The sequence below is a fragment of the Oceaniradius stylonematis genome (assembly GCF_965223445.1).
Classification (GTDB): Bacteria; Pseudomonadota; Alphaproteobacteria; order Rhizobiales; family Rhizobiaceae; genus Roseitalea; species Roseitalea stylonematis.
In genome coordinates this window covers 339,080-789,975 of the sequence record NZ_OZ244994.1, presented here as the reverse complement: position 1 = coordinate 789,975, position 450,896 = coordinate 339,080, and the positions used below count along the sequence as shown (strand labels likewise).

Annotated in this window: 454 protein-coding genes, 1 tRNA gene and 3 pseudogenes (2 of these 458 running past the window's edge); 249 read left to right on the top strand and 209 right to left on the bottom strand. The window is 64.8% G+C overall.

Going from position 1 to position 450,896, the window contains the following annotated elements; all coding sequences use genetic code 11:
• The 3 genes in view from cobI to cobM are tightly spaced (each overlapping or abutting the next) and all read left to right on the top strand, a layout consistent with a single transcriptional unit that may run on beyond the window.
• Positions 1-404, top strand: the 3' portion of a protein-coding gene (cobI, locus tag ACOQOU_RS03985) for a precorrin-2 C(20)-methyltransferase (RefSeq protein ID WP_306025788.1). Its footprint begins 328 nt before the window's first position; only the last 404 of its 732 coding nucleotides appear in the window; its start codon lies beyond the left edge, outside the window; it ends in the stop codon at positions 402-404.
• Positions 401-2,236, top strand: a complete 1,836-nt coding sequence (gene cobJ / locus ACOQOU_RS03980; protein ID WP_306025789.1) for a precorrin-3B C(17)-methyltransferase — start codon at positions 401-403, stop codon at positions 2,234-2,236. Before cobI ends, cobJ begins: the two co-directional genes overlap by 4 nt.
• Positions 2,233-3,009, top strand: a complete 777-nt coding sequence (gene cobM / locus ACOQOU_RS03975; RefSeq protein ID WP_306025790.1) for a precorrin-4 C(11)-methyltransferase — start codon at positions 2,233-2,235, stop codon at positions 3,007-3,009. The genes cobJ and cobM overlap by 4 nt, the downstream gene beginning before the upstream one ends.
• Before the next feature lie 5 nt (positions 3,010-3,014).
• On the opposite strand, the gene ACOQOU_RS03970 is transcribed toward cobM, so the two are convergent.
• From ACOQOU_RS03970 to ACOQOU_RS03940, 7 genes are all read right to left on the bottom strand, one after another.
• The gene (locus ACOQOU_RS03970; protein WP_109766468.1) at positions 3,015-3,512 is read right to left on the bottom strand and encodes a VOC family protein; all 498 of its coding nucleotides are present in this window, start codon (positions 3,510-3,512) and stop codon (positions 3,015-3,017) included.
• Between the two features lie 26 nt (positions 3,513-3,538).
• Positions 3,539-4,081 carry an SRPBCC family protein gene (locus tag ACOQOU_RS03965; protein ID WP_306025791.1) on the bottom strand — a complete coding sequence of 181 codons (543 nt, stop codon included), beginning with the start codon at positions 4,079-4,081 and terminating at the stop codon, positions 3,539-3,541.
• Positions 4,071-4,550, bottom strand: coding sequence for an SRPBCC domain-containing protein (locus tag ACOQOU_RS03960; RefSeq protein ID WP_306025792.1), 480 nt, complete (start codon positions 4,548-4,550; stop codon positions 4,071-4,073). Before ACOQOU_RS03960 ends, ACOQOU_RS03965 begins: the two co-directional genes overlap by 11 nt.
• Positions 4,547-5,053 (bottom strand): SRPBCC family protein, encoded by a 507-nt coding sequence (locus ACOQOU_RS03955; RefSeq protein WP_420578838.1) that lies wholly within the window; start codon positions 5,051-5,053, stop codon positions 4,547-4,549. The genes ACOQOU_RS03960 and ACOQOU_RS03955 overlap by 4 nt, the downstream gene beginning before the upstream one ends.
• Entirely contained in the window at positions 5,034-5,393 is a 360-nt protein-coding gene (locus tag ACOQOU_RS03950) for an ArsR/SmtB family transcription factor (RefSeq protein WP_306025793.1), read from the bottom strand. Before ACOQOU_RS03950 ends, ACOQOU_RS03955 begins: the two co-directional genes overlap by 20 nt.
• Positions 5,394-5,511: 118 nt before the next feature.
• Complete coding sequence (locus tag ACOQOU_RS03945) at positions 5,512-6,189, bottom strand: cobalt-precorrin-6A reductase (RefSeq protein WP_306025794.1); 678 nt, start codon at positions 6,187-6,189, stop codon at positions 5,512-5,514.
• Positions 6,186-7,316, bottom strand: coding sequence for a cobalt-precorrin-5B (C(1))-methyltransferase (locus ACOQOU_RS03940; protein WP_375565637.1), 1,131 nt, complete (start codon positions 7,314-7,316; stop codon positions 6,186-6,188). Before ACOQOU_RS03940 ends, ACOQOU_RS03945 begins: the two co-directional genes overlap by 4 nt.
• Before the next feature lie 58 nt (positions 7,317-7,374).
• Here ACOQOU_RS03940 and cobA point away from each other — a divergent pair, with 58 nt between their 5' ends.
• Genes cobA through cbiB form a run of 4 tightly spaced genes read left to right on the top strand, consistent with a single transcriptional unit; the run spans position 7,375 to position 11,509 of the window.
• Positions 7,375-8,238, top strand: a complete 864-nt coding sequence (cobA, locus tag ACOQOU_RS03935) for a uroporphyrinogen-III C-methyltransferase (protein ID WP_306025795.1) — start codon at positions 7,375-7,377, stop codon at positions 8,236-8,238.
• Positions 8,235-9,524: a cobyrinate a,c-diamide synthase gene (locus tag ACOQOU_RS03930; RefSeq protein WP_306025796.1), complete on the top strand. Its 1,290-nt coding sequence runs from the start codon at positions 8,235-8,237 to the stop codon at positions 9,522-9,524. The genes cobA and ACOQOU_RS03930 overlap by 4 nt, the downstream gene beginning before the upstream one ends.
• Entirely contained in the window at positions 9,524-10,528 is a 1,005-nt protein-coding gene (gene cobD, locus ACOQOU_RS03925; RefSeq protein WP_109766300.1) for a threonine-phosphate decarboxylase CobD, read from the top strand. Before ACOQOU_RS03930 ends, cobD begins: the two co-directional genes overlap by 1 nt.
• An 18-nt stretch (positions 10,529-10,546) precedes the next feature.
• Positions 10,547-11,509, top strand: a complete 963-nt coding sequence (gene cbiB / locus ACOQOU_RS03920) for an adenosylcobinamide-phosphate synthase CbiB (protein ID WP_306025797.1) — start codon at positions 10,547-10,549, stop codon at positions 11,507-11,509.
• Positions 11,510-11,598: 89 nt separating this feature from the next.
• On the opposite strand, the gene ACOQOU_RS03915 is transcribed toward cbiB, so the two are convergent.
• The 5 genes from ACOQOU_RS03915 to ACOQOU_RS03895 all read right to left on the bottom strand — a co-directional run bounded on the left by ACOQOU_RS03915 (position 11,599) and on the right by ACOQOU_RS03895 (position 16,862).
• Positions 11,599-13,299, bottom strand: coding sequence for an ABC transporter ATP-binding protein (locus ACOQOU_RS03915; RefSeq protein ID WP_306025798.1), 1,701 nt, complete (start codon positions 13,297-13,299; stop codon positions 11,599-11,601).
• Positions 13,296-14,168 carry an ABC transporter permease gene (locus ACOQOU_RS03910; RefSeq protein WP_109766297.1) on the bottom strand — a complete coding sequence of 291 codons (873 nt, stop codon included), beginning with the start codon at positions 14,166-14,168 and terminating at the stop codon, positions 13,296-13,298. Before ACOQOU_RS03910 ends, ACOQOU_RS03915 begins: the two co-directional genes overlap by 4 nt.
• A complete protein-coding gene (locus ACOQOU_RS03905) occupies positions 14,165-15,109 on the bottom strand; it encodes an ABC transporter permease (RefSeq protein ID WP_306025799.1) in 945 nt (314 codons plus the stop codon). Before ACOQOU_RS03905 ends, ACOQOU_RS03910 begins: the two co-directional genes overlap by 4 nt.
• Before the next feature lie 59 nt (positions 15,110-15,168).
• Positions 15,169-15,939: a hypothetical protein gene (locus ACOQOU_RS03900; RefSeq protein ID WP_306025800.1), complete on the bottom strand. Its 771-nt coding sequence runs from the start codon at positions 15,937-15,939 to the stop codon at positions 15,169-15,171.
• Between the two features lie 425 nt (positions 15,940-16,364).
• Positions 16,365-16,862, bottom strand: a complete 498-nt coding sequence (locus ACOQOU_RS03895) for a hypothetical protein (protein ID WP_306025801.1) — start codon at positions 16,860-16,862, stop codon at positions 16,365-16,367.
• A 33-nt stretch (positions 16,863-16,895) separates the two neighbouring features.
• Between ACOQOU_RS03895 and ACOQOU_RS03890 the strand changes: the two genes are divergently transcribed.
• A complete protein-coding gene (locus ACOQOU_RS03890) occupies positions 16,896-17,414 on the top strand; it encodes a TrmH family RNA methyltransferase (protein ID WP_109766293.1) in 519 nt (172 codons plus the stop codon).
• A 76-nt stretch (positions 17,415-17,490) separates the two neighbouring features.
• Here the strand turns inward: ACOQOU_RS03890 and ACOQOU_RS03885 are convergent, their stop codons facing one another.
• Positions 17,491-17,640 (bottom strand): hypothetical protein, encoded by a 150-nt coding sequence (locus tag ACOQOU_RS03885; RefSeq protein WP_306051476.1) that lies wholly within the window; start codon positions 17,638-17,640, stop codon positions 17,491-17,493.
• A 175-nt stretch (positions 17,641-17,815) separates the two neighbouring features.
• Between ACOQOU_RS03885 and ACOQOU_RS03880 the strand changes: the two genes are divergently transcribed.
• The gene (locus tag ACOQOU_RS03880) at positions 17,816-18,994 is read left to right on the top strand and encodes a hypothetical protein (RefSeq protein ID WP_306025803.1); all 1,179 of its coding nucleotides are present in this window, start codon (positions 17,816-17,818) and stop codon (positions 18,992-18,994) included.
• A gap of 120 nt (positions 18,995-19,114) precedes the next feature.
• On the top strand, positions 19,115-20,248 hold the full coding sequence (locus ACOQOU_RS03875) for a hypothetical protein (RefSeq protein ID WP_109766290.1): 1,134 nt from the start codon (positions 19,115-19,117) through the stop codon (positions 20,246-20,248).
• A 334-nt stretch (positions 20,249-20,582) separates the two neighbouring features.
• Here ACOQOU_RS03875 and ACOQOU_RS03870 read toward each other — a convergent pair whose 3' ends face one another.
• The 4 genes and pseudogenes from ACOQOU_RS03870 to ACOQOU_RS03855 form a co-directional block, all read right to left on the bottom strand.
• Positions 20,583-21,038: a GNAT family N-acetyltransferase gene (locus tag ACOQOU_RS03870; protein WP_306025804.1), complete on the bottom strand. Its 456-nt coding sequence runs from the start codon at positions 21,036-21,038 to the stop codon at positions 20,583-20,585.
• A gap of 164 nt (positions 21,039-21,202) precedes the next feature.
• Positions 21,203-21,394: pseudogene (locus ACOQOU_RS03865) on the bottom strand (cupin domain-containing protein); the annotation flags it as partial.
• A gap of 328 nt (positions 21,395-21,722) precedes the next feature.
• Complete coding sequence (locus ACOQOU_RS03860; protein ID WP_109766289.1) at positions 21,723-23,198, bottom strand: ABC transporter substrate-binding protein; 1,476 nt, start codon at positions 23,196-23,198, stop codon at positions 21,723-21,725.
• Positions 23,199-23,230: 32 nt separating this feature from the next.
• The gene (locus tag ACOQOU_RS03855) at positions 23,231-24,511 is read right to left on the bottom strand and encodes an acetylornithine deacetylase/succinyl-diaminopimelate desuccinylase family protein (protein ID WP_306025805.1); all 1,281 of its coding nucleotides are present in this window, start codon (positions 24,509-24,511) and stop codon (positions 23,231-23,233) included.
• Positions 24,512-24,718: 207 nt separating this feature from the next.
• On the opposite strand from ACOQOU_RS03855, the gene ACOQOU_RS03850 reads away from it, so the two are divergent.
• Positions 24,719-25,147, top strand: a complete 429-nt coding sequence (locus tag ACOQOU_RS03850; RefSeq protein WP_306025806.1) for a L,D-transpeptidase — start codon at positions 24,719-24,721, stop codon at positions 25,145-25,147.
• A 37-nt stretch (positions 25,148-25,184) separates the two neighbouring features.
• Here ACOQOU_RS03850 and ACOQOU_RS03845 read toward each other — a convergent pair whose 3' ends face one another.
• The 6 genes from ACOQOU_RS03845 to ACOQOU_RS03820 all read right to left on the bottom strand — a co-directional run bounded on the left by ACOQOU_RS03845 (position 25,185) and on the right by ACOQOU_RS03820 (position 31,076).
• Positions 25,185-26,141, bottom strand: coding sequence for a lipid A biosynthesis lauroyl acyltransferase (locus ACOQOU_RS03845; protein WP_109766287.1), 957 nt, complete (start codon positions 26,139-26,141; stop codon positions 25,185-25,187).
• A gap of 9 nt (positions 26,142-26,150) precedes the next feature.
• Positions 26,151-27,182 carry a zinc-binding dehydrogenase gene (locus ACOQOU_RS03840; RefSeq protein ID WP_109766286.1) on the bottom strand — a complete coding sequence of 344 codons (1,032 nt, stop codon included), beginning with the start codon at positions 27,180-27,182 and terminating at the stop codon, positions 26,151-26,153.
• A gap of 38 nt (positions 27,183-27,220) precedes the next feature.
• Entirely contained in the window at positions 27,221-28,501 is a 1,281-nt protein-coding gene (locus ACOQOU_RS03835) for a beta-ketoacyl-ACP synthase (RefSeq protein ID WP_306025807.1), read from the bottom strand.
• Positions 28,498-29,688 (bottom strand): beta-ketoacyl-ACP synthase, encoded by a 1,191-nt coding sequence (locus tag ACOQOU_RS03830; protein WP_306025815.1) that lies wholly within the window; start codon positions 29,686-29,688, stop codon positions 28,498-28,500. Before ACOQOU_RS03830 ends, ACOQOU_RS03835 begins: the two co-directional genes overlap by 4 nt.
• A gap of 27 nt (positions 29,689-29,715) precedes the next feature.
• Complete coding sequence (locus ACOQOU_RS03825; protein WP_109766283.1) at positions 29,716-29,997, bottom strand: acyl carrier protein; 282 nt, start codon at positions 29,995-29,997, stop codon at positions 29,716-29,718.
• Positions 29,998-30,104: 107 nt separating this feature from the next.
• Entirely contained in the window at positions 30,105-31,076 is a 972-nt protein-coding gene (locus ACOQOU_RS03820) for a sugar kinase (RefSeq protein ID WP_306025808.1), read from the bottom strand.
• A 70-nt stretch (positions 31,077-31,146) separates the two neighbouring features.
• On the opposite strand from ACOQOU_RS03820, the gene scpA reads away from it, so the two are divergent.
• A complete protein-coding gene (gene scpA, locus ACOQOU_RS03815; protein WP_109766462.1) occupies positions 31,147-33,321 on the top strand; it encodes a methylmalonyl-CoA mutase in 2,175 nt (724 codons plus the stop codon).
• A gap of 16 nt (positions 33,322-33,337) precedes the next feature.
• Here scpA and ACOQOU_RS03810 read toward each other — a convergent pair whose 3' ends face one another.
• The 6 genes from ACOQOU_RS03810 to ACOQOU_RS03785 all read right to left on the bottom strand — a co-directional run bounded on the left by ACOQOU_RS03810 (position 33,338) and on the right by ACOQOU_RS03785 (position 41,598).
• Entirely contained in the window at positions 33,338-34,546 is a 1,209-nt protein-coding gene (locus ACOQOU_RS03810; protein WP_306025809.1) for a multidrug effflux MFS transporter, read from the bottom strand.
• 184 nt (positions 34,547-34,730) lie between these two features.
• Positions 34,731-36,830 (bottom strand): 3'-5' exonuclease, encoded by a 2,100-nt coding sequence (locus tag ACOQOU_RS03805; RefSeq protein WP_158585271.1) that lies wholly within the window; start codon positions 36,828-36,830, stop codon positions 34,731-34,733.
• 127 nt (positions 36,831-36,957) lie between these two features.
• Positions 36,958-37,521, bottom strand: coding sequence for a hypothetical protein (locus tag ACOQOU_RS03800; protein WP_158585270.1), 564 nt, complete (start codon positions 37,519-37,521; stop codon positions 36,958-36,960).
• A gap of 21 nt (positions 37,522-37,542) precedes the next feature.
• Complete coding sequence (locus ACOQOU_RS03795) at positions 37,543-39,396, bottom strand: DUF294 nucleotidyltransferase-like domain-containing protein (protein WP_306025810.1); 1,854 nt, start codon at positions 39,394-39,396, stop codon at positions 37,543-37,545.
• A gap of 147 nt (positions 39,397-39,543) precedes the next feature.
• Positions 39,544-41,319: a sodium:solute symporter family protein gene (locus ACOQOU_RS03790; RefSeq protein ID WP_109766279.1), complete on the bottom strand. Its 1,776-nt coding sequence runs from the start codon at positions 41,317-41,319 to the stop codon at positions 39,544-39,546.
• A gap of 15 nt (positions 41,320-41,334) precedes the next feature.
• A complete protein-coding gene (locus tag ACOQOU_RS03785) occupies positions 41,335-41,598 on the bottom strand; it encodes a DUF4212 domain-containing protein (RefSeq protein ID WP_109766278.1) in 264 nt (87 codons plus the stop codon).
• Between the two features lie 497 nt (positions 41,599-42,095).
• Between ACOQOU_RS03785 and ACOQOU_RS03780 the strand changes: the two genes are divergently transcribed.
• Entirely contained in the window at positions 42,096-42,803 is a 708-nt protein-coding gene (locus tag ACOQOU_RS03780; RefSeq protein ID WP_306026360.1) for a DUF1045 domain-containing protein, read from the top strand.
• A 9-nt stretch (positions 42,804-42,812) separates the two neighbouring features.
• Here the strand turns inward: ACOQOU_RS03780 and ACOQOU_RS03775 are convergent, their stop codons facing one another.
• The 6 genes from ACOQOU_RS03775 to ACOQOU_RS03750 all read right to left on the bottom strand — a co-directional run bounded on the left by ACOQOU_RS03775 (position 42,813) and on the right by ACOQOU_RS03750 (position 47,994).
• On the bottom strand, positions 42,813-43,046 hold the full coding sequence (locus tag ACOQOU_RS03775) for a hypothetical protein (protein WP_306026361.1): 234 nt from the start codon (positions 43,044-43,046) through the stop codon (positions 42,813-42,815).
• Positions 43,033-44,199: an aromatic ring-hydroxylating oxygenase subunit alpha gene (locus tag ACOQOU_RS03770; protein WP_306026362.1), complete on the bottom strand. Its 1,167-nt coding sequence runs from the start codon at positions 44,197-44,199 to the stop codon at positions 43,033-43,035. The genes ACOQOU_RS03775 and ACOQOU_RS03770 overlap by 14 nt, the downstream gene beginning before the upstream one ends.
• A 96-nt stretch (positions 44,200-44,295) precedes the next feature.
• The gene (locus ACOQOU_RS03765) at positions 44,296-45,141 is read right to left on the bottom strand and encodes a metal ABC transporter permease (protein ID WP_306026363.1); all 846 of its coding nucleotides are present in this window, start codon (positions 45,139-45,141) and stop codon (positions 44,296-44,298) included.
• Positions 45,138-46,022 (bottom strand): metal ABC transporter permease, encoded by an 885-nt coding sequence (locus ACOQOU_RS03760; RefSeq protein WP_109766274.1) that lies wholly within the window; start codon positions 46,020-46,022, stop codon positions 45,138-45,140. The genes ACOQOU_RS03765 and ACOQOU_RS03760 overlap by 4 nt, the downstream gene beginning before the upstream one ends.
• The gene (locus tag ACOQOU_RS03755) at positions 46,019-46,945 is read right to left on the bottom strand and encodes a manganese/iron ABC transporter ATP-binding protein (protein ID WP_306026364.1); all 927 of its coding nucleotides are present in this window, start codon (positions 46,943-46,945) and stop codon (positions 46,019-46,021) included. The genes ACOQOU_RS03760 and ACOQOU_RS03755 overlap by 4 nt, the downstream gene beginning before the upstream one ends.
• Before the next feature lie 119 nt (positions 46,946-47,064).
• Positions 47,065-47,994 carry a metal ABC transporter substrate-binding protein gene (locus tag ACOQOU_RS03750; protein WP_306026365.1) on the bottom strand — a complete coding sequence of 310 codons (930 nt, stop codon included), beginning with the start codon at positions 47,992-47,994 and terminating at the stop codon, positions 47,065-47,067.
• A gap of 170 nt (positions 47,995-48,164) precedes the next feature.
• On the opposite strand from ACOQOU_RS03750, the gene ACOQOU_RS03745 reads away from it, so the two are divergent.
• Entirely contained in the window at positions 48,165-49,862 is a 1,698-nt protein-coding gene (locus ACOQOU_RS03745) for an ABC transporter permease (RefSeq protein WP_306026366.1), read from the top strand.
• Positions 49,863-50,132: 270 nt separating this feature from the next.
• On the opposite strand, the gene ACOQOU_RS03740 is transcribed toward ACOQOU_RS03745, so the two are convergent.
• A complete protein-coding gene (locus ACOQOU_RS03740; RefSeq protein WP_245412914.1) occupies positions 50,133-51,161 on the bottom strand; it encodes an extracellular solute-binding protein in 1,029 nt (342 codons plus the stop codon).
• Between the two features lie 190 nt (positions 51,162-51,351).
• On the opposite strand from ACOQOU_RS03740, the gene rirA reads away from it, so the two are divergent.
• From rirA to ACOQOU_RS03710, 6 genes are all read left to right on the top strand, one after another.
• Complete coding sequence (rirA, locus tag ACOQOU_RS03735) at positions 51,352-51,825, top strand: iron-responsive transcriptional regulator RirA (protein ID WP_109766270.1); 474 nt, start codon at positions 51,352-51,354, stop codon at positions 51,823-51,825.
• Positions 51,826-51,924: 99 nt separating this feature from the next.
• Positions 51,925-52,599 carry an aquaporin gene (locus ACOQOU_RS03730; RefSeq protein ID WP_109766459.1) on the top strand — a complete coding sequence of 225 codons (675 nt, stop codon included), beginning with the start codon at positions 51,925-51,927 and terminating at the stop codon, positions 52,597-52,599.
• A 78-nt stretch (positions 52,600-52,677) separates the two neighbouring features.
• Entirely contained in the window at positions 52,678-54,174 is a 1,497-nt protein-coding gene (gene glpK, locus ACOQOU_RS03725) for a glycerol kinase GlpK (RefSeq protein WP_306026367.1), read from the top strand.
• A 2-nt stretch (positions 54,175-54,176) separates the two neighbouring features.
• Positions 54,177-55,037, top strand: a complete 861-nt coding sequence (locus ACOQOU_RS03720) for an MBL fold metallo-hydrolase (RefSeq protein ID WP_306026368.1) — start codon at positions 54,177-54,179, stop codon at positions 55,035-55,037.
• A 30-nt stretch (positions 55,038-55,067) separates the two neighbouring features.
• Positions 55,068-55,265, top strand: coding sequence for a hypothetical protein (locus tag ACOQOU_RS03715; protein ID WP_120222756.1), 198 nt, complete (start codon positions 55,068-55,070; stop codon positions 55,263-55,265).
• Positions 55,246-55,533 (top strand): type II toxin-antitoxin system RelE/ParE family toxin, encoded by a 288-nt coding sequence (locus ACOQOU_RS03710; protein ID WP_306026369.1) that lies wholly within the window; start codon positions 55,246-55,248, stop codon positions 55,531-55,533. Before ACOQOU_RS03715 ends, ACOQOU_RS03710 begins: the two co-directional genes overlap by 20 nt.
• 2 nt (positions 55,534-55,535) lie before the next feature.
• On the opposite strand, the gene ACOQOU_RS03705 is transcribed toward ACOQOU_RS03710, so the two are convergent.
• From ACOQOU_RS03705 to ACOQOU_RS03620, 18 genes are all read right to left on the bottom strand, one after another.
• Positions 55,536-56,375 carry an ABC transporter permease gene (locus ACOQOU_RS03705; RefSeq protein WP_306026370.1) on the bottom strand — a complete coding sequence of 280 codons (840 nt, stop codon included), beginning with the start codon at positions 56,373-56,375 and terminating at the stop codon, positions 55,536-55,538.
• The gene (locus ACOQOU_RS03700; protein WP_306026405.1) at positions 56,372-57,142 is read right to left on the bottom strand and encodes an ABC transporter ATP-binding protein; all 771 of its coding nucleotides are present in this window, start codon (positions 57,140-57,142) and stop codon (positions 56,372-56,374) included. The genes ACOQOU_RS03705 and ACOQOU_RS03700 overlap by 4 nt, the downstream gene beginning before the upstream one ends.
• Positions 57,143-57,268: 126 nt before the next feature.
• Positions 57,269-58,291 (bottom strand): ABC transporter substrate-binding protein, encoded by a 1,023-nt coding sequence (locus ACOQOU_RS03695; protein WP_306026371.1) that lies wholly within the window; start codon positions 58,289-58,291, stop codon positions 57,269-57,271.
• Positions 58,292-58,401: 110 nt separating this feature from the next.
• Positions 58,402-59,016, bottom strand: a complete 615-nt coding sequence (gene ureG, locus ACOQOU_RS03690) for an urease accessory protein UreG (RefSeq protein ID WP_306026372.1) — start codon at positions 59,014-59,016, stop codon at positions 58,402-58,404.
• Positions 59,013-59,672 carry an urease accessory protein UreF gene (locus ACOQOU_RS03685; protein ID WP_306026373.1) on the bottom strand — a complete coding sequence of 220 codons (660 nt, stop codon included), beginning with the start codon at positions 59,670-59,672 and terminating at the stop codon, positions 59,013-59,015. Before ACOQOU_RS03685 ends, ureG begins: the two co-directional genes overlap by 4 nt.
• Entirely contained in the window at positions 59,665-60,168 is a 504-nt protein-coding gene (locus tag ACOQOU_RS03680; RefSeq protein WP_306026374.1) for an urease accessory protein UreE, read from the bottom strand. Before ACOQOU_RS03680 ends, ACOQOU_RS03685 begins: the two co-directional genes overlap by 8 nt.
• A gap of 50 nt (positions 60,169-60,218) precedes the next feature.
• Positions 60,219-60,395, bottom strand: coding sequence for a hypothetical protein (locus tag ACOQOU_RS03675; RefSeq protein WP_158585268.1), 177 nt, complete (start codon positions 60,393-60,395; stop codon positions 60,219-60,221).
• A 135-nt stretch (positions 60,396-60,530) separates the two neighbouring features.
• Entirely contained in the window at positions 60,531-61,301 is a 771-nt protein-coding gene (locus ACOQOU_RS03670; RefSeq protein ID WP_306026375.1) for a hypothetical protein, read from the bottom strand.
• 31 nt (positions 61,302-61,332) lie between these two features.
• Positions 61,333-61,791, bottom strand: coding sequence for a host attachment family protein (locus tag ACOQOU_RS03665; protein ID WP_306026376.1), 459 nt, complete (start codon positions 61,789-61,791; stop codon positions 61,333-61,335).
• 80 nt (positions 61,792-61,871) lie between these two features.
• The gene (locus tag ACOQOU_RS03660; protein ID WP_109766258.1) at positions 61,872-62,333 is read right to left on the bottom strand and encodes a DUF29 domain-containing protein; all 462 of its coding nucleotides are present in this window, start codon (positions 62,331-62,333) and stop codon (positions 61,872-61,874) included.
• 229 nt (positions 62,334-62,562) lie between these two features.
• Positions 62,563-63,147, bottom strand: coding sequence for a hypothetical protein (locus ACOQOU_RS03655; protein WP_306026377.1), 585 nt, complete (start codon positions 63,145-63,147; stop codon positions 62,563-62,565).
• Positions 63,148-63,222: 75 nt separating this feature from the next.
• Positions 63,223-64,935 carry an urease subunit alpha gene (gene ureC / locus ACOQOU_RS03650; RefSeq protein WP_306026378.1) on the bottom strand — a complete coding sequence of 571 codons (1,713 nt, stop codon included), beginning with the start codon at positions 64,933-64,935 and terminating at the stop codon, positions 63,223-63,225.
• A gap of 316 nt (positions 64,936-65,251) precedes the next feature.
• The gene (locus ACOQOU_RS03645; protein ID WP_306026379.1) at positions 65,252-65,659 is read right to left on the bottom strand and encodes a lysozyme inhibitor LprI family protein; all 408 of its coding nucleotides are present in this window, start codon (positions 65,657-65,659) and stop codon (positions 65,252-65,254) included.
• Positions 65,659-65,964 (bottom strand): urease subunit beta, encoded by a 306-nt coding sequence (locus ACOQOU_RS03640; RefSeq protein WP_306026380.1) that lies wholly within the window; start codon positions 65,962-65,964, stop codon positions 65,659-65,661. The genes ACOQOU_RS03645 and ACOQOU_RS03640 overlap by 1 nt, the downstream gene beginning before the upstream one ends.
• 16 nt (positions 65,965-65,980) lie before the next feature.
• Complete coding sequence (locus ACOQOU_RS03635) at positions 65,981-66,505, bottom strand: hypothetical protein (protein WP_306026381.1); 525 nt, start codon at positions 66,503-66,505, stop codon at positions 65,981-65,983.
• Positions 66,506-66,544: 39 nt separating this feature from the next.
• Positions 66,545-66,847: an urease subunit gamma gene (locus tag ACOQOU_RS03630; RefSeq protein ID WP_109766456.1), complete on the bottom strand. Its 303-nt coding sequence runs from the start codon at positions 66,845-66,847 to the stop codon at positions 66,545-66,547.
• Between the two features lie 117 nt (positions 66,848-66,964).
• The gene (locus tag ACOQOU_RS03625) at positions 66,965-67,762 is read right to left on the bottom strand and encodes a creatininase family protein (RefSeq protein ID WP_306026382.1); all 798 of its coding nucleotides are present in this window, start codon (positions 67,760-67,762) and stop codon (positions 66,965-66,967) included.
• On the bottom strand, positions 67,759-68,160 hold the full coding sequence (locus ACOQOU_RS03620; protein WP_306026383.1) for a RidA family protein: 402 nt from the start codon (positions 68,158-68,160) through the stop codon (positions 67,759-67,761). Before ACOQOU_RS03620 ends, ACOQOU_RS03625 begins: the two co-directional genes overlap by 4 nt.
• 248 nt (positions 68,161-68,408) lie before the next feature.
• Here ACOQOU_RS03620 and ACOQOU_RS03615 point away from each other — a divergent pair, with 248 nt between their 5' ends.
• The 9 genes from ACOQOU_RS03615 to ACOQOU_RS03575 all read left to right on the top strand — a co-directional run bounded on the left by ACOQOU_RS03615 (position 68,409) and on the right by ACOQOU_RS03575 (position 77,107).
• The gene (locus ACOQOU_RS03615; RefSeq protein WP_109766454.1) at positions 68,409-69,401 is read left to right on the top strand and encodes an ABC transporter substrate-binding protein; all 993 of its coding nucleotides are present in this window, start codon (positions 68,409-68,411) and stop codon (positions 69,399-69,401) included.
• A 15-nt stretch (positions 69,402-69,416) separates the two neighbouring features.
• A complete protein-coding gene (locus ACOQOU_RS03610) occupies positions 69,417-70,229 on the top strand; it encodes an ABC transporter ATP-binding protein (protein WP_306026384.1) in 813 nt (270 codons plus the stop codon).
• On the top strand, positions 70,216-71,088 hold the full coding sequence (locus tag ACOQOU_RS03605; protein ID WP_420578837.1) for an ABC transporter permease: 873 nt from the start codon (positions 70,216-70,218) through the stop codon (positions 71,086-71,088). The genes ACOQOU_RS03610 and ACOQOU_RS03605 overlap by 14 nt, the downstream gene beginning before the upstream one ends.
• 12 nt (positions 71,089-71,100) lie before the next feature.
• Entirely contained in the window at positions 71,101-72,399 is a 1,299-nt protein-coding gene (locus tag ACOQOU_RS03600) for a cytosine deaminase (RefSeq protein WP_420578900.1), read from the top strand.
• Positions 72,400-72,402: 3 nt separating this feature from the next.
• A complete protein-coding gene (locus ACOQOU_RS03595; protein WP_306026386.1) occupies positions 72,403-73,809 on the top strand; it encodes an FAD-binding oxidoreductase in 1,407 nt (468 codons plus the stop codon).
• Positions 73,810-74,391 (top strand): NAD(P)H-dependent oxidoreductase, encoded by a 582-nt coding sequence (locus ACOQOU_RS03590; RefSeq protein ID WP_109766249.1) that lies wholly within the window; start codon positions 73,810-73,812, stop codon positions 74,389-74,391.
• On the top strand, positions 74,391-74,975 hold the full coding sequence (locus ACOQOU_RS03585; protein WP_109766248.1) for an NAD(P)H-dependent oxidoreductase: 585 nt from the start codon (positions 74,391-74,393) through the stop codon (positions 74,973-74,975). Before ACOQOU_RS03590 ends, ACOQOU_RS03585 begins: the two co-directional genes overlap by 1 nt.
• Before the next feature lie 90 nt (positions 74,976-75,065).
• Positions 75,066-76,112, top strand: coding sequence for a CobW family GTP-binding protein (locus ACOQOU_RS03580; protein ID WP_306026387.1), 1,047 nt, complete (start codon positions 75,066-75,068; stop codon positions 76,110-76,112).
• A gap of 2 nt (positions 76,113-76,114) precedes the next feature.
• Complete coding sequence (locus ACOQOU_RS03575; protein ID WP_196780383.1) at positions 76,115-77,107, top strand: WD40 repeat domain-containing protein; 993 nt, start codon at positions 76,115-76,117, stop codon at positions 77,105-77,107.
• A gap of 130 nt (positions 77,108-77,237) precedes the next feature.
• Here ACOQOU_RS03575 and ACOQOU_RS03570 read toward each other — a convergent pair whose 3' ends face one another.
• From ACOQOU_RS03570 to ccoN, 15 genes are all read right to left on the bottom strand, one after another.
• On the bottom strand, positions 77,238-78,230 hold the full coding sequence (locus ACOQOU_RS03570; RefSeq protein ID WP_109766246.1) for an ABC transporter ATP-binding protein: 993 nt from the start codon (positions 78,228-78,230) through the stop codon (positions 77,238-77,240).
• Positions 78,227-79,213, bottom strand: coding sequence for an ABC transporter ATP-binding protein (locus tag ACOQOU_RS03565; RefSeq protein ID WP_306026388.1), 987 nt, complete (start codon positions 79,211-79,213; stop codon positions 78,227-78,229). The genes ACOQOU_RS03570 and ACOQOU_RS03565 overlap by 4 nt, the downstream gene beginning before the upstream one ends.
• A 5-nt stretch (positions 79,214-79,218) precedes the next feature.
• Entirely contained in the window at positions 79,219-80,133 is a 915-nt protein-coding gene (locus ACOQOU_RS03560) for an ABC transporter permease (RefSeq protein ID WP_306026389.1), read from the bottom strand.
• Between the two features lies 1 nt (position 80,134).
• On the bottom strand, positions 80,135-81,115 hold the full coding sequence (locus ACOQOU_RS03555) for an ABC transporter permease (RefSeq protein ID WP_109766244.1): 981 nt from the start codon (positions 81,113-81,115) through the stop codon (positions 80,135-80,137).
• An 11-nt stretch (positions 81,116-81,126) separates the two neighbouring features.
• A complete protein-coding gene (locus tag ACOQOU_RS03550; RefSeq protein WP_306026390.1) occupies positions 81,127-82,695 on the bottom strand; it encodes an ABC transporter substrate-binding protein in 1,569 nt (522 codons plus the stop codon).
• Between the two features lie 105 nt (positions 82,696-82,800).
• The gene (locus ACOQOU_RS03545) at positions 82,801-84,393 is read right to left on the bottom strand and encodes an ABC transporter substrate-binding protein (RefSeq protein ID WP_306026391.1); all 1,593 of its coding nucleotides are present in this window, start codon (positions 84,391-84,393) and stop codon (positions 82,801-82,803) included.
• Between the two features lie 178 nt (positions 84,394-84,571).
• Complete coding sequence (locus ACOQOU_RS03540; protein ID WP_109766448.1) at positions 84,572-85,903, bottom strand: aspartate aminotransferase family protein; 1,332 nt, start codon at positions 85,901-85,903, stop codon at positions 84,572-84,574.
• Positions 85,904-86,013: 110 nt separating this feature from the next.
• Positions 86,014-86,157: a cbb3-type cytochrome oxidase assembly protein CcoS gene (ccoS, locus tag ACOQOU_RS03535; RefSeq protein ID WP_109766241.1), complete on the bottom strand. Its 144-nt coding sequence runs from the start codon at positions 86,155-86,157 to the stop codon at positions 86,014-86,016.
• Positions 86,157-88,466 carry a heavy metal translocating P-type ATPase gene (locus tag ACOQOU_RS03530; RefSeq protein WP_306026392.1) on the bottom strand — a complete coding sequence of 770 codons (2,310 nt, stop codon included), beginning with the start codon at positions 88,464-88,466 and terminating at the stop codon, positions 86,157-86,159. The genes ccoS and ACOQOU_RS03530 overlap by 1 nt, the downstream gene beginning before the upstream one ends.
• The gene (locus ACOQOU_RS03525; RefSeq protein ID WP_147393325.1) at positions 88,463-88,945 is read right to left on the bottom strand and encodes a FixH family protein; all 483 of its coding nucleotides are present in this window, start codon (positions 88,943-88,945) and stop codon (positions 88,463-88,465) included. The genes ACOQOU_RS03530 and ACOQOU_RS03525 overlap by 4 nt, the downstream gene beginning before the upstream one ends.
• Positions 88,946-88,950: 5 nt before the next feature.
• Positions 88,951-90,510 (bottom strand): cytochrome c oxidase accessory protein CcoG, encoded by a 1,560-nt coding sequence (gene ccoG / locus ACOQOU_RS03520; RefSeq protein ID WP_109766238.1) that lies wholly within the window; start codon positions 90,508-90,510, stop codon positions 88,951-88,953.
• Positions 90,511-90,745: 235 nt separating this feature from the next.
• A complete protein-coding gene (gene ccoP, locus ACOQOU_RS03515) occupies positions 90,746-91,621 on the bottom strand; it encodes a cytochrome-c oxidase, cbb3-type subunit III (RefSeq protein ID WP_109766237.1) in 876 nt (291 codons plus the stop codon).
• 4 nt (positions 91,622-91,625) lie between these two features.
• Positions 91,626-91,781, bottom strand: coding sequence for a cbb3-type cytochrome oxidase subunit 3 (locus ACOQOU_RS03510; RefSeq protein ID WP_109766236.1), 156 nt, complete (start codon positions 91,779-91,781; stop codon positions 91,626-91,628).
• An 11-nt stretch (positions 91,782-91,792) separates the two neighbouring features.
• Positions 91,793-92,524, bottom strand: coding sequence for a cytochrome-c oxidase, cbb3-type subunit II (ccoO, locus tag ACOQOU_RS03505; protein WP_109766235.1), 732 nt, complete (start codon positions 92,522-92,524; stop codon positions 91,793-91,795).
• 14 nt (positions 92,525-92,538) lie between these two features.
• The gene (gene ccoN / locus ACOQOU_RS03500; RefSeq protein ID WP_306026393.1) at positions 92,539-94,161 is read right to left on the bottom strand and encodes a cytochrome-c oxidase, cbb3-type subunit I; all 1,623 of its coding nucleotides are present in this window, start codon (positions 94,159-94,161) and stop codon (positions 92,539-92,541) included.
• A 197-nt stretch (positions 94,162-94,358) separates the two neighbouring features.
• On the opposite strand from ccoN, the gene ACOQOU_RS03495 reads away from it, so the two are divergent.
• Both ACOQOU_RS03495 and hemN read left to right on the top strand, forming a co-directional pair.
• The gene (locus ACOQOU_RS03495; RefSeq protein ID WP_109766233.1) at positions 94,359-94,943 is read left to right on the top strand and encodes a hemerythrin domain-containing protein; all 585 of its coding nucleotides are present in this window, start codon (positions 94,359-94,361) and stop codon (positions 94,941-94,943) included.
• Positions 94,940-96,310: an oxygen-independent coproporphyrinogen III oxidase gene (gene hemN, locus ACOQOU_RS03490; protein WP_109766232.1), complete on the top strand. Its 1,371-nt coding sequence runs from the start codon at positions 94,940-94,942 to the stop codon at positions 96,308-96,310. The genes ACOQOU_RS03495 and hemN overlap by 4 nt, the downstream gene beginning before the upstream one ends.
• Positions 96,311-96,316: 6 nt before the next feature.
• On the opposite strand, the gene ACOQOU_RS03485 is transcribed toward hemN, so the two are convergent.
• The gene (locus ACOQOU_RS03485; RefSeq protein ID WP_109766231.1) at positions 96,317-97,078 is read right to left on the bottom strand and encodes a Crp/Fnr family transcriptional regulator; all 762 of its coding nucleotides are present in this window, start codon (positions 97,076-97,078) and stop codon (positions 96,317-96,319) included.
• Between the two features lie 391 nt (positions 97,079-97,469).
• Between ACOQOU_RS03485 and ACOQOU_RS03480 the strand changes: the two genes are divergently transcribed.
• Complete coding sequence (locus ACOQOU_RS03480; RefSeq protein WP_306026394.1) at positions 97,470-97,856, top strand: VOC family protein; 387 nt, start codon at positions 97,470-97,472, stop codon at positions 97,854-97,856.
• Positions 97,853-98,620: an SDR family NAD(P)-dependent oxidoreductase gene (locus ACOQOU_RS03475; protein ID WP_109766230.1), complete on the top strand. Its 768-nt coding sequence runs from the start codon at positions 97,853-97,855 to the stop codon at positions 98,618-98,620. Before ACOQOU_RS03480 ends, ACOQOU_RS03475 begins: the two co-directional genes overlap by 4 nt.
• 9 nt (positions 98,621-98,629) lie before the next feature.
• Here ACOQOU_RS03475 and putA read toward each other — a convergent pair whose 3' ends face one another.
• Positions 98,630-102,142 (bottom strand): bifunctional proline dehydrogenase/L-glutamate gamma-semialdehyde dehydrogenase PutA, encoded by a 3,513-nt coding sequence (gene putA / locus ACOQOU_RS03470; RefSeq protein WP_306026395.1) that lies wholly within the window; start codon positions 102,140-102,142, stop codon positions 98,630-98,632.
• A 100-nt stretch (positions 102,143-102,242) separates the two neighbouring features.
• On the opposite strand from putA, the gene ACOQOU_RS03465 reads away from it, so the two are divergent.
• Both ACOQOU_RS03465 and ACOQOU_RS03460 read left to right on the top strand, forming a co-directional pair.
• Complete coding sequence (locus ACOQOU_RS03465; protein ID WP_109766228.1) at positions 102,243-102,710, top strand: Lrp/AsnC family transcriptional regulator; 468 nt, start codon at positions 102,243-102,245, stop codon at positions 102,708-102,710.
• A gap of 67 nt (positions 102,711-102,777) precedes the next feature.
• Positions 102,778-103,242: a TspO/MBR family protein gene (locus tag ACOQOU_RS03460; protein ID WP_346433280.1), complete on the top strand. Its 465-nt coding sequence runs from the start codon at positions 102,778-102,780 to the stop codon at positions 103,240-103,242.
• Here ACOQOU_RS03460 and ACOQOU_RS03455 read toward each other — a convergent pair.
• The 6 genes from ACOQOU_RS03455 to ACOQOU_RS03430 all read right to left on the bottom strand — a co-directional run bounded on the left by ACOQOU_RS03455 (position 103,211) and on the right by ACOQOU_RS03430 (position 109,514).
• Complete coding sequence (locus tag ACOQOU_RS03455) at positions 103,211-103,519, bottom strand: hypothetical protein (RefSeq protein WP_306026396.1); 309 nt, start codon at positions 103,517-103,519, stop codon at positions 103,211-103,213. The genes ACOQOU_RS03460 and ACOQOU_RS03455 overlap by 32 nt on opposite strands.
• Before the next feature lie 7 nt (positions 103,520-103,526).
• On the bottom strand, positions 103,527-104,726 hold the full coding sequence (locus ACOQOU_RS03450; RefSeq protein ID WP_306026397.1) for a geranylgeranyl diphosphate reductase: 1,200 nt from the start codon (positions 104,724-104,726) through the stop codon (positions 103,527-103,529).
• Between the two features lie 14 nt (positions 104,727-104,740).
• On the bottom strand, positions 104,741-106,102 hold the full coding sequence (locus ACOQOU_RS03445) for a BCD family MFS transporter (RefSeq protein ID WP_306026398.1): 1,362 nt from the start codon (positions 106,100-106,102) through the stop codon (positions 104,741-104,743).
• Between the two features lie 14 nt (positions 106,103-106,116).
• On the bottom strand, positions 106,117-107,031 hold the full coding sequence (chlG, locus tag ACOQOU_RS03440; protein WP_109766224.1) for a chlorophyll synthase ChlG: 915 nt from the start codon (positions 107,029-107,031) through the stop codon (positions 106,117-106,119).
• Between the two features lie 92 nt (positions 107,032-107,123).
• Entirely contained in the window at positions 107,124-108,560 is a 1,437-nt protein-coding gene (ppsR, locus tag ACOQOU_RS03435; RefSeq protein ID WP_306026399.1) for a transcriptional regulator PpsR, read from the bottom strand.
• Between the two features lie 6 nt (positions 108,561-108,566).
• Positions 108,567-109,514 (bottom strand): hypothetical protein, encoded by a 948-nt coding sequence (locus tag ACOQOU_RS03430; RefSeq protein WP_109766222.1) that lies wholly within the window; start codon positions 109,512-109,514, stop codon positions 108,567-108,569.
• Positions 109,515-109,778: 264 nt separating this feature from the next.
• Here ACOQOU_RS03430 and bchF point away from each other — a divergent pair, with 264 nt between their 5' ends.
• The 16 genes from bchF (at position 109,779) to idi (ending at position 127,014) form a co-directional block, all read left to right on the top strand.
• Positions 109,779-110,303, top strand: coding sequence for a 2-vinyl bacteriochlorophyllide hydratase (gene bchF / locus ACOQOU_RS03425; protein ID WP_306026400.1), 525 nt, complete (start codon positions 109,779-109,781; stop codon positions 110,301-110,303).
• On the top strand, positions 110,300-111,622 hold the full coding sequence (locus ACOQOU_RS03420) for a ferredoxin:protochlorophyllide reductase (ATP-dependent) subunit N (protein WP_306026401.1): 1,323 nt from the start codon (positions 110,300-110,302) through the stop codon (positions 111,620-111,622). The genes bchF and ACOQOU_RS03420 overlap by 4 nt, the downstream gene beginning before the upstream one ends.
• A gap of 1 nt (position 111,623) precedes the next feature.
• Positions 111,624-113,222, top strand: coding sequence for a ferredoxin:protochlorophyllide reductase (ATP-dependent) subunit B (gene bchB / locus ACOQOU_RS03415; RefSeq protein ID WP_109766219.1), 1,599 nt, complete (start codon positions 111,624-111,626; stop codon positions 113,220-113,222).
• Positions 113,197-116,958: a magnesium chelatase subunit H gene (locus ACOQOU_RS03410; protein WP_306026402.1), complete on the top strand. Its 3,762-nt coding sequence runs from the start codon at positions 113,197-113,199 to the stop codon at positions 116,956-116,958. The genes bchB and ACOQOU_RS03410 overlap by 26 nt, the downstream gene beginning before the upstream one ends.
• Positions 116,955-117,896, top strand: a complete 942-nt coding sequence (gene bchL / locus ACOQOU_RS03405; RefSeq protein ID WP_109766218.1) for a ferredoxin:protochlorophyllide reductase (ATP-dependent) iron-sulfur ATP-binding protein — start codon at positions 116,955-116,957, stop codon at positions 117,894-117,896. The genes ACOQOU_RS03410 and bchL overlap by 4 nt, the downstream gene beginning before the upstream one ends.
• 1 nt (position 117,897) lies before the next feature.
• Positions 117,898-118,623: a magnesium protoporphyrin IX methyltransferase gene (gene bchM, locus ACOQOU_RS03400; protein ID WP_306026403.1), complete on the top strand. Its 726-nt coding sequence runs from the start codon at positions 117,898-117,900 to the stop codon at positions 118,621-118,623.
• A complete protein-coding gene (locus ACOQOU_RS03395) occupies positions 118,623-120,083 on the top strand; it encodes a BCD family MFS transporter (RefSeq protein ID WP_420578836.1) in 1,461 nt (486 codons plus the stop codon). Before bchM ends, ACOQOU_RS03395 begins: the two co-directional genes overlap by 1 nt.
• A gap of 22 nt (positions 120,084-120,105) precedes the next feature.
• Complete coding sequence (gene puhA / locus ACOQOU_RS03390; RefSeq protein WP_109766216.1) at positions 120,106-120,900, top strand: photosynthetic reaction center subunit H; 795 nt, start codon at positions 120,106-120,108, stop codon at positions 120,898-120,900.
• The gene (puhB, locus tag ACOQOU_RS03385) at positions 120,897-121,568 is read left to right on the top strand and encodes a photosynthetic complex putative assembly protein PuhB (protein ID WP_306026404.1); all 672 of its coding nucleotides are present in this window, start codon (positions 120,897-120,899) and stop codon (positions 121,566-121,568) included. The genes puhA and puhB overlap by 4 nt, the downstream gene beginning before the upstream one ends.
• Before the next feature lie 9 nt (positions 121,569-121,577).
• Positions 121,578-122,060, top strand: a complete 483-nt coding sequence (gene puhC / locus ACOQOU_RS03380) for a photosynthetic complex assembly protein PuhC (protein ID WP_109766214.1) — start codon at positions 121,578-121,580, stop codon at positions 122,058-122,060.
• Complete coding sequence (locus tag ACOQOU_RS03375; RefSeq protein WP_109766213.1) at positions 122,057-122,362, top strand: hypothetical protein; 306 nt, start codon at positions 122,057-122,059, stop codon at positions 122,360-122,362. Before puhC ends, ACOQOU_RS03375 begins: the two co-directional genes overlap by 4 nt.
• A complete protein-coding gene (acsF, locus tag ACOQOU_RS03370) occupies positions 122,359-123,459 on the top strand; it encodes a magnesium-protoporphyrin IX monomethyl ester (oxidative) cyclase (RefSeq protein WP_109766212.1) in 1,101 nt (366 codons plus the stop codon). Before ACOQOU_RS03375 ends, acsF begins: the two co-directional genes overlap by 4 nt.
• Before the next feature lie 9 nt (positions 123,460-123,468).
• The gene (gene puhE, locus ACOQOU_RS03365) at positions 123,469-124,323 is read left to right on the top strand and encodes a putative photosynthetic complex assembly protein PuhE (RefSeq protein WP_109766211.1); all 855 of its coding nucleotides are present in this window, start codon (positions 123,469-123,471) and stop codon (positions 124,321-124,323) included.
• A 13-nt stretch (positions 124,324-124,336) separates the two neighbouring features.
• The gene (gene hemA / locus ACOQOU_RS03360) at positions 124,337-125,557 is read left to right on the top strand and encodes a 5-aminolevulinate synthase (protein ID WP_420578835.1); all 1,221 of its coding nucleotides are present in this window, start codon (positions 124,337-124,339) and stop codon (positions 125,555-125,557) included.
• A 178-nt stretch (positions 125,558-125,735) separates the two neighbouring features.
• Positions 125,736-126,476, top strand: a complete 741-nt coding sequence (locus tag ACOQOU_RS03355) for a spheroidene monooxygenase (RefSeq protein ID WP_306026607.1) — start codon at positions 125,736-125,738, stop codon at positions 126,474-126,476.
• Between the two features lie 4 nt (positions 126,477-126,480).
• Positions 126,481-127,014 (top strand): isopentenyl-diphosphate delta-isomerase, encoded by a 534-nt coding sequence (gene idi / locus ACOQOU_RS03350; protein ID WP_109768464.1) that lies wholly within the window; start codon positions 126,481-126,483, stop codon positions 127,012-127,014.
• 205 nt (positions 127,015-127,219) lie between these two features.
• Here idi and pufM read toward each other — a convergent pair whose 3' ends face one another.
• From pufM to ACOQOU_RS03295, 11 genes are all read right to left on the bottom strand, one after another.
• Entirely contained in the window at positions 127,220-128,212 is a 993-nt protein-coding gene (pufM, locus tag ACOQOU_RS03345; RefSeq protein WP_109768462.1) for a photosynthetic reaction center subunit M, read from the bottom strand.
• A 4-nt stretch (positions 128,213-128,216) separates the two neighbouring features.
• Positions 128,217-129,074 carry a photosynthetic reaction center subunit L gene (pufL, locus tag ACOQOU_RS03340; RefSeq protein WP_109768461.1) on the bottom strand — a complete coding sequence of 286 codons (858 nt, stop codon included), beginning with the start codon at positions 129,072-129,074 and terminating at the stop codon, positions 128,217-128,219.
• Positions 129,075-129,200: 126 nt separating this feature from the next.
• Positions 129,201-129,398: a light-harvesting antenna LH1, alpha subunit gene (pufA, locus tag ACOQOU_RS03335; protein ID WP_109768460.1), complete on the bottom strand. Its 198-nt coding sequence runs from the start codon at positions 129,396-129,398 to the stop codon at positions 129,201-129,203.
• Between the two features lie 12 nt (positions 129,399-129,410).
• A complete protein-coding gene (gene pufB / locus ACOQOU_RS03330; RefSeq protein WP_109768459.1) occupies positions 129,411-129,632 on the bottom strand; it encodes a light-harvesting antenna LH1, beta subunit in 222 nt (73 codons plus the stop codon).
• A gap of 117 nt (positions 129,633-129,749) precedes the next feature.
• Positions 129,750-129,971, bottom strand: coding sequence for a hypothetical protein (locus ACOQOU_RS03325; protein WP_109768458.1), 222 nt, complete (start codon positions 129,969-129,971; stop codon positions 129,750-129,752).
• A gap of 48 nt (positions 129,972-130,019) precedes the next feature.
• Positions 130,020-131,480 (bottom strand): chlorophyllide a reductase subunit Z, encoded by a 1,461-nt coding sequence (gene bchZ, locus ACOQOU_RS03320; RefSeq protein ID WP_306026608.1) that lies wholly within the window; start codon positions 131,478-131,480, stop codon positions 130,020-130,022.
• Between the two features lie 211 nt (positions 131,481-131,691).
• Positions 131,692-133,281, bottom strand: a complete 1,590-nt coding sequence (gene bchY / locus ACOQOU_RS03315) for a chlorophyllide a reductase subunit Y (protein ID WP_109768455.1) — start codon at positions 133,279-133,281, stop codon at positions 131,692-131,694.
• Position 133,282: 1 nt separating this feature from the next.
• Positions 133,283-134,287 (bottom strand): chlorophyllide a reductase iron protein subunit X, encoded by a 1,005-nt coding sequence (locus ACOQOU_RS03310; RefSeq protein WP_109768454.1) that lies wholly within the window; start codon positions 134,285-134,287, stop codon positions 133,283-133,285.
• Positions 134,284-135,225: a chlorophyll synthesis pathway protein BchC gene (gene bchC, locus ACOQOU_RS03305; RefSeq protein ID WP_306026609.1), complete on the bottom strand. Its 942-nt coding sequence runs from the start codon at positions 135,223-135,225 to the stop codon at positions 134,284-134,286. Before bchC ends, ACOQOU_RS03310 begins: the two co-directional genes overlap by 4 nt.
• Before the next feature lie 109 nt (positions 135,226-135,334).
• Positions 135,335-136,459 carry a methyltransferase gene (locus tag ACOQOU_RS03300; protein ID WP_306026610.1) on the bottom strand — a complete coding sequence of 375 codons (1,125 nt, stop codon included), beginning with the start codon at positions 136,457-136,459 and terminating at the stop codon, positions 135,335-135,337.
• Between the two features lie 41 nt (positions 136,460-136,500).
• Positions 136,501-137,370: a polyprenyl synthetase family protein gene (locus ACOQOU_RS03295; protein ID WP_306026611.1), complete on the bottom strand. Its 870-nt coding sequence runs from the start codon at positions 137,368-137,370 to the stop codon at positions 136,501-136,503.
• Positions 137,371-137,464: 94 nt separating this feature from the next.
• Between ACOQOU_RS03295 and crtD the strand changes: the two genes are divergently transcribed.
• Both crtD and ACOQOU_RS03285 read left to right on the top strand, forming a co-directional pair.
• The gene (crtD, locus tag ACOQOU_RS03290; protein WP_420578834.1) at positions 137,465-139,036 is read left to right on the top strand and encodes a 1-hydroxycarotenoid 3,4-desaturase CrtD; all 1,572 of its coding nucleotides are present in this window, start codon (positions 137,465-137,467) and stop codon (positions 139,034-139,036) included.
• On the top strand, positions 139,033-139,926 hold the full coding sequence (locus tag ACOQOU_RS03285) for a carotenoid 1,2-hydratase (protein ID WP_306026443.1): 894 nt from the start codon (positions 139,033-139,035) through the stop codon (positions 139,924-139,926). Before crtD ends, ACOQOU_RS03285 begins: the two co-directional genes overlap by 4 nt.
• Here the strand turns inward: ACOQOU_RS03285 and ACOQOU_RS03280 are convergent.
• The 6 genes from ACOQOU_RS03280 to bchI all read right to left on the bottom strand — a co-directional run bounded on the left by ACOQOU_RS03280 (position 139,914) and on the right by bchI (position 146,455).
• Complete coding sequence (locus tag ACOQOU_RS03280) at positions 139,914-140,060, bottom strand: hypothetical protein (RefSeq protein ID WP_158585294.1); 147 nt, start codon at positions 140,058-140,060, stop codon at positions 139,914-139,916. The two genes, ACOQOU_RS03285 and ACOQOU_RS03280, sit on opposite strands and share 13 nt — an antisense overlap.
• A gap of 3 nt (positions 140,061-140,063) precedes the next feature.
• Positions 140,064-141,116, bottom strand: a complete 1,053-nt coding sequence (locus ACOQOU_RS03275; protein WP_109768450.1) for a phytoene/squalene synthase family protein — start codon at positions 141,114-141,116, stop codon at positions 140,064-140,066.
• Positions 141,097-142,629 (bottom strand): phytoene desaturase family protein, encoded by a 1,533-nt coding sequence (crtI, locus tag ACOQOU_RS03270; RefSeq protein ID WP_306026442.1) that lies wholly within the window; start codon positions 142,627-142,629, stop codon positions 141,097-141,099. Before crtI ends, ACOQOU_RS03275 begins: the two co-directional genes overlap by 20 nt.
• A 61-nt stretch (positions 142,630-142,690) precedes the next feature.
• Positions 142,691-143,611: an alpha/beta fold hydrolase BchO gene (gene bchO, locus ACOQOU_RS03265; protein ID WP_109768448.1), complete on the bottom strand. Its 921-nt coding sequence runs from the start codon at positions 143,609-143,611 to the stop codon at positions 142,691-142,693.
• Positions 143,611-145,446, bottom strand: coding sequence for a VWA domain-containing protein (locus ACOQOU_RS03260; RefSeq protein ID WP_306026441.1), 1,836 nt, complete (start codon positions 145,444-145,446; stop codon positions 143,611-143,613). The genes bchO and ACOQOU_RS03260 overlap by 1 nt, the downstream gene beginning before the upstream one ends.
• Positions 145,424-146,455, bottom strand: coding sequence for a magnesium chelatase ATPase subunit I (gene bchI / locus ACOQOU_RS03255; RefSeq protein ID WP_306026440.1), 1,032 nt, complete (start codon positions 146,453-146,455; stop codon positions 145,424-145,426). The genes ACOQOU_RS03260 and bchI overlap by 23 nt, the downstream gene beginning before the upstream one ends.
• Before the next feature lie 233 nt (positions 146,456-146,688).
• On the opposite strand from bchI, the gene ACOQOU_RS03250 reads away from it, so the two are divergent.
• Positions 146,689-147,138: a c-type cytochrome gene (locus ACOQOU_RS03250; RefSeq protein WP_109768445.1), complete on the top strand. Its 450-nt coding sequence runs from the start codon at positions 146,689-146,691 to the stop codon at positions 147,136-147,138.
• Positions 147,139-147,634: 496 nt separating this feature from the next.
• A complete protein-coding gene (locus tag ACOQOU_RS03245) occupies positions 147,635-148,453 on the top strand; it encodes a cobalamin B12-binding domain-containing protein (RefSeq protein ID WP_306026439.1) in 819 nt (272 codons plus the stop codon).
• Between the two features lie 12 nt (positions 148,454-148,465).
• On the opposite strand, the gene puuE (ACOQOU_RS03240) is transcribed toward ACOQOU_RS03245, so the two are convergent.
• Positions 148,466-149,902 (bottom strand): allantoinase PuuE, encoded by a 1,437-nt coding sequence (gene puuE, locus ACOQOU_RS03240; RefSeq protein WP_306026438.1) that lies wholly within the window; start codon positions 149,900-149,902, stop codon positions 148,466-148,468.
• 122 nt (positions 149,903-150,024) lie between these two features.
• Between puuE (ACOQOU_RS03240) and uraH (ACOQOU_RS03235) the strand changes: the two genes are divergently transcribed.
• Entirely contained in the window at positions 150,025-150,387 is a 363-nt protein-coding gene (uraH, locus tag ACOQOU_RS03235; protein WP_109768477.1) for a hydroxyisourate hydrolase, read from the top strand.
• 20 nt (positions 150,388-150,407) lie between these two features.
• Positions 150,408-151,631, top strand: a complete 1,224-nt coding sequence (locus ACOQOU_RS03230) for a urate hydroxylase PuuD (RefSeq protein ID WP_306026436.1) — start codon at positions 150,408-150,410, stop codon at positions 151,629-151,631.
• On the opposite strand, the gene ACOQOU_RS03225 is transcribed toward ACOQOU_RS03230, so the two are convergent.
• Both ACOQOU_RS03225 and ACOQOU_RS03220 read right to left on the bottom strand, forming a co-directional pair.
• Positions 151,625-152,797, bottom strand: coding sequence for an acetate/propionate family kinase (locus tag ACOQOU_RS03225; protein ID WP_306026435.1), 1,173 nt, complete (start codon positions 152,795-152,797; stop codon positions 151,625-151,627). The two genes, ACOQOU_RS03230 and ACOQOU_RS03225, sit on opposite strands and share 7 nt — an antisense overlap.
• 7 nt (positions 152,798-152,804) lie before the next feature.
• Entirely contained in the window at positions 152,805-154,190 is a 1,386-nt protein-coding gene (locus ACOQOU_RS03220; RefSeq protein WP_306026434.1) for a bifunctional enoyl-CoA hydratase/phosphate acetyltransferase, read from the bottom strand.
• A 159-nt stretch (positions 154,191-154,349) separates the two neighbouring features.
• Between ACOQOU_RS03220 and ACOQOU_RS03215 the strand changes: the two genes are divergently transcribed.
• Positions 154,350-155,681, top strand: coding sequence for a cytochrome-c peroxidase (locus ACOQOU_RS03215; RefSeq protein WP_306026433.1), 1,332 nt, complete (start codon positions 154,350-154,352; stop codon positions 155,679-155,681).
• Between the two features lie 12 nt (positions 155,682-155,693).
• On the opposite strand, the gene ACOQOU_RS03210 is transcribed toward ACOQOU_RS03215, so the two are convergent.
• Positions 155,694-157,223, bottom strand: coding sequence for a CRTAC1 family protein (locus ACOQOU_RS03210; RefSeq protein WP_109768439.1), 1,530 nt, complete (start codon positions 157,221-157,223; stop codon positions 155,694-155,696).
• Positions 157,220-158,497, bottom strand: coding sequence for an ROK family transcriptional regulator (locus ACOQOU_RS03205; protein ID WP_306026432.1), 1,278 nt, complete (start codon positions 158,495-158,497; stop codon positions 157,220-157,222). The genes ACOQOU_RS03210 and ACOQOU_RS03205 overlap by 4 nt, the downstream gene beginning before the upstream one ends.
• A 209-nt stretch (positions 158,498-158,706) precedes the next feature.
• On the opposite strand from ACOQOU_RS03205, the gene xylF reads away from it, so the two are divergent.
• The 6 genes from xylF to ACOQOU_RS03175 all read left to right on the top strand — a co-directional run bounded on the left by xylF (position 158,707) and on the right by ACOQOU_RS03175 (position 165,931).
• Positions 158,707-159,735, top strand: coding sequence for a D-xylose ABC transporter substrate-binding protein (gene xylF, locus ACOQOU_RS03200; protein WP_109768475.1), 1,029 nt, complete (start codon positions 158,707-158,709; stop codon positions 159,733-159,735).
• Between the two features lie 73 nt (positions 159,736-159,808).
• Positions 159,809-161,104 (top strand): sugar ABC transporter permease, encoded by a 1,296-nt coding sequence (locus tag ACOQOU_RS03195; RefSeq protein WP_196780424.1) that lies wholly within the window; start codon positions 159,809-159,811, stop codon positions 161,102-161,104.
• 2 nt (positions 161,105-161,106) lie between these two features.
• Positions 161,107-161,877: an ATP-binding cassette domain-containing protein gene (locus tag ACOQOU_RS03190; protein ID WP_109768437.1), complete on the top strand. Its 771-nt coding sequence runs from the start codon at positions 161,107-161,109 to the stop codon at positions 161,875-161,877.
• Entirely contained in the window at positions 161,877-163,313 is a 1,437-nt protein-coding gene (xylB, locus tag ACOQOU_RS03185; RefSeq protein ID WP_306026431.1) for a xylulokinase, read from the top strand. Before ACOQOU_RS03190 ends, xylB begins: the two co-directional genes overlap by 1 nt.
• Complete coding sequence (xylA, locus tag ACOQOU_RS03180) at positions 163,310-164,617, top strand: xylose isomerase (protein WP_306026430.1); 1,308 nt, start codon at positions 163,310-163,312, stop codon at positions 164,615-164,617. Before xylB ends, xylA begins: the two co-directional genes overlap by 4 nt.
• Positions 164,618-164,728: 111 nt before the next feature.
• Positions 164,729-165,931 carry an acyl-CoA dehydrogenase gene (locus tag ACOQOU_RS03175; RefSeq protein ID WP_306026429.1) on the top strand — a complete coding sequence of 401 codons (1,203 nt, stop codon included), beginning with the start codon at positions 164,729-164,731 and terminating at the stop codon, positions 165,929-165,931.
• A 173-nt stretch (positions 165,932-166,104) separates the two neighbouring features.
• Here ACOQOU_RS03175 and ACOQOU_RS03170 read toward each other — a convergent pair whose 3' ends face one another.
• Positions 166,105-166,746: a TetR family transcriptional regulator C-terminal domain-containing protein gene (locus ACOQOU_RS03170; protein WP_375565565.1), complete on the bottom strand. Its 642-nt coding sequence runs from the start codon at positions 166,744-166,746 to the stop codon at positions 166,105-166,107.
• A gap of 134 nt (positions 166,747-166,880) precedes the next feature.
• Here ACOQOU_RS03170 and ACOQOU_RS03165 point away from each other — a divergent pair, with 134 nt between their 5' ends.
• The 12 genes from ACOQOU_RS03165 to preA all read left to right on the top strand — a co-directional run bounded on the left by ACOQOU_RS03165 (position 166,881) and on the right by preA (position 178,873).
• Complete coding sequence (locus tag ACOQOU_RS03165) at positions 166,881-168,383, top strand: CoA-acylating methylmalonate-semialdehyde dehydrogenase (protein ID WP_306026428.1); 1,503 nt, start codon at positions 166,881-166,883, stop codon at positions 168,381-168,383.
• A 20-nt stretch (positions 168,384-168,403) separates the two neighbouring features.
• Positions 168,404-169,657: a Zn-dependent hydrolase gene (locus ACOQOU_RS03160; protein WP_109768433.1), complete on the top strand. Its 1,254-nt coding sequence runs from the start codon at positions 168,404-168,406 to the stop codon at positions 169,655-169,657.
• 124 nt (positions 169,658-169,781) lie between these two features.
• The gene (locus tag ACOQOU_RS03155) at positions 169,782-169,961 is read left to right on the top strand and encodes a hypothetical protein (protein WP_120222791.1); all 180 of its coding nucleotides are present in this window, start codon (positions 169,782-169,784) and stop codon (positions 169,959-169,961) included.
• On the top strand, positions 169,955-170,305 hold the full coding sequence (locus ACOQOU_RS03150) for a type II toxin-antitoxin system PemK/MazF family toxin (protein WP_109768432.1): 351 nt from the start codon (positions 169,955-169,957) through the stop codon (positions 170,303-170,305). Before ACOQOU_RS03155 ends, ACOQOU_RS03150 begins: the two co-directional genes overlap by 7 nt.
• Positions 170,306-170,311: 6 nt before the next feature.
• Complete coding sequence (gene hydA, locus ACOQOU_RS03145) at positions 170,312-171,763, top strand: dihydropyrimidinase (protein ID WP_306026427.1); 1,452 nt, start codon at positions 170,312-170,314, stop codon at positions 171,761-171,763.
• Positions 171,764-171,772: 9 nt separating this feature from the next.
• Positions 171,773-172,570 carry an ABC transporter ATP-binding protein gene (locus ACOQOU_RS03140; protein ID WP_306026426.1) on the top strand — a complete coding sequence of 266 codons (798 nt, stop codon included), beginning with the start codon at positions 171,773-171,775 and terminating at the stop codon, positions 172,568-172,570.
• 195 nt (positions 172,571-172,765) lie between these two features.
• Positions 172,766-173,644, top strand: coding sequence for an ABC transporter permease (locus tag ACOQOU_RS03135; RefSeq protein WP_109768471.1), 879 nt, complete (start codon positions 172,766-172,768; stop codon positions 173,642-173,644).
• Entirely contained in the window at positions 173,641-174,513 is an 873-nt protein-coding gene (locus tag ACOQOU_RS03130) for an ABC transporter permease (protein ID WP_306026425.1), read from the top strand. The genes ACOQOU_RS03135 and ACOQOU_RS03130 overlap by 4 nt, the downstream gene beginning before the upstream one ends.
• A gap of 56 nt (positions 174,514-174,569) precedes the next feature.
• On the top strand, positions 174,570-175,565 hold the full coding sequence (locus ACOQOU_RS03125; RefSeq protein ID WP_306026424.1) for an ABC transporter substrate-binding protein: 996 nt from the start codon (positions 174,570-174,572) through the stop codon (positions 175,563-175,565).
• Positions 175,566-175,732: 167 nt separating this feature from the next.
• Positions 175,733-177,082: an NAD(P)-dependent oxidoreductase gene (locus ACOQOU_RS03120; RefSeq protein WP_306026423.1), complete on the top strand. Its 1,350-nt coding sequence runs from the start codon at positions 175,733-175,735 to the stop codon at positions 177,080-177,082.
• The gene (locus ACOQOU_RS03115) at positions 177,079-177,570 is read left to right on the top strand and encodes an ASCH domain-containing protein (RefSeq protein WP_306026422.1); all 492 of its coding nucleotides are present in this window, start codon (positions 177,079-177,081) and stop codon (positions 177,568-177,570) included. The genes ACOQOU_RS03120 and ACOQOU_RS03115 overlap by 4 nt, the downstream gene beginning before the upstream one ends.
• On the top strand, positions 177,563-178,873 hold the full coding sequence (gene preA / locus ACOQOU_RS03110; RefSeq protein ID WP_109768426.1) for an NAD-dependent dihydropyrimidine dehydrogenase subunit PreA: 1,311 nt from the start codon (positions 177,563-177,565) through the stop codon (positions 178,871-178,873). The genes ACOQOU_RS03115 and preA overlap by 8 nt, the downstream gene beginning before the upstream one ends.
• 3 nt (positions 178,874-178,876) lie before the next feature.
• Here the strand turns inward: preA and ACOQOU_RS03105 are convergent, their stop codons facing one another.
• On the bottom strand, positions 178,877-179,788 hold the full coding sequence (locus ACOQOU_RS03105) for an alpha/beta hydrolase family protein (RefSeq protein ID WP_420578833.1): 912 nt from the start codon (positions 179,786-179,788) through the stop codon (positions 178,877-178,879).
• A gap of 78 nt (positions 179,789-179,866) precedes the next feature.
• Between ACOQOU_RS03105 and uxuA the strand changes: the two genes are divergently transcribed.
• The 12 genes from uxuA (at position 179,867) to ACOQOU_RS03045 (ending at position 192,003) form a co-directional block, all read left to right on the top strand.
• Positions 179,867-181,078, top strand: a complete 1,212-nt coding sequence (gene uxuA, locus ACOQOU_RS03100) for a mannonate dehydratase (RefSeq protein ID WP_306026420.1) — start codon at positions 179,867-179,869, stop codon at positions 181,076-181,078.
• Positions 181,065-181,805 carry a GntR family transcriptional regulator gene (locus tag ACOQOU_RS03095; RefSeq protein ID WP_109768424.1) on the top strand — a complete coding sequence of 247 codons (741 nt, stop codon included), beginning with the start codon at positions 181,065-181,067 and terminating at the stop codon, positions 181,803-181,805. Before uxuA ends, ACOQOU_RS03095 begins: the two co-directional genes overlap by 14 nt.
• A 58-nt stretch (positions 181,806-181,863) precedes the next feature.
• Positions 181,864-183,150, top strand: coding sequence for an ABC transporter substrate-binding protein (locus ACOQOU_RS03090; RefSeq protein WP_306026419.1), 1,287 nt, complete (start codon positions 181,864-181,866; stop codon positions 183,148-183,150).
• A gap of 91 nt (positions 183,151-183,241) precedes the next feature.
• On the top strand, positions 183,242-184,273 hold the full coding sequence (locus tag ACOQOU_RS03085) for a carbohydrate ABC transporter permease (RefSeq protein ID WP_109768422.1): 1,032 nt from the start codon (positions 183,242-183,244) through the stop codon (positions 184,271-184,273).
• Complete coding sequence (locus tag ACOQOU_RS03080; RefSeq protein WP_306026418.1) at positions 184,273-185,349, top strand: carbohydrate ABC transporter permease; 1,077 nt, start codon at positions 184,273-184,275, stop codon at positions 185,347-185,349. Before ACOQOU_RS03085 ends, ACOQOU_RS03080 begins: the two co-directional genes overlap by 1 nt.
• On the top strand, positions 185,346-186,362 hold the full coding sequence (locus ACOQOU_RS03075; protein ID WP_306026417.1) for an NAD(P)-dependent oxidoreductase: 1,017 nt from the start codon (positions 185,346-185,348) through the stop codon (positions 186,360-186,362). The genes ACOQOU_RS03080 and ACOQOU_RS03075 overlap by 4 nt, the downstream gene beginning before the upstream one ends.
• Positions 186,363-186,384: 22 nt before the next feature.
• The gene (locus ACOQOU_RS03070) at positions 186,385-187,494 is read left to right on the top strand and encodes an ABC transporter ATP-binding protein (protein WP_306026416.1); all 1,110 of its coding nucleotides are present in this window, start codon (positions 186,385-186,387) and stop codon (positions 187,492-187,494) included.
• Positions 187,491-188,531 carry a Gfo/Idh/MocA family protein gene (locus ACOQOU_RS03065; protein ID WP_306026415.1) on the top strand — a complete coding sequence of 347 codons (1,041 nt, stop codon included), beginning with the start codon at positions 187,491-187,493 and terminating at the stop codon, positions 188,529-188,531. Before ACOQOU_RS03070 ends, ACOQOU_RS03065 begins: the two co-directional genes overlap by 4 nt.
• Positions 188,532-188,533: 2 nt before the next feature.
• Positions 188,534-189,556, top strand: a complete 1,023-nt coding sequence (locus ACOQOU_RS03060; RefSeq protein WP_306026414.1) for a Gfo/Idh/MocA family protein — start codon at positions 188,534-188,536, stop codon at positions 189,554-189,556.
• 2 nt (positions 189,557-189,558) lie between these two features.
• Positions 189,559-190,644, top strand: coding sequence for a Gfo/Idh/MocA family protein (locus ACOQOU_RS03055; protein ID WP_306026413.1), 1,086 nt, complete (start codon positions 189,559-189,561; stop codon positions 190,642-190,644).
• A gap of 4 nt (positions 190,645-190,648) precedes the next feature.
• On the top strand, positions 190,649-191,449 hold the full coding sequence (gene pcaD, locus ACOQOU_RS03050) for a 3-oxoadipate enol-lactonase (protein ID WP_306026412.1): 801 nt from the start codon (positions 190,649-190,651) through the stop codon (positions 191,447-191,449).
• Positions 191,450-191,547: 98 nt separating this feature from the next.
• Complete coding sequence (locus ACOQOU_RS03045) at positions 191,548-192,003, top strand: Fur family transcriptional regulator (protein WP_306026411.1); 456 nt, start codon at positions 191,548-191,550, stop codon at positions 192,001-192,003.
• Here the strand turns inward: ACOQOU_RS03045 and ACOQOU_RS03040 are convergent.
• The 4 genes from ACOQOU_RS03040 to betI all read right to left on the bottom strand — a co-directional run bounded on the left by ACOQOU_RS03040 (position 192,000) and on the right by betI (position 196,039).
• On the bottom strand, positions 192,000-192,203 hold the full coding sequence (locus tag ACOQOU_RS03040; RefSeq protein ID WP_109768414.1) for a hypothetical protein: 204 nt from the start codon (positions 192,201-192,203) through the stop codon (positions 192,000-192,002). The genes ACOQOU_RS03045 and ACOQOU_RS03040 overlap by 4 nt on opposite strands.
• A gap of 58 nt (positions 192,204-192,261) precedes the next feature.
• The gene (gene betA / locus ACOQOU_RS03035; RefSeq protein ID WP_109768413.1) at positions 192,262-193,923 is read right to left on the bottom strand and encodes a choline dehydrogenase; all 1,662 of its coding nucleotides are present in this window, start codon (positions 193,921-193,923) and stop codon (positions 192,262-192,264) included.
• A 65-nt stretch (positions 193,924-193,988) separates the two neighbouring features.
• Entirely contained in the window at positions 193,989-195,440 is a 1,452-nt protein-coding gene (gene betB / locus ACOQOU_RS03030) for a betaine-aldehyde dehydrogenase (protein WP_306026445.1), read from the bottom strand.
• An 11-nt stretch (positions 195,441-195,451) separates the two neighbouring features.
• Positions 195,452-196,039 carry a choline-responsive transcriptional repressor BetI gene (gene betI / locus ACOQOU_RS03025; protein ID WP_109768411.1) on the bottom strand — a complete coding sequence of 196 codons (588 nt, stop codon included), beginning with the start codon at positions 196,037-196,039 and terminating at the stop codon, positions 195,452-195,454.
• A gap of 120 nt (positions 196,040-196,159) precedes the next feature.
• Between betI and choX the strand changes: the two genes are divergently transcribed.
• From choX to ACOQOU_RS03005, 4 genes are all read left to right on the top strand, one after another.
• The gene (gene choX / locus ACOQOU_RS03020) at positions 196,160-197,074 is read left to right on the top strand and encodes a choline ABC transporter substrate-binding protein (RefSeq protein ID WP_196780438.1); all 915 of its coding nucleotides are present in this window, start codon (positions 196,160-196,162) and stop codon (positions 197,072-197,074) included.
• A 93-nt stretch (positions 197,075-197,167) separates the two neighbouring features.
• Positions 197,168-198,004 (top strand): choline ABC transporter permease subunit, encoded by an 837-nt coding sequence (gene choW / locus ACOQOU_RS03015; protein WP_306026410.1) that lies wholly within the window; start codon positions 197,168-197,170, stop codon positions 198,002-198,004.
• The gene (gene choV / locus ACOQOU_RS03010) at positions 198,001-199,023 is read left to right on the top strand and encodes a choline ABC transporter ATP-binding protein (RefSeq protein WP_109768408.1); all 1,023 of its coding nucleotides are present in this window, start codon (positions 198,001-198,003) and stop codon (positions 199,021-199,023) included. Before choW ends, choV begins: the two co-directional genes overlap by 4 nt.
• 226 nt (positions 199,024-199,249) lie before the next feature.
• Positions 199,250-200,392 carry a RuBisCO large subunit C-terminal-like domain-containing protein gene (locus tag ACOQOU_RS03005; RefSeq protein ID WP_306026409.1) on the top strand — a complete coding sequence of 381 codons (1,143 nt, stop codon included), beginning with the start codon at positions 199,250-199,252 and terminating at the stop codon, positions 200,390-200,392.
• A gap of 5 nt (positions 200,393-200,397) precedes the next feature.
• Here the strand turns inward: ACOQOU_RS03005 and ACOQOU_RS03000 are convergent, their stop codons facing one another.
• From ACOQOU_RS03000 to ACOQOU_RS02985, 4 genes are read right to left on the bottom strand one after another with little or no spacing between them, the layout of a single operon-like run.
• Positions 200,398-200,847: an RbsD/FucU family protein gene (locus tag ACOQOU_RS03000; protein WP_306026408.1), complete on the bottom strand. Its 450-nt coding sequence runs from the start codon at positions 200,845-200,847 to the stop codon at positions 200,398-200,400.
• Positions 200,848-200,902: 55 nt separating this feature from the next.
• The gene (locus tag ACOQOU_RS02995; RefSeq protein ID WP_109768406.1) at positions 200,903-201,955 is read right to left on the bottom strand and encodes a substrate-binding domain-containing protein; all 1,053 of its coding nucleotides are present in this window, start codon (positions 201,953-201,955) and stop codon (positions 200,903-200,905) included.
• 42 nt (positions 201,956-201,997) lie between these two features.
• On the bottom strand, positions 201,998-203,074 hold the full coding sequence (locus ACOQOU_RS02990) for an ABC transporter permease (protein WP_109768466.1): 1,077 nt from the start codon (positions 203,072-203,074) through the stop codon (positions 201,998-202,000).
• A 1-nt stretch (position 203,075) separates the two neighbouring features.
• Complete coding sequence (locus ACOQOU_RS02985) at positions 203,076-204,605, bottom strand: sugar ABC transporter ATP-binding protein (RefSeq protein ID WP_306025953.1); 1,530 nt, start codon at positions 204,603-204,605, stop codon at positions 203,076-203,078.
• A 126-nt stretch (positions 204,606-204,731) separates the two neighbouring features.
• On the opposite strand from ACOQOU_RS02985, the gene mtnK reads away from it, so the two are divergent.
• On the top strand, positions 204,732-206,006 hold the full coding sequence (gene mtnK, locus ACOQOU_RS02980; RefSeq protein ID WP_306025952.1) for an S-methyl-5-thioribose kinase: 1,275 nt from the start codon (positions 204,732-204,734) through the stop codon (positions 206,004-206,006).
• Entirely contained in the window at positions 206,003-207,100 is a 1,098-nt protein-coding gene (mtnA, locus tag ACOQOU_RS02975) for an S-methyl-5-thioribose-1-phosphate isomerase (protein ID WP_306025951.1), read from the top strand. The genes mtnK and mtnA overlap by 4 nt, the downstream gene beginning before the upstream one ends.
• Before the next feature lie 21 nt (positions 207,101-207,121).
• On the opposite strand, the gene ACOQOU_RS02970 is transcribed toward mtnA, so the two are convergent.
• A complete protein-coding gene (locus tag ACOQOU_RS02970) occupies positions 207,122-208,102 on the bottom strand; it encodes a sugar-binding transcriptional regulator (protein ID WP_306025950.1) in 981 nt (326 codons plus the stop codon).
• Positions 208,103-208,190: 88 nt separating this feature from the next.
• Here ACOQOU_RS02970 and ACOQOU_RS02965 point away from each other — a divergent pair, with 88 nt between their 5' ends.
• Positions 208,191-210,263, top strand: coding sequence for a bifunctional aldolase/short-chain dehydrogenase (locus ACOQOU_RS02965; RefSeq protein WP_306025949.1), 2,073 nt, complete (start codon positions 208,191-208,193; stop codon positions 210,261-210,263).
• A 94-nt stretch (positions 210,264-210,357) separates the two neighbouring features.
• Positions 210,358-211,416: an L-glyceraldehyde 3-phosphate reductase gene (mgrA, locus tag ACOQOU_RS02960; RefSeq protein WP_306025948.1), complete on the top strand. Its 1,059-nt coding sequence runs from the start codon at positions 210,358-210,360 to the stop codon at positions 211,414-211,416.
• On the opposite strand, the gene ACOQOU_RS02955 is transcribed toward mgrA, so the two are convergent.
• Positions 211,413-212,414 carry an ester cyclase gene (locus ACOQOU_RS02955; protein ID WP_306025947.1) on the bottom strand — a complete coding sequence of 334 codons (1,002 nt, stop codon included), beginning with the start codon at positions 212,412-212,414 and terminating at the stop codon, positions 211,413-211,415. The genes mgrA and ACOQOU_RS02955 overlap by 4 nt on opposite strands.
• A gap of 134 nt (positions 212,415-212,548) precedes the next feature.
• On the opposite strand from ACOQOU_RS02955, the gene ACOQOU_RS02950 reads away from it, so the two are divergent.
• The 10 genes from ACOQOU_RS02950 (at position 212,549) to ACOQOU_RS02905 (ending at position 222,584) form a co-directional block, all read left to right on the top strand.
• Complete coding sequence (locus ACOQOU_RS02950; RefSeq protein WP_306025946.1) at positions 212,549-213,601, top strand: ABC transporter ATP-binding protein; 1,053 nt, start codon at positions 212,549-212,551, stop codon at positions 213,599-213,601.
• A gap of 59 nt (positions 213,602-213,660) precedes the next feature.
• Positions 213,661-214,884 (top strand): ABC transporter substrate-binding protein, encoded by a 1,224-nt coding sequence (locus ACOQOU_RS02945; RefSeq protein ID WP_109767707.1) that lies wholly within the window; start codon positions 213,661-213,663, stop codon positions 214,882-214,884.
• A 75-nt stretch (positions 214,885-214,959) separates the two neighbouring features.
• Entirely contained in the window at positions 214,960-215,985 is a 1,026-nt protein-coding gene (locus ACOQOU_RS02940; RefSeq protein WP_306025945.1) for a carbohydrate ABC transporter permease, read from the top strand.
• Positions 215,985-217,142, top strand: coding sequence for a carbohydrate ABC transporter permease (locus tag ACOQOU_RS02935; RefSeq protein WP_109767705.1), 1,158 nt, complete (start codon positions 215,985-215,987; stop codon positions 217,140-217,142). The genes ACOQOU_RS02940 and ACOQOU_RS02935 overlap by 1 nt, the downstream gene beginning before the upstream one ends.
• Entirely contained in the window at positions 217,139-217,681 is a 543-nt protein-coding gene (locus ACOQOU_RS02930; RefSeq protein WP_306025944.1) for an ester cyclase, read from the top strand. The genes ACOQOU_RS02935 and ACOQOU_RS02930 overlap by 4 nt, the downstream gene beginning before the upstream one ends.
• Positions 217,678-218,739, top strand: a complete 1,062-nt coding sequence (locus ACOQOU_RS02925) for an ester cyclase (protein ID WP_306025943.1) — start codon at positions 217,678-217,680, stop codon at positions 218,737-218,739. Before ACOQOU_RS02930 ends, ACOQOU_RS02925 begins: the two co-directional genes overlap by 4 nt.
• On the top strand, positions 218,739-219,761 hold the full coding sequence (locus ACOQOU_RS02920; protein WP_306025942.1) for a LacI family DNA-binding transcriptional regulator: 1,023 nt from the start codon (positions 218,739-218,741) through the stop codon (positions 219,759-219,761). The genes ACOQOU_RS02925 and ACOQOU_RS02920 overlap by 1 nt, the downstream gene beginning before the upstream one ends.
• Positions 219,758-220,726: a nuclear transport factor 2 family protein gene (locus ACOQOU_RS02915; RefSeq protein WP_306025941.1), complete on the top strand. Its 969-nt coding sequence runs from the start codon at positions 219,758-219,760 to the stop codon at positions 220,724-220,726. Before ACOQOU_RS02920 ends, ACOQOU_RS02915 begins: the two co-directional genes overlap by 4 nt.
• Before the next feature lie 12 nt (positions 220,727-220,738).
• Entirely contained in the window at positions 220,739-221,872 is a 1,134-nt protein-coding gene (locus tag ACOQOU_RS02910) for a cobalamin-independent methionine synthase II family protein (RefSeq protein WP_306025940.1), read from the top strand.
• On the top strand, positions 221,817-222,584 hold the full coding sequence (locus ACOQOU_RS02905; protein ID WP_306025939.1) for an alpha/beta fold hydrolase: 768 nt from the start codon (positions 221,817-221,819) through the stop codon (positions 222,582-222,584). Before ACOQOU_RS02910 ends, ACOQOU_RS02905 begins: the two co-directional genes overlap by 56 nt.
• A 75-nt stretch (positions 222,585-222,659) precedes the next feature.
• Here ACOQOU_RS02905 and ACOQOU_RS02900 read toward each other — a convergent pair whose 3' ends face one another.
• Positions 222,660-223,826, bottom strand: coding sequence for an aminotransferase (locus ACOQOU_RS02900; protein ID WP_306025938.1), 1,167 nt, complete (start codon positions 223,824-223,826; stop codon positions 222,660-222,662).
• A 24-nt stretch (positions 223,827-223,850) separates the two neighbouring features.
• Positions 223,851-224,855: a transcriptional regulator GcvA gene (gcvA, locus tag ACOQOU_RS02895; RefSeq protein WP_109767699.1), complete on the bottom strand. Its 1,005-nt coding sequence runs from the start codon at positions 224,853-224,855 to the stop codon at positions 223,851-223,853.
• A 109-nt stretch (positions 224,856-224,964) separates the two neighbouring features.
• Between gcvA (ACOQOU_RS02895) and speB the strand changes: the two genes are divergently transcribed.
• The 6 genes from speB (at position 224,965) to ACOQOU_RS02865 (ending at position 230,697) form a co-directional block, all read left to right on the top strand.
• Entirely contained in the window at positions 224,965-226,020 is a 1,056-nt protein-coding gene (gene speB, locus ACOQOU_RS02890; protein WP_109767698.1) for an agmatinase, read from the top strand.
• Between the two features lie 69 nt (positions 226,021-226,089).
• Entirely contained in the window at positions 226,090-227,178 is a 1,089-nt protein-coding gene (locus ACOQOU_RS02885) for an ABC transporter substrate-binding protein (protein ID WP_420578899.1), read from the top strand.
• Between the two features lie 66 nt (positions 227,179-227,244).
• Positions 227,245-228,279 carry an ABC transporter ATP-binding protein gene (locus tag ACOQOU_RS02880; RefSeq protein WP_306025937.1) on the top strand — a complete coding sequence of 345 codons (1,035 nt, stop codon included), beginning with the start codon at positions 227,245-227,247 and terminating at the stop codon, positions 228,277-228,279.
• On the top strand, positions 228,276-229,127 hold the full coding sequence (locus ACOQOU_RS02875) for an ABC transporter permease (protein ID WP_109767696.1): 852 nt from the start codon (positions 228,276-228,278) through the stop codon (positions 229,125-229,127). Before ACOQOU_RS02880 ends, ACOQOU_RS02875 begins: the two co-directional genes overlap by 4 nt.
• Positions 229,127-229,927, top strand: a complete 801-nt coding sequence (locus ACOQOU_RS02870) for an ABC transporter permease (protein ID WP_306025936.1) — start codon at positions 229,127-229,129, stop codon at positions 229,925-229,927. The genes ACOQOU_RS02875 and ACOQOU_RS02870 overlap by 1 nt, the downstream gene beginning before the upstream one ends.
• A 2-nt stretch (positions 229,928-229,929) precedes the next feature.
• On the top strand, positions 229,930-230,697 hold the full coding sequence (locus tag ACOQOU_RS02865; RefSeq protein ID WP_306025935.1) for a carbon-nitrogen hydrolase family protein: 768 nt from the start codon (positions 229,930-229,932) through the stop codon (positions 230,695-230,697).
• Here the strand turns inward: ACOQOU_RS02865 and argE are convergent.
• On the bottom strand, positions 230,694-231,893 hold the full coding sequence (argE, locus tag ACOQOU_RS02860; RefSeq protein WP_346433275.1) for an acetylornithine deacetylase: 1,200 nt from the start codon (positions 231,891-231,893) through the stop codon (positions 230,694-230,696). The genes ACOQOU_RS02865 and argE overlap by 4 nt on opposite strands.
• Before the next feature lie 44 nt (positions 231,894-231,937).
• Positions 231,938-232,522, bottom strand: a complete 585-nt coding sequence (locus tag ACOQOU_RS02855; protein ID WP_306025934.1) for a cupin domain-containing protein — start codon at positions 232,520-232,522, stop codon at positions 231,938-231,940.
• A 149-nt stretch (positions 232,523-232,671) separates the two neighbouring features.
• On the opposite strand from ACOQOU_RS02855, the gene ACOQOU_RS02850 reads away from it, so the two are divergent.
• Both ACOQOU_RS02850 and ACOQOU_RS02845 read left to right on the top strand, forming a co-directional pair.
• Complete coding sequence (locus ACOQOU_RS02850) at positions 232,672-233,949, top strand: 4-aminobutyrate--2-oxoglutarate transaminase (protein ID WP_306025933.1); 1,278 nt, start codon at positions 232,672-232,674, stop codon at positions 233,947-233,949.
• Positions 233,950-235,431, top strand: a complete 1,482-nt coding sequence (locus tag ACOQOU_RS02845; RefSeq protein WP_306025932.1) for an NAD-dependent succinate-semialdehyde dehydrogenase — start codon at positions 233,950-233,952, stop codon at positions 235,429-235,431. It abuts the gene before it with no gap.
• Positions 235,432-235,506: 75 nt separating this feature from the next.
• On the opposite strand, the gene ACOQOU_RS02840 is transcribed toward ACOQOU_RS02845, so the two are convergent.
• Genes ACOQOU_RS02840 through hisD form a run of 3 tightly spaced genes read right to left on the bottom strand, consistent with a single transcriptional unit; the run spans position 235,507 to position 238,919 of the window.
• Entirely contained in the window at positions 235,507-236,472 is a 966-nt protein-coding gene (locus tag ACOQOU_RS02840) for a cupin domain-containing protein (RefSeq protein ID WP_109767690.1), read from the bottom strand.
• Positions 236,469-237,581 (bottom strand): LacI family DNA-binding transcriptional regulator, encoded by a 1,113-nt coding sequence (locus tag ACOQOU_RS02835; protein ID WP_306025931.1) that lies wholly within the window; start codon positions 237,579-237,581, stop codon positions 236,469-236,471. Before ACOQOU_RS02835 ends, ACOQOU_RS02840 begins: the two co-directional genes overlap by 4 nt.
• A gap of 6 nt (positions 237,582-237,587) precedes the next feature.
• On the bottom strand, positions 237,588-238,919 hold the full coding sequence (gene hisD / locus ACOQOU_RS02830; protein WP_306025930.1) for a histidinol dehydrogenase: 1,332 nt from the start codon (positions 238,917-238,919) through the stop codon (positions 237,588-237,590).
• Positions 238,920-239,055: 136 nt separating this feature from the next.
• On the opposite strand from hisD, the gene ACOQOU_RS02825 reads away from it, so the two are divergent.
• Positions 239,056-239,952, top strand: coding sequence for a hydroxymethylglutaryl-CoA lyase (locus ACOQOU_RS02825; protein WP_306025929.1), 897 nt, complete (start codon positions 239,056-239,058; stop codon positions 239,950-239,952).
• 13 nt (positions 239,953-239,965) lie between these two features.
• Here the strand turns inward: ACOQOU_RS02825 and ACOQOU_RS02820 are convergent, their stop codons facing one another.
• A complete protein-coding gene (locus tag ACOQOU_RS02820; RefSeq protein ID WP_306025928.1) occupies positions 239,966-242,212 on the bottom strand; it encodes a TRAP transporter permease in 2,247 nt (748 codons plus the stop codon).
• Positions 242,213-242,368: 156 nt separating this feature from the next.
• Between ACOQOU_RS02820 and ACOQOU_RS02815 the strand changes: the two genes are divergently transcribed.
• The gene (locus tag ACOQOU_RS02815) at positions 242,369-243,601 is read left to right on the top strand and encodes a hypothetical protein (RefSeq protein ID WP_306025927.1); all 1,233 of its coding nucleotides are present in this window, start codon (positions 242,369-242,371) and stop codon (positions 243,599-243,601) included.
• Positions 243,602-243,665: 64 nt separating this feature from the next.
• Here the strand turns inward: ACOQOU_RS02815 and ACOQOU_RS02810 are convergent, their stop codons facing one another.
• The 5 genes from ACOQOU_RS02810 to pcaF all read right to left on the bottom strand — a co-directional run bounded on the left by ACOQOU_RS02810 (position 243,666) and on the right by pcaF (position 251,009).
• Entirely contained in the window at positions 243,666-244,649 is a 984-nt protein-coding gene (locus ACOQOU_RS02810; RefSeq protein WP_306025926.1) for a TAXI family TRAP transporter solute-binding subunit, read from the bottom strand.
• A 268-nt stretch (positions 244,650-244,917) separates the two neighbouring features.
• On the bottom strand, positions 244,918-246,282 hold the full coding sequence (locus ACOQOU_RS02805) for a sigma-54-dependent transcriptional regulator (RefSeq protein ID WP_306025925.1): 1,365 nt from the start codon (positions 246,280-246,282) through the stop codon (positions 244,918-244,920).
• Positions 246,279-248,156, bottom strand: a complete 1,878-nt coding sequence (locus ACOQOU_RS02800; RefSeq protein WP_109767684.1) for an ATP-binding protein — start codon at positions 248,154-248,156, stop codon at positions 246,279-246,281. The genes ACOQOU_RS02805 and ACOQOU_RS02800 overlap by 4 nt, the downstream gene beginning before the upstream one ends.
• Positions 248,157-248,210: 54 nt before the next feature.
• Positions 248,211-249,665, bottom strand: coding sequence for an aldehyde dehydrogenase family protein (locus ACOQOU_RS02795; protein WP_306025924.1), 1,455 nt, complete (start codon positions 249,663-249,665; stop codon positions 248,211-248,213).
• Positions 249,666-249,806: 141 nt separating this feature from the next.
• Positions 249,807-251,009 carry a 3-oxoadipyl-CoA thiolase gene (gene pcaF / locus ACOQOU_RS02790; protein ID WP_306025958.1) on the bottom strand — a complete coding sequence of 401 codons (1,203 nt, stop codon included), beginning with the start codon at positions 251,007-251,009 and terminating at the stop codon, positions 249,807-249,809.
• 201 nt (positions 251,010-251,210) lie between these two features.
• Between pcaF and ACOQOU_RS02785 the strand changes: the two genes are divergently transcribed.
• The 21 genes from ACOQOU_RS02785 to paaZ all read left to right on the top strand — a co-directional run bounded on the left by ACOQOU_RS02785 (position 251,211) and on the right by paaZ (position 272,228).
• On the top strand, positions 251,211-251,414 hold the full coding sequence (locus ACOQOU_RS02785) for a hypothetical protein (protein WP_109767682.1): 204 nt from the start codon (positions 251,211-251,213) through the stop codon (positions 251,412-251,414).
• 156 nt (positions 251,415-251,570) lie between these two features.
• Positions 251,571-252,620: a TRAP transporter substrate-binding protein gene (locus ACOQOU_RS02780; protein WP_109767681.1), complete on the top strand. Its 1,050-nt coding sequence runs from the start codon at positions 251,571-251,573 to the stop codon at positions 252,618-252,620.
• Between the two features lie 76 nt (positions 252,621-252,696).
• Positions 252,697-253,281, top strand: a complete 585-nt coding sequence (locus ACOQOU_RS02775; protein ID WP_306025923.1) for a TRAP transporter small permease — start codon at positions 252,697-252,699, stop codon at positions 253,279-253,281.
• Positions 253,278-254,591 (top strand): TRAP transporter large permease, encoded by a 1,314-nt coding sequence (locus tag ACOQOU_RS02770; RefSeq protein WP_109767679.1) that lies wholly within the window; start codon positions 253,278-253,280, stop codon positions 254,589-254,591. Before ACOQOU_RS02775 ends, ACOQOU_RS02770 begins: the two co-directional genes overlap by 4 nt.
• Before the next feature lie 137 nt (positions 254,592-254,728).
• A complete protein-coding gene (locus ACOQOU_RS02765) occupies positions 254,729-255,199 on the top strand; it encodes a DUF4863 family protein (RefSeq protein ID WP_109767678.1) in 471 nt (156 codons plus the stop codon).
• A gap of 41 nt (positions 255,200-255,240) precedes the next feature.
• Positions 255,241-256,794 (top strand): benzoate-CoA ligase family protein, encoded by a 1,554-nt coding sequence (locus ACOQOU_RS02760; protein WP_306025922.1) that lies wholly within the window; start codon positions 255,241-255,243, stop codon positions 256,792-256,794.
• Positions 256,794-257,609 carry an alpha/beta fold hydrolase gene (locus tag ACOQOU_RS02755; protein ID WP_306025921.1) on the top strand — a complete coding sequence of 272 codons (816 nt, stop codon included), beginning with the start codon at positions 256,794-256,796 and terminating at the stop codon, positions 257,607-257,609. Before ACOQOU_RS02760 ends, ACOQOU_RS02755 begins: the two co-directional genes overlap by 1 nt.
• Positions 257,609-258,070: a DUF309 domain-containing protein gene (locus tag ACOQOU_RS02750; protein ID WP_306025920.1), complete on the top strand. Its 462-nt coding sequence runs from the start codon at positions 257,609-257,611 to the stop codon at positions 258,068-258,070. Before ACOQOU_RS02755 ends, ACOQOU_RS02750 begins: the two co-directional genes overlap by 1 nt.
• A gap of 111 nt (positions 258,071-258,181) precedes the next feature.
• A complete protein-coding gene (boxC, locus tag ACOQOU_RS02745; RefSeq protein WP_306025919.1) occupies positions 258,182-259,843 on the top strand; it encodes a 2,3-epoxybenzoyl-CoA dihydrolase in 1,662 nt (553 codons plus the stop codon).
• Between the two features lie 46 nt (positions 259,844-259,889).
• Complete coding sequence (gene boxB / locus ACOQOU_RS02740; protein ID WP_306025918.1) at positions 259,890-261,341, top strand: benzoyl-CoA 2,3-epoxidase subunit BoxB; 1,452 nt, start codon at positions 259,890-259,892, stop codon at positions 261,339-261,341.
• A gap of 72 nt (positions 261,342-261,413) precedes the next feature.
• Positions 261,414-261,575 carry a hypothetical protein gene (locus ACOQOU_RS02735; protein WP_306025917.1) on the top strand — a complete coding sequence of 54 codons (162 nt, stop codon included), beginning with the start codon at positions 261,414-261,416 and terminating at the stop codon, positions 261,573-261,575.
• Positions 261,572-262,768 carry a benzoyl-CoA 2,3-epoxidase subunit BoxA gene (boxA, locus tag ACOQOU_RS02730; RefSeq protein ID WP_306025916.1) on the top strand — a complete coding sequence of 399 codons (1,197 nt, stop codon included), beginning with the start codon at positions 261,572-261,574 and terminating at the stop codon, positions 262,766-262,768. Before ACOQOU_RS02735 ends, boxA begins: the two co-directional genes overlap by 4 nt.
• A 41-nt stretch (positions 262,769-262,809) precedes the next feature.
• A complete protein-coding gene (locus ACOQOU_RS02725) occupies positions 262,810-263,253 on the top strand; it encodes an acyl-CoA thioesterase (RefSeq protein WP_306025915.1) in 444 nt (147 codons plus the stop codon).
• Between the two features lie 89 nt (positions 263,254-263,342).
• On the top strand, positions 263,343-264,260 hold the full coding sequence (locus tag ACOQOU_RS02720) for a helix-turn-helix transcriptional regulator (protein WP_306025914.1): 918 nt from the start codon (positions 263,343-263,345) through the stop codon (positions 264,258-264,260).
• A gap of 55 nt (positions 264,261-264,315) precedes the next feature.
• Entirely contained in the window at positions 264,316-266,385 is a 2,070-nt protein-coding gene (locus tag ACOQOU_RS02715) for a 3-hydroxyacyl-CoA dehydrogenase NAD-binding domain-containing protein (protein WP_306025913.1), read from the top strand.
• Between the two features lie 118 nt (positions 266,386-266,503).
• A complete protein-coding gene (gene paaA / locus ACOQOU_RS02710) occupies positions 266,504-267,493 on the top strand; it encodes a 1,2-phenylacetyl-CoA epoxidase subunit PaaA (protein ID WP_306025912.1) in 990 nt (329 codons plus the stop codon).
• Between the two features lie 6 nt (positions 267,494-267,499).
• Positions 267,500-267,784, top strand: coding sequence for a 1,2-phenylacetyl-CoA epoxidase subunit PaaB (gene paaB / locus ACOQOU_RS02705; RefSeq protein ID WP_109767669.1), 285 nt, complete (start codon positions 267,500-267,502; stop codon positions 267,782-267,784).
• Positions 267,784-268,536, top strand: a complete 753-nt coding sequence (gene paaC / locus ACOQOU_RS02700; RefSeq protein ID WP_306025911.1) for a 1,2-phenylacetyl-CoA epoxidase subunit PaaC — start codon at positions 267,784-267,786, stop codon at positions 268,534-268,536. Before paaB ends, paaC begins: the two co-directional genes overlap by 1 nt.
• On the top strand, positions 268,523-269,041 hold the full coding sequence (paaD, locus tag ACOQOU_RS02695) for a 1,2-phenylacetyl-CoA epoxidase subunit PaaD (protein WP_306025910.1): 519 nt from the start codon (positions 268,523-268,525) through the stop codon (positions 269,039-269,041). The genes paaC and paaD overlap by 14 nt, the downstream gene beginning before the upstream one ends.
• 10 nt (positions 269,042-269,051) lie before the next feature.
• Entirely contained in the window at positions 269,052-270,128 is a 1,077-nt protein-coding gene (locus tag ACOQOU_RS02690; protein ID WP_306025909.1) for a ferredoxin--NADP reductase, read from the top strand.
• A gap of 27 nt (positions 270,129-270,155) precedes the next feature.
• Positions 270,156-272,228: a phenylacetic acid degradation bifunctional protein PaaZ gene (paaZ, locus tag ACOQOU_RS02685; RefSeq protein WP_306025908.1), complete on the top strand. Its 2,073-nt coding sequence runs from the start codon at positions 270,156-270,158 to the stop codon at positions 272,226-272,228.
• A 6-nt stretch (positions 272,229-272,234) separates the two neighbouring features.
• Here the strand turns inward: paaZ and ACOQOU_RS02680 are convergent, their stop codons facing one another.
• The 6 genes from ACOQOU_RS02680 to paaG are packed head-to-tail and all read right to left on the bottom strand — an operon-like array spanning position 272,235 to position 276,106.
• A complete protein-coding gene (locus ACOQOU_RS02680; protein ID WP_306025907.1) occupies positions 272,235-272,654 on the bottom strand; it encodes a type II toxin-antitoxin system VapC family toxin in 420 nt (139 codons plus the stop codon).
• Complete coding sequence (locus ACOQOU_RS02675) at positions 272,651-272,890, bottom strand: FitA-like ribbon-helix-helix domain-containing protein (RefSeq protein ID WP_306025906.1); 240 nt, start codon at positions 272,888-272,890, stop codon at positions 272,651-272,653. The genes ACOQOU_RS02680 and ACOQOU_RS02675 overlap by 4 nt, the downstream gene beginning before the upstream one ends.
• Before the next feature lie 58 nt (positions 272,891-272,948).
• Positions 272,949-273,551, bottom strand: a complete 603-nt coding sequence (locus ACOQOU_RS02670) for a TetR/AcrR family transcriptional regulator (RefSeq protein WP_306025905.1) — start codon at positions 273,549-273,551, stop codon at positions 272,949-272,951.
• A 13-nt stretch (positions 273,552-273,564) separates the two neighbouring features.
• Entirely contained in the window at positions 273,565-274,875 is a 1,311-nt protein-coding gene (paaK, locus tag ACOQOU_RS02665; RefSeq protein ID WP_306025904.1) for a phenylacetate--CoA ligase PaaK, read from the bottom strand.
• Positions 274,876-274,883: 8 nt separating this feature from the next.
• Positions 274,884-275,315, bottom strand: a complete 432-nt coding sequence (gene paaI, locus ACOQOU_RS02660) for a hydroxyphenylacetyl-CoA thioesterase PaaI (RefSeq protein WP_306025903.1) — start codon at positions 275,313-275,315, stop codon at positions 274,884-274,886.
• Positions 275,312-276,106 carry a 2-(1,2-epoxy-1,2-dihydrophenyl)acetyl-CoA isomerase PaaG gene (gene paaG / locus ACOQOU_RS02655; protein ID WP_109767660.1) on the bottom strand — a complete coding sequence of 265 codons (795 nt, stop codon included), beginning with the start codon at positions 276,104-276,106 and terminating at the stop codon, positions 275,312-275,314. Before paaG ends, paaI begins: the two co-directional genes overlap by 4 nt.
• Positions 276,107-276,257: 151 nt before the next feature.
• Between paaG and ACOQOU_RS02650 the strand changes: the two genes are divergently transcribed.
• Complete coding sequence (locus ACOQOU_RS02650; RefSeq protein WP_306025902.1) at positions 276,258-277,322, top strand: 3-carboxy-cis,cis-muconate cycloisomerase; 1,065 nt, start codon at positions 276,258-276,260, stop codon at positions 277,320-277,322.
• Here the strand turns inward: ACOQOU_RS02650 and ACOQOU_RS02645 are convergent, their stop codons facing one another.
• The 5 genes from ACOQOU_RS02645 to pobA are packed head-to-tail and all read right to left on the bottom strand — an operon-like array spanning position 277,323 to position 281,135.
• On the bottom strand, positions 277,323-278,165 hold the full coding sequence (locus ACOQOU_RS02645) for a 3-keto-5-aminohexanoate cleavage protein (protein ID WP_306025901.1): 843 nt from the start codon (positions 278,163-278,165) through the stop codon (positions 277,323-277,325). It abuts the gene before it with no gap.
• Positions 278,166-278,171: 6 nt separating this feature from the next.
• Entirely contained in the window at positions 278,172-278,789 is a 618-nt protein-coding gene (gene pcaG / locus ACOQOU_RS02640; protein WP_306025900.1) for a protocatechuate 3,4-dioxygenase subunit alpha, read from the bottom strand.
• Position 278,790: 1 nt separating this feature from the next.
• A complete protein-coding gene (gene pcaH, locus ACOQOU_RS02635) occupies positions 278,791-279,531 on the bottom strand; it encodes a protocatechuate 3,4-dioxygenase subunit beta (RefSeq protein WP_306025899.1) in 741 nt (246 codons plus the stop codon).
• Positions 279,528-279,932 carry a 4-carboxymuconolactone decarboxylase gene (gene pcaC / locus ACOQOU_RS02630; RefSeq protein ID WP_109767656.1) on the bottom strand — a complete coding sequence of 135 codons (405 nt, stop codon included), beginning with the start codon at positions 279,930-279,932 and terminating at the stop codon, positions 279,528-279,530. The genes pcaH and pcaC overlap by 4 nt, the downstream gene beginning before the upstream one ends.
• A 33-nt stretch (positions 279,933-279,965) precedes the next feature.
• A complete protein-coding gene (pobA, locus tag ACOQOU_RS02625) occupies positions 279,966-281,135 on the bottom strand; it encodes a 4-hydroxybenzoate 3-monooxygenase (RefSeq protein ID WP_306025898.1) in 1,170 nt (389 codons plus the stop codon).
• A gap of 88 nt (positions 281,136-281,223) precedes the next feature.
• Between pobA and pcaQ the strand changes: the two genes are divergently transcribed.
• Entirely contained in the window at positions 281,224-282,138 is a 915-nt protein-coding gene (pcaQ, locus tag ACOQOU_RS02620; RefSeq protein ID WP_306025897.1) for a pca operon transcription factor PcaQ, read from the top strand.
• A gap of 83 nt (positions 282,139-282,221) precedes the next feature.
• On the opposite strand, the gene ACOQOU_RS02615 is transcribed toward pcaQ, so the two are convergent.
• From ACOQOU_RS02615 to glpD, 7 genes are read right to left on the bottom strand one after another with little or no spacing between them, the layout of a single operon-like run.
• A complete protein-coding gene (locus tag ACOQOU_RS02615; protein WP_196780430.1) occupies positions 282,222-283,946 on the bottom strand; it encodes an ABC transporter substrate-binding protein in 1,725 nt (574 codons plus the stop codon).
• A gap of 58 nt (positions 283,947-284,004) precedes the next feature.
• Positions 284,005-284,277 (bottom strand): DUF2160 domain-containing protein, encoded by a 273-nt coding sequence (locus tag ACOQOU_RS02610; RefSeq protein ID WP_109767653.1) that lies wholly within the window; start codon positions 284,275-284,277, stop codon positions 284,005-284,007.
• 12 nt (positions 284,278-284,289) lie between these two features.
• Complete coding sequence (locus ACOQOU_RS02605) at positions 284,290-285,150, bottom strand: carbohydrate ABC transporter permease (protein ID WP_375565500.1); 861 nt, start codon at positions 285,148-285,150, stop codon at positions 284,290-284,292.
• Positions 285,150-286,022, bottom strand: a complete 873-nt coding sequence (locus ACOQOU_RS02600; RefSeq protein WP_109767651.1) for a carbohydrate ABC transporter permease — start codon at positions 286,020-286,022, stop codon at positions 285,150-285,152. Before ACOQOU_RS02600 ends, ACOQOU_RS02605 begins: the two co-directional genes overlap by 1 nt.
• Positions 286,022-287,101, bottom strand: coding sequence for an ABC transporter ATP-binding protein (locus ACOQOU_RS02595; RefSeq protein WP_306025896.1), 1,080 nt, complete (start codon positions 287,099-287,101; stop codon positions 286,022-286,024). Before ACOQOU_RS02595 ends, ACOQOU_RS02600 begins: the two co-directional genes overlap by 1 nt.
• 9 nt (positions 287,102-287,110) lie before the next feature.
• A complete protein-coding gene (locus ACOQOU_RS02590; protein ID WP_109767649.1) occupies positions 287,111-288,199 on the bottom strand; it encodes an ABC transporter ATP-binding protein in 1,089 nt (362 codons plus the stop codon).
• A 25-nt stretch (positions 288,200-288,224) separates the two neighbouring features.
• A complete protein-coding gene (gene glpD / locus ACOQOU_RS02585; protein ID WP_306025895.1) occupies positions 288,225-289,829 on the bottom strand; it encodes a glycerol-3-phosphate dehydrogenase in 1,605 nt (534 codons plus the stop codon).
• 236 nt (positions 289,830-290,065) lie between these two features.
• Between glpD and ACOQOU_RS02580 the strand changes: the two genes are divergently transcribed.
• Complete coding sequence (locus ACOQOU_RS02580; RefSeq protein WP_346433276.1) at positions 290,066-290,869, top strand: DeoR/GlpR family DNA-binding transcription regulator; 804 nt, start codon at positions 290,066-290,068, stop codon at positions 290,867-290,869.
• A 48-nt stretch (positions 290,870-290,917) separates the two neighbouring features.
• On the opposite strand, the gene ACOQOU_RS02575 is transcribed toward ACOQOU_RS02580, so the two are convergent.
• The 6 genes from ACOQOU_RS02575 to ACOQOU_RS02550 form a co-directional block, all read right to left on the bottom strand.
• Positions 290,918-291,919 carry a YeiH family protein gene (locus ACOQOU_RS02575; protein WP_306025893.1) on the bottom strand — a complete coding sequence of 334 codons (1,002 nt, stop codon included), beginning with the start codon at positions 291,917-291,919 and terminating at the stop codon, positions 290,918-290,920.
• A 153-nt stretch (positions 291,920-292,072) separates the two neighbouring features.
• Positions 292,073-293,110 carry a sugar-binding transcriptional regulator gene (locus ACOQOU_RS02570; RefSeq protein WP_342633491.1) on the bottom strand — a complete coding sequence of 346 codons (1,038 nt, stop codon included), beginning with the start codon at positions 293,108-293,110 and terminating at the stop codon, positions 292,073-292,075.
• Between the two features lie 30 nt (positions 293,111-293,140).
• Positions 293,141-294,427, bottom strand: a complete 1,287-nt coding sequence (locus tag ACOQOU_RS02565; RefSeq protein ID WP_306025892.1) for an acetoin dehydrogenase dihydrolipoyllysine-residue acetyltransferase subunit — start codon at positions 294,425-294,427, stop codon at positions 293,141-293,143.
• Complete coding sequence (locus tag ACOQOU_RS02560; protein WP_109767646.1) at positions 294,427-295,437, bottom strand: alpha-ketoacid dehydrogenase subunit beta; 1,011 nt, start codon at positions 295,435-295,437, stop codon at positions 294,427-294,429. Before ACOQOU_RS02560 ends, ACOQOU_RS02565 begins: the two co-directional genes overlap by 1 nt.
• On the bottom strand, positions 295,434-296,453 hold the full coding sequence (locus ACOQOU_RS02555; protein ID WP_109767645.1) for a thiamine pyrophosphate-dependent dehydrogenase E1 component subunit alpha: 1,020 nt from the start codon (positions 296,451-296,453) through the stop codon (positions 295,434-295,436). The genes ACOQOU_RS02560 and ACOQOU_RS02555 overlap by 4 nt, the downstream gene beginning before the upstream one ends.
• A complete protein-coding gene (locus ACOQOU_RS02550) occupies positions 296,446-297,777 on the bottom strand; it encodes an NAD(P)H-dependent oxidoreductase (RefSeq protein ID WP_306025891.1) in 1,332 nt (443 codons plus the stop codon). Before ACOQOU_RS02550 ends, ACOQOU_RS02555 begins: the two co-directional genes overlap by 8 nt.
• 264 nt (positions 297,778-298,041) lie before the next feature.
• Here ACOQOU_RS02550 and ACOQOU_RS02545 point away from each other — a divergent pair, with 264 nt between their 5' ends.
• Genes ACOQOU_RS02545 through ispD form a run of 8 tightly spaced genes read left to right on the top strand, consistent with a single transcriptional unit; the run spans position 298,042 to position 305,526 of the window.
• Positions 298,042-299,601 carry an ABC transporter substrate-binding protein gene (locus tag ACOQOU_RS02545; RefSeq protein WP_306025890.1) on the top strand — a complete coding sequence of 520 codons (1,560 nt, stop codon included), beginning with the start codon at positions 298,042-298,044 and terminating at the stop codon, positions 299,599-299,601.
• A gap of 39 nt (positions 299,602-299,640) precedes the next feature.
• Positions 299,641-300,588, top strand: a complete 948-nt coding sequence (locus tag ACOQOU_RS02540) for a carbohydrate ABC transporter permease (RefSeq protein WP_306025889.1) — start codon at positions 299,641-299,643, stop codon at positions 300,586-300,588.
• A 3-nt stretch (positions 300,589-300,591) separates the two neighbouring features.
• Positions 300,592-301,437 (top strand): carbohydrate ABC transporter permease, encoded by an 846-nt coding sequence (locus ACOQOU_RS02535; RefSeq protein WP_109767641.1) that lies wholly within the window; start codon positions 300,592-300,594, stop codon positions 301,435-301,437.
• A 50-nt stretch (positions 301,438-301,487) separates the two neighbouring features.
• A complete protein-coding gene (locus tag ACOQOU_RS02530; protein ID WP_306025888.1) occupies positions 301,488-302,543 on the top strand; it encodes an ABC transporter ATP-binding protein in 1,056 nt (351 codons plus the stop codon).
• A complete protein-coding gene (locus ACOQOU_RS02525) occupies positions 302,540-303,487 on the top strand; it encodes a carbohydrate kinase family protein (protein ID WP_306025887.1) in 948 nt (315 codons plus the stop codon). Before ACOQOU_RS02530 ends, ACOQOU_RS02525 begins: the two co-directional genes overlap by 4 nt.
• Before the next feature lie 36 nt (positions 303,488-303,523).
• Positions 303,524-304,099, top strand: a complete 576-nt coding sequence (locus ACOQOU_RS02520; protein ID WP_420578832.1) for a hypothetical protein — start codon at positions 303,524-303,526, stop codon at positions 304,097-304,099.
• An 11-nt stretch (positions 304,100-304,110) separates the two neighbouring features.
• Positions 304,111-304,713, top strand: a complete 603-nt coding sequence (locus ACOQOU_RS02515; protein WP_420578831.1) for a hypothetical protein — start codon at positions 304,111-304,113, stop codon at positions 304,711-304,713.
• A 60-nt stretch (positions 304,714-304,773) separates the two neighbouring features.
• A complete protein-coding gene (gene ispD, locus ACOQOU_RS02510) occupies positions 304,774-305,526 on the top strand; it encodes a 2-C-methyl-D-erythritol 4-phosphate cytidylyltransferase (RefSeq protein WP_306025884.1) in 753 nt (250 codons plus the stop codon).
• A 25-nt stretch (positions 305,527-305,551) separates the two neighbouring features.
• Here the strand turns inward: ispD and ACOQOU_RS02505 are convergent, their stop codons facing one another.
• The 6 genes from ACOQOU_RS02505 to ACOQOU_RS02480 form a co-directional block, all read right to left on the bottom strand.
• Entirely contained in the window at positions 305,552-305,947 is a 396-nt protein-coding gene (locus ACOQOU_RS02505; RefSeq protein WP_306025883.1) for a DUF4345 family protein, read from the bottom strand.
• Positions 305,940-306,464 (bottom strand): peptide-methionine (R)-S-oxide reductase MsrB, encoded by a 525-nt coding sequence (msrB, locus tag ACOQOU_RS02500; protein ID WP_306025882.1) that lies wholly within the window; start codon positions 306,462-306,464, stop codon positions 305,940-305,942. Before msrB ends, ACOQOU_RS02505 begins: the two co-directional genes overlap by 8 nt.
• A 59-nt stretch (positions 306,465-306,523) precedes the next feature.
• Entirely contained in the window at positions 306,524-307,084 is a 561-nt protein-coding gene (locus ACOQOU_RS02495) for a fasciclin domain-containing protein (protein ID WP_109767635.1), read from the bottom strand.
• A gap of 113 nt (positions 307,085-307,197) precedes the next feature.
• Positions 307,198-307,893 carry an anti-sigma factor gene (locus tag ACOQOU_RS02490; RefSeq protein ID WP_306025881.1) on the bottom strand — a complete coding sequence of 232 codons (696 nt, stop codon included), beginning with the start codon at positions 307,891-307,893 and terminating at the stop codon, positions 307,198-307,200.
• On the bottom strand, positions 307,890-308,429 hold the full coding sequence (locus tag ACOQOU_RS02485) for a sigma-70 family RNA polymerase sigma factor (protein ID WP_306025880.1): 540 nt from the start codon (positions 308,427-308,429) through the stop codon (positions 307,890-307,892). Before ACOQOU_RS02485 ends, ACOQOU_RS02490 begins: the two co-directional genes overlap by 4 nt.
• 89 nt (positions 308,430-308,518) lie before the next feature.
• Positions 308,519-309,760 carry a urate hydroxylase PuuD gene (locus ACOQOU_RS02480; protein ID WP_306025879.1) on the bottom strand — a complete coding sequence of 414 codons (1,242 nt, stop codon included), beginning with the start codon at positions 309,758-309,760 and terminating at the stop codon, positions 308,519-308,521.
• 100 nt (positions 309,761-309,860) lie between these two features.
• On the opposite strand from ACOQOU_RS02480, the gene ACOQOU_RS02475 reads away from it, so the two are divergent.
• Positions 309,861-310,763 (top strand): LysR family transcriptional regulator, encoded by a 903-nt coding sequence (locus ACOQOU_RS02475; RefSeq protein WP_109767631.1) that lies wholly within the window; start codon positions 309,861-309,863, stop codon positions 310,761-310,763.
• A gap of 1 nt (position 310,764) precedes the next feature.
• Here the strand turns inward: ACOQOU_RS02475 and uraH (ACOQOU_RS02470) are convergent, their stop codons facing one another.
• Positions 310,765-311,118 (bottom strand): hydroxyisourate hydrolase, encoded by a 354-nt coding sequence (uraH, locus tag ACOQOU_RS02470; protein ID WP_109767630.1) that lies wholly within the window; start codon positions 311,116-311,118, stop codon positions 310,765-310,767.
• Positions 311,119-311,263: 145 nt separating this feature from the next.
• Here uraH (ACOQOU_RS02470) and puuE (ACOQOU_RS02465) point away from each other — a divergent pair, with 145 nt between their 5' ends.
• The 3 genes from puuE (ACOQOU_RS02465) to ACOQOU_RS02455 are packed head-to-tail and all read left to right on the top strand — an operon-like array spanning position 311,264 to position 314,646.
• Entirely contained in the window at positions 311,264-312,676 is a 1,413-nt protein-coding gene (gene puuE / locus ACOQOU_RS02465; protein WP_306025878.1) for an allantoinase PuuE, read from the top strand.
• Positions 312,673-313,161 (top strand): ureidoglycolate lyase, encoded by a 489-nt coding sequence (locus ACOQOU_RS02460; protein ID WP_109767628.1) that lies wholly within the window; start codon positions 312,673-312,675, stop codon positions 313,159-313,161. Before puuE (ACOQOU_RS02465) ends, ACOQOU_RS02460 begins: the two co-directional genes overlap by 4 nt.
• Positions 313,162-313,209: 48 nt before the next feature.
• Positions 313,210-314,646: a uracil-xanthine permease family protein gene (locus ACOQOU_RS02455; RefSeq protein WP_109767627.1), complete on the top strand. Its 1,437-nt coding sequence runs from the start codon at positions 313,210-313,212 to the stop codon at positions 314,644-314,646.
• A 134-nt stretch (positions 314,647-314,780) separates the two neighbouring features.
• Here the strand turns inward: ACOQOU_RS02455 and bhcD are convergent, their stop codons facing one another.
• From bhcD to bhcA, 4 genes are all read right to left on the bottom strand, one after another.
• Positions 314,781-315,746, bottom strand: a complete 966-nt coding sequence (gene bhcD / locus ACOQOU_RS02450) for an iminosuccinate reductase BhcD (RefSeq protein WP_109767716.1) — start codon at positions 315,744-315,746, stop codon at positions 314,781-314,783.
• 111 nt (positions 315,747-315,857) lie between these two features.
• Positions 315,858-317,021, bottom strand: coding sequence for a 3-hydroxy-D-aspartate aldolase BhcC (bhcC, locus tag ACOQOU_RS02445; RefSeq protein WP_109767626.1), 1,164 nt, complete (start codon positions 317,019-317,021; stop codon positions 315,858-315,860).
• A gap of 14 nt (positions 317,022-317,035) precedes the next feature.
• On the bottom strand, positions 317,036-318,001 hold the full coding sequence (gene bhcB, locus ACOQOU_RS02440; RefSeq protein WP_109767625.1) for a beta-hydroxyaspartate dehydratase BhcB: 966 nt from the start codon (positions 317,999-318,001) through the stop codon (positions 317,036-317,038).
• Complete coding sequence (gene bhcA, locus ACOQOU_RS02435) at positions 318,001-319,191, bottom strand: L-aspartate--glyoxylate aminotransferase BhcA (RefSeq protein ID WP_306025877.1); 1,191 nt, start codon at positions 319,189-319,191, stop codon at positions 318,001-318,003. Before bhcA ends, bhcB begins: the two co-directional genes overlap by 1 nt.
• Before the next feature lie 187 nt (positions 319,192-319,378).
• Here bhcA and bhcR point away from each other — a divergent pair, with 187 nt between their 5' ends.
• Positions 319,379-320,203 carry an HTH-type transcriptional regulator BhcR gene (bhcR, locus tag ACOQOU_RS02430; RefSeq protein ID WP_196780433.1) on the top strand — a complete coding sequence of 275 codons (825 nt, stop codon included), beginning with the start codon at positions 319,379-319,381 and terminating at the stop codon, positions 320,201-320,203.
• Here the strand turns inward: bhcR and ACOQOU_RS02425 are convergent.
• From ACOQOU_RS02425 to ACOQOU_RS02390, 8 genes are all read right to left on the bottom strand, one after another.
• Positions 320,184-321,056, bottom strand: a complete 873-nt coding sequence (locus tag ACOQOU_RS02425) for a bifunctional allantoicase/(S)-ureidoglycine aminohydrolase (protein ID WP_109767622.1) — start codon at positions 321,054-321,056, stop codon at positions 320,184-320,186. The two genes, bhcR and ACOQOU_RS02425, sit on opposite strands and share 20 nt — an antisense overlap.
• Before the next feature lie 118 nt (positions 321,057-321,174).
• Positions 321,175-321,615, bottom strand: coding sequence for a GlcG/HbpS family heme-binding protein (locus ACOQOU_RS02420; RefSeq protein ID WP_109767621.1), 441 nt, complete (start codon positions 321,613-321,615; stop codon positions 321,175-321,177).
• Entirely contained in the window at positions 321,612-322,913 is a 1,302-nt protein-coding gene (guaD, locus tag ACOQOU_RS02415; protein ID WP_306025876.1) for a guanine deaminase, read from the bottom strand. Before guaD ends, ACOQOU_RS02420 begins: the two co-directional genes overlap by 4 nt.
• A 63-nt stretch (positions 322,914-322,976) precedes the next feature.
• Complete coding sequence (locus ACOQOU_RS02410) at positions 322,977-324,578, bottom strand: xanthine/uracil/vitamin C permease (protein WP_109767620.1); 1,602 nt, start codon at positions 324,576-324,578, stop codon at positions 322,977-322,979.
• An 82-nt stretch (positions 324,579-324,660) separates the two neighbouring features.
• The gene (xdhC, locus tag ACOQOU_RS02405) at positions 324,661-325,491 is read right to left on the bottom strand and encodes a xanthine dehydrogenase accessory protein XdhC (RefSeq protein WP_306025875.1); all 831 of its coding nucleotides are present in this window, start codon (positions 325,489-325,491) and stop codon (positions 324,661-324,663) included.
• Positions 325,492-325,495: 4 nt separating this feature from the next.
• Positions 325,496-327,898 (bottom strand): xanthine dehydrogenase molybdopterin binding subunit, encoded by a 2,403-nt coding sequence (xdhB, locus tag ACOQOU_RS02400; RefSeq protein ID WP_306025874.1) that lies wholly within the window; start codon positions 327,896-327,898, stop codon positions 325,496-325,498.
• Between the two features lie 16 nt (positions 327,899-327,914).
• Positions 327,915-329,372, bottom strand: coding sequence for a xanthine dehydrogenase small subunit (xdhA, locus tag ACOQOU_RS02395; RefSeq protein WP_306025873.1), 1,458 nt, complete (start codon positions 329,370-329,372; stop codon positions 327,915-327,917).
• 483 nt (positions 329,373-329,855) lie between these two features.
• On the bottom strand, positions 329,856-330,305 hold the full coding sequence (locus ACOQOU_RS02390) for a MucR family transcriptional regulator (RefSeq protein WP_109767615.1): 450 nt from the start codon (positions 330,303-330,305) through the stop codon (positions 329,856-329,858).
• A 693-nt stretch (positions 330,306-330,998) separates the two neighbouring features.
• On the opposite strand from ACOQOU_RS02390, the gene ACOQOU_RS02385 reads away from it, so the two are divergent.
• From ACOQOU_RS02385 to ACOQOU_RS02370, 4 genes are all read left to right on the top strand, one after another.
• Positions 330,999-331,658, top strand: a complete 660-nt coding sequence (locus ACOQOU_RS02385; protein ID WP_147393350.1) for a hypothetical protein — start codon at positions 330,999-331,001, stop codon at positions 331,656-331,658.
• Positions 331,659-332,030: 372 nt separating this feature from the next.
• Positions 332,031-333,035 (top strand): SagB/ThcOx family dehydrogenase, encoded by a 1,005-nt coding sequence (locus ACOQOU_RS02380; RefSeq protein ID WP_306025872.1) that lies wholly within the window; start codon positions 332,031-332,033, stop codon positions 333,033-333,035.
• Between the two features lie 277 nt (positions 333,036-333,312).
• On the top strand, positions 333,313-334,068 hold the full coding sequence (locus ACOQOU_RS02375; RefSeq protein ID WP_306025871.1) for a sugar phosphate isomerase/epimerase family protein: 756 nt from the start codon (positions 333,313-333,315) through the stop codon (positions 334,066-334,068).
• A 25-nt stretch (positions 334,069-334,093) separates the two neighbouring features.
• Positions 334,094-335,230, top strand: a complete 1,137-nt coding sequence (locus tag ACOQOU_RS02370) for a Gfo/Idh/MocA family protein (RefSeq protein ID WP_306025870.1) — start codon at positions 334,094-334,096, stop codon at positions 335,228-335,230.
• A gap of 99 nt (positions 335,231-335,329) precedes the next feature.
• On the opposite strand, the gene ACOQOU_RS02365 is transcribed toward ACOQOU_RS02370, so the two are convergent.
• A complete protein-coding gene (locus ACOQOU_RS02365) occupies positions 335,330-336,181 on the bottom strand; it encodes an AraC family transcriptional regulator (RefSeq protein WP_158585297.1) in 852 nt (283 codons plus the stop codon).
• 139 nt (positions 336,182-336,320) lie between these two features.
• Between ACOQOU_RS02365 and ACOQOU_RS02360 the strand changes: the two genes are divergently transcribed.
• The 10 genes from ACOQOU_RS02360 to ACOQOU_RS02315 all read left to right on the top strand — a co-directional run bounded on the left by ACOQOU_RS02360 (position 336,321) and on the right by ACOQOU_RS02315 (position 344,446).
• Entirely contained in the window at positions 336,321-337,085 is a 765-nt protein-coding gene (locus ACOQOU_RS02360; protein ID WP_109767608.1) for a phytanoyl-CoA dioxygenase family protein, read from the top strand.
• Positions 337,082-338,125 carry an ABC transporter permease gene (locus ACOQOU_RS02355; protein WP_306025869.1) on the top strand — a complete coding sequence of 348 codons (1,044 nt, stop codon included), beginning with the start codon at positions 337,082-337,084 and terminating at the stop codon, positions 338,123-338,125. The genes ACOQOU_RS02360 and ACOQOU_RS02355 overlap by 4 nt, the downstream gene beginning before the upstream one ends.
• A gap of 39 nt (positions 338,126-338,164) precedes the next feature.
• On the top strand, positions 338,165-339,139 hold the full coding sequence (locus tag ACOQOU_RS02350; protein ID WP_109767607.1) for a sugar ABC transporter substrate-binding protein: 975 nt from the start codon (positions 338,165-338,167) through the stop codon (positions 339,137-339,139).
• Between the two features lie 60 nt (positions 339,140-339,199).
• The gene (locus ACOQOU_RS02345) at positions 339,200-340,729 is read left to right on the top strand and encodes a sugar ABC transporter ATP-binding protein (protein ID WP_109767606.1); all 1,530 of its coding nucleotides are present in this window, start codon (positions 339,200-339,202) and stop codon (positions 340,727-340,729) included.
• A 28-nt stretch (positions 340,730-340,757) separates the two neighbouring features.
• Positions 340,758-341,672: a ribokinase gene (locus ACOQOU_RS02340; RefSeq protein ID WP_306025868.1), complete on the top strand. Its 915-nt coding sequence runs from the start codon at positions 340,758-340,760 to the stop codon at positions 341,670-341,672.
• 22 nt (positions 341,673-341,694) lie between these two features.
• Positions 341,695-342,156 carry a D-ribose pyranase gene (gene rbsD / locus ACOQOU_RS02335; protein WP_109767604.1) on the top strand — a complete coding sequence of 154 codons (462 nt, stop codon included), beginning with the start codon at positions 341,695-341,697 and terminating at the stop codon, positions 342,154-342,156.
• 4 nt (positions 342,157-342,160) lie between these two features.
• The gene (locus tag ACOQOU_RS02330) at positions 342,161-342,982 is read left to right on the top strand and encodes a 3-methyl-2-oxobutanoate hydroxymethyltransferase (protein ID WP_109767603.1); all 822 of its coding nucleotides are present in this window, start codon (positions 342,161-342,163) and stop codon (positions 342,980-342,982) included.
• A gap of 74 nt (positions 342,983-343,056) precedes the next feature.
• A complete protein-coding gene (deoC, locus tag ACOQOU_RS02325; RefSeq protein ID WP_306025867.1) occupies positions 343,057-343,731 on the top strand; it encodes a deoxyribose-phosphate aldolase in 675 nt (224 codons plus the stop codon).
• Between the two features lie 98 nt (positions 343,732-343,829).
• Positions 343,830-344,288: a LysR family transcriptional regulator gene (locus tag ACOQOU_RS02320; protein ID WP_346433274.1), complete on the top strand. Its 459-nt coding sequence runs from the start codon at positions 343,830-343,832 to the stop codon at positions 344,286-344,288.
• The gene (locus ACOQOU_RS02315; protein ID WP_306025961.1) at positions 344,213-344,446 is read left to right on the top strand and encodes a hypothetical protein; all 234 of its coding nucleotides are present in this window, start codon (positions 344,213-344,215) and stop codon (positions 344,444-344,446) included. Before ACOQOU_RS02320 ends, ACOQOU_RS02315 begins: the two co-directional genes overlap by 76 nt.
• On the opposite strand, the gene ACOQOU_RS02310 is transcribed toward ACOQOU_RS02315, so the two are convergent.
• Positions 344,367-344,747 carry a hypothetical protein gene (locus ACOQOU_RS02310; RefSeq protein WP_306025866.1) on the bottom strand — a complete coding sequence of 127 codons (381 nt, stop codon included), beginning with the start codon at positions 344,745-344,747 and terminating at the stop codon, positions 344,367-344,369. The two genes, ACOQOU_RS02315 and ACOQOU_RS02310, sit on opposite strands and share 80 nt — an antisense overlap.
• A gap of 9 nt (positions 344,748-344,756) precedes the next feature.
• Between ACOQOU_RS02310 and ACOQOU_RS02305 the strand changes: the two genes are divergently transcribed.
• The 12 genes from ACOQOU_RS02305 to ACOQOU_RS02250 all read left to right on the top strand — a co-directional run bounded on the left by ACOQOU_RS02305 (position 344,757) and on the right by ACOQOU_RS02250 (position 360,722).
• Positions 344,757-346,040, top strand: a complete 1,284-nt coding sequence (locus tag ACOQOU_RS02305) for an NAD(P)/FAD-dependent oxidoreductase (RefSeq protein WP_420578830.1) — start codon at positions 344,757-344,759, stop codon at positions 346,038-346,040.
• Positions 346,041-346,658: 618 nt separating this feature from the next.
• The gene (locus ACOQOU_RS02300) at positions 346,659-347,426 is read left to right on the top strand and encodes a GntR family transcriptional regulator (RefSeq protein ID WP_109767600.1); all 768 of its coding nucleotides are present in this window, start codon (positions 346,659-346,661) and stop codon (positions 347,424-347,426) included.
• A 270-nt stretch (positions 347,427-347,696) separates the two neighbouring features.
• Positions 347,697-349,091, top strand: a complete 1,395-nt coding sequence (locus ACOQOU_RS02295) for an aminotransferase (protein WP_306025864.1) — start codon at positions 347,697-347,699, stop codon at positions 349,089-349,091.
• Positions 349,092-349,095: 4 nt separating this feature from the next.
• Entirely contained in the window at positions 349,096-350,484 is a 1,389-nt protein-coding gene (locus ACOQOU_RS02290; RefSeq protein ID WP_109767598.1) for a sulfatase, read from the top strand.
• Between the two features lie 10 nt (positions 350,485-350,494).
• Complete coding sequence (locus tag ACOQOU_RS02285) at positions 350,495-351,925, top strand: NAD-dependent succinate-semialdehyde dehydrogenase (RefSeq protein ID WP_306025863.1); 1,431 nt, start codon at positions 350,495-350,497, stop codon at positions 351,923-351,925.
• A 6-nt stretch (positions 351,926-351,931) separates the two neighbouring features.
• Positions 351,932-352,993: a histone deacetylase family protein gene (locus ACOQOU_RS02280; protein WP_109767596.1), complete on the top strand. Its 1,062-nt coding sequence runs from the start codon at positions 351,932-351,934 to the stop codon at positions 352,991-352,993.
• Positions 352,994-353,038: 45 nt separating this feature from the next.
• On the top strand, positions 353,039-354,598 hold the full coding sequence (locus ACOQOU_RS02275) for an ABC transporter substrate-binding protein (RefSeq protein ID WP_306025862.1): 1,560 nt from the start codon (positions 353,039-353,041) through the stop codon (positions 354,596-354,598).
• Positions 354,599-354,609: 11 nt separating this feature from the next.
• Positions 354,610-355,584, top strand: coding sequence for an ABC transporter permease (locus ACOQOU_RS02270; RefSeq protein WP_306025861.1), 975 nt, complete (start codon positions 354,610-354,612; stop codon positions 355,582-355,584).
• Positions 355,581-356,423: an ABC transporter permease gene (locus ACOQOU_RS02265; RefSeq protein WP_420578829.1), complete on the top strand. Its 843-nt coding sequence runs from the start codon at positions 355,581-355,583 to the stop codon at positions 356,421-356,423. The genes ACOQOU_RS02270 and ACOQOU_RS02265 overlap by 4 nt, the downstream gene beginning before the upstream one ends.
• Complete coding sequence (locus ACOQOU_RS02260) at positions 356,420-358,045, top strand: ABC transporter ATP-binding protein (protein WP_306025860.1); 1,626 nt, start codon at positions 356,420-356,422, stop codon at positions 358,043-358,045. Before ACOQOU_RS02265 ends, ACOQOU_RS02260 begins: the two co-directional genes overlap by 4 nt.
• Before the next feature lie 738 nt (positions 358,046-358,783).
• A complete protein-coding gene (gene dusA / locus ACOQOU_RS02255; protein ID WP_420578898.1) occupies positions 358,784-359,809 on the top strand; it encodes a tRNA dihydrouridine(20/20a) synthase DusA in 1,026 nt (341 codons plus the stop codon).
• Positions 359,810-359,897: 88 nt separating this feature from the next.
• Positions 359,898-360,722: a sulfite exporter TauE/SafE family protein gene (locus tag ACOQOU_RS02250; RefSeq protein WP_306025857.1), complete on the top strand. Its 825-nt coding sequence runs from the start codon at positions 359,898-359,900 to the stop codon at positions 360,720-360,722.
• Positions 360,723-360,726: 4 nt separating this feature from the next.
• Here ACOQOU_RS02250 and ACOQOU_RS02245 read toward each other — a convergent pair whose 3' ends face one another.
• From ACOQOU_RS02245 to ACOQOU_RS02235, 3 genes are read right to left on the bottom strand one after another with little or no spacing between them, the layout of a single operon-like run.
• Positions 360,727-361,419, bottom strand: a complete 693-nt coding sequence (locus tag ACOQOU_RS02245; protein ID WP_306025856.1) for a TIGR02281 family clan AA aspartic protease — start codon at positions 361,417-361,419, stop codon at positions 360,727-360,729.
• A gap of 6 nt (positions 361,420-361,425) precedes the next feature.
• On the bottom strand, positions 361,426-361,665 hold the full coding sequence (locus ACOQOU_RS02240) for a DUF1289 domain-containing protein (protein WP_109768187.1): 240 nt from the start codon (positions 361,663-361,665) through the stop codon (positions 361,426-361,428).
• Between the two features lie 37 nt (positions 361,666-361,702).
• Entirely contained in the window at positions 361,703-362,470 is a 768-nt protein-coding gene (locus ACOQOU_RS02235; RefSeq protein WP_306025855.1) for an adenosylcobinamide-GDP ribazoletransferase, read from the bottom strand.
• A gap of 126 nt (positions 362,471-362,596) precedes the next feature.
• Between ACOQOU_RS02235 and cobT the strand changes: the two genes are divergently transcribed.
• Positions 362,597-363,613 (top strand): nicotinate-nucleotide--dimethylbenzimidazole phosphoribosyltransferase, encoded by a 1,017-nt coding sequence (gene cobT / locus ACOQOU_RS02230; protein WP_306025854.1) that lies wholly within the window; start codon positions 362,597-362,599, stop codon positions 363,611-363,613.
• An 8-nt stretch (positions 363,614-363,621) separates the two neighbouring features.
• Here the strand turns inward: cobT and ACOQOU_RS02225 are convergent, their stop codons facing one another.
• Positions 363,622-365,163, bottom strand: coding sequence for a sensor histidine kinase (locus tag ACOQOU_RS02225; protein ID WP_306025853.1), 1,542 nt, complete (start codon positions 365,161-365,163; stop codon positions 363,622-363,624).
• 120 nt (positions 365,164-365,283) lie between these two features.
• Here ACOQOU_RS02225 and ACOQOU_RS02220 point away from each other — a divergent pair, with 120 nt between their 5' ends.
• From ACOQOU_RS02220 to ACOQOU_RS02210, 3 genes are all read left to right on the top strand, one after another.
• Positions 365,284-365,889, top strand: coding sequence for a thermonuclease family protein (locus ACOQOU_RS02220; protein ID WP_109768151.1), 606 nt, complete (start codon positions 365,284-365,286; stop codon positions 365,887-365,889).
• Positions 365,882-366,502, top strand: a complete 621-nt coding sequence (locus tag ACOQOU_RS02215; protein WP_109768150.1) for a uracil-DNA glycosylase family protein — start codon at positions 365,882-365,884, stop codon at positions 366,500-366,502. Before ACOQOU_RS02220 ends, ACOQOU_RS02215 begins: the two co-directional genes overlap by 8 nt.
• Positions 366,503-366,571: 69 nt before the next feature.
• On the top strand, positions 366,572-367,036 hold the full coding sequence (locus tag ACOQOU_RS02210; RefSeq protein ID WP_109768149.1) for an Lrp/AsnC family transcriptional regulator: 465 nt from the start codon (positions 366,572-366,574) through the stop codon (positions 367,034-367,036).
• A gap of 7 nt (positions 367,037-367,043) precedes the next feature.
• Here ACOQOU_RS02210 and ACOQOU_RS02205 read toward each other — a convergent pair whose 3' ends face one another.
• The 11 genes from ACOQOU_RS02205 to ACOQOU_RS02155 all read right to left on the bottom strand — a co-directional run bounded on the left by ACOQOU_RS02205 (position 367,044) and on the right by ACOQOU_RS02155 (position 376,079).
• The gene (locus tag ACOQOU_RS02205; protein WP_281004524.1) at positions 367,044-367,946 is read right to left on the bottom strand and encodes an NAD(P)-dependent oxidoreductase; all 903 of its coding nucleotides are present in this window, start codon (positions 367,944-367,946) and stop codon (positions 367,044-367,046) included.
• A gap of 114 nt (positions 367,947-368,060) precedes the next feature.
• Entirely contained in the window at positions 368,061-368,897 is an 837-nt protein-coding gene (locus tag ACOQOU_RS02200; protein WP_420578828.1) for an ABC transporter permease, read from the bottom strand.
• Positions 368,894-369,604: an ABC transporter permease gene (locus tag ACOQOU_RS02195; protein WP_109768147.1), complete on the bottom strand. Its 711-nt coding sequence runs from the start codon at positions 369,602-369,604 to the stop codon at positions 368,894-368,896. The genes ACOQOU_RS02200 and ACOQOU_RS02195 overlap by 4 nt, the downstream gene beginning before the upstream one ends.
• A gap of 95 nt (positions 369,605-369,699) precedes the next feature.
• Entirely contained in the window at positions 369,700-370,491 is a 792-nt protein-coding gene (locus ACOQOU_RS02190; protein WP_109768185.1) for an ABC transporter substrate-binding protein, read from the bottom strand.
• Between the two features lie 131 nt (positions 370,492-370,622).
• Entirely contained in the window at positions 370,623-371,225 is a 603-nt protein-coding gene (locus ACOQOU_RS02185) for a cytochrome b/b6 domain-containing protein (protein WP_306025852.1), read from the bottom strand.
• Positions 371,222-372,520, bottom strand: a complete 1,299-nt coding sequence (glp, locus tag ACOQOU_RS02180) for a gephyrin-like molybdotransferase Glp (RefSeq protein WP_306025851.1) — start codon at positions 372,518-372,520, stop codon at positions 371,222-371,224. Before glp ends, ACOQOU_RS02185 begins: the two co-directional genes overlap by 4 nt.
• Positions 372,517-373,068 carry a molybdopterin-guanine dinucleotide biosynthesis protein B gene (gene mobB, locus ACOQOU_RS02175; RefSeq protein ID WP_306025850.1) on the bottom strand — a complete coding sequence of 184 codons (552 nt, stop codon included), beginning with the start codon at positions 373,066-373,068 and terminating at the stop codon, positions 372,517-372,519. Before mobB ends, glp begins: the two co-directional genes overlap by 4 nt.
• Positions 373,068-373,709, bottom strand: a complete 642-nt coding sequence (gene mobA / locus ACOQOU_RS02170; protein WP_306025849.1) for a molybdenum cofactor guanylyltransferase MobA — start codon at positions 373,707-373,709, stop codon at positions 373,068-373,070. Before mobA ends, mobB begins: the two co-directional genes overlap by 1 nt.
• Complete coding sequence (fdhD, locus tag ACOQOU_RS02165; protein ID WP_306025848.1) at positions 373,702-374,601, bottom strand: formate dehydrogenase accessory sulfurtransferase FdhD; 900 nt, start codon at positions 374,599-374,601, stop codon at positions 373,702-373,704. Before fdhD ends, mobA begins: the two co-directional genes overlap by 8 nt.
• 46 nt (positions 374,602-374,647) lie before the next feature.
• Positions 374,648-375,853 carry a multidrug effflux MFS transporter gene (locus ACOQOU_RS02160; RefSeq protein WP_306025847.1) on the bottom strand — a complete coding sequence of 402 codons (1,206 nt, stop codon included), beginning with the start codon at positions 375,851-375,853 and terminating at the stop codon, positions 374,648-374,650.
• A gap of 85 nt (positions 375,854-375,938) precedes the next feature.
• The gene (locus ACOQOU_RS02155) at positions 375,939-376,079 is read right to left on the bottom strand and encodes a hypothetical protein (RefSeq protein WP_306025846.1); all 141 of its coding nucleotides are present in this window, start codon (positions 376,077-376,079) and stop codon (positions 375,939-375,941) included.
• 116 nt (positions 376,080-376,195) lie between these two features.
• On the opposite strand from ACOQOU_RS02155, the gene gcvA (ACOQOU_RS02150) reads away from it, so the two are divergent.
• Positions 376,196-377,137, top strand: coding sequence for a transcriptional regulator GcvA (gcvA, locus tag ACOQOU_RS02150; protein WP_306025845.1), 942 nt, complete (start codon positions 376,196-376,198; stop codon positions 377,135-377,137).
• Here gcvA (ACOQOU_RS02150) and ACOQOU_RS02145 read toward each other — a convergent pair.
• Genes ACOQOU_RS02145 through moaA form a run of 5 tightly spaced genes read right to left on the bottom strand, consistent with a single transcriptional unit; the run spans position 377,134 to position 381,694 of the window.
• The gene (locus tag ACOQOU_RS02145; RefSeq protein ID WP_306025844.1) at positions 377,134-378,069 is read right to left on the bottom strand and encodes a DMT family transporter; all 936 of its coding nucleotides are present in this window, start codon (positions 378,067-378,069) and stop codon (positions 377,134-377,136) included. The genes gcvA (ACOQOU_RS02150) and ACOQOU_RS02145 overlap by 4 nt on opposite strands.
• A gap of 1 nt (position 378,070) precedes the next feature.
• On the bottom strand, positions 378,071-379,060 hold the full coding sequence (locus ACOQOU_RS02140) for a DMT family transporter (RefSeq protein WP_420578827.1): 990 nt from the start codon (positions 379,058-379,060) through the stop codon (positions 378,071-378,073).
• Positions 379,061-379,099: 39 nt separating this feature from the next.
• Positions 379,100-380,200, bottom strand: a complete 1,101-nt coding sequence (locus ACOQOU_RS02135; protein ID WP_306025842.1) for an NAD(P)/FAD-dependent oxidoreductase — start codon at positions 380,198-380,200, stop codon at positions 379,100-379,102.
• Complete coding sequence (locus ACOQOU_RS02130; protein WP_109768137.1) at positions 380,197-380,679, bottom strand: hypothetical protein; 483 nt, start codon at positions 380,677-380,679, stop codon at positions 380,197-380,199. The genes ACOQOU_RS02135 and ACOQOU_RS02130 overlap by 4 nt, the downstream gene beginning before the upstream one ends.
• Positions 380,672-381,694 carry a GTP 3',8-cyclase MoaA gene (moaA, locus tag ACOQOU_RS02125; protein WP_109768136.1) on the bottom strand — a complete coding sequence of 341 codons (1,023 nt, stop codon included), beginning with the start codon at positions 381,692-381,694 and terminating at the stop codon, positions 380,672-380,674. Before moaA ends, ACOQOU_RS02130 begins: the two co-directional genes overlap by 8 nt.
• Positions 381,695-381,811: 117 nt before the next feature.
• Between moaA and ACOQOU_RS02120 the strand changes: the two genes are divergently transcribed.
• Both ACOQOU_RS02120 and ACOQOU_RS02115 read left to right on the top strand, forming a co-directional pair.
• A complete protein-coding gene (locus tag ACOQOU_RS02120; protein ID WP_306025841.1) occupies positions 381,812-382,165 on the top strand; it encodes a DUF971 domain-containing protein in 354 nt (117 codons plus the stop codon).
• Positions 382,162-382,779, top strand: a complete 618-nt coding sequence (locus ACOQOU_RS02115) for a pyridoxamine 5'-phosphate oxidase family protein (protein ID WP_420578826.1) — start codon at positions 382,162-382,164, stop codon at positions 382,777-382,779. The genes ACOQOU_RS02120 and ACOQOU_RS02115 overlap by 4 nt, the downstream gene beginning before the upstream one ends.
• 13 nt (positions 382,780-382,792) lie before the next feature.
• On the opposite strand, the gene ACOQOU_RS02110 is transcribed toward ACOQOU_RS02115, so the two are convergent.
• Positions 382,793-384,397, bottom strand: coding sequence for a fumarate hydratase (locus ACOQOU_RS02110; protein ID WP_306025839.1), 1,605 nt, complete (start codon positions 384,395-384,397; stop codon positions 382,793-382,795).
• Between the two features lie 161 nt (positions 384,398-384,558).
• On the opposite strand from ACOQOU_RS02110, the gene ACOQOU_RS02105 reads away from it, so the two are divergent.
• From ACOQOU_RS02105 to ACOQOU_RS02050, 12 genes are all read left to right on the top strand, one after another.
• Positions 384,559-385,587 (top strand): LacI family DNA-binding transcriptional regulator, encoded by a 1,029-nt coding sequence (locus tag ACOQOU_RS02105; RefSeq protein ID WP_109768132.1) that lies wholly within the window; start codon positions 384,559-384,561, stop codon positions 385,585-385,587.
• Between the two features lie 54 nt (positions 385,588-385,641).
• Entirely contained in the window at positions 385,642-386,700 is a 1,059-nt protein-coding gene (locus ACOQOU_RS02100) for a sugar phosphate isomerase/epimerase family protein (protein ID WP_306025838.1), read from the top strand.
• Positions 386,697-387,557: a sugar phosphate isomerase/epimerase family protein gene (locus ACOQOU_RS02095; RefSeq protein ID WP_306025837.1), complete on the top strand. Its 861-nt coding sequence runs from the start codon at positions 386,697-386,699 to the stop codon at positions 387,555-387,557. Before ACOQOU_RS02100 ends, ACOQOU_RS02095 begins: the two co-directional genes overlap by 4 nt.
• 11 nt (positions 387,558-387,568) lie before the next feature.
• Complete coding sequence (locus tag ACOQOU_RS02090) at positions 387,569-388,744, top strand: Gfo/Idh/MocA family protein (protein WP_306025836.1); 1,176 nt, start codon at positions 387,569-387,571, stop codon at positions 388,742-388,744.
• A gap of 164 nt (positions 388,745-388,908) precedes the next feature.
• Complete coding sequence (locus ACOQOU_RS02085) at positions 388,909-390,228, top strand: ABC transporter substrate-binding protein (protein WP_109768128.1); 1,320 nt, start codon at positions 388,909-388,911, stop codon at positions 390,226-390,228.
• 100 nt (positions 390,229-390,328) lie between these two features.
• On the top strand, positions 390,329-391,276 hold the full coding sequence (locus ACOQOU_RS02080) for a carbohydrate ABC transporter permease (protein ID WP_306025835.1): 948 nt from the start codon (positions 390,329-390,331) through the stop codon (positions 391,274-391,276).
• A complete protein-coding gene (locus tag ACOQOU_RS02075; RefSeq protein WP_306025834.1) occupies positions 391,273-392,211 on the top strand; it encodes a carbohydrate ABC transporter permease in 939 nt (312 codons plus the stop codon). Before ACOQOU_RS02080 ends, ACOQOU_RS02075 begins: the two co-directional genes overlap by 4 nt.
• Entirely contained in the window at positions 392,208-392,396 is a 189-nt protein-coding gene (locus ACOQOU_RS02070; protein ID WP_109768125.1) for a hypothetical protein, read from the top strand. The genes ACOQOU_RS02075 and ACOQOU_RS02070 overlap by 4 nt, the downstream gene beginning before the upstream one ends.
• Before the next feature lie 270 nt (positions 392,397-392,666).
• Positions 392,667-393,764, top strand: coding sequence for an ABC transporter ATP-binding protein (locus ACOQOU_RS02065; RefSeq protein WP_306025954.1), 1,098 nt, complete (start codon positions 392,667-392,669; stop codon positions 393,762-393,764).
• Positions 393,757-394,758 carry an ABC transporter ATP-binding protein gene (locus ACOQOU_RS02060; RefSeq protein WP_109768124.1) on the top strand — a complete coding sequence of 334 codons (1,002 nt, stop codon included), beginning with the start codon at positions 393,757-393,759 and terminating at the stop codon, positions 394,756-394,758. The genes ACOQOU_RS02065 and ACOQOU_RS02060 overlap by 8 nt, the downstream gene beginning before the upstream one ends.
• Positions 394,759-394,770: 12 nt before the next feature.
• Positions 394,771-396,396, top strand: coding sequence for a dihydroxyacetone kinase subunit DhaK (locus ACOQOU_RS02055; protein ID WP_109768123.1), 1,626 nt, complete (start codon positions 394,771-394,773; stop codon positions 396,394-396,396).
• A gap of 281 nt (positions 396,397-396,677) precedes the next feature.
• Positions 396,678-398,201, top strand: coding sequence for a putative bifunctional diguanylate cyclase/phosphodiesterase (locus tag ACOQOU_RS02050; protein WP_306025833.1), 1,524 nt, complete (start codon positions 396,678-396,680; stop codon positions 398,199-398,201).
• Positions 398,202-398,852: 651 nt separating this feature from the next.
• Here the strand turns inward: ACOQOU_RS02050 and ACOQOU_RS02045 are convergent.
• The 17 genes from ACOQOU_RS02045 to ACOQOU_RS01965 all read right to left on the bottom strand — a co-directional run bounded on the left by ACOQOU_RS02045 (position 398,853) and on the right by ACOQOU_RS01965 (position 407,828).
• A complete protein-coding gene (locus ACOQOU_RS02045; RefSeq protein ID WP_420578825.1) occupies positions 398,853-399,509 on the bottom strand; it encodes an acyl-homoserine-lactone synthase in 657 nt (218 codons plus the stop codon).
• A 193-nt stretch (positions 399,510-399,702) separates the two neighbouring features.
• The gene (locus ACOQOU_RS02040; RefSeq protein ID WP_158585146.1) at positions 399,703-400,422 is read right to left on the bottom strand and encodes a helix-turn-helix transcriptional regulator; all 720 of its coding nucleotides are present in this window, start codon (positions 400,420-400,422) and stop codon (positions 399,703-399,705) included.
• Positions 400,423-400,630: 208 nt separating this feature from the next.
• The gene (locus ACOQOU_RS02035; RefSeq protein ID WP_420578824.1) at positions 400,631-401,485 is read right to left on the bottom strand and encodes a tyrosine-type recombinase/integrase; all 855 of its coding nucleotides are present in this window, start codon (positions 401,483-401,485) and stop codon (positions 400,631-400,633) included.
• Between the two features lie 74 nt (positions 401,486-401,559).
• Positions 401,560-401,964, bottom strand: a complete 405-nt coding sequence (locus ACOQOU_RS02030; RefSeq protein WP_420578823.1) for a hypothetical protein — start codon at positions 401,962-401,964, stop codon at positions 401,560-401,562.
• Positions 401,961-402,443: a hypothetical protein gene (locus ACOQOU_RS02025; RefSeq protein WP_420578822.1), complete on the bottom strand. Its 483-nt coding sequence runs from the start codon at positions 402,441-402,443 to the stop codon at positions 401,961-401,963. Before ACOQOU_RS02025 ends, ACOQOU_RS02030 begins: the two co-directional genes overlap by 4 nt.
• Before the next feature lie 58 nt (positions 402,444-402,501).
• Complete coding sequence (locus ACOQOU_RS02020) at positions 402,502-403,074, bottom strand: hypothetical protein (protein ID WP_420578821.1); 573 nt, start codon at positions 403,072-403,074, stop codon at positions 402,502-402,504.
• Complete coding sequence (locus ACOQOU_RS02015; protein ID WP_420578820.1) at positions 403,067-403,612, bottom strand: hypothetical protein; 546 nt, start codon at positions 403,610-403,612, stop codon at positions 403,067-403,069. Before ACOQOU_RS02015 ends, ACOQOU_RS02020 begins: the two co-directional genes overlap by 8 nt.
• Positions 403,605-403,850, bottom strand: coding sequence for a hypothetical protein (locus tag ACOQOU_RS02010; protein ID WP_420578819.1), 246 nt, complete (start codon positions 403,848-403,850; stop codon positions 403,605-403,607). The genes ACOQOU_RS02015 and ACOQOU_RS02010 overlap by 8 nt, the downstream gene beginning before the upstream one ends.
• Positions 403,843-404,100, bottom strand: a complete 258-nt coding sequence (locus tag ACOQOU_RS02005; protein ID WP_420578818.1) for a hypothetical protein — start codon at positions 404,098-404,100, stop codon at positions 403,843-403,845. The genes ACOQOU_RS02010 and ACOQOU_RS02005 overlap by 8 nt, the downstream gene beginning before the upstream one ends.
• Positions 404,097-404,519, bottom strand: a complete 423-nt coding sequence (locus ACOQOU_RS02000) for a hypothetical protein (RefSeq protein WP_420578817.1) — start codon at positions 404,517-404,519, stop codon at positions 404,097-404,099. Before ACOQOU_RS02000 ends, ACOQOU_RS02005 begins: the two co-directional genes overlap by 4 nt.
• 12 nt (positions 404,520-404,531) lie before the next feature.
• On the bottom strand, positions 404,532-404,936 hold the full coding sequence (locus tag ACOQOU_RS01995; RefSeq protein WP_420578816.1) for a hypothetical protein: 405 nt from the start codon (positions 404,934-404,936) through the stop codon (positions 404,532-404,534).
• A 7-nt stretch (positions 404,937-404,943) separates the two neighbouring features.
• Positions 404,944-405,342, bottom strand: coding sequence for a hypothetical protein (locus tag ACOQOU_RS01990; protein WP_420578815.1), 399 nt, complete (start codon positions 405,340-405,342; stop codon positions 404,944-404,946).
• Positions 405,339-405,620, bottom strand: coding sequence for a hypothetical protein (locus ACOQOU_RS01985; protein ID WP_420578814.1), 282 nt, complete (start codon positions 405,618-405,620; stop codon positions 405,339-405,341). The genes ACOQOU_RS01990 and ACOQOU_RS01985 overlap by 4 nt, the downstream gene beginning before the upstream one ends.
• Positions 405,620-405,742, bottom strand: a complete 123-nt coding sequence (locus ACOQOU_RS01980; protein ID WP_420578813.1) for a hypothetical protein — start codon at positions 405,740-405,742, stop codon at positions 405,620-405,622. Before ACOQOU_RS01980 ends, ACOQOU_RS01985 begins: the two co-directional genes overlap by 1 nt.
• On the bottom strand, positions 405,739-406,056 hold the full coding sequence (locus ACOQOU_RS01975) for a hypothetical protein (RefSeq protein WP_420578812.1): 318 nt from the start codon (positions 406,054-406,056) through the stop codon (positions 405,739-405,741). The genes ACOQOU_RS01980 and ACOQOU_RS01975 overlap by 4 nt, the downstream gene beginning before the upstream one ends.
• 295 nt (positions 406,057-406,351) lie before the next feature.
• Positions 406,352-407,005, bottom strand: a complete 654-nt coding sequence (locus ACOQOU_RS01970; RefSeq protein ID WP_420578811.1) for a type VI secretion system-associated protein TagO — start codon at positions 407,003-407,005, stop codon at positions 406,352-406,354.
• A gap of 61 nt (positions 407,006-407,066) precedes the next feature.
• The gene (locus ACOQOU_RS01965) at positions 407,067-407,828 is read right to left on the bottom strand and encodes a S24 family peptidase (protein ID WP_420578810.1); all 762 of its coding nucleotides are present in this window, start codon (positions 407,826-407,828) and stop codon (positions 407,067-407,069) included.
• Here ACOQOU_RS01965 and ACOQOU_RS01960 point away from each other — a divergent pair.
• The 42 genes and pseudogenes from ACOQOU_RS01960 (at position 407,818) to ACOQOU_RS01755 (ending at position 440,597) form a co-directional block, all read left to right on the top strand.
• The gene (locus ACOQOU_RS01960; RefSeq protein WP_420578809.1) at positions 407,818-408,072 is read left to right on the top strand and encodes a hypothetical protein; all 255 of its coding nucleotides are present in this window, start codon (positions 407,818-407,820) and stop codon (positions 408,070-408,072) included. The two genes, ACOQOU_RS01965 and ACOQOU_RS01960, sit on opposite strands and share 11 nt — an antisense overlap.
• 62 nt (positions 408,073-408,134) lie before the next feature.
• Positions 408,135-408,482: a hypothetical protein gene (locus ACOQOU_RS01955; RefSeq protein WP_420578808.1), complete on the top strand. Its 348-nt coding sequence runs from the start codon at positions 408,135-408,137 to the stop codon at positions 408,480-408,482.
• A gap of 263 nt (positions 408,483-408,745) precedes the next feature.
• On the top strand, positions 408,746-409,132 hold the full coding sequence (locus ACOQOU_RS01950; protein WP_420578807.1) for a hypothetical protein: 387 nt from the start codon (positions 408,746-408,748) through the stop codon (positions 409,130-409,132).
• Positions 409,133-409,262: 130 nt separating this feature from the next.
• Positions 409,263-409,460: a hypothetical protein gene (locus tag ACOQOU_RS01945; RefSeq protein ID WP_420578806.1), complete on the top strand. Its 198-nt coding sequence runs from the start codon at positions 409,263-409,265 to the stop codon at positions 409,458-409,460.
• Entirely contained in the window at positions 409,457-410,380 is a 924-nt protein-coding gene (locus tag ACOQOU_RS01940; RefSeq protein WP_420578805.1) for a ParB N-terminal domain-containing protein, read from the top strand. The genes ACOQOU_RS01945 and ACOQOU_RS01940 overlap by 4 nt, the downstream gene beginning before the upstream one ends.
• 91 nt (positions 410,381-410,471) lie before the next feature.
• Positions 410,472-410,750 (top strand): annotated as a pseudogene (locus ACOQOU_RS01935) (DUF2312 domain-containing protein); the annotation flags it as partial.
• Positions 410,751-410,872: 122 nt separating this feature from the next.
• Entirely contained in the window at positions 410,873-412,096 is a 1,224-nt protein-coding gene (locus ACOQOU_RS01930) for an SAM-dependent methyltransferase (protein ID WP_420578804.1), read from the top strand.
• On the top strand, positions 412,093-412,479 hold the full coding sequence (locus ACOQOU_RS01925) for a hypothetical protein (protein ID WP_420578803.1): 387 nt from the start codon (positions 412,093-412,095) through the stop codon (positions 412,477-412,479). The genes ACOQOU_RS01930 and ACOQOU_RS01925 overlap by 4 nt, the downstream gene beginning before the upstream one ends.
• The gene (locus tag ACOQOU_RS01920; protein WP_420578802.1) at positions 412,476-412,994 is read left to right on the top strand and encodes a hypothetical protein; all 519 of its coding nucleotides are present in this window, start codon (positions 412,476-412,478) and stop codon (positions 412,992-412,994) included. Before ACOQOU_RS01925 ends, ACOQOU_RS01920 begins: the two co-directional genes overlap by 4 nt.
• The gene (locus ACOQOU_RS01915) at positions 412,994-413,410 is read left to right on the top strand and encodes a hypothetical protein (RefSeq protein WP_420578801.1); all 417 of its coding nucleotides are present in this window, start codon (positions 412,994-412,996) and stop codon (positions 413,408-413,410) included. The genes ACOQOU_RS01920 and ACOQOU_RS01915 overlap by 1 nt, the downstream gene beginning before the upstream one ends.
• A pseudogene (locus tag ACOQOU_RS01910) lies at positions 413,404-413,925 on the top strand (DNA cytosine methyltransferase); the annotation flags it as partial. The gene ACOQOU_RS01915 and the pseudogene ACOQOU_RS01910, both read left to right, overlap by 7 nt.
• A gap of 542 nt (positions 413,926-414,467) precedes the next feature.
• Entirely contained in the window at positions 414,468-414,707 is a 240-nt protein-coding gene (locus ACOQOU_RS01905) for a hypothetical protein (RefSeq protein WP_420578800.1), read from the top strand.
• A gap of 347 nt (positions 414,708-415,054) precedes the next feature.
• The gene (locus tag ACOQOU_RS01900; RefSeq protein ID WP_420578799.1) at positions 415,055-415,291 is read left to right on the top strand and encodes a hypothetical protein; all 237 of its coding nucleotides are present in this window, start codon (positions 415,055-415,057) and stop codon (positions 415,289-415,291) included.
• Positions 415,288-416,145 carry a hypothetical protein gene (locus ACOQOU_RS01895; RefSeq protein ID WP_420578798.1) on the top strand — a complete coding sequence of 286 codons (858 nt, stop codon included), beginning with the start codon at positions 415,288-415,290 and terminating at the stop codon, positions 416,143-416,145. The genes ACOQOU_RS01900 and ACOQOU_RS01895 overlap by 4 nt, the downstream gene beginning before the upstream one ends.
• Entirely contained in the window at positions 416,075-417,028 is a 954-nt protein-coding gene (locus ACOQOU_RS01890) for a hypothetical protein (protein ID WP_420578797.1), read from the top strand. Before ACOQOU_RS01895 ends, ACOQOU_RS01890 begins: the two co-directional genes overlap by 71 nt.
• Positions 417,012-417,680, top strand: a complete 669-nt coding sequence (gene nusG / locus ACOQOU_RS01885; RefSeq protein ID WP_420578796.1) for a transcription termination/antitermination protein NusG — start codon at positions 417,012-417,014, stop codon at positions 417,678-417,680. Before ACOQOU_RS01890 ends, nusG begins: the two co-directional genes overlap by 17 nt.
• 132 nt (positions 417,681-417,812) lie before the next feature.
• Positions 417,813-418,406, top strand: a complete 594-nt coding sequence (locus ACOQOU_RS01880) for a hypothetical protein (protein WP_420578795.1) — start codon at positions 417,813-417,815, stop codon at positions 418,404-418,406.
• A gap of 124 nt (positions 418,407-418,530) precedes the next feature.
• Positions 418,531-419,181 carry a hypothetical protein gene (locus tag ACOQOU_RS01875; protein WP_420578794.1) on the top strand — a complete coding sequence of 217 codons (651 nt, stop codon included), beginning with the start codon at positions 418,531-418,533 and terminating at the stop codon, positions 419,179-419,181.
• Positions 419,174-421,267, top strand: a complete 2,094-nt coding sequence (locus ACOQOU_RS01870) for a terminase gpA endonuclease subunit (protein ID WP_420578793.1) — start codon at positions 419,174-419,176, stop codon at positions 421,265-421,267. Before ACOQOU_RS01875 ends, ACOQOU_RS01870 begins: the two co-directional genes overlap by 8 nt.
• Positions 421,268-421,492, top strand: coding sequence for a DUF6148 family protein (locus tag ACOQOU_RS01865; RefSeq protein ID WP_420578792.1), 225 nt, complete (start codon positions 421,268-421,270; stop codon positions 421,490-421,492).
• Positions 421,489-423,063 (top strand): phage portal protein, encoded by a 1,575-nt coding sequence (locus tag ACOQOU_RS01860; protein WP_420578791.1) that lies wholly within the window; start codon positions 421,489-421,491, stop codon positions 423,061-423,063. Before ACOQOU_RS01865 ends, ACOQOU_RS01860 begins: the two co-directional genes overlap by 4 nt.
• Complete coding sequence (locus ACOQOU_RS01855) at positions 423,056-424,471, top strand: S49 family peptidase (protein ID WP_420578790.1); 1,416 nt, start codon at positions 423,056-423,058, stop codon at positions 424,469-424,471. The genes ACOQOU_RS01860 and ACOQOU_RS01855 overlap by 8 nt, the downstream gene beginning before the upstream one ends.
• Positions 424,472-424,545: 74 nt before the next feature.
• Positions 424,546-425,310 (top strand): hypothetical protein, encoded by a 765-nt coding sequence (locus tag ACOQOU_RS01850; protein WP_420578789.1) that lies wholly within the window; start codon positions 424,546-424,548, stop codon positions 425,308-425,310.
• Positions 425,311-425,441: 131 nt separating this feature from the next.
• Positions 425,442-426,347 carry a Mu-like prophage major head subunit gpT family protein gene (locus tag ACOQOU_RS01845; protein WP_420578788.1) on the top strand — a complete coding sequence of 302 codons (906 nt, stop codon included), beginning with the start codon at positions 425,442-425,444 and terminating at the stop codon, positions 426,345-426,347.
• A gap of 110 nt (positions 426,348-426,457) precedes the next feature.
• On the top strand, positions 426,458-426,841 hold the full coding sequence (locus ACOQOU_RS01840; RefSeq protein WP_420578787.1) for a hypothetical protein: 384 nt from the start codon (positions 426,458-426,460) through the stop codon (positions 426,839-426,841).
• Complete coding sequence (locus tag ACOQOU_RS01835) at positions 426,841-427,170, top strand: head-tail joining protein (protein ID WP_420578786.1); 330 nt, start codon at positions 426,841-426,843, stop codon at positions 427,168-427,170. Before ACOQOU_RS01840 ends, ACOQOU_RS01835 begins: the two co-directional genes overlap by 1 nt.
• A gap of 9 nt (positions 427,171-427,179) precedes the next feature.
• Positions 427,180-427,590 carry a hypothetical protein gene (locus tag ACOQOU_RS01830; RefSeq protein WP_420578785.1) on the top strand — a complete coding sequence of 137 codons (411 nt, stop codon included), beginning with the start codon at positions 427,180-427,182 and terminating at the stop codon, positions 427,588-427,590.
• 3 nt (positions 427,591-427,593) lie between these two features.
• On the top strand, positions 427,594-428,040 hold the full coding sequence (locus ACOQOU_RS01825; RefSeq protein ID WP_420578784.1) for a hypothetical protein: 447 nt from the start codon (positions 427,594-427,596) through the stop codon (positions 428,038-428,040).
• A 15-nt stretch (positions 428,041-428,055) separates the two neighbouring features.
• Positions 428,056-428,451 carry a hypothetical protein gene (locus ACOQOU_RS01820; protein WP_420578783.1) on the top strand — a complete coding sequence of 132 codons (396 nt, stop codon included), beginning with the start codon at positions 428,056-428,058 and terminating at the stop codon, positions 428,449-428,451.
• Position 428,452: 1 nt separating this feature from the next.
• Entirely contained in the window at positions 428,453-428,812 is a 360-nt protein-coding gene (locus ACOQOU_RS01815; RefSeq protein ID WP_420578782.1) for a hypothetical protein, read from the top strand.
• Positions 428,813-428,969: 157 nt separating this feature from the next.
• Entirely contained in the window at positions 428,970-430,745 is a 1,776-nt protein-coding gene (locus tag ACOQOU_RS01810) for a hypothetical protein (protein ID WP_420578781.1), read from the top strand.
• Entirely contained in the window at positions 430,742-431,446 is a 705-nt protein-coding gene (locus tag ACOQOU_RS01805) for a hypothetical protein (RefSeq protein ID WP_420578780.1), read from the top strand. The genes ACOQOU_RS01810 and ACOQOU_RS01805 overlap by 4 nt, the downstream gene beginning before the upstream one ends.
• On the top strand, positions 431,430-432,080 hold the full coding sequence (locus ACOQOU_RS01800; RefSeq protein ID WP_420578779.1) for a hypothetical protein: 651 nt from the start codon (positions 431,430-431,432) through the stop codon (positions 432,078-432,080). Before ACOQOU_RS01805 ends, ACOQOU_RS01800 begins: the two co-directional genes overlap by 17 nt.
• Positions 432,077-432,481, top strand: a complete 405-nt coding sequence (locus ACOQOU_RS01795; protein WP_420578778.1) for a DUF6950 family protein — start codon at positions 432,077-432,079, stop codon at positions 432,479-432,481. Before ACOQOU_RS01800 ends, ACOQOU_RS01795 begins: the two co-directional genes overlap by 4 nt.
• On the top strand, positions 432,472-434,700 hold the full coding sequence (locus ACOQOU_RS01790; RefSeq protein WP_420578777.1) for a hypothetical protein: 2,229 nt from the start codon (positions 432,472-432,474) through the stop codon (positions 434,698-434,700). Before ACOQOU_RS01795 ends, ACOQOU_RS01790 begins: the two co-directional genes overlap by 10 nt.
• 28 nt (positions 434,701-434,728) lie before the next feature.
• Positions 434,729-437,095 carry a hypothetical protein gene (locus ACOQOU_RS01785; protein WP_420578776.1) on the top strand — a complete coding sequence of 789 codons (2,367 nt, stop codon included), beginning with the start codon at positions 434,729-434,731 and terminating at the stop codon, positions 437,093-437,095.
• Between the two features lie 9 nt (positions 437,096-437,104).
• A complete protein-coding gene (locus ACOQOU_RS01780; protein ID WP_420578775.1) occupies positions 437,105-437,698 on the top strand; it encodes a hypothetical protein in 594 nt (197 codons plus the stop codon).
• Positions 437,699-437,727: 29 nt separating this feature from the next.
• Positions 437,728-438,816: an N-acetylmuramidase domain-containing protein gene (locus ACOQOU_RS01775; protein ID WP_420578774.1), complete on the top strand. Its 1,089-nt coding sequence runs from the start codon at positions 437,728-437,730 to the stop codon at positions 438,814-438,816.
• Complete coding sequence (locus tag ACOQOU_RS01770; RefSeq protein ID WP_420578773.1) at positions 438,813-439,004, top strand: hypothetical protein; 192 nt, start codon at positions 438,813-438,815, stop codon at positions 439,002-439,004. The genes ACOQOU_RS01775 and ACOQOU_RS01770 overlap by 4 nt, the downstream gene beginning before the upstream one ends.
• Positions 439,001-439,267 carry a molecular chaperone gene (locus ACOQOU_RS01765; protein ID WP_420578772.1) on the top strand — a complete coding sequence of 89 codons (267 nt, stop codon included), beginning with the start codon at positions 439,001-439,003 and terminating at the stop codon, positions 439,265-439,267. The genes ACOQOU_RS01770 and ACOQOU_RS01765 overlap by 4 nt, the downstream gene beginning before the upstream one ends.
• A 269-nt stretch (positions 439,268-439,536) precedes the next feature.
• Positions 439,537-440,127, top strand: a complete 591-nt coding sequence (locus ACOQOU_RS01760; RefSeq protein WP_420578771.1) for a hypothetical protein — start codon at positions 439,537-439,539, stop codon at positions 440,125-440,127.
• A gap of 212 nt (positions 440,128-440,339) precedes the next feature.
• Positions 440,340-440,597 (top strand): hypothetical protein, encoded by a 258-nt coding sequence (locus tag ACOQOU_RS01755; RefSeq protein WP_420578770.1) that lies wholly within the window; start codon positions 440,340-440,342, stop codon positions 440,595-440,597.
• A gap of 173 nt (positions 440,598-440,770) precedes the next feature.
• On the opposite strand, the gene ACOQOU_RS01750 is transcribed toward ACOQOU_RS01755, so the two are convergent.
• A tRNA-Val gene (locus ACOQOU_RS01750) sits at positions 440,771-440,845 on the bottom strand.
• Positions 440,846-440,943: 98 nt separating this feature from the next.
• The gene (locus ACOQOU_RS01745) at positions 440,944-441,630 is read right to left on the bottom strand and encodes a phosphoglycolate phosphatase (RefSeq protein WP_306025832.1); all 687 of its coding nucleotides are present in this window, start codon (positions 441,628-441,630) and stop codon (positions 440,944-440,946) included.
• Positions 441,631-441,743: 113 nt separating this feature from the next.
• Here ACOQOU_RS01745 and rpiA point away from each other — a divergent pair, with 113 nt between their 5' ends.
• From rpiA to ACOQOU_RS01700, 9 genes are all read left to right on the top strand, one after another.
• Entirely contained in the window at positions 441,744-442,442 is a 699-nt protein-coding gene (gene rpiA / locus ACOQOU_RS01740; RefSeq protein ID WP_109768182.1) for a ribose-5-phosphate isomerase RpiA, read from the top strand.
• A 59-nt stretch (positions 442,443-442,501) separates the two neighbouring features.
• Positions 442,502-443,056, top strand: a complete 555-nt coding sequence (locus ACOQOU_RS01735) for a DUF2059 domain-containing protein (protein WP_109768181.1) — start codon at positions 442,502-442,504, stop codon at positions 443,054-443,056.
• 16 nt (positions 443,057-443,072) lie between these two features.
• Positions 443,073-444,467 carry a glutathione-disulfide reductase gene (gene gor, locus ACOQOU_RS01730; RefSeq protein ID WP_306025831.1) on the top strand — a complete coding sequence of 465 codons (1,395 nt, stop codon included), beginning with the start codon at positions 443,073-443,075 and terminating at the stop codon, positions 444,465-444,467.
• Positions 444,468-444,476: 9 nt separating this feature from the next.
• Complete coding sequence (locus ACOQOU_RS01725; protein ID WP_109768117.1) at positions 444,477-445,112, top strand: gamma-glutamylcyclotransferase; 636 nt, start codon at positions 444,477-444,479, stop codon at positions 445,110-445,112.
• Positions 445,113-445,222: 110 nt separating this feature from the next.
• Positions 445,223-446,602: a class II 3-deoxy-7-phosphoheptulonate synthase gene (locus ACOQOU_RS01720; protein ID WP_306025830.1), complete on the top strand. Its 1,380-nt coding sequence runs from the start codon at positions 445,223-445,225 to the stop codon at positions 446,600-446,602.
• Between the two features lie 175 nt (positions 446,603-446,777).
• Positions 446,778-447,566, top strand: coding sequence for a DODA-type extradiol aromatic ring-opening family dioxygenase (locus ACOQOU_RS01715; protein WP_245412736.1), 789 nt, complete (start codon positions 446,778-446,780; stop codon positions 447,564-447,566).
• Positions 447,567-447,641: 75 nt separating this feature from the next.
• Positions 447,642-448,028, top strand: coding sequence for a GFA family protein (locus ACOQOU_RS01710; RefSeq protein ID WP_109768114.1), 387 nt, complete (start codon positions 447,642-447,644; stop codon positions 448,026-448,028).
• A gap of 80 nt (positions 448,029-448,108) precedes the next feature.
• Positions 448,109-449,782 carry an NAD+ synthase gene (locus ACOQOU_RS01705; protein WP_306025829.1) on the top strand — a complete coding sequence of 558 codons (1,674 nt, stop codon included), beginning with the start codon at positions 448,109-448,111 and terminating at the stop codon, positions 449,780-449,782.
• Between the two features lie 355 nt (positions 449,783-450,137).
• A protein-coding gene (locus ACOQOU_RS01700) for an IS1595 family transposase (RefSeq protein WP_306025828.1) crosses the window boundary here: on the top strand, positions 450,138-450,896 show its 5' portion. It continues 129 nt past the right edge of the window; the window shows 759 of its 888 coding nt (coding positions 1-759); the start codon lies at positions 450,138-450,140; its stop codon lies off the right edge, out of view.

Here is a 450,896-nt window from a genome sequence, read left to right as displayed (position 1 = left end):
ATCTGTTCCAGCGCCTGTCGGACCGCTATCCGTTTGAGATCGTACCGGGTGTGTCCTCGGTGATGGCGGGCGGGGCGGCTATCGCCCGGCCGCTGGCGGCACGCAACGAGGTGTTCAGCGTGATCCCGGCGCCGCTCGGCGATGACCGGATCGAAGCGCAGCTTGCCGCGTGCGATGCCGCCGCGATAATCAAGGTCGGACGGCATCTCGGCCGCATGAGGGCGCTGCTCGACCGCTGCGGGCTGACCGCGCAAAGCTGCTATGCCGAGCGGCTGACGCTCGAGACCCAGAAGCTGGCCCGGCTCGACGACATGCCGGGCGATGCGGCGCCCTATTTCTCGATGATCCTCGTCTACAAGGGCGACGAGGCCTGGCCGTCGCCGGTGCTGGAGACAGGCTCTTGAGCGCGTCAGAACCCGTCATTGTGGCCCTGAGCGAAGCGGGGTTGCCGGTCGCGCGCAGGGTTGCCGAATCTGTCGGCGGCGCGGTGCATGGCGCGCGCAAGCGCGTGCGCGCCGACAGGGCCGATCTGCTTTTCGACGATGCGGGCGATCATCTGCGCGCGCTTTACCGCGATAGCCGGCCGCTTGTCGCGGTGATGGCCGCCGGGGCGCTGGTGCGGCTGCTGGCACCGGTGCTTGCGGACAAGAAGGCGGAGCCGCCGGTGATCGCCATTGCCGACGATGGCAGTGCGGTCGTGCCGCTTCTGGGCGGGCATCGCGGCGCCAACGATCTGGCGCGCAAGGCGGCCGATGCGCTCGGCATCAAGGCCGCGATCACGACGGCGGGCGATGTCCGGTTCGGCGTCGCGCTCGATGCGCCGCCCGAGGGTTATGTGCTGGCCAACCCGGCGCATGCAGCCGGGTTCATGGCCGATCTGGTGGCGGGTCACAGCGTGGCGCTGGACGGCGCGACGGACTGGCTGACGGGCTCCGGCCTGCCGATCGCGGCCGATGCCGACCGACGCATCGCCGTCACCGACAACGCCGATCCGAGTGCCGCCGACCGGCTCGTCTATCATCCAAGGCATCTGGCGCTGGGAATCGGCTGCGAGCGCGGCTGCGATCCCGACGAAGCCCTGTCGCTGGCGCGCGCTACACTTGCCGGGGCCGGCTTTGCAGAAGCCTCGGTGGGCGTGATCGTCTCGCTCGATGTGAAGGCGGACGAGGCGGCGGTGCACGCGGTGGCCGGCCATTTCGGCGTTCCGGCGCGGTTCTTCGACGCGGCCACGCTCGACGCGGAGACGCCGCGCCTGGCCAATCCCTCCGACATCGTCTTTGCCGAGGTTGGCTGCCATGGCGTGGCCGAGGGTGCGGCGCTGGCGGCGGCGGGGCCGGATGGCGCACTCGTGATCGAGAAGCGCAAGAGCGCGCGGGCGACGTGTGCGGTCGGCAGGGCGCCGGAACCTTTCACGCCGGGCCATTTGCCGGGGCGGGCGAGGGGCCATCTGGCCGTGGTCGGTATCGGGCCGGGGGGAGATGGCTGGCGGTCGCCCGAGGTCACGGCCATGGTGCGCCGTGCGAGCGATCTGGTGGGCTATTCGCTCTATCTGGACCTGCTCGGCACGCTGGCGGATGGCAAGGCGCGGCACGATTTCGATCTTGGCCGCGAGGAGGATCGCGTCCGCCACGCGATGGAACTGGCCGGGCAGGGCCGCGACGTGGCGCTGGTCTGCTCCGGCGATGCGGGCATCTATGCGATGGCGACACTGGTCTTCGAACTGCTCGACCGGGGCGGACTGAGCGACGGCGCGACGCGCATCGGCATTGATGTCGCGCCCGGCATCTCGGCTCTTCAGGGTGCGGCGGCGCGCGCCGGCGCGCCGCTCGGCCATGATTTCTGCACCATCTCGCTGTCGGACCTTCTGACGCCGTGGGAGGACATTCAGCGCCGGGTGCGCGCGGCGGGCGAGGGCGATTTCGTCGTCGCCTTCTACAATCCCGTCTCGAAGAAGCGGCGCACCCAGCTTGCCTGGGCGCGCGACGAACTGCTGCATCATCGGCCGGCGGATACGCCGGTCATCCTGGCGACCAATCTGGGGCGCCCCGGCGAAGCCGTGCGCATGGTGCCGCTCGCCGAATTGCAGGTGGACGATGTGGACATGCTGACCGTGGTGATCGTCGGCTCGTCCGATACGCGCACGGTCGGCACGGGCGACGGGCGCCGTTGGGCCTATACGCCGCGCGGCTATGCGGGCAAGCGCGGCACGCAGATTGCAGGAGACATCGGCCAATGACCGTCCATTTCATCGGCGCGGGGCCGGGCGCGCCCGATCTGATCACCGTACGCGGGCTGAGGCTGATCGAACGCTGCCCGGTCTGCCTATATGCCGGATCGCTGGTGCCGCCCGAGATCGTTGCGGCCGCCCCGGAGGGCGCGCGTGTCCTCGACACGGCGCCTATGCATCTCGACCAGATCGTCGCCGAGATCGAAGCGGCCCATGCAGAGGGGAAGGACGTGGCGCGCGTGCATTCGGGCGATCCGTCCATCTATGGCGCGACGGCCGAACAGATGCGGCGGCTGGAGGCGCTGTCGATCCCTTATGAAGTGGTGCCCGGCGTGCCTGCGTTCGCGGCTGCCGCGGCTGCGCTGAAGACCGAGTTGACCCTGCCCGAAATCGCCCAGACCGTGATCGCGACGCGCACTGGCATGAAAGCGTCGTCCATGCCCGAGGGCGAGCAGCTTGACGTCCTCGGCCAGTCGGGCGCGACGCTCGCTATCCATCTGTCGATCCGCAATCTCGATTACATCCGCCGGGCGCTGGAGCCGCACTACGGCGTGGACTGTCCCGTGGTGATCGCCTATCGCGCGACCTGGCCGGACGAACTCTATATCCGCACCACGCTGGCCGAGATGAAGGCGCAGGTGCGCGCGGCAAAGATCACGCGGACGGCGCTGGTGCTGGTCGGCCCGGTGTTCGGCAAGACAGAGTTCCGCGACAGCGATCTCTACAATGCCGATTTCGCCCATGTGCTGCGCAACAGGGGCAAGAAGGCCAAGGCGGGCTGAGGGCTCTAGCTTGGCGACCGGTCGCCGCGCCGGGCGGCGTCGATGGCGGCCACATCGATCTTCTTCATCGTCAGCATGGCGTCGAAGGCGCGCTTGGCCTCGGCGCCGCCATTGGCCATCGCCTCGGTCAGCGTGCGCGGGGTGATCTGCCAGCAGACGCCCCATTTGTCCGTGCACCAGCCGCATTGGCTCTCCGCACCGCCATTGCCGACAATGGCGTTCCAGTAGCGATCGGTTTCCTTCTGGTCGGTTGTGGCGATCTGGAAGGAGAAGGCTTCGCCGTGCCTGAAGTAAGCGCCGCCATTGACGCCGATGCACGGGATGCCGAGCACCGTGAATTCGACCACCAGGACATCGCCTTCGCTGCCCGAGGGGTTGTCGCTCGGCGCGCGCTGGACGGCGCCCACCCAACTGTCGGGAAAGGTCTCGGCATAAAAGCGCGCCGCTTCCTGCGCCTCGCCGTCGAACATCAGGCAAATCCGGTTGGCGGGAATTACGCTCATCATCGGTCTCGCTTCTGGGGCATGTGTCACCGGGGCTGGGTTTCGAGCAGACCATCCAGCTTGGTGAAGCTGCCGGACCAGCCCTGTTCGGCGCCCATTTTCAATGCCGCGTCGCGCGCTTCGGGCGATTTGAACGTCTGGCGCATGGTCTGGCGGGTGCGTCCGCCGGGGAGCGGCTCAAGCGTCACTTCCATGACGATGTCGACGCTTGTTTCCCGCTCGTCGGCCGCCATGAAGCTGTTGTACTGCTCCATCCAGTCGTCCGGATACTCCTCGCTGCCGCCGGCGGCGACCAGCCGGTGTGGCGGATCGAGCGCGACGATCGTCGATTTGATCGGATAGTCCTGATCGAATTCGGTCCCCTCCGGCCCGCGCATGATCGCCTGCCAGCGGCCGCCGACCTTGGGCTCCACGACGCAGTCGTGATTGGTGAAACCCTCCGGCCCGAACCAGCGCGCGAGCAGGTCCGCCTCCATCCAAACGCGCCACAGCAGCTCGGGCGGCGCGTCGAACTCGCGGATCAGAACAATATCGCTGCCGGGCATTTCGAGGATCGTTTCAACCGGCATGGCGCGGCTCCTTTGCGGTTTCGGCCTCGATCACCTCGGCGAGCTTGTCGATGGAGGCCTTGGTACCCATGGTCCGGTCGGCGAGGTTTTCGCGCCCGTCGATGAAGGCGATCGATTCGACAAAGCGCATCTGCGTCTTGCCGCCCGTTTCCTCGAACTCGACGCTGGTCGCGGCGACCGAGGCGACGTTTTCATTGTCGGCGGTGACGGTGGTGAAGACGATGCGCTTTTCGGGCACCACTTCGGGATAATGCGATGTGAAGTGCACAATCATCTCGTCGCCCGGTCCGCAACGGCAGACCTCCGTGCCGCCGGAGCGCAGGTCATAGTTCTCGAACACCATGGTCCAGCTTGACGACGGGTTTTGCCATCGCTCGCGTAGCGCGGGGTCCGACCAGGCGCGCCAGACCAGCGCAACCGGCGCCTCGAATATGCGCTCGATCTCGATCTTTTCGTGGGCGACGGTCATCGGGCTGCCTCCGCCAGCGTTGCGAGATGTTGTTCGAGGTGGCCAAGCGTCTGGGCCCAACCTTCGCGGTGGCCGTCGCGGCTGCCCGTGTCGGGCAGGCCGGACATGACAAAGCGCATATGCGTCTTGCCATGGCGCGCCTCGAAGTCGATGGCGATCAGATGTTCGCTGCCGCCGCCGCCCGACGGCGTTTTGGTCCAGCGATGGGTGAAAACGAGGCGTTGGTTTTGCACCACCTCGCGATAGGTGCCGCCCACATGCCATTCGGCGCCGTCGGACTGATCGCGCATTTTCGACCACCATTTTCCGCCCACCGAGACATCGGCGTCCTGCTCGATCAGAGCGAAGCGTTCGGGCAGCATCCAGACGTCGACATGCGCCTTTTCCGTGAAGCATCGCCAGACCAGGTCCACCGGCGCGTCGAAGACGCGGTCGATGGTGAAGGCGGTCGCGGAGCTGTCGTCATCCGGCGCGCTGGCGGATTCATTTGGATGGGTCACCATGATCCTCCTTTGCGTCCGCGGTCGGCGTGGACTGCAACTGCGCAAGCAGGGCATCGAGCCGGTCGAAGCGCGCCTCCCATAGCTTGCGGTAATCGGCGAGCCAGTCGGACGCTTCCTTCAGCGGCTCGGGATTGATGGTGCAGGGGCGGAACTGGGCCTGTCGGGAACGCTCGATCAGGCCGGCCTTCTCCAGGACCTTCAGGTGGCGCGAAAAACCGGGCAGCGACATGTCGAACGGTTCGGCAAGTTCGGTGACGGTCGCTTCGCCCTTGTCGGCCAGTTGCGCAAGGACCGCGCGCCGTGTCGGATCGGCCAGGGCGGCGAAGGTTGCATCGAGCATTTGGGGGTCTGAATTATTTAGCATATCAGTTAATTAACATAAATGCTAAATAGATGCAAGCGCCGCCCTTGGCATGAGCGCTTCAGCCTTGCCCACGGCGCGGTGATCGCCTGCCCGATCAGGCCGGGCGGGCAATCATGATGACGGGAATGCCGATCGTGCGTGCGGCTTCGATCTTGCCATAGGCGCCGTCGCCGCCCGAATTGCGGCAGACGATGCAGGTGATGGCATGGTCCCGGAGCACACGCTCCTCCTCGGCGGCCGGGCCCGGCTTGCCGGTGACGATCGTGTGGCTGGCAAGCGGCAGCGGCGATGCGGGCGGGTCGATCATGCGCACGATGAAGTGGACATCGCGCCGCGCCTCGAACGGCGCGAGATGCTGGCTGCCGAGTGCCAGAAAGACGCGCGCGCCGGGCGGGATCGCTGCGGCTGCGTCGGCTTCCGAAGCGACCTCCCGCCAGTCGTCACCGGGCTGCCGGTCCCATGGCGGACGCGTGTGGACATCCAGCTTCACGCCGGCAAGCGCTGCGGCTTCGGCCGCGTTCGCCGAGATCTGCCGCGCATAGGGATGGGTCGCGTCGATCATCCGCGTGATCCGTTCGCGCCGCAGGAAGTCGGCGAGGCCGGCGATGCCGCCAAATCCGCCGGTGCGTATCTCTCCGGCGACCGGCGCGGACTCGGCCGTCCGGCCGGCCAGTGAGGTGACGACCCGCCAGTCCGGATGGGCGTCGACGAGTCGTCTGGCCAGCGTCGCCGCCTCTCTGGTGCCGCCCAGAATGAGGACAGTTTCGGTCACGAAAACCCCGTGCGGGCGATGATCGCACCCGTGCGGTCGACGATGACGATCTCGGCCTGGACGGGCGCGCCGCGCAGCGTGTCCATGACCGTTGCCAAGGCCAGGCCGGCCACGTCCGCCGCGATATCGATTTTCGTATCGCTCATGATTTCAACCACTTGCGCTGCGGTGTTGGCGGATAGAATCCGCGCCTTCATGTCCTGATTCAAGCCGTTTCCGGCAAGATCGGCTAGGAAAGCCATGTCCACCTGGCTGCGCGCGGAATGCAGGTCGAGTGCGCCCTGGGCGAGTTTGGTGATCTTGGCGAAGCCGCCGGCTATCGTCAGTTTCGGCACCGGGTGTGCCCGCAGATATTTGATCAGTCCGCCGGCGAAATCGCCCATGTCGAGAAGCGCGATCTGAGGCAGATTGTAGAGCGCCTGAGCGGCAGCCTCCGAGGTGGAGCCGGTCGAGCCGAGCACGTGGTCGAGCCCGGCCGCGCGCGCCACGTCGATTCCGCGATGGATGGAGTGAATCCATGCCGCGCAGGAAAAGGGGTGGACGATTCCCGTCGTGCCGAGGATCGATATGCCGCCAACGATGCCAAGGCGCGGGTTCCACGTCCGTTCGGCAATCGCGGCGCCATCGGGCACACAGATCGTCACGGCAATGTCGGGCGCAATGCCATGTTCGGCGCACACCTCGCCAATGATTTCGGCCATCATCCGGCGCGGCACGGGGTTTATCGCCGCTTGCCCCGGCCCGATGGGCAGGCCCGGCTTTGTCACGGTGCCCACACCGTCGCCGGCATGAAAGGTTATGCCGCTTTCCGGCTCGCCCCATCCGACCCGCGCGATCACCATGGCGCCATGGGTCACGTCCGGATCATCGCCCGCGTCCTTGACGATACCGGCTTCGGCGAAGCCGTCGCCGCGCTTTTCATGCGCGAGCGCAAAGGCGGGCGTTTCGCCCTTGGGCAGGGTGATCGTCACCGGATCGGGGAACGCGTCCGTCAGCAGCGCGGTCAGCGCGGCCTTGGCGGCGGCGGTGGCGCAGGCGCCCGTCGTCCATCCGCGCCTCAGCGGGCCGCCGGGCTTGCGCGCTCCGGCGTCGGGCTCGGCCTGAGATGGTGGCGTGGCGCTCATCACTGCCTTATAGGTGAGGGGTGACGCGACATGAAGATGACTTGAAGATGACGTGCCGCCGATGACCGAACCCATCGCACCCAAGAGCATTTGGCCCGAGACGGCACCGGACTTCGTGCCCGGCCATGTCTGGCTCGTGGGCGCGGGGCCCGGCGATCCGGGTCTTTTGACGCTGCATGCGGCGCACGCGCTGGGGAATGCCGATGTGATCGTCCATGACGCGCTGGTCGATCCGCGATGCCTCGAACTGGCACGGCCGGGCGCAACGCTCGAATATGCGGGAAAACGCGGCGGCAAGCCGTCCGCCAAACAGCGCGACATCTCGCTTCGCCTCGTCGAACTGGCCCGCTCGGGCAAGCGTGTACTGCGGCTGAAGGGCGGCGACCCGTTCGTTTTCGGGCGCGGCGGGGAAGAGGCGCTGACGCTGGCCGCCCATGACGTGCCGTTCCGCATCGTGCCGGGCGTAACGGCGGGCATCGGTGGCCTCGCCTATGCCGGCATTCCGGCGACCCATCGCGACACCAACCATGCCGTCACCTTCCTCACGGGCCATGATTCGGGCGGCGTCATGCCCGATGCGATCGATTGGCACCATGTCGCCAAGGGGGCTCCGGTGATCGTCATGTACATGGCAATGAAGCATATCGGCGCGATCGCCGGGCGGCTGATCGCCGAGGGCCGTGCGCCCAATGAACCGGTCGCCTTTGTCTGTAACGCGGCGACCGACCGGCAGCAGGTCCTGGAGACGACGCTTGGGCGCGCCGAAGCCGATGTCGCCGAATCCGGGCTCCAGCCGCCGGCGATCGTCGTTGTCGGCGAAGTGGTGCGCCTTCGTTCCGGGCTCGACTGGCTGGGCGCCTTGTCGTCGGGCCGGGTGCTCGATCCCGACCCGCTCGGCGCGCGCCGCCGGGACGAAACCGGATGAACGGATTTCTCGTCGCCGCGCCCCATTCGGGCAGCGGCAAGACGGTGGTCACGCTCGGACTTTTGCGGGCGCTGCGCGATGCGGGCCATGCGCTGGCGCCAGCCAAGGCCGGACCGGACTATATCGATCCGGCCTTCCATGCGGCGGCGAGCGGCGAGGCTTGCATCAATCTCGACCCCTGGGCGATGCGGCCGGACCTGTTGCGGGCGCTGGCGCCGGACCACGGCGCTGACAGGCTTCTGGTCACCGAGGCGATGATGGGTCTATTCGACGGCGCGGCAGATGGAACCGGAAGCGCGGCCGATCTCGCCGCCCTTCTGGGCCTTTCGATCGTCTTCGTCGTCGATGCCTCGCGCATGGCCCAATCAATTGCAGCGCTGGTGTCCGGCTACCGCAGCCATCGCAAGGATGTTGATTTTGCTGGTGTCATCCTCAACCGGGTCGGCAGCGCCCGGCACGAGGCCATGCTGCGCGCCGCGCTCGACCCGCTCGGTGTCCCCGTGCTCGGCGTGGTGCCCGGCGACACGGCGCTCGCTCTTCCCGAGCGCCATCTCGGTCTCGTGCAGGCCGGCGAGCATGCGGCGCTCGAAGCCTTCATCGCCCATGCCGGCACCGTGATGGCACGCGGCTGCGATCTGGAGGCGCTGGCCGCAATGGGCCTTCGACGGGCTTCAGGCAAGGCGTCCGTTCCGCGCCTGCCGCCTCTTGGTCAACGCATGGCGATTGCCCGCGATATCGCCTTTGCCTTTTGCTATCCGCATTTGCTCGAGGGATGGCGCGGGCAGGGGGCAGAGCTTTCCTTCTTCTCCCCGCTGGCCGACGAAGCGCCGGCATCCGATGCGGACGCGGTGTTTCTGCCGGGCGGTTATCCCGAACTGCATCCGGAGACGATCGCCGGCGCAACGCGGTTCAAGACGGGCATGAAGGCCGCGCGTGACCGGAACGCTGCGATCTATGGCGAGTGCGGCGGATACATGGTTCTCGGCGAAGGGCTGACCGGTGCCGATGGCGTCCGCCATGCCATGCTTGGTCTGTTGCCGGTCGAGACCAGCTTTGCCACCCGCACGCGCCATCTGGGCTACCGCCGGCTCGATCCGATGGCCGGGGCGCCCTGGCCGATGCCGCTGACCGCGCACGAGTTCCACTACGCAACCGTCACGCGCGAGGGCGACGCCGAAGCGCTTTTTGCGGTGCGCGATGCGCAGGGCGCCGATCTGGGGCATTATGGGCGCCGAGTCGGCACCGTGTCCGGGTCCTGGTGCCACGTGATCGACAGGGTTGAGTGATGTCTCGTCCTCCGCGTCATGGCGGGTCGCTCGATCGTGCCGTCGCCGAATTTGGCGGCGCGCATGCCGACTGGCTCGATCTGTCGACCGGCATCAATCCCGTTCCATGGCCGGTGCCGCCCATTCCGGCCGAAATATGGGAACGGCTGCCCGAGCACAGTCTCGAGGATTATTGCCTCGATGCGGCGCGCGCCTATTACAGCGTGCCCGAGGGCGCCGCGATCGTTGCAGCGCCGGGCACGCAGGCGATCATCCAGCGGCTTGGCGATCTCATCGGGACCAACCGGCGCATCGGTATCGTCACGCCAACCTACGGCGAGTATGACTGGTGCCTCGCAACGCCCGACCGGGTGGTCGGGACGGTCCGCGCGATCCCGGCCTATGAGGACGGCTATGACGGGGTCGTCTTCGGCAATCCGAACAATCCCGACGGCGCACGACACGCCGGCGAGACCGACCGCACGGCGGTGGCCGCTCTTCTGGCCCACAGCGGCACGGTGATCGTCGACGAGGCGTTCGCCGATGTGGCGCCTGAAGCGTCCTATGTGCCCGATACGGGAAACGATGGGCTGATCGTGCTGCGCTCGTTCGGCAAGTTCTTTGGCCTTGCCGGCATCAGGCTCGGCTTCGCCATCGGCCCGCCGGGCGACATGGCGCGGCTGCGCCGCCTGCTCGGCCCATGGGCGGTGCCCGGACCGGCGCTTTTTGTTGGCGGCCGCGCGCTGCGCGACATCGCCTGGATCGCCGAGACCCGCACGCGGCTGATGCGCGACCGGCAGCGGCTGACCGGGCTGCTCGAACGGCACGGTTTTGCGATTGCAGGCCATACCGACCTGTTCGTGCTCGCCGTTCATGACCGCGCGCCGGGCATTGCCGCGGCACTCGCCCGGGCACGCATCTGGGTGCGATCTTTCGACAAGGATGCCGCCTGGCTGCGCTTCGGCCTGCCGGGAGACGATGCGGCGTTCGCGCGGCTCGAAAAGGCGCTTGCGCAGGCGGTCTGATCGGCCCATCACGCGGGAATGGCCGAAACGCTCGTCATCCTGTTTGCCGCGCTGATCCTCGATCGCCTCATCGGCGATCCGGACTGGCTGTGGCGCCGCGTGCCGCATCCCGTGGTCTTTTTCGGAAAGCTGATCGGGTGGGCCGATACCCGCTTCAACGATAATGGCGCATCGGAAACACGGCGTGAGAAAAACGGGTTTGCGACGATCGCCGTGCTGATGATCGGCGCGATCGTTGCCGGAACGTTTCTCGGCGATCTGTTCGACGCGCTGGGCGGCGCTGGTTTTGTGCTCGAAGCGGTGCTGGTGGCGGTTTTCTTAGCGCAGAAGTCGCTGGCCGATCATGTGGGTGCGGTGGCGCAAGGTCTGCGCGCCGGCGGCATCGATGGCGGGCGGCGCGCGGTGTCGATGATCGTCGGGCGCGATCCCGAAACGCTGGACGAAGCGGGCATTTGCCGCGCTGCGGTCGAGAGCCTCGCCGAAAACGCATCCGACGGGGTCGTCGCGCCGGCCTTCTGGTATGCCGTGTTCGGCCTGCCCGGCCTTCTGGCGTACAAGATGCTGAACACCGCCGACTCGATGATCGGCCACAAAACCGATCGTCATCGCGCCTTCGGCCGCGCGTCGGCACGGTTGGACGATTTCGCCAACTGGCTGCCGGCACGGCTGACGGCGCTGCTGATCGTCGCAGCCGGCGGATTGGACCGGTGGCGGGACCGCATCCGCACCGTCATGCGCGATGCGCGGCTGCACCGTTCGCCCAATGCCGGGTGGCCTGAAAGTGCCATGGCAGCCGTGAGCGGCCTCGCGCTTGGCGGACCGCGCGTTTACCGCGGCGATATGGCCGATGAGCCTTTCATGAATGACGAGGGGCGCAAGGACACCGGGCCGGATGACATCGACGCGGCGCTCGGTGTCTTCTGGCGGGCGATGACGGTGCTGGCGGTTGTGGCCGGAGTGTTGGCGGTCTTGGCGGGGTGAGAGGCGTTCCACCTCCCCCTTGAGGGGAGGGTCGGAGAGGCGAGCGAAGCGAAGCTGATCCGGGTGGGGATTATCGATGCCCACCACCGTTACCCCCCACCCGGCTTTGCCTCGCGGGGCTCAGCAGTCGCCGACCTCCCCTCAAGGGGGAGGTGAAGCATTGTGTTTCCAATCCGCGCCTCGATCGCCCTGTTCAGATCCGGCGCCGCGGCCACCAGCCTTTGCGCCGCTTCGGTCTGCGGATTGTCGAGCACATCGCTCGTCGTGCCGCGTTCGACGATCCGGCCATGATCCATCACCATCACCTCGTGCGTGATCGCGCGGGCGACGGTCAGATCGTGGGTGATGAAGAGGTAGGCGAGACCGAGTTCATCGTTGAGCTTGGCGAAGAGATCGAGGATCTGCGCGCGGATCGACACATCGAGTGCCGAGACAGGCTCGTCGCAAACAACCAGCTTGGGCCGGGTGATGATGGCGCGGGCGATGGCGAGACGCTGGCGCTGTCCGCCGGAAAATTCATGCGGATAGCGGCGCATGGCATCGGCCGGCATGCCCACCTCTTCCAGCGCGAATGCGATGCGCTCGCGCCGCTCCGTACGGCTCAAGGGCTTTTCTTCCAGATGCAGCGGCTCGGCAACCAGCCGCTCGACGGTCTGGCGCGGGTTGAAGGAGCCGTAAGGGTCCTGAAAGACCACCTGCATTTCGCGCCGGGCCAGCGCCATCTGCGCATCGTGATCGTCGAGCGCCGAGGTTTCCATGCCGTCGAAGCTGATTCTGCCGCTGGTCGGCTTGTCGAGCGCCAGGACGATGCGCGCGAGGGTGGATTTGCCGCATCCTGACTGGCCGACAAGCCCGACAGAGCGCCCGGGCGGGACCGAAAAGGAGACATTGTCGACGGCACGGAACGGCTCGCCGCGCGAGAACAGTCCCGTGCGCGGGCCGGGATAATCTCTGACGAGGTTCTGCACCTCGAGAAGGCCCCAATGGTCCGCCGGTTTCGTGCGGCCAGCCCATTGCGGCACATGCGCCGATGCTTCGGCCAGTTGTTGCGTATAAGGGTGTTTTTGCTGACGCAGCACGCCGACCGCGTGGCCGGCCTCCTGCACCTCGCCACGGCGCAATATGGTGATGTCGTCGGCCATGCCGGCAACGACGCCCAGATCGTGGCTTATCAGCACAAGACCCATGCCGTCCTCGGCGACCAGTTCGCGCAAAAGGTCGAGGATCTGCGCCTGCAGCACCACGTCCAGAGCGGTGGTCGGCTCGTCGGCGATCAGGAGTTTGGGCCGCAGCGCACAGGCGATGGCGATGACAACGCGCTGTCTCTGTCCGCCGGACAGTTCGTGCGGATAGCGGTCGAGCGGAAAACGCGCGCGCGGCAAGCCGACCCGCTCGAGCATGTGCGCGGCGCGAGCCTCCGCGTCCGGCCGGTTGGCGCCGGTGTGCCACCGGATGCCCTCGGCGACCTGCTCGCCGATCTTCTTGACCGGGTTGAGCGCCGTCATCGGCTCCTGGAACACCATGCCGATATCGTCGCCCCGCAGCGCGCACATGCGCTTCTCGGTCGCCGTCAGCAGATCCTCGTCGCCAAAGCGCAGCGTGCCTGCGGCGTCCGCGCCATGGGGCAGAAGCCGCATCGCCGTCAGCGCGGTCATCGACTTGCCGGAGCCGCTTTCGCCGACCAGCGCATGCACCTTGCCTGCCTCGACCACCATGTCGATGCTCCTGAGGATCGGCACGCCGCCGATCGCCAGATCGAGCTTGTCGATGGTCAGGATGGGCGCCGTCATCGTTCGCGCCGCAGCTTTGGGTCGAGCACGTCGCGCAGACCGTCGCCCAGAAGGTTGAGGCCGAGCACGGTGACGATGATCGCGATGCCCGGCGCGATGGCCATTTGCGGCGCGATGGCCATCATGGTCTGCGCTTCGGCCAGCATCCGGCCCCAGCTCGTCGCCGGCGGCTGGGCGCCAAGGCCGACATAGGAGAGCCCGGCCTCGGCCAAAATACCGAGTGAAAACTGGATCGTGCCCTGCACCAGAAGCAGGTTGGCGATGTTGGGCAATATGTGTTCGGCGGTGATGCGCGCCGGACCCTTGCCGCTGGCGCGGGCGGCCAGGATGAATTCGCGCGGCCAGAGCGACAGCGCCGCGCCACGCGCGACGCGCGCGAACACCGGAATGTTGAAGATGCCGATGGCGATGATCGCGTTGACCGCGCCGGGGCCGAAGATCGCCGTGATCATGACGGCGGACAAAAGCGCGGGGAAGGCGAAGATGATGTCCGAAGTGCGCATGAAGACTTCGTCGATCCAGCCGCGCCTGGCCGCCGCCCAGCAGCCGAGCGGCACGCCGATGCCGATGCCGATGCCGACGGCGATCAGCGCAACGGCGATGGAGTTCCGGCTGCCTTCCATGATCATGGAGAAGATGTCGCGGCCGAAATGGTCGGTGCCGAACCAGTGGCTCCATGACGGCCCCTGCAGCCGGTCGGGGATCGACAGCTTGGCGACGTCATAGGGCGTCCAGATGAGAGAGACCGCGGCGATGAAGACGATGAGAAGTGTGATCGCCGCGCCCGCCTGAAACGAGCGGTTGGCCCGCGCCTTTTTCAGGAACAGGCGCCAGTCCTCATGTTCGGCGGCGACGAGATGATCGGTCATCGGCGGCGAAGCCTCGGGTCGGCCCAGGCATAGGCGAGATCGACAAGGAAGTTGACGATCACCACGGTGCCCACCAACAAGACGACGACCCCCTCGACGACGATCAGGTCGCGCTGGTTGATCGCCTGGAAGACAAGCTGGCCGAGGCCGGGCAGGAAGAAGACGTTCTCGATGATGATCGTGCCGGCGAGCAGGAAGGCGAACTGCAGGCCGAGGATGGTCAAGACCGGTATCATCGCGTTGCGCAGCGCATGGCGCCACAGGACGATGTTCGCGGGCAGGCCCTTGGCGCGGGCGGTGCGGATGTAATCCTCGGCCAGCGTCTCGAGCAGCGCCGAACGGGCGACGCGGGCGAGGATCGCCGCCTGCGGCAGCGCCAGCGCGATGGCCGGCAGGATCAGCGCCCTCAGGCCCGGCCAGAGGCCCTCGTCCCAGCCCGGAAAGCCGCCGGCGGGCACCCATTGCAGCGTCACGGCGAAGACATAGACAAGCAGCAGCGCGAACCAGAAATTGGGGATGGCGATGCCCAGCTGTGTGCCGGCCATGGCGGCGGTGTCGGCGCGTGTGCCGCGCCGGGCGGCGGTGAAGATGCCGACCGGAATGGCAATCGCCGTCGATAGGCCAAGCGCGAGCAGCGCCAGCGGCAGCGAGACGACGATGCGGTCGGCGATCAGCTCGGTCACCGGCACCGAATAGGTCAGGCTTTCGCCGAAATCGCCGCGCGCCATGCCGGAAAGCCAAGACAGATAGCGGGTCAGCACCCGCTCGTTGAGGCCCATCTGCTCGCGCAGGGCGGCGACGGCATCCTCGGTGGCGTTGAGGCCGAGCATCAGCCGCGCCGGGTCGCCGGGCACGATCTCCAGGACGAAAAACACGATGGCGCTGGCCACGAGCAGCGTGACGAGGACGATCAGCAGGCGACGCGCGGTGTAGGCGAGCATGGGCAAGGGTTAGCCCGGATCGCCGGAATGGGGAAGCGGGCGGGGCGTGAGCCGGTGGCTCAGAACGTCGTGACGGTCCGGCGTTCGAAGATGGTCGTCATGTCGGCCTGGTCGGCGGGGATGCTGAAGTCCGAGCCCGAGCCGCCGCGTCTGAGTGCATTGGCCGCCGCCTGGGCATATTCGAAGACCAGCTGGCTGAGGCGCGGCGAGCGGCCGTAGACCGGCCCGCGCGGACCGCCGCCGGCAAGCGCGATCGTGCCATCGTCGGTGCGGGTGATCGGCTGGACGTTCTGGACGGGAATGCCCGTTTCGAGATCATAAAGGGTCAGTTCGGCGACGAACTGGGCATGGTTCGGCCGCCTTTGACCATTGACGGTCACCGCGGCTCCGGTCAGCTGCTGCAGGCTCGCGCGGCTCCTGATGAACACCGACCTGACCGAGACGACGGCGCGCACCGGGCGGGTCCCGGTGAACATGGGCCGCAGCGCATCGTCGACATGGGCCCGCACGGTTTCGGCAATCGCAGCTTCAAGGGCGGATTGGCGGCCCTGCTGGTTGACCAGACCAAGGCGAGTGCCGAGCGCGCCGGCGCCGGTTCCGCCGGCGGCCTGCGCGCTGACCTGACCGTCGATGTCGGCGACCAGAAGCGGCCGCTGGGCGCCGGAGAAATCGACATCCACCTGGGCGAGCCGGATTTGCGTGAAATAGTCCGGCTGGGCCGTCACGTCCGCGGTCTGACACGCCGAGACAAAGCCAAGCAGGATGCCAAGCGCCGCAACGCGCCCAAGCGCGGCAAACCCCTCGCCGATGGTCCAGATGGTCGATCGCATGTCAGGCCGCCTTTTCAGTGTGTCCCCCGGTGGATCGACCGGACACATGAAAAGACCGTTTTGTCAAGGAATTCAGCGCTATGCGGCGGGCCGCCGGCCCCGGATCGGCCGGGCAGCCGCAGTTCCGCCCACATCCTTCATTCCATTTCCAAAATCTCGGAGAACGGTCGTCGCTTCGACGCTTGCAGGCAGGGATGAAGGGTGCGGTGCGCCCGATACACGGCACCCCGGATCACGGCCCGGCGCATGCAACGAAACCCAGAAGCAGGAACGGCCCGGAATGCCGGGATCCGACGTTTCGCCCGTCGCGGCGGCCCAACCGCTCGTCCCGTGCGCAGGCGGCGATTGTCAATTGCGGGTGCTGGTGCCGGAGCTTCGATTCCAATACCCAAACCGGGGTGCCGATGAACCGGACCGGACCGAAATCAGGATTTCTGGCCGCATGCCTCCAACGAAGCACAGATCTTTCCAGCCTCTTCCCAGATCTGCAGCGTCCGACCGCGCGTCACGTCGTGCGGCAAATCGTTGACGGCCTCTTTCAGGAACCGGATGCGTCGCTCGACTTCGATCCTGCCGGTCGGATCGCTTTGCCAGTCGGGGTAGATGTCCCGGAACAGCAGGCGTCCGGATGTGTCCACGCTGTCCAGCAGACGCGCAATGGCGGCGCCAAGCACTGACGGAGGTTCGGCGCCGCCATTGAAGTCGGTGAACATGACGGTGCCGTCGGACTTCGTCTCCGTCCGGACATAAAAACGCGGATCTCCGGGAAGTGTGGCCTTCGCCGCAAACGGATCGGAGCTGAAGATCAGTTCGTTGCGTCGGTCGGCACCAATTTCGGCGCTTGTGTCCTGCTGGGCCGATGACTTGAGTCCAAATGGCAGAACCACCATTGTGACGAAACTCCAATCGCGCGTTGCCGTCATCGACGGGACAGATAGATCAAGGTTTAATCAAATATGCGTCTTGTTCTCTGCGGTGTCCAGTCGCCCATCAATATCGGCATGATCTTGCGCTCTGCCGAGATCTACAGGGTGGCAGTGCTGATCCACGACGCTTACGGCGTGTTTTCGGACAAGGGAAAGGTGAGGACGATAAGCGACTTCGGTTGCGGTGCGCTGCAGCGTCACCCGCCAAGCATCGTGAAGACCCTCAGCGTTTCAGACCTGCGCGGCCGTCTTGTCCGTTCCGACACCGTCGCTGGCGCGCAGAGCCATCTGGCGTTCGAATGGCAGGCCGGTGACAGTCTTCTGATCGGCAACGAGTATGACGGGGTCCCGCAGGATTTGGCGGCGGCCAGCCATGCAAGCGTCACAATTCCGATGCCGCCGGGCCATTTCCCGAAGCCGGAGTCCTTCGATCCAATCGATTCCGAACGAGCCGCGCGTATTGCGCGGCAGGGCATGCCGAGCCTTAATACGGCTGTCGCCGCGTCCGCCATGATCTCGGCGGCCTATGCCAGGGGACTTCTCGGCTGACGGGGTGGCGTTCGGGCGATGGCCGGTACTGTCGGCGGCCGGTTCCGCGCCGCATCGGGCGCCGCGGCGTCCCCGATCAGATCGCCGAGCAACGATTTGTGCGCCCGGGCGCGACAGGCTCATTGATCTCGGTGCGACGGTTGAAGTCGTCGAGATAGGCCGGATTGTCCATGCGCCGCAGCATGACGACCATGCGCAGCACGACGTCTAGATCGACATGCTTCATGGGTATGACTTCGCCGGGCCCGGTCGATCGATCCCGCTCACAGCTATCCCCCGTCCGGAACTCCAAGATATCGGCCATTCTTCATCCCCTGCAGATGAAGAAAGGATGCGTTGACAACAATTAATGAAAAGTTAACTATAATTTTACTGAAGACGATTTCGTGCGGAGACGTGTTATGGCACCGGGGGCGAGCCGTAAGAAGACTTGTTTCGTCATCACGCCTTATGGCGATCCTGAGGGCACCGACGAGCAGAAGGAGCACGCCAAGGTCATCGATGGCCTCATCGAGAACGTTCTGCGGCCGGTCGAGCGGGTTTGCCTGGAAGCGGGGCTTGCCATCCAGATCGTCGAGGGCCGCGACCGGAAGCAGGAAAAGGGTATCTGGAACAAGATCGGCAGCGATATCGAATCCGCCGAGACCGTGATCGCGGTGATCTATACATCCAGCCCGAACGCCTATCTGGAACTGGGCCTTGCCTACGGGCTGTGGATGAGCCCCATTTTGATCGTGCTCGACGGCGCCGAAAAGCCCTCCGATCTGAAAGACATCGAACATGTCGCGGTGAGCCGCGCCGAAGCCCTGCGCGAGGACGGGGCGGATCCGACGCCCAAGTCGAAAGAGATCGCCGAACGGATCGTCGGCATCAATCGGCGTGGCCGGCGCAGCAAGCCCGATTTCCTGCCCGAGACCACCACCTCCTACGGATCGATCAGGACCTATGACCGCTTCTCGAAAGCGATCGAGATGTCGGACTGGTCGTACATGATGAACGAGGCCGAAAAACACCTTGTCCTGGTTTTGCCGAAAGGGATGAAGATCAGAACGCGGAAGTTCTCCGACCGGCATGGCGCTCCGGCCCATATCGATGAAATCATCACCGAGAAAGTTCTCGGGGACGGCGTTGACGTTACGGTGGTGACCAATCACCCCGATCGGATCAGCGATCAGTATCTGAAGATGGAAGGATATGCCTCCATCGACGATTTTCGCGATGAACTCGCCCGCTCGTTCCGGGCCTGGAACACGCTCCGCGAGGGTATCGAAGAGCAGCAGCGTCTGGCGGAGCGACGAGGGTTCAAACCCTCGGGGTCGTTCCGCCTGATCCGCTCCGAGCAGCGCCAGCTCCCCTTTCGCGCGACGCTGACAGAGAGGCGGCTGCTGCTCACGATGCGGTTCAGTCAGGAACCTCTGGACTCCCACCACTGCATCGATGCCCCTGCCAGGAGCGCGGAGGACGATTACGACATACCGGTCTATCAGCTGGTCAGCCAGGAGATCGACCGTCTGGTCAGAAACAATGTCGAGCAGTCGGAACGGGACTTCGAGGAATGGCTGACGGGGCGCGCCGCTTGATTTTTTGCCGTCCTCGCAGGGACTTGCCAGGTTCGCAACCCTTCCGTTGCGGAATCGGCGGCGGAACCTGTTGCGCTTGGCTGTCCCGAGCAGGCGATCCTTTGCGCGCTTCGAGTTGACATGGCCGAGACCCAGCCCGACGAAACCGGCTTCGTGCGCAATCCGCTGGCGCAATGGAAGAATGACGACCTGCTGCTCGATGAGGAGACGCGCAACCAGGTCAGGAAGGACCGTCCGCGTGCCTTCCCGATTGTCGATTGGCCCGAGATGCGGACGCTCTTCAAGGAGATCGATCAAGACGCGATCGCAGCCAAGAGAAAGGTCCGCAGCCAGGGGGTTCTCGCTGTCTGGATCGCCACGTCCGGCCTTGTGCTCGCAGCGTTTGCCACCTGGCTCGCGGCGCCGGGCAGCGCTGCGGCTGTCCTTTTTGGTATCGTGTCCACCCTGTTGCTGGTCGGTGGAGTGTGCCTCGGCCTTCTGCCTCTGCTTTTTGGCCGAGACCGCAGCGATTGGCTCGTCACCCGGCTCAAGGCTGAACGGCTGCGCCAACTTCACTTCCAGTTCATCCTCGGAAATCTCGAACTTGCCGTCCGTGCCATGACCGATCCGGCCGCGCTTGAGGAACTGCACGCCAAGCGCGCCGAAGCGCTGAAGAGTTTCGCCGATCGGCTGAACCCCAAATCCCCGGCCGCGCTTTTCGATGTGCTGCGCGACAGCACCGCACAGCATGTCTGGCAGGATGCGCGCTGGTCGGCTGCTCCGCCCTCCGGCAAGGCCCTTCCCGCATCGGAGATCGGCGAACTTCTTGACGCCCTGCGGCGCCTGCGTTTCGGCGTTCAGCGGCACTATGCGATCATTGCGGTCCAGGAGCATTTCAACGCGCCCGGTGTGCGCTCGACCTGGCTGCATCGCGGCGCGGACGCGTTGACCGTAGCGATGCTGATCGCCTCGCTTCTGCTTGCGCTGTCGCTGCTGTTCGGCCTTGAAGGCTGGGACCGCGCGTTGATCGCATTGGCAGCTTCCTGCGCGGCTGGCGTTGCGGCATTTCGCACGCTCGAAGAAGGTCTTCGGTATGGCGACGATGCGTTGCGCATGGCCTGGTATCTTGCCGCCATCGACGCGCTCGAGGCCGATTACGACCGCCTGCAGGCTTCCGGCCGCATTCGCCTGCACCGGGAACTGGAAGCGCTGGCCTATCGCGAGATGCGCGAGTTCCTGACGTCGCATCATCGCGCCCGCTTCGTCCTGCAATAAATTCATACGCGGCCGCCAAACCGCCGTCGGCGTCGCGCCCTGTCGTGACATGCGGATTGGCTGGTTCCGCCGCGCGCGCCGAAGGTAGTCGCTATCCGGCGTTCCGATGGGCGCGGTGGAGGGAGTATGGGGGAGGGGCGAGGCGGTTGGATAAGTTTCTGCGGTTCGAATGTCCGCTTAGAACCCGCACCTGCCAAATGCTGCATATCGCATGAACATCAGCTTTCGCGGAACATCGCTGGCGGGCGAGGTGCGCAGGTGCCGATGGAACGCTCGCCACATCTGTTCCGAATCTCGGAAGCGGCTGGCCAACGCCATGGCTTTTATACTGCGCTCATGCCCCATCCTCGCTCGATAGCGGTTTGATCCGATAGACGAGGAAGCCGGTGTTCCGCGCGACCCGGTCGTAGAGCCGGCGTGCCACCTCGTTGCTTTCGTGGGTATGCCAATACACGTCGGCTACACCCTCGGCGAGGCAGTGATCGCATACCGCTTCGATGAGGCGACGTGCAACCCCGGTGCCCCGCGCCTCCGTACAGGTGTATAGATCCTGCATGTAGCAGGTGAGCTCGCGTTGGATCAGATTGGGATGGAGCACGACGTGAGCCAGCCCGACTGGGATGTTATCTTTCAGGGCGAGCAGTCCATGGACGGGCTCGGTATCGTCGAGCAGGCGCGTCCAAGTGGCGTCGACAATTGCGGGCTCCAATGATGTCTCGCCCTTACGGCCGTAGAAGGCGTTGTAGTCGGCCCATAGATCTTCCCATCGCCGGCGATCGGCGGTCTCCAAGTTCCGAACCTTGATCTCGGCTGACGAACCGCGCCTTGTCGTCCCGCTCGATCTTTTCATGTCCATCCCCAACCGCCCATCTCGCTCGACTTCTCACTGCACGTCCCGCCGATTATGGCCGACGAAAACGGACCTTCGGGCTCTTAGCTGGATATGTGCCTCGATTAGATGCGTGGCTTCGGCGCTGGTTCGCGTTCGGAATCGCCGGAGTTCGGCTCGCCTTTCGGCTCAATCAGAAGAACCTTGACTTCCTCGTTTGCTCTCGGTCGATGTACAACACCCTTCGGAACAATGAAAAGCTCGCCCGCTTACACAGTGCGCGGTGCTTCTCCCTCGATGTCCATCTCCATCTCGCCTGGATTACGTCCGTCTCATCGGGAGAAATCCGATATCACCCCTGGGACGCATAGAAGTAAGTCGTGCACGAACCAGGCTTCCCGGTCTTGAACGATCGCGTGCGCGGGATTGGGTTCGTGGTGCCCCGTGGAAGGCAGGGATCCAGCGCATCGAACCGCATCTTTTCGGTGAGCCCTACGCTCCACACCGTCACGACGCTTGCCCCACCCTCGCGTCGATGGATAACTTCTCAGAAGCGGCCATTGAGATGCGTTCCATCCACGTCAGCTCCGTCCGCAGAGCGGTCGGTCGACCAACGGGGTCAGGCGTCAGTGACGACAAGCCCCCTCACTCCGTCCACCTGACCCCGGTCACATCGTTGGCCTGGACCGGCGAATTCTCCCACATGCCTTCCAGCTTTGCGTCCCAGATGCCGTTCTTGGCGAGTTGGAAGAGGAAGCCGTTGACCGCGTCTTCGGCCAAAATCTGCTGGGCCTGGCGGAAGAGCTCATAGCGGGCGTCTTCGCCGGCGGTCACCGACAGCTCTTCGATCACGGCGTTGAAGTCGGGGTTTTCGTACTGGAAGTAGTAATCGTCGCGCGCGTAGATGCCGATATCGTTGGGCTCGGTGTGCGAGACGATGGTCAGGTCGTAATCCTTGTTGGTGAAGACCTGTTCGAGCCACTGCGCCCATTCGACCGGCTCGATTTCCAGGTCGATGCCCACTTCGCGCAGTTGCGCGGCGATGATCTCGCCGCCGCGGCGCGCATAGGAGGGCGGCGGCAGTTTCAGCGTGCCGGTGATGCCGTCGCCATGGCCTGCTTCGGCGAGAAGTTCGCGGGCGCGGTCGGGATCGTAGGGATAGGTTTCCGACAGTTCGACATAGGCCGGGTGGTGCGGGGCGAAATGCGAGCCGATCGGGGTGCCAAGGCCGAACATGGCGCCGTCGATGATCGCCTGCCGGTCGATCGCGTGGGCGATCGCCTGGCGCACGCGGACATCGTCGAAGGGCGGCTTGGCGTTGTTGGTCGACAGGATGGTTTCGCCCTCGGTCGAGCCGATGGCGACCGTGAAGCGCGGATCGGCCTCGAACACGGGGATCGATTCGGGCGCCGGCAGGTTCGGATAGGCCTGCACGTCGCCGGCCAGAAGCGCGGCTGTGGCGGCGGCCGGGTCGGGGATGAAACGGAAGGTCACTTCGGTCAGCGCGGGCGCATCGCCCCAATAGGCGTCGTTGCGCTGGAGCGTGACGGCGGCGCCCTTTTGCCATTCGACGAAGGTGAACGGGCCGGTGCCGACGGGGTTTTCCTTGTTGGTCTCGGCGCTTTCGGGCGCGACGATCACCGCATCGCCCCAGCCCATATTGTAGAGGAAATCGCCGGCGGGCCGTGACAGCGTCACTTCGACCGTCAGTTCGTCCATCTGGGCTACGCTTTCGATGGCGTCGAACAGGCCCTTCTGGGCGTTGACGGAGTCCTCGCCACGCGCCCTGTCGAGCGAGAAGACCACGTCTCCGGCGTCGAGCGCGGTGCCGTCATGGAAGGTGACGCCTTCGCGCAGCTCGAACGTGTAGGTTAGCCCGTCGTCGGAGATGATCCAGTTTTCCGCAAGGCCCGGTTGCACGGCGCCGTCGCGGCCGATGCGTGTCAGTCCCTCGAAGACGTTGGCATAGACCACCTCGTCGATCGCCGCGGCTGCGCCGGCGGTCGGGTCGAGATGGGGCGGCTCGAGCACCACGCCGATGGTCAGGTCCGTGCGCTCGGCATGGGCCGAAACGGTCATGGCGAAGGCGGCCGTGGCGGCCAGGGCGAAACGTGCGATCATGGCGGAATGCCTCCCGTGAAATCCGTCGTCAGTTAAGCAGGTTCGGCGGCCCCTGTCAGCAAACCATGGATTGCGCCGGCCATCACATGGGCGCTTTGCACCATGTCGTTTATGCCGATCCATTCGTCGGGCTGGTGGGCGAGGTCCAAAATGCCGGGGCCATAGGCGATGCAGTCGTGCAGATGGCCGATGCGGGCAATGTGCTTCTGGTCGTATGTGCCCGGTGAGATGACGTAATCGGGCGCGCGGCCGAATTCGGCCTCGATGGCTGCGGCGACGGCTGTGACGACCGGCGCGTCGCGTTCGGTCATGGTCGGCAGCACCTCCATCACATCGCGGATGGCATAGGCGAAGCCGGGCCGCTCACGCGTGAGCCGGTCGAGGATGGCGACCACTTCCGCCTTCACATCGTCGAGGCTTTCCTCGAGCAGGAAGCGGCGGTCGATGGTCATGGCGCAGCGGTCGGGCACGTTGGGAGAGGGCAGACCGGTATAGTCGTCGGTCTGCCCGCCATGGATGGCATTGATGTTGAGGGTGGAGGCGCGGGCGCCATCGGGCACGACGCGCATGTCGGTGCGCCGGGCGGCGAGCGCCGGAAACAGGTCGTGCTCGAAGGCGGCGAGCACCGCGCCCATGTGGCGCACGGCGCAATCGCCCAGAAAGGGCATGGAACCGTGCGCGATGCGGCCATGGGTTTCGATCTCCGCCCACCAGACGCCCCGGTGGCCCAGGCAGATGCGGTCCTTGTTGAGCGGCTCGGGGATGATGACGTGGTCGACGCGCGGGCGCGAGAACAGGCCCTGTTTGGCCAGATGGCCGACGCCGGCATAGCCGCCCGATTCCTCGTCGACCGTGCCGGAAATCTCGATGGCGCCGGAATAGTCCGGAAAGGTTTCGATGAAGGCGTCGGCGGCGATGATGGAGGTGGCGAGACCGCCCTTCATGTCGCAGGTGCCGCGCCCGAACACCTTGCCGTCCCGGATCACGCCTTCGAACGGATCGACGGACCAGCCATGGCCGGCCTCGACGACATCGATATGGGAGTTGAAATGGACGGTCTTGCCGGGCGCGCGGCCTTCGCGCCGGGCGATGACATTGACGCGCGGAAAGCGGTCGGTGTGGCCCGGCTCGCCCTCGGCGACGATCAGCCGTGTCTCATAGCCGGACCGATGCAGGCGCTTTGCGATGAACTCGGCGCATGGCCCGTAGGCATCGCCCGGCGGGTTGACGGTGGGGAAGCGGACAAGTGCCTGCGTCAGCGCGACGACCTCGTCGCGCCGGTCCTCGACGGCCTTGCGCAGATGCTCGGACATGGCCGGCATAGTGCGCGCGCCCGGCTGTTTTGCAAGCGATTTTCGGGGTTTGGCCCCTTTGTGCGGCGGCGCCGTCTGTGCGCCCGCGCACAGACCGCCATTAAGACTAACGGCAGAAGGATGGCGGGCGGACTTTGACGCCTGCCGGCGTTGGCAGTACGCTGAGGCCGGTTCTTTTAGTTTTGCGTTCATTCGGGGGCGAGGCCGATGAAACAGTTTCTTCTGATCTTTGCGCTGGCGGTCGCCATCGCGTTTCCGACGGCGGGCGATGCGGTTGCCGCAAGACTGATTGCCGATGTCGACATTTCCAGTCAGACCATGACGGTGCGCAAGGATGGCCGCGTACTCTACCGATGGCCGGTTTCCACCGCCCGTCCGGGCAAGGTGACGCCGATCGGCACGTTCCGGCCGCAGCGCATGCACCGCAAATGGCGTTCGACCATTTACGGGTCGAACATGCCGTATTCGATCTTCTTCCGCGGGCCCTACGCGATCCATGGCACCGGCGCGGTGTCGCGGCTTGGCCGTCCGGCCTCGGCCGGTTGCGTGCGGCTGCACACAGCCAATGCCAAGCGTCTTTACGACCTGACACGCCAGGTCGGGCCGAGCAACATGCGGGTGCGCATCCGCCACTGAGCGATGGGTCGACGGCGGCGCCTTCCGGGCGCCGTTTTCAGTTGCGGGATCGGGGATCGGCCAGCGTCTTGGGATCCCAGCGCCGGTGCATCCACATCCACTGGTCGGGGTACTCCCGCACCCAGCGCTCGACCACATCGTTGAGCACCTGCGTCGATCCATCCAGATCGATCTTGCCGTCGCCGTCGCGCGGCAGTTCGATCGCTTCTTCCAGTTCCAGCCGGAAGCGGTTGCCGGGCAGGCGCACGCAGCGCGCCGGATGGACCGGACAGTCGAACTGGCGCACCAGCTTGGGCAGCAGCGGATTGGTGCGCACGGGCTGTCCGAAAAAGGTGCCGAGCCGGCCGCGGTGGAACTTCTGGTCGACCAGCACGCCGACCGACCTGCCGTCCGACAGTGCGCGGGCGAGTCCGGCGGCGGCGCCTGTCTTGGACGGTACGAGCTGGCCCATCGTCGTCTTGCGCGCCGCCAGCACGCGCTTTGCCACGTAGGGATTGTTGGGCGGGCGGAACAGGGCGGTCACCTCGAGATCGAAGGTCGCCGCGCAGATGGGCAGCAGTTCGAAATTGCCGGTATGGCCGGTGAAGAAGATCACCGGCTTTCCGGCCTCGTGAAGGCGAATGAAGATGTCCTTGCCGCGCACCTCGATGCGGCCGTCCTGGTCGGCATCGGGGTCGAAATCGAAAAGCTTGTCCAATACGACATATTCGGCCACCTGGCGGCCCATATTGCCCCACATGCGCCGGGCGATGGCGCGGCGCTCGTCGCCGGACAGTTCCGGCATCGCCTTGTCCAGATTGTCGAGGACCACCCGCTGGCGCGGCAGCAGCGGACCGACCCGCGAAAGCAGGGCCGCCAGCGCGTTTATCGCGGCATCGGCCGGCAGCAGTTTCAGGACGGCCAGAATGGCAAAGGTCAGATGGGCTTCGAGCCAGTAGCGCGCGCGCTTGGCCCGCTGGGTCAGCTTCAGCAGTCGGACCTGGGCGGGCGTCATGGCCGTCGCTCAGCCATCCATCCGCAGAACGATCTTGCCGAAGACGTCGCGCGTCTCCATGCGCGCCAGCGCCGCGTCGATGCCGTCGAAGCCGACCTCGGTGTCGATCACGGGCGCGGCCAGCCCGCGCGCCATCTTCTCCATGGCGTCGGCCATGTTGGCCATCGTGCAGCCGAACGAGCCGATCAGCCGCAATTGCTGCTGGAACAGCATCATCAGATTGGTCGGCGCTGAAACGCCGGAGGTCGAGCCGCAGGTGACGAGCCGCCCGCCGCGTTTGAGCGACAGCATGGAGCCGGCCCAGGTGTCGGCGCCAACATGCTCGAAGACGACATCGACGCCGCGCTTCTTAGTCAGCTTGCGGACGGCGCCCTCGAACCGGTCCTCGCGATAGTTGATCACATGGTCGGCGCCGAGCGCCTTGGCCGGTTCGATCTTGGCGTCGGAGCCGACGGTGGTGATGACCGTGCAGCCATGGCTTTTGGCAAGCTGGATGGCGGCGGAGCCGATGCCCGAGCCGCCAGCATGGACGAGGATCGTCTCGCCCGGTTCCAGCTTTGCGTTGTCGAACAGCATGTGTTCGACCGTGCCGAAGGTGATCGGCGCGAGCGCCGCACCGACGGCATCGACGCCGGGCGGGGCGGGCACGCAGTTGCGCGCCGGCATGGTGACGATCTCGGCGGCAAAGCCGTCCAGATGAAAGCCGTGCACGCCGCCGACATGCTCGCACAGATTGTCCCGGCCCTGCCGGCAGGCGCGGCAAAGGCCGCAGGTCCGCGCGCCGAAGATGGAGACGAGCTGACCGGGCAGAAGGTTGGAGACGCCGGCGCCGACCGCATCGACGACCGCGCTCGCCTCCGCGCCGATCGTCAGCGGCAGTTTGCGCTTGGCGAACGCCATGCCGCGCCAGCCCCACACATCGATATGGTTCAGCGCGACGGCCTGCACGCGCAGGCGGACCTCGCCCTGGCCGGGGGGCGGCGGCGGGCCGATGGTGACACGTTCGACTTTCCGGTCTTCAACGAGCTGAAGCGCGCGCATGCAGGATCCTTGCCGGACGGATTGCGAGTGCGCCCGCTCTAAGCGGGTTCGGCCGCGATGACAAGGCAGGTGTTCTGGCCGCCGAAACCGAACGAATTGGACAGGACACGCGTCACCGCCGCATCGCGTTTCTCGTTGGGCACGCAGTCAAGCGCCAGCGCCGGATCGGGGTTGGCGTGGTTGATCGTCGGCGGCAGCGTTCCGGTCCGGATCGTCATCAGCGAAAAAACGGCCTCGATGGCACCGGCGGCGGTCAGCGTGTGGCCGATCATCGACTTGTTGGACGAGATCGGCACGCCGCCCAGCCCCTCGCCGAAGACTTCTGTCAGCGACAGGCATTCCATCTTGTCGTTTTCCGGCGTCGAGGTGCCGTGCGCGTTGATGTAGCCGATATCGGAAGGGGCAACGCCGGCATCGCCAAGCGCGGCGTTGACGGCGGCGATGGCGGGCGAACCGTCAGGCTTGGAGCGGGTGCGGTGGAAATCGTCGGCCTTTTCGCCGCAGCCTTCCAGGATGCCCAGAACGGTCGCGCCACGGGCGCGGGCGCTCTCCAGCGTTTCCATGACGAACGCGCCGGCGCCCTCGGCCATCACGAAGCCGTCTCGGTCCTTCGAGAAGGGCTTGGAGGCCTGTTCCGGCACGTCGTTCTGGGTCGAAAGGGCGGACAGGAGCGAGAAGCGGATCAGCGCCTCGGCGGTGACCGACCCGTCGGTGCCGACGCTGAGCGCGCGCTCGGCCTCGCCGCGCCGGATCGCCTCGGCGCCAAGCTGGATGGCGGTCGCGCCTGACGCGCAGGCGGTCGACAGCGTCACCGGAAGGCCGCGCGCGCCGGTCTTTTCCTTCAGCCGCAATGCCGTCGAGCCGAAATAGACATGGCCGGAATGCTGCGGGTGGGGCGTTGCGCGGGCCGCGGCCAGGATCCGGTCATAGCCCGCATCGCCTTCGCCCAGCGCCGCTCCTTCCGCATCGAGCGACAGCCGCTGGTGCCATTCCAGTTCGACCGGAGGGGCGGCGACGAACAAGGGTCCGCCGAAATCACTCGAAAAGCCAGCTTCCTCAAGTGCTTCGAGCGCGGCGGCTTCGGCCAGTGCGTAGGTGAGGGCAGTGGAGCCATCCTCGGGCGCGGTCATGAAATCGACGGTGCCGGCGATGGTCGTGCGCAAATGGTCGGTGGGAAAGCGGGCGATGCGGTGAATGCCCGAGCGGCCAGCGGTCAGTGCCGCCCAATTGTCGGTCTTGCCGCGTCCGAGCGGCGAGACGATGCCCGCGCCGGTGATGGCGATCAGCGGCCGGCCGGCCTTGTCGGTGACGGCGCTCATCTTGCCTGCTCCGGTGTGGATATGCGGACCATCGCCTCGGCAACCTGATGGCCGAGCGCGACCACGCCGATGGTGCCGGGCGGGCCGCCGGCGGACGCTTCGGCGGCTTCGAGCGGCGCCACCGGCCGGCCCTTGGCGATCGACAGGGCCGCAACGGCGATGGCGAGCGGAAACTGCGCCTCGCGCAGATGGCCGGTCTTGTTGGCAATGGCGCGCACGGGCCTTTCGGGCCAGCGCGCGGCGGCAAGTGCGGCCTCGGCGGCATTGCGGGCAAGGGCGCCGGAATTGGCCGAGACGATCATGTCGGCGTCGTCGAGGCCGGTCTCGTTGGCGAGCCGTTCGAGGCGCGATGGCGTGGCCTCGGCATCGCCCGCATCGACGGTGACCGGGCCGATGGCGGCATGGACCGCCGCGCCGCGCGCGGCCGCGTGGCGGGCCTCCTCGATGACCAGAAAGACACCGCCGGAGCCGGCGACGAGACCGCCGCCTTCACCGGATGCGCGTTCGGCGACCGGTTTCCACGGCCCGCGCGCCAGATGCCGGTTCATCTCGTAGCCGAGCAGCATGTCGGGATGTTCGGCGTTGAAGGCGGCACCGACCAGCGCGTGGGTGGACTGGCCGGCGCGGATGCGCGCGACGGCGGTTTGCACCGCCGACATGGCCGCGCCTTCCTCGCCCATGAAGGTGCGCGACGAGCCGGTGACCTTGTGGACGATCGAAATGTTGCCGGCCAGAAGGTTGGACAATTGCGCCAGGAACAGCGTCGGGCGCAGTTCGGTGGTCAGCTTTTCATTGATCAGGACACCGATGTCGTTGCGGCCCGCAGCGGCCTCGGCGAGGATCATGGCGTCGACAGCCACATCGCGCTCGCCGCCGGCAGCGGCGACGATCATGTCCATCGTGCCGGTCAGGGCTTCGTCGCCCTTGATGCCGGCATCGTCGAGCGCGAGGCCCGCCGCATAGGTGCCAAGGCGCTGCCAGGCCTCCATCTGGCGCTGGTCGCCGCGCTTGGGGATCTGTTCGGACCAGTCGATCTCTGGCGCCGGATGCACCGGATAGGGCGCAAAGCGGTCGGCATCGACCACCGGAGCGGAACCATCGGTCAGCGCCTGCCAGTTGGCCTCGACGCCCACGCCCATGGCGGTGACGATGCCGATGCCGGTGATGACGGCGGAATGGGCCACTATGTCCGGTTGCCTCCGGTGTGGGGGATGTCAGGCGGCCTTGGCGGCGACCAGCCCGTCGATCTTGCCGCACAGATTGCTGATGACGAAATATTCCTCGGTGGGAACCTTGCCGTCATTGACATCCTGGGTCCACTGCTCGAGCGGAATCTTGATGCCGAACTCCTTGTCGATCGCAAAGACGATGTCGAGGAAATCGAGGCTGTCGATGCCCAGATCGTCGATCGTGTGGCTTTCGGGCGTGATGGTTTCGCGGTCGATCTCGCTGGTCTCGGCGATGATGTCGGCGACTTTGTCAAACGTGGTGGCCACTTTCGGTGTCCTTTGTTCTTGCGCGTTGCGGCGCGCGGGCCTTTCGCCCAGCCTTTGTTCGAGCGCGTGTCTATCCGGTTTGGGCGCGAAGGAAAAGGCCGTTTTGGTCAGCCGGCGCCGCTGTTCGCCCGCCGCAGATCGTCAAGGTCACCCATCGGCAAAAGCGCGCCGTGATGGCCGATGACGCGGCCGGCAACGCGATGGGCGAAACGCGTCGCATCGGCCGGGCCGCGACCGGCAAGATGAGCGGCGAGCCAGCCGCCGTTGAAGCTGTCGCCGGCGCCGGTCGTATCGACGGGAACAATTCCTGCTTCTGGGGCGACCGTTTCGGGTGTGCCGTCATGATGGACAAGCGCGGCGGCGGCGCCGCATTTGACGATGATCGTCTCGGGGCCGTGGGCGGCGATCCGCCCGGCGGTTGCTTCGGGCGATGCGTCGCCGAAAAGCATGGCTTCGTCGTCGAAGGTCGGCAGCACGATCGTGCTCGTCCGGTAGCCGGCTTCGATGGCGGTTTGCGCCTGTTGTTCATCGGGCCAAAGGCGGGGGCGGTAATTGGGGTCGAAGGCGATCATGGCGCCGGCGTCGCGCGCGACCTCCAGCGCGTCCGTCAGGCGTTGGCGGGCGTCGGCATCGAGAATGGCGAGCGTGATACCGGAGACATAGACGAGATCGGCGCCGGCAAGGCTTTGCCCCAGCGCGGCCGCATCGTCGGCCAGGTGACGGGCGGCGGCCTCGCTGCGCCAATAGGTGAAGGAGCGTTCGCCGGCTGCGTCCAGCGCGATCGCGTAAAGCCCCGGCGCCTTGCCGGCGACCGTCGGGCTTTCGGCGATGCCGATGCGGTTGTCCGCCAGAAAAGCGATCTGCTCGGCCGAGAACGGGTCGTCGCCAAAAGCGGTGACATAGTCGGTGACCGCCTCATCGGGCAAAAGCGCACGCAGATACCACAGCGTGTTCAGCGTGTCGCCGGCAAAGCCCTGCTGCCAGCTCGCACCGGAGCGGCCGGACAGTTCGATCATGCATTCGCCGATGGAGACCACGCGCATGGGCGGCTGATAGCGGCGCGCGCCGGGGACGTCCATACATTCGTTGCATTGCGGGCGCTGGCGGGCGCATTATGAACGGGCATCGATCACGGGATGGAGACGCGCCATGGCAGACAGGGAAAAGCCGACACTGGACGATTGGCGCGCGCTTGCCGAGCGCGAGTTGAAGGGCATGTCGCCGGACGATCTGGTCTGGAAGACACCCGAGGGCATCGCCGTCAAGCCTCTCTATACCGAGGCCGATCTGGAGGGCGCGGACCATCTGGGCGGCCTGCCGGGCATGGCGCCCTTCACACGCGGTCCGCGCGCGACGATGTATGCCGGCCGGCCCTGGACGATCCGGCAATATGCCGGCTTTTCGACGGCCGAGGATTCCAACGCGTTCTACCGCAAGGCGCTGGCCGCCGGCCAGAAGGGCCTGTCGGTCGCCTTCGATCTGGCCACCCACCGGGGCTATGATTCCGACCATGACCGTGTCGTCGGCGATGTCGGCAAGGCGGGTGTCGCGATCGATTCGGTCGAGGACATGAAGATCCTGTTCGACGGCATTCCGCTTGAGGAAATGAGCGTGTCGATGACGATGAACGGCGCCGTCATCCCGGTGCTGGCGATGTTCATCGTCGCCGGCGAGGAGCAGGGCGTCGACCGGGCGAAACTGTCCGGAACCATCCAGAACGACATTTTGAAGGAGTTCATGGTCCGCAACACCTACATCTACCCGCCCGAAGCCTCGATGCGGATCGTCGCCGACATCATCGAATACACGGCGGCGGAGATGCCGAAGTACAATTCCATCTCGATCTCCGGCTATCACATGCAGGAGGCGGGCGCGACGCTGGTGCAGGAACTGGCCTTCACGCTGGCCGACGGGCGCGAATATGTCCGCGCGGCGCTCAAGAAAGGCATGGATGTCGACGCGTTCGCCGGGCGGCTGTCCTTCTTCTTCTGCATTGGCATGAATTTTTTCATGGAGGCGGCCAAGCTGCGCGCCGCACGCCTCTTGTGGGCGAAGATCATGGACGAGTTCGAGCCGAAAAAGCCGCAATCGTCGATGCTGCGCACGCACTGCCAGACGTCCGGCGTGTCGCTGCAGGAGCAGGACCCCTACAACAACATAGTGCGCACGGCATATGAGGCGATGGCGGCGGCGCTCGGCGGCACGCAATCGCTGCACACGAACTCCTTTGACGAAGCCATTGCCTTGCCAACGGAATTCTCCGCGCGCATCGCGCGGAACACGCAGCTCATCCTGCAGAACGAGACCGGCGTGACCAGGACCGTCGATCCGCTGGCCGGCTCCTACTATGTCGAGAGCCTGACGAAAGAGATGGCCGACAAGGCCTGGGCGCTGATCGAGGAAGTCGAAGCGCTCGGCGGCATGACCCGGGCGGTGCAGGATGGGCTGCCCAAGCGGCTGATCGAGGAGGCCGCCGCCCGGCGTCAGGCCGCCGTCGACCGGGGCGAGGAGGTGATTGTCGGCGTCAACAGGTTCCGGCTCGAAAAAGAAGACGAGATCGACATTCTGGACATCGACAACACGGCGGTGCGGGCCAGCCAGGTGGCGCGGCTCAAGCGCATCCGGGCGAGCCGCGACGAGACGGCATGCCAGGCCGCGCTTTCCGCGATGACCGAGGCCGCGAAATCGGGTGAGGGCAATCTGCTCGAACTCGCCGTGGACGCAGCCCGCAAGCGCGCCACCGTCGGCGAGATATCATCGGCGATGGAAACGGCGTTCGGCCGGCACGTGGCCGATGTGATCACCATCAAGGGCGTCTATGGCGAAGCCTATGCGGGCGACGAGCGGTTCGCCGGCGTGCGGGCGCGGATCGAGGCGCGCAAGGATCGCGCCGGCAAGCCGCCGTCGATCTTCATCGCCAAGATGGGGCAGGACGGGCACGACCGGGGCGCCAAGGTGATCGCCACGGCGTTTGGCGACATGGGGTTCGACGTCCATGTCGGCCCGCTGTTCCAGACGCCGGACGAGGCGGCGCAGATGGCTGTCGACCATGATGTGGAGCTTGTCGGCATGAGTTCGCATGCGGCGGGCCACAAGACGCTGGCGCCGATTCTCGTCAAGGAACTGGCGGCGCGCGATGCGGCCGACAAGGCGGTGATCGTGGGAGGCGTGATCCCGGCGCAGGATTACGATTTTCTCCGGCAGGCGGGCGTGGCGGCGATCTTCGGGCCCGGAACCGACATTCTGAAAGCGGCCGAGAACCTGCTCGACCTGCTCGACGAGCGCGAACGCCGCCGCAACTATCCGACCGAAGCCGCCGAGTAGGGAGGGGCCGGTTGCCTCACGCCGCGCGGGCCGCGGCAAGCCGACGCTGCCGCTTTTTCAGGACCAGCACGCCGGTTGCGGCGACGAGCCCGGCTAAGGATGTCAGCAACATCAGGGCTAGCAACGCGGCCGCCGCGTCGGGTGTCAGCACAAAACCGGTCAGGCTGGTTAGCGCTGCGCCGCCGGCCAGTGTCAGCGCGCCGGTGACGCCCGCCGCGCTGCCGGCCAGATGCGGCCGGACTGACATGGCGCCCGCGTTGGCGTTGGGCATCGTCAGCCCGTTGCCCAATCCAACGAAAACGGTGCAGCCGAAAAAGGTGAAGGGTGTGGCGATACCGGCTCCCAGGATGGCAAGACCCGACAGCATTCCCACGCATGCGACGATGCGTCCTGCAAGCATCACCATGTCGGGGGCGAAGCGCAGAACCAAACGGGTGGTGAGAAAGCTGCCGATCAAAAAGCCGGCAGTGATCGAGCCGACGATGGCACCCAATTGCGCCGTCGTGATCCCGAACGCGGTGACCGCGATCAGCGGCGCGCCGGCGATGAAAACAAAAAACGCACCGGTCGAAAAGGCGGTGCAGAGCGCGTAGCACCAGAAGAGGGGTTCGCCGAGGAGCCGCGACGCCTTCCGGGCATGCGGGTCTTCAACGCCCGATGCGTGGGGCAGGGTCTCACCAAGGTCGGTCCAGACACGCAGCAAGAGGCCAGCGCCCAAGACAGCATAGAGCGCAAACACGGCCCGCCAGCCGACCGCGACATCGAGCAAGCTGCCGAGGATAGGACCGAGCATTGGGGCGATTGCCATGACCATGCTGATTCGGCCGAGCCGCCGCGCGACGTCCGGGCCGTCTTCCAGGTCACGCACGATGGCCAGCGACAGGACGAAGCCGGCAATTGCGCCGGCCTGAAGCATTCTGAAACCCAACAGCATGGTCACGCTTTGCGCCAATGCGCAGCCGGCCGAGCCAATGGTGAAGAGGGTGAGCGCTGAGAGCAGGACCGGACGGCGGCCGATGCGATCGGCGACCGGACCTATGGCCAGTTCGGCCAGTGCCGTCACCGCCAGGTAGCCGCCGAGTGCAAGGCTGACGGCAGCATAGTCGGCCTTCAGGTCCGCAGCGATGTTGGTCAGCGACGGCACGATCATGTTCAACGTCAATGGCGGAAGGGCGGCCAGCATGAACAAGGTCGTCGGGGCGGGCGGCGAGAGCGAAGTCCGCATGGCTTTTCCGTTCCTTATAAACAAAAAAGCCCCCGAACAGTGTTCGGGGGCGCATGACCAAACGATCGGGTTCCCGCTAGGGTCCCGTGCACCTGTATGATTGCAGTACGATTGACATTTTCGTCATCTGATATCTCCTCGGCGGCACGCTAATACGCCGTGCGCAACAGCGCAACGGCCATCCTTATCCGTAGGCTGCCTGGCGGCGGCGGATTGCCGTCTGGTCCTCGGAAACGCGCAGCGCGTCGCCCAGCGTGACGACGCCGCTCGCCTCGAGCAGCCGGATCAGCTTGACGAAGACATGAGCCGTGGCGATCGCGTCGCCGCGCGCCGTGTGGCGGTCGTGCTCCGCGATCTCGACATTGAACCGCTCGGCCAGCCCGTCCAGCGACAATTCGCTCTCGGCACCCTGCAGGTGCGCGGCGAGCAGAACCGTGTCGAGCACAACATTGTCGAACTTGACACCGGCCGCCTTTTCGCCCTTGGCCAGGAACGCCATGTCGAAGGCGGCATTGTGGGCCACAAGCACCTGGTCCTTGGCAAAGGCGTGAAAGCGCTTGAGCGCGGAGGGGATCAAGGGCGCATCGGCGACCATGGCGTCGGTGATGTGATGGATGTTGGTCGAGGCCGCCGGGATGGTCCGTCCGGGATTGACGAAAAGATCGAAGATCTCGCCGCTCAACACCCGCCCGTTGACCACGCGCGCGCCGGCGATCGAGACGATCTCGTCGCCGCGGCGCGGATCGAGCCCGGTCATCTCGCAGTCGAAGACCACGGCATGCAGTTCGCTGAGGGGCACGTCGAGCAGGTCTTTGGACGTGTCGCGCTCGAACAGGTCGAAATCGTAAAATTCGGGCCGCGCATCGAGCACCGGCGCGGTGTCCTTGCCGGTCGTTCCGCGTGCGCCGGTATTGACGGGGAAATCGATCAGGATGGTATCGCCCTTCACGGTCGCCGTCGCGCAATGGCGTTCGAGGATCGAGCGGCCCGACAGGAAGGCGGTGCCGGCATCGGCGTTTTCCGACAGGCGCGCCTCCAGCCATGCCGCGCCGGGCGGCGCGCCGGTCACGGTGATGGCGATCTGCCGCGCATGGCCCAAGCCGCTCGCCTTCAGAGCGAGTTTTTCGACATCGCCGCGTTCGGCCAGCCCGTCGGCGAGGTTGCGCAGCAGGGCGATCAGCGTGGCGCTGTCGGCATGGATGAGTTCGCCATTTCCGGCGGTTTCGACGGCGACGGCGCTTCCTGAAAGTGTCTTGCGCACGGCGCCGAACAGCCGGCCTGCAGCCACATCGGCCATCGGCCAGGCCGAGGCGATGATGTTGTTCGATGCCAGTTCGAGGCGCTTGAGCGCTGTGGTCAACGGTGCAGATGCCGGCGTTTCGCCGCTGTCATCGATCGCCGTGCGGATGCCGTCGATCGCCTCGCGCAGTACCCGGTCGCGTTCGAGGCCTGCGGCCAGTTCGGTGGTGATATCGTCGAAGACGGTGATGAAGCCGGCCGGCGCGTTGCCCGCCTCGTTGAGGCGCAGCGCGACTTGGCCGCGCATCGTCACGGCGCCGTCGCAGGTCGAAAAGACGATCGGGAACGATCCGAGCCCCTCGATCGGCAGCGGGTTGGACGGGTCGGCCGGCGCCTCGAAGGCGCTGAGCGCTGCGCTGAATGGCGCCGCATCGACAATGTTGAAGAAGTCGCGGCCAAGGCCGAGCGACCCGATCATCACGTCGGTCGAGGCGGGGTCGTCACGCCGGAATTCCTCGACATGGAGGATTTCGACGGCGCGATGATTGTAGAGCGTGACGCGGCCGGTCATGGTGCACACGACAAGGCCCTGATGCAGGTCGCGCAACAGCGCCTCCAGCGCCGCCTTCTGGCGCGCGGCGTCGCGCATCGCGGTTTCGATCGCTGCATCGGTGCGCTCGCGCGCCTCGATCAGCGCGCTCGACACTTCGCGCGCGGCGGGCGCGATCATGCCCAGATATTCGCCCTCGCTGTCGAGCTTCATCGCCTTGCCGTCGCTGTGGGCTATGGTCTTGAGATCGGCGGCGATGGCCATCAGCGGCTTGGCGAGGTTCTCGTCGAACTTGAGCGCCACCCAGGCGATCAGACCGGCGATGGCAAAGGCGGAACCGCCGACGATCAGCACGATATGGTCGGCCGCCTCGGCGCCAAGGCGGATCGACAGCCAGACGATCGCGGCGACCAGCAGCGCCACGCTGACCGCACCGATCAGCGCAAAGAACAGGGCAATGCGGGCGCGCAGGCTGAGGCGCTCCACCCAGTGCATGTTGCGGACCTCCCGATCCCGAATGTCGGCGCAGCACAGGCCGCACGCAAACACCGCGCGGACAAGTGCCCGATTGACGGGTGGAGTTTGAGCCGTCGGGGACCGGGAAACCAGCCCGTCTTTGGGCCTATGAGGGGTTGGTGCCGGCGCCGGTTTCCACGCCGGTGACGGGCGCGTTGCACACCGTGCCGAGCAATTCGCCGTCGGCGGGCACGTCGATCCAGGTCTCGATCTGCGGCAGGCCGTCTTCATCCAGTGCAATGTCGTCGGTCAGGTCTGCGCGGCGGGCGTTTTCGCAATCGATCACCTGACGGGTGACGATGGTGCGCGCATAGCGCTGGACGAGGATCACTTCGGCAAGGCGCAGCGACGGATCGGCCTGGTTGACGCGGACGGTGGCGGTATCGACCAGCATGAAGCGATTGATGCGCGGGAAGATCAGCGTCCAGGGCTGGATGAAGTTGGAAAAGGGTTCGCCGGTGGCCACGACGACATGGCTTTCGGGCAGGTCGGCGACGATCCGGCTGTACCAGGAGTTCTCGATATAGGCGATGAAGGCGATCATCGCGACGCCGGCGGTCAGCGGCAGCACGCCCTTGGGCGTCTTGCGCCCGGTGGCGCGGAACGCCAGGGACACCATACCGACGCAGCCGATGGCCAGAACAATGGCGCCAATGAATGTGAGCAGCATGACTTGGATCCCCCGTCGAGACTAGCGCCGCGCGCCGCCCTGGCCAATCGCCGATTGCAGCGTCTTGACCACGGAAAACGCGTCCTTGAGATGGTTGCGTTCGAGCGCGGACAGCGTGTCGGGCACCATGAAGTTGTCGGGCTTGCCGCCGGCGCGGATCTGCGCGGTCTGGTGCTTGAGGCGCAGCTCGACGATCAGGTCGTAGGCGTCGATCAGGTCGCTGCCGCCGGTCTTGGACAGGATGCCGTCCATGTCGCGGGCCGTGATCAGCCGCTGGCGCGTGTTGACGGCCTCGATGCGGCCTTCCAGCGCATAGGCGCGGCCAAGATCGGTGATCGGCACGACGCCGGAGAGCTTCATGTCGATCGCGTTCTTGTGTTCGCCGCCGCGTACATAGCTGAGCCCGCCGAACAGGCCGAGCGGCGGGGTGTGGGTCAGCGAGTTGGCGATCATGTGGGCGCGGAAGATGGAATCCTTGCTCGCTTTTTCGAGCGTGCGCACATTGAGATCGCCGAACAGCGTTTCGTCGCCCGCGATCGGCCGCAGGTCGAACATGACGCTCGCCAGCATTTGCGCCATCGGGTCGGGCTTGGCGATCCAGTTGTCGAAATAGCGGCGCCAGACCCGCACCGGCTGACGCCATTTGGGATTGGTCGCCATCATGTCGCCGGGGCAGTAGAAATAGCCCACCGCGTCCAGCCCGTCGGAGACGAACCTGGCGAACTCGGCGAAATACCCGCCATGGGCGTCTTCGTCGTAATCGTCGGACAGGAACAGGCAGTTGTCCTGATCGGAGACGCCGGTCTGTTCCATGCGTCCCTGGCTGCCGCAGGCGAGCCACAGCCACGGCACGGGCGCGGGGCCGAGCTTTTGCTCGGCAAGCGCGATGAGGCGTCGGGTCACCGCATCGGTGATGCCGGTCATCATCCGGCCGACCTGATGGCCCTCGAGGCCGCTCGCAACCAGCTCGACCAGCATTTGCGGGTTGCGCGCAACGACCTCGGCGAGCCCATCATAGGTCTCGCGGCGGTTGATGTCGGCGATCATGTAGATCAGCGAATTGGAGTTCCGGCGCACCAGATCGGTCTGCGTGACGATGCCCTGCGGCGTGCCGTCGGCGCCGACGACCGGAAGGTGGCCGATACGCTTTTCGGTCATCACCATGACGGCGTCGAGCATGGTCGCATCGGGGCTGAGCGCGACCGGATCGCGGGCCATAACCTCGGTCAGCGGGGTTTCGGCGTCCATGCCGCGGGCGATCACGTTTCCGACCAGATCGCCGGCGGTGACGATGCCGACCAGCTTTCCACCCTCTCCGGTAACGAGCGTGCAGGAAATGTGCCGCTCCCACATGGCTTCGGCGGCCTGCCGGACGCTGGATGTTTCAGGCAGCGCCATGGGCTTTTCGGTCATCAGGTCGCCGAGGCGCGTGGCGACCATGTTGACGGCTGGCGCCGCGCGCGGCGCGGCCGTTGCCGGCGCATCGGCACGGCGCCTGAAAAAGGAGGCGAAGACCGGATCGGCGTCCATGATCGAAAGAAAGGTCGGGGCCGCTATGACCACATAGTCGGCATCGGTGCGCGCTTCGACGCGCAGGATCGCCCTGCCTTCGCGCAACAGGGCGCGGTGGCCGAACACGTCGCCGGCATGCATGTCGGCGAGCACTTCGCCCTCGGCGGAGATCAGCTGCATCGTGCCGGCGGTGATCACATGCAGCCCGGCGATCGGATCGCCGATCGCGCAGACCAGCTCGTCGGCGGCGGCGCTGTGCTCGGTCGCGTTCCGCGTCAGCGCGGAAAAATGGTCGGGGTTGAGCGCCCGGAACGGCGCGCGCCCTTCGGCAAAGGCCGCAAAGGCCCGGGCTCTGTCTGTCATCGGTTCAACCGTCATTGGTCTGGTCGGTCTCGTCCGGCGTCATAGAAGGTTTGGTGCGATGCAAAAAGCCCCGCCTTGTGAAAAAAGGCGGGGCCTTGCGTGTTCGGGTGGGGGCGGCGGGACACCGGAATGTCCCGCCGCGCTCGATCAGTGGTCGACGGCAGCGCCGGCGCCCCGGGGAATCCGGACGCTTTCGACCAGATCCTGGATGTGCTGGGGCGGAGCAGCGGTAGCCTGGGCAACCGCATAGGCCACAGCGAAGTTGAACACCGCGCCGATCGGGCCGAAGTGGGTTGGCGGGATGCCGAACAGATACTGGGAGCTGTCCAGCAGCGCAGTTCCCGGGATGAAGAACCAGCCCAGATACAGGAACAGGTACAGACAGGTCGTGATCAGACCGGCCAGCATGCCTGCCGTTGCGCCGGCGGAGTTCATCCGCTTGGAGAAGATGCCCATCATCAGCGTCGGGAACAGCGTTGCCGCCGCCAGACCAAAGGCCAGCGCCACGACCTGCGCCGCAAATCCGGGCGGGTTCAGACCCAGCCAGACCGCCACGACGATCGCCACGGCCATCGATATGCGCGCCGCGAGCAGTTCGCCTCTCTCCGAGATGTTCGGATTGAAGACCGACTTGATCAGATCGTGGCTGATCGCCGACGAGATCGCCAATAGCAGACCCGCCGCCGTGGACAGTGCCGCCGCGATACCGCCCGCCGCGATCAGTGCGATCACCCAGCCGGGCAATTGCGCGATCTCGGGGTTGGCGAGGACGAGAATGTCACGGTTGAAGGTGACCAGCTCGTTGCCTTCCCAGCCGCGTTCGGCCGCGATGGCCTGCATGTCCGGGTTGGCGTCGTTGTAGTACTGGATGCGGCCGTCGCCGTTCTTGTCCTCGACGCCCAGCAGGCCGGTGACCTGCCACGTCTCGAACCAGTCGGGCAGTTCTTCGACCGCCACCGCTTCGCCCTCGATACCAGCAGGCCACATGGTGGTGGTGATGTTCAGGCGTGCCATCGCACCAACGGCGGGAGCCGTCAGGTACAGAAGCGCGATGAACACCAGCGCCCAGCCGGCAGACCAGCGCGCATCGGCCACCTTCGGAACGGTGAAGAAGCGGATGATGACGTGCGGCAGACCGGCGGTACCGATCATCAGCGACAGCGTGTAGAGCGCCATCAGCCATGGATTGGTCGTCGCCGTATACTCCCTGAAGCCGAGATCGGTCAGCAACTGGTCAAGCGTGACCAGCAAATACTGACCTTCGCCCGCATTGCCTTCCGACATCGTCGAGAACAGGCCCAGGCCCGGGATCGGGTTGCCGGTCAGGTTCAGCGAGATGAAGATCGCCGGGATGGTGTAGGCGACGATGAGCACGCAGTACTGCGCCACCTGGGTGTAGGTGATGCCCTTCATGCCGCCCAGAACGGCGTAGACGAAGACGACCGCACCCGCGGTGATCAGACCCCAGAAGATGTCGATCTCCAGGAAGCGGGAGAAGGCGATGCCCGCGCCGCGCATCTGGCCGATCACGTAGGTCACGGAGATGACGATGAGGCAGATGACGGCCACCACGCGCGCGGCGTTGGAATAGTAACGGTCGCCGACGAACTCGGGCACCGTGAACTTGCCGAACTTGCGCAGATAGGGCGCAAGCAGCATGGCCATCAGCACGTAGCCGCCGGTCCAGCCCATCAGGAACAGGGAGTTGTTGTAACCGACAAAGGCAATCAGGCCGGCCATCGAAATGAACGATGCGGCGGACATCCAGTCCGCTGCGGTGGCCATGCCGTTGAGGACCGGGTTCACGCCGCGGCCGGCGGCATAGAACTCGGAGGTGGAACCGGCGCGGGCCCAGATCGCGATGCCGAAATACAGCGCGAACGACAGGCCGACGACGATGAAATTGAGCGTTGTTTGATCCATGATGTCTGTCCCGCCCTACTCTTCGTCGACGCCGAATTCGCGATCGATCGCGTTCATGCGCCATGCGTAGAAAAAGATCAGGACCAGGAACACCAGGATCGAGCCCTGCTGGGCAAACCAGAAGCCCAGATCGGTGCCGCCGACCGCAATGCCCGACACCAGCGGACGCAGCAAAATTGCGAAACCGAACGATGCCAATGCCCAGATCACCAGGCAGAGGCCGATCAGCCGCAGGTTCTTGGTCCAGTAGTTGTCCGCTGAACCTTGGTTGTCACTCATTGAGTTGTCCTCCCTCGAGTGCATGTCAAAAACGAACCGGGGAGAAGCGCGCACGACACCGTTGGACCGCCCGCAAGCGGACGCGCCGGAATAAGCCGTGCGGGATCCTCCCTGACCCCTCCGTGAAATGCGGGTCGGCCTCGCGCCATGCCCGCCGGTGCCACATGCCAAAACGTTACGCGACGGCATGGTGAGGCTGAGCGGCATAACATGGCAGTGGGGCGGTTTTCTCAACACTACTTAATGCTAAGCCATTGAGCGAGGGTTCGGGCCGCAATGAAAAAAGTGTTAAAATACAGTTATTTAAAGGCGGAATGGCTGGCCCGGCTACTGGCCTGTGTACTGCTTTGGTTGTATGCCGTAAACGGTTCGCGGGCGGAATTTTTCAAGCGTTTGGCGCCGGCCGGACGGAGCGGAAAAAACGACCGGAGATTCGCCGAATTGTCACATGAGCACACTAGCAAGGGCGCACCGAAACGCTCGGGTGATTCGAAACCATGCGTTATGCCATCTATTTCAGTCCGCCGCGCGACCATGATTTGACGGTCGCCGCCGCGCAGTGGCTGGGCCGCGACGCCTTTTCCGGCCTGCCGATCCCGGCGACCGGGCTTGGCGCGCTGGGAGCCGGCGCGCAGGCCTATTACACCGCCGCGCCGCGCCGATACGGGTTTCACGGCACGCTCAAGGCGCCGTTCCGGCTGGCATCGCATGCGCGCGAAGGCGATTTGCTGAGGGCGTTGGGCGAATTCTGCGCCACGATGGCGCCGGTCCCGCTGCCCGACCTGGCAATCGGCCTTCTGGGCGGGTTCTTCGCGCTGGTGCCGGCGCGTGAAAACGGCCGGCTGAACGATCTGGCCAACCGTGTGGTCGCCGGTTTCGACAGGTTTCGCGCGCCGTTGAGCGATGCCGAGCTCGAACGCCGCCGGCCCGAACGGTTGTCGCGCGCCGAACTGCGCAATCTGTACAATTGGGGCTATCCTTACGTGTTCGACGCGTTCCGCTTCCACATGACGCTCACCGGCCATGTGGAGGAGCATGAGCGTGACCGGGTGGAGATCGCGCTGCGGCGCCATTTCGGCGCGTTGCCCGAGCAGGAGCTTTCGGTGGACCGGCTGACGCTGTTCGTCGAGCGCGAGTCCGGTGCGCCGTTCGATGTGCATTCGGTGCATGAATTCGGCGCGCAACCGGTGCGCGCCACCGCGTGACGGCCCCGGTCAGATCCGGCCGTGCGCGGCCAGAAGGCGCCTCAGGCGCTCGGCATCGGACGCGCCGGCTTCCAGCGCAAACACATAGGCCTGGGTGAGGAAGAAGCAGGCGGCATCGGTGTCGCCGGCCCGCATCAGCGCGCTGGCCGCCCGATCGTAAAGGCCGCTGAGTTGCGCGCAATCGCCATCCGCATGAGCGGCGATCAGCGATGCGTCAAGCGCGCTTCGGTCAACCGTCCGCATCGGCGAACTGGCTGGCGATCCAGTGGTGGAACAGGTGGGTCGGGCTGTCCATGACGGGCGAGAATCGGCCGCCGTCAAAACCAGCGGCGCGCCGGCCCCGCTGCATGCCCTCGACGACGAAGATGTCCTCCTCGAAGACGGTCTTCCACTGCGCCGCGTTCTTCTCGCGCAGTTCGGCACGCTCTTCACCGGCATCGGCCGCATCGTGATAGTAGAGCGCGACATGCTCGACCGTGCGTTCGGGCCCGTGCGGCTCGAGCAGGATCGCGAACGAATGGTCGCGGTGCACGCCCAGCAGCACGTTGGGATAGAGCGCGATATATTCAGCCGCCGTATCCCATTTGCCGGGCAGGCCGGGCGCGTCGCCGAACCGTTGGCCGCCAGCGCCCTCAAGCTGGCGGTAGACATGGGTGCCCTGGCCGGAAAAGGCGCCCGGCTGCTCGATGTTGTAATGGTCTTCGAGCCGCGAATAGGCGTTCAGCCCGGGATGCACCCAGGGCAGGTGATAGCTCTCGCAATAGTTCTCGACGGCCAGCTTCCAGTTGGTCGCGATGTCCAGCGAGAAAGCGCTGTCGGGGCCGGCGAAGGTCAGCGGATGGTCGAAGTCGGCCCATCGCGCGATCAGCGCCGCATGGGCGTCGGCGAAATCGGGCGCGGTGCCCGACAGGTTGACGAAGACGATGTCGCGCCAGATGTGTGACCGCACCTCGCGCAGGCCGAGCGTGGCGCGGTCGATGCCTTCATGCGCGTTGTGGCCGGGCCCGCCGACATGGGGCGTCGCCTTGAGCGCGCCGTCCAGATCGTAGCACCAGGAATGGTAGGGACAGCGGATGGCGCCACGGATAGGCCCGGCCTGTTCGACTAGGATCATGCCGCGGTGGCGGCACACATTGTCGAAGACACGCACCGTGCCGGCGCGGTCGCGCACCATCAGGAGCGGCTGGCCGGCAAACTCGACCGGCCGGGCATGGCCCGGTTCGGGCAAATCCTTGGCAAAGCCGATGCCGGCCCAGTTGCGTGCAAAGACCGCATCCTTTTCGCGCTCGAAAGTGTCAGCCGATGTGTAGAAGCGGTTGGGCAGGCCGCGCGCCCGGTCGACCGGCTGAAGCACGGCGCCGATGTCGTGATCGTGCTGCGGCGGCATGATCGTCATGGCCGGCCCTCCCGATGCGGCTGTGACGGTCAGGATCGGTCAAGGCGCGCGCAACGGGAATGCCTGAATGCGACATGCGCGCGATCAGGCGCGCTGTCACTGGGCCGGTGCCGTGGCGCGCGAGGCGGCGCGGGTGGCCAGCAGGCGGTGGACGAAGGCAACGCAGAACACCGCGGTCAGGATCAGGATGATGGTCGGCGCCGGCGCGCTGTCGAGGAAGAAGCTCGCATAGACGCCGGCGAGCATGGATGCGACCGTCACGCCGACGGCGATCAGCAGCATGGCGCCGAAGCGTTTGGTGATCAGGAAGGCGATGGCGCCCGGCGCGATCAGAAGCCCGACGGCGAGGACCAGGCCGACGGCGGTCAGCGTTGCGACGATGGTCGCCGACAGGATCGCCAGAAGACCGTAATGGATCAGGTTGACGGGCAGGCCGGCGGCGCGCGCCTGTTGCGGATCGAAGGCGTGCAGCAGGATATCGCGCCATTTGACCGCGATGATGCCGGTCACCAGTGCCGAGATCAGGCCGGAGACGACCAGATCCTGCGTGCCGACGCCGAGCATGTTGCCGAACAGGATGTGGTCGAGATGCACCGACGCATTGACCTTGGTGTACATGACGATGCCGAGGCCGAACATGCCCGAAAAGACGACGCCCATGACCGTGTCGTGCTTGACGCGGGAGTTGTTCTTCAAAAAGCCGGTTGCGAGCGCGCAGAACAGGCCCGAGGCGAAGGCGCCGATCGCCAATGGCAACTGGATCACATAGGCGATGACGATGCCGGGAAGGACCGCGTGAGCGACCGCATCGCCCATCAGCGCCCAACCCTTGAGCACCAGATAGCAGGACAGCAATGCGCATGGCACGGCGATGACCAGCGAGATCCAGAAGGCGTTCTGCATGAACGCGAACTGGAACGGCATGAGCAGCGTCCCGGTCATGGCCGGGCCTCCGCAGGCGTGCCCGGGCGGCCCGCGATCGCTTCGGCCGCGCGGCGGCGGGCGGCGAGCCAGCCATGCTTTGGCGCAAAGAAAAAGGCGACCAGGAAGACCAGCGTCTGCAGCGTGACGATTACGCCGCCGGTCGCGCCGTCCAGGAAATAGCTGATATAGGCGCCGGCGAAGCTGGTTGCCGCGCCGATGACGACCGAGATGACCACCAGCCTCGGGAAGCGGTCGGTCAGAAGATAGGCCGTGGCGCCTGGCGTGACGACAAGAGCGATGACGAGGAACGCGCCGACGGTCTGCAGCGCGGCGACGCAACAGGCCGACAGCAGCGTGAAGAAGACCACTTTCAGCGCATAAGTGTTGATGCCGATCGAACGCGCATGGTTCTCGTCGAAGAAGGTGACCATCAAATCCTTCCATTTGAGCAGCAGCACGGCGAGAGAGAAGAGTCCGATCAGCGCGACCTGGAGTGTGTCGGACGGAGTGATGGCGAGGATGTTGCCCATCACGATGGTCTGCACGTCGACCGAGGTGGGCGAGACCGAGATCATGAACAGGCCGAGGCCGAAAAAGGAGGTGAAGACCAGGCCGATGATCGTGTCTTCCTTCAGGCCGCTGCGCTCGTTGAGAAACAGCATCGACCCCGCCGCGAGGCCGCCGGCGACAAACGCGCCGAGCGAGAAGGGCAGGCCGAGCATGTAGGCGCCGGCGACGCCGGGCACGATGGAGTGGCTCAGCGCGTTGCCGATCAGCGACCAGCCCTTGAGCATCAGATAGGCCGACAGGAACGCGCAGACCGCGCCGATCAGCGCGGACACCCACATCGCGTTGACCATGTAGCCGTACTGGAACGGCTCGAGCAGCGCTGCCATCAGCCCTTGTCTCCGGCTTCGGACTGTCCGTCGTCGGGCTGGGCCTTCTTGGTCTCGTCGTCATAGACGACCAGCGGGCGCTCATCGTCGGTCAGGATGGTCAGCGCGCGTTCGTCGTCATCGTCGTGCAGGTCCTTGCCGCCGAGCACGAAGTGGCGCAGCACGCCGCCGAACGCCCTTTCGAGATTGCGCGGCGTGAAGACCGTTTCGGTGGGGCCGTGGGCCAGGACCGTGCCCTTGATCAGGACGGTGCGGTCGCAGAATTCGGGCACCGAACCCAGATTGTGCGTCGAGACCAGCATGACGCGGCCCTCGGCGCGCAGGTCGCGCAGAAGGTCGATGATCTGGTCCTCGGTCTTGACGTCGACGCCGGTGAAGGGTTCGTCGAGCAGGATGACCTGGCCGTTCTGGGCGAGTGCCCGGGCGAGGAAGACACGCTTTTTCTGCCCGCCCGACAGTTCGCCGATCTGGCGCTTGCGGAAGGCGGTCATGTTGACGCGTTCGAGCGCCTGGTCGACCATCTTGCGGTCGGTCGCCGACGGTCGGCGCAAGAAGCCCATATGGCCGTAACGGCCCATCATGACGACGTCCTCGACCAGCACGGGAAACGACCAGTCCACCTCCTCGGCCTGTGGCACGTAGGCGACGACGTTGCGCTTCAGCGCGTCGGCGACGCTCATGCCGAGAACGGAAATCTCGCCGCGCGCGGTCGGCACGAAGCCCATGATCGCCTTGAACAGGGTGGACTTGCCCGAACCGTTGACGCCGACCAGGGCGGTGATCGTGCCGCGCGGGATTTCGAAGCTGGCATCGCGCAGGGCCGTGTGGCCGTTGCGGTAGGTGACCGTGATGTCGCGGGCAGCGAGGCCTTCGCCGGCCAGCGCACCGTCGTCGGACGCGCTTTCGACGCGTTGCGGATTGAGCACGTTCAATATCCCTTTCGCCGCGAAAGGTGCGGCTCGTCTTCACAAATGACGGCATTCGCGGCGGACCGCGAATGCCCCGGTTTCAGCACTCCGCCGAAATGGGCGGCTGCCGGCTGCGATCAGTTGACCGCGGCCGAAAGGTTGGTCGCGACCGTCTCCGAGGTCACCCGCAGAAGGTCGAGATAGGTCGGCACGGGACCGTCGGCATCGGTCAGCGAATCGACATACAGCACGCCGCCATATTTGGCGCCCGTTTCGCGGGCGACCTGCTCGGCCGGATCGGTGTTGACCGTGCTTTCGCAGAAGACGACCGGAATGTCGTTTTCGCGCACGCCGTCAATGACCGAACGGACCTGCTGCGGCGTACCCGTGGCGTCGGCGTTCATCGGCCACAGATAGAGCTCCTTCATGCCGAAGTCGCGCGCCAGATAGGAGAACGCGCCCTCGCAGGTGACCAGCCAGCTCCTGTCCTCGGGCACAGCCTCGACCATCGCCTTGAGCGGCTCGATCGCTGCGCGGATCTCGTCCTTGTAGGCGGCGGCGTTGGCCGCATAGGTCTCGGCATTGTCCGGATCGTGGGCGATGAACGCGTCGCGGATGTTCTCGACATAGATCAGCGCGCTTTCGAGGCCCATCCAGGCGTGCGGGTTCGGCATGCCCTCATAGGAGCCCGAACGGATGTCGATCGGCTCGATCCCGTCGCTGACGGTGACGCTCGGCACATCGTCGAGATTGTCGAAGAACTGCTCGAACCACAGTTCGAGGTTCATTCCGTTCCACATGATCAGATCGGCATCCTGCGCCCGGACCAGATCGCGCGGCGTCGGCTGGTAGCCGTGGATTTCGGCGCCGGGCTTGGTGATCGATTCAACGATCGCCGCGTCGCCGGCCACGTTGCGGGCCATGTCGGCGATCACCGTGAAGGTGGTGACGGCCTTGAACTTGTCGTCGGCGAAGGCGGCCGTCGTGGCGCCGGCAGCAATCGTCGCGGCCAGGCCGGTCGCGATCGCGGTGCGCGCAAGGGTCGTCCATCGTCGGGCAGGGTGCATTGCGTCTCTCCATACGCTGTTAGGAACGATTTGCAACACATGTCGCTCCCGCATGCGTAAGTCAAGGGTTTTTGCAACTCATTCCTAAAAGCGTTCAAGACGACAATGGTTGACCGGTAAAGTCGGTTGCCATACTCCACTTTTCATTGTTCACGATGCGGATCCGGCACTTGTCCCACCGTCTCCTGCTGTCAGCCGCATGGGTCGTCGCGGCGCTGTGCATCCTGCCGATCGCCGCGGTGGCGGTGTCGGCGCTCGGCGGCAGCCTCGAGACCTGGGCGCGGCTCGCCGAAACCGTTCTCTGGCGCTACACATGGACGACGGTGCAGCTGGTCGTGATGGTCGGGGCAGGGACCGCGTTCATCGGCACGGGCGCGGCATGGCTTGTCACGGTCTGCCAGTTTCCCGGACGGCGCCTCTTCGAGGTTCTGCTGGCACTGCCGCTGGCCTTTCCGGCCTATGTGCTGGCCTATGCCTATACGGATCTGCTCGATCATCCCGGGGCGGTGCAGACCACGCTGCGCGCGGTGATGGGCTGGGGTCCGCGCGACTACTGGTTTCCGGAAATCCGTTCGGTCGGCGGCGCGGCGATCATGCTGATCTGCGTGCTCTACCCTTACGTCTATCTGCTCGCCCGCGCGGCGTTCCTGCGCCAGTCTCCGACCGCCTATTTCGCGGCGCGCACGCTGGGCCACTCGCCCTGGAGCGCGTTTCTGCGCGTCTCCATTCCGATGGCCCGGCCGGCGATTGCCGGCGGCGTCGTGCTGGCGCTGATGGAAACGATCGCCGATTTCGGCACGGTGTCCCATTTCGGCGTGCACACATTCGCAACCGGTATCTATCAGGCCTGGTTCGCGATGGGCGACCGGGCGGCGGCGGCCCAGCTCGCCTTCTGCCTGATGATCGTGGCGCTGTTTCTGGTCTTCATCGAACGCATCGAGCGCGGGGCGCGCCGGCACCATGAAGCGGGCCGGCGGATCGAGGCGATCGCGCCGCACGCGCTGAAGGGCTGGCGGGCGGCGGGCGCCGTCGCCTTCTGTTCGCTGCCGGTTCTGGTCGGCTTTGCGGTCCCGGTTGCCGTTCTGTTCGAAATGGCGGTGTCGTCCGAACAGAACCCGTTCTCTGCCCGCTATGTCGGCTTCATCACCAATTCGCTGACCGTCTCTTTCGTCGCCGCGCTGGTGACGATGGGCGGAGCGGTGATCATCGGCTATCTGGTGCGGCTGAAGCCCGGCCGCGGGCCGAGTTTCATCAAGACGGTGGCCGGCATGGGATACGCCATTCCCGGCGGCGTGATCGCGGTCGGCGTTCTGGTGCCGATGGCCGGGTTCGACAATGCGCTGGATGCGTTCATGGAAGCGCGGTTCGGCATCTCGACCGGCCTTCTGGTGACCGGGTCGATGGCCGTGCTGGTCTTTGCCTACATGGTCCGCTTCATGGCGGTGGCGCTGTCCTCGTTCGACACCGGCATGAGCCAGATCAAGCCCAACATGGACGCGGTGTCTCGGACGCTGGGCGCATCCACCGGCCGGATGCTGGGCCGCGTGCATCTGCCGCTGATGAAGGCGAGCCTTCTGACCGGCTTCCTGATCGTCTTCGTGGACGTGATGAAGGAACTACCGGCAACCATGATTCTGCGGCCGTTCAACTTCGACACGCTGGCCGTGCAGGCCTATCGGCTCGCGTCAGACGAGCGGCTGGACCAGGCCGGCGTGCCCTCGCTGATCATCGTCGCCTTCGGGCTCTTGCCGGTCATCATCATGATGCGCGCCATCGCCAGGGAGCGGCCCAGGCACCATTCGGAAGTACCTGCCGCGCTGGCCGACCCCTATGCGGCGCCCGAACCCGAAGCGCAGCGGGCGGTTTAGCGGACGGCCTGTGCCCCCACCCTTCATCCCTTCCTCGCAATCATGGGAGGGATGAAGGGTGGGGGTGTCGAACGCCTAACCATAGCGAACACCTGCCTCCAACAGGCTCCGGATTCCGGGTTCCACTGCGCGGCCCCGGAATGACGACCGGTTGTTTGTGGGGCGAAAGAACGAAAAAGCCCGCACGGCCGGAGCGCGTGCGGGCAAGTCGGGAAGGTCTTGAAGACCACTGGCCGGGCTCGGGGAGAAACCGGCCACCCGGAGGAACGGTTACTCCCAGCCGGCCTCGACGAGCACGTCGATGGCGGCGTCGATATTGCCGGCAATGTCGGCCAGGTTGATCGTGTCGGGCCGGAAGATGCCGAGTTCGGCCACCGACGGGCTCAGGCCGACGCCGGGGACGGCCGGATATTCGTCATTGCCGGCGGAGAAATATTCCTGGGCCTGCTCGGAGGCCAGATATTCCAGGAACCGGACGGCGTTGTCGCGGTTGGGCGCGTTGACGGCAACGCCGCCGCCCGAAATGTTCATGTGGGCGCCGATATCGTTCTGGTTGGGGAACACCCAGCCGATCGTATCGAGGCTGTCGGACAGGCCGTCCACCGGCTTGCGGATGGCGCGGGCGAAGTAATAGGTGTTCGACATGGCGATGTCGCACTCGCCCGAAACGATGCCGCGAAGCTGGTCGGTATCGCCGCCCTGAGGAGCCCGGGCGAAGTTGGCCACCACGCCGTTTGCCCATTGCTGAACGGTGTCCTGATCCATGTGCGCGATCAGCGCGGCGACAATGTTCTGCGTGTAGACGTTGGTCGACGAGCGGATGCAGACCATGCCCTCATACTCGGCGTTGGCGAGGTCCTGATAGGTCTGCGGCGGGTTGGCGACATCCTCCTTGTCGTAGAACAGGATTCGCGAACGCTGCGAGAAGCCGAACCACTGATTGTCGTCGTCCTGCAGATAGGCGGGAATCTGCCGTTCCAGCACGTCGCTTTCGACCGATTGCAGCAGTCCCAGATCCTTGGCGCGCGACAGGCGCACCGTGTCGACCGTCAGGAACACGTCGGCGGGGCTGTTGGCGCCTTCGGCTTCCATGCGGGCGATCAGCTCGTCGGCCTTGCCCTCGATGCGGTTGATGGTGATGCCGGTCAGTTCCTCGAAATCGGAGTAGAGCCGTTCGTCGGTGTCGTAGTGACGTGAGGAGTAAAGGTTCAGTTCACCTTCGGCGAACGCGGCTGTCCCGGCGGGCACGGCCATGGTCGTCGCCAGCAGCGCAATCGTCATTGTCTTGAGGGGCGGCATGGGAGCACTCCTTAACTTGATAATGGCGATCATGTTTTGTAGAAGCGCTTCCACCATGTCAATCCGTCGCCGGCCATAAAGTTGACGATTTTTGGAAGTTTTTTCTGGAACGATTCCAAACTGATCGAGAAATGCGTGGGTGCCGCAAAATGCGTTCCGGCAGCCGGGCGCCCATGCTATTGATGACCCGATGAAACTGACCAAACAGACCGATTATGCGTTCCGCATCCTGATGTTCTGCGCCGCCGGCGGCGACCGGCTGAGCCGCGTGGCCGACATTTCGCGTGTCTATGGCGCGTCCGAGCCGTTTCTCTTCAAGATCCTGCATCCGCTGGTCGAGGGCGGTCTGGTGCACACCGTGCGCGGGCGCAATGGCGGCATCCGGCTGGCGCGGCCGGCCAGCGAGATAACGCTCGCCGAAGTGGTGCGGCTGACCGAGGACAATTTCACGATGGCCGAATGTTTCGAGCCCGATGATGCGGACTGTCCGCTGATCGAAACGTGCCGGCTGACCAGCGCCCTGCGCGAGGCGCTGGAGGCATTTCTGGCGGTTCTCGACAGATACACGGTTGCCGATCTGGCCAAGCCGAGCGCGGCGGTGATCAATCTTCTTTCGATGATCGAGGCCGGCCCCCCGACAAGCAGCCGGCCGGGGTCGGCCTGACAAGCCCACGCTCTGCCAGCCTGCAACCGATGGCGTTGACGCCTGGCCAAAACATCAATAATTCATGATGTATTGATGTATGGCGATCCGGAGCGTCTCATGTCCTCACCCGCGCAGCGCCTGGGCGCCGAGTTCGTCGGCACGGCCTTTCTGCTCGCCGCCGTTGTCGGCTCGGGCATCATGGGCGACACGCTGGCGGGCGGAAACGTTGCCGTCGCTCTTCTGGCCAACACGATTGCCACGGGCGCCATCCTCGTCGTTTTGATCACCATGCTGGGGCCGGTCTCGGGCGCCCATTTCAATCCCGCCGTGACGCTCGCCTTCCTGATGCGCCGCGAGATCGCGGCCGGCGAGGCGGGCCTGTTCGTCCTGGCGCAGATCGCCGGCGGCGTGATCGGCGTCTGGGCGGCGCATCTGATGTTCGCCGACGATCTGTTGCAGTTCTCCACGACGGTGCGCACAGGCGGGGCGCAGTGGTTTTCCGAATGGGTGGCCTGTTTCGGGCTTGTCTTCACCATCCTTGCGACGCTGAAGGTGCGCGCCGAGGCGGTGCCGATGGCGGTCGGCCTCTACATCACCTCGGCTTACTGGTTCACCGCCTCGACCTCGTTCGCCAACCCGGCGGTGACCATCGCGCGCGGTTTGTCCGACACGTTTGCCGGCATCCGCCCAGCCGACGTGCCGCTGTTCATCGTCATGCAGCTGATCGGCGCCGCCTGCGCGGTAATCGTGGCGCGCTGGCTGTTTTCGGCCGATGCCGAAAAGACCGGCTGAAAAAGCGTCGCGCCCCGTTTCCATCCGATCCTGAACCGGTTTAAACAGCCGGAAACGACGACCGGACGGGAGGACATCATGGGCGACTACATTCTGGCCATCGACCAGGGCACGACATCGACGCGGGCGATCGTCTTCGCCAAGGACCAGACGATTGCCGGCATAGACCAGCAGGAGTTCGCCCAGCATTTTCCGAAATCCGGCTGGGTCGAGCACAATCTCGAGGACATCTGGCGCACGGTGGTCGAGACCTGCAAGGGCGCCATCGCCGATGCCGGCATCGCCGCATCCGACATTGCCGCCATCGGCATCACCAACCAGCGCGAGACGGTGGCCCTGTGGGACCGGGCGACGGGCGAGCCGGCCGGCAAGGCGATCGTCTGGCAGGACCGGCGCACATCGGCGATCTGCGACGCGCTGAAGGCGGACGGGCACGAGGCGCTGTTCACCGAGCGCACCGGGCTGCTGCTCGATCCCTATTTTTCGGGCACCAAGGTCAAATGGATGCTCGACGAGGTGGACGGGCTGCGCGCCCGCTCCAAGGCCGGCGAGATCGCCTTCGGCACGATCGACACGTTCGTGATCTGGCGGCTGACGGGCGGCGCCCGCCACGTGACCGACGCGACCAATGCGGCGCGCACGCTGATGTACAACATCCGCGAGAACCGCTGGGACGATGAGCTTTTGTCGATTCTCGATGTGCCGGCGGCGATGCTGCCGGAGGTGCTGGACTGCGCCGCCGATTTCGGCACGGCGAAGGCGGACATTTTCGGCGCCGAGATCCCGATCTACGGCGTTGCCGGCGACCAGCAGGCGGCCACCATCGGCAATGCGTGCTTTCAGCCGGGCATGTTGAAATCGACCTATGGCACCGGCTGTTTCGCGCTTTTGAACACGGGCGAAGACGCGGTGGCATCGCAGAACCGGCTTCTGACGACCATCGCCTACCGGCTGGACGGCAAGACGATTTATGCGCTGGAGGGCTCGATCTTCATGGCCGGCGCCACCGTGCAATGGTTGCGCGACGGGCTGAAGATCATCGACACGGCTGCGCGCAGCGGCGAGATGGCGGACGCCGCCGATCCCGAACAGGATGTCTATCTGGTGCCGGCCTTTGTCGGCCTTGGCGCGCCGCACTGGGATGCCGAGGCGCGCGGCGCCATGTTCGGCCTGACCCGTGCGACCGGCCCCAACGAGATCGCCAAGGCGACGCTGGAAGCGGTCTGCTACCAGACGCGCGATCTGCTCGAAGCGATGCACAAGGATTGGCCGGAGGCGTCCGGCGCCGAGACGACGCTGCGCGTCGATGGCGGCATGGTCGCCTCGGACTGGACGATGCAGCGCCTGGCCGACCTGCTGGACGCGCCGGTCGACCGGCCGACGGTGCTGGAGACCACGGCCCTGGGCGCGGCCTGGCTGGCCGGCAGCCGGGCCGGCATCTGGCCCGACCGCGACGGATTTGCGGCGACATGGGCGCGCGACCGGCGGTTCGAGCCGCAGATGGATGCGGACGAGCGCGCCCGCAAGATCGCCGGCTGGGACGATGCGGTATCGCGCACGCTGTCGGAGCGCTGAGATTGGGCGACACGATCACGCTGCTGGGCACCAAGGGCGGGCCGGCGATCTACCCGAGTCCGGACATGCGGATGCCGACGGCAACGCTAATCGAGCTGGCCGGGCAGCGTATCGTCGTCGATTGCGGGCTCGGCGTCACGCGCGGTCTGGTCGAGGCCGGCATGCGCCTGCCGGACCTGTCGTCGATCATCGTCACCCATCTGCATTCGGACCATTATCTCGAACTGGGACCGCTGATCCACACTGCCTGGACGGCGGGCTTGAAGACGCCCGTCAGCGTCCACGGGCCGGCGGGGCTGAGCGCCTATTGGCACGCCTTCCAGCGCTCGATGGCGTTCGACATCGAAACACGGATAGCCGACGAGGGGCGCCCGGATATCGATTCGCTCGTCTGGATCGCGCCGATGGGCGAGGGCGGTTTTGCGCGGATCGGCCCGGTGCAGGTCTCGGCGCTGCTCAACCGGCATCCGCCGATCAATGAAAGCTATGCGCTGAAGTTCGAGGCCGGCGGCAAGACTGTGGTCGTGTCCGGCGACACGGCGCCGTTCGACGGGTTCGCCGGTTTTGCCCGCGGTGCCGATCTGCTCGTGCATGAGGCGATGATCGCCGAAGGAGTCGACCGGCTGGTGGCGCGCGTCGGCAATGGCGCGCGCCTGAAGCAGCATCTTGAAGCAAGCCATTCCGATGCCGAAGATGTCGGAAGGCTGGCAGCGGAGGCGGGGGTGAAGGCGCTGGCGCTCAACCATCTGCTGCCGGTCGACGATCCGGCCATCACCGATACGGTCTGGGAGAAAGCGGTCCGTGCAGGCGGCTATGAAGGCCCGCTGCATATCGGCCGCGACGGGAGGGCGATCGGCGTTTGATGATGGGTCAAATCGGTGTAGACTGGCGCCATGCGTGAGTTGGACACCAAATCAGCCGATCACTGGCTTGAACCCTTGCAAGGCGGAGACGTTTCCGACGAGCACGATGCTTGGCTGAGGGCCGAGATCGACAAGACGCTTGCCAAAAAGAAGTCAGGCAAGCTCGGTTACCGCACGCTCGACGACGTGATGCAGTCCTTCGGTTTCAATGCACGCTCGTCTCAGTGAAGACGCCGAGACGGATCTCCATACCATCCGTGACTATCTCGAACCGCGGAGCCCGCAGGGTCTCCAGCGCGTGCTGTCCGCCATATTCACGACAATCGGGCAACTTGAGCTGTTCCCTCTGCTGGGCAAGGACGGCCGTGTTGACGGCACTCGAGAACTGATCGTGCCGCGTACGCCATTCATCATCGTCTACACGGTTCCCGACGCCTATTTCATCGACGTGGAGCGCATTCTTCACGGCCGTCTGAAATATCCGCCGGACGTCTGAACTCAGTTCCCCTGCGCCATGCCCGAGCGGTGGGCCCAGCCGGTGGTGCGCTTTTCGATCCACGCCATCAGCGCGTACATGGCGATGCCCTCAATCGCCAGCATGATCAGCCCGGCAAAGACCAGCGGCACGTTGAACTGGCTCTGGGCGGCCAGCATCATGTGGCCGAGTCCCGAATTGGCGGCGATGGTCTCGGAGATCACCGAGCCGACGAAAGCCAGCGTGATCGCGATCTTCAGCGAGCCGAAAAAGTAGGGCATCGAACGCGGGATGCCGACCTTGAGCATGACGTCCATCTTCTTGGCGCCGAGCGCGCGCAGCACGTCCTCCATCTCCGGCTCGATGGTGGCAAGGCCGGTGGCGACATTCACCACGATCGGGAAGAAGGCGATCAGGAAGGCGGTCAGGATCGCCGGCACGTCGCCAATGCCGAACCAGATGACGAGGATCGGCACGACCGCGACCTTGGGGATGGCGTTGAAGCCGATCATCAGCGGGTAGAGCCCGGCATAGATGAAGCGCGACCAGCCAACGAGCAGACCCAGAGCGAGCCCGCCGGCGACCGCCATCGCAAAGCCGACGAGCGTCGTGTAGAGCGTCTGGACCGAGTTGGTCCAGATGGTCGGCCAGTACTGGATGATGGCGCCGAGGATCACCGAGGGCGCGGGCAGCACGTATTGCGGCAGCGCGAACAGGTGAACGCTCGCTTCCCAGATCGCGAACAGCGCGATCGTGTAGAGCCATGGCGCCGCCTTGATCCACGGGAACTGCCGTGGCGCGGGCGGGGCCGCAACCGTGTCCGCCGGTGGCTCGGCGGGCTTGCTGCCGGCCGGCGCGCTCATTGGGCGGCCTCCAGCTGCTCGGTGCGCGCCTGGGCGATCTGGCCGCGCAGATCGTGCACAAGATCGGTGAATTCGGGCGTGTACATGACTTCAAGATCGCGGGGCCGCTCGAACGGCACGGCGTGGGTGTCGATGATGCGGCCCGGGCGGGCGCTCATCACGAAGATACGGTCGGCCAGGAACACCGCCTCGCGCAGATCGTGGGTGACGAGCTGGATCGTCACGTCGGTCTCGTGATGCAGGTCGCGGATGACGCACCACAGTTCCTCGCGGGTGAAGGCGTCGAGCGCGCCGAACGGCTCGTCGAGCATCAACAGGTCGGGCTCGTGGATCAGCGCGCGGCAGAGGTTCGCCCGCTGCTGCATGCCGCCGGAAAGCTGCCAGGGGAACTTGTCGCCGAAGCCCTTGAGGCCGACCGTTTCGAGAAGATGCTCGGCCTTTTCGACATATTCGGCCTTGTTGGCCCTGAGGCGCCGGCGGTGTTTCTGGACGATTTCGAGCGGCAGCAAAATGTTGTCGAGCGTCGTTCGCCACGGCAGCAGTGTCGGGTTCTGGAACGCCATGCCGACGATGGAGACCGGCTCGGTCACCTCCTTGCCGGCGACGGTGATCGCACCGACCTGCGGGATGTAGAGCCCGGTCACCAGCTTCATCAATGTCGACTTGCCGCAGCCGGACGGGCCAACGACGGCGGTGAACTCGCCCTTTTCGACATGCAGCGTCAGGCCGGAGACGGCAAGCGTGCCGCCGGGGCCGCCATAGCGCATGTCCACATTGTCGATGGTGACGAGATGGCTGGTCACGTCCTGCCCTTCGGTTCGGTCCATCCAGTCAAACGCCGGATGCGGTCAATGTCCACATCCGGCGCCGCTTTGGTTTGCGGGACGCGCTGCCTATTGCAGCATGCGCTCTTCCTTGGGCGGCAGGAAGGACGGGTCGAACACATCTTCCGGCGCGGGCGGGTTCTGAACATCCATGGAGATGGCGAGCCATTCCATGGTCTTGGCAAGCTTTTCCATGTCGACATCGCCGAAGCCGTTTTCCTGCACGGCCGGTGTCAGGATGGATTGCTCGATCGCCATGTTGATACGGTCGATTTCGACTTCCTTGCTGAGGACGCCGTTGCGCTCGAGCACATGGTCCATCGCGCCTTCCGGATCGGCGATGGTGTCGCGATATCCCTTGATCAGCGCGCGCAGGAAGCCCTTGACCGCGTCGGGGTTTTCCTCGGCAAAGCCGGGGTTGACCATGACCACATTGCCGTAAAGGTCGAGCCCGTTTTCGCCCATCATGATCGGCACGATGTCATCCTCGGAGACGCCCTGGGCCTTCAGATTGATCACCGACGAGAAGGAAAAGCCGAAGATCGCGTCGACCTGGCCCTGGGCCAGCATCGGCTCGCGCACCGGAAAGCCGACATTTTCGATGGTGATGTCCGACGTGTCGATGCCGGCGGCTTCGACGAAGGCCGGCCACTGGCCGAAGGCGGCGTCCGGCGGCGGGGCGCCGAGCGTCTTGCCTTCGAGCGACTTGGGGTCCTCGGTAATGCCCTGGCTTCTGAGGCCGATCACCGCGAAGGGCGGCCGTTCATAGGCCATCATCACGGCTGTCACTTTCTGCTCGGGGTTTTCCTCGATGAACTTGATCAGCGCGTTGACGTCGCCAAAGCCCATGTCATAGGCGCCGGTGGCGACGCGCGGGATGCTCTCGCGGCTGCCCGCGCCCGAATCGATGGTGACGTTCAGGCCTTCCTCGGCGAAATAGCCCTCGTCCAGCGCGATGAAGAAGGGCGCCGACGGTGCCTCGAACTTCCAGTCGAGGGTGAATTTCAGGTCGGTTTCGGCAAAGGCGGTCGTGGCGGTCAGCGCCAGCGCCGCCAAAGCCCCCGACAGTGTGGCTCCCAGAAATGTGCGCATGTTTGTTCTTCCCTGTTGTGCGGCGCGTCAAGCGCCTTGCCGGAAGAGTGCACCAGCGATTGCACAAATATCAAGCGCAAAACGACTGTGCATAATCTGTGGGCAATTGCCTAGGCGAGCCCGCCCTGGTCGCTCAAAAAGGCGACGATCGTCTCGACACCCTCACCGCCCCTGAGATCGGTGAACAGGTGCGGCCGGCCCTGTCGGTTGGCGCGGGCATCGGCATCCATCCGGTCGAGATCGACGCCGACATGGGGCGCCAGATCGGCCTTGTTGATGATCAGCAGGTCCGAGCGGGTGATGGCCGGGCCGCCCTTGCGCGGAATGTCACCGCCCTGGCAGACCGAGATGACGTAAAGGGAGAGGTCCGCCAGATCGGGCGAGAAGGTGGCGGCGAGATTGTCGCCGCCCGATTCGATGAAGATCACGTCCAGATCGGGATGGCGGCCGGTCATCTGCTCGATGGCGCGCAGATTGATCGAGGCGTCTTCGCGGATGGCGGTGTGCGGGCAGCCGCCGGTCTCGACGCCCAGCACCCGGTCGGCGGGCAGCGCCTGCATGCGTGTCAGCGCCTCGGCATCCTCGCGCGTATAGATGTCGTTGGTGATGACGGCGACCGAATGGGTGTCGCGCATCGCCTCGCACAGGCGCGCGGTCAGCGTTGTCTTGCCGGTGCCAACCGGCCCGCCAATGCCGACGCGCAACGGGCCGTGGGAGGATGTCATGACAGGAACAGCCGCGGTTGAAGTGTTTCGTGGGTCATGGATGCAATATCGGCGCCAAACGCGCTGCCGCCAAGATCATCCGTTGTCGCAGCGGCGGCGCGGCGCGCCATGTCGGCGACTGACGGCTCGAGCGCCGCGAGGATCTGGGCCGCGCCGGTCTGGCCCGTGACCGAAAGCCGGATGGCGCATTGGAGCTGGTTGGTGGCCAGCGTGTTGAGAAAGGCGGCAAGGGCGGCTTCGGCATCGATGCCGGCAAGGCCGGCCGCTGCGCCGACGGCGACGGGCAGGGGCGTTTCGCGCGGCGGCAGGGCGCCGGGACCGAACCAGTGCGCGGCGGCATCGAGGAAGGCGGCGCCCTGGTCGACGGTTTCACGGCGGCGTTCGGCGGAGACGCAGAGCGCGCGGCCCAGTTCGGCGAGGTCCGCGATGTCGTCGAGATTGTCCGACGCGCGATGGGCTTCGGCGAGAAGGACCGCGTCGTTCCATGGCGCGCCGTGGACGAGCGTGGTGGCGATCCAGCCATGGAGCGACGCGGCGTTCGTTACCGCGCCGTCGGCGACGGCCTGTTCGAGCCCGGCCGAATAGGCAAATCCACCGGTCGGAAAGACCGGCGAAAGCCAACTCATCAGCCGGATCAGGGCGGTGGTGTCAGTCATGGCTGTGGCCATGATCGTGATCGCCGTGATGATGGTGATGGTGCGATGCGTGCGCATCGCCATAGGCGCCGCCTTCGGGATCGAACGGTTCGCTCACCTCGGTGAGCGTTGCGCCAAGGCCTGCCAGCATCTCGGCGATCACATGATCATGGCGGATCAGGATGCGGTCCGGCTCGATCTGGGCGGCCAGATGCCGGTTGCCGATCTGCCAGGCGAGCGCCAGAAGATGGCGCGGATCGCGGCCGCGCACCTCGATCAGAGGTTCGGCTTCGGCGCGCACCTCGATGATGCGGCCGTCGTCCAGAACCAGACCGTCGCCATGGCGCAGGAGCCGCGCTACGGGCAGGTCGAGCAGGAACGCCACGCCATTGTCGGCCACCATCTTCACGCGCCGCCGGTGGCGCGCGGTCTCATCGAGCGTGATGGTGCCGGCGGGATTGTCGAAGGTTCGGGCGATGGACGAGCAGGTGGGCAAAGAAGAAGGGGCCTCGGTCATGGCACGAGACAACACCAGATCGCCACGGGCGTCCAGACGATCAATTGCCGTTACTGGTCGATCAGCTCGCGCAGGGCAGCCTGCCGGGTGGTGCCGCGGGCGGCGAAAACATCGTCAGGGGTCTGTGTGATGGCGTGGGCCTTGCGTGCGAACTCGATGGTCTCAGCGGCACCGCGCATGAAGCGTCCGACGGGATGGAAGAACGAACGGGCATTTGGGCTCGGCATGGATTTTTCCTTTCTATGCCAGACAGATAGGCATGTTGCTGCATCGCAGCAAGGATCGCCGGCGCAGGTCTGCCATGCGCAAAACGCATGGTCGAAGACATCCTTGCGGCGCGGCGGCGGCGGAGGCCGGATTGTCTAAGGGTTCAGATCCATCCGCCGGCCTTCGATGGCGCCGGTTTCCGAGAAGCGTTCGCTGCATATGCCGTCATCGGGCACGGCAAAGCCGCATCCGGCGAGCGCATGCGACAGACGGTCCGCGTCGCCCCGATCGTAGCTGTCGAAGTAAAAATTGACATGTTTGCAGAAGGCGCCGGCGACCGCCAATCCCTTCATGCCGAAGGCGATATAGGGCGCGGATGCATTGCAACGCGCGATCCGGAAAAGCGGGCCGACGAACGGGGCGATGGCATCGGGGGCGCCGATCATGGCGCCATCGAAATCCGGCTTCAGTCCCAATGCCTGCAGCGTTTCGTGGGCGGTCTCGCTGGCTTTGTTCCGCTGCACGAGGATGGGCCTGCGCGTCATGGGCAGGATCGCGACTTCGTCGCTCCCAAGCGCCCGGCACAGGTCGCTGAGCGCCGGTCCGGCCATGGCAACGCTTTGTTCGGGCGTTGCGCCGGGCGGTTCGGCGACGGTGAACGCGATGCTTTTGCCGTCGCGCAGCGGGCCGCGAAAATCGTCGCGCAGTGCGGCCAGTTGCGCTTCGTGATCCCGGTTGAGCTGGCTGGCGAGGGCCTCGGTGAGGACGGTCGCGTCTTCGCCATCAAGGTCCAAGAACACCTGGTCGCCCGGCTCATACCGGTCTGACGCCGGGTCAAGGGCACAGCGCTGCCAATCCATCACATGGCGGGCCAGCCAGGGATGGCCCGCAAAGGCATCGTCGCGGGAGACAAAGTGCGGGCGCATGCCTCTGCATAGGCGCCGCCGCGAGCCTTGCCTAGCCTTCCGAATGAAGGACCAGCTTCTCGATCTCGCCGACCGGGTGGTTGGTCAGGTCCTTGTCCACCTCGCCGACGATGCGGCCGGCGACCTCCTGATGCAGTTCCTTGCGCATCTGGCCCAATACGCCCGGCGCGGCGACCAGAACAAGCTCCTCGAAGCGGCCCTTGTGGGCCTGCTTGTAGAGGATATCGGCCAGTTCGGCGGCGAACCGGTCCTTGCCCAACTGGTGCCAGTCCGTGTCGTCGACGGCGCTGCGGTGGACATTGGGGCCGTCATTGAACCGTCCCCGCCTGTTGGCCGCCTGCTCGCGATTGGGCGGATTGTCCTGCTCCTCCTCGCGGAAGACTTCGAGGTTGGGGAACTTCTCGTCGCCTTCGTTGCGCAGGAACAGCGCCTTTTCGCCATCGGCGACGACCAGCCATCCGTCGTGTTTGAGCGTGATCTTGTCTTTCATCGGAAGCCTCCTTCGAACGGGTTCTAAACGCCTTGTAGATGCGAAGGTTGCGGCGGTGGGCGCCGAGTTTTTCCCAGGATTCAGGCCCCGTCGGGCAGGAACGCGTCGTCGAGGACCTGTTCGACCGTGTACGGGCAGTCGTCCGGGAAGGCTTCATAGGCGATTCCGGTTTCCTTTTCGGCGGCAAGGCGGGCCTTTACATAGCTGTCATCCAACTCCTCGCCCGGATAGTGCCTGAGGCTCGGATTCTCTTGCAAAAGCTTGCTGAGGCTCTTGCGCTGAATCTGGATGCTCGCTTCCCATCCGCCTTTTCGTTTCTCCGGTTGGAACTGCCATTTGAGAAGATGAAGGAGGACCAATACCAGCCGGTTTTCGATTTCGCGTTTTTCGCTCTTGCCCAAGCTTTCGATCTCCTCGGCAAGGTTCTCGCGGTCCACCAGGTCGAAACGCCCGGCGCGCACGGCCGCCGCCTGGTCCAGGGTCCAGCCGTAATAGTCCGCATCATAGGCGCGAGGCTTTTCGAGACGGGCGTGCTTGTTCATGCCTCATTCTATCGCAACCGGGGTCGGTTGGGAATTGGTCAGCGCGCGCTCCCTCAGAACAGGAAATATCGCTGCGCCATGGGCAAAACGCCCGCCGGCTCGCAGGTGAGCAGTTCGCCGTCGGCGCGGACCTCGTAGGTTTCGGGGTCAACTTCGACCGTGGGCGTCGCTTCATTGGGGCTAGATGGCACTAGAAGTGTAGAAACCGAACGTTATCTCCGTTGTATTTCTACTGCTCTATCGTCAATATTCCGTTCCCCTCATATTGGTCGCAGCGGACGGCATCTTTCATATCGCCGCCGCGTGCATTGAGGCGAGGAATGAACCCCTCAATAATTATCGCTTCAAATGAAGCAAGTAATGAGTTGAGGTCGCTTTTATGATCTTTTACTTCAATCCACTTTGGGCGAATTTGACGATCAACATCGATCGAACGCACACTTTTTCTTTCGAGCTCTCGTTCAAGAAAGCCAAACCAAGAAAAAAATCTCCAAGCATTACGATACTTTCCATACCTATGTGCGGTTAATCGCCCTCCAATATCGTTTCCCACTTTGGTATTCTTTCTTTCTATGCCAACTTGGCCTGCATAGATTGGATACATTTCCGCATCGTATAGAATATAAACTCCTTTTTGCCCCCAAAAGTTTATACAGTTCCAATTGTCGGCAGCATTTTTCGGACGTTTTCCTTGCCCTGTTTTACCTATCGGAACGGCCAGCATTTGATTCTCGTTCCAAAAAAACGAAGTTTCTATCCCAGTAAAGCCCATAATATCGAATGAATCCCCCCGATATTTGTTTATTTTCTTCAATTGACTCCCCTGACAATATTTCTTGCTTATTTGTATTTTCCGGCAATTTAATCGAGTCTGCCACTTTGATTCCCCTCAAAACAAAAAGTACCGCTGCGCCATGGGCAAAACGCCCGCCGGCTCGCAGGTGAGCAACTCGCCGTCGGCGCGGACCTCGTAGGTTTCGGGGTCAACTTCGACCGTCGGCGTTGCATCGTTGAGCCTGAGATCGGCCTTGGAAATGCCGCCGCGCACATTATCGACCGCGACCATTTCCTTTGCCGTTTCCAGCTTGTGGGCAAGGCCGTCCTCGATCGCTGCCTTCGAAACGAAGGTCACCGAGGAATTTGTCAGCGCCTTGCCGAAGGCGCCAAACATGGGCCGGTAGTGGACCGGCTGGGGTGTCGGGATCGAAGCGTTGGGATCGCCCATGGGTGCGGCGGCGATCGATCCGCCGAGCAGGATCATCGCCGGTTTGACACCGAAGAATGCCGTGTCCCACAGCACCAGATCGGCGCGCTTGCCGACTTCGATGGAGCCGATCTCGTTCGAGATACCATGCGCGATGGCCGGGTTGATCGTGTATTTGGCGATGTAGCGCCGGACGCGGAAATTGTCGTTGTCGCCCTGCTCCTCGGGCAGGGCGCCGCGCTGGCGCTTCATCTTGTCGGCGGTCTGCCAGGTGCGGATGACCACTTCGCCGACGCGGCCCATCGCCTGGCTGTCCGAGGCGATGATCGAGAACGCGCCCATGTCGTGAAGAATGTCCTCGGCGGCGATGGTCTCTTTCCTGATCCGGCTTTCCGCGAAGGCCACATCCTCGGGAATGTTGGAATCGAGGTGATGGCAGACCATGAGCATGTCGAGATGCTCATCGATCGTGTTGACCGTGTAGGGCCGCGTCGGGTTGGTCGAGGACGGCAGCACGTTCGGCAGGCCGCAGATCTTGATGATGTCCGGCGCGTGGCCGCCGCCGGCGCCCTCGGTGTGGAAGGCATGGATGGTGCGGCCGTGGATCGCCTCGATGGTGGATTCCACAAATCCGCTCTCGTTCAGCGTGTCGGTGTGGATCATGACCTGCACGTCGAACGCGTCGGCCACCTTCAGGCAGCAATCGATGGCGGCCGGCGTCGTGCCCCAATCCTCGTGCAGCTTGAGCGCGCAGGCGCCGCCCAGCACCTGTTCCTCAAGGGCCGCGGGCAGGGACGCGTTGCCCTTGCCGGCAAAGGCGAGGTTCATCGGGAAGGCATCGGCGGACTGGATCATTCGGCCGATGTGCCAGGGCCCGGGCGTGCAGGTGGTGGCGAGCGAACCGTGCGCGGGGCCGGTGCCACCGCCGAGCATGGTCGTCACGCCGCTCATCAGCGCATCGTCGATCTGCTGCGGGCAGATGAAATGGATGTGGCTGTCGAACCCGCCGGCGGTCAATATTCTGCCTTCGCCGGCGATTGCCTCGGTGCCCGGTCCGATGATGATGTCGACGCCCGACTGGGTGTCGGGATTGCCGGCCTTGCCGATCGCCGCGATGCGCCCGTCCTTCAGGCCGACATCGGCCTTGTAGATGCCGGTGACGTCGACGATCAGCGCGTTGGTGATGACCGTGTCGACGGCGCCGTCATGGCGGGTCGTCTGGGATTGGCCCATGCCGTCGCGGATCACCTTGCCGCCGCCAAACTTCACTTCTTCGCCATAGGTGGTGAAGTCGTTTTCCACCTCGATGAACAGTTCGGTGTCGGCCAGGCGCACCTTGTCGCCGGTGGTGGGGCCGAACATGTCGGCATAGGCGGCGCGGGAAATGCGGGCGGGCATGTTTGGGTATCCTAGTAACAGTAGGAGCCGCCTTCGGCTCGGCAGTTGAATCTTTCGATTGCTTTGTTGGCTTGATCGATCACCTCGGACTGCTCGTCTTCGAGGCAATCAACGTAGTCTTCGGCTTCTCGTACGAACTGCTCGACGTCATTCCTGCAGCTGTCAAATGCCCACCGGTCGTCGAAGTAGCCAGACCCGTCGAGGCAATAGGGCTCCGTTGGTTCAGAGCAATAAAGGAAAGCATGAGCGCCAGATATCGGAACCAAAATACTTGCCATTGAGGTTAGTATGCGCACATGCAAGGCGGTGGCTATTTTCATCCTTCCTCCAACAGCAGCAAAAGTTCTTCGGTGCGTTCGCGTGTCATCTGCGCCTTGCAGGAGTTCTCGATCAGCGGGCGGATCGAGCCGCCGGCATATTGCGCGCCCTCGGCGCCGCAATGGCCGTCGCGATAGTCGATCCATGCGCGTTGGGCCTTGAGCAGATTGTCGTGAAAATTGGCCTGTTGGGGATGATAGTCGCGGTTGGACTCATCCAGGGCCTTGGCTTTTTCGACCACCAGCGGCCAGGCGACATTCAGCGCCCGGTCCGCGCGCTGCCAGTCCTGATATGCGCACCAGTTCATGCCCTGCTGCGGCAGGTTGGCCGGCTCGTCGCAGTTCCAGTCCTGCGCCGCGGCGGGCAGGGCGGCTAGGCACAGCGCGACGGCGACCGGCAGGCGCATCACAGGCTCCCCATGATCATCTTGCGGAAGCCGTAGACCTCGTGATTGCCGCCGATATGGATCAGCGTGACGTCGCGAGTCTGGCCGGGCTCGAAGCGCACAGCGGTGCCGGCGGCAATGTCCAACCGGCAGCCGCGCGCCGCTTCCCGGTCGAATTCCAGCGCCGGATTGGTTTCGAAGAAATGATAGTGCGAACCCACCTGCACGGGCCTGTCGCCGGTGTTGGCGACGGTCAGCGTGACGGTCTCCACGCCGGCATTGAGCTCGATATCGGCGTCGGCCGTGATGGTTTCACCGGGGATCATGACTGCGCTCCATAACCTATGTTGTGAAATTCTTGTATTGAAAGTCTCTTCCTTGGAATTTTTGGAATTCTTCAAGAAATTTTTCGGCGTTGACTATAAATATTCTCTTTTTCCACTCGCGATCTGATGAAAACAAAATGCTCATCCCTATTTTTGGTACTGTTCCCGTATCAAATCGAACGGCGTGAATAATTTGGTCGCAAATGAACCGTAGGTCTTTGTCAACGCGGAATCTCGGTGCTTTACTAAGATCGTACGCGTCATAAACGCTGACATTTTGCCAGATTCCAGTGTCTGTTTTCCTAGGTGCACAATGCAAAGAAATGATTTGCTCTTTCGCTATCTCCGTCGCTTCTATATTACTCCCACATGTAAATACGTTTGAATTCTCCATTATTTTTCTAGAAATGTATGCTAGAGAGGCTATCTCCAATTCAAACAGAAAGAGATTCTCTTCATCATTTGCGCATGGAAGCATATCCTGAAGTGTCTTGGTTTTCTCAGATAGCTTATCGACCCACTGATCGAGTTGGATATGCACAGCTCATCTCCAACGGATTGTTGCATTCGCTAGCGTCCGTCACCGGATCGGCTCGTGGACGGTCACTAGCTTGGTGCCGTCGGGAAAGGTCGCCTCGACCTGGATGTCGTGGATCATTTCGGGCACGCCCTCCATGCACTGGTCGCGCGTGATCACATGGGCGCCGGCGGCCATCAGGTCGGCGACGGTGCGGCCGTCGCGCGCGCCCTCGACCACGAAGTCGGTGATCAGCGCGATCGCTTCGGGGTGGTTGAGCCTGACGCCGCGCGCCAGCCGCTTGCGCGCCACTTCGGCGGCCATGGCGACGAGCAGCTTATCCTTTTCGCGTGGTGTCAGTTGCATGCCATGTCCCCGGAGCATCGTCTTTGGACCGATGCTAGACCGGCGGCGCGCGCCGGGAAAGGCTGCAAGACCCGCGCAATCTGCTGAAATTTTGGGCGGCGAGTGCCCGTTCCCTGGTCAGCCGTGCAGCCAGTCGGCCAGCTTCGCCGTGCGCACATCGGCCAGAAGCGAGACGAAGCCGGCCGCCTGATGGGCCGCGGTCGCCGCGCCCTTGTCCGCCGTCGCGCGGGCCGCTTCGCCGACGACGCCCTCGGGGTGCAGGTCCGACGCGATCCAGGCCCAGGCGTGGGTGCCCTGCGGCGCGATATGGTCGAAGGCGGCGCGCGCCTCGACGGTGCGGGACGCAAAATCCCGCGCCTTGGCCATGTCGACGGTTTCGGGCCGGAAATGCAGCATCAGGGAGGTCTCGGCGTCGCCGCCATGGATGCCGAACTGGCGCTCGGTGTCCGAATAGAGCCCGTCGGGAAAGCCAAAGCGCATCCAGCTCGTCTTGACGGCAAGCATGTCGTGGCGGACGCGCATCTCGCGGGCGACGATCCCCATGATCTCCTCGTTTCCGCCGTGCGAATTGACGATCACCAGTTTTTTGATGCCGGCGCGGGCGATCGAATCGCCCAGATCGCTCCAATGGCCGATCAGCGTCGTCGCGCCGATGGTCAGCGCTCCCGGCACGCGGATGTGCTCGTTGGACTTGCCGGCGCACTGGATCGGCAGGAACCGCACGTCGAGATCGTCGGGCACCAGGGGGAAGACGGTCTCCAGCATGCCTTCCATGATCGCATGGTCGGTGGCGACCGGCAGGTGCGGGCCGTGCTGTTCGGTTGCCGCGACGGGCAGGACGGCGATGGTCCGCTCGGGATCGAGGCCCTCGAACTGCCGGGCGGTGAAATCGCCCCACCAGAGTTTGCGGGTCATGGATTGTCTCCTGCGCGCGCGGCGGCGATCGCCTCGATCTCGACGGTGAATTCGGGCCGCGCAAATCCCGAAACGATCACCAGGGTCGATGCGGGGGCGGGGTCGCCGAACAGTTCATCGCGCACCTTCATATAGGGCGCCAGATGCTCGCGGCCCGTGACGAACGCATTGATGCGCACGATGTTCTCAAGGCTCATGCCCGCATCGCGCAGGATCGCGTCGATGTTGGAAAAGCAAAGCCGGGTCTGCGGTTCGGTGCCAGCCGGCACCTCGTCGTCCGGCGCGATGCCGAGCTGGCCGGAGCAGAACAGGAGACGCGTGCCCGGCGGGACTTCGACCGCATGGCTGTATTTGGCGAAGGGTGCGCGGATCGTGTCCGGCGTGCGGTGAATGAGCATTCGGTCTGGTCCCCGGTGGATCGGGCCGATCATGCAAATGCGCGGCGCGATGACAAGGCATCACATGCCGCCAGCATCGCCGATTGCCTGTGATCATCGCGTCCGGCCCCTCGACAGGGATGCAAAAGCGTGGCGGTCTTCAACGCTGCCGCGCTGGCACGGGGCTTGCATCCTCATCGGCATCGGACAAGCATGGCCGGGCCGGTGCCTCACGCCGCGCCGCCATGCCAACAAAAAAGGTGTCATCGATGAAACGCATCCTTCTTGCCACGACCGCACTGGCCTTTGCCGCATCGGGCGCGCACGCCGCGGACAAGTTCGTGTTCGGCACCAACTGGCTGGCCCAGCCGGAACATGGCGGCTTCTACCAATCGGTGGCCGACGGCACCTACGAGGCGTGCGGCCTCGATGTCGAAATCCAGCAGGGCGGACCGCAGGTCAACAATCGCGCGCTGCTGCTCGCCGGCCGGATCGACGCGCATATGGGCGGCAACATGCTCGAAGCCTTCTCGGCGGTCGAACAGGACATTCCGGTGGTGGTCGTCGCGGCCTCGTTCCAGAAGGAACCGCAGGTGCTGATGACCCATCCGGACCAGGGCTTCGACAGTTTCGAGGACCTCAAGGAAGCGGACGAGTTCATCCTCGGCGATCAGGGCTTTCAGAGCTACTATCAATGGATGATCACCGAATTCGGGTTCGATGCGTCCAAGCGCGTGCCCTACACGTTCAATCCCGCTCCGTTCATCGCCAATCCGCGCTCCGTGCAGCAGGGCTACATCACATCGGAGCCGTTCGCCGTCGAGCGGGAAGGCGGGTTCGTGCCGAACCTGTTCCTGGTCGCCGATTTCGGCTTCGACACCTATTCGACGACGATCGAGGTGATGCAGGCGTCGATCGACGAGAAGCCCGAGGCGGTCAAATGCTTCGTCGAGGGCTCGATCCTGGGCTGGTACAACTACCTTTATGGCGACAACGCCGCCGCCAACGCGCTGATCCAGGCCGACAATCCCGACATGAGCGACGAGCAGATCGCCTTTTCGATCAACAAGCTGAAAGAGTATGGCATCGTCGATTCGGGCGACACCGAAACGATGGGCATCGGCGCGATGACCGACGAACGCATGCAGAGCTTCTACGAGAAGATGGTTTCGGCGGGCGTTGCGGCCGAAGGCATCGATATCTCGGCGGCCTATACGCTCGACTATGTCAATCAGGGGCTCGGGCTTGATCTCAAGCCCTGACCGGACGAGCACGCGGTGAGCGCGGCGCCATCAATCGAGGCCGAAACCGGCGACACGCAACTGGTGTTGCGCGGCGTCGGCAAGGCATTCGGCGATGTCGTCGCGCTGCGCGATGTCGACATGACCATCAACCAGGGCGATTTCCTGTCGCTTCTGGGGCCGTCGGGCTGCGGCAAGTCGACGGCCCTGAGGCTGATTGCCGGGCTTTCGGCGCCCAGCGCCGGCCGGCTCGAATGGTTCGGCCCGCCCATGGGCAAGACCGATGTCGGCTTTGTCTTTCAGGAGCCGACGCTGATGCCCTGGGCGACGGTTTACGACAATGTCTGGCTGCCGCTGCGCCTGCAGGGCGTGTCGCGCGATGCGGCGCGCGACCGGGTCGCGGCGGTGCTCGATCAGGTCAATCTGACGGGCTTTGAGGAGGCGGTGCCGCGCGAACTGTCGGGCGGCATGAAGATGCGCACCTCGATCGCCCGCGCGCTGGTGACGCGGCCGCGCGTCCTGTTGATGGACGAACCGTTCGCGGCGCTCGACGAGATCACCCGCAACCAGCTCAACAACGACCTTCTGGCATTGTGGGAAAAGGAGCGCTTCACGGTGATCTTCGTCACCCATTCGGTGTTCGAGAGCGTCTATCTGGCAAGCCGGATCGTGGTGATGGCGGCCAAGCCGGGACGGGTGTTCGACCAGATGGCGGTGGACGCGCCCTATCCGCGCGACGAGGCGTTCCGCACGTCCGAAGGCTATGCGCATGTGACGCGCAGCGCCTCGACCATGCTGCGCGCGGCGATGGGGCTCGATCCGGTGGAGGGTGGCCATGTCGACCATTGAGGCGCCCGCGCCGATGCAGGCCGATGCGCTGGCCGGCGCCGATGCGGAGGAGCTCGCCCGCCGCCGTCAAAGGCGGTTCGAGAAGATCGGCCGGTGGGCGCTGCCGCTGATGATCATGGTCACCGCGATCTGGCTGTGGGACCGCATCTGCGTGTGGAACGATATCCCGCATTTCATCCTGCCGCGGCCGGGCGTGGTGCTGGAAACGCTGGTCGACGATGCGGGGCTTTTGTTCTCCTCGCTCTGGGTGACGCTGAAGATCACCTTTTTGTCGCTGCTTCTGGCGGTGGCCGGCGGGGTCGGCCTGTCGGTGCTGTTCACCCAGTCGAAATGGGTGGAGATGAGCTTTTTTCCGTTCGCGGTGATCCTTCAGGTCACGCCGATCGTCGCCATCTTCCCGCTGATCAACATCTATGTGGAGAACCAGACGGCCAAGCTCCTGCTGTGCGCATGGATTGTCGCCTTCTTCCCGATCCTGTCGAACACGACGCTCGGGCTCAATTCCGTCGATCGCAACCTGCTCGATCTCTTCAAGCTGAACGGCGCGACGCGCTGGCAGACGCTTTGGCATCTGCGGCTGCCCGCCGCGATGCCCTATTTCCTGGGCGGGCTGAAGATCGCCGGCGGGCTGGCCCTGATCGGCGCGGTGGTCGCCGAATTCGTCGCGGGATCGGCCGGCCAGTCGTCCGGCCTCGCCAGCCGCATCATCGAGGCGGGCTACCGGCTCAACGCGCCGCGCCTGTTCGCCGCGCTGATCCTGATCTCGTTTACCGGCATCGTGATCTTCCTGGCGCTGAGCTGGCTGTCCAACCGCATCCTGCGGCGCTGGCACGAGAGCGCGCTGAGCCAGGAGCATTAGGTGGCCAAGGAACTGGTTACGCGAAATTTCGGCTTCTCGCTGAGCCGCGTGCGCCTGCACGCTTCGTGGCTTGCCGCGACGTCGGCCAGCCACGACACGGACGGGTTCGGCCTTTACGATATCGAGATCGTCGACGGCCGGATCGGCTCGATCGTGCCGGCGGCGGCAGATGTGCGCCGGGCCGAAAACGACATGGCCGGGCGGATCGTTTCGCCCTGCTTCACCGATTGCCACACCCATCTGGACAAGGGTCACATCTGGCCGCGCCGCGCCAATCCGGACGGCACGTTCATGGGCGCGCTTGAAAGCGTCGGCGAGGATCGCGTCGCCCACTGGTCGGCGGTCGATGTCGAAGCGCGCATGGAGTTCGGCCTCAAATGCGCCTGGGCGCACGGAACGCGCGCGGTCCGGACGCACCTCGATTCGATTTCGCCGCAGGATGCGATTTCCTGGCCGGTGTTCGAGGCGATGCGGGAGCGTTGGGCCGGGCGGATCGAGCTGCAGGGCGCGTGCCTGCTGGGGATCGAGGGGGTCCGCGATGCGGACTGGTTCGCAACGCTCGCCAGCCGGGTGGCGGCTGCCGGCGGCATGCTGGGCGCGGTTGCCTATATGGTGCCCGATCTGGACGCGCTGCTCGACCGCATCTTCGCTGCCGCCATAGAGCATGGCCTCGACCTCGATTTTCACGCCGACGAGACCGGCGATGTGGACGCGCGCGCGCTTCGGCACATTGCCGATGCAGCGGCGCGGCACGGTTTTGAGGGCCAGATCCTTGTCGGCCATTGCTGTTCTCTGGCCCGCCAGCCGGACGACGAGGTTTTGGCGACCCTCGACGCGGTGGCGGCGCAGACCATCTCGGTCGTCTCGCTCCCCCTGTGCAATCTTTATCTGCAGGACCGGCGCACGGACGGCACGACGCCGCGCTGGCGCGGGGTCACGCTGCTGCACGAGATGGCCGCGCGCGGCATCAATGTCGCCGTCGCCTCGGACAATACGCGCGATCCGTTCTACGCCTATGGCGATCTCGACATGCTCGAAGTCTACCGGATGGCGACGCGCATCTGCCATTTCGACCATCCGGTCGGCGACTGGCCGAAGACGGTTTTCGCCAACCCCGCCGCGGCGATGGGGCTCGACGCCGCCCATGGCCGGATCGCGGTGGGCGAGCCCGCCGACCTGATCCTCTATGAAGGGCGGTCATGGACCGAACTCCTGTCGCGGCCCGAGGCCAATCGCATGGTCATTCGCAATGGCGCGTTGATCGACCGCACCATTCCGGCCTACGACGAACTCGACCATCTGATGGAGTAGACCATGGGCAATCTGGATGCGCTGCGCGCTGCGATCGACGGGATCAGGATCGAGGACAATGAGAAGATCGTCCAGCAGAAGAGCCGGGACTTCTACTGGTATTCGCCCGTGCTCAAGGAGCGGCTCGACCATGTGACGGGCGATCTGATCGTCTCGCCGAAGGACGAGGACGAACTGATCCGCGTCCTGAAGGCCTGTTTTGCCCATGACGTGCCGGTGACGCCGCGCGGCACGGGCACCGGCAATTACGGCCAGGCCATGCCGCTGTCGGGCGGGGTGGTGCTCTCGCTCGCCGACATGAACGAAATCAAGGAGATCGCGCCGGGCCGGGTGGTGTGCGGGCCGGGCGTCATCTGCGCCGACCTCGACAAGGCGGCAAAAGCCGAATCCAATCAGGAGCTTCGGATGCACCCTTCAACCGCCCACACAGCGACCATTGGCGGCTTCATTGCCGGCGGGTCGGGCGGGGTTGGCTCGATCCGCTGGGGTGGCCTGCGCGACTGGGGCAATGTCATCCGGCTGCGTGTCGTGACGATGGAAGCCGAGCCGCGCGTGCTCGAACTGACAGGCGCGGATCTGCACAAGGTTACCCATGCCTACGGCACCAACGGCATCATCACCGAAGTCGAGATGCCGTTGACAACGGCCTATGATTGGGCCGACGTGATCGTCGCCTTCGACGATTTCATGGAGGCGGCGCGGTTCGCCAACGAACTGGGCCGGCAGGACGGCATCCTGCTCAAACTCAATGCGGTGGTCGCCGCGCCCGCGCCGTACGACTATTTCAAGCGGCACCGGAAGTTTCTGAAGCAAGGCGAGAACACCGTGCTCGTCATGGTGGCGCCGCAGTCGCTGGATGCGTTTCTGGCCTTTGCCGGCGATCATGGCGGACGCATCGCCTTCAACCAGTCGGAGACGAGCGCCGACGATCTGAAGGGCCTGCCGCCGGCCTATGAACTGGCGTGGAACCACACCACGCTGCGCGGACTTCGAGTCGATCCGGCGATCACCTATCTGCAGGTGCTCTATCCGTTCCCCAACCAGCTTGCGTTGGTCGAGGAGTTGCACACCCGGTTCGAAGGCGAGGTGATCGACCATCTCGAATTCGTGCGGTTCGACGGCGATGTGACCTGCTTTGGCCTGCCCATGGTGCGCTATTCGACCGAAGAACGGCTCGAGGAGATCATGGACATCTTCAACGCCACCGGCGCGCCGATCTTCAACCCGCACCGCTACACGCTCGAAGAGGGCGGCATGAAGCAGACCGATGCGGTGCAACTCGCCTTCAAGCGCGAGGCTGACCCCAAGGGCCTGCTCAATCCGGGCAAGATGATCGCCTGGGACGATCCGGATTATGATTTCGATTCAGGCGGTGTCTGGCTGTTCAAGGGATTGCAGAAGGCCGGTTGAATGCGCGTCCTCGTGCTGCATGCGCATCCGGTCTCCGAGAGCTTCAACGGCGCGCTGCACAGGCGGGCCGTCGAGCGACTGGAGGCGGCGGGCCATGATGTGGACGATTGCAACCTTTATGCCGAGGATTTCGATCCGCGGCTGACGCGTGAAGAGCGGCTCGGTTATCACGACATCGGGGCAAACACGGCGCCGGTCCAGGGCCATGTCGACCGGCTGCGCGCCGCCGACGCATTGGTGCTGTGCTATCCGGTCTGGAATTTCGGCTATCCGGCGATGCTCAAGGGCTATTTCGACCGCGTGTTCCTGCCGGGCGTCTCGTTCACGATGGATCAGGGCCAGGTGCGACCGTGCCTGCACAATATCGGCAAGGTGGCGGTGATCACCACCTATGGCGGCTCGCGCACCCGTGCCATCCTGATGGGCGATCCGCCGCGCAAGCTGGCCAACCGGGTGCTGCGGGTGATCGTCAAGCCCGGCGCGCCGTTCTCCTACCTTGCCCATTACGACATGAACCGCTCGACCGATGAAACGCGCCGGCGGTTCATGCACCGGGTCGGCCAGGCGATGGACCGGTTCTGATGCGCGTTCTGGTCATCTACAGCCACCCGGTGCCGGAAAGCTTCTGTGCGGCGCTGCGCGACACGGTGATGGCGGCGCTCGGCGAGGCGGGCCATGAGACGCGGCTGCTCGATCTCTACGATATGGGGTTCGATCCCGTCATGGGGTGCGATGAGCGGCGGACCTACAATGATGACGGCAATCCGCATCCGCTGCCCGACCATGCCGAACACCTCAAATGGGCCGATGCGATGGTGTTCGTCTATCCGACCTGGTGGTACGGGCTGCCGGCGATGCTCAAAGGCTGGCTGGACCGGGTCTGGACGCCGGAGATCACCTTCGACATCGCAAAGGATACAGGCCGGATCAGCCCGAAAATGACGCACATCCGAAAACTCGGCATCGTGACGACCTGCGGCGCGCCGAAATGGTGGTCCCACATGGTCGGCCATCCGGGCAGACGCACACTGAGCCGAGGCATGCGGGCGCTGTTTCACAAGCGCTGCAAGACCGTCTTCATGGCGCACTATCTGATGGATGTGTCGACGCCCCAAAGCCGCGCGGCGTTTCTGGCGCGTGTGCGCGACAAGATGCTGGCTTTCTGACCCGTCACCGTGCCGCTCTTGAATTGTGACCGGCTTCGTCGCACATCTGCGGCCAGATGTTTCGCCCACTTGGGCAGGAAGGCTTTCCCCATGGACATGGCAACCGACAAGACGCCCGTCACCGTGCTGACCGGCTATCTGGGCGCGGGCAAGACGACGCTTCTGAACCGCATCCTGACCGAGGATCACGGCAAGAAATACGCCGTCATCGTCAACGAGTTCGGCGAGGTGGGCATCGACAACGATCTGGTCGTCGATGCCGACGAAGAAATCTTCGAGATGAACAATGGCTGCATCTGCTGCACCGTGCGCGGCGATCTGATCCGCATCCTGTCCGGGCTGATGAAACGGGCGGGGCAGTTCGACGGCATTCTGTTGGAGACGACCGGACTGGCCGATCCGGCGCCGGTGGCGCAGACATTTTTCGTCGACGAGGACATTTCGGCCCGCACACGGCTCGATGCGATCGTCACCGTCGCCGACGCGATGCACCTGACGGGCGAGTTGGACCGGGCGCCCGAGGCGCAGGAGCAGATCGCCTTCGGCGACATCGTGCTGCTCAACAAGACCGATCTCGTCACCGAGGACGATCTCGTCGGCGTCGAAGCGCGCATCCGCCGCATCAATCCGACCGCGCAGATCGTGCGCACGATGCGCGCCGACGTGCCGCTCGAGACGATTTTGGGCCGGCATGCCTTCGATCTGGAGCGCATCCTCGAAAACGTGCCGGATTTCCTTGGACATGACGATCACGGGCGTGACCATGGCCACGATCATCATCACGACCACGACCACCACCATGAGGATGCGAGCCGGCACGACGCGCATGTCGGTTCGTTCTCGCTGGTCACCGAGGCGCCGCTCGACCCCGAAAAGTTCTTCCCCTGGGTGCAGATGATCAGCCAGGAATTCGGCATCGATCTGTTGCGCATGAAGGGCATCCTCGCCTTCAAGGACGACCCCAAGCGCTATGTGGCGCAGGCCGTGCACATGATGCTGGAAGGCGACCACAGTCGCGAATGGCGCGACGACGAGCCACGCGTCAGCCGCATGGTTTTCATCGGCCGCAATTTGCCGCGCGACATCATCGAGGACGGCTTCATGAAGTGCCGGGCGGCGCAACCCGTTCCGGCATGAGCATGACGCTGAAGACACTGGAGGCGGGCGCGCCGCTGACGGGCGGCGGGTTTGCCGGCCGGGCCTATGCTGTCGCCGATGGCGACGGCCATGTGCATGTGTGCGGCTTCGACGGTTCGGTTGCCGCGCGCAAGCTGCATGAGGGCGCGATTCTTGCCGTCGCGACCGACGAGAAATCGGGCGCCATCATCACGGCGGGCGATGACGGCAAGGCAATCCGCATCCGGCCCGATGGCGAGCCCGAAACGCTGCATGACGGGCGCAAATGGGTCGACACGGTGGCCGCTTCGCCGCGCGGGCATGTCGCCTGGTCGGCCGGCAAGACGATCTATCTGCTGCCCAAGGGAGCGGATAACCCCGTCGAGGCGAGCGCTGCGTCCTCGATCAGTGCGCTTTCCTTTTCGCCCGACGGCAAATGGCTGGGCGCGGCGGTCTATGGCGGTGCGTTCCTCATCCGCCTTTCCAAACCGTCCGAGACCGCGATGCTTTCTTGGCAGGGCGCACACAATGCGATCGGCTTTTCGCCGGACGGGCGCTTTTGCGTGACGTCGATGCTCGAGAATGCGCTGCATGTCTGGCGGATCGACAAGCCCGAGGAAAAGCACGGCAAGATGGGCGGCTATCCGGCCAAACCGGTCTCTTATGACTGGACCGCCGACGGGCGCTATCTGGCGACGGCGGGTGCCGAGGTGCTGGTGCTGTGGCCGTTCTTCGGCGCCGACGGTCCGATCGGCCAGCAGGCGGGCGTTTTTTCGCGCGAGCAGGATCTGCTGTCGCGAACCGTGGCGGCACGGCCCAATTCACAGCAGATCGCCATCGGCTATGTGGACGGTTCGGTCGCGCTGTTCGACCGCAAGACGCAGCAGTTCATGGACATCGCCACCGAACATGAGGCCGGTGCGGTGAACGCGCTGAGCTTTTCGGCAGACGGGCGCTGGCTTGGCTTCACGCGCGAGCGCGGCGTGGCGGGCCTGGCCGATCTGGGCAAGGGGTAATCCGCCAGACCGCAAGCCCTCATCCTGGGGTGCGAGCCAATCGTCCCCCGTCCTTCGAGGCTCGCTGCGCTCGCGCCTCAGGATGAGGGGACGGTTGGCAAGCCTCGAAGGAGCGGCTTGCGACCAACATTCAAATCCGTCCTTCTTCCACCGCAAAGCACTTGGCTTCGCCGGTCGGCGTGGGCACCGGCACCGGAATCTCGCTGCGGCAGCGATCGGCGACATATTGGCAGCGCGGGTGAAAGGTGCAGCCCGGCGGCGGGCTGATCGGGTTCGGAATCTCGCCCTTGACGACGGTGTGCTCCTTGCCGGTCATGTCGAGATCAGGCACAGCCTCGAGCAGCATGCGCGTATAGGGATGGCGCGGCGCGTTGAACAGTTCCTTGCCGTCTGCGGTTTCGACCAGCGCACCGAGATAAAGAACGCCGATCCGGTTGGCCATGTGGCGCACCACCGACAGATCATGGCTGATGAACAGATATGTAAGGCCCAACTCGTCCTGAAGGTCGCGCATCAGGTTGAGGATCTGCGCCTGCACCGACACGTCGAGCGCCGAAGTGGGCTCGTCGCAGACGATGAATTCGGGGTTCGACGACAGCGCGCGCGCGATGGCGATGCGCTGGCGCTGGCCTCCGGAGAATTCGTGCGGAAACTTGCCGGCATCGGACGCGCCAAGCCCGACCAGATCGAGCAGTTCGTCGACACGCTTGTCGATGGCGGCCTTGCCATCGACGGTGCCGAACGCCTTCATCGGCTCGGCGATCACGTCGCGCACGCGCCAGCGCGGGTTGAGGCTGGCAAACGGGCTCTGGAAGATCATCTGGAAGCGCGAGCGCAGTTGCGTCATCGCCGCGCTCGAATTGACGTCCATGGGCGTGCCATCGAAGTGTATTTCGCCGTCGGACGCCTTGAGCAGACCGACGACCATCTTGGCGATGGTCGATTTTCCCGAGCCGCTTTCGCCGACGAGTGCGAAGGTTTCGCCGCGCCGGATCTCGAAGCTCACATCGTCGACGGCGCGCAGGAACTGACGCTCCTGTCGCTCGATGACGCGGTTGAGCCAGGGCAGGGACACATCGAAGGTGCGGGTGAGGTTCTTTACCTCGAGGAGGACATCGCTCATTCGGCGGCCTTGATCTGTTGTTCGTCGTAGAGCCAGCAGGCGACCTGCCGCGTGTCGTGCGGGATCGGTTCGGGGCGCTCGATGCGGCAGCGGTCGAAGACGCGGTCGCAGCGCGGGTTGAAGGCGCAGCCCTGAGGGATATCGGTCAGGCGCGGCATCGAGCCGGGGATCTGCACCAGCCGGTCGTCCTCCTGCGCCAGCGTCGGGATCGAGCCCATCAGCCCGTGCGTATAGGGATGCAGCGCGTCCTTGATCACGTCGCGCACCGGGCCGATCTCGGCGAGCCGGCCGGCATAGAGCACGGCCACGCGGTCGGCCGTCTCGGCGATGACGCCCATGTCATGTGTGATCAGCATGACCGAGGCTCCGCGCTCCGAGCACAGGCGCTTGAGCACGTCGATGATCTGCGCCTGCACCGACACGTCGAGCGCGGTGGTCGGCTCGTCCGCGATGACGAGATCGGGTTCGGCGGCAAGGGCGAGAGCGATCACCACGCGCTGGCGCATGCCGCCCGAAAACTGGTGCGGATAGTCGTCGATGCGGCGGCTGGCGGCGGGAATGCCGACATCGTCGAGAAGTGCTATCGACCGCTCGCGTGCCTCCCTGGCCGAAACGGCCATATGGGTCTGGATCGTCTCGACGAGCTGCTGGGCGATGGTGAAGAGCGGGTTGAGCGAAGTCAGCGGGTCCTGGAAGACCATGGCGATGCGTCGGCCGCGGATGGCGCGCATATCGTCCATCGACAGATTGTCGATGCGCTCGCCGTCGAGATGGATCTGGCCGCCGGCGATGCGTCCCGGCGGCTCGATCAGGCCGATGATGGCGGCGCCCGTCATCGACTTGCCGGCGCCCGATTCGCCGACGACGCCGAGCACCTCGCCGCGCTTGATGTCAAACGAGATGCCGTCGAGCGCGGTCAGGATGCCGCCGCGGGTGGGAAACTGCACGACCAGATCGCGCACGGAAAGAAGCACGTCATCCATGGCGGTCACCTCAGCTTCGGGTTGAGCGCGTCGCGCAGCCAGTCGCCCAGAAGGTTGACCGACAAAGCGAGGGCGAGAAGCGTCATGGCGGGGAAGAACAGGATCCACCATTCGCCCGAGAACAGGAATTCCTGACCGATGCGGATCAGCGTGCCGAGCGAGGGCTGGGTGGGCGGCGCGCCGACGCCCAGAAACGACAGGGTCGCTTCGGCAATGATCGCCAGTGCCAGCGAGATGGTGGCGATGACGAGGACAGGCGACAGCGTGTTGGGCAAAATGTGGCGAACCATGATGGCGACCGGCGAACGGCCGATCAGCCGGGCGGCCTGCACATACTCCTTGCTCTTTTCGACCAATGTCGCGCCGCGCACGACGCGGGCGAACTGCACCCATTCGGACAGGCCGATGGCGATGATCAGCACCCAGATCGCCACCTCGTCGCGCCGGTCGGGCGGGGTGATCCCCTTGGCGACCCCGAAGATCAAAAGCGCGACCAGAATGGCGGGGAAGGTGAGCTGGATGTCGGCAATGCGCATGATGATCGTGTCGGTGCGCCCGCCGACATAGCCCGAGAGCAGGCCGAGCGTGACGCCCAGGACCATCGCGAAGATCACCGCCGAAAAGCCGACGAACAGCGAAATCCGCATGCCGTAAAGGATGGTCGCGAACACGTCGCGGCCCTGGTCGTCGGTGCCCAGAACGAAGGTCTCGCCGGTGAACTGGTTGGGCTGCATCGGCTCGGAGAAGCCGTTCATCAGGTTGAGCGAACCGGGATCGAACGGGTTCTGCGAGGTGATCAGCGGCGCAAAGACCGAACTGCCGATCAAAAGGACGACGACGAGCGCGGCCACCATCGCAACGGGCGAGCGGCGGAACCGGTAGGCGAGATCGGAGTCGAGGGCGCGGGCAATCGCTTCCATCTCAGTGCCCTCCGCCGCGCGATGCCGACAGGCGCGGATCGATCGCAAAGTACAGAAGATCAACGATCAGATTGATGACGACGAACATCACCGAGATCAGCATCAGGTACGAGGCCATGACCGGGATATCGACGAACTGGATCGAGTTGATGAACAAAAGCCCGACGCCGGGCCACTGGAACACCGTCTCGGTGATGATCGCGAAGGCGATGATCGAGCCGAGCTGCAGGCCGGTGATCGTGATGACCGGCACCAGCGTGTTCTTCAGCGCGTGGCGGAAATAGACCGAACGCTGGGAGAGGCCGCGCGCGCGGGCGAACTTGACATAGTCCGAGCGCAGCACTTCGAGCATCTCGGCGCGTACCAGCCGCATGATCAGCGTCATCTGGTAGAGGCCGAGCGTGATCGCCGGCAGGATGATGGCCTTGAGGCCGGACTCGGTCAGAAGTCCCGTGGTCCACCAGCCGATCTGCACCGTCTCGCCGCGGCCGAAACTGGGCAGCCAGCCCAGTTCGACCGCAAACACATAGATCAGCAATATGCCTATGAGGAAGGTTGGCAGCGAGACCCCGATCAGCGATGACGTCATGATGAAGTTGGACAGCCAGCCATCGCGCCGGATCGCCGTATAGACCCCAAGCGTGATGCCCAGAACGATGGCAAACAGCGCCGAGACCGCGGCCAGTTCCAGCGTGGCGGGCGCGCGTTCGGCCAGAATGTCGGCGACGGGCCGGCCCTGGCGGAACGAGACGCCGAAATTGCCCTGCGTTACGCCCTGCAGGAAGCGGAAATACTGGACCGGAAAGGGCTGGTCGAGCCCCAGTTCCGAGCGGACCCGGTCAATGTCCTCGATGGTGCGTTCCTGGCCGAGCAGATTGTCGACCGGATCGCCGACGAAGCGGAACAGCGAGAAGGCGACGAGCCCGACAACCAGCAGCACGACCACCGATTGCAGGACACGTCTGATGATGAATGCGAGCATTCAGGTGCTTTCTATTCGTTGACTGTCACCCAGCGCAGGATGAAGAAATTGTCGGGCCTCTGGGTCAGTTCGATGCCGTCGCGCACGCCCCAGATCAGCGGCTGGACGTAGAGCGGCACATAGGCCTGTTCGTCCTGCAGGATCCCGGCCACCTCATCGAGCATGGTCTGCCGCGCGGCATCGTCGATCTCCGATTGAATCATCGGCAGCAATTCGTCAACGCGCGCGTTGGAAAAGTCCCCGAAATTCCAGCTGCCAAGGCGTTTTTCCTCGTTGGGCGTGGCGGCAAGGAAGCGGATCGGGTGTTCGGCGTCGAACGTGCCCGGCGACCAGCCGAGCAGGTACATGTCGAAATTGTCTTCGCGCAGTTCGGGCCAGTAGGTGCGCACCGGCATGGCGTCGAGTTCGGCGCGCAGGCCGATCTGCGCCAGCATCGAGACGGCGGCCTGACACACCGATTCATCGTTCAGATAACGGTCGTTGGGGCATTTGAGACCGAACGAGAAACCGTCCGGATGTCCGGCTTCGGCCAGCAGCGCCCGGGCCGCATCGGCATCGTAGGCCGGCCGTTCGGCGAGCGCCGGCGTATAGCCGCGCATGGCCGGGCTGACCAGTTGCGAGGCCGGCTCGGCGGCACCGCGCATGATGGTCTGCAGGATCGCATCGACATTGATCGCGTGGGCGACGGCCTTGCGCACGCGGGCGTCGCGGAACGGGTTGGGTTCGCCGGCATCGTCCGAATATTTGATCGTTTCGGCCTGGTGGGCGAAGCCGAACATGATCACGCGCGCCTCGATGCCGGTGATCACGCCAACCCCGTCGCGCTCGGCGACGCGGCCGGCATCCTGCACGGGAACCGGATTGATCATGTCCACTTCGCCCGACAGGAGCGCGGCAACGGCGGTCGCGGAGTTCTGCACCGGGGTGAATTCGGCGCGGGTGATGTTGTGTTCGACCTTGCCCCACCAGCCCTCGAACGGTTCGAGCACGGTCGTCAGGCCCGGCTGGCGCTCGGCAAGGCGGAAGGCGGCGGTGCCGTTGGCGTTGAGCGTTGCGAAGTTCTCGGCGTCCTTGGCGGGCAGTTCGACGCCGTTGGCCTCGGCCCAGCCCTTGTCCATGATCATGAAGTTGGCGATCGAATCCGGGAAGATCGGATTGGGCGCAATGGTCAGAAAGTCGATGGTGAAATCATCGACGACCGTGACGTCGGAGACGGGCGCGAACCACGATGCGGTGTCGGCGGCTTCCGAGGAGGCGCGCTCGTAGGAGAACAGGACGTCGTCGGCGGTGAAGGCCGCGCCATCGTGGAAGGTGACGCCGCGGCGCAAGTTGAAGCGCCAGCCATTGCCGCCGAGCGGCTCCCAGCTTTCGGCCAGCGCCGGCTCCACGCTCATGTCCTTGCCGCGCCGGACAAGGCCCTCATAGACATTGTTGAGAAAACCCAGGACCGGCGCCGAGTTGACGGCATGCGGGTCCATGGTCTGCGGGTCGGTCTGTGCCGCCCATTTGAACGTTTCGGCATGGGCCGTTCCGGCGCCGAGCGCCAGCGCGGCCGCGACCAGAATGGTGTGCTTGTTCATGACGTCTCCCCTGTGTGGCGGGGCGGTGACGATGCCCGCCGGGCGGGCAGGGTAGGTCGGGGGCGCGATGCCCCCAACCCCTGTCGCGTCAAAGCGCGGTCACGCTTAGTTGAACTGAAGGAACTTGAAGTGCGGCTGGTCTTCAGGCTGCACCGCAAAGTCGATGTTTTCCTTCATGCCCCAGTTCAGCACCTGGTTGTGGATCGGCAGGTAGATGACCTCGTCCTGAACCTTCTGCCAGATGTCCGCGATGGTCTGGTTGCGGACCTCCAGATCGACCTCCGAGCCGAGCGACTGGATCATCGCGTCCACTTCGGGATCGGAGAAGCGCGAACCGTTCCACGAACCGCGATCTTCGGTGGTCGAATGGACCAGGAAGTTGAACACATATTCCGAATCGAATGTCGGAACGCCCCAGCCAAGCAGGTAGAAGTCGGTCTGCTTGCCCGAGATCAACGGGAAGTGGTTCGCCTTGGTCTGGGCGACCAGGTTCACCGTGATGCCGATCTGGCCCATCATGCCGACGACCGCCTGGCAGATTGCCTCGTCGTTGATGTAGCGGTCGTTCGGGCAGTGCAGGGTGACCTCGAAGCCGTCCTCATAGCCGGCTTCCGCCATCAGCGCCTTGGCGCCTTCGACATCTGCCGCCGGATACCGGTCGAGTTCCTCGTTCCAGCCATTGACGAAGGGCGGAATGATCACCCCGGTCGGCGCCGACTGGCCGCGCATGACGACCTGCTGGATCGCCTCGCGGTTGATCGCCATGTTCATGGCCTGCCGGACACGGACGTCGGCAAACGGGTTGGCGCCTTCGACGGTGTCGTTCTCGAGATCGTCATCGCCGGAGTTGATGCCGAAGAAGATCGTCCGGTTCTGCGGCGCGTTTTCGACCTTCAGCCCATCGGTGTCGGCGACACGCTGCAGATCCTGAACCGGTACGTCCTGGATCAGGTCGACTTCACCCGACAGGAGCGCGGCGACGCGGGTCGCAGCGTTCTGGATCGGCGTGTAGATGATCTCGGTGATTTCCATCGGGAACTCGTCGATGCCCCAATAGTCGTCGTTGCGGGCCAGCACGGTCTTGGTGTCGGGCTCGCGGCTGACAAGCTTGAAGGCGCCGGTTCCGTTGGCGTTGCGCACGGCGTAGGTCTCTTCGCCGTCATCGAACTCGGCCGGCTCGGTCACGTTGTTTTCCTCGGCCCAGCCCTTGTCCATGATGAACAGGTTGGTGAGGTTGTTGGGCAGGATCGGGTTGGGGCCTTCGGTCTCCATCTCGACCGTGTAGTCATCGACCGCACGAACTTCCGTGATGGTGACCAGCAGCTCCTTCATGTCCGAGCTTTCCAGCTTGGCCCGGTTGAACGAGAAGACGACATCTTCGGCGGTGAAGTCCTGGCCCTCGTGGAAGGTGACGCCCTCACGCAGCTTGAAGACCCACACGTTGGGGTTGCCTTCCTTGACCGACCATTCGGTGGCCAGCGCGGGGATCGGCTTGGCTTCCATGTCCGGCGAGATCAGCGGTTCGTAGATCTGCTGGGCAAGAGCATGGGTCGGGCCTTCGTTTTGCGAATGAGGATCGAGCGTCAGCGAATCGCCGGCGCGCGCCCAGCGCAGCGTTTCGGCGCTGGCCATGACGCTGGTGCCCGCAAGCAGTGCAGCCGTCAGCGCCGCGCCGATCATCTTGGTTTTGATATGCATGAATTTCTCCCGATTAGCGTGTCCGCAAAACGCGCGGACATGAGCCCAAAGTCTAGACAGAGCGCGTGATGCAAATCCAGCGAAAAATCAAACCGTTTTGACCTTTCGGTCAAAAATCAGCCGCCCGGTCAAACGCCCGGGCGGCCGCGAGATGGACGGTTCTGTCGGCCTGCGCGGGTCAGTCGAGCGCGGTCAGGACCTTGGTCATACGGTCGACGATCTGGTCGACATGTTCCTTCTCGATGATCAGCGGCGGCGAGAAGGCGATGATGTCGCCTGTCGTGCGGATCAGAAGGTCATGATTGTGATAGGCGTCGAGGAAGGCCGAGAAGGCGCGCTTGGTCGGCGCGCCGGCGATCGGTTCGAGTTCGACCGCGCCGATCAGGCCCAGATTGCGGGTGTCGATGACATGCGGCAGGCCCTTGAGCGAGTGGATCGCGTCGGCCCAATAGTCCGCCATCTCCGCGCCGCGGCTCAGAAGGCCCTCTTCGGCATAGGTGTCCAGCGTGCCGAGCGCCGCCGCGCAGGCGAGCGGATGGGCCGAATAGGTGTAGCCGTGGAAGAACTCGATCATGTGGTCGGGGCCGGACATGAAGGCGTCGTGGATGTGGTTGGCCGCGAAGACCGCGCCCATCGGCACGGTGCCGTTGGTCAGGCCCTTGGCGGTCGTCATCAGGTCCGGTTTGACGCCAAAATAGTCGGCGCCGAAATTCGTGCCCAGGCGCCCGTAGCCGGTGATCACCTCGTCGAAGATCAGAAGGATGCCGTGCTCGTCGCAAATCTCGCGCAGGCGCTTGAGATAACCCTTCGGCGGCAGCAGCACACCGGCCGAGCCGGCGACGGGTTCGACGATGACAGCGGCGATGGTCGACGGGTCGTGCAACTGGGCGATGCGCAACAGGTCGTCGGCCAGTTCGATGCCGTGCTCGGGCTCGCCGCGGGCGAAGGCGTTGCGCGACAGGTCATGGGTGTGGCGCATGTGATCGACGCCGGTCAGCAGCGTGCCGAACATCTTGCGGTTGGCGACGATGCCGCCGACCGAGATGCCGCCGAAATTGACGCCGTGATAGCCGCGCTCGCGGCCGATCAGGCGGAAACGGCCGCCATCGCCCTTCGCCCGGTGATAGGCGAGTGCCATCTTCAGCGCCGTTTCGACCGATTCCGAGCCGGAATTGGTGAAGAAGACATGGTCGAGACCGTCCGGCGACAGGTCGGCAAGGCGCGTCGCCAGTTCGAACGCGCGCGGGTGCGCCATCTGAAAGGAGGGGGCATAGTCGAGCGTCGCGGCCTGGGTCTGGATCGCCTCGACGATCTTCGGCCGGTTGTGGCCCGCATTGACGCACCACAGGCCGGCAATGCCGTCGAGCACCTGCCGGCCGTCATCGGTGACATAATGCATGCCGTCCGCGCCGGTGATCATGCGCGGGGCGCGCTTGAACTGCCGGTTTGCCGTGAACGGCATCCAGTAGGCGGAGAGGTCGTTGGGGCGCGAAACGGGTTTGTCGAGCATGGCCGGCACTCCTGCAAAGAGGTAAGGCGGCGCTGACGAACGCCGCCTGATCCATGCCCGGGACGCTATGCCTGCGCCCGTGCGCGGTCAACCCGCAATTGCCGGCTGACCTAGTCCTCGTCGTCCTCGAGGATGCGCGCCGCCGCGCCGTCCAGATCCTCGTACTGGCCCGAATTCAGGCTCCAGATGAAGGCGCCTAGGCCCAGAAGTCCGAGAAAAAGCGCGATGGGTATGAGAACGGTCAAAAGCGTCATTATTCGGCAGCTTCCATGGAACCGGTGCCGACCGCAAGTGCGGACCGCGCCGGGCGGCTGGCCGCCGGCGCCGGATCGCCGCGCGTCAGGCGCATCGAGTTGAGCACGACGACGATCGAGGAGGCGGACATGGCAATCGCCGCGACCAGCGGCGTGACCATGCCGGCCATGGCGATCGGCAGGGCGATCACGTTGTAGGCGAAGGCGAGCCCGAAATTCTGCTTGACCAGCGCCTGGGCGCGCAGCGCGATGCCGCGCGCGGCGGTGACCGCTTCGAGGCTGTCGCGGGTGAAGACGAAGTCGGCCGCGGTGCGCCCGACATCGGAGCCCGAGGCGGGCGCCATCGAGACATGTCCGGCGGCCAGCGCCGGCGCATCGTTGATGCCATCGCCGACGAACAGCACTTTCTTGCCTTCGGCGCGGAGCGCCTCGATGCGGGCGATCTTGTCGGCCGGCGACTGGTCGGCGTGCCATTCGGTCACGCCGAGCCGGTCGGCGAGGCCGGCGACCTGCGCGGCGGCGTCGCCCGAGACGATCCGTGTGCCAAGTCCGGCATTGTGCAAGGCGTCTATGGCGGCGGCCGCACCGTCGCGGACATGTTCGCCGAGCTTGATCGCGTGGAGCGATCCGCCCTTGGTGGCGAACGCCAAACCGCCCGATGGGTCCTGCACGGCACTGGGCTCGGCGATCTCGGCAACCCACGCCATGCGGCCAAGCCGCGCCAAGCCGCCGGAGAAGCCTCCCTCGACGCCAAGGCCGGGATGCTCGGCGATATCGGTGCCGCGCGCCGTGGCGCCGGCGTCCAGATGGGTCAGCAGCGCGCGTGACGCGGGATGGCCGGAGGAGGCGGCGAGCGCGCGCGCAATCGCGATGTCGGACGGGCGTTCGATGGCACAGCCGATGACCGTCGGCGTGCCGGTTGTCAGTGTGCCGGTCTTGTCGAACACCGCTTCGTCGGCTTCGGCCAGCCGTTCAAGCGCCGCGCCGTCCTTCATAAGGATGCCGTTCTCGAAAAGCCGTGTCGCGCCGATGACGTGGACGACGGGCACGGCCAGGCCCAGCGCGCAGGGGCAGGTGATGATCAGGAGCGCGATGGCGATATAGAGCGATGTGTGCCAGTCGCCGCCGGTGATGACCATCCAGGCGACAAAGGCAATGGCGGCCAGCGAGTGGACGAAGGGCGCGTAAAGCCGTGCGGCCCGGTCGGCGGCGCGGACATAGGCGCCGCGTCCGTTCTCGGCCGCTTCCATCATCGCCCGCACCTCGGCAAGGAACGATTTGTCGGCGGTATTTGTGACTTCGATATCAAGGACGCCGGTCAGGTTCATGGCGCCCGCTTCGAGCGCGGTTCCAGCTTCGGCGGTGACCGGCAGGCTCTCGCCGGTGACCAGCGAGCGGTCGACGTCCGAAAGACCGTTCTCGACCGTGCCGTCGACCGGCAGGCGCTCGCCGGCAAAAACGCGCACCGTCATGCCCGGCTCGATCTCGTCGAGCGGCAGATAGCGCATCTCGCCATCGCCCGTGAGCACGTTGGCGCCCTTGGCCGAAAGACGGCTGAGCTGGACGACAGCGGTGCGCACGCGCTCGCGCATGCGCTGGTCGAGATAGCGGCCGATCAGGAGGAAGAAGAGCAGCATGGTCGCTGCTTCGAAGTAGGTCTTGTCTCCGCCGGTCAGCGCCTCGAACAGGCTCATGCCGGTGGCCAGCGAAATCGCCAGCGAGATCGGCACGTCCATGTTGACGCGGCCGTTCCTGAGCGCGCCCCAGGCCGAACGGAAGAAGACCTGGCCGGCGTAGAAGACGGCGGGAATGGCGATCAGCGCCGAGATCAGGTGGAACAGGTCGCGTGTCGCGCCCTCGGCGCCTGACCAGACCGAGACCGACAGAAGCATGATGTTGGCCGAGGCGAAGCCGGCGACGGCCAGCGATTTGAGCAGTTCGGAATCGCGGCGCTTGCGCTCGAGTTCGTCGAGATCGCCCAGATCGACCGGCCGGGCGGGAAAGCCGAGCGCTGCGAGGGCGCCGGCCACCTCGATGGGCCCGGTTGCGGCCGGATCGAGATGAACCGTGACCCGGCGCAGCGAGAGATTGACCCGCACATAGGCGACGCCATGCATCGGCCGGATGGCGCGTTCGATCGAGGAGATGCAGGCGCCGCAGTGGATGTCGGGTGCCGAAAAGACATATTCGACCGTGCCGTCGTTGCGCTCGCGCCCGGCGTGGAGCAGTTCCTCGGCGCGCGAGAAATCGGCCGATGCGCTGACGCCCACCGCACCGTCGGCGGCGATGTTGCCACCGCAGCAGGTCATTGAACGGTGAACCGCAGCGTGCGCGTCCAGACATCGCCGCCGGCGCCGGTCACGGTCACGTCGGCGTTCCAGACCCCGCTGGCCAGATCGGTCGATCCTGCATAGGTACCGGCTTCGCCCTCGGCGAACTGCACCGTGTGGTCCTGTGCCTCAAAGGAGGGCCGGCCAAGCCTTGCGGTGATGATCGCATCCTCGATCGGCTCCTGGGCGGCATCGTGCATGATCAGCGTCAGGACGCCCTCGCTGTATTCGGGCACCGCCTTCCAGCCCATCGCCAGTTGCCGGCGCTTTTCTGCGGTCACCTCGTTGAAGTGCTGGCTGGCGACATAGGAGTTCTTGACCACCAGCCCGGTCCAGCTGTTGGTGGCGTTCCATGCCATGAACAGGTTGACCGAGATGATGACGCAGAAGAAGGCGAGTATGATGGCCAGAAAATGCCAGCCGGTGAACGGGTTGGGTGCGAAGATGCGTTGCAGCATGGCGATCACTCCGGCGCTTCGAAATTGGCGTTGTAGATGTCGGTCTCGCCGGCTTCGCCTTCCTCGACGATGAAGGAGAAGGGTGTCGAACCGGGTGCGACCATGTCGCGCGGCTGGGAAACGAACACGCGCAGCGGACGCAGCTTGTCGGGCTCGACGGGGATGTCAAATGTCGTGCCGGGTTCGGCGTCAATGCCGTTGATGGCCATGACAGCGCCGGGCAGGCCGTCGAGCGTCAGCGTGATGGTGCGCGGTTCGGCGACCATGTTGAGGATCTTGACCGTGTAACCGTTGCGGATCGAACCGTCCGACAGGGTGGTGAAGACCGGGTTGCGGTCGTGCAGGACGTTGACTTCGAGCCGGTCGCGGGTGCCGAGCGCGATGAGAAGCGCGATGCCGATCGCAGCCCACGCGGCGGTGTAGATGATCGTGCGCAGGCGCAGCATCTCGCGCCATTTGAAGCCGCGGATCGCATCGACGAAATTGCCGTTCTGGTCGCGGACGTTGGACGGATCGATGGCGCCGGAGTTCTCGCCGCCCATGGCGACCCGCATGTTATGATTGTAGTCGGCGAGCGTGGCGTAGGAGATCAGGCCGCGCTCATGGCCGACCTTGTCCATCACCGCGTCGCAGGCGTCGATGCACAGCGCGCAGGTGATGCATTCGAGCTGCTGGCCGTCGCGAATGTCGATGCCTGTGGGGCAGACGGCGACGCAGGCGTTGCAGTCGACGCAATCGCCGGGCAACAGCCCTTGCGCCTTTGCCTTCTTCTGGCCGCGCATGCGCGGCTCGCCGCGCCAGTCATTGTAGGTGACGACCAGCGAGTTCTCGTCGAGCATGGCCGCCTGGATGCGCGGCCAGGGGCACATGTAGATGCAGACCTGTTCGCGCATGATGCCACCAAAAACATAGGTGGTGGCCGTCAGGACGGCGACCGTGGCGTAGGCGATGAACGGCGCCTGTCCGGTGGCGAAATTGTAGGCCAGGGTGGGTGCGTCCGCGAAATAGAAGATCCAGGCGCCGCCGGTGGCCACCGCGATGACCAGCCATGTCGCGTGCTTGGCCAGCTTCTTGGCGATTTTCGAACCGGTCCAGGGTTCCTTGTCGAGCCGGATGCGGGCGTTGCGGTCGCCCTCGAAAAAGCGCTCGATGACCAGAAACAGGTCGGTCCAGACGGTTTGCGGGCAGGTGTAGCCGCACCAGGCGCGGCCGACCACCGAGGTGATCAGGAACAGGCCAACGCCCGCCATCACCAGAAGGCCGGCGATGTAGATGAACTCCTGCGGCCAGATCTCGACGAAGAAGAAGTAGAAGCGCCGGTTGGCCATGTCGATCAGGACAGCCTGGTCGGGCGCATGCGGTCCGCGATCCCAGCGCAGCCAGGGCGTGATGTAGTAGATGCCCAGCGTGACCGCCATGATGATCCATTTCAGGCGGCGATATGTGCCTTCGGCGCGCTTGGGGTGGACTTTCTGGCGGGCTGCGTAAAGCGGTTGCGCGTTTTGTTTCGCGCCCTTGTTGACGGCTTCAACGTCAAGCTTTTCGACGGCGGTCTGATCCAACACACTATGCCTCTTTGACGGGCTTGTACGGAACCGGGGAACGCATGCGTCCCCCGGCAATATCCAAAGCTGTAAATGGAAGGTCGCAACCGGTCGTTGATTTGGGTCAACCGGGCCCGTGCCGTGGGTGCGACAGCTTGTCAGGGGCGGGCGGCGATTTTTGCCGGTGAACCGGGGGCCACGAAAAACGGCGCCCGGAGGCGCCGTTCGTCGACCAGTTCGCGGGAGAATGGGTGGCCTACTGGCCGCCGCCGAGCTGGTGCACGTAGACCGCGAGCTGCTTGACCGTCGTCTCGCCAAGGCGGTCGCCCCAGGCGGGCATGACGCCCTGCTGCGGATTGTTGATCTGGGCGACGATCTCGGCATGGCTGCCGCCATAGAGCCAGATCGCGTCGTTGAGGCGCGGTCCGCCCAGTTCGGGCACGCCTTCGCCGTCGATGCCGTGACAGGCCGAGCATTCGATCTCGAACGTCTCGGCGCCGCGCGCGGCGGCCTCCTCGTCATATTCCTGGCCGGACATCTGGCGCACATACCAGGCGACATCCGAGATCTGGTCGCGATCGAGAATCTGGTCGCGGCCATAGGCCGGCATGTCGTTGAAGCGCGTGTCGAGATCGGGCTCGTGGCGGATGCCGTGGCGGATGGTCCAGGCGATGTCCTCGAGCGTACCGCCCCAGATCCAGTCATCGTCGTTGAGGTTGGGATAGCCCTCGCCGCCGGCGGCGCCCGAACCGTGACACTGCACGCAGTAGACCTTGAAGGCAGACGAACCGCCGGCCACGGCGAACTGGACCAGTTCCGGATCGGCCGCGATCGCGTTGACATCGGCCTGTTCGATGCGGCTCAGATAGACCGCCTGTTCGGCCCGCGCCGCGTCCATCTCCTCGGCCAACTGGCCGCGCGAGGACCAGCCCAGAACGCCGGCGGTGGCGCCGGTGATGCCGGGCCATGCCGGGTAGGCGATGGTGTAACCGATCGTCCAGACGATCGTGGCGTAGAAGGTCCACAGCCACCAGCGCGGCAGCGGGTTGTTCAACTCCTTGATGCCGTCCCACTCATGGCCGGTGGTTTCGACGCCCGAGACTGCATCGATGTCTTTCTTGTCATCGGCCATTTGTTCAGTCCTCCTTGAAGGGGATTTGTGCGGCGTCATCGACGTGCTTCTGGGAGCCGGGCCGGAAGATCCAGAAGACGACGAACAGGAAGATCGCCATCAGGTAGACCAGTCCCCAACTGTCGGCGAAGGTGCGCATGGCTTGGTAGTCAAAGTCCATCGTGCCAACTCCTAGCGGAAGTTCTCTTCGGGCTGGTAGACGGTGAAGTCGACCAGGGTTCCGAGCATTTGCAGGTAGGCGACGAGCGCATCCATCTCGGTCAGCCGAGCGGGATCGCCATCGAAGTCGCCGGTGACGGCCTTGGGATAGCGTTCCTCGATGCCCGACCAATCGGCGTCGGGATCGGCCTGCGCGGCGAGATCGGCCTCGGCGTTCTCGACCATCTCGTCGGTGTAGGGCACGCCGACACGCCGGTTGGCGATCAGATGACCCGATACGTTCTCGATGGTCAGATCCGTGGTGGCCAGGAACGCATAGGACGGCATGATCGATTCGGGCACGACCGACTGCGGGTCGATCAGGTGCTGAACCTGCCACTCGTTGGAGTAGCGGCCGCCGACCCGGGCCAGATCGGGCCCGGTGCGTTTCGATCCCCACTGGAACGGATGGTCGTACATCGATTCGGCGGCCAGCGAATAATGGCCGTAGCGCTCGACCTCGTCGCGGAACGGGCGGATCATCTGCGAGTGGCAGACATAGCAGCCCTCGCGGATGTAGATGTTCCGTCCGGCCAGTTCGAGGGGCGAATAGGGACGCATCCCTTCCACTTCCTCGATGGTGTTTTCCAGATAGAACAGCGGCGCGATCTCGACGATGCCGCCGATGGAGACGACCACCAGCGAACTGACCAGAAGCAGCGTCGCGTTCTTTTCCAGAATGGAGTGTTTGTCGATAAGAGCCATTTCCCGGGGCCTCCTTATTCAGCCGGCTGGGCGACGGGTTGCGGGGCTTCTTCGCCCATGGGCACCTCGTCGCGCAGCTTGCCGCGGATCGTCATGTAGATGTTGAAGCCCATGATCAGGCCGCCGACCAGATAGAGCAGCCCGCCCAGCGTGCGCAGCACGTAGTAGGGGTGCATGGCGGCCACCGATTCGGCGAACGAATACACCAGGAAGCCCTGATCGTTGTACTCGCGCCACATCAGGCCCTGCTGGATGCCGGCCACCCACATGACGGCGGCGTAGACGACGATGCCCAGCGTTGCGAGCCAGAAGTGCCAGTTGACCATGCGCAGCGAGTAGAGCCGCTGGCGGCCCCACAGCTTGGGCACCAGGAAGTAGACCGCGCCGAACGAGATCATGCCGACCCATCCCAGCGCGCCCGAATGCACGTGGCCGATGGTCCAGTCGGTGTAGTGGCTGAGCGAGTTGACCGCCTTGATCGACATCATCGGGCCTTCGAAGGTCGACATGCCGTAGAAGGCGACGGCGATCACCATCATGCGCAGGATCGGGTCGGTGCGCAGCTTGTCCCAGGCGCCCGAGAGCGTCATCAGGCCGTTGATCATGCCGCCCCAGGAGGGCATCCACAGCATGATCGAGAAGACCATTCCCAGCGTCTGCGCCCAGTCGGGCAGGGCGGTGTAGTGCAGGTGGTGCGGACCGGCCCAGATGTACAGGAAGATCAGCGCCCAGAAGTGGATGATCGACAGCCGGTAGGAATAGACCGGCCGGCCGGCCTGCTTGGGAACGAAATAGTACATCATGCCCAGGAAGCCCGCGGTCAGGAAGAAGCCGACGGCGTTGTGGCCGTACCACCACTGCGTCAGCGCGTCCTGAACGCCGGAGAACAGCGAATAGCTCTTCGCGCCCAGGAACGAGACCGGCATGGCCAGATTGTTGACCACGTGCAGCATCGCAATGGTGATGATGAAGGCGAGGTAGAACCAGTTGGCCACATAGATGTGCGGCTCCTTGCGCTTCATCAGCGTGCCCATGAAGACCAGCAGATAGGCGACCCAGACGATCGTCAGCCACAGGTCGACATACCATTCCGGCTCGGCATATTCGCGGCCGGCGCTGCCGCCCAGCAGATAGCCGGTTGCGGCCATGACGATGAACAGCTGGTAGCCCCAGAAGACGAACCAGGCCAGGTCGCCGCCGAACAGGCGGGCGCGGCAGGTGCGCTGAACGACATAGAAGGAGGTTGCCAGCAGCGCGTTGCCGCCAAAGGCGAAGATCACCGCCGATGTGTGCAGCGGGCGCATGCGGCCGAAGTTGAACCACGGCTCGATGTTGAGCTGCGGCCAGGCAAGCTGGGCGGCGACGACGACACCGACCAGGAAGCCGACAATGCCCCAGGCCACCGTGGCGACGGCGCCGTAGCGGACGACACTGTCGAAATATTGCGATTCGCTGGCGGCATCGCCGCCGGCGGGTGCGAATTTGGCGGTGCGCAGCAGCACGGCGGTCGAGCCGAGCAGCACGACGGTCAGGATGCCCATGTGCACCCTGAACAGTTGATCCTGGCCGAGCGCCGCTCCGAGCAGCGCCAAAAAGGCGCCTGCTCCCACCAGCACGACCCAGCTTGCGTTTCTCATTGATTGTCCTCTCGCACTTGCATGTACACGATGGCGTGCCCCCGCACGTCGGCGTGCAATTGCGGCCCGGCCATGCCGGGTCATGACCGTCTCTGCCCGAGGGCCGGTATGCGTGCTTTGATCTTGATCAAGGACCCGACTGAGGTAGCACGTCTACTTTCGGCTGCATCGGAAAGCGCAACCTCGGGGCATGCCGGATGAATTTGCCGACCAACAACGGTGCGGGCGCGAGCGATGCAGGCAATGGGGGCGCCGCTTTGCGCATCGTCGGCAAGGGCGCGGACGAAGAGGCGCGCCGGAAGGGCATCGACCAAGCCGCTAACGGCAATGGTGCTTCCGTCGTCGCGATCGCAGGGACGCTCAAGCACCACATGAATGTGCAGCACAATCTGTGCAGCGCGCTGGAGGCCTTGGCCGACAAGCTGCCCGCCGATGTCCGCAACGACGACTGTCTGGCGCTGGCCCGCAGCGTCTATCCGATCGTGCACCGCAGCCATGTGTTCGAGGAACAGACGCTGTTTCCGTTCCTGAAGGCACAGTGCGCCGACGTGCCCGATCTCGGCGATACGCTGGATCGCCTGCATGGCGAGCACTGGGAGGACGAAGCCTTCGCCGAGGAGGTGCACCACGAGCTGGTGGCGTTCGCCGCCGACCGCTCCCAAATCAATGTCGAAAAGCTCAGCTACATGCTGCGGGGCTTCTTCGTGGGCCTGCGTCGCCACCTGGCCTTCGAGCGCGAGCATTTGCTGCCGATGGTCGAAGCGCTGGAGGATGGTCGATGAATCTCGCCGTCAAGCATGATGTCACGGCGCTTCTGTCGCAGCGCGGCGGGGCCGTGCCGCGCTATACGAGCTATCCCACCGCGCCGCATTTCGAGGCCGGTCTGGGACCGGCGATGCAGGCCGAACTGTGCGCGGCGCTCGACGAGACCGATCCGGTCTCGGTCTATCTGCACGTCCCGTTCTGCGACCGTTTGTGCTGGTTTTGCGGCTGCAACACCAAGCACACGCTGAAATATGAACCGGTGCGCACCTATGTGGATGCGCTGCTCGACGAGATTGCCGGTTTCGGCAAGTCGCTCGGGTTCCGGCCGCGCGCGGGGCAGGTGCATTTCGGAGGCGGCTCGCCGTCGATCCTGTCGGCCGGGGATATGGGGCGGATCGGCGCGGCCCTGCGCGAGGCGTTTGTCGTCGGCCCGCAGACCGAGATCAGCGTCGAGATCGATCCGTCCGATGTCACCGAAGAGACACTGCGCGGGCTGGGCGATCTGGGCGTTACGCGGGCCAGCGTCGGCGTTCAGGATTTCGATCCGCTGGTGCAGCGCGCCATCAACCGGCCGCAGACATTCGAGCAGACGCGCGATGTTATCGCGGCGATGCGCGCCGCCGGGGTCGGCTCGGTCAACATCGATGCGCTTTACGGCCTGCCGCTGCAGACCCGGCCGCGACTGATGCGGACGATCGATCAGGTCGTCTCGCTCGATCCCGACCGGATTGCGCTGTTCGGCTATGCCCATGTGCCGTGGGTCAAGAAGCACCAGAAGATGATCAAGGACGAGCATCTGCCGGACATGCACGAGCGCTTCCAGCAGGCGCTGGCGGCGGGTGCCGCACTGGCCGAGGCCGGCTATGACACGATCGGCATCGACCATTTCGCCAAACCCGGCGACGGTCTTGCGGTGGCGGCGCGCAGCGGGCATCTGCGGCGCAACTTCCAGGGTTACACGACCGACCGGTGCCATGCGCTGATCCCGTTCGGCGCCTCGTCGATCGGCGCATTCGAAGGCGGCTATGTGCAGAACATCGTCGCCACGGGCCAGTACCAGGAGGCCGTGCGGTCGGGCCGGAGCGCTGCGGCCAAGGGCTACCGCATGACAGCGGACGACCGCATCCGCGCCCACATGATCGAGCGCCTGATGTGCGACTTCCGGATATCTTTCGACGATTTGGAGGCCCGGTTCGGCGATGCGGCCGAGCCCTATGTCAACGAGGCTGTGGCGCTGGCCGAGGCCGATGCCGACTTTGTCTGCGGCGCCGATCCGGACGGCTTCTTCGTGCCCGATACGGCGCGTCCGTTCACGCGGCTGGTCGCCGCACGGTTCGACGCGCATCTCAAGGGCTCAGATTTCCGCTATTCGAAGGCGGTCTAGCCGCCGCTACTGCTCGTTCTCGCAAGCGCCCTGCAGGCGGGCCAGCGATGGCACGATCACCGTGCGGTTGTTTTCCAGCTCGATAATGCCGGACTTGCGCAGCTTGGTGATCTGCCGGCTGACCGTCTCGATGGTCAGGCCGAGGAAGTCGGCGATCTCAAGACGCTTGAGCGGCAGTTCGAATCGGATCGTGTGCTCGTCATCGTCCAGTTCGGGGTCGATGTTGGAGGCGATCAGGTAGAGAAAGCTCGCAACCTTTTCGGTCGCGGTCTTGCGGCCGAGCGTCAGCATCCATTCGCGCGCTTCGTCCAGTTCCTTGAGCGTCTGCTCGTGCAGCGCATGTTCCATGTTCGGCGCCGAGCGCGCGAGATCCTCGATCACGGATTTGGGGAAGGAACACACGCGCACATCGGTCGCCGCCTCCGCCGAATAGCTCGATTGCGACGAGAAGATGCGGCCCAGGAAATCGGGCGCGAACTGCAGCCCGACGATCTGCTGGCGGCCGTCGGCCATCAGCTTGGTCAGTTTGACCACGCCCGACAGGATGTTGGAGTAGGTGTGCACATCGTCGCCGACAGTGATCAGTTCGGACTGGCTGCGATAGACATGTTTGGTCGTGTGTTTGGACAGCTGCACGAGCTGGTCGGGCGTCAGCGATCCACACACACCCTTGTGCCGCGATTCGCAGGCACGGCAGACCAGCGGGACGTCGGAATTGTGAACGTCGAGACGAGGGGTCTTGCGCGCTGCGTCCTTGTTGCTTTGCACGTTCGCTCTCCCGATGTCCCAATAGTGTCAACATAACGTGACACTTGGGATTGCGCAAACTTACCGCGCGGCTTTAGTTTTTATTTGTGAAATCAGTGTGTATGCCGCAAACAACTGATTTTTTTGTGTTTTTTCTGCGTCAGGCAAGCTGCAAGGGTCTTCATGGGTTTGAATGGTCCGAAATTATTGCCTCGATTCAACCGTATCGCGGCCCTTGTTCAGCAGCGACCGATCGCATATGGCGCCCGTTTTTTCTCCGATGCAATCGGCCCGCGCCAAGCCAAGTGTCGCAGACGAAAGTCTAATCCGGCTATCGCCGCGTTACGGAGTTGATTGCCCACGCTTGCTTGGTTAAGCGCCCTTCGAGGCAGCCGCGGCAGGGAGGTGCACCATGACCGTTCAACCGACGATCGTCCCCTATCTGAGTTACGAGGACGGCCATGCGGCCATCGCATTCCTGCGCGAGGCGTTCGGATTCGAGATCGTCCAGGCCCATGACGACGAGCGGGGCCGTTTGCTTCACGCCGAGATGCGCTTCGGCGACGGCATGGTCCTGTTGGGCACGGCGAAGGCCGCCAAGGGATCGCCGGGGATCTATGTCGTGGTCGACGATGTGAACGCCCACCATGGGCGCGCCAGGGCGGCCGGGGCCACCATCGTCTATCCGCCCGAACAGACCGAATGGGGGACGTGGCGATATCGTTGCACGGATCCGGAGGGCCATGAATGGACCTTCGGTTCATACCGGCCGCAGACGGAGGCCCCGTCCTGGGCATGACCGATCTCCCCAAAACGCCCTCATTCCGGCTGGAGGGACGGCGCGCGCTGGTCGCCGGCGCATCGAGCGGCATCGGGCTGGGCTGCGCGGTCGCGCTGGCCGAAGCCGGGGCGCATGTGGTGATGGCCGCGCGCGGGCGCGAAAAGCTGGACGCCGCCGTCGAAGCGGTCCGAGAGGCGGGTTTTTCGGCAGAAGCCATGACGTTCGATGTCGCCGATATCGGGGGCATGCGGCTGGCGCTTGCCGGACAGAAACCGTTCGACGTGGTGGTCAATTCGGCGGGCCTGGCGCGGCACGCGCCGGCGCTTGAGACCACCGAGGACGACTATGACGCGGTGATGGATGCCAATCTCAAGGGCGCCTATTTTCTTGCCACCGAAGTGGCGCGGGGCATGGCCGCGGCGGAGAAGGGCGGATCGATCATCACCGTGTCCTCGCAGATGGGCCATGTCGGCGGCATCGACCGCGCGGTCTATTGCGCTTCAAAGCACGCGGTCGAGGGCATGACCAAGGCGATGGCGATCGAATGGGGCGCGCACGGGATTCGCGTCAACACGGTCTGTCCGACCTTCATCCGCACGCCGCTGACGCAGGCAACATTCGACAATCCCGACCGGGTCGCCTGGATCGCCGACAAGATCAAGCTCGGCCGGGTCGGCGAGGTCGAGGACATTATGGGCGCGGTGGTGTTCCTGGCGTCGGACGCCTCGGCGCTGGTCACCGGCACCTCGCTTCTGGTCGATGGCGGCTGGACGGCGGGCTGACCGTCGGTTTCAACTCATCTCGGCGAGAAGCGAGGCATTGCCGCCGGCGGCGGTGGTGTCGATGCACACATGCCGTTCGATCAGGCACCAGGGCGTGATGTCGCGCGCGGTCGCCAGCGGCACGATCGGCCCGTCGCGGCCCGCCAGCGCCCGGCGCATGGCGCGGGCCGCCGCCTGATCGCCCCAGAAGGCGACCGCGTCGAAACCGCCCAGTCTGGCCAGGTCGTCGGGGTCGAGCACACCATCGACAACATTGGCGCCGCAGGCGCCCGGCGCTACCATCAGGGCCCCGCATCCTGCCGCCATCGCCTGGCGAGCCTGTTCGTGGGCGTCGTCGAGCGACGGGCCCAGGCACAGGACCAGCCCGCGCGGATGGGTCGACCAGCGATTCGACTCGCCTGTGGGGCCGGGCAGGTCGCGCGTCTCGCGCGCCCCGGTGGCGATCTCGCCGCGCACGCGGTCCAGCCGCTGCTGGACGGTCGATCCGGCTGCCGGCCGTCCCGTCGCCGGTTCGGCCGCAATGGCCGCCTGTTTTCCAAAGCGCGGCAGATAATGCGGGCCGCCGGCCTTCGGGCCGGTGCCTGAAAGCCCTTCGCCGCCGAATGGCTGCGAGCCGACAATGGCGCCGATCTGGTTGCGGTTGACGTAGATGTTGCCAGCATGGATCGCCGAAGCGATCTGCTCGACGCGGTCGTCGATGCGCGTGTGCATGCCGAAGGTCAGGCCGTAGCCGGTCGTATTGATCGCCGCCACGACATGGTCGATATCGCCGGCGGCGAAGGTCGCCACATGCAGGACCGGGCCGAACACCTCGCGCGTGACCTCCTCGATGCCGGACACGCGAATGACCGACGGCGAAACGAAGGTGCCGCGGTCCGGAATGGCGAGTCGTTTCAGAAGGTTGCCGGTCTTTTCTGCGGCATCGATATAGGCGCGGATTTGGTCGCGTGCGGCGGCGTCGATTACCGGGCCGATGTCGGTCGAAAGGGTCCAGGGGTCGGCAACGGCCAGTTCGTCCATGGCGCCGAACAGCATTTTCAGGAACGGCTCGGCGATATCTTCCTGCAGATAGAGAACGCGCAGCGCCGAGCAGCGCTGACCGGCCGAGCGGAAGCTTGAGACGATGATGTCGCGCACCGCCTGTTCGGGCAGGGCGGTCGAATCGACGATCATCGCATTGATGCCGCCGGTCTCGGCGATCAGCGGCGCGGACGGCGCGAGGTTGCCGGCCATGGCGCGGTTGATCGTCTGTGCCGTCGCGGTCGAGCCGGTGAAGCAGACGCCGCCGACGCGCCGATCCGAGGTGATCGCCGCGCCAACGGTGCCGCCCCTTCCCGGCAGCAATTGCAGCGCTGTGCGCGGCACGCCGGCCTGGTGCAGAAGTCCGACGGCGCGGTGCGCGATCAGCGCGGTGGCTTCGGCGGGCTTGGCGATCACGGCGTTGCCTGCGGCCAGCGCCGCCGAAATCTGCCCCGTGAAGATGGCAAGCGGGAAGTTCCAGGGCGAGATGCAGGCAAACGTGCCGACCGGTTCGGCATCCGGCGCCTTCCGCGCCTCGGCCGCATAATAGCGGAGGAAATCGACCGCCTCGCGCAGTTCGGCGATGGCGTCCTCGGTGATCTTGCCCGCTTCGCGCGTCAGGATGGCGAACAGTTCGCCGAAATTGTCTTCGTAAAGACCGGCGGCGGCGTTCAGGACCGCGGCGCGGTCGGCGACCGCGGCATTCCATGGTCGGGCCGCGCCAAGTGCGGCCTCGATGTCGGCTTGCGTCGCTTCATGCACCGTGCCGACATGATCGTCGCCATTGGCCGGATTGACGACGGACGCCGGTTTGCGGTCGGGGTCGTCGCGGTCTTCTGCGAGCAACGGCGCGGCGGCCCATTGGCGGTCGCGCCATGGCGACCGCGCGTCTTCGATGCGGGCGATGTCGGCCGGATCGTAAAGGTCGAAACCCTTTGAGTTGGCGCGTTCGGGCGCGAAGAGGTCGGCGGGCCGGCGCACCTGCCGGTCCGGGGCGTTGGCGAGCGCGTCGAAGGGGTCGGCGGCAACTGTCTCGGGCGGGACGGCCTTGTCGACGATCTGGTTGACGAAGGAGGAATTGGCGCCGTTCTCCAGAAGCCTACGAACCAGATAGGCCAGAAGGTCCTTGTGCGCGCCGACCGGCGCATAGATTCGGCAGCGCGTTCCTTCGGTTTGCAGTACGCGCGTGTGCAGGCTTTCGCCCATGCCGTGCAGACGCTGGAACTCGTATGTCTTCGGATCGGCGCCCATCTCAAGCACCGACGCCACCGAATGAGCGTTGTGGGTGGCGAACTGCGGATAGATGCGGTCCGTCAGGTTCAACAGATGCCGCGCGCAGTGCAGCCAGGCGGCATCGGTCGCCGGTTTGCGGGTGAAGACGGGAAAGCCTTCGAGCCCGGCCATCTGCGCCCATTTGATCTCGCTGTCCCAATAGGCGCCCTTGACCAGACGCACCATGATCCGCCGGTCGTGCCGTTCGGCCAGTGCATGAAGCCAGTCGATCACCGCCATCGCCCGTTTGCCATAGGCCTGGACGACCACGCCGAACCCGTCCCAGCCGGCAAGGTCCGGATCGGCGATCACCTGTTCGATGACATCGAGGGACAGCTCGAGCCGTGCTGCTTCTTCGGCATCGATGTTCAGTCCGATGCCGGCCCGGGCGGCAAGGCGCGCGAGTTGTGCCGCGCGCGGCACGAGTTCGGCGAGGACACGCCCGCGCTGCGGCTCCTCATAGCGCGGATGCAGGGCGGAGAGCTTGATGGATATGCCCGGATTGTCCTTGACCGCGCCATGCGTTGCGGCCTTTCCGATGGCGTTGATCGCCGCCATATAGGCCGTGTAATAGGTGTCGGCGTCGCGCATGGTCAGCGCCGCTTCGCCCAGCATGTCGTAGGAATAGGTGAAGCCCCTGGCTTCCATCCCGGCGGCCCGGTCCATGGCCTCGCCGATCGACTGGCCGAGCACGAATTGCCGGCCCAGTTCGCGCATCGCCTGCTTGACGGCGGTGCGGATCACCGGCTCGCCCAGCCGCTTCACCGCGCCGTGCATGACCGAGGCGAACCCGCCTTTGGGCGGATCGCGCAGCACATTGCCCGTCAGCATCAGCGCCCAGGTCGAGGCGTTGACCAGCGAGGAAGCCGACCGGCCCAGATGCTCGCCCCAGGCGGACGGTGCGATCTTGTCCTCGATCAGCGCATCCATCGTGTCGGCGTCGGGAACCCTGAGCAGGGACTCGGCAAGGCACATCAGCGCGATGCCCTCGTCGGTCGAAAGCCCGTATTCAGCCAGAAACACCTCCATCAGGCCGGGCGTGTCCATCTTGCGGATGTCGCGCACCAGCGCCGAGGCCCGGAGATGGGCGTTCTTGCGCGCTTCGTCACCGATCGGCGCGGCGGATGCCATGTCGGCCAGCGGCTCGGCCTCGTCGGCCAGGTGCAGGCGGGCGATGCGTTGGCGATGGGACGCCAACGCATCGGATGGGGGGAGCGGTGCGTCGTTCATTTCGCCAGTCTAGCTCACAGCAGCGAGGCATGTTGCCCCTTGATCGGCAGCTGGAAGGCAATATGAATGGAAAATCGCCTGATAATCAGGAGTTTTGCCGATGAACCATGCGATTGAAGCCGATCTGGACCGTTTCGATCGCCGGATCGTCGAGGAACTGAGCCGGGACGGGCGCATGCCGGTGACGACGCTGGCCGGCCGGGTCGGCCTGACCAAGACGCCCTGCCAGACGCGGCTCAAGCGGCTGATCGACAGCGGCGTGATCCGCGGCTTCCGCGCGGTGGTCGATCCGCGCCGCATCGGGCGCGAGCATGTCGCCTTTGTCGAGGTCAAGCTGAACGACACGACCGAGGCGGCGCTGACGGCGTTCAACAAGGCGGTGGCGGCGCTGACCGAGATCGAGCAGTGCCACATGATCGCCGGGCCGTTCGACTATCTTTTGAAGGTACGCACGCGCGATATTGCCTCCTATCGCCGGGTGCTGGGCGAGAAGATCTCGGCGCTGCCGCATGTCGCCAACACCTCGACCTATGTGTCGATGGAGGCGGTCAAGGACACCGGCGCGTAAGCGGCCTCGCTCTTGCGGCCTGGCTGTGGCAAACTATGTGCGGCGCAGCAAGCGTCCGGAGAACGCCATGATCAGCGCCATCGTCTATGCCCTTCTGGTCACCGTGGCCGCGGCCTCGGGCGGCATCTTCAAGCCCGGCGAATGGTACGAGAAGCTCGACAAGCCCGGCTGGACGCCGCCGAACTGGGCGTTCCCGGTCGTCTGGACGATCCTGTACCTGATGATGGGGGCGGCGGGCTGGATCGTGTGGCGGCTCGAGGGCTTCGGTATCGTCACGGTGCTTTGGCTGGCGCAGCTCGTCTTCAATGCGCTGTGGTCCTACCTTTTCTTCGGCATCAGGCGCATGGACTGGGCGCTGATCGATTCGGGGGCCATGTGGCTGACAATTGCCGCCTTCATCGTTCTGGCTTGGCCGGTCTCGATCACAGCGGCGCTTTTGTTCGTGCCGTATCTGGTCTGGGTGAGCGTCGCGTTCGCGCTCAACAAACGGGTGCTGGATCTCAATCCGGACGCGGTGCCGACACGCGTCTGAAGGCGCGGTGGCGGAACCACAGTTCCGCCAGATGCATCACAAAGCCCAGCGACAGGAAGCCGGCGATCGCAAGAGCGCCATGGCCGATCAGGGCCGAGCGCAACGCCGCCATCAGCGCCAGCCCCGAAAGCGTGTTGAAGATCAGCGTGCGCCGCGCGGCGGGCGTGCGGTAGACGAACAGAAAAACCGCCAGCTCCAACAGCAGAACCGCCATGGCGATCTCAGCCAGCCGGCCGGACGCGGCAATTTCGGCCAGCCAATCGGTGACGAGGGTCACGGAGCGCTCAGGTCGTGCGGGCGAGGCCGAGAAGCTGGGCGGTGTCCTTGACCATGATCTTGAGGTGGGCGAGCGGGTCGCGGCGCACCAGCTTCTTGTTCAGATAGCCTTCCCAGGTCAGGCGCTGAACGTCCGGGTCGGCGCACATGGTGACGAACTTCTCGCGGCGCTTGTCGGAGGAATACCAGAAATACTGCATCATCCCGAGCACGAAGAAGACCTTGCCATGGTCCTTCATGAAGCGCTTGCGGGCCGACTTCAGCGCGGTCGCCCGCTGCGTTGCGATCGCCTCCAGGGCGGCGTCGGCGCACAGGCGCCCGGTCAGCATCGCGTAATAGATGCCTTCGCCGGAAGAGGGGGCGACGACACCGGCCGCATCACCCGCCAGGACGATGTTCTTGCCATTGTCCCAGCGCCGCATCGGCTTGAGCGGCAGCGGCGCGCCTTCCTCGCGCACCGTCTCGCAGTCGGTAAGCCCGGCATCCTCGCGCAGCTTGCGCGTCGCTTCCTTGAGCGAATGGCCTTTCACGGCCGAACCGGTGCCGACCGAGGTGTGATTGCCATGCGGGAACACCCAGCCGTAAAAATCCGGCGAGATGCGGCCGTCATAAATGACATCGCAGCGGTCGGCGCGGAACTTCGCCGGATCGGGTGTCGCCGGGGATTTGACGATCTCGTGGTAGGCGAAGACGTAAGGCGGCTGCCTGGCCTTGTCGAACGCGGTCCGACGCACGGCGGAGTTGGCGCCATCGGCGCCGATCAGCATGCGCGCGGTGATCCGGTGGGTCTTCGATTTGTCCGCCTTGTCGGCAATGTGCGCGGTGACCGTGCCGTCGGCGTTCTGGTCGAGGCCCTTGAACGACCCGACAATGTAGTCAGCGCCGGCCTGCCGGGCGCGCTCGCGCAGCCAGGGGTCGAACTTGTCGCGATCGACCATGCCGACATAGCCGATATTGCCGATCGTCATGTCCACAGACTTGCCCGAGGGCGCGATGATGCGGGCGGCATGAGCCTTGGAGACGAGTTGCTCCTGCGGGATGGCGAACTCGCTGATCGCCTTGGTCGGGATCGCGCCGCCGCACGGCTTGATGCGGCCTTCCTTGTCGACGAGCACCACATCGTGACCCTGAACAGCAAGATCGTGCGCTGCGGTCGCCCCGCCGGGGCCGCCGCCAATGACGATGACATCGTGGATATGGTCGGACATGGGGTCTTTCCTTCCTATTCGGCCGGCGCGAGCGGCGCGTGGCCGGCCGGTTGCCGCCGGTTGGCGGTGGCGACGCCGATGGATGTGGCGATCATCGCCGAGATCAGGAACAGCACCGCCTCGCCGGTGAAGACGACGGCAAAGGACAGGGCGACATCGCCCGTCAGCCAGCGCGTTACGTCGATGGCGACGGTGCCGACGAACCCGCCAAGGCCGAAGGCGATCGCCTGCGCGGCGCCCCAGACCCCCATGCGGATGCCCTCGCGCGATTTGCGGCCCTGGCCGGCCAGCGTCATCATCGTGCCGATGGCGGCAACGGCGAACATGCCGTTGGCAAAACCGAGCGCGAAGACGTTGACTTCAAGCGGCCAGGCGGGGGCGGCGCCCGCTGCAACGGCCAGAAAGCCAAGCGCCAGGCCGGAGCCGAGGCAGCCGGCCACGGTGAACAGTTTCAAAAGACCCGGCCGGCGCGCGGAAAACAGGCTGCCGATGATGCCGACAAAGGCCATGCCGAGGAACACGCCGGCGTGGTGCATGCCGCCAAGCGCGGTGGATTCGCCGGGCGTGTGGCCGAACAGGAGCCCCGCGAACGGCTCCAGTATGAGGTCCTGCGTCTGGTAGGCGAGCATCGAGACGAAGACGAAAACGGTGAAGATCCGAGCGGCCGGATCGTGCCAGATCTCGCGCAGCGCCTCGCCGAAGGTCGCGCTGTGCCGGTCCGCTTCGCCGGGATCGCGGATCTCGGCGGTGGTCCGCTCGATGCCGAGGACGGCAAGCGCGGCGATGGACAAGGCGATTGTGCCGGATATCGCGGTGATGATGACCAGCCGCATGTGCGAATAGGGGTCGAGGAAGACCGACGAGACGATCGCGGTGATCACGATGCCGGCGATCATCATCATCCAGACGAGCGTCGCCGCCGCGGGCCGCCGCTCGGGCGCGGTGCGGCTCGCCAGAAGCGCCAGAAGCGACGTGCCGGACGCGCCGATGCCAAAGCCGATGAATGTGAAGGCGACGAGCGCGGCGGTCATGCCGAGCCAGAAACCCTGTTCGAACAGGAGCGTCGTTGCCGCCGCCCCCGTGCCGGCAATCGCCAGCAGCGCGAGGCCGCCGAGAATCCAGCGTGTGCGGCTGCCGCCCCTGTCGGAGGCATGACCCCACAGGGGCCGTCCGAGCTGCACCGCATAATGCAGGCCGACCAACATGCCGGGAACGACCGCGGCGAGCGAGAGTTCGACGACCATCACGCGGTTGAGCGTCGAGGTGGTCAGGACGACGATCGAGCCGAGCGCCGCCTGAACCAGGCCGAGCCGGACGATGGCAACCCAGGAAAGGCCCGGCGTGCGTGTCAGGAACAGGGCGCGGGTCTGGAACATCTTGTCGTGCCTCCTCAGACCGTTGGAGCTGTCGCCGCCCGCAAGGCGAACGCGGCGATCATCATGCCGGTGACGTAAAGGCCCACGCCGATGGCGCTGAACCAGACATCGAATTTGAGCGGGTTGCCCACGAAGCGGACCATGGCGCCGGCCTGGACCAGCAGCAGCACGGCAATCGCCGCGGCGTGCCATGGCATGGCAAGCGCGAAAAGGATGGCGATCACAATGGCTTGTGGAACCGCCATGACGAGGCTTGCGACAAGCGCGGCGCGCTTTGCGCCCAACTGTACGGGCAGGCTGCGCACGCCCATCTGCGTGTCGCCCTCGATCGCCTTGAAATCGTTGATGGTCATGATGCCGTGGGCGCCAAGGCCGTAGAGCAGGGCGACGACGAGCACCGGGCCGGGCGGGAGAGTTCCGAGCGCGGCGGCGGCTGCCGTCATCCAGGGCAGGCTCTCATAGGAAAAGCCGACCGCGCCGTTGCCCCACCAGCCATTCAGCTTCAGGCGGAAGGGCGGCATGGAATAGGCCCAGGCGAACGCGATTCCGATCGTCGCCGCGACCAGGACCCACGGGCCGAGCAACGCCGCCACGGCAAATGAAAGGACGGTCCATATCAGCGCGATGTAAAGCCCCCAGCGGCCGGGCATGCGGCCCGACGGGATCACCCGGTCGGGCTCGTTGATCGCGTCGACATGGCGGTCGAACCAGTCGTTGATCGCCTGGCTGCCGCCGCAGATCAGCGGGCCGGCCAGGATGATGCCGCCAATGATGTAGGGCCAGCGTTCGGGGCTGACGGCGCCGACCGAAACCGTGCCGCAGGCATAGGCCCACATGGGGGGAAACCATGTGATGGGCTTGAGCAGCGCCAGCACCGCGCTCGGCGCGGGAAAGGCGGGCCGTGTCTGGGGTGCGGTGGTCGCGTCCATGCCGGAACGCTAAGTCTGACAGGCGAAAGTGTCAATCAGAATTGACAGTATGAACTGTCAAAAATGCGCGCCAGTTGACGCGGATGCAATGCCTAGCTGGATGCGTTGCCGAAATCCTCGAGACCGTGGCGGCGAAGCTTGATGTAAAGGCTCTGGCGCGACAGGCCGAGCATGTCGGCGGCCGAGGCCCGATTGTTGTCGGTCTGGCGCAGGGCCGCCTCGATGCACATCTTCTCGATGACATCGACCGCCTCGCGGATCAGGTCCTTGAGCGGCACGCGGCCGACCAGTTCTGCAAAGTCGGACGATCCGCTCTCGACGCCGGGCGCGGGCACGGCGAACTGGCTGTCGCGCCGGCTCGCTTCGGTGATGAAGACGCCGATGCGCTGATCGTCGGCATCGCCGCTCATGCGCGCGGCGGACACGGCAACGGTTCGGGTGGTGCCCAGCTCGTCGCGGATGACGGTGGAGAACTGGCGGACTTGGCCTTCCTCGCGGACCCGCGACAGGAGCACCTGCAGATCGACCGAGGAGGCGCCGAGCCAGTTGTTGAGATTGCGGTCGACCACCAACGACTTGTTGAGGACGTGGATGAGGTCGAGGAACGGGTCGTTGGCGATGCTGATCATGCCTTTGCGGTCGATCAGCACCAGCGCCTCCGGGAAGCTGTCCAGCAGAGCGGTGTCGGCGCCCTCGGGGGCTGCATGGGCGCTGGCCGCGGCGGCGGGGACCAGCGACAGCATGAGGTTGCCGCGGCCGCTTTCGCGATAGGGTTCGATGACGCCGAGCAGCGGTTCGGGATGGCCGGCAGCTCGGAGCGTCAGGTTCTGCCGGGTGCCGCCGTGGCGCGCCGCATTCAGCGCATCGGTCAGTTTCGCGCGGTCCTCACGCTCGATCAGCTGCAGCACCGGCTTGTCGATGATGCGTTCGGCAGGCTGGTGCAGAAGGTTGGCGCCGGTCAGATTGATGTCGATGACCGCGTGGCTTTCGCCGTCGATGACGATGATCGCCTGCGCGGTCTTGTGGAAGATGGTCCGGTAGCGGCTCTCGGCGTCCCTGATCTTGCGATACTCGGTCTCCAGTTCGGCCTGGGTCCGCACGAGCTGCTGCTGCAGTTCGGACAGCTTTCGCATGTCCTCGCCCAGCGCCAGCCGCCACGGCATGCCTTCGACGGTCAGAAGCGTGTAGTCGACGGGCAGATCCTGCATGCCGGATGCGGGATGGTTGACCTGACGGCGCCTTGTCGTGCCGGTCTTGGCGTTTTCCTCGATCAGCGCGTCGATCTTGTCGACGCATTCGACGGTCACCGTGTCGCGCCAGGCGCGGCCGATCCAGTCGTCGATGCCGTAACGTTCGAGCGATGGGTCGCGATAGGCAACATCGATAATGTCGCCCTCGGCCGACAGGAGCAATGACACGTCGGCGCCGACGGAGGCGAGAAACGCACTCGCTTCAGGACCGGCTTGGTCGAAAAGCCGGGCGGACCGGCCGAAAATGCGATGATTGTGACGGGAGACCTGCTTTTCCATCAGCGCTCATCCGGCCCTTTCGATAGGCTCTTTTTTCGTTTCGCGGTCCGGTAATGCCGTCCGGACACGCCGGTCGGCCAGCAGGGATTCCGCAATGCCGATCGCGCCATAGGCCGTGTCGCACACTTGATCAACTCCCAGACGCACCATCCAGCGCCGGTTTGCGGTGCTGGCAACGCCGCCGGCGATGACGGCCGGGCGCTCGGCGGCCGGCATGGCATCGATCGCCGACATGGCCGCGGCGGCCATCCGGTCGAGTGCGCCGGTCGACCAGGACAGGCAGACCAGATCGTAGCGATGGCGCGTCAGGTGGCCGGCTAGGTCCGACGGCGTTTCCTGCTGGAGCATGCGGGTCACCCAGCCGCGTGACCGGAACATCTCGTCGAGCACGCAATGGCCGAAATGGTGGTCCTCGCCCGCCGGAAAGGTCAGAAGGGCATGGCCGGTCTCGTTGCCGTCGGTGGGGCGCGGCGCGGTCGCCAGGGTCGTGCGCAGCAGTACCTGGAGACGGCCCATCGCCATCGTTACCGCCCAAAAGCTGCGCGTGTCGTCGCACCAGTCATCGCCGAGCGACCGGGCAACGCGCTCGAAGAGCATCAGCTTGGGCCGCGCCGCGGCTTCCTTGCGCAGAAGACGCCGGACGGCGGGATCGGCCGCGACATCGCCACGCTCGTAGAGGGCGGTCTTGATGCTGTCGATGAGGGCTGCGTCGGTCTCCGCGTCGGCGCCGTCGGCGCGCTGCGGATTGCCGAACCGGCGGCTGGTCCGTTCGAATATCGCGGTGCCGATGATCCGGTGGAACCGGTGCCGGTCGGTCCCGTTCAGCGCCGAGCCGCGCGAACCGCTGTAAAGATCGATTCGCGTGCCGGCATGCACATGGGCGCCGACCCGGTCGGCATCGATGGGCATGGGGTGTTCGTCGAACCCCGAAACGTCGTCTCGTTCTTCCGTCATGGCTTGTTACGCGGCGTGCCGCGTTCCCGATCGCGCATGAAGATGGCCACGCTACGCGGGCCCCGATTTTCCTGCCAGGGACGGCGACCGGTTATTGGCCGGCACCCGGCTTTGCGCTCGTGCGACCAACCCCAACGGATCAAGGATGGAACAGCGATGCGCGATTGTAAACAAAAATAAACGTCAATTAAAGTTGACACTTTGCAAAATGGCGGTCTAGATTTCTTCCCAGGTCAGGGAGGATGGCTTGAAGCCGTTGCGACGATGACGCGCCGAACCCGAAACAGCGCTGCATTCCAATTGTATACGCCCGAACAGCGCGTGCGCCGCGACAATTCGCGCTGGACGCTGGTGCAGGGCATACTCGCGCCCGTTCAGTTCGCTGTCTTCGCGGTCAGCCTGATCCTCATCCTTCGCTATCTTTGGACGGGCGAGGGGCTTTGGGCCGCCGATGTATCGATCATCGTCAAGACGATGGTGCTCTACGCCATCATGATCACCGGCGCGATCTGGGAGAAGGTCGTATTCGGCCGCTATCTGTTCGCGCCGGCCTTCTTCTGGGAAGATGTGTTTTCCATGGCGGTTCTGGCGCTGCACACCGCCTATCTGATTGCCACGCTGGGCGGTCTGCTGGCCCCGGTGCCGCTGATGGCGCTCGCGCTGGCGGCCTATGCCGCCTATGTGATCAACGCGGCACAATTTGTGTGGAAACTGCGCCAGGCTCGGCTCGGCGACCCGAGAATTCAGGCGGGCAGGCCGGGCGGCGTGCCCATGGGGGCGGCGTCATGAACCGGCACGTTCCCCCGCACATCGCCGCCGCCGAAGCTCGTGCGAACGGGGAAGGCGCCGCCGGCTGCACCGACGTTGCGCCAATCAAGCAGCGCGGCCAGCATGAAGTCTTCTGTGGGCTGACCTCGATCATCTGGCTGCACCGCAAGGTGCAGGACGCCTTCTTCCTGATCGTCGGCTCGCGCACCTGCGCCCATCTGATGCAGTCGGCGGCCGGCGTCATGATCTTCGCCGAGCCGCGATTCGGCACCGCGATCATCGACGATCGCGACCTGTCCGGCATGGCCGACATGTATGAGGAACTCGACAAGGTCGTCGATCGGCTGATCGCGCGGCGGCCCGATATCCGCATGCTCGTGCTTGTGGGCTCGTGCCCGTCCGAGGTGATCAAGCTCGATCTGGGCCGCGCCGCGCAAAAGCTCAATGCGCGCATGGCGCCCGATGTGCGGGTCCTGTCCTATTCGGGTTCCGGCATCGAAACGACCTTCACCCAGGGCGAGGACAATTTCCTGCATGCGCTGGTCGAGGCGACGCCGAAGGCCGCGCCGGACGCTCCGCGCCAGTTGCTGGTTGCCGGGTGCCTCGCCGATGTCGTCGAGGACCAGTTCACGCGCATCTTCAACGGTCTTGGCATCGACAATGTGCATTTCCTGCCGGCGCGTGCGGCTGGCGAGGTTCCGCCGATCGGGCCGAACACCACGGTGCTGATGGCGCAGCCCTATCTGACCGAGACCGCCAAGCTGCTGGCCCGCCGGGGCGCCGACGTCTTGATCGCGCCGTTTCCGCTGGGCGAAGAGGGCACCACCGCCTGGCTGCGGGCGGCGGCGGACGCGTTCGATGTTCCGTCCGACCGGTTCGATTCGATCACCCGTGCCGGCCGTGAGCGCGCCGCCAAGGCGATCTCGCTTTACCGTGAGCGTCTCGAAGGCAAGCGCGTCTTCTTCTTCCCCGACAGCCAGATGGAGCCGTCGCTGGCGCGTTTCCTGTCGCGCGAGGCGGGCGCCGACATCATCGAAGTGGGCACGCCCTATCTGAACAAGGGCCACATGGCGCCCGATCTGGCGCTGCTGCCCGATACGGTGCGGCTTGCCGAGGGGCAGGATGTCGACAAGCAGATCGACCGGTGCCGCGCCGACGATCCCGATTTGATCATTTGCGGCATGGGTCTTGGCAATCCGTTCGAGGCCGAGGGCCGCACCACCAAATGGTCGATCGAATTCGCCTTCACGCCGATCCAGGGCTACGAGCAGGCGGGCGATCTGGCCGAACTGTTTGCCCGGCCGATCCGCCGCCGCGATCTCCTTCAGGTGGAGGTCTGACATGCAGCTGACCGTCTGGACCTATGAGGGACCGCCGCATGTGGGGGCGATGCGCGTCGCCACCGGCATGAAGGGGCTGCATTACGTTCTGCACGCGCCGCAGGGCGACACCTATGCCGATCTTCTGTTCACGATGATCGAGCGGCGCAAGGAACGCCCGCCGGTCACCTACACGACCTTCCAGGCGCGCGATCTGGGCGCCGACACCGCCGAGATTTTCAAGACCGCCTGCAGGGAGGCCGTCGAGCGGTTCGACCCGCAGGCGATCATCGTCGGCGCATCGTGCACGGCCGAACTGATCCAGGACGATCCGGGCGGGCTCGCCAAGACGCTCGACCTGAACGTCCCGGTGATCCCGCTCGAACTGCCGTCCTACCAGAAGAAGGAAAACTGGGGCGCGGCGGAAACCTTCTTCCAGCTCGTGCGCGGGCTGGCCGGCGGGCGTACGCCCGAACCAAAGCCCGAAGGCGCGCCGAAGTCGTGCAACATTTTGGGGCCGACCGCGCTCGGCTTCCGCCATCGCGACGATGTCACCGAGATCACGCGGCTTTTGGGTGCGCTGGGCGTTGCGGTCAATGTGGTCGCGCCGATGGGCGCGACGCCGCACGATCTGACCCGGCTGCCGAACGCCGACTTCAACGTCGTGCTCTATCCCGAAATCGCCGGAACAGCGGCGCAATGGCTCAAGCGGACCTATCGGCAGCCCGTCGTCGAGACGGTGCCGATGGGCGTCAACGCGACTCGCGAATTCGTCCGCGAGGTGGCCGCGCTCACCGACACCGATCCCGAGCCGGTGATCGCCGAGGCGGACGAACGGTTTTCCTGGTACTCGCGGTCGATCGATTCCAACTATCTGACGGGCAAGCGCGTTTTCATCTTCGGCGATGCCACCCATGCGATTGCCGCCGCCCGGGTTGCCGAACACGAGCTGGGCTTCAAGGTCTGCGGCCTTGGCACATACAGCCGCGAGTTCGCCCGCGACGTTCGCGCTGCGGCTCAGCAGTACGGTGTCGAAGCGCTCATCACCGACGACCATCTGGAGGTCGAGGACGCGATCGTTGCCGCCCAGCCCGAGCTGGTGCTCGGCACGCAGATGGAACGGCACATCGCCAAGCGCCTGAGGATCGGCTGCGCAGTGATCTCGGCGCCCGTCCATGTCCAGGATTTCCCGGCGCGCTATTCGCCCTTCATGGGGTTCGAGGGTGCGAACGTGATGTTCGACAGTTTCGTGCACCCGCTGGTCATGGGGCTGGAAGAGCATCTGCTGGGCATGTTCCGCGAGGACTTCGAATTCAACGACGGTGCGCAGGCCTCGCATCTGGCGGCATTGCATGCCGGGGCGAACCATGAGACCATCGAGATACCCGAAGCCCGGACCGCGCCTGATGATAAAACGCAGGATCTTGTGGCGAATGAAGGCATGGCGGCGAGCTTCGGGTCCCTGTCCTGGACAAGCGATGCCGAACAAGAGCTGAGGAAAATCCCGTTCTTCGTGCGCGGAAAAGCGCGTAGGAACACCGAACTGTTCGCGACCGAAAAAGGCGTGAACCCGATCACGATCGAGACGCTCTATGATGCAAAAGCCCATTTCGGCCGATGAGGTCGGTCGGGCCGCCGCATCACCTGCGGCGACACCGATCCGGATCACCATCGTCACCCTCGACAGCCACATGGCGTCGACCGTCGAGCGCGCGCGGGCGATCCTGCGCCGCGAGCTGCCGGGGCTTTCGCTGAGCCTTCATGCGGTGACCGAATGGGCGGGCGACGAGGACGCGATGGCGCGAGCCCGCGAGGACATCGCGGCCGCCGACATCGTCATCGCCAACATGGTTTTCCTCGAAGACCACATCAAGATGATCCAGCCATGGCTGGAAGAGGCCCGCGAGACCAACGACGTCATGGTCGGCACGCTGTCGGCGGCCGAGATCGTCAAGCTGACCAGGCTCGGCGAGTTCAACATGGCCAACCCGACCGGCGGCATGCTGGGCCTGCTCAAGCGCCTGCGCGGCAAGAAGACGAAATCCGGTTCGGCCGGCGCCGGGCAGATGAAGATGCTGCGGCAGATCCCCAAGCTGCTGCGCTTCATTCCGGGCAAGGCGCAGGATGTACGGGCCTACTTCCTGACCATGCAGTACATGCTGGCCGGCTCCGACGACAACATCGCAAACTTGGTCCGGTTCCTGATATCGCGCTACGCCAAGGGTCCGCGCGAGGTGCTGCGCACGATCGTCAAGCCCGCCGATCCGGCGATCTATCCCGATGTCGGGCTCTACCACCCCAAGCTGAAAGGCCGCGTGACCGACGATCTGGCCGCCTATGAGCGCGCCGCGGGCCGCAAGGGCAAGGCCGGCACTGTCGGCCTTCTGGTGATGCGCTCCTATGTCCTGGCCGACAACACCGCGCATTATGAAGGCGTCATCGACGCCTTGCAGGCCAAGGGCCTGAAGGTCGTCACCGCGTTCGCCTCCGGGCTCGATGCGCGGCCGGCAATCGAAAAATACTTCATGAGAGATGGCCGGGCCGCCGTCGACAGCGTGATCTCCCTGACCGGATTCTCGTTGGTCGGCGGTCCGGCCTACAATGACGCGGTGGCCGCCGAGGAGCTGCTGGGCAGGCTCGACGTGCCCTACATCTCGGCCTTTGCCAGCGAGTTCCAGAGCCTGCAGCAATGGGGCGGCGGCGAACAGGGGCTGACGCCGATCGAGGCGACCATCATGGTCTCGCTGCCCGAGATCGACGGCGCCACCGGACCGATCCTTTATGGCGGGCGCAATGACGGGTCGGGCCCGTGCGCCGGCTGTTCGCGGCGCTGCACCTTCGACAACCGGATCAATGGCCGCGACATGCAGTGCTGCCCCGACCGGGCCGAGATGCTGGCCGACCGGGTCGCAAAGATCGTCGCGCTGCGCCGGCGCGCGCGGGCCGACCGCAAGATCGCCGCGATCATCTACAATTTCCCGCCCAATGGCGGAGCGACGGGCACGGCTGCCTATCTGTCGGTCTTCCGCTCGCTGCACAACACGCTCAAGACGCTGAAGGCCGAGGGCTACAGCGTCGAGGTGCCTGAAAGCGCCGACGCGCTACGTGACATGATCCTGGGCGGAAATGCCGACAGCCACGGCACGCCGGCCAATGTCGCCGCGCGGATCGATGCGGACACCCATGTGCGGCGCGAGCCGTTCCTCGCCGAGATCGAGGCGCAGTGGGGCCCGGCGCCGGGCCGGCAGCAGACCGATGGCCGCGACATCTTCGTGATGGGCCACCATTTCGGCAATGTCTTCGTCGGGGTCCAGCCGGCCTTTGGCTATGAGGGCGACCCGATGCGCCTTCTGTTCGAGAAGGGCTTTGCGCCGACCCACGCGTTCGCCGCCTTCTACCGCTATCTGAAAGATGATTTCTGCGCCGATGCGGTGCTGCATTTCGGCACCCATGGCGCGCTCGAATTCATGCCGGGCAAGCATGCGGGCCTGTCCGGCGATTGCTGGCCGGACCGGCTGATCGGCGATCTGCCCAATCTCTATCTTTATGCGGCCAACAACCCGTCCGAGGGCGCGATCGCGCGGCGCCGGTCGGCGGCGACGCTGATCAGCCATCTGACGCCGCCGGTCGCCCATGCCGGGCTCTACAAGGGTCTGGCGGATCTCAAATCCACCATCGATCGGTGGCGCGGGCTCGAACCGCAGGCGGTCACCGAGCGCAACGAGCTTGCGATCGCCATCAAGGCGCAGGCCACCGCGCTCGATCTGGTGGCCGAAGACGCCGAATGGGGCGAGGGAGGCCATGCCGAAATCCCAAGCCTGATAAAGGATTTGGCCGAGTTCGAAGAGACTTTGATTCCGCATGGTCTTCATGTCGTCGGCGAGCCGGTTTCCGACGATGAACGCCGCGACCTGCTCGAAGCGGTCAATGTCGCGATGGGCGAAAACGGCGTCGGCGATCTGGGCATCGACGGGGCGCTGGAAGCCTATCAGCAGCAGGGCGGACGGGCATCCGAAGCCGTGCAGACCCTGGCGCGGCTCGATCACGATTTGCGGTCGGACCACGAACTGCCGGCGCTGGTCCATGCGCTCGATGGCGGTTACGTCCACCCCGTATCGGGCGGCGATATCGTCCGCTCGCCGGCGATCGTGCCGACGGGCCGCAACGTGCACGGGTTCGACCCGTTCCGCCTGCCGAGCGCCTATGCGGTGCAGGACGGGCGCAAGCAGGCCGAATTGCTGGTCGCGCGCTTTGCCGCCGACAATGGCGGCGACCTGCCGAAATCGGTCGCCATGGTGCTTTGGGGCACGGACAACCTCAAGTCGGAGGGGGCACCGATCGCACAGGCGCTGGCGCTGATCGGCGCGGTGCCGCGGTTCGACGGGTTCGGCCGGCTGGCCGGCGCCGATCTGATGCCGCTCGACGAATTGGGCCGCGCCCGCATCGACGTTGTGATGACGCTTTCGGGCATCTTCCGCGATCTGATGCCGCTGCAGACGCGCCTTCTGGCCGATGCCAGCCTGCAGGCGGCGATGGCCGACGAACCGCTCGATCTCAACCCGATCCGGGCGCATGCGCTGGCCTATGCCGAGCAGCACGGCTGCGACATGGAAACCGCGGCGCTGCGGGTCTTCTCCAATGCGGCCGGCGCCTATGGCTCGAACGTCAACATGCTGATCGATTCGGGCGCCTGGGATGAAGAGGACGAGATCGCCGACACTTATACGCGCCGCAAGAGCTTCGCATACGGCAAGGACGGCAAGCCGGTGCAGCGCGCCGAGATGCTGGGCACGATCCTCAAGGATGTCGACGCGGCCTACCAGAACATCGAGTCCGTGGAGCTGGGCATCACGTCGATCGACCATTATTTCGATACGCTTGGCGGCATTTCGCGGGCGATCAGGAAGGCCGGCGGCGGCGACGCGCAGGTCTATGTGGGCGACCAGACCTCGGGCAAGGGCAAGGTGCGCACGCTTGACGAACAGGTTTCGCTGGAAACGCGCACGCGCACGCTGAACCCGAAATTCTACGAGGCGCTGCTCGACCATGGCTATGAGGGCGTCCGGCAGATCGAAAGCCAGGTGACCAACACGCTGGGGTGGTCGGCGACGACCGGCAAGGTCGCACCCTGGGTCTACAAGAACATCGCCGAAACCTTCGTGCTCGACGCGGAAATGCGCAAGCGGCTCGCCGATTTGAACCCGAAGGCCAGCGCCAAGCTGGCCGGGCGGCTGATCGAGGCGTCGGAGCGCGACTATTGGCAGCCGGACGAAGAAACCTGGCAGGCCCTGTGCGCGGCCAGCGAAGAGCTGGAAGACCGCGTCGAGGGAATCAACACCGTGGGAGTGGCCGCATGAACGTGTTTACCCATCCAAAGACCGCCGAGCGGGATGCCCGCGCGCTGGCCAAGGCCGCCGGCAGGGCGGAAAAGGGCGAGGACGGCGAGGGCAGCGTCCAGGTGCATCTGGACCCGACCATGGAGATCGACGGCGCCAAGGTGTTCGCCATTTACGGCAAGGGCGGCATCGGCAAGTCGACGACATCGTCGAACCTTTCGGTTGCGTTCTCCAAGATCGGCAAGCGCGTCCTTCAGATCGGCTGCGATCCCAAGCACGATTCCACCTTCACGCTGACCAAGAGCCTGATCCCGACGGTGATCGACATTCTCGAAGAAGTCGACTTCCACCCCGAGGAGCTGCGGCCGGAGGATTTCGTCTTTGAGGGCTATAATGGCGTGCAATGCGTCGAGGCGGGCGGACCGCCGGCCGGCACCGGCTGCGGCGGCTATGTGGTCGGCCAGACGGTCAAGCTGTTGAAGGAGCATCATCTGCTCGAAGACACCGACGTCGTCATCTTCGACGTTCTTGGCGATGTGGTCTGCGGCGGCTTCGCCTCGCCGCTCCAGCATGCCGAGCGGGCGCTGGTCGTCGCCGCCAACGACTTCGATTCCATCTTCGCGATGAACCGCATCGTCGCCGCCATCAAGGCCAAGTCGAAGAATTACGATGTCCGGCTCGGCGGCGTGATCGCCAACCGGTCGCGCGAGACCGACCAGATCGACCGTTACAACGATGCGATCGGCCTCAAGCGCCTGGCGCACATCCCCGACAGCGACGAGGTGCGCAAATCGCGCCTGAAGAAGTCGACCCTGTTCGAGATGGGCGATCATCCGGAGATCAAGGCGATCCAGGACGAATATCTGCAACTGGCCGAACAGCTCTGGGCCGGCACGGACGAATTGAAGGCCGAGCCGATGAAGGACCGCGACATTTTCGATTTTCTGGGGTTCGACTGAGATGACGACCGCGGACGTCCATAGCGGAACATACGCCAAGCGGCGTGGCGAGCTGGAGGTCTATTTCGACCGGACGGCGGTCGATGGCTGGAAGAAGCTGGTGACCGACGAAAAGGTCAGCCGCATCCGCCAGACGGTGCGCGAGGGCCGGGACCGGATGCGCGCAACGCTTCTGTCCTGTCTGCCGGACGATCTTTCCGGCTGGCGCGTGCTCGATGCGGGATGCGGCTCGGGCGTGGCCTCGTTCGAACTGGCGCGGCGCGGCGCCGATGTGCTCGGCATCGATCTGTCCGAACAGATGGTCGGGTTCGCGCGCGACCGTCTTGCCGAGATCGAGCGCAAGGAGCCTGTGGCCGGGACAGCGCGATTTGTGGCCGGCGACATGCTGTCGGCCGACCATGGCCGCTTCGATGCGGTGTTCGCGATGGATTCGCTGATTCATTACCGCACCGACGACGCGGTCGCGGCCATCGCCGCGCTCGGCCAGCGCACAGAGCGGGCCATGGTGTTCACGATCGCGCCGCGCACGCCGATGCTGGCCGCCATGCACGCCATCGGGCAGATGTTTCCGCGCAGCGACCGCTCGCCGGGCATCGAGCCGGTGCGGCCCGACCGGCTGTCGGGCATGCTCCAGGCGCGCGACGACATGGCAGGCTGGCGCATGGGGCGCACCACGCGCATTTCAAGCGGCTTTTACATTTCGCAAGCAATGGAGGTGCGGCGCTGATGGCGTTTGGCGGCATCCATTATCCGCGCAGGAAGCGTTCGGCCTGGTCGATGTGGCAGAATGTCGGCCCGCGATGGCTGCCGTTCGCCGATGCCGCCACCGAGGATCTGCCGCTCGGCCGGCTGCTGCGTCTTTGCATGTTCCAGATCTCCGTCGGCATGGCCACGGTGCTGCTGACAGGCACTCTGAACCGGGTGATGATCGTCGAACTGGGCGTCGCCACCAGCCTTGTGGCGGCGATGATCGCCATTCCGGTCCTTGCCGCACCGTTCCGCGTCCTGATCGGCTACCGGTCGGACACGTTCAAGTCGGTGCTGGGCTGGCGCCGGGTTCCCTATATCTGGCTGGGTTCGATGCTGCAGTTCGGCGGCCTCGCCATCATGCCGTTCGCGCTGCTGTTGCTGCAATCGCAGACCACCGGCCCCGAATGGGCCGGGCCCGCCGGTGCCGCGCTCGCCTTCCTTCTGACAGGCATCGGCATGCACATGACGCAGACCGCGGGGCTTGCGCTCGCCACCGATCTTGCCGCGCCCGACAACCGGCCGCGCGTCGTCGCGCTGGCCTATGTGATGCTGCTGGTCGGCATGATGGTCAGCGCGGTTGCGTTCGGCTGGATGCTGGCCGACTTCGACGCGATCACGCTGATCCGCGTGGTGCAGGGCGCGGCGGTCGCAACGCTTGTCATCAACGGCATCGCGCTGTGGAAGCAGGAGCCGCGCAACGCCGAGCTGACCCGCGCCGACCGTGCCGTTCCCACCTTCCGCGAAGCCTTCACCGGCTATTGCAAGGACGACCGCACCGTGCGCCTTCTGGTGGCCGTGGCGCTAGGCGCCGCCGGCTTTGCCATGCAGGACGTTCTGCTCGAGCCCTATGGCGGCGAGGTGCTGGGCCTTTCGGTCTCGGCGACCACGCTTTTGACCGCGATATGGGCCGCCGGCACACTCGTCGGCTTCGCGTTGGCAGGCCGCTGGCTGGCCATGGGCCGCGACATGTACCGTCTGGCCGGGCTTGGCGCGATGATCGGGGTCGTCGCCTTTTCCGCCGTCGTTTTCGCCGAGCCGCTGCAATCGCCGACGCTGTTCCGCATCGGCACCGCGCTGATCGGGCTGGGCGGCGGCCTGTTCGCCGTGTGCACCATGCTGGCGGCGATGGAGGTTTCCGACACCACCGACAGCGGGATTGCCATCGGCGCCTGGGGCGCGGTGCAGGCGACCGCGATCGGGGTCGGCCTGGCGCTTGGCGGTTTCATCCGCGACGCGGTCAATTTCGCCGTCGAAGCGGGCATGACCGGATCGGCGCTTTCGGCACCGGCCGCCGGTTACGGCGTCGTCTATCACATCGAAATCGGTCTGTTGTTTGCGAGCCTCGTGGCGCTCGGCCCGCTGGTCGGGCGTGCACGCCGCCGCAGCACGGACCATCAACCAATCCGCCGGTTCGGCATCGCCGAACTGCCCGGATGAACCATGAACCAGGAGAACAACCATGGTTGAAATCACAGGGTACATCGATGTCGCGCAAGTGACGCTCTACGTGTTCTGGGTGTTCTTTGCCGGCCTCATCTTCTACCTGCAGCGTGAGAGCCGCCGCGAGGGCTTCCCGCTGGAAGACGATGCGGGCAAAAAGGACGGCGATTCCTGGCTGTTCACCCCGGCGCCCAAGGCATTCCATCTTGCCCATGGCCATGGCGTCGTGCACGCGCCCAACGGCCGGGGCGATGCCAATGCGGACCCGGCCAATCTGAAAGGCGCGCAGGTCGGCCAGTTCTCCGGCGCGCCGTGGCAGCCTGAAAACGACATGCCGATGCTCGACGGCATCGGCCCCGGCGCCTGGACCGCGCGGGCGAACGTGCCCGACATGCTGCACAATGGCGCTCCGAAGATCGTGCCGATGCGCGAGGACGCGACGATCACCATCGCCGAGGGCGACATGGATCCGCGCGGCCTGCGCGTCGTCGGCTGCGACAGCATCGTCGCCGGCCGGGTCACCGATGTCTGGGTCGACCGGATGGAGCACATGATCCGGTTCCTTGAGATCGAGACGGAAGTCGGCGACGCGCCGCGGCGCGTGCTGGTGCCGATGAACTTCGTCGTCGTCAAAACCCCGCGCGACCGCGAGAAGGTCTTTTACGTGCATGCGATCACCGGCGAACAGTTCGCCATGGTGCCGGGCACCAAAAAGAAGAAAGAGATCACGCTGCTCGAGGAAGAGAAGATCATGGCCTATTTCGGCGCAGGTCTGCTCTATGCGACGCCGGAGCGTCAGGAGGCCTACATATGACAGGCTTCATCGCTCCAGAGTTCGACGAAGGCGCCAATAACGGCCTTCCGGGGCCGCTGCCCGCTGGCGAGCATATCATCTGGCAGGGCCGTCCGAACGCCCGTGCGGTGGGCCGCCATGTGATGAAGACGCGCTGGATCGCCGCCTATTTCGGCGTGATGCTGGCATGGCTGCTGATCACCGGCTTCTATTTCGGCCGTGCCGCGGACGATATCGTCGTCTCGCTCGTGATCATGGCGGCGGCCGGCGCGATCGTTGTCGGGCTATTCGAATGGTACGCCTGGGGCGTCCACAGGACGACGATCTACACGATCACGAGCCGGCGCATCGTTATGAAGTTCGGCGTGGCCCTGCCGACGGCGTTCAACCTGCCTTTCTCGGAGATCGAGGCCGTCGATGTGCGCAAGCGGGCCGGCGGTAGCGGGGACATCGCGCTGCGCTTCAAGCCCGATGTGCGGCTGGCATGGCTTGTCTTCTGGCCGCATGTGCGCGGCCTGCGCATGGGCCGCCCCGAGCCGCAGATGATCGGCCTCGACGATGTGTCCGAGGTGACGGACCTGCTGTCGACGCAGCTCCACGCCCATCTGGCGCGCACGCATGCGGTCGACGAGGCTCCGGTCGCAACGGTCGAGGGCGGTCTTTCCGCCTTCCCGCAGGCGGCGGAATAGGAGACTGAGATGAGCGGTATCCCGGCCAGCGACCATCGGCACCAGCACGGAACGGCAGTCAAGTGGGTTCCCCTGTTGATGGGTGCCGGTCTGGTTGCGTTCACGCTCATCTCGGTCACCTTCGCCAATCTGACCGGGCATGGCGTCGTTCACACGGGCGCCAATGCGATCGTCGACACGGGCCATGTCATGGTCCGGCGCGATGTGTCCGGCACCATCCATGTCGTCGACCCGGCGACGGACACGACCATCGCGTCCTACCCGAAGGCACGCGACCAGTTTCTTGCCGGCGCGCTGCGCTCCCTTCAGCGGATGCGCGGCCCGGCGAGTGAAGAAAGCACCCGCACCTTTGCGGTGCTGCGCATCGGCAGCGGCTCGGTCTTCCTGGAGGACACAAAGACCGGCGACCGCATCAGCCTGAATGCGTTCAACCGCGCGGAATCGCTGGCCTTGGCCGAGCGTGTCGCCGCGCACAATGGAGGACAGAAATGAGTTTGATCGGTCTGATCGCACGGACGCGGGAAGATGTGCCGTGTACGGTCGAAATCAACAACACGTTCGAGCAGTTGGGCGCGCATCTGCGTTTCGACAATGGCGTGGGCGTCGAACCCGGCGACGAGGTGCTCGTGCATGGCGCGCCGGTCTCGGTGCCCTATGGCGAGACCGCCACGTTCGAACGCACCGCCACCATTACCCGCGCCAGCGCCCTTGAACGGGCATGGACCCGCGCGACGGGCGATTTCGAATTCATGGAGCTGTGCGAGTTCAGCTTCTCCGAGGAGGCTGCGCTATGAACACCCATGTCGATACGCCGATCGCCGGCAAGAAGGCCGCCGCGCCGCTCGAGGCGCAGAACGAGACCACCCGCATGGCGCACGAGACGACCATGCTCAATCCGCGCTTCTACACCACCGATTTCGACGAGATGGACAGGATCGACGTCACGCCGGTGCGCGCCGAATGGGACGCGCTGATGGACGAGTTGCGCTCGGACCCCAACAAGGGCCATTTCAAGCGCAATGAGGACTGGGACGACATCGACATCGATGCGCTGCCCGATGAACTGCGCAAGGAGTTCATCGACTTCCTCGTCTCCTCGCTGACCGCCGAGTTTTCCGGCTGCGTGCTCTACAAGGAGATGAAGCGGCGCGGCACGAACAAGGAAATCTGCGAGTTGTTCGGCCATATGAGCCGTGACGAAAGCCGCCATGCCGGCTTCATCAACGACGCGCTCAAGGAGTTCAATATCGGGGTCAATATGGGCTTTCTGGCCAAGGCCAAGAAGTACACCTATTTCCGGCCGAAGTTCATCTATTACGCGACATACCTGTCCGAGAAGATCGGCTATGCGCGTTACATCACCATCTTCCGGCATCTGGAAAAGCACCCCGACAAGCGCTTCCATCCGATCTTCAAATGGTTCGAGGAATGGTGCAACGACGAGTTCCGCCATGGCGAGGCGTTCTCGCTTCTGATGCGGGCCGATCCGAAGCTGCTGGAAGGCCGCAACAAGCTGTGGATCAAGTTCTTCCTGCTGGCGGTCTTCGTGACCATGCATGTGCGCGACTATCAGCGCCCGGCGTTCCACGAGGCGCTCGGTGTCGATATCGACGATTACGACTGGAAGGTCTTCCGCCTGACGACGGAGATTTCAAAGCAGGTCTTCCCGGTCATGCTCGATCTGGACAATCCCGCTCTGGTCGCCGGCTTCAAGCGCATGGTTGCCATCAACGATGCGATGGCAAGGGCGCATGCGCAGGGCGGGGTGGCCGGCCGGATCAAGAAGGGCTGGCACGGGCTGCGCGCCGGGGTCAATTTCGCCCGGCTCTACATGATCCCGACGCTGTCCAACGAGATCCCGGCAACCAGCCGGCTGCAGCCGGTCTGGTAGGGGGCGACGATGGGTCTGGCACTTGCCGCATTCGCCGTTGCCGTGACCGCCTGGTGGCTCGCCACCGGCGCGGTCATCGTGGCGGCGCGCCGGCCGGTGCCCGACCCGCTCTACATGCTGATCCCGGCGTCGGCGCTTGGCGTTGCCGGGATCGCGATTGCGCTTGCGACCGCATCCAGCCTTTCGGTCGCGGCGGTCTATGGCGCCTTTTTCGCCGCGCTGTTGATCTGGGCGTTTCACGAAATCAGTTTCCTGACGGGCCATGTGACGGGGCCACGCAAGACGCGATTGCCCGTCGGAACGCGTGGCCGACATCGCTTCCGCCTGGCCTGGGCGGCGGTGCGCGATCACGAACTGGCGCTGTTCGCCACCGGCGCGGTGCTCTTGGCGGTGCTGTGGGGCGCTGCCAATCCGTTTTGCTGGATGGTCTTCGCGCTGATGTGGGTCATGCGTCTTCTGACCAAGCTGAACGTCTTTCTGGGCGCGCCGAACGCGGTCAGCGAGATCCTGCCGGCGCGCATGGCCTATCTGACCAGCTATTTCCGCACCGACCGGGTGCACGCATTCTTCATCGTATCGGTCGTCATCGTCACGGGGCTGCTGACGGCGAGCGTCTATATGGCCGCCACTTCCGCCGATCCGGCGGCGATCACAGGATGGTCGCTGATGGCGGCGTTCGCGTTTCTGGGTCTGGTCGAACATCTGTTCCTGGTCCTTCCGGTGCGCGACGCCGCGCTCTGGAGCTGGGCGACGGGGCGCACCGGATCGGGCTTCATCCGCCGCGGCCAGGGCGCCGCCAAGCAATTGCAATCATCACAAGAAGACGGCCGCGTTGCCAAAAGCGCAGCGCCGGCCACGGGTTGAAAGGGGAACCGTCATGGACAATTTCGAGCAGCATTTTGAAAGGGCGCTCTCCGGTTTGCACGATGGAGGCAACTACCGTGTGTTTGCCGAGCTTGAGCGCCAGCGCGGGTGTTTTCCGCGTGCGACGCGGCACCGCGGGGACGGCTCGACCCACGATGTGACGGTATGGTGCTCGAACGATTATCTGGGCATGGGCCAGCATCCGGACGTGGTCGCGGCAATGCACGAGGCGATCGACAAGTGCGGCACGGGCGCCGGCGGCACGCGCAACATTTCGGGCACCAATCATGGCCATGTGAAGCTCGAAGAGGAACTGGCGGACCTGCACGGCAAACAGGCCGCGCTGATCTTCACCTCGGGCTATGTCTCCAACTGGGCCGCGCTCGGCACGCTTCTGGCGAAGATCCCCGGCATCATCTGCTACACCGACGCGCTCAACCATGCCTCGATGATCGAGGGGATACGGCACTCGCGCTGCGAGAAGCGCATCTTCAGGCACAATGACTGGAAGGATCTCGATCGTCTGATGTCCCAGGACGATCCGGCCGCGCCCAAGCTGGTCGCCTTCGAGAGCGTCTATTCGATGGATGGCGACATCGCGCCGATCGAGAAGATCTGCGATGTGGCCGACAGGCATGGCGCGCTGAAATATATCGACGAAGTGCATGCGGTGGGCATGTACGGCCCGCGCGGCGGCGGCGTTGCCGAACGCGAAGGGCTGATGGACCGGATCGACGTCATCGAGGGGACGCTGGGCAAGGCGTTCGGCGTGATGGGCGGCTACATCACCGGCTCGAAGAACCTTGTCGATTTCGTGCGCAGTTTTGCCTCGGGCTTCATCTTCACGACGGCCTTGCCGCCGGCGCTGGCGGCGGGCGCGGTCGCCTCGATCCGGCATCTGAAGGCCCATGACGACAAGCGCCTTGCGCATCAGGAGGCTGTGAGGAAGGTGCGCGCCGCGCTCGACCGTCAGGGCATTCCGCACATGGCCAATCCGAGCCACATCGTGCCGGTGATGGTGGGCGATGCGGCCAAGTGCAAATGGATCTCGGACATCCTTCTGGACGATTACGGCATCTATGTGCAGCCGATCAACTATCCGACGGTGCCGGTGGGCACCGAGCGGCTGCGGATCACGCCGACGCCGTTCCACACCGACGCCGACATCGCGCACCTGTCGAGCGCCCTGTGCGACCTGTGGAGCCAGTGCGCGCTGGCACGCGCGGTGGCGTAGGGGCGCAAGGCGTCATTTCGGCGATTGCCCGTCACTTTCGCCCTCTGCCCGCAAGAGGGGTGAGGGGAGCCCGGCAAAGCCGGGCTTGATGCGAAGGTATAGGTTGGATTGCGTAAGGGCAGGGTTACGTTAGACTGTGAGCGCGACGCTCAGGCGGCGGAAAGGTCCGCAACCGACAATGCAGATCGTGACACTCTCGCTCTATCACTTTGCCGGCCCGCCGGCGAAGCTGTGGGCGTTTTCGCAGATGGGGCTGATGCGCCCGGCGGTCGCCCGCATGGAGGGTCTGCGATTTTACAAGATGATGGGCACCGGGGCCGGTGCCGGCTTTTCAACGACGCCTGATCTTTCCACCTACACGCTTCTGTGCGTCTGGGACGATATGGCCGCGGCGCGCAAGGCGCTTGATACCGCCGAGCCTTTTGCCCGCTACCGGGCACGCGCCGACCGTTCCGCAACGCTTCTCATGGCCGCGACGCAGACAAGAGGGCAGTGGAGCGGTGCCGAACCGTTTGCCGTCGATGCGGGAACGCGGCCGCAGGGGCCGATCGTGGCACTGACCCGCGCGACGCTGCGCTGGTCGAAGCTGGCGGCTTTCTGGTCGCTGGTGCCTGCGATCTCCGATATGGCCGAGGCCGACGCGCACCAGCATTTCATGATGGGCATGGGCGAGGTGCCCTACAAGCACCAGATGACCTTTTCGATCTGGGACGACGAGGCGGCGATGCGTGACTTTTCGCTCAACAGTCCGACCCATGGCACCGCCGTCCGGCGTGCGTGGGAGGAGGGCTGGTTCGCCGAATCCCTCTTTGCGCGGTTCAACCTTCTGGGCGTCGAAGGCGCATGGCCGGGTCTCGAGCGGTTCGCCTCGGGCGCCGAGCCGGTGACGGACGACATGCGATCGCGGCAGGCGGCCTGAGACGATGGACACGATACGCGACACCGACCCGATCATACCGGCCATCGCCGAGGACGGCTCTTTCTATCCGATCGGCAAGATGCAGGCGCATCGCGAAGCGGTGTTTCACCTGGCCGTCTCAGTGTTCGTCTTTTCGGGCGAGCATCTGCTGATCCAGCAGCGAGCGAAGCACAAATATCATTGCGGCGGCCAGTGGGCGAACACCTGCTGCACGCACCCTCACTGGGACGAACCGGTCGCCACCAGCGCGGCGCGGCGTCTGCGCGAGGAGCTCGGCTTCGGCGTTCCGCTCACCGAGCGACACGAGGTGGAGTATTCGGCCGATGTCAGCAACGGGCTGCACGAGCACGAGCGGGTGACGATGTTCATCGGCCATGCGGATCGCGACACTCTCGTGATCCGGCCCAACCCGGATGAGGTGGCGGCGGTGCGCTGGGTGACGGCGGACGAACTGCGCGCCGACATGGCCCGCGATCCTGAAGCCTATACGCCCTGGTTCCGCATCTATTGCGACCGGTTTCCGGACCTGAAGATCTGAGCGCCAGAGCGCTGCCGAACCCCCCAGGTTGCCGACACGAAAAAACCTCCGCTTCGCGTCCGAAGCGGAGGTTGCAGACCGGCCCGATGTTTGGAGGACAGTGACCGGCCGTCCGGTGCCGCCGCAAAGCCGGCGCCATGGCGCGCCGCCGGCCGTGCGGCATGCCGGGCAGGCGGGGTGCGCCCGCCCGGCAGTTACCCTGATTTTAGTTGCCGTCTCCCCAGGACGACCGGGTCGAATCCGGCGTGATCGGCCACCAGCTGGCATCCTCCGGCACGATGCCGTGCTTGATGCCCCAGGCCGTCCAGTCGTCGACCACCGTGCCGGTGAGCAGGATGCCGATGCCGCCGGTCAACACACACAGCATGGCGAACCACCAGGCCCAGCGGTGGATGGACTCCATCGTCGCATTGAAGCCCATCGTCCAGCGCCAGAACAGCGCGCCGCGCTCGGCGGCCGTGCCCCGGTCGGTGATCTGTTCCAGTTCGCGCTCGGCGCCGTAACGGCTGGTCGCCAGAATGGTCGCGCCATGCATGGCGAACAACAGGGCCGATCCGTACAGGAACACGATCGACAGCATGTGGAACGGGTTCCAGAACAGGCTGCCGCCCCAGATCAGCGAGAAGTTGTTGGTCCAGTCCAAATGGCTCAGAATGCCGAACGGCACGGCCTCGCTCCACGAGCCCATGGCGATCGGGCGGATGAAGCCGAGCACCAGATAAAGCCAGATCGCGGCGGCAAAGGCCGCCGGCACGTGAAGCCCCATGCCGAGTTCCACCGCACGCCGATACATCCGGGCCCACCACAACAGGATCGATGTGGTGATGAAGAAGCCGGCGATCAGCCACCAGCCGCCCTCGTTGAGCGGCGGCATGACCTTCAGCCCGTATTCGGGCGGCGGCGGGTCGAGCGTAAGCCAAGGCATTTCGAGGACGAAACGCACCGGGTTCCAGTCGACCTGGACCCAGTAGTTCAGGCCGATGATGACGAAGCCGATCGTGAAGGTGACCAGCGAGGCGACGCCCAGAAAGCCCAGATAGATGGGCCCGAGCTGGGCGTTGCCGATCTTGCCGATCCACCAGGAGAAGGTGGCCGACTTGGTCCGGTCCATCCCGCTTTCGATCGGAATGCCCATTTCAGGCTGCGTGCGCACCTGAACGGTGGTGAAGATGTTCTGATATTCGGGTAGCAGGCTCATCGTTTCATCCTTCCGCCCATCTCAGCGAGAGATTGCGCAGCGGCTCCCACCATTCGATCCACGAGCCGCCATAGATCGGCCCGGCGGAAATGAAGATGCAGACCGCGCTCCAGAACCCGGCATTGAGCGCCAGTATGAGGCCCAGCCGGTGGATGCCCAACGTACCGATCGAATAGCCGATCGTGTCGCGGAAATAGGTGTCTTCGTGCTCGGGCGTCTTGACCTCGGCGGGCTCCTTCTTCAGCGAATTGTGGTTGGACGGGTTGGCGGCTGAAAGGATCAGGCCGCCATGCAGCGCCAGCGCGAAACAGGTCGTGAAGAAGAATGTGATCGCGATCATGTGCGCGGGGTTGTAGTGGAAATTGCCGTACTGATAGCCGGTGTCCCACACCCATTGCAGGTGGCTCATGATGCCATAGGGGAAGCCGTGCCCCCAGGCGCCGAGCAGGAGCGGCCGGAAGACGACCAGCGTCACATAGGCGAAGATCGCCACGCCGAACGCGAACGGCACATGATAGCCGATGCCGAGCTTGCGACAGATTTCCACCTCGCGCAGCGCCCACGAGACGAAGGCGCCGACCGCGCAGATCGTGATGATCTGCCACAGGCCGCCTTCTGACAGCGGTGCGAGCCCGAGCCCGTACTCGATGGGCGGGGGGTTGATCGAAATCAGCCAGATGTTCCAGGTGGGGCCCAGCGATGCACCATAAATGATGAGCGCCGTGCCCAGAGCGGCAAAAAACACGGTCGTGACGCCGAAGAAGCCGACGAAGAAGGGACCGACCCAGAAGTCGAACAGGTCCCCGCCAATCAGCGTCCCGCCGCGAACGCGATATTTCCGCTCAAAACTGAGCATTGCCATGGTTAGCCTCCAAAAGCGGATGCCGGCAGAGAGCCGGTTCCGCCCAATAACGGTTGATCGGCGGCGGGCAGACCTGCGGGCAACGCGTGCCCTTCGGCGATGCCCGCCACCTTTTGTGTCGCAGCGTCAGCCGAGCATGCGCGGCGTGGCCGCCGGCAACTCGCTCGTTTCCATAGCTGCACCCCCGACGGGGTTGCCTTCGAGCCAGTTGTAGCGGTCCGTGCTGAGCAGAACGAAATGAATCAGAACTGCCAGCGAGAACAGGAAGACGCCCTGTACGACCAGCGTTTTGCGCGGGTCGAAGACCATCCAGATTCTCCACATGTTGCTACTCCTTTACGAAAGCATGGGCAGGAGGGCCGACACCGTCTGGTTGACGCTCTCGAGAGATGCGTAACCTTCCGGTCCCGGAATCCAAGGCCGCCAGAACCAGACAAGAAGATGCGCCACCACCGCGATTGCGGTGAAGATCGCAAAACCTTGCATGTAGAAGCCGTGGAACTCCTGGGCTTCGCTTTCCGTCATGCCGGACAGCGAAACGCTTTGTGGACTAGACATATATAGACCTCCTAGTCACGGTTGCCGCGGTGCCCCCGCGGCGGGGTGCTTCGGGACCGGTGCTGGCACCGTTCCGTCCGCGTTCACCGGATTTGACCCCGGTGAATTCGACATCGGTCACACCAAAAGGGCGTAACCGGCGGCGGCGCGGGCCGAAGACAGCGCCTCCGAAAAAACGGTCTCGCCGACCGGTGCCTGCGCGCCGGTGCGCTTGAGCGCGGCCGCGGCGAGGCATGGCAGGAACGAAACGGCCACGAGCGCCCGGTATTCGAGCCGGTCCCGCCGCCGCACGCTGCGGTGATGGCGGGCGGCCTTGATCGATGGCATCGGTGTCGTCATCGCGTCACTCCTTTCGCCCGCGCCCGGCGCGGACTTGCTGGTGGCCGGTCATGCGGCCTTGCCCGTCACGGCCTGAAGCCGCGCGCGTTCGACATGGGATCGGTCGACACGCTCGGCATTCTCGTTCTGGGCAATGGTTTCGGCGGCATCGCGCAGGTTCTTGGCTGCGGAGATGCGCACCAGGACAGGTTGCGCCTCGACGATCCGGTCGAGGTCGGATTGGGCTTCAACGCTCCATGGCATGGAGCGGTTGACGCGGGCCGGTGTCGCCTCGACCGAGTCGAGATCGGTGGCGAGCGGGATGATGTTGAACAGCGCGTCGAACAGGCCGTTGCAGACTTCCTGGATCATCCAGGAGGCGCCCGAATAGCCCATCACAGGGGTGCCGGTGTGGCGGCGGATGATGGCGCCGGGAAACGACAGCGGAATGTAGATCGCCTTGCCGCCGGTTTCGGCCAGATACATGCGCTCATTGTAGGAGCCGAACAGGATCAGCGGCGGCGTGTCCTTGATCGCCTGCCGGATCGCCTCATTGTCGGGCTTGATTCCGGCGCGCCGCGGATAGGAGAAGGTGCAGGGCAGGCCCATCTCGTCGGCGAGGAAATTGCGGACGCCGCGCTCATAGGTTTCGCTGGCGACGATGGCGAAGGAGGCGGTGGCGAAGAAATCCTGCGTCACCGAGCGCCACAGATCCCACATCGGTTTCAGCGTCGTGTGCTTTTCGCGCTCGATGAACGGTTCGGGATCGAGGCCCAGCATCTCGCCGAGCGTGCGCAGGAAAGCCGTGGTCGAATGGATGCCGATCGGCGCCTGCAGATAGGGCCGGTCGAGCGCCTCGCACAGGCCGCGGCCGAACTCGCGATAAAGGCACACATTGGCGTGCGCGTTGGCGAGCCTGGGCACATCGGCAAGGTGCGAACCAAGCGGGAAGGCCATGTTGACCTCGGCGCCAATGCCCTCGATCAATCGCCGGATCTCGGCCAGATCGGACGGCATGTTGAACGTCCCGTAGATCGGCCCGATGATGTTGACTTTGGGCTTTTCGCCTTCCTTGACGTCCTTCGGTGGGCGCACCTTGCCCTTCTTGGGGCCAAACTCCGTCCACAGCCACTTGATCGCGCGGTCGGCGGACTGCCACTGGTCCTCGTCGATCGTGCGCGGCAAAAAGCGCTGGATGTTGGTGCCCTCGGGCGTCACGCCGCCGCCGATCATTTCGGCTATCGAGCCGGTGACGACGACCGCCGGAAGGTCGGGATCGAGCACGGCGCGGGCGTTCTTCATGGACTGTTCGGTGCCCGTCTGGCCCAGTTCCTCTTCGGCAAGGCCGGTGACGACGATCGGCAATTCGTGCGGGGGCAGGGCGTCGGTGTAGTGCAAGACCGATGTGACCGGCAGGTTCTCGCAGCCGACGGGACCGTCGATGATCACCTGCAGGCCCTTGATGGCGGTGAAGGCGTAGACCGAACCCCAATAGCCGCCGGCGCGGTCATGATCGATGATCAGGGTCATGGCGCGGCTCCCGTGATGACGGGACTGCCTCCCCCTTGAGGGGAGGCACGAGAAGCAACCTTCGGGCTTGCCCCGAAGCGAAGCTGATCGGGTGGGGGTAACAATTGGGCGGTATCGGTGACTTTCACCCCCACCCGGCTCTGTCGCGCTTCGCGCGCCACTCGCCGATGTCCCCTCAAGGAGGAGGTTGGGAGCGATGTCTTGACCATCTTCATGTGCCCACCGCCTCGCCGGAATCGACGGCGTTCTTTGCGATCTTCGTGCGGGCCGCATATTTCTTGCGGAATGCGGTGTTGATTTGCGGCGTGTCTTCCCAGACGCCGGCCGTGTCGCCGGTGCCGACGCCCTCGAAGAACGCGGTCATCGCGTCGAAACGCGCCTTGTTGGCGATTGCGGCGTTGATCACGGTGGCGATCGAGCCGGCACCGGCCGGGCCCATCAGCGGCCGCGCCGAGATCAGGTTGGTGAAGTAGAGAGCCGGCGTCGAGGCCTGTTTGGCATGCTGGACGACGGGTGTCGTGCCAATGGCCAGATCGGGCTTGAATTCCTCGAATGCGGCGATGTCCTGTTCGAGCGAAGCGCGGAAATTGACCTCGACACCCTTGGCGGCGAGCCATTCGGCATCGTCTTTGGACCAAGGCGTTTTCGGGCAGGCGGTGCCGACATAGCGCAGGTCCGCGCCCGCTTCGACCAGAAGCCGACCGACGAGCAGTTCCGACCCCTCATAGCCCGACAGGGTGATCCGGCCCTCGATGGGGTTTGCGGCCAAGGCGCCGCGGGTGGCGTTCACGAAGGCGTTGCGCGCCGCGTCGATCTTCGCCTTGGCGACATTGGCCTTGTCGCCGATGGCCTGGAGCCAGGAATCGACGCCCTCGGCGCCCACCGGGGCGGAACCGACGATGGGCCGGCCGGCGGCGGTGAACTCGCGGAAGCTCGCTGTGTAGAAGGGATGGATGCCGGCGACGACGGCGCAGTCGAGCGCCGCATACAGTTCGCGCCATTCACGCACCGGAACGACCGGACCGCATGCCAGGCCCATCGGCTCCAGCATCTGGCCGATCACCACCGGATCGGCGGGGAACATCTCGCCGACGAGCGTGACGGTCGGGCGTTCCTCGATGCCCTCGCGCGGCGCCAGAACCGGGCCGGCGGCAGCCTCGGTGCGGGCATATTTCAGCATCGCGCCGGAGAGAACGTCCTTGGCCTCGGCATGGGTCGGCACGCCGAAGCCGGGCACGTCGATGCCGACAATGCGCACGCCATCGATCTGCTTGGGCAACGCCTGCAGCGGGATGCCCGATGCGGTCGGCACGCAGAGGTTGGTGACGACGATCGCGTCATAGTCTTCGGGCTTGGCCATCTCGTGGACGGCATCGCGAATGTCTTCGTAGAGCTTGCCGGTGACGAGCGTTTCGGAATTGAAGGGCACATAGCCGACCGAGCGGCGCGCGCCGTAAAAGTGGCTGGTGAAGGTCAGCCCGTAAACGCAGCAGGCCGAGCCCGAAAGGATCGTGCCGACGCGGCGCATTCTCAGGCCGACGCGCAAGCTGCCGAAGGCCGGGCACATCGATTGCGGCTGCTCGTGCGGGCCCTTGGGATAATCGCGCTCGAAGCCATCCATCAGTCCGGCATTGCCGGCGGCCTTTGCGGCCGCCTTCATCTGCTCGGGGCCGGCATGGCAGCCGGCACCGTCGATCGCCGATTGCGCGGCGGCCTGACGCGCCAGTTCCGCATCCCTGTCGGGCGCAGGCTCGGCGTCCTTGGGGATGTGCGGATCGCGTATGAGCGTCGTCGTCGCCATCTCAGACCTCGTCGTAGACGACTTCGAGCGACGGCTTGTCGATCTTGCCGGCAGCGCACATGTCGTCGATCGTCGCGGGGGTCAGGACGAAATCCGCGCCGGTTTCCTCGGTGTCGAACAGGGCCAGCAACCCGTCCTGGGTCAGAGGCGCGGGCTGGTGCGGCGGCGCTTCGCAGAGGTTGTCGGCCAGTACGCCGAACAAGTCGCCCCACTGGCCTTCGGGATAGCCGATGATCTGGTAGTTGGCGCTCTTGCGGCGGATGTCCTCATTCTGCGGGATCGCGGCGAGCACCGGGATGCCGACGGCCTCGGCAAAAGCGGCCGCTTCGCCCGTGCCGTCATCCTTGTTGACGACCATGCCGGCGACGCCGACATTGCCGCCCAGCTTGCGGAAATACTCGACCGCCGAGCAGACATTGTTGGCAACGTAGAGCGATTGCAGGTCGTTGGAGCCGACGACGACGACCTTCTGGCACATGTCCCGTGCTATGGGCAGGCCGAAGCCGCCGCAGACCACGTCGCCCAGGAAATCGAGCAGGACATAGTCGAAATCCCAGTCGTGGAAGCCGAGCTTCTCGAGCGTCTCGAAACCGTGAATGATGCCGCGCCCGCCGCAGCCGCGCCCCACTTCGGGACCGCCCAGCTCCATGGCGAAGACGCCGTCGCGCTTGAAGCAGACATCGCCGATGGCGACTTCCTCGCCCGCTTCCTTCTTCTTGGACGAGGTTTCGATGATGGTCGGGCAGGCCTTGCCGCCGAACAGGAGCGAGGTGGTGTCCGACTTCGGATCGCAGCCGATCAGCAGCACCTTCTTGCCGGTCTGGGCGAGCATGTAGGAAAGGTTCGCAAGCGTGAAGGACTTGCCGATGCCGCCCTTGCCGTAGATCGCGATGATCTGCGTTTGCTTCTTCACCTCACCGGTCGGGACCGGATCGGGCTCTTGCGCGGCTTCGTCGCGCAGCTTGTCGTACATGTCGGCGCCGGGCCGGCTCATGGAGTCGGTCATGCGTCTTTCTCCCAGGTCAGAACCATTTTCGTGCAGGCCGGATCGTTGAAGGCCGTCCGGTAGGCCGCGTTGGCGTCTCTGGCGGACGCTTGATTGGAAATCAGGCCCGAAAGGTCGAGCTTTCCGGCCGTGACGAGATCGAGCACGGCATTGACATCGCCGGGCTGGAACTCGGCCGCGATGCGGATCGAGGCCTCGCGCATGAAGGCGGGCGGGAACGTGAAGCTCAGCGGCGTGCCGTAAAAGCCGGCAAGGACGATCTGCCCGCCGCGGGCAAGGCGCGGGACGCACCGGTCGATGATCGCCGGATCGCCGCTGGCATCGATGATCGTTGCGTAATCGCGGCGGTCGTCGTCATCGCCATTGGTGACGGCATAACCGGTCGCGCCATCGCGGCGCGCTGGATTGATCTCCCAGACCGTGGGCGCATCGGCGCCCAGCGCCATGGCGATCCGGGCGAGCAGCCGGCCGACCACGCCATGGCCGATTATGAGGCCGGGCAGGGCGACACCGGGCAGCGTCAGAGCATGATGGGCGGTGGCCGCAAGGGCCAGAAGCACGGCGTCGCGGCCGAGCGTTTCGCTGACCGGGTAGACCTTCTTGCCGCCGACGACGACTCGCGCGGCGCTGGCGCCGAACAATGGCCGGACATCCTCATAGCAGCGCGCACCGGGCACGAAGACCAATTGTCCCTCTGAGAGGCCGCACCCGTCCGTCACCTCGCGCACGCGGCCGACGCCTTCGTAGCCGGGAACCAGCGGGTATCCCATGCCCGGGAAAGTGGGCATCGTGCCGTCCCAGAGCATCTTCTCGGTGCCGGTCGAGATGCCGCTCCACAACACATCGACGACGGCGTCGCCGGGCTGCGGCGCGGTCAGGCCCACATCGCGCAGGGCGATGGTCTCGGGCTTTTCCAGAACGATCGCGTGTGTGTTCATCGCTTACGGGCCTGTCCTCGATGAGAGGTTCAGACTCTGCCTCCAAGCGTCATCCTAGAATTACATCCAAATGTGTCAACTAATTTTTACACATTTTCGACCACGACCCCTATTTGCGTGCGGACACAAGGCCGGCGACCACTGGCATTCGGGTTCGGCGTTGTCGCATGTGCCGGAAACCAGCAGCCTGAAGCAGGGCGAAGATGTCGTCGGGCGCACGGCAGCGGCCCGAGCGCATGGCCATCAGATAGAAGGTGAAATAGGCGGCGACCTGCCGCGCACCGGGCGCGTCGCCGGCCATCGGCTCGCCGATGATCAGCGTGTCGCCGTCTTCCATCGCCTCGTGAATGGCTGACAGGATGCGCAAAGCAGCGGCATCGTCATGGTCGTAGAGGACGCGGATCAGCGCATAGCAGTCCGCGTCGCGCGGCAGCGCGTCGTCGAAAAACGATCCGCCATGGACGGTCAGCCGCCCGGAGAGCGGCCCATTGGCCAATCGCTGGCGGGCGGTTTCGGCAACGGCGGGCAGATCGAACAGCGATAGCTCCAGGCTGGGCCAGCGGTTGCCGGCGGCCGTGACGAAGGCGCCGCTGCCACCGCCGACATCGAGAAGGTGCCGATGCCGGTCCATCGGATAGGCATCGAGCACTTCCTCGATCACCATGTCCTGGCTGATGCGCATCAGTTCGGAATAGGCCGCGCCGTCTTCGGCGCCGACCGTGCCGCCGACATAGGACCAGAAGCGGGACGTTTCGGTTTCGGCCGGAGGATCACGCAGCAGCGCGACCGGATCGGCGAGGTCGCGATAGACGGCACCATGGTGCCGGATCATCGCGGTGATGCCGGGGCTTTGCGTGAGAACGGCGCCATGATCGTCGAGCGTCCAGCGCCCGTCGCTCGTGCGGGCGACGAGGCCGATCCCTTCGGCGGCGCGCAGCAACCGATCGGCGGCATCGCCCGGCAAACGCACATGGCGAGCAAGGGCGGCAGTGTCTTTTGGATCGTCTTCGAGCGCCGCGAACAGGTCCAGTTCGACACAGGCCAGCAGCACTTGAGAATTGACGAATCCGGCAGTGAGGGCAAACAGCTCATTGGCACGCTTGTTGGTGATCCGCCGGAGGATCGGCCAGTTGCGGGCGCGGCGGCGGAATGCCGGATCGGCGATCATCCGGTTTCGCCAAGTGCGAATGCGGTCGGACAGCGATGCGCGCGAAGGGGTTGCCTTGCGGCTCATGGCTGGCTCCGGCGGGGCATGCGCAGCGTCGGCCATGGCCGTCAGGCGGCGCGGCTCGCAAGGCTCTCGGGCATCAGCCGCTTGGCTTCGCCGGCGATCAGGTCGCGCAGCATCGGTGCGCCGGGGCAGTCGGGTACGGCGGCGACGGTCCGGCCGACCAGGTCATGCAGCCTTGCGATCGTGGCGTCGAGGCCACCGGCGGCAACCGCATTGGGCCGGCCGTTGGCGTCGTCCTGCCCGCAAGGCTTGCCGATCTCGGCTTCATTGGCGGCGAAATCGCGCAGATCGTCAGCCACCTGATAGGCCGCGCCGAGCGCGTCGCCCATTGCGCGCCAGGTCTGCGGGTCGGCGCCGGCGGCAATCGCGCCGGCCATCGTCGCGCCGGTGAACAGCGAGGCGGTCTTGGCGCGGTGATATTCGACCAGCGGGATCTCGTCCTCGCTCTCCCATGCCTGGCCGGCGACCAGCCCGTGCGGCATGCCGACCGCCTTGGCGACGGTTCCGGTGAGCGGTGCGATCAGGTGGGGGGTGCCGACGCATTGCCGGGCGATGGTTTCAAAGGCGGAGATGATCAGCGCATCGCCCGCCAGAAGCGCCAGCGGCTCCGAAAAGGCAGAGTGGACGGCGGGCTTGCCGCGGCGGATATCGGCATTGTCGAAACAGGGCATGTCGTCATGGACGAGCGAGGCGCAATGCAGCAGTTCAATCGCCACGGCAGCGGCGTCGGACGCCTCGGGATGGTCGTCACCGCACGCCATCGCAACGGCAAGGCACAGGCGCGGGCGCACCCGTGCTCCGCCGGGAAACACCGCATAACGCAGGGCCTTTGCGATCTTCGGCGGCTGGTTGCCCGCCGTGGCGTGCTTGATCGCGGTTTCAAGGGCGCGCTCGATCCGCTTTTGCATGTCCATGGCTGGCTCCCGATCCGATGCCGTTCGTCAATTTACAACGACATAAAAGACTGTAAAGTAAAATTGACACAACGGCGGAAAATGTCAACGCGGCATGAGCAGACACGCGCAGCGCGAGCGGATCATCGTCATCGGGGCGGGCATGGGTGGGTTGGCCGCGGCGATCGGTCTGGCCGGACATGGCTATGATGTCCTCGTTCTGGAGAAGGAGGCGGCGCCCGGCGGCAAGGCGCGGCACGTCATGGTCGGCGATGCGGCAATCGATGGTGGGCCAACCGTCTTCACGATGAAATGGGTGTTCGACCGGTTGCTGGAAGGATCCGGGCAGCGGCTTGAGGATGTGGTCGACATTGGCATGGCAAAGGTTCTGGCGCGCCATTTCTGGACCGATGGCACGAGGCTCGATCTGCACGCGGATATCGACCGGTCGGCCGAGGCGATCGCAGCCTTCAGCGATGACGCCAATGCGGCGGGCTACCGCCGCTTTTGTGCCGACAGCCGGCGCATGTTCGAGACGCTGAAGGAACCGTTCATGGCCGACCAGCGGCCGAACATGGCACAGTTCCTGTGGCGGATCGGGCCGCTTTCGATCCACCGGCATCTCGCGCTCAGGCCGTTTCAGACGATCTGGTCGGCGCTGGGCGGCTATTTTCCCGATCCGCGCCTGCGCCAGCTCTTTGCGCGCTATTCCACCTATGTGGGCTCGTCGCCCTTCATGACGCCGGCAACGCTTATGCTCGTCGCCCATGTCGAGCAGGACGGGGTGTGGATGGTCGATGGCGGCATGCATGCGCTGGCCAAGGGGCTTGTGCGGCTCGGCGAGACGCGCGGCGTGGGTTACCGGTTCGGCGCCGGCGTCAGCCGCATCGTCACCCATGAGGATCGTATCGTCACCGGTGTCGTGCTCGATGGCGGCGAGGCGATCGAGGCAAGTGCCGTCGTCTTCAACGGCGATGTGTCGGCGCTGGCAAACGGCGCGCTCGGCACGGCGGCGCTCGCCGCCAAGTGCAAGCCCGTCACGCCGGCTGAGCGCTCCCTTTCGGCGATGGCGTGGACCGGGCTGATGACGGTGCCGGAGTTTCCGCTGGTCCATCATAATGTGTTCTTCTCGCCGGACTATGCCGACGAGTTCGGAGCGATCTTCGAGCGGCGCGCGACAACAGCAGCGCCGACCGCCTATATCTGTGCGCAGGACCGTGCGAGCGACGGCACGCTCAGCCCCGAGGCGCGGGCGCGGGGCACCGAGCGCGTGCTGATGCTGATCAATGCGCCGGGCGACGGCGACATGACAGAGTATGACGATCAAGAGGCCGACAAATGCCTGACACTGACCCTCGACCAACTTTCGCGATGCGGCCTGCACATCGACCGGACGGCGCTGGAAGCCCGGGTGACGACGCCGGCGTCGTTCAACCGGCTGTTTCCGGGCAGCGGCGGGGCGCTGTACGGACGGGCGTCGCACGGCTGGATGGCGAGCTTTCGCAGGCCGGGGGCGAGGACGGCCCTCAAGGGCCTCTATCTGGCGGGGGGCAGCGTTCATCCGGGGCCGGGCGTGCCGATGGCGACGCTTTCCGGCATGCTGGCGGCGGACGCTTTTCTGTCGGACCGGTTTTCGACGCCATCGTTCCCCGCGGCGGCTATCTCTGGTGGTATGTCGATGGAATGAGCGCCTGCGGGCGCTACGGCGTCTCGGTGATCGCCTTCGTCGGTTCGGTCTTTTCGCCCTATTACGCCTGGCGCGGGCGGCGCGATCCGGACGATCATGTGTGCATCAATGTCGCGCTCTACGCGCCCGGGCGCAACCGCTGGACGATGACCGAGCGCGGCCGCGGCGCGATGAGCCGCGATGCCACCCATTTCCGCGTCGGACCGAGCCAATTGACCTGGAATGATGGCCGGCTGTCGATCGATTTCGACGAGATCGCCGTGCCGCGCCCGCCGCGCCAATGGCTGCCGCAGCGGGTGGCGGGCCGCATCGTGCTGACGCCGCACGCGATCACCGATCGCGCGTTTCCGATCGACGCAGAGGGGCATCAGCGCTGGTGGCCCATGGCGCCGTCGGGCGACATTGCCGTCAGCTTTTCGAGGGGCGGCATGCCCGACTGGTCCGGCCATGGCTATCTCGACAGCAATTGGGGCGAAATCGGGCTTGAAGACAGTTTCGCGCGCTGGGACTGGGCGCGCGGCGAACTGGAGAATGGCGAATCGGTGATCCTTTACGACACCGAGCGGCGAGACGGCTCGCGCGGTTTTCTGGTCCTGCATTTTGGCCGCGACGGCACGATCACCGAGCGCGACGAACTTCCCCATACGGCGCTGAAGTCCGGCTTTTGGGGCGTGGCGCGCGGCGCCCATGCCGATCCGGGCCATGCGCCGGTGCTGGTCGAAACGCTCGAGGACGGGCCGTTCTACCTGCGCCAGACGGTCGACACGGTGCTGTTCGGCCAAAAGGTCCGGCTGATGCATGAGAGCTTTTCGGGCCTGCGCTTTGGCAATCCGCTGGTCAAGGCGATGCTGCCGTTCCGCATGCCGCGCCGGGCGCGCTATGGCTCCTGATCGGCCTTTGCTTCGGCCTCAAGCCGGGCCTTGAGCGCGGCCTTGTCGCGTTTCAGCGTGCGCATCTGCCAGACATAGAAGACGGCAAAGCCGACGGCGCCGAAGATCACCTCGATGATGCCGAGATTTTCCACCGGTCACCCCCGCTGCGCACCGGCGAGGCGGACCTGCCGCTGCCGGTCGCGGGCGTCGCCCATGATTTCCAGCATGCGGCCGAGCTTGGCGTCGATGGTGCGCGGCGGGACCGGATCGGACGAAGCGGCAATGTCGACGAGAAAGGCGGCCGAGGGGTCGGCTGGGACGCTCGCGGGCGGTCGCATGGGGAACGGCATCAGTGTGGCGACGGCGATCAGTTCGCCCTTGCGGCGGCGGCTGGTGTGGGCGCGTGTGTCGATGGAATTGTATTCCGCCGCACCGATTTCCCGACCGATTTCGCGATAGACGAAGGCCGCACTGCGGATCGCCGGCCGGCAGTCGAGCGGCAGGCCGGCAACGCCGGTCAGCGCCCGGTCGTACAACGCATCGGCCTCGCCCAGAAGGCGCGCGACGACGCGGCCGAGTTGTGGCGTGAACCTCGGCGCATCGATCAGGGCCCGCGGGTCGACGCCTTGCTCAGCCAGCCAGTCGAGCGGCAGGTAGATGCGGCCGCGCCGCGCATCCTCGCCCACATCGCGCGCAATGTTGGTCAGTTGCATGGCAAGGCCCAGATCGGCGGCGCGTGCCAGAACGGCGCGGTCGCGGCAGCCCATCGCCATCGTCATCATGACACCGACGGTCGAGGCGACGCGGGCCGCATAGGCTTTCACATCGGCGAAGGTGCGGTATTCGCGGCCCGCTTCGTCCCATTCGAAACCTTCAATCAGGGCCAGCGGCACCTCGATGGGGATGTGATAGGTCTGAACGACTGCCGCGAAGGCGCGGTCGCAGACCAGATCGATCGGACAGCCTTCATAGATCAGCTCAAGCCGTCTTTTGAGGCGCTGCGATGCGCGCCCGTCATTGCCCGCATCGTCGACCAGATCGTCCGACGAGCGGCAAAAGGCGTAAAGCGCGCGCGCGCCGAGACGGACGTCGCGCGGCAAAAGACGCGAGGCGGCGTGAAAGCTCTTCGAGCCGGCGCGAATCGATTCGTGGCACAGGCGCCGGTCGCGCGCGCTCAGAAGCGGGGTCCTACGCGCGTGCGGTGGCATGGGGCACCAGCTTGTCGAGAATGGCCGCCGACGAGACGACACCGGGAAGGCCCGCGCCGGGATGGGTTCCCGCGCCGACCATGTAGAGATCGCGCACTTCCTCGGAGGCGTTGTGCGGGCGGAACCAGGCAAGCTGGAAGATGGTCGGCGCCATGCCGAAAGCGGCGCCCTTGGTCGACAGGAGCCGGTCGCGGAAGTCCAGCGGCGTCGTCAGCTTCGTCGTGACGATCGCGTCCGACAGGCCTGGCATCATTGTCTGTTCGAGATGATCCTGTATGCGTTGGCGATAGGGCTCGGCCGTGGCATGCCAATCGGTGTCGCCATCGAGATTGGGCACTGGCGACAGCGCGTAGAACGCGTCACAGCCTTCCGGCGCCACCGACGCATCCGATGCCGACGGCCGATAAAGATAAAGCGAGAAGTCGTCGGCCAGCACTTTCCTGTCGAAGATGTCGGTCAGCAGCCCGCCATAGCGCGGCCCCATCAGGATGGTGTGGTGACCGATATCGTCGTAGCGGCGGCTGGTGCCGAAATACCAGACCAGAAGGCTCATCGAATAGTTCATGCGCCGCACCTTGCGGTCGGTCCAGCGTTTCCGCTTGTGGTTGCGCAAAAGGTGCGTGTACGTCCAGCCGGCATCGGCATTGGAGACGACGCAATCGGCGGCGACGGTCTCGCCGCCAGCAAGACGGACGCCCTTTGCCGCCCCCTCTTTCACGATGATCTCATCGACCTGCACGCCAAGCCGGAAACGCGCGCCGTGCCGCTCGGCCAGATCCGCAATGCCCCTGGCGAGCGCGCCGGTGCCGCCCATGGCATAGTGCACGCCATACTCGCGCTCGAGAAACGAGATCAGGCTCATGACGCCCGATGTGCGCATCGGATTGCCGCCGATGAACAGCGGATGGAAGCTCAGCGACTGGCGGAGATGGTCGTTTCGGACATATTTCGACACAAGAGCGTGCACCGAGCGGTCCGCGCGCCGGGCGACGAGGCCGGGCATCTGCCGCACCATCTCGGCGAGCGAATGGAACGGCTGGTCGATCATCTTCTGAAAGCCGGTCCGGTAGCACTTCTCGCTTTCGACGAGGAAATCCTCGTAGCCGTCAATGTCATCGGGCTCGAACGCGGCGATTTCTTCGCGCATCTTGTCTTCGTCGGACCAGCAGCGGAAGGTCCGCCCGTCATCGAAGCGGATCGTGTAATAAGGCTCCAGCGGCTTGAGCGTGACATGGTCTGCCATGCGCTCGCCCAACAGCGTCCAGAGCGCCTCGAAGACGAATGGCGCGGTGATGATGGTCGGCCCGGCATCGAAGGTGAACCCGTCCTGCCGGTGGACGTATCCGCGCCCGCCGACATCGTCGAGCTTGTCGATCACGGTGACGCGATAGCCGCGCGCGGTCATGCGCACTGCGGCGGCAAGTCCGCCGAATCCGGCACCGATCACCACCGCGTGGGGACGCTGGTCAGGTCCGGTTTCGACCGGCGGAGGTGTCTGGTGAACGGTCATCATGACCCCAAGTAAAGACACGGGCTGCCGCTTTGGCAACTGCCGGGGAAGGATGAAAGAGCGCTCATTGCGCCGCCTCGGCGGTATCGAGAAGGCCGGCGGTACGCGCCGTTTCCTCAATGATTTCAGCAAACTGGTGCGGGGCGGCCTCATGCGCCAGGTGCCCGCCCGACGGCAGGGACAAGATGGTGGCCGAGTTTGTCAGCGTCGCCGCATGTCGCGAGACGCGCGGCGGCACCATCCGGTCGTCCTCGTTGACGATGAGCGTCGTCGGCGTCTTCAGGTCGGCCAGCCGGCGCTGCAGCGGCTCGAGATTCCAGTTGGCCATCATGCCCAAGGCCCCGGCGACATGGGACGGCATGCCGACGAGGGTTTCGTAGTGGCCGATCGTCGTCTCGTCGAGCGCCGATCCGGTGTTGGCCAGGAGCCGGCGGGGCAGGCGCGTGTGGCGCGCCTGGAAGGCCACTGTATGGGCGGTGAACGGGTTGACGAAGAGCGCCTTGGCCAGCGGCGAGAAGATGGCATTGCCTTCGATCGGTTCGAGCGCGCTGTTGAGGCCGATCAGCGCGGCCGGTTCGATCCGGCCGCCGAGCGCCATCTCGATGAGAATGGCCGCGCCCGCCGAGTGGCCGGCGGCGATGGCGGGCGCGAAATCGAGCGTGTCGAGCAGTCCGGCCAGCGCGTCGGCCATGCCGGGCAGGGAAAGGACGCGGCCGCGCGCCTCGGAGGTGAAGCCATGACCGGGCAGGTCGGGCGCCAGCACGTCGAACCGTTCGGCCAGCAGCCGCATCAGCGCGCCGAACGAATGGGTCGATGCGCCCGTGCCGTGCACAAGCAGGCATTTGGGAGCGCCGGCCTCGCCCATGCGCTGGACATGCCAGACAAGGCCGGCGGCCCGCACGAACCGGCTGTGCTCGGCGTTCGGCCATCGGCCCTCGACCGCATGCCAGCCCTCGGGCGGGGCGGGGTCGGCCGGGGCGGCCATCAGCGCGGCGCCTTCAGATAGTTCGAGACGATGCCGGACATGGCGCCCGCATCGGCACGCGGCAGCGTGACATAGTCGGCGTGCATGGCTTCTGCGAGGGTTCGGGCGCTGTCGCGCGGCCGCCGGGCAATGTCGATGATCACCGAACGAATGCCGGTCAGGGCCGCACGCCGGGCCATCTCTTCGGCATCGGCGCGCGCCGCCTGACGATCCTGCGTGCCGTCGAGCGCCACATTGCCCTTGCCGTCGGTCAAAAGCACGATCAGCGGCGACTGGCCGCGCCGCCGGGCGCGATCGGCAAGATCGAGTGCCTGGCCAAGGCCGGCGGCAAGCGGGGTCGGGCCGCCGCCGGGCAGGGCGGTCAGCGACCGCTTGGCCCTGACGAGCGAACGGGTCGGCTCCAGCAGCACGTCGGCGCCTTCGCCGCGGAAGGCGACCAGCGCGACCTGGTCGCGGCGGACATAGCAATCGGCCAGAAGCAGTTCGACGCAGCCCTTGGCCTCGCCGAGCCTTTCGAGGGCGGTCGAGCCCGATGCGTCGACCGCAAAAATCGCAGTGGACTCGGTGTTGTGGGCGTAGCGGACATAGCGGAAGTCGGACGGTCGCACGCAGAGCGGTTCCCCGGGTGTCCAGGCGGGCAGGCCGCGCGCCTTGCGGCGGATCATCTGCCAGGGCGCGGCGCTCCGAAGGGTGGCGACGACGTTGGGCCGGGCGCCGGGAAAGGGCGGCCGGGTGACCAGGCCCGCCGGCCGGCCCCGCCGGGCGCCCTGGCGCACCGCGCCCGATTTGCCCGCCGCGCTCTGCGCGCGGGTGCGCGTCATGTTGGCCTGGTGGAACAGGGCCAGATCGAGCTTGGCGCCTCGCGTGGCGGCGATGGCAAGGTCCTTGAGCTGTTCGGGGTCGAAGGCGGGTTCGGTCTCGCTGTCCTGCTCGGGCGTGTCGGGTTGGTCGCGCTGGCGTTCGTCCCGGGACGGCGCGTCGTCTGCCGGATCATCGTCCGCGCTGCTGCCGTCCGCCTGATCCGCCGGCGCCTCGATCATCGCGCCGCAGGTGAGCCGCAGCGCCGTTGCGACATCGTCCGGCGAGGCTTCGGAACGGCCGGCGGACGCGGCAAGAATGCGGGCGGCCAGCATGGCCTGGGCAGGCGCGCGCATCGATGCGCCGCGCAGCATGGCGGCGACCGCAACGATCGTCTCGGCCAGCGGGTCGGCGATGGTGACGGCCTGGACTGCGCTTTCGTCCGGCGGCTGAGGCGTTTGCCGTTCGATCGTCGCGTCGCCGATCGCGATGCCGTCGAGACGGACGCGCAATCCCAGCCGGTCGGCGACGGCACCGGGCAGCGCATGATCCTCGTCGCCGTCGCTTTCATCGAGCGCGACGATGCCGAATCCGGGTGTCGCGTCATGGGCGCGGGCGATGATGCCGGCGGTGCCTGGCGCGAGCCGTTCGGCCATGGCGACGATCAGGCAACCGCCCCAGAGCGTCTCGAGCAGACCGGCTTCGTGCACGGGCGTGCCGCCGGCCAGTGTCGCGGCAATGTCGATGCCGCCGGTCAGGCGGCCGGCCGACACGGCGGGTGTGATACGCTTGACCGGGGTGGTCGCCGGGAGCATGGCACGCGTAGCGTCCAACCAGCGGTCGCGAACCGGCGATGCGCGGGCGATAACGTGGATGCCGCCCAGTGCCGCCGGCGCCGCGGCAAAAATCCGCGCCGCGCACAGCGCGTCGGCCCAGGCCGGATCGCCGGCGCTGGAATGGTCGGCCGAAGGCGCAGGCTCGGCCGCCGGTGCCGGGAAATCCGCCGGGCCGCTTTCAAGCATGGCCGGCGGCGCCATTGGCCACCTCGCCGACGGCGCGCTCGACCCGGACCGCCGAGCCCGCCTCGTCGAGCGGGTCGCGGCGCAGCCGGTGCCGCAGGGCCATGGGCGCGATGGCCACCAGATCGGCCTTTGTCACCTCATTGCGGCCGGCGAGGGCGGCGCGGGCGCGGGCGGCCCGCATCAGGGTGAGTTCGCCGCGCAGTCCGTCAACGCCGAGACGCAGGCATATGTTGGCGGCCAGTTCGAGGACGGCGTCCGGCGTCTCCACCTGGTCGAGCATGGCTTGTGCCTTTGCGACCTTGCGCCGGACGGCTGCGTCCTTGCGGCTCCATGCGCGGACAAACCCGTCCCGGTCGCGCTCATAGGCTTCACGGCGGCGCACCACCTCGACCCGCTCCTTGAGCGTATCGGGCGAGGCGACATCGACCGACAGGCCGAACCGGTCCAGTAATTGGGGCCTGAGTTCGCCCTCTTCCGGATTGCCCGAACCGATCAGCACGAAACGGGCGGGATGGCGCACCGAAAGGCCCTCGCGTTCGACAAGGTTGACGCCCGACGCCGCGACATCCAGCAGGAGGTCGACCAGATGGTCTTCGAGCAGATTGACTTCGTCGATATAGAGAAAGCCGCGATTGGCGCGCGCCAGCAGCCCCGGCTCGAACGCCTTTTCGCCAGAGACCAGCGCACGCTCCAGATCGAGTGCGCCGCACACGCGATCCTCGGTGGCGCCGAGCGGCAGATCGATGACCGGGGCCGGTTCGGTGCGGACGCGGGGCGGCTTGTCGCCGGTACACGCAGGACATATGTCGACCGGCTTGTCCGGCTGGCAATTGTAGCGGCAGCCTTCGCGCAGTTCGATCTTCGGCAGAAGCGCGGCCAGGGCGCGCACCGCGGTCGATTTGCCCGTTCCCCGGTCGCCGAACACCAGAACACCGCCCAGGAGCGGGTCGACTGCGGCCATCAGAAGGGCCTGCTTCATCTCCTCCTGGCCGACGATCGCGGCAAAGGGAAATGGTGCCGACATGAGTTGCTCCCCGATCTGGCTTCCAAGTGTCAATTTCAATTGACATTCTGGCATGGCAAGTCGTCGATTTCCACGACGTTTTTCCCGCCGGTGAAACCAACTAAAGTTGTAGCGCGTTAACGGGTTGGCGCGAAATCGCGCCACAACCGCCGCGGTCACACCTGCAAGCTGTTGACGCGTCTCATTGGGGTGCTAGGTGTAGCCGCGAAGGGATTTTAACCGGAGGAAACCACGTGAAATCGCTTAAGACATTTCTTTTCGCGGCGGGCGCCGTGCTCGTATCCACATCGGCGCACGCCATCGACGGCGATCCGGCGGCCGGTGAGCAGGTGTTCCGCACATGCAGCACCTGCCATAATGTCGAGGAAGAGCGCAACAAGGTCGGGCCGCACCTGGTCAATGTGATCGGCAGGACGCCCGGCACCGTCGAAGGTTTCCGTTACTCGAAAGCGATGACCGAATTCGGCGAGAGCGGCGCGGTCTGGGACGAGGAAACGATCGCCGCCTATCTGGCCGATCCGCGCGGCTATGTGCGGGGCAACCGCATGGCGTTTGTCGGCCTGAAGAGCGAAGAGGAAATCGCCAACGTGATCGCCTATCTGGCGCAGTTCTCCGAGATGTCCGAAGAAGGCGAAGCGGCCGAAGAAGCCGAAGCGGCCGAAGGCGAAGCGGCCACCGAATAGATTCCGCAGCGACCGGATATCGACCCGCCGGCTCCTGTCCGGCGGGTCTTTTCTTTTTGCAGCGCACGCAATGGCTGAACATCGCGGCATTAGACTGATGTCTAATGCCGCGATGTTGCTTCGAAAGGTGGCCGGCCGGACCGCAGATGACGTGTTCCGCGGTGGCGATCCCCCGGCGGAAGCCGGACACAACGCCTTGTTTATGCGCCGTTTACCGCCGTCACGAGCCGGCGTTTCCACTTTCCCCGAGGGCATGATGTCCACAAGGACGATTTTGTCGCATGTTGCTCGCCGGCTCTCTCGTCTCCCGTCAAATTTCATCATAAGATGTTTTCGAGCGTGCGGTCTTTTCCGCCGCTGAGGAGGCAAAATGTCAGGGCGCCGGCAGACACCGGACGACCCAGTGGAGGCCAACGATAATGCCGGTCAACCGGCACCGGATTTCCGGTATACACTGCTGAACACGCCCACTGTCGATCGTCGACTGGATACACAATTGCTCGAGCGTGCCATCAAACGCCATGTGGCCGCGCAGGTGGGCGAGGTCGCGGCGCCTTCTGGCGGCGATGATGACCGCGTTGGCCGGCTCGATCCCGAGACGGTCCTTGAGGCTTTCCTTGTTTCCGATCAGGCCTTTCTCGATTCAGTCGTGCCGACGCTGCTGGACAGCGGCGTCAGCCTTTCGGCCTTCTACAAGACAATCGTGCGCCCCGTTGCGGCCAAGCTTGGCGATCTTTGGTGTGAGGACGAGGTCGACTTCGTCAGGGTCGAGATCGTGTCGACGCGGCTGCGGCTGATGTGCAATCAGCTCGTGACGCGGCGCATGGCCGGCCGGACGCCCTGGCACGAAGACGGGCGCCGGCGCATCCTGCTGGCCAACACCGGCGGGGATCAGCACACGCTGGGCTTTTCGATGGCCGAAGCCTTCTTCCAGGACGCGGGATGGAACGTCGATGGCGGCGCCGATCTCCGGCCGGGCCCCGACTATTACGATACGCTGCAGGCCGGCGACTTTCCTTTCGTGGCCATTGCCTTTGCGCGCGACGATGCGTGCGATCCCACCGACATGGTCGCCCGGACCCGGCAGGCCTCCGCCCGCCGCGACGTCAGGATTTGTCTCGGCGGCGTTGCCGTCAGTGCAAGTCCTGATCGCTACCGGGCTGCGGGCGCCGATATCGTCGCGCTGGACGCGCTCGACGCCGTTCGGCAGGCCGAGGGATTGCTGGCCGTTTCGCCATGGGAAAAGGCCGGTCATGCTGCGCCAGCACCCGCCGACAACGGCGCTGGCGCAGGTCGGGCCGACAAAGGCAGCTAAAGACGAACGGCTCTAACCCGACAGGTCGCCGCCGTGGGGCAGTATTTCGCCCAGGCGAAGCAGGGCGATCCGTTCGACCTGCCGGCAGGCTTCGGCAAATTCCTGTTCGGCGCTGTTTTCAAGCCGTTGCTGAAACGCTTGCAGGATCGACGCCTTGTCGTGGTCGCGTACCGCGATGATGAACGGAAAACCGAACTTTTCCGTGTAGGCAAGGTTCAGCGCCTCGAACCGGGCGCGTTCCCGGTCGGTCAGGGCGTCGAGACCCGCCGAGGCCTGTTCTGCGGTGGAATTGGCGGTTAGCCGCTTGGCGGCAGCGAGCTTGCCGGCGAGATCGGGGTGCGCTTTCAGGACGCCAAGACGTTCGTCATGGGAGGCGGCACGAAACTGCCGGGCGAGCGCGGCATGCAGGCCGATGGCGGTGTCGTTGGCCGGGCCGAGTTCGTCGTTGAAAGCGCGCTCGGCGATCCAGGGCGAGTGCTCGAAGATGCCGCCGAACGCCTCGATGAATTCGGACTTGTCGAGCCGCGAGGGCTTGGCGCGATGCTCGGGCGGAAAAAGGGCGCGCCAATGGTTGGCGATGTCGATGCGCCGGGCGAACCAGACGCCGGATTTCGATTGCGCGTAGTCGATGAAACGCTTGAGTGCCATCGCCCGGCCGGGCCGGCCGGCGAGCCGGCAATGAAGGCCGACCGACATCATCCTGGCCTGGCCCTGTTCGCCCTCGGCATAAAGAGTGTCGAACGTGTCCTTCAGATAGGCGAAGAACTGGTCGCCCGCATTGAAGCCCTGCGGCGTTGCGAACCGCATGTCGTTGGCGTCCAGCGTGTAGGGCACGATGAGCTGGTCGTGCCCGTCATAATGGTGCCAGTAGGGCAGATCGTCGGCGTAAGAGTCGGCCACATAGGCAAAACCGCCTTCCTGTGCGGCCAGATCGACCGTGTTGACCGAGCAGCGGCCCGTGTACCAGCCATGGGGACGCTCTCCCGTCACCTCGCGGTGGACGCGGATCGCCTCCTCCATGTGGTGCTTTTCCTGATCGGGGGAGAAATCCTTGTACTCAATCCATTTGAGGCCGTGCGACGCGATTTCCCAGTCCGCTTGCTGCATGGCGCGGACCTGCGCGGGAGACCGGGCGAGGGCTGTTGCGACGCCATAGACGGTCACCGGAACACCGGCCTGCACGAACAGCCGGTGCAAGCGCCAGAAGCCGGCGCGCGCGCCATATTCGTAGATCGTCTCCATGTTCCAGTGGCGCTGACCCGGCCAGGCGGCGGCGCCGACAATCTCCGACAGGAAGGCTTCGGAAGCCTCGTCGCCATGGAGAAGGGAGTTTTCGCCGCCTTCCTCATAATTGACGACGAACTGGACGGCGATCTTGGCGCCGCCCGGCCATTTCGGGTCGGGCGGGGTCTGGCCGTGGCCGTGCATGTCGCGGGGGTAGCGGTTCATGGCCGCCGGCTCCTGTGTGGCGCGCCGGACTTCACAAGCGCGCGGGATGCTGTCAGATGGTGCATGGACTTGTCATGCCGATTTTCGGCCGATCAGACAAGCATGCGGGGAGAGCGAGCGCGATGGCCGAAGGCGGATTTCTGACGACCCATGTGCTGGACACGGCACGCGGCGTGCCGGCGGCGGGCATGGCGATCCAGCTCTACCGGGTGTCGGGCAATTCGCACACAAAGATCGCCGAGGCGGTGACCAATGATGACGGGCGCACCGATGGCCCCATCCTGCCGGCGGGCACGTTCAAGGCCGGCCAGTACGAGCTGGTCTTTCATGCGGGCGACTATCTGCGCGCCAACGGGCTTGCCGGCGACGAGCCGCTGTTTCTCGACCAGGTGCCGATCCGCTTCGGCATCAGCGACGGCGAGGCCCACTATCACGTGCCGCTTCTGGTTTCGCCCTATGGCTATTCGACCTATCGGGGCAGCTAGCGGGGCGAAGGGCCGAACCGATGTATGATCTCGCCGTCTTCATGGAATGGGCCGAGTTCGCCGTGCGCTGGCTGCATGTCATCACGGCCATCGCCTGGATCGGCTCGTCCTTCTATTTCATCGCGCTCGACCTGGGTCTGAACCGGGATATCGAAGGCCCGGCCGATGGCGAGGAATGGCAGGTCCATGGCGGCGGCTTCTACCACATCCAGAAATATCTCGTCGCGCCCGAGGCGATGCCCGAGCATTTGACCTGGTTCAAATGGGAGAGCTACGCCACCTGGCTTTCGGGCTTCGCCATGCTCGTCCTCGTCTATTATCTGGGCGCCGATCTCTATCTGGTCGATCCGAACGTTGCCGACATTTCGATCCCGTTCGCCATCGCCATCTCGCTGGCGTCGCTGGCGTTCGGCTGGATCGTCTACGACCAGCTCTGCAAGTCGCCGCTCGGCGAGACGCCGACCGTCCTGATGCTGCTCCTTTTCGTGCTGCTCGTGGTCATGGCCTGGGGCTACACGCAGGTGTTTTCGGGACGGGCGGCGCTTTTGCACCTTGGCGCCTTCACCGCCACGATCATGACGGCGAACGTGTTCCTGATCATCATTCCCAACCAGAAAATCGTCGTCGCGGATCTCAAGGCCGGCCGCACACCCGACGCCAAATACGGCAAGATCGCCAAGCTGCGCTCGACGCACAACAACTACCTCACCCTGCCGGTGATCTTCTTCATGCTGTCGATCCATTATCCGCTGGCGTTTGCGAGCGAATACAACTGGCTGATCGCGGCGCTGGTGTTCCTGATGGGCGTGACGATCCGGCACTATTTCAACACGCGTCATGCGCGCGCCGGCAACCCGACCTGGACGTGGCTGGCGACGGCGATCCTGTTCGTTCTCATCATGGCGATTTCGACCTGGCCGCTCTTTTCGGACGATCCGGCCAACCCAGAGGACGCCAGGGCCACGCCCTATCAGGAGCGGATCATGGCGACCGAGGGCTTTGAGGAGGTCGCATCGATCGTGCAGGGACGCTGCTCGATGTGCCATGCCACCGAGCCATTCTGGGACGGCATCGTCTTCCCGCCCAACGGCGTGCGGCTCGAAACGCATGCGCAGATCGCCGCGCATGCGCGCGACATCTACATCCAGTCGGGCGTCACGCACGCCATGCCGCCGGCGAACGTATCGTGGATGGAAGAGGAAGAGCGCCGCGCGATTGTCGAATGGTTCCGCTCGGTTCAGTGAGCGCCTGACAGCGCGGCGCCGACGGCGCGGGCCATCACCAGTTCCTCATTAGTCGGAACCACCATGACGCGGACCCGGCCGGTGCCGATGTCGCGGGCGTTGTCGGCGTTATTGTCCTCGTCGACCGCGATGCCGAGCCATTCCATACCCGCGCAGACCTCGCGCCTGATGCGTGCCGAGTTCTCGCCGATGCCGCCGGTGAAGATCAGCGCGTCGAGCCCGCCGAGCACCGCGCTCATGCCGCCCAGTTCACGGCGGATGCGGAAGACGAAATAGTCGATCGCCTCGCGGGCGTGCGGATCGTCGCTTTGTTCCAGCGTGCGCATGTCATGCGTCAGGCCGGACAGGCCCTTGAGACCGCTTTCCCGATAGAGAAGGTTGGCGATCTGATCGGCGTCCATGCCGTGATGCTGCATCATGTAGAGCAGCACGCCCGGATCGATCTGGCCGCAGCGCGTGCCCATGGGCAGACCGTCGAGCGCGGTGAAGCCCATGGTCGATCCGACGCTTAGGCCGTCGCGCACCGCGCACATGGAGGCGCCATTGCCAAGATGGGCGATCACGACGCGTCCGCTCGCAAGGTCCGGCTCGGTGCGAGCGATTTCCGAGGCGATGTACTCATAGGACAGGCCGTGGAAGCCATATCGCCGGACGCCTTCGTCGAACCATTTGCGGGGCAGGGCGAACGTGTCGTTGACGAACGGATGGGTGCGATGTAACGCCGTGTCGAAACAGGCGATCTGGACGGCGTCCGGAAAGGCGGCGATGGCCGCCTCGACGCAGTCGAGATTGTGCGGCTGGTGCAGGGGGGCGAGCGGCTCGAGCGTGCGCAGCTTGCCGATGACCTCCGGCGTCAGTTCAGTGGGGGCGACAAAGTCAGTGCCGCCGTGGACGACACGGTGGCCGACGCCGGCAACGGTCGAACCACCGAACAGGACGTCCGCCCGACCGAGAATGGCGGAAAGCGCGCCGGCATGGTCGTTGGCCTCGATATCGACAACCTGCTTGTCCCCACCGCGTTCGACGATCAGCCTTGTCTGCTGGGTGGGCGACAGATTCTCCACTTGTCCCGATGCGCGGAGCGCCGGTCCATCGCCCTGCGCATAGACCGCGAACTTGACCGAGGACGAGCCCGCATTGAGCGTCAGGATCGCCGCGTCCGACATGGTGTGCCTACTGGTTCAGTTGCCATTGGTGGTAGAGCGCGGCGACCGCGCAGGAGGCAAGCCGCGCCTTGTCGTCATCGGCGCGGCTCGACAGGATCACCGGGCACTTGGCGCCGAGCACGAGGCCGCCCGCCTCGGCATGGGCCAGAAACGTCAGCTGCTTGGCGATCATGTTGGCCGATTCCAGGTTCGGCGCCATCAGAATGTCGGCGTGGCCGGCGACCAGCGAGCGGATGCCCTTGGTGCGCGCCGCATCCTCGTCCACCGCATTGTCCATGGCGAGCGGACCGTCGACGATTCCGCCCCGGATCTGGCCACGGTCGGCCATCTTGGCGAGCGCGGCCGCCTCGATGGTCGATGGCAGCTTGGGATTGACCGTTTCGACCGCCGACAGGACGGCGACCTTTGGCACTTCGACGCCCAGCGCGCGGCCCAGATCGATCGCGTTCTGGATGATGTCGACCTTCTCATGCAGTTCCGGCGCGATGTTGATGGCCGCATCGGTGATCATCAGCAGATGATCGAGGCCGGGCACATCCATGCAGAAGACGTGGCTGAGGCGCCGCCTTGTTCGCAGGCCGCCGTCGGATTTGACGATGGCGCGCAGAAGGTCGTCCGTGTGCAGATGGCCCTTCATGACAGCGCCGGCACGGCCCTCGTGGACGAGCTGGACGGCACGGGCCGCCGCGACCGAATCGGTCGGCGCGTCGATGATCTCGAACGGGTGCAGATCGACGCCCATTTCGACGCCCGTTTCGCGGATCTTCTTCTCGTCGCCGACGAGGATCGGCACGATCAGAGTGTGTTCGGCGGCCAGCAGCGCGCCGCCAAGCGACTTGGGATCGTCCGGGCAGACAACGGCGGTGGGCAGAGCGGGCAGCGGTTCGGCCAGCTCAAGCAGCCTGTCGAAATGGACGTGCCGCTGCACGGTCAGGCCGGGCAGGTCGTCGGCGGCGAAACTCAGTTTCGTCTTCGGCGCGATGACCGTCGCCTCGCCCTCGACGATCGGCGCGCCGTCCGCCTTGGTCACCGTTGTCGCGAAGACTGCCAGGAGTTCGGGTTTCTTCTCGGCCAGCCGGATCGTCACCGTCAGTTCGTCGCCGGCATGGGCGCGGCCCAGAAAGCGCAAATTCTGGCCTTTGTAGAGCGTTCCCGGGCCGGGCAACTGGTTGCCGAGCACCGCCGATATCAGCGAAGCCACCCACATGGAGGGAGCGATCGGCTCATCGGCCTTGCCGTCGCCGTCATGGTCTCCCTTGGGCAGGTGAACCGGATTGTGATTGCCCGAAGAGGACGCGTAGACGAGAAAATCCTCGGCGCGGCAGAGGCGCTTGGCGGACGCCTCCATGCCTATCTCAAGGGCGTCCCAGGGCGTGTTGGAATAGGTGTTCATCTCATCGAGGTCCCGAAAGGCCGCACCGCATGCCGGTTCCTCCATCGGGGCGCTGTCATAGTCAACCGCCAAATCGGCTTTGCTTGGCGACGGCTGTCGCGGCGATTGCAAATCGCGATGGCAATCGGCAGTCTGCCAGCGCATGATCGGGAGGAACGGATGCGCCGCTCGCTGTTGATGTTGATGCTGTGCATGCCGCTCGGGACCGCCGCTGCCGCCGACCTGCCGCCGCCTGTCACCGACGACATGTTCGCGCCGGTCGACGAGGCCGAGGCGCGGCTTGGCTGGCAATTGTTCTGGGATCCGGTCCTTTCGGGCAACCGCAACATCTCCTGCGCGACGTGCCATCATCCCGATTTCGGCACCGGCGACGGCGTGTCGCTGGCCTTGGGAGAGGGCGGCATCGGGCTTGGACCGGACCGGCGCGTCGACCCCGACAATCCGCCCGAACAGCGCATTCCGCGCAACGCGCCGGCGCTGTTCAACTTGGGCGCGGCCGAATTTTCCGTGCTGTTCCACGATGGCCGGATCGAGGTGGATGAGAGCCGGCCGTCCGGCCTGCGCACGCCGCTCGAAGACGAGATGACCGCCGGTTTCGCCAACATCCTGTCCGCACAGACCATGTTCCCCGTCCTGTCGCAGGACGAGATGGCCGGCCACTACAGCGAGAACGAGGTGTCGCTGGCCGTCCGCATGGGGCGGATCACCGGCGAGGGCGGCGCCTGGGACCGGATTTCGCAGCGCGTGGCGGCGATCGATGCGTACCGGACCCAGTTCGAGACGGTCTATCCGGAGATCGGGGCGGGCCGGGCCATCGCATTCACGGATATCTCGAACGCCATCGCCGCCTTCATTGCGTTCGAGTGGCGTTCCGACAAGGCGCCGTTCGATGCGGTGCTGCGCGGTGAGGCGGAACCGACCGGCGCTGCGGCCAAGGGATTGGACCTGTTTTATGGCGAAGCGGGCTGCGCGACGTGCCATGCCGGCCCGTTCCTGACCGATCACGGGTTTCACGCCATGGGGCAGCCGCAGATCGGGCCGGGCAAGGCCGAACGGTTCGAGGCCCATGCGCGCGACATTGGCCGGATGCGGGTGACGGGCGACCCCGCCGACGCCTACAAGTTCCGGACACCAAGCCTGCGCAACGTCGCTCTGACGGCGCCCTACGGCCATGCCGGGGCTTTTGGAGAACTGGACGCGTTTTTGCGCCATCATGTCGATCCGGCGGCAGGCCTTGCCGCCTATGATCCCGGTCAGGCCGTGCTTGCCACGCTGCAAGGCGCCGACGATTTCGCCGTTCTGAACGATGCCGACGAGCGGACGGCGATTGCCGAGGCGGTGGAGATCGAACCGGTGCCGCTGGCGGATGCGGACATTGCCGCGCTCGTGGCGTTCCTCGGAACGCTGACGGACCAAGCCGCCGCCAAGGGCCGGTTCGGCATTCCCGACGCTGTGCCGAGCGGGCTGGAGGTCGAACGCCAGCGAGATTGAGCGGAACGTTGCTCAATCGTCGCGCGTGATGGTCCAGATGCGGCCGGCGGCGAGCGTTCGCCATTCGGTCATCGTTCCATCCGGCCAGATCACGCGGATCTCCGCCGTCTCGGCGTCGCCGAGGCCGAAATGCTGAGGCAGGGCCGATCCGCCGGCATGGCCGCCGCCGATGGTGATCTCGCGCGTGTGAATGCGGCCATCGATCCGCGATTCAACGATTGCGCCCACCGCGTTGATATTGCTGCCCGATTGGCGGACATCGACCATCAGCCAATTGCCCGCGTGGGGCGTTGCGTTTTCATGCACCTCCAGCGGCGCGCGGCGGTTGACGACGATCAGGTCCAGTTTCCCGTCGGCGTTCAGGTCGGCGAGCGCGGCGCCGCGAGCGCGGTCGGTCGTGGCGACGCCGGCCAGATGGGCGGTTTCGGCAAACGAGCCGTCCGGTTGCCGGACCAGCAGATTGTTGGGGTCTTCGATCGCATTGGAGGGCATCTGGTCGACATTGCCCTTGGCGATGAACAGATCGTCGCGGCCGTCATTGTCGACATCGCCGAATTCGGCATGCCACCCCGTCGACGGGCGTCCGTCGTCGCCGATGAACGGGCGGTGCGCGTAGGAGCCCATCTCGAAGGGTGCTGCTTCATAGCCCGTGTCGGTTGCGATCTGCAGGAGCTGGTCGCCCATCGACGTGGACATCACTTCGGCGCGGCCGTCGCCGGTCAGGTCGCGCGCGGCGATCCCCATGCCCCACAAGGACACGTTCGGCCAACCGTCGGTTTCATCGAGGAAGCGCAACGTCTCGAGATCGAGCTTCTGCTCCGATCCGCCGCGGACATAGTAATGGCGATCGTTGGAGATGCGCAGAAAGGGCCTGCCCAGGCGCCGTTCGTCGGAAATCAGCATGGACAGCGCACAAAAGCCGGGCTCGATGCGGATCGGCGGAGCAAAGCGGCGGCCGGCCGGCCGGTGCAGTTCGTTGGCATCGCACGCTTCGAACGGGCCTTCGGGATCGGCACGGTCGACATAATTGCCGACGGCCAGGGTCGGCCAGTGCTGCCCGTCTTCCCATGTGGCGGAAAAGGACGTCGACCAGCCATTGCCCGGCGCCAGGGCCCATTGAGCGGTTGCATCGGTGAAGCGGCAATCTGCTCCGCCCTTCAGGATCACGTTCGGGCCGACCCGCAGGACGACCAGGTCCATATGGCCGTCGCTGTCGATGTCGAGCGGGTAGGCGCCGGTAACGCCGGTGAGTTCCGGCAGGCCGGCGCCGCGTTCGAACCGGACCGGTGCGCCCGGCGCTTCGCTGACGTTGACGAAAAGCCGTGCCGGGTTTTCGCCGCCTGCAGCATAGGCGTCGGGTCTGGCATCGCCATTGCAGTCGAAGACCGCCACGCCGCCGCCGACGAAGTGCTCCCATCCGCCCGCATAGATGTGCTGGACCGGCAGATCGGCGGAGCGGTCGACAAAGACCGGATGATCGCCATTGGCGTGCGCCGGCGCGGCATGGGCGAGCAAGGCGATGAGGAGGATCGCCCGCCTCATTTTCCGGTTGCCTGCGCGCCGAGAAGATCGTCCGTCACGGCGGCGAGCGCCAGCGCGGCCGCGCCCTGCGCCCAGATCATGTCACCCCAGGCGTGGGTTTCCACGCGCGGGCCCTTGGCGTGTGTCGCCGGCGAGAGACTGGTCATCTCGGCGAGCACGTCGCGCGCATAAAGATAGTCGTAGCGCATGCGCGCGCCCGAAAGGATGATCAGACCGGGATCGAACAGGGTGACGACATTGGCGAGCCCCAGCGCGAGGAAGCGCCCGGCGCGATGGAAGATCGAGCGCGCGGCGGCGTTGCCGGCCTTGGCGTGGCTGAACAGGCTTTCGAGGATGATCTGCGGTTCGCGCTCGGCGCTGGTCCAGTTGAGCGCGGTCGATGCCTCGCGCACCAGCGCATAGTCGGCGACATAGGCTTCAAGGCAGCCGCGCTGGCCGCAGCGGCACAGCGCGCCGTCCAGATGCACCTTGGTGTGGCCAAGCTCCATGCCCATGCCGCCGGCGCCGCGATAGATCTCGTGATTGACGACCAGCCCCATGCCGACGCCGTGCTCGATGGTGACGACGGCAAAGTCGGGCAGGGCGCGTCCGGCGCCGAACCAGAGTTCGGCCATGGTCAAGAGGTTGGCGTCATTGTCGACAGAAACCGGCTTGCCGATCCGCTCGGCCACCATTTCGGCCAGCGGCACATCGGTGTCGGCCATGATGGGCGACCATTGGATGCGGCCGCGGTCGGCGTCGACGAAGCCGGGCACGCCAAGGCCGACGGCGGCCAGGTCGTCTCGACCGAGGCGGGCGGCCCGGAGCGCCGCGTCGAGCATGTCGGCGGTTTCGGTGAGGATGTCGGCGGTCGAATGACGCGCATGGGCGCGGGGCGCGCTGGCCTCACCGATCCGGTTGCCGGCAAAGTCGACGATCACCGCGGAATGGCTGGGCGAGGACAGTTTGATGCCGGCGACAAAGCGGGCCCCGGGCCGCACGCTGAGCGCCACGGGTGGCCGTCCGCGTCCGCTTTCGGCGTCGCGTTGCGGCGAGCCGGTCTCGCGGATCAGGCCGGTGTCGATCAGCTCGGACGTGATTGCGGTGACCGAGCCCGGGCTTATGCCGACCTTGCGGGCCACATCGACGCGGGCGATCGAGCCGGCCGCACGGATTGCCTCGAAGACCTGCTGGCGCAACGGCTTGATCGAACTGGACAGGGGCGGCGTCAGCGGGCCGCATCCGGTCGGTGCGAGATTTGGCAAATCCCTGCGCAAAAGGACGTCAACGGCCATTTTCTTCAGGCGCCGACATAAATAATGGCGTTCCGGCGACCGGGATCGCGTTGAAACACGCCATGTCGGCGCTTCCTCCCAAGCCGAGGGTAGTCTTTTTCAGCGAAAGGCGTCAAATTAATTTTGACAATTGAATTTAATATGCGATGGTGTCGTACGGCCTTACGGTCGCCGCGCCGGAGGAGGCGCACATACGGGAGGAAATCATCATGCGTAAAGCAATCGTGCTTGCGGCCGCCTTGGCTGTGGGACTGTCTTCAACCGCCCTGGCCCAGGACAGCGTTACCGTCGGCGTGAGCTGGTCGAATTTCCAGGAAGAACGCTGGAAAACGGACGAAGCGGCGATCAAGGCCGCGCTTGAGGAGGCGGGCGCCGAATATGTGTCGGCGGACGCCCAGTCATCGTCCGCCAAGCAATTGTCGGACATTGAAAGCCTGATTGCGCAGGGCGTCGATGCGCTGATCATCCTGGCTCAGGACGCCCAGGCGATCGGGCCCGCCGTGCAGGCGGCTGCCGACGAAGGGATTCCCGTGGTCGGCTATGACCGGCTGATCGAGGATGCGCGCGCTTTCTACCTGACCTTCGACAATATCGAGGTCGGGCGGATGCAGGCGCGCGCCGTTTTCGCCGCGCAGCCCACCGGCAACTATGTCATGATCAAGGGCTCGGCGCAGGACCCGAACGCCGACTTCCTGCGCGGCGGCCAGCAGGAGGTGCTGCAGGAAGCCATCGATGCCGGTGACATCACCATTGTCGGCGAGGCCTATACGGACGGCTGGCTTCCGGCCAACGCCCAGCGCAACATGGAGCAGATCCTGACTGCCAACGACAACAATGTCGATGCGGTCGTCGCCTCCAATGACGGAACCGCCGGCGGCGTCGTTGCCGCGCTCACCGCACAGGGCATGGAGGGCATTCCCGTCTCCGGCCAGGACGGCGACCATGCGGCGCTGAACCGCGTCGCGCTCGGTACCCAGACGGTATCGGTCTGGAAGGATGCGCGCGATCTGGGCCGCGCGGCCGGCGAGATCGCCGTTGCCATGGCCAACGGCACCGCGATGGGCGACATCGAGGGCGCGGCGGCGTGGACATCGCCCGCCGGCACCGAGATGACCGCCCGGTTCCTCGAGCCGGTTCCGGTCACCGCCGACAATCTGACGGTGGTCGTCGATGCGGGCTGGATCGACCAGGAAACGCTCTGTCAGGGCGTGACCGGCGGTCCCGCTCCCTGCAACTGATCGCAGCCTGACACCCGCTCTCTCCCGCGCGCCGATGCGCGGGGGAGGGCGCCCTCATTTCCGGAGTTAGGCCGTGAGCGACAGCCCCGCCCTGCCGAAAGCCGCGCCCGGCATGCGCAATCTTGCGCGGACGCTTGAGATCGACACCCGTCTTCTGGGCATGATCGGCGCATTCATCGCGCTGTGCCTGGTGTTCCATTTCCTGACCGACGGGCGGTTTCTGACGCCGCGCAACATCTTCAACCTGACCATCCAGACCGTCTCCGTCGGCATCATGGCGACCGGCATGGTGTTCGTCATCGTCACGCGGCACATCGACCTGTCGGTCGGCTCGCTGCTGGCGACCTGTTCGGCGATGATGGCGATGACCCAGACGCTGGTGACGCCGGAATGGCTGGGGCTCGGCCTCAACCACCCGCTGACGGCGCCGGCCGCGATCGTCGTCGGGCTCGGAACCGGGATCGTCATCGGCGCCTTCCACGGCTGGCTGATCGGCTATCTGGGCATTCCGGCCTTCATCGTCACGCTGGGCGGGCTTCTTGTCTGGCGCAACGTCGCCTGGTATCTGACCAACGGGCAGACGATCGGCCCGCTCGACGGCAATTTCCAGCTCTTCGGCGGCATTGGCGGCACGCTGGGCGAAACCTGGAGCTGGGTCTTCGGACTGATCTGCGCAGCGGCGGCGCTCTATGCGATCTGGCAGTCGCGGCGCAACAAGATCAGCCACGATTTTCCGGTCAAACCGCTGTGGGCGGAAATCGCGCTGGGCGCGCTCGTGACCGCCGCGATCCTCGGCTTCATCGCCATCCTCAATGCCTACCAGATCCCGGAACGCCGGCTGGAGCGCATGTTCGAGGCGCGCGGCGAGGTGCTGCCGGAGGGCTTCACCGCCGGATACGGGCTGCCGATCTCGGTGCTCTTGCTGATCGCGGTCGCGGTAACGATGACGATTATCGCCAACCGCACGCGGCTTGGCCGTTACATCTTTGCCACCGGCGGCAATCCGGACGCGGCTGAACTGTCGGGCATCAACACGCGCCTCTTGACGGTTAAAGTGTTCATCATGATGGGCATTTTGTGCGCGATCAGCGCGGTCGTCGCCTCCTCGCGCCAGACGTTCCATTCCAACGACATCGGCACGCTGGACGAGTTGCGCGTCATCGCCGCCGCCGTCATCGGCGGCACGGCGCTGGCCGGCGGGGTCGGCACGATCTACGGGGCGATCCTGGGTGCGCTCATCATGCAGTCGCTGCAATCGGGCATGGCGATGGTCGGCGTCGATGCGCCGTTCCAGAACATCGTCGTCGGCACGGTTCTCGTCGTCGCCGTCCTGATCGACACGATCTACCGCAAGCGGACGGGAGACTGACCATGGCCGACACGATCGATCGTTCCGGCACGCCGCTTGTGGAGATGCGCGACATCTCGATCGCCTTCGGCGGCATCAAGGCTGTCAACCACGTCTCCGTCGATCTGTTTCCGGGCGAGGTGGTCGGGCTTCTCGGCCACAATGGCGCCGGCAAGTCGACGCTGATCAAATGCCTTTCGGGCGCCTACCGGATGGATGCGGGCGAGATCTTCATCAATGGCGACAAGGCGGCGATCAACAATCCGCGCGATGCGCGGCGCTACAACATCGAGACCATCTACCAGACGCTGGCGCTTGCCGACAATCTGGACGCTGCCTCGAACCTGTTTCTGGGCCGCGAGCTGACAACGCCGGTGGGGCTTGTCGACGATGCGCGCATGGAGGCCGAAACCCGTCAGATCATGGGCCGGCTCAATCCGAACTTCCAGAAGTTCTCCGCGCCGGTCTCGGCGCTTTCGGGCGGCCAGCGCCAGTCGGTGGCGATCGCGCGCGCGGTCTATTTCAACGCCAGGATCCTGATCATGGACGAGCCGACCGCCGCGCTCGGGCCGCAGGAAACGCGCATGGTCGCCGACCTGATCGACGAGTTGAAGCGACAGGGTCTGGGCATCTTCCTGATCGATCACGATGTGCACCAGGTCAAGGAACTGTGCGACCGGGCGGCAGTGATGAAGAATGGCGAACTGGTCGGCGTCGTCGATGTGGACTCGGTCTCGGTCGATGACATTCTGGCGATGATCATCGCCGGCAAAAAGCCGCAAATGGCAGCGTGATGTATATCGGTCTCGACCTGGGCACGTCCGGCCTCAAGGGGCTGGTCATCGACGAGCGCCAGTCGGTCGTCGGCGAGGCGCATGAGGCGCTGACCGTGTCGCGCCCCCATCCGGGCTGGTCGGAGCAGGCGCCGAGCGACTGGCTGGCTGCAGCCGAAAGCGTTCTCGATCAACTTGCCAAGGCGCACGACCTGTCCGCCGTGCGGGCGATCGGCCTTTCGGGCCAGATGCACGGGGCGACGCTGCTGGACGCGTCCGATGCCGTCTTGCGGCCCTGCATGCTGTGGAACGACACGCGCAGCCACGAACAGGCGGCGGCGATGGATGCCGATCCCGAGTTCCGCGCGGTGACGGGCAACATCGTCTTTCCCGGATTCACCGCGCCCAAGGTCGCCTGGGTGCGCGACAATGAACCCGACATTTTCGAACGCATTGCCAAGGTGCTGCTGCCGAAGGACTATCTGCGCCTTTGGCTGACGGGCGGCTATCATTCCGACAAGTCGGATTCGGCCGGAACGGCGTGGCTCGACACGGGCAAGCGCGTCTGGTCGAAAAGCCTTCTGGCCAAGACGGGTTTGGGCATGATCCACATGCCGGCACTGGTCGACGGAAGCGATGTGACGGGCAAGCTGCGCGCCGAGATCATGGACCGGTGGGGCTTGTCTGGAGACTGTGTCGTCGCAGGCGGCGGCGGCGACAATGCCGCGTCGGCGATCGGCGCCGGCGTTACCGAGGCGGGCGAAGCGTTCGTGTCGCTGGGCACGTCGGGCGTGCTGTTTGCGGCATGCGATGCCTATGCGCCGGCGCCCGAGACGGCGGTGCACACATTTTGCCACGCCCTGCCGCGCACCTGGCACCAGATGGGCGTTATCCTGTCCGCGACCGACGCGCTCAACTGGTATGCGTTGCTTGTGGGCGATGATCCCGCCGCGCTGACCGGCGCGCTCGGCGATCTCGCCGCGCCGGGCCGGACGCTGTTCCTGCCCTATCTGGGCGGCGAGCGCACACCGCACAACGACGCCGCCGTGCGCGGCGCGCTTCTCGGCCTCGAACATGCCAGCGACCGCGACGCGGTCACCCGCGCCGTGCTCGAAGGGGTCGTCCATGCGGTGTGCGACTGCCGCGATGCGCTGGCTGCGACGGGCACCCGGTTCGACCGGCTGCTCGCCGTCGGCGGCGGAGCCAAATCCGACTATTGGCTCAAGGCACTGGCCACATCGCTGCAAACGTCCGTCGACGTGCCGGTCGCCGGCGATTTCGGCGGCGCGTTTGGCGCCGCGCGGCTTGCGATGATGGCGGCGGGCGATCTCGATCCGTCAGGGCTGAAGCCGCCGCCGATTGCCAAGACGATCGATCCCGACACTGCGCTCGCCGACGCGTTCGCCGACGCGCATGCCCGATACCAGACCGCTTATGCCCAGACGAGGATGCTGTGATGACCGACTTTTTCAAAGGTATCGAGCCGATCCGGTATGAGGGACCGGACAGCGCCAACCCGCTGGCTTACCGCCACTACAATGCGGACGAAGTGGTGATGGGCAAACGGCTGGAAGACCATTTGCGGTTCGCGGTCGCCTGGTGGCATTCGTTTGCCTGGCCGGGCGGCGATCCGTTCGGAGGCCAGACATTCGAGCGGCCATGGTTCGGCGACACGATGGAGTTGGCCAAGCTGAAAGCCGACGTGGCCTTCGAGATGTTTGCGATCCTCGGCCAGCCGTTCTTCTGTTTCCACGATGCCGATATCCGCCCCGAGGGCGACGGGTTTGCCGGCAATACGGCCAACCTTGAGGAGATGGTCGATTATATTGGCGCCAAGATGGAGGCGGTCGGCACAAAGCTGCTCTGGGGCACGGCCAACCTCTTCTCGCACCGGCGCTACATGGCCGGTGCGGCCACCAACCCCGACCCCGACGTTTATGCCTTCGCCGGCGCGACGGTGAAGACCTGCATGGATGCGACGCACAAGCTGGGCGGCGCCAACTATGTGCTTTGGGGCGGCCGCGAGGGCTACGAAACGCTGCTCAACACCGATCTGGCCCGCGAGGACCGGCAACTGGGCCGATTCATGAACATGGTGGTCGAGTACAAGCACAAGATCGGTTTTGAGGGCACGATCCTGATCGAGCCCAAGCCGCAGGAGCCGACCAAGCACCAGTACGATTATGACGTCGCGACGGTCTTCGGTTTCCTGAAGCGCCACGGGCTGGAAGACGAGATCAAGGTCAATATCGAGCAGGGACACGCGATCCTGGCGGGCCATTCCTTCGAGCACGAGATTGCGCTTGCCACGGCGCTCGGCATTTTCGGTTCGATCGACATGAACCGGAACGACTACCAGTCCGGCTGGGACACCGATCAGTTTCCGAACAACGGGCCGGAGGTGACGCTGGCCTATTACGAAATTCTCAAGGCGGGCGGTTTCACCACGGGCGGCACGAATTTCGACGCGAAACTCCGCCGCCAGTCGCTCGATCCCGAAGACCTGATCGCGGCGCATGTGGGCGGCATGGATGTGTGCGCGCGCGGGCTCAAGGCGGCTGCCGCCATGCTGGAAGATGGCGAACTGGAACGGCTGCGCGCCGAGCGGTATTCGGGCTGGGATACGGACGACTCCCGGGCGCTGTTGAATCACGCCACGCTCGAACATTGCGAAGAATGCGTGCGGGACCGGCCGATCGACCCCCAACCGCGTTCGGGCAGGCAGGAGCGGCTCGAGAACATCGTCAACCGGTTCGTGTGAACCTGCCGCGCCATGCATGGCCGGTGTGCCATCCATGTGGGAGGGGTATTGCGCGGTCGGGTGCGGCGGGTCTAGGTGGAGGCAAATCGCCAAAACCACGGGGTTCCGCCGATGCTCCAGCCCGCCAAACCCGACCTTTCACCGTTCGACTGGGAAGATGCGTTCCGGCTCGAGGACCAACTGACCGACGATGAGCGGATGATCCGCGATGCGGCGCGCTCCTATGCCGCCGACCGGCTGCAGCCGCGCGTGATCGACGCCTATCGCGAGGAGACGACCGATCCGTCGATCTTCGCCGAGATGGGTGAGATGGGGCTTCTGGGCGTGACAATCCCGGAAGAGTATGGCGGTGTCGGCGCGGGCTATGTCTCCTACGGGCTTGTCGCCCGCGAGATCGAGCGGGTGGATTCAGGCTACCGGTCGATGATGAGCGTGCAATCCTCGCTCGTCATGTATCCGATCCACGCCTACGGCTCGGAGGAGCAGCGGACGAAATATCTGCCCAAGCTGGCTTCGGGCGAATGGATCGGTTGTTTCGGCCTGACCGAGCCGGACGCCGGCTCCGATCCGGGCGGGATGAAGACCGTCGCCAGAAAGACCGCCGATGGCTATGCGCTGTCGGGTTCGAAAATGTGGATCTCCAACGCGCCGATCGCCGACGTGTTCGTGGTCTGGGCGAAATCGGAAGCCCATGGCGGCAAGATCCGCGGCTTCGTGCTCGAAAAGGGGCTGAAAGGGCTGTCGGCGCCCAAGATCGGCGGCAAGCTGTCCCTGCGCGCCTCGATCACCGGTGAGATCGTCATGGACAATGTCGAGGTGGGCGAGGATGCGCTGCTGCCGCATGTCGAAGGGCTGAAAGGCCCGTTCGGCTGCCTCAACCGGGCGCGTTTCGGCATTTCCTGGGGCGTGATGGGCGCCGCCGAATTCTGCTGGCACGCGGCACGGCAATACGGGCTCGACCGGAAACAGTTCGGAAAGCCGCTGGCGCAGACGCAGCTCTTCCAGAAGAAGCTTGCCGACATGCAGACCGAGATCGCGCTGGGCCTTCAGGGCTCGCTGCGGGTCGGCCGGCTGATGGACGAGGGCGAGGCGGCGCCGGAGATGATCTCACTGGTCAAGCGCAACAATTGCGGCAAGGCGCTCGATGTGGCGCGCATGGCGCGCGACATGCATGGCGGCAACGGCATCTCCGAGGAGTTCCAGGTGTTCCGCCACATGGCCAACCTTGAAACCGTCAACACCTATGAAGGCACGCACGACGTGCACGCGCTGATCCTTGGCCGCGCGCAGACCGGATTGCAGGCGTTTTTCTGACGGCGTTCCAACCTCCCCCTTGAGGGGAGGTCGGCGAGTGCCGAGCCAAGCGAGGCAGAGCCGGGTGGGGGTCTATGTCAGCTGCGGCCTTTGACTGTCACCCCCACCCGCTCAACCAGCGCAAGCTCGGTTTCGCGTGCCTCCCCTCAAGGGGGAGGCGGGGCGCCCGCCACCTACCGCGGCCTGATCCCGTTCAGCAGGATCGACAGCACCGCATGGGCGACCTGCTCGCTGAAGCCGGGCTTTTTGGCCTGCTTGCCCAGGATCGCCTGAACCTGCACCTCGAAATCGGCATAGTGCTGGGTCGTCGCCCAGATGGTGAAGATCAGGTGGTAGGGGTCGACCGGCGCGAGCCGGCCCTGGTCGATCCAGGTGCGGATGACGGCGACCTTTTCGTCGACCAGCGCCTTGAGCCGTGTCGACAGGAATTCGCCGACGAGCGGCGCACCGCGCTGGACCTCATTGGCGAACAGCCGTGATGCTTCCGGGTTCTGGTCCGACATCTTCAGTTTGACGGTGATGTAGCGGCGCAGTTCCTCGATCGGGTCGCCGTCCGGATCGATCGCATCGAACGGATCGAGCCAGGCTTCGACCGTCTGCTCGATGGCCGAACGGTAGATCTCCTCCTTGGAGGGGTAGTAATAGAGCAGGTTGGTCTTGGACATGCCGGCACGCTCGGCGATGCGGTCGACGGTGGCGCCGCGATAGCCGTCGGTCGAAAAGACATCGAGGGCGGCCTGCATGATCAGGGCACGGTTTTCGGTCTGGATACGGCTCTGCTTGCCGCCATTGGACCTTGCTGCGCTTTGAGCCAATTTCCGCCCCTGCAATGATTAAAAGTTGATGTTTTTGATCAATTTAAATACCGTCTTGACCATGGTCAATCGCTCCCATAGCGTCCAAATTTGACCAGTTAGTCAAGAATTTTCCAAGTCTGCCAAGGTGACCCATGAGCGCTGCCAACGAGATCATTCACAACGCGATCGGTGGCGCGCCGGCGCCTTCGGCATCGACGCGGCGCCAGCCCGTCTTCAATCCCGCAACCGGCGAGCCGGTCGCCGAACTGCCGCTGTCGACGGTCGACGAACTGGATGCGGCGGTTCAAGCGGCCAAGGCCGCGCTGCCCGGCTGGGCCGCGATGCCGCCGCTCAAGCGGGCGCGTTTCATGTTCAAGTTCAAGGAACTGCTCGACGCCCGGGCCGCCGACATCGCGCGTGCGATCTCGCGCGAGCACGGCAAGACCCATGACGATGCGCTGGGCGAAGTGGCGCGCGGCATCGAAGTCGTCGAGTTCGCCTGCGGCATCCCGCATCTTCTGAAAGGCGAATTCTCCCGCAATGTCGGCCCGTCCGTCGATACATTCTCGGACCGGCAGCCGCTTGGCGTCTGTGCCGGCATCACGCCGTTCAATTTTCCGGCCATGGTGCCGCTCTGGATGTATCCGGTGGCGGTCGCCTGCGGCAACACCTTCATCCTCAAGCCGTCAGAGCGCGATCCGTCGGCGCCGATGCTGGTCTATGACCTGTTTCGCGAGGCCGGCTTCCCGGACGGTGTGCTCAATGTCGTCCATGGCGACAAGGTCGTCGTCGATGCGATCCTCGATCACCCGGACATCAAGGCGGTCTCGTTCGTCGGCTCGACGCCGATCGCGCAGTATGTCTATTCGCGGGGGACCGCGGCCGGCAAAAGGGTTCAGGCGCTGGGGGGCGCCAAGAACCACATGGTGGTGATGCCGGACGCGGACATGGACAAGGCGGCCGACGCGCTGATGGGCGCCGGCTACGGGTCTGCCGGCGAGCGCTGCATGGCGATCTCGGTTGCCGTTCCGGTGGGCGAAAAGACCGCCGACGCGCTGGTCGAGCGCCTCAAGCCGCGCGTCGAAAGCCTGAAGATCGGCCCGTCGACCGACGCGGACGCGGACATGGGGCCGCTGGTGACCAAGGACGCGCAGGAGCGTGTGCTCGGCTATATCGACAAGGGCGTCGAGGAAGGCGCCGATCTGGTCGTCGACGGGCGCGGCTTCTCGCTGCAGGGTTACGAGGACGGCTATTTCGTCGGCGGCACGCTGTTCGACCGCGTGACCACCGACATGACGATCTACAAGGAAGAGATTTTCGGGCCGGTGCTGTCGGTCGTGCGCGCCAAGACCTATGACGAGGCGACCGCGATGATCGACGCCCACGAATATGGCAACGGCACCGCGATCTTCACCCGCGACGGCGACACGGCACGCGACTTCTGCGACCGGATCGAGGTCGGCATGGTCGGCGTCAATGTGCCGATCCCGGTGCCGGTGGCCTATCATTCGTTCGGCGGCTGGAAGCGGTCGCTGTTCGGCGACCATTCGATCTACGGGCCCGAAGGCGTGCGCTTCTATACGCGCCTGAAGACGATCACCCAGCGCTGGCCCGAAGGGATCAAGGACGGCGCGGTGTTCACCTTCCCGGCATAAAAAGAGGACAGGAGCGCGACATGCCCGCAGCACCCGGCGAGAACCTTCGAATCAATGGCGACCGGCTGTGGGATTCGATCCACGCCATGGCCGAGATCGGTCCGGGCATTGCGGGCGGCTCCAACCGCCAGACCGTGACCGACGAGGACGCCGAAGGCCGCCGCCTGTTTCAGAAATGGTGCGAGGATGCCGGCCTGACGATGGGTGTCGATCAGATGGGCACCATGTTCATGCGGCGCGAGGGCACCGACCCCGACGCGCTGCCGGTCTATGTGGGATCGCACCTGGACACCCAGCCGACGGGCGGGCGCTATGATGGCGTCCTGGGCGTTCTGGCCGGGCTCGAGATCGTCCGCACGATGAACGATCTCGACATCACGACCAAACACCCGATCGTCGTCACCAACTGGACCAACGAGGAAGGCACGCGCTTCGCACCGGCGATGATGGCATCTGGCGTGTTTGCCGGCGTGCTCGACCAGGCCGATGTCTACGGACACACCGACGCCGAGGGCAAGAAATTCGGCGACGAGTTGGAACGGATCGGCTGGAAGGGCGAGGAGAAAGTCGGCGACCGCAAGATGCATGCGTTTTTCGAGCTGCATATCGAGCAGGGGCCGATCCTCGAGGCCGAAGGCAAGGACATCGGCGTTGTCACGCACGGACAGGGCCTGAGGTGGATCGAGTGCACGGTGACCGGCAAGGAAAGCCACACCGGCTCGACGCCGATGCCGATGCGCAAGAATGCGGGTAGGGGTCTCGCGCAGATCACCGAGCTGGTCCATGACATCGCCATGTCGAACGCGCCCAACGCGGTCGGTGCGATCGGCCATGTCGATGTGTATCCCAATTCGCGCAACATCATTCCGGGCAAGGTGGTGTTCACGGTCGATTTTCGGAGCCATGAACTCGACACGCTGAACGCGATGGTCGAGCGGCTGATGGCCCAGGCGCCCAAGCTCTGCGAGCATATCGGCGTCGCGTTCGAAGCGGAGATCGTCGGCCAGTTCGACCCGCCGGCGTTCGATGAGGAATGTGTGCGGATGATCCGCGAAGCGGCCGAGCGGCTCGGTTATTCGCACATGGACATCATTTCGGGGGCCGGACACGATGCCTGCTGGATCAACCGCGTCGCGCCGACGGCAATGGTCATGTGCCCCTGCGTCGACGGGCTGTCGCACAATGAGGCCGAGGACATCACCAAGGAATGGGCCAAGGCCGGCGCCGACGTCCTGTTCCACGCGGTGATGGAAAAGGCGGAGATTGTGGGGTGAACGTGGCCGCCATGGCTCACCGAATAAACAATTGAGGGGGTACGGATGACCACCACCATCATCAAGAACGGCGCCATCGTCGCCACCTTTTGCGCGTGATAGGCTGTTCGCCGAGGAGCCGGACATGGACCCGAAAGAACGCAAGTATGAAACTGTCACCGCTCATCGGTTGAGTTTGACCGAGGAGGAATGGAAGCGCGAAGGCGAAATCATCCGCGCGGCTGATGAACGCGACGGAACGCTGGAGCTCCTCGATGCGCTTCTGGACGACATGCTCGATGATGAACCAAACTACGAATGGTAAAGCGCGGTACGATTGTCCTGATGGTTGCTTCACGCGCATACAATAAGGTTCGACCTGCCGTGGTCATCCAATCGGATGCGAGCACAGACCATTTCGACAGTTTGACGCTTTGTTTGGTCACGTCGGAGCCGTCAGAGGGTTCTGCGCTGCGCGTCCCGATAGAGCCGACCACGAGAAACGGTTTGAAGCGCAAAAGCTGGGTTCAGACCGAAAAGATCGTCACGATCCCGCAACTGGAAACGCGCCGCGTGATCGGTGAAGTTGAACCGAACCAGATGCGCGAGATCGACATCGCGCTCGCCACCCATCTAAATCTCTATGCCCTCGCGCCAAGCCAGGAGTGAACCCATATGACCACCATCATCAAGAACGGCACCATCGTCACCGCCGACCGGACCTACAAGGCCGATGTGAAGGTCGAGAACGGCGTGATCGCCGGGATCGGGCAGAACCTGTCGGGCGGCGAGGAACTGGATGCGACCGGCTGCTATGTGATGCCCGGCGGCATCGACCCGCATGTGCATCTCGAAATGCCGTTCATGGGCACCTATTCGTCGGACGATTTCGAGAGCGGCACACGCGCCGCGCTCGCCGGCGGCACGACGATGGTGGTCGATTTCTGCCTGCCCAATCCCGAACAGTCGCTGCTGGAGGCGCTGCAGCGCTGGGACAACAAGTCGACGCGCGCCAATTGCGACTACTCGTTCCACATGGCGATCACCTGGTGGGGCGAACAGGTGTTCAACGAGATGGAGGACATCACCAGGCGCGGCATCAACACCTTCAAGCACTTCATGGCCTACAAGGGCGCGCTGATGGTGAACGACGACGAGATGTTCGCTTCGTTCCGCCGCTGCGCGGAACTCGGCGCGCTGCCCCTGGTGCACGCCGAAAACGGCGATGTCGTCGCCGATCTGCAGGCGAAGCTGCTCGCCGAGGGCAATGATGGCCCCGAAGGCCACGCCTATTCGCGGCCGCCGCAGGTGGAAGGGGAAGCCACCAATCGCGCGATCATGATCGCCGACATGGCGGGCGTGCCGGTCTACATCGTCCACACCTCCTGCGAGGACGCGCACGAGGCGATCCGCCGGGCCCGGATGGCCGGCAAGCGCGTCTATGGCGAACCGCTGATCCAGCATCTGACGCTCGATGAGAGCGAATATTTCGACAAGGACTGGGACCATGCGGCGCGGCGCGTCATGAGCCCGCCCTTCCGCAACAAGCAACACCAGGATTCGCTTTGGAACGGGCTGTCGTCGGGCTCGCTGTCGGTCGTTGCCACCGACCATTGCGCCTTCACCACCGAGCAGAAGCGCAACGGCGTCGGCGATTTCACGCAGATTCCGAACGGGACGGGCGGGCTCGAGGACCGGATGCCGATGCTGTGGACCCATGGCGTCAACACCGGCCGGCTGACGATGAACGAATTCGTCGCCGTCACCTCGACCAACATCGCCAAGATTTTGAACGCCTATCCCAGGAAAGGCGCGATCCTCGAGGGTGCGGACGCCGACATCGTCGTCTGGGACCCCAACAAGGAAAAGACCATCTCCGCCGACAGCCAGCAGTCGGCGATCGACTACAACGTCTTCGAGGGCAAGCATGTGAAGGGCCTGCCGCGCTTCACGCTCACCCGCGGCAAGGTGGCCGTCCACGATGGCGAGGTGCGCACCGAGGAGGGCCATGGCCAGTTCGTCGAGCGTCCGCCGAACAACCCGGTCAACACCGCGCTGTCGACCTGGAAGGAACTGACCGCCCCGCGCAAGATCGAGCGCACCGGCATTCCGGCAAGCGGGGTCTGACCGGCTCCGATGCTTTCGCCATCCCCGCAATCCGAAACGGTCATCTCCGCCGACAGCCTCGATCTCGTCTTTGAGACCAATGACGGGCCGGTGCATGCGCTGTCGGACATCTCGCTCGATATCGAAAAGGGCGAATTCGTCTCGCTGATCGGCCCCTCGGGCTGCGGCAAGACCACGCTGCTGCGCGTCATCGCCGATCTTGAACACCCGACCGGCGGGACGATCACGGTCAACGGATTGACGCCGCACGAGGCGCGGCTGAAGCGCGCCTATGGCTATGTGTTTCAGGCCGCCGCTTTGTTTCCGTGGCGATCCATCGCCGACAATGTCGGCTTGCCGCTCGAAGTGATGGGCCTCGACAGGGCCGAGCGCGACAGGCGCGTTAGCGAAAATCTCGAACTGGTGGATCTGGCCGGTTTCGAGAAGAAGTTTCCCTGGCAATTGTCGGGCGGCATGCAGCAGCGCGCCTCGATTGCCCGCGCCTTGGCCGTGCAGCCGGACATGCTGCTGATGGACGAGCCGTTCGGCGCTTTGGACGAAATTGTCCGCGATCACCTGAACGTCCAGCTCTTGAAGCTGTGGGCGGCGACGCACAAGACCATCGTCTTCGTCACGCACTCCATCCCCGAGGCGGTGTACCTCTCCACCAAGATCGTGGTGATGAGCCCCCGGCCGGGCCGCATCCACGAGGTGATCGATTGCGATCTGGGTGCCGACCGGCCGCTTGAGGTACGCGAAACGCCTCAGTTTCTGAAGATCGCCCATCAAGTGCGCGAAGGGCTGGCCGCGGGGCATGCCTATGAGTGAGGGCAGGGCGGCGTATACCCCCACCCTTCATCCCTCCCCACAAGGGGGAGGGAGGACATCGGCACCTCGCGACCTCGCCGGTTTGCGAGCCAGGTTTGATCGTGCAGAAATGAGCACGGCGTTGATCTCTTCCCTCCCCCTTGTGGGGAGGGATGAAGGGTGGGGGTTTGGCTCTTCGACGGGGGCAGCGCCATCATGATCCGCACCCGCATCCTGCCCATCCTCACCGTCGTCGCGGCGATCATCGCGGTCTGGTATGCGTTCGCGGTGATCCTCAACGCCCCGTTCGAACGCAACGCCGCCGAGCGGGCCGGCGAGACGATCGGCTTCGCCGAAATCCTGCCCAAGACCATGAGCCAGCAGCGGCCGGTGCTGCCGGCGCCGCACCAGGTGGCCGTCGAGATCTGGGAAACGACGGTCGAAAAGAACATCACCTCCAAGCGCAGCCTGATCTACCATGCCTGGGTGACGCTGTCGGCGACGCTTCTCGGCTTCATGATGGGCACCGCGCTCGGCATCCTTCTGGCCGTCGGCATCGTGCATTCCCGGGTGCTCGACAAGTCGATGATGCCCTGGATCATCACCTCGCAGACGATCCCGATCCTGGCGCTGGCGCCGATGATCATCGTTGTCTTCAATTCGGTCGGCGTGACCGGCCTTCTGCCCAAGGCGCTGATCTCGACCTATCTGAGTTTCTTTCCGGTGGCGGTCGGCATGGTGAAGGGGCTCCGTTCGCCCGAAACCATGCACATGGACCTGATGCACACTTACTCAGCCAACCGGGCGCAGACCTTCTGGAAGCTGCGCTGGCCGTCCTCGGTGCCGTTCCTGTTCACCTCGATGAAGATCGGCATCGCCGCCAGCCTCGTCGGCGCGATCGTCGGCGAACTGCCGACCGGCGCGGTGGCGGGCCTGGGCGCGCGGCTTCTGGCCGGGTCCTATTACGGCCAGACCGTGCAGATCTGGTCGGCGCTGATCGTCGCCGCTGTGCTGGCCGGGCTGCTCGTCGGGCTGATCGGCTGGATTGGCGGCTGGCTCAACCGCCGCATGGGCGTCAGGGAGGCGCGGGCGTGACCAACACGGCCATCCTCATTGCCGCGATCGTCTTCTGGCTGGCGGCCTGGTATGCCAACACAAGGCTCGCCGCCCTGCGGCCCGAGCGCGGACCGATGGTCACCCTTGTCAATCTCGCCATCCCGGTGCTGTTCGGCGCGGCGATCCTGGCGCTTTGGGAGGGGATCACACGCGGCTTCGGCGTGCCGACCGTCATCCTGCCGCCGCCGTCGATGATCTGGGAGCGCATCATTTCGTCCGTGCCGACGCTGTGGGCCGATTTCCAACAGACCTATCTCAAGGGCGTCGTCTCGGGCTATCTGATCGGCTGCTCGCTCGGCTTTCTCGTCGCCGTCCTCGTCGACCGCTCGCCCTTCTGGAAGGCCGGCGTGATGCCGATCGGCAATCTCGTCTCCGCGCTGCCCATCGTCGGCATCGCGCCGATCATGGTGATGTGGTTCGGCTTCGACTGGCAGTCCAAGGCCGCCGTGGTCGTCGTGATGACCTTTTTTCCGATGCTGGTGAACACGGTCGCCGGCCTGAATGCGGCCGGGCACATGGAGCGCGATCTGATGCACACCTATGCGTCGACGCGCACGCAGTCGCTCATCAAGCTGCGGCTGCCGGCGGCGATGCCGTTCATCTTCAACGCCTTGAAGATCAATTCGACGCTTGCGCTGATCGGTGCGATCGTCGCAGAGTTTTTCGGCACACCCATTGTCGGCATGGGCTTCCGCATTTCGGCGGAAGTGGGCCGGCTCAATGTCGACATGGTGTGGGCCACGATATTCGTCGCCGCGCTTGCCGGCTCGCTCTCCTACGGCGCGATTGCGCTGGTCGAGCGGTCGGTGACATTCTGGCATCCGTCCATGCGAAGCGAGCGGCCATAAAACGGGATGACGGGTGCCGACACGATCAATCAACGGAGCAAACAGGGAGAACCAAAATGCGCAAATGGATAGCACTGGCCGCAGGTACGGCGATGGGGCTGACGGCGGCATCGGCCGCCAACGCCGCCGATGAACTGACGCTGCAGCTCAAATGGGTCACGCAGGCGCAGTTCGCCGGCTATTATGTGGCGAAAGACAAGGGCTTTTACGAAGAAGCCGATCTGGACGTGACCATCAATCCGGGCGGGCCGGACATCGCGCCGCCGCAGGTGATCGCCGGCGGCGGCGCCGATGTCGTCATCGAATGGATGCCCGCCGCGCTCGCCGCGCGCGAGAAGGGCGTTCCGCTGGTCAACATCGCCCAGCCGTTCCAGCGGTCGGGCATGATGCTGACCTGCCGCAAGGAAACCGGGATCGAGACGCCCGAAGACTTTCGCGGCCGGACGCTGGGCGTGTGGTTTTTCGGCAACGAGTTCCCGTTCCTGTCCTGGATGAGCCAGCTCGGCATTCCGACCGAGGGCGGCGATGACGGCGTCGAGGTGCTCAAGCAGGGCTTCAACGTCGATCCGCTGATCCAGGAGCAGGCCGACTGCGTGTCGACCATGACCTACAACGAGTACTGGCAGGTCATCGATGCGGGCTTCACGCCGGACGATCTGGTCGTCTTCAACTATACCGACCAGGGCGTTGCGACGCTGGAAGACGGCATCTACGTGCTCGAGGAAAGCCTTGCCGACGAGGCGATGGCCGACAAGCTGGCGCGGTTCGTTGCGGCCTCGATGCGCGGCTGGGAATATGCCTGCGAGAACCAGCAGGAAGCGGCCGAGATCGTGCTTGAGAACGACGCGACCGGCGCCCAGACCGAGGAGCACCAGGTGCGCATGACCGGCGAGATCTGCAAGCTCATCGGCGATTCCGACGGAACGCTCGATACGGCTGCGGCCGAGACGACGGTCGACTCGCTGCTTGCCGGCGGTTCGGACCCGGTGATCACGGCCCGGCCGGAAGGCGCCTGGACCGACGCGATCATGAACAAGGTCAAGGGCATGTAATCGTCTTTCTCATGACGCGGAAAAGGCCGGCGAAAGCCGGCCTTTTTTGTTTCTGAGCAGGCGCAGAAAAAATTTGACCTTTTGATCAAATTATTGAAAGCTTTCGCCCACGACAAGCGGCCGCCAAGAGCCGTCGACAATTCGGGTTCTCGGAGGGAGACCGCGCGATGGCGCCAAACCGTGTTTCACCGGACATTCAGGCCGGGCGTCTGCCGGCCGATCAGTACGCCGACAATTTCGACGATCTGCACGAACCGCTCGACCGGCACGAGGCGGTCGTCGAGGCCGACCGCTGCTATTTCTGCTATGACGCGCCGTGCCAGACCGCATGCCCGACATCGATCGACATTCCGATGTTCATCCGGCAGATCTCGACCGGCAACGCCAATGGCGCGGCCAGGACGATCTTCGACCAGAATATTCTGGGCGGCATGTGCGCCCGCGTCTGCCCGACCGAGACGCTGTGCGAGGAAGTGTGCGTGCGCGAGGTGGCCGAGGGCAAGCCGGTCAAGATCGGCCTTTTGCAGCGCTACGCGACCGATCATTTCCTGGAAACGGCCGAGCAGCACCCCTATGAGCGCGCCGCGCCGACGGGCAAATCGGTGGCGATTGTCGGCGCCGGGCCGGCGGGCCTGTCCTGCGCGCATGCGCTCGCCCGCCACGGCCACGACGTCACCATCTTCGAGGCGCGCGAAAAGGCCGGCGGGCTGAACGAGCACGGCATCGCCGCCTACAAGACGACGGAGAATTTTGCCCAGCGCGAAGTGGATTTCATCACCGGGATTGGCGGTATCGCGATCAGGAACGGCATGGCGCTCGGCCGCAACGTCACGCTGGACGATCTGGTGGCGGGCCATGACGCGGTGTTCCTGGGCATGGGCCTGCCCGGGGTCAACGATCTGGGCCTCGAAGGCGACGATGCGGACAATTGCATCGATGCCGTCGCCTATATCGAGAAGCTGCGCCAGACCGACGATCTGTCGGCGCTGCCGGTCGGCCGCAACATCGTCGTCATCGGCGGCGGCATGACGGCGATCGACGTGGCCGTGCAGACCAAGCTGCTCGGTGCGGAGACGGTGACGATCTGCTACCGGCGCGGACCCGAACAGATGAACGCCTCGCAGTACGAGCAGGAGGTGGCGCAGACGCATGGCGTGACGATCCGCCACTGGCTTCAGCCGCAGGCGCTCGTGCGCAACGATGATGGCGCGGTCACGGGTATCACGCTCGAATATACGGCGATGAACGGCAAGCTGAGCGGCACCGGCGAGACCGTGACGCTGGACGCCGACCAGGTGTTCAAGGCGATCGGCCAGAAGCCGGTCGAGGGCCTCTTCGGCGGCGTCTCGCTCGATCTGTCGGGCGGGCGCATCTTCACCGATGACGACCGGCGCACGAGCCATGACAAGGTCTGGGCGGGCGGCGACTGCATCGCCGGCGGCGAAGACCTGACGGTGGTCGCCGTCGAAGACGGCAAGATCGCCGCCGCCAGCATTCACAAGCGGCTGACAGGATGAACGCGGAGGTCTCACGTTTCTGGTCGAGGTTCCGCGCGGCCCATCCGGATGCGGGCTCTGAACCGTTCGACGTCTTTCGCGTGGGCGATACCGACGAGAGCGCGGACGGAGGGGCCGATCTCATCGTGTCCGGCATCAAGACGGCAACGAGTTCGCTTCCCGAAGAGCTTGTCGACATCGGAATCCCGTTTCCGGGCGCCTTGAGCGTCGTGATCGACGGCAACGCCCGGCCCAGGGCCGTCGTCGAGACAATGCAGGTCAGTCAAACCCCGTTCGGCGAGGTCGATGCAAAATTTGCCCACGATTATGGCGAATGGGACCGCACGCTGGAGACATGGAAGGCCCGCAACGGCGCGCACTATCGCGCGGTCTGCGAAGGGCTGGGCCTTGAGTGGCACGAGCAGCGCGAACTGATCTGCGAGCGCTTCAAGGTCGTCTTTTCCGATACTGCGCATCACGCGCCAAGCAGGAGCATGAGCCATGGCTGATCTGCACACCAACTTTCTCGGCGTTTCGTCGCCCAATCCGTTCTGGCTGGCCTCGGCCCCGCCAACCGACAAGCAGTACAATGTCGAGCGTGCCTTCGAGGCGGGGTGGGGCGGCGTTGTCTGGAAGACGCTGGGCGAAGCCGGCCCGCCGGTCGTCAATGTCAACGGACCGCGCTATGGCGCGATCTGGGGTCCGGACCGGCGGCTTCTGGGGCTCAACAATATCGAACTGATCACCGACCGCGATCTCGAGGTCAATCTGCGCGAGATCGAGACGGTCAAGAAGAACTGGCCCGATCGGGCGATGATCGTTTCGCTGATGGTGCCGTGCGAGGAGGAGCCCTGGAAGAACATCCTCGCTTCGGTCGAACAAACCGGCGCCGATGCGGTCGAACTCAATTTCGGCTGCCCGCACGGCATGAGCGAGCGCGGCATGGGCTCGGCGGTCGGTCAGGTGCCCGAATATATCGAGATGGTCGCGCGCTGGTGCAAGCAGCATTCCGACCTGCCGGTGATCGTCAAGCTGACGCCGAACATCACCGATATCCGCAAGCCGGCCGAAGCCGCCAAGCGCGGCGGCGCTGACGCCGTGTCGCTGATCAACACGATCAATTCGATCGTCTCGGTCGATCTGGACAGCTATTCGCCGGTGCCCTCGATCGACGGCAAGGGATCGCATGGCGGCTATTGCGGGCCTGCCGTAAAACCGATTGCGCTGTCGATGGTCTCGGAGATCGCGCGCCATCCCGAAACGCACGGCATGCCGATCTCGGGCATTGGCGGTATCCAGACATGGCGCGATGCAGCCGAATATATCGCGCTGGGCTGCGGCACGGTGCAGGTCTGCACGGCGGCGATGACCTACGGGTTCAAGATCGTCCAGGAGATGATCGCCGGGCTGGAAGCGTGGATGGATGAAAAGGGCCATGCGACGATCGAGGATTTTCGCGGCATGGCGGTGCCCAACGTCACCGACTGGCAGTATCTGAACCTCAACTACGTCACCAAGGCGCGCATCAACCAGGATCTGTGCATCTCCTGCGGGCGGTGCCACATCGCCTGCGAGGACACTTCGCACCAGGCGATCACCAACATGGTCGATGGCGTGCGCAAGTTCGAGGTGATCGACGAGGAGTGCGTCGGCTGCAATCTGTGCGTCAATGTCTGCCCGGTGGATGACTGCATCACCATGGAACAGATTTCCGGCACCGATCCGCGCACCGGCAAGCCGATCGATCCGGACTATGGCAACTGGACCGAGCACCCCAACAATCCGTCGGTGCAGCGGGAGGCGGCGGAGTAGGGCTCAGGCGCCGAGCGCGTTTTCGAGAAAGGTCAGCACCGCCGCCCGCATCTCGGGCGTTTCCTGATGGCCGGTGTCGGGTGATGTCAGTACAGTGAGTCGGTCCGAAGCGCGTTGCGTTTCATAGGCTTGGCGCAATCGGCTGAGCGCCGGATTCAAGGCGACGGGCGGCGTGAGCGGGTCTTTGAGGCCCGATGCGGCCAGTTGCGGGCGGGGAGCGATCAGAGCCGCTACATCGCCCATATCGCCATTTTCGAGCAGGCCCGGAACGGTCATGTAGATGCCGTGCAGATCGTGTGCATTGGTCTCGATCAGCGGACCTATATCGGCGAACGCACACAAATGCGCGCAGGCGGCGATGCGGTCGTCGAGCGCGGCGAGCCAATAGGCGTGCGTCGCGCCCATCGAGATGCCGAGCGTGCCGATGCGGGCCGGATCGACTGCCGGGTGGGCGGTCAGGGCATCAAGCGCCGCCGTCAGATCGCCGAGCATTGCGCCGGACAGGGTCTGCCCGCGCCACAGCGCGGCCTTGGCGAGCGCGCTTTCCGTGCCGTCGAGTTGGCGGCTGCCGAAGCCGGGCATATCGATGCACAGGACCGCATATCCGCGTTCCGCGAGCAGCGGCCCGTAGGGCGGGTCCTGAAGCGCGGGTCGGCCGTCCACCAGTTCGGCGGCGCCGATATCGTAGCGGTTGCCATGGGCGTGGCAGTAAAGGATGGCCGGGGCTCGCCCACCGTCCGTTGCGGGCAGCAGCAAAGTGCCGGCAATGGCGGGACCGGTCCCTTGCAGCGTAACGCGCTGGAGGCGGATGCCGTTGCGCACCGTCTCGTCGTCCACGCCGATGCGAGCGGGTTCCGCGTCCGTCGGCGGCAGGCGCAGAAGCGTGCGCAGTTCGTCGCGCGTGATCGGCATCATGGGCCCCCCCGCGGGCAATAGCGGTTGCGTCCAAGGTTACTGGTATACTAGTGTTTCCGCAATTGGGAGAGACGTGTCATGCGGCAGACATGGCGCTGGTTCGGGCCGGTCGACAAGGTCACGCTCGCCGATGCGCGGCAGGCCGGCGCCGAAGGTATCGTCACGGCGCTGCATCATATCGCGCCGGGCGCGATCTGGCCGGTTGCCGAGATCGAACAGCGGCAGCGCGAGGTGGCCGCGCATCCGGACGGCCCGCCCGCCGGGCTCGCCTGGGAGGTGGTCGAGAGCCTGCCGGTCTCCGAGGCGATCAAGACGCAGAGCGGCGACTGGCGCGGCGATCTGGACCGCTATGCCGAGAGCATTGCCAATCTGGCGGCATGCGGCATCCGCACCGTCTGCTACAATTTCATGCCGGTGCTCGACTGGACCCGCACCGATCTGCGCGCTCCGACCGCGGCGGGCGGGGCCGCGATGGTGTTCGATCTGATCGATTTCGCCGCATTCGACATGTACATTCTTCGCCGTACCGGCGCGCGCGACGATTACCGTCGCGCCGTGATCGACGCGGCGGCGGAGCGCTTCACGGCGATGAGCGGCGAGCGCAAGGCGGAACTGGCCGCCAACGTCACCGCCGGGCTGCCCGGCGCTGCCGAACACTGGACGCTGGACGATGTGCGCGCGAAACTCGCCGATTATCGCGGCATCGATGCCGGCCGGCTGCGCCGTCACCATGTCGATTTCCTCGAGGCGATGGCGCCTGTCGCCGAGACCCAGGGCGTACGGCTTTGCTGCCACCCCGACGATCCGCCATGGCCGTTGCTCGGTCTGCCGCGTGTCTGGTCGACGGCGGACGATGTGCGCCATGCCTTCGACGCCGTGTCGAGCCAGGCCATCGGTCTGACGCTGTGCACCGGTTCGTTCGGCGCGCGGGCCGACAACGATCTCGCCGCCATTGTGCGCGAATTCGGCCCCCGCATCCATTTCGTCCATCTGCGCAACGTGACGCGGGCAGCGGACGCGGTGCCGTGCAGTTTCGCCGAAGACGAGCATCTGGCCGGACAGACCGACATGGTCGCGGTGATCGGTGCGCTTCTGGAAGAGGAGCGGCGGCGCAAGGCCGAGGGCAGGGCCGATTGGGAGATTCCGATGCGCCCGGACCACGGCCACGAGATCCTCGACGATGCGGCGCGCGGCAGCCAGCCCGGCTATCCGGCGATCGGCCGCTTGAAGGGCCTGGCCGAACTGCGCGGCATCATGACGGCGCTGGAGGCGAACCATGCCGCGGCCTGAAACCTATCGCGCCCTGTTCGACCCGGCTTCGGTCTTCGCCGAAGCCACCATCGATACGAGCCGACCGATCGCGCCGCAGGTCTATGACATGTTGCGAACGCGCATTATCGACAACCGGCTTCCGCCGGGCGCGGTAATCTCCGAGGCGGAGACGGCGCGGCTGTGCGCTGTCAGCCGGACGCCGGTGCGCGCGGCGATCCAGAACCTGGCCAGCGAGGGACTGGTGCAGGTGCGTCCGCAAGTGGGCACCGTGGTGGCGCCGCTGGACGAAGCGCGGCTCAACGAGGCGGTCTTCGTGCGGGCGGCCATCGAGTGCGCCGTCGTCCGGCACCTTGCCGAGACCGGCGCCGATCTGACCGGTCTCGAACCGCTTCTGGCGGCGCAGTTCAGGGCTGCCGAACATGACGACTACATGACGTTTTTCCGCCATGACGAAGCGTTCCACGCAGCGCTTGCCGGGCTGGCGGGCGTCCCCAATGCGTGGGGGCTGATCCAGTCGATGAAGGCGCATGTTGACCGCCAGCGTCTGGCGCTGATGTCGTCGATCAAGGGCCGCTCCATGGCGGCCTATCGGGAGCATCTGGCCGTTCTCGACGCGATTTCCGCGGGCGAAGCCGATGCGGCGGAGGCGCGCATGCGGGCCCATATCCATTCCGTGCTTGAAACCGGCGGGGCGTCGGGCCACGATCCGGTTCAAGATGGCGACAGGCGCTTGCGAGTGCCTTGAGACCATACTAGTATACCAGTAACGTTGGTACGTGAGTGACCCTTGGGAGGAGACATAAATGACTGGACGTTTTGCAAAGAGGCTTGTGCTGGGCAGTGCCGCCCTGGCGCTGATGGCGGGCACAGCCCTCGCCGAAACCGAGTTGCGGATCACCTGGTACAATGACGGCAATGAGGGCGAGGTCATGCGCGATCTGCTCGACCGGTTCGAGGAGGCCAATCCGGACATCACCGTCGTTCTGGACACGGTGCCCTACAAGGCGATCCTCGAGAGCCTTCCGGTGCAGCTTGCCGCCGGCGAGGGCACGGACCTTGCGCGCGTCACCGACCTTGGCGGGCTTGCGCAATATTATCTCGACCTGACGCCCTACATCTCCGATCCCGGATATTGGGAGACCAATTTCGGCCCGTTCCTGAACTGGAAGCGCGAACCGGGCAATGACAGCGCGATCGCCGGCTTCATGACCCAGCTCACCGTGACCGGGCCCTACGTCAACAAGACCCTGTTCGAGCAGGCCGGCGTCGAGCTGCCCGGCGAGGGCGCGACCTGGGACGATTGGGCGGCGGCCTCCAAACAGGTTGCCGAAGCGACCGGCGTTCCGATCCCGATGGCCTGGGACCGTTCCGGCCACCGCGTGTCCGGTCCGGCGATCTCGATGGGCGCTGGGATGTTCACGGACGAAGGCGAGCCCGCGCTGGTCGATGACGGCCTGAAGATGATGGCCCAGAAACTCTATGACTGGCACCAGGACGGCACGATGGCCAAGGAATTGTGGGGCTCGGTTTCGGGCTCGCAATATCTCGGTGCCAACGAGGATTTCGCCAACGCGCAGGTCGTCATGTACATGTCCGGCTCCTGGCAGATCCCGCAGTTCGCCGAGACGATCGGCGATGCGTTCGACTGGTGGGCGGTGCCCGCACCGTGCGGACCGGCCGCTTGCTCGGGCATGCCCGGCGGCGCGGCGCTGGTTGCACTCAAGGACACCGAGCATCCGGAGGAAGTCGGCAAGCTGATGGACTATCTGTCCAGCGAAGAGGTGCTCGCCGAGTTTTACGGCCGTACGCTGTTCATCCCCGGTCATCTCGGCCTTGCCGAGGGCGGCGTGGATTTTGCCACCGAAGACCCGCGCGCCAACCATGCGCTGTCGACGTTTGCGGCGGCCGTTCCGGGAATTTCGGAGACCGCGTTCGACCTTCAGGGCTATGTCAACAACCGCGTCATGTTCAACGCGCTGATCTCGCGCCTCGGCGAGGCGATCGTCGGCGAACTGACGCTGGACGAAGCCTATGAGCGCATGGAGCAGGACGTCGCCCAGCAGATCGCGGAGAAGGAACGCGACGGCTGATCGCCGTCTTGCATCCTTGCGCTATCGATCCGGCGCGGCCATGTGGTCGCGCCGGACCCCTGCCAGCCAGCGCTGAAAGGTGACCGGCTTCATGGCACTCAATGATGTCGCTCCGTCCGAACCGGTCACGCTGACCGATCGCGCCAAGGCCGCGGCCGCCTGGCCGATCAAGCTGCTGGCGACCGTTCTCGATGTGCCGTTCCGCTTTCTGCAGCGGATTTTCGGCATCGGCGCGATGCCCTATTTCTTCATCCTGCCGAACATGATCTTCTTCGGCACGTTCGTCGTGCTGCCGCTGTTCATCAATTTCGCCTTTTCGGTGACCGGCGGCACCAACCTGTTCCTCGCCGACCGGCCCTATGTCGGCGCCGAACAGTATGAGTTCCTTGCGACCTGCGCGAACCATTTCGATCCGGCGACATGCCGGGAGGACCGGTTCTGGCGCGGCATCTACAACACGATGGTGTTCGTGTTCTTCCAGGTCTCGCTGATGGTGCTGTTTTCGCTGATCACGGCGCTCATACTCAATCGCGACATTCGCTATCGCGGCTTCTACCGCGCGGCCTTCTTCTTCCCGGTGCTGCTGTCGCCGGTGGTCGTGGCGCTGATCTGGAAGTGGATCCTGCTGCGCGACGGCGTTCTCAATGCCGGCCTTGTCGGCATGGGGCTCGATCGCATCCTGTTCTTCGTCGATCCGCAATGGTCGATGTTCTGGGCGATCTTCGTGTCGATCTGGGCGAACATGGGCTTTTACACGCTGATCCTGCTCGCCGGCCTGCAGGCGATCCCGCCGGACCTCTATGAAGCGGCGGAGATGGACGGAACCAAGCCCGAGCGCGTTTTCTGGCGCATCACGCTGCCGCTCCTTTGGCCGAACATGCTGGTGGTCATCGTCCTGGCGCTGATCAAGTCCGTGCAGGTGTTCGACGAGGTGTTCGTCCTGACCGGCGGCGGCCCGGGCACCGCGACGCAGTTCATCGTCCAGTACATCTACACGACCGGCTTTTCGAGCCAGGTGCAGAATTTCGGGCTGGCCGCCGCCGCGTCCGTCGTCCTCGGCGTCGTCCTGTTCGTGCTCACGCTTCTCCAGCTTGCCGTCGTGCGCAGAAGGGATCAGGGCTGATGACGGACGTCGTTGCCAGACCGACCCGGACGCTCGGCGCATTGCTGACCGCGACGCGCGGCAATGGCCGGCTGCACTGGACCGATGTCTTCACCTATATCTATCTGGCATTGGGCGTGGCGCTGATGTTCGGGCCGGTCGTCTGGCTGGTGCTTTCCTCGTTCAAGACCCAGGCCGGGCTTCAGGAATTTCCGCCGACGCTGCTGCCGCTCGGCCAGATCTCCGTCGAGGTCGAGGGCTACGAAGAGCCGCTGCCGCTGTTCGAGGTCACGTTCGAGGATGGCACTGTCAGGCAGATGGCGCAGGTCAGGCGCGTCGGCATCATGGCGCAGATGGTCGATCCCGATAATCCCGGAGAGCGCATCCAAGTGTCGATCAACGACCGCGAACCGATCCGCGAAATGCGTGTCGCTTGGGAGAATTACACAAAGCCGCTCGAGACCTTCAACTTCCTCACCTATCTGAACAATTCCGTCATCGTGACGGCGGCGGCGACGCTGATCACGCTGTTGATCAATTCGATGGCCGCCTACGGGCTGGCGATCTACGAGTTCCGCGGGCGCAACGCGGTGATGCTGTTCGTCATCGGCACGCTGATGATCCCGATCACCATCATCTTGGTGCCGACCTATCTGGTGGTCACGCAGCTTGGCATGGTCAACACGCTGTGGGCGGTGATCATACCGGGCTGTGCGACGCCGACGGGCGTCTTCCTGCTGCGGCAATACATGCTGACCATTCCGCGCGACCTGATCGAGGCGGCGCGCATGGACAAGGCGTCCGAATGGCAGATCTACTGGCGCATCGTTCTGCCGCTGTCGCTGCCGGCGATCGCGGTGCTTGCCATCTTCTCGGTGATGTGGCGCTGGAACGATTTCCTCTGGCCCCTGATCGTGCTCAACCGGTCGGAAGTCTACACGCTGCAGATCGGCCTGAACGCCTTCCAGGGCGAACTGAACGTCCAGTGGCACTTCGTGCTGGCCATGACCGTTGTGGCGCTGATCCCGGTGACGGTCGTGTTCGCCTTCCTGCAGCGCTTCATCACCACCGGCATCGCTTCGTCGGGCATGAAATGACCGTCATGCGCCCGCTGATCTTCATGGACCCGTTCCCGCGCAGCGAGGCGATGGTGCTGACGCACGACGCGGAGGAGGCGTTGCGCGGCATGGGCCGGCTGGTCACCCATTTCGGATCGCGTGCGCCGGACGAACTTGTCGAGAGCATCTTGGACGAGGTCGCTGTCATCATCGGCCAGACGGCGATGGATCGCGCCCGGCTCGACCGCGCGGTGAACCTCAAGGCGATCGTCAACGTCAAGGCGAACTGGGAGCCGAACATCGATTATGGATACGCGCAGGCGCGCGGCATCCATGTGCTGTCGGCGGCGCCCGCCATGGCACCGGCCGTTGCCGAGTTCTGCCTCGGACAGGCGATCAATCTGGCGCGCGGGCTGGTTGCGGCGGACGCGGATTTCAGAGCCGGGACCGAGCGCTACGGCATCGCCGGCAACGGCACGGCCTATTCGCTGTTCAACGCGCCGGTCGGCCTGATCGGCTACGGCAATCTGGGCCGCGCCCTCGTGCCGCTGCTGCGGCCCTTCACGGATCAGATCGCCGTGCACGACCCGTTCCTGTCGGACGCCTTTCTGGAGGGAGAGGGGCTTGAACCGATGCCGCTCGACGATCTGCTGCCGACCAGCCGGTTCGTCTTCCTGCTGGCCGGTGTGACCAGTGAGAACGAAGGCTTTCTGACCGCGGAGAGGCTGGCGGCGATCCCGGACGACGCCAGCGTCATCCTGGCGTCGCGCGCCGAAGTGGTGGACTTCAAAGCGCTGCTTGGCGAGGCCCAAAGGGGCCGGCTGCGGGTGGCCATCGATGTCTTTCCCGAAGAGCCGGTGCCGGTGGAAGACGCGGCGCGACAGACGGACAACGCGCTCTTTTCGGCGCATCTGGCCGGCGGGATGGAGGCGTCCTATGCGCGCATCCGCGCCATGATGATCGACGATGTGCGGCAGATCCTCGCCGGGCTGCCGCCAATGCATCTGCAACGCGCCGAACCGCGCCTGGCGGCGATGGCGCGCAGCCGGTAACGACACAAAGAGCGGGGGTCCGGTGACAGAAATCCAGTTGAACAAGGTCAAGAAGGCCTATGGCGATGTCGAGGTGATCCACGGCATCGACCTGCATGTGCAGTCGGGCCAGTTCGTGGTCTTCGTCGGCCCGTCGGGATGCGGCAAGTCGACCCTGTTGCGGATCATCGCCGGTCTCGAACCGGTCACCGGCGGCGATGTCGTGATCGATGGCGATGTGGTCAATGCGGTGCCAGCGTCCGAGCGCGGGCTGGCCATGGTGTTCCAGTCCTATGCGCTCTATCCGCACATGACGGTCTACAAGAACATGGCGTTCGGGCTCGAGAACTCGAACATGCCGCGCGCCGAAATCGAAAACCGCGTCCACGAGGCAGCGAAGCTGCTGCAGATCGATCCCTATCTGCAGCGCCGGCCCAAGGCCTTGTCGGGCGGCCAGCGCCAGCGCGTGGCCATCGGTCGGGCCATCGTCCGCGATCCCAAGGCGTTTTTGTTCGACGAGCCGCTGTCGAACCTCGACGCCGAGCTGCGCGTCACCATGCGCAAGGAACTGGCGGCGCTGCATGCCAAGCTCGGCGGCACGATGATCTATGTGACGCACGATCAGGTGGAAGCCATGACGCTGGCCAACACGATCGTCGTCCTCAATGCGGGCCGGGTCGAACAGGCCGGCTCGCCGCTCGAACTCTACAACACGCCCAAAAACACGTTCGTGGCGGGCTTCATCGGTTCGCCGCGCATGAATTTGATGGAAGCGGTGGCCCAAGCGGGCGAGGACGGCGGTGTTGTGCTGCTCGCCGGCAGCCAACGCATTTCGCTGCCGCCGATCGAGGGCGTGGAGCCAGGCGACGGCGTCACCTTCGGCATCCGGCCCGAGCATATGGACATTGTCGATGAAGGGGACGCCGACATATCGGCGCCGGTCGACCTGACCGAGCAACTGGGCGGGGAGACCTATCTCTTCTGCACGCCGGAGGGACTGCCGCAGATCACGGTGCACCAGCTTGGCCAGTTCCCGGTCGGCCGCGGCGAGATGGTGCATCTGCGTTTCCGACGCGAGGTGCTGCATGTCTTCGATGCCGAGGGCAAGGTGATCGTCAACGGCATCGACACGGATGGCGGAGCGGCCGGATGACATCGACCAAGTTTGGTGTCGGCGTAATCGGCACGGGCATGGCGGCCAAGCCGCATGCGCTGGCGCTGAAAAGCCTTGAGGATCGCGTCACCGTGCGCGGCGTCTATTCGCGCACCGCCGACAGGCGCGCGGCCTTTTGCTCCGAACATGGTTTTGCCGAAGCGGAATCGATCGACGCGCTGGCGGACGATCCGGAGGTGAAGGCGGTCATCGTCATCACGCCGCCCAACCAGCGCACCGAGCTGGTCGAACGGTTCGCCACAGCCGGCAAGCATATCCTGATGGAAAAACCGGTCGAGCGGACAAGCGAAGCGGCGCGGGCCATCGTTCAAACCTGCGAAACCGCCGGCGTCGAACTCGGCATCGTCTTCCAGCACCGATTCCGGCAAGCCTCGCAAGTGCTTGCAAAGCTTGTCGCTTCCGGCGATCTGGGCGCGATCGGCCTGGCGCGGGCCAATGTGCCCTGGTGGCGGGATCAGAGCTATTACGACGAGCCGGGCCGCGGCACCTATGCACGCGACGGCGGCGGAGTTCTCATCTCCCAGGCGATCCACACGCTGGACCTGATGCTGTCGATCGCCGGGCCGGTTTCGGACGTGCAGGCGGTGGCCGGCACGACGCCGTTCCACCGGATGGAGGCGGAGGATTTCGTCGCCGGCGGAATGCGCTTTGAGAGCGGCGCGATGGGCTCGGTCATGGCGACGGTAGCCGCCTTTCCGGGCGAGGCCGAGTCCATCACGCTCGACTGCGAAAAGGGCTCGGCGCATCTGCGGTCGGGGACGCTGACGGTCCAATGGCGTGACGGGCGTGCCGAGACGTTCGGCGAGTCGGCCGGCGGCACCGGCGGCGGCGCAGACCCGATGGCGTTTCCGTTCGACTGGCACCGCGACCTGATTTTGGACTTTGCCGATGCGGTCGAAGCGGGACGGGCGCCATCCGTGACCGGGCGCGAGGCGCTGAAAGTGCATGATCTGATCGATGCGCTCGTCACTTCGTCGCGCGAGGGGCGCGCAGTTACAATCCGGAGCGGAGCCTGACCATGACACAGTTGACGGTGGGGGTGATCGGCCTCGATCATCGGCACATTTACGGCCAGTTGCAGGGCATGCTGGATGTCGGGGCCACCTGCAAGGGCTGGTGGACCGAAGGTGATCCGCAGCCGGTTGAGGGCTTCGTCAAGCGCTTCCCCGATGTGCCGCGGGTCGCCGACCGGCGGACGCTGCTGGACGATCCGGAGATCGACCTGATCCTTCTGGCCGACATTCCCGTGCGCCGCGCCGACCGTGCCATCGAGGCGATGCGCGCGGGCAAGGATGTGATGACCGACAAGCCGGGCTGCACGACGCTCGACCAACTGGCGGCGATCAAACAGGCCGTCACCGAAACCGGCCGCATCTGGTCGATCGATTTTTCCGAGCGGTTCGAGGTTCCGGCCAACCAGAAGGCGGCCGAGCTGGTCGCCGATGGCGCAATCGGTCAGGTGATCCAGACCGTCGGGCTCGGTCCGCACCGGCTGAACCGCCCCACGCGGCCGGACTGGTTCTTCGATGAAGCCGCCTATGGCGGCATCTTGTGCGATATTGCCAGCCACCAGATCGACCAGTTCCTGTTCTTCACCGGCTCCGACGATGCGGAGATCGTCGCATCCTCTGTCGGAAACTTCGCCCATCCGGACGATCCGGGCCTGCAGGATTTCGGCGAGGTGCTGCTGCGCTCGGACAGGGGCAACGGCTACATCCGCGTCGATTGGTACACGCCCGATGCGCTGCCGACCTGGGGCGACGGGCGGCTGACGATCCTGGGCACCGAAGGCACGATCGAGATGCGCAAATATGTCGATGTCTGCGGGCGCGACGGCACCGACCATGTGTTCCTGGTCAATGGCGAGCGCTGCGAGCATTTCGACGCGTCCGGCGAGAAGCTGACCTATTTCGAGCGCCTTGCCGCCGATGTGCGCGACCGCACCGAGACGGCGATGAGCCAGACACACTGCTTCAAGGTGATGGAGCTGGCCCTGAAAACCCAGGCGCAGGCGGTGCGCCTCGGCCATCTGAGGAACTGACCATGCCGCACGTGGCGATATTGGGCGCCGGCATCGGCGCGCAGCACATGGACGGTTATCGTGCGCTGCCCGATCGCTGGCAGGTGATGGCAGTCTGCGATCTCGACCCGGACAAGGCCGATGCCGTGGCGGCGAAGTCGCCCGATTGCAGCGTGACCGCCGATATCGACGAGGTGCTCGCCGACCCGGATATCGATGTGATCGACATCTGTCTGCCGCCGCATCTGCACGCGCCGGTCGCCATAGCCGCGCTCGAGGCGGGCAAGCATGTCATCTGCGAAAAGCCGCTGGCGGGATCGGTCCGCGATGCCGACCGGATGGCGGCGGCGGCCGACAAGGCCGGTCGCATGCTGGCGCCGGTGTTCCAGTACCGCTATGGGCGCGGCCTTTATCAGCTTGCCGAACTGCAAAGGCGGGGCCTGACCGGCAGGCCTCTGGTGGCGACGCTTGAAACACACTGGAACCGCGGCGCGGACTATTATGCGGTTCCATGGCGCGGCCGGTGGCGCAGCGAGGGCGGCGGCGCGGTGCTCGGCCACGCCATCCATGCGCACGATCTGATCGCGCGCTTTGTCGGGCCGGTCACCGAAGTGACGGCGATGGTGGACACGCGCGTCAACCCGATCGAGACGGAGGATTGCGCGGCGCTCGCCATGCGCTGCGAAACCGGCGCGCTCGTCACGTCGTCGGTCACCCTGGGCGGGGCGCGCGACACATCGCGCCTGCGCTTCGTCTTCGAGACGCTGACCGCCGAAAGCGGGCGCAACCCCTATGCGCCGGGCGCCGACGACTGGACGTTCGAGGCGCGCGCGCCGCTCGGCCAGTCCGCGCTGGACGATGTCTTGTCGGAGGCGGCGGCCGGCATCGATGCCCGTCCGGTCGGCTATGCCGGCCAGTTCGCGGCGATTGCCGATCATCTGGACAGCCGTGCGGCAGATATGGTGACGGGGCAGGAAGGTGTGCGCTCGATCGAGTTCGTCGCCGCGGTCTACAAGTCGGCACGGGCCGGCCAAACCGTCCGCCTGCCGCTTGACCGCGCCGACCCGATCTGTAGGGACTGGGCACCCGAACCGCCAAAGGGAGACTAGGCCGGTGCAATTTGCCCAGATCAATGGCGTGACGCTTCACTATCAGGTCATCGGTGCGGCCGAGGGCAAGCCGACGCTGGTCTTCGCCAACTCGCTGGGCACCGATTTCCGCATTTGGCGCGATGTCGTGGTACGGCTCGTCGGCGAATTCGGTCTCGTCCTCTACGACAAGCGCGGCCATGGCCTGTCGGACGCGCCGCCGGCGCCTTACGCCATGGACGATCACGTCGCCGATCTGGCGGGGCTGCTCGATCATCTCGCGGTCAAGAAGGCGACGGTCTGCGGCTTGTCGGTGGGCGGGATGATCGCGCTGGGACTGTTCAAGGCGCGGCCCGATCTCGTCCGCTCGCTGATCCTGTGCGACACCGCGCCCAAGATCGGCACCGAAAAGCTCTGGAACGACCGGATCGAGACGGTGCGCGACAAGGGACTTGCGGCGCTGGCCGATCCGGTGATGGAGCGCTGGTTCACACCCGCCTTCCGGCGGCCGGACAATGCCGAATATCTCGGCTACCGCAACATGCTCGTCCGCCAGCCGGTCGAGGGCTATGCCGGCACCTGCGCGGCGATCCGCGATGCCGACTACACCGACATCGCCAGGACGTTGACGGAGCCGGCCTCATGCGTGGTCGGGGATCAGGACGGCTCGACGCCGCCCGCGCTGGTCGCCGAAATGGCCAAGATGATCCCGGACGCACGGTACGACGAACTCAAGGATTGCGGGCACATACCCTGCGTCGAGCAGCCGGTGGCGCTTGCCGACATCATTCGCGCCTTTGCCGCCGCGCCGTCGGACGCCGGTTGACCGGATTGCAGGCAGCGGCCTGCGGGCGCTTCGGGACGGCGTACCGCAATTCCCAACTGGCTCTTGCAAATGCCTCGCAACTGGACAAGACTCGGGCCATGATCGAATCCAGCCAGATGAGTGCGCGCGAACTGGAACATGCGTTGCGGGACGCCGGCGTGCGGATCACGCGCCAGCGCAGCGCCATTTTGCGCATTCTCGCCGAAGCCGACGACCATCCCGATGCCAACGAGCTCTACAGCCGCGCCAGTGCGCTCGAGCCGACCGTGTCGCTGTCGACCGTTTACAGGACGCTCAGCATCCTTGAGGAAAAGGGCGTGGTGCACCGGCTCACCTTCGAGGGAGCACCGGCGCGTTTCGAGACCGCCGATGCGCCGCATCACGACCACATGATCGACATTGAAACCGGCGACGTGATCGAGTTCCGATCCGACAAGATCGAGAAGCTGCAAGCAGAGATCGCCGCCGAGCTCGGCTACGACATCGTCTATCACAAGCTCGAGCTCTATGGCCGCCGAAAGGCGCGCAACCAGGCAGGGAGGCTTGGAGCCTAGTCCTTCGGCTCGGGATCGCGCGGGTTGAAGGTGATGAACAGCCCGTAGAAGGACAGGGCGCCAATGCCGACGAAAAGTGTGCCCCAGAAATGGTTGCCCATCAGGAATTCGAAGATTCCCCACGATGCCGTGACGCCGACCGTGGCGATGCGGCGCCACAACGGGCGGAAAAAGGGGTGATCGAAATCGAAGAACTTCATCGGCGCGCCTTGGTCCCTTTGAACCCATCTGGCTGGCCGCGGCGCCAAATGCAAGCCGTCAGCGCTGGCTCGTCTGCCAGTGGGGGTGAATCCATGGTTCGGCATTGGAGGGCGCGAGCGGCGTCTTGCCCAGAATGTGGTCCGATGCCTTTTCGCCGGTCATGATCGATGGCGCGTTGAGATTGCCGTTCGGAATGGTCGGGAAAATCGAGGAATCGGCGAGGCGCAGCCCGTCGACGCCGATCACCCGGCATTCGGGATCGACCACCGCCAGCGGATCGTCGGCGCGGCCCATCCGGGCGGTGCCGCAGGGGTGATAGGCGCTTTCGGCATGCTCGCGGATGAAACCGTCGAGCTCGTCGTCGCTCTGCACCGCGGCGCCGGGCTGGATCTCGTGCCGGACGAAGGGCGTGAACGCATCCTGGGCGAAGATCTCGCGCGTCAGGCGGATGCAGGTGCGGAAATCGGCCCAGTCCTCGGACTTCGACATGTAGTTGAAGACGATCTTCGGCGCTTCGCGCGGGTCCGATGAGCGGAGCGTGACCGCGCCGCGTGACGCCGACCGCATCGGCCCGACATGGGCCTGAAAGCCGTGGCCTTCGGCGGCGGCCTGTCCGTCATAGCGCACCGCGATCGGCAGGAAATGATACTGGATGTCGGGATATTTGACGCCGGCCTTGGAGCGGATGAAGGCGGCGCTCTCGAACTGGTTGGACGCGCCGGGGCCGCTTCGCGTGAACAGCCATTGCGCGCCGACCCAGGCTTTTCCGACAAGGTTCCAATATCTGTAAAGCGTCACAGGCTGGCTGGCGGCCATCTGGATGTAGAGTTCGAGATGGTCCTGCAGGTTTCGGCCGACGCCCGGCCGGTTGGCGATGACCTCTATGCCAAGTTTCATCAGGTCCGATGCCGGCCCGATGCCCGACAGCATCAGAAGCTTGGGCGAATTGATCGAAGAGGCCGCAACGATCACCTCGCGATTGGCGCGCACCGTTTCGATTGTGCCGCCGCGCTCGATCTCGACGCCGGTGGCGCGGCCATCCTCGATGACGATCCTGCGGGCGAGGGCGCGCACGATGGTGCAGTTTTTCCGCTTCAGCGCCGGCTTCAGATAGGCGTTAGCAGCCGACCAGCGCCGTCCGTTGAACACCGTCTGCTCCATCGGGCCGAAGCCTTCCTGCTTCTCGCCGTTATAGTCGCCGGTGACCTGGTAGCCGGCCTGCCGTCCGGCTTCGACGAAGGCGGCGAAAAGCGGGTTGTCGCGCTTGCCGCGCGTGACATGCAATGGTCCGCCGGTGCCGCGCCAGTCCGGATCGCCGCCATGGCCGCCCGAATCCCAGCTTTCCATGCGCTTGTAATAGGGCAGCACATCCGCATAGGCCCAGCCGGTGGCGCCCAGCTCCGCCCAGCGGTCGAAGTCGCAGGCGTGGCCGCGCACATAGACCATGCCGTTGATCGAGGACGAGCCGCCGATCACCTTGCCGCGCGGCGTGGCCAGCCGCCGTCCGCCCAGATGCGGTTCAGGCTCGGACCGGTAGCCCCAATCGTACATCTTCATGTTCATCGGGTAGGACAGCGCGGCCGGCATCTGGATCAGAGGACCGGCATCGGTTCCGCCATATTCGATGACGAGCACCGTGTGACGGCCGTCCTCGGACAGGCGGTAGGCCATGGCCGAGCCGGCTGAGCCGGCGCCGATGATGACGAAATCTGCTTGCAATTCAGCGCCTTGATCGATGTTTCATCACAGATTGAATCGGCTCGTTGATAAAGCGATTCAGCGGGTCAATAGGGTGCCTCGACCGGGCCGAGCCCGACATAGACGGTCTTGAGCTGGCTGTAGTGTTCGATGGCCGCATGGCCGTTCTCACGGCCGACGCCGGATTGCTTGACGCCGCCGAACGGCGCTTCCACCGGCGTCAGATTGTAGGCGTTAATGAAGCAGGCGCCGGCCTGAAGCTGCGCGATCACACGGTGCGCGCGGGCGAGATCGCGGGTGAAGACACCGGCCGCCAGACCGAATTCGGTCGCGTTGGCGCGGGCGACGGCTTCGTCCTCGTCGTCAAAGGCGAGGACCGACAGGACGGGGCCGAAGATCTCCTCGCGCGCGATCGTCATCCGGTCGGTGACGCCGGTGAAGATGGTCGGCTCCATATAGAAGCCCGGTCGGTCGATTCGGTTGCCGCCGGCAACGATCTCCGCGCCTTCTGCGCGGCCAATATCGACATAACCAAGCACCTTGTCGAGTTGCGCTTCGGAAACCAGAGGGCCGAAACTGGTCGCCTCATCCAGCGGATCGCCGATCACCGCGCCCCTGGTGCGTTCGACCAGCCGTTCGACGAAGCCGTCGTGCAGGCCGCGCTGGACGAAGACGCGCGTGCCGTTCGAGCAGATTTGGCCGGAGGAATAGAAGTTGCCGAGGATCGCGCCACCGACCGCGTCCTCGATGTCGGCATCGTCGAAGACCAGGATCGGCGACTTGCCGCCAAGCTCCATCGTCACATGCTTCATGTGCCCGGCGGCGGCCGAATAGACCTTCTGGCCGGTGGGCACCGAGCCGGTCAGTGAGACCTTGGCGACGCGCGGGTCGGTGGCCAGCGCCGCGCCGACATCGCCATAGCCCTGGACGACGTTGAACAGACCCGGAGGCGCGCCGGCCTCGATCAGGATCTGGGCGATCTTCAGCGTGCAAAGCGGCGTGACTTCGGACGGTTTGAAGACCATTGCGTTGCCGCAGGCAAGCGCTGGCGCCGCCTTCCAGCAGGCGATCTGCGTGGGATAGTTCCACGCGCCGATGCCGGCGCACACGCCCAGAGGTTCGCGCACCGCATAGACGAAATCGCCGCCGAGCGGGATGTGCTCGCCGGTCAGAGTGGCGGCGAGATTGCCGAAATATTCCAGCGCATCGGCGCCGGACGAGGCATCGGCGACCAGCGTTTCCGACAGCGGCTTGCCCGTGTCGAGCGTTTCGAGTTCGGACAGGTCCCGGTTGCGGTCGCGGATGATGTCGGCGGCGCGGCGCAGCACGCGCCCGCGTTCGGCGCCTGTCCGGCCAGCCCATTCGGCCTGGGCCGAAGCGGCGGTCTCCAGCGCGCGATCGACGATCGCCGGCGTTGCGCTACGGACCGTGGCGATCGTTTCGCCCGTTGCCGGATAGATCACGTCGATGGCCGCGCCGGCCTCGTCTTCGATGTAGGCGCCGCCGACGAAGTGGCTGGCCTCGGGCTTCGCTGCGATGTTGGCGATGGTCATGCGTTGGTCTTTCTGCCGATCCAGGTCTCGGCGGCGTCGAGCACCAGGCGCGTCGCCGAGCGGTTGTCCATGGCGCGGTCGCGCAGCGCCTGGCGCAGATAGACCCCGTCGATCAGTGCGGCGATGCGGAGCGCGATCACCGGGGCGGCATCGTCCACAAGGGGCCGCAGTTCGTGTACCAGGTTGGACAGGAGGCGCTTCTGGTAGACCGCGAGCAGCCGCCGCGCGGGTTCCGAGGTCTGCGCGAGCACATAGAAGTTGAGCCACGCTGCGATGATCTCGTCGTCGAACTGGTGCACGCAAAAGCTCGCTTCGACCAGCGCTTCGAGCCGCTCGCGCGGGCCTTTGGCCTGCTTCAGCGCGGCGCGTACATCGTGCCCGTAGACGGTCAGGACATGGCGCATGGCGGCCAGGAAGATCTGGTCCTTGTTGCCGAAATAATGATGCGCCAGGGCCGAGGACATGCCGGCGCGCTTGGCGATCTGGGCCACGGTGACATCCAGCGATCCGGCACGTCCGATTTCGGCGATGGTTGCGTTGACCAGCGCATCGCGGCGTATCGGCTCCATTCCGACCTTTGGCATGGCGAATTCCCGGTGGGGCTTGTCTTTTCGGCGTAAACAAAGTTAATTGACTCGTCAATCAACAAAAACCGCAACGATCCGTTAAACCAAACCCGGGAGGCCCACATGAAATTCAAGACGATGTTCGCCGCGCTCGCTTTGTCGACCGCGATGGGCTCACAGGCCCATGCCCAATGCGAGGCCGTGACCTTCTCCGATGTCGGCTGGACCGACATCACCGCCACCACCGCCGTTGCAACCGTCGTGCTCGAGGCGCTGGGCTACGAGACCGACATCAAGGTGCTGTCGGTGCCGGTGACCTACACATCGCTCGCGCAGGGCGATGTCGACGTGTTCCTGGGCAACTGGATGCCGACCATGGAAGCCGACATCGCGCCCTATCGCGAGGCAGGCACGGTCGACACGGTGCGCACCAATCTGGAAGGTGCCAAGTACACGCTGGCGACCAATGCGGCCGGCGCGGCGCTCGGCATCGCCGATTTCGCCGACATCGCTACACAGGCGGAAGCGCTCGATTCGACCATTTACGGCATCGAGCCGGGCAATGACGGCAACCGTCTGATCCTCGACATGATCGAGGGCGATGCGTTCGGCCTGTCGGACTTTGAAGTGGCCGAAAGCTCGGAACAGGGCATGCTCGCGCAGGTCGAACGGGCGTCGCGTCGCGACGAGCCGATCGTGTTCCTGGGTTGGGAACCGCACCCGATGAACGCCAATTTCGAGCTGACCTATCTGACCGGCGGCGACGATTTCTTCGGGCCCAATCTGGGCGGCGCAACGGTGATGACCAACACACGCGCCGGTTATGTGGACGAATGCCCCAATGTCGGCACGTTCCTCAAAAATCTCGAATTCACGCTGGCCATGGAAAACGAGATCATGGGCGCCATCCTCAACGATGGCGAGGACCCGGCCGATGCGGCCACGGCCTGGCTTACCGCCAATCCCGACACGCTGGGCCCGTGGCTCGACGGCGTGACGACGCTGGACGGCGGCGACGCGATGGAAGCCGTCAAGTCCGCTCTCGGCATGTAACGGCCACCCGGAGCCTCCCCTTTCGGGAGGCTCCTTTCTCTGTGCCGGCGGTCATCGCCAGCTGCAATAGCGCAACTCGCGAACAGGTTTTCCATGGATTGGCTGACCGACAACAAAATCCCCGTTGGCGATGCGGCCGGCGCCTTCTTCGATTGGCTGCAGGACAATGGCGCCTTCTTCTTTGACGGCCTGTCCGATGCGATGGACGTCCTGATCGAAGCGATCCTGTGGGTGCTGCAGACACCCCATCCCCTGATCGTCGTCGCCGCCTTCGTCGCGCTGACATGGGCGTTGCAGCGGCGCTGGTCGGTCTGCGCGCTGGTCGGGTTCGGCTTTCTGTTCATCCTCAACCAGGGGTATTGGGAAGAGACCACCGAAAGCCTGACGCTGGTCCTGTCGGCTTGTCTCGTCTGTATGGCGATCGGCGTGCCGATCGGCATTGCGGCAGCCCACAGGCCGCGCCTTTACGCCTATATGCGGCCGGTGCTCGATCTGATGCAGACGCTGCCGACCTTCGTCTATCTCATTCCGGCGATCGTCTTTTTCGGGATCGGCATGGTGCCGGGCCTGATCGCGACGGTGATCTTCGTCTTGCCCGCGCCGATCCGGCTGACCCATCTGGGTGTTTCCTCGACGCCGATGCCGCTGCTCGAAGCGGCGCGCGCGTTCGGTGCGACGCCCCGGCAGACCTTGTGGAAGGTGGAGCTGCCCTATGCGGTTCCGCAGATCATGGCCGGTCTGAACCAGACGATCATGCTGTCGCTCTCCATGGTGGTGATCGCCGCTCTGGTCGGCGCCGACGGGCTCGGCGTTCCGGTTGTGCGGGCGCTCAACCGGGTCGACACCGCGCTCGGCTTCGAGAGCGGCTTCATCATCGTCGTGGTTGCGATCATGCTGGACCGCATGCTGCGCATCGAGGCGCGCAAATGAGTGTCGCGGTTGCGTTCGACGCGGTGAACATCGTCTTCGGGGACCGCCCGCAGGAGGCGCTGCCGCTGATGGATGAAGGCCGCACACGCGGCGATATCCAGGCCGAGACCGGGCAGGTGCTCGGCGTTCACGATTGCTCGCTCGAAGTGGGCGAGGGCGAGATCGTCGTGCTGATGGGCCTTTCGGGGTCCGGCAAGTCGACGCTGCTTCGCGCCGTCAACGGGCTCAATCCGGTGGTGCGCGGCGCGGTGCGCGTCAATGATGGCGACCGGATGGTCGATGTCTCGTCAGCGGACGCGGCCACCTTGCGCCGTATCCGGCTCGAGCGCGTCGCCATGGTGTTCCAGCAGTTCGGGCTTTTGCCGTGGCGTACCGTGCGCGACAATGTCGGGCTGGGGCTGGAACTGGCCGGCCTCGAAAAGGCCGAGCGCAACAGGCAGGTCGACGACCAGTTGGCGCTGGTGGGCCTCGATGGCTGGGCCGACCGCAAGGTGGGGGAACTGTCGGGCGGCATGCAGCAGCGCGTCGGTCTGGCGCGCGCCTTTGCGACAAACGCGCCGATCCTTCTGATGGACGAGCCGTTCTCGGCGCTCGATCCGCTGATCCGCACGCGGCTTCAGGACGAACTGATCGACCTGCAGGGCAAGCTGAAGCGAACAATCATCTTCGTCAGTCACGATCTGGACGAGGCGTTCAAGCTCGGCGACCGGATCGCCATCATGGAAGGCGGGCGGATCGTCCAGTGCGGCACGCCGCAGCAGATCTTCTCCGACCCGGTCAACGATTATGTCGCCGACTTTGTCGCCCACATGAACCCGCTGGGCGTCCTGTGCGCCCGCGACATTATGGGGCCGCCAGGGGAGGGTGCGACCGACACGGTCGGCGCCGACATGAGCGTGCGCGACGTGATGGAAAAGCTCCGCGCGGTCGAGGCGGTTGCGGTTACAGACGGGGACGAAGTCGTCGGCCGGATCAGCCGCGCCGACGTGATGGCCAAACTCCTCGATCCGCGCGGCTGACCGCCGCCGGAGCGGCTTGAGGACGATCCTCTCCACCGTTCTGAACAAAAGACACCTTTGTTGACAATTGTCTATCAATGCCTAGTGTCACCGCGAACAAGGAGGTGACGGTCGTGCGGATTCGACGATCAGACGGGCAGGGGGCGACGGGCGGACACGAGCATGTTCGGCAAGCCGGAATGCGAGGCACAGGCCGGTCCGGCATCCGGACAAAGGCCGGCCGGACGTGAGCGCCGGCACGATGGAGCGATTCCGGGTCGTCTACCGCATCTTCGCCGACAGTGCCGCAGAAGCCATGCGGCGCGCCCATGACGTGGCGCTTGAGCAGACGGTCGAAGTCCCTGCCGATGTCGTGCCGCAAGGGTTCATTGCCGATAAGATCGTCGGCAAGGTCGGCCGTGCGGAGATGGGAGAGCGTGGTGTCTTCGATGTGGCGATCTCCTATTCGCCCGACAGTGTCGGCGCAGAACTCTGTCAGTTGCTCAATGTCATCTTCGGCAACTCATCCATTCAGCAGGGCGTGAAGGTGGTCGGGTTCGAGCCGGGCGCGACGATCGCCGAGCGCTTTGCCGGTCCACGCTTTGGTATCGAGGGTGTCAGGGCGCGCGCGAACCGGCCGAAGGGCGGGCTCATCTCGCCGGTCATCAAGCCGCAGGGCTCATCGCCCGAAACGCTGGCCGAGATCGCCTTCCGCTGCGTGGCCGGCGGTGCCGACATCATCAAGGACGATCACGGCCTCGCCGACCAGCCGATGGCCCCGTTCGAGGAACGCACCGAAAAGGTCGCAGCGGCGGTCGCCAGGGCCAATGCCGAGTTCGGCATGTCGGCGCTGCATTTCGCCAACATCACCGGCCGGCCGGACGAGCTTGTCGAACGTGCCTTCTTCGCCAAGAGGGCCGGAGCAGGCGGCGTCTTGCTGATGCCGGGTCTCCTGGGCTTCGAGATCGTCCAGCAGCTTGCGGCGGACCCGGCATTCGGCCTGCCGATCATGACGCATCCGAGCTTCACCGGTCCGTTCGTCCTGTCGCCGGAAACCGGCTTCACCCATGCGATGATGTATGGCGTGCTGCAGCGCCTTGCCGGCTCGGACATCTCCGTCTTTCCCAATGTCGGCGGGCGGTTCGGCTTTTCGGCGGAAGAATGCGTCGCGATCGCCGATGCATGCCGCGATCCCGCCGGCATCGGCAAGCCGATCTTTCCAAGCCCCGGCGGCGGCATGAGCGTCGACCGGGCGGCGGACATGGCGGCCATGTATGGCGATGACGTCGTCTATCTGATCGGGGGCAGCCTGCTGCGCCATGGCGACAGGATCGGCGAGGCGGTCACCGCCATGCGCCGGGCGGTCGATGCGGTCCCCGGCGCGCGCTAGACGGGTCAGTCGGGGAAGACGACGCCCATCCGCAGGATGAAACAGCCGAACGGCCGGTCTTCCGAGCAGGCGACCACGGCAAAGGCGTTGCGGGCGTGTGCGTAGAAGGCCTGACGTTCGATGCTGCCCAGCTTCGCCTCCGCCGGCTTGACCGTCTCGAGCACGTCGAACACGTCGCGGTGCACCGGCTCGACCCGATCGGGTTCGCCATCGACCTGCATGCGCAGGGCGCCGTAATCGGTAAAGCCGTCGATCGGCATGTGCTGCGTGATCAGCGCGACCGCTTCGGGCGACGAAAAGCCGGGAAGGCGGATCACGTCGGGCATGACGCAGTGGGCCGCCGTCGAGGCGGCGGGATAGTTGCGGTCCGCGATGACGATCTCGTCGCCATGGCCAAGCCGGATCAGGCAATCCATCAGTTCGGGCGTCATGCGCGGATCGATGTTCTTGAGCATATGCGGTCTCCGGACAGAAGAGGGGCCGCGCAAGGCGGCCCCGGTTCTATGTGCCTCAGCGCGGCGGCAAAGGCATCCAGTCGGTCATCGCCACGTCGGCATGGGCGAATTGCGGCAGCTTGGCCGACAGGTCTTCCATGTTGGAGATGTCGTTCTCGTTGAGGAAGGCCTGCGTGATCAGGGTCGGCGGCACGATCACCTGGGCGCCCGGATCTTCGCCCGCCAGCATCATGGCCAGCGCCCGTACGGAGACTTCGCCGACAACAGCCGGGTTGGTCGCCACGGTCGCCTTCCAGGCGCTGCCCGGCTCACGCATCTGGGCGATGTCGGCGGTCGAAACGTCGGCCGAATAGATCGAAACGTCGGAGGACATGCCGGCCTCGTCGACTGCGATCTTCACGCCCTTGGCGAACTCGTTGTAGGGCGCGAAGAAGACCGAGATATCGGGATTGGCCTGCAGGACCGAGCGCGCCTGGTTGGCGTTCGAGTTGGCGATCGGGTTGTCGAGCGTGCCCATTTGGGCGACTTCCTCAATGCCGGGATTGGCCTCCTTGATCTCTTCCCAGGCGACGTGACGCCGGTCGAGCGGCGCGATGCCGGGCACGTAGACATAGCCGGCCTTCCACTCGTTGCCATTGTCCTCGATCGCCTGTTCCAGTGCCAGCTTGCCGAGCAGATAGTCCGACTGCTCGATCTGCGGGATCGCCTCGTTCTCCACATTGACATCGAAGGCGACGACCTTGATGCCCGCGTCGACGGCCCGCTGGGCTGCTTCCTTCATCGACTCGGTCAGGCCGTGCTGGATGACGATGCCATCGACGCCGAGCGCAATCGCCTGATCGACCATGTCGGCCTGAAGGGCGGCGTCCTGGCGGCTGTCGAAGACGCGCAGGTCCACGCCCAGCGCCTCGGCCTGGGCTTCGACGCCCGACAGATAGGCCTGGAAGAAGTCGCCGGTCGACAGATAGCGCACAAGCGCGATCTTGACGTCGCCGGGATTGTCGAGGGGCGCCGGCATTTCGGCGTTGGCGATGCCGCCGGACAGCAATGTGGCCGATGCGGCGATGCTGGCGACCATCGCCAGTGCCGTTCTGCGAACAATTTTCATGAGGTCTCCTCCTTTTGCAGCTTTGTCTGGCGGCCGGGGCCGTCAGTGGCTTCCGGCCTTTCGCGCCGAAAGCGAGAACGTGAAGACAAGGGCGATCACCAGAACGAAGCCCTTGATGAAGTCCTGGGTGTAGTAGGGCGCATTCATCATCGTCAGCCCCTGCAAGAGGATGCCGACGAAGAGCGCGCCCATCGCGGTGCCGAAGGCGTTCGGCTTGGCGGCGCCAAGCACGGCAAATCCGATCAGCGCGGCGGCGACCGCATCGAGCAGGAGATTGGTGCCCGACGCGATGTCGCCGCGGCCGAGCCGGGCGGCGAGCAGCATGCCGCCGACCGAGGCCAGCGTGCCGGAAATCATGTAGGCCATGATCTTGTAGTTGTTGACATTGGTGCCGGTCAGGCTGGCCGCGCGCTCGTTCGAGCCGATCGCGTACATCAGCCGGCCGTGACGGGTCATCTCGAGGAAGATCCAGACCAGGATGCCGATCACGATCAGGAAGATGACCGACACCGGAATGAGGTCTTCGAGGACAAGGTCGATGCGGTGGCGGCCCATGGCGAGGAAGAAGGGCGAAAAGGTGCCTTCGGCGGTCGATCCGTCCGGCAGCGTCATGCCGGTGGCGATCGAGCGGCCCTCGGTCGGAATGCGCTGGAGGCCGACCAAAAGGAACATCATGCCCAGCGTCGCCAGAAGATCGGGGACCCTGGTCTTGACGATCAAAAGGCCATTGATGAGCCCGATGAAGGCGCCCATGGCAAGGCAGGCAACGATGGTCACGAAGGCCGACTGTTCGAAGATCACCATCATGTAGGCGGCGAGCATCATCGAGGAGGTTGCCACCGAGCCGATCGACAGGTCGAAGCCGCCGACGACAAGCGTGCAGGTCACGCCGAGCGCCAGAATGCCGGTGATGGCAACCGACTGGAAGATGAACACCGCCGAGCGGGGGCCTGCAAAGCCACTCGCAAAGATCGAGAAGAACACGATCAGGCCCAGCAGCAGGCCAAGAAAGCCGTAGCGAATGGAATGATCGACCAGCGTTGCGCGCTTGCGCCTGGGCAGCGCCTCGGTGTTGCTGCCGTCGCCGGTTGTCTGATCGGGAGTGCTGTCCACGCTCATCTCATGCGGCCTGTCGGGACTTGCCGCGCGCATCGGCCGGCGAACCGGTGACCGCTGCGAGAACGGCATTGACGTCTATGTTTTCGTTGCGGAACTCGGCGGCCGCCGCATGGTCGTGGAAGACCACGATCCGGTCGGCGATCTCGAAGGCTTCGTCCAGTTCGGCAACGAGAACAAGCGTTGCCCGGTCGCGCGCGGTCTCGCGGATCTTGCGACCGATGTCGCGCCGGGCGCGTATGTCGACGCCCTGGAAGGGCTCGTCGAGGATCAGAAGGCGGCTGGGCTGGGCCAGCCAGCGCCCCAGCATGACCTTCTGCTGGTTGCCGCCCGACAGCGTGCCGATGCCGTCGGCCTCGGACTGGCAGACGATCGACAGCGCGTCGATCATGTCCTGCGCCGTTCGGCGCTCCTTCCTGCGATCGATGAAGGCGAGCCGCCCGTAGCGCGACAGGAACGGCACCGTCATGTTGCGCGCCAGGTCGAAATCCTGAATGACCGCGTTGCTGGCACGGTCTTTCGGCGACATGAAGACACCGCGGCGGACCGCATCGCCCGGGCTTTTGGGGGCGAACGGTTTGCCGTCCAGCGTGATGGTTCCGGCGTACGGCGATGCCATGCCGAAAAGCGTCTGGGCGAGGGCGGTCTTGCCGGAACCAAGAAGGCCGGTGACAACGACGATCTCATTGTCGCCGAGATCGAGCGAGAAAGCCGGACTGTCTGCCTTCAGCCGCACATCGCGCAGACCGACGACCGGCTGGCCGGCGGGCGGTATCGTGATGTCCACTTCGGTCATGCGATGGCCGAGCATGGCCTGCACCGCGCCCTCATAGTCGATCTCCGGGCCCTCGAAGACGCCGGAAATCTCGCCGTCGCGCATCGAGACCACGCGGTCGGCGATGCGGCGAATGTCGGACATGCGGTGCGAGATATAGAGGATGGCCACGCCATGTGCTTTCAGCGTCTCGATCAGGGCGAACAGGCGCTCGGCCTCGGCGGCAGACAGCGACGAGGTCGGCTCATCCAGAATGAGCAGCTTGGGTTCATGCGCCATTGCGCGGGCAATGGCGATGAGCTGGCGGTCGGCGACGCCCAGTTCGCTGACCGGCGTGCGCACGTCGATATCATCGAGCCCCATGCGCGCGGCCACCCTGCGCGCTTCGGCCAGAAGGCGCGCGCGCTTGATCATGAAGCCGTATTGGCGTTCGGCCAGCTGGTCGATCATCAGGTTGGACGCCACGTCCAGATCGGGAATGACGCCGTCATTGATGTTCTGGTGGACGGTGACGACGCCGGCGCGAATGGCCTGCGAAGGGGTCGCCGGTGCGAAAGGCGCGCCGAGCAGTTCGATCGAACCGCCGTCGCGCGCGTGAACGCCGCTGAGGATCTTGACGAGCGTCGATTTGCCCGCGCCGTTGGCGCCCATCAGCGCGGTCACCGTGCCGGCGGGCAGGTCGAGGCTGAGTTTGCAGAGCACGCGGTTTTCACCGAACGCCTTGTCGATGGCGGAAATCCGGCACGATAGGGTCGACATCAATTTCCTCCCGGCGCAGAGCAAACCAAGGGATATGACAAAAGTCAACGTATATTGACAACTGATTGAATTGCCTTTTACCGTCCGATCGCGCAAACCCGTCGCGCAGCGAGCAGCTAGGGGAGGATGGCGTTGAGCGAAGACTATCAGGCCCTGTCGCCGGAGACGCTGGGCGCAAGGCTCGGCGGCGTGGAGGCGCTGGCGTCACGGATCGGCCCCGATGCGTCGGCCTGGTCGGTGCGCGAAGTGGGCGACGGCAATCTCAATCTGGTGTTCATCGTCGAGGGCCCCAAGGGCGCGGCCATCGTCAAGCAGGCGCTGCCCTATGTGCGGCTGGTCGGCGAAAGCTGGCCGCTGCCGCTGACCCGCGCCTTTTTCGAGTATCATGCGCTGACGCGCCAGGCCGCGCGCGATCCGGGCCGCGTTCCCGAGATTTTCCACTATGACGAGGCGCAGGCCCTGATCGTCATGGAATATCTGTCGCCGCACATCATCCTGCGCCAGCAGATGATGGCCGGTCGGCGCGTCGCGGGGCTGGGCCGGACGTTGGGCGAATTCTGCGCGCGGACGGCCTTTCGCGGATCGGACCTGTCGATGCAGGCCCCCGACAAGAAGGCGGACGTGGCTCTGTTTTCGGGCAATGTCGAACTGTGCGACATCACGGAAAACCTCGTCTTCACCGATCCCTATTTCGACGCCGAGATGAATCGCCACACCGCGCCGCAACTCGACGGTGTGGTCGCCGAATTGCGGCGCGACGAACAGCTCAAGATCGCCGCCCAGCATTTCAAGCGTGCCTTCACCAGCCGCGCCGAGACGATGTGCCATGGCGACCTGCACACCGGCTCGATCATGGTCACCGACGATCAGGCCCGCATCATCGATCCCGAATTCGCCTTCTACGGTCCGATGGGCTTCGATGCGGGCATGCTGATCGGCAACTATCTGATGGCCTGTCTCGCCATGCCGGCGCATGTCGCGGACGATGCGGCCTGTACCGCCTACCAGGACTGGCTGCTCGATGTGGTCGGCGAGACGTGGGCGACATTCGCCGGCGAGTTCTCGCGGCTTTGGCACACAGAACGCACCGGCATCCTCTATGCCCGGACGCTCTATGAGGATCAGGGAGACCATCTGGCCTCCGACGCGGCGCTGCGCGAGGTGCTCGGCGAAATCTTCCGCGACGCGATGGGTTTTGCGGGCATCGAGATGCACCGCCGCATTCTGGGGCTGGCGCATATCGCCGAGTTCGATTCGATCGAGGACCCGGACGTGCGTGCGCCGCTTGAGGAGAAGGCATTGCGGCTCGGCCGGACGCTGGTTCTCAGTCGCGCCGGTTTTGCCGGTATCGATCAGGTGATCGCGACCACACGCATTGCCGCCAGAGGAGAAGCCCAATGAAGGTTGGCGACCGGCACTACCGCTCGATCTGGCGCGAGGACGAGACCGGCAAGGTGATGATCATCGACCAGCGCTGGCTTCCGCACGAGTTCCGGATCGTCAGCCTCGATACGCTGGAGGACTTCGAGACCGCCATTCGCGACATGTGGGTGCGCGGCGCGCCGCTGATCGGCGCCACCGCCGCCTACGGCATCGCCGTGAAGATGGCCCGCGATCCGTCGGACGCCGCGCTCGACAATGCCTGGGACGTGCTGCACGAAACGCGCCCCACCGCGATTAATTTGCGCTGGGCACTCGACGACATGCGCTCGCTTCTGCGCAACACGCCGGTGGAAAGGCGCGCCGACGAGGCGATGCGCCGGGCCGCGGAAATCTGTGACATGGATGTCGAGGCGAACCGCCAGATCGGCCTGCACGGCCTCGAAATCCTGCGCGCGATCGCACGCAAGAAGGCGCCGGGCGAGCCGGTCAACGTGCTGACCCATTGCAACGCGGGATGGGTCGCCACCGTCGACTGGGGCACGGCCACGTCGCCGATCTACCATGCCGTCGAGGACGGGCTGGGCGTGCATGTCTGGGTCGACGAGACGCGGCCGCGCAATCAGGGTGCGCAACTGACGTCATGGGAGCTCAACAGCCACGGCATCGACCACCATCTGGTGGTCGACAATGCGGGCGGCCATCTGATGCAGCATGGCGATGTGGACGTGGTGATTGTCGGCACCGACCGGACGACCGCATCGGGTGACGTGTGCAACAAGATCGGCACCTATCTGAAGGCCCTTGCCGCGCACGACAATGACATTCCCTTCTATGTCGCGCTGCCCTCGAGCACGATCGACTGGACCGTCCATGACGGGCTGGCCGAAATCCCGATCGAGCAGCGCGACGAAACCGAGGTCACCAGGGTATTCGGCAAGCTCGACGACGGCTCGACCGCCTCGGTGCAGATTTCGCCGGACGGCACGCCCGGCGCCAACCCCGCCTTCGATGTGACGCCGGCGCGCCTCATCACAGGCCTGATCACCGAGCGCGGCATTGCCGAGCCGAGCCGTGAAGGCCTGCTGGCGCTGTTTCCCGAACGGCGCGATTGACGCTTCTGCGAATGCGGGTCGTCAGGATTTGCCGGCGCGCTCGAGAAGATGCCGCGCCGATGACTGGCTGGTCACGAGGTGGGTGGCATAGCCGCCGCGCAGGGCGGCCAGCATCGCTTCGGCCTTGTCGAGACCGACCGAAACCAGAAGCCCCATCTGCTTGCCGCGCAGCATGTCCTGTTCGATGCCGATCATGCGCTCGTCGAGCGGGCCGCGCACAGGCTCGCCGTTCGCATCGATGAACCGTCCGCACACCACGCCGGCCGCGCCTTGCGCCACATACCAGTCCAGATCGTCATGGCTGGCGAGCCCCGATGTGACGATATGGCTGTCATGGTTGCACGAGCCGACCGCGAACAGCGCCTTGTTGCAGCGCGCGATCGCGTCGAGCTGGGTGGCGATGATCGCCTCCTTGCGCAGGGTCGCGGCGATCTCAGGCGTGCTGAGGACCGCCGGGGCATGCAAATTGACGCAGTTCGCGCCGAGCTTGCGGGCGATGTTGGCCGAGCAGATCTCGGCGGAAAAGCCGTAGGGCGTCGCCATCGAGCCGACGAGCTGGATCACTTCCAGATCGGGGATGCTGACCGACTCGATATGTTCGGCCATGTCGTAGATCGTCTTGCCCCAGGCGACGCCGAGCCGGTCGCCGGCCTCCAGCAGCGATGGCAGCCAATTGGCCGCGCCCCGCACGACACGGTCGAACTGCTCTTTATCGCCGCCCGCGCCATCGGGCAGCACATAGGCCGCCCTGAGGCCCAGCGTGCCGCACAGTTCGCCGGCAAGGCGGTGATTGGTGAAGGGCTCGGTGGCCAGCGTGATGTTGATGAAGCCGCGCTCGCGCGCTTCCTGAAGGTAGTTGACGACCGTGGCGCGCGACACGTTGAGCCGCTTGGCGATCTCGTTCTGGTTCAGCCCGTCATGGTAGTAGAGCCACGCGGCCTCCACCACGATGTCCTCGCCGCTGATCTGTCCGGCCGAACGCCGCACCGAAGTCGAAGGCATGTTTGCGTCAATCCCGATTTTAGCTATTTGACATCAGGTTCTGACATTTGTCAAAACGGGTCGGACACGGCATTGCGGAGAGAGCTTGATGCGCGACAATCGCTGGAACGACGACGATGCCGACCGGTTTGCCGCGGCCGAAGGGACGTCCGTTGCCGACCGCGCGCTCGGCCATCGTGTCTACTCGTCGCGGCTGATCGGTTCGGACCCCGATCTGGTCATGCATGGCGGCGGCAACACGTCGGTCAAGGTGATACGCCCGACGCTGCAGGGCGAAGACAAGCGTGTCCTGCATATCAAGGGCAGCGGCTGGGATCTGGACACGATCAAGGGGCCCGGCCTGCCGGGCGTGTGGCTCGATCCTCTCCTGGCGCTGCGGCCGCTGGACGCCCTGTCGGACGAACAGATGGTCGATGCGCAGCGCGCCGCGCTGTTGCAGTCGTCCTCACCCAACCCGTCGGTCGAGACGCTTCTCCATGCGTTTCTGCCGCACAGTTTTGTCGATCACACGCATGCAACGGCGTTTCTGGCTCTGGCCAACCTGCCGCATGCGACCGATATCGTCGCGGAGCTTTTCGGCGGCAGGCTGGCCGTCGTCCCCTACATCATGCCGGGCTTCGCGCTTGCCAAGAAGGCCGCCGAGGTCTTTGAAGCCGACCCGGAGGTCGAGGGTCTGGTGCTGCTCAACCACGGTCACTTCACCTTCGGCGACACGGCGAAGCAGAGTTATGACCGGGTGATCGACCACACCAACCGGGTCGAGCAATGGCTTGCCGACCGGGCCGGCGGCCGCACATTTGATACGACCGTCCATACGGTACGCGCCCCGCTCGACCCAGGCCGAGCATCCGGCGTACTGCCCGCGCTGCGCGGGGTGCTCGGTGCTATCCGATCCGCCCATCACGATGCCGACATGCCGATGCCCGTCTTCGATGTGCGCGGCGGGCCGGCCATCGACCGGTTCCTGGCGCGCGGCGATCTCGACAGCCTGTCGCGGCGCGGGGTCGGCTCGCCCGACCATGTCATCCGCACCAAGGCGTTTCCGCTCCACTTGTCGCGCGCTCAGATCGATGCCGGCGCCGATGCCATTCGCGCCGCAGTCGATGCATGGGCGGATGCCTACAAGGCCTATTTCGCGAGCCACAATGAACGGGTCGGCGGCATCAAGACCATGCTGGAGCCGATCCCGGGATTGGCATGGATTGAAGGCGTGGGACTGGTGGGAATCGGCAAGGACAGCGCGTCCGCCGCCGCCGCCGCCGATATCGGCGAACAGACCGTTGAAGTCGTGACGCTGGGCGAAGCCGCCGGCGGGTTCCGGCCGATCGGCGAAGCCGACACGTTCGACATGGAATACTGGTCGCTTGAACAGGCCAAGCTCGCCAAATCCACGCCAAAGGCCTTTGCCGGCAAGATCGTGCTTGTGACAGGCGGCGGAGGCGCGATCGGGCTCGCCACGGCCAAGGCGTTCGCCGCGCTCGGCGCCAGCGTGGCGATCGCCGATCTGTCCACCGATGCGCTGGACAAGGCCGGCGAAGCGCTTGGCGGCAAGGCGCTGACGGTCCAGGCCGACATCACGGCGGCGGGTGCCGGCGCGGCGGTCATCGATGCGGTGTGCGCACGGTTCGGCGGCATCGACATCGTCGTCTCCAACGCCGGCGCGGCCATGCAGGGGATGCTGATGGACCTCGACGATGAAACGCTGCGCAAGAGCTTCGAACTCAATTTCTTTTCCCATCTGGCGCTGGCGAAGGCCGCCGCGGCCACGATGCGCGCGCAGGGGCGGGGCGGGCAGCTTCTGTTCAACGTCTCCAAGCAGGCGGTCAATCCGGGCAGGGGGTTTGGCGCCTATGGCCTGCCGAAAGCGGCGACCTTCTTCCTCGTGCGGCAACTGGCGCTGGAGCTGGGCGGCGAGGGCATCAGGGTCAATGGCGTCAATGCGGACCGGATACGCTCCGGGCTGCTGACCGACGATTTCATCGAGAAGCGGGCCGAGGCGCGCGGTGTGAGTACGGCCGACTATATGGCCGGCAACCTTCTGCGTGCCGAGGTCGAGGCGACCCATGTGGCCGAGGCGTTCGTTGCGCTCGCCCGCGCCGACCGGACCACGGCCCATGTGATGACGGTGGATGGCGGCAACATCGAAGCGGCGCTGCGCTGATCCCGTGAACCGTTGCCGTCTCGCACCGCTTGCGGCTGCTTTGCACGGCGTGTAGCGGTGGCGGCCCGCGATGCCGACAAGCGAGGATGACCCGATGAGCTATGTTCCCGCCGAAGACCGATACGAGACGATGGCCTATCGCCGGTGCGGCCGGTCCGGCCTCGACCTGCCTGCGATCTCGCTTGGGCTGTGGCACAATTTCGGCGAGGACACGCCGCATCAGACCAAGCGGGCGATCTGCCGGACCGCGTTCGACTGCGGCATCACCCATTTCGATCTGGCCAACAATTACGGCCCGCCGCCCGGCAGCGCCGAAGAAGCGTTCGGCGCGATCCTGCGTACCGATTTCGCCGGCTATCGCGACGAACTGATCATCTCGTCCAAGGCTGGCTATGACATGTGGCCCGGCCCCTACGGCCAGTGGGGCAGCCGCAAATATCTGATCGCCTCGTGCGACCAGAGCCTCAAGCGGATGGGGCTCGACTATGTCGACATCTTCTATTCGCACCGGTTCGATCCGGACACACCGCTCGAGGAAACGATGGGCGCGCTCGATCACATCGTCCGGTCGGGGCGCGCGCTCTATGCGGGGATTTCATCGTACAATTCCCAACGCACGCGCGAAGCGGTGGCAATCCTCAAGGAGCTTGGCACGCCGTGCCTGATCCACCAGCCGAGCTACAACATGCTCAACCGCTGGGTCGAGCGGGACGGTCTGCTCGACACGCTCGACGATCTGGGCATCGGCTCGATCGCGTTCACGCCGCTGGCGCAGGGCATGCTCACCGGCAAATATCTGAACGGCGTACCCGAGGATAGCCGTGCGGCGCAGGACAAGTCGCTGTTTCCGTCCATGATCACCGACCGGGCGCTCGACAGCATTCGCGGGCTGAACGCGATTGCCGAAAAGCGCGGCCAGACGCTGGCGCAGATGGCGATCGCGTGGGTGCTGCGGCACGGCCGGGTGACCACCGCGCTGATCGGCGCGTCAAAGCCCGAACAGGTGATCGACTGCGCCCGCGCCGTCGGCAATCTGGACTTCACCGACACGGAGCTGGCGGAGATCGACAAGCTCGCTCATGAGGAAGACATCAATCTGTGGGCCCAGTCCGCCGAGATCGAGGGCGGGCCGCAGCGGCGCCCGTCGCGCTAGCTGAAATGGCTGTCCATGGCCGCTGACCGGGCGATCACATCGACATCCATCTGCGCGAACAGGTGGACATAGTCGAGCAACACCCAGTTCTCGATGATCTTGGCGTCGGCAATCCGGTAGAAATCCATGACGTTGAGCGTCATCGACCGGCCCGTCGCCGGCACACCCAGATAATCGCCCCTGTGGGTCATCGTCATCGACGGCCAGCCCGAAAAGGCGGCGTAGTCGCCATCGCCGATCCGGCAGAAGTGGTTGCCGCCCTTGCGGTCGGGAAAGGCACGCAGGAACGATGCGCGGTGGTGATTGACGAAGCCGTCCCAGCCGAAGGTGGAGCCGATGCCGCCGGGCCCGTACCACATCATGTCCTCGTGCCAGTGGCCGTGCGTGCCGGTCTGGGCTTCGGAATGGAACGTGTCGGGATCGAAGTCGTGCAGATCGCCGATCATCGCTTCGACGATGTCGAGCGAGGCGTCGCCGCGCGCGGGGTCGTTGGGCAAAATGCCGTCATGGGTGGCAGGGCCCGGAAACAGCATCTCCGTGCCGAGCATGCGGGGCAGGGGATAACGTCCCGCCTGCCGCATCAGGTCCAGCAAGTCGATGATGATCTTCGCCTCGACGATCATGCCGTCCTCGATGCGGTAGAATTCGCCCGAGCGCACAAAAGCCAGGCGCCCCGCCGGCCGGACCCCGAGCAGGTCGCGGTCGTGGATGCCGACATAGTGTGTCACCGAGCAGATCCAGTTGCCGCGCTCGTGGCGGCGGTTGCGGGCGCCGAAGAAGATCTCGTCGCGCCGGTGCACGCGCCACAATGCGCGGCGCAGCGGCCGGATCAGGCCATCCAGCACCGCATCGACGCCCTTGAGGCGGCCGACCGGCGCGGCGACGTCCCAGACGCAATCGGCGCCGATCATGGTCCTTGCAAAGGCGTCCAGATCGGAATCCGGTATGCGGATCAATGCGTTCAGAAAAGTGTGTGTATCGGCGCGCCAATCGCTCATCGCTGATCGTCTTCCTGTTGCCGGAGGCGTGTTTGCACTCGTGTGCAAAAAACGCTTGCCAAATTCGGGAAGCGGAGTCTACGCTTTATGCAATCGTGTGCAAGCGCGCGGCCACCACGTACAGGGAGGTACGAATGGCTGAGATCCAGCTTCGCAATGTGTCCAAGCGCTGGGGCAGTTTCGTCGGCGTTGACGATTTCAACCTGACGATCGCGGACGAGGAGTTTCTCGTTCTGCTTGGCCCGTCGGGGTGCGGCAAGACCACCACCATGCGGATGATCGCGGGGCTCGAGGATGTCACCGAGGGCACGATCTCGATCGACGGGCAGGTGGTCAACGATCTCGATCCCAAGGATCGCGACATCGCCATGGTGTTCCAGAGCTACGGGCTCTATCCGAACATGAATGTCTACGAGAACATCCGCTTTCCGCTGAAAGTGCGGAAGGTGGATGCCGACAGCCATGACGAGCGCGTCAAGCGTGCGGCGGCGATGGTCGAACTCGAACCGTTCATGCACCGCAAGCCGGCCGAACTGTCCGGCGGCCAGCGCCAGCGCGTGGCGCTCGCGCGCGCCATCGTGCGCGAGCCGAACGTCTTCCTGATGGACGAGCCGCTGTCGAACCTCGACGCCAAGCTGCGCGTATCGACCCGGGCGCAGATCAAGAACCTCAGCCATGAACTCAAGGTGACGACGATCTACGTCACGCATGACCAGATCGAGGCGATGACGCTGGCCGACCGGGTCGTGGTGATGAAGCAGGGCGTCGTCCAGCAGGTGGGCACGCCGACCGAGATCTACGACCGGCCGGCCAACACCTTCGTTGCCGGCTTCATCGGTTCGCCCGCCATGAACCTGATGGAAGGCACGCTTCAAGGCGGAACGTTCACCGGCGACCGTGTCTCGATTTCCGGCCTGAATGGCCCGAACGGGCCTGTCACGCTCGGCTTCCGCGCCGAAGACGCCCATGTCGGCGATGACCAGGGCGAGATCAGCGCGCCTGTCTACACGATGGAGCTTCTGGGCGATGCCACGATGATCGCCGTGCGCGCCGGCGGCGCGATGGTTTCGGTCAAGGCGCACAAGGAGTTCCGCGCCGAGATCGGCGACACGGTGAGCCTGTCGGTATCGCCGGAGATCTGCCACCTGTTCGATGCGCAGACGGGCGCGCGCATCGCCGCGGAATGATCCGCAAACTACTACGGCGAGCGCGATCGGATGCGCCCGCCAGCCAAAGGGAGAAAACCATGAAATTGAAGACCTTGTTGATGGCCGGTGCGGTGTCGCTGTTGGCCACGGCCGGCGCGCAGGCCGATTGCGCATTCGAGAACGAAGTAACCGTCAAGTCGCTGTCGGCCGGCTTTGAAGCGTGGAAGGCGGTGACGGATGCGATGGCCGAATGCGGCAATGTCGAAGCCGAACTCGATCAGGAGTTCCGCACCAAGCAGCCCGCCGCGTTCGCAGCCAACCCGTCGCTTTACCACATTGGCGGCGTTTCGAACGGCACGGTCACGCCGCTGCTCAACGAGGGCACGATCCGGCCGCTCGACGACCTGATCGCCGCGCACGGCCAGAACCTTGCCCCCAACCAGCTCATCAAGATCAATGGCGAGACCATGGCGGTCGCGATGATGGTCAACACGCAGCACCTGATGTACCGCGAGGACATTTTCGACGATCTGGGCCTTGAAGTGCCGTCAACATGGGATGGTGTGCTCGAAGCGGCTGCCGCCATCAAGGAAGCCGGCGTCGTCGACTATCCGCTCGGTGCGACGATGAAGTCGGGCTGGAACCTGGCCCAGGACTTCAACAACATGTTCCTGGGCTTTGGCGGCCAGTTCACCGGTGCCGACTCGATGCCGACGGTTAACACCGAAGCCGGCATGAAGGCGCTCGACATGATGATGCGCATGACCGAGTACATGGATCCCGAATATCTGGTGTCGGACTCCACCTACGTGCAGCAGCAGTTTCAGCAGGGCAAGATCGCCATGGCGAACCTGTGGGCCAGCCGCGGCGCGGCCATGGACGACGAGGCCGAGAGCCAGGTCGTCGGCAAGGTCAACGCCGCCGCCGCACCGCTCGCCATGGAAGGCGGCGCGCCGGCCACGACGCTTTGGTGGGACGGCATCGTCATCGCCAAGAACATTTCCGACGAGGAGGCCGAGGCTGCGTTCCGCGTGGCCATGGAGGGCCTCGACACGGAGATGGTGACGGCCAACAACGACGATGCGATCTGGCTGATTTCGGGCTATGAGCCGAACCGTCTGGCCCAGGGCGCCATCGCCACGGCCAGTGCCGATCCGGCGCCGCAATCCTACCCGTCGACCAGCCAGATGGGCCTCATGCACACCGCGCTCGGCAATGAGCTTCCGGCCTTCTTCACCGGCGAACGCGATGCCGCGGCGACACTCGAAGCCATCGAGGAAGCCTACATCACGGCGGCCAAGGAAGCCGGCCTGATCGAATAAGGACCGGGGCGGCGCTCTGCGGGCGGCCTGTCCGCCTGCGGAGCAGCCCCGGACTTTCCGGCACGGGAGGCGATCATGAAATTCAGGACACTGGCGTGGTTCGTGGGGCCGTCGGTCTTCATGATGGTGCTGTTCATCGCCTTCCCGCTTGCCAGCGTCTTTCTGCAGAGCTTCCAGATCACCCAGCCGGTCGTCGAGACCGTCGAAGTCGAGACCTGCACACCCGGCTTTGTCGGCCAGACCTGCGTCACGGAGACAAAGACGACGCCGGTCCTGGATGAGTTCGGCAATCCGCAGACGACGACCGAATGGGTCGGGCTCCTGAGCTATGCGCGGGTGCTGCAACTGGACCAGGTGGGCGCGGCGATCGCCGGCGGCACCTGGAGCTCCATTCTGGCCATCGACTTCTGGAAAGCGCTGCGCTTCACGCTGACCTTCACGCTCGTCACCCTGCCGCTGGTGATCGGGCTCGGCCTGGCGATCGCGCTCGCCGTCAACAATGCGGCCCGTTCGATCCGCGGCCAGATCATCTTCGTGTCGCTTCTGCCCTTCATCATAACGCCCGTCATCGGCGCGCTGTCGATCCGCTGGCTTTTCTATGGCGACGGCATCGTCACGGCCCTGCTCGAGGACATGCTGGCCACCGACATTTCCGTTGCCGCCAATGGCTGGGCGATCGAGCTGCTGATGATGTTCTACCGCGTCTGGCATGTGGCGCCGTTCGCCTTTGTCATCTTCTATGCCGGACTACAGACGGTCAATCAGGATACGCTCGAAAGCGCCATCATCGACGGGGCGAGCCGGTTCGAGCGTCTGCGCTATGTGGTCGTCCCGCATCTGATGCCGCTGATCATCTTCGTGGCGCTGATCCACCTGATGGATGCCTACCGCGCCTTCGAGGAGGTGGTCGGCTTCTCCTCGCAGGCACACCGCATAACGCTGCAATGGCTGACCTATGACCTTCTGGAGCCGGACGATGCGGGCAACCGGGCGATCAGCCGCGCCTCGGCGAGCGCCATGCTGACCATGATCGGCATCGTCATCCTGCTGATCCCGCTGCTGCGCCGCACCTGGCGCGACCACAAGGGGAGTGCGCACTGATGGCAACGCCCAAAGCGCTCCAGCAACCGTTCTCGCTGCGGTTCGCCTCTGCCTCCTTCCTGGCCTTCTGGTGCCTGATTGCCGCCTTTCCGATTTTCTGGATCGCGGTGATGAGCTTCAAATCGCCGGTCGATGCGTTCTCGGCCAACCCGCTCGACGTGATTTTCGGGCCGACGACCCGCGCCGGCGGCGACGGTCTTTCGATCCTCGACATCGCGATCGGCCTTGCGGTCCTGATCGCCGCCGTGCGATTGGCTTTCACCCGGCTTCCCAAATGGGTCGACCGGTTGTCGCCGCAGGGCATGACCGTCATCGGCTGGCTTGTCGGTGCCGGCGCCTATGCGATCGGGTTTCTGGTCGTCTTCTTCGGCATTCTGCCGGCGGTGCTCGGGGTGCTCAACTCCGTCGCCGGTCCGCTGGGCGCACCGGTTTTGGGGCTGACCGCCGAGCACTATTATTCCGTCTGGATCGAAAATGGCTTCTGGCGCAACTTCCAGAATTCGCTGATCGTTACCGCCGGCGTGGTGACGATTTCGCTGACGGTCGGCACGCTGGCCGGCTATGGGCTGGCGCGGTCGGGCTCCAACCTTGCCTTCTGGATCCTGATCATCGCGCTGATCTTCCGCGCACTGCCCCATTCGGTTCTGGTGGCTGGCTATCTGCCGGTCTTCATCAATTCTGCGGAGATCCTGCGGCCGATCCTGGGCGACAACGCGCCGACGCTCTACGGCCAGCCGCTGGCGGTGATCGCCGTGCTGGTCGCGATCAACCAGCCCTTCACGATCTGGATGCTGCGCTCGTTCTTCCAGAACATCCCCAACGAACTGGACGAGGCGGCGCGCGTCGATGGCTGCACCCATTTCCAGGCGTTCCGGTGGGTGATCATGCCGGTCATGTGGCCCGGCGTGATCACGACGGGCCTGTTCTCGTTCCTCCTCGCCTACAACGATCTTCTGGTGACCTCGCTGCTGCTGGATGCGCAGAACCAGACCATGGTCCCGGCGATTGCCGGCTATTTCAACCGCGAGACGACGACGACCGACCAGGTCGAGGCCGTGGCCGCCGCCGTCTCGATCACCGCGCCGCTGTTCCTGCTGGTGATGATCTTCCAGCGCCAGATCGTCAGCGGCCTGACCGCGGGAGCCGTCAAAGGATGAAGGGGTCAAGACCCGAACAGGCGGTGCTCAGCCGCGATACGGACATGTCGAAGACCGAGGATACGCGCCGCGTCATCGAGACGATGGTCGACGGGCTCAACGATCACCGCATCGCCGACATGGGCGAGTTCTTTGCCGAGAGCTTTCGCTGGATGGGCAATTTCGGCTGCGGCACCAAGACCGGTCTGCGCGAGTTCCAGGACCATTGGCAGCGGCCGTTCCAGGCGGCGTTTTCCGACAAGGTCTGCGTCGACGAGGCACGGCTCTATATGGGCGAGTGGGCGGCCGCTTTCGGTCGTCAGGAGGCGACCCATTCGGGCGCCTTCATGGGCGTTGCGCCAACCGGCAAGCGCGTTGAAATCCGCTACATGGATTTCTGGAAGGTGGTCGACGGCAAGATCGTCGACAATTGGGTGATGGTCGATTTCCCCCATGTTCTGGCGCAGCTGGGCGTCGACGTGTTCGGCGGCGAGGGCTGGGAAGCCTTCGACCGGGGCGAGCGGATGCCGCCGCGCCCGCGGAGCGAGGCTGCGGCATGACGATGCCGGTCGACCGTCATTCCGCCCACAAGGCGGCCGTCGCACCGCTTCGGGCCGCGATGTACGATTTCACCGAAGAGGGCGTGAAGGCCGCGCTCAACGCGCTTTTGGCGCCCGACGCACCGGTGCGGCTGGCGCATCCGCTGGGCGAGATGGAAGGGCCAGGAGCGCTGTACGAGACGGCCTATGCGCCGCTTTTCTCCGCCTTGCCCGATCTTGAGCGGCGCGACTACATTGTCATGGCGGGCGGGACTGAAGAGGGTGCCGACTGGGTCGGGTGCGGCGGCTACTACACCGGCACGTTTGTCGCGCCGTGGCTCGACATTCCGCCGACCGGCCATCAGGTCGCCATGCGCTTTCACGAGTTCTTCCGCTTCGAGGATGGCCGCGTCACCGAGATGCAGGCGCTGTGGGACATCCCAGAGGTGATGATCCAGGCCGGTGCTTGGCCGATGGCGCCGACGCTCGGCCGCGAATGGCAGGTGCCGGGACCGGCGACGATGGACGGTCTGGTCCGCGGGCCGCGCGACGAGGCACGCAGTGCGGTGTCGTGCCAGCATGTGATCGATATGCTCGAGGCGCTCAAGCGCCATCCGTCCCAGGGCGGGCCGGACGTCATGGAGATGGAGCGTTTCTGGCATCCGAAGATGAACTGGTACGGCCCTTCGGGCATTGGCACGGGGCGCGGCATTGCGGGCTTCCGTAACTGGCACCAGATCCCGTTCCTCAATGCGATGCCCGATCGCGGCCGGTATGTCGACGAGATCGTCTATCACTTCTTCGGCGACGGCGACTATGTGGCTGTCACGGGCTGGCCGAACATGATCCAGACCGTGACCCATGACGGCTGGATGGGTATCGCGCCATCTGGCAAGCGCATCACCATGCGCAGCCTTGATTTCTGGCGCATCGAGAACGGGCTGATCCGCGAAAACTGGGTGCTGGTGGACCTTCTGGATGCCTACCGGCAGCTGGGCGTCGACGTGTTCGCCCGGCTGCGCGAGTTCAACAAGGCGCGCTCGATGGCGCCGATTCCGTTTCCGGTCGGAGAACCGTGATGGCGCACGAAAGGGTCACCTCGATCGATGTCGCCCGGCTCGCCGGTGTCAGCCGTTCGGCCGTGAGCCGGGTCTTCACGCCCGGCGCGAGCGTTTCGGCCCATACGGCCGAAAAGGTGCGCGATGCTGCCGAGAAACTGGGGTATCGGCCCAACGTGCTGGCGCGTTCGCTGATCACCGGGCGCAGCCGGATGATCGGGCTCGTCGTCGCCTATCTGGACAATTACTTCTATCCCGAGGCGCTTGAAAAGCTCTCCAACGCGCTGCAGGCCGAGGGCTACCATGTCCTGATCTTCATGGCCTCGCAGACCGCGGGCAATATCGACACCGTGCTCGAGGAGATCCTCGATTATCAGGTCGATGGCATCATCATGGCGTCGGTGGCGTTGTCGTCGGAACTGACGGCGCGCTGCCAGGCCGCCGGCGTGCCGGTCATGCTGTTCAACCGGGCGCAGGACGATGCGGGCATTTCGGCGGTCACCTCCGACAACCGTGCCGGCGGGCGGGCGGTGGCGCGATTCCTGCTCGACGGGGGGCACAAGCGGTTCGGCCACATTGCCGGCTGGGAAGGGGCCTCGACCCAGCGCGACCGCGAACAGGGATTTGCCGACGGATTGGGCGAAGCGGGGATCGACCGCTATGACCGGGAGGTCGGCAATTTCCAGATCGACGAGGCGCGGGCGGCGGCACGGCGCATGTTCGACCGGGCCGACCGTCCGGATGCGGTCTTTGCGGCCAATGACCACATGGCGTTCGCCGTCATGGACGTCTTGCGCTACGAATTGGGTCTGTCGGTGCCCGGCGACGTGTCGGTCGTCGGGTTCGACGATGTGCCGCCCGCCTCATGGCCGGCCTACGACCTGACGACCGTCCGCCAGCGCGCCAATCTGATGGTCGAGCGCACCGTCGCGACGCTGTTGAAGATGATCGAGCAACCCGGCGCCGGCGCCGAGCAGCACGTGCTGCCCGCACCATTGGTCGTGCGGGGCTCGGCGCGCATACCCGAGGGTTGGGACACATGAAGGGCTTTGACGACCGGTTCACCGATTTTCCCGACTACATTTTGGGCATCACCAAGGAAATCTGGGAAGATCGCGGCATCCACACGCTGCACCGCTATTATGCCGACGACATCGTCGTGCGTTCGCCCGGTTCTGTGGTGGTCGGCAATCAGGGCGTCATCGCCGCGACGATGGCGACGCTGGCCGAGTTTCCAGACCGGCAATTGCTGGGCGAAGACGTGATCTGGTGCGGCACGCCCGAGACCGGGATGCTGTCCTCGCACCGTATCGTATCGACGGCGACGCATGAGGGCGACGGCGTCTATGGCGCGGCCACGGGCACCAGACTGACCTACCGCATCCTTGCGGACTGCCATGCCATCGACAACCGGATCGACGATGAATGGCTGATCCGCGATCAGGGCGCCATCGTGCGGCAGATGGGCTGGGACCCGGCCGACTATGCCCGCACGCAGATCGATCGCGAGGGTGGACCGGACGCCTGCGTCCAACCGCTGACGCCGGCGAACGACCGGCCGGGACCCTACGGGGGCAAGGGCAATGATGACGCCTATGGCGCGCGTTACGCCGACATGCTGACGCGCATCATGGATGCCGAGATGGCGGTGATCGGTACCGAATATGACCGGGGATGCCATCTGGAACATCCTGGCGGCGCGACCGCGCACGGACGCGAGGCGGCCGACCGGTTCTGGATGGGCCTGCGCGCATCCTTCCCTTCGGCGACTTTCAGCATCGACCATGTGATGGGCAATCAGGACGCGATGATGAGCCCGCGCGCGGCGGTGCGCTGGTCGCTGACCGGAAAGCATGACGGGTGGGGCGCGTTTGGCCGTCCAACCGGCGCCGACGTCTACGTTTTGGGCATCGTCCACGCCGAATACGGCCCGCGCGGCCTTCGGCGCGAATATGTGCTCTATGACGAAACGGCGATCTGGAAGCAGATCGCTCTGCAGACGGGATAGGGGCTGCCGCTCATGACCAGAATTGCAACCACGCATGTCGGCTCGCTGCCGCGCACGCAAAAGGTCGTCGACTTCATCTTCGCCCGCGAACGCGAGGAGCCATACGACCCCGCCGAATTCGATGCGGCGATGACCGAGGCCGTCGGCGAAACCGTGCGCCGCCAGGTCGAGTCGGGCATCGACATCGTCTCGGACGGCGAAACCTCGAAAATCTCCTATGCGACCTACGTCAAGGATCGCTACACCGGCTTTTCCGGCGACAGCCCGCGCAACGCGCCGGCCGATCTCAAGCGGTTTCCCACATTCCTGCAGCGCCTCGCCGACGATGGCGGCACGCCGAAATATGCGCGGCCCATGTGCACCGGCGAGGTTCGCTCGAAGGGGCAGGGCGAACTGCAAAAGGACATCGCCAACCTCAAGGCCGGCATCGAGACGCACGGCGCGGCGCGCGGCTTCATGAACGCGGCATCGCCCGGCGTGATCTCGCTGTTCCTGCAGAACGAGCATTATCCGACTCGCGGTGCCTATCTCGCCGCGCTCGCCGACGCGATGCGCGCCGAATATGAGACGATCGTCGCCGCCGGTCTCGACCTGCAGCTCGATTGCCCCGATCTGGCGCTGTCGCGCCACATGCTGTTCACCGACCTTTCCGACGCCGAGTTCGTGAAGATCGCCGAGAGCCATGTCGAGGCGCTCAACCATGCGCTCGAGAACGTGCCGCAGGAGCGGGTGCGTGTGCATATCTGCTGGGGCAATTATGAAGGCCCGCATGTGTGTGACATCGACATGGCGCAGGTTTTTCCCGTGCTGATGAAAGCCAAGGCGCGCTACGTTCTGTTCGAAACGTCCAACCCGCGCCATGCCCATGAGTGGACCGTGTTCCGCGACCGGAAAGCCGAGATTCCCGACGATCGTATCCTCGTTCCGGGTGTGGTCGACACAACGACCAATTTCGTCGAGCACCCCGAACTCGTGGCCCAGCGGATCGAGCGTTTCGTCGGCATTGTCGGCGCCGACCGGGTGATCGCCGGCTCCGATTGCGGTTTCGGAACCTTTGCCGGCTTCGGCGCGGTCGACCCGGAGATCGCCTATGCCAAGCTGGCCACGCTTGCCCAAGGCGCGCAACTGGTATCGGAGCGTCTCTGACGCCATGGCCCGCGAAACGCTTTGCCTCCTCCCGGGCATGATGTGCGACGGGCGGCTGTTTGCGCCTCAGGTCGATGCGCTCGGCACCGACCATGACATCGTCATTGGCGACATCACCGGCGCCGAGACGATGGCCGGGCTGGCGGACGGTCTGCTTGCGCAACTGCCGGATCGCTTTAACCTGGCCGGCCTGTCGATGGGCGGCATCGTCGCCCAGGAGATGGCGCGCAAGGCACCCGGACGCGTCATGCGCCTCGCGCTGCTCGATACGAGCTTCGGAGCCGACAGCGACCGCCGCAAGGCCATCCGCGACGATCAGATCGCACGCGCGCGAGCCGGCGGGCTGCGCGAGCTCTTCTTGACCGAAATGAAGCCGCACTATCTGGCCGAGGCGAACAGTGCAGACACCGACCTCAACCGCCTGTTCCTCGACATGGCGATGATCCTTGGACCTGATGTGTTCGCGCGTCAGTCGTTGGCCTTGCGCGACCGGCCGGACCAGACCGGCACGCTGTCGGGCTTTGCGGGTCCGTCACTGGTCCTGTGTGGCGCCGAGGATCGTATGTGCCCGCCCGTCATCCACGAGCAGATGGCCGCGCTGTTGCCGGACGCCGATCTCGTGATCGTCGAAGGCGCCGGCCATATCACGACGCTCGAGGCACCCGACGCGGTCAATGCGGCGCTTGCCGCCTGGCTGGCCCGTCCGGCGTAACAACGGAATTGGAGGGTTGCCGGACCGCCGTCACCAAGGCCGCCTGCTGCCATGTGCTGGAAGGTCATGGGCCGGTCAGCGCGGCAGGCGATCGGCCAACTTGGCAATGGCGGCTTCGTCGACATTGGCGAAGGCCACCCGCAGATAGGCATCCAGTCCGTCGCCGAAGCAGGCGCCGGGAACGGTCACGATGCCCGCCTTCTGCGCCAGATACCGTGCGATCTCGGTCGATCTCAGCTCATCGAACGGGTGGCGCACGAAGGCGAAATAGGCGCCGATCGCATCGATCGACCAGCCCGCCGCGTGTGCCAGCGCGCCCTGCAGCGCTGTTGCGCGGTCGGCGATCACCTGCCGGTTGGCTTCGCGCCAGCCTTGCAGTGCGGGAATGGCACGCGCCACCGCGGCCTGCGGTGCCCTTGGCGCGCAGATCTGAAGATTGTCCATCACCTTGGCGATCTCGGCGATGACCGGCGCGCCGGCGGTGACCGCGCCGAGCCGGTGGCCGGGAATGCAGAAACTCTTGGAAAAGCTGTAAAGCCCGATGAGCGTGTCGCGCCAGTCCGGCTGTTCGAAAAGGCGGTGCGGCGTACCGGCGCCCGGCGGCAGAAAGTCCCGATAGGTCTCGTCGATGATCAGCCAGACGCCCCGCTTGCGGCATATGGCGAAAAGTTCGGAGAGCAGGTCGGGCGGATAGACCGCACCGGTGGGGTTGTTGGGTGTGACGATGGCGAGCGCGCGCACGCTGTCGTGGATCGCATCGGCGATTTGTGCCGGATCGGGCAGGAAGCCATGGGCCGGATCGCAGGTGACGGTTCTGGCGGAAATGCCGAGCATGGCCAGTGTCGTCGCCTGGTTGAAATAGTTCGGATTGGTCAGCAACATCGTATCGCCGGGACCGGCCAGCGCCATGGCGGCGGCGAAGAAGGCCTGGTTGCAGCCGGCGGTGACGTGGATGTCGTCCGGCGCGATGTCGGCGCCATAAAGGGCGGCGGACCATTCGGCGTAGGCGGCACGCAGGGCCGGTTCGCCCTCGATATCGCCATAACCGGCGCAGGCGGGAGAGGCCGCCATCTCGCCGAGCCATCCCAACAGGTCCGGGTGCGGCGGATAGCCGGGTACCGCCTGCGACATGTCGATCGGCGGGCCGAGCGCGCCGTCATAGTCACGCGCCCAGCGCATGATTTCGGGAATGGGCGGCGGGGCAACGCCGGCGACGAGCGGATTGAAGGGCGGGTGGGTCATCGTGATGTCCGGAACGGCGCGGTGTCAGGTGCGCTTGCGGGCGGTCTGGCGAACCCGCTTTGCGTTGGCGGGCGACTTGCCCGTACGGCTGCCGGCGCTCTTGCGCAAGGCCCGGCGCGCGACGAGATGCGGTTCGACGCGCGCGTCGGGTTCCTCGATCTGCTCGGTCAGCCAGGTGATGAACATCTCGACGATCGGCGCGGCGCGCACATCGTTGCGGCAGGCCAGAAAGAAGCTGTGAGACGCTGGCACGGCAAGATTTAGCGGCGCCACCAACTGGCCCCGTTTGAGCATGCCGGCGACCGTCAGGCTGTCGCCAAGGGCCACGCCATGGCCGACGAGTGCGGCCTCCATGGCAAGGCGGGCATCGCTCATGAAATGGTGCGGACCGCGCTCCAGGTCGAGCGCATCGGCGGCGGTCAGCCACGTCCGCCACTCCATGCCGTCGTCGGCGTGCAGGATGGTATGTTTTGCGATGTCGCGAACCGACCGAACCGGATGGGTGTTGAGCAATGACGGGCTGACCACCGGAAAAAGGTTCAGCCGCGTCCACAGCCTGACCCAGCAGTCGGGCCAGCTGCCATCGCCATAAAGGATGGCGATGTCGATGTCCGGATTCTGGATCTGTCCGGCGTCGTTGCCCGCATGCACGCTCAGGCGGACCTGCGGGAAGCGGGCGGTGAAATCGGTCAGCCGCGGGATCAGCCAGAGCGACAAAAGCGCCGGAACGCAGGAGACCGAAAGGCTGCCCGAGGTTGCCGGACGGGTCATCCGCGTGGTGGCCGCCGCGATTTCGTCGAAGGCCGAGGAAACCGACGGCAGCAGTTCGGCGCCGTGTTCGGTCAGATCGAGCTGACGGCCCTCGCGGCGGAACAAGGAAACTCCGAGTGCCGCTTCCAGCGCCTTGATCTGGTGGCTGACCGCGCCATGGGTGACCGACAGTTCAAGCGCGGCCTTGGTCAGCGACCGGTTGCGGGCGGTCGCCTCGAAGGCGCGCAGCGGATTGAGCGGGGGCAGGCGGCGTTTCATATGCTGTCATTGATGTGAGAAATGTTCACAGAAATCTCTCTAACAATATCAATTGATTTTTCAAAGGACGCTTGCGACGCTTTCATCGTCAATTCGGCGGTGGAGCGGCATGAACGAAAAGAAGCTGAATGCCCTGCGCGACAAGTATGGCGAGGGCCATGGCGGGCAAATTCACGATCGCGCATTCCGCGCGGTCGGAGACCGTATCTTTTCGAAGGACGGCACGCGCCTTGCTCCCTATGCGGGGCTGCCCACGCTTCTCAGCGCGCCCTACCGGCCGATCGATCCCGCAGCACCCGACCTGTCGGGGCTTCAGGTCGCCCTGTTCGGCGTGCCTATGGACCTCGGCGTCACCAACCGGAACGGTTCGCGGTTCGGGCCCAGGGCTTTGCGCGCCATCGAACGGATCGGACCCTACAATCACGTGCTGGAGACGGCGCCGGCTTTCGATCTGGCTGTCGCCGACATTGGCGACGTGCCGTTTGCCAGCCGTTTTCGGCTCGAACAGAGCCATGACGACATCGAACGCTATGTCGATGCGATCGTCGCCGCCGGCGTTGCCCCGCTGGCCGCCGGCGGCGATCATTCGATCAGCCATCCGATCCTCAAATCGGTCGGGCGTGAACGTCCGGTCGGCATGATCCATATCGACGCCCACTGCGATACGGGCGGCGCGTTCGATGGCACCAAGTTCCATCATGGCGGACCGTTCCGCAACGCGGTGCTTGACGGCGTTCTCGATCCCGAGCGGACAATCCAGATCGGCATTCGCGGCTCGGCGGAATATCTGTGGGAGTTCTCGGCGGAAAGCGGCATGAGCGTGATCCATGCCGAAGAGGTGCCGCATCTGGGTATCGCCGAAGTGGCCCGCCGGGCGCTTGCTGTCGTCGGCGACGGCCCGGTCTACCTGTCGTTCGACATCGATTCCATCGATCCGGCGTTTGCGCCGGGCACGGGAACGCCGGAAGTGGGCGGCCTGACGACACGCGAGGTTCTTGAATTGCTGCGCGCGCTCAAGGGTGTCAACCTGGTCGGCGGCGACGTGGTCGAGGTGGCGCCGCAATATGATGCGACCACGAACACGGCGCATGCGGGCGCGCAGGTGTTGTTCGAGATATTGAGCCTGATGGTTTTCAGCCCGGCCATCGGCGCGATAAACACATAGACGGGACAGACGGGCCATGCGGCGGCGGTGCCGATGCGCCGGGCGCTCAAACGCACAAGGGAGACGATGATGACTGAATTGTTCAACAAGGCGATGCGCCGGCGCACGGTGCTTGGCGGCGCGGCGGCGATGGCCGGCACGTTGGCCATGCCGTCCATCCTGCGGGCCCAGGACCGCTCGCTGAAGGTCGGCGTCTATGGCGGCTACTTCAAGGATTCGTTCGACGCCAACATCTTCCCGGTCTTCACCGAAGAGACCGGCATTGCCGTTGAATCGATCGCCGAGCCGACCGGCGAGGCCTGGCTGGTGCAGCTCGAGCAGGCGGCCCGTGCCGGCCAGGCTCCGGCCGACGTGTCGATGATGGCACAGACGCCGACCCGCCGCGGCATGACCACCGATCTTTGGGCGCCGCTGGACCCGTCACGCATTTCCAATTTCGACGATCTTCTGCCGACCTTCGTCGCCGAATATCCCGATGGACGGCTGGCCGGGGTCGGCGCCGTTGCCTGGTACATCACGCTGGTCACCAACACCGACACCTATCCCGAGGCGCCGGAAAGCTGGATGGCGCTGTGGGACGAGGCCAATGCGGACAAGCTCGGCCTTCTTGCGCTGGTCTCGAACTCGTTCCTGCTCGAGGTGACGGCCAAGACGCATATGGGCGGAACCGATGCGCTCGACACCGAAGAGGGCCAGTTGGCCGCGTTCGAGAAGCTCGCCGAGGTCAAGCCGAACGTGCGGTTGTGGTACCGCGACGAGGCGCAGTTCGAGCAGGCGCTGAAGTCGGGCGAGATCCCGATGGGGCAGTACTACCACGATGTGACGGGCCTTGCGGCCGCCGATGGCCATCCGGTGCGGTCGACCTTCCCCAAGGAGGGCGGCATTCTGGATTCGGGCAATTGGTGCCTGTCGCGCGCGTCCGTCAAGTCGGACGAAGCCCATGTCTTCATCGACTTCATGAGCCGGCCGGAAACCCAGGGTCTGCTGTCGCGCAAGGTGGGCACCGCGCCGACGCTTGCACGCGGCGTGCTCGACCTGACCGACGAGGAGTTCTCGGCCGTGTCGTCCGAGATCGATCCGATCGTGCCGCGCTACGATCTTTACACGGAGAAGGGCGACTGGCTGAACCAGAAATGGACCGAGCTGATCGTCGGCTGATTTTGCGATCCCGCCCCGCCGCGGGGATCGCCGGGGCGGGGTGCCATCACATGAGCGGGGGGCGCGATGTCGGGCCTTGAACTGCGTGACGTGACCAAGCGGTTTGGCACGTTCACGGCGGTGGACAGCATCAATCTGAACGTTCCGGACGGCACGTTCGTATGCTTGCTGGGACCGTCCGGCTGCGGCAAGACGACGCTTTTGCGCATGATCGCGGGGCTCGAGGAGCCGACGGACGGGTCCATCGTCATCGATGGCCAGGACATGACGCCCGTGCCCACGCACAAGCGCAATCTGGGCATGGTGTTCCAGTCGCTGGCGCTGTTTCCGCACCTCGATGTGGGCGAGAACATCGCCTATCCGCTGCGCATTCGCGGTATCGACAGCGTCAAACAGAGGGCGCGCGTCGACGAGCTTCTGGAGCTGATCCATCTGTCCGGCTATGCCGACCGGGGCATCTCGCAATTGTCGGGCGGCCAGCGCCAGCGCGTCGCGATCGCCCGCGCGCTCGCGCTCTCGCCGAAACTGTTCCTGCTGGACGAGCCGCTTTCGGCGCTCGATGCCAAGCTGCGCGAAGCGATGCAGGTCGAGTTGCGCCAGTTGCAGCAGCAATTGGGAATCACGACCATCGTCGTGACCCATGACCAGCGCGAGGCGATGACGATGGCCGATCTGGTGGTCGTTATGGGCGAAGCGCGCATACGGCAGGCGGCGGCGCCCGTTGAGATCTACCGGCAGCCGGCCGATGCGTTCGTCGCCGACTTCATCGGATCGACCAACCTACTCGATTTCCGGACCGACGGCGCGGGGCGCCTTGAGGTGCTCGGCGGGGTAATTGCCGGCCTTCAAGCGCCCGACGGGCTGGGCCAGGGGCGCATCTCGATCCGGCCCGAGGACGTGCACATCGCCAGTCCAGGCGAGGGCCATGCCGGCACCGTCACTTTCGTGCGCGATCTGGGCGGGACGATAGAGACGTTCGTCGATATCGGCGGCACGACCATCGTCGCGGTGACGACACCGCGTGACAGGACCGGCATCAAGGCCGGCGATCCCGTCGGCGTCGTCTTTCCGCCCGAGGCGTGCGTGGTGCTTGCCCGATGAGGCGCGAACCGCCCAGAAACGCCGCCGATTACGCGCCGATCGTCTTTCCGGGCGCGATGCTGGTGATCTTCTTCGTGATCCCGTTCTCGATCATGCTCGCGGTCAGCTTCTTCCGGCGCAATCCGGCGGGCTTTTATTCGCCCGATTTCGTCTTCGACAATTATGCGCGCTTCCTGTCGCCCTTTTTCGGATCGGTGCTGGGCTTTTCGCTGCTGCTCGCGATCCTGGTGGCCATCATCTGCGTTGCGGTGTCGGTGCCGTTCACGGTCCTTCTGACGCGCGCCTCGCGCCGCGCGCAGACGCTCTGGCTGGTCGCGCTCCTGTCGGTCCTGTCCCTGTCCGAGGTGATCATCGGCTTTTCCTGGTCGACGCTTTTGTCGCGGACCGCTGGCATCACGAACCTGTTCGTCGCGATCGGGCTGATGGAGGCGCCGCGCGCGCTGTTGCCCGGCTTCGGCGCCGTGCTGACGGGCATGGTCTATCAGGCGCTGCCCTACACGATCCTGATCCTCTATCCGGCGATCGTCCGACTCGACCCGACGCTGATGGAAGCGGCGCGGACGCTTGGCGCCTCGCCCACACGGGCGTTCTTCAACGTGGTGATCCCGGCCCTGCGCAACACGATTGTCGCGACGCTGATCATGGTGTTCGTCTTTGCGCTCGGCTCATATCTGCTGCCGCAGATCCTGGGGCGGCCGCGGCACTGGACGCTGTCGGTGCTGATCACCGATCAGGCGATCCTGCAATCCAACATGCCGTTCGCCGCGGCGATGGCGGTCTTCCTTGTCCTCATCTCGCTTGCGCTGGTCGGCCTGACGGTGATGGCCGGCGGCCGAAGGGAGGCATGATGGCTGGCCGGATCCTGCAGCATGTGTTCCTGGGGCTGGTCGGCCTTTTCCTCGCCATGCCGCTGATCGTCGTCGCCGGCGTGTCGGTGAACGAGAAGAAGTCGCTGACCTTCCCGCCGGACGGCCTGTCGCTGGCCTGGTATGGCGAACTCTTCACCGATCCGGGCTGGCGCGGCGCGCTGGTCGCCTCGCTCCTTCTGGCCGCTTTCGCCGCCGCGCTTGCGGTGATCATCGCCCTGCCGCTGGCCTATTTTTTGTGGCGCCGCATCGCGCCCTGGGCCAACGTGTTCCGGCTTCTGGGGGTTGCGCCCTTCATCCTGCCGCCGGTGATCACGGCCTTGGGCTTCCTAAGCTTCTGGGCGACGGCGGGCATGTACGGCCAGCCGGTGACGGCGGTGATCAGCCACGCCATCTTCTTCGTGACGCTGCCGCTGGTGACGATCTCACTGGGTTTCACCACCATCGACCGCGCCCTGCTCGAAGCGGCGGCGACCATGGGCGCCGACGACCGCACCATCGTGCGCACCATCATCCTGCCGCTGATCGTGCCCTACATCATTTCGGGCTATGCGTTTGCGTTCGTTCTGTCGCTGAACGAATACATCATCGCCTACATGACGGTGGGGTTCACCGTCGAGACGCTGCCGATCAAGGTCTTCAATGCGCTGCGCTACGGATACACGCCGACCATGGCGTCGGCATCGGTCGTCTTCGTGCTGCTGGCCGCACTGGTCTTCGGCCTGATCGCCCGGTTTGGCGATATCCGCCGGCTTCTGGGCGCGATGCGGTCGGAGGGCTGACGATGCGGGTCGCTGTCCTCCAGATGCAGGCCGTGCCCGGCGATGTGGATGCCAATCTGACACGCATCGGCGATGCGGCTGCGCGTGCCTCGGACATGGGCGCCCGAGTGCTTGTCGCGCCCGAACTGGCGCTCGGCGGCTATGGCGCGGGAGAGGCCATGGCCGGCCTTTCGCCCGGTGACGCGCCGCTCGTGCAACTCGGCGCGATGGCCGAAGCGCACGACATCGCAATCGTGGCCGGGTTCGCCGAAAAGGGCGAAGCGTGCCTTCACAACAGCGCCGCCTTCGTGACGGGCGGTGCGGCGCCCGTCATCTACCGCAAGTCCCATCTCTACGGGCCCTACGAAAAGGACCTGTTCGATCCGGCGGCGCCGCAAACCGTGATCGTCACCCTTGGCGGGCTGAAGATCGGCATGCTGATCTGCTATGACGTGGAGTTCCCGGAAAATGTGCGGCGGCTGGGGCGCGCCGGTGCCGATCTGATCGCCGTTCCGACGGCCCTGCCGCTCGGGCCCGACGCGGCGTTCATCGCCTCGACCATGGTTCCGGTGCGCGCGTTCGAGAACCAGCTCTTCATCGCCTATGCGGACAATTGCGGCACCGATGGCCGCTTTGCCTATCAGGGCATGTCGACCATCGTCGCGCCCGACGGCACCGCGCTGGCATCGGCGCCGGTCGAGGGCGATGCGCTGATCGTCGCCGATGTCGATCCCGATGCCTTTGCGGCGAGCCGGGAGCGGAACAGCTATCTGCGGGATATGGACCGTTAGACGCCGGCTTTGAGCCGGTCGATCAGTGCATCGAGCATCGCATCGCACCGTTCGAGCTGTTCCACCGTCACGAACTCGTCGGGCTTGTGGCCCTGGGCCATGGAGCCGGGACCGCAGATCACCGTCTGGATGCCGAGATCGCGGTGAAACAGCCCGCCTTCGGTGCCGTAGGCGAGCTTGATCGTGTCGTTGCCGCCGGTCAGCGATTTGACGAAGGACACCACTTCCGCGTCGACGGGCGTCTCGAGGCCGGGATAGGAAAAGAGCGTTGCGATCTCGATTCCGCTTTCGGGCGCAACGTCATGATATTGCGCGGCAATCGCGTGTGCGGCTTCACTGATCGAAGCGATCATCGCCGCCGGATCGTCCTCGGCGAGATTGCGGATCTCGAAGTCGAGGACACAGCGATTGGGGACGATGTTGACCTGCACGCCGCCGGTTATGATGCCGGCGTGCACGGTCGTGTAGGCAATGTCATAGGCGGTGTCCGACGCCCCCCGGTCGGCGATGTCTGCCTGCATTTGGCGCAGACGGGCCACCAGATCGGTCGCCAGATGGATGGCGTTGACGCCGGTCGGCGCCAGCGCGGAATGGGCCTCGCGTCCGGTGCAGACGGCGCGCAATGCGGTCTTGCCCTTGTGGCCGGTGCCCACCTGCATGGAGGTCGGCTCGCCGACGATGCAGAAGCGCGGCCGGAAGGGCGCTTTGGCGAGCATGCCGATCAGGCTGCGCACGCCGATGCAGCCGATTTCCTCGTCGTGCGAGAACGCCAGATGCAGCGGTGTTTGCAGATCGGTTCGGGCCACCTTCAGGGCAGCGGCGGTCGCGGCGGCGACAAAGCCCTTCATGTCTGCCGTGCCGCGTCCGAACAGTTTGCCGTCGCGCTCGGTCATCTCGAACGGCGGGACGGTCCAGGCCTGGCCTTCGACCGGCACGACGTCGGTGTGCCCCGAAAGGGCGATGCCGGCCCGGTCGGCCGGGCCGATCGTGGCATAGAGATTGGCTTTGCTGCCGGTCGTGTCGGCGATCAGCTGAACGTCCGCTCCGGCGTCCATCAGCAGGTCGCGCAGGTAGGTGATCAGCGGCATGTTTGGCCGGTCGCTGACCGTGTCGAAGGCGATCAGGCGGCCGAGAAGTTCGCGTGTGTTCATGTCTTCCCTGCGCAGGCTCGATGGCGTTCCCGTCTCATCGTCCATCGGTGCGCCGGGCACAAGGGCCCGCCGTCCGATCCCCACCGAGCTCAGAATGTCGGCGGGGTGCAGGCGCTGACGATGGTGCAGGGCTTGCCGGAGACGTTGCGGAACCGGTGCGGCTGTCGGCTGTCGAACAGATAGGCATCGCCCTTGGTCAGGGTCCGTGTATCTCCGCCCACGGTGATCTCGATTTCACCCTCGATCACGATGCCGGTTTCCTCGCCCTCATGGGCATAGCGTTCCGGACCCGTGTCGGCGCCGGGCGGATAATGCTCGTGCAGCATCTGGATTGTGCTTTGGCCGGCCGCGCCGACCTGGCGGAAACTGATGCGGCTGGCCGCGTCGGGCTTTTGGGTGCCGAATGTCGTTTCGGGATTGATCTCGCGCAGTTCATTGGCCTTGTAGTGCCATTGGCCTTTGAAGGTTTCGTCGTCGGCAAAAAAGTCGCCCAGCGACATGCCGAGCCCGGTGAGGATCTTCTTGAGCGTGGCGACCGAAGGGCTGGTGCGGCCCTGCTCGATCATCGAGATCATCGAGCCGGTGATGCCGGCGGCGGCTGCCAATTGGCGTTGCGACAGGCCGCGCTCCTCGCGGACGCCGCGCAGGCGTTCGGCCACCTCATTTTCGGTCACGCGCCCCTCCCGGATCGATGCGATGGCTCATCTTGTGTCATGGCAGGTCGGTTTCCAGCAAGCGTGCGTCGGCAGTGTGATTAATATATTTGACAATCTGATCCATATATTGAAAGGCTGGCACCGATATTCGCTTTGAGGAGCCCGCCATGATCAACGCCCAGATTCAGGCCCGCCGGACGGACGCCATTGCGCGCGGTGTCGGCATGATGACACAGGTCTATGCGGACCGCGCGGAGAATGCGGAAATCTGGGATGCCGAGGGCCAACGCTTTATCGATTTCGCCTCGGGTATCGCGGTTCTGAACACCGGGCACCGGCATCCGAAGGTGATGGAAGCTGTGCGTGGCCAGCTCGAACGCTTCACGCACACCTGCCATCAGGTGGTGCCCTATGAGAACTATGTCGCGCTCGCCGAGCGTCTGAACGCAATCGTGCCGGGTCCGACGCCGAAAAAAACGGTGTTCGTGACGACCGGCGCGGAGGCGTGCGAAAACGCGGTGAAGATCGCGCGGGCCGCGACGGGCCGCAACGCGGTCATTGCCTTTTCGGGCGGCTTTCATGGCCGCACCTTCATGGGCATGGCGCTGACGGGCAAGGTCGCGCCCTACAAGCTGGGCTTTGGCGCGATGCCGGCGGACGTGTTCCATGCGCCGTTTCCGGTGCCGCTGCACGGCGTGACCGAGGACGATGCGCTGGCCGCGCTCGACAAGCTTTTCAAGGCCGATGTCGATCCGGCGCGGGTGGCGGCGATCGCCATAGAGCCGGTGCAGGGCGAGGGCGGTTTCTACCAGGCGCCCGCGCGCTTCATCCGGCGCCTGCGTGAAATCTGCGACGAGCACGGCATTTTGCTGATCATGGACGAGGTGCAGACGGGCTTTGCGCGCACGGGCAGACTGCTTGCGACCGAACATTATGACATCGAGCCGGATCTGGTGACCATGGCCAAGAGCCTGGCCGGCGGCTTCCCGCTGGCCGCAGTGACAGGCAAGGCGGACATCATGGACGCGCCGGCGCCGGGCGGTCTTGGCGGCACTTATGGCGGCAGTCCGATCGGCATCGCCGCAGCCCATGCGGTGCTCGACGTGATCGAGGAGGAGGGGCTGTGCGCGCGGGCAGACCAGCTTGGCGCGCGCCTCAAGCAGCGCCTCGAAAGCCTGCGGGACGACGTACCGGAGATCGCCGATATTCGCGGGCCGGGTTTCATGAACGCGGTCGAATTCAACGATGCGGCAACCAAATCCCCCGATGCGGCGTTTGCAACCCGCGTCCGCACCGAAGCTTTTTCGCGGGGCTTGATCCTTTTGACGTGCGGCGTCTATGGCAACGTCATCCGGTTTCTCGCACCGATCACGATCCAGGACGAGATATTCTCCGAGGCGCTCGACATTCTCGAAGCGTCCATCCGCGCTGCACGGGAGGCATAAATGGCGATATCCGATAAACTTCTGGGCAAACTCACAGACCCCGGCCTGCTGCCGGCCGCCGGCTATCTGAACGGCGAGTGGATCGCAAAATCCGACAGCGGCAAGGCGTTCGGTGTCACCAATCCGGCCAATGGCGAGACGATCGCCACCCTGCCGGACATGGGCGCCGCCGAGACTGCGCGGGCGATCGATGCGGCCTATGTGGCGCAGAAGCAATGGGCCGCCAAGACCGCCAAGGAGCGGTCGGCGATGCTGCGCAAGCTCAATGATCTGATGCTTGCCCATGTCGACGATCTGGCGGTCATCCTGACCTCGGAAATGGGCAAGCCGGTGGGCGAGGCCGGCGGCGAAATCCGTTATGGCGCGTCCTATCTGGAATGGTTCGCCGAAGAGGCCAAGCGGATCGATGGCGACGTGCTGCCTGGCCAGCAGGCCGACAAGCGTGTTGTCGTCCTCAAGCAGCCGGTCGGCGTCGTCGGCATGATCACGCCGTGGAACTTCCCGAACGCCATGCTGGCGCGCAAGATGGCGCCGGCGCTGGCGGTCGGTTGCGCCGTCGTCTCAAAGCCGGCCGCACAGACGCCGCTGTCGGCCATTGCGATCGCGGTCCTGTGCGAGCGCGCGGGCCTGCCGGCGGGGCTGTTCAACCTGATCGTCGGCACGAGCGGGTCCGAGGTCGGCAAGGAAATGTGCGCCAATCCCAAGCTTCGCAAGCTCAGCTTCACCGGGTCGACCGAAGTGGGCCGCATCCTGATGCGGCAGGGCGCCGACCAGATCCTCAAGCTGAGCCTTGAACTGGGCGGCAACGCGCCGTTCATCGTCTTCGACGATGCCGATCTGGACGCAGCCGCCAAAGGCGCGATCATGTCGAAATACCGCAATGCCGGCCAGACCTGCGTCTGCGCCAATCGCATCTATGTGCAGGACAGCGTCTATGACGCGTTTGCCGAAAAGTTCGCGGCGCAGGCGGAAGCGCTCAAGGGCGGCGACGGGTTCGAGGACGGTGTCGATATGGGACCGCTGATCGACGAGGCAGGGCTGGCCAAGGTGGAAGACCATGTCGCCGATGCGCTTTCGAAAGGCGCCGAGCTTGTCACGGGCGGAAGCCGGTCGAACGCCGGCGCGCTGTTCTACCAGCCGACCGTGCTGCGCAACGTCACGCGCGAGATGAAGGTCGCGCGCGAGGAAACCTTCGGACCGGTGGCGCCGCTGTTCCGCTTCGACACGGTCGAGGACGTGATCGAGCAGGCCAACGCGACCGAGTTCGGGCTCGCCGCCTATTTCTACGCGCGTGACCTGTCGCGCGTGTGGCGGGTGGCCGAGGCGCTCGAATATGGCATGGTCGGCGTCAACACCGGCATCATCTCCAACGAGGGCGCGCCGTTCGGCGGTGTCAAACAGTCGGGTCTCGGCCGCGAGGGCTCCAAGTACGGCGCCGACGATTATCTCGAAATGAAATATGTCTGCATGGGCGGCGTCTGAGCCGTCCGCACCCCGCGGCAATTGTAACGGCCGGTCGATGGCGACCGGCCGTTTGCGTTCAGATGGTACAGGCGTTCAGCCGGCTTTGGTCGCGCCGGCCGGATCGTCCGTGTTGCGGATGCGGTAGAGGCTGGCTTCTCCCGTCATGGCCGGGGCGAGACTGCGCGCCGAACCGGGCGGGACCGCGCATGTGTCGCCGGGATTGAGCACGGTCGCAACGCCGTCGACGGTCAGCTTCCAGTGGCCGCGCACCGGCATCAGCACTTCGTGCCGGTCCGTGGTGGTCGCATCTTCGGGTATCGAGCCGCGTGTGATGAAATCGACCTCGAAGCCCGGCCGGTCCTTGAGCACGGCATCGGGGCCGATCACCCTGGCCGGCTCGCCGGCGGCGAGCGCCATCAGGTCCCAATAGCGGGCGACGAAACCGGGGATCACGTCGGCGGCGGCGGGTTCGGGATAAGTCTTCAGTTCCTCGTCCGTGAGAAGCGGCATCGGCGAAACGCCGTCCGGCAGGGCCTCGCCTTTCTTGGTGTCGTAGAGCCGGCCGGTTTCGGCGAGCACCAGCCCGTGGTCGCGCGCATCCTCGATCACCTGCGGCGCCCAGATCACGCCGCCGCCGGCATCGTCGCCGCCCAGGATCGCCATGATCATTCCATAGTCGGTGCCGATGTTCTCGAAGCCGCGGAAAATGCCTGTCGGGATATTGAAGATGTCGCCTTCTTCGAGCACGACTTCGCCGGCAGTGCCCCAGCGGCCCCAGAAAAAGCGCCAGCGCCCCTTGAGGACGAAGAACACTTCCGCCGTGCGGTGGGAATGCAGCGAGTTGCGGCATTTGGGCGGCTGGCCGGCCGCGCCGATGTTGAAGCCGGGCGTGTCCTTGATGTGGACATGCTGATCGGGGCTTTCCGAGACACCACCGCCGATGATGGTGAAATTTTCCTTCTGGTCGGAGCCCGGCGTGTGGGCGTCGATGAAGGCGGTCTTGCAGGGCACCAGATCGCCATAGCGGACGATGCGCGCGTCAAGCTCTTGCGGTGTCATTTTGGTCTCCTTGGGGCGTGCGAAAGCGCGCCATTTGGTGAAGGTCCGGTTCTCGCGCTGCGTTTCCAGCCGGGCGGTATTCGGGCACTGCCGCGCACGATGAGTTCGCTGTCGATCTCGATGCGGTTGCGCTTCGGCGCCTTGCCGGCGATCAGGTCAAGCAGAAGCGCGGAGGCGCTCTCGGCCATGCGCCGGGCCGGCTGGCGCAGCGTCGTCAGGTCGAAGCTCGGCCAGGCCGCCATCGCCACATCGTCATAACCGATAACGGAAACATCTCCCGGAACCTTCAGGCCAAGGCCGAAGCGAAGCGTCTCGGTCACCGCAAACGCCATATGATCATTGCCGGCGAAGATGGCGTCGGGCCGGATCGTGCCCTTGAACAGTTCGCGCGTGGCAGCGGCGGCGATGTCGCGGCTGTAATGGCTGTCGATGATGTCGATCGGTTCAAGGCCGTTTTCGGCCAGACCGGCGAGGAAGCCCGCCTGCCGGTCGCGGCCATTGAGCGATTTCTGCCAGCCGGAAATATGGGCGATGCGTTCGTGTCCGCCGGCGGCGAGGAAGTGGGCGGCGCGCCGGCCGCCATCGAAATTGGCCGAGGTGACGGTGGCGAGCGAAGCGTCTTCCTGACCCCGGTTGAACAGGACGAAGGGGATTTTCGCGTCGCGCAGCCTGCCTGTCAGCGCGTTGGACATGGAGACCGACGCAAGGATGATGCCATCGACCTGGTGGTCGACCATGTCGTCGACGACGCCGTCTACCTCTTCGGCGAGGTTGGATGCGATGCGGACCATGATGTGATAGCCGCGCGCTTCCAACGCGGCGGAGAGGTGTGCGATGGCCTCGGCGTAGAAGGGGTTGTCGAGATAGGCGAGGACGAGCCCGATCGTACGCGACCGACCGGTGATCAGGGATCGGGCGAGGCGGTTGGGCCGGTAGCCCAGCTCGTCGGCTGCCCGGCGCACGCGCCTGGCCAGATCGGGCGAGACCTTGGGATCCGAGGAGAAAACGCGGCTGACGGTCGGCTGGCTGACGCCGGCACGTGCGGCGACATCGTGCGATGTCACCTTGCCGGGCCCGCCTCTTGGCGGATCGGATCGGTCAGAGTCCATTGCGGGTCACTCGGCGGCCAGCTTGGGTTCGGCGGCGGCGCCATAGGGCACGTTGCGCCCGCTATAGCGGCGCACGCGCACATTGGCCTGTTCGGCATGGCCGACGAAGCCTTCCAGCATGCACAGCCGCGAGCAGTACTCGCCGACCATCGCAGCGGCCTCGTCGGTCAGAACCTTCTGGTAGGAATGGGTCTTCAGGAACTTGCCGACCCACAGCCCGCCCGTATAGCGGCCTGCCTTCTTCGTCGGGAGCGTGTGGTTGGTGCCGATCACCTTGTCGCCATTGGCGACATTGGTGCGCGCGCCCAGGAACAGCGCGCCGTAGCAGGTCATCTTTTCAAGAAACCAGTCGTCGCGATCGGTCATCACCTGCACGTGTTCGGAGGCGATGTCGTCGGCGACGGCAAGCATCTCGTCATAGCTGTCGCAGACGATCACCTCGCCATAATCCTCCCAGCTTTTCGATGCCGTGTCGGCGGTCGGCAGGATGTTGAGGAGGCGATCGATCTCGGCGAGCGTGTCACGCGCGAGCTTTTCGGAGTTGGTGACGAGAACGGCGGGCGAATTGTAGCCGTGCTCGGCCTGGCCGAGCAGGTCTGTGGCGCACAGTTCGGCGTCCGCGCCCGTCTCGTCGGCGATCACCATGGTCTCGGTCGGACCGGCGAACAGGTCGATCCCGACCCGGCCGAAGAGCTGCCGCTTGGCTTCGGCGACGAACGCGTTGCCCGGACCGACCAGCATGTGCACCGGATCGATGGTTTCGGTGCCGATGGCCATCGCGCCGACGGCCTGGATGCCGCCAAGGACGAAAATCTCGTGCGCGCCGCCCAGATGCATGGCGGCGATGACGGCCGGGTTCGGCTCGCCCTTGAAGGGCGGGGTGGCGGCGACGATGCGCGGCACGCCGGCGACCGATGCGGTGGCAACCGACATGTGGGCGGAGGCGACCATCGGGAACTTGCCGCCGGGCACATAGCAGCCGACCGACTGGACGGGGATGTTCTTGTGGCCGAGGATGACGCCGGGCAGCGTCTCGACCTCGATGTCCAGCATCGAATCGCGCTGGGCCTGTGCGAAGTTGCGCACCTGCTCCTGGGCGAACCGGATGTCGTCCATGTCGCGGGGTGAAACCCGTGCCAGCAGCGCCTCGATCTCGCCCTGCGAGAGCTTGAACGCCGGCGGCGTGTAATTGTCGAACTTCTCCGACAGGTCGCGCACGGCCGCATCGCCGCGCGCCTCGATGTCGGCGAGCGTCTGCTCGACGATGGCGCGCACCCTGGCATCGTCCTCGGCGCGTTCGGTTTCCGGCTTGGCGGTCTTCAGATGACGGATCGACATGGCAATCACTCCCTGTTGGCCCGAGAATACGTATTCTCAGGAATTGATCAAGCGGTTTGCGCGCCCTTGTTGACAGGCATGGCCGCCGGCCGCATGTCCGGTGCCGGGTGCGAACGGTGCAGGCCGGAGAAAGACGATGACGACCATCGAAATCGTGGAAGTGTCGCCGCGCGACGGGCTCCAGAATGAAAAGACGTTGCTGTCGACAGGAGACAAGCTGGCGCTGATCGGCAAGGCGATCGATGCGGGCGTGCGGCGCATGGAGGTGGCAAGCTTCGTCAATCCGAAGAAGGTGCCGCAAATGGCCGACGCGGAGGCGGTGATGGCCGGCTTGCCGGCGCGCGACGACGTTACCTATGTCGGCCTTGCGCTGAACGAGCGCGGATTCGAGCGGGCCGTTGCGGCCGATGTCGACGAGGTCAACTTTGCGGTGATGGCGTCCGATACGTTCAACCGCCGCAACCAGGGCGCCGATGCTTTCGAAACGGCGCGGCAACTCACCACGATTGCCGACAACGCACAGGGAAAAATCCCGATTGGCGTGACCATCGGCACCGCGTTCGGCTGCCCGTTCGAAGGTGAGGTGTCGCTCGATCGCGTTCTGTCTCTGGTCGAGGCTATCGCCGCGACGTTGCCGCGAGAGATCGCTCTGGCCGACACGATTGGCGTTGCGACACCGCGCGATGTGGCCGAGCGGGTCGGCGCGGTGCGGGATCGCTATCCGGACGTGCCGATCCGCTGCCATTTCCACAACACGCGAAACACCGGTATCGCCAACGCCTGGGCGGCGATCGAGGCCGGGGCCACGACGCTCGATTCAAGCCTTGGCGGCGTCGGCGGCTGCCCGTTTGCGCCGGCCGCCACCGGCAACATCGCCACCGAGGATCTGGTCTACATGCTCGACCGCGCCGGTATTGCGACCGGGCTCGACCTTGGCGCCTGCATCGACACGGCCCAATGGCTCGAAGGAAAGCTCGGCCACGCGATTCCCGGACAGGTGATGAAGGCCGGCGGCTTTCCCGCGCCGGCTTAGGTCATGGATCGTGTCAGTCCGCGCCGCGGACCCGGATCGACAGCCCCTCCTTGGGCTTGATGACGCGCTGGACGAAGAAGACCAGTACCGCCATGCCGATGCCGATCACATCGGTGATCACCGATCCCTCGATCAACACCAATGCCGTGCCGATCAGCGCGGCACGCAGGAACCAGACGGTCTTCTTGCCGAAGAACCAGCCCTGCACGCCTGAGGCGAGGAGGAACACGCCGAGCATTGCCGTCAGGAAGGCGCGGATGATTTCAAGCGTGTGCGCCTCCATCAGCAGCGCCGAATTGTAGAAGAACATGAACGGCACGACGAAGGCGGCGATGCCGATCTTGAACGAGGCAACCGAGGTCTCCATCGGGTTGGCGCCCGAAACGCCCGCCGCCGCATAGGAGGCCAGCGCCACCGGCGGCGTGATCGCCGAGACGACCGCGAAGTAGAAGACAAAAAAGTGGGCGACCAGCGGCTGGATGCCCAATTCGACAAGGCCCGGCGCGACGACGGATGCGGCAACGGCATAAGCGGCGGTTGTCGGCATGCCCATGCCCAGAAGGATGGCGATGCACATGGCAAAGACCAGCGCCAGCAATTGCGAGGCTTCGGCCAGGCCGAGCAGCAGGTTGGAGAAGCGGGCGCCGACGCCGGTCAGCGAGATGACGCCGACGATGATGCCCGCGCAGGCGCACACCGCGATGATCTGGATCGACATGACGCCGGCAATGTTGAACGCCTTGACGATGGAGCGCAGGCCCATCCGGTAGGGCGTGAACCAGCTCACCACGGCGGCGGCGGCGGTGGCGAGCGTGCCGGCGCGGATGACCGAATAGCCCTGGAACAGCGCATAGATCAGGATGATGATCGGGATGAACAGGAAGACGCGCCGCGCCATGTCGCGGAACTTGGGCAGTTCGTCCTCGCGCATGCCGCGCATTCCCAGTTTCGCCGCTTCGAAATCGACCATGAAATAGATCGACACGAAGTAGAGAACTGCCGGAATGAGCGCGGCGACGGCGATGTCGGTGTAGGGAATGCCGGTGATCTCGGCCATGATAAACGCGCCGGCGCCCATGATGGGCGGCATGATCTGCCCGCCCGTCGAGGCGGCTGCCTCGATCGCGCCTGCGGTCTTCTTGTGATAGCCGACCTTCTTCATCAGCGGGATCGTCAGCGAACCGGTGGCGACGACATTGCCCGCGCTGGTGCCGTTGATCATGCCCATCAGGCCCGAGGCGAAGATGGCGACCTTGGCCGGCCCGCCGCGCGCGCGCCCGGCGGCCGCGAACGCGAAGTTGACGAAATAGTCACCGACCTTGGACGCCTGCAGGAAGGCGGCGAAGATGATGAACAGGATGATGTAGGTGGACGAGACCGCCGTCGTCGGCCCGAGGATGCCGGCGTCGGTGTAGACCTGGCTGAAGAAGCGCTGCCAGGAAATGGCCGGCGAATTGAGAAAGCCCGGCAGGTGCTGGCCGGTGAAGACATAGACGAGGAAGACGAGCGAGATGACCACCAGCGCCATGCCGGCGACCCGCCGCGTCAGTTCCATGATCAGAAGCGCGCCGGCAACGGCCGCGATCGAAATGCCTATCGGCGCGAAGGGCGTGCCGGTCGAATTGCGCATCAAGGTGCCGTAGATCGTGATCAGATAAGCGGCGACGGCAACGCCACAGACCGCCAGCACCAGATCGAGCGGGTTGATGGCGCCGCGAGGGCGCCGGTCGAACCAGGACAGTGCGATGGCGCCGACGGTTGCGGCCATCAGCGGCGCGCCGAACAGCCAGGTCTCGTTGAACCTGATCCGTTCATCGATGCCGTTCCACATCACGCCGCCCGATATCTCGACCGAAAAGGACAGCGCCATGCCAAGCGCGAACAGCGCCGGCAGCATCAGGATCATCGCCGCGCCGGTGAAAAGCGCGCCGCCGCCCTGCCGGTCGTCGGGCGCAAAGCGCGTGCCGCTGAACAGCAGGAAACCCAGCGCAAGCGCGCCGGTGATATGGACGATCCGGAAATTCCAGGTTTCCATCGGGAAGGTGGGCAGGAAGGGGATGACGACGGCACCGCCGGTCAGCTCCGAGATCGACAGCCCGTTCAAGGCGGCCATGTGGAAGGCGGCATAGACCGTGGCGACCAGACTTACGAGCAGATAGGTCCGTCCCTCGTAAAGGCGCCGGTTGCTCTCGACCGGTTCCTCGTCGACGCCGTCCGCGATGACCGCGCCATCGTCATGTTCCTTGGTTTGACTTGTCACCGTGCTGCCCTCCCGCTTGCGGACCGCTGGCCGCGACATTTTTCCGTCCCTGATGTACTGAGGTCAAATTGACCCTGCACAAGAGAAGCCGGGCGGCGGATCGTTCCGGCCGCCGGCACCATTTTGAACAACGCATTTTCGGGAAGGAGAGCGGTCATGGTTCTCAGATTGATGATTTCATTGGTTGCGATTTTCGGCTTGGCGTCGGTCGCCGCGGCGCAGGATCAGATCTGCGGCGGCATCGGCGACGATGGCGCATGGGCGGGCGGCGACGCCGAAACGTCCGACATCGCAACGGCCAGTGCGCCGTTCGATGTGTCGGGCGTCAGCGCGCGCGGCGAAAACATCGTCACGCTGTTCGCGGTCAGCGAAACGGCGCAGGTGCGTCTTGAGGCGCAGCCGACCGATGGCGGCGACACGGTGATCGAACTGTTCGGCGATGCGGGCGCGCGCATCCTCACCGACGATGACAGCGGCGAGGGGGCGGGCTCGATGGCCGAGACCGAATTGGCGCCAGGCACCTATTGTCTGGTGACGTCGAGCTATAGCGGCGCGGGCCAGACCGCCGACATACGCGTCGGCTTGACCAGCCATGAGCCGATGAGGCCGGGCACCGAAACGTCCGTCAGCCAGGCCTGCGCGCCGGGCGCCGAGGCGGCCGATCTGCATGACGGTCCGATCGCGGGATTGTCGGGCGAGGGCCTGTCGGCGACGGCATCGGTCCGGCAGACGCCGGCCTATCGTTTCACGCTGGCCGAGCCGATGGCGATGACGATCTATGCCGAGGGCACGCCCGCCGATCCCGTGCTGCACCTGTTCGACGGCGACGGCGCGCTCCTTGGCGAAAACGACGATGCCGATGGCCGCAATGCGCGGCTCGACTTCCCCGCGGCGCTGCCGGCGGGCGATTACTGCATCGGTCTGCGCGCCTTGTCGGACGAGAACGCGCCGGTGCGCGTCAGCCTCGTGCCGCACAGCGTGGAGGCCGTGCTGTCGCGGCTCTACGCGACGGGTAAGGCCGCGCCGCCGCCCGGCAGCGATCATCCGGTCATGGCGCTCGGTGCGGCCGATGGCCGGCTGATCGAGGATGTCGTGCTCGACAAGGACGCGGTCTGGCTGCGCTTTTCGGTGCCGGCAAGCGGCATGATGGTGATCGAGGCGGTGGCGCTCGGCGATATCGACCCGGCGATCACGCTGTTCGACGAACTGGGCCGGACGATCATGCACAATGACGATGTGGGGCAGGGCAACACGGACAGCCTGATCGCCACGCGCATCGCGACCGGGGATTATCTGCTCGCCGTCACGCGGATCGAGGATGGCGTGGCGACGCCGGTGCGCCTTGCCATCGAGCGATTCGTGCCCGCCGGCAAGAGCATCGACCGCTAAGTGCTGCGGCCCATGCAAAGCGGGCCGCCCGAGGGCGGCCCGGCTCGCTGGATTGATGTGGACGTCAGCCGCCATGGATCATGTCGGCCGGGATGTCCGCGCCGGCATTCTCGGTGAACCATTTGGCCGCACCGGGATGCCATTTCATCACGGTGTTCTTGGTCCAGTTCTCCGGCAGGGTCGACCGGGCGGCACGGTGAATGTTTACCATCCGCTCATTGTCCGACATGACGACATCGACCACCGCTTCAACGAAGCTTGCCGGCAGATCGCAATTGGCGATGGCGAAGTTCCACATCGACACCGACCGCGCATCGGCTTCAAGCGTCGTGTAGGTGTCGGCGGCGATCATGAACTCGGAAACCGGGAAGGCTTCCATGATGGCGGCCTGCTCTTCGGCGGTGAACTCGATGATGTTCACGTCGGTCTGCACTTCAAGCTGGCTGACCGCGGGGACCGGAACGCCGGCTGCGAACGCGATAACGTCCAGAAGGCCGTCCTGAAGCTGGCCGCCCAGATCCGACCAGCCGCCATTGCGGCGCTCGAATTCGACGCCGAGCGTTTCCATCATGCGCGGGAAGTAGGTGTCGGATGTCGAGCCGGCGGGACCGAAGCCGATTTTTGCGCCGGCGGGGATGTCGGCTATCGATTCGATTCCCGACGATGACAAAGCCGTCACCGAGAAGGGCGTCTGGTACATCGGAAACATCGCGCAGGCATTGGTCATCTCAAGGCCGGGGGCGATCGGGTTGGTGCCGCCGATCGATTCGGCAGCCGGCCCCATCGTGGTCATGCCGAACGCCGCTTCGCCGGTGTGCACCAGCGCCATGTTCTGCATCGGGCCGCCGGTGACTTCGCCGCCGCCGGAGATGCCCAGTTCCTCGGCCACCAGGTTTGCCCAGCCCGAGCCGTACGCAAAATAGGTTCCGCCCTGCGAGGCGGTGCCGACGGTGAAGCTTTCCGGCCAGCCTTCGCGGTCCTGGGCGAGGGCGCCGGAGGCGGTGACGGCGACGGTCGCAACGGCGGCCATCAAAATTGACAGTTTCATGAATTCCTCCTGTTCGGATCGTTCGGCCGTTCGCGCGGTGTTGCGCGAGCCGGCACCGGGCGGACCGGTCCGTAAGCGATGGTTCCTCCCCACCCGAGCGCCCGGCTGGCGGGCGCAGACGGGGCATCGGGCATTGAGCGGTCACCATGCAAGGGCGGCGAGCCCGATTGGCGGGGCCGGGCCGGTCGATATTGGGTCGATGGGCGCCACAGGGGACAATCGGGCGGTGATCGTGTGTCGGAAACGACACATTGGCTGCAAAAGCCACTCAGATGGCGTCTTCGGTCTCAATGAAGGCGGCGCGGTCGAGCCCGTACTTCTGCATCTTCTCGTAGAGCGCCTTGCGCGACAGGCCGAGCGCCTCATAGGTCTCCTTCAGGCTGCCGCCATGGGCGGTCAGGCTCGCCGCGATCAGCGCGCGCTCGAAATCGGCGACCTTGTCGGAAAGGTTGGCCCTGCCTTCAACGGGCGTTGCGCCAACCGCACCGTCGCCGATCGCCAGATCGAGGCCGAGCGCGAACCGGTCGGCCGCGTTGCGCAGTTCGCGCACATTGCCCGGCCAGGTGCGGGCCGAGACAGCGTTGAGGACCGCGCCGGGGACATCGGGAGCGGGCCGCTTGTAGCGGGCAGCCGCCTCGTTGACCAATTGCACGAACAGGCGCGGAATGTCCTCGCGGCGTTCCGTCAGGTCCGGCACGCGCAGCGTGACCACATTGAGCCGGTAGAGAAGATCGCTGCGGAACCGGCCCGCCGCGGCTTCGGCCTCGAGATCGGTCTTGCTCGCCGCGACGAACCGGACATCGAGTTCGACCGGATCGTTCGAGCCGAGCCGGGTGATCGCGCGGTTCTGGATGGCGTGCAGCAGCTTTGCCTGCATCGGCTGGGGCATGCTCTCGATCTCGTCGAGAAAGACAGTGCCGCCGCGCCCGTGTTCGAACTTGCCGTAGCGGGCACGCGTCGCGCCGGGAAAGGCGCCCGCCTCGTGGCCGAACAGTTCGCTTTCGATCAGCGCCTCGGGCAGGGCGGCGCAATTGATGTGCACGAACGGCCAGTCGCCGCGCGTGCTCGCCCGATGCAGCGCGCGGGCCGCCACCTCCTTGCCGGTGCCGGTCGCGCCGATGATCAGCACATCGGCTTCGGTGGCCGCGATCGCGCGGATCTGGTGGCGCAGGTCCACCATGGCCGCGCTGCGGCCGGTCAGACGGGCCTCGATGGCGTCGCGGCCGCCCACCTGCGAGCGCAGGGCCCGGTTTTCCAGCGTCAGCCGGCGCTTGTCGAGCGCGCGGCGCACCGTCTCGACCAGCCGGCTGGGCGCGTAAGGCTTTTCAAGGAAGTCGTAGGCGCCCTCGCGCATGCACTGAACGGCCAGTTCCACGTCGCCATGGCCTGTCACCAGAATGACGGGAAACTCGGAATCGATTTCCAGCGCCCGGCGCATCAGTTCGATGCCGTCCATGCCCGGCATGCGAATGTCGGTGACCAGAATGCCCGGAAAGTTGCGGCTGATCCGGGCCAGCGCCTTTTCGGCCTGAGCAAGGCATGTGACGGGCAGGTCGGCAAGTTGCAGCGCCTGTTCGGCGGCGAGGCGCAGATGCTCCTCGTCATCGACGAAAAGGATGGTCTCGCCGGTCATTCGGCTGCCACCTCATGCGTCATGGGCGCGGTCTTGCCCGGCGCCGCCGCGACCCTGAGGTCGATGGTGAAGACCGCGCCGCCGGCCGGGTCGTTGCGCGCTGAGAGCGTGCCGCCGAAATCCTTGACGATGTTGTAGGAGATAGAAAGCCCCAGCCCCAACCCGTTGCCCGGACCCTTGGTGGTGAAGAACGGGTCGAAAATCTGTCCCAGCATGTCTTCGGTGACGCCGGTGCCGCGATCGCGGATATCGAGCCGGCAAGTGGTTCGGTCGGCCTCGACGGCGATCCCGATCACGGGTTCGCTCTGGTCCTGCATCGCATCGAGCGCGTTGCTGAGCAGGTTGACGATCACCTGCTGCAGCCGGACATGGCCGCCCATAACCCATATGTCCCGCTCGGGACGGTCGAAGGAGACGCTCGCGCCGGAAGACTTCAGCCTTGCCTCCATCAGCGCAAGCGCATCGTCGACGGCATGCATAAGCGGCACCGGCCCGATCTTCTGCTGCGGCCGGCGCGCGAAATTGCGCAGGTGCCGCGAGATCGACGCCATGCGGTCGGCCATCTGTGAGATCCGGCCGACATTGTCGCGGGCCTCGTCCGTCCGCCCGCGCTGGAGGAAGGCGGCGGCATTGTCGGCATAGGATTTGACTGCGGCCAGCGGCTGGTTGAATTCATGGCTGAGCGCGGCGGACATCTGGCCGAGCGCGGCCAGCTTGCCCGCCTGCACGAGATCGGCCTGAGTCTTGCGCAATTGCTGTTCGGCCGCCTTGCGTTCGTCCACTTCGGCCCTGAGCTTGCGGTTGGCCGTGTTCAGATCGGCGGTGCGTTCGGCGACGCGCTGCTCGAGCAGTTCCTGGGTGGCGCGCTGGGCCTCGATCCGCTCGACGAGCCGGGCGCGGCGCTGGATGAAGATGGCGGCGATCAGGCCGGCAAAGAGGATGACAAGCACGACCATTGCCATCACCCAGAGCGCCTGGGTGCGTGCCGGACCGGTGGGCGTCAGGATGGTCACCTGCCATCCGGCTTCGGCGATCGGCGTCGTGCTGGCGACGAAACTCTCCGATGCGCCGTCCGCGCCGATGGTCATCAGACCGATCCGGCCGGCGAGCGGCTCGCGCGTGGTGGGCAGTTCGATCACGCGGTCGAGCGGATATTGCCGGTCGGCTTCGATGCGGCCCAACGCTTCGTCCGACAGCGGCGACAGGGCGCGGAAATGCCATTCGGGCCGGCTGGCCATGAACACCACATCGTTCTGGTCCTTGACGATGATGTCATTGTCGCCGGCGCGCCATGCTTCCTCGAACGCATCGACCGTGAACTTGACGGCCACGACGCCGATCGGCGCGCCGGCCTCCATGACCGGGGCGGCGAAGAAATAGCCGCGTTCGCCCGATGTCGTGCCCAGTGCGAAGTAGCGGCCGATCGTTCCGTCCATCGCCTCGGTGAAATAGGGCCGGTAATAGAAGGAGCGGCCGACGAAGGAGAGCTCCTTGTGGTGGTTGCTGGCGACCAGCGTCAGCCCGGTCGTGTCCATCAGATAGATGTCGGATGCGCTGACCGCTTCGGCGGTCTGCTGCAACTCGTCATCGATCCGGTCGCGCAGGGCCGTGTCGTTCGGATTGGCCAGCAATTGCCGCAGGACCGGGCGCTCGGCGACGAGCGCGGGCAGGGGCTCGTAGCGGCGCAGCGCGCCTTCAAGCCCCTGGACGGCCAGACGCAGCGTCGCTTCGCTGCGTTCGCCGGCGCGCAGCAGGAAGGTGCGCTCGAGACCGGGCAGTGCGGCAAGGCTGGCCGCCACCGCGCCCAGCACGATGACCGCCAGCCAAGCGGCAGCGTTGGCGCGAACGCCCTTTTGCGTGGCTCCTCCCCACATGGTTCAATTATGGCGTGTGCAAAGGCGCTTGAGAAGATGATTCCGCCGCCATCGTTAAGCCGTTTTGATGGCGACGTTTTTCGTCTGCACGTAATTCCACAGTGCCTCGCGGCCCTTCTCGCGCCCATAGCCGGACTTGCCGTAGCCGCCAAACGGCGTTTCGACACCGCCAGCATACCATTCATTGACGAAGACCTGGCCGGCGCGCAGCCGGCTCGCGGCGCGCGTGGCCCGGCCGAGATCGCGGGTGAAGACGCCGGCGACCAAACCGTAATCGGTGCCGTTGGCGATCGCGATGGCTTCGTCGTGGCCCGAAAACGGCATCACCGAGAGGACCGGACCGAACACTTCTTCGCGTGCGATGGTCATATCGGGCGTCACGCCGGTCATCACGGTCGGTTCCATGAACCAGCCGGGGCGGTTGAGCTTGCGGCCACCCGCTGCCGTCGTCGCGCCCTCGCGTTCTGCGCCCGACACCATGGACACGGCCCGGTCACGCTGCCTTTCCGAGATCATCGCACCCATGTTGGCGCCGAACTCGCCCCGTTCGATGCCGGGACCAACGGACAGGGAGGCGGCGAGGGCGGTGACCCGGTCGATCAGTTCGTCATGGCGCTTTTCGTGGACGATCACGCGGCTCATCGCCGAACAGACCTGGCCGGCATTGAACCAGATGCCCCAGCGCACATCGTTCATGAACGCGTCGAGATCGGCATCGTCGTGGACGATCGCGGCCGATTTGCCGCCGAGTTCCAGGATGCAGGGCACGACATTTTGGGCCGCTGCCGTTGCGATGGCGATGCCGGTCGGCACCGAGCCGGTAAAAACGATCTGGTCGATGCCGGGGTGGGCGCAAAGCGCTGCGCCGGCCTGGCTGCCCAGCCCGCACAGGATGTTGACCGCGCCGGGCGGAAAGCCTGCCCACTCGGCGGCGCGTGCCAGCCAGGCATTGGTGAGCGGGTCGAGTTCGGGCGTCTTGACCACGCAGGCATTGCCGGTGGCAAGCGCAGCGGACAGCGACCGCGCCGTCATCTCAAGCGGATAGTTCCAGGGTATGATCTGGGCAGAGACGCCATAGGGCTCGTGCAGGGTGAAATCGAGATAGCCGGCGCCGAGCGGAATGGAGCGGCCTTCGAGGGTTTCGGCCTGATTGCCGTAATACTCGAAATAGCGGGCGGTCCCCTCCACCTCGATCCGGGCTTCCCATAGCGGCTTGCCCGCTTCGCGCGTCAGAACCGGTGCGATCTCGTCCAGATGGTCCAGAAGAAAGCGGCCCATGGCCTGAACCATGCGACCGCGCTCGACCGGGCGCATGGCGGTGAGCACGCCGCTTTCATGGACGCGGCGCGCCGCCGCGACGGCGCGATCGACATCGGCCTCATCGGCCAGAGCCTGCTCGGCCAGCGGCTCGCCCGTTGCCGGATCGTCAACGGTGATGCGTCCGGCACCGCCATCGGCCCACTTGCCGTCGATATAGTTGCGCCAGTAGGCGTCGATCTGCCCGGTCACGGCCTGCTCCCCGATGTTCGGGCCACAATGGCCGATCCCGATACCGCCCGCTGGGCAAAAACCGACATTGCGAGCCCGATCCTGCCCTTGCTGCGCCGCTTTGGCTTTCCGGTGGAGCCTGCCGGTGGAGCCTGGAGCGTGTCAGACGCGTTCAAGCGCGACGGCGATTCCCTGGCCGACGCCGATGCACATGGTGGCCAGAGCGCGGCTTGCGCCGCGTTCGACCAGTTCCAGCGCGGCGGTGCCCGTGATGCGCGCGCCCGACATGCCGAGCGGATGGCCCAGCGCGATCGCGCCGCCATTGGGGTTCACATGGTCGGCGTCGTCGGCAAGGCCGAGTTCGCGCAGAACGGCAAGTCCCTGAGCGGCGAAGGCTTCGTTGAGCTCGAACACGTCGAAATCGGCAGGCGCCATGCCGAGCCGGGCGCACAGCTTCCTGGTCGCAGGCGCCGGCCCGATGCCCATGATGCGCGGCGGAACGCCGGCGGTCGCGCCGCCCAGAATGCGGGCGATCGGTGTCAGGCCATGGCGTTTGGCGGCGTCCTCCGAAGCGATGATCAGCGCCGCTGCCCCATCATTGACGCCCGAGGCGTTGCCGGCGGTGACCGAGCCGCCTTCGCGGAAGGGCGCCTTGAGCGCGCCGAGCTTTTCGAGGGTGGTCGTGCGGGGATGTTCGTCCGTGTCGACAACGACCGGATCGCCCTTGCGCTGTGGGATGGTGACCGGCGTGATTTCCTTCGCAAACCGTCCTGATTTGATGGCCCTAGCGGCGCGCTCCTGGCTCCTGAGGGCGAATGCGTCCTGATCGGCGCGGCTGATCCCGAATTCCTCGGCGACGTTCTCGGCGGTCTCGGGCATCGAATCGATGCCGTACTGGGCCTTCATCACGGGGTTGACGAAACGCCAGCCGATCGTCGTGTCGTGGACCGCATTGGATCGGGAGAAGGCAGCGTCGGCCTTGGGCATGACGAAGGGCGCACGCGACATGGATTCGACGCCGCCGGCCACGTAGAGCTCGCCTTCGCCGGCGCGAATCGCGCGCGCAGCGGCGATCACCGCATCCATGCCGGAGCCGCACAGACGGTTCATCGTTGTGCCGGGCACGGTCTCGGGCAGGCCGGCCAGAAGCGCCGACATGCGGGCCACGTTGCGATTGTCCTCGCCGGCCTGGTTGGCGCAGCCATAGACGACATCGTCGACGGTGCCCCAATCCACGGCATCGTGACGCGCCATCAGAACCCTGATCGGCACGGCGCCCAGATCGTCGGCACGGACGGAGGACAAGGCCCCGCCATAGCGGCCGATCGGCGTGCGCACATAGCCGCAGATGAAGGCGTCGGTAATGGTTCCCATGTTTTTTCTTCTCCCCCTTGCGGTTCCGTCGGCCGCCGCAGCCGCTTGTGACTTGCCCCGGTGGCCGGTTTCGTGCCCCATAGGGCATCACATCGGGCGGCTCACCCTTTTCGATCTGCGTTGATGGTTACAAAAGAACGGCGGATAAGTGCCGCCCAATCGGCGGTATCGGCATCAGCATCGGTGAATGGCATGGATCGCATGATCGGTCTTCCGGGCTCCGGCCGCCGGCCCGGTATCGCCGGCGAAATCCGGCTAGCATGGTCGGAACCGGAATGCGATATTTTATTTATCGACCGGTCGGTGAATGAATTGCATTTTGCCGGCGATCGTGCTTTCGTTCCTTGCTCCGTCGTTTCCGAAGCGCCAGCGGAACGGGTGGGCCTGCCGAGATGATCGGTTTCCGGAGGATGCGCACGCAAAGCGTGATCGGGCCGGGATCCGGTTCCGGCGTCAAAATGGGGCTGGCGCTGTGATGCAATATATATCATAATTGGCACTATATTGCCATAGGCGATCGTTCGCCTCGAGTGTCTGAAAGGGAGGAACCACATGACAACTCGCAGAACTCTACTCGGACTTGCCGCCGGTGTGACGGCGGCGGCGATGTTGGCCGTTTCGGCGCCTGCGGCGCTGGCGCAGGAGGTCACGCTGCGCCTCCACCAGTTCCTGCCGGCGCAGGCGAACGTGCCCAAGCTGGTGCTCGATGTTTGGGCCGACAATGTCGAGGAAGCCTCCGAAGGCCGCATCAAGGTCGAGCGCTTCCCGTCCATGCAGCTTGGCGGCACGCCGCCGGAACTGATCGACCAGGCGATTGACGGCATCGCCGACGTGGTCTGGACCGTGGTTGGTTATACGCCGGGCCGCTTCCCCTCGACCGAAGTGTTCGAACTGCCGTTCATGGTCTCCGATGCGCGCGCCGCCTCGAGCGCCTACTGGCAGATGTTCGAAGAGCACATGAAGGATGGCGAGTTCGCCGATGTGCATATTTTGGGCACGTGGGTGCACGGTCCGGGCATGATCCATTCCAACAAGGAAGTCACATCGCCCGACGACATGCAGGGCATGCGCATCCGCGGCGCAACGCGTCAGGTCAATGCGCTTCTCGAACAGCTTGGTGCGACGCCGGTCGGCATGCCCGTTCCGGCCGTGTCGGAAGCGCTGTCCAAGGGCGTGATCGACGGTACGACCATTCCCTGGGAAGTGACCACGGCGCTGAAAGTGCCGGAGCTTGTCGACAATCACACCGAGTTCGAAGGGGCGCACCTCTACAATGTGACCTTCGTTCTGGCGATGAACAAGGACCGCTACGAGAGCCTGCCGGACGATCTGAAAGCGGTGATCGATGCCAATTCCGGTCATGACTTTTCGGTCTTTGCCGGCGGCACGCAATCCGATGCCGACGGTCCGTCGCGCCAGATCGCCGTCGATCTGGGCAACAACATCGTGACCGTGTCCGAAGACCAGGTCGCCGTGTGGCGCGAACGGTCCCAGCCCATCTACGATGCCTGGGTCGCCGAAATGAGCGAAAAGGGCATCGACGGACAGGCCCTGATCGACCAGGCCCGTGAGCTGATGGACGCTTACGACGGCGGCAACTGACGCCAATTGCATCGAGGCCGCGGCGGGCTGAAACCCGCCGCGGCAAATGCGTTTGCCGTCAGGGGGGCAATCGTTCATGTATCGCTTCTTTTTCGGCCTTTCCCGCCTGATGGCGGTTTTTGGCGGCTTCATCCTGTCGGCGCTGATCGTCATGGTCTGCGTGTCGATCGCGGGCCGTTCGCTGAACGGTCTTCTGCATGCCGACATGGTGCAGGCAATGGTCCCGGGCCTTGCCAACTGGCTGCTCGATATCGGCATCGGTCCCGTCAATGGCGATTTCGAGCTGGTCGAGGCGGGCATCGCCTTTGCCATCTTCGCGTTTCTTCCCTACTGCCAGATCACGTCGGGCCATGCGACCGTCGCCATCTTCACCGACTGGCTGCCCGAGCGCCCGCAGCAGTTCCTGCGCATGGTGATCGAGATCCTGTTCGCCGTGGTGCTCATCGTCATTGCCGTCCAGCTCAAGGAGGGGATGGACAGCCGCATCCGCTCCGGCCAGACGACCTTCCTGCTGCAGTTCCCGATCTGGTGGGCCTATGCGCTGAGCCTGGCAGGCGCGGCGGTCGCCGCCTGCGTTGCGGTGTACATGGCCATCGTGCGGACGGTTGAGGCCTTCACCGGCTCGGTCCTGATCGCCGACGATTTGGGAGCCGAACATTGACGAATTTCGAGATCGGGCTCCTCTCGTTTCCGGCCCTGCTGCTGCTGATCTTCCTGCGCGTGCCGATCGGCCTTGCCATGTTCACGACCGGCTTTGTCGGCCTGTGGCTGACCAATGGCAGCGCCTTCATGGCGATGGCGCGCCTGAAGACCGAGACCTTCACCACCTTTTCCAGCTACTCGCTGTCGATCGTGCCGATGTTTCTGCTGATGGGCTGCTTTGCGACGCTCGGCGGCATGTCGCAGGCGCTGTTCAAGGCGGCCGAAGCCTGGATCGGGCACAGGAAAGGCGGCATCGCCATGGCGGCGATCGGCGCCTGTGCGGGTTTTGGCGCGATTTGCGGCTCGTCGCTGGCAACGGCGGCGACGATGGGCCGGGTGGCGCTGCCAGAACTGCGCCAATATGGCTATGCCGGCGGGTTCTCGACGGCGACGCTCGCAGCCGGCGGTACGCTGGGCATCCTCATTCCACCCTCCATCGTGCTCGTGATCTATGCGATCCTGACCGAGCAGAACATCGCCAAGCTGTTTCTGGCTGCCGTGATTCCCGGCCTTCTGGCGGCGGCCGGCTATGTTCTCGTCATCTCGATCTATGTGCGCCTCAATCCCGAGGCGGCTGGCGTCCGCGAAAGGGTGGGGTATGGCGAGCGCTTCCGGGCGCTGTTCAATGTCTGGCCGGTGCTGCTGGTTTTCATGGCCGTTGTCGGCGGCATTTATGCCGGCATCTTCACGCCGACCGAAGGCGCGGCCGTCGGCGCGCTCGGCACGGGCCTCATCGCCTGGTGGAATGGCGGGCTGACGCGGCAATCGCTGGTCAGCAGCTTTTTGTCGACGGGTCGGTCCACGGCGATGATTTTCTTCATCGTTCTGGGCGCCGGCTTCTATAACGGGTTCCTGGCGCTGACGCAGGTGCCGCAGGAACTGTCGAACTTCGTTGTCGAGCAGGGCTTTTCGCCATGGCTGGTGCTGGCGATCATCCTGGTCCTGTATCTGATCTTCGGATGCGTGATGGACAGCCTGTCGATGATCCTGCTGACCATCCCGATCTTTTTTCCGGTCATCTCCAGCCTCGATTTCGGCATGACACCGGAGCAGGTCGCCATCTGGTTCGGCATTCTCGTCCTGATCGTCGTCGAGGTGGGGCTGATCACGCCACCGGTCGGGATGAACCTGTTCATCATCAATGCAATGGATCGCGGCACGCCGATCACGGCAACCTACCGTGCGGTGATGTGGTTCGTCGCCTCGGACATCGTTCGCGTTATCGTCCTTGCCGCGTTTCCTGCGATCACGCTTTTCCTGATCAGTTGACGGCATGGCCGCAGGCCGGTTTGGCGGTGGTTTGGCACATGCCAAATTATGCATGAAAATGCAAAAATTGCTTGCGGCTATATGCATTATTATGCAACATAGCCTCGAGCGCAGCAGTGACGATCGGGGAGGAGTCGATGCCGGCGGAGGAGTTCAACGCACTTGTGGGCAAGGTTTCGGCGGAGATCGCGGACCGGCCGCTCGATGACGGTCTTGCCGCCCATCTGAACGCGACCTTTCCAAAGGACGGACCCGATTTCGAGCGTCTGGCTGCCCTATGCGCCGAGGGCGAGGCGGAAGGCTGGCTGATGGCGCGCGAAGCGGGCGGCATCAAGTTCGGCCGCGCGGTGAAGCCGGGAACGGATGCGGGCCGGTTCAGCGTCGATGTCGTGCGCATGAAAGATGTGCGCGGACCGCACCATGTGCACACCCAGGGCGAGATCGGCGCTGTCCTGCCGATCGCGGGAGCGCCGAAATTCGATGATTTCGATGCGGGCTGGTATGTTTACGCACCGGGCACCGATCACCATCCGACCGTCAGCGGCGGCGACGCCTATGTGGTCTACTGGCTGCCCGACGGCGCCATCGAGTTCACCGGCAAGCCATAAGCCGGGCCAAGAAGACGATCATCGGGCAAGGAGGAAGCGCGATGTCAGCCAAAAATGACGTGATCGGGGGAAATGCGGCGCTCTGGTTCGTCGATCGTCATGTCGGCGAGGGCAGGGGCGATGGCATCGCTTTTCGTGAAGCGTTCGGCGACAACCGCGAGATCAGCTATGGCGATCTTGCCGAACAGTCGGCGCGTTTCGCCGGCGCCTGCCACCGCGCCGGCCTGAGGCGCGAAGAGCGCGCCATCATGCTGGTGCTCGACCAGATCGAGTTTCCGGTCATTTTCTGGGGCGCACTGAAGGCCGGCATCGTGCCGATCCCGCTGAACACGCTCCTGTCGACCTCGGTCTATGACGCGATCTTCCATGACAGCCGCGCCTCGGCGCTGTTCGTTTCCAGTGAACTCTACGAGACCATCGCCCCGGCGCTGCCGCTCAACCCGTTCATCCGCGAAGTGATCGTCATCGGCGACAGCGCGCCAGAGGGCGCGCGCACGTTCGACGCGTTCATGGAGGGTGCCGAACCGGCCGAACCGGTGACGGTCTGCGACGACGAGGTCGCCTTCTGGCTCTATTCGTCCGGCTCGACAGGCCAGCCCAAGGGCGTGCGCCACGTCCATTCGAGCCTGAAGGCAACGGCCGATACCTATGGAGCACAGGTGCTCGGCGTCCGGCAGGACGACACGGTCTATTCGGTGGCCAAGCTGTTTTTCGCCTATGGCCTGGGCAACGGAATGACCTTTCCGATGGCCGTCGGCGCGACGACGTTTTTGTACAATGGCCGGCCCACGCCCGACAGCGTTTCGCAGATCCTTGCCGAACATCGGCCGACCGTCTTTTGCGGCGTGCCCACGCTCTATGCGGCGCTGGTGCACAAATGGGAGAGCGAGGGCGCCCATCCCGATGCGCCGCTCAGAACCTGCATCTCGGCCGGCGAGGCGCTGCCAGAGGAGGTCGGCCGAAAATGGCAGGCGATCTGGGGCGTCGACATCATGGACGGCGTCGGCTCGACCGAGATGCTGCACATTTTCCTCTCCAACCGGCCGGGCGACGTGGTCTACGGCACGTCTGGCGTGCCCGTGCCGGGCTACGAGGTGCGGCTCGTCGACGAGGCAGGCGCCGATGTCGGTGTCGGCGAAGTGGGCGAACTGCTCGTGCGTGGCGCATCGTCGGCCGACGGTTACTGGAACCAGCGCGACAAGAGCCGCTCGACCTTCGAGGGCCATTGGACGCGCACCGGCGACAAGTATGAACTGACGCCGGACGGCCGCTACGTCTACTGCGGACGCACCGACGACATGTTCAAGGTATCGGGCATCTGGGTGTCGCCGTTCGAGGTGGAGCAGGCACTGGTTTCGCATCCGGCGGTGCTGGAAGCGGCAGTGGTCGCCAAGCGCGATGATGACGGGCTCGAAAAGCCCAAGGCCTTCCTGGTGCTCAAATCGGGACAGGCCGGCGATCCGGACGCGCTGAAGGCGTTCGTCCAGGACAAGATCGGCAAGTGGAAGTACCCGCGCTGGGTCGAGATCGTCGACGATCTGCCGAAGACCGCGACCGGCAAGATCCAGCGCTTCAAGCTCAGGGAGACGGCGTGATGGCTGACTGGAAGGCTGAAGGCACACTGGAAGCCGGTGGCAAGACACTCGAATATCGCTGCTTCGGACCGGCACCGTCAGAGGCGCCCACCATCGTGATGCTGCATGAGGGGCTCGGCAGTGCGGGTCTGTGGCGCGATTTTCCCGAAAAGGTCGCCGAGGCGACCGGCATGGGCGTCTGCGCTTATTCGCGCGCCGGCTACGGCCAGTCGGACCCGGCGGACCTTCCGCGTCCGCTCGACTACATGACGCGCGAGGCCGTCGATGTGCTGCCCGAGGTGCTCGATCGGATCGGCTTTCGGCGCGGTATTTTGCTGGGCCATTCGGACGGGGCGACGATCGCGGCGATCCATGCGGGCAGTGTCGAGGACTATCGGGTGCGGGGCATCATATTGATGGCGCCGCATTTCTTCGCCGAACAGATGGGGCTGGACGAAATCGCTCGTGCCAGGAAGGCCTATGAGGGCGGCAATCTGCGTGACCGGATGGCCAGGCATCATCGCGATCCCGATCACACGTTCCGCGGCTGGAACGATGCCTGGCTCGATCCTGCCTTTGCGCGCTGGAATGTCGCCGAGGTCATCGACTATTGGCGCATTCCGGCGCTCGCGATTCAGGGCCGGCAGGACCAGTATGGCACGCTGGCCCAGATCGAAGAGATGGAGAGCCGGGCCTATTCGCCGGTGGAGGTGTCAGTCCTCGAGGACTGCCGCCACGCGCCGCATCAGGACCAGCCCGCAAACACGCTTGCGGCCATCGCGGAATTCGCCGCACGGCTCGAGCGGATCGAGGCCGCCGAGGTCGAGGCCGCCTGATGCACGCGCCGGTCCCGATGCCGCCCCATGCCCACATTCCTGGCCGGAATTGCCGGCATGATGAGGGGCGGTGGGACGATGTGCGGGCGACCGCCCAACCGGGCATGAGCGCCGAGGCGCTTGCCGCTTCGCCGGCCTTCACCGCCGGCATGGATTTCTTCGAGAACGGCTTCTTCTGGGAGGCGCACGAGGTGTGGGAGGCGGTGTGGATGGCCTGTCCGCCAAACTCGGCCGAACATCGTTTCGTTCAGGCGCTGATCCAGCTTGCCAATGCCGAACTCAAGCTTGCCATGGAAAAGCCCAAGGCGGCCATGCGGTTGAGCGGGATTGCCGCAGCGCACCTGTCCGAAGCGGCGCGCGGGGGGCGCGAGCAGGTGCTCGGCGTCGGCGTTGCATGGCTGGAGGGCGCGATTGGCCGATGCCGGCATCGTGCCGCAACGTTGGCGATAAGTGCATTATAATGCATATAATGCATTGACCTTGGCCAGAATATTTGCATTATGATGCAAAATATGGTTTACACCGCCCGGCTCGGGCGATAAGACGCAACATAACGCATGTGGGAGAATGTCGTGCCCGACATCATCGACTTCCGGACCGATCCGTCGCACTACCGCCATTGGCGGGTCGAGTATGATGGCGACATCGCCAATCTCTACATGGATGTCGATGAGGATGGCGGCCTTTTCGACGGCTATCAGCTCAAGCTCAATTCCTACGATCTGGGTGTCGATATCGAACTGGCCGATGTGGTGCAGCGCATGCGCTTCGAGCATCCCGAGGTGAAGGTCGTCGTCATGCAATCGGGCAAGGACAATGTGTTCTGCGCCGGCGCGAACATCCGCATGCTGGGCGGCGCGGCGCACGCGCACAAGGTCAATTTCTGCAAGTTCACCAACGAGACGCGCAACACGTTCGAGGCGGCCGAAGCCGACTCGGGCCAGAAATACATCGCCGCGGTGAAGGGTGCCTGTGCCGGCGGCGGTTACGAACTGGCGCTCGCATGCAACCACATCATGCTGACCGACGATTCATCGTCCTCGGTGGCGCTGCCCGAAGTGCCGCTTCTGGCTGTCCTGCCGGGTACGGGCGGGCTGACGCGTGTCACGGACAAAAGGAAGGTACGCCGCGATCTGGCCGATGTGTTCTGTTCGATCGAGGAAGGCGTCAAGGGCAAGCGCGCCACGCAATGGCGGCTGGTCGACGAGGTGGTGCCGAACTCGAAATTTGCCGACACGGTGCAGGAACGGGCCCGCGAGTTTGCCGCCGCCTCGACCAAGAATGCGCCTGAAAGCGGTATCGCGCTCAATCCACTTTCCCGGACCATCGCCGAAAACGGATCGGTCACTTATTCGCTGGTCGAAATTGCCGTCGAACGCGACGGACGCCGCGCGACGATCACCCTCCATGGACCGGACGGTGACGCGCCGGCCGATGCGGCCGCGCTGACCGCGCTTGGCGACCGGAGCTATTTCCTGCGGCTGGCGCGCGAACTGGACGATGCGATCCTGCATCTGCGCCTCAACGAGATGGAGCTTGGGCTTCTGGCTTTCCGCAGCCAGGGCGACGCCGCCAAGGTGTTGGCTGAAGAAAAGCTTCTCTTCGACAATGCCGATCACTGGCTGGCCAACGAGATCCTTCAATACTGGAAGCGGGTGATGAAGCGTATCGACGTGACGTCGCGCTCGCTGGTCGCCTTCGTCGAGAATGGCTCCTGCTTTGCCGGCATGCTGGCCGAGGTGCTGTTTGCCGTCGACCGGACCTACATGATGGAGGGCGATTTCGAGGGCGACAACCGCCCCGTCGCCTCGATCACCCTGTCGCAGGCCAATTTCGGCCCGTTCCCGATGGCCAACGATCTGACCCGGCTCGAAACGCGCTTTTTGGGCGAGCCCGAACGGGTCGAGGCGGCGAAGGAACAGATCGGTGAGACCCTCGAAGCCTTCGATGCGAACGAACTGGGACTCGTCACCTACGCCTTCGACGATGTCGACTGGGAAGACGAGGTGCGCATCTTCCTTGAGGAGCGCGCCAGCTTCTCGCCCGACGCGCTGACCGGCATGGAAGCCAATCTGCGCTTTTCCGGCCCCGAGACCATGGAAACGCGCATTTTCGGCCGCCTGACCGCCTGGCAGAACTGGATCTTCCAGCGGCCCAATGCGGTCGGTGAGGACGGCGCCCTGCAACGCTACGGAACCGGCGTGCGCGGGCAATACAACATGCAGCGCGTCTGACGCGCGAACACCGGCGCCTCAGGCGCAACCCGGAGGAAGGACGACAATGCTCGATCTCATCAATGTCAGCTACGACACGCAAATCCCGAACAATGTCGGGCTCAGTTCGGACAAGCGCGTGCTCAAGGCGCTGGAGAAGTGGCATCCGGGATACATCAACTGGTGGAACGACCTGATCCCGGACAATTTCCAGCAGTCGCTCGTTTATCTGCGGACAGCCGTCTCCGTCGATCCGAAGGGCTGGGCCAAGTTCGACTATGTGAAGATGCCCGAATATCGCTGGGGCGTGCTGCTGGCGCCGCAGGTCGAGGACCGGACCATCCCGTGCGGCGAGCATGCGGGCGAGGCCGCCTGGCAGGAGGTGCCGGGCGAATATCGCGCCATGCTGCGCCGGCTGATCGTCATCCAGGGCGACACCGAGCCGGCATCGGTCGAACAGCAACGGTTCCTCGGCAAGACCGCGCCGTCGCTCTACGACCTGCGCAACCTGTTCCAGGTCAATGTTGAAGAGGGGCGCCACCTGTGGGCGATGGTCTATCTGCTGCACAAATATTTCGGCCGCGACGGCCGCGAGGAGGCCGACGATCTGCTGCGCCGCTCGTCGGGCTCGGAGGAAGCGCCGCGCATGCTGGGCGCCTTCAACGAGGAAACGCCGGACTGGCTGTCCTTCTTCATGTTCACCTATTTCACCGACCGCGACGGCAAGATGCAGCTTGAATCGCTCGCCCAGTCCGGCTTCGATCCGCTGTCGCGCACCTGCCGCTTCATGCTGACCGAGGAAGCGCACCACATGTTCGTCGGCGAGACCGGCGTTGGCCGCACGATCCAGGCCACATGCGAAGCGATGGTGAAGGCCGGCATCGAGGATCCTTACGACACCGACGCGATCCGCGCGCTTGGCGTCATCGACCTGCTGACGATCCAGAAGAAGCTGAACCTGCACTACACGCTGTCGCTGGACCTGTTCGGCCAGGAGGTTTCGACCAATGCCGCCAACGCTTTCAATGCCGGCATCAAGGGCCGCTACATGGAGAGCCGGATCGACGACGATCACAAGCTGCATGGCGACACCTACGAGGTCTGGGACTTCGAGGACGGCAAGCTGGTGCGCAAGGAGGTGCCGGCTCTGACGGCGATCAACATGCGCCTGCGCGATGATTATACGCGCGACGCATCGGGCGGTGTCGGCCGCTGGAACAAGATCATCGAGAAGACCGGCATCGATTTCCAGATGAAGCTGCCGCATGAATCCTTCAACCGGAAGATCGGCGTCTTCGCCGACAAGCTGTTCGACCCGGACGGCAAGCTTCTGACCGGCGCTGAGTATGATGCGGGCATGCCCGACTGGCTGCCGACCCATGCCGATGGGGATTTCATCCAGTCCCTGATGGTGCCGGTCTACGAGCCCGGCCAGTATGCAAGCTGGATCGCGCCGCCCAAGGTCGGCATCGACAACAAGCCGGGCGACTTTGAATATGTGAAGCTGCACATGGCCTGACGGGTCCACGTCAAGCATCGCCGGCGCGTCTTTGGGTCGCGCCGGCCGCTCTCTTCAATTCGGGAGGCATCGATGGATATCAGCAGAAACGCCAAAAAGCCGGACACCGCCGCGCGCGGCGACGTTCCGAGGATTTGCCTTGGCTGCAAGGACTGTCAGGGACCGTGCCTGCTGTTCGCCGAGCTTTACGGCGGCATCGCCATTGAGAGCCCGGGCCGGGAAGCGGCGGCATGAACAAGCCGGTCAAACAGCATCTGATCGACCCGGAAATCTGCATCCGTTGCTACACATGCGAGATGACGTGCCCGATCGGCGCCATCACCCATGACGACAACAATGTCGTGGTCGATGCCGCCCGGTGCAATTTCTGCATGGACTGCATTCCGGTGTGTCCGACCGGGTCGATCGACGAGTGGCGGATCGTCAACGAGCCCTATTCGCTGGACGAGCAGTTCGGCTGGTCCGAGCTGCCGCCCCAGGAGGAGATCGCGGCCGACGGCGATGGCGCCGACACCTCGATCGAAGCGTTCGACGATGCCATCGCCGCGCTCCTGGCCGAGGCGCACAGCGGCGCGGGCGGCAAGGCCAGGGCGCCGGCGAGCGCGGCCAAGCCTTCCATCAACCTCTACAACCTCGCCAAGCCGGCCGAGGCGACCGTGACCGGCAATTTCCGGCTGACCAGCGAAGATGGCGACAGTGACGTGCGCCATATCATTCTCGATTTTGGCGCCACGCCATTTCCCGTTCTGGAGGGCCAGTCGATCGGCATCATCCCGCCGGGGACCGACGAGAAGGGCGAGGCGCACCTGCCGCGGCTTTACTCGATATCGAGTCCGCGCGACGGTGAACGGCCGAACTACAACAATGTCTCGCTGACGGTGAAGCGGGAGCCGAACGGCGTCTGTTCCAATCATGTCTGCGACCTCAAGCCGGGCGACATTGTCAAGGTGACCGGGCCCTTCGGCTCGACCTTCCTTTTGCCGTCCGATTCCGGCGCGCATCTGATGATGATCTGCACGGGCACCGGCTCGGCGCCCTTTCGCGCCTTCACCATGCGCCGGCAGCGCGAAAATCCGCGTCTCAAAGACACGATGTCGCTCTATTTCGGCGCGCGCACGCCCGAAGACCTTCCCTATTTCGGACCCCTCAAAAAGGTGCCCGAGAGCTTCATGAAGAAGGTCTTCGCCTTTTCGCGCCAGCCCGAAAGCCCCAAAAACTATGTGCAGGACAAGCTGCGCGAGAACGCGGACGATGTCGCCGCGCTGATGCGCAATCCCGACGGCTACATCTACATTTGCGGGCTCAAGGCGATGGAGCATGGCGTCGAGGAGGCCCTGTCCGACATCGCCCGAAGTGCCGGGCTCGTCTGGACCGAGGTGCGCGACACCATGCGCGACGATGGCCGCTATCATGTCGAGACCTATTAGGCCATAGATGCCGCCACAGGCGAATCGGGCGGGGTGACGACATGGATGACGAGGTCTTCGAACACGAAATCCGGGTGGGCTGGGGCGACTGCGATCCGGCGCGGATTGCCTATACCGGCAAGCTGCCCATGTTCGCGCTCGAGGCCATCGAAGCCTGGTGGGAACACCATTTGGGCGGCGGCTGGTACCAGATGGAGCTCGACCGCGGCGTCGGAACGCCCTTCGTCCATATGAGCCTGAACTTCCGGTCGCCGGTCACGCCGCGCCACCGGCTCAAGTGCAAGGTCCGGCCGACGCGACTGGGCGAAACGTCGATCGCTTTCAGGGTCGAGGCATTCCAGGACGGCACATTGTCGTTCGAGGGCGATTTCGTGTGCGTGTTCGCCGTGCCCATCGAATTGAAGAAGACCCCGCCGCCCGACGATATCCGGGCCATTGTCGAGGAGCGGATCCGCGCCGGCGCCAATGCTGCGGCCGGGCAGTAACCGTCTGCGCAGGCAGCGCGATTGCAGGCATTGAGAAATACCCGCGCTGGGGTATTTTGTGCACTATTGTACACATTGCGGCGGCCAGCATGAGCGAGATCACCAACTTCAAGGGCGTGGCGCAAAAGACCACCGCCGAGAGCCAGTCCGACGCGATGGTGGCGACGCTGCTCAAGCGGGTCGGCGAACGCGTGCGCAAGGCGCGCGAGCTCAAGGGCATTCCGCGCCGCGTGCTGTCGGAGATTTCCGGCGTGTCGCCGCGTTATCTGGCGCAGCTCGAATCGGGCGAGGGCAACATTTCGATCGGCCTGTTGCAGAAGGTGGCGGTGGCGCTCGACTACCGGATCGAATGGCTTGTCGGCGCCGAAGACCCGTGGTCATCGGACACGATGCGGGTGGCCGATTTGTTCCGGCGGGCGGGCTTTCACACGCGCCAGGAGGTGATCGATCTTCTGTCGCCAGACACCGAGACGGACATGCGCGCCAGCCGAATCTGCCTGATCGGATTGCGCGGCGCCGGCAAATCGACGCTTGGCGCGATGGCCGGCGAACGGCTCGGCGTGCCGTTCGTCGAACTCAATCGCGAGATCGAGGAGCAGAGCGGCATGCCGGTCAACGAGCTGCTCGCCTTTTACGGGCAGGAGGGCTACCGCAAGCTGGAGGCCCAGGCGCTCGAACGGGTGATCGCCACCCATGATGCGATGATCCTTGCCGTTGCCGGCGGCATCGTCGCCGACCCGCAGACCTACAATATGCTGCTGGCGCATTTTCACACGGTCTGGCTCAAGGCGGAGCCCGAGGACCATATGGAGCGGGTGATGGCGCAGGGCGACACGCGGCCGATGGGCGGCAATCCCGAGGCGATGGATCAGCTCAAGTCGATCCTGACCAGCCGAGAGGCGTTATACGGCCGTGCCTCGTCGCAGGTCGACACCAGCGGCCGCAGCCTCGAGGAGACGCTCGACGACTTGATCGGCGTCATCGGCGAGCGGGGATTTTTGCGGTAGGACCTGCCGGCCGGGCAGGACCATGTTCGAACACAACTTTTTTCAGGAACATCCGATGACAGTGACGTGGAGGCGTGAAGGCGACGCCGGGCTGGTCGAACTCGCCAATCCGCCGGTGAACGCAATGGGTCTGGCCGTGCGGCAAGGGCTGCTGGACGCCGTCAGATGGGCGGAAAACGAACCCGGTCTTTCGCGCGTCATTGTGTCGGGGCAGGGCAGGGCGTTTGCCGCCGGCGGCGACGCGCGCGAGTTCGACGGCGATCCCGTTCCGCCGCATCTGCCCGACGTGCTCGATGCCATCGAAGCCAGCACGGTGCCTTGGATCGCCGCGGCCCATGGGGTGGCGCTTGGCGGCGGCGCGGAACTGATGCTCGCCTGCCGCTACCGCATCGCGGCGCCGGACACGAAGATCGGCCTACCGGAGGTCACGCTGGGCGTGGTGCCCGGCGCGGGCGGCACGCAACGCCTGCCGCGCCTTGTCGGTCTTGATACGGCGCTCGACATGATCGCCAACGGCAAGCCGGTCGGCGCACTCGACGCGCAGGAGATGGGATTGGTGGATGCGGTGGCCGACGATCCGGTTGCCCATGCGATGTCGCTCGATATGACCTCAGTGCAGGACCGGCCGATCCTGTCGGCGCTCGACGGTCCGGCGCCCGACGATGACGCCGTCCAGAAGGCACGCGCGACGGCGCACAAGCGCATGCGCGGGCAGATCGCACCGCAAAAGGCGATCGACCTTGTGGCCTTGTCGGCCACTACAGCATTTCGCGACGCGCTGGCCCGGGAGCGCCAGACGTTCATCGAGCTGCGGTCGACGGAACAGGCAAAGGCGCTGCGCCATATCTTCTTTGCCGAGCGGGCGGCGAAGGCGCCAGGCTGGCTTGACGCCGAACCGCTGAAGGTCGAGCGCGCGGCGGTTGTCGGCGGCGGCACGATGGGTGCGGGCATCGCTTATGCGCTGCTCCTGGCCGGCATCGGTGTGACGCTTCTTGAGACCGATGCCGACGGGGTCGAGCGCGCCAAGGCCAATATTGGCCGGATTATGGATGCAAGCGGCAGGCGCGGGCTCCTGTCAGATGACAAGCGCGCAGGGATCGAAGCGGCGCTGACGGTCACGGACGATTATCGTGCGGCGGCCAAGGCGGATCTTGCCATCGAGGCGGCATTCGAGAGCATGGAGGTCAAAAAGACCGTGTTCGGCGCGCTTGAAAAGGCGCTGCCGGCCGATGCCGTGCTCGCCACCAACACATCCTATCTCGACGTCAACGAGATCGCCGCCGGCCTTGCCGATCCGTCGCGGCTGATGGGCCTGCATTTCTTTGCACCGGCGCACATCATGAAACTGCTCGAGATCGTGCAGGGTGATGCGACGAGCCATCGTGCGCTGGCGACCGGCTTTGATCTTGCCAAGCGCCTGCGAAAGGTGCCCGTTCTGTCCAGGGTCTGCGACGGCTTCATCGGCAACCGAATTCTGGCCCGCTATCGCGAGGCGGCCGACACGCTCCTGATGGACGGGACCAACCCCTGGGAGCTCGACGAGGCGATGGTCGAATTCGGCTACGCGATGGGACCCTATGAAGCGCAGGACCTGTCCGGCCTCGACATCGCCCATGCCAACCGCAAGAGGCAGGGCGCGACCCGCGATCCGGACCGGCGCTACATTCCGATCGGCGACCGCATGGTTGCCGAAGGGCGCCTTGGCAAGAAGGTCGGCGTCGGCTGGTATCGCTATCCGGGCGGGGGCGGCAAGGTCGTCGATCCGCTGATCGAGGATCTGGTTCGCGAGGAAGCTCATTTCGCCAAGGTCGAGCGGCGCGAGTTCACGGACGATGAAATCCGCCGCCGGCTGGTGCTGGCGATGATCAACGAGGCGGCCGACATCTTGGCCGAAGGGATCGCGCAGTCGGCGGCCGACATCGATCTGGTGACGGTGTTCGGCTACGGCTTTCCGCGCTGGCGGGGCGGGCTGATGCACTATGCCGACACGCTCGGCGTCGATGCCATTGTCGCCGACCTGCGGGCTCTGGAGGCCGAAGACCCGATCGCCTGGAAACCGAGCGCGGCGCTTTTGGCCTGTGCCCAGCAGGGCATTGCGCTGCGCGACTATCGTCCAAACCCTTAGCGGTGTGAAACGCAATGCCGGCCCTTTTCAAACCGGCGCGGATGTATTATAAACCGACCGATCGGTTAATTAATTCCGGCGCGCGTGCCGGACGGTCGAGGCGGAGGAGGCGCAGCGCATGTATGCCCAGATGGTGAAATCCACCGGCACGATGAAGACTCGTGAGGAAATGGATGAGCGCGAGCGGGCCTTTCAGGACCGTATCGATGCGGGCGAGAAGATCGAGCCGCAGGACTGGATGCCGGAAGGCTATCGCAAGACGCTGATCCGCCAGATCGGCCAGCATGCCCATTCGGAAATTGTCGGCCAGCTGCCCGAAGGCAACTGGATCACCCGAGCGCCGACGCTTGAGCGCAAGGCAATCCTCCTGGCAAAGGTGCAGGACGAGGCCGGGCACGGCCTCTACCTTTATTGCGCCGCCGAGACGCTCGGCGTCAGCCGCGACGAGATGACCGAAAAGCTGCATGACGGCAAGATGAAGTATTCCTCCATCTTCAACTATCCCACGCTCACCTGGGCCGATATCGGCGCGGTTGGCTGGCTGGTCGATGGCGCGGCGATCATGAACCAGGTGGCGCTGCAGCGCACCTCCTACGGCCCTTATTCGCGGGCGATGGTGCGCATCTGCAAGGAAGAGAGCTTCCACCAGCGCCAGGGCTATTCGATCATGATGAAGATGGCGTCCGGAACGCCCGAGCAGAAGCGCATGGCGCAGGATGCGCTGGATCGGCTTTGGTATCCTTCGCTGATGATGTTCGGTCCGTCCGACAAGGACAGCGTGCATTCGGCCCAGTCGATGGCCTGGAAGATCAAGGTCAGCACCAATGACGAGTTGCGCCAGAAATTCGTCGACCAGACGGTGCCGCAGGCCGAATATCTTGGCCTGACGATCCCTGACGACAAGCTTGCCTGGAACGAGGAGAAGGGTGGTTACGACTTCTCCGAACCGGACTGGCAGGAGTTCCACGATGTGCTGGCCGGCAACGGGCCGTGCAATGCCGACCGGATGGCCGCGCGCCGCACCGCCTGGGAAGACGGCGCATGGTACCGCGACGGTCTCGTCGCCCACGCAAACAAGCGCGCCGCACAGCGCATGGCAGCGGAGTAATCGAAAATGTCTTCTGAATGGCCCCTGTGGGAAGTCTTCATTCGCGGCCAGCATGGCCTGAACCATCGCCATGTCGGCTCGCTGCACGCGCCGGACGCCGAAATGGCGATCAGACACGCCCGCGACGTCTACACGCGCCGCAATGAGGGCGTGAGCATCTGGGTGGTGCCGTCCAACCAGATCACGGCCAGCGTGCCGTCGGAGAAGGGCCCGATGTTCGACCCTTCCAAGTCGAAGATCTACCGCCACCCGACCTTCTATGACATTCCGGACGAAGTGGGGCACATGTGATGAGCGCGCTCGTCGAATTTGCGCTGCGCATGGGCGACAATACGCTGGTGCTCGGTCACCGCGTGTCGGAATGGTGCGGCCATGCGCCGGTGCTTGAAGAGGACATTGCGCTCGCCAACACGGCGCTCGACCTGATCGGCCAGACACAGATGTGGCTCGGCCTTGCCGGCGATCTGGAAGGCAAGGGCCGGACGGCCGACGATCTGGCCTACAAGCGTGACGCCTGGGACTTCCGTAACCTGTTGCTGGTCGAACGCCCGAACGGCGATTTCGGCCAGACCCTGATGCGCCAGTTCCTGTTCGATGCCTGGCATCATCCGATGCTGACATGGCTGTCGGAGAACTCGAAGCATGAGCGCGTCGCCGACATCGCCCGCAAGGCGGAACGCGAGGCGGCCTATCATCTGGAGCGGTCGACCGATCTCATCATTCGCTTGGGTGACGGCACGGATGAAAGCCATCGCCGCATGCAGGACGCACTTGCCTATCACTGGACCTATACGGGCGAGATGTTCGAGGCCGACGCGGTCGATCGCGAACTGGCCGACGCCGGTGTTGCGCCCGACCCGGCGGCGATGAAGCCGGGCTGGGATGCGCTGGTCGGCGATGTGCTCGCCGAGGCGACCCTCGAGGTGCCGGACAATCATTTCGTGCACAAGGGCGGCCGCAAGGGCCAGCACACAGAGCATCTGGGCCATATCCTCGCCGCCATGCAGTTCTTGCCGCGGGCCTATCCCGATGCACGCTGGTGAGACGCTTCCGAGCCGCGACGATGTGATGGGCTGGCTCGCCGACGTGCCGGACCCGGAAATCCCGGTCGTGTCCGTCGTCGATCTGGGCATTGTGCGCGATGTGGCGTGGGAGGACGACACGCTGGTAGTCACCATCACGCCGACCTATTCGGGCTGTCCCGCAACGTCCGTGATCGCGTTCGAAATCGAGGCGGCGATCCGCGGGCACGGCATCGACAATGTCCGGCTGGAAAACCAGATATCGCCGCCCTGGACGACAGACTGGATCGGGCCAACGGCGCGCGAGAAGCTGCGCCAATACGGCATCGCGCCGCCGATCGATGGCACCGCCGCCGATGGCAAGCGCGTGGCGCGGCTGCTTGGCGAGGGCAACGCCAGGGTGGCGTGTCCGCGCTGCGGCTCGGCCAATACGCAGGAAGTCAGCCGTTTCGGCTCGACGCCCTGCAAGGCCGCTTGGCGCTGCAACGATTGTCTGGAACCGTTCGACTATTTCAAATGCATTTGAGGGCCGACCGATGGCGCAGTTTCATTCGCTCACTGTCACCGATGTGAACCACGACACGCGCGATGCGGTTGTCGTCACGCTCGCTCCCGGCGAAGCGGACCGCAAGGCGTTCGATTTCACGCAAGGCCAATATCTGACCTTCCGCCACGATTTCGACGGCACGGAGGTGCGCCGCTGCTATTCGATCTGCGCCGGCAAGGATGATGGGGTGCTGCGCGTCGGCATCAAGCGCGTCGATGGCGGCGCCTTCTCGTCCTGGGCAAAAGAGAACATCAAGCCCGGCGATGTGATGGAAGCCATGCCGCCGATGGGCAACTTCTTCGTGCCGCTCGATCCCGATGCCGAGCGCCACTATCTCGGCTTTGCCGGCGGTTCGGGCATCACGCCTGTCCTGTCGCTGATCAAGACCGTCTTGGCGCGTGAGCCGAACGCGCGCTTCACGCTGGTCTATGCCAACCGCGCCGTGAACACGATCATGTTCCGCGAGGAGCTCGAAGACCTCAAGAACATCTATCTGGGCCGCTTCACGGTGCTGCATATCCTCGAAAACGATGCGCAGGAGATCGATCTGTTCACCGGCCGTGTCGATGCGGACAAGCTCGATGCGCTGTTTACGCACTGGATCGATGCGGCGTCGGTCGATTACGCCTTCATCTGCGGCCCCGAGCCGATGATGCTGACCATCGCCGAAGGGCTGAAGGCCCGCGGGCTGCCCGAAGACCGGATCAAGTTCGAACTGTTCAAGAGCGCCCAGCCGGGCCGGCTGCCGAAAAAGGCCAACGGCCATGCGGCGGGCAAAACCGGCGACAGCGTCAAGGCGACCCTGTTTCTTGAGGGCGTGACGCGCACGATCGAGGTGCCGAAGGATGGCACGACGCTGCTCGACGCCGCGCTCGATGCCGGGCTGAACGTGCCCTATGCGTGCAAGGCGGGCGTCTGTTCGACATGCATGTGCAAGATCACCGAGGGCGCCGGCGAGATGCTGTCGAACAATGCGCTCGAGGATCACGAGGTCCGCGACGGCTTTACGCTGAGCTGCCAGACGGTGCCGACGACGGACACGATCAGCGTCACCTACGACGTCTGACGACAAGAACCGATTGGGAGACATCCGATGAACGTTGCCACCGCGACGACGCGCCGGCTTGAAAGCTATGTGAAGGGCCAGTGGGTTGCCGGCAGCGGCGATGGCGCGCTGCTGACCGATGCGGGCACCGGCGAACCGGTGGCGGTGATCAGTTCGTCGGGCCTCGATTTCGCCGGCGCGCTCGCTTACGGGCGCGAAAAGGGCGGCCCCGCGCTGCGCGCGTTGAGCTTTCACGAGCGCGCGCTGATGCTCAAATCGATCGCGCTGATGCTCAATGGCGAGCGCGATGCGTTCTATGCCGAAAGCTATCGCACCGGGGCGACGAAGACGGATTCGATGATCGATATCGACGGCGGCATCGGCACCTTTTTTGTCTATTCTTCCAAGGGCCGGCGCGAACTGCCCAACACGCGGGTGCTGCTCGATGGCGATGTCGAGCCTCTGTCCAAGGACAATTCGTTCTCCGCGCAGCACATCATGACGCCGCTGCAAGGCATTGCCATCCACATCAACGCATTCAATTTTCCCTGCTGGGGGATGCTGGAGAAGCTGGCGCCGACACTGCTCGCAGGCATGCCGGCCATCGTCAAGCCGGCCAGCCAGACCGCTTATCTGACCGAACTGATGGTCAGGAAGATCGTCGACAGCGGCATCCTGCCCGATGGCGCGCTGCAACTGGTCAGCGGTTCGGCGGGCGACATGCTCGATCATGTGACAGGCCAGGATGTGGTCACCTTCACCGGTTCGGCCAGCACCGGCCGGATGCTTCGCACCCACAAGGCAATCGTCGGGAACTCGACGCGGTTTTCGATGGAGGCCGACAGCCTCAACTCATGCGTTCTGGGCGCCGACGCCGAACCGGGAACGCCGGAGTTCGACCTGTTCGTCAAGGAAGTGGCGCGCGAGATGACCGCCAAGGCGGGCCAGAAATGCACCGCCATCCGCCGCGCCTTCGTGCCGCGCGGCCAGGTCGATGCGGTGATCGAGGCGTTGCGCGCGCGGCTTTCAAAGACCGCCGTCGGCCTTCCGGCGGACGAGGGCACGCGGATGGGCGCGCTCGCCAGTCAGGACCAGCGCGAGGAAGTGCGCGCGCGCATCGCCGATCTGGCCGCCGATGGCGAGATCGTCGCCGGCGATCCGGACAATCCGGTCGTCGCCTCGGGCGATGCGGCGGTCGGCGCGTTCCTCAACCCGGTGCTGCTGCATTGCGCCGATCCGCACGGCGCCGAAAACGTTCACGATGTGGAAGCGTTCGGGCCGGTTGCGACCGTCATGCCGTATGACGATGCCGAAGAAGCGGTTGCGCTGACGCAGAAGGGCAAGGGCTCCCTGGCCGCGTCAGTCTTCACCAATGACCCGGCTTTCGCCGAGCAGGTCGTGATTGGCATGGCGCCGTTCCATGGCCGCATCCTGATCGGCAACCGCGACAGCGCCAAATCGTCGACCGGCCATGGTTCGCCCATGCCGGGGCTTGTTCATGGCGGGCCGGGCCGCGCCGGCGGCGGCGAGGAACTGGGCGGCATTCGCGGCGTCAAGCACTTCATGCAGCGCACGGCCATTCAGGGCACGCCGCGCCTTCTGGCGCCGGTGACCGGTCGCTGGATGGAGGGCGCAGATGCGGGCGACACATCCGTCCACCCGTTCCGCAAGTCGCTGGCCGATCTGCAAATCGGCGATCAGGTGGTGACGAAACCGCGCGAGGTGACGCTCGCCGATATCGAGCATTTCGCCGATTTCACCGGTGACACGTTTTACGCGCATATGGACGACGACGCGGCCAAGGCGAACCCGTTCTTCGACGGACGGGTGGCACATGGCTATCTGATCGTCTCGTTCGCGGCGGGCCTGTTCGTCGATCCGGCGCCGGGGCCGGTGCTCGCCAATTACGGCGTCGACAATCTGCGCTTCATGACGCCGGTCTATCCGGGCGATGAGCTCAAGGTCCGTCTGACGGCCAAGGAGATCAACCCGCGCGCCACCGCCGACCATGGCGAGGTGCGCTGGGACGCGCAGGTGACCAACCAGGACGCCGATGTTGTCGCGCAGTATGACGTCTTGACCATGGTCGCCAAACAATGGCCACTGCCTGCGGAGGGGTGACGCGCCTCAGGCGGCCCATGGATCGGTAAACGCGACATCCATGGCCTCGAATGGGGCGGTGTCGCGGGATGCGACGATCATCCCTTTGGCGGCCGCTATGGCCGCGATCTGGCCGTCCGCGAAGCCGACACCCCGGCCAGCCTTGCGCGCGGCGGCCATGCGTTCGGAAAATTCAGCGGCGGCCGTCCGGTCGAAGGCCAGAATGCGGTCGCCGAAAACGCGGTCCTCGGTTGCTTCCAGCCTTGCCTTCAGTTCATTTTTCCGCCGCCCGTCGGGCAGGGCTGCAATGCCATAACCGAGTTCCGCGAGGCTGATTGTCGAAAGGTGCAGCGTCCGCAAATCCTGCGCATTCAGCCAGTCGACAACGCGCCTGTTCGCGCCGGGTCGCATCGCCTCCGAGACAACATTGGTGTCGAGAAGGATCATTCCAGGTTGGGCGGCTCATGCGGAGTGCGATTGCGCTTTATATCGACCCCGGTCAGGTCCGCTCCGGACCAGATATCGGCGATCATGTCGCCGGCCTTGGGCCGCTCGTCCCCATTCAGGCTTTTGGCAAGAATGGCGCGGGCTTCGGCCTCCGCACTGCGGCCATGGTCGCGCGCCTGCGCCTTGAGCGCGCGGTGCACCTCGTCGGGCAATTGGCGAATTATGATCTGGGCCATGGATGCCTCCAAACATGAAAACCCATGATATCAAAATGATATCGTGATATCAATACCGCTATGGCTTAACGCCGCCGACGCCGTCGAGGATGATGCGCGTTGCGATGCGCGCATAGTCCTCGCGGGTAACCGGGCCGTCTTCCTTGAACCAGGTGTAGACCCAGTTGAGCATACCGAAGAGGCTCATCGTCACCGGCGTCAGAAGATGGGTGCCGGGCTCGGCGAGCCTGGGGTTCAGCTCTTTCAAAACATTGGCAAAGCGGGCGACGATGCGTTTTTCGGTATCGCGCAGCTGCGCGCGCTGGGCGTCCGACAGCGCGCCGAAAGCGTTGAGCTGCACCTTGTGGGCATTGTCGGCGCCGCGATAGGTCTCCAGCACTGCGCGCACCAGCCGTTCGAGCCGGTCGCCGGGCGCGAGCGAAGGATCGTCGGCGGCAATCACCGCCTCGTCCAGATGGCTGATATGTGTGTTGACGATCGCAAAGATCAGCGCGTCCTTGGACGGATAATAGTGATAAAGCAAGGCCTTGGAGACACCGCATTCGCGCGCGATCTGCGACATGGACGCCTTGTCCATGCCCAGTTCGGCAAAGACGGCGGCGGCACTGTCGAGAATATGTGCCTGCTTTTCGGCGAAATCGGCGGCGCGGGGACGGGCCATCGGGCCTCTCTTTCTAGCCCTTGGGCCGGTTGTCGACGACGCGTTTGGCCTTGCCTTCAGAGCGCGGGGCCGAACCCGGCTCGCCGACATTGATCTTGGCGGTCACGCCGATCACGGATTTGATGTGATGGGCAAGCTCGTCGGCGCTCGCCTTGCGCGCCTCCTCACTGGCCGCATTCTCCAGCGCCTCGAGATGCACGGTCATCGTGTCCATCCGGCCTTTGCGAGCCAGTTCGATCTGGAAGTGCGGCGCAAGGCCGGCGCATTTGAGGATCTGTTCCTCGACCTGGGTCGGGAAGATGTTGACGCCGCGCAGGATGATCATGTCGTCGGAGCGGCCGGTGATCTTGTCCATCCGGCGCATCGACCGTGCCGTGCCGGGCAGGAGCCGGGTCAGGTCGCGCGTGCGGTAGCGGATGATAGGCAGCCCCTCCTTGGTCAGCGTGGTGAAGACGAGTTCGCCCATCTCGCCGTCCGGCACCGGCTGGCCGGTCTCCGGGTCGATGATTTCGGGATAGAAATGGTCTTCCCAGATGTGCAGCCCGTCCTTGGTCTCGACGCACTCATTGGCAACGCCGGGGCCCATCACTTCCGACAGGCCGTAAATGTCGACCGCGTGCATATCGAAGGCCTGTTCGATCTCGCCGCGCATGGCGTTCGTCCATGGCTCGGCACCGAAAATGCCGACCGCGAGCGACGAGGCGCGCGGATCTTTGCCCTGGCGGCGGAACTCGTCGAGGATCGACAGCATGTAGGAGGGCGTGACCATGATCACGCGGGGCTTGAAATCCTCGATCAGCATCACTTGCCGCTCGGTCATGCCGCCCGAGACGGGAATGACGGTGCAGCCGAGCCGCTCCGCGCCATAATGGGCGCCCAACCCGCCGGTGAACAGGCCATAGCCATAGGCCACATGCACCGGATCGCCCGGCCGCCCGCCGGATGCGCGGATCGAGCGCGCAACCATGTCGGCCCATGTGGAGATGTCCTTTTCGGTGTAGCCGACGACGGTCGGCTTGCCCGTCGTGCCCGAGGATGCGTGCAGGCGCACGATCTTCTCGCGCGGCACGGCAAACATGCCGAACGGGTAATTGTCGCGCAAATCCGCCTTGGTGGTGAAGGGGAACTTCGCCAGATCGGCCAGCGATACCAGATCGTCCGGGTGGACGCCCGCTTCGTCGAAGCGCTTGCGGTAGAACGGTGCGTTCTCATAGGCATGGCGCAGCGACCATTTCATGCGCTCGAACTGAAGCGCAGCTATCTCGTCGCGCGATGTGGTTTCGATCGGCTCGAGATCGCCGGGCTTGGGGGAAAGGTCTTCCATGGTCTGTCTCAGATATCTTCCAGAATTGTGCCGGGAACGGTGCGCGAATGGCCGCGGAATTCGCCGATCACGTCGCCGTCCTGGTTGGTGACGGAAATGTCGTAAATCCCCGACCGGCCGGTGCGCGATACCTCGCGGCCGGTGGCGGTCAGCCGGTCGCCTTGCTTGCCGGGGCGGATGAAGGTGAGCGAAGTGTGCTGGGCGACCGTGCGCTGATTGTATCCGTTGCAGGCAAACGCGAACGCGCTGTCGGCGAGGGTGAAGATGTAGCCGCCATGGCAGGTGCCGTGGCCATTGACCATTTGCGGGGTGATGGTCATCGCAACGGTCGCCTGGCCGGGCGCGACGTGCTCGATCTCCATGCCCAGATGCCGGCTGGCATTGTCGTCAGCCCACATGGCGTCGGCGCAGGCGCGGGCGAGTTCATCCGGCGTCATCATTGCCCCCGAAAGTCTGGTTTGCGCTTGTCGAGAAAGGCGGTGACGCCCTCGGCATAGTCGGCCGTGCGGCCGGCAACGCGCTGCGTGTCGCGCTCATGGTCGAGTTGGGCATCGAAGCTGTTCGTGCTCGCCGCCTGGATCGACTGTTTCGTCAGGCCGAGGCCCCGTGTCGGGCCGGCGGCGAACTGGCGGGCGAGGGCGTTCGTCTCGTCCATCAGCGCGTCGTCATCGACCGCCTTCCAGATCAGGCCCCAGTCGGCGGCTTTCTCGGCGGGCAGCGGTTCGCCGGTCAGCGCCAGCCCCTTGGCGCGCGCTTCGCCTAGAAGCCGCGTCAGCATGAAGCTGCCGCCCGCGTCCGGCGTCAGGCCGATCTTGGCGAAGGCCTGGATGAATTTGGCGGATTTGCCGGCAAGCACGACGTCGCAGGCAAGCGCGATGTTGGCGCCCGCTCCAGCGGCCACGCCATTGACTGCGACGACAATCGGCTTCTCAAGCGACCGGATCAGCCGCAGTGTCGGGTTGTAGAAGGTTTCGAGCGTATGGCCGAGATCGGGTGGGCCGTCCATCGTGCGCGGGTCGCGATCGCCCAGATCCTGACCGGCGCAAAAGGCGCGGCCGGCGCCGGTCATCAGAACGCAGCGCACTTCGTCCTCGTCATGGGCGCGCTGGATCGCCGCGCGGAAGGCGCGATGCATGTCCTCGTTGAACGAATTGAGCTTGTCGGGCCGGTTGAGCGTGACGCGCAAAACGCTGTCATCAAGCTCGCAGAGCACGGTGGCGTCCTGCGCCATATGATCCCTCCCTTGCGCCCGGTCGGAACGCCAATCCAAGGCCGACAAAACCATAAACCGACCGGTCAGTCAATGAATTCGGTCGATGAATTTCCGGGATCGGCTGGCGGCGGGGCTTGCCCTTGAAGTCAAGCGCGCGGATATTCCCATCATGATTCAAGCAGCGACCGCATCTGTCTGGCATACATCGCTTTTCGGCGACGACGCGTTGGCGGCGCTGTTTTCGGAAAAGGCGTTACTCGAGCGCTTCGGCGCATTCGAGATGGCACTGACGCGGGCGCTTGGCGCCCATGGTCTGGTCGATGCGGGCATGGCCGACACGGCCATCGCGGCGATGCAATCATTCGAACCCGACGCCAATGCGATCCGCCGGGCGATGGAAACCGACGGCGTTCCGGTTCCCGCCTATGTGCGGCAACTGAAAGCAGCCGCTGGCGATGCCGCCGGGGCGATCCATGCCGGTGCGACCAGCCAGGATCTGATCGACACGGCGACCGCCATGGCGCTGCGCGACGCAGGCACGCTGCTTGCCGGGCGGATCGAAGCGGTGCTGTCCGCGCTGAGGGATCTGGATGCGCGGTACGGCAGTCATCGATTGACCGGCCGGACGCGCATGCAGGCGGCTTTGCCGATCGGTGTCTGCGACCGCCTGTCGGCATGGTCGACGCCGGTCACCGGCAGTCTCGACCGGCTCGCGCGTGTGCGCGACGATGCTGCGCAGTTGCAGTTCGGCGGACCGGTCGGGCTGGGCCCCGAAACGCTCGGCGAAGCCGGACCCGCGGTCGCCGGCGCGATGGCCGCCGAACTCGGGCTGCGCCTGCCGGCCCGGCCCTGGCACACGGATCGCAGCGCCTTTGTCGCCTTCGGCAACTGGCTGTCCATGGTCACCGGTGCGGTGGGCAAGATCGGCCAGGATGTGGCTCTCATGGCCCAGCAGGGAATCGACGAGATCGAACTGTCGTCCGGCGGCACAAGCTCGGCCATGCCGCACAAGCATAATCCCGTGGTTGCCGAAAAGCTGGTGACGCTTGCGCGCTACAACGCCGTCCAGATCGGCGGGTTGCATCAGGCGATGGTGCATGAACAGGAGCGTTCCGGCAGCGCCTGGATGCTGGAATGGATGATCCTGCCGCCGATGGTCGAGGCCACCGGACGGGCGCTGACCGATGCCGATGAACTGCTGCGGTTGGTGACGCGGATCGGTGCCGCCGTCTGATCAGGCCGCCTGGCGCAGGCCGAGCATCTGGCGGGCCTGCTGCCATGTGGCGACGGGGCGTTCGTGGCGCTCGCAGATCTCGACGACGCGGCTGACAAGCGCGGCGTTCGATGGCGCCAGCGTGTCCTTGTTGAGGCGCACATTGTCCTCAAGGCCCGTGCGGGCATGTCCGCCGGCCGCCACCGACCATTCATTGACGGTGATCTGGCCGGGGCCGATGCCTGCGGCACACCATTCGGCGTCGGGAACGAGGCGCTTGACCGTCTCGACGTAGAAGTCGAACACCGGCTTGTCGACCGGCATGGCGTTTTTGACGCCCATGACGAACTGGATGTAGGGCGTGTCGGGGATGCGGCCGTCGCGCCACATGGCGACCGCCTGGAAGATATGCGAGGCATCGAACGCCTCGATCTCGGGCTTGACGGCGTATTTGCGCATTTCCGCGGCGAGCCAGTCGACCAGATCGGGCGGGTTTTCGTAGACGCGGGTCGGAAAGTTGTTCGAGCCGACCGAAAGGGACGCCATGTCCGGCCGCAGCGGCAGCATGCCGCCGCGCTCGGTGCCAGCACCCGAGCGACCGCCGGTGGAAAACTGGATCACCATGCCGGGGCAGTGCTTTTCCAGCCCTTCCTTCAGCCGCGCGAACTTTTCGGAATCGGAGGTCGGCGTCTCGTCGGCGTTGCGGACATGGGCGTGGACGATCGATGCGCCCGCCTCGAAGGCTTCGTGGGTCGATTCGAGTTGCTCGTCGATCGTGACGGGAAGCGCCGGATTGTTGGCTTTCGTCGGCACCGAGCCGGTGATGGCGACGCAGATGATGCAAGGCTTTGTCGTCTCGGTCATGAACCGTCACATATCGAAGAAAATCGTCTCGTTCTCGCCCTGGAGCCGAACGTCGAAGCGGTATAGGCCGTCTGCCGTCCTGGCCGCAAGGAGCGTCGGAACGCGGTGCTGGTGCTCGATCCGGGTCAGCACGGGGTCCTCGGAGTTGGCCTCGGCCTCGTCGTCGAAATAAAGCCGCGTGTGCAAGCCGATATTGATGCCGCGCGCGACGATCCACATCGAAATGTGCGGTGCCTGCAGGCGCCCGTCGCGCCATGGCACGCGGCCGGGCTTGACGGTGTCGAAGCGGTATTCGCCGGTCTGCAAATCCGCGGCGGCGCGGCCCCAGCCGGTGAATTCGGGGTCCGCCACGCCACGGGTTTCGCCCGGCGCGTTGAAGAGCCCGTCCGCGTCGGCCTGCCAGATCTCGAGGACCGCGTCCTTGAGCACGCCGCCCATGCCATCGGTGACGGTGCCGGTGACAGTGATTTCCTCCCCGCGCACATTGCCGGTCTTCATCGTCGTGCCGAGATCGGTCTCGTAGACGCCATGGATGCCGGTGACGTTGGGGTTCATGCCGATATGGACGTAGGGGCCTGCGGTTTGCGAGGGGGTTTCCTTAAGGGTCGGATAGCGCCGGGTCATCTCAAAGGCCCTCCAGCCGGTTCTCGAACAGGGTCTGCCGCTTGCCCCGCAGGACGATGTCGAAACGCCAGGCGCGGGCGTCCATCGGCACGGTGCGGGCCATGTCGAGTTCGGCGATCAGGCTTTCGACGGCGTCTTTGTGCGGTATGGCGCCGATGATCGGGCAATGCGGGATCAACGGGTCGCCTTCGAAATACATCTGGGTGATCAGGCGCTGGGCAAAGGCCGTGCCAAAGAGCGAAAAGTGAATGTGGGCCGGCCGCCAATCGTTGCCGCCATTGGGCCATGGGTAGGCGCCGGGCTGGATGGTGCGAAACTCGTAAAAACCCTGTTCGTCGGTCAGCACGCGGCCGCAGCCGCCGAAATTGGGATCGAGCGGCGCCAGATAGCTTTCCTTCTTGTGGCGGTAGCGGCCGCCGGCATTGGCCTGCCAGACTTCCAGCAATGCGTTCGGGACGGGACGCCCCATCTCGTCGGTGACGCGCCCATGGACGATGATGCGCGGGCCGATGGCGCTCTCGCCGGGCTCGGCAAAATTGTGCACCAGGTCATGGTCCATGTCGCCCAGCATGGCGTGGCCGAATACGGGGCCGGTCTCCTCGCCAAGCGATGTGGGCAGCGACAGGAGCGGGGCGGAAGGCGCGCGCATGACCGAGGTCTTGTAGGGCGGATGGAGCGCCGGCGGATGCCATGCGCGGTCGCGCGCGGCGTAGCCCGCATGCGGTTCGGGCGTGTTTTTCATGTCACCGTCTCCTCCTGTTCCATCGCGCGATAGGTCTCCTTGGCGATCTTGATCGCGCGGTTGGCGCGCGGCACGCCTGCATAGACCGCAACATGCATGAAGGCTTCCATGACATCGGCCTTGCTGGCGCCGGTGCGCTTGCAGGCGCGCACATGCATGGCGATCTCGTCGAAATTGCCGGTCGCGGCGAGCAAGGCCAGCGTCAGGATGGACCGCTCGCGCAGCGAGATCGTGTCGCGCGCCCACAGATTGCCCCAGGCGGTCTCGGTGATCATGGTCTGGAAGGGCGCGTCGAACTCGGTCTTTTCGGCTTCGGCGCGGTCGACATGATCGTCGCCCAAGACGCGTCGGCGCATCTTCATGCCGTTCTGCAGGCGGTCCGTGTCCATGCGGTCGCTCATCATCGGGCTCCCATCGTCATCGTTGCACACCCATCAATAGGGCAGGCCGACATAGTTCTCGGCCATCGCCTTTTGCGCCGCCTTGCTGTCGCGCAGGAATTCCAGTTCGGCGACCTGCATCTTGTGGTCGAACTCGGACTGGTCGGGAAATCGGTGCATGAGCGACGAAAACCACCAGGAGAAGCGCTCGGCCTTCCAGATGCGTGCCAGCGCTCGGTTCGAATATCTGTCGAGCCCCTCTTCATCATTCAACTCGTAGAACTGCGTCAGCCCCCTGAACAGGTAATGGACGTCCGAGGCGGCCGTGTTGAGCCCCTTGGCGCCGGTCGGCGGCACGATGTGGGCGGCATCGCCGCACAGGAACAGCCGGCCCCAGCGCATCGGCTCGGTGACGAACGAGCGCAGCGGCGCAATCGACTTTTCGATCGAAGGGCCGGTGACCAGCCCCTCGGCGACATGGCTCGGGATGCGGCGCTTGAGCTCGGTCCAGAATTCGTCGTCCGACCAGTTCTCGACCTTGTCGTGCGCCGAACACTGCACATAATAGCGCGACAGGTTCTCGTTGCGCATCGAGCACAGCGCAAAGCCGCGTTCGGAGTTGGCGTAGATCAGCTCGTGGTTGACCGGCGGGGTCTCCGACAGGATGCCGAGCCAGCCGAACGGGTAGACCTTTTCATATTCACGCCGGGCTTCTTCGGGGATCGATCTGCGGCTGACGCCGTGAAAACCGTCACATCCGGCGATGAAATCGCAATCGATGCGCCGCTCCATGCCCTCGACCGTGTAGGTGACATGGGGGTTGTCGCGGTCGGCATCGTGGATGGCGACATTGCCGACATTGAACTCGACTGCGCCGCCGCTTGCCTCGCGGGCATCATAGAGATCGCGCGTGACCTCTGTCTGCCCGTAGACCATGACGGGCGTTCCGGTGTGCTCGACAAAATCGATACGGAACATCTCCTCGCCGTAGGAGATCAGCGTGCCGGCATGCTCGAAGCCTTCCTTGCGCATCCGGCGGCCGACACCGGCCTCCTCGAGCAGCCGCAGCAGCCCTTCCTCCAGAACGCCAGCGCGTATGCGCCCAAGGACATAGTCGCGCGTCTGGCGCTCCAGCACGATGGAATCGATGCCGCGCGTGTGAAGAAGCTGCGACAGCAACAGGCCCGAAGGGCCGCCGCCGATGATGCAAACCTGTGTGCGCATGGGTGCCTCGTTTGGTGAACCACCATCTTGTTTGCACAAAATCGGTATGTAAAATCATATTTGGAGCTTTTTGAATAACGGAAACGGTATGAATTTGGAGAAACGCATCAAGCTTCGGCATCTCAAGACGTTTTGCGAGATCGCCAGGCTTGGCAGTTTCAAGAAGGCGGCGTCCGCCTTGCACGTCACCCAGCCGGCCATCTCGCGCACACTGGCCGAACTCGAACAAATGGTCGAGGCGACGCTGTTGGTCCGCGATCGCGGCGGTGTGGCACTGACGCCTGAAGGTGCGATCTTCCTGCAGTTCGCGCAGATGGGGCTCGACGCGATTCAGCAGGGGGTCAATCGCCTGAGCCGGTTGCGGTCGGGCGACGCCGGGCGGGTGCGGATCGGCGCGCTGCCCAGCGTTGCGGCGCGGCTGCTGCCCGATGCGGTCCAGGCGTTCGCCGTTCTTTCGCCAGGCACGGCGGTGATGGTGGAGGAGGGGCCGCACGAGTTTCTCGTCAATCGCCTCAAGGCCGGCGAACTGGATCTGGTTGCCGGCCGGCTGGGGCCGCCGGAGACGATGGCCGGCCTGTCGTTCACCCAGCTCTATCTCGAACATGTGGTGTTGGCGGCGCGGCCCGGCCATCCGCTGGCCGGCTCGTCCGACCTGGCCGCCGTCGCCGACTATCCGGTCATCTATCCCGCGCCCAATTCGGCAATCCGCCCGCTGGTCGACCGGCTGATGATCGCCGGCGGGGTCAGCGATCCGCCGCGTGCGATCGAGTCGGTGTCCGGATCGTTCGGCCGCAGCCTCGTTCTGTCGTCCGACGCGGTCTGGATCATCTCCGCCGGCGTCGTGGCGCAGGACCTTGAAGCCGGCCGGCTGATCAGCCTGGAAGTCGACACGCAGATGACATCCGGCCCCGTCGGCATCATGGTGCGGGCCGACGAGCAGAGTCCGGTTCTGGTGCGTCTCTTCTCGCGCGCGATCGGCCAAGTGCTGGAGACGCGGACCTGAACGGCAAAAAAGGAGACCGCGCCGAGCGATGCCGGGCGCGGTCTGATGGGTGATGCGGAGCCTTGCGGCTCCGCGTCGTCGGTTCAGTTGCCCCAGGAGGCGACCAACTCGTCATAGCTGATGGTGATCGGCTCCTCATCCTCGTTCTCGAGCTTGGGGAACGGTGCGCCGGGCTCGGCCAGCCACTCGGCCGGATCGCGCGGCTCGTTCATCACCGGGCCGAGATCGCCCTGGACGCCGGCCCGTTCGAGGCGCTCAAGCACGCTCTCCTGATCGGCGCACAGTGCGTCGAGCGCTTCCTGCGGCGTCTTCGCACCGGACATGGCGTCGCCGATGTTCTGCCACCACAACTGCGCCAGACGCGGATAGTCGGGCACGTTGGTGCCGGTCGGCGACCAGGCGATGCGGGCCGGCGAACGGTAGAACTCGATCAGGCCGCCAAGACGCGGCGCGCGCTCGGTGAAGTGATCGGAGTCGATCGTCGACTCGCGGATGAAGGTCAGACCCACATCGGCCTTTCTCAGATCGACCGTCTTGGAGACGACGAACTGCGCATAAAGCCAAGCCGCCTTGGCGCGGTCGACCGGCGTCGACTGCATCAGCGTCCAGGACCCGGCGTCCTGATAGCCGATCTTCTGGCCTTCCTTCCAGTAGACGCCGTGCGGGGAGGGCGCCATGCGCCATTTCGGCGTGCCGTCCTCGTTCATCACCGGCAGGCCGGGCTCGACCGTGGCGGCGGTGAAGGCCGTGTACCAGAACATCTGCTGGGCGACATTGCCCTGGGCCGGGATCGGGCCGGCTTCCGAGAAGGTCATGCCGGCGGCTGCGGGCGGCGAGTATTTCTGCAGCCATTCGATCGCCTTGGTGACGGCATAGACGGCCGCCGGCGAATTGGTGGCGCCGCCGCGCGCGACGCACGAGCCGACAGGCTGCGAATTCTCGTTGACGCGAATGCCCCATTCGTCGACCGGCAGGCCGTTCGGCTCGCCGACATCGCCCATGCCGGCCATCGACATCCAGGCATCGGTGTAGCGCCAGCCGAGGCTCGGATCCTTCTTGCCGTAGTCCATGTTGCCATAGACTTCGCCTTCGACGCCCAGATGGCTCAGGTCGCGGCCGGTGAAGAATTCGGCGATGTCCTCATAGGCCGACCAGTTGACCGGCACGCCCAGCTCATAGCCATATTCGGCCATGAAGTCGGCCTTATTCTTCTCATCGTTGAACCAGTCGTAGCGGAACCAGTAAAGGTTGGCGAACTGCTGGTCGGGAAGCTGGTAGAGTTTGCCGTCGGGACCTGTTGTGAACGAGGTGCCGATGAAGTCGTCGATGTCGAGCGTCGGCAGCGTCACGTCTGCGCCTTCGCCGGCCATCCAGTCGGTCAGGTTGCGCACCTGCTGATAGCGCCAGTGGGTGCCGATCAGGTCGGAATCGTTGATGTAGGCGTCATAGATGTTCTCGCCGGACTGCATCTGCGTCTGCAGCTTTTCGACGACGTCGCCTTCACCGATCAGATCGTGCGTGACCTGGATGCCGGTGATCGCGGTGAAGGCGGGCGCCAGCACCTGGCTTTCATATTCATGGGTGGTGATGGTTTCCGAGACCACCTTGATCTCCATGCCGGCAAACGGCTGGGCGGCGTCGATGAACCACTGCATCTCCGCTTCCTGCTCTTCGCGGGACAAGACCGACAGGCCATTGATCTCCGTGTCGAGGAAGGCGCGGGCTGCCTCCATGTCGGCATGGGCCGCCGTCGACATCATGCCGAGCGCAAGCGCCATGGCCGTTGTGGTCGTGAGGTATTTTCTCATGTTTTCCTCCCAGAAAACTGCAGGGGGACGGTGCGTCTGCAACGTCCGGTGAAGCCTGTCAGACCCAGCGGAAGACCGCTGCGGCAAAGACAAGGCAGACGATCAGCGCACCCCATTGGGGGCCGCTGACCAATCCGAGCCAGGCCAGGTTGATGAAGGCCGAACCCAGAAGGGTGATGAAGAGCCGGTCGCCGCGCGTCGTCTCGATGCGCAGCACGCCCACGCGCGGCGTTTCGGGAAAGCGGATCGCGAGCACCGTGAAGACGATGAGCAGCAGCGCGATCGTTGCGAAGAACAGGGCGGTCGGCCACGTCCATGCCATCCAGTCCATGATGACGCTCCCTCAAACCCGGCCCAGGGCAAAGCCCTTGGCGATGTAGTTGCGGACGAAATAGATGACGAGCGCGCCCGGAATGATCGTCAGGATGCCGGCGGCCGCCAGCACGCCCCAGTCGATGCCGGCGGCGCCCTGCGTGCGGGTCATGATCGCCGCGATCGGCTTGGCATCGACCGTGGTCAGCGTGCGCGACAGCAAAAGTTCCACCCATGAGAACATGAAGCAGAAGAAGGCGGCGACGCCGATGCCCGACGCGATCAGCGGCATGAAGATCTTCACGAAGAAGCGCGGGAACGAGTAGCCGTCGATATAGGCAGTTTCGTCGATCTCCTTGGGCACGCCGCGCATGAAGCCTTCGAGGATCCAGACCGCCAGCGGCACGTTGAACAGGCAGTGCGCGAGCGCGACCGCGATGTGCGTGTCGAACAGGCCGACCGACGAATAGAGCTGGAAGAAGGGCAGGGCGAAAACCGCGGGCGGCGCCATCCGGTTGGTCAGAAGCCAGAAGAACAGGTGCTTGTCGCCCATGAAGTGGTAGCGGCTGAACGCATAGGCGGCGGGCAGCGCCACAGCGAGCGAAATCACCGTGTTCATGACCACATAGATCAGCGAGTTGACGTAACCCATATACCACGCCGGGTCGGTCAGGATCGTGCGGTAATTGTCGAACGTGATGTCGTTCGGCCAGAGCGTGAAGGTGTTGAGAATTTCGGTGTTGGTCTTCAGGCTCATGTTCAGGAGCCAGTAGATCGGCAGCAGAAGAAACGTCAGATAGGCGATCATCACCAGGGCGCGGCCATTGATGCGCGGCAGCGCGATGGTTGTGGCTCGCGCGGCGGAGCCGGTGGTGGCGGCGGTATGGGCCATCACGCGCCCTCCCTTTTGTCGAGATTGGTCATGACCGTGTAGAACACCCACGAAATCAGCAGGATGACCAGGAAGTACATGATCGAGAACGCGGCGGCGGGGCCGAGATCGAACTGGCCGAGCGCCATTTTCACCAGATCGATCGACAGGAAGGTCGTCGCGTTGCCCGGCCCGCCGCCGGTGACGACGAACGGCTCGGTGTAGATCATGAAGCTGTCCATGAAGCGCAGCAGAATGGCGATCAGCAGCACGCCCTGCATCTTGGGCAGTTCGATGTAGCGGAACACGGCCCAGCGGCTCGCCTGGTCGATCTTGGCGGCCTGGTAGTAGGCTTCCGGGATCGACTGCAGCCCGGCATAGGCCAGAAGCGCGACGAGCGATGTCCAGTGCCAGACATCCATGACGATGACGGTGACCCAGGCGTCGAATGCATCCTGGGTGTAGTTGTAGTCGATGCCCATGGCGGCGAGCGTGTGGCCCAGAAGCCCGATATCGACGCGGCCGAAGACCTGCCAGATGGTGCCGACGACGTTCCAGGGAATGAGCAGCGGCAGCGCCATCAGGACCAGACACACCGATGCCCAGATGCCGCGCTTGGGCATGTTGAGCGCGATGAAGACGCCGAGCGGGATTTCGATCGCGAGAATGATCGCCGAGAACATGAGCTGCCGGCCCAGCGCGTTGTGGATGCGCTCGGAGGTCAGGATTTCCTGGAACCATTCGATACCCACCCAGAAGAACTGGTTGTTGCCGAACGAGTCCTGCACCGAATAGTTGACCACCGTCATCAACGGGATCACCGCCGAAAAAGCGACCAGCACAAGAACCGGCAGGACGAGGAACCACGCCTTGTGGTTGACAGTCTTTTCCATCACGCAGCCCCCCCGGTGACGCGCCAGTCGTCGACATAGACGCCGATCTTGTCGGGCCAGAAGGTGACCCGGTTCATATCCGCGCTGACGGGCGTTTCCTCGCCGGCGATGATCGAGATGTCGGTGCCGAAGAAGTCGGCGCGCACGATCCTGTGCCGGCCGACATCCTCGATGCGGCGGACATTGACCGGTAGGCCGTCCCGGTCAGCGGTCAGCGACACGAATTCGGGTCGCACGCCGATCTGCACGCGTCCGCCCAATTCGCCATAGCCGCGCGACAGCGGGATTTCAGCGCCGTTGATGTAGGCCCGGTCGCCCTCGATGTTGGCGTCCAGCACATTCATACCGGGCGAGCCGATGAAATAGCCGACGAAGGTGTGGCCCGGCGCCTCGAACAGCTCCTCGGGCGTGCCGATCTGCACCACGCGACCGTCATACATCACGACGACCTTGTCGGCGAAGGTCAGCGCCTCGGTCTGGTCGTGGGTGACGTAGATCATGGTGTGGCCGAACTCGCGGTGCAGCGATTTGAGCTGCGTGCGCAGGGCCCATTTCATGTGCGGATCGATGACGGTCAGCGGTTCGTCGAACAGGATCGCGTTGACATCCTCGCGCACCATGCCGCGGCCAAGCGAAATCTTCTGCTTGGCGTCGGCCGTCAGCCCGCGCGCGCGCCGGCCAAGCTGGTCTTCCATGCCGATCATCTCGGCGATCTGGGCGACGCGGCTGGCAATGTAGGCGGGTTCGGCGCCACGGTTCTTGAGCGGGAAGGCGAGATTGTCGCGCACGGTCATCGTGTCGTAGACGACGGGGAACTGGAACACCTGGGCGATGTTGCGCGCTGTCGTCGGCGCCTCGGTCACGTCGGTGTCGCCGAAAAGGATGCTGCCCTGGGACGGGTGCAAGAGCCCCGAAATGATGTTCAAAAGCGTGGTCTTGCCGCAGCCGGACGGGCCGAGCAGCGCGTAGGCCGCGCCGTCCTCCCAGACATGGTTCATTTCCTTGAGCGCGAAATCGTCCTCCGATGCCGGATGGGGCAGGTAGGAATGGGCGAGATGCGACAGTGTGATCTTTGCCATGGGATTTCCTCACGCCGCCTGCGCATAGGCCGCCGGAGCGACAAGCGCGCCGTCATCGGCGAAGATGTAGACATGGGCCGGGTCGAGATGGACCGTCAGCGGATCGCCGATCGTCAGGTCGCGCACGCCGTGAATGACACCGACCCAGCGCTCTCCATGATGGTCGAGATGCACAAAGGTCTCCGAGCCGGTGATCTCGGTGACGGCCAGATTGCAGTTGAATTCGAGCGCGTCGGGCACGTGCTGGTCGAGTTCGAGATGGTTGGGCCGGAAGCCCGCCAGATAGCGGCCATCGTCGAGTTCGCCGAGCCGGCCCGTTGCCGGGCAGGATTGGCCGTCGCCGAACAGGAGCTTCGGCCCGGCCTTGGAAATGCGCAGGAAGTTCATCGGCGGATCGGAGAAGACGCGCGCGGTGGTCGCGTCCTGCGGATTGCGGTAGACCTCGGGCGTCGGGCCGAACTGGGTGATGCGGCCCTCCCACAGTGTCGCCGTGCTGCCGCCCAGCAGCAGCGCTTCTTCCGGTTCGGTCGTCGCATAGACGAAGATCGCGCCGGACTCCTCGAATATCTTCGGGATCTCAACACGCAGTTCCTCGCGCAGCTTGTAGTCCAGATTGGCGAGCGGCTCGTCGAGAAGCACAAGGCCCGCATCCTTCACCAACGCGCGGGCGAGCGCGCAGCGCTGCTGCTGGCCGCCCGACAGTTCGAGCGGCTTGCGCTGAAGCATCGGCGTCAGCTTCATCAGGTCTGCCGCCTTGTGCACTGCGGCGTCGATTTCCGCTTTGGTCTTGCCCAATAGCCGCATGGGCGAAGCGATGTTGTCGTAGACCGTCATCGCCGGATAGTTGATGAACTGCTGGTAGACCATGGCGACGCCGCGCCGCTGGACGGGCACGCCTGTAACATCGTCGCCCTGCCAGAGGACACGCCCGGCGGCGGGGCGGTCGAGGCCGGCCATCAGCCGCATCAGCGAGGTCTTGCCCGAAAGCGTCGGCCCGAGCAGCACGTTCATCGTGCCTTTTTCCAGCGTCAGGTCCGTTTCGTGGATGTGAACCTGACCGTTCACCAGCTTGGTGACGCCATCGAGTTGCAGCGTCATCGTCCGATCCTCCCGCGCGCCGGCATCATTCGGCCGCCGCGTTGTTGTTGCCCATGACGTGCTGGGCCCGCATGAATGCGTCGATGGCGGCCTGCTGCTGCGCATCGAGCCGCAGGCCGAGCTTGGACCTGCGCCAGACCACATCGTCGGCCGTGCGCGCATACTCCCGGTCGATCAGCCAGCATATTTCCGCTTCGGTCAGCGTGGCGCCGAAATCGGAGCCGAGATCCTCGTCGCTCCTGGCATCGCCAAGAAGCTTCCGCGCATCGGTGCCATAAGCGCGCACGAGGCGCCGCGCCCAGCTATCGTCCAGGAACGGATAGTCACCCGACACCTGCGCGACCAGGTCGTCGAACCCGTCGACGGGAAAGTCGCCGCCGGGCAGCGGTGCACGTGCCGTCCACGGCTCGCCCATCTGCGAAAGGTGCGGCTTGAGCTTGGCTAGCGCACCTTCGGCCAGGCGCCTGTAAGTGGTGATCTTGCCGCCAAACACGTTCAGCAGCGGGGCGCCGGCGGCATCGTCCAGCGACAGGACATAGTCGCGGGTCGCGGCGGTCGCCGACTTGGCGCCGTCATCATAGAGCGGACGAACGCCCGAATAGGTCCAGACGATGTCGTCGCGCGTCACCGGCCTCTTGAAATAGCGCGATGCGAAGGCGGTCAGATAATCCTGTTCCTCGGGCGTGCAGACCGCATCGTGCGGCGCGCCGTCATGCTCCTGATCGGTGGTGCCGATCAGCGTGAAGTCGGTCTCGTAGGGGATGGCGAAGATGATCCGGCCATCCTCGCCCTGGAAGAAATAGCACTTGTCGTGATCGTAGAGCCGTTTGGTGACGATGTGGCTGCCGCGTACCAGCCGCACGCCTTCGGACGTGTTCAGGCGCACCGTGTTGCGGACCACGTCCTCGACCCACGGCCCACCCGCATTGACCAGCGCCCTTGCATAATGGACTTCGGTCGCACCCTGTTCGTTCCGCGTGGTGACCGCCCACAACTCGCCGTCGCGTTCGGCCGAGATGACGCGGCTGCGCGTCATGATCCGGGCGCCCTTGTCCTCGGCGTCTCGGGCGTTGAGGACGACAAGCCGCGAATCCTCGACCCAGCAGTCGGAATATTCGAACGCCTTGGCGAATCGGTCCTGAAGCGGTGCGCCGGCCGGATCGCTGGTCAGATCGAGCGTCCGGGTGGCAGGCAGCACCTTCCGCCCGCCCAGATTGTCGTAGATGAACAGGCCAAGCCGGATCAGCCATGCCGGGCGGCGGCCCTTCATCCAGGGCATGATCGCCGACAGAAGCTTGGATGTCGGTGTCTCGCTCTCGAACCGCATGTCGCGGTGGAACGGCAGGACGAAGCGCATCGGCCATGAAATGTGGGGCATCGCCGCGAGCAGCGTCTCGCGTTCGATCAGCGCCTCGCGGACCAGGCGGACCTCGAAATATTCGAGGTAGCGCAGGCCGCCATGGAACAGCTTGGTCGAAGCCGAGGAGGTTGCCGATGCCAGGTCGTTCATCTCGGCCAGCGTCACCGACAGGCCGCGGCCAGCGGCGTCGCGCGCGATGCCGCAGCCATTGATGCCGCCGCCAATGACGAAGATGTCCACCGCGGCGTCGCGGCGTTGATCCGTGGGCATGAATGATGTTCCTCCGCGTTCAAGCACACCACAAGGTAGGGCGGCACGCAATCGAAATTTTCGTTTTTTTGCGTTTTTTTCGAAATTTCACATTTTCATGTTCGTTTTGCATTTCGATAGAAAATGTGGGAAAACAAGCATCCAAATCGCTTTGGGCCGCAGGAAACAGCGAATATGCGGGCCGGACGGGTGGGTCAGGGCCGGTTCGGACCAGTTCAGACCGGTGATTGTTTTCTGTGCGGGTCTGCGGCACGGTTCGCAAAAACGGAGGAGAGCCGGTGGGATCGGGGCTGAGGCGCAACGAGATTCTCGCGTTAATGCGGGCGGAGGGGAAGGCGTCCGTCGAGGCGCTGGCCGAGCGTTTCGACGTTACGGTGCAGACAATAAGGCGCGATCTGGGCGAGCTTGCCAATGAGGGCAAGATAGACCGGGTGCATGGCGGCGCGACGATCCGCCAGGGCGTCACCAACATCGTCTATGAAGAACGCCGCAAGCTCAATGCCGAGGCAAAGGAGCGCATCGCGCGGATGGTAAGCGACCATGTGCCCACGAACGTATCGCTGTTCATCAATATCGGCACGACGACCGAGGCGGTGGCGCACGAACTGCTCGATCACGAGAACATCACGGTCGTGACCAATGACATCAATGTCGCAAACATCCTGTCGGCCAACGAAAGCTGCGAGATCATCGTGTCGGGCGGCACGCTGCGCCGCTCCGATGGCGGGCTCGTCGGCGATCTGGCGACGCAAATGATCGAGCAGTTCAAGGTCGATATCGCCATCATCGGCGCGTCGGCGCTGGACGAGGAGGGCGATCTTCTGGATTTCGACCTGCGCGAGGTGCGAGTGTCGAAATCGATAATTCGCCATGCGCGCAAGGTCTATCTGGTGACGGACGCCTCGAAGTTCGAGCGGACCGCGCCCGTGCGTATCGCCTCGTTCGCCGAACTGGACGCCATCTTCATCGACAAGCCGCTGCCGCACGGACTGCAGGCGCGCTGCCGCGAGTGGGGCACGGACGTTTTCGTCGCCGACTGACCGCTCTGTTCCACGGGAGCCGATACGGCGCTTCGCACGGCCAATTGTTCAGGCGACGAACAGCTTGACGAAAACGATGGCCATGGCGAGCAGGAGCGCCGTCTCGGCGACGACCAGCATGATGTAGCCGCCGCCGAGATCGGCCATCTGCTTGAGCGCGGTCTTCACGCCCAGCGCGGCGATGGCGGTGATCAGCAGGATGCGCGAGGCGGATTCGGCGGCCGACGCAACCGGTGCGGGGATCAGACCAAGGGTGTTGATCGCGGCCAGCGCGATGAAGGCGACCAGAAACCAGGGCAGGGTGATCTTGCCGCCATCGGCCTTGCCGTTGGCGAGCGCGACGATCACCGCGAGAAGCACGACCGGCAAGAGCGCCACGCGCATCAGCTTGACCATGACGGCGGTATCGCCCGCTTCCCGGCTGACCGAATATCCGGCACCGACCACCTGCGCCACATCGTGGATCGTCGCGCCGATCAGCATGCCGGTCTGCGCGTCCGTGGCATCGAGCGCGGCAAACAAAAGCGGATAGGCGACCATGGCGATCGTCGACAGCGTGGTGACGGCAACGACCGTGAACAGCGTGTCGCGTTCCAGGCGTGCGTCGCGGGGCAGGACGGATGCGAGCGCCAGCGCCGCCGACGCACCGCAAATGGCCACCGATCCGCCTGTCAGGATGCCGAGCCGCGCGCCGCGGCCCAGAAGGCGCGACAGGGCGATGCCGGCGAGGATCGTCAGCGCGACCAGCGCGATGACGGCGATGACGGGGTAGAGGCCGAGTGACTGGAAATCGGCCCAGCTGAGCCGCACGCCGAGCAGCGCCACGCCGAGGCGCAGGCAGGCGGAGGCGGCGAAATCGACGCCGGGCTTGATGTGGCTCTCATGTGCCAGAAAGTTGAACGCCATGCCGATCAGAAGCGCGAACAGCATGGCCGGTGCGCCGTAATGGGCGCCCAGGAAGGCCGCGGCGGCGGCAATCGTCAGGGCCAGGCCGAGACCGCGGAAGATCGTGGCCGCCTGTCCGTAGCGTTGGCGGATCAGGCTTCGCACGTCTTTGTTCCGCTGCGGCGCGTGCCGGGCTTGGTCGGCCGTGGAGCGGGCTTTCGATCGGGTGTGTCGGCCATCAGCATCCCGCTAGCACAGACAATGAGGGCGGCGCAGCAGCATCGCAGCGTTGCGCCGTGGCGGCGGCGCCCCGATCCGTCAGGCGGGCAGGCCCCGTCTTTCGGCGTTTCGGGACGCCGGCGCGTTGGGCGAGTGCGCGTCGAGCAGCCGTCCGGCCGTGATCTCGTCAGTGACCAGGACGCTTGGCGCCATCGACTTCAGAAGGGCGAGCATGATCTCGGTCTTTTCGGGCCCGCCGCTGATCAGAAGCTTGTTTTCGATGCGGGCGAGCCGGTCGATCGGCATGGAGATGGCGCGGCTGTTAACCGGATGGTCCGCCGGATGACCGCTCGCGTCGACGAAGTTGTAGAGTAGATCGCCGATGATGCCCGCCTCGATCATCGACTGGCGGTCGGCTTCGGAGACATGGCCGACGCGATAGGAGGTGGTCAGAGAGGTGATGCCGCCGCACGACAGGAGCGCGACATCGCAGGTTTCGGCCATCTGGAAGATCTGTTCGAGGCCGCAATGCTCGAGAAGCGCATGCTTGGTCTGCGCCGAATCGACGACGGCCGGCGCGGGAATGAGATAGCCCTCGGCGTTGAACAGTTCGGCGAACTGCCAGGCGAATTCGGCCGGGTTGAAGCGCCGCGCCTGGGCGATCCCGCCCAGAAGCGAAACGACACGCGTGCCCTCGGTCGCCCGGCCTTCGATGAACGGCAGCATGGTGTGCAGCGTGCGGCCCCAGCCGACGCCGACGGTCATGTTGTTTTCGATCAGTTGCGAGACATAGGCGCCGGCCGCCGAGGCGATCGCGCGGGTCGGGTCGCCGCCCGCGTCGGGGAACGGGGCGACGATCGCCCGGCTCAGCCCGAACGTCTCCTCGAGATCGCGCTGCAGCGCGACGACCGGAGCGATGTCCGACTTGATGCGGATGTTGACCTCGCCGCGCGCGCGGGCCTCAGACAGGAGCCGTGTGATCATCACCCGGTTCACGCCGAGCTTCTTGGCCACATCGGATTGCTTGAGGCCCTCGACATAATAGAGCCAGGCCGCGCGGATGCGAATGTCGCGGTGCATGTCTCGCGCGTGCCGTGAACCGGCGCCGCGCGGTTCGTCCATTGCGTGTTCCGGCATCAGCCTGATCCCTTGCCCGGTCCTCCTTGCTCATAAGGTCGCGGCGATGAGTTGTCCAATCGCGTCGGGGGACTCCAAGTGCGGCAGGTGGCCGAGACCGTCGAACAGGTGAAGGGCAATGTGGCCCGGCGCGCCGAGCGCGTGGCGCCAGTCAATGATCGCATCGCGCTTGCCCCAGACGATCCGCGCGGGCATGGCGAGGCGGCCAATGGCAGGGCGCAGATCGAAGGCCTGCGTGCCGTCCGGAAACAGCACGTCGGCCATGGCCATTTGCGCGGCGCGCAGGTCCGGGTCCTTCCGCGACATCATCGCCGCGCGGACATAGCGGTCGGTGATGATTGTGTCGTCGGCGACCAGTTGCCGGAGCCACGGTCCAAGGCCTTCGGCGCGTGTCGCACGGCCGATCCCGTCGATCACCGCGCCGTTGATATCGGGGCCAAGGCCGGCCGGCGCAATCAGCGTCAGACCATCGACGCGGTTTCCGCGCGTGTCGGCGATGGCGAGCGCGACGGCGCCGCCAAGGCTGTGGCCGACAAGATGCGCGGCTTCGAGGCCGAGATCGTCGAAAGCCCGCCGGACATAGGACACGAGTTCTGGAAAGCCCGACAGGCGACGCTTCGGCGACTTGCCGTGGCAGGGCAGTTCGATGCGAATGAGTGGGCGTTGGCTCAAATGCGACTCGATGGGCGACCATGCGGCGGCCTCATTGGCAAAGCCGTGGATCAGGACGATTGGCGTGCCCGTGCCGCCCCTGGAGCGGATGACCGAGAGCGGTCCGGCCTCGTTGTTAAATGCGGGCGGCACCGGAGCCGCGTGCTGCCGATCGTCGAGCACGGCCACATCGGCGGCCTGGATGCGGCCGCGCGGGCCCGACCCGTTAAGCGTCGCCAGATCGATGCCGTTGTCGCGCGCCAGCTTTCGCGCCTTGGGAGTCGCGCGGGGCTTGTCGTTCTGCGCCGCCTCCGTGTTTGACGCGGCGGGCCGGCCTGTCGGCCTTTCCGTCTCGGGTACGCCGTCCGGCGCATTGGCTGAAACTTCAGGTTCAGGCGCTCGTTCGGCGGGTGGCTCACCAACCTCTTCGCCCTCGGCATAGAGCCAGCCCACCGGCGCGCCGATCGGCACCTCGGCGCCTTCGGGAACAAGGTGATGCAGCGTTCCGTTGGCCGGTGCCTCAACTTCCATCGCCGCCTTGTCGGTTTCGATGTCGAAGATCGGCTCGCCCTCGGCGACCCTCGCGCCCTCTTCGACATGCCAGGCGGCGATCTTGCCGGTCTCCATGTCCATGTCGACTTTGGGCATGATGATCTCGGTGGGCATCAGGTGCGGCCTTCGGCCAATCCGCGCGCCGCTTCGATGATATCGGGCACTTGCGGCACGACGGCCTTTTCCAGTTCGGGATTGTAGGGGATCGGGCTTTCGGCACCGCCAAGCCGGACAATCGGCGCATCGAGAAAGTCGAACGCATCGCTTTCGGCGACCATCGCACTGACCTCGGCGCCGATGCCGAGCGTCTTCACCGCTTCGTATACGCACAGAAGTTTGCCGGTCTTGCGCACCGATGCGAGCACGGTGTCCCCGTCCAGCGGACGGATGGTGCGCAAATCGATCACTTCGGCCTCGATGCCTTCGTCCTCAAGGGCCTTGGCCGCATCGAGCGCCTTGTGCACCATGATCGCCGTTGCGACGATGGTGACGTGGCCGCCCTCGCGGCGGACTGCCGCTTTGCCGATCGGCGTGGTGTAGCGGCCAGACGGGACCTGGCCTTTCATCTTGTAGAGCAGCTTGTGCTCGAAGATCATCACGGGATCGGGGTCGTCCAATGCGGCGAGCAGCAGTCCCTTGGCGTCTTCCGGCGTTGCCGGCTGGACGACCTTGAGGCCCGGCACATGGCCGAGCCACGCTTCAAGGCTCTGCGAATGCTGGGCCGCCGCGCCGGTGCCCGAGCCTGCCGGAAAGCGCATGACGAGGGGCACGGAGACGGCGCCGCCGAGCATGTAGCGCACCTTGGCGGCCTGGTTGACGATCTGCTCCATGGCCAGCGTGGCGAAATCGGAGAACTGGAACTCGAAGATCGGGCGCAGACCGGTCATCGCGGCGCCGACGGCGACGCCCGCGCCGCCCAATTCGGAGATCGGCGTGTCCATCACCCGGTCGGTGCCGTACTTGTCGACCAGATCGCCGGTCACCTGAAAGGCGCCGCCATAGACGCCGATATCCTCGCCCATCAGGATGACGCGCTCGTCTTCCGACAGCGCGATGTCCATCGCTTCGCGAATCGCCTGCGCGTAGGAAATCTCGCGCACTTCGATGCCCGCCTGCGCGTTCATGCCGCCACCTTGGGCGAATATACATCGCGGGTTGCGTCTTCGATCCGGGGGGCGGGGCTGTCCTTGGCGAACGCGATGGCCGCCTCGACGGCCTGCTCGACATCCTTTTCGATGGACGCGACCGCCGCATCGTCGGTGATGCCGTGTTCCTTGAGCATGGCCGCCATCCGGGCGATCGGATCGCGCTCCTGCCATTCGGCGATTTCCTCCTTGGTCCGGTAGCGGTTGCGGTCGGACTTGGAGTGGCCGCGCCAGCGGTAGGTCACGTTTTCGATGAGGCTCGGGCCATCGCCGTTGCGCGCGCGCGCCACGGCCGCATCGACGGCCTCGGTGACGGCCGAGAAGTCGTTGCCGTCGACCCGTTCGCCCGGCATGGAGTAGGCGGCCGCGCGATCGGCGATGGACTTCACCGCCGTCGAGCGTTCGGTCGATGTGGACATGCCATAGCGGTTGTTCTCGCACACGAAAACGACGGGCAGCTTCCAGATCGAGGCCATGTTGAGCGCCTCGTGGAAAGCGCCCTCATTGTTGGCGCCATCGCCGAAAAAGCAGACCGTGACCGCGCCGGTGCCAAGCCGCTTGGCCGACAGGGCCGCACCGACGGCGATCGGGATGCCGCCGGCGACGATGCCGTTGGCTCCCAGATTGCCCTTTTCGACATCGGCGATATGCATCGAGCCGCCGCGTCCGCGGCAATAGCCGGTCTCCTTGCCGAAGAACTCAGCGAACATCTTGCCCAGATCGGCGCCCTTGGCGACGCAGTGGCCGTGGCCTCTGTGGGTCGAGGTGATCTTGTCGTCGTCGGTCAGCGACATGCAGGCGCCGACGGCGGACGCTTCCTGTCCGATGCTCAAATGCATGGTGCCGTGGATCAGGCCGCGCGTGTAGCTGTCCTCGGCGCCTTCCTCGAAACGGCGGATCAGATACATCTTTCGCAATGCCTCGATCAGCTGATCGGGCGAATAGGCGCGGATCGCGTAGGGAACGTTGCGGTCGGTGGCGGTGCTGTCAGGCATCGGCCAGTTCCTTTCCGAAGACCATTGCGTCCTGGCGGGCACGCAGTTCGGCGATCTTCGATCCCTCGGGCAGGCGGCTGTTCTCGGTGGTGATCAGTTCGCCCTTGCGAATGGGGCGGGTGACCGTGGCGTCCGGCAGCACGCCGGCCGGCCGCGCCTTCAAGGTTCGGGCGCGGCCGGCTTCCAGCGCCCAGGCGCGATAGGTGTATTCGCCGAGCAGATCGAGCGTTTCGCCGGGCTCAAGATCGCGCTTGGCGACGGCAGCCACCTCGGCGACGGGCTTATCCAGCGGGATCATGTCGGCCTTGCCGTGCAGCATCGCGCGGGCGCAGGTCAGCGGCACTTCGAGCGAGGTCAGGTGATAGGGGCGGATGAACGCGAAATAGGGGCCTTCGCCCATCTTCAGGTCCGACATGCGCTCCCAGACGCGCGGATGCTCGGCTTCGCAGACGACGAAGACGCCCGGTGCAAGTCCCTGGCCGACCGAATAGTCGACCCGGCCAATGTCGGACAGGACACCGCCATCCTTTTTGGGGATCAGTGTCTTGGCGAGGTCCTTCGGCCCGGCGGCGGGGCCATGCATGCCGTCAATATCGGGGACCAGGCCCGTCGCGTTGGCGATCGCCGACATCTCCACCATGGTCTTGGAGCCGTCGATGAACTCGACAAGCATGCGCGGGTTCATGTGGCGCGCGGCAGCTTCGGCGGCATACTGGTCGGGAACCGCATCGAAGTTAAGCGGGTTGTTCTTGCCCTTTCCGGCGCAGACGATCCTGTGTCCCATCGCTGCGACGAACTCGATGATCTCCATGCAGGAGGAGGGCTCGTCGCCTGCGCCCAGGCTGTAGACCACGCCGAGCCGGTCGGCCTCGCGGCGCAGATAGGCGCCGATCGTGACATCGGCCTCCACATTCATCATGACGAGGTGTTTGCCGCGTTCCATCGCCGACAGTCCGATCTCGGCGCCGACAGCGGGAACTCCGGTCGCATCGACCACCACATCGATCAGCCCTGATTCGAGCATCGCGTCGGCGGAGGTGATCGCGGTCCTGCCCGATTCGATGGCGGCATTGATCGCGTCGGCATTGGCCGCATCGGCGCTGTGTCCGGGCGCCTGGTGCGCGATCTCGACCGCCCTGTGCGCAGCCGCCGGGTCGATGTCGGCGATCGCGGCGACATCGACGCCGTCCATCATGCCAGCACGGGTGACAATGTCCGTGCCCATTTCGCCCGAGCCGACAAGGCCGATGCGGACAGGTTTGCCCGATGCGGCGCGCTCGGCCAGGTCGCGGGCGAGACCGGTGAGCGCTATGTTGGATGTCATGAAACACCTATGAGTTGACCAGTCGCTAAAGCATTGTGAACTTACGTCCAAGTGTCAATGCAAATGTTCGTAAAGTCCAATCTGACATCAAGCCACCGCGTCGGCCACGCCGCTTCGGTGCGCCGATTGGGGAGAAATGAACGCTTGACAGAGAGTGTGACTTGCACAAAAGTCTGCACAAGAAGTCAAATGTTCAATCTGCTGTCATCGAGTTCGGGTGCGATGGCAGTCAGGCGATCTGGCACCCGAAGGGAGGAACCAACCATGAAATTCGCTGGAAACCTGTCACGGCGCTCGTTCTTGCAGACAAGCTCGGCCGCCGGTCTGGTCGCCGCCGGCGCGGGGACGGGCCTCGTGGGCCGTGCCTTCGCCAGTACGGACCTGCCGGACCCGCAGACCGTGCTCGACCAGATCTCGATCGAGCAGTATGTGCGCGAGGACTATCGCGACCTCTACAGCCTGACCAATGCCGACACGATGTGGGATCCGTCGACCGACTGGATTCGCACGGTGGACTGGGAGGCGGTGCGCAGCGAGCTGGCCGGCTCGACCGTGCGCTTTGCCATCGGCGCGGCGGACCAGGAATCGGCGGCGGAAGGCCTGGCGCCGTTCGAGGCCCTTTCCGGCATCAAGGTCGAACTGGTGCCGATCCCGGACGACAGCTTCTATGACAAGGCGCTGGCCGAATTCATCTCGGGCAACGCCTCGTTCGATGCGCTGCAGTTCTTCTCGCCCTGGATGGGCGACTTCGCGGCGCCCGGCTTCCTCGCGCCGCTCGACGAGTTCGCCGACAAATGGGGCCTGCCGCTGGACGACTTCTACGACACCTACCGGCTCAATTACGGCTTGTTCAACGGCAAGATGTACGGCATTCCGTTCGACTGCGACATCCAGATGGTCCATGTCCGCAAAGGTTACATGGAGCAGCTTCTGGGCGGCGAGGTTGACAAGGTCAATTCCATCCCGACCTATGACGAGCTCATCCGGGTTTCCAAGGAGCTCAACAATATCGAACCGGGCGTTTCCGGTGTCGGCCTGATGGCCGCGCCGGGCTTCTGGTCGACCTATACGTGGGAACACATCGCCGCGCAGGCCGGCATGATGCTGTTTGACGAGAACTGGGAGCCGATCTTCAACGGCGATGCCGGCATGAAGGGACTGGAGATCATTCTCGAACTGGCCAAGAACGCCAATGAAGGCCATGCCGGCGCCGGCTGGCCGGAGAACCGGGCCGCGTGGCTCGGCGGTCAGGTCGCCACCAACATCAGCTGGCAGGATTCGGGCACCCAGGCGATGCGGCCCGACCAGTCGCAAATCGTCGACGACTTCGTGACGATTTACGAGCCGCGCATCGAAGGCGGCCGTTTCGCGCCGCCCAACATTGCCGGCTCGACCTCATGCGTTGCGGCGTCCAGCCAGAACCCGGAAGGTGCGTTTCTGATGCTCGCCTTCCTGACGACCTCGTCGATCATGGCGATGAACGAGGCCAATGCGAACGGCGTGGCGCCGGGCTACAAATCGGTCCTGCGCAACGACAATCTGCAGAAGGTCTCGCAGCCGGCCAAGGTCTGGGGCGACAGCCTGGAGCATGCGTGGTGCTCGCCGCGTCTGCCCGGAGCGTTCCCGATCGAACAGGCGATCGGCAACGAGATCAACCGTGCCGTGGTCGGACAGATCACCGCCAAGGAAGCGCTCGACAACGCGGCCACCGCCGTACGCGAGATCATGACGCAAAACGGCTTCTACCAGGGCAACGATCCTGTCGATTACGCAGCCGCCGCGCCGGGTCTCTATGTCGGAGAGGGTCGCGATCTGCCATTCTGATCGGCAGGCACGATCAATCGACGGCACCTGGAGCTCTTGATGGGCACTCCCTCCCTGCCTGATGCCGGGGCGACTGCGGTCGCCCCGGCCATGGTAACACAAAGGCCAAGGCCAAGACGGCGCAACAAGCGGCTCAAGGCCTGGTTTCCCTATCTGCTGGTGGCGCCTGCCGTCATCTACCTGTTTCTGATCACGCTCTATCCGGGCGTCTATGCGATCATCCAGAGCTTCCACGCGGTCAAGTTCGGGCCGTGGCAGCCGGTCGGTTTCGCCAATTACGTCAAGCTTTTCAACGACCACCAGTTCTGGGGCGCGCTCTGGAACACGTTCGTCATCGGCTCGATATCGCTGACGCTGCAATGCCTGATCGCGTTGACGCTGGCGTTTTACGCCTATCGCGACCCGTGGGTGCAGGGCTGGCGCATCATCTTTCTGGTGCCGATGCTGTTCATGCCTTCCGCGGTCGCTTTCATCTTCAAGCTGGCCTTTCTCGATGCCCGCGTCGTCTCCGACCTTTTGATCCGCATCGGGCTGATCGACGGCAATCTGGCGATCCAGTCCTCAATCTGGATGAGCCGTGGCCTTCTGATCATCGCCGATGTCTGGCAATGGACGCCATTCCTGTTCATCATTTTCGTCGCCGCCCTTCAGGGGCAGGATGAAGAGGTGGAAGAGGCCGCGCGGCTCGACGGCGCGTCCTGGGCGGCCATCTTCTGGAACATCTCGCTGCCGCTGATGAAGCCGGTGATCGCCGTGGCGCTGATCCTGCGCGGTATCGACATCACGACCATGTTCACCAACGTCTTCATCATCACCAAGGGCGGGCCGGCCTTCGGTACCGAGACGATCAGCTATTTCATCTACCGGACCGGCTTCAAGTTCTTCAATTTCGGATACGCGTCGGCGGCGTCCGTCGTCATGCTGATCATTACCATCATCATCGCGCAGCTCGTCGTGAAGCGCGCCTTCGTGTCGGTGAGGACGTAGGCCATGGCTTCGCAACGCAGAAAACGCGGTGAGAACCTGTTCGTCCGCTACCTGATCCTGGGCGCATGGGCGCTGTTCTGCCTGATGCCGGTGCTCTGGTTCCTGTCGATCGGGCTCAGACCGCGCGTCGAGATCATCACGCCGCAGCCGATCTACTGGCCGACCTTCAGCCTCGATGCCTGGCACATGATCTGGGAGGACTGGCCGATGGCCAAGTATCTCCGCAACTCGATCCTGGCGATCTTCGGCTCGGTGCTGATCGATCTGGTGCTCGGAATTCCGGCGGCCTATTCGCTGGCCCGCTACGAGTATCGCGGCCGTGACGACATCGCCTTCTACATATTGTCGACCCGCATGATGGCGCCGGCGATCGTGGCGATCCCGATCTTCTTTTTGTTCCGCAATGCGGGCCTTCTGGACACAATCTGGGCGCTGATGCTGATCTATGCGGCGATCAACCTGTCGTTCGTGACATGGATCATCCGCTCCTACATGCTCGACATCCCCAAGGAATTGGAGGATGCGGCGCGCACGGATGGCGCGTCCGACATGCGCATCCTGTGGGAGATCATCATTCCGGCAATCCTGCCGGGCATCATCACGGCGTCAGTCATCGCGATGATCTTTGCGATCAACGAATTCCTGTTCACCCTGCTGATCGCCTCGACGCCGAACGCCTATACGATGTCGGTGGCGCTCGCCAATTTCACCGGCGGGTCGGACGGCGTCATCTACAACGCGATCGCGCTTGTTGCCTTCCTCGCCTTCGTGCCGGTTTTCCTCGTGGTCGTCGCGATCCAGAAGCATCTGAGCCGCGGGCTGACGATGGGCGCGGTCAAGGGCGGATGATGGCGACGAGTATCGGGTTTGAAACCCGCACAATGAAAGAAAGCTGAAACATGGCGCGTATCGAACTCAACGGCATCCAGAAGCGGTGGGGCGAAGCCTGGGGCGTGCGCGATGTCAATATCGACATTGCCGACGAGGAGTTCATCGTCTTTCTCGGTCCGTCGGGCTGCGGCAAGACGACGACCATGCGCATGATCGCGGGCCTTGAAGAGCCGACCGAGGGCGAGATCGTCATGGACGGCGAGACGATGAACGACATCGATCCGCGCGACCGCGATGTAGCGATGGTGTTCCAGGGCTATGCGCTTTATCCGAACATGACGATCTACGAGAACATCCGCTTTCCGCTCCGCATGCGCGGCGTGCCGCGCGCCGAACATGACGGACTGGTGCGGCGCGCCGCCGGGCTGGTCGAGATGACCGATTATCTCGACCGCAAGCCGGGCGCGCTGTCCGGCGGCCAGCGCCAGCGGGCAGCCCTGGCGCGGGCGATCGTGCGCGCGCCGCAAGTGTTCCTGATGGACGAGCCGCTGTCGAACCTCGACGCCAAGCTGCGCCAGGCGATGCGCGTGCAGATCAAGCACATCCAGCGCGAGTTGCGGATCACCACCGTCTATGTGACGCACGACCAGATCGAGGCGATGACGCTCGCCGACCGGATCGTGATCATGCAGTCGGGCCTGATCCAGCAGATCGGCACGCCGGACGAGATCTACAACGACCCGGCCAACACGTTCGTTGCCAACTTCATCGGCTCGCCGCCGATGAACCTGGTCGAGGGCGAGGTCGCCGATGGCGTGTTCACCGCGCCGGGCGTGAAGGTTCCCGGTCTTCCCGCAGGGGTCAGCGGCAAGGTGACGCTTGGCGTCCGGCCAGAGGATTGCCATGTCACCGACGAGGACATCGACCTGACCGGCGAGGTCTATGGCGTCGAACCCACCGGCGATCTGACCTATCTGACCCTGCAGGCTGGCGAAAAGCTGTTTGAAATCAAGGCCGATCGCACCTACCGTGCGCCGCTGGGCGCGACCGAAAATGTGCGGTTCGACGCCGACAGGATCTATCTGTTCGACGGTGAAAGCGGCGAACGCCTGCGCCGGGAGTGATCATGACGTTCGATTACACATCGATGGGCTTTTACACGTTCGACGCGCTGTGCCGGCCTGTGACGGACATTCCGCCCGGCGGCGGGACCTATTTCGTCGACGAGTTCACCATCGCGGTTTCCGGGGCCGCCGGTTCGGCGGCGATCGTTGCGGCCAAGCACGGGCTGTCGGTGCAGGCGGTGGGCGGCGTCGGCGAGGACCTGATGGGCGACTGGGTGCTGCGCAGGCTTGCCGACTTCGGCATCGACACGGCCAACATGCAGCGCTGCCCGGATCATACGACATCGTCGAGCGTCGTGACGACAAGGCCCGACGGCGCCCGTCCGGCGCTGCACAAGCGCGGGGCAACGGCGGGCTTTTTCGTCGGCGACGACCAGATCGACCGCGTCCTGGACACCGCGATCTTGCATGTCGGTGGCGTCGGGCTGATGGACAGGATGGACAAGGGGCGCACGGCGGACGTGCTGGCCGAAGCAAGAAAGCGCGGCTGCCGGACGACGCTCGATGTCTTCGCGTCGACGCCCGACGATCTGCCGCTGGTTCGCCCGCTGCTCGCGCACACCGATTTCTTCATGCCGTCGGAAGAGGAAGCGATGGCGCTGTCCGGGCTGACCGATTTCGAGGAGATCGCGCGGTTCCTGCTCGATCAGGGCACCGGCGCGGTGATCCTGACGCTTGGCGACAAGGGGGCGATGTATCGCGACCAGCAGGGAAACAAGATCGATCTGCCCGCGTTTTCGATCGACGTGGTGTGCACGTGCGGGTGTGGCGATTGCTTCAATGCGGGATTTGCCACCGGGCTGCATCTCGGCCTGCCGATGGAGGATTGCCTGCGCATGGGGCAGGCGGCTTCGGCGCAGAACGCGATGGGATTGGGCTCGCAGGCGGTCGTCACCTCGCTAGAGGCGACGCGGGCCTTCATGGAAACCACACCGACGCGGTGATAGGATGCCGGCCGTGCCGATGAAGAGGAACGGGACATGCGTGAACAGCCGCCCATACCCCGGCTGACAGCCCTGCAATTGCCGCTGCGCGATGCGCTGCGCGGCGTGGCGACGCTGGCCGAAGTGACCGAGGAACTGCTGGAGCCGGCGGCGGCGCTGCTGCCCGGCACGGTGCGCGACGGGTTCCGCTCGGCGGTGCATGCGATCGAGGGTGCCGGCAAGCGGCTGATGACCGCGCCGATCACGCTCGAGAGCGTGCGTGCTTCGTCCCGCGTCCTGTCGCAAGGGGCCGGTGATCGCGACGCGCTGGCGACGATGGCGGTCGTGATCGCCTATGCGTGGGAGCATTTGCGCGATGCCGGCCACGAGCATCATCTGATGATCAGTGAGACCATGCTGGGCAGCGATGCGGATCGCGCGGCGATCGATACCGGTCTCGTTTCCATCATGGTCTGGCTTCTGGCGATGCGGGCCGAGACCATGGAGGAGGAGGAAAAGCTGCTCGATCTTGCCTCGGCGCTGGTGACAGCCATGGGCGAGGAGACCCGCGCAGCGCTGGTTGACCGGGCGCTGCTGGCCGGGCACATGGAATCGCTCGCAGCGCATCTTTAGGGCCAACGGACATGACGCTTCCCGCCTCGACCGACAGCGAACAGCCGATCCGCAAATCGGCGCAGCGGCTGCGCTGGTTCGTCCAGGCATTCGAGGAACAGGCCGAACAGACATCGCGCGAGACGGGAACGCGCTACACCGTCGATCACGGGCGCCTTGCAGCCGTTTTCGCCCAGTGGCTCAAGGATTTTCAGGCACAGAAACCCGAACGCGACGAGGACAAGCCGGCCTATGTGGGTTTTGCGGCGGGTCTGATGTTGCGCACGCTGATCGAGATGAAGCCCGTGCTGCCGGGCGGGGCCGACACCACCAACCCGGCCTATTTCTGGCCGGAAGGCTATCTCTACGTGGTCTTCTGCCTCAATGTGCGCGGATTGGTGCTGGAAGGCGACTATCACGGCGAGCAGCACACGAGCGCCCTTTTGAACGAGACACGCACATGGTGGAGCTTCAAGGAGAATGTGGCCGACGATCCGTCGCTGGCGATGGCCTTTCTCGACCTTTTCGCCGGGGATGAGCCGCAATGGTCCGTCCCGCACCTGTTTCGGACGGGGCGCATTCGCGGCCTTGCCGACCGGTTCTACAAGCAAGAGACGCTGAAGGCCGTTGACTGATCGCCTGGCCCATATGCCGGTTCGCCCCTCCGCCATGCCCTTGGCCGAGGTGCTTGCGTCATGAGTTCGGTCGGCATCGTCATTGTCGCCGCGGGGCGCGGCCGCCGGCTGGGCGCCGAGATGCCCAAGCAGTATATCGAACTGGCCGGCGCCTGTTCGCTGAGGCGCGTCGCCGAGACGTTCCTTGGCCTGAAGCGGACGAGTTTCATCGTGCCGGTCATCCATCCCGGAGACGCGGAGCTTTGCGCTGCGGCGCTGGCGGGATTGGACGATGCGCGCCTGTTGCCGGCAGTCGATGGCGGTGAAACGCGCGCGCAGTCCGTCCGGCGTGGCCTTGAAGCGCTCGAAGCGCACAATCCGGACCTGGTGCTCATTCACGACGCGGCGCGGCCGTTCGTGCCAGTATCCGTGATCGAGGATGTGATTGCCGCCCTCGGCTTCAGCGACGGCGCACTGGCCGCCTTGCCGGTCGTCGATGCGCTCTGGAAGGAGGAGGGCGGCGGTGCGGGCGAACCGGTCGCGCGCACGGGTCTTTGGCGGGCTCAGACGCCGCAGGGGTTCGATTTCGCCAAGATCCTTGCCGCCCATCGAGCCCATGACGGCACGGGCGCCGACGATGTCGCCGTTGCGCGTGAGGCCGGCATCGCGGTTCGGCTGGTTCCGGGTTCGGAACAAAACTACAAGATCACGACCGCCGACGATCTCGACCGCGCGCTGGCCGATGTCCATGGGTTCGATGCGCACAGGGCCGATGCTTCGCCCGAAGACGATACCGTCATCATATTGCCCGGCGGGCGATCCCAAAGGGGTTGAAGCATGCGCGGCCGGACGGCTGCCTTCACAGGCGCATGCTCCAGGCGAGCAGCGCCGGCGTGACCACCAGTTCCATGGCCAAGGCGGCGACGTGAGGCGCATCCGGCCAGCCCGCGAGCAGCAGCGACAAGAGCCGCGCGGCGCCGCCGGCGATGACGATCACGGCAAGGAGGCGGAAGCGGTCGAGCCTGATCGCCGGACGCATGACCGTGCTCCAGAACCCAAGTCCGATGCCGAGCAGAAGCCCGGACAGGTAACGAATATGGCTGTCCAGATTGACCGCTTCGGCCGCCGCCTCAAGGCCCGGAAGCCCCGCGCCCAAAAGGGTGCCGGCAAGGCCCGCCGAAACCGGCACGAAAGCCAGCACGAAGACGGCGAGACGGAAAACGGTCCGCTCGCGGCCCGCAGCGCCGTCAGGCATCGGCATTGTCGGGCCGGAACGTCAGCGCCAGGCCGTTCAGGCAATGGCGCTTGCCGGTCGGCTCGGGACCGTCGTCGAAAATGTGGCCGAAATGGCCGCCGCAGCGCCGGCAATGGACCTCGGTGCGGGTCGCGAACAGGGAATTGTCCGGTTTCGTGCGGACGGCGTCCGGCAGTGCCTCGGTGAAGCTCGGCCAGCCGGTACCGCTGTCGAACTTGGCGTCCGATGCATAGACCGGCAGGTCGCATCCGGCGCAATGATAGGTGCCGGCGCGCTTTTCATCGTTGAGCGGGCTGGACCCGGGCTGTTCGGTGGCTTCCTGCCGCAGGACCGCGAATTGCGCCTCGGTGAGCATGGCGCGCCATTGCGCCTCCGTCCGGGTGATCTCGAAAGCGCCCGCGCGGGCGTTGCCGGTGATGTTCCGGCGGCCGGAATCGAGCAGCTGCCACGTGCCGTAGATCGTGCCGGCGGCGCCAAGAGCGGCCGCGCCGGACAGTAGGAAGATTCGACGGTTCATGTGTGCCTCCCGTTCGTGGTGGCGGGCGCCCGGACGGGCGCCCGCGCCGATGCGTTGTCTTACGATGCGGGCAGCAGCACCGTGTCGATGACGTGGATGACGCCGTTGGACTGGTCGACATCGGCGATCGTGACGGTGGCGACACGGCCCTGGCCGTCCTTGATCATGATGGCGTCGCCCTCGGTCATGACGGTGAACTCACAGCCGCCGACGGTCGTCACCGGGTGCATGCCGCCATCGTCCATCACCATCTGCGAGATGGCGTCCGACATGGCTTCGGCGCCCAGCACATGGCAGGTCAGGATCTTGGTGAGCTGATCCTTGTTTTCCGGCTGGAGCAGGCTTTCGACCGTGCCCTCGGGCAGCGCATCGAATGCCGCGTTGGTCGGCGCAAAGACCGTGAACGGGCCATCGCCCTGCAGCGTGTCGACGAGACCTGCGGCCTTGACGGCCGCAACCAGCGTCGTGTGGTCAGCGGAGTTGACCGCGTTCTCGATGATGTTCTTGTCATCGTACATGGCGGCACCGCCGACCATGGGGTTTTCGGCAAAGGCGGCGCCGGCGGCGACAGTGAGCGCAGTTGCGGCGGCGATGGCGGTGAGCGTGCGTTTGATGGGCATGGATGATCTCCTCGTTTTCCCGGCCCGTTGCGGGCGGGGTGACAGCAGTCACGAGGATGCCGGGGAGAAAGTTTCAGGGTCGGGCAAAAAAAATGCACCGCACGATCGGCCGGTCAGAGTGCGGTGATCTCGCCGGTCGCGAGCACCGCCCCGGTGGGCTGTCCTGTCGGCGAGCCGCCGCCCGGCTCGTCGCTGACGGCCAGGACCGCGCCATCGCCGATGCGGCCGGCCAGCGCTTCCGGCACGTCGACGAGGAAGGCGGCGCTCTGCGGCAGCACGCCGAGCGAAACGGGCGCCGCATCGCCGGCGATCAGCCAGAGTTCGAATGCCCGGTCCGGTTCGGGCGTGCCGGCGCGCCGGTTCAACCGCAAGGTGCGCGTCTCCGGCTCGTAAAGCGCCGCCAGTCGCACGTCGCTCTGGGCGCCCGAGACGGTGGCGATCAGGCGGGTTGCCGGATCGTCCGGCTGCAGCGTTTGCGCATAAAGGCCGGCAAAGACGATCATGCCGGCGAGCGAAGCGACGGCAAGCCCGCGCCAGACGCCGAGCCGCTGCCAGAAGGGAGCGGGGCCGGCAGCCGGTTCGAACAGCGCCGCCTCGATGTTGGCGAGAACGGCCGCCGGCGGCTCGACCGCTTCGATCTCGTCGGCCAGTGGGGCAAGACGGTTGCTCCAGTCGGCGACGGCCTTGCGAAGCACGGCGTCATCGCGCAACAGCTTCTCGAACGCGACGCGCTCGGCATGGGGCAGCGTACCCAGCACATATTCGGCGACGGTTGCATCGTCGGGACGGGCGGTTTCGTTGGCGCTCATCGCTCAAGGCACTCCTTGAGTCTGGCAAGGCTCCGGCGCAGCCAGGTCCGCATCGTGTTGAGCGGCACAGCGTGGCGGTCGGCCAGTTCCTGATAGGAATATCCCTCGACATAGGCGGCGCGCACCGCATCGGCGCGGCGCGCATCCAACTCGTCGAGACACAGATCGATCCGCCGGCCCTCGGAGGCTGCGATGGCGGTCGCTTCCGGACCCGGCGCATCGTCCGACAGGTCGGCGGCTTCATCGATGTCGACAGGGTCGGGTCGCCGGGCGCGCACCTTGTCGATGGCGGTGTTGCGCGCGATCGCGATCAGCCACGACAAGGGACTGTAGCCTCCGGCGCCGTAGCGGCCGGCTCCGTTCCAGATCTTGATGTAGGCTTCCTGCAGCGCATCCTCGGCATCCTGTCTGTCTTTCAAGACACGAAGGCAGACCCCGAACAGTTTCGCCGACGTCAGAGCGTAGAGGTGCGTCAGCGCCTTGCGGTCGCGCAGGGCGACGGCGGCGATCAGATTTTCGATATTCTCTCGGCTCAACGCCCTGGCCCTCTGTCGGCCCTCGATTGCTAGCGCAAGTTGCGCGCCAGATCGAGTGGGCAATGCCGCTGAGCGGCAGTGCGTGCCGGTTACCTGTCGCCGGCGGTGGCGTTGCGATACCATGCCGCCAGCGCGGCGCGGCTTTCGTCGTCCATCGTCGCAATGGCGTTTGGCGGCGGCATGGCGTGGGTGACGCCGGCCTGAAGAAAGACCTGCTGCGCGTGGCGGGCGACATCGGCCTCGGTTTCAAGGACCACACCCTTGGGCGGCCACAAAATGCCCTGCCAGACCGGCTCGCGTGCGTGGCACATGGCGCAATTGCCGAGCACGATGTCATGGGCGTTCCGGAAGCCTTCGGCATCGGCGAACTGTTGTTCATGGGGCGTCAGGGCGCGCGCTTCGGCCTCCTCCCATGTGTCGAGCATCGGCGCGGTCGACAGCCAGGCGATGATGACGAACAGGATCAGCGAGGCGGCAAGCGTCCAGTGCGGATGACCCTGCCGGGCGTGCATGGTGTTGAAGAAATGCCGGATCAGCACGCCCATCAGGAAGACCAGGCTCGCGATGATCCATGCAAAATCGGTGGCGAAGGCCAGCGGATAATGATTGGAGAGCATCAGGAAGATGACCGGCAGGGTCAGATAGTTGTTGTGGGTCGAGCGCAGCTTGGCGATCTTGCCGTATTTGGGGTCCGGCGTGCGGCCTTCCTTCAAATCATTCACCACGATGTGCTGGTTCGGCATGATGATGAAGAAGACGTTGGCGGTCATGATGGTCGCGGTGAAGGCGCCCAGATGCAGAAGCGCGGCGCGGCCGGTGAAGACCTGGTTCAGCCCCCAGCTCATCGCCACGATGATGACGAACAGGACCAGCATCATCGCGGTCGGATAGTCGCCCAGTTTGGACTTGCAGAGCTGGTCGTAGAGCAGCCAGCCGATGCCGATCGAGGCGGCGGAAATGGCGATGCCCTGCCACAGCGACAGTTCGGCCCTGGTCGGATCGAGAAGATAGAGTTCGCCGCTGACCCAGTAGATGATCATCAGCAGCGCCGCGCCGGACAGCCAGGTCGCATAGCTCTCCCATTTGAACCAGGTCAGATGGTCGGGCATCTGTTCGGGCGCGACCAGATATTTCTGGATGTGGTAGAAACCGCCGCCATGGACCTGCCATTCCTCGCCATGGGCGCCCCGGGGCAGGTGCGGCGCCTTGCGCAGGCCCAGATCGAGCGCGATGAAATAGAAGGACGAGCCGATCCACGCGATCGCCGTGATGACGTGCAGCCAGCGCACGGCGAAGCCCACCCATTCCCACATGACGGCGAAGTCGTACATTGCATGCCTCCCGCAAGCCCGAAACGGCGGCAGACTATGCGGAACGGCATTGTTCTGGTATCGATGGCAAAAGCCAAGCTGCATCAAAAATTGCCGAACAATGTCCTATCTCGACACAATCCGGACCTTCGTGCGTGTCTATGAATTGGGCAGCATGTCGGCAGCGGGGCGGGATCTGCGGATTTCGCCGGCCGTCACTTCGTCGCGCATATCGCAGCTCGAGGACCATCTGAGCGTCCGCCTGTTCCAGCGCACAACGCGCAGCCTGACCCCGACCGAGCAGGGCAGGGCGTTTTACGGCGGTGCTTGTGCGATTTTGGAGGCGGTGGAGAGCGCCGAGGCGCAGGTTGTCTCGATAACGGACAATCCCAAGGGATCGCTGTTCGTCGCCGCGCCGCTCGGTGTCGGGCGGCGGCTGATCGCGCCGCGGGTGCCCGAGTTCCTGAAAGCCTATCCGGAGGTCAGCGTCCGTCTGCGCCTGACCGACCGAAAGGTCGACCTGACGACGGAAGGGCTGGATCTGGCCTTCTTCCTCGGCCAGCCGGAGGACAGCAATCTGCGCATCCGCAAGATCGCCGATGTGGAGCGCGTGCTGTGCGCGTCACCGGACTACATCGCGGCGCGAGGGCTGCCGGCGCGGGGCGACCAACTCGTTGCCGATGGCCATGAGTGCCTCAATCTTCGTTTTCCCGGCGCAACGGAATTCCAGTGGCCACTGGTGACGCCGGACGGGGTGAAGCGGTTCCGCGTCGCCGGGCGCTACGAGTCCGACGATGGCGACGTGCTGACCGACTGGGCGCTGGCCGGCCATGGGATCGCACTCAAGCCGATTTTCGAGGTGGCGGACCATCTCAGGGACGGGCGGCTGGTGCCGGTCGCCACCGAAACGCCGCCCGAACCGATCCAGATGGCGTGTCTTTTCACCCACCGCCGCCGGCAGGACCCCAAGACGCGGCTGTTCATGGAATTCATGATCGAGCGGATCGGCGCGTCGGTCCGGTAGCTCAGCTTCCGCGATAGGTGGAGTAGCCGAACGGCGAAAGCAGCAGCGGAACATGATAGTGCGCGGCGTCCGACATGCCGAAGCGCAGCGGCACGACATCGAGAAAGCGCGGCTCTTCCGGCGGCGTGCCGGCCGCATCGAGATAGGCGCCGGCGTGGAAGACCAGCTCGTAAACGCCGGTCGCGAACGCGTTTTCGGGCAGGATCTGTTCGTCCGTGCGCCCGTCATCGTTCGTCACCAGCGTTTTCAGATGGGTGCGCGTCTCGCCGTCGATCCTGTAGAGATCGATGCGCAGCCCTTGCGCCGGGCAGCCGCGCGCAGTGTCCAGCACATGGGTTGTCAGAAATCCGGCCATGATCGGTCCTCCGCGAACAAGGCGCGTTATAGCGTCGGCGGATGGCCTGCCGTAACGCGCCGCCGGGCAGAGGCAGTTTCAAGATTTATTTGAATAATCGGGCGATTGTCTTGATGTATGGTTGCATCGCTTGGGAGGGCCCATCATGCGACGTTATCCGCGTGACATGACCGGTTACGGCGCGATGCCGCCAGCGGCCAACTGGCCGAACGGCGCAAGGATCGCCGTGCAGATCGTGCTCAATTATGAAGAGGGCGGCGAGAACTGCGTCCTGCATGGCGATCCGGCGTCAGAGGCGTTCCTGTCGGAGATCACGGGCGCCGAGCCCTGGCCCGGCCAGCGGCACTGGAACATGGAGTCGCTCTATGAATATGGCGCCCGCGCCGGGTTCTGGCGGGTCCATCGACTGCTGAAGGATGTGCCGGTAACCGTCTTCGGCGTGGCCAGCGCGCTGGCCCGCGCGCCCGAGCAGGTTGCGGCGATGAAGGAGGCCGGCTGGGAGATTGCCAGCCACGGGCTCAAATGGGTCGAGCACAAGGACATGCCGGCCGACGAGGAGCGCGCGCAGATCGGCGAGGCGATCCGCCTTCATACCGAGGTGACCGGTACGCCGCCGCGCGGCTGGTATACGGGCCGCTGCTCCGCCAACACGGTCGAACTCGTCTCGGAGAAGGGCGATTTCGCCTACATCGCAGACAGTTATGCCGACGATCTTCCATATTGGGTTCGCGTTGGCGAGAAAGACCAGCTGATCGTGCCCTACACGATGGACTGCAACGATATGCGCTTTGCGATCCAGGCGGGCTTCGCCACGGGCGCCGATTTCGAGACGATGCTGAAGGACGCGTTCGACACGCTGTATGAAGAAGGCCGGGCGGGTGCACCCAAAATGCTGTCGATCGGCCTGCATTGCCGACTGATCGGGCGGCCCAGCCGTGCCGCCGCCCTTCAGCGGGCGCTCGCCCATTTCCGCAGCCATGACGGTGTGTGGTTCGCAACGCGGCTGCAGATCGCCGAGCACTGGGCCAGAACCCATCCGCCGGTTGCGCGGGTTCGTCCGTCGGACATGGATCGCGACACATTCGTGTCCGAGTTCGGCGGGGTCTTCGAGCATTCGCCATGGATCGCCGAAGCCGCGCACGCGCTTGAACTCGGCCCCACGCACGACACCGCCGCTGGCGTTCACGCGGCGCTGGCGCGCATTTTCCGCTCGGCGCCAGAGGACGCCCGTCTCGGCGTCCTGACCGCACATCCCGACCTCGCCGGCAAACTGGCACAGGCCAGGCGATTGACCACCGAATCGACGGCCGAGCAGGCTTCGGTCGGGCTCGATTGCCTGACCGACGCGGAGCGCGCTACATTCACCGAACTCAACGACGCCTATACGGCCAGGTTCGGCTTTCCGTTCATCATCGCGGTGCGGGACAACAGCAAGGCATCGATCATGGACGCATTCCGCCGCCGGATCGGCAATGACCGCCGAACGGAACTCGCCGAGGCCTGCCGCCAGGTTGAGCGGATCGCCGAACTGCGTTTGAAGGACAGGTTCGCGGCATGACTCGCGCGATCAGGGTCGAGCCGCTCTCCAGGGCCGCCTTTGCGCCCTTCGGCGACGTGTTGGACACCGAGGGTGCGCCCGACCGGATGATCAATCAGGGGCTCTGCGGCCGCTTTCATGACCGTGCCCGGCTCGATTTCGCCGACGGGCGCGCCGGCGTCAGCCTGTTTCAGGCCGAGCCGCGGTCGCTGCCGCTGATGCTGGACATGGTGGAGCGGCATCCGCTCGGCAGCCAGGCATTCGTGCCGATGAGCCTCGATCCGTTCCTTGTCATCGTCGCGCCGGACGAAGCGGGAAAGCCCGGACGGCCACGTGCCTTCCTGACGGCGCCCGGGCAGGGGATCAATTTTCACCGTGGCACATGGCATGGCGTGCTGACGCCATTGGCCGAACCCGGGCTCTTCGCTGTCATCGACAGGATCGGCGAGGGCTCCAATCTGGAGGAACACCGGTTCGAAACGCCCTATCGGGTGTTGGCCGGGTAGCCGCGCGGCAAGCGGCGGCGCTTGGTCTGGAGGAGGGAGAGGACCAAAATGGCAGACGCAACGATCGGGACCCCGGAGCAGCTCCGCGATCCCAACTATACACCGGCGCTGTATCAAGCCGTTCCGCTCGGAATCCAGCATGTGCTGGCGATGTTCGTTTCCAATGTGACGCCGGCGATCATCGTTGCGGGGGCTGCCGGCTTCGGTTTCGGCTCCGACAGCCCGGACTTTCCGGAGTTGCTCTATCTCATTCAAATGTCGATGCTGTTCGCCGGCCTCGCAACGCTGTTGCAGACGATCACCATCGGTCCGGTCGGCGCAGCGCTGCCGATCGTTCAGGGCACCTCGTTTGCCTTTCTGCCGATCATGATCCCGCTGGTCGCGGGGCAGGGCGTCGATGCCTTGGCCGCGCTCTTCACCGGGGTGATTGTCGGCGGTCTTTTCCACGCGTTTCTCGGCGCGTTCATCGGCAAGATCCGCTTTGCGCTGCCGCCGCTCGTCACCGGCCTCGTCGTCACCATGATCGGCCTGGCGCTGGTGCGCGTCGGCATTCAATATGCCGCGGGGGGCGTCCCGGCGATCGGCACACCGGAATATGGCAGCCTGGGCAACTGGATCGTTGCGCTGATCGTCATCGTGGTGACGCTGGCGCTGAAATTCTTCGCGCGCGGCATGCTGTCGGTTTCCGCCGTCCTGATCGGCCTGATCGCCGGCTATGTGTACGCGCTGGTCTTCACCGACATGCTGAGCCTTGCCGCGATTTCCAGTTCCTGGTCGAGCGCCGCCGCCTTCGCCCTGCCGCAGCCGTTCAAATACGGGTTCGAGTTCTCGGTTGCCGCGATCGTCGGCTTTTGCCTGATGGCGTTCGTTTCGGCCGTGGAGACCGTGGGCGACGTCTCGGGGATCACCAAGGGCGGCGCGGGCCGCGAAGCGACCGACCGCGAAATCGAGGGCGCGACCTATGCCGACGGTTTCGGCACCGCCATCGCCGGCGTCTTCGGCGGGTTTCCGAACACCTCGTTCAGTCAGAATGTGGGCCTGATCGCGATGACCGGGGTGATGAGCCGCCATGTCGTGACGTTCGGCGCGCTTTTCCTGATTGTCTGCGGGCTGGTGCCGAAGGTGGGCGGGTTGATCCGCACCATCCCGATCGAGGTTCTGGGCGGCGGCGTGATAGTGATGTTCGGCATGGTCGTGGCCGCCGGCATCTCGATGCTGTCCGACGTGACCTGGAACCGGCGCAACATGGTGATCTTCGCCGTGGCGCTGTCGATCGGCCTTGGCCTTCAACTCGAACCGGGCGCCGTGCAGTACCTGCCCGACTGGCTGCGGGTCCTGATGGTCTCCGGTCTCTTGCCGGCCGCCTCGATCGCAATCGTCCTGAACTTGGTTCTGCCGGAGGAATTGTCGGACGAGGCAACCGAGGAAGTGTCCGGGGGCCTGTCCGGGAACGGCCAGGGCTCTTTGCGCCGGGATGGCGGCTGAGGGCGCCGACCCGAGGTCCCGCCAAACCGGCGGCGGGCCTCGACCCCGAATGACAGGCGCTCCCCGGACAGTCCGGGGAGCGCTTCTCTTTTTTGCGATCGCGGCAGGCGCGATATGAGCAGTGTGATCGTGACCTAGAAATCGACCTCGATGGCGATGCCTTTTTCGACCGCCAGTTCCACGACGGCGGCGGCCACGGCAAGGTCCTGAAGTCCGACGCCGGTGCCGTCGAACAGCGTGATCTGGTCGTCGGACGAACGGCCCGGATCGGTGCCGTTGATCACCGCGCCGATCTGGCCGACATCGCTTTCCGATATCAGGCCCTCGGCGACCGCGTGCTGTGCCTCTCCGATGGAAACCGATTGCGCCACCTCGTCGGTATAAACGCTGGCGCGGGCCAGAAGCTGCGGTTCGACCTCCTGTTTGCCCTTGGTGTCGGTGCCCATGCAGGCCAGATGACAGCCGGCGGAAACCTGGTCGGCCTTCAGGATCGCATCGAAGGACGAGGTGATTGAAATGATCACGTCGGCTTGCGCCATGCCGTCCAGTTCGACCGCCTCGAACGGCAGACCGGCTTCACCGGCGACCTTTTCGATGTTGGGCAGCATTTCGGGGTGAAGGTTCCAGCCAATGACCTTTTCGAAGGCGCGCTGCTCAAGCGCGGCGCGAAGCTGGAAAGTGGCCTGGTGGCCGGCGCCGATCATGCCGATCACCTTGGCATCGTCGCGGGCGAGATGCTTGATCGACACGGACGAGGCGGCAGCGGTGCGCAACGCGGTCAGGAGATTGCCGCCGACCATCGCCGAAACGCGGCCCGTATCGGGATCGAACAGGAACACCGTCGACTGGTGGTTGATGATGCCGTGGCGCTCGAGGTTTTGCGGCCAGTATCCGCCGGCCTTCAGGCCCAGCGTCATGCCGGCACGGTCGAAACCGCCCTTGAAACCGTAGAGCGCGTCGACATGGCCAATGGCCTCGCGCACGACAGGGAAATTGTAGGCATCGCCCGTCGCCATGGCGGCGAAGACCTTTTCGACGGCGTCAAAGGCGGCCTGCCGCGTCATCAGGTCGGCGATTTCGCGTTCGGGGACGATCAGCATCGGTCTCTCCTGGTCGGTGTCGGATACGCCCGTGTGCATTGGCCGGCTGCGCGGCGGGCACACGGGCGCTGTAACCGGCCCGCCTCCGGGCCGGGCTTTGGTCTTTCGGGGTCAGTATGCCTTGCCGCGTGCCGAGACCGGCCAGAGCGCTTCGACCTTGCCGTTGCGGACGCCGACATACCAGTCATGGACGTTACAGGTCGGATCGCAATGGCCGGGGACCAGCTTGAGCTTTTCGTTGATCGCAAGAACGCCGCCCGGGTCCGAAATCACGCCATGCTCGTCGGAGCATTTGACGTATTCGACATCGTCGCGGCCGTAGATGAAGGGCAGTCCGCTATCGACCGATTGTGCTTTCAGGCCGGCGTCGCAGATCGCCTTTTCGGCCTTGGCGTGACTCATGACCGAGGTCAAAAGAAACAGCGCATTCTCCCATTCGCCATCGTCGATGCGCTTGCCGTCCTTGTCGAGGATGCGGCCATAATCAGCGTCCATGAAGGCGTAGGAGCCGCACTGCAACTCGTTGTAGACGCCCGAATTGCTCTCGAAATAGTACGATCCCGTACCGCCACCGCCGACGATGTCGCACTCAAGGCCCTCGGTCTTCAGCCCGGCGACCGCATCCCGGACCATGTCGATGGCGATGTCGGTCTTGGCCTTGCGGTCCTCATAGCCGTCAATGTGCTGCATGGCGCCCTGATAGGCCTGGATGCCCGCGAATTTGAGGTTCGGCGCGGCATCGATCGCCTTGGCGATCGCGACCACTTCCGGCGTCGTCGTCACGCCGCAGCGGCCGGCGCCGCAGTCGATCTCGACCAGACACTCGATGGTCGTGCCGTGCTTTTGGGCCGCCGCTGACAGATCGGCGACATTGCCAATGTCGTCGACGCAGACAATGGTCCGCGCGCCGAGTTTGGGCAGTTGCGCCAGACGATCGATCTTCCTTGGATCACGCACCTGGTTTGAAACGAGCACGTCCTTGATGCCGCCGCGCGCGAAGACTTCGGCTTCGGAGACCTTCTGGCAGCACACGCCCACGGCGCCGCCGAGTTCTTCCTGCAGCTTGGCCACGTCGACGGATTTGTGCATCTTGCCGTGCACGCGATGGCGCATGCCATGCGCCTTGGCGTAATCGCCCATCTTCCTGATGTTGCGTTCCAGGGCGTCGAGGTCGAGCACGAGACACGGCGTCTGGATGTCGGCCTCATCCATGCCGGGAACCGCGGGCACGTCGAAGCCCACATCGAGCTCGTTGATGTTGACAGGCGCGTTCATGACAGTCTCTCCCTTCAATTGATCCAGGGCAGCGTGTCGAGATCGACATTGCCGCCGGTGACGATGATGCCGACCCGCTTGCCGGCGAACCGGTCGCGGTTCTTCAGGATTGTGGCGAGCGGCACCGCTGAGCTGGGCTCCATGACGATCCGCAGATGCTTCCAGGTGATCTTCATGGCGTCGACGATCTCCTGCTCGGATGCCGTCAGTATGTCCGAGACATGGTTGGAGACGAAATGCCAGGTCAGTTCCTTGAGCGGCACTTTGAGGCCGTCGGCGATGGTCACGGGTGCGTCGTCGGCGATGATGTGGCCGGCCTTGAAGCTGCGATAGGCGTCATCGGCCTGCTCGGGTTCGGCCGCGATGATCTGCGTTTCGGGCGCAAGCGTCGACAGCGTCAGGCAGGTGCCGGAGATCATGCCGCCGCCGCCGATCGGCGCAACGACGATATCGAGGCCGTCGGTCTGCTCCATGAATTCCTTCGAACAGGTGCCCTGGCCGGCGATCACGCGCGGGTCGTTGTAGGGATGCACGAAATCGCCGCCGGTTTGTGCCTGCACCGTGGCGAACGTTTCCTCGCGCGACGTGGTGGACGGCTCGCATTCGGTGATCTTGCCGCCATAGCGGCGCACCGTGTCCTTCTTGGCCTGCGGTGCCGTGCGCGGCATGACCACGTTACACGGAATGCCGCGCAGCATCGCCGCATAGCTCAGGCACGAGGCATGGTTGCCGGACGAATGGGTGGCGACGCCCTTTTGGGCCTGTTCGTCGTCAAGGCCGAACACGGCATTGGTGGCGCCGCGCACCTTGAAGGCACCCGGCTCCTGAAAATTCTCGCATTTGAAGAACAGTTCGGCGCCGGTCAGTTCGTTCAGATAGTCCGACGTGCGCACCGGTGTGCGCCGGATATGCGGCTTGATCCTTTCATGGGCGGCAAGCATGTCTTCATAGGCCGGAACCTGCATCGAATTGTCCTTCATCAGGCGGCGGCCTTTCGTGTGACGGAGGGGTGGGCGCGATAATAGTCCTGCGCGGCGGCAACGCCCGAGCCAAGCTCAATGTCGAGGCCCAGATCGGCCATGCACATTTCGGCCGTGGCAATGCCTGACAGCGTCATGACGTCGGTCAGGCTGCCGAGATGGCCGATCCGGAACACCTTGCCGGCGACCTCGCCAAGGCCGACGCCGAACGCGACCCCGTAGGTCTGCGCGGCATGGGTAACGATGTCGGTCGCGTTGAAACCCTCCGGCGTGCGGATCGCCGAGACCGTGTCCGAATAGACGTCCGGCGTCGCGGCGCACAGCTTCAGCCCCCAGGCGGCAACAGCGGCGCGCACGCCCTCGGCGATGCGGTGATGGCGCGCAAAGACGCTGTCCAGACCCTCGGCCAGCAGCATGCCGCAGGCCTGGTTCAGGCCGTTCAGGAGGCCGACGGCCGGCGTATAGGGATAGGCGCTCTTCTCATAGCTCAGGGCCATGTCATGGACGTCGAAGAAGGTGCGCGGCAGGGTGGCCGTCTTGGTGGCGGCCATGGCCTTTTCGCTGAAGCCGACGATGGCGAGGCCGGCGGGCAGCATGAAGCCTTTCTGCGATCCGGCGACGGCAACATCGACGCCCCATTCGTCGAACCGGAAGTCCATCGAGGCGATCGAACTGACGCCATCGACGAACAGGATCGCGGGATGTCCCGCATCGTCGAGCGCCCGGCGGACCGCGGCGATGTCCGAGCGGACGCCGGTGGCGGTCTCATTGTGGGTCGCAAGGACCGCCTTGATGGAATGGCTCTTGTCGCGCTTGAGGATGTCGGCATAGCGCTCGGCGGGCAGGCCTTCGCCCCAGGCCGTCTCGACGATCTCGACTTTGAGACCGTGGCGCTGGCACATGTCGATCCAGCGGTGGCTGAACATGCCGTTGCGGGCCGCCAGCACCGTGTCGCCGGGGCTGAGCGTGTTGGTCAGAGCGGTCTCCCAGCCGCCCGTTCCCGTCGACGGGAAGATGAAGATGTCGGCGTCGGCCGACTTCAGGATCTTCCGGACGCCATCGCGCGCGGGATTCAGAATCTCGCCGAACAGCGGCGAGCGGTGGTCGATCGTCGGCATGTCGCATGCCTTGCGCAGGCTTTCGGGGATGTTTGTAGGCCCCGGAATGAAAACCGGATTTTGCAGGCTCATGGCGGCCTCCTTGCAGCGTCCAGACAATCTACCGGATGCTTCGGGAGAAGGAAATTTTTTTGAAAATATTTTTCATAAATGGAGAAACTGGAAATCTCTAGCGTTGTCAGAGTGTTATGTTTTTCATATGGTGAAGTGATAATTCGCGTCGTGGAAGAGGCATGCCATGGATTCGCAGGATAGCGGGATGTCAGCGCCATCGCGACGGGCTCGCGGGCGTCCGCGCGACTGGAACGACAAGACCGCCCAGAACACGATCAAGTCGCTGGACCGGGCAATGGAGGTGTTCGAGTTTCTCAGCGAGAACCAGGGCCTGTCGCTGACGGAACTGGCCTCTGAAACTGGGCAGTCGCCGGCGACCGTCTACCGCGTGCTCGTGACCCTGGAGGGAAGGGGGCTTGCCGAATTCGATCCGGGCGACCAGTCATGGCATGTGGGCGCGCGGGCGTTCGTCATAGGCGCGCGCTTTCTGCGACGCACGCAGCTGGTCGACAGGGCGCGGCCGATCCTGCGCCGGCTGATGGAAGCGACGGGCGAAACGGCCAATCTGGGTATCGTTCAAAACCGGTCGGTGCTGTTCGTCAGCCAGGTGGAGACGCACGCCAGCATCCGGGCGTTCTTTCCGCCGGGCACGCTGTCGCCGCTTCACGCGTCCGGCATCGGCAAGGCGCTGCTCGCGGAAATGGCGCCCGAGCGCCTCGAAGCGATATTGGACGGGGCGCTCGAAGCGTTCACGGCAAAGACTCTGTCGGCACCCGATGAACTGCGTGCGGATCTCGGCCGGATACGGGAGCGCGGCTATTCCTTTGACGATGAGGAGAAAAATCCCGGCATGCGGTGCATTGCGGCCCCGGTGTTCGACATTCACGGCGAAGCGGTCGCCGGCCTGTCCGTATCAGGACCGACGGCCCGGATCGGCGCCGACGACGTGGAGCGGTTTGCCGCGCCGGTGATCGCGGCGGCGGCGGAACTGACGATGGCGATCGGCGGGACTATTCGGCCGCGTTCCTGAAGTCTGCCGAGGGCGCCGCGCCGGTCGCCGATGCGGGCCTGAGCGCCATGTGGCGGTTGACGTCCTTGTAGAGCAGATAGCGGAACCGGCCCGGCCCGCCGGCGTAGCAGGCCTGCGGGCAAAAGGCGCGCAGCCACATATAGTCGCCCGCCTCGACCTCGACCCAGTCCTGATTGAGCCGGTAGACGGCCTTGCCCTCCAGCACGTAGAGCCCGTGCTCCATGACATGGGTTTCGGCAAACGGAATGACGGCGCCGGGCTCGAAGGTGACGATGGTGACATGCATGTCGTGCCGCATATCGGCCGGATCGACGAACCGGGTCGTCGTCCACTTGCCATCGGTACCGGGCATCGGCGCCGGAACGATATCGGCTTCATGGGCGATAATGGCCTCGGGCAGAGGCAGGCCGTCCACCGCCTCATATGCCTTGCGAATCCAGTGGAACTTGAACAGCGCGTCGCTCTGGTTCCGCAGCGTCCACTTCGCCGCAGGCGGGATGTAGACATAGCTGCCCGGCCGCAGATCGTGCGTGGCGTCCTCGATCGTGATGGCGCCTTCGCCCTCGACGACGAAGATCACGCCTTCGGCGCCCGGATCGGTTTCCGGCCGGTCGGAGCCGCCGCCGGGCGCGACCTCCATGATGTATTGCGAGAATGTCTCGGCAAAGCCGGTCAGCGGACGCGACAGCACCCACAGGCGCGTCTTGTCCCAGAAGGGCAGGAAGCTGGTGACGATGTCGCGCATCGTGCCCTTGGGAATGACCGCATAGGCCTCGGTGAACACGGCGCGATCGGTCAGCAATTGCGTTTGCGGCGGATGGCCGCCCGATGGCGCGAAGTAATTGCCGCTCATGAATGTGTCTCACTGCTGCTCAAAGGGTCTTGCAAGGCATCTTCACCGTTCTGCACATGCCGGGCTTCGGTACGGCCAGCGCCGCTCGTGTCCGTCATGTGCGTCGGGACCCATTTCGTCAACCGGACGAAAGGCGCGTGAGGTGCGCGTTGAACGCATCGAGCCCCGCCTGCGCCACATCGCGATCCTGGTCCGGTGTTCCCGAACTGACGCCGATCCCGCCGAGGGGTTCGTCGTCGAGCATGACGGGCAGGCCGCCACCGACCACCATCAGCCGGCCGCCGATCGCCGAGGCGATGCCGTAGGCCGGTGCGCCGGGCTGGCTCGCCTGCCCATATTCATGGGTTGCCTTTCGGGCGCCGGCCGCCGTGAAGGCCTTGTCGATCGCGATCGTCGTCGAGGTGACCTTGCCGCCATCCATGCGCCGGAAGGCGATCAACTGTCCGGCTTCGTCGGTGACGGCTATGCACATGGGCACGCCTATGGTCTCGGCGCGCGCCTGAGCGCCCTCGATCAAGATGTCGGCATCGCGCGAATCGAGGCGCCGGATCGTCATCATCGTCTGGTCTCCTTGTGCGGTTCGCCCGCTATGTATGTCTGTGCCACTGCGCGGTCATCGCCCATCACGAGCAGAACGAAAAGCTCCTCGGCCAGGGTCTCGACGCGATCCATGCGCAGCGCCATGGCGGGCGTCGCGCGGGCGTCGAGCACGACGATGTCGGCCTCGGTGCCTTCATCGAGCGTGCCGATCCTGTCGGCGAGGCCGAGCACTTCGGCATTGCCGCGCGTCATCCAGTGGAAGCCGCGCATGGCGTGCAGGCTCTGCGACTGGAGCTGGAGGACCTTGTAGCCCTCGTTCAGCGTCTGGAGCATCGAATAGCTGGTACCGGCGCCGATGTCGGTGGCGATGGCGCTTTGGATGCCTGCTTTGTCCAGCCGTGCGTGATCGAAGCAGCCCGACCCCAGGAACAGGTTGGAGGTGGGGCAGAAGACCGGATGTGCGCCTGTCTCGGCAAGGTATTGGACCTCGCGCTCTTCAAGATGAATGCAGTGGCCGAGCAGCATCTTGCCGCCCAGAAGGCCGTAACGCTCATAGATGTTCAGATAGTCCGAGGCTTCGGGATAAAGCGAGGCGGCGAAGGCGATCTCTTCGCGGTTCTCCGACAGGTGCGTCTGGATGTGACAATCGGGATGTTCGGTTGCGAGCGCACCGGCCATTTCGAGCTGCTGCGGCGACGAAGTGATCGCAAAGCGCGGTGAGATGGCATAGCCGGCACGGCCCCTGCCATGCCAGCGCTCGATCAGCGCCTTGGTGTCGTCATAGCCCGATTGCGGCGTATCGCGCAGAGTGTCCGGCGCGTTGCGGTCCATCATCACCTTGCCGCCGATCATGCGCATGTTGCGGCGCTCGGCCTCGGCGAAATAGGCGTCGGCGGAGGCGGCATGAACGGAGCAGAAGGCCGCGGCGGTGGTCGTGCCGTGCTCGGTCAGCACGTCGAAAAACCGGGTCGCGATCGCCTGCGCATGGCTCTCATCGCCAAACCGCGCCTCTTCGGGAAACACATAGCCGTTCAGCCAGTCCAGAAGCTGCGCGCCCCAGGAGGCAACGATCTGCGCCTGTGGGAAATGGATATGCGCGTCGATGAAGCCGGCCGTCATCAGGTGCGGCCGGTGATCGACGATATCGGCGCAGGGCGCGGTCGGCGCGACTGCGTCGAAGGTTCCCGACGCGGCGATCACCCCTTCGCGGACTAGGATGGCACCGTCCTCATGATAGGTGAAGGCGTCGGTGTCGTTTTGATCCGCCGGCGCGCGGTGAAAGGTCAGGAGGCGGCCGCGCAGGAGCCTGTCTGTCATGGTCGGGGTATCTTTCATGGCTCGAGAGGGGTGGCCGGGGCGGCGCCGCCGCCCCGATCCTCTTCAGGCCCTGCCCGACGGGGCGTCGGTGTCGAGGAAATCGGGCTCGTCGGGGACGATGATCCGGTGATCCAGATCCTCTTTTGGCGCGATGGCCGGATAAAGCAGCAGGAAGGCGCCGGTTATCAGATAGCCGATGGTGATCCCGTCGAGCTGCGGCATCTGCAGGCTGGCCGCATGGACGATCCCGATCGACGACATGATGGCGGCGGCGATCGCGAAGCCCCCGGCGGTGCGGAACCGTCCGTCGATGATCGAGGCGACGATCGCGCCCCAGACCAGCCCGGTGATGATCGCGCCCTGCGACAGCGCCAGGTGGCCTTCATAGTGGGCGCCTTCCATCAGGAGTGCGGCGGTCAGTTCCGGGCTGCCGAGCGCGGGCATTCCCTCCACGCCGCTGCTTCTGAGCGCATTGGCGAGCGAGCCCCATTTGGTGACCAGGAAGCTGGATATGTGCGGCAGGATGGCGATCGTCACGGCCGCCATGTGCGCCGGCTTGATCGCCATGGCCGTGTTGGTGATCAGGCTGATCGCAACGAAGACGAGGATCGGTGCCGCTGCGGCGATCGGGATCAGACCGTTCAGGAAGGCAAGGAAGCCGAAGAAGGCCGCAAAGGCGATCACGCCGCCGACACCGATGATGTAGCCGGCATGGGCCTCCAGCCGCTTGTAGGCGGGATGACCGATATAGACGGTGGTCGGAAAGGGCGATCCGAACACCGCGCCGATCATTGTGCCGGCGCCGTCCGTCACCTGGCAGACCGCGACGGGATATTCGTCGCCGGCGGCCTCGGCGCTCTCCACATTGTTCATCGTCTCGATGAAATTGTAGATCTGTACCGGCACCAGCACGAGGAACAGTTCCGGATTGGCGAACAGATATTGGATGCCGGCGATCAGGTCGCCGACATAGGGCAGCGGCGGATAGAAGCCGACGCTGTCGAGCTCCAGCCTGGATTGGCCCAGAACGATGGCGATCACCGTTCCGGCGGCGATGGCGACGAGGCCCGCCGGCAGGTTGCCGGGCAGTTGGAAACGGCCGACCAGACCCCACAGGATGATCACCAGCGCGGTGAATCCGACGATCGGGTTTTCGAAGATCTGCGTCAGGGGCACCGAGCCGATGAAGACAAGGGCGATGCCGCACAGCGTGCCGAGCATGCCTGCTCGCGGCGTGATGCGTTTGAGAAACGGACCGATGAGCGCACCGAGCGCGGCGACGATGCCGCCCATGAAGCCGGCGCCGATGCCGACCTGCCAGGCGAGCATGGCATCCTGTGTGGCCCAGTAGATCGGCCCGATCACGCCGAACAGATAGACGAACATGACCGGCGTGGAGATGCCGTAGGGCAGGGCGGTGACGTCGCGCCCATGCTTTTGCGCAGCCCATCTGGCCATCAGCGCGTAGACGGCCACGCCCGCCAGAATGGCGATCGCCGCGCCGGGCACGATCCGCCCGTAGACGATCTCGGCGGGCATCTGGAAGACAAACTGGCAGATGGCCGAAAGCACCATCAGATTGACGAGGTTGTCCGTGAACAGCGCCCAAAAGGCGCTGAAATCGCTTCTGGCGAACAATCGGTAATTGTAGCTGTCCTGTGACATTGCAGGGCTCCCTCCCCGTTTCAGAATGGTGAGCGCGCGAGCCGGTGCCCTTCTTTTTGGCCCGGTACGCGTTGTCGTTTCGTCAGTTCCCGGCCGCTGTGTTCGCGGCCCCTTTGGCTGCAGGCGCCGGTCCGGTGATCTGCGCCATGACTTCGGCCACGACGAACGCGGCGATGACTTCGGGGCGCTTGTCGGCGCTGCCCGCCGCGCCGATCGGGCAGGTCAGTTGCGCCATCGCCGCCGCCGGCGTTTCGGAAGCGCAATAGCGCTCGAACCTGGCGCGCTTGGTCGCCGAGCCGATCAGCCCGACATAGGATGCATCGCCGCGGGCGAGCGCTTCGGCCGTCAAAAGAAAATCCAGCGCATGATCGTGGGTCAGCACGATGAAGGCGCTGCCGGGCGGCGCGGCGCGGATCACCGTCTCCGGCACCGCGGCCTCGCGCTTTTCGACGTCGGCGCGCGATTGGGCGAGTTCGTCGGCGCGGCTGTCGACGAGAATGCAGCGCACCGGCAGGGACTGGAAGAAGGCGGCCAGCGCCCGTCCGACATGGCCGGCACCCAGCACATAGACATGGGGCAGGGCGGCCCGGCGTTCGGCGTCGGCGGCCAGCGCGGCGTCACGGTCCGCCTTGGTCATGCGGGTCAGCGAAAGCGTGACCCGTCCGCCGCAGCACTGGCCGATCTCCGGCCCCAGCGGCACGTCCATTTCGGCGGTCGTTTCGCCGCAGCGCAGCATCGCGCGCGCCTTGTCGATCGCCATGTATTCAAGCTGTCCGCCGCCGATCGTGTCGCAAAGCCCGGACGCCGAGACGAACATCTCCGCCCCGGCTTCGCGCGGCGAAGAGCCGCGGACGCCGGTCAGCCGGACGTGGATCGCCGGTTCGCGGGCATCGAAGAAGGCGCGAAGCGTCACCGGATCACTCCCTCAGCCGCTCGATCGCCATCAGCACGCGCTCGGGCGTTGCCGGCGCGTCGAGACGCGGGCAGGTCTGGTAGTCGGCAATGCTCGCAACCGCATGGGAGAGCGCCTCGAACACCGAGATGCCGAGCATGAAGGGCGGTTCGCCCACGGCCTTGGAGCGCTTGATGGTGCGCTCGCGGTTCTCAGACCAGGAGGCGAGCTCGACATTGAAGATGCGCGGCCGGTCAGAGGCGAGCGGGATCTTGTAGGTGGACGGCGCATGGGTGCGCAACCGGCCCTTGTCGTCCCACCACAATTCCTCGGTGGTCAGCCAGCCCATGCCCTGGATGAAGGCGCCTTCGACCTGGCCCTTGTCGATGATCGGATTCAGAGACCGGCCGACATCGTGCAGGATGTCGGTGCGCTCCACGCGGTACTCGCCGGTCAGCGTGTCGACCGAGACCTCCGAACAGGCCGCGCCATAGGCGTAGTAATAGAAAGGGCGGCCCTTGCCGCTCGCGCGGTCCCAGTGGATTTTCGGCGTCTTGTAGAAACCGGCCGCCGACAGGTGGATGCGCGCCATATAGGCTTCGCGCACAAGGTCGGCGAAGGGGACCGTCTCACCGCCGATCCGGACATTGTTGGCGATGAAGCGGACCTGGCTTTCATCGGTCTGCCAGCGTTCGGCGGCAAAGGCGGTCAGCCGTTCCTTGATTTGCCGCGCGGCGTCGAGCGCGGCCATGCCGTTGAGGTCCGAGCCGGACGATGCCGCCGTCGCCGAGGTGTTGGGTACCTTTTCGGTGGTCGTTCTGGTGATCTTGATGTGGTCGACATCGACCTGCAGTTCCTCGGCGACCACCTGGGCGACCTTGGTGTTGAGCCCCTGGCCCATCTCGGTGCCGCCATGGTTGAGATGGATCGAGCCGTCCGAATAGATGTGCACCAGCGCGCCGGCCTGATTGTACCAGGTGGCGGTGAACGAGATGCCGAACTTGACCGGCGTCAGCGCGATGCCCTTGCGGACGATGCCGCCCTTGGCGTTCCAGTCGAGCACCGCCCGCCGGCGTGCCTGATAATCCGCGCTCTCCTCGAGTTCGGCGACGATGCGCGGGGCGATATTGTCCTCGACCGTCTGGTGATAGGGCGTCACGTTACGCCCGTCCTCGGCATCGCCATAGAAATTGCGCTTGCGCACTTCCAGGCTGTCGAGGCCGCGATGATAAGCGATCTCCTCGATGATCCGTTCGGCGGCGATCACGCCCTGCGGTCCGCCGAAGCCGCGAAAAGCGGTGTTCGACACCGTGTTGGTCTTCATCGGATGCGAGTTCAGGAGAACGTCTGGATAGTAATAGGCATTGTCGGCGTGAAACAGAACGCGGTCGGTGACCGGTCCGGACAGGTCCGAGGAAAAGCCGCAACGCGCCGCAAAATCGCCGGTGACGGCGGCGATGCGCCCTTCATCGTCAAAGCCGACCTCATAGTCGACGACGAAATCGTGCCGCTTGCCGGTGGCCGACATGTCGTCGTCGCGGTCGGGCCGGATCTTGACGGCCCGGTTCCACCTCTTGGCGGCCAGTGCGGCGACCGCGCAGAACAGGTTCATCTGCGTTTCCTTGCCGCCGAACCCGCCGCCCATACGGCGCACATTGACGGTGACGGCATTGGACGCGACGCCCAGGACATGGGCCACCATGTGCTGCGCTTCCGTGGGATGCTGGGTCGAGGAATGCACGATCACATCGTCGTCCTCGCCCGGCATGGCAAAGGCGATGTGGCCTTCCAGATAGAGGTGATCCTGGCCGCCGACATTGAACCGGCCCTTGATCCGGTGTTTTGCCCTGGCCATCGCCTCGGCCGCTTCTCCGCGCTTCAGCGTCAGGGGCGGCGTGACATAGGGCATGCCCGCGTCGCGCGCCGATTGCGGGTCCAGCACGTGCGGCAGGTCCTCATAGGCGATCTCGGCCAGCCTGGCGGCCCGGCGCGCCGCATCGCGGCTCTCGGCGACGACGGCGAAAACCGGCTGACCCCAGAACTCGACCTTGCCTTCGGCGAAAACCGGCTCGTCGTCGCGCCCGGTCGGGCTGACATCGTTGACGCCGGGAACGTCGTCGGCGGTCAGCACGCCGACCACGCCGGGGGCGGCGCGGACGGCGCTCAGGTCGAGATCGATGATCTTTGCGTGGGCGCGGGTCGAAAGGCCCAGATAGGCGTGCAGCGTACCGACGGGCTCGACGATGTCGTCGCAATATTCTGCGCGGCCGGTGACATGCTTGATCGCTGAATCGTGGTGCAGATCGGTGTGGACGCCGCCGCGGATGGCCGTCGCGCCGCCGCCGCCGCGCGCGAGCTGTCGCGGCGCGGGCGGATCGCGGCGCTGTTCCGTGCCGGCCGGTTCGCCGGAGGTCCCAAGATCGCTCATCGGTCGTGTTCCTCGCTCACGCGCTCAGACGCACCGGCGTCTGGCTGTCCTGCTGCTCGAGCCAGAAGCGGCGGAAAAGGTTCTGGGACACGCGCAGGCGGTAGTCCGCAGACGCGCGCCAATCGGTCAGCGGCGTGAAATCGTCGCCGAGCCGGTCGGCGGCGGCGGTCACGGTCTCAAGGCTCCAGGGTCGTCCGACGAGCGCCGCCTCGGCGTGATGCGCCCGCTTGGGCGTTGCGGCCATGCCGCCCAAGGCGATGCGCGCAGCGGCGACCTTGCCATCGTCCACTGTGACGTTGAAGGCGGCGCAGACTGACGAGATGTCCTCGTCGCGGCGTTTGGAGATCTTGTAGGCCGCATGCAGCGCGCCCCCGGCGGGGCGCGGAACTGTCACGCTTTCCAGAAACTCGCCCGGCCTGCGATCCTGCTCGCCATAGTCGATAAAGAAATCCTCCACCGGCAGGGTGCGGCGCTTGCCGCCGCGGCGCAGCGTGATCGTCGCGCCCAGCGCGATCAGCACCGGCGGCGTGTCGCCGATGGGCGAGCCGTTGGCGATATTGCCGCCAATGGTACCCATGTTGCGGATCTGCCAGCCGGCGATCCTGTCCCAGAACTCGGCGAGATGCGGATAGTCGGCGGCCATCGCCGCGCGGCTGTCGGTGTAGCTGGCCCCGGCGCCGATCTCGATGGCCGTGTCGGTGACTTCAAGCCGGCGCAGTTCTTCCAGATGACCGACAAGGACCGCCGGCGAGATGTCACGCAGGAACTTCGTCACCCACAGCCCGACATCGGTGGCGCCGGCAACGATCGTCGCGTCCGGCGTTTCGGACAGCACATCGGCGAGATCGTCGACCGAGGCCGGCAGGATGCAGCGGCTTCCGTCCTTGCTGATCTCCACCCGGCGGCCGTCCCGCAAGGCCGCCAGCCTTTCGGCGATCGATTGCCGCTCCCGGTTGAGAGCATCCAGGGCAGGGCTACCGAGCCGGGTTGCCGCCCGCGCGGCCCGGATGATCGGCTCATAGCCCGTGCAGCGGCACAGATTGCCCTGGATCGCGGTTTCGATCTCGGTGTCGGTCGGATCGGGGCTTTCCATCCACAACGCGTAGAGCGACATGACGAAGCCCGGCGTGCAGAAGCCGCACTGGCTGCCGTGGTGGTCGACCATCGCCTGCTGAACCGGATGAAGCCGGCCTTCGGGACCGGAGAGATGCTCGACCGTGACGATGTGGCAGCCGTCGAGCGAGGCCAACAGCCGGATGCAGGCATTGACCGGTTCGTACCGCAATTGACCGCCATCGAGCCGTCCGGCCAGAACGGTGCAGGCACCGCAGTCGCCTTCCGCACAGCCTTCCTTGGTGCCGGTCAGGCGCCGTTCGATCCTGAGAAAATCAAGAAGCGTGTCCGTGGCGGCGGCCTGATCGAGCCGCACCGTGTTTCCATTCAACAGGAAACGGATGTTTGCGCGTATGTCCATCCCGTCGCTCCTCCCCGAAGTCGCCGGCGCCTGAGATCGACGGATGGTGTCAAAACCGATTGATCAAGAAAATGCATAATATGGGAAAGCACTCTCAAAAAAATCGGAACAAACTCCGTGTGAGGACTTGATCGACGAGGGATGCGCCCGGCGACGGGCCGTCATGCCGGGCGTTCGAATGGGCAAGGCATCGATGCGGGCGCTTTTGAGCGGGAAACAGCCCCAAGGGCGAGTGAGGGATCGGGGTCCCGGGCCGGCAATGCGGCCTTTGATCACCATGCAGGCGCTGGATGCCGGCTGGCCTTGCAACGGCCGACAGGCCGGGCGGGGGGCTGCTTCGAGATCGACGTGGCGGCTTATGCCGAACCTGGCCGGGTCAAGGGCGGCGGAGCGTCCGCCACCGAACGTGACGGAACCGCGCGACCGCCGGCAGGCAATTCGCCGGAATCCGGGCAGCAGCCGCCGACCGCGCGGACCCTTGGGTCACTTTCTCCGTTTCGACGCTTTCTGATCCGGCCGGCGGCCGAGGCCCATATCGCGAGCCAATTGGGAGCGTCTTTCGGCATATTCGGGGGCGACCATGGGGTAGTCCGGGCGGAGCCCCCATTTTTCCCGATACTCTTCCGGCGTCATGCCGTAATGGCTCATGAGATGACGCTTGAGCGACTTGAATTTCTTGCCGTCCTCAAGGCAAATGATGTATTCGCGGGTGACCGAGCGCTTGGGATTGACGGCCGGCTCGGGCTTCTCCGCTTCCGCCATCGAAGAAGCGCTGCTGAGCTTTGAAAGCGCAGCGTGTACATCAGCGATCAAAGTTGGCAAATCCGAAGATTGGACGGCGTTTCCGCCGACATAGGCAGAAACAACTTCAGCCGTCATTTGCGTCAGAAGGTCCCGGTTATCGTTCTGTTCGTCGAGATTTATGGCGTTCATTACATGAGCCCTGCAAAGCTAATCTGTATGAGGCCGACATCTTCATGCGAAAAAGAATCATGGGAATACACTAAATATGCGTATTTTTGCCACGAGTGGGCTCAAGATCAATATACACATCTTGGTAATCATTGATTGCTTTGAACGTATAAAGGTGCATATTTATGGGTAAAAATGGCTCATAATTTTGAATATGCTCACTGTTTACAATACGATTCGCGCAGTGCCTAAAAAATTCATGTCCAATTTAATTAAGCCGATCAGAGAAAATTTGTATTATTGCTTCTATCATCCGAGTAAATCAACAGGTCAGGACACTCGTTTGTCCTGCCGGCAGCCGAAGCGGACCCCGTTTGCCCTCCGCAAGGATGCTGTGCGATTCGAAATTGGCATCATTGTCACGAAAAGTGTTTTGGCTGAAATGGAGGCCGGCAATGGCGGCCGATGTATTGTCTTGTGCGCGAGATTGAGCCGTTCCGTTTCGTCGGGCAGGCCGGTACACGCGAAACCCTTGTTTTCGGGAGTTGAATGGCATTGGGCCAAAATCTAGTGTCGCTCAATTGATCGGTCGGGAGGATAGTAATGCGCCGGTTCGGAGAGCGCACCAATGTTACCCTCAAAGAGGTGGTTGCGGACAATCTGCACCGCCTGTGCGAAAACGACGGCCGGTCGATTGCGTATATTTGCAGGGCAATGCGTATTTCCCGATCTCAATTCGACAGATACCTGGCTGCCGAGAATCTTCCGACCGAGGGTACGGCCAAGACGATTGCCAATTTCTTCCGTATTGCCGAGGTGGATCTGTTCCAGATCGGCTTTCGTGCACAGGTCAACATACCAGCGGAGTATGAGGAAGCCATTCGAAACTTGACGCATCTTCCCGCGCCGCGGTTTCAGGGAGGCATATATTACCTCTTCTACCAATTGATGTCGGACTCAAACCGGGTGATGTGCAGCATCGTGATCGTCAAGCCGCGCGGTGACGATCTCGGCTTTGTCCGTCTGACCGGATATTCCAAAAGACGATATTCCAACGGCGCCTTTTTTAGGGGCCGGCATGGCGGCATTGTCGTCGAGCGTCACAAGTGGCTCTACTTCGCCGGGGTCAACATGGTTCCCGAATATGAACCGTCGATGATCATGTTCCGCTGGATCATGGGCGATGAAGACGTGCTTCCCGGAAAGGCGTCCATCGCCACCGAGCGTGGACCGGTGGTGATCGATGCCGTTCTGAAGCGGGCGCCGGACGATCTTTCCCTTCGCCATGCGGTCAGGATGGCAAGGGCCTACCCGCGCAATGCCGCCTTCATCGGGGACGATGTCAGGCTCATCCTGGAAGACAATCCCGTTTGATCGGCCAAGTGGCGGACAGTTGTCCCCATGTAAAGGGTTCGTTAACCCTTCCCGAGGGTAACCATGACCCGATGGAAGCGGCAATAGTTCCGAAAATAGTTGTTGAATCAATAGTTTACGGTTTCTAGGTTTTGGTAGTGTCGCAATCATGCGCACCGATCATTGGAGACCGAAAATGGCCAAGAAGACGCTCAACATCACTGTGAAACCTGCCAAGTCGACGGCCTTTGTCCGTCCGGGCATGTTCTACAACAAGGTCTGACAACGATGCGCCGTCGTGACCCGTCGCGGCGGCGTTCGGCCGCCCGGCGAGAGGGGACCCGTGCCCTTCGCGCCTCCCGATCCGTCGTCTTGAGTTGGGATGAGGGCGAGATGCTCGCCTGCAATTTTCTGACGCGACAGGTGACGGCCTGTTCGGTGGATCTGGTCGAATTTCTCTCACACTTGCAGGACTGGCAGCGGGTCGACGAGATCATCGCCGCTTTTCAGGGTGTTACGGCCGATGCGCTCGACGCGCTCGTTCACGCGACGTTGCTCATCGAGCGCGACAGCGAAGAGGCCAGGCGCGAGGAAGAATATCTGTCGGCATGGAACTGGGGCGTTCCCGCCGCGATGCTGCATTTTTGTCTGCAGGATGCCGATTTCCTGCCGCTTGAAGCCGCCGAGCAGTTGCAGGAGGCCAAGTCTGCGGAGGTCCGGTCTCCCGGACTGCATCTGCCCAATGAAGGGCGTTTCCATCCGGTGATCTCGCTGAAAGACGACGTGCAGAAGAACAGCGCGCTGACCGCGGTCATGGAGCGTCGCCGCACCGTGCGCGAATGCGACGCGACCGCCTATGTGGGGCAGGGGTCGATCGCCGATTGCCTCTATGCGGGGCTCGGCATCACCGGATGGACTTCGAACTGCGTCGGCAAACTGCCGCTCGGGATGACGCCGTCGGGCGGTGCGCGCAATCCGTTCGAGGCTTATCTGTTCGTCAAGCGTGTCGAGGGTCTGGCGCCGGGCATCTACCACTATTCGGCGCTGGAACACAGTATCGGCCGCGTCGGCGAAACCGAATGCGAGCTTTCAGACCTGGTCGCCGGGCAGGATTGGGCAGAGACGATGTCCTGCGCGATCGTCCTGTGCGCCTCGCTGGAACGGACCATGTGGAAATATCCCGATGCAAACGCTTATCGCGTCGTCATGATCGAAGCCGGCCATATCGGCCAGAACATCATGCTGGCGGCAACGGCGGCGGGACTGACCGCTTGCCCGACCGCAGCGCTGAGCCACAGCCGCATCCGCGATGCGATCGGTCTCGAGCGTCTGACGGATACGCCCGTCTACGCGCTGACGATCGGCGTTCCAGCCAAGGATGCCCGCTTGGCGGCGTGATGGCGAATTGCGCGGAAGCCGGCCAATCCGCGACCGTCCGCTCGAACCACCGTTATCCGGAGCCGTGCGGCGAACGCCGGTACCGCGCTGTTCAGCGGTGGCTTCGTCTTGATGCGGTACCCGCCGCGTCCGCGGCCTCGTCGCGCAGCCTTGGGCCGCGAACCGGGCTGTCCGGGGCACGGAGACGTCCTCAACTCCCTTGCTGACCGCCGGTCTCCGACATGCCATAGCTGGTGCCGTGTGCTGACGATCTGCGCTGACCATCAGGGAGACCGCCATGACCGCCTTTTCCTACCAGCTCTATTCGTCGCGCAATTTTCCGCCGCTGGCCGACACGCTGACCATGCTGGCCGACCTCGGCTATGCGGAGGTGGAGGGTTATGGCGCGCTTTATGCCGATCCGGCACTGGTCAGCGAACTGAAGACACATCTGGGCGCCAGCGGCCTGACCATGCCGACCGGCCATTTCGGCTTGCAGATGCTGGAGAGCGATGTCGACGCGGTGCTGTCGATCGCACGCGAAGTCGGCATGCAGCGGCTCTACTGTCCGCATCTGGCCGCAGAAGAACGGCCGGACAGCGGCGCGGACTATGAGGCGTTCGGGCGGCGGCTTGCCGAAGCGGCCAGGCCCTATCGCGATGCGGGGCTTGGTTTCGGCTGGCACAATCACGACTTCGAGGTGCGCCCGACGGCCGACGGGGCGGTGCCGCTGGATGCGATCTTCTCAGGCGGTCCTGACCTTGAATGGGAGGCCGATATCGCCTGGGTCATCGTCGGCGGCGCCGACCCGCTCGCGCTGATCGACACACATGGCGGCCGGATCAGCGCCGTCCACATCAAGGACATCGCGCCGCACGGCGAGGCACTGGACGAAGGCGGCTGGGCCGATGTCGGCCACGGCACGGTCGACTGGGCCGGGTTGATGGTGCGCCTGCGCCAAACGCCGTGCAGGCACTTCATCATGGAGCATGACAATCCGGGTGACGCGACACGGTTTGCAAGGCGCTCGATCGAAGCCGCCCGATCCTTCTGAAAATCCCTTGTCGAGGACCATCCCCATGAGCGCACCGCTTGGCATCGGCATCATCGGCTGCGGCAACATCTCGACGACCTATTTCGAGCTGGCGCCGCTGTTCTGTGGCATGGAGGTGCGCGCCTGCGCCGATCTGAACATGGAGGCGGCGCGCGCCAGCGCCGGCAAATACGGTGTCGCCGCGCAAAGCGTCGACGATCTTTTGGCCAATTCAGCCGTTGACATCGTCGTCAACCTGACCGTCCCCGAGGCCCATGCCGGCGTGACCGCGGCCGCGCTCGAAGCGGGCAAGCATGTCTATACGGAAAAGCCGCTGGCCCTGTCGCTTGACGACGGTCTGGCGCTCAAGGCGCTCGCCGACGCGAAGGGGTTGAGCGTCTGTTCGGCGCCGGACACGTTCCTGGGCGGGGCGCATCAATGGGCACGGCGGCTGATCGACGAAGGGCGTCTCGGCACCATCACGGCCGGCACGGCGCATGTGATGTCGCACGGGATGGAGCACTGGCATCCGAACCCGGACTTCTTCTTCAAGCCCGGCGCCGGGCCGGTGCTCGATATCGGGCCCTACTACATCGCCAACCTGATCCATCTGATCGGGCCGGTGCGCCGGGTGGCGGCGCTCGCCAACAGCGCCGAGGCGGTCCGCACCATCGGCTCCGAGCCGCGGCGCGGGGAGAAGATCGCGGTGGAGACGCCGACCAACATCCATGCGCTCCTGGAATTCGAAAGCGGCGCGACGGTCACGCTGGGCGCAAGCTGGGACGTCTGGGCGCACCGGCACCGCAACATGGAGCTGTACGGAACCGAGGGCTCGCTGTTCGTGCCCGATCCGAACTTCTTCGGCGGCACGGTCGAACTGTCAGGGCGGGACGGCAGGCTTTCGGTGCCGCAGCCTTTCGACCATCCGTTCGGCGTGCCCAATCAGGATCATGGCGGCACGGCGCTTGCGAACTATCGCGGTGCCGGGCTTGCCGACATGGCGAAGGCGATCCGCGAGGGCGGCGGCGCGCGCTGTTCGCTCGACCGGGCGCTGCATGCGGTCGACGTCATGACCGGCATTCTCAGGTCCGCCGAGGCGGGCACGTTTGTTGTCATGCGGACGCGCTGCACGCGTCCCGACCCGCTGGGTCCCGACCAGGCGCGCGCGCTGTTGAAGGACTGAGGTGCGAACTCCGAATGCACGGCGAGGTGTCCTGGCCCGCGGGCCGTCGCGCGTTTGCCGCATCGAACGCGAATTCGGTGCAGTGACGCCCTGCAATGCTCAACGCCCCAGTTCCATCCGACGCCATTCTGTTGGCGCGCGCCCGACGACACGCTTGAAATCTCGGCTGAAATGGTATCCGTCGCAAAAGCCGCATCGGACCGCGATATCTTGCAGCGGCAGGGTGCTTTCGAGCATCATCCTTTGCGCCATGGCCAGCCTCTGGTGACGCAGATAGGCGCGCGGCGTGGCTTTGAGATGCTGACGGAACAGCCGGCGCAGCTGCGATGCGCTGACCCCGGCGATCTGCGTCATTACCTCCGCTGACCATGGCTGTTCGGGGTTGGCGACGATCATCTGCCGAAGCCGGTCAAGCCGTGATGGGAGCCCGGTTCTGGCTCGCGGGTCACGCTGACTGCTGACGAGCTTGAAGAACTCTGCCGTTGCGGCGTGCAGGCGCAAGTCCATGTCGGCGCCGCCGGCGTCGAGAATTGCGAACAGGTTCTGGAACCAGCCAATGAGCTCGGGCCCCTCTGCAATCGTCAGGCGCGGAGGTGCCTTGCCAAAGATGCGGCGCCGCAACGCCGCCAGATGCGGCCCGTCCAGCCGGAACCACATCACCGACCAGGGATCGCGCCGGTCTGCGGAGTGTCCATGCGGCGCGTCGCCGGCGATCCAGGCGAGTTGCCCCGCGCCGAGATCGAAACGCCTTTCGCCGACTTCGACCTGTCCGCGGCCGGACAGGCAGTAGAGTATGTCGTCGCCGGGGCACGCGGCGCGGCGGATCGTCCCGCCCGGCGCTGCATCGAGCCAGCCGGCGCGCAGCACGGTCGTCAGCCCGCCGCCCAGCTCCGCGTCGGGCAGGTAGTAGTGGCTGATCCTCACTGTTTGCGGATGATAGGATCGCTGCATGCGTGTTTTGTACATCTAATTGCCGGGACTGTCCATTTTGTTTGCCCGGGCCGGACATAAACTGCGTGCAGGAGTTCGGCCCAGACCGGGCTCCGGAAACGGCGGCCGCACAGAGCCGCGAAGACATTGGGAGGATGGCATGCTTGTGCCAACCAGGGCGGAAGCCCGGGCATATGACGTGGACGGTTTTTTCGTCCGCAAGGGGTTCCTCAGCGACGGCGAAGTTGCCGATTTTCGTGATGCGGCGCGGCGTCAGCTTGAAGCGGAGAGCCAGTCCGGTTCCGTCATGGAAAAAGGCGACAAGGCCGGCAACAAGACGCTTCTCAAGCTTTGGAACAATGCCGGCGACGACAAATACGGGATGCTGGCGCGAGACGAGCGCCTGGTGCGCATGTCGGAGGCACTGATCGGCGACGAGGTCTATCTGTACAGCCACAAGATGACCATGAAGCAGCCCCGCGAGGGCGGCGCTTGGGAGTGGCATCAGGACTTCGGCTACTGGTACAACAATGGCTGCCTGGCGCCGGAGATGCTGTCGATCTGGATCGCGCTCGATCCCTCCAACAAGGCCAATGGCTGCCTTCAGGTTCTCACCGGGTCGCACATTCTGGGCCGCCTCAACCATATTCGCGAGGATGGACAAACCAATGTCGAGAAGCCTTACCTGAACGCCGCCGTTAAGCGTTTTGAACATGTCTATGTGGAAATGGATCCTGGCGACGCGCTGGTCTTCCACTGCAATCTCCTGCACCGTTCCGATGCGAACAAGAGCGACACCTATCGTTGGGGCTATATCTGCTCGTACAATGCGGTCCACAACGCGCCCTTCATGCGTGCCCGCGACTATGGCAACTATGAAGAGTTGAAGACCGTTCCGGCTGGCAGCTTCATGAGCGTGCAATGAGCGACGAGGCCGGCATGAGCGGCGGTTTCAAGGCCGAAGGCAGGGCGCCGCATCCGAAAGTGTCGGTCGCTACCCGCATCTTGACGGCCAAGGAAACGGGCGTGCTGCTGGCGCTCATCGTCATGTGCGCCTTTCTGGCCCTGGCGACCGAGAGCTTCCTGACAACGACAAACCTGCTCAATGTCGGGCGGCAAGTCTCGCTTTTGGGGATCATGGCCGTCGGCATGACTTTCGTGCTGGTTGCCGGCGAGATCGACCTTTCGGTCGGTTCTACCTATGCGCTGGCCGGCCTTGGTACCGGGATGCTGATCGTTGCGGGTTGGGCGCTCGCGCCGGCGCTGGTCGCCGGATTGCTGATCGGCGCCGCGATCGGACTGGTCAACGGGTTCCTGTCCACGTATGGCCGGCTGCCATCGCTGATCGCGACGCTGGGCATGCTCTCCATCGTGCGGGGCACGGCGCTGCTGATCACGGGCGGCCAACCGGTCACCGTCAACGAGCGCAACGGCGCCGATGCCGAGGTTCTGGCCACGTTCGAGTTTCTCGGTCAGGGCTATCTGTTCGGCATCGTGCCGATGCAACTGGTCTTTTTCGCCGCCGTGGCCGCCCTGGGCTGGCTGGTGCTGGCCCGAACGGCGTTCGGATTTCGCGTCTTTGCCGTCGGCGGCAGCACGAAGGCTGCCCGCGTGTCCGGCATTTATGTCAACGGCGTGAAGATATGGGCGTTCGTGATCATGGGTGTCATGGCGGCTCTGGCCGGCATCCTGTCGATGGCGTTTCTGCCGAGCGGACAAGCCGGACGCACGGGTCTTGGGCTGGAACTGGACGTGATCGCAGCCGTGGTCGTCGGCGGCGCGTCGCTGGCCGGCGGGATCGGCACGATACCCGGTACCGTGCTTGGCGTTCTGATCATCGGTGTCTTGCGCAACGGACTGGTTTTGATGGGCGTCTCGCCCTTCATGCAGGAGGTCATGATCGGCCTCGTCATCATCATCGCGGTCGCGATCGACAAGTGGAGTATGCGTTCGAGGCCGGGCTGAACCGGCGTCGTGCCGGCAATCATCAAGGGAGGAAACCAGATGAAGAAGCTCTTGACGACAACCGTTCTTGCGGCAGGCATTGGCTTGACGCCTCTTGTGGCGCAGGCCGAGCCGATCAGCCTTGGCGATTTCGAGCTTGCACCGCGAATTGCCGAAAGCATCGCGGCAGGCGAGCCCCTCGATATCTTCGTGTCCTATCACGACGTTTCCAACGAGTTCGCGCCGTTCGTGCGGGCCGGCGTTGAGCGCGCCGACGAAGCCGACAATGTCAATGCGCGATTCATCGGCCCGGTCGGCGCGGACGCCGATGCCCAGATCTCGGAAATCGAGACGCTTCTCGACCAGATGGACGGGCTGGCTATCTCGTCGGTCAGCACCGATGCGCTCGCGCCGCTGATCAACCGGGTCGTCGAGGCAGGCATCCCGGTGATCAGCTACAATACGGACAATCCCGACAGCAATCGGCTGGTCTTTGCCGGTCAGGATCTCGTCCAGTCCGGACGCGAAGCGGGCAAGCTGATGGCCGACATACTCGGCGGCGAGGGGCGCGTGATGATCACCACGCTCGATGCTGCCGCGCAATGGTCGCTCGACCGGGAGAACGGCGCCCGCGAGGCGCTGGGCGAACATGACGGCATCGAAGTGGTGCGCACTCTGAACACCGGCACCGACCCCCAGGAGATCTTCGCAGCGATCGAGAACGCCATGCTGGCCGATCCGAACATTGACGGCATCCTGTCGCTCGAATGTTGCTCGACACCGGCGGCCGGCGAATGGGTCGAACGCAACAATCGCACCGGCGAGGTCAAGGTGGTCGGCTTCGACCTGCTCGATCAGACCGTCGAACTGGTCGCCGAAGGCGTGATCCAGGCGACCATCGACCAGGCGCCCGAGCGTCAGGGCTATGAAGCCGTGAACCTGCTCGTGACGTTCCTGGGCGGCGATGCAATCGACGATCTGGACACCGGCGTCGGCGTCTATACGCCCGACAACATCGCCGAAGTGATGCAATAATGATCGTCGGGCACGCCCGGGTTCCGGGCGTGCCCGCTTCACATGCCTGACGGTACACCGATGACCGAAGAGCCCATCCTTGAACTGCGCAACGTCACCCGAACCTTTCCTGGCGTGATTGCGATGGACGATGTCTCCATCGGATTTCGCGCCGGCGAGGTTCATGCGGTGATCGGCGAGAACGGGGCAGGCAAAAGCACGATGATGAACCTTCTGGCCGGCGAGTTGCAGCCCGACAAGGGCTCGATCCTGGTCGATGGCCAGAGCCGGGACATTCCGAGCGCCCTTGCCAGCCAGCAACTGGGTATCCGCATCGTGTTTCAGGAGCTTTCGCTCTGCCAGAACCTCACGGTCGGCGAAAATGTGCTGCTCAGCGCATTCGCCGATAGGCCGCCCCTGTCGTTTCTCACCCGAAATCGCGCGGCCGGGGCGGCCGCCGAGACATTGGCCCGGCTGGGGCTCACCGATGTTGAAACCAGCACGCCGCTGTCCACCCTTTCCGTTGCACAGCAGCAACTGGTCGAGATCGCCCGCGCGATTTCCCAGCATGTGCGAATCCTGGTGCTTGACGAGCCCAATTCGGCGCTCTCGCCGCGTGAAAGCGCGCGGCTGTTCGATGTGGTCCGCCTGCTGAAAGCGCAGGGCGTTACGATCATCTATGTGTCGCATCATCTCGAAGAGGTACTGGCGCTTGCCGACCGCATCAGCGTGATGCGCGACGGGCGCATGATCACCACGCTCGATAACGGCGCCGATGTCACGGTGGACAGGCTCGTTGCCCACATGGTCGGACGGCAGGTCGACGCGGCCGAACAATATGCATTGCGGCCCGAAGCCCATGCGCGGATCGGCGAACCCGTTCTGGAAGTTCGCGCGCTCAGCGTTCCCGGCCATATCCGGGAAGCGACCTTCACCTTGTCACAGGGCGAAATCGTAGGCGTCGCCGGATTGCCGGACAGCGGCAAGGACATTCTTGCCGACGCCATATTCGGGCTCGCGCCGCGCGGTGGCGCGGTCGAAGTCGGCGGCATCCGCCTCCCTCCCGGGCGGCCATCCCACGCCATTGCGGCTGGCATGTCTCTGATTCCGGCCGACCGCCGCGCGGCCGGGGCCTTGCTGTCCATGACGGTGGCTGAGAACACGGTCTCGGCGGCACTGAAACGCTTCACGTCGCGCGGGTTCCTGCGGCGCCGGACGATGCGCGACACGACCGCCGACTATGTCAGAAAGCTGGACGCGCGCGTCGCCAGCCTCGGCCAGAAGATCGCAACGCTCAGCGGCGGCAACCAGCAGAAGATCATACTGGCCCGCGGCCTTGTCACCGGTCCGCGCATCCTGATCCTGCACGAACCGACGCGCGGCATCGATGTCGGCGCCAAGGCGGAAATCTATGCCATCCTCAAAGAGCTGGCCGGTCAGGGGCTGGCAATCCTGATGATCTCGTCGGAATTGCCGGAAGTCATGCTGCACGCAAGCCGCGTGATCGTGATGGCAGATCGCACGATTGCGGGCCAATTGACAGGCTCGGACATCACAGAAGAGGCAATCATGGCGCTCGCGACACGAAAAGACCGGGCGCTGGCGGCATGACCCGGAAAGAAACGATGGGGGCGGCGCCATGACGCGCATCACGGTGGTCGGCAGCTTCGCCGTCGGCCTGACGATCCGGACCGAAACGATGCCGGTTTTCGGTCAGACGATCATCGGCTCCGATTTCGACTTCGGGCCGGGCGGCAAGGGCTCCAACCAGGCTGTCGGCGTGGCGCGCCTTGGCGCCGACGCCGCGCTCGTCACGTGCCTCGGCCAAGACCAGTTGGCCGGCGTCGCGGACGAACTCTATGCGGCCGAAGGGGTCGGAACGGACTACATCGAACGCAGCGCCGAGCGGGCCACCGGCGCCGGCATGATCATTCTCAATGCCGAAGGCGAAAACTTTATCATACTCGACATGGGCGCGAACGAACTGATGGATGCGGCCTTTGTCGACCGGGCCGCCGACCGCATCGCGCAAAGCGACATCGTCATGAGCGTTCTCGAAATCCCGGTCGCCGCCGCGCACCGAGCGATGGAGCGTGGCAAGGCGGCCGGAGCGCGCACGATCCTCAATCCGGCGCCGGCCACGGCACTGCCCGAGACCATCTTCGCCCATGTGGATTATCTGACGCCGAACGAAAGCGAGCTGCGCATCCTGCTCGGCCTGGCGCCCGATGACCCGACCGGCACGCGCGATCTGGCGGTCGAGCTGCGCCGGCGCGGTGTGGGCACCGTGATCGTGACCATGGGCCAAAAGGGCGCGCTGGTGCTCGGCGACGATCAGGAGATGGTCGTTGCCACACCCGCTGTCCCGGTTGTCGACACCACCGGAGCGGGCGACGCGTTCAATGCGGGGCTGGCCGCCGCGCTTGGCGAGGGCAGGCCGCTTGCCGAGGCGGTCGCGCACGGAACGGCTGCCGGCGCCCATGCCTGCACCCGTCTCGGCGTCATTCCCTCGCTGGCAACGCGCGCCGAGTTGGACGCGCTGATCGATATTTGATGGAACCGACCGGAGGCACCCCATGAAACGCGGCAAGCTGCTCAATTCCGAACTCAACCATGCCATCGGCGAAATGGGCCATGGCGACCTGATGATCGTTTGCGATGCGGGGTTTCCGATCCCGTCGGACGCCTGGCGCATCGATCTGTCGATCACCCAGGACGTTCCCGACCTGAAGACGGTGCTTTCGGCCATCGGCGAGGACTTCATCGCCGAAAAGGTCTCCTATGCCGACACGCTGCCGGCTCACAATCCGGTTCTGCTGGAGACCGTTCAGGCGCTTTTCGGCGACGCCGATCACGAGATGATCGCGCACGAGACGATCCTGGGAGACATGGCCGCCAAGGCCAAGGTGATCGTGCGGACCGGCGCCTTCGATCCGTGGGGCAACATCCTGCTCTATTCGGGCGTCGACGTGCCGAAGTGGTTTGCCAAGCCGGGTACGGTGGCGCCGCCCGAATATGCCAAGAAGCTCAAGGGCTGACCCCGTGGCGCGCATCTTCAGCTGGGCTGCACAGGACAGCGAGCGGCTGACCACGGTCGCCGGTCTGCGGGGCTCGAAAGGCCGGCATGGCGCGTTCGCCCAGGTGACCGCGGACACGGCTGCGGAGGCGGCGGCGGCGGAGGCGGCGGGGATCGAGATGATCGTCTGCCGGGCGCGCAGCGTCGCCGCGGTGCGGCAGGGTTCGCAAAGGCTGTTCGTCACCGCTGCGCTCGGCTTTGCCGAGGCGGTTACCGACGAAGAGATTTTGCGCACGGCCTTCAAGGCGCTGACGGACGGTGCCGACGCGGTGATCACGGCGCGGCGGCTGCCGATCGTCTCTCTGCTGGCGTCCGAGGATATTCCGGTGATGGGACATCTGGGCTTTGTGCCGCGCAAGTCGACGTGGGTCGGCAGTGTGCGCGCGTTCGGCAAGACGGCCGATGAAGCCGTCGAACTCTATCACCGGTTCCGGCGGCTTGAGGAAGCCGGCGCCTTCGCGGTCGAGGCCGAACTCGTTCCCGCGCCGCTGATGGCCGAGATCAGCAAGCGCACCGGTCTCGTGACCGTGTCTCTGGGCTCGGGGCCGGGCGCGGAGGTGATGTTCCTGTTTACCTCGGACATTTGCGGTGAGACCGATCGCGTGCCCCGCCATGCACGTCGATATGGCGACCTCGTGCGGCTGCACCGGCAGATCGATGAAGAGCGCCGCGCCGCGCTCACTGCTTTTCGCGATGATGTCCGCAATGACGGCTTCCCTGCCGCGGCCGAGACCGCGGACATGGCGGAGACCGCTCTCGAGGAGTTCGTCAGCCGCATCGGAAACTGATCCGGATCGTCTTCCAACCGAAACCCGACCAGACCAGCCGCGCGCTCGGCGTGCGGCAACCAAGGAGCATTGCCATGTCAGACGTCTCACGCCTTGCCGCCCACATCCAGCATACCAACGTCTCGCCGGCGACGACGCGCGACGAGATCGCCGGCCTATGCGACGAGGCGGCCGCGTTCGGGTTCAACGGCGTGATGGTGCAGCCGTGCTGGATTTCACTGTGCAGGGCGCGGCTTGCCGGGACCAATGTGCGCGTTTGTTCGGCCATGGCCTATCCGCTCGGCGGCAGCTTGACGCGCAGCAAGGTCGCCGAGATGCGGGATCTCGTCAGCGAGGGGGCGCAAGAAGTTGATTTCATGGCCAATATCGGTTTTCTCGCCAGTGGCGATGTCAACGCGTTTCACGATGAGATCGCCGCGCTCGTGGACGCCGCCGGCGCCGTACCATTGAAGATCATGCTGGAGTTGGGCGCCATGCCCGACGATCTCTGGCAGACGGCGATCGGACAGGCGGAAAAGGCCGGCGTGGCCTATGTCAAGAACTCGTCCGGCTGGGGCCTTGGCGGCAAGGCCAGCGTCGAGACGATCGGCTTCATGAAGCGTTGCGTGACGCGCGCAAAGGTCAAGGCATCGGGCGGCATACGCAGCGCCGAGGATGCCGATGCCATCCTGAAGGCAGGCGCCGAGCTGATCGGAACAAGCGCGGGTCCGGCGATCATGGAGGGGCGGGTCGGAGCTGGCGGTTACTGACGGTCGGCCAATGCCGTGACCGCCGCCGGTTGCCTGGGGTCAGGACCCATCAATGTGATTGAAATGGCGGCCGGCCGAGGAGATCACGATGACGAGGAATGGCGGCGGCAGCCACATCGACTGCCAAGTCGCCAAACATCTGGCGGACCGTCACGATGAACGCGAATTTTCGACCGCCTGGTCAAGCTGATCGGGTTGATTGCGCGGACAGGGAACCTGGCGCCAAACGCATCCCCGATGGCAGGGCCGTGCCATCGATTTCCGGCCTTGTCGCCTTCGAGGCGACCGCCCGCCAATTGAGCTTTTCGCATGCCGCGTGTGAACTGACCCTGACCCAGGGTCCGGCGAGCAAACGGGTTCGCCAACCCCAAGGCGTTCTTGGCATCACGCTAACCGCCCCACCGGAGGTCACCGGCTATTGGCCGATTACGCCCCTTGGCCCGTTTCATGCGCTACACCCCGAGATATCGGTCAATCTGGCTTGCCGGAACCGGCAGAAGACCCCGCCCATCCGTTCGGGCTGGAATGCGCGATCCGTTGCGCCGACGGCGCGCTGACCGAACTGTCCGGCAAGGTGCTGCTCGCCGAGGACATGGTGCCGGTGGCAACGCCCGAGTATCTTGCCGGACCAGGTGTCACGGCACCGACGGCCCTGATGAATGCGCCGCCGATCCTTCAAAACGGGTGCCACGGCCTTTTGGCGCGACTGGTTTGAGGCGCTCGATGTTCACCCGGCCGGCCCAATCGAAGGCAACGGCCATGAGTGCATGTCGTTGGTTCTTCAGGCGGCACTCAGCGGTCATGGCGTGGCGCTGGCGCCATCGCGCGTCCGGCGTGATCTCATCGATGACGGACGCCTGCGCACCGGATTCGGTGCACCGCGCGCACCGACCGGAATTGTGGCTTTTGGGTCCACCCCGTGTTTGTGCGGCGGAAGGCCGTGCGGCAATTTCAGAACTGGATGTCGGAAACGACACGGGCGATGACGGGAAGTGTGGGCCAAGGATGCCGCCCATATCCGCATCATGACAGAAAATGACGCCATGCTAAATCTTTGGAGCGCTACGACGCCACCTTCTATCCAGGCGCCGCCGCTAGAGGGCGACGCAACGGCCGATGTCGCGGTGATCGGCGGCGGCTTCACCGGGCTCAGCGCCGCGCTGCATCTCGCGCTTGAAGGCGCAGACATCAGGCTGATCGAGGCAAGGAGCTTCGGACATGGCGGCTCGGGCCGGAATGTCGGGCTCGTCAATGCCGGGCTTTGGACGCCGCCAGCCGAGATCGAGACGATGCTTGGCGCCGAAGCTGGAACGCGGCTCAACGATGCGCTGGCCGTGGGCCCGGATCTGGTGTTCTCGCTGATCGAGCGGTTCCACATCGCATGCGAGGCGACGCGCAACGGAACGCTGCATCTGGCGCATTCGGCAAGGGGGTTCGGCGACCTGCGCAACCGGCACCGCCAGCAGATCCAGCGCGGCGCGCCGGTGACGCTGCTTGGTCGTGCGCAAACCGCCGAGCGTACCGGCTCTGAGGCCTTTCACGGCGCGCTACACGACGCACGCGCCGGTACCATTCAGCCGCTTGCCTACGTCCATGGGCTTGCCCGCGCGGCTGCCGATTCGGGCGCGCGCCTTCACACCCACACACCGGCGCTCGGATGGTCACGCGACGCTGGCGGATGGCGCATCGAGACACCGGCCGGCAGCCTGCGCGCAAAGCGGCTGATCCACGCCACCAACGCCTACGACACTGTGCTGCCGCAGGCGCGGGCCTTCACTCCGGTCTTCTATCTCCAGTTCGCTACCAGTCCTGTCCCGGAAGCGCAGCGCGGGCGGTTGCTGCCGCGAGGGGAGGGTTGCTGGGATACGGCGACGGTGATGTCGTCGTTCCGGTTCGATCGCACCGGAAGGCTGGTCATCGGCGGCGTGGGCAATCCGGCTGGCTGGCGCTCGAGCACGCATCGTCATTGGGCACGACGCAAGGTCCGGTCGATCTATCCGGCGCTCGCCGATCTCGATCTGGAGTTCGGCTGGAGAGGCCGCATCGCCATGACCGACGATCATCTGCCGCGCATCGTTGCGCTCGGCGAGGACGGCATCTCGATCTTCGGCTATAGCGGCCGCGGCATCGGGCCGGGCACGGTGTTCGGCAAATGCGCGGCACAATGGGCCATGACGGGCGCGCCCGAATCGTTTCCGCTGCCCCTTTCACGGACCCGGTCGGACATTATGGCGCCGGTGAAGGCAGCCTGTTATGACCTTGGCAGTCTTGCCGCCCATTTGGTCGGCGCGCGGCTCGGCGGATCCTGAAGTCTTTTGTCTGACGACAAATGCTCGCCGGATGGGCCTTGTCGAGCGCCATCATGGCGGCCCGTTGAGATGGTTTTGGGTCCATCGAACGGTTCAACCGCCGCTTTCCGGTTGCGGCGCCCCTTGCGGTTCGATCGGCAGGCGCGCCATCCGGCCTAGCGCTCCAGCGCCGCCTCGATCCCGCGGGCCGAGCGGCGCGAGGCCTGTTCATGTTCATGATCCATCACAAGCCGGACGGCACGCTCGCACACTTCGGGGGAGAAGTTGTTCGTGGTCTTGCGCAGGATCGTCCTTCCCACTGTTGAGTTGGACCCTCCGGCAAATCCGGCGCGGTTCACCGTGTCCTCGACCGACGCAGGACCGGGTACCGATGTCGCGGCTTGTGCCCGGGGCTTATGCGGCGCTGGCTTTCTCGGCCTTTTTACGGGGAAGACACCCGAAACAAGGTGGCGGTGGGCAAACCTGGCGGTCTGGCGTTTTCCGATCAAAGGCAATAGTTACGATTGATCTGGTTTTTTAAATTGTATCAAATGGTCAACCCGGACGCGGCGTCGACGCACTTGAAGGCCGGTTCTCCCGAGATCGGGAAAGCAAATTGAAACAGAGGCAAAGCTTGACGTGAAGAATAAGGTCAGCCCTGAAAATACAAAGGTCACACACCATTTTGCGGTGCTGGAAGACGGTGGCGCCCCCCTATACGTCCAAATCGCCAGCGTGTTCAGACGGAAAATGCGTTCGGGCGAATGGCCTGTCGGAATGCAACTGCCAACGTTGGAGCAACTGGCACAGCAGCTGAACGTCGCCAGGGTAACGATCCGCCAGGCCATGGATTTGCTCGAAGCCGAGCGATTGATATGGCGGCGACAGGGAAAAGGCACCTTCGTTACGGCGCATGCTCGCAGTCGGCACTGGCTTACCGTCGCTACCGACTGGAAGGAATTGGTCCGTCTAATCGAAGGAACAGAATCCAAACTCCTGGAGAGCAGGGACAGTGCCAATATGCCTCCTTTGGCCGGTGGAGAAGGCAGGTCGACCGGAAGCTACCGTTTCTTGAGAAAGCTTCACAGCTATGAGGGCGCGCCTCATCTCGTCTTGGAGATATTTCTCGACAAGGGCGTATATGAGATGGCCGAAGAGGAGTTCGACTCCCTGCCGATCATTCCGGTTATGAGCCGGTTGAACGGAATCGAGATCGGCAAGGCTCACCAGACGCTAACGGTGTCCGTCGCGGATCCTGAGATATCCCGGTACCTCAACATCGATGTCGGCGCCGCCACGGTTGAAGTCGTGCGATCGATCCAAGCCAAGAATGAAGATGTCATCTATTTTGGGCATTTGACCTACAGGGCCGACAGCTTCAGGCTTGAGATGGACCTGAAAAAGTAGCGCAGCTCGCTGCCAGCCCAATCCTTCGTCTCACCAGCCATTCTCTTCAGGTGTCCGGACGGCACTGACGTCGCATCATGCGATGTCAGTCACGCGTGCCCAAAAAACCGTAGCGGCGCACGCAGGTCGCAACTTCCGAAATCACACGCTTGACTCTCATTCGATCAGGAGCGATTGTGTGACTAAAGGTCCTAATAAATAGGATCAATAGGAGGATACGCAAACCCATCCCGTTTGCAGTCTCCGCAACCCAGAACGAAGAGGGCTTGCATGGCCGACGCTCACTCGAATTTGGACGCACTGAGGGAAGACGATGTTTCCTCCTTGCTTCATCCTTTCACGAATGCAGTGGCCCATGGCCAGATTGGACCGGATGTCGTCGTGCGAGGTGAGGGCGCGCGGATCTATGACGACGCGGGTCGCGAATACATCGACGCCATGTCGGGGCTGTGGGCGATCGGGCTCGGCTATTCGGAAGAGCGTTTGATCAACGCCGCTACCGAGCAGCTCAAGAAACTTCCATATTATCATACATTTGCACACAAATCGAACCCAGCAGCGATCAAGCTCGGGAAGGCTCTCCTTTCCATGCTGCCTGTCGAGATGTCCAAGGTGATCTACACCAATTCGGGCTCTGAGGCGGTCGATACCGCGATCAAGCTCGCCTGGTACTACTGGAACGCCGCAGGCGAGCCGGAGCGTGTCAAGATCATATCGCGCAAGCGTGCCTATCACGGTTCGAACGTTGCTTCCGGAAGCGCGACAGGCCTTCCCGTCATGCATGGGGGGTTCAATCTGCCTTTCAGCCAGATCTTGCATGCGGAGTGTCCGCATTTTTGGCGCCATGGAGAGAAAGGCGAGACGGAAGAGGAATTCTCGCAGCGCAAGGCCGACGAACTCGAGAAGCTCATCCTCGAAGCCGGGCCGACGACGATTGCGGCCTTCATCGCGGAACCCGTCATGGGCGCCGGGGGGGTGATCGTTCCGCCCGAAGGCTATTTCGAGAAAATCCAGGCTGTGCTGGACCGTTATGGCATCCTGTTCATCTCGGACGAGGTGATATGCGGCTTCGGGCGCACCGGAAAGATGTTCGGGAGCGAGACATTCGGCATTCGTCCCGACATCATGACCTTCGCCAAGCAATTGTCATCGGCTTACATGCCGATCGGTGCCGTGACCGTGACCGAAGAGCTGTACGAGAAGATTGCGTCGGCCAGCAATACGAGAGGTGTGTTCGGTCACGGTTACACCTATAGCGGCCATCCGGTCGCCTGCGCTGTCGCCCTGGAAGCGCTCACAATATATCAGGAGCGCGATGTTGTGGGCCATGTTGCACAATCGGGCGCGTATTTTCAGCAGCGGCTGCGCGAGTTCGAAAGCCACCCGCTGGTTGGAGAGGTTCGCGGTGTCGGACTTATTGCGGCAGTCGAACTGGTTGCGGACAAACGGTCGAAGAAGCTGTTCGATCCGTTCGGCAAGGTCAATGGACGGTTCGCGAAGCTTGCCTATGAAAGGGGCCTGATTACCCGGGCGCTGCCTGCAAGCGATTCGCTTGGTCTTTGTCCTCCACTGTTCTGCACGAAGAGCGAACTGGACGAAATCGTCGACAAATTCGCGGACACGCTCGAGGCCGTAACCGAGTTCGCATCACGGGCAGGGCGCTGAACGGATGCAGCGGCGTACGAACCATACGAATGTCATCTTCATCTTTGCCGACCAACTCCGCGCCTCGTCGGTGGGATGTTACGGAGAAGAAGACGTCATAACACCGCGAATTGACGCGTTCTCACGTGAAGGTGTGATCTTCCCCGTCTGCGTCGCGTCTCCGTCCGTTTGCGGCCCCTATCGCGGATGCCTGATCAGCGGTCAGAATCCGCTATCGAACGGCGTGATCGCCAACGATGTCGCCCTGGAGGTGTCTCACAAGACGTTGGGTGAATGCTTTCACGACGCGGGATACGACACGGCGTACATCGGCAAGTGGCACCTGGACGGCCCCGACCGCAAGGCACCTGTTCCGAACGAACGCCGTCGCGGGTTCAGGCATTGGGCAGCCGCCAATTTCGAGCACAACTATCTTGAATCCAAATTCCATCGCTCGGAATCCGAACAGCTCGTCTGGAAAGGCTATGACGCCGAAGCGCAGATGGACGAGCTTCTGGACTATCTGGAAGGCCGCCCGAAAGAGAAGCCCTTCATCGCTGTCCTTTCCTGGGGGCCTCCGCACAATCCCTACAAGATGGTCCCGCAGCGCTATCTGGACATGTACGACCCGGTCTCGATCAAAGCGCGTCCCAACTGCAGCGAAATACCGCGCGACGACCTATGGGGATACTACGCCCAGATCACCTTTCTTGATGAGCAGTTCGGGCGGCTTCTCGATGAACTTTCCAGGCTTGGCCTGGAACAGGACACGCTTTTGGTTTTCACATCCGATCATGGCGACATGCACGGATCCCAGGGCGTCTACAAGAAAGGCTGGCCGTGGGACGAATCCATCCGCGTGCCCATGATCATGCGCTTACCGGGCAGACTCGTCGCTGGCAGCGCTGCGGGATTTACAATCAGCACCGTCGATATCATGCCCACGCTGCTGGGGTTTTGCGGCATCGGCATTCCCAAAGAGGTCCAGGGCGTCGACTGCTCCGGCGCGCTTGTGGGCACGGCGGCGTTCGGTCCGCAATCGGCATTCATAACCAATCCATGCCCGACCACAGTGCTCGATTCCAGGGGCGAAGACATGCTTCCCACGTTCCGGGGGCGGCGCATGGAATATCGCGGGGTGCGGACAATGCGGCATACCTACATCGAGACGATCGACGGGCCGTGGCTGCTTTATGACAACCTGGTCGACCCGTACCAACTGACCAACCTGATCGACGATCCGGATCATAATGCCGTCCGCAAGAGCCTGGCAGCGGCCACGCGCGCGCACATGAAGGCGATTGGCGACGAGTTTCTGCCCAAGGAAGAATACTACAGGCGTTTTGGCGTTCAGGTGGACGAGCGCGGCGTACTCCGCAATCTGGTCGTGAACCCCTATCCGGCGTTTGCGTGAGGACCCGTTGATGTTCGACAACCTGTCCCTTTTTATCGATGGTGAGTGGATCAAGGAAGGTCGCCGCACGGAGGACCTGATCGATCCGGCGACCGAGGCAGTTCTCGGGCAGGTTCCTCACGCGACCGCCGACGATCTCGATCGCGCGGCGAAGGCAGCTCACCGGGCATTCCTGACCTGGAAGAATGTATCGGCGCTCGAACGTGCCCGGATCATCAGCGGCGCGGCGGCTCTCATGCGCGCACGCCTTGACGCAATCGCCCGGAACCTGACGCTGGAATCGGGCAAACCCATCCGCGAAGCCCGCACCGAGGTAATGTTCGCCGCCGATATCCTCGATTGGTATGCGGAGGAGGGCAAGCGGGCTTACGGGCGGCAAATCCCGTCCCGACTGCCCGGCGCCATGCAGGTCGTCTTGAAGGAGCCGGTTGGCCCCTGCGCTTCCTTCGCGGCATGGAATGTGCCCGCCACAACGCCCTGCCGCAAGATTGGCGGCGCGCTTGCCGCCGGCTGTACTCTGGTCTTGAAACCATCCGAGGAAACGCCAGCCACCGCACTGGCGATCGCCAAGGCTTTTGAAGACGCCGGTTTGCCGGCAGGTGTTCTGAACATCGTATTTGGCGTTCCTGCCGAGATTTCGAGCCAGCTAATCGCCACCGCGGAGATCAGGAAGGTGTCGTTCACCGGGTCTACCGAGGTGGGCAAACACCTCGCACGTCTCGCCGCCGATCGGGTGTTGCGGATAACGCTGGAATTGGGCGGTCACGCGCCTGTCATTGTCGCGGAAGACGCTGACGTGGAAAAAGCGGCGAAATCGGTTGCAACGAACAAATATCGCAACGCCGGCCAAATCTGCATCTCTCCGAGCCGGTTCTTCGTGCACGACCGGGTGCATGACAGTTTCGTCCGGCATTTCACCGAAATTTCGGCGGCTCTGCAGGTCAAACCCGGGATCGACGAAGACAGCGACATCGGCGCATTGGCGAACAAGCGCCGTCTCGATGCCATGGAAGCGTTTGTCGAGGATGCGACGTCCAAGGGTGCGACTATCGAATGCGGCGGCCGCCGCCTCGGCAATCTGGGCTTTTTCTTTCCTCCCACGGTTCTGAGCGACGTTCCCGATACGGCCAGCGCGATGACCGAGGAGATATTCGGTCCGGTCGTTCCCATACAACGGTTCGATACGCTGGACGGGGTGATCGAGAAGGCAAACGCATTGCCATACGGATTGGCCGCCTACGCCTATACGTCATCGCAAAAGACAGCCGCCGAGATTTCGTCGCGCATCGAGACGGGAATGCTCGGCATCAATCATACCGTTGTTTTCACTCCAGAAACCCCGTTCGGCGGGGTGAAGGAAAGCGGTTATGGAAGTGAGGGGGGCATCGAGGGTCTGGAGGCCTATCTCACCCCGAAGCTCGTTTCTCAGTTGGCTTGGTGAACCGCGATGAAGGTGTTTTACGACGAGAGGCAGCGACTACACGATCCGCAAATTCAGTTTTTTGCCGGCAAGCTGCAGTTGGCGCCGGAGCATCCTTCGCGCACACGAAGATTGCTGAACGCCGCGCTCGAAAGCGGCTTCGTTCAAGCCCAGCCGGCGGACCTCGGCTGGGATCCGATCTTGAAAATCCACGATGCCGGCTACATCGCCTTTCTCAAAGCAGCGTCCTTGCTTTGGAGCAAACTGGACGATGCCGGGCCGGAGTGCGTTCCCCATATTCATCCTGTTCGCTATGGCAGAACACGGCCCAGGGGAATTCTCGGGCTTGCCGGTTACTACATGAACGGCACCAATTGCCCTATCGGTCCTCACACGGTTGAAGCCGCCTACTGGAGCGCGCAAGCCGCACTCGCCGGTGCTGATCAGATCATCGCCGGAGAAGCGCTTTGTTATGCGCTCTGCCGTCCTCCCGGGCACCATGCGCACAGCGATCTGGCAGGCGGCTTCTGCTTTCTCAACAACGCCGCCATCGCCGCGCAACGGCTGCTCGACCGCTACGAGCGCGTTGCGATCATCGATGTCGATGTGCACCACGGCAACGGAACGCAGGAGATTTTTTACTCCAGAGACGATGTCTTTTGCGGTTCCGTCCACGCCGACCCGAGCGACTTTTATCCTTTCTATCAGGGTTACGCCGATGAGGAGGGAGAGGGCGAGGGGTTCGGCTGGAACATGAACCTGCCGCTGCCGCACGGCTCCGGCGACGAGAAGGTCGTAGGCGCGGTGCAGCGTTTGTGCGCCCGCGCCCGAGAGCTGGACTGCCAGGTGATCGTCGTCGCCCTGGGTCTGGACGCCTTCGAATTGGACCCAATGGGCAAGTTCCGCGTCACCACGCCCGCCTTCGAGGACATGGCGCGTGCATTTCAGCATTGCGAAATGCCGGTGCTGCTGGTGCAGGAGGGCGGGTACGACGGACCTCATCTCGGCGAAAATCTCAGGTCTTTCCTGAGGCCCTTCGCAACAACGAACGTTTCGGGAGAAGCGCGCATATCGACTGCCCAGCACTAAGCAACTTAGTCACAAACAGGGAGTGTTAAGACCATGGGAAAAAGAATGTTTTCGGCGCTTGTCGGTGTCGCGCTACTTGCGATGTCATCCAGTGCATCTTTGGCCCAGGCCGCCGATCAGCGTCTCTCCATGGCGATCAATCCGGAGCCCGCGACGTTGATACTGGGGTTGAATCTGCAGGCGCCGACGCAGACGATCGGGGGGAAGATCTACGAGGGCCTGATCGTTTTTGACAAGGCGCTCGACCCTCAGCCGAGCCTTGCGGAATCATGGGAGATCTCGGCGGACGGCAAGACCTACACCTTCAATCTGCAGGAAAACGTCAAATGGCATGACGGCGCGCCGTTCTCCTCGGCCGATGTTGCGTTTTCGCTCGGCACGATGTTGCCGCAGACGCATCCGATCGCCCGGACCACCCTGGCCGTTATCGACACGATTGAAACGCCCGACGACGACACGGTGGTGATCACCCTCAAGAACCCCTTCAACGCCTTCCTCACTGCCTTGGCGATGAACACGGCACCCATGATGCCCAAGCACATTTACGAGGGCACGGATTACGCCGCCAATCCGGCAAACGAAACGCCGATCGGCACCGGGCCTTTCAAGCTGAAGGAGTGGAAGAAGGGCGAATACATCCTTCTTGAGCGCAATTCCGACTACTGGCAGGCGGACCGTCCCCATCTCGACGAAATCCTGTTCCGCGTCATTCCCGACGAAGCGGCGCGGTCCATCGCGCTCGAGAACGGCGACGTGCAGGTCACCAGCTTCAGTGACATCGAGTATGTCGATGTCGAGCGTTTCCGCAGCAACGACAATTTCGAAGTCACATATGAGGGCTACGAGTTCTTCTCGCCGCTCATGTGGATCGAAATCAACCATCGCGTCGGTCCGCTCGGCGACAAGCGTTATCGGCAGGCATTGATGTATGCGCTCGATCGCAATTTCATCGCGGACGCGATCTGGTTCGGTTCGGCAAAGCCTGCGACCGGCCCGATCTCCTCGACGATGAAATACTACAGCGCGGACGTTCCTGAATACCCTTATGATCCGGCGAAAGCGGAGCAATTGCTCGATGAAATGGGCTTGACCCCGGATGCATCGGGCGTGCGCCATCGCGTGAAGCTGCTGGGCTTGCCCTACGGAACCACGTTCGTGCGCACCGGCGAGTACATCAAGCAGGCGCTGAGCAAGGTCGGTATCGAGGTCACGCTCGAATCGGTCGATCGCGGAACCTGGGCGCAGCGCGTCGCTGCATGGGATTACGAGTTGACACTCGATTTCGTCTATCAACTCGGCCACCCGGCGATCGGCATTCACCGGACCTACTCTTCGTCCAATATCCGCAACGTGCTTTTCTCCAATACGATGGGCTATTCCAATCCCGAGGTCGACACGTTGTTCGACGAAGCGACGGTCGAAACCGATCAGGCTCGACTGCAGGAGACCTATACCAAGGCTCAGCAGGTCCTCGTGGACGACGTGCCGCTTGCCTGGCTCATCGAGATCAAGTTTCCCACGATTCATGCCAAGACTGTCGAAGGTCTCGTCACAACCGCCCATGGCGTCAATGGCAGCTTCGCAGACGTGCAGATCGCGGAATAGTCTGCCAGGCGATGCGGACAGCAATCTCAACGTTACGGCTGCTTTCACAGGCATTGCTGATCATCCTTGCCGTCAGCCTGATCAATTTCGCATTGGTCAGGCTGGCGCCCGGGGACCCGGCATCCGTGCTGGCGGGCCAATCGGGCGCAGCCGACGAACTGTACCTTGCCCAATTGCGCGAGCAATTCGGCCTCGACCAGCCGATCCTCGTTCAATTGGGAAAGTACTATCTTCAGTTGCTGCAATTCGATCTGGGCTATTCCTACCGGCAGCAATTGCCGGTGATCGATCTGATTGCCGAGCGGCTTCCCAACACATTGCTGTTGACGCTGAGTGCGTTTGCGATCGCCTTGATATTGGGCGTCGCATTCGGGGTTGCAGCCGCGCTCAATCGAGACAACTGGATCGACACCGCCGTGGGGACGGCGGCAATGGTGCTTTATGCCAGTCCAGTCTTCTTCACCGGACTGATGTTGATCTTGGTGTTCTCGGTCTTTCTCGGATGGTTTCCGGCATTTGGCAGCGAAACGATAGGAGCCGATTACGGCTTTATCGGGCAGATTGCTGACCGGTTGAAATATCTCGTGCTGCCCGCGGTGACGTTGTCGCTTCTCTACGCGGCGACCTACACGCGGCTGACAAGAACGGCGATGCTGGACGTATTGCAGATGGATTACGTGAAGCTGGCGCGGGCCAAGGGTTTGCCGCCCTTCCGCATCGTCGGGGCGCATGTGTTGCGCAACGCCCTTCTGCCGGTCATTACCATCGCGGGCATGCAGGCCGGCCATTTGGTCGGCGGCGCCGTCGTGGTCGAAACCGTCTTTGCCTGGCCCGGCATCGGGCGGCTGGCGTTCGATGCGCTCTTGCAGAGGGACTATCCGGTATTGATGGGTGTCTTTCTCATCAGCTCGATCATGGTCGTGTTCTTCAACATCATAACCGATCTTGCCTACAAGGTTTTCGATCCAACGATGGAGGTCTCGTGAAGCACTCACCGTTTGGCTTTGTGGCGTCCTCGTCGAAAACGCTCGCCGGCACTTGCCTGTTGGCCGGCCTCGTCGTCATCGCGCTGGCCGCGCCCGTCATTTCACCCAACGATCCGTGGGATATGGTCGGCCGTCCTTTCACGCCGCCTCTGTCGGATGGGTTTCTGCTCGGTTCGGATACGCTGGGGCGTGACATTCTATCCGGCATCATCCACGGCAGCCGCGTATCGCTGTTTGTGGGCCTGGCGGCGACCGTCGCCGCACTGGCGATCGGACTTGTGGTTGGCGGCGTCGCCGGGTTTTTCTCCGGCAGGGTCGACAATGCGTTGATGCGTCTGACCGAGATTTTTCAAACGATACCAAGCTTCGTTCTGGCCATCATGCTCGTCGCCGTCTTCCAGCCCTCGCTTGCGTCCACCATCACCGCGATCGCGGTTGTGTCGTGGCCACCCATTGCGCGCCTCGCGCGGGCAGAGTTCCTTGCGAAGCGCAATCTCGAATATGTGTCGGCTGCGGTATCGGCAGGACGGCCCGGATGGGACATTGCCCTTCGTGAGATCCTTCCCAATGCCCTGCCTCCGATCATCGTGATGGCATCGCTTGGCGTTGCCACGGCGATCCTGCTTGAAAGTGCAATCAGCTTTCTTGGGCTGGGCGATCCCAACCTGGCCAGCTGGGGGTACATGATCGGTGTCGGGCGTACGGTCATCAGACAGGCTTGGTGGATGAGTGTCTTTCCCGGTCTGGCCATCATGGTGGCGGTCCTTGCCATCAATCTGCTCGGCGAAGGCCTGAACGACGCGATCAGCCCAAGCCAGCGGGGGGGCGCCAAAGCATGACCGGCATGTTGCTCCAAATCCGGAACCTGTCGATCGGGCTGCCCTTTGGCGGAGACAGGAAACTTGCCGTCGAAGATGTCTCCATCGGCGTCGGTGACAATGAGCTTCTTTGCGTCGTCGGAGAGTCGGGGTCGGGCAAATCGGTGCTGTCGCACAGCATAATGGGCCTTTTGCCAAACGTTCTGACCCACCGCAGCGGCGACATCCTCTTCGGTGAAGAGGACGTGACAGCAATGTCAGAGCGCGAGCTACGCCGGCTGCGGGGCGCCGAAATCGGCATGGTCTTTCAGGAGCCGATGTCGACGCTCAACCCGCTGATGCGTATTGGCGACCAGATCGATGAAAGCATTCGCTTTCACCGCCAACTTGCCAAGTCGAAACGCCGGGACATGGTGCTGGAGGTGCTCGAATCGGTCGGGTTCCCCGAACCGGAGCGGATGCTCAGACGCTATCCGAAGGAATTGTCGGGTGGACAGCGGCAGCGCGTCATGATTGCCATGGCCCTGGTGCTGCGGCCGAGGCTGTTGATCGCCGACGAACCGACCACAGCCCTGGATGTCACCACGCAGGCCCAGATTCTGGATCTCATTCGCAAAGTGCAGCGCGAAATGCAGATGGCGGTCATGTTCGTCACGCACGATTTCGGCGTGGTCGCGGAAATCGCTGATCGGGTGGCGGTCATGCGTCACGGCATTCTGGTGGAGCAAGGGACGGCCGCCGAAGTTCTGAACCGGCCGAAGCACGGATACACCCGCCAGCTTCTGGACTCCGTACCCAAGGGCACACCCGTAGCGCCGGCGGCCGTCGGGAAAGGCGAGCCGGTGCTTGAGGCGCGCGACATCAAGAAGGTCTATCGCGGTTCCGGGTCATGGCGAAAGATGGGCGATGTTGTTGCGTCAGATGATGTGAGCTTCACGCTTCATCGCGGCGAAACCATCTCAATCGTGGGCGAATCCGGGTCCGGAAAGTCGACGTTGGGGCGCATTCTGATGCATTTGTTGCAGCCGGATTCGGGTAGCGTCACCTTGGGCAAAGACACCCTTTCCGCACTCAAGGGATCAGATTTGAGACGCGCGCGCCGGCGCATCCAGATGGTCTTCCAGGATCCGTTCTCCTCGCTCAATCCGCGTTGCCGGATTGGGACGCAGATGATGCGCAACCTCAAGGCGAGCGGCATTCCCGGTTTGGAGGCGAAACGGACAACGGACAAATGGCTGGAGCGTGTCGGGCTCGATGCGAGTGCCGCCAACCGGTTTCCGCAAGAATTTTCCGGCGGGCAGCGCCAACGCATCGCGATCGCGCGGGCATTGTGCCTGGATCCGGAAGTTGTCGTCGCCGACGAGCCCGTGTCGGCACTCGACGTCACGATCCAGCGCAGGATCCTGGATTTGCTGGAAGACCTGAAGAAGGAAATGAACCTGTCTTTGATCTTCATCACGCATGATCTCGCGATCGCCGCCGAAATCAGTGACACGATCATTGTCATGAAATCGGGGCGGATCGTGGAAACCGGTGCCAGCAGGCACGTCTTCGAAAATCCGCACAGCGCCTATACGAAGACGTTGATCGAATCGAGTTTGCATGCCGGCTTTGGCCACACGGAGCAGTCCTACCTTTCTTAGAGCGTCCGTCGACTGATGCGCCTTATGCCGGCCGGCACAAGCCGAACACCAGAAAACCGGCCACACGCCACAAAACCTGTCCTATCTGCAGCGCGGTTTACGGGTGGCCCGGCCCAACCCGGTTTGGTGTGACGACATCCCGTTCCTGCCGATGCGGCGCGGGTTCATGTCTTCCGTGGCAATCCGCGACTGGCAGACGCGCAAGGTTCCGGTCTGGCGCATCTCGAACACATTGGAGGCCGACTTCTGCGTCGAGGTGTTGAACGAGGCCGTCCATCACTTCGCTTCGGCTGGGGTCCCAAACACCCACAAGGGCAGCCGGTTCACGTCGTTCGCCCGGATTGCCCGCCTGCGCCGATCCGTCGTGCGCATCTCAACGGATGCCAAAGGCCGTCGCGGGCGCCCCATTCCGCCCTTGGCGGCAAGCCTCCAGCCATGGCCTATCGGTTGAGAAAAGACGAAACCCAAACCGATCAGCAAGTGCAGAGAGTAGCTCAATCCTCGCCGGAACCCGTCCAACGGTCGGGGCGTGGGTCAGTTCTCGCGCAGAACGATCTTGCCGCCGCGCTTTATGACAATCTGCGCGAGCCATGCTACAGACCCGTCCTTGCGCGAACGCTTTACGATGGCGCCCATATCGGTGGAAAATTGCCTTCTGCGGTCCCACTTCCGATGTGCTTTCCGGGCAAAAAGGGTGCACAGCGAGCCGAAACGAGGCAACGGCAAAAGATGAGAGAAATGGACCTGGTGGTGGGAAAAGAAGGAAAGTCGCAGATCAGCGTATCTCGACGTTTCGCCATCGCGCCCATGATGGATTGGACGGACCGCCACTGCCGGCTTTTTCACCGGCAATTGACCCGCCATGCGCTGCTCTACACGGAGATGGTCGTCGCCGATGCGGTGATCCATGGCGCGCGCGAACGGCTCTTGCGGTTCGATCCGGCCGAGCATCCGCTCGCGGTGCAGCTCGGCGGCAGCGATCCGGAAAAGCTCGCGGAAGCGGCGCGTATCTGCGCCGGTCATGGCTTTGACGAGATCAATCTCAATGTCGGATGTCCGTCCGACCGGGTGCAATCGGGCACGTTCGGCGCCTGCCTGATGCGCTCGCCCGATCTGGTCGCGCGCTGTGTCGCGGCGATGAAGCGTGCTGCGGGGCCTGTCCCGGTCACCGTCAAATGCCGGATCGGCGTCGACGAACAGGAGCCGCGCGACGCGCTCTGGGCCCTGGCAGGGCAGGTGGTCGAGGCCGGCGCGGACGCGCTATGGGTGCATGCGCGCAAGGCCTGGCTCGACGGGCTCAGCCCGAAGGAGAACCGCGACGTGCCGCCGCTCGACTACCCGCTCGTGCATGCACTCAAGCGCGATTTTCCCAACCATTTCATCGGGATCAATGGCGGTCTTGCCAATCTGAATCAGGCGATAGAGCAGTTTGCGGCCGTCGATGGCGCAATGATCGGCCGGGCGGCCTATCAGACGCCCGGTATTCTTGTGGAGGTTGACCCCCGGGTCTATCGCCTCGATGGACCGGAGCCCGATCTTGACCGGGTCGTTTCGGTGATGGCCGAACACACCGATCGTCATGTCGCCGAAGGCGGCAGGGCCAGCCATGTCACCCGGCACATGGTCGGGCTGTTCCACGGACGGCCGGGCGCGCGGCAATGGCGCCGGCATCTGTCGGAAAAGGCCGTGCTGCCCGGCGCGAACGGCGATGTGCTCCGCCAGGGGCTGTCGCTGATCGAGGATGCCGGCGCGCTGGCTGCCTGAAACGAACCGGAGCCGCCCGAACCGTCCTTGCGCCGACGGCAAAAGCCCGCCATGAGGCGGACGCCTCGATGAAACCTGCCCCCATGCCATGACCGGATTCGCCGACATTGCCCTGATGATCATCGCGCTCGCCGGCGCCGGCGCGGTGGCCGGGCTGCTCGCCGGTCTGTTCGGCATCGGCGGCGGGGCCATCCTCGTGCCGGTTTTCTTTCAGGTGTTCGGCCTGATGGGCATCGACGATGCGGTTCGCATGCACCTGTCCGTCGGAACCTCGCTGGCCGTGATCGTGCCCACATCGCTGCGGTCTTTCGCCTCGCACCGGGCGCGCGGCGCCGTCGACATGGACCTGCTGCGCAGCTACGTGATCGCCGTGCCGGCGGGTGTGGTGATCGCGGCTCTGGTGTTTGCGTCGATATCGAGCGGCGGGCTGCGGCTGGTCTTCGCCGTTCTGGCGCTGCTGGTGGGGCTGAAGCTTCTGTTCGGGCGCGACAGCTGGCGCTTGGCGGACGATCTGCCGGGCCGGGCGGGACGGTTTTCGGCCGGCATCGGAATCGGCTTTCTGTCGACGCTGATGGGGATTGGCGGCGGCATTCTCAACAACACCTTCATGACGCTGAGCGGACGCCCGATCCATCAGGCGGTCGCGACGTCGGCCGGAGTGGGCGTCCTGATCTCCATTCCGGGCGTTCTTGGCGCCATCTGGGCGGGGTGGGCAGCGCCGGGCCTGCCCGTCATGTCGACCGGCTATGTCAACTGGATCGCCGTGGCGATCATCATCCCGGTGACGCTCGCGGTGGCGCCGCTGGGGGTGCGGGCCGCGCACCGGCTGGACAAGCGCCAGCTCGAACTGGGGTTCGGGCTGTTTATGCTGCTGGTCTCGGCGCGCTTCATGGTCAGCGTTCTGGCCGGCTGAGACCTCAGTCGCGCAGCACCAGACGGTCGCCGGCGACCTCGAAGCCGGACAGCGTATCCAGAAAGTTCATGCCCAGCAGATTTTTGAACAATTGGCCGTCTTCGGCGACGAGCGCCGAAAGGCCGGCGCGCTCGATACCGCCGATCGCGATCCGGTCGATCGTCACCGGCGCGGCCCGTGTGGTGCCGTTGGCGGTCATCACCGGCACCACATAGCGCAGGGCGTCGGTGTCGAAGCCCGCGCTGGCGGCGGCGTCATGGGTCAGCACGATCGATGACGCGCCGGTGTCGACGATGAAACGGAGCGGCTGGCCGTTGACGTCGGCGCGGGTTGCGAAATGGCGCTGATTGCGGCTGATCGTAACGGTGCGGCTGCCATCCTCGGCGGTGGCGGTGCGCGCCGAACCGGGTACGAGACCCGCGCTGATGCGGCTTGTCGCATCCTGCAGTTCGAACCGGTACTCATAGCCGGCGACCAGCGCCAGAATGATGGCGACCCAGATGGCGATCTGGCGGATCAGGTCGCCCGCGCGTTGGCGGCCGGCGAGAAGGCTGGCGGCCAGCGTCGTGCCGATCAGGCCGAGAAAGACGAGCGAGGCGAACTGGTCTCCGCTCATGCCGGCGATGGCGGTTGTATCGCCCGCCGCAAACAGGACAATGAGCGCGCCGGCGATGATGGCAAGAACGATGAAGAACATCGGCGTTCAGCTTTCGCCCTGTTCCTTCAGGCGGGCGATGCGCTGGCGCCTCGTCTCGCGGCGCGGCTTCTTCTCGATGGTGGCGATGCGGCCGGGCAGGGTGTCCATGACCCGCCGGCGCTGTTCGGCCGAATAAAGCGTCCATGCGCCGATTTCGTCGCGTGTCCGGCCGCAGCCATGACAAAAGCCGGTCGCCATGTCGATGGAACAGACCAGGATGCAGGGCGATTCAATGGCGTCGGACATCGGCGTTTCCGGTTCTTGATGGTCCTGATCTGGGCCTTCAGGCGGCCATTGCAAGGCCGACCAGCATCACCGAGCGCGCAATTTGTTCGGTCGCGCCTATCGTGTCGCCGGTGTGCCCGCCGATCAGGCGGCCGGACAGGCGCGAGAAGCCGGCCGTTGCCGCAGAAACGGCAACCGCGGCGAGCGCCGTGACGACGACGCCGGTTGCGAGGATCGCGGCCAATGCGAGGACGATCCCGGCGCCGACCAGAACCGCGTTCACGGCTGTTGTGGGGGGTTGTCCCGACGCCGCGGCGACCCCATCGGTGCGCGCCGGCGGCGTTTTCGACCAATGCCAGACCATGGCGGCGCGCGAGGCGGTGTGGGCCGCAACGAATGCGAAGGCGGCCTGGATCACGCCGGTTTCCGCGAGCGCGCCCAAAGCTGTGACCTGAAGCAGAACCGACGCGATCACCGCCAGCACGCCATAGGTGCCGATGGCTGAATCGCGCATGATGTCCATGCGCCGCTCGCCGGTGGCGCCGCCGCCAAATCCATCGGCCGTGTCGGCCAACCCGTCTTCATGCAGGGCACCGGTCAGCGCGATCGTTGCCAAGACCGCGATGCCCGCCATCATCAAGGGCGGCGCGCCGAAGACTGCGCCAATCAGCAGCAGCACGGCACCGGGCACGGCGATCAATGCGCCGGCCAGTGCGAAGCTGCCTGCATCGTCCGAGAGCGCAACCTGGCCGGCGCCAAAGAAGCGCGCCGGCACCGGCAGGCGGGTCAAAAAGCCAAGCGCACGCGCGACCGAAGCCGGCGTCATCGCGCGCGTTCCGACGTTTTGTGACAATGGGGCATGCTTGCCGCTTTACATCGCGGGGCCCGGCAGGCCAAGTGCGCCCCGAACACCGGCCGCCGCCGCGGCGATCCATCGCGCAGGAGAAACGAATTGACCACCGGACTGCCGTTTGACGATTTTCGCGCGCTTTTGAACAGCCTGCCCGGACCCGACGAGCAGGCGGCTTCCGCCGCGCGGGCACGCGAGGCAACGCTGACCAAGCCGGCCGGCTCGCTGGGACGGCTCGAGGAGATCGCCGAATGGCTTGCGGCCTGGACCGGACGTTCGCCGGCGGTGACGCGGCCGCTGGTCGCCGTTTTCGCCGGAAACCACGGCGTCACCGCGCAGGGCGTGTCGCCCTTTCCCGCATCGGTGACCGCGCAGATGGTCGAGAATTTCGCTGCCGGCGGCGCGGCGATCAACCAGATCTGCATTGCCTACGATCTGGGATTGAAGGTGTTCGATCTGGCGCTCGACATGCCAACCGCCGACATCACGCAGGAGGCGGCGATGGACGAGCGCACCTGCGCGGCGACCATGGCGTTCGGCATGGAGGCGATCGCCGGCGGCACCGACCTTTTGTGCATCGGCGAGATGGGGATCGGCAACACGACCGTTGCCGCCGCCATCTTCCATGCGCTCTATGGCGGCGAGGCGACCGACTGGGTGGGGCCGGGGACTGGAGCCGATGAAGCCGGGATCGCTCGCAAAGCCGAGGCCGTGGCGCGCGCGGTGGCCTTGCACAAGGCACATCTGGGCGACCCGCTAGAGGTCCTGCGGCGTCTCGGCGGCCGCGAGATCGCGGCGATGGCCGGCGCGATCCTTGCCGCACGGGTCGAGCGCATTCCGGTCATCATCGACGGGTTCGTGGCAACGAGCGCCGCGGCGGTCCTGCACGCGGCCGACCCGGCCGCGCTCGACCATTGCCTGATGGGCCATGTCTCGGCCGAGCCGGGACATCGCGCGGCCGTCGGACGGCTCGGCAAGACGCCGCTGCTCGATCTGGGGATGAGGCTCGGCGAGGGAACGGGCGCGGCGCTTGCCGCCGGCATCGTCAAGGCGGCGGCGCAATGCCATTCGGGCATGGCGACCTTCGAGCAGGCCGGCGTCAGCGGCAAGGAGGCATAGGGTTCCGGTCAGGCAGCGCGCGACCGGCGCAGAAGGCCACGGCGGGCGGGGCGTTCGTTTTCGGCGACCGGCTCGGCAGGCAGCACTTCCATGACGCGCGCGGCGGGGAACATGGCGATGGCTTCGGTGCCTTCGCGCAGCTTGGATTTCAGCGTGAAACCGCCGCCATGCATGGCCAGCAGCGCCTGGACGATGGGCAGGCCGAGCCCCGTGCCTTGTTCGGCGCTCTTGATGGCGATCGAGCCCTGACCGAAAGCGGACAGGACGACCGGAATTTCGTCCTCGGGAATGCCCGGACCATTGTCCTTGACCGTCACATACTGGCCGCCCGATGCGGTCCAGCCGACCTTGAACTCGATCAGCCCGCCATTGGGCGTGAACTTGACCGCGTTCGACAGCATGTTGAGCATGATTTGCCGCACCGCCTTTTCGTCCGCGAGAATGCGGGGCAGGCCGTCCTGGAAAACGGGCTTGATGACGATCTGCTTCTGGCCGGCCTTCATGCGCACCAGCGCCATACAGTCTTCGGCGACATCGGTCAGCCGCAATGCTTCCTCGCGCAGCTCGTACTTGCCTGCCTCGACCCTGCTGAGATCGAGGATCTCGTTGATCAGATTGAGCAGATGTTTGCCCGAGGCATGGATGTCGCCGACATAGGTCTTGTAGTTCTCATTGTCGATCGGCCCCAGCATCTCGCTATGCATGGCCTCCGAGAACCCCAAAATCGCATTGAGCGGCGTGCGCAGTTCGTGGCTCATCGAGGCCAGAAAACGCGATTTGGCCAGATTGGCTTCCTCGGCGCGGCGCCGGGCCTCGTCGGAGATCGACTTGGCCACCTCCAGTTCGGCGATCAAGGCGACGTTCTCGGCCCGGTAGGCGATCGAGGCTATGGTCGATTTTTGCAGCCTTTCGGCCACGAAGCTGAAGAACAGAAGCGCGCAGAACGGCATGGCGATCGCGAGCATCGTGTTGGGTGAAGTATCAAAATTGAGGGCGGCGAACACCATGACGGGCACGGTGAAGGCCGCAAGGATGGAAAAGCGGATGGCGTAGCAGATGGTGGCCGTGGCGGCGATGGCGATCAACAGGACCGACGCCTTGAAGAACAGCGCCGTATCGGTTCCGCAGTTCGCGCATGCGCTGACCGCAAAATAGGTCCAGGAGAAACCCGTCACGGCGTGGGCCGCCAGAAAGATCAGACGCCAGCGCCTTGGATCGGCATCGCTCTTTTGGCGCAGGAAGCGCTTGGACAGGACGCCCATCGCAACATAAAGAAAGTTGGCAATGATCGCCCAGAGCACAATCTTATTGTCGAAGCCGGTCGAAAACGCGGCGAACGCCGTCAGGATGATGAGAAGCGGAACCGCAGCGATCGACGAGATCAGCGCGTTGGCATGCAGGCCCAGAAGTTCCAGCGCGAATTCACGATCCGGGCGCCCGCTCAGGGCCAGCTTGTCGCGCGTCCTGCGCAACGTCCGGCGCAATTCCTGGTTGTGCCCCGACTTGCGGCGGTCGACGATCGTCTTGTCGGGCTGGTCGGTTGCGATCATGGAGGGGCTGGACGTCTCGCGTTGTGCCTGTGGTGCGCCGCTGCGCGACAAACACCCTGCGGAACATACTTTCCCAATTGTTAAAACTCCCTTCATGGCCCGGGGCGGAGGCTTGCACCGATGAGGCGCCGGGGCGGGCGTGCGCGCCGCGGCAAGGACTTTCTGATCGCAGCCCTTTTCATCATCGCGGTGGCGGGGTTGGCGGCGCTGCTGCAGACATGGAACAGCCGCGACCTGAGCGGCGTTGCGCGGATTGTCGATGGCGATACGCTGATCGTTGCGGGCGAGCGGGTGCGCCTGCGTGGCATCGACGCGCCCGAAATGGGCCAATCCTGCACCGATGGCGAGGGCGCCGAACGTCCCTGCGGCCGCCTTGCGGCGCGCCATCTGGCGATGTTGATCGATGGTGGCGAGGTCGGCTGCGCCGGCCACGACGCCGACCGCTTTGGCCGCTTTCTGGGCATCTGCCGAACCGGGGCCGGCCGGTCGTCGCTGAACGCCGCGATGGTGCAAGATGGCTGGGCCGTGGCGTATGGCGATCATGACGGGCTGGAGCGTGCGGCGCGGGCGGAACGGCGCGGCATGTGGGCCTGGCGGTTCGAGCGGCCTGCCGATTGGCGCCGGCAAAGGGCGGCGCTGGACGAGAAAGCCGTGCCACGCGCAGGGCTTGGCGCGGCGCTCCGCCGGCTCCAGTCCTGGACCGGCTGGGGAGGGCATTATGAATAGCACGACGCTGAATGAACTGACGCGCGCGATCACGGCCTGCCGTATTTGTCGCGACACGCCCGAGGGCACGCCCCTGCCGCACGAGCCCCGTCCGGTGTGTGTCGTCTCGCCGACGGCGCGTATCGTCATTTGCGGCCAGGCGCCTGGCACGCGGGTGCATGCATCGGGCCGGCCGTTCACCGATCCGTCCGGCGACCGGCTGCGCGCCTGGCTGGCGGTCGATGAAGCGACCTTCTATGACGCCAGCAGGATCGCCATCGTGCCGATGGGGTTCTGCTTTCCCGGCCTCGACGCCAAGGGCGGCGACCTGCCTCCACGCAAGGAGTGCGCGCGCGCATGGCATGGCGATCTGTTCGCGGCGATGGCGCAGGTGGAACTCGTGATCGCCATCGGCCAGTACGCCCAGGCATTTCACCTCGGCAAGGCACGGCGCAAGACACTGACAGAGACCGTAGCGGCCTGGCGGGACTATGAGAGCGTGCCGGGCCGGCCTTGGCGGGTCATTCCGACGCCGCATCCCTCCTGGCGCAATACGGGCTGGCTGAAGCGCAATCCATGGTTCGAGTCCGACCTTCTGCCGGTCCTGCGCGCAGCGGTCCGGAACCTCATCTGACCGGCTTGCGTGGGTGATTTTTCTATTCTATCTAGCGGTATCGCTCCAGATTAGAAAGATTTCCCAAGAATGGACCGTCTCGACCGGAAGATCCTGCGCCTGCTTCAAGAAGACTCGACCATCGCCGTCGCCGACATCGCCAAGCGCGTGGGTCTTTCGACGACACCCTGCTGGCGCCGCATCCAGAAGCTCGAGGAGGAGGGCGTCATCGAGCGGCGCGTGGCGATCCTCAATCCGGAGAAGGTCAATGCGCGCGTGACCGTCTTCGTCTCGATCCGCACCAATTCGCATTCGACCGAATGGCTCAAGCGCTTCTCGGAGGTGATCAGCCAGTTTCCCGAAGTGGTCGAATTCTACCGGATGAGCGGCGATGTCGATTATCTGCTGCGCGTCGTCGTGCCGGACATTCCAGCCTATGACGCGTTCTACAAGCGGCTGATCGAGAAGATCGAGATCCGCGACGTGTCGTCGGTCTTTGCCATGGAGCAGATCAAGTTCACCACCGAAATGCCGCTCGACTATCTGCCCGTTTGACCAGCGGTCAGCGGTCTCCGGCGATCCTTTCGAGCCGGGCGAGCAGGGACGAGGTGTCCCAGCGCTTGCCGCCCATGTTCTGCACGTCCTTGTAGAACTGGTCGACCAGCGCGGTGACCGGCAGGCCGGCGCCGTTGCGGTCGGCCTCGGACAGAACGATTTCCAGGTCCTTGCGCATCCAGTCGACGGCGAAGCCGTGATCATACTCGCCGGCGTCCATCGTCTTGTGGCGGTTTTCCATCTGCCAGGAGCCGGCCGCGCCCTTGGATATGACGTCGATGACCGCTTCGACATCGAGCCCTGCGCGCTTGGCGAAATGGATGCCTTCCGACAGGCCCTGAACGAGGCCCGCGATACAGATCTGGTTGACCATCTTGGTGAGTTGCCCGCTGCCGGCCGGACCCATCAGTCCGACCATCTTGGCGTAGCTCTCGATAACGGGCTTGGCCCGGTCGAACACACCGGGATCGCCGCCGCACATGACGGTCAGTGCCCCATTGACCGCGCCCGCTTCGCCGCCTGACACCGGCGCGTCGATGAAGCCGAAACCGGCGGCTTTCGCCGTATCGTCCAGTTCTCGCGCCACGGCGGCCGAAGCGGTGGTGTTGTCGATGAAGATCGCGCCCTTTTTCATGGCCGCAAAGGCGCCATCGGCGCCCGTCGTCACCGCGCGCAAATCATCGTCATTGCCGACACAGGCAAAGACGAAATCGGCATCGGCGGCGGCACCCGCTGGAGTATCGGCCCCAGCGCCGCCATGTTCGGCAACCCACGCATCGGCCTTGGCGGCGGTGCGGTTGTAAACGGTCACTTCATGGCCGCCGCGGTTCTTCAGATGCGCCGCCATGTGATAGCCCATCACGCCGAGCCCGATGAATGCCGCTTTGGCCATGTGTGCGTCTCCCTGAATGGTCCGATGCCGACATAGCGCCGATCCACCCCGTCGCAAAGGCGGAAAACCCCGATATGGGAATCGGTTGCCCGGACGCGCTGACAATCCGATTCCGGCGCTTCACAGGCCGATTCAGCGCTGTTGGTGGCGTGTCAGACGCTTTTCCAGCCGGTTCCACAGGATGCGGACGGTCTCGACGATCACCAGATAAAAGACCGCTGCCCAGATATAGGTCTGGAAGTCGAACGTGTTGGAAAAGGCGCGTCGCGTGACGGCCATCAGATCGAACACTGTGATCAGCGCGACGACCGCCGATCCCTTGATCATCAGGATGATCTCGTTGCCATAGGGGCGCAGGGCGACGATCATCGCCTGCGGCAGGACAATCTTGCGGAACGTCTGAAGCGGGCGCAGGCCGAGTGCCGCGCCGCCCTCCCACTGTCCGGGCTTCACGCTTTCGATCGCGCCGCGCAGGATTTCGGCCTGATAGGCGGCGGTGTTGAGCGTGAAGGCAAACAGAGCGCAGTTCCATGCATCGCGGAAGAACCACCACAGGCCCACCGCTTCCAGTTCGGCGCGGAACGTGCCGAAGCCGTAGTAGATCAGGAAGAGCTGGGCGAGCAGCGGCGTACCGCGAAAGAAATAGACATAGCCATAGGCGATGCCTCCCAGGACCGGGTTGTCCGACATGCGCATGAAGGCCAGCGGCAGCGACAGTGCCGCGCCGAGCACGATGGAGATCGCGACCAGCGAGAGCGTCGTCCACAGGCCGGCCAGGTAGCGCGGCAGATAGCGGTCGACGAACTCGATGTTCCACGCGCCGATCAGCCACCAGACCATGCCGAGGCCCGCCAATATCCAAATGGCCATCAGACCATGGCCGACAATGCGCGTGCGCGTCCACTGCTTGGCCAGATCCGGCGGGGCGGGCTGCGGCGCCAGCAGCGTCTGGCGGACGATGGCGGTCACGCGCGGACCTCCGAACGCCGGGCGGCGCGCTCGATGCGCGAAAAGACGATCGAGGAGAGGATCGCGAGCACCAGATAGAGCAGGCAGGCGATGCCAAAGAACAGGAACGCCTCTTTGGTCACGCGCGCGGCAATGCCGGCCTGGCGCATGATGTCTGAAAGCCCGATTACCGAGATGTAGGCCGTGTCCTTGAGCAAGATGAGCCACAGATTACCCAAGCCGGGCAGGGCGATGCGGACGAGCTGCGGCGCTATGATCGTGCGCATGGTCTGCCAGCGCGTCAGGCCGAGCGCATCACCGGCCTCGTACTGGCCGTGGGGAATGGCGCGAAAGGCGGACAGGAACACCTCGCTCGCAAACGACGAAAAGACGACGGCCAGCGCGATCATTCCAGCGACGAAGGCGTTGATCTCGAAGCCGCCCTCGAAGCCGAGCGCGAGCGATGCCTGCCGTATGCCGATCTGCATGCCGTAATAGACCATGAAGATGGTCAGCAGTTCGGGGAGGCCGCGAAAGATCGTCGTGTAGATGTCGGCGGCCAGCCGCAGCGTCTCTTCGCGGGACTGCTTTGCAAGGGCAAGAAGAAAGCCGATCGCAAGGCCGACGGGCAGGGTGACCAAGGCCAGTGAAGCAGTGACAAGCACGCCGCGTGCGATCTCGTCGCTCCAGCCGGTGTCGCCGAATGCCAGATAGCCCAGCGCGTCCATCAGCCATCCATCGTCGGAGGAATGCGGATGTGAAAAGGGCGGAGACAGGCCGTCCCCGCCGCTTTTCGCTCAATGCTCAATGTATCACGGCGCGATCAGCCGCCATAAACGTCGAACTCGAAATACTTGTTGTTGATCTGCTCGTAGACGCCGTTCGCACGGATCGCCTGGATCGCCGCGTTGAAGGCCTCGCGAAGTTCGTCCTCGCCCTTGCGGATGGCGATGCCGGCGCCTTCGCCGTTGATCACCGGGTCCGGCGTCAGCGTGTCGAGGATCTTGCAGCACTGTCCTTCGTCGGTGGCCAGCCACTCGGACAGCACGACGACATCGTCGATGACCGCATCGATACGGCCCGAGGCGATGTCGAGCTTGTACTCGTCGGGCGTCGGATAGAGCCGCAGATCGGCCGAGGACAACTTCTCTTCGGCATAGTTGGAGTGCGTCGTCGCCGACTGGGCGCCGATCGTGCGGCCGGCAAGGCCCTCGTCGGTCGCAGCCGTGATGTCGGAATCCTTCGGGACGGCGATCGCCGGCGGGGTGTTGTAGTACTTCTCGGTGAAGTCGACAGTCTGCTTGCGCTCTTCGGTGATCGACATGGACGCGATAATCGCGTCGAACTTGCCGGCCACCAAAGCCGGAATGATGCCATCCCAGTCCTGGGTGACGAATTCGCACTCGGCGCCCATTTCCTCGCAGAGCGCCTTTGCGATGTCGATGTCGAAACCGACGAGCGAGCCGTCCGCCTCGAGATTGTTGAAGGGCGGGTAGGCGCCTTCGGTGCCGATCTTGATCTGCATGGCGTCCTGGGCCTGGGCGGCGCCGACCGAAAGGGCAAGGGTCGTGGCCGCGGCCAGAATTGTTGTGCTCAAACGCATGGAATACCTCATGTCACGCGTGGCCCGCGGCTTGCGCGGGCGGTTGAACGCCCACCTCCCTGATGGGCATTGGCGGCGATGTTCCATGAGACCAAAGCGCTTTGCAACCAAAAATGACAGCTGGGTGTCAGCAGGCCGCCGCTTCAGCGCCCGCCCGGGACCGGGCGCACGATGCGGCTCGTCACCGCATGCATGCGGCGGGCGCCATAGCCGAGCGCTGCCAGAAGATGCAGGCCTGCGGCGGCAAGGAACAGCTGCGCGGCAGTTCCGTGCCACGCATGGGCCGCCGCCGTCAGTGCCGGTCCGGGCGCCCATGGCAGGACGATGTCGGAGCGGGCGAGGCCGGAGATGCGGTCTGACGACAAGACGATCGAGAGCCCCGACAGGACGATGACGAGCATGGCCAGCAGCATCGCGATGATCGCCAGACGCGCAGCAAAGGACAGGATGGCCGGCTCGTCCGGCGCGCGGGGAAAACCCCGTTTGAGGCGTCGCAGCGTATGGACCAGCAGGAAGGGTGCCGCCACAAGGCCCGCCAAACCGTGCAGTTCGGGTCGGTCGAGCCATGCCGTGAGCAGGAGTGCGGCGGCAAACAGGACGCTGAGCCAATGAAGCGCGACCGAGAGCGGCGCATAGCCGCCGAAGCGGTCGGCCGGCAGCGGCCGCCTGGCGGCGCTGTGCGGCGGGCCGGAGGGGCGTTCCTCCGCCGCCCCGGCGGTGTGTCCTGCCGTCTCGTCCGTCGTCATCCGTCCCCGCTCCAGCCGGGCATCAGCCCCATCTCCGCAAACGGGATAAAGCGCACCGGGTCGCCCAGCGCAACCGCATCGACATGTTCGGGCAGGTCGATCAGCCCGTACGCCGCCTGCAGGCCGGAGACCAGTCCGGAGCCGTCACGCGGGAACTTGTGTGCGTTCAGCACGCCGGTTTCCGGGTCGGCTTCGGTCCAGCCGCGAAGAAATTCGCGGCGGCCCGTCTTCTTGCGGTCAATGGCAAAGGCGGCAGGCAGCGTATAGGCGACCGGCGGCGTCACCGATGCGCCGGCCAGATGGCCGATCACCGCGCGCGCATAAAGCAGAAAGCAGACGAGCACGGCGACCGGATTGCCCGGAAGGCCGAGGACGACCGTATCGCCGATCTGGCCGAACATCATCGGCCGGCCCGGCTTGATGGCGATCTGCCACAGATGGCGTTTTCCAAGTTCATCGAGCACTGCGAGCATATGGTCCTCGTCGCCAAGCGAGGCGCCGCCGGACGTGATGATCAGGTCATGATCTGCGGCCGCTGTCGCCAGCGTCTCGCGCAGCGCGTCGGCATCGTCGCCGACATGACCAAGGTCGGTGACCGTCGTCGCGGCCTGGCCGGCAAGCGCCAGCAGCATGGGCCGGTTGGCATCATGAACCTGCGCCGCACCTGCCTCGGCACCGGCAGGGACGATTTCGTCGCCGGTCGACAGGATGGCAATGCGCAACCTTTTGCGAACCGAGACCGTCCCGTGCCCCGTCGCGGCGAGCGCTGCCAGGTCCTGCGGGCGCAGCGTCTGGCCGTCGCGGACGACGGGATCGCCCGGCATGAAGTCCTCGCCTGCCCGGCGCCGGTTCGCGCCGGCCTTCAGGCCAGCGGGCACCGCGATCGCTCCGTCTTGAAGAACGGTGCAGTCCTCCTGCATCGCCACGGTGTCGGTGCCGGCCGGCATCGGCGCGCCGGTGAAGATGCGCACGCAACGGCCGGGCGGCACCGGTCCGGTCGCGGTCGCGCCGGCGGCAATCCGTCCGGCAACCGGCAGGCGGTCCGGGCCTTTGAGATAGGCGGCGTGAGCGAACGCGTAACCATCGACTGCGGCATTGTCGCTGCGCGGCACCGGACCCGGTGCGGTGACCGGCACGGCCACGATACGGCCCTGCGCGCCGACCACCGATACCGTCGTCGTGCCGGTCACCGGTTCGAGGCGGTTGGCCAGCAAGGAGAGCACATCGTCATGACGCATGCGCTGGCCGTCATTGACGAAACAGTCGTCGATCAGTGTCTGCCGGCCTGCGCTCATGACGCGGACCGCCGTTCGGTCCCTGTGCCGAGACCGCAGACCTGCTCGACCAGTGTCGCGATCGCTTCGGTCTGGTCGCGCCGGAAAACCGGCTTTCCGTCCGGCGCCACATCGCCCGGCAGGTCGTCGCAGGCGACCGCGACGATGGCCGGATCGGTGTCGGCAAGGGCAGGGCGCGCTTTGTCATGGTTCGCGCGCAGCTCGATCTTGGGGTGAGGCGCGCCCTTGAAGCCTTCGACCAGAACGATGTCGCAGGGCGAAAGCCGTGCGATGATATCGTCGAGCGGCACTTCGGCCTCGTCCGGCCTGTTCTCGTGTATCAGCGCCCAGCGGGCGGATGACACGATCGCCACCTCTTGCGCTCCGGCCTGGCGATGGGTGTGGCTGTCGGTGCCGGGCCGGTCGATATCGAAGGCGCCGTGCGCGCGCTTGACGGTCGCGACCCGGTGACCACGATCGATCAGTTCGCGTGTCAGGTTGGCGGTCATGGTCGTCTTGCCGGAATTCTTCCAGCCGACAACACCGAAGCGGGGCGGACTGTCAGCCATCACACAAGCGCCGCTTGTGCCTGGCGTTCGGCGGCGGTCAGGTCTTCGGGCGTGTTGATGTTGAAGAACGGATCGGCGCCATGGGCCCCAGGCCCGAATTCGACCGGCGCGAACCGGTGACGCTTTGCCCACGCCATCACCTTGAACGTGTCCGTCCCGGCCAGCCAGCGCTCGAGATCGTCGGCCAAGCCGGTCGGCCAGAGCGCGAATACCGGATGGCGATTGCCGTCGGAAGCCGCCATTGCGATCGTGTCGGGCGTTGTCGCGGCGGCCGCCAGACGCGTCACCAGATCGGTCGGAAAGAATGGCGTGTCGGTCGCCGCCGTGGCGACATGGGTGAATGCCGCACCGCGATCGCTGGCAAAGCGCATGGCTGCGAGCACGCCGGCGAGCGGGCCGGCATGGCCGCCGATCGTGTCGGCAAAGACCGGCAGGCCCAGCCTGTCGAAACGCGCGGCATCGCCATTGGCGTTGACCGCCATGGCGCCGACCTGCGGTGCAAGGCGTTCGGCGACATGGGCGATCAGGGGCTTGCCGGTGAGCGCGATCAGCGCCTTGTCGATGCCGCCCATCCGGCTTGACCGGCCGCCGGCGAGCACGGCGCCAAGGATTGCGTCTGTTTGCGGGGTCGTATCAGTCATCGCCCGCGCCCTTGCGCCGCATGTCGGGCGTCTCGTCGGCCACCTTCGACCAGTCCATGTCGCGGTCAATCCGTTCATTGCCGGAAAGAACCGTGAAGCGCTTGCCGCGGGCGCGGCCGATCAGGGTGAGGCCGGCCTGCCGCGCCAGTTCGACGCCCCAAGCAGTGAAACCCGACCGCGATACCAGGACCGGAATCCCCATCATGACGGTCTTGATCACCATTTCCGAGGTCAGCCGGCCGGTCGTGTAGAAAATCTTGTCGGCGCCAGCCACGCCGTTGAGCCGCATCCAGCCGGCAATCTTGTCGACGGCGTTGTGACGGCCGACATCCTCCATGTAGACCAGCGGCCGGTCGCGTTCGCACAGCACGCAGCCATGGATCGCCCCTGCCGCGAGATAGAGGCTGGGCGTGGTGTTGATGGTTTTCGTCAGTCCGTGCAGCCACGATGTGTGCAGGACGGCGCCGGCGGGCAGGGCCGTTGCGTCGAACCCTTCCATCACGTCGCCGAACACGGTTCCCTGGGCGCAACCGGACGTGCGCACCTTCTTTTGCAGCACCGACTCATAGTCGGTCTCGCGGGCCGTGCGCACGACCACCACGTCCAGATCGTCGTCATGGTCGATCGCGGTGATCTCGTCGTCGGGCCGCAGCATGTTCTGGTTGATCAGATAGCCTACCGCGAGGAGGTCGGGATGATCACCGATCGTCATCATGGTGACGATTTCCTGCCGGTTCAGATAGAGCGTCAGAGGACGCTCGGTGACGACCCGCGTCGTCATCGGGTTGCCGTCCTGGTCATGACCCGAGACCTCCGCCGACAGGCCGTCGGCATCGGGGTCGGGCGCGACCAGATATGCGGCTTCCGGCGTTGGAGCGGCGTTGGCTGTCATGTCGCGATAATGCCCAAGCGCGCGTGTCGGCTCAACGTGAAAACCGTCAATCGGCGTCGCTGGGCGAACGGATCGCGATCAGGGCGACCGCGAGGGCGACCAGTGCCATCACGGTGAGCGCCACGGCAAGCCCGACGGGCGACTCCCCGCCGCGCGCGGCGTAGGCGCCGATGATCGATGCGATCGCTCCGCAGCCGATCTGCAGGGCACCCTGAAGGCCCGATGCGGCGCCCGAGGCTTCCGGTTTGAGGCTGATGACCGCGGCGGTGGCGTTCGGCAGCACAAGCCCGTTGCCGATGCCGGTCAAGGCGATCGGGATGAACAGCGCCGCGGGGTGGTCCAGGCCCAGGGCGAACAGGACCAGCAGCGTCAGCGTGCTGCCCAGCGTGACGAAGGAGCCGTCGCGGATCATCGCCTCGATGCCGCGCAGCTGCGAAAATCGTCCCGACAGGAAGTTGCCGATCAGATAGCCAAGCGCGCACAGCGAGAACCACAGCCCGTACTCGAACGGTGTCTGGCCCAGAAACGCATCGGAAACCGCCGGCCCGCCCCCCAGAAAACCGAAAAAGACCATCGACGCGAGTGTCGGGGTCATCGCATAGAGCCAGAAAGCGGGCATGCGGGCCAACACGCCCCATGTGGCGATCTGCGTGCGGGCGGTTTGCCCCTCGCTTGTGTTCGTCTCCGGCAGGAAGATCACGGTTGCGGCAAGCGCGACCGCGCCGAACAGGGTCAGCAGCACGAATGCGGCGCGCCAGCCGGCCATTTCGTCGGCAAGGCCGCCGATGGCGGGCGCGATCATCGGGGCCACCGCCATTCCCATGACGACATAGCCGATCATCGACGCCGATTTCTCGCGCGGATAGATGTCGCGGATGATGGTCCTTGAAAGCACCAGCCCGACGGCGCTGGCCGTCTGGACGACGCGGCCGAACAGGAAGACCTCGACATTGGGCGCCAGCATGCAAACGACCGAGCCGATGATGAAGACCGTCATGCCGGCGATCAGGACGGGGCGCCGGCCGATCCGGTCGGAAACCGGACCGGCGACGAGTTGCAGCAGCGCCATGAAGATCAGGTAGAGCGACAGCCCGAGTTGCACCGTCGGATAGGGGGCGCCGAAATCGTCGGCGATCGAGGGCATGGAGGGTACGAACATGTTGATCGCAAGCGGGCTGACCGCCGCCAGAACGACGAGCGTTACGAGCAGCGGCCTGACGGTGCCCGGCCTGGACAGGATTGCTTGCGACATCGGGGAAACCGGTGGTTGGACGCGTGTCCTTACTCCGAATTGCCCGTCAAGAGAAGTCGGCGGCGCCCATCCGCCGCCGGTCCGTTCAACGTTGCTGTGCCTGCCGGCGTCCAAGGCGGAACACGCGGCGAACCAGAGCATCGATGGCCATCCTGCGCTCAAGGGCGGCAAACCGTCTGGCGCGGTCATAGTCGATGTCGCGATCGAAAGGGTCGGTGTGGGTCATCGGTGCGGTTCCTTGTGCGGGGGTCGGCTGATCGGCCTTGGGTCGAGATTTAAATAATTGTTGCCAAACGGCCCGACAAACGCGAACTTCTGACGGTTCGCATAAGGAAAACTGATGTGACGCGCCGTCTTCCACCGCTCAATGCCCTGCGGGCGTTCGATGCCGCATCCCGCCATCTGAGCTTTCAGAAGGCAGCCGAGGAGTTGAACGTCACGCCTTCGGCGCTGTCGTTCCAGATCAGGCAACTGGAGGAGCATCTGCACATTGCGCTGTTCCGGCGCCTCAACCGCCGCGTGGTGCTGACCGAGGAGGGCGCCCGTTTCGCGCCGTTCGTTCAGGACGGGTTCGAGCGGCTGCACGGGGCGATGAACCAGCTCAGGCCCGCAACGCCCGACAATGTGCTGACCGTGTCGACCGGGCCGGCCTTCGCCGCCAAGTGGCTGTCGCCGCGTATTCACCGCTTTCTGGAACTGCATCCGGACATCGAGTTTCGCATCGCGGCCAATCTGAACCTGTCCGATCTGAGAAAGGACCCGATCGACGTGGCGATCCGGTTCGGCGGCGGCAATTATCCGGGGCTGCGCGTGGAGCCGCTGGCGGAAGATGCGGCGACGCCGCTGATCAGCCCGATGCTGCTGGAACAGCGGTTCGGAGGCGCCATGTCACTGACCGACCTGACGTCGATGACCCTGCTGCACGATGATTCGGCGTCGTTCCTGCCCAAGGCGGTGACCTGGGCGACCTGGCTCAAACATGCCGGTGCCCATGGCATCGATGCATCGCGCGGCGCGCGCTTCAGCCATGCCGACCACGCCATCGAGGCTGCGGTCGACCAGGCAGGCATCGTGCTCGGCCGGCTGACACTGGCCGCCCGTGACATTCGCGCCGGCCGGCTCGTCGCGCCGTTCGATCTGGTGCTGCCGTCCAATGCGAGCTTCTACTTCTGCTGCCTGCCGGAAATGACCGCCGAGCCGAAGATCGAGGCGTTCCGGGCGTTCGTGCGCTCGGAGATCGAGGGCGAAAAGGCCGAGCTCGACCGGTTGCGCAACCGGGGTTAAGGCTCGCGCGCGGCTTCGTTCCGGGGCCCGGTCGCCGGCTGCCGCGCCTGCAAACGCTCGCGATAGAAGGCGTAGATGCCTGTGCCGATGATCAGCGCCGAGCCGGTCAGCATGGGCAGGTCGGGCTCTTCACCGAACAGGAAAAAGCCCAGGATCAACGCGAACAGCAGTCTCGAATAGCGGAAAGGCGCGATGACGGACAGTTCGCCGATGCGCAGCGACAATGTGATCGCGTAGTAGGCCCCCATGCCGGACATCGCGGCGCCGATGACATAAAGCGTTGTCTGAAAACTCATCGGCGACCAGCCGCCATAGGCCATCATCATGACGAAGGCGGGCGGCAGGATGACGACGCTCGCAAAGGTCGACAGCTGCATCGTGCTGATGCCGGTCTCCACGCGACGCGTCGCCAGATCGCGCACTGCAAGCCCGATCACCGCGCCGACCGCCAGAAGCGCTGCCGGCGTGAACCCCGCCATCCCGGGCCGGATGATGATCAGCACCCCGAAAAAGCCGATCATGACGGCGGTCCATCGGCGCCAGCCGACTTTCTCGCCCAGGAAAAGCGCGGCGCCGAGCGTGACGACCAGCGGCTGTGCCTGCAGGATGGCCGAGGCGGTCGAAAGCGGCATCAGCGCGAGCGCGGTGACGAAGCAGACGACACCGAGCACCTCGCCGGTGTTGCGCAGGACGACCGGGCGCGCGAGGAAGGCGCGGCTCCACAAGGCATCGCCCGAAAGCCTGGTGAGAATGGCGAACACCACCACCGCGATCAGCGTCTGCAACAGGATGACCTGCCCGACATTGATTTCGGCTGCGGCGAGCTTGATGAAGCTGTCGTCAAGCGCGAACAGAGCCATCGCCAGCGTCATCGTCGCGATGGCGGTGAGGTTGCGCGTAACGGGGGCCGGCAAGGGCAGGGGCGCGGACATCTCAGGCACCCGGCGCCGGTCTCGATGCAGCGGCCGGGCGCCGAGCGGCGTGCCGTGCCCGGCCGGGCCGGCTTTCCCGATAGAGCGTATAGATGCCGGTGCCGACGACGATCGCCGCGCCCGCAAGGGTTGCCGTGTCGGGGAACTCGCCGAAGAACGCCAGGCCGAGAATAAGCGCCCAGAGAAGCGCCGTGTAGCGGAACGGCGCGACAAAGCCGATGTCGCCCTCCCGCATGGCCATGACGATGAAAAGGTATCCGGCGAAAAGAAAGCCGGCGGCGGCCATCAAGATCACGACGACGGACGCGTCCATCGGCGTCCAGCCGCCAAGGGGAACGATCAGCACAAGGCCGGTCAGCGTGACCGTCAATGCGGTCAGCGCCGAAATGGTGAGCGATGGCACCGTCGCGACGATCCGGCGCGTTGCAAGATCGCGCACCGCCGCGAAAATCACCGCTCCGACCACCATCAACGTGTAGGCGTTGAAGCCGGCAAGGCCCGGGCGAACGATCAGAAGGACACCGCAAAAACCGATCAGAATCGCGGTCCACCGTCGCCACCCGACGCGCTCGCCAAGGTAGAGCGCGGCGCCCAATGCGACCGCCAGCGGCACCGCCTGCAGGACCGCGGTTGCGTTGGCAAGCGGCAGATGCGCCAGTGCGCCGAGAAACAGTACCGTCATCGCCAATTCGCCTCCGGTCCTGACGATGACCGGCGCCGAGAACATGCCCTTTGCCAGGATCGGCCGACGCAGGACGCGCAGATAGACGAGGAGGCCGGCGAGGATGACCGCACCGCGGACGAACATGATCTGTCCGGTGTTCAGCGTGTCCATGACGGACTTGGTGAGTGTGTCATTGATGGTAAATGCGGCCATCGACAGGGACATGAACAGGCAGCCCCTTATGTTCGCCGACAAAGGCATGGTGACCCGGTGCTTTCGATCTCTAACGAAAACGGCCGGTGAACCCGACCGCCATCGGCCTATCATGGCGGTGTGCCGGTGAACAGCGCCGATCTTGTCACCGGCTCAATCGCGGGCCTCAAGCCAGGCCACCAGCGCGTTTTCATCGTTGGCGGTCACATGGCGCGCAACGCGCCGGCCGATGGCCGCGCCGAACTTGTAGCCATGGCCCGAGCAGGCCGAGACGACCCAGAGCCGTTCTTCCCGGTGAAGGGCAAAGCGCTCGTCGGATGTGAACGTGTAGGCGCATGTGACCGTCTTCTCGTGTGTGTATTCGTCGAGCCGGGCCAATGGCGGGGAAAACCAGCGCCGTATCGCGTCGGCTTCGTCACTGCCCGGGTCGCGATCCTCATCGGGGCCGGATTTTCGCTTGTGGTTGCCCGTGCCCAGCTTGAGGCCGGAGCCGCCGATCGGCGGGATGCCGTAGCCGTCGGAATCGCCGCCCATGTCGAGCAGCACGGGTGCATTTTCCCATGCTGGTGCGAGATCGGGCGGCGGGGTGAAGTAGGCGACAGCGGTCCGGTATGTAGTCAGCCGTTCGGCCAGATGCGGCACCAGAGCGAGCACCCAGGCGCCCGCGGTGACGATGACGCGGTCATAACGTTTGGTTTCGCCGCCTTCCGTGGTCACCGTACCCGCGGTGCCGTCGATGGCCGTCACCTTGGTGTTGTCGCGGACGGTCACGCCTTTGGCGCGCAGCCAGTCGCCGATCCCGGCACCGATCTTCTGACACAAAAGCGCACCACCCTCGGGGCTGAAACCGGCGTAACGGAAAGTTCCAGGCTCGAGGAAACCGAACCGGTCGGCTGCCGCTGCCGGACTGAGCACATCCAGCGGGTAGCCGCCAGCCAGAAGACCGTTCCGGTATTGCTCGGCCTCGTCGCCAGGTTCGCGCGAGACGATCAGAAAGCCGTTTTCGATCAGGTGGTTTTCGCCCAAATCGTCGAAAAGCTCGTTCCATGCGTCATAGGCCTCGTCGATCCGCCGTGCATAGCCCGTCTGGCCGCCATAGGCGCGCCGGATGATGCGGTGTTCGTCACCGGAGGCGGACAGCGGATTGGGGATGGGCCCTTGCTCGTAAAGCGTGACATCGACGCCGTGTTTTGCCAGCGCCCAGGCGGTCGAAAGGCCGGAAATGCCAGCGCCGACCACGGCGATGCCGGTCATGGTCCGGTCAGCCTTTCGGCAAAGCTCGCGACGAGGCGCTGATACCGCGCCTTGTCGGCTGCCGGATGGACCAGGACCGCACCGTGGACGACCGCGTCCCGGCCGAACTCGTAGCGCTCATAGTAGATGTCGGTTCCGGAAAAGCCGGACAGCACCAGCCAGTCGTCGCCCGCCGCTTCATAGGTAACGCTTTCCGCGTTTTCAGCCCGATAGCCGGCGAGCCGCTGGCGCATCTGCTCCGGCGTTTCGTTGAAGACATTGAACTGGCCGAAGATGCTGAGCGCCGCTCCATCGTCGGACAAAAACCGGATGCCGTCACTGTTGGCGGGCGGCGGATCGATGGCGGTGAACATGTGCGCGGGCAGCGCGAAGCGGGTGCCGAACCGGGCATTTTCATAGGCCAGTTGGTCGGCGAGGGCGAGGCCGCCGGCGGCCACCGCCAAGCCGGCTGCCAGCGCCGCGGTGGCGATCCTAGCCACCGGTCATGCTCATGTGGCGACCGACGGACGGTTTGCGGGTCGTGCGGTCGATGACGAAGTCGTGGCCCTTGGGCTTGCGGCCGATGGCCTCGTCGATGGCGGCGCCGACCAGTTCGTTGCCCTCGGACCGGCGCAGCGGTTCGCGCAGGTCGGCTGCATCCTCCTGGCCCAGACACATGTAGAGCGTTCCGGTGCAAGTCAGCCGGACGCGGTTGCAGCTTTCGCAGAAATTGTGGGTCATCGGCGTGATGAAGCCGAGGCGGCCGCCGGTTTCGGCCACTTCCACATAGCGGGCAGGGCCGCCCGTCTTGTAGGGAATGTCGGTGAGCGTGAAACGGTCCGCGAGATCGGCGCGCACCTGCGACAGGGGTAGATACTGGTCGGTGCGATCCTCGTCGATTTCCCCCATCGGCATGGTCTCGATCAGCGTGAAATCGAAGCCTTCGCCATGGGCCCATTCCATCATCGGCACGATCTCGGCATGGTTGACGCCCTTGAGGGCAACCGCGTTGATCTTGATCTGCAGGCCGGCCGCCTTGGCCGCGGCAATGCCGCCGAGAACGCGATCGAGATCGCCCCAGCGGGTGACGGTCTTGAACTTGCCGGGATCGAGCGTGTCGAGCGAGACATTGACGCGCCTGACGCCGCAGTCGACCAGTTCGCCGGCGAAGCGGGCGAGTTGCGAGCCGTTGGTCGTCAGCGTCAGTTCTTCGAGCGCGCCCGATTCAAGGTGCCGCGAAAGCTGGCGCACCAGATGCATGATGTTCTTGCGCACCAGCGGCTCGCCACCGGTGAGCCGCAGCTTGCGGACACCCTTTTCGACGAAGACCGTGCACAGGCGGTCCAGTTCCTCGAGCGTCAGCAGGTCCTTCTTTGGCAGGAACGTCATCTGCTCGGACATGCAATAGACACAGCGAAAATCGCAACGGTCTGTGACCGATACGCGCAGATAGCTCACCGTCCGGCCGAACGGATCGATCATCGGGGGCTGCGTGGTGGGCGCGTGGTTGTGCATCGGGGTTTTGTATCCAATCCGCGATGGCCACAATTTGACGGTTTTTCTTGACGGTCAAGGCCATGGGGCGCAAATCCCGACCGGACGTGTCATGATTTGCCTGAAACGGAGGCACCGATGAGCGATATCTGGCCGACCGAGTTGCGCGTTTCGGCGGACAAGCGCCAGTTGACCGTCACCTTCGACAATGGCGCCAGGCACGCTCTGACCGCAGAGATGCTGCGTGTCATGTCGCCCTCGGCCGAGGTGCAGGGCCACAGCCCCGAACAGCGCAAGACGGTCGGCGGCAAGAAAGACGTCGGGATCATGAAGGTCGAGCCGGTGGGCAATTACGCGGTGCGCATCACCTTCGACGACATGCACGCGACCGGCATCTTCACCTGGAGCTACCTCAATGAGCTGGGCATCCAAAAGGACGAGAAATGGGCGGCCTATCTCGCCGAACTGGAACAAAAGGGGTTGAGTCGATGATGTTTCAGGCCATTGACGACATTGCCGCACTGGAGGCGCTGTACGGCACGCCCGGCGAAGCTTCGCTCGCCAAGGTGGCGACGCGGATCACGACCGAGTATCGCCGGCTCTTGGAAGCCTCGCCCTTTTTCACGCTCGCCAGCGTCGGGCCGGAGGGGCTCGATTGTTCGCCGCGCGGTGAAGCTGGTGGCGCGTTCACCATCCATGACGACAAGACGCTGATCATCCCCGACCGGCGCGGCAACAACCGCATCGACACGCTGCGCAACATCGTGCGCGATCCGCGCGTCGCCTTCTGCTTTCTCATTCCCGGCTCGAAGACGACGGTGCGGCTGAACGGCACCGCGATCGTGACGGCGGACGCCGATCTTCTGGCCTCGATGGAACGGGACGGCCAGCGGCCGCGCTCGGCCATCGTCGTCACGATCGGCGAAATCTACACCCAATGCGGCCGGGCGGTGATGCGTGCCGGCCTGTGGGACCCGGCACGCCATGTCGAGCCCGGCTCCATTCCGACGCCGGGCGATGTGCTGGCCGCGCAGACCGATGGCGGTATCGACGGCAGGGCCTATGACGAAGCCTGGCCCGACCGCGCCGCCAAGACGATGTGGTGAGCGCCTGCCGCGCTCAGCCCAGATTGAGTTCCTTGAAGAAGTCGTTGCCCTTGTCGTCGATGACGATGAAGGCGGGGAAGTCCTCGACCTCGATGCGCCAGATCGCCTCCATGCCGAGTTCGGGATATTCGACGACCTCGACCTTCTTGATGCAGTCCTGGGCGAGGCGGGCGGCCGGACCGCCGATCGAGCCGAGATAAAAGCCGCCATGGCGGGCGCAGGCCTCGCGCACCTGTCGCGACCGGTTGCCCTTGGCCAGCATCACCATCGAGCCGCCAAAGGACTGGAACTGGTCGACATAGGAATCCATCCGGCCCGCCGTGGTCGGTCCGAACGAACCCGAGGCAAAGCCTTCGGGCGTCTTGGCGGGGCCGGCATAATAGATCGGATGGTTCTTGAAATAGTCGGGCATCGGTTCGCCATTCTCGAGCCGCTCCCTGATCTTGGAGTGGGCGAGATCGCGCGCGACGATGATCGAGCCGGTCAGCGAAAGCCGAGTCTTGACAGGGTGTTGGCTGAGTTCCTTGAGAATCTGAGTCATGGGCCGGTCGAGGTCGATCTCGACCACCGCGCCGCCAAGTGCGCCTTCATCGACGTCTGGCATGTAATGGGCCGGATTGGTCTCGAGCTGCTCGAGAAAGACACCGTCGCGCGTGATCCGGCCGAGCGCCTGTCGGTCGGCCGAGCACGATACGCCCAGCCCGATCGGCAGCGAGGCGCCGTGGCGGGGCAGGCGGATGACGCGCACATCGTGGCAGAAATATTTGCCGCCGAATTGCGCGCCGACGCCCATCTGCTGGGTCAGCTTGTGGACCTCGGCTTCCATGGCGAGATCGCGGAAGGCGTGCGCATCTTCGGAGCCTTCGGTGGGCAGGCCATCCAGATAGCGGGTCGAGGCGAGCTTGACCGTCTTCAGGTTCATTTCGGCGCTGGTGCCGCCGATGACGATGGCCAGATGGTAGGGCGGGCAGGCGGCGGTGCCGAGCGTCAGGATCTTCTCTTTCAGGAAATCGATCATCCGGTCATGGGTCAGAAGCGACGGCGTGCCCTGATAAAGGAACGTCTTGTTGGCGGACCCGCCGCCCTTGGCGACGAACAGGAATTCGTAGGCTTCCTCGCCCTCCTGATAGATATCGACCTGGGCAGGCAGATTGTTGCGCGTGTTCTTTTCCTCGAACATCGACAGCGGGGCGAGCTGCGAATAGCGCAAATTCTTCTTTTCGTAGGCGTCGCGGACGCCCTGTCCGATCGCGTCCTCGTCGCCGCCGTCGGTCCAGACGCGCCGCCCCTTCTTGCCCATGATGATCGCAGTCCCGGTGTCCTGGCACATGGGCAGGATACCGCCGGCGGCGATGTTGGCGTTCTTCAGAAGATCGTAGGCGACGAACCGGTCGTTGTCGGTTGCCTCCGGGTCCTCGAGGATCGAGGCAAGCTGCTTGAGATGGCCGGGGCGCAGAAGGTGATTGATGTCGGAGAATGCCGCTTCGGAAAGCAGCCGAAGCGCTTCGGGCTCGACGACCAGCATGTCCTGCCCGCGGAAACTGTCGGTGCGAACATGCTCGCCGGTCAGCCGGCGGTAGGCGGTTTCGGTCTTGGCAAGGGGAAACAGCGCGCTCATGGGGGGCTCCGGTCTTTTTGGACGCTTCTAGCGAACGGGAGGCAAAGCGCAATCGAGGCTTTGGCCCAATCCGTTGTTCGGCAGCGATATTGCGGCGCGCATTGACGCCGCCGATGGACGTACCTCATAAAGATCGAAAACGGTGAGGGAGCCAGCGGCGCATGTCGCGACCGACAGTCCACGACATCGCGCAGACGGCAGGCGTGAGCCTTGCGACGGTGGATCGCGTGCTCAACAAGCGCCCCGGTGTGCGCGCAAAGACGATTTCGCGGGTCAACGACGCGATCGAACAGCTCGGCTATGTGCGCGACGTGGCGGCGGCGAACCTCGCCCGCCAGCGCACCTATGACTTCACCTGCATCCTGCCTGATGCGCCGACGGAGTTTCTGTCCGAATTGCGGGCCGCGATCTCCGAAAGCGCGGCGATGACTGCCATGGAGCGGATGCGGATCGCCGTTCGCACCTATCCGGCCGACGATACCCATGCGCTTGCCGACATGATGGGGGCTCTCGCCAAGGCGCCGCCGGACGGCCTTGCCCTGATGGCGCCGGAGACGCCGCGCGTGCGCGATGCGGTGCGGCGTGTGATGGCGGCCGGCACCAGCGTCGTGCCGGTGGTCGCCGACCTGCCGACGGCCGGCTGCGGGCACTTCGTCGGGATCAACAACGTCGCCGCAGGGCGCACCGCCGCAACATTGCTCGGCCGCTTCCTGCCGGTCGCGCCGGCATCGGTGCTGGTGATCGCCGGCTCGATGAGCGCGCGCGACCATGCCGAGCGGCGGCTGGGCTTCGATCAGGTCATGGCGGAACGCTTCGGCCATCTGCATGTGATGCCGACGCTCGAATGCCACGACCGGGGCGATCTTGTGACCGCGCAGGTTACGCGGCTTTTGTCCAAACACCCCGGCATTGGCGGCGTCTATTCGGCCGGCGCCGGCAATCACGGTCTGGTGCAGGCTCTCAACGCGGCCGGTGCCAGCGACCGCGTCACCGTCATCGCCCACGAATTGACGGACTGCACGCGCGCGGCCCTGACAGACGGGACGTTCGATGCGGTGATCGCACAAAATCCGGGTCACATCGTGCGTTCGGCGCTGCGCGTCCTGAAGGCGGATGTGGACGGGATGGAGACGATCCCGTCGCAGGAGCGCATCCGCACCGAGATCTTTCTCAGGGAGAATTTGCCCTGAAGCCGGGTGCTGCGCTTTGCGCCCTGTTTGATTCACCGATTGGGAGGAGAGACCATGAAGACCATCAAGGGCCCGGCGCTGTTCCTGGCACAGTTCGCCGGCGACGAGGCGCCGTTCAACTCATGGGACGCGATCACCAAATGGGCCGCCGATTGCGGCTACAAGGGTGTGCAGGTGCCGAGCTGGGACGGGCGCCTTTTCGACCTCGCAAAAGCGGCCGAAAGCAAGGATTATTGCGACGAGTTCAAGGGCAAGGGGGCGGAGAACGGCGTCGAGGTCACCGAACTGTCGACACATCTGCAGGGCCAGCTCGTCGCGGTTCATCCGGCCTATGACGCCGCGTTTGACGGGTTCGCCGACCCATCCGTGCACGGCAACCCCAAGGCGCGCCAGGAATGGGCGGTCGACCAGGTCATGAAGGCGATCACCGCCTCGCGGAACATGGGTATCGGCGCTCATGTGACCTTTTCGGGAGCGCTCGCCTGGCCCTATGTCTATCCCTGGCCGCAACGGCCGGCAGGACTGGTGGAAGCGGCCTTTGACGAGCTGGCCGGGCGGTGGCGCCCGATCCTCGACCACGCCGAGGAAAACGGCGTCGACATCTGTTACGAGATCCATCCGGGCGAGGATTTGCATGACGGGATCACGTTCGAGATGTTCCTGGAGCGCCTCGGCGGCCACGCGCGCTGCAACATGCTCTACGATCCGAGCCACTACGTGCTGCAGGCGCTCGACTATCTCGACAATATCGACATCTACCACGACCGCATCAAGATGTTCCACGTCAAGGATGCGGAACTGAACCCGACCGGCCGGCAAGGGGTCTATGGCGGCTACCAGTCCTGGGTGGATCGGGCAGGGCGGTTCCGCTCGCTGGGCGACGGGCAGGTCGATTTCGGCGCGGTCTTCTCCAAGCTGACCCAATACGACTTCGACGGCTGGGCCGTCGTCGAGTGGGAATGCGCGCTCAAGCATCCCGAGGACGGCGCGCGCGAGGGCGCGGCCTTCGTCGATGCGCATATCATCCGCGTGACCGAGCATGCATTCGACGATTTTGCCGGCGCCGGCACGGACGATGCCGCAAACCGCAAGATGCTGGGCATCGACCGATGAAGATCGGCTTCAACCTGCTGCTCTGGACGACCCACGTCACCGATGCGGACACGGTCGTGCTCGAGCAGCTCAAGGCGGCCGGCTATGACGGGGTCGAGGTGCCGGTGTTCGAGGGCGACGAGGCGCATTACGCCGCCCTGGGGTCCCGGCTGGATGGTCTGGGGCTCGACCGCACAGCGGTCGCCATCGTGCAGGACGAGGCGCGCAATCCGATCAGCGGAGATCGTGCATGCCGTCGGGCCGGGGTCGACTATCTGAAATGGCTGGTCGACTGTTCGGCCGCGCTTGGCGCCGAGGTTCTGTGCGGTCCGTTCTACCAGCCGCTGGGCGTCTTCAGCGGATCGGGACCGACGGATGCCGAGTGGGATCGCATCGTTGCGGCACACACCGAAATGGCGGCCCATGCCGCCGGCTCGGGCCTGACGATCGCAGTTGAGCCGCTGAACCGGTTTGAGTGCTACGCGCTGAATACGGCGGAGCGGGCGGCGGCGCTGGCCCGGGCCGTCGGGTCGGACAATTACGGCTATCTCTACGACACGTTCCACGCCAACATCGAGGAAAAGGACCCGGTCGGTGTCATCGCGGAGACGGCCGGGCAGATGGCCCATGTCCATATTTCCGAGAACGATCGCGGCACACCGGGCCGGGGGCATATCGATTTCCAGGCGACGTTCGATGCCCTGCGACGGGCCGGTTACGACGGCTGGCTGACGGTCGAGGCGTTCGGCCATGCGCTGCCCGACATCGCCGCGGCGACCAAGGTCTGGCGCCCGCTGTTCGACAGCGAAGCGCAGGTCTTCACCGAAGCGATCGCGCTTGTCAGGGGTGGCTGGATGGCGTCAGAAGCCCACGCATAGGGGAGGAAGAAATGGCAATAGAAGGCAGGAACGACATTGCGGGACGGCCGATCCGGCTGGGCATGGTCGGCGGCGGGCGCGACGCGTTCATCGGCGCTGTGCACCGGATCGCCAGCCGGATCGACGGCCACTATCAGCTCGTTGCCGGCGCGTTCAGTTCGACGGCGGAAAAATCGAAGGCATCGGGCCGCGATCTCGGCCTGCCGGACGACCGCATCTATGGCGACTTCATCGAGATGGCAAAGCGCGAGGCGCGGCTGAAGACCGGCATCGATGCGGTTGCCATCGTCACGCCCAACCACATGCACTATCCGGTGGCGCGCGAGTTCCTCAAGCGCGGTATCCATGTCATCTGCGACAAGCCGCTCACCTCGACCCTGCCGGACGCCAAGCGGCTGGTGAAGCTGGCCGAGAGTTCGGACGCGCTGTTCATCCTGACGCACAATTACACCGGCTATCCGATGATCCGGCAGGCGCGCGAGATGATCGCCAATGGCGAAATCGGCCGCATCCGGCTTGTACAGGCCGAGTATCCGCAGGACTGGCTGACCGAACCGCTCGAGGCTGCAGGCATGAAGCAGGCGGCCTGGCGCACCGATCCCGCGCGGTCGGGCGCGGGCGGGTCGACCGGCGACATCGGCACCCATGCGCTCAATCTGGCGCAGTTCGTCACGGGGCTTCAGGTGGAGGCGTTGGCCGCCGATCTCGACACGTTCGTCGAAGGCAGGCGCGTGGACGACAATGCCCATGTGCTGTTGCGGTTTGCCGGAGGCGCCAAGGGCATGCTGTGGTCGAGCCAGGTGGCGCCGGGTAACGAAAACGCCCTCAAGCTGCGGGTCTATGGCGACAAGGGCGGGCTCGAATGGCGGCAGGAGGACCCCAACTATCTCTGGTTCACGCCGCTCGGTGAGCCCAAGCGCCTCATCACGCGCAATGGCGCCGGGGCCGGGGAAGCTGCGGGCCGGATGAGCCGTGTGCCGCCGGGCCATCCCGAAGGCTATCTTGAAGGCTTTGCCAACATCTACACCGAGGCTGCGGCGGCGATCCGCGCCGTGAGCGCCGGCGAACCGGTGCCCGACGATGTGGTCTATCCGACCGCGCATGACGGGCTGATCGGCGTTGCCTTCGTCGATGCGTGCGTGCGTTCGTCACAACGCAACACGGCTTGGGTCAAGCTTGCAATCTGACCGTTACTGACCGGCCGGCGATGAACTTTTTTGTCGCCGGCACAAATTGGGACTCGACATGAGGTGCGTACCTCATTTAGGCTTTTGGTCGAAGTTCGGCGCTTGGGAGGGCCCGTCCGGTTCGCGTTCAGCCGCCGCAGTCCGCTTCATCAGGGAGGAAATCGATGATCAAACGTGCATTGTTGATGGCAACCGCCATGTCGACCGCCGGCCTCATGGGGGCCAACGCGGCCCAGGCCGAAGAATTGACCCTGTGCTGGGCGGCATGGGACCCGGCCAACGCGCTGGTGGAACTGTCCAAGGAGTTCGAGGCCGAGAGCGGTCACACCATGAATTTCGAGTTCGTGCCGTGGCCGAACTTCGCCGACCGGATGCTCAACGAGCTCAATTCGGGCGGCAAGCTGTGCGACCTTCTGATCGGCGACAGCCAGTGGATCGGCGGTGGCGCCGAGAACGGCCATTACGTCAAGCTCAACGACTTCTTCGATGCCGAAGGCATCTCGATGGACGATTTCGCCCCGGCGACCGTCTATGCCTATTCGACCTGGCCGAAGGGTTCGCCGAACTATTACGCGCTGCCGGCGATGGGCGATGCGAACGGCTGGTTCTACCGCAAGGACTGGTTCGAGAACGAGGACATCCGCGCGGCCTATATGGAAGAGACCGGCCAGGAGTTGCGTGAGCCGCAGTCGCAGATGGAGCTCATGCAGATCGCCAAGTTCTTTCAAGAGCGCGAGATCGATGGCCAGACACGCTACGGTGTTTCCATCTTCACCGAGCGCGGGTCGGAAGGCATCACCATGGGCGCCACCGGCGCGCTTTACGCCTGGGGCTTCAAGTACGAGAACGAGCCCGGCAGCTACGACATGGCGGGCGCGGTGAATTCGCCCGAAGCGGTCGAGGCGCTTGAGTTCTACAAGGAGCTCTACGAGTGCTGCACGCCGCCCGGATATACGGACGCCTACATGGAGCAGTCGCTCGACGCCTTCAAGTCAGGTCAGGTGGCGATGGCGATGAACTGGTTCGCCTTCTTCCCCGGCCTTTATGCGGATCCGAACACGGGCGGCGACAAGATCGACTTCTTCGTCAACCCGCCGCAGAACGTGGCCGCCTCGACGCTGGGCGGGCAGGGCATCTCGGTCGTCGCCTATTCGGACAAGCAGGATGCGGCGCTCGAATACATCAAGTGGTTCGCACAGCCCGAGGTGCAGGCCAAATGGTGGGAGCTGGGCGGCTATTCGGCCCACAATTCGGTGCTGCAGGGCGACGGCTTTGAGGAAAGCGCGCCGTTTGCCGGTGACTTCCTGGTGGCGATGGACGGCGTTCAGGACTTCTGGCAGGAGCCTGCCTATGCCGAACTCCTGCTGGCGATGCAGAAGCGCCTGCATGACTACATCGTTGCCGATCAGGGAACGGCCCAGGAAGCGCTCGACAAGCTGATCGAGGACTGGACCGAAGTCTTCGAGGACGAAGGCAAGCTCTGACAGTGATCGGCGCCCCGGCCGAAAACGGCCGGGGCGTTGCCCCTTGGAAATTTTGCATTCATGATCGTGCCCATGGCACGAGCGGGAGGCTTGTGGCCGCATGACGGACACCGCCATCGACAAAATCGCCCAGCGCACGCCGGCCCGGGTCGCACGCAAGGTGCGCGGCCTGTCGGACCGGGCGATCGCGTGGCTGTTCGTCGGGCCGACCATCTTTCTGCTGCTGGCGATCAACATCTTCCCGCTGATCTGGACGATCTATCTGTCGTTCACCAATTTCCGCGCCAACCGGCCGAACCGCGAGGTCGAATGGGTGGGCCTGCGCAACTATGAGCGCATCCTGACAGACAGCGACATCTGGCTGAACATGCAGGCGACCGCACACTTCCTGTTCTGGACAATCGTCTTCCAGGTGCTGATCGGCTTTGCGCTGGCCTATCTGATCAACAAGAAGTTTCGCGGCAACGATCTGTGGACGACGATCATCGTCCTGCCGATGATGTTGTCGCCGGCCGTCGTCGGCAATTTCTGGACCTTCCTCTACCAGCCGCAAATCGGACTTTTCAATTACATCGTCGCCTTCTTCATCGGCGCCGACCCGTCCTCGTTCGAGATGATCGGCTCGGTGACGCTGGCGCCCTGGTCGATCGTGATCGTCGACACGTGGATGTGGACGCCGTTCGTCATGCTGATCTGCCTGGCCGGCCTGAGATCCATCCCCGACTACATCTACGAGGCCGCCGAGATCGACCGGGCGTCGAAATGGCGCCAGTTCTGGACGATCACCGTGCCGATGGTGCTGCCGTTCCTGATGCTGGCCGTGCTGTTCCGTGGCATCGAGAACTTCAAGATGTTCGACTTGGTCGTGCAACTGACGGGCGGCGGGCCGGGCAGCATCACCGAACTGGCTTCGATCAATCTCAAGCGCGAAGCGTTCGAGAAATGGCGCACCGGCTATTCGTCGGCCTATGCCATCATCCTGTTCGTGACCGTGTTCGGCCTGGCCTCGATTTATGTGAAGGCCCTCAACAAGGTGAAGGAACGATGAGCGCCCATTCGGTCAACGAGCCGTCGGGCCGGCAGAAATGGATCGCCGGCACGCTTGTCATCGCCTATGCGCTGATCACGATGATCCCGCTCGTCTGGATCGTCGCCACCGGCTTCAAGAGCCCGGCGGACGCGATCTCCTACCCGCCCAAGGTGCTCTTCGAGCCGACGCTGGAAGGCTATGTGAACCTCTTCACCACGCGCACGCGCCAGACCGAGGACTATCTGGCCGCAAATCCGCCGCAGACTTGGTACGAGGAGATCGTCCGGCAGTACGACATGGTGATCGTCGGCCCGTCACGCTACGGCGAACGGTTCCTCAACTCGATCATCATCGGCTTCGGCTCGACCTTCCTGAGCATCTTTCTGGGCGTTCTGGCAGCCTACGCCTTTTCGCGCTTTCGAATACCGCTGAAGGACGATCTTCTGTTCTTCATCCTGTCGACGCGGATGATGCCGCCGATCGCGGTGGCGATCCCGATCTTCCTGATGTACCGCCAGCTTGGCCTGTCGGACACCCATCTGGGCATGATCCTGCTCTATACGGCGGTCAACATTTCGCTGGCGGTCTGGCTGCTGAAGGGGTTCATCGACGAGATCCCGCGCGAATATGAGGAAGCGGCACTGATCGACGGCTACACGCGCTTTCAGGCCTTCTACAAGGTGGTGCTGCCGCAGGCGACGACCGGGATCGTGGCGACGGCGATCTTCTGCCTGATCTTTTCATGGAATGAATACGCGTTTGCCGTGCTGCTGACCTCGGGCACCGCGCAGACCGCGCCGCCCTTCATCCCGACGATCATTGGCGTGGGCGGGCAGGACTGGCCGGCGGTGGCCGCAGGCGCGACCTTGTTCCTCTTGCCCGTGATGATCTTCACGGTTGCCCTGCGCAAGCATCTGTTGCGCGGCATCACCTTCGGCGCGGTGCGCAAATGAACGGCTTTTTCACCGGTCTGGCCCGTTTTCGCCGGGGGCCATGGGAGATGGTGGCGACGATCCTGATCGCGCTCGGCGTTCTGATGCTGATGCAGCCCTTTGCAATCGGCTTCTTCACCTATTCGTTCATCGTGACGCTGATCGGCACGGTGATGTTCATCATCGTCAGCCATTTTCCGGAGTGAAGGTCATTCATCCATGAGCCCGATTGATTTGGTTAGAGACGATTTGCTGCGAGACGAGGCGCAAAGGCGCCGGAAGTGTGGTGCACTTTCAAGCCTTTGGAACGCTGTATCGGGGCAAATCGTCCTTATCCTTCGGACGGCGAAATGGCTGCGCGCTGCGGCGTCGCCGCTCTCGACCGGGCGGCCGGCCCGCTCATCGAACGGTTCCTGGCATCCCTTTGCCATTTCTGCCGCCAAATCCGATCGCGTTCATGGATGGATGACCTGACGTTGGCCGAGATCGTCATCAAAGACCTGCGCAAGGAGTTCGGTGATTTCACTGCCGTGCAATCATCGTCCTTCACCATTGCCGATGGCGAATTCTTCATGCTGCTCGGCCCGTCCGGCTGCGGCAAGACGACGACGCTGCGCATGATCGCCGGGCTCGAACTGCCCACATCGGGCGAAATCTACATTGGCGGCGAGGAAGTCGGCCAGAAGCCGGCCAGTCAGCGCGACATCGCTTTCGTCTTCCAGATGTTCGCGCTCTACCCGCACATGAATGTGCGCCGAAACATCATCTATCCGCTGGTCAGCCAGGGAATGCCGCGCGCGCAGATCAACCGCAAGCTGGACGAAGTCGCGCGCATTCTGGGCATCGAGAGCATTCTCGACCGGCCTGTCGGCGGGCTTTCGGGCGGCGACCGCCAGCGCGTGGCGCTCGGCCGGGCAATCGTCCGCGATCCCAAGGCCTTCATGATGGATGAGCCGCTGGGCGCGCTCGATGCCGAGTTCCGCGAGCGGATGGCCGAGGAATTGCGGGCGCTGCACGACCGGATGGGCGCGACGACGGTCTATGTCACGCATGATCAATTGGAAGCCATGCAGATGGGCGACAAGATCGTCGTGATGAACCATGGCGTCGTCGAGCAGTTCGGCACGCCACAGGAAATCTACGACAAGCCGGCGACCATGTTCGTTGCCGATTTCATCGGATCGCCATCGATGAATTTCCTGCGTTTCGATGGCACGGTCACCGAAGGCGCATCGAGAGTTACGCTGAACGGCGCCGATTTCGCCGTTCCTGTGCAGCATGAGGCGGCCGCCGGAGACTTGGTGCTCGGCGTCAGGCCCGAGCACGTGGTCCTTTCGGACAGCGCCTCCTATCGCGGCGAGGTTCGTGCGGCGGAATATCTGGGCACCACGCAGATCGTCACGCTCGATACACCCAATGGCGAGGTCAAGGCGCGCACGGGCGCGGCGCATGCGATCCGGCCGGGCGAGACGGTGGGTCTCGATTTCCTGCCGCAGACGCTGACATTGTTCGACGACACGACCGGCCGGGCGCTTGCCTCGGACCTCAATGCGGGAGCGTTCGGCCATGGCTGAAGTCGTTCTGCGTGATGTCACGAAGGTTTTCGGCCACACGATCGGCGTGGATGGCATCGATCTCGACGTGCCCGACGGTGCGTTCGTCGTCTTGCTCGGTCCGACGGGTGCCGGCAAGACCACGACGCTGCGGCTGATCGCAGGTCTCGAAAGGCCCGACCGCGGCGAGATCACGATCGGCGGCCGATCCGTTGTCGGCGAAACGCCGGCACAGCGCGACGTCGCCATGGTGTTCCAGCAATATTCGCTCTACCCGCACATGACCGTGCGCGAAAACCTTGCCTTTCCGCTCAAATCGCCGATCCTGAACACCTCTCCGGCCGAGATCGAGCGCAAGGTCGCCGAAGTGGCCGAGGTGCTCCAGATCCCGCACAAGCTCGACAACAAGGCGACGCAGCTTTCCGGCGGCGAGATGCAGCGCGTCTCCATCGGGCGCGCACTCGTACGCGATCCGGCGATCTATCTGATGGACGAACCGCTGTCCTCGCTCGATGCCAAGCTGCGCTCGGAGCTGAGGATCGAACTCAAGCGCATTCAGGCCGATCTGGGGGCGACGCTGCTCTATGTCACGCACGATCAGATCGAGGCGATGACGATGGCGACGCATATCGGCGTGCTCGACGAAGGGCGGCTCGTGCAGTTCGGGCCGCCGCGCGAGATCTACGAAAACCCGGTGAGCGAATATGTGGCGACGCGCCTTGGCCTGCCGCGCATCAATCTCTTGCCGGCAGGGCTGTTCGGCGGCGCGCCGTCCGGTGCCGCCCATATCGGCTTGCGGCCCGAGCATATCTCGCTGAACGGCGAAGGCGGCAAATCGGGCACCGTGACACGGGTCGAGCATCTGGGTGACCAGACGCGGGTGCATCTTGAGGTCGAAGGGCATGTGCTGACGACGCTCGCCGACGCCCATTCGACGCTCGATCACGGTGACCGCGTCGCGGTGACGCCGCACGAACCGCTCTTTTTCGATGCGGCGGGCAACCGGGTAGTGTGAGGGAGGCACGCCATGAAACAGTTCATCAACGCCAAGGAAGATGTGGTCACCGAAGCCATTGACGGGCTTTTGCGCAACGCCGACGGACGGCTGGCGCGGCTCGACGGCTTCCCGCACATCAAGGTGGTCGTGCGCACCGATTGGGACAGATCGAAGGTAGCGCTCGTCTCCGGAGGCGGCTCGGGGCACGAGCCGTCCCATGCCGGGTTCGTCGGGCAGGGCATGCTCACAGCTGCCGTCTGCGGCGACGTGTTCGCCTCTCCCTCCGTCGATGCGGTGCTGGCCGGGATCCTCGCGGTCACCGGCGAGGCGGGGTGCCTGCTGATCGTCAAGAACTATACCGGTGACCGCCTGAACTTCGGTCTTGCCGCCGAACGGGCGCGTGCCTTCGGTATCAAGGTGGCGATGGTGGTGGTCGATGACGATGTTGCGCTGCCCGACCTGCCGCAGCCGCGCGGCGTCGCCGGCACGCTGTTCGTGCACAAGATCGCCGGTGCGGCGGCAGAGGCCGGCGCGTCGCTCGACGAGATCGCCGCGCTCGCGCAGAAGACCATCGACGGCGTGTTCTCGATCGGCATGTCGCTTGACACCTGCACGGTGCCCGGCTCGCCCAAGGAAGACCGGATCGCCGCCGGCAAGGCTGAACTGGGGCTCGGCATCCACGGCGAGGCCGGCGTCGAGCAGGTCGATTTCGAGGGTGCACGGCATGCCATGGAGATGGTTGCCGAAAAGCTCAAGCCGCATCTGGACGACCGGCCACATGTCGCGCTGCTGAACAATCTGGGTTCGACCACGCCGCTCGAAATGTCGGTTCTGGCCGAGGAACTGTGCCGTTCGTCGATCGCCGGCAAGGTCAGCCACATGATCGGGCCGGCGCCGCTGATGACATCGCTGGACATGCGCGGGTTTTCGGTGTCGCTGCTGCCGGTGGGCGTGGACGAACTGAACGCGCTGAAGGCGCCGGTCGCCCCTGTCGCATGGCCGGGCATGGCCGAAGTGGGCGAACCGCACATCGTGCCGCTGCCCGACGGGCTGTCGCCGATCCAGCCGATGGCGTCCGAGCATGCCGGACACAGGGCACTGATCGAACGCTGCTGTGCAATTCTGCTTGAGGCCGAAGACAGGCTCAACGCGCTCGACGCCAAATCGGGCGACGGAGACACGGGCTCGACCCTGGCAACCGCCTGCCGGGCGCTGATGGCCGCGCTCGACCGCATGCCCCTGGCCGACCTGACCCAGCTTTATCGTGCGCTGGGAAGCGAACTCAGCCAGACCATGGGCGGTTCGTCCGGCGTGCTGCTGGCGATTTTCTTTGCCGCTGCCGGTGACGCCTCGGCCAACGGCAAGGATGCGGTCGGCGCGCTTTCGGCCGGCCTTGATCGCATCATGCAGGTCGGCGGCGCGTCTCCCGGCGACCGCACCATGATCGACGCGCTGGCGCCGGCGCTTGCCGCACTCGATGATGGGCTGGACGTCGCGGCGCGCGCTGCGCGCGCCGGGGCCGACGCCACGTCGAAGATCACACGCGCCAAGGCCGGCCGCGCCACCTATGTGGCCGCCCGGAGCCTTGCCGGTCACAACGATCCCGGTGCCGAAGCCGTCGCGCTGCTGCTGGAAGGCCTGTCGGGCGCGGCCTGATCCGTCACCAGACGGGATTTCGGCGCGAAAGCGAATGGAAATGACGGGTCCCATGATATTTTGCGGGGCCGCCATTAAGAAAAACGAGAGCATGACGCTCTAGAAATGGCATCATCGACCGGCGCGCATGATGCGTGCGATGACTAGACGCCGCTCCCGGCATGTTTGTTGATCAAATTGCGTCCGGCACCCATCAGTCAGACGTTCATGCCACGGAGAGACCGGCCGCAATGTCTGCGCCCAATCCCAGCTTGCGAAATACCATCGGCGGCAAACCCGCATTGCCTCGCCGATTCACCGTCGAACACGCACTGATCCTCGTTCTCGTCGTTCTGGTCGCTGCGCACTCGGTTCATTTCGTCTTGCCCTACGAAACGCTCAGCACAATGGTGACGGCCCAGGCGCTTGCCCAGTTGGAGATGGCCAGCACGGCGCTGATCATCATCATCGCGGGTGCGATCTATGCGCTGATGTCGGAGCGATTGAAGACCCACAGGGTCATCAATGAGGAATTGCGGCTGAAGCACAACACGGACCTTGTGTCCGGCGCGGCCATGCGCGGCCATTTTCTCGATGATCTCAAGCGTACCGTGGCCAGCCATCGCAAGTCCGGCTCGGTTGCGCTGGTCATCATCGACATCGATCATCTCAAGCAGATCAACGACGCGCTCGGCCATGGGGCGGGTGACGACGTTCTGGGCTTTTGCGCCCGCATTGCCCGCCAGGCGTTTCCCGGCGCATCGGTGGGCCGGTTGGGCGGCGATGAACTGGCCGTCTTCTTTTCCTCCGACGACGTCATTCCGGAACGCTATGTGACCGATGCCTGTTCGGCATATCTGGCGACGCTGCGTGAAGGGCTGTTCATCGCCAACCGACGTCAGGCCGTTTCAGCGTCTCTGGGCGTCGCGCTCGCGCCGGGCCACACCGACAATGCCAACGACATGTTGTCGTTCGCCGATCTGGCACTGCAGGAAGCCAAGCGCGGCGGACGCGGCGCCTGGTCGGTGTTCTCGCCGGAGATCCTCGCCGATGCGCGGCAGGAGCGGTTCATCGAACGCGAACTGCGCGCGGCCATTCTTCTGGGCCAACTGACCGTCCACTACCAGCCGATCATGGATACAGACGGGTCACTCAACTCTCTGGAAGCCCTCGTTCGTTGGCACAACCCGGTTCGCGGCGCCATTTCGCCGGCCGAATTCATTCCCGTCGCCGAAAAGTCGCGCCTCATCCACGAACTCGGGCTCTATGTGCTCAAGCAGGTCTGCGATGATCTGGAAACCCTGCCGGATGTGTCGGTCAACGTGAACATTTCGGCCTGGCAGCTCGCGCATGACACGTTCCTGCGCGACTATGTCGATGTTCTCAAGCGCAAGAACGTTCCGCCGAGCCGGGTTGTGCTCGAGATCACGGAAAGCGCCATGCTCGATACCTCCGATGATTTCGTCGACCGAATGGCGGACATCAAGCGCGCCGGCTTCAGGATCGCGCTCGACGATTTCGGCATGGGCTACAGCGAGTTCAACCAGCTGCGCAAATTGCCGTTCGACATCATCAAGATCGACAAATCCTACATCCAGAACATCGGCACGGACGTGGTCACCGACACCTTCGTCAGCGCGGTGACGCAGATTGCCGGCAAAATGGACCGGACGGTTGTCGCCGAGGGCATCGAGACCCAGGACGACCGGTTGCGCGCCGCCGTTGCCGGCTGCCGGTTGTTCCAGGGCTACTTCCATCAGGCGCCGGCCAGCCGCGACAGGATCGTCGCGCTCTACAGCGCCAAGGCATTGACCGACGCGGCGTGAACGACGCTCCAGTCGGCACCGGCGACAGACCAGACAATCGTGCCGTCCGGCATACGCTGACCGGGGCTTGCAGCTCTTTCTGGTGCCGCCTTTGGCGGAACGGCATGCCCAATAAGGCAAAGACTGTCGCGGCGGCATGATTTGATAAGTTGTGAACGGTTTTCGGGTTTGTCGCATCGATGCGCCGGTATCGGCGCCCAAGGATTCGCGTCTAACGAGCGCGAAAGGCATAAATTTTTGTGGTCGCCGTGTATTTTCTTGTGACCGCTCAATAAACAGCCGCGACGACCAGTCGATGCCGATCGCCATGCGGTTGTTATTGAAGAAGAATATGAAGTTTTTTCCCGGCGATTGACAGCGATGAACGGTTCGACACCGCACCTGAATCTGTAACCGGCGCAAATAGGACGGGCGAAAAACCTGCCGCGCCCGACCGTTTTCAGGGGGGGTCGGGCGCGACAAATCGGCACGGATCCTATGGACCGCAGGCAACAAACAAATATGTTTGGCGCGCGCGGTTTCAGACCTCACCCGTTAGGCCGTGCCTTGAAGCCCCGCAGGTTGCAGCCTGCGGGGTTTCCTGTTTTTGTCCGACTGGCGGACAAGCCTGGGGTCCGGACACACTGCCGCCGGCAATCGTCGAACCAATTCTCATTGCGTGAACTCCACCCGGTCCCCGTCGATCAGCCGGGGACGTTCTCCTCGGTGGCGCAGCGGAGAACGACCGGTTCCCAGCACTGTACGAATATTGCCGAGCGCGGTTTCGTTAACGTCGATGAAAGCCACGACGCATTCGCCGCTGCCCTCGATTTCCTGCGGCAGTCCGAGCGGTGTCGTCTTCCAGCCAAGATGCTTCCATTTGGGCAGGAAGAACAGCTCCTGGATGCCGCCGACCTTGGCCGCGCCTTCCTGAAGGCAATACTCCATCACCGCGGCGCAAAGCTGGGTCAGGATGCTCTGCCGGCCGCCTGACCGCAACTCCGGGACGGTCAGCGTCCGCGTCCACTCGATCCAGTCGGGCCGGTCGGGCACGCCGGCCCGCTCGCAGAAGTGCGGAAATACGTCGGACACGAGCGTTGGCCGATTGCAGGGGATCAGCCGGGCGGAGGTGACAACCCGGCCGTCCAGAAGGCCGAGTATGTAGGTCGCCGCATCATTGTCGAACTGGTCGGTTTCGCGGCCGTCCGCATTGGGCTCGTGCCAGCGTTTCTCTTCGATGTAGACCTGATGGCGCAAACGGAGCCATTGCTCCCAGTCGTCGGCATAAAGGTGGCGCTGTCCGTAGCTGAAGACGTGGGCTTCGATCATCGGTCTTCCTCCGGCGATTGGAGGAATTGTCGCACCGGATTGTGAGCGGCGGAATCGGAAGATGTTCCGATGCCGGTACGATTTTTGCGGTCAATCGCACTTGCAAACGCACATCATCGCCCATCGCCCATCGCCCATCGTCTGTCGCTGCCGGATGACGCGGTGACGGATCGTCCGGTTGCCGTTTGGCGGCTCAGGGCATGATGAGGCGGCGCTTGATCGCAATGGCGACCGCGTGCACGGTCGACTTGACGCCGAGCTTGCGCCGGAAGTTTTCGGCGTGCTGAACCACCGTGCGTTCGGATATCGACAGCAGCTCGGCGATGGCGCCGGCGGTACGGCCGACTGCGAAGTGGGTCAGCACTTCCTTCTCGCGGTGCGTCAACGGGTCCGCTTGGCCGGTGAGGCCGAGTATCTCCTCGGCCCGTGCGCCGGCATAGGTCGCCATCAGGCTCAGGCGCGCGCGGTCGCGCTTGTTGATCACCAGCCCGTCTTCCGGCGAGCCGAAGGAGACCGCCGTGTTCCAATGGTGCTCGGAGGACATGGTGACGACATAGCCGGACAAGAGCCCGAACTCGCTCGCCTCGCCGTGAATGCGCTTGCAGGCCGGCCGATCAAGCAGTCGGCGCGGCACCTCGGACCAGGCAAACGACCGAAACGACTGGGCGGCATGGACGCAGACGGCGTCATGTCTGGCATAGTCTTTGGCGACATACCGTTTGAACCAGCCTTCGGGCCAGCCGTTCAGCGCGACAAGCGGCTCCAGCCGTTGCCCGCCGACGGGCACGCCGGTCAGAATGAGATGCTCAAAGCCGAAGTTGGAGGCCTGCTGCCGGAGATCTGTCAGCAGCGCGTCCAGCGTCTTGTGTTCATCGACGCGTGCAACAAAGTCAAAGGCATCATCATCGGTCACGGAATGCCCCCTCGGCTTGCATCTTGACCCGATTACGCACCGTAAACCTTTCGGCAGACTTTGAAAAGCAGGTCGAAAGTCCATCGCATCTTGGCGCGCCAAGAAGCACAGAACGGTGTCGAACGAAGGGGGATGGTGGGCGATACTGGGATTGAACCAGTGACCCCTGCCGTGTGAAGGCAATAAAAGTGCGTTTGACATCAAGCCGTTAAGCGCGACGCTTGCCCGGTTCCACGGATTTTCCGCCGATTTGGTCGACCGGTTCCGTGTTTGGAGCCGTTGCGCGGGTGACATCGGGCAGGGCGTCGGCGCGCTGGGCCTCTTCGGACGCCACGACATGCTCGTAGACGGCGGCCGACTGCATCGATCGCCAAGCGCCCGTGTCGACCAGCCCGCGCGTGTCGAGCCCGCCATAGCGGCGCATCCATGTCGCCCAAGTATGGCGGAACGTGTGGAAGGTGACGAAGGCGCAGTCCGGGCCGGCGGCCTTGCGCACGCGCCGGATGCGCGTGTAGAGCCGGCCGCATTTGACGAACCGGAACACCCGCTCGCCGGTGCGATCGGCGCCCCGGTCCAGCCCGCGCGGATGGTTGGCCAGCGCGGCGACCAGGACGGGCGGCAGATGCACCAGCCGGGGCTGGCCGTTCTTGGTCTTGGGCGTCCAGGCCCAGGCCTCGCCGAGATTGAGGCGATCGAGGGTCAGCCCCGTCGCTTCGGAGAGCCGCATGCCGGTGTAAAGGAGCGTTGCCAGAAAGACACCGAACTCGGCGTCGTCGGCGTCGGCGGCCGCCAAGATGCGCCCGGCCTGATCGGGCGTCATCCAGTGGACGCGCGGCTTGCCGCGCCAGCCTTTCGGCCGGCGGATCGTGCGCTCGTCGCCCGCCTGCTTGAGGATCGCCGAGACGGGCGTATAGAACCAGCGGTTGCGGGTGGCCGGGGTCGCGGCGGGAAAGAGCGCGGCGGCTGTCACGTCCAGCAGCGACTGGTCGATGTCGCCCAGCGCCTTGTCGCCGAGCGCGTCGATGACCGGGTCGAGATGATCGTCCGCTCCGCCGGCCGCCATATATTCGGCGGCGGCTTCCAGAAACAGCTTTGTGGACGGGTCGGGCTTTGCCGCGCCGGGTTTGAAGCCGGCGCCTATTTCCCCGGAAAGGAATGCACGGTCGATCTCGTCGCGGATCCGGTCGAGGAAGATTTTCGCCTGATCTCGGCGGCCAGTTTTCGTGCTTCGGTGGACATGGACACCACGGTGCGTTCCCCGGACGGTGTAGAACGGGGTTTTGCCCGGCCTTGGGTCCTCGAGCTTGAGCGGCATGGCGAGCGGTCCTTTCCTGCCCGTGCGTCGGCGGCCTTGCGCGCCGCGGCCACGCGCGCCTCATCGCGGAGCCCCTTCATGATGGCGCCAATGTCGCCTTCCGTAAACAGCTTGCGGTTGCCGTTGGCATAGTAGTGTGGATGACGCTTGATGATCGTCTGCAGCTGGCGCCGCGAAACGCCCAGACGCGCGGCGGCCCCGGCCATGGAGTAGGGCGCCTGGGTCATGATTGTGTATCGCTCGCTTGTCCCGCGGCGCAGCCGCCGCGCTCGCTCCGCCGCAAAGGCGGCGACGGCCTTGCGGCCTTTGGGGGGGCGGCCTGCGTCGAAGGCGCCCAGCCGATCAGCCAGCCGGCAAAGGGCAGGCCGTGGGTCTCGTCGAACCAGGCGATCATGTCGGCATGGCTGTCGAAGCCGTCCGCCATCGCGAAGCGCTCAAGCTCGTCGGGTCGCCAAAGCAGCTTGGCGCCTGTTGCGGCCAGATCGCCGATGCTGATCGTGCGGGCCTTGATCCGGATGGGCTTGCACATGAGGCACTCGGGGTCCGGGTCGCGCAGCTTCCGACAGGCGGCGGTGCGCATGCCGGTGTAGAGCTGCACGGGCTCGCCCGCGCGGGCATGGCGCTTGCGATCGGCGCGGATCGTCTGGGTCTTCCGGCCGTCTTCGACCATGGGCGCGAACCGGGTCTGGAAGTTGTAGGCGACCATCAGCGCGCCTCCGGCCAGGCGTCGTGGGCGCGGCCGTCGAGCATGCGGCGGGCGGTCGTCATTGCTTGACTCCTTGAAGCTGATCGGATCGGCTGCTTGCCGGGACGGGGAGGCCCGGCATGCCGTGACAATCGAGACGGAAGATCAGATGGGGAAGAGGTTGGCGCGCGAGACGTCGGCCATGCGCGAGGCGATTGTCGACCTGCTGCAAGTGTTCGCGTCCATCGACGACGCGCTGGGCGCCATCGTCGACATCGCGATCGACCCGAAACGCCAACGGCGTCGCGAAATGCTCGGAGCGATGATCATGGGCTCGATCCACTCGGCCCGCACCAAACTCGGCATCGCCGACAAGCTGGTCAACAGAAACCTGCACCACGTAGTGGAACGGTTCGACACGACCAAGGGGCCCGTCCATGTGGACATGCGCGAGGCGTGGGTCCGTATCCGAAAGGGGATCGACCGCAAGCGCAGGGTGCGCAACGTTGCCGCGCACGGTCGCATCTACACGGTTGGGCCTTCGGTCGAGCGCCAATTCATCGTGCTCGGCGCCTTCTACACGTCGGGTGAACCCGATGAGTTGCGCTATCGGTCTCACGATCTCAAGCATCACCTCGGAGCGATCAGACATACAGCCTCAGCACTACAATTCTTCGTCGGTCTGTTTGAACTGCGCCTTCATCATGAGGCCCTGTCGGAACCCGGTCCCGGTCCCGGTCCCGCTCTAGAACCGGCAGAGGAACAGCGGCGCGTTCAACTGCTTCGATTACTGCATCGCGAACTGCAGCATTTTCCAACGGCGAGTCCTCGTAAGGATCGTGGTAGGGAAGCCGCGCCAGCCACGTCCGATCCGCAAACTCGCTGACCGTCATTGTGGGCACGCGCTCCTCGACGACGACCATGCGCCCGGTCGCCTGCGGCTGCATCGCAAGGAGATCCAGATAGACGTCGTGGGCGATCTCTTCGAGGGTCGCCTGCGCTGCCGCCTTCTCCAGCATGTGCTCCAACGCTCGGTCCACAGCGGCTTCGGGCAGCGGCTCGACACGCTCGGCCTGCATGGCGTGGTACATGGCGGCAACGATGTGCCCACCGTCTGCGCGCATTGCCAGCGCGCGCAGGACCGCCGCGCCGGCCGCCACCATCGCTGGCGTGAGCTTTCCCTCACCCATGGTGCGCCTCCCGTTCTTCCCATGCATCGGGAATGGGCTTTTGCCCGCGCCCGGCGATCCGGTCGCGCAGCGCGCGGTTGTCGCGCCAAAGCGCGCTGCAGGTCTGCGCCATGCCGCGATGGGCGCGGATCAGCCGCTTGACGGCTTCGACATGCATCGGGTCGACGCCGCCTTCGCGCATCGCTTCGACCGCCATGTCGGCCTCGGCCAGCTTCTTCTTGGTGGCCGCGTCAGCCATTGTTCGATTCCTCGCGCGCCGAACCGGCTTCGCCTGGCGCGCTCCCGGCCAAAGGACCGGACGGCCGGTCGGCCTTTGGGGTGCCGGCCTCGACGATGGCGTCGACGATCAGCAGGGCGGCCATGAAAATCACCGCCGAAACGCCCAACAAATCGAGCCGCGCGGTGTCGATCCGGAGCAGAAACCCGGCCACGAAAAGGCCGGCGGCGATGGCAACGGCCGCGCGGGCCCGGGTCTGAGTGTGCCTCATGGCGCTCCCCTGTCGGAAGGCTTGCCGGACCGCATCTCCGCCCACGCGCGGTCATAGGCGGGGGTGCCGACCATGTCGGGGTTTTCACGGCCCAGTCGCGCGTCGTGGCGCGCCTGCATGGCGATCAGCGCGTCGTCGGGCAGGCTGGTCACCTGTCTGAGAAGCTGGGCCATGCCCTCGAGGCGGGCGCGATGATGGTCGGGCAGGGCGCCGTCCGGCGCGCGCGTCGCACACAGGGTGGCGACGACGGCGGCGACATAGTCGCCGCCCACGCCGAACTGAACGGCCTCGCACGCCTCGAAAATGGCGGCGCCGCCTTGCAGCAACAGGCCATGGGGCGCGGTCAGAAGGAGGTTGGCGCGCTCGGCATGGGTGCCGGCGTCGAGGATCTGGGTGGCGAGGGGCGAAACAGCGGACATGGGTGCGCGCGCCTACCAGCAGCCGTAGCCGTAGCCGTCGCCGTCGCCGTCGCCGTCGCCGTAGCCGTAGCCGTCGCCGTAGCCGTAGCCGTAGCCGTTGCCGTCGCCGTCGCCGTCGCCGTCGCCGTTGCCGTAGCCGTAGCCGTAGCCGTTGCCGTAGCCGTCGCCGTAGCCGTTGCCGTAGCCGTCGCCGTAGCCGTCGCCGTAGCCGTAGCCGTAGCCGTAGCCGTCGCCGTCGCCGTAGCCGTAGCCGTCGCCGTCGCCGTAGCCGTAGCCGTAGCCGTCGCCGTAGCCGTAAGCCGTTGTCAGGTGGAGCCGTTCATCGCGGGGCTGGATCGCGGACACGCCGCGCGCCGTGCCCTTGATGTCGGGGGCACCGCCGGTTGCGGCGGCCCCCGTGTCCTTGTGCTGTGCCATGGCCACCTCACCCTGCCGCCGCGGCGGTCCAGTCCCCGCCGGTGCAGTCGATCAGATGGATCATCGCGCCCTTGTGGGTGCGCACCGTCCCGGCCGGATCGACCTTGGTGTTCGGCTGCGGACCTTTCAGCGCCAGTTCGCCCAGCCCCCGGCCTGTGCCCCACCGCCGGATGTTCAGCGCGTTCTCGATGACGATGTCATCGCCATCGCGGCTGACATCGCCGACATAGACCCAGCCGCGCTCGAGCACGACGATCTGGCGTTTTGTGTTGGACATGATGGTCTCCTTGGTTGGGGTTTTTGAGAATTCGCCCGTCGTACCGGCTTCGCCTGCCGGGCTCCGGCCCGAAAGGGCCGACGCGCGGTCGCGCTTGCCGGCTTTGCCGGTATTGTCGGTGCCGGTCATGTGCAATTCTCCGACGTCGGGACATCCGACACGAGCCCGATCTTGTCGGTCATGGCGCCGCCGGCGGCGATGTGTGCGTCGATCAGCGGCTTTGCCGTTTCGGATGTGTGGTGCTGGTCCATGGCCGGGCTGAAGAACAATCCGGGTTCGTCCTTGAAGTCTTGCCATGTCGGGGCGCACTCTTCGCAGAGCGCAATGCCGTTCTCCCAATCGGAGTGGTACGGCTCGCCATTGCTGATGGGTCTGCCGCATCCCTCGCACCTGTCGAAAAGGCCCATCACATCACCCCCGCCAGCACGACCGAGGCGACCACGAAACCGAACGCGGACACCAGGGCCACGATCGGCAGCCATGGCGTCCGCGACCGGCTCGGGAGGTGCGTGAATGGATGATGGTTCATGCGGCGTGCTCCCGCTGGGGAAAAATGATCCAGCCCCCCGCCCCGGTCTTGCGCATCCAGCCCTTGTTGAAGGTCGACCAGCTGACCAGTTCAAGCCTGTCACCCTTGCGAATGACCGCTTCCATGACCTTGATGTCGAACTCGGGCACCATGCGCTGCTGGAGGATGTCCCAGCCTGCGGCGATCAGCGCGTCGAGGCCGTCGGATGCGAGTTTGGCGTGCCGCTCGGTCTCGCTGGCCGGCCCGCCACTGGCGATCCACATCTCGTACCGCGCGTCCTCAATGTCGGCTTCGGTGTAGGTCGCTTCGGTCATTGGTCCGTCCTTTCGGTGGGTCCCGCCGGCGGCACTCGGAACACAGCCGCCCGGCCGGGGAACAGGGCGGACAGTATGGCGTACAAATGTACGTGTCAACAGGCAAGAGCGTACGAATGTACGTTTGATGGTCCATCAGCAGCCGATCGACGTTCGGAGGGGAGCGGCGCCTAGTGCCGGGTCGCAGGTCGTGACGAATTTAGGCCCTGCCAACTATGTGGAAGAGCCGCCTTGCAAATCGCGATCATCTGCGCCCACGGTGATGTTATGGTGGACATCGGCGGTTGGCCGGCGCCTACCAGTTGCACGCCCTGCGTAGCGGCGCGATGGCAGCTTCGAGTCCGGCAATGTCGAACGTGGTGGTGACTTGGCTCTCGTTGTAAGGTGTGAACCGAACGACCATACGCTCTTTCCCGAACAGGCTTTTGACGACGGGGATCGAACGGTGGCCGCTCCAAAGACCGAGTGCATTGTTGTCTGTCGATTCGCTCATCGACAGCGTTCGCATCGGCGTGTCGTCAAGACGGATGTCCACGTCGCCATAGCCTTGAATGTCGGCAACGAAACAGCCTGTCTCAAGAAAGATAGCCGTCGTGTTTTCGAGGCAACGAATCCACAGTGTCACGGGCTGCGGGCGGCGAAGTCGGCAACTAACAGCGCGCCGCGAGATCACACTGAGATAGACGCTTGGCTCGTCGGTAAACTTCGATGTGTCAATGTGCAAGGCCCACGCGTTGCGGCTGTGCTCGACGCCGTGGCTGTCGGTATCAGCGGTCGTTGTGTCCCTGCCCTCATCGCCGGCCAGTCGGCCCGCCCATCGGTCATAGCAGGCGAGCCGGCCCGCATCATCGGCTATGCCGCGGCAGGCGCGCAGGGCAGGCGAACTTGCGGCGGCCTGCTGCGCGGTGACAAGAAGTGCAAGAACAAGTGCAATAAGACGCATGATCATTTCCGGGCCGCACAGTATTGACGAACATCATGGCGCGTGACCGGGGCGTTGCCAAGCCCTGTCAGATCCCGAACAGTTCGTTGACCGTCAGCACCCGGTGCACGGCGATGATCTGGTCGCGCCTGAACCGTACTTCGCTGAGCGGATTGTATTGCGTGGTGACGAGATATCCGTCGTTCCAGCGCTCGAACCGTTTGATGGTCACCACCGTTCCGCCGCTGCGCCGCTCCTGGACAACGACATGATCGCCCTGACGCGGCGGCCGGTGCGGGTTGAGAAACACCACGTCGCCGGCCTCGAATTTCGGTTCCATCGACCTGCCGGTGATGATCAGCGCATAGGCGTCCCGCACCCGGGCCAGGCCCGGCGGGGTCGGCACATACTCGACCGGATCGGATGTCATGGTCAGCGCGCCAAGCACGGAGCCGGCGGCGAGGCCGTAGACGGGCAGGTTCCGCGCCGAACTCATCGGCAGATCGACGGGCACGCCGGGCGGCTCGACCGGGGCGGGCGGCTCATCGCCGGTCAACAGCCAATGCGGTGTCGTGCGAAGCACGAGCGCAAGCTTCTTCAATGCGTCGCTGCGCGGTGAGCTGCCCGGTCGGCTTAGCAGAGACCGCAGGTAGTCCTTGCTGAGACCGGCTTCCAGCGATGCCCGCTGCGGGCTTATTGCCAAGGCTGCAAGGCGCTCCTTGATGCGTGTGTGAACCGGGCTGTTCGCCATCTGCGTACTATCGTACTTGTGAGCGCCACAAGAAAGCGGAAGTTTGTAGCTTGACAAGGCGTACATATGTACGCCACAACCCTGCGTCATGACCCTCATCGACCAATTCCTGCGGGTGTGCACAGTGTATGAACATCATGCCTGCCTTAGCCGGTCACGCTTGTCGACGATCCTGTTGAGCCGTGGCACGCGGCTTCAGGAGATCCACGACGGCGGTGATATCGGTTCGCGTCGCCTTGAGGCCGCCATGCAATGGCTGTCCGACAACTGGCCGGACGGCGTTGACTGGCCCGATGGCGTCGATCGGCCAAAGCCGCAAACCGAGCGCGAGGCGGCTGAGTGATGGGCACCGAGTGGCTCCCCCCGCCGCCGCCGCCGCGGCCAAAGACGCCAGTTGCCGGCACCGTGACCGGCGACGGCGTTGCCATTCGCCTGTCGCCCCATGTGGCGGCGACACTGATCCAGATCGCCGCCCATGACGGGCTGACCGTTTCTCAAACCATCGACCGGCTGATCGCCGAGCGCGCCGAAGCGATCGGCATGCCGAGGCTTTTGGACAGTGTATCGCGTGCCGCAAACCCGCCTGTGGCGGGTGGCACGCTCCGCCGCGAAGGCGGCGACGGCCGCTTGGCCTTTGATGATGCTGTATCGCCCGGCGAAGCCGGCAAGCGCGACCGCGCGTCGGCCCCTTCGGGCCGGAGCCCGGCAGGCGAAGCCGGTGCGCCGGGCGATGATCCGGACAAAAACTCATGAGCGTCGGTGCCTCGCTTGCCGTTTTCCTGTTCGCTGCGGCCTGTGCCGCGGCGATGGTCATGATCATCGAGCGGTTCGGCTCGGGGCGGCGGTCATGACCCTGTGTGCGATGTCCCCGGGCCTTGCGTTTCCTCCCGATCCTCGGCGGCTCCTCATGCGCCGGGGCACTTGCCCGCCCGGCTTCCCTTCACCCGTGCCGGGCGGGTCTTTTCGTTCCTGTGTTCCGCGTATCGCGGCCCGTCCGGGCTGCGGATGGAGAAGCCATGATGTCCAGTTCCCGTCTCAAAACGCCTTCGGCCGCGCGCGTTCCGGCCCATTGTGCCGGCGCGTCCGGCGCAAAGATGCCGCCTGTCGTGCGCAGGTCTGCGCCGTTCGATCCCGACAGCGTGGTGACGTTTTTGCGCCGGGCCTTTCCAACCGCGACCGCGCTCAATGTGCAGGCCGAGACCGGCATACCGGCGGCCACGGTGGACAATTGGCTGCGTGGCCGTGCTGCGCCATCGGCCGCCCATATGGGCCTTCTGATCGACCGGTTCGGGCCGGCCATCCTGTCGGCCGCCTATCCGGGCACCGAGCGCTGGCTCGGCGGGCAGGTGCGCCGTGAGCGGATCGAGAAAGCCATGGCCGAACTCGAAGCGGCTCTCTCCTGATTCATCGCCTGTCGCTCCGGCGGCTTCGCCGCCTGACAGGCTCCGGCCCAATTCCTCCGGCTCGACTTGCGCGACGGCTGCGCGTCCTGCGGACCGTGCGCTCGCCGAGGGGGCCGACGCGCAGTCGCGCTTGCGCCACGCTGAAACGCGGCGGGGGTTCCGGTCCTACACGCCGTCGCCGAACTACCGGCCAAACCCGCTTGCTGCGAAGGCTGGCGGGCTCAAGTCCGAAACCATCGACCGGCTGGCTCGCAACGCCGTCGAGCACGACGAAACCCTGACGCGCCTCGTGCGCGCAGGCCGGGCCGGGGAGGGCGTGTTGCGATGAGCGATGCAGACCTGCCCGCCAAAGCGCCGGCGTTGCGCCCGATCGAGGTCCGCGGCGGACAGCGCCCGGCGCAGTTCGAGCCCGGCGCGGCGCCGATTCTTGACTGGCTGCGGATCGACGCTCTCGTTGTCGATGAGCGCTATCAGCGCGATCTGCTGCCGGGAAACTGGAAGGCGATCCGCCGGATAGCCGAGCAGTTTCGCTGGTCGCACTTCTCGCCCGTCTTCGTCGCTCCGGCCGAGGGCGGCAAGTACGCGATCATCGACGGCCAGCACCGCACCCATGCTGCCGCACTGTGCGGGATCGAGCGCGTGCCCTGTCAGATCGTCCAGCTGGCGCTGAACGAACAGGCGGCTGCGTTTGCCGCCGTCAATGGCCTGGTCACCAAGGTGACGCCGTTTCACATCTTCCGTGCTGCGCTGACCGCCGGGGAGACCTGGGCGGTTCGGGCGCGCGATGTCGCCGAAGCCGGCAACTGCCGCTTGATGACGCGCAACATGACGAACACCGACAAGAAGCCCGGTCAGATATTCGCCGTCAGAACCTTCTGCAAGCTGATCGAACAGCACGGCGCCGAGGCTGTGTCGAACGCGATCGGGCTTATGCGCCGAACGGAAGGCTTTGCCGACCAGGCCGAGCTTTGGGACTCGACCATCCTTCGTGCCGTGATCATGGCGCTGGTCGAGCGGCCGGCCTTTATCGGCAGTTCGGCGGCCGCCGACATGCTCGCGGACTTCGACGTTTGGGAAGCTGTCGAACGCGCCGACATGCATCGGCGCAAGAGCCTGCGCATGGGCCTGACGCCGACACCTCGGCACGAGATGCTCAACACCTACGTGCTCGACTTTGTCGATCAACGGTTCGGCAAGGTGCGAATGGCCCTGCCACAGGCCGGCGGTGCTGGGGGTGGCGATGGCTGACAGCAAGACCCTGACTCGCGCCCAAAGGGGCGCCGCACGGAAGGAATCACGCGCCGCGGCCAAAGGCAGGCCGGCGGCGACGGGGACCGCCATGTTCGATGGCAGCGAGACCGGCGAAGACACGGTCCACAATGTCGCGCGCGATCAGTTGCGCGCCCTGGTCGAGCGCATCGAGCGGCTGGAAGACGAGAAAAAGTCGATCGCCGACGACATCAAGGATGTCTATGGCGAGGCCAAGGCCAACGGGTTCGACACCAAGGCGCTGCGGCGCCTGATCGCGATCCGCAAACAGGACCAGAACGAGCGGCTGGAACAGGAAGCCATCCTCGACACGTACATGGCCGCGCTCGGCATGCTGACGCCTGATGAGGGGGGGGCTGACATGAGCCGGTTACCCGCCTCTCCGCCGAAGAAGAAGCGCGAGCCCCGCCAGAAACCCGATGACGCGCTGCGCACCAAGCGCGCTGAAGGCGTCGATTGGGGCGATGAGGCATGACCGCGCTGGCGCCGACACCGCCCGCCGACCTGCCCGATCTGATCGAGCGGGCGCGGGCCTGTCTCGACGATGGCGCGCTCGAAGCGGCGCGGGTGCTGTCCGGCCATGCCTATGACACGGCCAAGCAGGCGAGCGCGCTGGCCAGGCGCGTCGCCGCATCCGACCAGCTGCTGCGCAAGGCGCACGAACTGCAGGGCGAGGCGCTGCTGATCGAGGCGCGGGTGCAGATCCGCATGGCCGACGAGGTCGATGCGGGGCAGGCGGCCGGCGTCATCGCGACGCGGGGCAAGCGCAAGGCAAATGCTGAAAACGACAGCATTTCGACGCTCGACGACCTTGGCATTGACCGGGCCGCCCTTACCCACGCCCGAAAGCTGCGCGACGCCGAGCGCGACAAGCCGGGCCTCGCCGAACGGGCCATCGCCGCGCGAATCGCCGAGGGGCTGGAGCCGACCCGCGCCAATCTGCGCGCCGCGATCGGTACGGACAGCGCGTCCCGGGAGGACCGCGGCGACAATCTCTACCAGACGCCGATCGAGGCCATCGCCGCCTTGCTGGCGTTGGAGCGTTTTGCGCAGACCGTCCTTGAACCGGCATGCGGCCGCGGCGCGATTTCCGGTCCCTTGGAAGCGGCCGGCTATGACGTGATCCTGTCGGACATCAACGACTATGGCACGGCCGATCGCCATGGCGAATGCCAGACCGTGGTCGATTTCCTCGACACCGACCGGGCCTGGCTGGCCGAGCGGCAAGGCGGGCGTTCCCCGCAAACCGGGGTCCCCGCCAGCGAGCGGCCCGCTGCGGCCGCGACGCTTAAGGGCGGGGCAGATATTGTCACCAACCCGCCCTATGGCGCTGTCATAAACGCCTTTATCCGGCACGCGCTGGAGACGTTCCGACCGCGCAAGATGGCGATGCTGTGCAATCTGAACGTGCTGGCCGGTTTCGATGATCCCGACCGCTCGTTCTTTCTGGACCGATGGCCCCCGGCGCGCATTCACGTGTTCACCCGGCGCCTGCCGATGATGCATCGCGATGGCTGGGAGGGAAACCAGGCGTCGAGCCGGATGAACACCTGCTGGCTGGTGTGGGAGGCGGCCACGCCGCCGATGCTGGAGATCGATCCCGACCGCCCCTATGGCCGGGAAACCCGCCTCAACCGCATCGACTGGAAAGAGTTTCAGGACGCCGCGCCGCTGGCGCCCGGGGGTGCGGCATGACCGGCCACGTCTACTCGCCCGCCACGCTGGGCTTTTTCATCGCCGCCCGGATCGCCGCGCGGCGCACACTGCATGGCGAAACGCCCCGTGCCGCCCGGCGCGCCGTCTCGGCCATCGTGCGCCGCGATGCGGGCGTCTCGCACCAGGCTTTCACCCGCGCCCATCGCGGCGAACTGGTCAATCCCGCCTTGCGCGTCCGCATCTGGGGCGCGCTCGGCCATGTGCCGGCCGATGACGGCATCGAACTCACACCAGACGGAGGGCAGCGGGTTTTCCGATCATCGCCCGCCGCATCGCCTTCGGCTGGCGGGCTCCGGCCCGAAGGGGCCGACGCGCGGTCGCGCTTGCCGGCTGCGCCGGGAACGGAGGGAGACGATTCATGAACGCCAGATGGCTCACCGACATCATCGCGCGCCGGATGGACCGGCTGCGCCTGTCGCGGGCACCTGACGTGGTGATCGGTGGTGGGGAAAACCCCTACATGCTCCGGTGGTTCGTCATCCCGCGCAACCGCTGGCTCAACATCTATCACCATGTCGTCGTCCGCGACGATGACGACCGCGCGCTGCACGATCATCCATGGTGGTCGGTGTCGATCATCCTCGAAGGCGGGATGGTCGAACACTATGCTCGCCTGCCCAGCCGCGCCGACGAAAGCACATATTGGTTTGCCCATTTCCGCCGCTTTCTGGAGCCGGGCCGGATCGTCGGCCGCCGGGCCGCCTCGGCGCACCGGCTGGAACTGCGCAACGGTCTGCCCTGCAAGACGCTGTTTGTGACCGGGCCGCGAATCCGCGAGTGGGGCTTTCACTGCCCGAAGGGCTGGCGCCACTGGAGGGACTTCACCGGCTTCAACCAGACCGGCGATTCCACCCGCATCGGGCCGGGGTGCGACTGATGCCCGCCGCTGACGCAAATCACGCCCGCGCCGGGTTCGACTGGCGCCGGTTCGCACGCGCCGTCGATGCGGCGCACAAGGCGGACGGCCGGGGCCTGCGCGCCATCGCCCCGGAGATCGGTGTGACGACCAAGGACCTGTCGAAGGCGATGGGCGGCGCCAATATCGGAATCGGCAAGGTCATGGCGATCTGCGATTGGGCCGGCGTCAGCGAACGGTCCTTCTACAGGTGCCCGAAAAAAGAGGGCGAGAAAACAGACTGTTACCCCCAGGCTCACGTGAAACACGAGACTGTTTCACGCTCCCAAAAGGCCGACCGGCCGCCCGCCCCGGACTGCGATCCGGGGTCGCCGTGCGTGCGGCGGAGCGCGCGAGGCCGTCAGGCCGACACCGCGAGCGAGGATCAAACATGCTGATCGTCGACAGTTTCGCCGGCGGCGGCGGCGCTTCCACCGGTATCGAAATGGCGCTCGGGCGCTCGCCGGACATTGCCATCAATCACGATCCGGTGGCGCTCGCCATGCATGCGGCGAACCATCCCGATTGCGAACACCTGACCGAAAATGTCTGGCAGGTGGACCTTGAAGACCATGCCCGCCGGCGCGGCCAGGCGATCGGGCTCTTGTGGGCCTCGCCCGACTGCCGGCACTTTTCCAAGGCGCGCGGCGGGCGGCCAACATCGCCCTCGGTGCGCGGGCTGGCCTGGACGATCGTCAAGTTCGTGCGCCAGCTTGGCCCGGCGCGGCAGCCGCGCGTCATCATCATGGAGAATGTCGAGGAGTTCCTGACGTGGGAAGACTTCGACCCGTGGAAGAAGGCGCTGCGCGGGCACGGCTACACGATCGAAATGCGCGAACTGCGCGCCTGCGACTATGGCGCGCCGACGATCCGCAAGCGCCTGTTCATCATCATGCGCTGCGACGGCGAGCCGAACCGCTTCGTCAGCGCGCCGTTCTTCACGGCCAATGGCGGTATGGGCCGGCGCCAATGCACGCGCGAGTTCAAGATCGGGCCGTTGGAAAAGCTGCAACGCGAGCTGTTGGGCTACATGCCTCGCCAGCGCATCCCCAAGGGATCGGCCGAGGTCTGGATTGGCTTCTCGACCGATGAAGTTGTGCGCGCCGGCGCCGCTTTCACGCGATGGGCGGTCAACCGGTTTCCGCTGCTCGAACAGCGCATGTCACGCCACGATTGCATCCGCTGGCTGGAACGGCGCGACTATCCGGTTCCGCCCAAATCGGCCTGCGTCTTCTGCCCGTTCCGCTCGAACGCGGAATGGCGCTGGCTGCGGGATAACGATCCCGACGCGTGGGAGGAGGCCAAGCGTATCGATGCGCTGATCCGCAACACACCAAGCATGAGCCATGCCGAGTTCCTGCATGCCGACCGCGTGCCGCTTGCGGAGGTCGATCTGTCGACCCCCGAAGATCGCGGCCAGGGCTGGCTGCTCGAATGCGAAGGAGGGTGCGGGTTGTGATCGAGCGGCACGGCGGCACCATCGAACTGGTCTGCGACGATTGCGGCACGGTGTGGCCGGAAACGGCCCCCGGATCGGGGTCCGGGGCAGGCTCCGCCCACGACCGGGCCATCCTGCTCGCCGATGCCAAGCGGGCCGGCTGGCGGCGGTTCCGCCGCGGCGTCGACTGGTGCGATGCCTGCCCGGCCTGCGTGGCGATTTGGGCGGCCGAACAGCGGGCAGGGCGGTTGTTGTGAGCATGTTGTTGGCCGACCGCCGATTCGCAGTCTTCGACGCCATACCCCATCTGAATGGTGGGCGTTTTGACAATCATCGCAAATCAGTTCAGTTTTGGAGTGCACGTCAGAAATGGGCGTGCCGGGATTGCAACCCCGCACCGTCTCACGGCACTCCAGCCGCGCCGAACCAGCGCGGTTTTCCATGCCACGACGCTTTGTCGGGCATGTATGGGGTGGGCGCATGGGCCGCTTCGGCGGACCTCTGCGTGTTCCGTGAGGCGCGCAGGGGTAGTTGCAACCTGTGTTGTCCACCCCGCCAGCACAAGATTGCAACCTTGTGGCGGCGGATACTCACGGAGGCGATCATGAGCATCGCATCAACCGCCGGGGGCAGGCCGAATAATGCCCCGAACCCTTACGAACTTGAAGACATGCTGCTGGATGCCGAGGGCCTGGCCCTCGCGCTGCGATTCCTGTTGGCCGACGAAAACGGCGATGTGGCGTTTGCGTCGCGCGTCCTGATCGATTGCATTTTGGAGCGGCTCGTGGCTGCACAGGAAGCGAAGCCCAGAGCGAAAGCACCGATGGGGACCGGGGCATGAACCAGCCCTGGTTCAAATTCTATCCCACCGATTGGCGGTCTGACCCCCGCCTTCGAATGTGCAGCATGGCGGCACGCGGCCTTTGGGTCGAAATGATCGCCCTGATGCACGAGGCCACCCCGTATGGCCACCTTCTCGTCGCCGGTCACTCCCCGACAGATGCGCAGCTCGCCGTGTTGGCAGGAGCGCCGCCAGACCAGATCCCCGACTTGATCGGCGAACTGGAAACTGCCGGCGTGTTCTCCCGCACGAAAGAGGGTGTCGTTTACTCGCGGAAGATGACGCGGATGGCGAAGAAGTCTGCCACAGCGCGCAGGAACGGGAAAAGCGGAGGCAATCCAAGCCTCTCAAAAGAAAGCGCTTTTTCGGCGTTGGATAACCAAGAGGATAAGCCACCCGATAAGCCCCAGAAGCCAGAAGCCAGAAACCAGAAACCAGAAGATATCCCTGACGGGATATCCGAAAACGCGCGCGCGAGCGATGCGGGGTTCGACGCGTTCTGGGCGATCTATCCGCACAAGGTCGGCAAACGCGATGCGCGTTCGGCGTTCGGCCGGGCGGTGAAGCGTGTGCCGCTGGACGTGCTGATGGCCGGGTTGCGCCGGTATGTGGCCAAGACCGACGACAGGCCGTGGTGCAACCCCGCCACCTGGCTCAACCAGGATCGCTGGGACGATCAGCCCGCACCGGTTCCCCGCAACCGGACGCCGCCGCCATCGGGCCGCCCGGCCAATGCCGCCGAAGCCGCCGCGATGATTGCAAGCCAGATGAGAGAACGAGACTATGAAGCCGGAAACCATGGAAGAACTGGGCGCGACGTTGAATTCCTTCCCGCAGGGAAAGTCGAACCCTGAACTGCTCATGCAGACCTACGCCGTCGATCTGGCAGGGTTCTCCGACGGCGCCATCGTCCAGGCGTGTCGCAGGTTTCGGCGCGGGGAGGTGATGGGGCAGAACAAGACGTTCGCGCCATCCATCGCCGAGTTCGTCGCCGAGGTCAAAAAGCGCCAGGAGTTGCTCGGTTTGTTGGCGGACGCCAGCCGGCGATTGCCCGCGCCGAGCCCGATCCCCGGCGCCGACACGCCGACCGACCGGATGCGGGCGCGGCTGGCCAAGGAAATGGCGGCACGCGCGGTGCTGTTCGAGAACATGGACTTCGTCGAGTTCGGGCGCCGCTGCGCGGCGTTGGAGTTCCCGGTTGGCAGCCAATGGCGGATGGGTACGGTCTATGGCCCTCTGGCCGAAGCGGGCGCCCAAGACCAAGCGCTGGTGACCGAACCGGCCGAGACCGATCAGGCGACGGCCTTCGGCCCGGTCTGGTCGGCCTTCGTCTTCGGCACGCTGCTGGCCGGGCCGCAGGGCGGGGCGCTGCCTGATGCGCCCATGCGGGCCGACCATGACCGCGCCTTTCCATCCGTCATGCGCGCCTTCGACCGCGCGTCCGTGGGGCGCGGCCTGGCGTTGCCCGAACGGTGGCATGCGCTCAAGGACGCGATGGAGCCTGTCGTGGTCGACGGGCCTTTGGCGGCGCGCTGGCGCGGCCTGTTCAGCGACAGGCGCTGGCCGAAGCTGCCCGTGCCCAGGATGCTGCCGGTCATCTACGCGCCGAAGGCGGCGATCGAGGAGGGCGCCGAGCCGCGCCTGACCGATTGCGAAACCGCGCTCGACCAGTTCGCCGGGGCATTGGATACCGCAACCCGAACCGATGGAGCGACCGGCGATGACCGTGCAGCCTGACCAGACACGCGGTGACTGGCTCGACCATGTGAGCGACCGCGATCGCTCGCTGGCCAAGGACGATGCCGAGCGGCGGCGGCGCGAGATGATCGCCTGGCTGCGGGCGGCGGCGGCTGATCGCACGCCGGACGGGGTGGCAGGGCCTGCGCGCTGGTTCCTGATTCGGGTGCATGCCGCGCGCAGCGCGTCGATCACCCGCCAGATGAACCGTGCCGGCATTCGGTGCTGGTGCCCGCGATTGAAAATTCACAAGCGTTTGCCGCGCCAACAGCAGCGCCTCACGCACACCGAAATTGCCTTCCCCGGCTATCTTCTGGTCAAGGTCGTACCGCACGCCATGAGCTTTGAGGCCCTGCGCACCTTTGACGGGTTCATCGGCGTCTTGGGCAATCCGCAGGGCTGCGTTCCGTTGACCGACAAGCAATTCAAACTGTTGTGGAAAGCGCTCCGGCCGGTGAAGGCCAGCCGACGTGCGCCAACGCTCTACAAGGCCGGCGAGGCCGTCCAGATCATCATCGGATCGTTCGCCGGTTTCCCCGCGAAAGTCGCGCGGCCGGACGATGTGCGCAACCAGATCAAGGTCGAGGTCGATATCTTCGGACGGCAGACGCTGGTCGAGATGGGGGTTGACGACATCCGGCCGGCTGGCTAGCCCTTTCGACCGAGGCCACTGGAGTCAGGACGAAGCGGCAGGACCGCGACGCCCTCCAACCCTGGAAGCGACACACCGGATCCGGAACGTCGTTCTTCCGCGAAGGGGGAGATATGGCCTCGCCCCATTGTCATGCTGCTAAGCTTTGAGAGCGACATCGCGCAGTGGACGCGCTATCTTGACAGGTCTGTCGCCCGGCAGGTGCCATTCGCAACCGCCAAGGCGCTGACCGATACGGCCCGGCTCGACCTCAAGCCTGCAGCCGAACGCCTCATCCGCAAGCGGTTGGACCGGCCGACACCGTTCACCCAGAAAGGCCCGGCGTTCAGCGGGGCACGAAAGCACCGGCTGGTCGCGACCGTGTTCATCAAGGACATCCAGGCCGAGTATCTGCGGGTGCAGGAACAGGGCGGCGTGCAGCGTCCGAAGGGGCGCGCGTTCCTCGTGCCGGTCGGCCAGCGGCGCAACAAGTACGGCAACTTGCCGCGCAACGCCGTGCGCAACGCGCTTGCCAAGCCGGGCACGTTCTCCGGGCGCGTCGGCGGGGTGGGCGGCATCTGGCAGCGGATGAAGAGCGGCAAGCTGAAGCTGCTCGTGCGCTATGAGGATGAAACGAGCTATCAGCCGCGCCTCGGCTTTCATGTGGAAATGGCGAAGGTGGCCGGGCGCGCTTTTCCCGCCCGCTTCGCCCGTTCACTGCAGCAAGCCATCCGGACGGCCCGATAGGTTCGGGTCCTTTCGTCGAAATGCCAGCCCACGGGTTCTTCGCGCGCGCGGTCGTTTTGCCAATGTCGGTCACAAGACGGGTGTGTGATGCGGTGGTTGTTGTTGTTGTCGGAGCCGATCTGCCATGGACCTTGCCGACCTGACCGACAGCGACCTTGAGCGGCTGGTGGCGGAGTTCCCGCTGCCGGACGGCGTTGAAGACGTGGTGCTCAACCGGGAAGAACTGGCCGACCATCTGGCGACGACGGTCAACACGGTCTCGCAGTGGATCGGCGCCGGCATGCCAGTTCAGCAGGAAGGCGGCAACGGCAAGGCCTACGAGCTGCGGCTTGCCCACTGCTACGCGTGGCGCCAGGCAAAGAAGCGCGACCAGGACCTGCGGTCGGAGAAGGTCCGCAGGAACGCTGCAGCGATGCGACTGGCTTTGGTCGGCGGGGCCTCGGGGGAATCGCTCGACGCCCTCGATCCGAAACAGAAGCGCGAGATCCTTGCCGCCCAGATCGAGCAGGAACGGTTCATGCGGCACCGCAACGAGCTGCTCCCGCGCGACGACGTTCGCGATCTGCTTGAACATCTGTTCGCGATGGTCCGTGACACAATGGAAGCGGCGCCCGACCGTGTGGAGCGTGTCGAGGCAATTCCGCCAAAAGCGGTCCAAGCGATGATCGACGTCTGCGACGGGGTCGTTGACGAGGTCAGGATGCGCATCGAAAACTTCTGGGATCTGCGTCGGCCCGACAAGCGCAGCGAGCGCAAAGACCTGTTCGATGCCTGACACCGACTGGCGCCGGTTTCTTCCTGACGTTCCGCCGCCGCCTTTCGCAGCGGTCGAGCATGTGTTGCGCGACGCCCTTCCGGCCTTGCGCACACAACGCAGGATTGACGTCGCGGACTGGGCGGAGGCCAATCGCCGGCTGGTCACGCCGACCTTTCAGGGCAATTGGTCGAACGACTTCGCACCGTACATGACCGAGCCACAACGGCTGGTGACGTCGCGGCGCTATGGAGCGGGTGTCTTCGTGGGGCCGGCGCGAACTGCCAAGTCGGAAAGCCTGATTCAAAACACGATCGGCCATGCGATCGACTGCAAGCCACGCGACTTGTTGTGCGTATGCCAGACTCAGGACGCGGCCAAGCAGTTCAGCCAGCGCAAGTTCAAGCCGATGCTGAGGGCGAATCCAAACCTGGCGGCCAAGCAGTCACGCGAACGCGGCGCCGACAACATCCACGAAAAGCGATTTGCCGGCGGCATGACGCTGATCTTCGGATGGCCGGTGATCGGGTTCTTCTCGCAGAACGAGTTCTTCACCGTGCTGCTGACCGACCGTGACCGCATGCCTGACGACATCGACGGCGAGGGCGATCCATTCGTCCTGGCGCGCAAGCGGGTCCAGCATGCAGGTTCCCTGGGTATGGTTATCTCCGAGAGTTCGCCTGGCCGGTTGATCGAAGCCGACGATTGGGAGCCGGCAACGGTCCACGAGGCCCCGCCATGTGCCGGGATTCTCGGCGAATACAATCTCGGCACGCGGGGGCGCTACTACTGGGAATGCCCGCACTGCCACGAGCGCTTTATGCCTGTCTTCGATGCACTGCATTGGGACGAGAAGTCCTCGCCCGGCGAGAGCGCAAAAACGGTCTGCATGGTCTGTCCGCAAGGATGCGTGATTGGCCCCGATCGCAAGCAGGCGCTCAACAAGGCCGGCATCTGGCTGCACGAAGCCGCCGACGGCAGCTCGCTGGTCGATATCAACGATCCTTCGATCCGCGACACGGACGTTGCCTCATGGTGGTGCGAAGGCCCGGTAGCGGCCATGCAAAGCTGGGAGCAGCTCGTTCTTCGCGAGCTGCAAGCGCGGGCAGCCTTCGAAGAACGCGGAGACGAGACTGCTCTGAAGGCCACGATCAATCTGGATCAGGGCCGGCCGTACCTGCCGCGGGTGCGAACAATCGGAGACGGGCTTGCGCTTGAGGCGGTCAAGGCGATGACCAAGCGATTCCCGATGGGCATTGCGCCGGCCGAAACCCGCTTCATCACCGTTCAGGTGGACGTTCAGCAAAGCAAGTTCGTGGTCTCGGTCGAGGCGTGGGGCGTCGGTCTCGAGCACTGGCTGATCGACCGGTTCGATGTCACCGATCCGCCCGATAGCGCGCCCGGCAGCGACAAACGTTCGATTGACCCCGGTCGGTTCGAAGAAGATTTCGACGCGCTGCGGCCACTCCTTGACAGGCCCTATCCGGTGAGCGGGTCTGGTCTGGCGCTTCTGCCGCGGGCGCAGATCGTCGATTCCGGTGGCGCGCCGGGAGTGACATCGAACGCGTATGCCTATGAGCGCCGGATGCGGCGCCACGGCTATAACGGGCGCGTGTTTCTCGCCAAAGGGCAGGGCGGTGTCGAGCGTCAGCGAGCGGTCTACGCCGCACCCGAGAAAGTGCTCGGCACGCGGCGCAAGCGTACGACGGATATTCGCATCGTTCATGTCGGCACCGATCCGTTGAAAGACGAAATCGCGCTGGCACTGACGCGGAAGGAACCAGGTCCGAACGCCTATCACCTGCCCGAAGCGTTGCCGGAGTCGGTTCTGGCCGAGTTCTGCGCAGAGGTTCGGGGCGACAAGGGCTGGCAGCTGCGCAAGTCGGGCCTGCGAAACGAGGCCCTCGATCTTGCCGTGTACGCCAGGGCGCTCAGCGTCGTGCTCAAGGCCGAGCGTATCGACTGGCAAAGTCCTCCGGTGTGGGCTCTGCCGGTGCACGAGAATTCCTATTGCATGGCCTTGCCGGACGGCGCGGATGCCAGTGAGCCGGCAAAGCCTGCCGCTCCGCGTCGTCGCGGTCGGCGCGTTCTTTCAAGAGGTGTCTAGATGGCAGGTATCACGCTCGCCCAGGCGCAGGCCCAGCTTGATGCATGGCTCGAGGCGTCCGTTCAGGTCGCGCGCAACCAGAGCTACTCCATCAACGGCCGGTCGCTGACGCGCGCCGACGCATCCGACATTCAAAATCAGATCGCCTACTGGCAAAGCTGGGTGACCAGGCTGACGCATTCGGCATCCGGTCGCAGTCGTATTCGCTACGGGGTTGCCGAATGACCCATCCGCCTGTCGTTCAGCGCACCCTGCTCGATCGTCTGGTCGGTGCCTTCAACCCCGAGGCCGAGCTTCGCCGTGTGCGCGCGCGCGCGATGCTCAACGTGATGGCCGGGACGCGCGGTTACACGGGCGGAAAGCGTGGCCGCAAGGCGACCATGAACCATCTCCCGGAAGGTGGGTCGGCCAATGCCGACACTCTACCCGACCTGCCGCTGTTGCGCGCTCGTTCGCGCGATCTGGCAAGGAACGAGCCGATCGCCACCGGCGCCATCGCCACAAACAAGACCCATGTCATCGGCTCGGGTCTGACGGTGCGGGCGTCGTGCGACTACCAGGCCCTTGGCCTCAGCGAAGAGCAAGCCCGCGCATGGAATGCGCAGGCCGACCGCGAGTTCGAACTGGCGGCCGAAACGTTGGACTTCAGCGCCCGCATGAAGTTCGGGCTGCTGCAGGAAATGGTGTTCGGGTCCGAACTGGAATCGGGTGACGTGTTCGTCATTCGTCGGTTTCGCCGCCGCGCCGGAGAGGTGTACGGCACGAAGGCGCAGATCATCGAGGCCGACCGGGTCAGCAATCCAAACCTTGCGCAGGATACGGACACGCTGTCAGGCGGGATCGAGTTCGACGCCGATGGCGCACCGGTCGCCATCCATGTCGCCGATCGCCATCCCGGTGATCTTTACAGACGGCCTTCCACATGGCGGCGCGTTCCGCTGCGCTACAATGACGGGCGCAGGATTGTCATTCATCTGGCTGCGTTCCAGCGACCCGATCAGGCGCGCGGCATCCCCTACCTGGCGCCTGTCATCGAAGCGATCAAATCGTTCGGCGACTACAAGGATGCCGAAGTTCGTGCCGCCGTCGTGTCGGCCATGTTCACGGTCTTTGTCGAGCACACCGGCGACGAGGGCAGTTCTCCGGTTTCGACCGGTTCGGAAGGGGCGAGGGACGACGACACGATCACGCTTGGTAGCGGGGCGATCGTCGATCTCCAGCCCGGCGAGTCGATCACGACGGCCGCACCGTCGCGGCCCAATCCGGACTTCGACGGCTTCGCCAAGTCGTTCCTTCGTCTCGTGGGTGTTGCCCTCGAACTGCCGTTCGAGCTGCTGGTCAAGCACTTCACCGCGTCCTACTCGGCCAGTCGCGCGGCGCTCGAGATGGCCTATCACACGTTTCGAAAGCGTCGCGCACGGTTTGCGGACGATTTCTGTCAGGAAGTCCGTGCCTGGATCATCGAGGAAGCGATCCTGACCGGCCGCCTGGAGGCCGAAGGGTTTGTTGACGATCCGGCGCGCCGCCGCGCATGGCTCCGCGCCGAATGGACGGGACCGGTGCGCATTTCGCTTGATCCGAAAAAGGATGCCGAAGCCGACGGCATCGATCTGAAGAACCGCGTGAAGACGCGCCAGCAGATCATGACAGAGCGAACCGGTGGCGAGTTCGACGTCAAGGCGGATCAGATCGCCCGCGAGCAGGACCGGTTGAGCACCATTCCCGCCGAGGCGTCCGGCGAACCGCCAAGCGGACCTTCGACGGAAGACCTGCAAGAGGAACTGGACGATGCCTGATCTCGATATCGCGACACTGGTGAGCCGGTTTCTCGGTCCGCTTTCGATGGGTGGCGGCGCCCGTCAGCTCTGGGCAATCGACCGCGACGGCATCCGGTCTTCGCTGATGACCGTGGAGTCGATGCGCGGGCAGGATGCGCAGGCTCCCGCGGCATCCCGGCGCGGATCACGTTATGGCAAAGGCACCTTCATGTCTCGGGTCGGATCGATTGCGGTGGTGCCGGTGATGGGTCCGCTGACCGCGCGTATGAGCTGGTGCTACTGGTCCTATGACGAGATCATCCGCGATCTGCGTTTGGCCGAGGCCGATGACACGATCGATGCAATACTGCTCGACGTCGATTCGCCGGGCGGCGTCGTGTTCGGTGTGGAGTCGGCTGCGTCGGAGATCGCGCGGATCAACGCCGACAAACCCGTCGTTGCACATGTCGGAGGCCTCGGCGCGTCGGCTGCCTACTGGTTGGCCGCCAGCGCCAGCGAGATCGTCGCCGCGCCCAGTTCCATCGTCGGCTCGGTCGGCTCGCTCATTCGCTACATGGACATTGAGGGCATGTTCACCCGGCTTGGTGCGAACATCGTCGAGGTTCTGGCCCAGCAGTCTCCCAACAAGCGGCTCGATCCTGACAGCGAGGAAGGTCGCGCGGAGATGCAGGCTTTGGTCGACAACGCGGCCGAACTGTTTCTCGAGGGTCTGGCAGAGGCCCGCAGCGTCGATCGGGACACGCTGATCGCGGACTACGGCCAGGGGCTCGTCTTCAATGCGGGCGAAGCGCTGTCGCGCGGGCTGATCGATCAGGTCGCATCATTCGAGGATACGCTCGCGGCGCTGGCGGGCCGCGCGGCGGATGACATGAACGCGGGTGCCGCCACCGCACACACCGGCCAGGAGACCATCATGGCAAAAGAGACCAACGTGCAGGGCCAGCAGGCGCCTGCCGGCAAGCCGGTCACCGTGGAGAGCCTTCGGGCCGAACACGGCGACCTCGTCGCAACGATCGAAAGCGAAGCGGCGACCGCTGCGGTTGCCGCCGAGCGCGACAGGGTCAAGGCGATCCAGGCGCATGCCAAGCCCGGGCGCGAGACGCTGATCGCGTCCATGATCGCCGACGGAACGGCTGCAACGGACGCGGCCACGAAGATCCTCGCGGCGATCGACGCTGGCGAGATCAAGGCCGAGGAAACCTCCGCGGCAGCGTCCACACGTTCTGCCGACGACGTCCTGACGCGGATGGACGCGGCGGCCGAGGGCGTCGCATCGACCGTGAGCGCGGGTGCCGGCGTCGCGCCGGCGACGACGGAGGACGGCTGGAAAGCCGAATATGAAAGTTCAGCCAAGCTGCAGGCCGAGTATCCGAATGCCGAAAGCTACGTCGCCCTGAAGAAGCGCGAAGCACGCCGGGCCGCCTGATCGGCCCCGCATCCCCGGCGGAACGCTGAAGTCGGCACCGCCACTCCCACAGACACCATCGAAAGGAACATGCCATGACGACCTTGGCAGCGAATTCGCTTCGCACGTATCAGCTCGGGGAGAAGAACGAATTCCCCGCCATCGGCTCCGATATCATCTATCAGGGCGCCGCCGTCGGCCTCGCGCTGGCAACCGGTCTTGCTCGTCCGCTCGTCGCCGGCGACCGGTTCGCAGGGTTTGCCGAAGCGAAGGCGGACAATGCCGCCGGTGCGGCGAGCGCGGTCAACGTGAACACGGTCAAGCGCGGTCGTATCCAGCTCCCGATCGCCGGGCTGGTCATCACCGATGTCGGCCTTCCGGTCTATGCGACCGACGATAACGCCTTCACGCTTTCGCCGGTCGGTGCGTCGTTCATCGGTTTCGTGGACCGGTTCGTGAGCGCAGGGGTCGGCATCGTCGCCTTCGACGCGCTGAACTTCGTCGATCCATATGCCGGCTTCGTGCACGAACTCAAGAGCACCAACTACACGGTCGACGCCGAGGATTCGGGCAAGTTCCTGTGGGTCGATACGGACGCGGTCGTGATCACGCTGCCCGCCGTCGAAGGCATTCGCGGGCTGCGGATCGGCAACATCGCCGCCTTCGGCGTCTCCGGTCTGGCGATCAGCCCGAACTCCAGCGACAGCATCGAAGGTCCGGACATCACCGCGGCCGACAACAAGGACGTGATCAACACGAAAGCGACCGCCGCGCGCGGCGACTTCGTCGAGATCGAGCAGGCCGACGCCAATGGCTGGGTGATCACGCGCATGCGCGGCACCTGGGCACGCGAGGCCTGATTCACGCCATCCGCGCCGGCGCGTGAGCGCCGGGCGGTTCACGCCGGCACGCCGGTTGCAGCAACGTCAGAAAGGGGAAGATTATGCTTCCGCAACAGTTTGAGAAAATCACCAGCCGGGGTGTGATGGGCATGATTCTGCTCCGGCTCGAAACGGGATCGGCGGCCTGGGTCAACGATCTGTGCATGCGCATGACGTCCACCCAGGCGTCCGAGGATTACGCATGGCTCGGCACTGCGCCGGCGTTGCGCGAGTTCGTCGGCGGGCGGCAGCCCGCCGAACTTGCCGAAAAGTCGTTCGTCGTTTCGAACAAGGACTATGAAGGTTCGCTGAACATCAAGTCCAAGGACATGCGGCGCGACAAGCTCGGCATGATCCAGGTGCGCGTCAACCAGCTGGCGGACCGGGCGCTGGACCATCCGGCCAAGATCCTTTCGGCGCTGATCATCGATGGCGAATCGACCGCCTGCTATGACGGACAGTACTTCTTCGACACGGACCATGACGAAGGCGAGTCCGGTACGCAGTCCAACGACATCACGTTCGACATCTCCGATGCCGGCACGGGCGGCACGCCCACGGAGCCGACCGCGAAGACCGTGGCGCAGGCGATCCTGAAGGGCATCCAGCAGATGTACACGCTGAAGGACGATCGCGGCGAACCGATGAACCAGGGTGCCTCGGGCTTCACGGTGATGCTGCCGGTGTCGATGATGGCCGCCGGGCTCGAGGCCGTTACCGCCGAACTGACGGGTGGCGGCGACACGAACGTCCTTCGCGCGCTGCGCGGGCGGTTCAACATCGACATCGTGCCCAATCCGCGTCTGACCTGGACCGACCGTCTTGCCGTGTTCCGCACCGATGATGCGGCGAAGCCCTTCATCCTGCAGGAGGAAGACATCCCCGACGTCATCGCTCTGGGCGAAGGTTCCGAATACGAGCAGCTCAACAAGGAACAGCTGTTCGGCATCGATTGGACCGGCAACGTCGCCTACGGCTACTGGCAGCACGCCTGCCTGGTGACGCTGCAGGCCTGATCGGGCACGCGACGCATCAACCGCCCGCGACGCTCGGTGCGTCGCGGGCGGGTCTTCCCGGTCGCATCACGGGTGCGACGCGGCAAACCCGGCACCGGAAAGGAAACCCCATGAGAAAGTACACTGTTGAAGGTGCGCCGGCCGTCATCGGACCGGACATGCTGATGGGTCTGAGCAGGGACCAGGCCAAGGTGCGCGCGCATCGTCTCATTCAGGAGGGCGCTCACTGGCGCCCGACCCGGACCGTCACGTTCAAGGCCGGCGAAGTCATCTCCCTTGATCGGGAACCGGACGATCTGCCGGCCACGCTGGGCGAGGTTCTGGTCCCGGCCCGCAGTGAGGTCACGGTCGCCAAGTCCCGCGCATCGACCAAACGGCGTGGCGCCAAGTCCCGCGCATCGACCAAGAGCAAGCCCACGCCCGAGCCGGCCGGCACGTCGCCCGGTCCCGTGCAAACCGGCGGCGTGGCAGCTCCGGGGCCGACTAAAGGCTGATGCCGGTCGAAAGCGCATCCGACCGGGCCGCTTTCGTCTCTGTCGATGATTTTGGCGCGACCGGCCAGGTCCTTGTCGACGGCCACGCGCCCATTGCGCTGAACGGCATCTTTGACGAGGGATATTCCCTTGTCGGAGACATCGACGACACCGAGGGCATGTCGAGCGCCGAACCGACGTTGACGGTGCGCACGGCCGACCTGCCGACGTCGCTGGAGCGCGCGCGTCTTGCGCTGACGGTCGACGGCGTGGCGCGCCTGTTCGACATCGTCGAACCGAAGCCGGACGGCACCGGCATGACGGAACTTCGCCTTTTCGAAAGCTCATAGGAGAGCCCCATGGCCGACATATCCATCACCCCCGCCAACGTGATCGCCGCCGCCACGGCAACGCTCGAGGACGGCACGTTCGGAGAAGCCGTCGACGCCGGCGAGGTGGTCTATCGCGATACATCCGACGGCAAGTCAAAGCTTGCCGACTGCGATTCGGGGACAGCCGCGGCCCAGGTGCCGCGCGGCATCGCGCTCAATGGTGGCGGTGACGGACAGCCCGGGCGGTTCCTGACCGAAGGCGATCTTACTGTCGGCGAGGTTCTGACGCCCGGCGTTTCCTACTACCTGTCCTCGACGGCGGGCAAGATTTGCCCCTATGCGGATCTGGGCTCGGGCGACCGTGTCGTTCATGTCGGTGTCGCCAAATCGGCGAGCGTGCTGGCCGTCCTCTTCAACGATTCCGGCGCCACGCTCTAACGCATGGCGCATGTTCTCGATCATGTCGGCGCCGCGATCGTCGAGGCAATCAAGGCGGCCGATACCGAGGTCGGCAAGCGTGTCGGTCAGCGCCGGTTTTTCCCGCAGTCCAAATCCGTTCGGGCCGACGCGATCGTCTTTGCCGGCGAAGAGGATGTCGAGGCGATCAGTCAGGCGCCGGTCACTTATGACCGGACCGTCGCCGTGTCGATCGTCGGTCGCTTCAAGGGCGGCGCGGCGGATGTCGAAACGCGCGCATACCGGTTCCAGATCGAGATAGAGGAAGTGATGGCCTCGTCGATGGATCTGGGCGGGCTGGCTCAGGCTGTCTTTCTTCGCCGCAGTTCGACCTCGACGGACGGCTCGGGCGCATCGGCGCTGCTGTACCGCACCATCGAGTATGCCGTCATCGTGTCGACGCGCGATGGCTATCCCGAAACCGCAATCTGAAGACTGGAGATCATCATGTCCAAATCGCACGGCAAGAACGGCCGGGTAAAGGTGAGCGCGACACTCGTCGCCGAAACGCGCGCCTGGACCCTGCAGGAAAACGTGCCCGTTCAGGATGCAACAGCGCAGGGTGACTCGTGGCAGGAACACCTGACCGGCATTCCCGGATGGACCGCGAACGTGACTTGCTACTACGATCCGGCTGACGCGAACGGCCAAGAGGCGTTCACGATCGGCGCATCGGTCGATGTCGAGTTCTACACGGACGGCGATGGCACCGGGAAGACCTACAAGTCCGGCACTGCGACGGTCATCGACCGGGGTCAGGAGTCGCCAGTCGATGGGAACAACATGCTGGAGATCGGTTTGCAGGGGAACGGCGCCCTCACCCAGTCAACCGTAGGAGCGTAAGATGGACGTCCTGAAAGCAGCGCAGGCGCATTTCAGCGGGCTCAAGCCTGGCGCGATCACGGTCCCCGAGTGGGGCAATGCGAAACTGTCCTGGTCTCCGATGACCCTCGCCGAGCGCGCGCAGATCTATGCGCCGCTTGACAATGGCGAGCCGGCATCGGGCTCGACCATCTTCGTGCGTGTGCTCGTGGCGAAGGCCCGCACCAAGGATGGCAAGCCTGCGTTCTCGAAGATGGACGAGAACAAGCTGCTGCACGGCGTCGACCCGAACGTCGTCGCCCGCGTTGCCCGCGCGATCCTCGATCACGCCGGCGACACGGCGGACAATGCCGGCTCGACCGAAACGGCAAAAAACGGCTGAAGGCCACCCCCGAACTGATGATCGCGCATGCGCTCGGCGAGCAGCTCGGCAAGACGCTGGGCGAGATCGCGGCGCTTCCCTACTGGGAGGTGGTCAGCTGGGTGGCCTACTTTGAACTGAAGAGAGACTAGCGCCGATGACCATGGCCCTTCGCGACATGCGGTTCGAGATCCATGGCCGCGATCGCACGCAACAGGCGTTCGATTCGGCCACGCGCCGGGCGAAGTCGTTCAACGGCCAGCTCGACCGCACGGGCAAGAGCTTCGGGGCGGCAGCCGCCAGCGCCCGCGTTTTCGGCGCGGCACTCGCCGGTCTGACGCTGGGTCGCGTCGCGCGGGAAATGCGCGACGTGGTTTCGGAAGCGTCACAGATGGCAAAGATCGCCGACAAGGTCGGCGTGACCACGGACGAACTGCAGCGCATGCAGTTCGGCTTCGGCCAGGCCGGGGTCGCCGTCTCCGATCTGGAGCGCAACCTCGAGCAATGGTCCAAGCGGGTGTCGGAGGCGGCCGCGTATGGCGGACGGCTGGCCGACATCTTCGAGGCGAACGGTCTGGCGCTGCGCGACCAGAACGGCAACATGCGGTCCTCGGTCGACCTGCTGCGGGACTATGCCAATTTGGTGCAGAACGCCGGCTCGGCCCAGGAGCAGATGACGCTGGCGACCGAGGCGTTCGGACGGTCGGGCGGCGACATGATCCTCGCCCTTCGCAACGGTGCGGCCGGCATGGACGAGCTGATGGGCCGCGCCGACGATGCTGGTGGCGTGATCGAAGAGCGACTGCTGCGTCGCGCCGAGCAACTCGACGACGCATTCGGCCGCATGGCGCGCAGACTGCAGACGGAGGTCAAGACTGCGTTTCTGGAGCTAGCCGATGTTGCGATGACGAGCCTTGAAGATATCAAGGCATCGGCTGACCCTGGTCCGATTGTCAGGTTCTTCGAGACGCTTCGACAACAGGAGCGAGCCTACCTTCAGTCCCGAGCGGGTGCTGCTGTTGGCCAGTTCGCGGTCGACGGAATCGTTCTACCTCCGGAACCAAAAAGTGAACGTCTAGAACAAGCGGTTGACCCTTTGGCGCAGATCCGGATCCAGAGCCGGATCAATCAATCCTTTGGTGCTAGAACCGTCATTCCGCAGACAGACCGCAGTGGGTCAGGCAGCGCCAAGGCGGCCCGCGAGGAGCGGGACGCCTATGCCGATGTTGTCAAGGCGCTGCGCGAGGAACTTGAACTGATCGGCCTGTCGGAGACCGAACAGCGCGCGATGCGCGAAATCCGCCGCGCGAGCGTCGAGACGACCGGCGAACAGGCCGCCGCGATCCGCTCGCTGGTCGGACAGATCGAGATCGAGGAAGCGCGCATGGAAGCGCTTCGCGAGCGCACCGAGGCGTTTAACCAGTCGGTCGACGATATCGGGCGCATGGGTTTTGACGCGTTCGAGGCCTGGGCCACGGGCGCTGCCACGGCCGAAGAGGCCATTCGCGGGCTGGCCGTGCAGCTTGCCAAGGCGGCGGCCGAAGCTGCGCTGCTCGGCACCGGACCTCTTTCCGGACTGCTGGGCGGTGGCCGTGCGTCCGGGGGCGGCGGTGGAATCTTCGGAGCGCTGGCCGGCATGTTCTTCGGCCGCGCCGGCGGTGGACCGGTCGATCCGCATGGCGCCTATGTTGTCGGCGAGCACGGGCCCGAGCTGCTGATGATGGGCAGCCGGAGCGGTCGCGTGGTTGCGCCCTCGGGCTCGTCCAATACCGGCCTGCCGGATGAAATCCGGATTGTAGGTGAGCTGGTCGAAAGGGACGGTCAGATTGTCGGCAAGATCAATCAGGTGATTGCGACCGAGGCGTCACGAACGGAGGCGCGTGCCGTGGGGGCCGTGAAGCGCAGTCTCCCGAGCTGGTCGCAACAGCTGCGTCGCGACGGTGCGCTGGCATGACGCGGCGTTTGTGGGACTGGCCGAGTGTGCTTGTTCCGACCAATTCAATCGTCATCGCGCCATCGTTCACGCGTTACGGCGCCATCAACCGAGCGGGTTACGAAACAGCCCGGTCGATCAGCGGCGCGCGCAACCAGGTGCGCCTGGAATTCGGACCTCGCAACGGGAACCAGATCGGCCACTTCTATGCGTGGCTGATCAATCAGGGCGAAGGGGCGCTGTTCAGTGTCCCAATCACACACCGTGCGCAGCTGGCGACCAGTGCCGCCATTGCGGCCAAGGAGGTCGAGTTTGCCGACGGCATTCCGTTTTCGACCGGTGCCTATTTCTCGACGGGCTTCGGCTTCCTTTATGAGCCGACCGTCGACCTTCATGCCGATGCGCTCGAAGGGGCAACGACGGTCCTGCTTGACACGTCGCGCCACCCGGGTGTCCTGACCTATGGCAAGGTCTTTGGCCTCGGGCGAAACTGCTACCATGTCGATGACATCTCGACGGACGGCGACATCGCTACGGTGACATGCCGTCCGTCGCTCGTGCGCGACTACACGGTTGCGATAGACAAGATCGTGACTTTGCGGCCAAAGATCATCTGCGCGCTCACGGACATTGAGGGGTTCGTGGGCCTCTTCGATCCGGCCGGGCATTTTCAGGCTGGCGCCATCACCATGAACGAGGTGGTCGATGAGCGCTTTCTTTGATCAGCTCGAGGCGTATCTGGACGCCACGCGGGCCAGCGACCGCCGCCTCAATGTGGCGGTCACGATCGAGATCGGGTTCCTGTCGCAGACCGTGCGGCTGTGGGGCGGGCGCGGGCGGATGATCACGCCTGACGGCAATGCCTGGACCGGCTTCGTCGGCGGCGCCGATGGTCAGCAGGTGTTCATCGAGGTTCCGGAGACGGAGGATCCGCGTTCCGGCAACGCGCCGCTTTACGAGATGCGTCTGGGCTACCTCGATACCGAGAGTTACAGCCGCCTGCGCGACGACGAGGAGGAAATCGACGGGCGGCTGATCCGCATCGGCTATGTCTATATGCCCGACGAGACCGGCACACGAGCCCTGACCGATCCCGGTGGTGTGGAGCGGTTTCGCATGGTCGGCGGCGCCAGTTTTTCGGAGCGGCGCACAAAAATGCCGGACGGCAGCCATCGGCTTCAGTATTCGGTCGCCTGCCGTTTCAAGAACTTCAATGGCGGCCGATCGCGGCTGAGTTTCGGCACGTTCACCGGAACCAGTCAGAAGTTTCGATCCGATGTCCTGTTCGGCGTCTTGAACGACCGCTACGCCGACTTCGTGCCGAAGTACGCCGGCGGCTACAAGATCACCCTATGACGTGCCCTGAAACGGCTCTTGAGGCCGCTCTGCACCGGATGCGCACGACGGAGTTCCGGCGCGGCACGAACGACTGTGGCGCCATCCTTGCCGACTATGTGCAGGTCCTGACCGGCCGCGATCCGATGTCGGCCTGGCGAGGCGCGTATGACGATGACGAAAGCGCTGAGGCGGTGATGTCGCGCGAGGGGGGCGTTGGGGCCATGACGCGGCAGGGCATGGGCTCGATCGGCATTGAACCTGCGCCCGGTCAGGCACAGCGAGGCGATGTGGTCGTGATCGACTATCACGGCGAAGAGGTGCTGGGCCTGTGCACCGGCTCCTATTGCGCCTTCAAGACCGAGCGCGGGTGCCGTCAATCCCGGTTCGCGACGATCCTTGAGGTCTACCGATGCGTCTGAAGCTCATCGCGGCGGTTCTCGCCGCGTCCACCATCCTGTATCCCGTTCAGGCGCATGCCGGCATTATCACCGGCATTGTTGGTGCGATCACGACGTCGCTGACCGCGGTCACTGCCATCACTCAGGCCGGGCTTTTGGCCGCTGGCCTGCCCACGGCGCTCGTCGGTGCTGTGGGCTCGGCCATCTTTGCCCTGCCCAATGTCGCGTTGGCGATCGGGTTGAACTTTGCGTCGAACGCGCTCCTTTCGCCCGCCAGCGCATCGAACAGCGCCGCACAACGCAGCCCCGAGGCGGTTCAATCAAACTTCGCCCAAGCCGAGGCGCCGCGGTTTTGGGTCGGGGGGCGCAACAGACTGGGCGGCACGGTCACGTTCGCTGAGGCAAAAAACGGGTTTCTCTACAAGCAGATCGCCCACTGCGATGCCGAGATCACGCAAGGGCTCACCTACTATCTGAACGACGTCGATGTCGGCAATATCTCCAACTCGTCCTTCGTGACCGACAGCCGTTTCCAGTACAATGGCGACAGCTATTACCAGATCTGGGGCCGCCTGGGCACCAGAACGCAGATCGCACAGGAAGTCCTTGTTTCGGCCTTTGCAGAGTGGACGTCCGATCACAAGGGCGCGGGTGTCGCAGACACGCTGCTGACGCTGAAGCCCGTTGAGGTGGAGGCCAGAAGCGTCATCCTGAACAACCGGGGGGTTCTGGGCCTCGGCGAACCGGACATCACGCGTGCGGCATGGTGGGGCCGCTATTACGATCCGCGCAACGACGGCAGCCGCGCTTTCGGCTCAGGGTCGGAGCGGGTCGACAACCCGTCCACATGGGGCGCCAATCTGGGCAACCCGGCCCTGACCATCGCCACGCACCGCATCGATGTCGAGCGGTTCGGCATGCACCCCGACGACATCGACTGGCAGAACATCGCCGAACAGGCCGACATCTGCGACGAGACGACCAGCACGGGGGAAAGCCGCTACCGGTGCCACGTCGTCTTCAACAAGCAGGAAGACACGAACATCGACGCCGAAAACGCGATGCTCGCATCGTGCGACGGCATAAGGCTGACAGATGAAGACGGACGGTTTCGCATCCTTGTCGGCAAGTTCGATCCCGATCCGGAGCTGGTTCTGACCGACGCCGATGTCTTCGATATCGAAAACCAGGACCCCGACGACGGCGAAAGCCTTCACACGCACTATCTGGCCTCGTTCACGGCGTCGGAACTCGACTACAAGACCACCCAGACATCGCCGTTCGTCGTGCCCGGATGGGAAGAAGGCAACCCGATCAGGACGGGCGAGCCTCGCTATTATGCGATCCAGAACGCCAACCAGGCGTTTCGCGTCATGCGGGCGGCCGTGCTGCGCCAGCATGAACGGTTGCGCGTGGCGGTCCTGGCTGGCTCGCGCGCGCTCAAGACCAAGCACAGGCGTTTCCTGCGGCTCGACCTGTCCGACGATTATCTGAGCGGCGTCTACGAGATCGCGCCGGTCAACGACCCGCATGACGGGCTGCATGTCCGTCTGGCTTTGGTGCGGTGCCCGGAGGACCGGTGGAACCTTGACGGCGAACCCGAGGCGCCGAACTTCGACACCGATGTCGAGCAGGACGGTCCTCTCGAGAACATCGCCGATGCGGACATGTCGATCGGTGCGGCGACTTCCGGAAGTTCGGTCGTGTTCCGGGCCTATACCGCTGCGGAAATCCCTGCCAACCGCGAAATCAAGGTCGAGTATCGCCAGAAGGGCACGCCGATCTGGTTTGAGATGTCGGTTGACCGAACGACGATGACCGGTGTGACGGCCGACGTCGTGTCTGGCGCGGTTTATGAGTTCCAGTGGCGCGTCAGTTCGTTCTCGCAGGGCGTGACGGACTGGTCGTCGATCCGCGAGGTCACGGCCACGGCCGACGCCACGGCGAACGCCGCAGTGTCATCGGCCAGCGCCACCGGCGGCGCCGGAGCGGCAACGGTCGAATGGACGACGCCCAACGAGACCAACTTCTATTTCACGCGGGTCTATCGGGCGACTGACAGCACGACGTTCGGCGATGCCACGGCGATTGCAGACGTGTTCGGGCTTGCCGACGAGGCAACGGTTTTTGAACAGACCGGGCTTTCGCCGGCGACCTACAGCTACTGGCTTGAGACCTTCAACTTTTCCTACGGCGCCGGCACGCGATCCGGCCCGTTCAACGCCGTCGTGACGGCCTGATCCCTACCCAGCACAAAAGGCTATCAGCATGACCGCAACCGCGCTCACGGCCGAACAGGTCTGGCTTGGCAAGCCCGTCGTCAATGGGCATCAGCCCAGCCCGGTCGAAATCGTCCGCATCCTGAACATCGTGCAGCTGGGCATTGCCGCGTCTCAGGGCGGGCTGATCGTACGCGACACCAAGGCGACGCTGGACGCCGACCTCGCTCACGACGAGGGCACGCTGGCGTTTGTCTACAACGACGCCACGATCTCCAACCGCACGCTCTACCGGAAGGTCGGCGCATCCGCTTCGGGCTCATGGACTTCAATTCCGGAGCTTGCCCAGAAGTACATTCCGCTCACCAATGCGGGCGCCGGAACGGGCAATGCGATCGAGTTGACGTCCGAAGTCGCCCTGCCGTCGACGGCCTACGGCGGCAAGTTCCTCGCCGAGATCACGGACGCAAACGGCGCTGGCGGCGTGACGATCGAAATCAATGGCGCGACTGCAAAGACGCTCGTCACCAACACCGGAAGCCCGATCGAAGACGGCTATCTGACCGACGGCATGGTGATCGAGTTTGTCGACGACGGCACGAACTACCGGCTGACGTCTGATGTTGCCAGCGCTGCAATCCAGGCGGCCGCCGAAGCAGCCCTTGCCGAGTTCCTGGAACAGTACCTACGCGCACACGCCAACGACAATGCGGCGACGACAGCCGCGGGCGGCGCGCCGATCACCGGTGCGCTTTACTGGAACACGACCGACAATGTGCTGAAGGTGTATGACGGCGCGAACTGGTCGCTGACCACCGCCAACGTGGCGGACGGCGCGGTCACCGAAGTCAAGCTCGCCGCGTCGCTCACCGCCCAGATCACGACCATGACGGCCAGCCTCACGACCCTGCGGTCGGTCGATGTGGCGCGCTATCAGACGGCCTATGTGCGGGATCGCGCGCAGGGCGGGTCCTTCGACTGGCGTGCCGGCGACCAGACCGCGCTGGGCGTCGTCAAGTCGGTCACGACCACGACCGTCAACGATGGAACCGACACGTTCACCGCGACGGCGCATGGCCTCGAGACCACCGATGCCGTCGTCCAGACGACGACCGCGAACGGCGTGACGCTCCAGACGCTCAAGCGCGTCATCAAGGTGGACGCGGACAATTTCCGCCTCGCCGACAGTTTCGCCGATGCGCTGGCCGGCACGCCGACCAACATCACCGGCACGACCAACGTCACATTCCGGCACCTGCGCGATCCCTCGCAGGCAATCTACGTGATCCGCACCGGCGATCCGCTCGACGGCAGCGGCGGCCTGTGGGAGCGGCGGAAGGGGTCGCAGGACGAGCGGTCCTGGTGGCCGCTGACCAATGAGGGCCTTCAGGACGCCACGGACTTTGCCAATGTGCTGCTGTTCGCCACCGGCAGCGAGAGCGCGACACGCATCTCGATCAAGAAGGACAGCGTGACCTGGCGCGGCGAGGGCATGTTCGCCTCCGTGGTCAATTTCACCCACAGCTCCGGAAACGGCATCGTCAACACGCTGGCGACGGCAACGACGCTGCGCAACGGGCTGATCGTCGAGGACATGCAGATCACCGCGGCGGCGCTGACCGGTTCCGGCGCGGCGGTCCAGTTGAAGAACTTCGCCTATTCGCACTTTGAGCGGGTCTATTTCTTCGGTGTCCAGGTCAACCAGACCTGGGCGCTCGACATTCGCGGCACCTGGCCCTACGGGACCTATTACTCGTCGGTGCAGCACTGCCTGTTCGGCCTTTTCAACTTCGGCGTCTATCTGGGCGACGGCGGCAACAACAACTACATCGCGCACAACCGCTTCCAGCAGGCATGCCCCGCCGGCGGCCAGTGCATCACCATCGACGGCTCGCAAGCCGGCTACGTCTCGTCGACTCTGCTGCTGGCGAACATCACCGAACTGCCCGGCCAGACGACGACCGGCATTTACATCGGCGCGGCCGCCGATGGCGTGACAATCATCAACCACCGCTACGAGAGCATGGCGACAGGCCTCATCGTGGCGCTGGGCGCCAAGCATGTCGAGAACATCAACCCCTATTACGAGGGCAACACGACCAATGTGAACAACGCCTCGCGGGGCCTGGCGCGGCGCGAGATCGCGGCCGGCTGGTTCTACGGCATTACCGGCATCATCGAGAACGAGCTGCCGAACAATGCGACGGTGGTGCGGGCGCAGGCCGGGCTCTACCGGATCACCTTTCAGACGGCGCCGCCATCGGCAAACTACGCAGCGCTTTTGTCGGCCAAGGACAGGCGGGTCAACCTCGTGGCCAAGACCAGCACCTATCTCGACGTCGAGACGATCGACCGGGGAACGGGCAACAGGGCCGATTCCGACGACATCAGCTACCAGGTCCTGATGGCCGCATAGGAGACACACATGGAAAGCTGGATTGTGCCCGATGTTGCGGGCGAGCATGACGCGATCACCCGCAACAACGAAGACAACCGCAAAAAGGCCGTGCGGGCGATCAACAAACGGAAGAGGCTGGCCGCCAAGCGGTTGAAGCTGGTCGACGCGCCCGAAGATGCGGATCTGACAAGAGCGATCGAACGCCTGACGGCCGAGGTCGCCAAACTGCCGCTGCTCTACGGTCGGTTCGCAACCGATGCGCAGGACGGCGGCCAACGCGAGGCGCTGGCCGAAAGGGGTGGCGATGATCGCGCCCGCGCCTTCTGGGCGTCACGGCGCGAGGAACTGGCGATCATGGCGCAGCAGCGCGGTGCGGAGCCGGTCGAGCCGTCCGATGCGGATGTTTCCGCCCATTTGCGCCAGATCATGCCCGAGTGGGTGTCAGAGAAAGCCCAGACCTTCCCCGACATGATCACGGTGTTCACCGGTCAAGGCGCATTCCCGGCCTTTCCCGGCGATGTGATCCACCGGCAGGACTGCGCGACGTTCGGCCATGTGTGCCGGATCGAGCGCGCCTCGGGCCAGGCATTTGACGGCAAGACCGGCCACGCGGTCGGCTGAAACCCACACTCTGACATCGGAGAACAGCCATGTTCGACGCAGCGACCGTCGACACGATCACCCGTGTCGCAAAAAAGCATGATCTGCCGCCGGCAGCGCTTTTGGCCATCGTCGAGGTCGAAAGCGCCGGGCGGACGCACGCGCTTGTCGACGGCCGAAAGGAACCGGTGATCCGGTTCGAGGGCCATTGGTTCGATGACCGGCTGAAGGGAGTTGCCCGAACCCGGGCACGACGGGCCGGTCTTGCTCACCCGTCCGTGGGCGGGGTGAAGAACCCGCGCTCGCAGGCCGCGCGCTGGCGTCTTCTCGCCCGGGCCATGGAGATCGACGCCGCGGCCGCGCTGGAATCGACCAGCTTCGGCGTCGGGCAGGTGATGGGCGGCAACTGGAAGTCGCTCGGTTTCAGCAGCGTCCACGAATTGGTCGCCCTGGCGCGATCGGGCGTCGCCGGGCAGGTCGAGTTGATGCTGCGCTTCATCCGCGTCAACCGGTTGATGGACGAGATCAAGCGGCGGGACTGGGCCGGGTTCGCCCGCGTCTATAACGGGCCGGCCTATGCGCGGAACCGCTATGATGTGAAGATGGCGCGCGCCTATGCGCGCTACAACGGCGCCCGTGTGCCGAACCCGGCGTCGGGCATGCTGCGTGTCGGATCGAGCGGCCAGAAAGTGCGCGAGCTGCAGGTGCTGCTGCGCCGCTCCGGCTTTGACCCGGGCGCGATCGATGGCGATTTCGGCCCCGCCACGCGCGATGCCGTCCGTTCATTCCAGGCCGCCAGGGGCTTGACGGTGGATGGCGTCGTCGGCCCGGAAACACAAGGGGCCTTGGCCCGCTTCCGTCAGTCGACCGATGAACGGCCGGGCGCGGTACCGGTCACGAAAGATACGGATGTGGGTGTCGGCGTCGGTGTCGGTGTCGGCGGCGGCGCGGCGCTGGAGACGGCCAAACGCACCGTCGACGAGACGCTGCAGAACACGGGCTACGCGCTGCCCGATCAGGTTGTGGTCGCGCTCACGATCCTTTCGGTCGGACTGGCGCTCGGCGGGCTTGCCTGGGCCGGCTGGCGCATCTGGCAGAAACGACGGACGCGCACCGGCATGGAGGGGTACGCGTCATGAACGGCACCAAGCGTGCGGGCTGGGCCCTGCTGGGAGTCGCGCTCATCCTCCCGGCCTTGGCGCTGTGGTTCCGCCCCGATCATCTCCCCATCATCGCCGCCACCACCGCGCCGGTCCTGACCTCAGCGCTCGGCCTTCTGGGCTATGCCTATCGGGACCGGCTGCCGGGCAGGGGAGGTGACCAATGACCGCTCTTTCGCTCCTGCTATCGCCCAAGACATGGATCGGAGCGGCGTTTGCCGCCGCCCTCGTGGCCGGCTGGGCCGTTCTCTCCCATGGCCCGGCAGAGAAAGCCGCTGGCGCCGCACAGGCGCTCATCAAAGCCGATGCCGCAACAAAGGATGCTGCCAATGAACTTTCCGACCAGGCTGACCAGGCTCGGGTCATGCGCCGCTATTGCCGCGGCACTGGCCGGCTGTACGACTTCGCAAATGGTGAGTGCGAGCGCTGATCAGCAGCGCGCCACGGCCCGTGCGGTCGTGGGAACTGCCCTGATCGGCGCGCGCGGCCTGACGCCGGCCGATCAGGACAAGATCGACGACACCGCCGCGGGACTGTGCGGTTCGCGGGTCTGGACGCGATCGGAGTGCATCCGGCACGGCGAAGCGTCACGGGGCGGGTGATGCGTCTCAATGTGTTGATCTGGTCTCTGGCCATCGCCGGCATCGGCGCGATTGTCTGGGCCTGCTCGATTCCGAACGTCCCCCTCGAGGCCCTGCCGTGAACGCGCAGATCAGGAAAAGCGCCGCACACGTCACGCGGTTCACCGAGGCCATCCGGCACATCGGTGGCACCATTTCGGCGGCAATGATCATCTTCGGCCTGATCTATGCGATCTGGGCCGAGTTCTTCGCAGAGGGCATTCAGGCCAAGGTGCGCGACTATGTGGGCGTCACCGCGCTCGATGCGCGTCTGGCCTTCATCGAGGAAACGCGCGCGCCGCCGGTGGTCGTCGAATGGGATGAAAGCAAGTCGCGCCAGTCGGGCACGTGCACGTCGGAGCGCTGCGTCTACATCCTTGCGGGAAGCCGGACGGCGTATGGCGACACGTGCGGCCGCCCGATCGAGGCGCAGCCTTTCGTCCGAACCTCGGGCGATATCTACCAGGTTTCCTATGACGGGTTCGATCCGGTCGAACTGTCGCGGGTTCCGACGACGTTTTCCGTGCCGCTGGCCATCCCGGACTATGTCCCGCCCGGCGACCATTTCTGGCGCACGCGCGTGGTCTATCCCCATTGTCCGGGCTTCAACGAGCCGATCCCGCGCTGGACGCCCTGGTTTCCGCTCAGGGTCACGCGGCGGCCGCCATAGACTGCGCCCGCGCGGACAGGCCCGCCGCCACCGGGCACCGATCAACCGGGCCGAAAAAGGAACTCTGACGGTGTCTGCTCCATGGGCCTGACCAGCCCGGGCTGAAAAAACCCAATGTCAGTACGCCCCGTGGCCATCCGGCCGCGGGGTTTTTTGTTGCCCAATGTGATTTTGTTCCTATCCTGTTCCGCTGTCGAACAGGGATGAATGTCATGGCGCGCCGGCCGCAGAAACCGCAACGGCAGGGATGGTTCCTCAACCCGCGCTATCGCGACCAGGAGGACGGGCTGTTCTGGCAGCGCGGCCTGAAAATGGGGCGCGTGCACCGCGTGCCGACCGGCTGGGTGTGGACGAGCTATTGCGGCGATTGCGAATGGGGATTGAAGAAGACCAAGGAAGAGGCCAAGCGCGAAGTGGAAAAGCGCGCCGATCTGGCGCGAATCACCGCGCAGTGCTGGCCGAGGGGGTGAGCGGCCGGCACGCGGCTGACGTGACACGCGCGGAACGGACGGCCAACCTGCGCCGATCAGTCCACGGATTTTCCACGGATTTGTACGCCGAACGGTGCCGTTTTGTGCCGAGTGATGCCAAAAACGGAACTCGTATGTTCCGCTACAGAGCGTTGAAATCACAAGGAAAAAGATGGTGGGCGATACTGGGATTGAACCAGTGACCCCTGCCGTGTGAAGGCAGTGCTCTCCCGCTGAGCTAATCGCCCGTGCCGGCGGCGGCTGGCTGCCGCCCGGAACGGCGCGAGCTATAGGCATCCGCACATGGCCAAGTCAAGCTTGCACGGCCCGCCGGGCGCTTCGATGCTCAGGGCCGGGTCCGGGCGCCGATCAATTCGTTGGCCATGAGCGGGGTCAGCGCGTCGAAATGGCTGATGATCCGGTCCGGCGCGAACGTGTCCACCGGCTGCGGCGAATAGCCGAAATCGACGGCCACCACGGGGATGCCGGCAGCCTTGGCGGTGTTGATGTCGGTATCGCTGTCGCCGATCATCACCGCCCGGTTGCGATCGCCGCCGGCCCTGTCGATCGTGCCGGTCAGATGCCCGGGTTCGGGCTTGCGCACAGGGAATGTGTTGGCGCCGCAGACGGCGGCAAACCGTTCGCCAATCCCGAGCGCCTCAAGCAATTGCCGCGACATGGCCTCGAACTTGTTGGTGCAGACCGCCAGCACGAAGCCGGCTGCCTCGAACCGGTCCATGCAGGCAACGGCGCCGTCGAACGGTCGCGAGCGGCCGGGCATGTTGGCGGTGTAGTGCTCAATGAACACGGCCACCAGGTATTCAAGACGGGCGTCAGGCAGTGCCCGTTCCTGCGCCGTGTAGGCGCGACGCAGCATGGCGCGGGCGCCATGGCCGACATGGGAGCGCAGGTCCGCCGTCGACACCGGATCAAGCCCCTCGGCCGTGATCACATGGTTCAGGCTGTCCAGGAGATCGGGTGCGGTGTCGATGAGCGTGCCATCGAGATCGAACACGATAATGGGGCGGGTCATGAATTGAGGTCCCGTTCATGGACAAGCGGCGAAAGCGGGCGCTGCAGCGGTTGGCGGCGCGTTCGGAGCGTGTTAACGCACCGCGCGGGGCACATGAAGGGGAAAATGGGCGGATGTCACCCGAGGAGATGAAGGCGGCGGCGGGCAAGGCGGCCATGGCACATGTGCGTGAGGGGATGCGGCTGGGGATCGGGACGGGATCGACCGCCGAAGCGTTCATCGCGCACCTCGCCGAAGCGGTGGGCGACGGGCTCGACATCACCGGTGTTCCGACCTCGGAGCGCACGGCGCGGCTGTGCGTTGAAATGGGCATCCGCCTCGAATCGCTCGACGATGTCGATGAGCTGGACCTGACCGTCGACGGGGCCGATGAGATCGATCCGAACCTCAATCTGATCAAGGGCGCCGGCGGGGCGCTTTTGCGCGAGAAGATCGTCGCCCATGCCTCCAAACGCATGATCGTCATCGCCGATGACAGCAAGGTCGTCGACAGGCTGGGACGCTTCCCGCTGCCGATCGAGGTCAACGCATTTGGCGTGGAGACCACGCGCCGCGCGGTCGAAGCGGTGGCGCGCGACCATGGCGCAACCGGCGACATCGCGATCCGAACGGCGCGCAAGGGCGAGAGCATCGTCACCGATGGCGGTCATTTGATCGTCGACGCATCTTTCGGCCACATTTCCGACCCACAGGCGCTGGCATGCGCGCTCAACGCCATTCCGGGCGTCGTCGAAAACGGTTTGTTCCTTTCAATGGCCTCGCTGGCGATCGTCGCGGGGGAGACTGGTGTCCGGGAACTGACTGTGCCATGAGCGGGCCGGAATCTGCCGGCGGCAAAAGCTGCCGGACACGCAAAAGACGGGATGAATCGATGTTTTTGAAGACAGTTCGCAATGCGGTTCTGGCAACCGCCGCCTGCGGCCTGGCCGCGGTTTCGGCAGCCGGCGCGCAGGAGATATCCGACAGCCATCTACAGGCCGCTCGCGCGGCCATCTCGGCAATCGATGCGACCGACCGGTATGACGGCATCCTGCCGGACGTGGCCGAGGCATTGAAAGCACGGCTGCTGCAGAACAATCCGGACCTTGAGAACGAGATTTTGATGTTCGTCGACGAAGAGGCGCTGGCGCTGGCGGCGCGGCGCGGCGATCTGGAAGCGGAAGCTGCGGAAATCTACGCCCGGGCGCTGCGCGAGGAAGATTTGCGGGCGATCGCCGAATTCTACCGGACCGAGGCCGGCCAGGCGCTGATCCGCAACGGACCGATCGCGGCGCGCGAAGTGACCGAGGCGGCCGCCATCTGGCAGCGCGGCATCGAGCGCGACCTGCTCGAGCGGGTCAGCGGGCGCCTCGCCGAGGCGGGCCTGCGCCAGGCGCCGGCCGCAGCCGAGGAAGGCGCGGCCGAAACCGAAGGCGCGGCGCAGTAGGACGGGCGGACAGGGCATGGCGGGGCACGATTATGACCTGTTCGTCATCGGCGGCGGCTCGGGCGGCGTGCGTGCGGGCCGTCTGGCCGGCGCGATGGGCAAGCGGGTCGGCCTCGCCGAGGAATACCGGATGGGCGGCACCTGCGTGATCCGCGGCTGCGTGCCCAAGAAGCTGTTTGTCTATGCCTCGCAGTTTTCCGAGCATTTCGAGGATGCCGCCGGCTATGGCTGGCATGTCGGCGACATCCATTTCGACTGGCCGACGCTGATCGCCAACAAGGACCGCGAGATCGAGCGGCTGGAAGGGCTCTATCGCAAGGGCCTTGAGACCAATGGCGTGACGATCCACGACAGCAGGGCCCGGCTCATCGACCGGCATACGATCGAACTCGAGGCGACCGGTCAGCAGGTCACGGCCGACCAGATCCTGATCGCCACCGGCGGCAGCCCGAACCTGCACACCGATCTGCCGGGCCACGAGCTGTGCATCACCTCCAACGGCGCGTTTCACCTCCATAGCCTGCCCAAATCGATCATCATCGCGGGCGGCGGCTACATTGCCGTCGAGTTCGCCAACATCTTCCACGGGCTGGGCGTGGACACGACGCTCTTGTATCGCGGCCAGAAGATCCTTGGCGGCTTCGACGAGGATTTGCGCGATCATCTGCAGGACACGATGATCGCCAAGGGCATCCGCGTGATCTGCCACCAGGTGTTCGACCGGATCGAGCGGCGCGACGACGGCCGCCTCAACGCGTTCCTGTCGAAGGGCGAGCAGATGGTCGTCGACCAGGTAATGCTGGCGCTCGGGCGCCATCCCAACACGCACGGTCTGGGGCTGGACGCGGCTGGCGTCGAAACGGACCGGCGCGGTTCGGTGGTGGTCGACGACTATTCGCGGACGAATGTGGACAATATCTGGGCCGTCGGCGACGTGACCAACCGGATGCAGCTGACGCCGGTGGCGATCCACGAGGCGATGTGCATGCTCGAGACCGCCTTCAAGGACAATCCCACAAAACCCGACTATGACACGGTGGCGACGGCGGTCTTCTCACAGCCGGAAATCGGCACGGCGGGGCTCACCGAAGCCGAGGCGGCCGAGCGCCATGGCGACCTCGAAGTCTACAAGACGACGTTTCGCCCGATGCACAATGTGCTGCCGGACCGCAAGGAAAAGATGATGATGAAGCTCATCGTCGATGCGGCAAGCCGTATCGTCGTGGGCGCCCATGTGATCGGTCCGGGCGCGGGCGAAATGGCGCAATTGCTGGCCATCCCGCTCAAGGCGCGGTGTACGAAAGATCATTTCGATGCGACGATGGCGGTTCATCCCACCGCCGCCGAAGAACTGGTCACGCTCTACAAACCGACCTATCTGGTGCGGCAGGGAGAGCGCATCGCGGCCTGACACCCATCAATGCCCTACGACCTGACACATCTGGACGCACGGGAAGATGTCGTCGCCTATTTCGGCTACGGATCGCTGGTCAACGCGCATACGCACCGCACCCATGTCGTCCATTGCGAGAAGGCGCATCTGACCGGTTTCGGCCGGCGTTGGCAGCAGCGCTCCGATTCCGCCCGCCATCCTGTTTCGTTTCTCAGCGCCTATCATGCGGACATGGCGATCGACGAGTTGAGCGGGCTGCTGATCTTCGACCATGTGCACAATCTGCCGGCGGTCGATGCGCGCGAGCATGGCTATGACCGCGTCCGGCTCGACCGTTCCCAGCTTCGGTTGGACAGGGAGGACGCCGGCCTGCCGGACGTTGCCTATTATGTGTATGTGGCCCGGCCGCCGGACGATGGCGGACCGCGCCATCACATTCTGCAAAGCTATCTGGACGCGGTCCTGCAGGGCTATCTGCATCAGTATGGCGAGCATGGCGCCCGGCGGTTCGTCGAGAGCACGGCGGCGTTCGACACGCCGATCGTGCGCGACCGGGCGTCGCCGCTCTATCCGCGGGCGGTCAAGCTGGCGCCGGACGAGGTCGACCTTATCGACACGGTGACCGCTGGCCTCAACCATGTCGACGGCTTTCTGGCGCAATAGCCGGGCGGTCGTGCATCCCTTTGCGGGGTGACAGCGGCGGGGAACCTGCTCTATAGGACCGCGTGGCGCGATGGGCGCGCCGTTTTTCCGCATTTTCAGGCGTAACGATCATGGCAGACAATTGGACACCGCAAAGCTGGCGCAACAAGCCGATCCTGCAGGTCCCGTCCTATCCCGATCAGGACAAGCTTGCGGCGGTCGAGGAGCGGCTGCGCAGCTATCCGCCGCTGGTTTTCGCCGGTGAGGCACGGGCTCTTAAGGCATCGCTGGCCGACGTCGCAGAGGGCAGGGGCTTCCTGCTGCAGGGTGGCGATTGCGCCGAGAGCTTCGCCGAGCATGGCGCCGATAACATCCGCGACTTCTTCCGTGTCTTCCTGCAGATGGCGATCGTCCTGACGTTCGGTGCGTCCAAGCCGGTGGTCAAGGTCGGCCGCATCGCCGGCCAGTTCGCCAAGCCGCGCTCGTCGGACATCGAAAAGCGCGACGGGGTCGAACTGCCGTCCTATCGCGGCGACATCATCAACGGGATCGAGTTCGACGAAGGCTCGCGCATTCCCGATCCCGAGCGCCAGATCATGGCGTACCGACAGTCGGCGGCCACGCTGAACCTTCTGCGCGCGTTTGCGCAGGGCGGCTATGCCCGGCTCGACAATGTGCATCAGTGGATGCTCGGCTTCGTCGCCGACAGTCCGCAGGGCGAGCGCTACGAGCAGTTGGCCGACCGGATTTCGGAGACGCTCGACTTCATGGCGTCGATCGGGATGACGCCGGAGAATTATGCGCGGCTGCGCGAAACCGAATTCTACACCAGCCACGAGGCATTGCTTCTGGGCTATGAAGAGGCGATGACCCGCGTCGATTCCACGTCCGGCGAGCATTACACCACGTCGGGCCACATGATCTGGATCGGCGACCGGACGCGGCAGGCCGACCATGCCCATGTGGAGTTTGCGCGCGGAATCCAGAACCCGATCGGCTTGAAATGCGGCCCCTCGCTGCAGCCGGACGATCTTCTCAACCTGATCGATGCGCTCAACCCGTCCAACGAAGCGGGCCGGCTGACGCTGATCGCCCGCTTCGGCCATGACAAGGTCGAGCAGCATCTGCCCGCGCTCGTCCGGGCGGTGCAGCGCGAGGGCAAGAAGGTGGTCTGGTCGTGCGATCCGATGCACGGCAACACGATCACGGCCAACGGCTACAAGACGCGGCCGTTCGACCGGGTGCTGAGCGAGGTCAACGCCTTCTTCGACGTGCATCAGGCCGAAGGCAGCTATCCGGGCGGCATTCACGTCGAGATGACCGGCAAGGACGTCACCGAGTGCATGGGCGGCGCACGCGAAGTGACCGAGGAACAGCTTTCGGACCGCTATCACACCCATTGCGATCCCCGGCTGAACGCCGATCAGGCGCTCGAACTGGCGTTTCTGGTCGCCGAACGGCTCAAGAACGGCCGCAAGGGCGCCGAAAGCAAAATCGCCGCCAACGCCTGACAGCGTCACGCGCGCCGATGTTGAAGCCGCGGGCCTTGGCTCGCGGCTTTTCTTTTTTGTGGGCGCCGTTCACCGGTTCTGGACGCAGTGTCTCCGCGGGGACCGGTATGCAGCGGGCGGGCGCGGGCCTAGGTTGCTCGCGTCAAACCATGCGGAGTGTGAAGCAATGGAGCCGATGCCGACCATCTTCGTCTCGCACGGAGGGCCGAACGTGGTCACCGATCCGTCCGAGGCGCGCGATTATCTGCGTGGCCTGTCCGAAAGGCTGCCGAGGCCGAAGGCCATCGTCATCGCATCGGCGCATTTCGAGACGGACGGGCCGACCGTGGTGCGCGATCCAAAGCCGGGCATGATCTATGATTTCGGCGGCTTCTCGCGGGAACTCTACGAGATGGTCTATCCTGCCCCTGGCGACCCGGCGCTTGCCGGGCGCGTGCACGGGCTTCTCGAAAGCGCCGGCCTGTCGCCGGTCTATGCCGATGAACGAGGCTACGATCACGGCACTTGGACCGTGCTCAGGCTGGCATGGCCGGACGCCGACATTCCGGTCGTGCAGGTTTCGATCGATCCCTCGCGCGATGCGGCCTATCACCACCGGTTGGGCGCGGCGCTGGCGCCGCTGCGCGATGAGGGTGTGTTGATGATCGGCAGCGGCCACATCACCCACAATCTCCGCGCCGTCTTCTCGGCGATGCGCGAAGGCATGCCGTCCGATCCCGAGATGGCGTCCAAGGTGGATGGATTCGTGGGGTGGATGGCCGACGCGATCGCGTCCGGCGACACCGAGGCGCTGCTCGCCTGGCGCGACAAGGCGCCGTTCGTCGCCGACAACCATCCGACGGACGAGCACCTCATGCCGCTTTTCCTCGCGGCCGGCGCCGCCGGTTCGAACCCACGGGCCGAGCATGCGCATGCCTCCCGGCAGTTCGGCTTCTTTGCCTGGGACAGCTGGATTTTCCACTGAGCGTCAGCGCAGGGCGCCCCCGCGACTGTTTCGTTTGCCGTCCCCGCTAGTGTTCTCGTTCCAGTGGAGGTGATGATGAAGACAGGCGGATGCCATTGCGGCTCGGTACGCTACACGGTGACGGGTCCGTTGCGTGACGTGATCTATTGCCATTGCACGCAATGCCGCAAGCAGACCGGGCATTTCGTTGCCGCCACGCGCGTCGCCGACGACGCGCTCGAGATCAACGGCGCCGGTGATCTGACCTGGTATGCGGCCTCGCCCGGTGCGAAGCGCGGCTTTTGCCGACATTGCGGCTCGCTGCTGTTCTGGAAAAGGGACGGGTCGGGCATGACATCGATCATGGCCGGCAGCATGGACCTGCCGACCGGTTTGACTGCGAGCCACCACATCTTTGCGGCCGACAAGGGCGACTATTACGAACTCGCCGACGGGCTTCCGGTGTTCGAAGGCCGCGATTGAAGGCTCGCTGCTGTGTTGGCCAAAGCGATCGCGCGTCCTGACATGTTGCGCGGGCAACGGCCGCGCGATACGTGTCGGCCATGACAAGCAGCCCCGATGTTTTGCGCATTGCGATCGCGCAGTTGAACCCCACCGTCGGCGACGTTCAAGGCAACCTTGCCTTGGCCCGGCAGGCCCGCGCCGACGCGGCGCGCCATGGCGCCGATCTGGTCGTGTTCACCGAATTGTTCATCGCCGGCTATCCGCCCGAGGACCTTGTTCTCAAGCCTGCCTTCCTTGCAGCGTGCGAGAAAGCGGTAACGGAGCTGGCCGCCGACACCGCCGATGGCGGGCCGGGCGTGATCATGGGCCTGCCGCTGATGCGCGACGGCAAGCGCCACAATGCTGCGCTGGTTCTCGATGGTGGCGCGGTCACGTCGGAATGGTTCAAGGTCGATCTGCCGAACTATGGCGAGTTCGACGAAAAGCGCGTGTTCGAGCCGGGTCCGATGCGCGGGCCTGTCGATTTTCGCGGCGTGCGGATCGGCATCCCGATCTGCGAGGATATCTGGGGCGACATGGGCGTCTGCGAAACGCTGGCCGAGAGTGGCGCCGAGATCCTGCTCGTGCCCAACGGCTCGCCCTATTATCGCGGTAAGATGGACGTGCGGCACCAGGTCGTGCTGCGGCAGGTGATCGAGAGCGATGCGCCGATGATCTATGCCAACCAGGTCGGCGGGCAGGACGATCTGATCTTCGACGGCGCCTCGTTCGGCTTCAACGCCGACCGGTCGCTGGCCTTCCAGATGAGCCAGTTCGAGGAGCAGGTCGCGGTGGTGACCTGCCGGCGCGACGGCGATGGCTGGGTGTTCGCCGACGGGCCGATGTCGGTCATTCCCGACACGATGGAGGCCGACTATCGCGCCTGCATGCTGGGCCTGCGCGATTATGTGAACAAGAACGGCTTTGCCAATGTGGTGCTCGGCCTGTCCGGCGGCATCGATTCGGCGATCTGCGCGGCGCTGGCCGTCGATGCGCTGGGTGAGGAGCGCGTGCGCTGCGTGATGATGCCGTATGACTATACCGCGCCCGAATCGATCGCCGATGCGGAAGCCTGCGCGAAGGCTCTTGGCTGCCGCTACGATGTGGTGCCGATCCACGCGCCGGTCGAAGGGTTCAACGACGCGCTGTCGGACATGTTCGCCGGTACCGATGAGGGCGTAACCGAAGAAAACCTGCAGAGCCGGGCGCGCGGCACGATCCTGATGGCGATCTCCAACAAGTTCGGCTCGATGGTGGTCACCACCGGCAACAAGAGCGAGATGAGCGTCGGTTACGCCACGCTCTATGGCGACATGAATGGCGGGTTCAACCCGATCAAGGATGTCTACAAGATGCAGGTCTACGCCATGGCGCGCTGGCGCAACGCGCACATGCCGCCCGGCGGCCTGGGCCCGACGGGGGAGGTGATCCCCGTCAACATCATCGAGAAGGCACCATCGGCCGAACTCAGACCCGACCAGACCGACCAGGACTCGCTGCCGCCCTATCCGGTGCTCGACGACATCCTCGAATGTCTGGTCGAGCACGAGATGGCTGTCGATGCGATCGTCGAACGCGGCCATGACCGCGATCTCGTGCACCGGATCGAGCATCTGCTCTATGTGGCCGAATACAAGCGCCGTCAGTCCGCGCCGGGCGTGAAGATCACGCGCAAGAATTTCGGCCGCGACCGCCGCTATCCGATCACGAACCGATTCAGGGATCGAAGGTAACAAAGTATTGCATTCCACCAATCACATTGATAGCTGCAGATTTGGATTGTTCGCAGGGGTGGGTTCTTCGATGAGATTCAACGCAGGTTCAAAAAACAAATCTAAGCTGAACGCCGTCTGGATGAAATGGACGTCGGCGCGCCGATCCAGAATCGAAACCCAGTTCAATGCTGGTGTCGCTGGTCCGACTGGTATCGTTGTTTGTGAAAAATGGGAATTTCACTATGAGACGCAAAATGGTAAGATTCTAGTTATGCGGATTCGAGGGACTTAGTTCAGTCTTTTTTCAAGTTGAACGATATTTGATGGGAATTATCCCCTTGACGCAAGTACGGAGACTTGCTAGATAGGGTGCATGAGCAAGAGCAAATCACCCGCATTTTCCGTCCGCGATTTCTTCCAGCGCTTTCCCGATGATGAAGCGTGCCTGACGCACATCATGGAAGTGCGGTTTGGCATGAAGCACGTCTGCCGCAAGTGCGGTGTGGACAGCACGTTTCACCGCATGACCGAGCGCCGGGCGTTTGCCTGCGCATCGTGCGGCGATCACGTTTACCCGACCGCTGGCACGGTCTTTGAAGACACGCGCACGCCGCTACAGCTCTGGTTTTACGCGATTTACCTGTTCGTCACGACGCGCCACGGCGTTTCTGGCAAGGAACTGCAACGCCAGCTTGGCGTCACGTATAAGACCGCGTGGCGCATGGGCATGAAAATCCGCGAACTGATCGGCGGCGTTGACGGCTTTGAAATGCTGGCCGGTCACGTCGAACTGGACGAAGCCTATGTCGGCGGTCGCCGCAAGGGCAAGCGCGGTCGCGGTGCCGAAGGCAAGACGGTCGTCGTGGGCATGAAAGAGCGGGGCGGCAAGGTTCGCACCGAGGTCATCCCCAACGTGAAGAAAGACACGCTACGCGGTGTGGTGCTGCGAAATGTCGAAACTGGCGCTACGGTCTCGACTGACGAACTCATGTCCTACGGCTTACTGGAAGGCGACGGCTACACGCATGGCCGCGTCAAGCACTCCGACAAGGAATGGGCGATCTACGATTACCGGACAGATGAAACCTACTCGACCAATCACGTTGAAAGCTTCTGGAAGCTTTTCAAGGCG

Bases quoted from the DNA above. Each gene is read 5' to 3' on its own strand.
- cobM (WP_306025790.1), top strand. From the start codon at position 2,233: ATGACCGTCCATTTCATCGGCGCGGGGCCGGGCGCGCCCGATCTGATC.
- ACOQOU_RS03970 (WP_109766468.1), bottom strand. From the start codon at position 3,512: ATGAGCGTAATTCCCGCCAACCGGATTTGCCTGATGTTCGACGGCGAG.
- ACOQOU_RS03965 (WP_306025791.1), bottom strand. From the start codon at position 4,081: ATGCCGGTTGAAACGATCCTCGAAATGCCCGGCAGCGATATTGTTCTG.
- ACOQOU_RS03960 (WP_306025792.1), bottom strand. From the start codon at position 4,550: ATGACCGTCGCCCACGAAAAGATCGAGATCGAGCGCATATTCGAGGCG.
- ACOQOU_RS03955 (WP_420578838.1), bottom strand. From the start codon at position 5,053: ATGGTGACCCATCCAAATGAATCCGCCAGCGCGCCGGATGACGACAGC.
- ACOQOU_RS03950 (WP_306025793.1), bottom strand. From the start codon at position 5,393: ATGCTCGATGCAACCTTCGCCGCCCTGGCCGATCCGACACGGCGCGCG.
- cobA (WP_306025795.1), top strand. From the start codon at position 7,375: ATGACCGAACCCATCGCACCCAAGAGCATTTGGCCCGAGACGGCACCG.
- ACOQOU_RS03930 (WP_306025796.1), top strand. From the start codon at position 8,235: ATGAACGGATTTCTCGTCGCCGCGCCCCATTCGGGCAGCGGCAAGACG.
- cobD (WP_109766300.1), top strand. From the start codon at position 9,524: ATGTCTCGTCCTCCGCGTCATGGCGGGTCGCTCGATCGTGCCGTCGCC.
- cbiB (WP_306025797.1), top strand. From the start codon at position 10,547: ATGGCCGAAACGCTCGTCATCCTGTTTGCCGCGCTGATCCTCGATCGC.
- ACOQOU_RS03915 (WP_306025798.1), bottom strand. From the start codon at position 13,299: ATGACGGCGCCCATCCTGACCATCGACAAGCTCGATCTGGCGATCGGC.
- ACOQOU_RS03910 (WP_109766297.1), bottom strand. From the start codon at position 14,168: ATGACCGATCATCTCGTCGCCGCCGAACATGAGGACTGGCGCCTGTTC.
- ACOQOU_RS03905 (WP_306025799.1), bottom strand. From the start codon at position 15,109: ATGCTCGCCTACACCGCGCGTCGCCTGCTGATCGTCCTCGTCACGCTG.
- ACOQOU_RS03900 (WP_306025800.1), bottom strand. From the start codon at position 15,939: ATGCGATCGACCATCTGGACCATCGGCGAGGGGTTTGCCGCGCTTGGG.
- ACOQOU_RS03895 (WP_306025801.1), bottom strand. From the start codon at position 16,862: ATGACGGCAACGCGCGATTGGAGTTTCGTCACAATGGTGGTTCTGCCA.
- ACOQOU_RS03890 (WP_109766293.1), top strand. From the start codon at position 16,896: ATGCGTCTTGTTCTCTGCGGTGTCCAGTCGCCCATCAATATCGGCATG.
- ACOQOU_RS03885 (WP_306051476.1), bottom strand. From the start codon at position 17,640: ATGAAGCATGTCGATCTAGACGTCGTGCTGCGCATGGTCGTCATGCTG.
- ACOQOU_RS03880 (WP_306025803.1), top strand. From the start codon at position 17,816: ATGGCACCGGGGGCGAGCCGTAAGAAGACTTGTTTCGTCATCACGCCT.
- ACOQOU_RS03875 (WP_109766290.1), top strand. From the start codon at position 19,115: ATGGCCGAGACCCAGCCCGACGAAACCGGCTTCGTGCGCAATCCGCTG.
- ACOQOU_RS03860 (WP_109766289.1), bottom strand. From the start codon at position 23,198: ATGATCGCACGTTTCGCCCTGGCCGCCACGGCCGCCTTCGCCATGACC.
- ACOQOU_RS03855 (WP_306025805.1), bottom strand. From the start codon at position 24,511: ATGTCCGAGCATCTGCGCAAGGCCGTCGAGGACCGGCGCGACGAGGTC.
- ACOQOU_RS03850 (WP_306025806.1), top strand. From the start codon at position 24,719: ATGAAACAGTTTCTTCTGATCTTTGCGCTGGCGGTCGCCATCGCGTTT.
- ACOQOU_RS03845 (WP_109766287.1), bottom strand. From the start codon at position 26,141: ATGACGCCCGCCCAGGTCCGACTGCTGAAGCTGACCCAGCGGGCCAAG.
- ACOQOU_RS03840 (WP_109766286.1), bottom strand. From the start codon at position 27,182: ATGCGCGCGCTTCAGCTCGTTGAAGACCGGAAAGTCGAACGTGTCACC.
- ACOQOU_RS03835 (WP_306025807.1), bottom strand. From the start codon at position 28,501: ATGAGCGCCGTCACCGACAAGGCCGGCCGGCCGCTGATCGCCATCACC.
- ACOQOU_RS03820 (WP_306025808.1), bottom strand. From the start codon at position 31,076: ATGGACGTCCCCGGCGCGCGCCGCTATCAGCCGCCCATGCGCGTGGTC.
- scpA (WP_109766462.1), top strand. From the start codon at position 31,147: ATGGCAGACAGGGAAAAGCCGACACTGGACGATTGGCGCGCGCTTGCC.
- ACOQOU_RS03810 (WP_306025809.1), bottom strand. From the start codon at position 34,546: ATGCGGACTTCGCTCTCGCCGCCCGCCCCGACGACCTTGTTCATGCTG.
- ACOQOU_RS03805 (WP_158585271.1), bottom strand. From the start codon at position 36,830: ATGCACTGGGTGGAGCGCCTCAGCCTGCGCGCCCGCATTGCCCTGTTC.
- ACOQOU_RS03800 (WP_158585270.1), bottom strand. From the start codon at position 37,521: ATGCTGCTCACATTCATTGGCGCCATTGTTCTGGCCATCGGCTGCGTC.
- ACOQOU_RS03795 (WP_306025810.1), bottom strand. From the start codon at position 39,396: ATGACAGACAGAGCCCGGGCCTTTGCGGCCTTTGCCGAAGGGCGCGCG.
- ACOQOU_RS03790 (WP_109766279.1), bottom strand. From the start codon at position 41,319: ATGGATCAAACAACGCTCAATTTCATCGTCGTCGGCCTGTCGTTCGCG.
- ACOQOU_RS03785 (WP_109766278.1), bottom strand. From the start codon at position 41,598: ATGAGTGACAACCAAGGTTCAGCGGACAACTACTGGACCAAGAACCTG.
- ACOQOU_RS03780 (WP_306026360.1), top strand. From the start codon at position 42,096: ATGCGTTATGCCATCTATTTCAGTCCGCCGCGCGACCATGATTTGACG.
- ACOQOU_RS03775 (WP_306026361.1), bottom strand. From the start codon at position 43,046: ATGCGGACGGTTGACCGAAGCGCGCTTGACGCATCGCTGATCGCCGCT.
- ACOQOU_RS03770 (WP_306026362.1), bottom strand. From the start codon at position 44,199: ATGACGATCATGCCGCCGCAGCACGATCACGACATCGGCGCCGTGCTT.
- ACOQOU_RS03765 (WP_306026363.1), bottom strand. From the start codon at position 45,141: ATGACCGGGACGCTGCTCATGCCGTTCCAGTTCGCGTTCATGCAGAAC.
- ACOQOU_RS03750 (WP_306026365.1), bottom strand. From the start codon at position 47,994: ATGCACCCTGCCCGACGATGGACGACCCTTGCGCGCACCGCGATCGCG.
- ACOQOU_RS03740 (WP_245412914.1), bottom strand. From the start codon at position 51,161: ATGCCGCCCCTCAAGACAATGACGATTGCGCTGCTGGCGACGACCATG.
- rirA (WP_109766270.1), top strand. From the start codon at position 51,352: ATGAAACTGACCAAACAGACCGATTATGCGTTCCGCATCCTGATGTTC.
- ACOQOU_RS03730 (WP_109766459.1), top strand. From the start codon at position 51,925: ATGTCCTCACCCGCGCAGCGCCTGGGCGCCGAGTTCGTCGGCACGGCC.
- glpK (WP_306026367.1), top strand. From the start codon at position 52,678: ATGGGCGACTACATTCTGGCCATCGACCAGGGCACGACATCGACGCGG.
- ACOQOU_RS03715 (WP_120222756.1), top strand. From the start codon at position 55,068: ATGCGTGAGTTGGACACCAAATCAGCCGATCACTGGCTTGAACCCTTG.
- ACOQOU_RS03710 (WP_306026369.1), top strand. From the start codon at position 55,246: ATGCACGCTCGTCTCAGTGAAGACGCCGAGACGGATCTCCATACCATC.
- ACOQOU_RS03705 (WP_306026370.1), bottom strand. From the start codon at position 56,375: ATGAGCGCGCCGGCCGGCAGCAAGCCCGCCGAGCCACCGGCGGACACG.
- ACOQOU_RS03700 (WP_306026405.1), bottom strand. From the start codon at position 57,142: ATGCGCTATGGCGGCCCCGGCGGCACGCTTGCCGTCTCCGGCCTGACG.
- ACOQOU_RS03695 (WP_306026371.1), bottom strand. From the start codon at position 58,291: ATGCGCACATTTCTGGGAGCCACACTGTCGGGGGCTTTGGCGGCGCTG.
- ureG (WP_306026372.1), bottom strand. From the start codon at position 59,016: ATGACATCCTCCCACGGCCCGTTGCGCGTCGGCATTGGCGGGCCGGTT.
- ACOQOU_RS03685 (WP_306026373.1), bottom strand. From the start codon at position 59,672: ATGACTGACACCACCGCCCTGATCCGGCTGATGAGTTGGCTTTCGCCG.
- ACOQOU_RS03680 (WP_306026374.1), bottom strand. From the start codon at position 60,168: ATGACCGAGGCCCCTTCTTCTTTGCCCACCTGCTCGTCCATCGCCCGA.
- ACOQOU_RS03675 (WP_158585268.1), bottom strand. From the start codon at position 60,395: ATGCCGAGCCCAAATGCCCGTTCGTTCTTCCATCCCGTCGGACGCTTC.
- ACOQOU_RS03670 (WP_306026375.1), bottom strand. From the start codon at position 61,301: ATGCGCCCGCACTTTGTCTCCCGCGACGATGCCTTTGCGGGCCATCCC.
- ACOQOU_RS03665 (WP_306026376.1), bottom strand. From the start codon at position 61,791: ATGAAAGACAAGATCACGCTCAAACACGACGGATGGCTGGTCGTCGCC.
- ACOQOU_RS03660 (WP_109766258.1), bottom strand. From the start codon at position 62,333: ATGAACAAGCACGCCCGTCTCGAAAAGCCTCGCGCCTATGATGCGGAC.
- ureC (WP_306026378.1), bottom strand. From the start codon at position 64,935: ATGCCCGCCCGCATTTCCCGCGCCGCCTATGCCGACATGTTCGGCCCC.
- ACOQOU_RS03645 (WP_306026379.1), bottom strand. From the start codon at position 65,659: ATGCGCCTGCCGGTCGCCGTCGCGCTGTGCCTAGCCGCCCTGCCCGCC.
- ACOQOU_RS03640 (WP_306026380.1), bottom strand. From the start codon at position 65,964: ATGATCCCCGGTGAAACCATCACGGCCGACGCCGATATCGAGCTCAAT.
- ACOQOU_RS03630 (WP_109766456.1), bottom strand. From the start codon at position 66,847: ATGCAACTGACACCACGCGAAAAGGATAAGCTGCTCGTCGCCATGGCC.
- ACOQOU_RS03625 (WP_306026382.1), bottom strand. From the start codon at position 67,762: ATGACCCGCAAACTCTGGTGGGGCGATTTCACCGCCCGGCAGTTCGAG.
- ACOQOU_RS03620 (WP_306026383.1), bottom strand. From the start codon at position 68,160: ATGCTCATTCACCGCACGCCGGACACGATCCGCGCACCCTTCGCCAAA.
- ACOQOU_RS03615 (WP_109766454.1), top strand. From the start codon at position 68,409: ATGAAACGCATCCTTCTTGCCACGACCGCACTGGCCTTTGCCGCATCG.
- ACOQOU_RS03605 (WP_420578837.1), top strand. From the start codon at position 70,216: ATGTCGACCATTGAGGCGCCCGCGCCGATGCAGGCCGATGCGCTGGCC.
- ACOQOU_RS03595 (WP_306026386.1), top strand. From the start codon at position 72,403: ATGGGCAATCTGGATGCGCTGCGCGCTGCGATCGACGGGATCAGGATC.
- ACOQOU_RS03590 (WP_109766249.1), top strand. From the start codon at position 73,810: ATGCGCGTCCTCGTGCTGCATGCGCATCCGGTCTCCGAGAGCTTCAAC.
- ACOQOU_RS03585 (WP_109766248.1), top strand. From the start codon at position 74,391: ATGCGCGTTCTGGTCATCTACAGCCACCCGGTGCCGGAAAGCTTCTGT.
- ACOQOU_RS03580 (WP_306026387.1), top strand. From the start codon at position 75,066: ATGGACATGGCAACCGACAAGACGCCCGTCACCGTGCTGACCGGCTAT.
- ACOQOU_RS03575 (WP_196780383.1), top strand. From the start codon at position 76,115: ATGACGCTGAAGACACTGGAGGCGGGCGCGCCGCTGACGGGCGGCGGG.
- ACOQOU_RS03570 (WP_109766246.1), bottom strand. From the start codon at position 78,230: ATGAGCGATGTCCTCCTCGAGGTAAAGAACCTCACCCGCACCTTCGAT.
- ACOQOU_RS03565 (WP_306026388.1), bottom strand. From the start codon at position 79,213: ATGGATGACGTGCTTCTTTCCGTGCGCGATCTGGTCGTGCAGTTTCCC.
- ACOQOU_RS03560 (WP_306026389.1), bottom strand. From the start codon at position 80,133: ATGGAAGCGATTGCCCGCGCCCTCGACTCCGATCTCGCCTACCGGTTC.
- ACOQOU_RS03555 (WP_109766244.1), bottom strand. From the start codon at position 81,115: ATGCTCGCATTCATCATCAGACGTGTCCTGCAATCGGTGGTCGTGCTG.
- ACOQOU_RS03550 (WP_306026390.1), bottom strand. From the start codon at position 82,695: ATGAACAAGCACACCATTCTGGTCGCGGCCGCGCTGGCGCTCGGCGCC.
- ACOQOU_RS03545 (WP_306026391.1), bottom strand. From the start codon at position 84,393: ATGCATATCAAAACCAAGATGATCGGCGCGGCGCTGACGGCTGCACTG.
- ACOQOU_RS03540 (WP_109766448.1), bottom strand. From the start codon at position 85,903: ATGCTCGACAAACCCGTTTCGCGCCCCAACGACCTCTCCGCCTACTGG.
- ccoS (WP_109766241.1), bottom strand. From the start codon at position 86,157: ATGACGCTTTTGACCGTTCTCATACCCATCGCGCTTTTTCTCGGACTT.
- ACOQOU_RS03530 (WP_306026392.1), bottom strand. From the start codon at position 88,466: ATGACCTGCTGCGGTGGCAACATCGCCGCCGACGGTGCGGTGGGCGTC.
- ACOQOU_RS03525 (WP_147393325.1), bottom strand. From the start codon at position 88,945: ATGCTGCAACGCATCTTCGCACCCAACCCGTTCACCGGCTGGCATTTT.
- ccoP (WP_109766237.1), bottom strand. From the start codon at position 91,621: ATGGCCGATGACAAGAAAGACATCGATGCAGTCTCGGGCGTCGAAACC.
- ACOQOU_RS03510 (WP_109766236.1), bottom strand. From the start codon at position 91,781: ATGGACTTTGACTACCAAGCCATGCGCACCTTCGCCGACAGTTGGGGA.
- ccoO (WP_109766235.1), bottom strand. From the start codon at position 92,524: ATGGCTCTTATCGACAAACACTCCATTCTGGAAAAGAACGCGACGCTG.
- ccoN (WP_306026393.1), bottom strand. From the start codon at position 94,161: ATGAGAAACGCAAGCTGGGTCGTGCTGGTGGGAGCAGGCGCCTTTTTG.
- ACOQOU_RS03495 (WP_109766233.1), top strand. From the start codon at position 94,359: ATGAATTTGCCGACCAACAACGGTGCGGGCGCGAGCGATGCAGGCAAT.
- hemN (WP_109766232.1), top strand. From the start codon at position 94,940: ATGAATCTCGCCGTCAAGCATGATGTCACGGCGCTTCTGTCGCAGCGC.
- ACOQOU_RS03480 (WP_306026394.1), top strand. From the start codon at position 97,470: ATGACCGTTCAACCGACGATCGTCCCCTATCTGAGTTACGAGGACGGC.
- ACOQOU_RS03475 (WP_109766230.1), top strand. From the start codon at position 97,853: ATGACCGATCTCCCCAAAACGCCCTCATTCCGGCTGGAGGGACGGCGC.
- putA (WP_306026395.1), bottom strand. From the start codon at position 102,142: ATGAACGACGCACCGCTCCCCCCATCCGATGCGTTGGCGTCCCATCGC.
- ACOQOU_RS03465 (WP_109766228.1), top strand. From the start codon at position 102,243: ATGAACCATGCGATTGAAGCCGATCTGGACCGTTTCGATCGCCGGATC.
- ACOQOU_RS03460 (WP_346433280.1), top strand. From the start codon at position 102,778: ATGATCAGCGCCATCGTCTATGCCCTTCTGGTCACCGTGGCCGCGGCC.
- ACOQOU_RS03450 (WP_306026397.1), bottom strand. From the start codon at position 104,726: ATGTCCGACCATATCCACGATGTCATCGTCATTGGCGGCGGCCCCGGC.
- ACOQOU_RS03445 (WP_306026398.1), bottom strand. From the start codon at position 106,102: ATGTTCCAGACCCGCGCCCTGTTCCTGACACGCACGCCGGGCCTTTCC.
- chlG (WP_109766224.1), bottom strand. From the start codon at position 107,031: ATGGACGCGACCACCGCACCCCAGACACGGCCCGCCTTTCCCGCGCCG.
- ppsR (WP_306026399.1), bottom strand. From the start codon at position 108,560: ATGGAAAAGCAGGTCTCCCGTCACAATCATCGCATTTTCGGCCGGTCC.
- ACOQOU_RS03430 (WP_109766222.1), bottom strand. From the start codon at position 109,514: ATGACGGAAGAACGAGACGACGTTTCGGGGTTCGACGAACACCCCATG.
- bchF (WP_306026400.1), top strand. From the start codon at position 109,779: ATGACGCGCCGAACCCGAAACAGCGCTGCATTCCAATTGTATACGCCC.
- ACOQOU_RS03420 (WP_306026401.1), top strand. From the start codon at position 110,300: ATGAACCGGCACGTTCCCCCGCACATCGCCGCCGCCGAAGCTCGTGCG.
- bchB (WP_109766219.1), top strand. From the start codon at position 111,624: ATGCAGCTGACCGTCTGGACCTATGAGGGACCGCCGCATGTGGGGGCG.
- ACOQOU_RS03410 (WP_306026402.1), top strand. From the start codon at position 113,197: ATGCAAAAGCCCATTTCGGCCGATGAGGTCGGTCGGGCCGCCGCATCA.
- bchL (WP_109766218.1), top strand. From the start codon at position 116,955: ATGAACGTGTTTACCCATCCAAAGACCGCCGAGCGGGATGCCCGCGCG.
- bchM (WP_306026403.1), top strand. From the start codon at position 117,898: ATGACGACCGCGGACGTCCATAGCGGAACATACGCCAAGCGGCGTGGC.
- ACOQOU_RS03395 (WP_420578836.1), top strand. From the start codon at position 118,623: ATGGCGTTTGGCGGCATCCATTATCCGCGCAGGAAGCGTTCGGCCTGG.
- puhA (WP_109766216.1), top strand. From the start codon at position 120,106: ATGGTTGAAATCACAGGGTACATCGATGTCGCGCAAGTGACGCTCTAC.
- puhB (WP_306026404.1), top strand. From the start codon at position 120,897: ATGACAGGCTTCATCGCTCCAGAGTTCGACGAAGGCGCCAATAACGGC.
- puhC (WP_109766214.1), top strand. From the start codon at position 121,578: ATGAGCGGTATCCCGGCCAGCGACCATCGGCACCAGCACGGAACGGCA.
- ACOQOU_RS03375 (WP_109766213.1), top strand. From the start codon at position 122,057: ATGAGTTTGATCGGTCTGATCGCACGGACGCGGGAAGATGTGCCGTGT.
- acsF (WP_109766212.1), top strand. From the start codon at position 122,359: ATGAACACCCATGTCGATACGCCGATCGCCGGCAAGAAGGCCGCCGCG.
- puhE (WP_109766211.1), top strand. From the start codon at position 123,469: ATGGGTCTGGCACTTGCCGCATTCGCCGTTGCCGTGACCGCCTGGTGG.
- hemA (WP_420578835.1), top strand. From the start codon at position 124,337: ATGGACAATTTCGAGCAGCATTTTGAAAGGGCGCTCTCCGGTTTGCAC.
- ACOQOU_RS03355 (WP_306026607.1), top strand. From the start codon at position 125,736: ATGCAGATCGTGACACTCTCGCTCTATCACTTTGCCGGCCCGCCGGCG.
- idi (WP_109768464.1), top strand. From the start codon at position 126,481: ATGGACACGATACGCGACACCGACCCGATCATACCGGCCATCGCCGAG.
- pufM (WP_109768462.1), bottom strand. From the start codon at position 128,212: ATGAGCCTGCTACCCGAATATCAGAACATCTTCACCACCGTTCAGGTG.
- pufL (WP_109768461.1), bottom strand. From the start codon at position 129,074: ATGGCAATGCTCAGTTTTGAGCGGAAATATCGCGTTCGCGGCGGGACG.
- pufA (WP_109768460.1), bottom strand. From the start codon at position 129,398: ATGTGGAGAATCTGGATGGTCTTCGACCCGCGCAAAACGCTGGTCGTA.
- pufB (WP_109768459.1), bottom strand. From the start codon at position 129,632: ATGTCTAGTCCACAAAGCGTTTCGCTGTCCGGCATGACGGAAAGCGAA.
- ACOQOU_RS03325 (WP_109768458.1), bottom strand. From the start codon at position 129,971: ATGACGACACCGATGCCATCGATCAAGGCCGCCCGCCATCACCGCAGC.
- bchZ (WP_306026608.1), bottom strand. From the start codon at position 131,480: ATGACCCTGATCATCGATCATGACCGCGCCGGCGGCTATTGGGGTTCG.
- bchY (WP_109768455.1), bottom strand. From the start codon at position 133,281: ATGGCGACGACGACGCTCATACGCGATCCGCACATCCCCAAGGACGCC.
- ACOQOU_RS03310 (WP_109768454.1), bottom strand. From the start codon at position 134,287: ATGACCGACTCCATGAGCCGGCCCGGCGCCGACATGTACGACAAGCTG.
- bchC (WP_306026609.1), bottom strand. From the start codon at position 135,225: ATGAACACACACGCGATCGTTCTGGAAAAGCCCGAGACCATCGCCCTG.
- ACOQOU_RS03300 (WP_306026610.1), bottom strand. From the start codon at position 136,459: ATGAGCCGCAAGGCAACCCCTTCGCGCGCATCGCTGTCCGACCGCATT.
- ACOQOU_RS03295 (WP_306026611.1), bottom strand. From the start codon at position 137,370: ATGGACATGCAAAAGCGGATCGAGCGCGCCCTTGAAACCGCGATCAAG.
- crtD (WP_420578834.1), top strand. From the start codon at position 137,465: ATGAGCAGACACGCGCAGCGCGAGCGGATCATCGTCATCGGGGCGGGC.
- ACOQOU_RS03285 (WP_306026443.1), top strand. From the start codon at position 139,033: ATGAGCGCCTGCGGGCGCTACGGCGTCTCGGTGATCGCCTTCGTCGGT.
- ACOQOU_RS03275 (WP_109768450.1), bottom strand. From the start codon at position 141,116: ATGCCACCGCACGCGCGTAGGACCCCGCTTCTGAGCGCGCGCGACCGG.
- crtI (WP_306026442.1), bottom strand. From the start codon at position 142,629: ATGATGACCGTTCACCAGACACCTCCGCCGGTCGAAACCGGACCTGAC.
- bchO (WP_109768448.1), bottom strand. From the start codon at position 143,611: ATGGCCGCCCCGGCCGACCCCGCCCCGCCCGAGGGCTGGCATGCGGTC.
- ACOQOU_RS03260 (WP_306026441.1), bottom strand. From the start codon at position 145,446: ATGGCGCCGCCGGCCATGCTTGAAAGCGGCCCGGCGGATTTCCCGGCA.
- bchI (WP_306026440.1), bottom strand. From the start codon at position 146,455: ATGTCGGCACCATTTCCCTTTGCCGCGATCGTCGGCCAGGAGGAGATG.
- puuE (WP_306026438.1), bottom strand. From the start codon at position 149,902: ATGAACCGCTACCCCCGCGACATGCACGGCCACGGCCAGACCCCGCCC.
- uraH (WP_109768477.1), top strand. From the start codon at position 150,025: ATGGCCGAAGGCGGATTTCTGACGACCCATGTGCTGGACACGGCACGC.
- ACOQOU_RS03230 (WP_306026436.1), top strand. From the start codon at position 150,408: ATGTATGATCTCGCCGTCTTCATGGAATGGGCCGAGTTCGCCGTGCGC.
- ACOQOU_RS03225 (WP_306026435.1), bottom strand. From the start codon at position 152,797: ATGTCGGACGCGGCGATCCTGACGCTCAATGCGGGCTCGTCCTCGGTC.
- ACOQOU_RS03220 (WP_306026434.1), bottom strand. From the start codon at position 154,190: ATGAACACCTATTCCAACACGCCCTGGGACGCCCTTGAGATAGGCATG.
- ACOQOU_RS03215 (WP_306026433.1), top strand. From the start codon at position 154,350: ATGCGCCGCTCGCTGTTGATGTTGATGCTGTGCATGCCGCTCGGGACC.
- ACOQOU_RS03210 (WP_109768439.1), bottom strand. From the start codon at position 157,223: ATGAGGCGGGCGATCCTCCTCATCGCCTTGCTCGCCCATGCCGCGCCG.
- ACOQOU_RS03205 (WP_306026432.1), bottom strand. From the start codon at position 158,497: ATGGCCGTTGACGTCCTTTTGCGCAGGGATTTGCCAAATCTCGCACCG.
- xylF (WP_109768475.1), top strand. From the start codon at position 158,707: ATGCGTAAAGCAATCGTGCTTGCGGCCGCCTTGGCTGTGGGACTGTCT.
- ACOQOU_RS03190 (WP_109768437.1), top strand. From the start codon at position 161,107: ATGGCCGACACGATCGATCGTTCCGGCACGCCGCTTGTGGAGATGCGC.
- xylB (WP_306026431.1), top strand. From the start codon at position 161,877: ATGTATATCGGTCTCGACCTGGGCACGTCCGGCCTCAAGGGGCTGGTC.
- ACOQOU_RS03175 (WP_306026429.1), top strand. From the start codon at position 164,729: ATGCTCCAGCCCGCCAAACCCGACCTTTCACCGTTCGACTGGGAAGAT.
- ACOQOU_RS03165 (WP_306026428.1), top strand. From the start codon at position 166,881: ATGAGCGCTGCCAACGAGATCATTCACAACGCGATCGGTGGCGCGCCG.
- ACOQOU_RS03160 (WP_109768433.1), top strand. From the start codon at position 168,404: ATGCCCGCAGCACCCGGCGAGAACCTTCGAATCAATGGCGACCGGCTG.
- ACOQOU_RS03155 (WP_120222791.1), top strand. From the start codon at position 169,782: ATGGACCCGAAAGAACGCAAGTATGAAACTGTCACCGCTCATCGGTTG.
- ACOQOU_RS03150 (WP_109768432.1), top strand. From the start codon at position 169,955: ATGGTAAAGCGCGGTACGATTGTCCTGATGGTTGCTTCACGCGCATAC.
- hydA (WP_306026427.1), top strand. From the start codon at position 170,312: ATGACCACCATCATCAAGAACGGCACCATCGTCACCGCCGACCGGACC.
- ACOQOU_RS03140 (WP_306026426.1), top strand. From the start codon at position 171,773: ATGCTTTCGCCATCCCCGCAATCCGAAACGGTCATCTCCGCCGACAGC.
- ACOQOU_RS03135 (WP_109768471.1), top strand. From the start codon at position 172,766: ATGATCCGCACCCGCATCCTGCCCATCCTCACCGTCGTCGCGGCGATC.
- ACOQOU_RS03125 (WP_306026424.1), top strand. From the start codon at position 174,570: ATGCGCAAATGGATAGCACTGGCCGCAGGTACGGCGATGGGGCTGACG.
- ACOQOU_RS03120 (WP_306026423.1), top strand. From the start codon at position 175,733: ATGGCGCCAAACCGTGTTTCACCGGACATTCAGGCCGGGCGTCTGCCG.
- ACOQOU_RS03115 (WP_306026422.1), top strand. From the start codon at position 177,079: ATGAACGCGGAGGTCTCACGTTTCTGGTCGAGGTTCCGCGCGGCCCAT.
- preA (WP_109768426.1), top strand. From the start codon at position 177,563: ATGGCTGATCTGCACACCAACTTTCTCGGCGTTTCGTCGCCCAATCCG.
- ACOQOU_RS03105 (WP_420578833.1), bottom strand. From the start codon at position 179,788: ATGATGCCGATCACGCGCGACGAACTGCGCACGCTTCTGCGCCTGCCG.
- uxuA (WP_306026420.1), top strand. From the start codon at position 179,867: ATGCGGCAGACATGGCGCTGGTTCGGGCCGGTCGACAAGGTCACGCTC.
- ACOQOU_RS03095 (WP_109768424.1), top strand. From the start codon at position 181,065: ATGCCGCGGCCTGAAACCTATCGCGCCCTGTTCGACCCGGCTTCGGTC.
- ACOQOU_RS03090 (WP_306026419.1), top strand. From the start codon at position 181,864: ATGACTGGACGTTTTGCAAAGAGGCTTGTGCTGGGCAGTGCCGCCCTG.
- ACOQOU_RS03085 (WP_109768422.1), top strand. From the start codon at position 183,242: ATGGCACTCAATGATGTCGCTCCGTCCGAACCGGTCACGCTGACCGAT.
- ACOQOU_RS03080 (WP_306026418.1), top strand. From the start codon at position 184,273: ATGACGGACGTCGTTGCCAGACCGACCCGGACGCTCGGCGCATTGCTG.
- ACOQOU_RS03075 (WP_306026417.1), top strand. From the start codon at position 185,346: ATGACCGTCATGCGCCCGCTGATCTTCATGGACCCGTTCCCGCGCAGC.
- ACOQOU_RS03065 (WP_306026415.1), top strand. From the start codon at position 187,491: ATGACATCGACCAAGTTTGGTGTCGGCGTAATCGGCACGGGCATGGCG.
- ACOQOU_RS03060 (WP_306026414.1), top strand. From the start codon at position 188,534: ATGACACAGTTGACGGTGGGGGTGATCGGCCTCGATCATCGGCACATT.
- ACOQOU_RS03055 (WP_306026413.1), top strand. From the start codon at position 189,559: ATGCCGCACGTGGCGATATTGGGCGCCGGCATCGGCGCGCAGCACATG.
- ACOQOU_RS03045 (WP_306026411.1), top strand. From the start codon at position 191,548: ATGATCGAATCCAGCCAGATGAGTGCGCGCGAACTGGAACATGCGTTG.
- ACOQOU_RS03040 (WP_109768414.1), bottom strand. From the start codon at position 192,203: ATGAAGTTCTTCGATTTCGATCACCCCTTTTTCCGCCCGTTGTGGCGC.
- betI (WP_109768411.1), bottom strand. From the start codon at position 196,039: ATGCCAAAGGTCGGAATGGAGCCGATACGCCGCGATGCGCTGGTCAAC.
- choX (WP_196780438.1), top strand. From the start codon at position 196,160: ATGTTCGCCGCGCTCGCTTTGTCGACCGCGATGGGCTCACAGGCCCAT.
- choW (WP_306026410.1), top strand. From the start codon at position 197,168: ATGGATTGGCTGACCGACAACAAAATCCCCGTTGGCGATGCGGCCGGC.
- choV (WP_109768408.1), top strand. From the start codon at position 198,001: ATGAGTGTCGCGGTTGCGTTCGACGCGGTGAACATCGTCTTCGGGGAC.
- ACOQOU_RS03000 (WP_306026408.1), bottom strand. From the start codon at position 200,847: ATGCTCAAGAACATCGATCCGCGCATGACGCCCGAACTGATGGATTGC.
- ACOQOU_RS02995 (WP_109768406.1), bottom strand. From the start codon at position 201,955: ATGAAAATTGTTCGCAGAACGGCACTGGCGATGGTCGCCAGCATCGCC.
- ACOQOU_RS02990 (WP_109768466.1), bottom strand. From the start codon at position 203,074: ATGAGCGTGGACAGCACTCCCGATCAGACAACCGGCGACGGCAGCAAC.
- ACOQOU_RS02985 (WP_306025953.1), bottom strand. From the start codon at position 204,605: ATGTCGACCCTATCGTGCCGGATTTCCGCCATCGACAAGGCGTTCGGT.
- mtnK (WP_306025952.1), top strand. From the start codon at position 204,732: ATGGCGTTGAGCGAAGACTATCAGGCCCTGTCGCCGGAGACGCTGGGC.
- mtnA (WP_306025951.1), top strand. From the start codon at position 206,003: ATGAAGGTTGGCGACCGGCACTACCGCTCGATCTGGCGCGAGGACGAG.
- ACOQOU_RS02970 (WP_306025950.1), bottom strand. From the start codon at position 208,102: ATGCCTTCGACTTCGGTGCGGCGTTCGGCCGGACAGATCAGCGGCGAG.
- ACOQOU_RS02965 (WP_306025949.1), top strand. From the start codon at position 208,191: ATGCGCGACAATCGCTGGAACGACGACGATGCCGACCGGTTTGCCGCG.
- mgrA (WP_306025948.1), top strand. From the start codon at position 210,358: ATGAGCTATGTTCCCGCCGAAGACCGATACGAGACGATGGCCTATCGC.
- ACOQOU_RS02955 (WP_306025947.1), bottom strand. From the start codon at position 212,414: ATGAGCGATTGGCGCGCCGATACACACACTTTTCTGAACGCATTGATC.
- ACOQOU_RS02950 (WP_306025946.1), top strand. From the start codon at position 212,549: ATGGCTGAGATCCAGCTTCGCAATGTGTCCAAGCGCTGGGGCAGTTTC.
- ACOQOU_RS02945 (WP_109767707.1), top strand. From the start codon at position 213,661: ATGAAATTGAAGACCTTGTTGATGGCCGGTGCGGTGTCGCTGTTGGCC.
- ACOQOU_RS02940 (WP_306025945.1), top strand. From the start codon at position 214,960: ATGAAATTCAGGACACTGGCGTGGTTCGTGGGGCCGTCGGTCTTCATG.
- ACOQOU_RS02935 (WP_109767705.1), top strand. From the start codon at position 215,985: ATGGCAACGCCCAAAGCGCTCCAGCAACCGTTCTCGCTGCGGTTCGCC.
- ACOQOU_RS02930 (WP_306025944.1), top strand. From the start codon at position 217,139: ATGAAGGGGTCAAGACCCGAACAGGCGGTGCTCAGCCGCGATACGGAC.
- ACOQOU_RS02925 (WP_306025943.1), top strand. From the start codon at position 217,678: ATGACGATGCCGGTCGACCGTCATTCCGCCCACAAGGCGGCCGTCGCA.
- ACOQOU_RS02920 (WP_306025942.1), top strand. From the start codon at position 218,739: ATGGCGCACGAAAGGGTCACCTCGATCGATGTCGCCCGGCTCGCCGGT.
- ACOQOU_RS02915 (WP_306025941.1), top strand. From the start codon at position 219,758: ATGAAGGGCTTTGACGACCGGTTCACCGATTTTCCCGACTACATTTTG.
- ACOQOU_RS02910 (WP_306025940.1), top strand. From the start codon at position 220,739: ATGACCAGAATTGCAACCACGCATGTCGGCTCGCTGCCGCGCACGCAA.
- ACOQOU_RS02905 (WP_306025939.1), top strand. From the start codon at position 221,817: ATGCCAAGCTGGCCACGCTTGCCCAAGGCGCGCAACTGGTATCGGAGC.
- ACOQOU_RS02900 (WP_306025938.1), bottom strand. From the start codon at position 223,826: ATGACCCACCCGCCCTTCAATCCGCTCGTCGCCGGCGTTGCCCCGCCG.
- gcvA (WP_109767699.1), bottom strand. From the start codon at position 224,855: ATGAAACGCCGCCTGCCCCCGCTCAATCCGCTGCGCGCCTTCGAGGCG.
- speB (WP_109767698.1), top strand. From the start codon at position 224,965: ATGAACGAAAAGAAGCTGAATGCCCTGCGCGACAAGTATGGCGAGGGC.
- ACOQOU_RS02885 (WP_420578899.1), top strand. From the start codon at position 226,090: ATGACTGAATTGTTCAACAAGGCGATGCGCCGGCGCACGGTGCTTGGC.
- ACOQOU_RS02880 (WP_306025937.1), top strand. From the start codon at position 227,245: ATGTCGGGCCTTGAACTGCGTGACGTGACCAAGCGGTTTGGCACGTTC.
- ACOQOU_RS02875 (WP_109767696.1), top strand. From the start codon at position 228,276: ATGAGGCGCGAACCGCCCAGAAACGCCGCCGATTACGCGCCGATCGTC.
- ACOQOU_RS02870 (WP_306025936.1), top strand. From the start codon at position 229,127: ATGGCTGGCCGGATCCTGCAGCATGTGTTCCTGGGGCTGGTCGGCCTT.
- ACOQOU_RS02865 (WP_306025935.1), top strand. From the start codon at position 229,930: ATGCGGGTCGCTGTCCTCCAGATGCAGGCCGTGCCCGGCGATGTGGAT.
- argE (WP_346433275.1), bottom strand. From the start codon at position 231,893: ATGGACGATGAGACGGGAACGCCATCGAGCCTGCGCAGGGAAGACATG.
- ACOQOU_RS02850 (WP_306025933.1), top strand. From the start codon at position 232,672: ATGATCAACGCCCAGATTCAGGCCCGCCGGACGGACGCCATTGCGCGC.
- ACOQOU_RS02845 (WP_306025932.1), top strand. From the start codon at position 233,950: ATGGCGATATCCGATAAACTTCTGGGCAAACTCACAGACCCCGGCCTG.
- ACOQOU_RS02840 (WP_109767690.1), bottom strand. From the start codon at position 236,472: ATGACACCGCAAGAGCTTGACGCGCGCATCGTCCGCTATGGCGATCTG.
- ACOQOU_RS02835 (WP_306025931.1), bottom strand. From the start codon at position 237,581: ATGGACTCTGACCGATCCGATCCGCCAAGAGGCGGGCCCGGCAAGGTG.
- hisD (WP_306025930.1), bottom strand. From the start codon at position 238,919: ATGTCGATCCGTCATCTGAAGACCGCCAAGCCGGAAACCGAACGCGCC.
- ACOQOU_RS02825 (WP_306025929.1), top strand. From the start codon at position 239,056: ATGACGACCATCGAAATCGTGGAAGTGTCGCCGCGCGACGGGCTCCAG.
- ACOQOU_RS02815 (WP_306025927.1), top strand. From the start codon at position 242,369: ATGGTTCTCAGATTGATGATTTCATTGGTTGCGATTTTCGGCTTGGCG.
- ACOQOU_RS02810 (WP_306025926.1), bottom strand. From the start codon at position 244,649: ATGAAACTGTCAATTTTGATGGCCGCCGTTGCGACCGTCGCCGTCACC.
- ACOQOU_RS02805 (WP_306025925.1), bottom strand. From the start codon at position 246,282: ATGACCGGCGAGACCATCCTTTTCGTCGATGACGAGGAGCATCTGCGC.
- ACOQOU_RS02800 (WP_109767684.1), bottom strand. From the start codon at position 248,156: ATGTGGGGAGGAGCCACGCAAAAGGGCGTTCGCGCCAACGCTGCCGCT.
- ACOQOU_RS02785 (WP_109767682.1), top strand. From the start codon at position 251,211: ATGGATCGCATGATCGGTCTTCCGGGCTCCGGCCGCCGGCCCGGTATC.
- ACOQOU_RS02780 (WP_109767681.1), top strand. From the start codon at position 251,571: ATGACAACTCGCAGAACTCTACTCGGACTTGCCGCCGGTGTGACGGCG.
- ACOQOU_RS02775 (WP_306025923.1), top strand. From the start codon at position 252,697: ATGTATCGCTTCTTTTTCGGCCTTTCCCGCCTGATGGCGGTTTTTGGC.
- ACOQOU_RS02765 (WP_109767678.1), top strand. From the start codon at position 254,729: ATGCCGGCGGAGGAGTTCAACGCACTTGTGGGCAAGGTTTCGGCGGAG.
- ACOQOU_RS02760 (WP_306025922.1), top strand. From the start codon at position 255,241: ATGTCAGCCAAAAATGACGTGATCGGGGGAAATGCGGCGCTCTGGTTC.
- ACOQOU_RS02755 (WP_306025921.1), top strand. From the start codon at position 256,794: ATGGCTGACTGGAAGGCTGAAGGCACACTGGAAGCCGGTGGCAAGACA.
- ACOQOU_RS02750 (WP_306025920.1), top strand. From the start codon at position 257,609: ATGCACGCGCCGGTCCCGATGCCGCCCCATGCCCACATTCCTGGCCGG.
- boxB (WP_306025918.1), top strand. From the start codon at position 259,890: ATGCTCGATCTCATCAATGTCAGCTACGACACGCAAATCCCGAACAAT.
- ACOQOU_RS02735 (WP_306025917.1), top strand. From the start codon at position 261,414: ATGGATATCAGCAGAAACGCCAAAAAGCCGGACACCGCCGCGCGCGGC.
- boxA (WP_306025916.1), top strand. From the start codon at position 261,572: ATGAACAAGCCGGTCAAACAGCATCTGATCGACCCGGAAATCTGCATC.
- ACOQOU_RS02725 (WP_306025915.1), top strand. From the start codon at position 262,810: ATGGATGACGAGGTCTTCGAACACGAAATCCGGGTGGGCTGGGGCGAC.
- ACOQOU_RS02720 (WP_306025914.1), top strand. From the start codon at position 263,343: ATGAGCGAGATCACCAACTTCAAGGGCGTGGCGCAAAAGACCACCGCC.
- ACOQOU_RS02715 (WP_306025913.1), top strand. From the start codon at position 264,316: ATGACAGTGACGTGGAGGCGTGAAGGCGACGCCGGGCTGGTCGAACTC.
- paaA (WP_306025912.1), top strand. From the start codon at position 266,504: ATGTATGCCCAGATGGTGAAATCCACCGGCACGATGAAGACTCGTGAG.
- paaB (WP_109767669.1), top strand. From the start codon at position 267,500: ATGTCTTCTGAATGGCCCCTGTGGGAAGTCTTCATTCGCGGCCAGCAT.
- paaC (WP_306025911.1), top strand. From the start codon at position 267,784: ATGAGCGCGCTCGTCGAATTTGCGCTGCGCATGGGCGACAATACGCTG.
- paaD (WP_306025910.1), top strand. From the start codon at position 268,523: ATGCACGCTGGTGAGACGCTTCCGAGCCGCGACGATGTGATGGGCTGG.
- ACOQOU_RS02690 (WP_306025909.1), top strand. From the start codon at position 269,052: ATGGCGCAGTTTCATTCGCTCACTGTCACCGATGTGAACCACGACACG.
- paaZ (WP_306025908.1), top strand. From the start codon at position 270,156: ATGAACGTTGCCACCGCGACGACGCGCCGGCTTGAAAGCTATGTGAAG.
- ACOQOU_RS02680 (WP_306025907.1), bottom strand. From the start codon at position 272,654: ATGATCCTTCTCGACACCAATGTTGTCTCGGAGGCGATGCGACCCGGC.
- ACOQOU_RS02675 (WP_306025906.1), bottom strand. From the start codon at position 272,890: ATGGCCCAGATCATAATTCGCCAATTGCCCGACGAGGTGCACCGCGCG.
- ACOQOU_RS02670 (WP_306025905.1), bottom strand. From the start codon at position 273,551: ATGGCCCGTCCCCGCGCCGCCGATTTCGCCGAAAAGCAGGCACATATT.
- paaK (WP_306025904.1), bottom strand. From the start codon at position 274,875: ATGGAAGACCTTTCCCCCAAGCCCGGCGATCTCGAGCCGATCGAAACC.
- paaI (WP_306025903.1), bottom strand. From the start codon at position 275,315: ATGATGACGCCGGATGAACTCGCCCGCGCCTGCGCCGACGCCATGTGG.
- paaG (WP_109767660.1), bottom strand. From the start codon at position 276,106: ATGGCGCAGGACGCCACCGTGCTCTGCGAGCTTGATGACAGCGTTTTG.
- ACOQOU_RS02650 (WP_306025902.1), top strand. From the start codon at position 276,258: ATGATTCAAGCAGCGACCGCATCTGTCTGGCATACATCGCTTTTCGGC.
- ACOQOU_RS02645 (WP_306025901.1), bottom strand. From the start codon at position 278,165: ATGACCGAGACGACAAAGCCTTGCATCATCTGCGTCGCCATCACCGGC.
- pcaG (WP_306025900.1), bottom strand. From the start codon at position 278,789: ATGACCCGGCGCTATCCGACCCTTAAGGAAACCCCCTCGCAAACCGCA.
- pcaH (WP_306025899.1), bottom strand. From the start codon at position 279,531: ATGAAAAACACGCCCGAACCGCATGCGGGCTACGCCGCGCGCGACCGC.
- pcaC (WP_109767656.1), bottom strand. From the start codon at position 279,932: ATGAGCGACCGCATGGACACGGACCGCCTGCAGAACGGCATGAAGATG.
- pobA (WP_306025898.1), bottom strand. From the start codon at position 281,135: ATGCGCACACAGGTTTGCATCATCGGCGGCGGCCCTTCGGGCCTGTTG.
- pcaQ (WP_306025897.1), top strand. From the start codon at position 281,224: ATGAATTTGGAGAAACGCATCAAGCTTCGGCATCTCAAGACGTTTTGC.
- ACOQOU_RS02615 (WP_196780430.1), bottom strand. From the start codon at position 283,946: ATGAGAAAATACCTCACGACCACAACGGCCATGGCGCTTGCGCTCGGC.
- ACOQOU_RS02610 (WP_109767653.1), bottom strand. From the start codon at position 284,277: ATGGACTGGATGGCATGGACGTGGCCGACCGCCCTGTTCTTCGCAACG.
- ACOQOU_RS02605 (WP_375565500.1), bottom strand. From the start codon at position 285,150: ATGGCCCATACCGCCGCCACCACCGGCTCCGCCGCGCGAGCCACAACC.
- ACOQOU_RS02600 (WP_109767651.1), bottom strand. From the start codon at position 286,022: ATGGAAAAGACTGTCAACCACAAGGCGTGGTTCCTCGTCCTGCCGGTT.
- ACOQOU_RS02595 (WP_306025896.1), bottom strand. From the start codon at position 287,101: ATGGCAAAGATCACACTGTCGCATCTCGCCCATTCCTACCTGCCCCAT.
- ACOQOU_RS02590 (WP_109767649.1), bottom strand. From the start codon at position 288,199: ATGACGCTGCAACTCGATGGCGTCACCAAGCTGGTGAACGGTCAGGTT.
- glpD (WP_306025895.1), bottom strand. From the start codon at position 289,829: ATGCCCACGGATCAACGCCGCGACGCCGCGGTGGACATCTTCGTCATT.
- ACOQOU_RS02570 (WP_342633491.1), bottom strand. From the start codon at position 293,110: ATGCCGGAACACGCAATGGACGAACCGCGCGGCGCCGGTTCACGGCAC.
- ACOQOU_RS02565 (WP_306025892.1), bottom strand. From the start codon at position 294,427: ATGCCCACCGAGATCATCATGCCCAAAGTCGACATGGACATGGAGACC.
- ACOQOU_RS02560 (WP_109767646.1), bottom strand. From the start codon at position 295,437: ATGAACGCGCAGGCGGGCATCGAAGTGCGCGAGATTTCCTACGCGCAG.
- ACOQOU_RS02555 (WP_109767645.1), bottom strand. From the start codon at position 296,453: ATGCCTGACAGCACCGCCACCGACCGCAACGTTCCCTACGCGATCCGC.
- ACOQOU_RS02550 (WP_306025891.1), bottom strand. From the start codon at position 297,777: ATGACATCCAACATAGCGCTCACCGGTCTCGCCCGCGACCTGGCCGAG.
- ACOQOU_RS02545 (WP_306025890.1), top strand. From the start codon at position 298,042: ATGAAATTCGCTGGAAACCTGTCACGGCGCTCGTTCTTGCAGACAAGC.
- ACOQOU_RS02540 (WP_306025889.1), top strand. From the start codon at position 299,641: ATGGGCACTCCCTCCCTGCCTGATGCCGGGGCGACTGCGGTCGCCCCG.
- ACOQOU_RS02535 (WP_109767641.1), top strand. From the start codon at position 300,592: ATGGCTTCGCAACGCAGAAAACGCGGTGAGAACCTGTTCGTCCGCTAC.
- ACOQOU_RS02530 (WP_306025888.1), top strand. From the start codon at position 301,488: ATGGCGCGTATCGAACTCAACGGCATCCAGAAGCGGTGGGGCGAAGCC.
- ACOQOU_RS02520 (WP_420578832.1), top strand. From the start codon at position 303,524: ATGCGTGAACAGCCGCCCATACCCCGGCTGACAGCCCTGCAATTGCCG.
- ACOQOU_RS02515 (WP_420578831.1), top strand. From the start codon at position 304,111: ATGACGCTTCCCGCCTCGACCGACAGCGAACAGCCGATCCGCAAATCG.
- ispD (WP_306025884.1), top strand. From the start codon at position 304,774: ATGAGTTCGGTCGGCATCGTCATTGTCGCCGCGGGGCGCGGCCGCCGG.
- ACOQOU_RS02505 (WP_306025883.1), bottom strand. From the start codon at position 305,947: ATGCCTGACGGCGCTGCGGGCCGCGAGCGGACCGTTTTCCGTCTCGCC.
- msrB (WP_306025882.1), bottom strand. From the start codon at position 306,464: ATGAACCGTCGAATCTTCCTACTGTCCGGCGCGGCCGCTCTTGGCGCC.
- ACOQOU_RS02495 (WP_109767635.1), bottom strand. From the start codon at position 307,084: ATGCCCATCAAACGCACGCTCACCGCCATCGCCGCCGCAACTGCGCTC.
- ACOQOU_RS02490 (WP_306025881.1), bottom strand. From the start codon at position 307,893: ATGAGCGCCAACGAAACCGCCCGTCCCGACGATGCAACCGTCGCCGAA.
- ACOQOU_RS02480 (WP_306025879.1), bottom strand. From the start codon at position 309,760: ATGTACGACTTCGCCGTCATGTGGGAATGGGTGGGCTTCGCCGTGCGC.
- ACOQOU_RS02475 (WP_109767631.1), top strand. From the start codon at position 309,861: ATGTCCTATCTCGACACAATCCGGACCTTCGTGCGTGTCTATGAATTG.
- uraH (WP_109767630.1), bottom strand. From the start codon at position 311,118: ATGGCCGGATTTCTGACAACCCATGTGCTGGACACTGCGCGCGGCTGC.
- puuE (WP_306025878.1), top strand. From the start codon at position 311,264: ATGCGACGTTATCCGCGTGACATGACCGGTTACGGCGCGATGCCGCCA.
- ACOQOU_RS02460 (WP_109767628.1), top strand. From the start codon at position 312,673: ATGACTCGCGCGATCAGGGTCGAGCCGCTCTCCAGGGCCGCCTTTGCG.
- ACOQOU_RS02455 (WP_109767627.1), top strand. From the start codon at position 313,210: ATGGCAGACGCAACGATCGGGACCCCGGAGCAGCTCCGCGATCCCAAC.
- bhcD (WP_109767716.1), bottom strand. From the start codon at position 315,746: ATGCTGATCGTCCCCGAACGCGAAATCGCCGACCTGATGACGCGGCAG.
- bhcC (WP_109767626.1), bottom strand. From the start codon at position 317,021: ATGAACGCGCCTGTCAACATCAACGAGCTCGATGTGGGCTTCGACGTG.
- bhcB (WP_109767625.1), bottom strand. From the start codon at position 318,001: ATGAAGGACAATTCGATGCAGGTTCCGGCCTATGAAGACATGCTTGCC.
- bhcA (WP_306025877.1), bottom strand. From the start codon at position 319,191: ATGAGCCTGCAAAATCCGGTTTTCATTCCGGGGCCTACAAACATCCCC.
- bhcR (WP_196780433.1), top strand. From the start codon at position 319,379: ATGTCAGCGCCATCGCGACGGGCTCGCGGGCGTCCGCGCGACTGGAAC.
- ACOQOU_RS02425 (WP_109767622.1), bottom strand. From the start codon at position 321,056: ATGAGCGGCAATTACTTCGCGCCATCGGGCGGCCATCCGCCGCAAACG.
- ACOQOU_RS02420 (WP_109767621.1), bottom strand. From the start codon at position 321,615: ATGATGACGATCCGGCGCCTCGATTCGCGCGATGCCGACATCTTGATC.
- guaD (WP_306025876.1), bottom strand. From the start codon at position 322,913: ATGACAGACAGGCTCCTGCGCGGCCGCCTCCTGACCTTTCACCGCGCG.
- ACOQOU_RS02410 (WP_109767620.1), bottom strand. From the start codon at position 324,578: ATGTCACAGGACAGCTACAATTACCGATTGTTCGCCAGAAGCGATTTC.
- xdhB (WP_306025874.1), bottom strand. From the start codon at position 327,898: ATGAGCGATCTTGGGACCTCCGGCGAACCGGCCGGCACGGAACAGCGC.
- xdhA (WP_306025873.1), bottom strand. From the start codon at position 329,372: ATGGACATACGCGCAAACATCCGTTTCCTGTTGAATGGAAACACGGTG.
- ACOQOU_RS02390 (WP_109767615.1), bottom strand. From the start codon at position 330,305: ATGAACGCCATAAATCTCGACGAACAGAACGATAACCGGGACCTTCTG.
- ACOQOU_RS02385 (WP_147393350.1), top strand. From the start codon at position 330,999: ATGCGTATTTCCCGATCTCAATTCGACAGATACCTGGCTGCCGAGAAT.
- ACOQOU_RS02380 (WP_306025872.1), top strand. From the start codon at position 332,031: ATGCTCGCCTGCAATTTTCTGACGCGACAGGTGACGGCCTGTTCGGTG.
- ACOQOU_RS02375 (WP_306025871.1), top strand. From the start codon at position 333,313: ATGACCGCCTTTTCCTACCAGCTCTATTCGTCGCGCAATTTTCCGCCG.
- ACOQOU_RS02370 (WP_306025870.1), top strand. From the start codon at position 334,094: ATGAGCGCACCGCTTGGCATCGGCATCATCGGCTGCGGCAACATCTCG.
- ACOQOU_RS02365 (WP_158585297.1), bottom strand. From the start codon at position 336,181: ATGCAGCGATCCTATCATCCGCAAACAGTGAGGATCAGCCACTACTAC.
- ACOQOU_RS02360 (WP_109767608.1), top strand. From the start codon at position 336,321: ATGCTTGTGCCAACCAGGGCGGAAGCCCGGGCATATGACGTGGACGGT.
- ACOQOU_RS02355 (WP_306025869.1), top strand. From the start codon at position 337,082: ATGAGCGACGAGGCCGGCATGAGCGGCGGTTTCAAGGCCGAAGGCAGG.
- ACOQOU_RS02350 (WP_109767607.1), top strand. From the start codon at position 338,165: ATGAAGAAGCTCTTGACGACAACCGTTCTTGCGGCAGGCATTGGCTTG.
- ACOQOU_RS02345 (WP_109767606.1), top strand. From the start codon at position 339,200: ATGACCGAAGAGCCCATCCTTGAACTGCGCAACGTCACCCGAACCTTT.
- ACOQOU_RS02340 (WP_306025868.1), top strand. From the start codon at position 340,758: ATGACGCGCATCACGGTGGTCGGCAGCTTCGCCGTCGGCCTGACGATC.
- rbsD (WP_109767604.1), top strand. From the start codon at position 341,695: ATGAAACGCGGCAAGCTGCTCAATTCCGAACTCAACCATGCCATCGGC.
- deoC (WP_306025867.1), top strand. From the start codon at position 343,057: ATGTCAGACGTCTCACGCCTTGCCGCCCACATCCAGCATACCAACGTC.
- ACOQOU_RS02320 (WP_346433274.1), top strand. From the start codon at position 343,830: ATGGCGGCGGCAGCCACATCGACTGCCAAGTCGCCAAACATCTGGCGG.
- ACOQOU_RS02310 (WP_306025866.1), bottom strand. From the start codon at position 344,747: ATGGGCGGCATCCTTGGCCCACACTTCCCGTCATCGCCCGTGTCGTTT.
- ACOQOU_RS02305 (WP_420578830.1), top strand. From the start codon at position 344,757: ATGACAGAAAATGACGCCATGCTAAATCTTTGGAGCGCTACGACGCCA.
- ACOQOU_RS02295 (WP_306025864.1), top strand. From the start codon at position 347,697: ATGGCCGACGCTCACTCGAATTTGGACGCACTGAGGGAAGACGATGTT.
- ACOQOU_RS02290 (WP_109767598.1), top strand. From the start codon at position 349,096: ATGCAGCGGCGTACGAACCATACGAATGTCATCTTCATCTTTGCCGAC.
- ACOQOU_RS02285 (WP_306025863.1), top strand. From the start codon at position 350,495: ATGTTCGACAACCTGTCCCTTTTTATCGATGGTGAGTGGATCAAGGAA.
- ACOQOU_RS02280 (WP_109767596.1), top strand. From the start codon at position 351,932: ATGAAGGTGTTTTACGACGAGAGGCAGCGACTACACGATCCGCAAATT.
- ACOQOU_RS02275 (WP_306025862.1), top strand. From the start codon at position 353,039: ATGTTTTCGGCGCTTGTCGGTGTCGCGCTACTTGCGATGTCATCCAGT.
- ACOQOU_RS02270 (WP_306025861.1), top strand. From the start codon at position 354,610: ATGCGGACAGCAATCTCAACGTTACGGCTGCTTTCACAGGCATTGCTG.
- ACOQOU_RS02260 (WP_306025860.1), top strand. From the start codon at position 356,420: ATGACCGGCATGTTGCTCCAAATCCGGAACCTGTCGATCGGGCTGCCC.
- dusA (WP_420578898.1), top strand. From the start codon at position 358,784: ATGGACCTGGTGGTGGGAAAAGAAGGAAAGTCGCAGATCAGCGTATCT.
- ACOQOU_RS02250 (WP_306025857.1), top strand. From the start codon at position 359,898: ATGACCGGATTCGCCGACATTGCCCTGATGATCATCGCGCTCGCCGGC.
- ACOQOU_RS02245 (WP_306025856.1), bottom strand. From the start codon at position 361,419: ATGTTCTTCATCGTTCTTGCCATCATCGCCGGCGCGCTCATTGTCCTG.
- ACOQOU_RS02240 (WP_109768187.1), bottom strand. From the start codon at position 361,665: ATGTCCGACGCCATTGAATCGCCCTGCATCCTGGTCTGTTCCATCGAC.
- ACOQOU_RS02235 (WP_306025855.1), bottom strand. From the start codon at position 362,470: ATGACGCCGGCTTCGGTCGCGCGTGCGCTTGGCTTTTTGACCCGCCTG.
- ACOQOU_RS02225 (WP_306025853.1), bottom strand. From the start codon at position 365,163: ATGATCGCAACCGACCAGCCCGACAAGACGATCGTCGACCGCCGCAAG.
- ACOQOU_RS02220 (WP_109768151.1), top strand. From the start codon at position 365,284: ATGAGGCGCCGGGGCGGGCGTGCGCGCCGCGGCAAGGACTTTCTGATC.
- ACOQOU_RS02215 (WP_109768150.1), top strand. From the start codon at position 365,882: ATGAATAGCACGACGCTGAATGAACTGACGCGCGCGATCACGGCCTGC.
- ACOQOU_RS02210 (WP_109768149.1), top strand. From the start codon at position 366,572: ATGGACCGTCTCGACCGGAAGATCCTGCGCCTGCTTCAAGAAGACTCG.
- ACOQOU_RS02195 (WP_109768147.1), bottom strand. From the start codon at position 369,604: ATGGACGCGCTGGGCTATCTGGCATTCGGCGACACCGGCTGGAGCGAC.
- ACOQOU_RS02190 (WP_109768185.1), bottom strand. From the start codon at position 370,491: ATGAGGTATTCCATGCGTTTGAGCACAACAATTCTGGCCGCGGCCACG.
- ACOQOU_RS02185 (WP_306025852.1), bottom strand. From the start codon at position 371,225: ATGACGACGGACGAGACGGCAGGACACACCGCCGGGGCGGCGGAGGAA.
- glp (WP_306025851.1), bottom strand. From the start codon at position 372,520: ATGAGCGCAGGCCGGCAGACACTGATCGACGACTGTTTCGTCAATGAC.
- mobB (WP_306025850.1), bottom strand. From the start codon at position 373,068: ATGGCTGACAGTCCGCCCCGCTTCGGTGTTGTCGGCTGGAAGAATTCC.
- mobA (WP_306025849.1), bottom strand. From the start codon at position 373,709: ATGACTGATACGACCCCGCAAACAGACGCAATCCTTGGCGCCGTGCTC.
- fdhD (WP_306025848.1), bottom strand. From the start codon at position 374,601: ATGACAGCCAACGCCGCTCCAACGCCGGAAGCCGCATATCTGGTCGCG.
- ACOQOU_RS02160 (WP_306025847.1), bottom strand. From the start codon at position 375,853: ATGTCGCAAGCAATCCTGTCCAGGCCGGGCACCGTCAGGCCGCTGCTC.
- ACOQOU_RS02155 (WP_306025846.1), bottom strand. From the start codon at position 376,079: ATGACCCACACCGACCCTTTCGATCGCGACATCGACTATGACCGCGCC.
- ACOQOU_RS02145 (WP_306025844.1), bottom strand. From the start codon at position 378,069: ATGTCCGCGCCCCTGCCCTTGCCGGCCCCCGTTACGCGCAACCTCACC.
- ACOQOU_RS02140 (WP_420578827.1), bottom strand. From the start codon at position 379,060: ATGATAGGCCGATGGCGGTCGGGTTCACCGGCCGTTTTCGTTAGAGAT.
- ACOQOU_RS02135 (WP_306025842.1), bottom strand. From the start codon at position 380,200: ATGACCGGCATCGCCGTGGTCGGCGCTGGCATTTCCGGCCTTTCGACC.
- moaA (WP_109768136.1), bottom strand. From the start codon at position 381,694: ATGCACAACCACGCGCCCACCACGCAGCCCCCGATGATCGATCCGTTC.
- ACOQOU_RS02120 (WP_306025841.1), top strand. From the start codon at position 381,812: ATGAGCGATATCTGGCCGACCGAGTTGCGCGTTTCGGCGGACAAGCGC.
- ACOQOU_RS02115 (WP_420578826.1), top strand. From the start codon at position 382,162: ATGATGTTTCAGGCCATTGACGACATTGCCGCACTGGAGGCGCTGTAC.
- ACOQOU_RS02110 (WP_306025839.1), bottom strand. From the start codon at position 384,397: ATGAGCGCGCTGTTTCCCCTTGCCAAGACCGAAACCGCCTACCGCCGG.
- ACOQOU_RS02105 (WP_109768132.1), top strand. From the start codon at position 384,559: ATGTCGCGACCGACAGTCCACGACATCGCGCAGACGGCAGGCGTGAGC.
- ACOQOU_RS02100 (WP_306025838.1), top strand. From the start codon at position 385,642: ATGAAGACCATCAAGGGCCCGGCGCTGTTCCTGGCACAGTTCGCCGGC.
- ACOQOU_RS02095 (WP_306025837.1), top strand. From the start codon at position 386,697: ATGAAGATCGGCTTCAACCTGCTGCTCTGGACGACCCACGTCACCGAT.
- ACOQOU_RS02090 (WP_306025836.1), top strand. From the start codon at position 387,569: ATGGCAATAGAAGGCAGGAACGACATTGCGGGACGGCCGATCCGGCTG.
- ACOQOU_RS02085 (WP_109768128.1), top strand. From the start codon at position 388,909: ATGATCAAACGTGCATTGTTGATGGCAACCGCCATGTCGACCGCCGGC.
- ACOQOU_RS02080 (WP_306025835.1), top strand. From the start codon at position 390,329: ATGACGGACACCGCCATCGACAAAATCGCCCAGCGCACGCCGGCCCGG.
- ACOQOU_RS02075 (WP_306025834.1), top strand. From the start codon at position 391,273: ATGAGCGCCCATTCGGTCAACGAGCCGTCGGGCCGGCAGAAATGGATC.
- ACOQOU_RS02070 (WP_109768125.1), top strand. From the start codon at position 392,208: ATGAACGGCTTTTTCACCGGTCTGGCCCGTTTTCGCCGGGGGCCATGG.
- ACOQOU_RS02060 (WP_109768124.1), top strand. From the start codon at position 393,757: ATGGCTGAAGTCGTTCTGCGTGATGTCACGAAGGTTTTCGGCCACACG.
- ACOQOU_RS02055 (WP_109768123.1), top strand. From the start codon at position 394,771: ATGAAACAGTTCATCAACGCCAAGGAAGATGTGGTCACCGAAGCCATT.
- ACOQOU_RS02045 (WP_420578825.1), bottom strand. From the start codon at position 399,509: ATGATCGAAGCCCACGTCTTCAGCTACGGACAGCGCCACCTTTATGCC.
- ACOQOU_RS02035 (WP_420578824.1), bottom strand. From the start codon at position 401,485: ATGGCGGCCGGCGGAGCGGACGATCATCTCGACCCGGTCATCGACGCG.
- ACOQOU_RS02030 (WP_420578823.1), bottom strand. From the start codon at position 401,964: ATGACCCAGGCGCCCTACTCCATGGCCGGGGCCGCCGCGCGTCTGGGC.
- ACOQOU_RS02025 (WP_420578822.1), bottom strand. From the start codon at position 402,443: ATGGTCGCCTACAACTTCCAGACCCGGTTCGCGCCCATGGTCGAAGAC.
- ACOQOU_RS02020 (WP_420578821.1), bottom strand. From the start codon at position 403,074: ATGTCTGATCGCTCCGAGGTGATGCTTGAGATCGTGAGACCGATAGCG.
- ACOQOU_RS02015 (WP_420578820.1), bottom strand. From the start codon at position 403,612: ATGGGTGAGGGAAAGCTCACGCCAGCGATGGTGGCGGCCGGCGCGGCG.
- ACOQOU_RS02010 (WP_420578819.1), bottom strand. From the start codon at position 403,850: ATGGCTGACGCGGCCACCAAGAAGAAGCTGGCCGAGGCCGACATGGCG.
- ACOQOU_RS02005 (WP_420578818.1), bottom strand. From the start codon at position 404,100: ATGAGGCACACTCAGACCCGGGCCCGCGCGGCCGTTGCCATCGCCGCC.
- ACOQOU_RS02000 (WP_420578817.1), bottom strand. From the start codon at position 404,519: ATGTCCGCTGTTTCGCCCCTCGCCACCCAGATCCTCGACGCCGGCACC.
- ACOQOU_RS01995 (WP_420578816.1), bottom strand. From the start codon at position 404,936: ATGGCACAGCACAAGGACACGGGGGCCGCCGCAACCGGCGGTGCCCCC.
- ACOQOU_RS01990 (WP_420578815.1), bottom strand. From the start codon at position 405,342: ATGACCGGCACCGACAATACCGGCAAAGCCGGCAAGCGCGACCGCGCG.
- ACOQOU_RS01985 (WP_420578814.1), bottom strand. From the start codon at position 405,620: ATGGGCCTTTTCGACAGGTGCGAGGGATGCGGCAGACCCATCAGCAAT.
- ACOQOU_RS01980 (WP_420578813.1), bottom strand. From the start codon at position 405,742: ATGAACCATCATCCATTCACGCACCTCCCGAGCCGGTCGCGGACGCCA.
- ACOQOU_RS01975 (WP_420578812.1), bottom strand. From the start codon at position 406,056: ATGACCGAAGCGACCTACACCGAAGCCGACATTGAGGACGCGCGGTAC.
- ACOQOU_RS01970 (WP_420578811.1), bottom strand. From the start codon at position 407,005: ATGATCATGCGTCTTATTGCACTTGTTCTTGCACTTCTTGTCACCGCG.
- ACOQOU_RS01960 (WP_420578809.1), top strand. From the start codon at position 407,818: ATGACCCTCATCGACCAATTCCTGCGGGTGTGCACAGTGTATGAACAT.
- ACOQOU_RS01965 (WP_420578810.1), bottom strand. From the start codon at position 407,828: ATGAGGGTCATGACGCAGGGTTGTGGCGTACATATGTACGCCTTGTCA.
- ACOQOU_RS01950 (WP_420578807.1), top strand. From the start codon at position 408,746: ATGATGTCCAGTTCCCGTCTCAAAACGCCTTCGGCCGCGCGCGTTCCG.
- ACOQOU_RS01940 (WP_420578805.1), top strand. From the start codon at position 409,457: ATGAGCGATGCAGACCTGCCCGCCAAAGCGCCGGCGTTGCGCCCGATC.
- ACOQOU_RS01930 (WP_420578804.1), top strand. From the start codon at position 410,873: ATGACCGCGCTGGCGCCGACACCGCCCGCCGACCTGCCCGATCTGATC.
- ACOQOU_RS01925 (WP_420578803.1), top strand. From the start codon at position 412,093: ATGACCGGCCACGTCTACTCGCCCGCCACGCTGGGCTTTTTCATCGCC.
- ACOQOU_RS01920 (WP_420578802.1), top strand. From the start codon at position 412,476: ATGAACGCCAGATGGCTCACCGACATCATCGCGCGCCGGATGGACCGG.
- ACOQOU_RS01915 (WP_420578801.1), top strand. From the start codon at position 412,994: ATGCCCGCCGCTGACGCAAATCACGCCCGCGCCGGGTTCGACTGGCGC.
- ACOQOU_RS01900 (WP_420578799.1), top strand. From the start codon at position 415,055: ATGAGCATCGCATCAACCGCCGGGGGCAGGCCGAATAATGCCCCGAAC.
- ACOQOU_RS01895 (WP_420578798.1), top strand. From the start codon at position 415,288: ATGAACCAGCCCTGGTTCAAATTCTATCCCACCGATTGGCGGTCTGAC.
- ACOQOU_RS01890 (WP_420578797.1), top strand. From the start codon at position 416,075: ATGAAGCCGGAAACCATGGAAGAACTGGGCGCGACGTTGAATTCCTTC.
- nusG (WP_420578796.1), top strand. From the start codon at position 417,012: ATGACCGTGCAGCCTGACCAGACACGCGGTGACTGGCTCGACCATGTG.
- ACOQOU_RS01880 (WP_420578795.1), top strand. From the start codon at position 417,813: ATGCTGCTAAGCTTTGAGAGCGACATCGCGCAGTGGACGCGCTATCTT.
- ACOQOU_RS01875 (WP_420578794.1), top strand. From the start codon at position 418,531: ATGGACCTTGCCGACCTGACCGACAGCGACCTTGAGCGGCTGGTGGCG.
- ACOQOU_RS01870 (WP_420578793.1), top strand. From the start codon at position 419,174: ATGCCTGACACCGACTGGCGCCGGTTTCTTCCTGACGTTCCGCCGCCG.
- ACOQOU_RS01865 (WP_420578792.1), top strand. From the start codon at position 421,268: ATGGCAGGTATCACGCTCGCCCAGGCGCAGGCCCAGCTTGATGCATGG.
- ACOQOU_RS01860 (WP_420578791.1), top strand. From the start codon at position 421,489: ATGACCCATCCGCCTGTCGTTCAGCGCACCCTGCTCGATCGTCTGGTC.
- ACOQOU_RS01855 (WP_420578790.1), top strand. From the start codon at position 423,056: ATGCCTGATCTCGATATCGCGACACTGGTGAGCCGGTTTCTCGGTCCG.
- ACOQOU_RS01850 (WP_420578789.1), top strand. From the start codon at position 424,546: ATGACGACCTTGGCAGCGAATTCGCTTCGCACGTATCAGCTCGGGGAG.
- ACOQOU_RS01845 (WP_420578788.1), top strand. From the start codon at position 425,442: ATGATTCTGCTCCGGCTCGAAACGGGATCGGCGGCCTGGGTCAACGAT.
- ACOQOU_RS01840 (WP_420578787.1), top strand. From the start codon at position 426,458: ATGAGAAAGTACACTGTTGAAGGTGCGCCGGCCGTCATCGGACCGGAC.
- ACOQOU_RS01835 (WP_420578786.1), top strand. From the start codon at position 426,841: ATGCCGGTCGAAAGCGCATCCGACCGGGCCGCTTTCGTCTCTGTCGAT.
- ACOQOU_RS01830 (WP_420578785.1), top strand. From the start codon at position 427,180: ATGGCCGACATATCCATCACCCCCGCCAACGTGATCGCCGCCGCCACG.
- ACOQOU_RS01825 (WP_420578784.1), top strand. From the start codon at position 427,594: ATGGCGCATGTTCTCGATCATGTCGGCGCCGCGATCGTCGAGGCAATC.
- ACOQOU_RS01820 (WP_420578783.1), top strand. From the start codon at position 428,056: ATGTCCAAATCGCACGGCAAGAACGGCCGGGTAAAGGTGAGCGCGACA.
- ACOQOU_RS01815 (WP_420578782.1), top strand. From the start codon at position 428,453: ATGGACGTCCTGAAAGCAGCGCAGGCGCATTTCAGCGGGCTCAAGCCT.
- ACOQOU_RS01810 (WP_420578781.1), top strand. From the start codon at position 428,970: ATGCGGTTCGAGATCCATGGCCGCGATCGCACGCAACAGGCGTTCGAT.
- ACOQOU_RS01805 (WP_420578780.1), top strand. From the start codon at position 430,742: ATGACGCGGCGTTTGTGGGACTGGCCGAGTGTGCTTGTTCCGACCAAT.
- ACOQOU_RS01800 (WP_420578779.1), top strand. From the start codon at position 431,430: ATGAGCGCTTTCTTTGATCAGCTCGAGGCGTATCTGGACGCCACGCGG.
- ACOQOU_RS01795 (WP_420578778.1), top strand. From the start codon at position 432,077: ATGACGTGCCCTGAAACGGCTCTTGAGGCCGCTCTGCACCGGATGCGC.
- ACOQOU_RS01790 (WP_420578777.1), top strand. From the start codon at position 432,472: ATGCGTCTGAAGCTCATCGCGGCGGTTCTCGCCGCGTCCACCATCCTG.
- ACOQOU_RS01785 (WP_420578776.1), top strand. From the start codon at position 434,729: ATGACCGCAACCGCGCTCACGGCCGAACAGGTCTGGCTTGGCAAGCCC.
- ACOQOU_RS01780 (WP_420578775.1), top strand. From the start codon at position 437,105: ATGGAAAGCTGGATTGTGCCCGATGTTGCGGGCGAGCATGACGCGATC.
- ACOQOU_RS01775 (WP_420578774.1), top strand. From the start codon at position 437,728: ATGTTCGACGCAGCGACCGTCGACACGATCACCCGTGTCGCAAAAAAG.
- ACOQOU_RS01770 (WP_420578773.1), top strand. From the start codon at position 438,813: ATGAACGGCACCAAGCGTGCGGGCTGGGCCCTGCTGGGAGTCGCGCTC.
- ACOQOU_RS01765 (WP_420578772.1), top strand. From the start codon at position 439,001: ATGACCGCTCTTTCGCTCCTGCTATCGCCCAAGACATGGATCGGAGCG.
- ACOQOU_RS01755 (WP_420578770.1), top strand. From the start codon at position 440,340: ATGGCGCGCCGGCCGCAGAAACCGCAACGGCAGGGATGGTTCCTCAAC.
- ACOQOU_RS01745 (WP_306025832.1), bottom strand. From the start codon at position 441,630: ATGACCCGCCCCATTATCGTGTTCGATCTCGATGGCACGCTCATCGAC.
- rpiA (WP_109768182.1), top strand. From the start codon at position 441,744: ATGTCACCCGAGGAGATGAAGGCGGCGGCGGGCAAGGCGGCCATGGCA.
- ACOQOU_RS01735 (WP_109768181.1), top strand. From the start codon at position 442,502: ATGTTTTTGAAGACAGTTCGCAATGCGGTTCTGGCAACCGCCGCCTGC.
- gor (WP_306025831.1), top strand. From the start codon at position 443,073: ATGGCGGGGCACGATTATGACCTGTTCGTCATCGGCGGCGGCTCGGGC.
- ACOQOU_RS01725 (WP_109768117.1), top strand. From the start codon at position 444,477: ATGCCCTACGACCTGACACATCTGGACGCACGGGAAGATGTCGTCGCC.
- ACOQOU_RS01720 (WP_306025830.1), top strand. From the start codon at position 445,223: ATGGCAGACAATTGGACACCGCAAAGCTGGCGCAACAAGCCGATCCTG.
- ACOQOU_RS01715 (WP_245412736.1), top strand. From the start codon at position 446,778: ATGCCGACCATCTTCGTCTCGCACGGAGGGCCGAACGTGGTCACCGAT.
- ACOQOU_RS01710 (WP_109768114.1), top strand. From the start codon at position 447,642: ATGAAGACAGGCGGATGCCATTGCGGCTCGGTACGCTACACGGTGACG.
- ACOQOU_RS01705 (WP_306025829.1), top strand. From the start codon at position 448,109: ATGACAAGCAGCCCCGATGTTTTGCGCATTGCGATCGCGCAGTTGAAC.